We start from the raw sequence: 338,749 nt of genomic DNA, 5'->3' as shown, positions 1-338,749 counted from the left end.
CGGCCCCGCTGCCGCCGACGCCCACGCCACCCGCACCACCCACGCCCGCGGTCCCGGCCGCTGTGCAGCCCGCTCCGCCGGCCCCGCCGGCGCCCGCTCCGCAGCCCGTGGTGACGGCTCGCTGGCGGGTCACCTTCGACACCGGTCAGAGCTTCGTGGTCGAGGGCCTCGCCATCGTGGGCCGCGGCCCCGAGCCGCGACCCGGCGAGGAGGTCGCCCACCGGGTGGCCCTCTCCTCGAGCGACATGTCCTTGTCCAAGACCCACGCCCAGTTCCAGGTCGCCGCCGACGGCACCCTCGTGGTCATGGACCGCGGCTCCACCAACGGCACCACCCTGATCCGCAAGGGTGCCGCCCGAGCCCTCGGCGCCCGCCGTCCGGCAGCGCTCGTCCACGGTGACAAGGTCAAGTTCGGCGACCGCACCATGGACGTCGTCCGAGAGGCCTGACCGGCCGAGACGTCACTCCCGTCGGCCGAGACGTCACTTCCGTGACGTCTCGGCCGACGTGCGTGACGTCTCGAGCGACGTGCGTGACGTCTCGGCGAGGCTCAGTCGACGGCGTCGAAGGTCTCGGGGCGGTGCTCGAGGCCGAAGCGGTCGGTGGGCCAGAAGACGACGGCGACGCGGCCGACGACGTCGGAGACGGGTACGAAGGCGCTCGCGCAGGTCTCGTCACCCGATTTCTGGCGTTCGGGGCTGCACAGATGGAAGGACGAGTCGGCGGAGTTGGCGCGGTTGTCGCCCATCACGAAGAGCCTGCCCTCGGGGACGACGGCCTTCCAGCCGCGGCAGCCGCCCGCGACGTACGAGCCGTTGTCCTGTGGCATCGGGCCGTCACAGGAAGCGCCGGCAGCGACGAACGAGGACTCGTCCAGAGGAGTTCCGTTGACCACGATGCGACCTGAGTCGCAGCACTCCACCGTGTCGCCGCCGACCCCGATGACTCGCTTCACCAGATGGTCGCCCGTCGGGTAGAGCCCGATCGTGGCGAGCGCGGCCTTGAAGCCGGTCGGTGGCGGGGGGACCTGGTTGGACGAGAGCCAGTTGCCGGGATCGGCGAAGACCACCACGTCGCCGCGCTCAGGGGTGCCGCCCATCCAGTAGGAGGGCTTCTCGACCAGCACCCGGTCGTTGACCTCCAGGCCGGGCTCCATCGACTCCGAGGGGATGTAGAACGCCTGGGCGAGGAAGGTCTTGATGACGACCGTGAGCAGGATCGCCGTCGCCGCGATGATCAAGATCTCGACTACCGAGCCGAGCGTGCCCCTCGGTCGTCGGCGCGACGTCGCCTCCCGCTCTGCCCCCATGATCAGACCCTATCCAGACGATGCCCGTGGTGCTGCGATCCGGAAATCGTGCGTGCGCATCGTCGGTACTGCCCGGACGGGTCTGGGGCGCATGGATAGGGTCGGTGCGTGTCCGACCTCCACCAACGGCTCAACGCTCTCGAAGCGGATCTCAAGACTCGTGGGAGCGTGCTGGTCGCTTTCTCCGGCGGAGCCGACAGCGCGTTCCTCCTGGCCGCCGCGACCAGAGCGCTGACCAGCACGAACGTCGCTGCCGCGACCGGCTACTCCCACAGTCTCCCGATCGCGGAGCGCGACCCGGCCGCAGAGTTCGCGAGAAGCCTCGGCGTGCGCCTCGTCACCCCGCAGACCCACGAGATGGAGCGGCAGGGCTACCGGGCCAACGGCACCGACCGGTGCTTCTTCTGCAAGGCGGAGCTGCTCGACACCCTGCTCCCGCTGGCCCACGAGCTCGGCCTCGCCCATGTGGCCACCGGCACCAACGCCGACGACGCGGTCGAGGGGCTCAACGGTCTCCGTCCCGGCATCCGCGCGGCCGCCGAACGCGGCGCGATCACCCCGCTCAGGGACGCCGGCCTGACGAAGTCCCAGATCCGCGAGGCCTCACGTCGCTGGGGCCTGCCGACCTGGGACAAGCCCGCCGCTGCCTGCCTCTCCAGCCGGATCGCCTACGGCCTCGAGGTCACCCCGCGACGCCTCGCGCGCGTGGAGAGAGCAGAACAGGGCGTACGCAGCGTCCTGGCCGCCCGTGGTCACGATGCCGCCAGGGTGGACCTGCGCGTGCGCGACCACGGGGAGAAGGCAACGGTGGAGCTGTCGGCTACTCTCCTGCCCCTCGAACCCGACCATGCCGACGAGGTGCTCAAGACCGTGACCGACGCAGGATTCACCGCCGCGGAGATCGATCCCCGCGGTTTCCGCTCCGGGTCGATGAACCAGAACACGTCCACATGAGGGAGTTCTGGGACACGATCACCGCGACTCAGACCGTCCCCGAAGCACCGTGGCTCGTCGGCGCGGGGCTTGTCGCGCTGGCGCTGGTCGTGTGGCGTGGCAGCTGGCGCACCGTACGTCTCGGCGTCACCGTGGTCCACGAGGCCGGTCATGCGGTCGTCGCGGTCCTGGTGGGAAGGCGCCTGTCCGGGATCAAGCTCCATTCCGACACCTCCGGCGTCACCCTCTCCCGAGGCAAGCCGACCGGGCCGGGGATGGTGGCGATGCTCGCCGCCGGCTACCTCGCGCCGGCGCTCCTCGGTCTGCTGAGCGCGACCATGCTCGCCGCCGGCCACGCGCTGGGGCTGCTGTGGCTGTTGGTGGCCGCGATGCTCGTGCTCCTGCTGTGGGTACGCAACGGCTACGGCCTCCTCGTCCTGCTGGTGCTCGGCGCCGGCCTGGGCGCGATCAGCTGGTACGCCGACGGCCGCGTCCAGACCATCGTCGCCACCTTGGTGACCTGGCTGCTCCTGCTCGCCGCGCCGAGGCCGCTTCTCGAGCTCCTCGGCCGCGGCGAGCGCGGTCGCCGCGGCTCCGACCCCGACCAGCTCGCTGGTCTGACCGGCATCCCGTCGGTGCTCTGGATCCTCGTCCTGCTGGCGGTCAACCTCGCCGGCCTGGTGGTCGGGGTGCAGACCTTGATCCCCGACCTGAGCTGGATCTAGAGCTCGAACTCGTCGGCGATCTGGCGCAGCGCGGGGGAGACCTTCTTCGCCAGCTCCCGTGTGGGCGGGCGGCCCTGTGCGTAGCCGTCCCGGATGTCGTCGAGGAGCTTGATGACGTTCTCGACGATCAGCTCCATCTCCTCGGGGTTCCGGCGCTTGGCGGCGCGCTGGCGCCCGGCGACGGAGGGCGCGCGCTCGAGCACGGTCACCGAGAGTGCCTGCTCACCGCGGCGCCCCTGGGCGATGCCGAACTCGACCCGAGTGCCGGCCTTCAAGGTCTTGGCAGCGCCCTCAGGGAGCGCGTCGGCGTGGACGTACACGTCCGGACCGTCGTCCTGTGACAGAAACCCGAAGCCCTTGGTGGCGTCGAACCACTTGACCTTGCCAGTAGGCACGGCAGCTTGCCCCTTCCTCGCGCATCAGCGCTTCAAACGTACGTCGTCCGGCGACTTTGACGGCCGACGCGGAAAGCCTAGTCCTCGCCGCCCAGAGGCGCGTCAGGTATTCCCCTCTTCGGCCATCGGGAGGCGTCACCAGGCATCGGCGGGCGCCCGCGGAACGTTCGACGTATCGTCCCTCGCGGAGGTGGGGCATATACTCCGCCTGCTCCTCCATAGATTTGCAAATGATTTCGTACACCATTGGTAATCGAGACCACTTATGACGTAGGTTTACGTCGCCAAAGACTGCAGACAGGCACGCCCGGGTGCCAGCAGACTTCGCGGCGGGGGACTGGGGTGTGCGCCACAGATGGCGTACGCCTCTCGGGAATGATGTGACATGGCCACGAGAGGGAGTAATGGCCGAGCCATACGCAAGCACAGCCCACCGTCCGGAACGTAAGCCCTGGCAGGGAATTCGAGCGCGCCTCATCTTCGTGCTGCTCGTCCCGACCATCGCGGCGATGGTGTTCGGTGGGTTGAGCATTTCGAGCGCCCTCTCAGCCCAGGCAGAAGCGCGCCAGGCCGAGACCGTCGCCCAAGCACTGCCTGACACCTACAACCTCGCGATCAACGTCCTGTTCGAGCGCGACGGCGCCATCGCCGGCGTCCCCGACGTCGTGATGCGACCGCTGCAGCAGACGACCGACGAGTCGATCGAAGCCTGGAGCGCCAAGGCGAAGGAGATCGACGCCGGCGACGACAAGGACCTCGAGAACAGCATCGTCGAGATCCAGCAGGCGCTGAACGGCATCGACGACCTGCGCGCACGGATCCAGGAGAAGGACACCCAGGTCGAGGCCCAGCTGGCCTACACCAACGTCATGAACAACCTCTTCGGCATCTCGGCGCAGATGCCGACGCTCGAGGACGATGAGGTCTTCTCGAAGATCTCCGCGATCAGCAATGTGCGGCCCGCCTCTGAGGCGATGGGTGTCGAGCGCGCCATCATGATGAAGGCGCTGAGCGACAAGGCCGTAGCGGAGACGAAGGGGGAGGTCAACCCCGACGTCCTCACCGACGCGCAGTTCGCCGAGCTCGCCCGCGCCGAGGCCAAGTGGCGCCTGTCGACGGCGGACTACTACAACAAGACCTCCGACGAGATCCGCAAGGTGCTCGACGAGCTGACCGACGGGACCACCACCGACGGCTCGATCGGGGCACCTGCCCACCGGGTCGTCAACCAGGTGATCTCCAGCGGGAGCACGGACCGGGTCAAGATGACCCCGGACCAGTACACCGAGGCCAGCACCCAGTTCATCCGTGGCCTGCAGAAACTGATCGTCCAGACCGCGGAGGAGATCAGCGACGATGTCGCCCAGATCAAGTCCGACTCGACCAACAAGGCCATCGGGATCGGGTTCCTCGTCCTCCTCGTCCTCGTCTTCGCCCTCGCTGTCGGCCTGGTCGCGGCCCGCTCGATCCTGTCGCCGCTGAGCCAGCTGCGTCGTCTGGCCTACAACCTGGCCAACCACGACCTGCCTGAGCGAGTCGCCTACATGAACCAGGCCGAAGGCCCGGTGGACACCCATGTCGAGCCCCTGGACATCGCCCGCCGAGACGAGATCGGTGACGTCGCGGACGCGTTCGACGCGGTCCACGTCGAGGCGATCCGGCTGGCCGGCGAGCAAGCCGAGCTGCGTACGAACGTCGACAAGATGTTCATGAACCTCTCCCGCCGTTCGCAGAGCCTCGTCGAGCGTCAGCTCCAGCTCATCGACCAGCTCGAGGCCAACGAGCAGGACCCCGACGACCTCGCGAACCTGTTCCGCCTGGACCACCTCGCCACCCGGATGCGCCGCAACGACGAGTCCCTCCTGGTCCTCGCCGGTGGCGAGATCGGCCACGCGGCTCGTGGTCCGGTCCCGGTCCTCGACGTGCTCCGTGCCGCCGCCTCCGAGATCGAGCAGTTCGCCCGGGTCGACATCGACTCCGACGAGAACGCCGAGTTCGAGGGTGCGATCGCGGGTGACCTCGTGCACCTGCTCGCGGAGCTGATCGAGAACGCCACCAACTTCTCCCCGCCCGACACCGCGGTCACGATCCGCACCTTCCGCGCCGGCCCTGCCGCTCCGCTGCTGGTCGAGATCGAGGACCTGGGTATCGGCATGACGCCGGAGGAGCTCGACGCGGCCAACATGAAGCTGCGCCGCGCAACCGGCCTCGACGCCGACGTCGCCCGGATGATGGGTCTGGTCGTGGTCGCGCGCCTGGCGGCGCGTCACGGCCTCTACATCGAGCTCGTGCCCAACCGCCCGCGCGGTGTGGTCGCGCGAGTGGAGATGCCGATCACCACCATCGTCGGCGCCCACGTGGAGGCTCCCTCGGGCCAGCAGCAGGGCTTCGACGCCTACGCCTTCCAACAGGGTGGCTACGGGCAGCAGACCGGTGGCTACCCGGGCACCGGCGAGCTGCCCTACGAGATGCAGTACGGGATGCCGGCCTACGACGCCCAGTCGCAAGCGGGTGGCAATCCCTACGACGTGCCCGTCGGCGCTCTTCCGGCGCCCGAGGCGCCGATGGCCGCCGCCGCAGCGCCTCCGGCACTGCCGAGCCGTACGCCCGGCGCCTCCAACCACCCCAACCTCTCCGGTGGCGGTTCGGCATTCGCGAACCAGGGTGCCAACGGCCAGTCGGGCCAGCACAACGGCTTCGGCCAGACCGGAACGCACACCGGTCAGCAGCCTGCCTACGGTGGTGTCCCGCCGATGCCGGGCGACCCGGGTTTCGAGCCCCACACCGCGCGCACCGGCAGCTTCCCGGCGCAGCCTCAGCAGTTCAGCGGCAGCCAGCCGCAGTTCGGCGGTGACCCGTTCGGCTCCAACCAGCCGCCGGCCCCGCAGCAGAACCCGAGCGGCCCGCAGCAGAACTTCCTGTCGAGCATGCTCCCGGTTCGCAAGGCCGAGGACCTGGCTGCGCGCTTCCCCGACGGTCGCTTCGACCCGAGCACGGACGCCGGCGAGCTGCCGCGTCGCGACCCGGGCGGTCAGGGCGGCAGCCCGTTCGGCACCGACACCGGCTCGTTCCGCACCTTCGAGCGACCCAACGAGCGCACCACGCCACGTACGCCGCCTCCGGGCTTCGGTCCGGACGACGACCCGTTCGGTCCTGCCGGTGACGCCATCGGCACGAGCCCGATGGGCCCGATGGCGCCGGAGCCGACCAACTCGCCGAACCCGCTCGACTCGACCACCGAGGTTCCGATCCTCGACGACGAGGGAAGCTCGATCTTCGACGACCTCCAGTCCGAGTGGTTCACCCGACGTCGCCCGTTGGGCGCGCGCCGGGCGATGGAGGCCAAGGGCGATCCGCTCAGCGACCCGATCGCTGCTCCGGCCGCCAAGGCTGACCCGGGCGCCAAGGCCGGCAATGCCGCAGCAGCGCCCGCCCCGGCGGCTGAACCCGCCGAGGAGCAGTCCGCTCAGGACGACGAGCCGACCACGCCGGTGAGCTGGTCCTCGCCGGGTGACGAGGGTTGGCGCCGGGCGCAGGAGCTGGAGCAGCTCCAGGAGCAGGAGCCGGCGACGGTGACCCAAGGCGGCCTGCCGGTGCGCGTCCCGGGTCAGAACCTGATCCCAGGTGCTGCCCCAGCCGTCACCCCACCGACATCAGGTCCGCGTAATATGGACGCTCGCCGCACTCGTGGCCTGTCCAGCTTCCAGAAGGGCGTCAGCCGCGCCCGCAACAACCCCGCTGAGGCGGAAAGCAACCCCGAAGGTGAGGAGCAGCAGTGACAACGGCCCCCGCAGGACTGGACTGGCTTGTCGACAGCCTGACCCAGCGCACCCCTGACATCGCTCACGCGATCTTGGTGTCGGCTGATGGCATGCCGATGGCCAGCTCCGTCGACTTCCCCCCGGACCGGGCCGACCAGCTCTCGGCGATCGCCTCCGGTCTCACCAGTCTTACCCAGGGAGCAGCTCGGTGCTTCGCGGCGGGTAACGTCCAGCAGATGGTCATCGAGATGGACGGTGGCTATCTGGTCCTCATGGCGGTTGGTGAGGGCTCCAGCCTTGCTGCCCTCGCCGCCCCCGACTGCGATCTGGGACAGGTTGGCTACCAGATGCAGCTGTTGATCTCGCGTGTTGCCACCGCCCTCACCCCCGACACCAGAACCGGCGCCTGATCAGTGCCCCGACCCTAGGACCGAGATCGTGAGCAACCACGCATCCGAACCGCCGCCGCTGGTCAGGCCGTACGCCCTGACCCGTGGCCGCACGCAACCCAAGCGCGTCTTCCCGATGGAAGCCCTGGTGATCACGGATCGCTACGTGATCGATGGCTACGTCCGGTCGCCCGAGGAGCGGACGATCGCAGAGCTCTGCCGTGAGAGCCGTTCCGTCGCCGAGGTGGCGGCGCTCATCCGGGTGCCTCTGGGTGTCGCCCGAGTCCTGATCGGTGACCTTGCGGAGCGCGGCGTGGTGCAGGTGCACGCCAGCAAGGTCCCGGACGCCCCGGACACCGCTCTCCTCGAGCGCGTGCTGTCCGGCCTGAGGAAGCTTTGACAGGAGTAATGCAGTGACCACCGACTCCAAGCAGGCGACGATGTCTGCGAAGATCGTCATCGCCGGCGGGTTCGGCGTGGGTAAGACGACCTTCGTGGGCTCCGTCTCGGAGATCGTCCCCCTGACGACCGAGGCCGTGATGACGCAGGCGACCGCCGGCGTCGACGACCTCTCCGCCGTGCCCAACAAGAAGACGACCACGGTCGCGATGGACTTCGGCCGGGTCTCTCTCGACTCCGACCTGATCCTCTACCTGTTCGGTACGCCCGGTCAGAACCGATTCTGGTTCATGTGGGACGACCTCACCCAGGGCGCCATCGGCGCTGTGGTGCTCATCGACACCCGTCGTCTCGCCGACTCCTTCGGCGCGATCGACTACTTCGAGTCCCGCAACGTGCCGTTCGTCGTCGCCCACAACGTCTTCGGCGCCAATCAGGCCTACAAGCCGGAGCAGATCCGCGAGGCCTTGGCGCTGCGCCCCGACATCCCGATCGTCACCTGTGACGCTCGCGACCGCCAGTCGACGAAGGCGACGCTGATCTCGCTGGTCGAGTACGTCCTCTCCATGGTCTCGACCCGCGCGCTGCAGTAGTCGAGCGACAGCCAACACCCGCCGTAGCCACGCTCCGGCGGGTGTTGTCGTCTCATCGAGTGCCGTGACTGTGCAGTAGCTGCGTACGTCTGGGAGGATCACGCGTTGTGCGGAAGTTCAGGTTGTGGTGGCGCAAGGTGACCCCGAAGTGGAACCTGAGACGCCTGTGGGCGAAGATGTGGACCGTGATCACGACCCCGTACGCCGATGCGACGGCCGTCGCTGCCGTCGACGAGGCCCGCGCCGCGCTCCTGTCCGACGTGCCAGCCGGTGACGTCGGAGAACACCTCGGCCATGTGGTCGAGGAAGGCGCTGGCCCAGGCGTCGTGACCCACCTGTTCGCCTGCACCCGCAAGGGCTACGTCGGGTGGCACTGGTCGGTCACGCTCGTCACCGTGCCCTCGCTCGACGGCCCCGGATTCGGTGTCGATGCCCCGGTGACCGTCAACGAGGTCGTCCTCGTTCCCGGCGACGCTGCGATCGTCGCGCCGGCCTGGGTGCCCTACCGTGAGCGGATCAAGCCCGGCGACCTCTCGCCCGGCGATCTCCTCCCGGTCGAGGACGACGACGCGCGGCTGGTCCCGACGTACGCGTTCGGCGACGACCCGCTCGACGCCGAGGACAAGGCACAGGTGCGCGAGGTCGCCAAGGACCTCGGCCTCGGCCGGGTCCGGACTCTGTCCATCTCCGGCTTCGACGCCGCCGCAGAGCGTTGGTACTCCGGCGACGGTGGTCCCGAGGCGCCGCTCGCGCAGGCCGCGCCCGACCAGTGCCACAGCTGCGGCTTCCTGGTCCGGCTGACCGGTCACCTCGCCTCGAGCTTCGGTGTCTGTGCCAACGGCGACGCCAACGACGACGGCAAGGTGGTCAGCCTCAACCACGGGTGCGGTGCGCACTCGGAGGTGCGACTGGCGAAGAAGCACGAGCCGCAGCCGCTGCCGGACCCGGTCTTCGACACCATCAGCGGCGACGTCGAGACGTTCTGAGCGCTGCAGCCAGGCTCTGGGGTCTTCCTAGAGCTGCTGCCCCTCGGCGTGCGTACGACGCGCCTTACGGCGTCGGGTCAGCTCGATGCCGATCGCGCCGAGGCCGAAGGCGGCCAGGCAGGTCCAGATCCACCAGGTCCAGCCGCGGTCGTTGAGCAGGCCCCAGAACGGGAGCAGGGCCACGAACCCGACCAGCCAGCCGAGCGTGGCGAGCTCGAAGGCGCGGATGCCGTCCTGGTCGACCAGCTCGATCTTCGGCTCCGGGCGTACGGCGGCGGGCTCCTCGAGAGCCGGCTCCTCGTAGCCGTAGTCCTGCGGGTAGCCGCCCTCCTCGGGGTAGTAGTCGCCGTCGTACCCGTCGTACTGCTGCTCCGGGTAGCCGGAGTAGTCCTCGTCGCGGTACTGGTCGTCCATGCCTCCCAACCTTAGTGGGCCTTGGGTGGGCGATACGCTGGGGCTGCCGAGCGTTCTCGGCATGGCCCGACGATCTGGGAGGTCCCTGATGGCTTCGCTTCGCTGCCCCTGTGGCACCAACTTCCGCACGGAGACCGACGACGAGCTGGTCGAGAAGGTGCAGGAGCACCTCGCCGAGGCTCACCCCGGCCGCACCTACAGCCGCGACGACATCTTGATGCTCGCCGCGATGTCCTGACCCTGTGACGCCGCCCTCACCGGGGCGGCGTCTCTTCCTGGAATAGTTAGCGCCGGTAAGCAGTTATGCTTACCGACATGCCTACCGCACAGCCCGTTCCCGCGCCCGGCGCGTCCTCTGACATCCCCGAGGTCGCGTCGGTGCTGCGCACCTCCGTGATGCGGATGCGCCGCCGCCTGGCCAACGAGCGCCACCCCGACAACGACCTCTCCCTGGGGTCGATGGCGGTGCTCGGGGCGCTCTACGCCAACGACGAGATGACGCTCGGCGCTCTCGCCGGCCGGGAGCGGGTCCAGCCGCCGAGCATGACCAGGATGGTCAACTTCCTCGAGGAGGGCGGCTACGTCGTACGCCGTCAGGGTGAGACCGATCGCCGCCAGGTGCTGGTCTCGATCACCGACAAGGGTCGCCGGACCGTACGCAAGGACCGGCTCAGCCGGGACGCCTGGCTCGCCCAGCAGCTCGTCGACCTCGATGTCGACGAGCTCGCCGCCCTCCGCACCGCCGCTTCGATCATGGAGAGAATAGCCACCAGTTGAGCCCCACGTTCCGTTCCCTGCGCAGCCACAACTACCGCCTGTATCTAGCCGGCAGTGTCGTCTCCAACGTCGGCACCTGGATGCAACGCATCGCCCAGGACTGGTTGGTCCTGAGTCTGGGCGGCGGGGGAGCGGCACTCGGTATCACCACCGGCCTGCAGTTCCTGCCCATCCTCCTGCTCAGCCCGTACGCCGGGGTCATCGCGGACCGCTTCCCGAAGCGCCGCCTGCTGCAGGTGGCCCAGGGCTGGATGGCGCTGATGTCGCTGCTCCTCGGTGTGCTCGCGGTGAGCGGCCACGTCGAGGTGTGGATGGTCTACCTGATCGCGTTCCTCTTCGGCATCGGCGCCGCGTTCGACGGACCCGGCCGGCAGTCGTTCGTCTCGGAGATGGTCCACCCCGACGACGTCACCAACGCCGTCGGTCTCAACTCCGCATCCTTCAACCTCGCTCGCCTGGTGGGGCCGGCCCTTGCCGGTCTCCTCATCGGCTGGCTGGGGAGCGGCCCCGAGGCGACCGGTTGGGTCGTCCTCCTCAACGCGGTCTCCTACCTCGCCGTGATCGGGCAGCTGCAACGGATGAACACCACCGAGCTGCGCTCGCCCGCCCCGGTCGCCCGACGGCGCGGGATGCTGCGCGAGGGCGTCGGCTACATCCGTACGCAGCCCAAGATGCTGATGGTCCTCGTCATCGTCTTCTTCGTCGGCACGTTCGGGGCGAACTTCCCGATCACCTCGGCGCTGATGGCGACCGAGGAGTTCGGCAAGGGCGCCAGCGAGTACGGCCTCCTCGGCACGGTCCTGGCCGTCGGCTCGCTCTCCGGTGCGCTGCTCGGCGCCCGCCGCACCCGGATCCCGCTCAAGCTGATCGTGGCGGCCGCGACCGGTTTCGGGCTGTCCATCATCGTGTCCGGGTTCATGCCGACGTACGCCTTGTTCGCCCTGACCGGCCCTGTCGTCGGGTTCTGCACGATCACGGTCCTCAACGCCTGCAACGCCACGATGCAGACCGAGGCGGCGCCCGAGTTCCGCGGCCGGGTGATGGCGATCTACATGACCGTCCTGATGGGCGGCACCCCGCTCGGGGCCCCGCTCATCGGCTTCATCGGCGAGCACTTCGGCGCCCGCGCGACCTTGTACGCCAGTGGCACCATGGTCCTGATCGGTACGCTTGCGGGGGTCCTGCTCCTGGTCGCGCTCCGAGGTGGTATCCGGGCCGTTTTGACCCCCTCTCAAGCCGCCGGGTAGCCTCTGAAGCGTGTCTGGGACAACCAGGCCGTCGCGCGTGCCCGGAACAAGCTCGAGAAAAGGTCTCGGACCCGGGTTCGGCGCCCTCCAGCGGGGGTCGGTTCGAAAGATCCGCCAACGCGTGCGTTGAGGTAAGGGCGACACGCCCGACCTCGGGGGCGAGGCGGGACCAGTTGGTATCGCACCACCTGGACGCACAACATTTGATCCTTCGCGGCAGAGCGCCGCGTCGTGAGAGCAGAAAAGAAGGGGAACCACCGAGGTGCCCACAATCAACCAGCTGGTCCGCAAGGGCCGCGAGGACAAGGCGACGAAGTCGAAGACGCCTGCCCTCAAGGGATCGCCGCAGCGCCGTGGCGTCTGCACGCGCGTCTACACCACCACCCCGAAGAAGCCGAACTCCGCCCTCCGGAAGGTCGCCCGTGTGCGCCTCTCCTCCGGCGTCGAGGTCACCGCTTACATCCCGGGTGTGGGCCACAACCTTCAGGAGCACTCCATCGTGCTCGTCCGCGGCGGTCGTGTGAAGGACCTCCCCGGCGTTCGCTACAAGATCATTCGCGGCACGCTCGACACCCAGGGTGTCAAGAACCGCAAGCAGGCCCGTTCGCGCTACGGCGCGAAGAAGGAGAAGTGACATGCCTCGTAAGGGTCCCGCTCCCAAGCGTCCGCTCGTCGTCGACCCCGTCTACGGCTCGCAGCTCGTAACCCAGCTGGTCAGCAAGGTCCTGCAGGACGGCAAGAAGCAGGTTGCGCAGCGCATCGTCTACACCGCCCTCGAGGGCTGCCGCGAGAAGACCGGCACCGACCCCGTGGTGACGCTCAAGCGCGCCATGGACAACGTGAAGCCGGCCATCGAGGTCAAGTCCCGCCGCGTCGGCGGCGCGACCTACCAGGTCCCGATCGAGGTCAAGGGCACGCGTGGCACCACGCTCGCGCTGCGCTGGCTCGTCGGCTACGCCCAGGACCGTCGTGAGAAGACGATGGCCGAGCGCCTGATGAACGAGATCCTCGACGCGAGCAACGGCCTCGGTGCCGCTGTGAAGAAGCGCGAGGACACTCACAAGATGGCCGAGTCCAACAAGGCCTTCGCGCACTACCGCTGGTGACGTACGGCGGGGTTCCTGCCGCACAATGTGGGGACCCCGCCCATCCAGACCGAAGACAATCTCTTTAAGGAACGCTGAAGACAGTGGCCGTCGACATCACCACGGACCTCAATGTGGTCCGCAACATCGGCATCATGGCGCACATCGATGCCGGTAAGACCACCACCACCGAGCGCATCCTGTTCTACACCGGTATCTCGTACAAGATCGGTGAGGTCCACGAAGGCGCAGCCACGATGGACTGGATGGAGCAGGAGCAGGAGCGCGGCATCACGATCACGTCTGCCGCGACGACCTGCTGGTGGAAGGACCACCAGATCAACATCATCGACACCCCGGGACACGTCGACTTCACGGTCGAGGTGGAGCGCTCGCTGCGCGTCCTGGACGGTGCTGTCGCCGTCTTCGACGGTGTCGCCGGTGTCGAGCCGCAGTCGCAGACCGTGTGGCGTCAGGCGAACAAGTACGCCGTCCCGCGGATGTGCTTCGTCAACAAGCTCGACCGCACCGGTGCCGACTTCTACATGGTCGTCGACTCGATCGTCGACAAGCTGCACGCCACCCCGCTGGTGCTGCAGCTGCCGATCGGTGCCGAGTCCGACTTCATCGGTGTCGTCGACCTGGTCGAGATGCACGCCAAGGTCTGGCGCGGCGAGACCGAGATGGGTGAGGACTACACGGTCGAGGAGATCCCCGCCGACCTCGCCGACAAGGCTGCGGAATACCGCGAGAAGCTGGTCGAGACCCTCGCCGAGGCCGAAGACGACATCATGGAGGTCTACCTCGAGGAGGGCGACGTCTTCGACGTGCCCACCCTGAAGGCCGCCATCCGTCGCGCGACCCTGGCCGACAAGCTCAACCCGATCCTCACCGGCACCGCGTTCAAGAACAAGGGCGTCCAGCCCCTGCTCGACGCGGTCGTCGACTACCTGCCCTCGCCGCTCGATGTCGAGTCGATCATCGGCCACGACGTCAAGGACGAGGAGGTCGAGGTCACTCGCCAGCCTTCCGAGTCCGAGCCGTTCTCCGGTCTGGTCTTCAAGATCGCCTCCGACCCGCACCTGGGCAAACTGTTCTACCTGCGCGTCTACTCCGGCAAGGTCGAGGCGGGTGCGACCGTGGTCAACCCGATCAACGGCCGCAAGGAGCGCATCGGCAAGATCTACCAGATGCACGCGAACAAGCGTGAGGAGATCGCGTCGGTGGGCGCCGGCCAGATCGTGGCGGTCATGGGTCTGAAGGACACCAAGACCGGTCACACGCTGTGCGACCCGTCCAACCCGGTCGTGCTCGAGTCGATGTCCTTCCCGGCTCCGGTGATCGAGGTCGCCATCGAGCCGAAGACCAAGAGCGACCAGCAGAAGCTCGGCACGGCGATCCAGCGGCTCACCGAGGAGGACCCGACCTTCACGGTCAAGTCCGACGAGCAGACGGGCCAGACGATCATCGCCGGCATGGGCGAGCTCCACCTCGAGGTCTTCGTCGACCGGATGAAGCGCGAGTTCAAGGTCGAGGCCACCGTCGGCAAGCCGCAGGTCGCCTACCGCGAGACGCTTCGCAAGAAGGTCTCGAACCACAGCTACACCCACAAGAAGCAGACCGGTGGTTCGGGTCAGTTCGCGAAGGTCGTCATCTCCGTCGAGCCCAACATCGACGAGGAGACCGGCCAGGGCGCGGGCTACGAGTTCGCCAACAACGTCACCGGTGGTCGCGTGCCGAAGGAATACATCCCTTCGGTCGACCAGGGTGCTCAGGACGCCATGGAGTTCGGCATCCTCGCCGGCTTCCCCATGGTCGATGTGAAGGTATCGCTCGAGGACGGCGCCTACCACGACGTCGACTCCTCCGAGCTCGCCTTCAAGATCGCCGGCAACCAGGCCTTCAAGGAGGCCGCCCGCATGGCGAAGGCCGTTCTGCTGGAGCCGATGTTCGCCGTAGAGGTCACCACCCCGGACAGCTTCCTGGGCACCGTGATCGGCGACATCAACTCCCGCCGCGGCCAGGTGTCTTCGCAGGAGGAGCGTCACGGCGACATGGTCGTCAACGCGCTCGTCCCGCTTTCCGAGATGTTCGGGTACGTCGGTGACCTCCGGTCCAAGACCAGTGGTCAGGCGTCGTACTCGATGGAGTTCGACTCGTACGCCGAGGTTCCCACGAACGTCGCCGACGAGATCATCAAGAAGGCCCGTGGCGAGTGACCTTCGGGTCGCCCGTCCAGGGACTTCGGCAGCACCACCTTTCAGTACGAGTCAGTAAGAAAATCACACCAGGAGGAGCCCACAGTGGCTAAGGCGAAGTTCGAGCGGAACAAGCCGCACGTCAACATCGGCACCATCGGTCACATCGACCACGGTAAGACCACCCTTACCGCGGCGATCTCGAAGGTGCTGCACGCGAAGTACCCGGACCTGAACCCGGAGTTCGCGTTCGAGGACATCGACAAGGCCCCCGAGGAGCGCCAGCGCGGGATCACGATCTCGATCGCGCACATCGAGTACCAGACCGAGTCGCGTCACTACGCTCACGTCGACTGCCCGGGTCACGCGGACTACATCAAGAACATGATCACCGGTGCCGCGCAGATGGACGGCGCGATCCTCGTGGTCGCCGCCACCGACGGCCCGATGCCGCAGACCAAGGAGCACGTGCTCCTGGCCCGCCAGGTCGGCGTGCCGTCGATCGTCGTCGCGCTCAACAAGTGCGACATGGTCGACGACGAGGAGCTCATCGAGCTCGTCGAGATGGAGGTGCGCGAGCTCCTCAGCGAGTACGAGTTCCCGGGTGACGACCTCCCGGTCGTGCGCGTTGCCGCCTACCCCGCCCTGCAGGGCGAGGAGAAGTGGATGGACTCCGTCGCCGAGCTCATGCAGGCCGTCGACGACTACATCCCGACCCCGGCTCGTGAGACCGACAAGCCGTTCCTGATGCCCGTTGAGGACGTCTTCACGATCACCGGTCGTGGCACCGTCATCACCGGTCGTATCGAGCGCGGCATCGTCAAGGTCGGCGAAGAGGTCGAGATCGTCGGCATCCGCGAGACCTCGCAGAAGTCGACCGTCACCGGCGTCGAGATGTTCCGCAAGCTCCTCGACGAGGGCCAGGCCGGCGAGAACGTCGGGCTGCTCCTCCGCGGCACCAAGCGCGAGGACGTCGAGCGCGGCATGGTTGTCATCAAGCCGGGCACCACGACCCCCCACACCAACTTCGAGGGCTCTGTCTACATCCTCTCGAAGGAGGAGGGTGGCCGTCACACCCCGTTCTTCAACAACTACCGTCCGCAGTTCTACTTCCGGACCACGGACGTGACCGGCGTTGTGACCCTCCCCGAGGGCACCGAGATGGTCATGCCGGGTGACAACACCGAGATGTCGGTCGAGCTCATCCAGCCCATCGCGATGGACGAGGGTCTGAAGTTCGCTATCCGTGAGGGCGGTCGCACCGTCGGCGCGGGTCGGGTTACGAAGATCATCAAGTAAGTGATCTTCTGATCCAACGTGGAGGGCCCCCGGAGCCGCAAGGCGAAGGGGGTCCTTCGCGTTGGACCAGATGCTCCTTGCTGGCTTAGTAAGCGCTGACTCGGCGCAAACGGACCGGAGCGAAGCGAGGACCGGATTGCGCCGCGTCGGCGCGCCCCGAGACCAAGGCAAGAAAAGTGACAGACCCGAATAGTGACACCCGCCCAGCAAGACCCCACCAGAAGCTGCTCGATGACGGCCGCACGGTAAGAGAGGTCCTCACCTACACCCGCCGCGGCAGCCGGCTCGACGCGAAGCAGCAGCGCGCCTGGGACGCGTACGCAGCAGAGTGGGTGATCCCGGACGAGGCGGTCGACGAGCCCGGCTTCTCCCTGGAGAGCTGGTTTGGCCGCAAGGCACCCCTGATCGTCGACATCGGCGGCGGCGTGGGCGAGGCGACCGCGGTGCTCGCAGCGGCGCGACCTGCGTACGACATCCTGGCCCTGGAGGTCTGGCGGCCGGGTGTCGCGGAGAGTCTCGCCCGGGTGGGCGCGGCCGGCGCTGCCAACGTACGTTTCTGCAGCGTCGATGCGCTCTGGACGCTCGAGAATCTCGTCGAGCCGGGGTCGGTCAGCGAGGTCTGGACGTTCTTCCCCGACCCGTGGCACAAGACCCGTCACCACAAGCGACGCCTGGTCACGCCCGCCAACGCGCGGATGATCGCCGAACGGCTCCAGGCAGGTGGGACCTGGCGGCTGGCGACCGACTGGGTCGAGTACGCCGAGCAGATGATCGAGGTCCTCGACGCCGAGCCGCTGCTGAGCGGAGGCGTGGTCGACCGCTGGGACGAGCGTCCGGTGACCAAGTTCGAGCGCAAGGGACTGGCCAAGGACCGGGTCATCACCGACCTGCTCTACCGGAGGCGTTGACCCGAACTGCCCGTGTCGTGACCGATCTGTGGGTTCGGAGCCGCCAGGATCAGGGACATGAAGTGGTACGCCGACACGCCCTCGCGCCGCGTTGCCCAGCTCTTCGCTGACCTGCTGACGGTGGGGTGGATCGTCGGGTGGGTCCTCCTCGGCAGGCTCGTCCACGAGCTGGTCTCCGCGCTCGCCCTGCCCGGCGAGAAGATGGACGCCGCCGGCACCTCGCTCTCCGAGAAGATGCTCGAGGCGGCCGGGAGGGTCGACGACCTGCCCCTGGTGGAGGACGGGGTAGCGGCGCCGTTCACGGGCGCCGCGAAGGCCGCCGACCAGCTCGCCGCGGCGGGCCAGGCGCAGGTCGATGCCGTCGCCGACATCGCGATCGGGCTGGCGATCGCGGTCGCGGTCGTCCCTGTGCTGATGTGGCTGATGGTGTATGTGCCCTTGCGGTGGCGCTACATCCGCAACGCGACCTCGACGCAGCGGTTCCTGGAGGCGGGAACGGCCGCTGACCTCGTGGCGCTGCGGGCGATGTCGACCCAGCCGCTGCACAAGCTCGCGAAGATCAGCGACGACCCGGTCAGGGCCTGGCGCGAGGGAGATGTCGAGGTCGTGACGAAGCTGGCTGCGCTGGAGCTGAAGTCGGTCGGGCTGAGCGCCAAGCGCCTGGCGCGCTAGCGCGCAGTGAGTCGCTTGCGGAGCTCGTCGTCGCGGGCGAGGCGGGCGGCGTCCCGATCACGGCGGGTCGCGAGCACCGCGGCCAGGTATGCCTCGGGAGGCGTGCCCGGGGGCGGGCCAGGGGCGACGTACGTCTGCATGTGGGTCGCCAGGCGGTCTGCGAGCGCGTGGCGGCGGACCGGGTCGGTGTGGGTGCCGACCTCGCCGGAGAGGAACCGGCGCACCGCCAGGCTCAGGCCGACGGGAATGGCGGCGACGTCCGCGCGGGAGGCCCAGGCGGCCAGCTCCGGGGGCATCCGAATCGGGGCCGGAGGGCTCAGCGGGACCCGGACGCGGATGACGTACGTCCCGGCCGCGATGTCGCCGAGACGCTTGCCGCGCGGGTGGATCATCGCGCAAAGGAGGGCAGCGGCGCCGCTGGTGCCGTAGATCTCGACGACTCCGACCAGGGCGCGTACGAACGCATGATGGAAGCTGATCGCGCCGCCGTCGTCCCGCACCGTGCGCAGCCCTAGCGCCAGCTTGCCGAGCGAGCGGCCACGGGTGAGCGTCTCGATGAGCGTCGGGAAGACGACCAGGACCGAGGCCGTCGCCGCGATGTAGCCGGCCCAGGCGAGCGCCTCGTCGGTGTCGAAGGTCGCGGTCATGAAGATGATCAGAACGATCAGCAGCAGGACGCAGGTCACCAGGACGTCGATGAGGCCGGAGAGCAACCGCATCCCCAGTCCGGCCGCCGGCAGGTCGAGGGCGACCGCGTCGCCGGTGACCAGGTCGTCGTCGGTCAGGAGCTCTCGCTCCTGAGGGAGCTGCTGCTGCAGGCGCTGGTCCTGAGGGCGTCGCTCGGGCGATTGCGGCGCGAGGGTCATGGCGGTCAGCGTACGCTGCGGGCGTGGATCTCGACGCGTATCTGGCCGCGACCGCGGCCGACCGGACCGGGCTCGAGGAGCTGCTGGCCGAGCGCCGGCTGAGCGGTGCTCAGGCCGACGAGCTGGTCGAGCTCTATCAACGGGTGAGCACCCAGCTCTCGGTCGTACGCAGCAACGCCCCCGACCCGACGGTCGTCCAGCATCTCTCGGTGCTGCTGGCGGCGGCCCGCAACCGCACCACCGGCACCCGGACCAGCACCTGGTCCGGTGTTCTGCGGTTCTTCACCCATCGGTTCCCGGCCGCGCTCTACCGGCTGCGCTGGTGGTGGCTGGGGATGCTGGTCGCCAACGTGGTGGTCACCGCGGTGATGATCTGGTGGCTGCTGCGCCACCCGGAGGTCGAGCAGTCGCTGCTCGGTCCCGAGCAGGTCAGGCAGCTGGTCGAGCACGACATCGAGGGCTACTACAGCGAGCACGCGGCCTCGTCGTTCGCCACCCAGGTCTGGGTCAACAACGTCTGGGTCTCGTTCATCTGCATCGCCCTGGGCGTCCTCGGGCTGCCGGTGATCTACTCGATGTTCCAGAACGTCGCCAACCTGGCGATCCTCGGCACCCTGATGCATCGCCACGATCGAGCCGAGCTGTTCTGGGGCCTGATCCTGCCCCACGGTCTGCTGGAGCTGACCGCGGTCTTCGTCGCCGGCGCCGTCGGGCTGCGGATCTTCTGGTCCTGGATCGACCCCGGACCGCTGACCCGAGGGCAGTCGATGGCCCGTGAGGGACGCACCGCCGGCGGCATCGCCCTCGGCCTCATCGTCGTGCTGCTGATCTCCGGCATCATCGAAGCCTTCGTCACCCCCTCGCCCCTACCCACCTGGGCCCGCGTCGGCATCGGCATCCTCGCCGAGATCGCCTTCTTCGCGTACGTCTTCATCGTGGGCCGCGCCGCCGCCTCCCGCGGCGAGACCGGCGACATCGACGAGCGTCTCCTCGAGGACCGCGTCGCCACTCAGGCCTGAATGTTCCCAGTCGGGAACATTTGGGCGTACGCTGGGGGCATGGCAACCATGTCCCCGGGCGAGATCGGCGGGCTCGTGCGTAGCGTGCGAAAGACGCTTGGCCTGACTCAGGCCGAGCTCGCCGAGCTCGCGGGCGTCGGCCGCCGTTTCGTCATCGAGCTCGAGGCCGGTCATGGACGTGCGGAGCTCCGGAAGGTTGCCGACGTGATGCGAGCGGTCGGTCTGGAGGTCTCCGACGAGCCGGACCCGATCGAGATGGTGCGTACGCCGAGCGGGTTGGTCTCGTTCCGGACCATGACGAGCCGGATAGGGCGGCCGTTGTCCGTGCCGAACCGCCTGTGGCGACTCGAGCCGGAACGAGCCACTGCGACCGTCACCCTGCCGCACAGCGTCCATTGGTCGGGTGGGGGCGGAACGTTCGACCTGGCCGACTGGAACGACCGAGCTCTCGCCTATCGAATGCTCATGCTCGAGGCGGCCCCTTCGATTCTGGTCGACTATGTCGACGGCGGCCAGCTCGTCGAGATGTGGGATGACATGTTCGTGCCGCCCGAGATCCGTCAGGCCTGGCAGAGCGCCGTCTCGGACTTTCGGGAAGCTGCGTAGTCATGGGCGCGACCGGATTCATCACGGCGTTGCAGGAAGACGTCGCCCGGACCTTCTTCGATCTCCCCGAGTCGGAAGGAATTCTGCTCGCGCGTGGTGCCGCACTCATCGCCTTGGGCGCCGTTGAGCGGGTGACCGACGATCTCGACTTCTTCGCCGCTCGCGGGGAAGGAAGCGTCCCAGCGGCCAAAGCCGCCTTCGTCGCCAGATGTCGCGCCCGGGGTTGGGAGACGGTGATCATCTGGGAGAACGACGAGTTCGTGCGACTCTCGGTGATCGCCGCCGACGACAAGATCGAGGTCGATCTCGGCATCGATGCCAGCCTCCTGCTTCCGCCGACGGCGACGTTCTTGGGACCCACGATCGGCCTCGAGGAGAATGCCGGACGTAAGACGCTGGCACTTTTCGGCCGTGCGGCGCCGCGTGACTTCGTCGACGTGTTCAACCTGGCCCGACGGTTCGGGAAGCCGAAATTGCTTGAGCTGGCGGCCGAGCGGGACCTAGGGTTCGACCGCGGCGTATTCGGCCAGATGGTGCGCATGGTGAACCAGATCAATGCCCGGCAATTTCCGATCGATGAGGAATCCGTTCCCGACCTGGTGACGTTCTTCAACGAATGGTCCGAAGAGCTTCGAGGCGAGTGAGGGATCCAGTGGCGCTGTGGCGTAGATCGAGTGCGGACAGGCTCAAGGCGTACGCGGTCGAGTACCCGCCAGATGCGACTGATGACGAGCAGCGAGACCGGGTTCGCATGCTGCTAAACCTGCTTAGACCGTATGGATCTGAGTTCCAGACCGACATGTCGGCCGTCGTGGAGGTGCCGCCTGAAGTCGTCGATTCCCGAGCCTTCCTGCGATCGCTCAAGGGAACGAAAGTGGGGTCTGAGGACTATGCGACGACGAACCTTGTGGACTCGGCGGACGACCGCCTCTGGGAGAGCTTCGTCCAGGTCGCGCCGTATGCCTTTTCGGCTGAGTTCTGGCAGGGGAGTCGATATCTCGTCTCCCTCGCAGACGAATGCCAGAGCGTCGTCGTCTACCTCGTCCCTGGCTCCGACCTCCACGCAGCAGTTGCTGACCGGTTCGACATTCGTCTGCTCGACTGATCAGAGCTGACCGGTGGCTTTGAGCTGCAGGTAGTGGTCGGCGAGAGCGGGTGGGAGGGACTCGGCGTCGGCGTCGACGATGTCGACGCCGAGGGTGCGGAGCATGGCGGCGGTGTGCTCGCGGCGGCGGAGGGTCTGCTCGGCGGCGGCTGCGGCATAGACGTCTTCGAGCGTGTCCCGCGCGGCGGCGGTGGCCTCGAGCTCGGGGTCGCGGACGGAGGCGAGGACGACGCGGTGGTGCTGCGTCAGGACCGGCAGGACGGGGAGGAGAGACTCCTCGATCGCGTGCGGGTCGAGAGGCGTCAGCAGGACCACGAGAGCGCGGTGGCGACCGAGGCCGGCGACGGCGCCGGCGAGGGTGGACCAGTCGGCCTCGGCGATGACCGGCTCGAGGTCGGCCATCGCCTCCTGCAGCCGCTGGGTGACATCGCGCTGGCCGGCGAGCCGGACTCGGGAGCGTACGCGCAGGTCACCGGCGACGAAGTCGATCCGGTCGCCTGCCCGGGAGGCGATGGCGGCGAGCAGGAGGCCGGCATCCATCGCCGAGTCGAGACGCGGCACCCCGCCCCCGGCGCCCTCGACCCGGGCCGCCGAGGTGCGGGAGGTGTCGAGCACCAGCACGACGCGGCGGTCCCGCTCTGGCTGCCAGGTGCGGACCACGACGGTGCGGGAGCGGGCGGTGGTGCGCCAGTCGATGGAGCGTACGTCGTCGCCTCGGACGTACTCCCGCAGCGAGTCGAACTCCGTGCCCTGCCCGCGCACTCGGACCGCGGCTCGGCCGTCGAGCTCGCGAAGCCGCTGCAGCCGGGACGGGAGGTGCTTGCGGGACTCGAATGCCGGCAGGACTCGCACCGAGCCCTCGACCGGGATCGTGCGCTGCCGCGCACCCAGACCCAATGGTCCGTAGACCCGGACCGTCACACCCAGCGCGCGCAGGTCTCCGCGGCGGCGCGGCCGCAGCGGCGTACGCAGCCTGGTGCTGTCCCCGCGACCGAGCCGGATCCGGTGCCGGTTACCGGTTGCTCCGGCAGTCGGCTGCCAGGCGTCGCGCACCAGTGCCCTGATGCGTCGAGCGGGGGAGCGGACCACCAGCTCCGAGGTCGTCGAGTCACCCAGCCTGATCCCGCCGAGCGGCTTCCGCCCGATCTGCAGGGCTGTCGGCTTCGTAGCCAGGAACACATCGGCCAGCACCAGCAGGGTCACGAGCAGGATCCAGACCGCGGCAGTGCTCGCGGCCGGCCGCAGCACGACCGGTACGACCCCGGCCAGGGTGAGCAGCGCGACGCGCCAGGTGATCGCCATCAGCGCCGCCTCGACCCAGTGAAGCCTCGAGCCCAGAAACTGACGTCTCGAGCCCAGAAACTGACGTCTCGGCGCCTAGAACTGACTTCTCGGCGGATCATCTTGGGACCGGGACGGCGCCGATGGCCGACGCCAGGACCTGGGACACCTGGACGCCCTCCAGCTCGGCTTCGGGACGCAGGGCCAGGCGGTGGGCGAGGGTGGCGTGAGCCAGGCTCTTCACGTCGTCGGGGGTGACGAAGTCACGGCCGGCGAGCCAGGCCCAGGCGCGGGCGGCGCGGAGCAGCGCGGTGGCGCCACGCGGGGACACCCCGGCCGAGAGCGACGGAGACTCACGCGTAGCCCGGGCGATGTCGACGATGTAGCCGGTGACCTCGGGGGAGACCTGGACCGATCCGACCAGCTGGCGGGCGGCCTCGATGTCGGCCCCCGAGGCTACGGCGGTGACCCCGGCTGCGGCGACGTCACGCGGGTCGAAGCCGGAGGCGTGCCGGGTGAGGATCTGGACCTCGTCGGCACGCTCGGGCACCGGCAGGACCACCTTGAGCAGGAAGCGGTCGAGCTGTGCCTCGGGGAGGGGGTAGACGCCTTCGTACTCGATCGGGTTCTGGGTCGCGGCCACCAGGAACGGTTTCGGCAGGGGCCGGGTGACTCCGTCGACCGAGACCTGTCCCTCCTCCATCGCCTCGAGCAGCGCCGACTGCGTCTTCGGCGGGGTGCGGTTGATCTCGTCGGCGAGGAGCAGGTTGGTGAAGACCGGTCCCTCCCGGAACGTCAGCGACCCATGGGAGGACTCGACGACCATCGACCCGGTGATGTCGCCGGGCATCAGGTCGGGGGTGAACTGCACCCGGCGCGTCTCGACCGACAATGCGGCAGACAGCGACCGGACCAGCAAGGTCTTGGCAGTGCCGGGTACGCCTTCCATGAGCACGTGGCCGCCGCACACCAGCGCGACCAGCAGCCCGGAGACCGCGGCGTCCTGACCGACGACGGCCTTGGCGACCTCGGCCCGGACCGCGGTGAGGCGCTCGCGGGCGGCGTCGGGTGACACGTAGGGGATGGTCTCGGATTGGGTCATGGGTGTCGTACCTCTTCCTCAAGGTCCGCCAGCGCGTTGGCCAGCGTGATCAGGTCATGGTCGTTCTCGATCGGAGAGTCGGTGAGCAGCGCGGAGACCTCGAGATCGGGGCGTCCGGTGCGATGGGCGACAGCGCGTACGACGGCCTCCGGAGTGGCCTCCCGGCCGAGCCGCAGCCGCTGGGCGAGGCGGGTGCGAGCAGCGTGCCGCAGCGTCCTGGCCGCGTGGCGGCGGTCGCCGGAGCGGCGATAGAGCCTGCCCAGGCTGCGGGTGGTCTCCGCGGCGCGGACATGGACCGGCAACGGCTCGACCGCCAGCGGCCCCAGTCGCCGTCCGCGGGCGATCGCGAAGGCCACGACCGCGAGCAGCAGGATCCACAAGGCCGGCTTGATCCACGGCGGCAGCAGGGACCCGGCGGTGTGGGTCTCGTCGGGAGCGAGGTCGTCGAACGAGGGGATGTACCAGACCAGGCGGTCGCTGCCGCCCAGCAGGCGTAGCGCCACGGCCGCGTTGTCGGCCCGCAGGATCTGGTCGTTGGTCAGCACCTGCGGCGCACCCCACACGGTGAGCCCGTCGGCCGGCGCGAGCACCGCGCCGCCCTCGTGCGGGAAGCAGGACCCGGCGTCGTACGCAGTCATCGCATCGGCCTGGATGCTGAGCCCCTGCCAGCGCGGGTCGTCGCAGTCCGCCTCGATCGTCTCGGCCGCCTGGGAGAGCGCGTAGGGGATGTCGAGCATCGCCGAGACGTAGGGCGGCGGGTCGGCCAGGATCAGCTCGGAGCCGTCGGTGCGGTCACGCAGCCTGGAGGCGGTGTCCTCACCGAGCGCCTCGGTCCCGGTCACGAAGACCGTCGTGTCACGTCCGATCTCGGTGTCCTCCAGGCGCTTGGCGGACCGGACGATGTCGACCTCGACCCCATGGTCCTCGAGCACGTGGACCAGCGCCCGGGTGCCATCGAGATCGGGGCTCTCCGGATCGTAGGGGGCATAGGACTCCTCGCCCTCCGGGGTCGCGATGTACGCCAGGGTCACCGCGACCACGAAGGCCAGCGCGACAGCCAGCAATGGTCGGTAGCGGCGGAACCAGCCATCAGACGACCGTATCGGTGTCGACCCGCTTTCGCCCCGCGGGTCCGGCGGCGCGACCGATGTCTCCGAGCTCATCGCGCCACCGCCAGCTCCTGCTCGAGTGCCAGCACGCCCTCGGCCTGCTCCCGCGTGGCGGGGTGGTTGCCGTAGAGCACCTCGTTGAACAGCTCTGCGGCTCGGCCGGCGCGGCCCTCGATCGACATCTCCCGCTCCAGGCTCGCCGCGACCTCGGCTGCGGTCAGCCCGAGGTCCTCCGCGAGCCGACCGCGCTCGACCTGACGCCTCGCCAGGGCGCGGAACCCGTCGATCAGTGCGGCGCCATGGTCCCCCGAGGCGTACGCAGCCTCGGCCCGCTCCCGGAGGGCGGCCGCCGACAGCGACTCGTCGGTGAGCACATCTCCGTCGCGGTCCCGGGCGGCCCGGGGGCTGCGACGGGCACGAGAGACCAGCAGACCGAGCCCGACCAGGAGCGCCGCGAAGACGACCATGGCGGCGACGGTCTGAGCCCACGGCACGTCGCCCGCCGACGGGATGCCGTCGGACAGGGTGCGCTCGATCCAGCGCAGGATCCGCTCGACGAGGTCGAGCTCGTGGTATTCCGGGTCGGCCAGCTCGCGCCGGAGCCAGGAGCGACCCTCCTCGGGCGTCGGCTCCAGAGGAGGCGGCTGTAGGAGGATCATCTGCTCAGCAGCCCGGCCTGCTCCATCAGCTCGACCTCGTAGGACTCCTTGCGGATGCGCTGGTCGAGATACTGCAGGTTGGTCACCGCGCCGCTGAACGGGGCCACGATCGCGGCGGCGACGACGGTCGAGACGGCGCTGCCGGCGATGGTCGCGAAGAAGTAGAGGTCCGGCTGGACGATGCCGACGACGCTGGCGACCATGCTGATCGGGAAGGCGACGATCTGGGAGACGAAGCCGACGATGATGTTGGCCAGCAGCCAGATCCCGAAGAGCCGCCAGAACTGTCGTGCCGACAGCCGCCACGCCCGGCCGATGGCGCCGAAGACGCCGGTGTTCTCCAGCATCAGCGACGGCACCGCGAGCAGGTAGAGCCGCACCGTCAGGAAGAAGGAGGTCGCGATCAGCAGCAGGAACATCAGGATCCCGACCAGGATGGCCGGGACGGGGTTGTCGACGACGATCGCGAGCACCACCACGGGCGTCACCGCGACCGCCAGGACCAGGATGAAGATCAGGGTGGTCAGCAGCGCGAGCCCGATCAGCCGCCAGCGGTTGCCGTGGGTCGCGGCCCACGCCTGGCTGAGGGTGAGCTTGCGGCCGATCGCGGCGGCGTGGGCCACGTGGGAGATCATCCCTGCGACCAGGATCGCCCCGATGACCTGGAGGATCGTGCCGAGGAAGAAGGAGCCGACGGCCGCCAGGATGCCGATGATCTCGGAGCTGCTGGGCACGTAGTCAGGATCCTCGAGCGTGACCCCGAACCATTCCAGGCTGTTCCCGGAGAAGGTCATCGCAGCGGTCACCCCCAGCGGGATGGCCATCGCCACCGCGGCCACGAGGACCGAGGCGCCGACCGTGGCGCCGGGGTTGAAGCGTACGAGCCGGAAGGCGCCGTCGAGCATGTCGCCGAGGCCGAGCGGACGCAGCGGGATCGCGCCGGGCTTGTGCGCCGGTGGCAGCGGCTGTGTCCACGTCGGTCGGGCGGGGTGTGGATGCACCGGTCGAGGCTGCATCGGCTGGCCCGGCGGGGGAGGGGTGGACGGGTTCGCCGCCCCCTGCTGAGGTTGCTCACCCGGTGGGGGTGGCCACGCTCCTGACATCCTGATGCTCCTCGTCGCGACGACCGGCGAACTCGCTCGGTTGGGGGCATCCTCTCAGAGCGACCCAGACGACATCGTTGATTTGGAGCCACCTGCGTACGCGTGACAAGATTCTCTGGTTGCTCCAGTGAACTGTTCGCTGGGGTGCGCACACCTTGACTACTGAATCGCGTCACCTGAGCAGGCTGTCAGCCTGTCCGGATGTGGTCTGTGGTCGCCGTGTGCCCATCCCGAAGGCGTGGTTCCAGTGAAGCTGATGGTGAAAGTCGTCCGCGAAGTCGGCGTCCGCTTGTAGCTGTATTCATTTCACAGCGTAAGCGACACGCCCGACCGCGGGGGTCGGAGCCAGAGGTGAGCAACCGGGCCGACTCAGCCGGAGGAAGCCTGTAGCACGCGGCACGCTGACCAAGAAGGACGAGAGAGACAGATGGCGGGACAGAAGATCCGCATCAGGCTCAAGGCCTATGACCACGAGGTGATCGACACCTCGGCGCGAAAGATCGTGGACACGGTCACCCGTACGGGTGCCAAGGTCGCCGGCCCGGTGCCGCTGCCGACCGAGAAGAACGTGTACTGCGTCATCCGCTCGCCCCACAAGTACAAGGACTCGCGCGAGCACTTCGAGATGCGCACCCACAAGCGCCTCATCGACATCATCGACCCGACCCCGAAGACTGTTGACTCCCTCATGCGGCTCGACCTGCCTGCTGGTGTCGACATCGAGATCAAGCTCTGAGGTTGACGACATGACGATCGAACGCAACGTGAAGGGTCTCCTGGGCACCAAGCTCGGCATGACCCAGCTGTGGGACGAGAACAACGTCGTCGTCCCCGTGACCGTCATCGCGGCGAACACCAACGTCGTGACCCAGGTCCGCACCCCCGAGGTCGACGGCTACAACGCCGTGCAGATCGGCTACGGCGAGATCGACGGCCGCAAGGTGAACAAGCCGGGCGCCGGCCAGTTCGAGAAGGCCGGCACCACGCCGCGCCGCCACCTGGCTGAGATCCGCACCGCCGACGCCGCGTCCTACGCCGCCGGCCAGGAGCTCCCCGTCGACACCTTCGCCATCGGCGAGGAGATCGACGTGACGGGCACCTCGAAGGGTAAGGGTTTCGCGGGTGTCATGAAGCGCCACGGCTTTGCCGGTGTCAGCGCTTCCCACGGTGCTCACCGTAACCACCGCAAGCCGGGGTCGATCGGCGCTTGCGCCACCCCGGGTCGCGTGTTCAAGGGCGTCCGCATGGCCGGTCACATGGGTACTGACACCGTCACCACCCAGAACCTGACCGTGCACGCCGTCGACACCGAGAAGGGCCTCATCCTGGTCAAGGGTGCCATTCCTGGCCCCAAGGGTGGCCTCGTGGTCCTCCGCTCGGCTGCTAAGAAGCTGGAGGCCTGATCATGGCTATCAAGACTGTCAAGGTCGACTTCCCGGCTGAGATCTTCGATGTTGAGGTCAACATCCCGCTGATCCACCAGGTCGTCGTCGCGCAGCAGGCCGCTGCGCGCCAGGGCACGCACTCCACCAAGACCCGCGGCGAGGTCCGCGGCGGTGGACGCAAGCCCTACAAGCAGAAGGGCACCGGTCGCGCCCGTCAGGGCTCGACCCGCGCGCCGCAGTTCGCCGGTGGTGGCACCGTCCACGGCCCGCAGCCGCGTGACTACAGCCAGCGCACCCCCAAGAAGATGAAGGCCGCGGCTCTCCGCGGAGCCCTCTCCGACCGGGCCCGCGCCGGCCAGATCCACGTGGCCGAGTTCGCCCTCGAGGCGCCCTCGACCAAGACCGCGCTGACCGCCCTCAAGGCGATCTCGGACGTCAAGCGTTACCTCGTCGTCCTGGACCGCTCCGAGTCCGTCGCCGCGCTGAGCCTGCGCAACGTCCCCGAGGTCCACCTCCTCTGGGCCGACCAGCTCAACACCTACGACGTCCTCGTCTCCGACGATGTCGTCTTCTCCAAGCCGGCCTACGAGATCTTCGTCTCGGGCAAGCCGGTCGTCGCTGCCAAGGAGACCGTCACCATCGGTGACGTCGAGAAGGACGCGATCAAGGAGGCTGCCGTCGAGCCCGCCAAGGAGATCGACCTCCCCGAGGGCGCTGTCGCGCCGCTCGAGGACGGCTCGGCTCCCGAGGGCTTCGACATCAAGGGCAACGTCAAGGGCAAGGACAAGAAGTTCCACGCCCCGGGCGGCCGTTGGTACGAGTCCACCAAGGCGGAGTTCTACTTCAAGTCCGCCGAGGACGCCATCGCCGCCGGTTTCGTCGAGGCCGGCAAGAAGAAGGCTGAGGAGGCTGACAAGTGAGCACGCTCCACTACGACCCCCGCGACATCCTGATCGCGCCGGTGGTCTCCGAGAAGAGCTACGGCCTCCTCGACCAGAACAAGTACACCTTCATCGTTCGCCCTGACGCGAACAAGACCGAGATCAAGATCGCGGTCGAGAAGGTGTTCGACGTCAAGGTGACCTCGGTCAACACGATCAACCGCAAGGGCAAGGCCCGTCGTACTCGTTACGGCATGGGCAAGCGCCCCGACACCAAGCGCGCGATCGTCTCCCTGGCTGAGGGCGACCGCATCGACATCTTCGGCGCGTGAGAAGGACTGACTGAACATGGCTATTCGTAAGTACAAGCCGACCACCCCGGGCCGTCGTGGCTCGTCGGTGGCCGACTTCGCCGAGATCACTCGGACCACGCCGGAGAAGTCGCTGACGGTGCCCCTTCCCAAGAAGGGCGGCCGCAACAACCAGGGCCGTATCACCACCCGTCACAAGGGCGGTGGCCACAAGCGCGCCTACCGGATCATCGACTTCCGTCGCTACGACAAGGACGGCGTGCCGGCCAAGGTCGCTCACATCGAGTACGACCCGAACCGCACCGCCCGCATCGCCCTGCTGCACTACTTCGACGGCGAGAAGCGCTACATCCTCGCGCCCGTCGGCGTCTCGCAGGGCACTGTCGTGGAGTCCGGCCCCACCGCCGACATCAAGCCCGGCAACAACCTGCCGCTGCGCAACATCCCGGTTGGTACCACCATCCACAATGTTGAGCTGCGTCCGGGTGGAGGCGCGAAGATCGCCCGCTCCGCCGGTATGAGCGCCCAGCTGGTCGCCCGTGAGGGTTCCAAGGCCACGCTGCGTATGCCTTCGGGTGAGATGCGCTTCGTCGACGTGCGCTGCCGCGCCACCGTCGGTGAGGTCGGCAACGCCGAGCAGTCGAACATCAACTGGGGTAAGGCCGGCCGTATGCGGTGGAAGGGCGTCCGCCCGACCGTCCGTGGTGTCGTCATGAACCCGGTCGACCACCCGCACGGTGGTGGTGAGGGTAAGACCTCCGGTGGCCGTCACCCGGTCAGCCCCTGGGGTAAGCCCGAGGGCCGCACGCGCAAGCGCAAGGCCTCTGACTCGCAGATCATCCGCCGCCGTAAGAGCGGGAAGGGTAGGAAGTAAGCAATGCCTCGCAGCCTGAAGAAGGGCCCCTTCATCGACGACCACCTTCAGAAGAAGGTCGACGCCGAGAACGAGAAGGGCACCCACAACGTGATCAAGACCTGGTCGCGCCGCTCGATGATCGTGCCCGAGATGATCGGTCACACCATCGCGGTGCACGACGGTCGCAAGCACGTCCCGGTCTTCGTGTCCGACTCGATGGTCGGTCACAAGCTGGGCGAGTTCGCCCCGACCCGCACTTTCAAGGGTCACATCAAGGACGATCGGAAGGGACGGCGTCGATGAGCACCACCGAGCGTGTGCGCGTAAGCGCCCGCCGCGAATCCCTGCTCGGCGACCAGCCGGGTGCCTTCGCGAGTGCCCGCTTCGTGCGGATCACTCCGATGAAGGCACGCCGCGTCGTCGACATGGTTCGCGGCCTGCCCGTCGACGAGGCCCTGTCCCTGCTGCAGTTCGCGCCGCAGGCAGCCTCCGAGACTGTTTACAAGGTCCTCGAGAGCGCCATCGCCAACGCGGTGTCGGCTGAGGGTCTGGACCGTGACGACCTCGTCGTCTCGGTCGCCATGGTCGACGAAGGTCCGACCATGAAGCGCTGGCGTCCCCGCGCCCAGGGCCGTGCGACCCGCATCAACAAGCGGACCTCGCACATCACCCTGGTCGTGCAGCCGGCCGACGTCGTCGAGAAGGGCGGTAAGAAGTAATGGGTCAGAAGATCAACCCGAACGGCTTCCGCCTGGGCATCTCGACCGACCACAAGTCGCGTTGGTACGCCGACAAGCAGTACAAGGAGTACGTCGGCGAGGACGTCAAGATCCGCAAGCTGCTCAGCAAGGGCATGGAGCGGGCCGGCATCGCCAAGGTCGAGATCGAGCGCACCCGTGACCGCGTCCGTGTGGACATCCACACCGCGCGTCCCGGCATCGTCATCGGCCGCCGCGGCGCCGAGGCCGACCGCCTCCGCACCGAGCTGGAGAAGCTCACCGGCAAGCAGGTTCAGCTGAACATCCTCGAGGTCAAGAACCCCGAGGTCGACGCTCAGCTGGTCGCCCAGGGTGTCGCCGAGCAGCTCAGCGGTCGCGTGCAGTTCCGTCGCGCGATGCGCAAGGCCATGCAGACCACGATGCGCTCCGGTGCCAAGGGCATCCGGATCCAGTGCTCGGGTCGTCTCAACGGCGCCGAGATGTCGCGTACCGAGTTCTACCGCGAGGGCCGCGTTCCGCTGCACACGCTGCGTGCCGACATCGACTACGGCTTCTACGAGGCCCGCACGACCTTCGGCCGTATCGGCGTGAAGGTCTGGATCTACAAGGGCGAGGTCTCCGGATCGCGCGCCGAGCGTCAGGCCGCCCAGGCCGCCCGTGCGGGCGTCCCGGGTCGCGGTGGCAACGACCGTCGCGGTGGCCGCGGCGACCGTCCGTCGCGTGGCTCCCGTGGTGACCGCCCGAACCGCGCTGACCGCGCGGCGAAGACTGAGGCGCCGGCTGCCGCTGAGGCTCCCGCCGCCGAGACCACGTCCCAGGAGGGCTGACCCATGCTGATGCCCCGTCGCGTCAAGCACCGCAAGCAGCACCACCCGAAGCGCACTGGTGTGGCCAAGGGTGGCACGAAGCTGGCCTTCGGTGAATACGGCATCCAGGCGATCGAGGGTCACTACGTGACCAACCGCCAGATCGAGGCAGCGCGTATCGCGATGACTCGTCACATCAAGCGAGGCGGCAAGGTGTGGATCAACATCTACCCCGACGTCCCGCTGACCAAGAAGCCTGCCGAGACCCGCATGGGTTCCGGTAAGGGTTCCCCCGAGTGGTGGGTTGCCAACGTCAAGCCCGGCCGCGTCATGTTCGAGCTCTCCGGAGTCGACGAGAACACGGCCCGCGAGGCGATGCGCCGCGCGATCCACAAGCTGCCCATGAAGTGCCGTTTCATCACGCGAGAGGCTGGTGAGTTCTGATGGCCAACTCTCTGCAGGCGTTCGAGCTGGACGAGCTCACCGACGTCGACCTCGAGGCGAAGCTGCGCGAGGCGAAGGAGGAGCTGTTCAACCTCCGGTTCCAGGCGGCCACCGGCCAGCTGGAGAGCCACGGTCGGCTCCGCACCGTCAAGAAGGACATCGCCCGGATCTACACCGTGGTGCGTGAGCGCGAGCTCGGCATCCGCGTGGCCCCGGGCACCGAGACCACCGAGGAGGCCTGATCATGGCTGAGTCCACTACGGACACCACCGAGCGCAACACGCGCAAGGTGCGCGAGGGCCTCGTCGTCAGCGACAAGATGGACAAGACCATCGTCGTTGAGGTCGAGGACCGCGTGAAGCACCCGCTCTACGGCAAGGTCATGCGCCGTAGCAGCAAGCTCAAGGCTCACGACGAGCAGAACACCGCCGGCATCGGCGACCGCGTCCTGGTCATGGAGACCCGGCCGCTGTCCGCGACCAAGCGGTGGCGCCTCGTCGAGGTCGTCGAGCGCGCCAAGTGATCTACGCCGCGTACGCGGCGGATCCGGCTGGCGGCAACTGAACTCAACTCATTGGCGCCAAATTGACCAAAGGGTGCAGGTCCAGCGACCATTGTTCGCTGGGCCTGTGCCCATCAAATCCCATTACGTTCGGCAAGGCTCACCCGCCCTGGAGCGGGGAGAGAACCAGCTCGACAAGGAGAAGTAATGATCCAGCAGGAGTCGCGACTCAAGGTCGCCGACAACACTGGTGCGAAGGAGATCCTTTGCATTCGTGTGCTCGGTGGTTCCGGTCGTCGCTACGCCGGCATCGGCGACACCATCGTCGCCACCGTCAAGGACGCTATCCCCGGTGGCAACGTGAAGAAGGGTGACGTCGTCAAGGCCGTCATCGTGCGCACCGTCAAGGAGCGCCGCCGCGCTGACGGCTCGTACATCCGCTTCGACGAGAACGCCGCCGTCATTCTCAAGAACGACGGCGAGCCGCGAGGCACCCGCATCTTCGGCCCGGTTGGCCGTGAGCTGCGCGACAAGAAGTTCATGAAGATCATCTCGCTTGCGCCGGAGGTGCTGTGATGGGTCGCTCGCACATCAAGAAGGGCGACACCGTCAAGGTGATCGCGGGTAAGGACAAGGGCGGCTCCGGCAAGGTGATCGCAGTCCTCACCCAGGAGGACCGTGTCATCGTCGAGGGCATCAACCTCATCAAGAAGCACACCAAGGTCCAGGACCAGGGCGGTCGCGCCGGCACCACCGGCGGCATCGTGACCACCGAGGCTCCGATCCACGTTTCCAACGTCCAGCTGCTCGAGGGTGGCGAGCCGGTTCGCGTCGGCTTCCGCCGTGAGACGGTCCAGAAGCGTCGCCCCGACGGGTCGACCTACGCGGCTGAGCGCAGCGTTCGCATCTCGCGCAAGACCGGTAAGGACATCTGATCATGACCGACACCGCTGTGGCCCCGCGCCTCAAGACGAAGTACCGCGAGGAGATCGCCCCGGCCCTGCAGGCCGAGTTCGAGATCCCGAACGTCATGCAGATCCCCGGTCTGACCAAGATCGTCGTCAACATGGGTGTGGGCGAGGCTGCTCGCGACTCCAAGCTGATCGAGGGCGCTGTCAACGACCTGACCGCGATCACCGGCCAGAAGCCGCTGATCAACAAGGCGAAGAAGTCCATCGCGCAGTTCAAGCTGCGTGAGGGCATGCCGATCGGTGCGCACGTCACGCTGCGCGGCGACCGCATGTGGGAGTTCCTCGACCGCCTGCTCTCGCTCGCGCTGCCCCGCATCAGGGACTTCCGCGGTCTCAACGGCAAGCAGTTCGACGGCAACGGCAACTACACCTTCGGTCTCACCGAGCAGGTCATGTTCCACGAGATCAACCAGGACAAGATCGACCGCTCGCGGGGCATGGACATCACCCTCGTGACGACTGCCACCAATGACGACCAGGGTCGCGCGCTGCTCAAGGCGCTCGGCTTCCCGTTCAAGGAGAACAACTGAGATGGCGAAGACCGCTCTCAAGGTGAAGGCCGCTCGTAAGCCGAAGTTCGCGGTTCGCGGTTACACCCGCTGCCAGCGCTGCGGCCGCCCGAAGGCTGTGTTCCGCAAGTTCGGCCTGTGCCGTATCTGCCTGCGTGAGATGGCCCACCGCGGCGAGCTGCCCGGCGTCACCAAGTCCTCCTGGTGAGCGATCACCGTTCCAACCACTGACGTTGAAGGTCCTCGTGACTCTGTGTCGCGAGGAAACCACTACGAGAAAGGGCCGTTCGGCCAATGACGATGACTGACCCGATCGCAGACATGCTCACTCGTCTGCGCAACGCCAACCAGGCGTTCCACGATACGGTTTCGATGCCGTACAGCAAGCTGAAGCAGGGCGTCGCTGAGATCCTCCAGCAGGAGGGTTACATCACCAAGTACGAGGTGCTGGAGCCCACCGAGGGCCAGGTCGGCAAGACCCTGACCATCACCCTCAAGTACGGCCGCAACCGCGAGCGCTCGATCGCCGGCGTACGCCGCATCAGCAAGCCCGGTCTGCGTGTCTACGCGAAGCACACCGGTCTCCCCAAGGTGCTCGGCGGCCTCGGCGTCGCGATCATCTCGACGAGCCAGGGTCTGCTGACCGACCGCCAGGCGAACAAGAAGGGCGTAGGTGGGGAAGTCCTCGCCTACGTCTGGTAATCAGGGAAGGGAGAGAGAAGAACATGTCGCGTATTGGCAAGCTCCCCGTCCCGGTTCCGGCCGGCGTGGACGTCACCATCGACGGCCAGGTCGTGAGCGTCAAGGGCCCGAAGGGCTCCCTGTCGCACACCGTGGTCGACCCGATCACCGTCGAGAAGGCTCAGGATGACGAGGGCCGCAACGTCCTCGACGTCAAGCGCCCCGACGACAGCCGGGACAACAAGGCCCTTCACGGCCTGTCCCGCACGCTGGTCAACAACATGGTCCTGGGTGTCACCGAGGGCTACGAGAAGAAGCTCGAGATCGTCGGCGTGGGTTACCGCGTCCTGTCGAAGGGTCCGACCAAGCTGGAGTTCCAGCTCGGCTACTCGCACTCGATCGTCTTCGACGCCCCCGAAGGCATCACCTTCACCACCGACGGTCCGACCAAGCTCGGCGTCGTGGGCATCGACAAGCAGCTCGTCGGTGAGGTTGCGGCCAACATTCGCAAGCTGCGCAAGCCGGAGCCCTACAAGGGCAAGGGCGTTCGTTACGCCGGCGAGAACATCCGCCGCAAGGTCGGAAAGGCTGGTAAGTGATGGCCATCTCGCTGTCGAACAACAAGCACACCGCTTCCCGTGTCCGCTCGCGCCTGCGTCGTCAGGCCCGCGGTCGCAAGAAGATCGAGGGTACGCCGGAGCGTCCGCGCCTCGTCGTGACCCGGTCGGCCAAGCACATCACCGCCCAGGTCGTCGACGACCTGGCCGGCAAGACGCTTGCCTCGGCTTCGACCATCGAGGGCGACCTGCGGTCGGCCTCCGGTGACAAGACCGCCAAGGCCAAGCAGGTCGGCGAGCTGGTTGCGTCGCGTGCCAAGGCCGCTGGGGTCGAGACTGTCGTCTTCGACCGCGCCGGCAACAAGTACCACGGCCGTGTCGCCGCGCTCGCTGATGGCGCGCGCGAGGCCGGTCTGACCTTCTGATCGCAACGATCGAACGAGAGAAGAGGAAAATCTCATGAGCGGAGCCCAGCGCGGACAGCGTGGTGGCGAGCGCCGAGGTCGCGACGACCGTCGCAACCAGAGCGCCGACAAGACCGCCTACATCGAGAAGGTCGTCGCGATCAACCGAGTTGCCAAGGTCGTGAAGGGTGGTCGTCGCTTCAGCTTCACCGCCCTCGTGATCGTCGGTGACGGTGAAGGTCTGGTCGGCGTCGGCTACGGTAAGGCGAAGGAAGTTCCCGCGGCGATCGCCAAGGGTGTCGAGGAAGCGAAGAAGCACTTCTTCCGCGTTCCCCGCATCCAGGGCACGATCCCGCACCCGGTGCAGGGTGAGAAGGCCGCTGGTGTGGTCCTTCTCCGTCCGGCCGCCCCCGGTACCGGTGTCATCGCCGGTGGTCCGGTGCGCGCGGTCCTGGAGTGCGCCGGCATCCACGACGTGCTGAGCAAGTCGCTCGGCTCGTCCAACCAGATCAACATCGTCCACGCGACGGTCGAGGCGCTTCGGATGCTCGAGACGCCCGAGGCCGTTGCTGCGCGTCGCGGTCTCCCGGTCGAGGACGTTGCCCCGGAGGCGCTGCTCAAGGCGCAGGCCGAGGTTGCGGAGCCCAAGGCGGGGGTGTCGGCCTGATGGCGCAGTTGAAGGTCCAGCAGAAGAAGGGCCTCGTTGGTCTGAAGCAGAACCAGCGAGACACCCTGCGTACGCTCGGTCTCAAGCGGATCGGCGACGTGGTCGTCAAGGAGGACCGCCCGGAGATCCGCGGCATGGTCCAGACCGTCCGTCACCTGGTGACGGTCGAGGAGGTCGACTGATATGGCACTCAAGGTGCACAACCTGGCGCCGGCTCCCGGTTCCAAGAAGGCCAAGACCCGCGTGGGTCGTGGTGAGGCGTCCAAGGGTAAGACGGCCGGCCGTGGTACCAAGGGCACGAAGGCCCGTTACCAGGTCCCCGCTTACTTCGAGGGTGGCCAGACCCCGATGCACATGCGGCTCCCCAAGCTGAAGGGCTTCAAGAACCCCTTCAAGGTGGAGTTCCAGGTCGTCAACCTCGACAAGCTCAACGAGCTGTTCCCCGAGGGTGGCGTCGTCACCCCCGAGACCCTGATCGAGAAGGGTGCCGTCCGTAAGGGCCACCCGGTCAAGGTCCTGGGCCAGGGTGACCTGACCGTCAAGGTCGAGATCAGCGCCAACGCCTTCTCCGGCTCTGCCAAGGAGAAGATCGAGGCCGCTGGCGGAACTGTCACGGTTCTCTGACAGTTCTACTAACGTAGAGCCTGTTACGTGGAAGCGCGGCCGGGTCGCCCCTCCGGGGTCCCGACCGCGCTCCCGCTGTTTCAGCCCTACGTGCATGAGCTGCCGTGGAGGCTGTTAGGCTGCCACGGGTTTTCGCATCGGCGCAGGCCCTGCGACCCCTGATTGTCGAAAGAGGAACCATTCGTGCTTGGCGCGTTCGCATCAGCGTTCCGTACCCCGGACCTGCGCAAGAAGCTGCTCTTCGTACTCCTGATCGTCGTGATCTTCAGGGCCGGATCCCAGATCCCGGCCCCTGGCGTTCACGTTGCGAACGTCCAGCAGTGTCTTGACGCAGCCCAGACCGGTGACAGCGCCGGCCTCTACAACCTGGTCAATCTCTTCTCCGGCGGTGCGCTGCTGCAGCTGACGATCTTCGCGCTCGGCATCATGCCGTACATCACCGCGAGCATCATCCTGCAGCTGCTCGTCGTGGTGATCCCGCGACTGGAGCGCCTCAAGAAGGAGGGCCAGGCCGGGCAGACGAAGATCACGCAGTACACCCGTTACCTGACCCTCGGCCTCGCGGTCCTGCAGGCCACCGGCATCGTCGCGCTGGCGCGCTCCGGCGACCTCCTCCAGGGCTGCACGCAGCCTCTGCTGCACGACGACGGCACCGCCACCTTCCTGGTCATGGTCATCACCATGACCGCCGGCACCGCGGTCATCATGTGGCTCGGCGAGCTGATCACCGAGCGCGGTATCGGCAACGGTATGTCGATCCTGATCTTCACCCAGGTCGTCGCCACCTTCCCGGCCACCATGTGGGCGGTCAAGAACGACAAGGGCTGGTGGACCTTCGCGATCGTGCTCGTCATCGGTCTGGCGATCATGGCTGCGGTCATCTTCATCGAGCAGGCCCAGCGCCGGATCCCGGTCCAGTACGCCCGCCGGATGGTCGGACGCAAGATGTTCGGCGGCTCCTCGACGTACATCCCGCTCAAGGTGAACCAGGCCGGCGTCATCCCGGTCATCTTCGCCTCGTCGCTGCTCTACCTGCCGGCGATGGCGGCGCAGTTCAACCAGAACGCGCAGAACCCGCCCGTGTGGGTCGACTGGATCAACAACTACTTCGTCCAGGGCGACCACCCGATCTACATGGCGACGTACTTCGCGCTGATCATCTTCTTCACCTACTTCTACGTGTCGATCACCTTCAACCCACCGGAGGTCGCCGACAACATGAAGAAATACGGTGGCTTCATTCCAGGAATTCGGGCCGGGAAGCCGACCGAGGACTATCTGTCCTACGTTTTGTCCCGTATCACACTGCCGGGCTCGCTCTACCTCGGTCTGGTTGCGCTCATCCCGCTGATCGCGCTGGCGCTCATCAACGCGAACCAGAACTTCCCCTTCGGTGGCACCTCGATCCTGATCATGGTCGGCGTCGCCCTCGACACGGTGAAGCAGATCGAGAGCCAGCTCCAGCAGCGCAACTATGAAGGGTTCCTCCGATGAGACTGATCATCATGGGCCCGCCGGGAGCCGGCAAGGGCACCCAGGCGAAGTTCATCGCCGAGCACTTCGGGATCCCGGCGATCTCGACCGGCGACATCTTCCGCGCCAACATGAGCGAGGGCACCCCCCTCGGCATCGAGGCCAAGTCCTACGTGGACAAGGGCGAGTACGTCCCAGATTCGGTGACGAACCTGATGGTTCGCAACCGTATCGACGAGCCCGATGCTGCCAAGGGATTCCTGCTCGACGGCTACCCGCGCACGCTCGCGCAGGTCGAGGAGCTCGACGGGATGATCAAGTTCACCGGCCACGCGCTGGACGCGGTGGTCGTGCTGACCGTCGACAAGGACGAGATCGTGCAGCGGCTGCTGCAGCGTGCCGAGCTCGAGGGCCGCGCCGACGACACCGCCGACGTCATCCGGCGTCGTCAGGAGGTCTACCTCGAGGAGACCGCTCCGTTGATCGAGGTCTACAAGGGTCGCGGCCTGGTCCACGAGATCGACGGCTTGGGTGAGGTCGAGGACGTCACCAAGCGGATCTTCGACGAGCTCGACATCATCCCCGAATCCTGATCGACATCTCGCACATGGGGGAGCCATGGGCTTCATGAACAAGGTCCAGATCAAGACCCCTGAGCAGATCGAGAAGATGCGTAGGGCCGGCCTCGTGGTCGGCGAGACGCTCGAGGTGCTCCGGGCCGCCGCGCGGCCCGGAGTCACCCTTCTCGAGCTCGACGCCATCGCCGAGGACTCGATCCGGTCCCGTGGTGGCGTCCCGTCGTTCAAGGGCTACCACGGCTTTCCGGGCTCGATCTGCGCGTCGGTCGACGAGGTCGTGGTCCACGGCATCCCGGGGTCTCGGGAGCTGAAGGACGGCGACATCATGTCCATCGACTGCGGCGCCATCGTCGAGGGCTGGCACGGCGACGCCGCGATCACGGTGGCGATGGGCTCGGTGTCAGACGAGGTCGCCGAGCTGATGCGGGTCACCGAGGAGTCCATGTGGCACGGCATCGCCGCCGCCCGCCTCGGTGGACGGGTCACCGACATCTCGCACGCCATCGAGACCTATGTCGACTCCCAGGGTGACTACGGCATCCTCGAGGACTTCAGCGGTCACGGCATCGGCACCGAGATGCACATGGAGCCGTCGGTGTTCAACTACGGCAAGCCCGGCAAGGGTCCCAAGCTGCAGCGCGGCATCGCGCTGGCCATCGAGCCGATGCTCACCCTGGGCGGCCCCGAGGTCACCACCCTCGAGGACGACTGGACGGTCGTCACCGACGACGGCTCCTGGGCGGCCCACTTCGAGCACACCTTCGCGCTCACCGCCGATGGCGCGTGGGTGCTCACTGCACTCGACGGCGGCGAGGAGATGCTCGGCAAGCTCGGCGTTCCCTGGGGCGGTCACTGAGCCGCGGTATGACTGAGATCGCGCGCTTCGCGCGGGTCGACGAGGTCGCCGCCGATCTCGGCATGCTGACTGCAGCAGAGCGTGCCCGCCACCAGCGGCTGGTGGTCGAGGCCGACCGGGAGGCGTACGCGGCAGCGCACGTCCTCGTCCGCGAGTGCGCAGCGGAGCTGCTGGGCCTCGCTCGCGAGGAGATCGTGATCGAGCAACGCTGCGCTCGGTGCGGCAGCACCGAGCACGGAGTGCCGTCGGTCGCCGGTCCGACGGGGGCGGCGATCCAGGTGAGTCTCAGCCATACGCGCGGCCTGGTCGGCGCGGTCGCCTCGACCAGGCGGTGCGGCGTCGACGTGGAGAAGGTCTCGCGCGGGCCCGACCGGGCGCTCTCGAGGTGCGAGGCGGCGTGGGTGGCGGGGCAGCCGGACCCTGCGTACGCGTTCACGCGGTTGTGGGTGCGCAAGGAGGCGTTGGTGAAGGCCGGGCGCGGCAGCATGGCAGCGGCGCAGCGTCTCGATGTCCTCGCTGAGGAGGGCCCGATCGATCAGTTCGGCGATGTCCGGATAGCCCAGTGGGAAGCCCCGGGTTTCCTCGGCGCCGTGGCGATCTGTGCCGACATGCGGACCGAAAACTGATAGGAAACTGAACAAACCCCGGTTGTCCATGCCGTTGACTAGCGGATATGCGACATCACCTGTCGATTGACAGAGAAAGGGACCTCGGTACCTCGCGTGCCGGCTCCTCTGTGAGTAACTTGGTCAGCCCGCGGGGACAGGGAGAGCCCCGTACTCGGGAGGAATAACAGGATGAGCACGCAGTTGCGACGACCCACGGCGGCGCGACCCAATCCTTCAGCACGGACGCGAAGCGCGATCATCGACCGACTCAGTCCTGAGGACATCGAGATGTTCTGGGACCAGATCGCCACCTCGCTCCCGCTCGTCGAGGAGACCGGCGCCGGCGGCGCTGACGACGAGGTCGTCGTCACCTTCTGCTGGCGCGACGACGAGGCCGAGGAGGTGCTTCTCTTCGCCAATCGGCTCTCCGACGAACGCCATCTCGCCGAGACGATGCTCGAGCGCAAGGAAGGCACCGACCTGTGGCACGCCTCGTTCCTGATGAAGGCCGACTGGCGCGCCTCGTACGCCTTCCTGTGCAAGCACCCCGGTGAGCCGGCCCCGTGGGAGAGCGAGGGTCAGGTCGAGCTCCGTGCCGTCCTGCACCGCGGCTACCTCGACCCGCTCAACTCCGACTGGTGCCACAACCGGCAGGGCATCAAGCAGTCGGTCGTCTCGCTGCCCGACGCTCCGCTGCAGCCGTGGCTGTACCGTCGCGATGACGTCGTCGCCGGCACCGTCACCCTGGAGACGGGCCCGGACGGGCGCGACGTCTGGCTCTACGATCCGGCAGGCGCCGGGCTCAACGTCGACCTGCCGCTCGTGGTCGCGCTCGACGGTGAGATCTGGACCGACCACCACTCGCTGCCGACCACGCTCGACAACCTGATCGCCGACGGCCACCTCCGCCACGTACGCTGCGTCCTGCCCGCCTCCGGCGGCCGTGACAAGCGCTGGGAGGAACTCGCCGGCGGCGAGGGCGCCGACTACATCGTCAACCAGCTGCTGCCGTGGGTGCGCGAGCGTCGCGCGGTCACCGCGGAGACGTACGTCGTGGGCCAGAGCCTCGGTGGGGTGACTGCGCTGCGTGCCGGGCTGACCTACCCGGAACACATCCACGGTGTCGCCAGCCAGTCGGCCTCGCTGTGGCTCGACGACCTCGCCGACGCCGTCACGCCGGAGGCGAAGACTCGCGTGCATCTGGCGCACGGCACCCAGGAGTGGGTTCTCGACGAGCTCCACCACGACCTCGTCGACCGTCTCCGGGCGGCCGGGATCGACGTCACCTCCGCGGAGCACAACGGCGGCCACGACTACGCCTGGTGGCGCTCGGCGGTCGCGGACGGACTCCGCGCGCTGCTCCCGCCGGAATAAACGGCGCCCGGGACCGGGTTGAGCCTTCACGTGAAGCTGAGCGTTCTCGACCTCGTCCCCGTCCGTAAGGACCAGTCCTCCGCAGATGCCCTGACCGCGACGCTGTCGCTGGCCAAGGCCGCCGACGAGCTGGGATTCGAGCGCTACTGGCTCGCCGAGCACCACAACATGCCTGCGGTCGGTTCGACCAACCCGCCGGTCCTGATCTCGCTGGTGGCCGGCGCGACCGAGCGGATCCGAGTCGGCTCCGGTGGCGTGATGCTGCCCAACCACGCGCCGCTGGTCGTGGCCGAGCAGTTCGCGCTGCTCGAGGCGGCGTTCCCCGGCCGGATCGACCTCGGCATCGGCCGAGCGCCGGGGACGGACCCGGTCACCTCGTGGGCGCTGCGCCACGGCGCCGGGGGAGTGACCGACGACGCGGTCAACCGGTTCCCGGAGTACCTCGACAACATCGTCGCCATGATGGCGCCCGAGGGCGTCGGGCTGATGGCCGGCGGTCGCCAGCACGTCCTGCACGCGACCCCGTCGGCGGCGTCGGTCGCCGAGCTCTGGCTGCTCGGCTCCTCCGATTACTCCGCTCGCCTGGCCGCGGAGAAGGGGCTGCCCTACGTCTTCGCCCACCACTTCGCGGGCAACGGCACCGACACCAAGGCGATGATCGACCTCTACCGATCGACGTTCCGGCCCTCCGAGCTCGTCCGTGAGCCGAAGACGTTCCTGACAGTGAACGCGAGCGTGGCCGAGACTGCGGAGGAGGCCGACCGTCGGGCGCTGCCGCAGCTGCTGACCATGCTGAAGCTGCGCACCGGGCAGCCGCTGACCGCGCAGCCCAGCATCGACGAGGCCGAGAAGACCGAGATCCCCGACGCCCACCAGGGACTCATCGACACCATGCGCAGCCGCTGGATCATCGGCTCCGCGGCGGACGCGAAGCTGCGCCTCGCCGCCATGGCCGACGAGTACGGTGTGGACGAGGTCATGGTGAACCCCGTCGGCTCTGCGTACGAGGGAACGGACCCGCGCACGGCGCCGGCCCGTGAGGAGACCCTGCGGCTGCTGGCGAGCTGAGTCGAGGGCGGCGCAGTAGGATCTGGCTCACCTCGTCGCGAGCCGACGGCGCGCCTGAGCCACTTGGCACGAGGGACCTAGGACACTGTCTGCTTCTGAGCCCGTAACCCTGCGCTCGCGCACGGGTTGTGCCAATCTGATCACCGCTCCTTTTCCTTCTCCACATCTGAAAGTGCCGCCTCATGACACGCTGGAGCCTGCGCTTGCTGAAGCGCCGGGGGCCCCAGACTGCGACGCTCGCTGAGCAGTCAGATCCGGGTCTTGCTCGCTCATTCCCTCCGACGAACGGCCAGGCCGCGCCCTTCCCGCCGGTGTCACCGACGCCGGCCTTGCCGCCGGCACCCGTTCCCCAGCCGATCTCCTCGACACCTGCGCCGCTGCAGGAGGACGAGGACGAGGCCTGGCCCGAGATCATGGAGCAGTTCGGGCTCCACCTGATCAGCCTGGCCGAGCAGATGCGCATCTCGCTCGACGGGCTCGAGGCGGACGAGGACGATCCCGAGCGGCTGAGGAAGCTCTACGAGGTCGACCACGCGGTGACTCGCATGCGGCGGGCCAGCCGCGATCTGCGTACGCTCGCCGGTCGAGCCCAGGACGAGATGGGCGGCATCGACACCTCGCTGCTGGACATCATCCGGATGGCGCTGTCGAGCATCGAGCGCTACAACCAGGTGACGATCGGTCGGGTGAGCGAGCTCGCCGTCATCGGGTACGCAGCCGACGACGTCTCCTGCCTGATCGCCGCGCTGCTGGACAATGCGACCAAGTACTCGCCGGGCGCGGTGACGGTCAACGTCCACCTCGCCGACGCCGGAGACGTGCTCTTCCGGATCGAGGACACCGGCATCGGCATCCCGGAGCGCTCGGTGGGGCGCCTCAATGCGTTGCTGGCGGGCCCGGTCGTGGAGCTGGTCAGCAAGTCCGGGAGCCACACCGGCTTCCCGGTGGTGCACCGGATCGCCCGAAAGTACGACATCGACGTACGCCTCGCCACCCGGCCCGCGCCCGGCAACGGGATGATCGCGATGGTGACCGTGCCGGCCCAGCTCCTGTGCGAGGTGCCGGTCGCACCGGTCGAGCCGGCAGAGCTGCCCAGGGCCTCCGGTGCGAGCAGCGTCGCGGTCCTTCCGCCGGCTCCGCGGCGGCGCGGCCCCCAGGCGGTTCCGCAGGCCGTGCGGCGGCCCATGCATCGGACCGAGCTACAGACCGCGCCGCACCCGCAGCCCGACGCACACCACGAGGCGCAGACCGGGCAGCACGCTGTGCAGCAGCCCACGCGGCCGACGGCCCAGTTCGCTCCGGCGCCCAGTCAGCAGCCCTCACCGGATCTGTCCACCGACACCTTGAAGACGTCGATCCCGCTGACCGGTGAGACAGGTGGGGCGGATGAGACGAACGAGGCCTCCGCGCCCGCCGAACAGAGCGGACCAGTAGAGTCCGGTGCGCTCCCGCGCCGGGAGCCGGTCAGCCTGCGCAGCAAGCAGACTGTGCCCGAAGCAGCCGCCGGAACGCAGGCCGAGGATTCCTCACCCGAGAACCGGTCGGCAGCCCGGCACTCCTTCGCAGACGACCTCGACGCGTTCTCCCTTGGCAGCTAAGTCCCAGCAGTGAAAGGAACCCTTTCGTAATGGAAAGCCCGGTCGTCCCCCGCGACCCCAAGGAATTCAGCTGGCTGATCGACAACTTCGCCAGCTCCACCCCAGGTGTGACCCATGCGCTCATCGTCTCCTCCGACGGGCTCCCGCTGATCGGTGCCGGCGGCATGTCCGCCAACGTCGCCGACCCGCTTGCCGCGATGACCGCCGGAGTGATCAGCCTCGGCAACAACATCGCGCGGGAGGTGGGCGAGCCTGGCTGTGACCAGGTGATGCTGAAGTTCCACACCGGCCATTTCCTCTTCATGGGCATCGGCGACCTCGCCGGCTTCGCCGTCCTGGTCGGGGCCGGGGCGAACCTGGGCGTCGTCGCCCACAAGATGGCCCAGCTGGTCGACGCCGTCGGCCACGTACTCACTCCCCAGATGCGCGACGAGCTGCGCCAGATGACGGTCAGCTCGATGGCCGGGGAGCGCGCGTGACGTCCAATCCGTGGGTACGTCCCTACGTACTGACCGGCGGCCGGACCCAGACCAACCACCAGCTGTATGTGCACACGCTGGTCTCCTCATCGCACTTCGACGCGCGCGCGGCGTCCAAGCTGACCCCTGAGTCGCGCCGGCTCTATGACCGCGTACGTCTCGGGCCACAGTCGGTCGCGGAGCTGTCCGCGCACTGCGGGATCTCACTCGGGGTGACTCGCGTGCTGCTCGAGGACCTGGCCTCGACCGAGCACCTGCAGATCAATGAGGGGGCCTACGAATCCCCCTTCGACCACCGTCTGTTGAAGAGAGTTATCGATGGCCTTTCCGAGCTCGGCTGACCGCCAGGCGCTGACCGTCACCTCTGCCAAGCTCGTGATCGCAGGAGGTTTCGGCGTCGGGAAGTCGACCATGGTCGCCTCGGTCTCCGAGATCCCCCCGGTGAACACCGAGGCGTGGATGACGCAGGCCGGCGAGTCCGTGGATCCGCTCTCGGACTCGAGCGCCAAGACGACCACGACGGTCGCGATGGACTTCGGCCGGGTCACGCTCGCGCCCGATCTGCTGCTCTACCTGTTCGGCACCCCGGGGCAGCCTCGGTTCTGGCCGATGTGGGACGACCTGTGCCGCGGCGCCAGCGGCGCCGTCGTCCTGGTCGACACCCGTCAGCTCGACGCGTCGTTCCCGGCGATCAACTACTTCGAGAACGACTCCGACGTACCGTTCGTCGTGGCGGTGAACCTGTTCGACGGAAAGCTCACGCACTCCTTGGAGAAGGTGCGCGATGCGCTCTGCCTCGACGAGAGGACGCCGCTGGTGACCGTGGACGCCCGCGACCGCAGGTCGACGGCCAAGACGCTGGTCGCCTGCCTGGCGCACACGATGAAGACCACCCCCACCCGCGCCTGACCCCGGAGGCGTCCCCCACTCCAAGGAGTTTCCTTGCGCAAGATCCTGATCGTCGGCGCCGGACAGGCAGGCATGCAGCTCGCCCTCAGCCTCCAGATCGAGGGCTACGAGGTGACGGTCATGTCGGCACGTACGCCCGACGAGCTGCGCGACGGCTGGCCGATGTCGACGCAGGTCATGTTCGACCCCGCCCTGGCCTATGAGCGTGTCTACGACCTGAACCTCTGGGAGGACGAGGCGCCGCGCATCCCCGCGGTCGGGATCTCGGTCAGCCCGGAGCCCGGGGTCCGGGCGCTGAAGTTCGACGGTCCGTGGGAGCCGTACGCCATGTCCGTGGACCAGCGGCTGAAGATGTCCACCTGGCTGGAGCTGTTCGAGGACCGTGGCGGCCGGATCATCTACCACCCCGTGATGACCTCCGACCTGGCCGGCCTGGCGCCGATGTACGACCTGACCCTGATCGCCGCGGGGAAGGGTGAGATCGTCGACCTCTTCGACCGCGACCCCGTCCGCTCGAAGTACACCACCCCCGGACGTACGCTCTCGGCGATCTACCTCCAGGGCTGGATCGAGCCCGACGACTTCCCCGCCATGAGCATGCGGATCAACGTGGCGCCCGGGGTGGGAGAGCTGTTCGTGATCCCCGCCCTGACCAGCGCCGGACCGAGCCGAGTCGCGTTCGTCGAGGCGATCCCGGACGGCCCGTTCGACTGCTTCTGGGACCGCCCTCGGCCCGACGAGCACTTGCGCCGTCTCCAGCACCTGATGCTCGAGCACATGCCCTGGGAGGGCGAGCTGATGCGTGAGTGCGTGCCCACCGACGCCCGCGCCTCGCTCTCGGGCTCCTTCACCGGCACGATCCGCAAGCCGTACGCCGAGGTCTCCGACGGCACCTACGTCTTCGGCATGGGCGACGTCGTCGTCGTCAACGACCCGATCGCGGGTCAGGGGTCCAACAACGCCGCCCACTGTGCCGGGATCTACACCAAGGCGATCGTCGAGCGTGGCGAGCTGCCGTTCGACCCGGAATGGATGCAGGCGACCTTCGAGACCTTCTGGGAGACCCGTGCCCAGCATTCAACCGGCCTGACCGACGCGCTGCTCAACCCGCTGCCCGAGCACGTGCAGCAGGTGCTCGGCGCGGCCACCCAGCATCAGGGGGTGGCCGACCGGTTCACCCGGCTGTTCCCGCACCCCGAGGATCTCGGACCGTTCCTGGGCGACCCGGAGGCGGCACTGGCGTACGTCGCGGAGGTCGCGGAGGCGGACGCAGCCGCCCGGGCCTGAGCGAGCGATCACGGCGGCTTGACGATTAGGGCATTGCTGTTCTAGGGGTCTAGGGTTGGTAGTCGGTCCAACGTGGGTCTGTCCCGTCGTGCCTCGCGGCTGCCCGATCAGCGCGTTTCTGCGCGCTCGCGGGTGAGACATGCAGATGGCTTCACGAGGTCCACTCCGAGTAGTCGGAGAGGTTCCCGGACCGCCCGCGGGTCATCCGATCCGTGGTTTGAACGGTAGATGACCGACCAACAGATTGCAGAGGGCATGCCGAAGAAAGAAGGCGTGATCGAGATCGAGGGCACCGTAGTGGAGGCCCTCCCCAACGCTATGTTCCGCGTGGAGCTGAGCAACGGACACAAGGTTCTCGCCCACATCAGCGGCAAGATGCGGCAGCACTACATCCGGATCCTTCCCGAGGACCGCGTGGTGGTGGAGCTGTCCCCCTACGACCTGACGCGCGGTCGGATCGTCTACCGGTACAAGTAACCAGCCGACGATCAAGAAAGGGCTGACATGAAGGTCAACCCGAGCGTTAAGAAGATCTGTGACAAGTGCAAGGTGATCCGTCGCCACGGCCGCGTCATGGTGATCTGCGAGAACCCGCGCCACAAGCAGCGCCAGGGCTGAAGGTTCCCGCTGAGGGTGGTCTCGACCACCGATAACTGAATACTTCATCGAGTCGCTAGGACGCAGGCCAGAACTTTCTGGGTCCGAACTCACCTCCGGAGCAGAGGCCGGAGCCCGAGGGTGCCACCCCGGGACGCGACCCGACCGACACCTCTGACGCAACCAGAAGGATCACAATGGCACGCCTCCAAGGTGTTGACCTTCCGCGCGACAAGCGCGTGGAGATCGCTCTCACCTACATCTACGGCATCGGCCGTACCACCTCGCAGAAGCTCCTCGAGGCCACCGGCGTCAACCCGAACACCCGGGTGCACGCTCTGGCCGAGGACGAGCTGGTCAAGCTCCGTGACGAGATCGAAGCCCAGGGCATCCAGACCGAGGGTGACCTCCGTCGTGAGGTCCAGGCTGACATCCGTCGCAAGATCGAGATCGGCAGCTACCAGGGACGCCGCCACCGTCAGGGCCTTCCGGTCCGCGGTCAGCGCACCAAGACCAACGCGCGCACCCGCAAGGGCCCGAAGCGCACCGTCGCCGGCAAGAAGAAGGCCAAGTGATCCGACGCCTGCACCGGATTGTCCCGGGCAGCGTTGATCCGGCTTTCGCCTCGATCTCACAGACCAGCCAACACAGGAGTTAATGCATGCCTCCGAAGACCCGTCAGGGTGCGACGAAGATCCGTCGCAAGGAGAAGAAGAACGTCGCTCAGGGCGAGGCCCACATCAAGAGCACGTTCAACAACACGATCGTCACGATCACCGACCCGACCGGTGCGGTGATCTCGTGGGCCTCGGCCGGCACCGTCGGTTTCAAGGGCTCGCGTAAGTCGACCCCGTTCGCCGCTCAGATGGCCGCCGAGGCCGCTGGCCGCCGCGCGATGGACCACGGCATGAAGAAGATCGACGTCTTCGTGAAGGGCCCGGGCTCGGGCCGCGAGACCGCGATCCGCTCCCTGGGTGCGATCGGCCTCGAGGTCGGCACCATCCAGGACGTCACGCCGGCCCCGCACAACGGCTGCCGTCCGCCCAAGCGCCGTCGCGTTTGATCCCCACCGAGACATAGAAGGAGACTGAAGAGTAATGGCCCGTTACACCGGACCCATGACCCGCAAGTCGCGCCGTCTCGGTGTCGACCTTGTCGGCAACGACGCGGCGTTCGAGAAGCGCCCCTACCCTCCCGGCCAGCACGGCCGCGGCCGCATCAAGGAGAGCGAGTACCTCCTCCAGCTTCGTGAGAAGCAGAAGGCTCGTTTCACCTACGGCGTGATGGAGAAGCAGTTCGCTTCCTACTACGCCGAGGCCCACCGCCGCGGTGGCAAGACCGGCGACAACCTCCTGGTGCTCCTCGAGGGCCGCCTGGACAACGTCGTCTACCGTGCCGGTTTCGCCCGCACCCGCCGCCAGGCCCGCCAGCTGGTCGTTCACGGCCACTTCCTGGTCAACGGCAAGAAGGTCAACGTGCCTTCCTACCAGGTCTCGGCTCACGACGTCATCGACGTTCGCGAGAAGTCGCTGGAGATGACCCCGTTCATCGTGGCTCGCGAGACCCACGGCGAGCGCGTCGTCCCGGCTTGGCTCGAGGCTGTCCCGAACCGGATGCGCATCCTGGTTCACCAGCTCCCCGTCCGGGCTCAGATCGACGTCCCGGTCCAGGAGCAGCTGATCGTCGAGTACTACTCGAAGCTCTGATCGGCCCTTTGCAGTAACGATGGCGAGTCCCCGGCGTTCAAACTTCAGAGAAGTACGCCGGGGCCTTGCCGCCCCCACAGCCTTCCGTCATCACCCCTTGAAGTTCGGGTCCGTCAAATAGCGGTCGGCCCGGAAAGGACAAATCAGTGCTTATCGCACAGCGCCCCACCCTGTCGGAAGAGTCCGTCGAGGAGTTCCGCTCCCGCTTCGTGATCGAGCCCCTCGAGCCGGGCTTCGGTTACACCCTGGGCAACTCTCTTCGGCGCACCCTGCTCTCCTCGATCCCCGGTGCTTCGGTCACCTCGATCAAGATCGACGGCGTTCTCCACGAGTTCTCGACCATCGAGGGCGTCAAGGAAGATGTCACCGAGATCATCCTCAACCTCAAGGGTCTGGTCGTCTCCTCCGAGCACGACGAGCCCGTCACCATGTACCTGCGCAAGTCCGGCGCCGGTGACGTCACCGCAGCCGACATCGCGCCCCCGGCCGGTGTCGAGGTGCACAACCCCGACCTGAAGATCGCGACGCTGTCCGACAAGGGCAAGATCGAGCTCGAGCTCGTCGTCGAGCGTGGTCGCGGCTACGTCTCGGCCGTCCAGAACAAGGGCGCCGAGAACGAGATCGGCCGGATCCCGGTCGACTCGATCTACTCGCCGGTCCTCAAGGTCAGCTACAAGGTCGAGGCCACCCGCGTCGAGCAGCGTACGGACTTCGACAAGCTCGTCATCGACGTCGAGACCAAGCCGTCGATCGCTCCCCGCGACGCGATCGCCTCGGCCGGTAAGACCCTGGTCGAGCTCTTCGGTCTGGCCCGTGAGCTGAACGTCGACGCCGAGGGCATCGACATCGGCCCCTCGCCGGTCGACGAGCAGCTCGCCGCCGACCTCGCCCTCCCGGTCGAGGACCTGCAGCTGACCGTTCGCTCCTACAACTGCCTCAAGCGCGAGGGCATCCACACCGTGGGTGAGCTCATCTCGCGCTCGGAGCAGGACCTGCTCGACATCCGCAACTTCGGCGCCAAGTCGATCGACGAGGTCAAGCTGAAGCTGCACGAGATGGGCCTGTCCCTCAAGGACAGCGCTCCGGGCTTCGACCCGTCCGCCGCCCTCGCCGCCTACGGCGACGATGACGACGACGCGTTCGTCGAGGACGAGCAGTACTGAGTTTCCACCAAAACCGCCCCGTGAGGGGCGTCTACCCCGGTACCTGATACGGCCGGAGAGAAGGAGCAGGCACGATGCCTACCCCGAAGAAGGGTGCCCGTTTCGGCGGCTCGCCCGCGCACCAGAAGCTGATCCTCTCGAACCTCGCCACCGCGCTGTTCGAGAACGGCCGCATCACCACCACCGAGGCCAAGGCCCGGCACCTCCGCCCCGTCGCGGAGAAGCTGATCACCAAGGCCAAGAAGGGTGACCTGCACAACCGTCGCGAGGTCCTCAAGACCATCCGCGACAAGTCGGTCGTGCACACTCTCTTCACCGAGATCGCCGAGCAGTTCGCGGAGCGTCCGGGTGGCTACACCCGGATCACCAAGATCGGTCCCCGCAAGGGCGACAACGCTCCGATGGCTGTGATCGAGCTCGTCAACGAGGCCTACGAGCCGAAGACCAAGGCTGCTCCGGCTGCCGCGGCTCCGGTTGAGGCTCCCGTTGAGGAGGCCCCGGTCGAGGAGGCTCCGGTCGAGGAGACCGCCGCCGACGAGACCGAGGTTGCTGCCGAGGAGGCTCCCGCTGCGGAGACCACCGAGGCCAAGGCCTGATCTGTTCTGATCTGTGGCCCGTCACCCGCGAGGGTGACGGGCCACTGTCATTTCCCGGCGACCTGCTCGGATCGCGCCAGCAGCCAGCAGACGAGCCCACCGAGGGTCATGGCCACCGTCGTCACCACGGTGGAGAGCGCCGACATCAGGTACGCCGCAGCGAAGCCGTTGTCGGAAGGCATGGCCGGCGTCAGCGCCAGGGGCACCTGCAGCACGATGAGCAGGACATAGGTGACGGGGAGGCCGATCAGCCACCGGCGACCGATCCACGCGGCGCTTCCCCAACCGGCTAGGACCAGCAGCAGGATCATCGGCGAGACCAGGCCGATGACGATCGGGTCATAGAACTGGATCAGCTGGACGAGACCGTGCCAGAGCACGGTGTTCAACAGCCAGGCGAGCATCGGCAGCACGATGCCGAGGAGCCGGCCCGTCGGGGTGCGGGCGATGAGCGCAGCGCCGCCCGCCACCACGGCGTACTGCAGTGCATTGAGCACGATCGTCACGATGGTGATGACGGTCATGGTGGCCAGGCTGTCGCCGAGAAGTTTGATCAGCACGAACCCGATCACGCCGATCGCGATCTGCAGGGTCACCACCGCCGCGATGACGGCAATGGTGATGGGCCTGGTCGTTCGAAGGGTAGACCCGGTGGCGTGACTCATGGCCCGCAGCCTGCCGGACCGCCGCGTACCTGACCACCCCTTTCAGAGACGGGCTCTCAGAGGTCGGCGAGGAAGGCGGCGCCGTCGAGGCTGCCAGGCTCGGCGCCGGTGCGGGCGATGTCGTGCACCGCGCGCTGGACGGCTTCGTTGACCGGGGTCGGGACGCCGTGGAGGCGGCCGAGCAGCACGATCTCACCGGCGAGGTAGTCGATCTCGACGCCGCTTCCGCGAGCGAGGCTCTGCCAGGTCGAGCTGTTGTTGGCGCGGCCGCGTCCGGTGATGTGGCCGGCTCGCCGCGTACGGTCCTCATCGGCGGTCACGACGCTGATGCCGGCGGCAGCGAGGGCGGCGTCCGCCTCGGCCAGGCAGCGGGCGTAGATCTCCTCGTCGCTGGGGCCGGGAGCGATCGCAGCGTTGATACCGTTGCCGAGGTTGTTGAGGAGCTTGCGGTGCTTCCAGGCCATGATGTCGGCGCGCGGCTCGCTGAGGAACCCTGCCTCGACCAGGTCGTTCGCGATCGCGGTGGCGGTCTCGTCGACGCCGGCGGGATAACGGCCGATGTCGAGGATGCCGGGCTTGTTGCCAGAGTCCTGGACGACCGCGCCCGGGGTCAGGAAAGTCGCAGGGAGGATGACATGGATGGCGTACGTCCGAGCGAAGCGCCGCAGGATCCGCGGCTCGTTCGCGACGCCGTTCTGCATCGCTACGACCGGCGTGTCCGGCGGGGCGTACGCCGCCAGGGCCTCGAGCGCGGCCTCGGTCTGCTGGCCCTTGACGCTGAGGAGCACGACCGTGTCCTCGGTCCAGGCGACCTGGCTAGCGTCCTCTACGGCAGCTACGTCGAGGGTCAGCACGCCGTCGGGGGTGTCCAGGCTGAGGCCGGTGTCCTGGATCGCGCGGAGGTGCTCGCCGCGGGCCACCAGGGTGACGTCGAGCCCTGCCCTGTGCAGCAGGCCGCCCACGACGCCGCCGACCGCTCCCGCTCCGAAGATCACATAGCGCATGCGCCGAGTCTGGCAAACGACATGGTCGCTGCGAGAATGGGCCCGTGCGCATCAGGATCGACCTCGCCTACGACGGCACCATGTTCCACGGCTGGGCGACCCAGCCGGGGCTGCGTACGGTCCAGGGGGAGCTGCAGGACGCGCTGGCGACGGCGCTGCGGATGCCGGCGACGGGGGAGCGGTCCCAGGTGTGGGTGACGGTCGCCGGACGTACGGACTCGGGCGTGCACGCCCGCGGCCAGGTCGCCCACTTCGACATCGATGCCGAGGTGCTCGAGTCCTCACGGGGACGGTCGGAGCAGTCACCGATCGACTCGCTGGTCCGCCGGTTGAACGGGATCCTCCCGGCCGATCTGCGGGTCCGCCGGGCGATCGAGGCGCCGGAGGGGTTCAACGCCCGGTTCTCCGCGCTGTCGCGCCGCTACGTCTACCGGATCGTGGACGACCCGGCGTACGTCGACCCGCTGAAGCGCGGGCACGTGCTCTATCGGACGCGGCCGCTCGACCTTTCGCTGATGAACGTCGCCTCCGCGGACCTCGTCGGGCTCAACGACTTCGCCTCCTTCTGCAAGCCGCGCGAGGGCGCGACCACGATCCGCGACCTGCGCCAGCTCAGCTGGGACCGGCGCCCCGACGGGATCATCGAGGCGACCGTCCTCGCCGACGCCTTCTGCCACTCCATGGTGCGCTCGCTGGTCGGGTGCCTGATGGTGATCGGGGAGGGCCGCAAGGACGTCACCTGGGCCAAGGAGTCGCTGGCCTCGCGGTCGCGGTCCTCGTCGATCCCGATCGCGCCGGCCAACGGGCTGACCCTCGAAGAGGTCGCCTACCCGCCCGACGAGCTGCTGGCAGCCCAGCACGAACGCACCATGAATCGCAGAGAGGCGAGCGAGCTTGACCGGGACCGATGACGAGCACTACTTCTCCGCCGACCCGTCGGTGCCCTTCGAGCGGATCCCCGTCTCGACGACCGTGTGGGACCTGGATCTCTCGCTGGTCTCGGGGTCGGGGGTCTTCGCCAAGGGACGCCTCGACATCGGCACCTCGGTGCTGTTCAAGGAGACCGAGCCGCCCTCACTGAGGCCCGGCGCACGGGTCCTCGACCTCGGCTGCGGCTACGGCATGATCGGGCTCGCGCTCGGTCTGGCGGTGCCGGAGGCGTACGTCACCGGCGTCGACGTCAACGAGCGCGCGGTCCTGCTGGCCAACGAGAACGCGGCGAAGCTGGGTCTGGGGGATCGCTATCGCGCTTCCGTGCCTGCCGAGGTCGATCCGGAGATCCCGTATGACGAGATCTGGAGCAACCCGCCGATCCGGATCGGCAAGCCGGCCCTCCACGAGCTCCTGCTCACCTGGCTCCCGCGCCTCGCACCCGATGGCCGCGCCGTCATGGTCGTCGGCAAGAACCTCGGCGGCGACTCGCTGCAGCGCTGGATCACCGACCAGGGCTACCCCACCACCCGCATCGGCAGCGCCAAAGGCTTCCGGGTCCTCGAGACGGTACGCGCCTGACCGTCCGCCGAGTCGGCTCGTCCTGACACAGATTTGCGCCGAGTCGGCGCGTCATAACGCGCCGACTCGGCGAGATTCTTGGTCAGGACGCGCCGACTCGGCGAGATTCTTGGTCAGGCGGGGACGGGGTCCTTGGCCAGCTTCACCGGGAGGCGGTCGAGGCTGTAGACGACCGAGAGGTCGCGCCAGCCGAGGTCGCCGGGGTCGTCGGTGGCCATCGCCAGGTCGGGGAAACGGCGGGCGAGGCCGGTGAGGGCGGCGCGGAGCTCCATACGGGCCAGCTCGGCGCCGACACAGCGGTGCATGCCGTGGCCGAAGGCGAAGTGCATGGTGTCGGCGTTGCGGAGATCGAACTGCTCCGGCTTCGGCACCACCGCGGGGTCGCGGTTGGCGCCGGTGAGGCTGACCAGGACGACGGCGCCCTTCTTGATCGGCACGCCGAAGAGATCGTGGTCCTCGCGGGCGAACCGCGGGAAGGCGAGCTGCACCGGGCACAGGTAGCGGAGCAGCTCCTCGACGACCTTGTCGACCCCGGCTCGGTCGCCGGTGCGCAGGATCTCGTACGCCTCGGGGTTCTGCATCAGGACGTAGGCGCCCATGGAGAGCATCGAGGCGGAGGTCTCGTAGCCGCCGAGGAAGACGCCGTCGGCGAGGCCGCCGAGCTCGACGTCGTCGTACTCGGCGCCCTTGGTGCGGATGATCTCGCCGATCATGCCCTCGCCTGGGTTCGCGCGCTGCTGGCGGACCTGCTCGATGAGGAACGTCCTGGTCTCGGTGGCGGCGCCGAAGGATCCGGCGCCACCCTCCGAGAGGTCGAAGCGGGCCATGCCGAGCTTGTGGAACTCCTCGCGTACGTCCTCGGGCATGCCCAGCAGCTCGCAGATCACCCGGAACGGGATCTCGAAGCCGAAGTGCTGGACCAGGTCGACCTCGGGGCCATGGGCCTCCATGTCGTCGAGAGCGTCGGTGACGATCCGGTCGATCATCGCGGTGAGGCGACCGAGGCGTCGCATGGTGAACTCCGGCGTCAGCAGCCCGCGGAGCTTGGTGTGGTCGGGCGGGTCGGTCATGCCGAGGCCACCGATGCCCTCGGCGTCTGTGCGCTCGCGGGTGCCGAGGAGGTGGCGCATGTCGTTGGAGTAGGCGGTCCGGTCTGCCAGGACGTGCTTGGACTCGGCATGTCCGGTGACGAGGACGATGTCGAGCCCGAGCACCGAGCCGAGCTTGGTGACCGGTGCCTGCGCACGGCTCTCGGCGAGCATCGGCACGGGGTCGACGCCGTCACGGAGCAGCGGGAAGGTCAGGTGCTCGGGGATCTTGCGCAGCGTGGTGATGTCGGGGATCGGTGACGCCTTGCCCCGCAACGCGAACTGCAGGGCGAGCTTGCGGACCCGATCGGTCAGCGGTCGTGTCATCGCCCGTAGAGAGGAACGTACCTGGGCAGCAATCTGCATGCGGCCCAGTCTGGACCATCGTCAGACGACGGTCATCAGGAATACCCCTGGTTTGACGATCCTTCCCAGGTCACCCGTGGAGCACAGCCCGGAACAGCGCGCAGGTCTCCTCGATCGCGAGCTGTGCCGTCTGCGAGTGCTGGCCCATGGCGAAGAAGCCGTGGATGAGGCCGTCGCAGTGGAGGTAGGTCGTGGGAACCCCCGAGCTCTCCAACGCCTTGGCGTACGCGATGCCCTCGTCGCGCAGCGGGTCGAACTCGGCGGTCACCACGACCGCCGGTGCCAGACCCTCCAGATCGCCCTTGATCGGACTGACCCGCGGGTCGGAGCGGTCGTCGCCGCCGACATAGTTGTCGGAGAACCACTTCATCGTCGGCAGCTCGAGGAAGTAGCCGTGGCCGTTCTCCGCGTAGGAGGGGTAGCCGCTGGTCATGTCGGTCGCCGGGTAGATCAGCAGCTGGCCGGCGAGCTCGCGCCCCTCGGCCTGGAACGCCTGGGCGACCACGGTCGACAGGTTGCCGCCGGCACTGTCGCCGGCGACGGCCACCCGGTCGTCACCCCCGAGCGCCGTGGCGTTGTCGCTGGCCCAGCGCGCGGCGGCCAATGCGTCTTCGTAGGCGGCGGGGAAGGGGTTCTCGGGAGCGAGGCGGTAGTCGACGGAGACGACGACGGCGTCGCAGAGGGAGGCGAGGTTGCGGGCCTGGTCCTCGTGGGTGTCGAGGTCGCCGACCACCCAACCGCCGCCGTGGAACATCACGATCGTCGGCAGCGGCCGGTCGGTGGCGGGCCGATAGATGCGTACGTCCAGGTCGCCGGCCGGCCCTGGGATCACCGAGCTCTCGACCGAGTCGATAGGTGGGAGTGGAACGCCTTCGCTCAACGCATGGTAGAGCGCTCGCGCCGTCGGAGGGTCGTAGGACTCCAAGGGCTCGCCCTTTGCGAAGAGGGTGAGCAGGTCGGCGATCTGACTGTCGAGCGGAGGCATGGCGTAAGTCATATCGGTATTGGATGAAATGTGTCGAGCGTCACGTTCTGCTGATGGGACCGTTCTGCTGGACCGGACCGGAATAACCATTCGACACGGATGCCAGACTGGACGGCTGTGGGACATGTGGATGTTGCTGGAGTGCGCTACCAGCTGCCCGATGGGCGAGTGCTGCTCGATGACGTCTCCTTCCGGGTGGGAGAAGGCGCGAAGGTCGCGTTGGTCGGCGCCAACGGCGCCGGCAAGACCACCCTGTTGCGGATCGTCACCGGTGAGCTGACTCCGACGGCCGGAGCCGTGGTGCGCTCGGGTGGCCTCGGGGTGATGCGGCAGATGGTGGGCCGTGGTTCCTCGACGGTGGGTGAGCTGCTGCTCTCCGTCGCGCCTGCGCGCGTGCGCGAGGCTGCGACCGCCGTGGACGCGTGCGAGCTGGAGCTGATGTCGTCGGAGGACGAACGGCTGCAGATGCGGTACGCGACCGCGCTGGCCGAGTACGCCGACGCCGGCGGCTACGACCTCGAGGTCGTCTGGGACGTGTGCACGATGGCCGGGCTCGGCGTCCCCTACGATCGCGCCCGCTACCGCTCCCTGGACACCCTGTCGGGCGGAGAGCAGAAGCGGCTGGTGCTCGAGTATCTGCTGCGCGGCCCCGACGAGGTGCTGCTTCTCGACGAGCCGGACAACTTCCTCGACGTGCCCGGCAAGATCTGGCTGGAGCAGCGCATCCGGGAGTCCCCGAAGACCATCCTCTACGTCAGCCACGACCGCGAGCTGCTGGACAACACCGCGACCAGGGTGGTCACCGTCGAGCTCGGCGCCTCCGGTGCCGGCAACAGCACCTGGACGCACCCTGGTGGGTTCGCCTCCTACCACGAGGCCCGCAAGGACCGGTTCCTGCGCTTCGAGGAGCTGCGCCGTCGCTGGGACGAGGAGCACGCCAAGATCAAGGCGCTGGTCCTTCGGCTGAAGATCAAGTCGGAGTACAACGACGGGATGGCGAGCCAGTACAGGGCGGCCCAGACCCGTCTCCGGAAGTTCGAGGAGGCCGGCCCGCCCGTCGAGCAGCCACGTGAGCAGGCGGTGCAGATGCGGCTGCGCGGCGGGCGCACCGGCAAGCGGGCGGTGGTCTGCGAGTCGCTGGAGCTCACCGGGCTGATGCGCCCGTTCGACCTGGAGGTCTGGTACGGCGAGCGGGTTGCCGTGCTCGGCTCCAACGGATCGGGCAAGTCCCACTTCCTGCGACTGCTCGCCCGCGGAGGCACCGACCCGGACGTGGAGCACCGCCCGGTCGAGGACACCCCGATCGAGCCGGTACGCCACCGTGGGAAGGCCAAGCTCGGGGCCCGCGTGCGGCCGGGCTGGTTTGTGCAGACCCATGCCCATCCGGAGCTGGTGGGGCGTACGCTGCTCGACATCCTCCATCGCGGTGAGGGCTCGCCCGACGGGCGAGGGCGCGCGGGTATGGGGCGCGAGGCCGCCTCGCGGGTCCTCGACCGCTACGAGCTCGCCCACGCCTCCGAGCAGACCTTCGAATCGCTCTCGGGTGGGCAGCAGGCGCGGTTCCAGATCCTCCTGCTCGAGCTGAGCGGCGCCACCCTGCTGCTGCTCGACGAGCCGACCGACAACCTGGACGTCCAGTCCGCCGAGGCGCTCGAAGCCGGGTTGGAGGCGTTCGAGGGCACGGTCATCGCGGTCACCCACGACCGCTGGTTCGCCCGTGGCTTCGACCGCTTCCTCGTCTACGGCGCCAACGGTGAGGTCTACGAGTCGCCGGAGCCGGTCTGGGACGAGACGAGGGTGGAGAGGTCCCGATGAGCGAGCTGGTGATCGAGCGCGTCGACCCGTTCGACGACGACGCCTTCGACGCGTGGTACGACGTGATGACCGCGTCGTGGCTCGACGTGCGCGGTCCCGACGCCGACCTGTGGGCACGTGAGGAGCAGCGCGTCGAGCTGCAGCAGCAGACCGAGAAGACCGACCGGAGGGCGTACGTCGGCCGTGTCGGGGGCGAGGCTGTCGCCGCTGCCTGGATGGCCATGCCGCTGCTCGACAACCTCCACCGGGCGACCCTCGCGGCCGCCGTGCTGCCGGCCCACCGGCGGCGGGGCCATGGCACCGGTCTGCTCGACCATGTCGAGGCGGAGGCACGCACCCAGGGGCGTACGTCGTTGACGGGTGAGGTCTGGTGGCCCTGGTCGCTCGGGTCCGGGGGTGAGGGATCGCCGGGACGGGACTTCGGGATCGCGAGGGGCTATGCCCCCGCGCTGGTGGAGGTACGCCGCCTGCTGCGGCTCCCGGTCCCGGACCACATCCTCGACCGGCTGGCCGCAGAGGCCGCCGAGAAGCACGGCGACTACACGCTGCGGTCCTGGGTCGGCCGGGTGCCCGACGACATCGTCGAGAGCTGGGCGGTGCTCGACGCCAGCCTGGAGACCGAGGCGCCGACCGGCGACCTGGACATCGAGGCGCCGGAGCCCGACGTGGCGAAGGTGCGCGAGACCGAGGAGCTGGTCGCGGCCCAGAAGCGAACCCTCTACCACTCCGTGGCGCTGGACGCCGACGGCCGGGTGGTGGCCTACACGGTGATCGGCTACTCCAGCCTGGACGGCAACAGCTATCAGTGGGGAACCCTGGTCGAGGGAGCTCACCGGGGCCACCGGCTCGGCCTGGCGGTCAAGGTCGCCAACCTCAGGCTGCTCCAGTCAGAGCGCCCCGAGGTGCCGACCGTGACGACCTACAACGCCGAGGTCAACACCCACATGATCCAGATCAACGAGGCGATGCTGTTCGAGCCGATCGAGTGGCTCTGCAGCCTCCAGAAGTGACGGCGTGTGCTGCCAGGGGTGCGCCATAGCGCACCCCTGGCAGCACACCGCGGAAATGTCGGTGGGTTCTGGGAGCGTTCGTGGCATGGCTACTTCTGACGTGCGCCTCTTGGCGGGGCGGCAGCTCGGGCTGATCACGCGGGCGCAGCTGCGTGCGCTCGGGATCTCACGGTGGCGCGTGCGCAACCAGCTTGCCGCGGAGCGGTGGGTGGAGCGGTCTTCGACCGTGATCAGCACCTTCACGGGGTCGATGTCCCGCGACCAGCTCATGTGGCTGGGCGTGCTCCAGGGTGGGCCGCGGGCGTTGGTCGGTGGTCTCACCGCTGCCGAAGTGCACGGGCTGGCCAACTGGCACCGCGAGACGATCACGGTGCTCGTCCCGTACGGCGACGACATCCAGGAGCCGATCGACGGCATCGACTTCGTGCGCACCCGGAAGGCGATCGACTCGTTCAGGTCGACGTCGAGCGAGCTGCCGCTGATGAGGCTGGAACCAGCGGCCCTGATGTGGGCGGCTCAGGAACGGAGCGACCGTACGTCGCAGGGGATCCTCGCCGCGCTGGTCCAGCAGCGGTTGACGACTCCGGAGTCGCTCGCCGCCTGGCTCAGGGACCTCAAGCCGTTGCGGAAGGCTCCGCTGTTCCGAGGGGCTCTGGCTGAGATGAGCGAGGGCGCTCAGTCGCTGTCGGAGATGGAGCTCAGGAGGCTGTGCCGCCGGTTCGGGATCGCCCGACCGGCGCAGCAGACGAAACGGCGCGACAGCGACGGCAGGGTGCGCTACACCGACTGCGAGTGGCCGCTTCCCGACGGACGGTTGCTCGTGCTCGAGATAGACGGCGGCTTCCACATGGAGGTGGAGCACTGGGAGGACGATCTCGCTCGGCAGCGCGCCCTGTCCGCGCCGGATCGTGTCATCATCCGATGCACAACACGCGAGATCCGCGACGAGCCACAGCGATTGGTCCGAGACTTGCAGCGGCTAGGCGTGCCAAAGGCCGCCTGAAATGGCGGTGTGCTGCCAGGAGTGCGGCATAGCGCACCTCTGGCAGCACACTGCGGGTTATTTGGCGTCGGAGTCCAGGGTGACCTTCGCGGTCTGCTCCTCGCCGTTGCGTGACCAGGTGACCTCGACCTCGTCATCGGGACGGTAGGAGCGGACGGTCGCCACGAGCGAGTCGGAGCCGGTGATGATGTGGTCGTCGACCTTCGTGATGATGTCGCCCTTCTCGAGGCCGGCCTTCTCGGCGGTGCTGCCTGCGCCGACCTCCTGGACTTGTGCCCCGGTGACCGAGGTCTGGCCGTTCTGGGCGGCGGGGGTGTCGGAGACCGAGATGCCGAACTGTGCGTGGGTGGCCTTCTCGCCCTTCTCGAGCTGGTCGACGATCGGGCGGATCTCGTCGATCGGGATGGCGAACCCGATGCCGATCGAGCCGGCGTCCTGGCCCTCCCCGCCCGAGGTGGAGCGGATCGAGGCGTTGATGCCGACGAGGTTCCCGTTGAGGTCGACGAGTGCGCCACCCGAGTTGCCCGGGTTGATCGCCGCGTCGGTCTGCACGGCGGGGTAGACGGTCGCCGCGCCGCTCTGGTCGACACCGACGTTGACCGGACGGTCGAGCGCGCTGACGATACCGGTGGTCACCGTCTGGTCGAGCCCGAAGGGGGAGCCGATCGCCACGACGCTCTGGCCGACGGTGAGGTTGTCGGACTTGCCGATCGTGATCGGGGTCAGGTCGGAGACGCCTTTCGCCTTGATCACGGCGGTGTCGGTGAGCGGGTCGGTGCCGAGGACCTCGGCGGAGGCCGACGTACCGTCGTTGAAGTCGACTGTCACGGTGCCGCCGTTGGCGGCCAGCTCGACGACGTGGTTGTTGGTCAGGATCGTGCCGTCGGAGGAGATGACGACCCCGGAGCCGGAGCCCGAGCCCTGCTGGGAGGTGACCTCGATCTTCACCACGGAGGGGAGCACCTTGGCAGAGACCTTCTCGATGCTGCCCTCGGGGGCCTTCGCGTCGACGACCTGCGAGGTGGCCGGGGTGTTCGCCCCGCCACCGATGCCGTCACCGGCGAGGGCGTCGTAGATCGCTGCACCGCCGACGCCTGCCGTGCCACCGGCGACCAGCGCCCCGGCGAGGACGGCGGCGACGAGACCGGCTCGGCCAGCAGCGCGCTTCTTGACGGGCGCCCCGTGGGCCCAAGGCGCACCGGGCGTGGCCGGCATGACGGCGGTCTGGGCCGGCGGGGGCGTGGACGGGCCGGCGAGAGGTTGGGTGGGAGCCGGGGGAGTCCACTGAGGCGGGGTCCCACTCGGCTGCTGAGAAGGAAGTTCGGTCATGTCCTCGAGTCTGACCAGCGTCCCTGTGAGCCGGCTGAGACGGGGCTATGTGGCACCGAAGAGAAACTCGACCTCTCGGGGGCTCAGTCAGCCTCGATCCGGAGGGTCACCTGCTTGAGCAGCTCCGCCAGGTCCGTACGCCGCTCCGGGCTCAGGGTCTCCAGCAGCCTGGTCTCGGCCTCACCGCGCAAGTCCATCGCCCGCCGCCAGATCTCGATACCGGCCTTGGTCGCCTCGACGCTGATCTTGCGGCGGTCCTCGACCGATGCCGTACGCCGCAGCCACCCGGCCTTCTCCATGCTGTCGAGCCGCCCCGTCATCCCGGCGGGGCTGATCCCAAGATCCTTCGCGAGGGCCGTGGGGGAGGCGTGCCCGGGGGTGTCACGGATCATCAGGTCGTGAAGCGTCTTGTACTCGAAGTCGGCGAGGCCGACCTCCCTCGCCGCAGCGGCACGGGCGTCGTTGAAGAACTTCGAGATGGTTCCGATCCGCACGGTGATCGCCTCGATCTCGTCGTCGAAGTCGATGTCGATCCAGTGGTCGCGCCAACGAGCCACGTGACGGTCGGCCTCGTCTTCAGCAAGGTCATCGCCGGACGTCTCAGGGGGTTGCAACTCGGACATGATCCGAGCCTACCTTTCGCTCACTGATAATTCGCTGGCGAATAGTTCGCTGACGAAGTATCTTCGTTGGTATGACCGCCACGACCGAACCACCGACTACGAGTCGTTCGCCGCTGAGGCATCCCAACTTCCGCCGGCTCGTGACCGGGACGGCGTCCTCGTCGCTGGGCAACGCGATCACCCCGATCGCGCTCGCGTTCGCGGTGCTCGACCTCGGGGGCACCGTCACCCAGTTGGGCATCGTGGAGGCCATCTTCGCGACCTGCCAGGTGGTGACCACGCTGGCCGGAGGAGTGCTCGGTGACCGGGTCTCGCGCAAGCTCATGATGGAGGGCACGGCGGCGGTCAGCGCGGTCGTGATCGGATCGCTGGCGGCGACGGTGATCCTCGGCATCGCGACGATCCCGTCGATAGCGGTGATGGGGGGCCTCGCGGGCATCGTCGCGGCGCTCAACCAGCCCTCGGCGATGGCGATGACCAAGGTGGTCGTGCCCGCGGAGGATCTCGGTGCCGCCGTCTCGCTCCGGTCGCTGCTACAGACCACCGCCTCGACCGTCGGCTACGCCCTCGGCGGTGTGCTCGTCGCCGCGGTGGGATCAGGCTGGGCGATCATGGTCGACGCGCTCACCTTCGCCATCGCCGCCGTCGCCTACGCCGGGATGCGGGTTCCCCATGAGCGCCCGCCCCACAAGGCCTCGATGCTCGGCGACCTCGCCGAAGGCTTCCGCGAGGTGATGCGGCACTCGTGGCTGTGGTTCCTCATCCTGCAGGCGCTGCTCTACCACCTGTTCTGGTCGGGAGCACACAGCGTGCTCGGCCCGATCGTTGTCGGCGAGGGCATCGGCCGGGCGTCGTGGGGCTTCGCGCTCGCGGCCCTGATGGCGGGCTTCTTCGTCGGCGGCCTGTTCTGCCTGAGGTTCCGCCCGCGCCGGCTGCTCTCCGTCGGTGTGCTCTTCCTTGCGATGACCGGCCTCTTCCCGATCTCGATGGCGGTCTCCGACACGCTCTGGCCGATCCTTCTCGGCGCCTTCCTGCATGGGTTCGGTCTGCAGGTCTTCGACATCTTCTGGCAGATCGCGATCCAGCAGGAGATCCCCGAGGAGAAGCTCTCCCGGGTCTACTCCTTCGACATCGTCGGCTCGTTCGTCGCCCGTCCCCTCGGGCTCGCACTCGTCGGCCCGGTCGCCGTCGCGGTGGGCTTCGACACCTGGCTGTTCGTGGTCGCCGCGGTGATCTCCGGCGCCGCCCTGATGTCGATCTCCTTCGCGGGCGTACGTCGCCTCGAACGCGCGCCCGAGTAGGCGTCACTCTTCTGACGCCGAGGCGTCACTTTCTGACGTCGAGGCGTCAGTTTCACGCCGAGGCTCGTCGGTACGCCGGCCTAGATCGCGACCGCCTCCACGAACTGACTTCTCGGCGTCAAGAATCGACTTCTCGGCGCCAAGAACTGACTAGGTGGGCAGACCTAGGGAGCGGAGGTCGCGGCGGAGCTGCTCGGCCCCGGTGAACTGGAACGCTTGCATGCCGAGCGCCGCGGCGGCGGCCACGTTGGCGATGCTGTCGTCGATGAAGGCCAGCCGGTCCAGCGGCATCCCGGCGCGCTCGGCGGCGAGCTGGTAGATCGCCGGGTCGGGCTTGGCCAGGCTCTCCTGCCCGGAGATGACGACGTCGCGGAGCAGCCCGATCACGTCGTACGTCGCCGGAGCATGCGGATAGAGCTCGGCCGACCAGTTGGTCAGTCCGAGCTGCACGACTCCGGCGGCGTCGAGCTCGCGGACCAGCTCATGGGTGCCGGGGACCGGCCCCAACAAGGAGAGCGGGAAGTTGTCGACATACGCCGCTCCGGCCGCGAGCCACTCGGGTGCTTCCGTCTCGAGGACGGTGAGGGCCTGGGCCCAGGTGCGGCCGGCGTCCTGGACGTGGTTCCACGACCCGAAGTCGAAGGACTCCATGAACCTGCGGGCGTCGGCGTCCCCGACTCCGGCCGCGATCGCCGGGAGCGGGTCCCAGCGGATCAGAACGTTCCCGAAATCCCACACGACCCCGTCCACCGCGGGGGTGGACGGGGTCTGGGTCTCGACGGGCTCGACCACCGGGAGGTCGGTCACGCCCAGCGGACGTCGCGCGGGACGAAGGTGAGTCCGCGCTCGCCGGTGTAGATCTGCTTCGGTCGGGCGATCTTCTGCTCCTTGTCCTGGACGAGCTCCAGCCACTGGGAGAGCCAGCCCGGCGTACGCCCGATGGCGAACAGCACGGTGAACATCTCCGGCGGGAACTCCAGGGCCTCGTAGATCAGGCCGGAGTAGAAGTCGACGTTCGGGTAGAGCTTGCGCTTGACGAAGTATTCGTCCTCGAGCGCGATCTTCTCCAGCTCCATCGCGATGTTGAGCAGCGGGTTGGTGCCCGTGACCTCGAAGACGTTGAGCGCCTGCTGCTTGATGATCGTCGCGCGCGGGTCGTAGTTCTTGTAGACCCGGTGGCCGAAGCCCATCAGCCGCTCGTTGCCGGCCTTGACGCCCTCGATGAAGGCGGGGATGTTCTCCACCTTGCCGATGCGGCGCAGCATCCGGAGCACGGCCTCGTTGGCGCCGCCGTGGAGCGGGCCGAAGAGAGCGCCGACGCCGGCAGCGACCGAGGAGTAGGGGTCGACCTGCGTCGAGCCGACCGAGCGCACCGCGTTCGCGGAGGCGTTCTGCTCGTGGTCGGCGTGCAGGATGAAGAGCGTGTCGAGCGCCTTCTCGATGCGGTCGTCCGAGGCGTACTTGCTCTCGCTCATCTTGAAGAGCATCGAGAGGAAGTTGCCGGTGTAGGACAGGTCGTTGTCGGGGTAGACGTACGGCTTGCCCTGGGCGTGGCGGAACGCCCACGCGCCCAGCGTCGGCATCTTGGCGATCAACCGGATGATCTGCAGGCGACGGTTGTCGGGGTCGGAGATGTTCGCGGCGTCCGGGTAGAACGTCGACATCGCACCGACCGACGCCATGAGCATGCCCATCGGGTGGGCGTCATAGCGGAAGCCCTGCATGAACTCCTTGATGTTCTCGTGCACGAACGTGTGGAAGGTGATCTCGTGCACCCACGCGTCGTACTCCTCCTTGGTCGGCAGCGCGCCGTGGACCAGGAGGTAGGAGACCTCGAGGAAGCTGGACTTCTCCGCGAGCTGCTCGATCGGATAGCCCCGATACTCGAGCACGCCCTTGTCGCCGTCGATATAGGTGACGGAAGATCGGCACGAGGCGGTGTTGACGAAGCCCGGGTCGTAGACGGCCAGGCCAGGGTTGTCCTCAGAGGCCTTGATCTTCCCCAGGTCGGCGGCGCGGATGGTGCCGTCGGTGATCGGGATGTCGTACTCCACCCCGGTGCGGTTGTCACGCACTGTTAGAGATTCGGTCACGATCAGCAACGGTAACCCTCTTGAAATCACCTTCGTAACTCGGCGTCCCACCCATTGGCCGAATTCGGCTCAGAATCGGAGCCTGTCCCGCGCCGGTCGGGTGTCTCCGGAGGGCTCCTCGTCGCCGAAACGGGTCAGCGCATCGCGCAGCCGATGGAGGTCGAGGACGGTCTGTACCGACCGCTCGTTCAGGGTCTCGTCCTCTCCGCGGAGCGCACGCAGCGCATCCTGGACCTCGATCTCGCTCGGCTCCCCGGTCATGGGGACATAATCTAGGCGGCCGGACCAAGACTCGCCTAGCTCGGCGCCCGGCACGACCATCGGATCAGCCCTCGAGCGCTCTGCGGATGAACTCGTCACGGGTCGCCACCGAGGCGCGCGAGACCGCGGCGTGCCCGGCCATCATGTCGAACCCGTGGAACCCGCCGCCCCACATGTGGAGGTCGACGCTCACTCCGGCCTCCGAGAGCCGGCGTGCGTAGGTCAGCGTCTCGTCGCGGAACGTCTCCGCCGAGCCGGTGTCGATGTAGGTGCGGGGGAGGCCGGTGAGGTCCTCGGCGCGTGCGGGCGCGGCGTACGGGGACACGTCAGGGCCGCCGCGGCGGTCGCCGAGCAGTGCCGTCCAGCCGAACAGGTTGGCGTTGCGGTCCCAGAGCCCCTCGTCGTCGAGCATCCGGCTGCTGTGGGTCTCGAACCGGTCGTCGAGCATCGGACAGATGAGGATCTGATGGCTCAGTCTCGGGAAGGCCCGGTCGCGGGCGATCAGCGCCGTGCCGGCGGCGAGACCACCACCGGCGCTCGTCCCCGCGATCATGATGCGCTCGGGGTCGACGCCGAGATCGGCTGCGTTCTTGGCGGTCCAGACCAGGCCGGCGTAGCAATCCTCCACGGGTGCTGGGTCGGGATGCTCCGGGGCGAGGCGGTACTCCACCGACACGACGACGGCGTTGCCGTCGGCGACGTACGGGAGGAAGGTCTCCACGCCGAGCCGCCGGTCTCCGATCACCATGCCGCCGCCGTGGACGTGGTAGATCGCCGTCCGCGGCGGCCCGTCGACGGCGGGGCTCAGGATCAGCACGGTGACGTCGGGCGCACCCTCGGGGCCGGGGACCTGACGCTCCTCGACCCTGATCGCACCACCCACGGTCAGGTCCACCGGTTCCACGTCGGGCAGGCCCTCGGCGCTGAGCTGACGTATCAGCTCGAGGTTCTCGGCAGAGAAGGTCGACACGTCCTGCCGTGCCGCCTCGAGGACCGGCACGAGCTCCGGATCGAACGGTGGTCGGGCGGGGGTGTCGGGGAAGATCTGGTCGGTGGGGGTCTCGGTCATGGGGGCCAACTCCTTCGCGAACTGGAGTACCCAGCCTCCTCTGCCACCATGAGCCACGGAACCCGGCCTGCGGCACAGGAGAAACCGATGTGCAGTCGAGGGGTACGCCGGGGGAGAATGGGTGACCTCATGTCCGAGTCCGATCAGCCCGCCGCCATCTCCGTCGCGATCACCTACCCTGCCGAGCTTCCGGTCACCCAGCGCCGCGAGGACATCGCCGCGGCCATCCGTGACCACCAGGTCGTGATCGTCGCCGGCGAGACCGGGTCGGGGAAGACGACGCAGCTGCCCAAGATCTGCCTGGAGCTCGGGCGCGGGTCCGCCGGTCTGATCGGGCACACCCAGCCGCGCCGGATCGCGGCACGGTCGGTGGCCGAGCGGATCGCCTCCGAGCTCAACACCTCGCTCGGTGACCTGGTCGGCTACCAGGTGCGGTTCATGGACAAGTCCTCGGCCGCCTCCCGGATCAAGCTGATGACCGACGGCATCCTGCTCGCCGAGCTCCAGCGCGACCGCGACCTGCGCCGCTACGACACGATCATCATCGACGAGGCCCACGAGCGGTCGCTGAACATCGACTTCCTGCTCGGCTACCTGCGCCGGCTGCTGCCGCGTCGGCCGGACCTGAAGCTGATCATCACCTCCGCGACGATCGACCCGGAGCGGTTCGCGGCCCACTTCGCCGACGCCTCGGGCGAGCCCGCGCCGATCATCGAGGTCTCCGGGCGTACGTATCCGGTCGAGGTCCGCTACCGGCCGCTGATGGAGCTCTCCGAGGAGGACGAAGAGGGCGAGGTCGTCGTCCGCGACCAGACCGAGGCCATCGTCGACGCGGTCAAGGAGCTCTCGGCCGAAGGCCCGGGTGACGTTCTCGTCTTCCTGCCCGGCGAGCGCGAGATCCGGGACGCTGCCGACGCGCTGTCCGATGCGCTCGGGCTGAACAAGGGGCGCTCCGGGACGGGTCTGGTCGAGATCATCCCGCTGTTCTCGCGCCTGTCGGCCGCCGACCAGCACCGGGTCTTCTCGCCCCACACCGGCCGCCGGATCGTGCTCGCGACCAATGTCGCCGAGACCTCGCTGACGGTCCCCGGGATCAAGTACGTCGTCGACACCGGTGTCGCCCGCATCTCGCGCTACTCCGCCCGCACCAAGGTGCAGCGGCTGCCCATCGAGCCGATCTCGCAGGCCTCGGCGAACCAGCGGTCGGGGCGTACGGGGCGGGTCCAGGCGGGCATCGCGATCCGGCTCTACTCCGAGGAGGACTTCCTCGGGCGGCCGGAGTTCACCGACCCGGAGATCCTGCGGACCAACCTGGCCTCGGTCATCCTGCAGATGGCCTCGCTCGGGCTGGGGGACATCGCCCGGTTCCCGTTCGTGGAGGCGCCGGACCGGCGCAACATCACTGCCGGCGTACAGCTTCTCGAGGAGCTCGGCGCGATGCGGGGCCAGCGGCTGACGAAGCTGGGCCGTCGCCTGGCCAGGCTGCCGATCGACCCGCGGCTGGCACGGATGGTGCTCGAGGGCGAGCGGCTCGGGTGCGTGCGCGACGTCATCGTGGTCGCTTCCGCGCTATCGCTCCAGGACCCGCGCGAGCGGCCGGGGCAGGACCACCCCAAGGAGCAGGCGCAGGCCGACCAGCTGCACGCGCGGTTCAAGGACGAGACCTCCGACTTCCTCACCTGGCTCAATCTGTGGCGCTATCTGAAGCAGCAGCAGCACGAGCTCTCCTCCAGCGCGTTCCGGCGGCTGTGCAAGCGGGAGTTCCTGCACTACGTACGCGTCCGGGAGTGGCAGGACCTGGAGTCGCAGCTGCGTCAGGTGTGCCGGGAGATGAAGATCGACCTCGGCAAGGGACACCGCGACGTCATCGAAGCCGGCGAGGACGCGGGCGAGGACAAGGTGACGTACGACGCCGACGGGATCCATCAGGCGCTGCTCTCCGGGCTGCTCTCGCACATCGGCGCGCTCGAGGAACGGGACTCGAAGGCGGACGCGGCGCGAGCGCGGGAGAAGCGGCGGCCTGGCCCGCGGGAGTACGAGGGTGCCCGCGGGGCGAAGTTCGCGATCTTCCCCGGGTCGGCGCTGCACCGGAAGAACCCGCAGTTCGTGATGTCGGCGGAGCTCGTCGAGACCTCCCGGCTCTGGGCCCGGCAGAACGCCGCGATCAAGCCCGAGTGGGCCGAGCAGCTGGGCCGTGACCTGGTCAAGCGCACCTACTCCGAGCCGCACTGGTCGCAGAAGCGTGCCTCGGTGATGGCGCGGGAGAAGGTGACTCTCTACGGCGTGCCGCTGGTCGCCGACCGTCCCGTCGCCTTCGGCAAGATCGATCCCGAGCTGAGTCGGGAGCTCTTCATCCGGCATGCGTTGGTCTATGGCGAGTGGCGTACGAACCACCGCTTCCTCCGCGACAACGCGAAGCTCGTCGAGGAGGCCGAGGAGCTCGAGCACCGCGCCCGGCGCCGCGACATCGTGGTCGACGAGCACTCGCTCTTCGACTTCTACGACCGCCGGCTGCCGGCCTCGATCGTCTCCGGCGCCCACTTCGACCAGTGGTGGAAGCAGGCCCGGCGAGAGACGCCCGACCTGCTCACCTTCGAGCTGTCGATGCTCACCAACGAGGCTGCCGGTGAGGTGAGCGAGCGCGACTTCCCGGCCGAGTGGGCTCTGCAGAATCCCGGTGGAGGCCCGCTCACGTTCCCGCTGAGCTACCACTTCGAACCGGGTGCGGCCGATGACGGGCTGACGATCGACGTACCCGTGGCCACGCTCAACCGCGTCGGCGCCGACGACTTCTCCTGGCTGGTGCCGGGGCTGCGCGAGGAGCTGGTGACCGCGCTGATCCGGTCGCTTCCCAAGCCGCTGCGGGTCAGCTTCGTGCCCGCTCCCGACAAGGCGCGCGCCTTCCTGAAGGAGACGCCGCCGGGGGAGGAGCCGCTGCTGACCGCGCTGGAGCGCTGGGCGCGCTCGACCGCGGGCGTACACATTCCCCGCGAGGCCTGGGACTGGGACAAGGTGCCCGAGCACCTACGGCCGATCTATCGGGTCGTCGGTGAGGACGGTCGCGAGACGGCGAAGGGCAAGGACCTCGACGCGCTCAAGGCTCCGCTCGAGGGCGAGTTCGAGGCCGCGATCGCGGAGGTCGCGGCGTCGGCCGGTCACACCCGCACCGGCGAGACGAGCTGGGTCTTCGGCGACATCGCCGCGACGGTGACCGAGAAGCGTGCCGGGCATGAGGTCACGGTCTTCCCGTGCCTCTCCGACGAGGGCTCGACGGTCGGTCTCGTCGTCGCCGGATCCGCCGAGGAGGCTGAGGCGCGCCATCGTCTCGGCGTCGTACGCCTGCTTCTCCTCGCTCTCCCGAATGTGGGCAAGGAGGTCGTCGACGGGCTCTCCACCATGGAGAAGCTCGCGCTGGCCGGATCCCCCTATCCGAGTGCCGCCGAGCTCGTCGAGGACTGCCGCGCCGCCGTCGTCCGTCAGCTGCTGGATGCCCGTCCGCTGCCGCGGACCCAGGAGGCGTACGCCGCGGTCCTGGCCGCCGCCGGCACGCCGGCCGACCTGGTCGCGGCCGTCCGCGCGGTCCTGGCCGACGTGATGCGGGCGCTCGAGGCCTATCGCGAGACCGACAAGGCTCTCTCCGGGCGGGCCGACATGTTCCAGCTGCCCGCGCTGACCGACATGAAGGACCAGCTCGCGCGGCTGGTGCACCGCGGGTTCGTCGCGGAAGCGGGCGCGCAGCAGATCCGGCGCTATCCGACCTATCTGAAGGCCATCGTCGAACGCCGTCGCAAGCTCGACGCCGATCTGCGCGCCGACCGGGCGACCCACGACCGGATCTCCTCCCTCCAGGACGCCTACCTCCACCAGGTTGCCGCGCTGGCCGAGGGCCGGCCGCCGGGGGCGAGGTTGCGGCAGGTGCGGTGGATGCTCGAGGAGTACCGGGTCCAGCTCTGGGCCCAGCAGCTCGGCACCGCCGCGAAGGTGTCCGACGCGCGGATCCGCAAGCTGCTGGGTTAGCGCGGGGACCACCGTCGGCGTGGGTGTAACTCGGTGTGTAACACGCTGTTTGTCGTACTGTCCGGTCGTTCTGATAGGGCGAGTAGTACTACGAACGACGTGTTACACGTGGGCGGTGGCCGGTACGCTCGAGTCGATGCCCAGAGAGTTTCATTCGCCGATGCGTCCCGGGGACGGCTTCTTCGACTCCATCCTCGGGGGCGACGACCCTGCCCTGGTGCAGGAGGCGGCCGACGCGGCGGCGACCGCCCTCGTGCGCGGCGCGCGGGAGAGCGACGACCCGGCGGTCGTCGAGCGGATCCTCCACCTGGCCGAGTCCGAGGGCATCGAGACGATCGCAGAGGTGTGGTCGAGCTCGCCCGCGGAGTCGTTGGCCGGCTGCCTGTGGCGGCTCTACCTGCTCCGCAGCTGGGTCTACGCCGATCCGGTCGGCGCAGCGCGTGAGTTCGAGGCGGGGCGGACGAAGGCCCAGGTCGCGCAGGTCGTCGCCGGTGTGGCGGAGCCCCCAGGGCCGCAGGAGCTCAAGGCGATGGTCGACGAGGTCCTGCGCGGTATCGCCGGCAGCGACTTCGCGGTGGTGCTCCTCCGTGCTGCCGCGTTCTCCCGCGTCATCGCCGCCGGACGGGCGTCGCTGGACCCGGACGCAGCCGCTACGAACGTACGCAGCATGCTGCAGCTCTCCGAGCAGCTCGAGGCCGCGGGTCACGCCGAGCTCGAGCAGCGCCTTCTCTGAGAGCGGTGCGGTAGCCTCCTCTTCGCTCTGATGCGACCGAGGTTGGGGGCACCGTTACACTGGTGCTTGAACACGTCGGGCTGCGGCAGCCCCGGGTCCCAACTTCAGCCGCTTCGAGCGGCCTTGCGCCGTGAGGCGCTCCCGGTCCGGCGTGTTCATCATCTTTTCCGGTGCGCCTCGGCTGGGCGGCCATGACGCCAGCCACCTATCAAGGAGCCGAAGTGACCGACACGCAGCCCGCCTCACGCGAGGGCGCCATCTCCTACGAACCCGAGATCGGCGACGGCAACGCCGACCCGGGCGAGGTCGTCTGGGGCTGGGTGCCGTACGAGGACGACGAGACCCAGGGCAAGGACCGACCGGTCCTGGTGATCGGCCAGCGGGCCGGCGTACTCCTCTGCCTGATTTTGACCAGCAAGGACCACGACCGTGACGAGGCGCAGGAAGCCCGGCACGGTCGCCACTGGATGGATGTCGGCACCGGCGGCTGGGACCGCCAGGGCCGGCCCTCCGAGGTCCGCCTGGACCGGCTGATCCGGATGGATCCGGCCGACGTACGCCGTGAGGGTGATGTGCTGACCAAGGTGATCTTCGACGATGTGATCAAGGCCGCACGGGATCACCTCGCCTGAGGCCGTCCTGAGGCGTTCTTCTCAGGAAGTGTCCAGGTACGTATCGTAAAGTGAATCGCTGGTAAACCGGGTCTGTGGTTCCATCACAGACCCGGTCCTGGTGTTGAGATGGAGGAAATGGTGCGGCGCAAGCGGCTGGCAACGGCACTTCTGGTGACGGTTCTCTCGGCCTCCCTCGCGGCATGCGGTGGTGAGCCGGCCGCGAAGCCTTCGCCGAGCCCGACGACGACGAAGGCCCCTGCGAAGGTGAAGCTCGTCTTCGGGGTCTCCGGTCACAAGACGCTGGTCGACACCTACAAGCAGCTGGCTGCCGAATACACCCAGGACGTTCCCAACGTCACCGTCGAGGTGAAGTCCTGGCCGACCGCGGATCAGCTCACCGCGGCGATCGACAGCGGCGAGAAGGTCGATGTCGTGCTGACACCGCGCGCCGACGTCGTGAAGTTCGCCGAGGACAAGTCGATCCAGCCGGTGGACACCCTGCTCGAGGCCCGCAACGTCGACTTCGGTGACAAGTACTCCCGCGAGGCGATGGAGGACTTCTCCGTCGACCGCCGCCTCGAGTGCATGCCCTACTCCGTCTCGCCGCAGGTCGTCTACGTCAACACCGGGCTGATCGACTTCGAGGCCATGAAGAAGGAGGGTCTGCCCACGCCCAGCGTCCGGGCCGATGGCTCCCTGCGTGGCTGGACCCTCGAGCAGTTCGGTTCGGCCATGACCTACGCCGCCGAGCACAACAAGGGCGTCCGGGGCACCTACGTCGAGCAGAACCTCTCCGCGTTGATGCCCTGGCTCGCGGGCGCCGGTGCCACCCTCTTCGACGACCCGCTGGCCCCGACGACCACCGCGCTGGGGGACTCGGCCGGTGCGTACGAGGAGCTGGTCGGGGCGCTCAACCAGCCCAACGTGCTGGCCACCTCGAAGGACCTCGGCGGGCGCACCCCGTTCCAGGCCTTCAAGCAGGGCCGCCTGGTCGCGCTGGTCGGGGACCGGTCGCTGGTCTCCGACCTTCGGGCGACCGAGGGGATGGAGTGGGACGTGATGCCGATGCCTGGTGGCAACGGCACCACCGGCGACTACGCCGGGCTGTGCATGGGCGCGGAGACCGTCGACCCCGACGCCGCCGCCGACTTCCTCAGCTACCTCATCTCGACCGAGTCGGTCGTCAAGATGGTCCGCACCGGCCACTTCGTGCCGGTGAACTCCGAGGTCGGCTACGCCCCGGTCTTCACCCAGCCGGAGCGCAACCCCAAGAACGCCCGGATCTTCACCGACACCGTGCGCGACATGCAGGTCCTCCCGGAGGCCACCCAGCTCGCTCAGCTGCAGAAGGTGGCAGCCCCCGCCGTACGAGGCGCCTTGGCTGCTGCCGAGACAGACCAGATCGAGGACTTCGCGGCGCAGATCGACGAGCTCTCCAAGACCGTCTTCCCGCAGCCGACGCCCGCCGCCTCGCCCTCGCCCTCCACCTCGCCCGCGCCGAGCTCGTAACCCTCCCGCGCCGAGACGTCACTCACGTCGGCCGAGACGTCACGTAGGTCGGCCGAAACGTCACCCGGTGACGCTTCGGCCGACGCGAGTGACGCTTCGGCCGACGCGAGTGACGTCTCGGCCTCGCTCAGTTCGTCTCGGCGTGGAGCACGGCGTCGGTGAGCAGCGGGGCGGTGAGAGCGATCTGCCATCCGCGGGCGCCGAAGCCGGAGAGGATCTCGATGACGCCGTCGAGGAGGGCGCCGGGGTCGCGGGACTTCGGGGGCGCCCACATGGCGCGGCGTAGGAAGTCGGGGGTGAGCAGGTTCTCGGCCGGAAGGTTGCGGGCCTCGGCGAGGGCGTTCACGGACTCACGCGCCAACGTGAGACGGCGCGCGGCAACGGGATCCTTGTCCGCCCACGCGCGCGGCGGGGGAGGACCCTCGGAGCGCGGCGACCGCACCGGGAGCTCGTCCTCCTCCATCGTGACCGCGCGGTTGAGTGCCTTCACCCAGGAGGTCACGTAGCGCTCGGCGCCACGGCCGTGGAAGCCCTTCAGCCCGAGCAGCGCGGCCTTGTCCTGCGGGAGGTCCTGCGCGGCGGCGACGATCGCGGCGTCGGGGATGATCCGGCTCGGGGTCACGTCGCGCTGCTGAGCGATCCGGTCGCGCTCGGTCCACAGCTCGCGCACCGCGGCGAGACCGCGGCGGCCGCGGACCCGGTGCATGCCAGAGGTGCGCCGCCAGGCGTCGGTACGCACCGGCGCCTCGAAGCCGCGCAGCCAGTCGAACTCCTGGCGAGCCCAGGTGTCTTTCCCTGCGGCGACGAGCTCCGCGGCCAGCGCGTCGCGCAGCTCGACCAGCACCTCGACGTCGAGCGCGGCGTACTCCAGCCAGGCTTCCGGTAGCGGCCGGGTCGACCAGTCGGCCGCAGAGTGCTCCTTGAGCATGGTGAAGCCGAGCACCGTCTCGACCAGGGTGCCGAGCCCGACGCGCGGATAGCCCAGCAGGCGTCCGGCGAGCTCGGTGTCGAACAGGGCCGAAGGATGCAGGCCGAGGTCGCTGAGGCAGGGGAGGTCCTGGGTGGCGGCGTGCAGGATCCACTCGGTGCCCTCGAGCGCATCGATCAGCGGCTGCATCGTGGTCAGCCCGATCGGGTCGATCAACCAGATCCCGGAGCCTTCGCGGCGCAGCTGGATCAGGTAGGCGCGGTTCGAGTAGCGGTAACCGGAGGCGCGCTCGGCGTCGATCCCCACCGGACCGGTGCCCGCTGCGATGGCCGCGGCAGCCTTGGCCAGACCTTCGTCGGTGTCGGTGACCGGAGGCAGGCCGTCGCGCAGGGTCAGCAGCGGTGCCGGGGCGGATTCCTCTTGCGTCTCCGCCGCGTCTTCTTGGTCTGTCTCTGGCTCCTCGATCACGCCGCCACCTCCGTTGCGCACGCGCAAGGATACGGACGCGGCGGCGCGCTGATCCCTTGGGTCTCTCGCTGAGGCTTGATCACGCGCCTCGCTGCCCGCGTCGGCTCGGCATGACGGTGACACCCTCCGGCACCGGAGGTAGGCCCGCGGCCGTGCAGAGCAGCTCGCCCCAGGCCTCGGTGTGCGGCCGTAGGTCTAGGTCGCCCGAGGCCGGTCCTACCGGCGTCCAGGAGGCGCGGATCTCGATCTGGGCGGTGCCGTCCTCGTCGGCCATCCCGCCGTAGGACTCGGTGGCGACCCGGGTCACGGTGCCTGCGGCGGCGACGTGCTCTGCACCGTGACCGGACAGGGCGTCGAGGAGCCAGGACCAGCCGACCTCGCCCAGCAGCGGGTCGCTGATGTGCTCGACATCGATGTCAGCGCGGGCGTACGCCACCAGCCGGAACGTCCCGGGAAGGCCGCCCACCGTGCCCCAGGCATCGTTGCCGTCGGGATCGTGCAGCAGGATCAGCCGCCCGGTCGCCACGTCCACGTCGCCGACGGTCACATCGGCCGACAACGCCGCGGCGTGCGGAGCGATCCGCTGGGGCGCCGGCATCTCCTCGGCCAGCACCTCGGGCCGGAAGGTCGCGGCGCGCAGGCCTTCCGCGGCAGACCGGAACGCGGCCGGGGCGCTCTCCGGTCCCGCGGTGGGACGCGACTCTCCACGGACGACCATGTGAACAGCGTATGTCTTCTCCGCGATTCGCGATGTGCGTACACGCCGCGCCGGGTGGGACCATTGCTGTGTGGTTGAGATCAGCACCTCCGACGCGCTCGCATCCTCTCCGTTCCTGCAGGCGCTGGCAGGGCGGAAGCCGAGTCGTACGCCGGTGTGGTTCATGCGTCAGGCCGGCCGCTCGCTGCCCGAGTACCTGAAGGTCCGCGAGGGCATCGGGATGCTCGAGTCCTGCCAGAACGCGGAGCTGATCACCGAGATCACCCTCCAGCCCGTACGTCGCTACGGGGTCGACGCGGCCATCTTCTTCTCCGACATCGTGCTGCCGCTGAAGGCTGTCGGGGTCGACCTCGACATCAAGCCCGGTGTCGGCCCGGTGATCGCCAACCCGGTGCGCACGCTGGCCGACGTGGAGGCGATCCCGGATCTGACGCCGGAGCATGTCCCCTACATCGCTGAGGCCGTCCAGAACCTCACCGGTGAGCTGGCCGGCATCAACGGCGGCACCCCGCTGATCGGCTTCGCCGGCGCCCCGTTCACGGTGGCTTCCTACCTGGTCGAGGGCGGCCCCTCGAAGGAGTACGCCAAGACCAAGGCGCTCATGTTCGGTGCTCCCGACGTGTGGGACGCCCTGATGCGCAAGATCGCCGGCATCTCCGGCGCGTTCCTGGAGGTCCAGGTCCGCGCGGGTGCCTCTGCGGTGCAGCTCTTCGACTCCTGGGCCGGTGCCTGCACGCCCGCCGACTACGAGCGCCACGTGCTGCCCTACTCCGCGGAGGTGTTGACCCGGATCGGCGAGCTCGGCGTCCCGCGGATCCACTTCGGCGTCAACTCCGCCATGCTCCTTCCGCTGATGGGCAGCGCCGGTGCCGAGGTCGTCGGTGTCGACTGGCGTACGCCGCTGGACTGGGCGATCACCCAGCTCGGCGACGACTTCGGAGTCCAGGGCAACCTCGACCCCGCCCTCGTCTTCGCGCCCACCGAGGTGATGCTCGAGCAGGCCGGGAGGATCATCGAGACCGGGCGGCGCGCCAAGGGCCACATCTTCAACCTCGGCCACGGCGTCATCCCGACCACCGACCCCGACCAGCTCGCCCGGCTCACCGAGTTCGTGCAGAGCTACGAGCCGGCCGAGGGCTGAGTCCGAGAGGGCTGAGTCCGAGACGGCTGAGCGCGGGCGGCGGTCTCGGCCAGCAGGTCGAGGAGGCTGCGCGCCCCCGAGGTCGTACGTGCGTTGTGCCGTCGCACCGCGACCATCGTGACGCGCGAGCGATCTCCGGCGAGGGGACGTACGGTGATGTGCCCGCCGGTCTCACGCGGGTCGCCGACGACGCTGTAGTCGGGGAGCAGGGTGAGCCCGAGGCCCTCGCCGACCATCATCTTGCCCATCTCGGCGCCATCGGTGGCGTGCCAGTGGTGGGGGAGGTCGCGGCCGAAGACCCGGTGGGCGAAGCGATACATCAGGTAGCCCGAGCGCATGCCGACGAACGGTTCCCCGCGGAGCTCGTCGACGGTGATCTCGTCGCGGGACGCGAACGGGTGGCCAGCGGGCAGCACGACGATCGGCTGTCCATGGAGAAGCACGGTGCCCTCGACCGTCGGCGGCAGGTCGTCGCCGTCGAGCAGGTTGACCAGGCCGATGTCGATCGTGCCCTCGGCCAGGGCGAGGTAGATGTCCTCCTGCACCATCGTGCGCACCTCGACGCTCGTGCGCGGATGCTCGTCCGCGAATCTCCGCAGCGTCGGTAGCAGCACGGTCGAGGTGCCGGCGTGGACCGTGCCGACCCGTACCGAGCTGACCCCGGCGTTCTGGTCGCCGGCGGCCAGGCGGAGGCGGTCGACGGCCTCCAGTACGTCGGCCATCGAGTGCAGCAGCTCCTGCCCCTCGCGGCTGATCCGCGCCCCGGCGCGGCGCCGGTCGAGCAGGGTCACGCCGAGCTCGCGCTCGAGCTTGGTGATCGCCTCGCTCAGGGCGGGCTGGGAGATGTGGAGCTGCTCGCTGGCGCGGCGCAGCGAGCCGTACTGGGTCACGGCCGCGATGTACTCCAGCTGCTCGATCCTCACGCTGTCCTCTCGTCGGTCGGTGATCGGTCATCCCGAGCGGGTGATCGGTGATCGCTGGCGTCCAGCCCGCTTCACATCACTCATTCTCCAGTAACTTAGTCGACTAAAGACGGAAACATCCACGACGCAAGACATGAGAGGGCGCGATGACAACCGAAGCTGTACGCAACGCCGCGGAGTTCGGCGCGGCACCCACGACCCCGGAGGGCTGGGTCGACCGTGCCCGCGAGGTGGCCACCAGGCTCTCCGTGGACGCGGTCGCCCGCGACCGGGCCAACCAGGTCCCGACGTATGAGGTGAACCTGCTCAAGGAGGCCGGCCTGGTCACTCTGCTCGGCCCTGCCGAGCACGGCGGCGCCGGCCAGGACTGGACGACCGCGCTGCGTGTGATCCGGGCGGTCGCCGCGGGCGACGGCTCGATCGGGCAGCTGCTCGGCTATCACTACCTGTGGGCCTGGGCGGCGCGGTTGGTCGGCACCCCGGAGCAGATCGCCGCCGTCGAGCAGCTCTACACCGAGAACAACTTCTTCTTCGGCGGCGCGGTCAACCCGCGCGACGACGACCTGGTGATCAGGGTCGAGGGTGACGAGCTCGTCTTCACCGGCCGCAAGTCGTTCTCGACCGGCGGTCGGATCTCCGACCTGACCGTGCTCGAAGGTGTCATCGAGGGCACCGAGAAGCATGTCTTCGCGATCGTCCCGACCCAGCAGGAGGCCATCGTCTTCGCCGGCGACTGGGACAACCTCGGCCAGCGGCTCACCGAGTCCGGCGCCGTCGAGATCAACGGCGTGCGGGTCCCCTGGGAGTCCGCGGCCGGCTACGTGAAGCAGGAGGACGGGACGTACGAGTTCCTCCCGCGGGTCTACAACACCCTCAACGTGCCGATCATCCAGCTCGTCTTCACCAACTTCTACCTCGGCATCGCGGAGGGTGCGCTGACTACTGCCGCGACCTACACCCGCGACACGACCCGCGCCTGGCCCTACGCCGGAGACGTCAAGGAGACGGGGAGCGAGGAGTTCTACATCCAGGAGGCGTACGGCGACCTGACCTCGAAGCTGTGGGCGGCCCAGGCGCTGGCCGAACGGGCGGCCGGCCTGATCGAGGCCATCAACTCCCATGCTGACGAGGTCACCGAGCAGGAGCGTGGTGAGGCGGCCGTCGTGATCGCCGCGGCCAAGCAGGTCGCGATAGACGTCGGCCTCGAGATCGGCACCAAGGTCTACGACCTCACCGGCGCCCGGGCGACGTCCAACAAGGTTGGCCTGGACATCTTCTGGCGCAACATCCGCACCCACTCGCTGCACGACCCGGTGGCGCACAAGCGGGCCGAGGTGGGTCGCTACGCGCTGCTCGGGGAGATCCCCGCGCCGACTTGGTACACGTGAGCCGGCCTTCGGTGATCTGTAGGGCCTCGCGCCCCGGCGCCGCCTGATAGGCGGCGCCTATCACGGGATCTGGGCCACTGATCAGCACGGCCGGTGGTCCGCATCGGAAGACCCGGTCCCCGTCACCTGTTTAATCAGATAAGTTTAGTAGACATTAGCGACCCAAGGAGACCAGCATGACTTCACCGGCAACCGAGCCCCTGAAGTTCGCCTACTGGGTGCCCAACGTCAGCGGCGGCCTGGTGGTGAGCAAGATCGAGCAGCGCACCGACTGGAGCTACGACTACAACAAGAAGCTCGCGCAGCTGGCCGAGAACAACGGCTTCGAGTACGCCCTGTCCCAGGTGCGCTACATGGCCTCCTACGGTGCGGCCTACCAGCACGAGTCCACCTCGTTCTCCCTCGCGCTGCTGCTGGCCACCGAGCGGCTCAAGGTGATCGCCGCCGTCCACCCGGGGCTCTGGCAGCCCGGCGTACTCGCCAAGTTCTTGGCCACCGCCGACCACATCTCCGGCGGTCGTGCCGCGGTGAATGTCGTCTCCGGCTGGTTCAAGAACGAGTTCACCCAGCTCGGCGAGCCGTGGCTCGAGCACGGCGAGCGCTACCGCCGCTCGGAGGAGTTCATCCGCTACCTGCGCGAGATCTGGACGAGCGACGCCGCCGAGCTCAACGGCGACTTCTACCGGCTGCACGACTTCGACCTGAAGCCGAAGCCGCTGGCCAGCGAGGGCCGGCCGCACCCGGAGATCTTCCAGGGCGGCAACTCCTCCGACGCCAAGGCGATGGCCGGCCGCGTCTCGGACTGGTACTTCGCCAACGGCAACACCCCCGAGGGCCTGGCCGCGCAGATCAAGGACGTCAACGCGGTCGCCGGACCGCTGGGACGCCGGGTCCGGTTCGGGATCAACGGCTTCATCGTCGCCCGTGATACCGAGAAGGAGGCGAAGGACACCCTGCGCGAGATCATCGACAAGGCCGACCGGGAGGCCGTCGAGGGCTTCGGCTCCGCGGTCAAGCAGGCCGGCCAGTCGACCGGCGACAAGACCGGGATGTGGCAGGACTCCAGCTTCGAGGACCTGGTGCAGTACAACGACGGCTTCCGGACCGGACTGATCGGCACGCCTGAGCAGGTCGCCGAACGGATCGTCGAGCTCAAGAGGGCCGGCGCCGACCTGATTCTCGGCGGCTTCCTGCACTACCTCGAGGACGTGGAGTACTTCGGTCAGCGCGTCCTTCCGATCGTGCGCGAGCTCGAGGCGCAGCAGCTGGAGTCCGTGGCTTGAGCACCACCGAGATCGCCCGACTCGATGCCGAGACCGCACCGCTGGTGGCGCGGAGGCTGGCCGACGAGCTCGCCCTCGGCGACGGCGGACGCGATCGGGTCCGGGCGCTGCCCCACGACCAGATCAAGGCGTACGCCGCCGCCGGGCTCGGCGCGCTGACCGTGCCCCTCGAGTTCGGCGGTCCCGAGCTCCCGGCCACGACCGTGGCAGAGGTGTTCCGGCTGGTCTCCTGGGGCGATCCCAACGTCGGCCAGGTGCCGCACAGCCACTTCGTCTTCCTGAACCAGCTCCGGCTGAACGGCACGCGGGAACAGCAGCAGCGGATCTACAGCGAGGTCCGCGCCGGGGCGCTGGTCGCCAACGCGCAGTCGGAGTTCGGGACCAAGCACGTGCGGGACATCCGCACCACCCTCACGCCGGCTCGGGAGCCGGGGGAGTGGCGGCTGAACGGCGAGAAGTTCTACTGCACCGGCTCGCTCTTCGCCGACTACCTCGCGGTGCTGACCCATCTGGACGTCGACGGACCGCTGCACGTGGCCTGGGTCCGTGCCGGCACCGACGGGGTCGAGATCATCGACGACTGGGACGCCGTCGGGCAGCGTACGACCGGGTCCGGGACCGTGCGCCTCACCGACGTCGTCGTCCCGGAGGAGTGGGTGACGCCGTTCGCGGTCACCTTCGAGGTACCGACGACCTACGGCGCTTTCGCGCAGCTGCTGCACGCGGCCATCGACGCGGGGATCGCCCGGCGGGCGCTGGACGAGGCCGCCGAGTTCGTTCGCACGAAGTCCCGTCCACATCCCGACGCGATCACGATCGCCGGCGCCGAGACGGCGGCACGGGACCCGCTGGTCGTGCACGCCTTCGGCGAGATGGAGCTGGCCGTACGCGGCGCCGAGGCGCTCCTCGTCGAGGCCGCGCGACGCGTGGACGAGGCCGACGCGGACCTCACCGAGGAATCGGCCGCGCGGGCGAGCTTGGCCGTGGCGGCCGCACGCGCGTCGACGGCGAAGGTGTCGGTCGACGTCTCCAGCCGGCTGCTCGAGGTCTCTGGCACCCGCGCGGCGCTGACGTCGACCAACCTCGACCGCCACTGGCGCAACGCCCGCACCCACACCCTCCACGACCCGGCCGCCTGGAAGGTCCAGCACCTCGGCCGGTGGGCCGTCGACGGCACCCCGCCGCCACGGCACGGACAGATCTGACATCCCCCATCCCCACGTGAAAGGCAGCGACGAAGATGCTCAAGTTCCACTGGTTCCTCCCGACCAACGGCGGCGACGGGCGCCACGTGATCGGCGGTGGTCACGGCGTCAGCCCGCTGGCCTCGGGCCGTCCGGCGACGGTGCCGTACCTCGGCCAGATCGCTCGCAGCGCCGAGCAGCTCGGCTTCGAGGCGGCGCTGACGCCGACCGGGGCATGGTGCGAGGACGCCTGGGTGACGACCGCGATGCTCAGCTCCCTCTCGGAGCGGCTGAAGTTCCTGGTCGCCTTCCGACCCGACTCGGTCTCGCCCTACCTGGCCGCACAGATGGCGGGCACCTTCCAGAACCTGTCCGGGCAGCGGCTGCTCCTCAACGTCGTCACCGGAGGTGAGGACCACGAGCAGCGGATGTACGGCGACTTCCTGGCCAAGGACGAGCGGTACGAGCGGTGCGGGGAGTTCCTGCACATCGTCCGCCGGCTGTGGGCGGGGGAGACGGTGACCTTCTCCGGGGCGCATCTCTCGGTGGAGAACGCCCGGCTCGAGCAGCGGCCGACGCCGGTCCCGGACGTCTACTTCGGCGGCTCCTCGCCTGCCGCGCTGGAGGTCGCCGCCGACTACGCCGACGTCTACCTGACCTGGGGCGAGCCGCCGGCCGCGGTTGCGGAGAAGATCGCCAAGGTGCAGAAGCTGGCCGCTGACCGCGGCCGCGAGCTCCGCTTCGGGATCCGGCTGCACTCGATCGCCCGCGAGACCTCGTCGGACGCGTGGGCTGAGGCCGCCCGGCTGCTGGCGAACATCTCCGACGAGGACATCGAGCGGGTCCAGGCGGGCCTCTCCCGCAGCGCCTCCGAAGGTCAGCGGCGGATGCTCGAGCTCAACCAGGGCTCGCGCGACGGGCTCGAGATCCACCCCAACCTGTGGGCCGGGATCGGACTGGTCCGTGGTGGCGCCGGGACCGCGCTCGTCGGCTCCTACACCGAGATCGCCGACCTGATCGAGGCCTACCACGCCGTCGGGATCTCCGAGTTCGTGCTCTCCGGCTACCCGCACCTGGAGGAGTCCTACTGGTTCGGCGAAGGCGTCCTGCCCGAGCTCGCCCGGCGCGGCCTGTGGTCCCACCCCGCCCCGGTCGCCGGTCGAGGGGCGGCGGTGCCGTTCGGCGCCGCGGCCCAGTGAGGAGGATCCCGATGTCTGCGGCTACGGCGAACCCGAGGCGGGTCGCGCTCGCGGCCTCGGTCGGCGCGACCATCGAGTGGTACGACTTCTTCCTCTACGGCACCGCCGCCGGCCTCGTCTTCGACAAGCTCTACTTCAACGGGCTCAGCGGCACCGCCGCGACCTTCGCCTCCTTCGGCACCTTCGCTGTCGGGTTCCTGGCCCGCCCCGTCGGTGGCCTGATCTTCGGGCACTTCGGCGACCGGATCGGTCGCAAGACCATGCTGATCTGGACGCTCGTGATCATGGGCGTGGGTACGTCGCTGGTCGGGCTGCTCCCGACGTACGACTCCATCGGGGTGCTCGCCCCGATCGCGCTCGTGGTGCTGCGGATCGCGCAGGGGATCGGGGTCGGCGGTGAGTACGGCGGCGCGGTGCTGCTGGCCACTGAGTACGCCCCGGCCGGGCGTCGCGGACTCTACGGAAGCTTCGCGCACATCGGTGTCCCGGGCGGGCTGGTGCTCGCCTCCGGGGCGTTCGCGTTGGCCTCGCAGCTGCCCGACGCGGCGTTCCTCGCGTGGGGGTGGCGGGTCTGCTTCCTGATCTCGATCGTGCTGCTCGCCATCGGCGCCTGGATCCGGCTCTCGATCATGGAGACGCCGTCGTTTCAAGAGGTGCAGGCGGAGAAGAAGGTCTCCAAGCTGCCGGTCGGCGAGCTCTTCCGGCGTCAGCCGCGCACGTTGCTGCTCGGCATGGGGACCCGGTTCGTGGAGGGGTTCACCTACAACCTCTACTCGGTCTTCCTGCTCTCCTACGCGGTGGCGGACGCGGGTCTGAGCCGGTCGGTGGTGCTCAACGCGATCATGGCCGGCGCACTGCTGGGTGTGGTCATGACCGTCGTCTCCGGAGCGCTGAGCGACCGGTTCGGCCGGCGGCCGGTCTACACCGTGGGGGCCGTGCTCGGGCTGGTGATCGCCTTCCCGGTCGCGGCCGCGGTGCAGTCCGGTGCGGTGGTGCCGTCGGTGGCAGCCTTCGTCGGTGGGCTGGGCCTGGTCTACGGCACCGTCTACGGACCGCTGGCGGCGTTCTGGAGCGAGCTGTTCGACACCCGCTACCGGTTCTCCGCGCTCAACGCGCTCTACCAGATCTCCGGAGTGGTGGCGTCCGGGCTGACGCCGCTGATCGCGGCCGGCCTGGTGGCGCTCTCCGACGACCGCACACTGTGGTGGGTAGCCGGCTACAACGTCGTGGTCGCCGTGATCAGTCTGACCTGCATGTGGCTGCTGCCGGAGACCCGTGGCGAGAGGCTGCGGGACACGGCGGTGGACGAGGCGCGGGCAGTGCCCGCGAGAGAGGTGGTGGCGTGATGACCATTCCGCTGCGTACGAACCAGGATCTCGACCCGGCCGCGCTGCGGCAGGCCTTCGGGGTCTTCCCCAGCGGGGTGGTGGCGGTCGCCGCCGTCGTCGACGGGCGCCCCGTCGGTCTGGCCGCGTCCTCGTTCACCTCGGTGTCCCTGGACCCGCCCCTGGTCTCCTTCTCCGTGGCCCGGACCTCGAAGACGTGGCCCGACCTGCGGCGCTCCTCGCACCTGGGGGTCACCGTTCTCGCCGAGCACCACGGCGAGGTCTGCCGTCAGCTCGCCGGCCCCGTCGACTCCCGCTTCGACGGACTCGTCGTCAGCGCGTCCTCCGACGGGGCGCTGACGCTCGACGAGGGTCTGGCGCAGTTCGACTGCACCGTCTATCGCGAGGTCGAGGCCGGCGACCACATCGTCGTACTCCTCCGGCTCCACGCCGCCGACCACGGCGCCGGCCAGCCCCTCGTCTTCCACCGCTCCAACTTCGGCCGTCTCGCCGGCTGACCCACCCCCGCCGAGACGTCACGTAGGTCGGCCGAGACGTCACGTACGTCGGCCGAGACGTCACGTGCGTCGGCCGAGATGGCAATCCGGTGCCATCTCGGCCGACGCGAGTGACGTCTCGGCGGTGGTTAGGGTTCGGGTGTGGAAACCATCGGTGCCGTCCTCATTGCCGCCCTGCTCCTGATCTACGCGATCGATTCGTCGCAGAAGAGGACCAGGACGGAGATCGGGCGCCGGCTCGACAGACTCGAGGACAAGGTCGGTCTGCTGCTGAAGCAGGCCGGGCTGGAGGAGCCGCCGGCGCCGCGCCAGGACGAGGTCGTCGCACTGGTGCGTGCGGGCAAGAAGATCGAGGCGATCAAGCTCTACCGGGAGGCGACCGGTGCCGGGCTGCTCGAAGCCAAGGAAGCGGTCGAGCGGCTCACCTGATCCCGGCGATCAGCGGGATGCGAGAATTCTCCTGTGCGTGTCATCGTCGTCGGAGCAGGGATCGCCGGGCTGACCGCGGCCCGCGATCTGTCCCTGAAGGGCCACCGGGTCACGGTGCTGGAGGCATCCGACCGGGTCGGCGGAAAGATCCGCGGCGAGTCCGTGGCCGGGCAGGTGGTCGACGTCGGTGCCGAGGCGATGCTCAACCGCCGGCCCGAAGGGGTCTCGCTCGCGCAGGAGCTCGGGCTCGAAGTGGTGCACCCCACGGATGCGAAGTCGTCGATCTGGTCGCGCGGCGAGCTGCGGCCGATCCCGCGCTCGATCATGGGCGTGCCTCTCGACCTGGCCGCACTGGAGGCGTCCGGGGTTCTCTCCGAGGAGACCCTGGAGGTCGTACGCCGCGAACCCACGCTCCCACCCGCCAAGACCGACGAGGACATCTCGGTCGGTGACTTCATCGCCTCGCGCTTCGGGGACGAGACGGCCGATCGGCTGGCAGACCCGTTGCTGGCGGGGGTCTACGCCGGTCACGCCCGCGCGATCTCGGTGAAGGCGGCGGCCCCGCAGCTGTTCATGCTGGCCGAGAAGGGATCGTTGCTCGAGGCCGCAGCCGCGCTCCCGAGCTCGAACGTCCCGGTGTTCGCCGGGATCGACGGCGGGATGTCCGGGTTGCCCGCGACCCTCGCCGAGGGGCTGGACGTCCGGTTCAACGTGAAGGTCGACACGGTCACGCGCACGCTGCAGGGTTTTTTGATCGAGATCGGCAACGAGGTCGAAGCGGCCGACGCCGTCGTGGTTGCGACTCCCGCGCCGGTCGCTGCGAAGCTGCTCCGCTCGACCGCGCCATCGGTCGCCCGCGAGCTGTCCGGGATCGAGACCGCGAGCGTCGCCGTGGTGACCTTCGCCTTCCCCGACCTCCCCGCGGAGCTCGCCGGGAAGTCAGGTTTCCTGGTCCCGCCGGTCGAGGAGTGCGCGATCAAGGCCTCCACCTTCTCCTTCGCCAAGTGGGCGTGGGTGGGGGAGCGCGGCAACTACCTGCGTACCTCCATCGGGCGCCACGGCGAGCCGCCCTCGGACGACGACGACCGTCTTGTCGCCGACTCGCTCGGAGCCCTCGAGCAGATCGCGGGTATCACCGCGAAGCCGACGGACGTGCACATCCAGCGCTGGACCGACGCGCTGCCGCAGTATCCGGTCGGCCACCTCGACCGCGTCGCCCGCATCCGTCAAGGACTCCGCGGCGTACCCGGTCTGGCCCTCGCCGGGGCCTCCTACGACGGCGTCGGGATTCCCGCCACGATCGGCTCGGCTCATCGCGCCGCGGCCGAGCTCGCCTGACCGCTGGTCGACACCGGCTCGCTAGCGCTCGCCGGGCTCGACCAGCGTCGTGCGCAGGAACTCGATGATCCCGTCGAGTGCCTCGCGCGCCGCCGGCGCGACCCCGGGCAGCGCCATGAACCCGTGGAACGCGGTGTCGTAGTCGACGAGGGAGACCGGCGTCCCGGCAGCACGGAGGGCATCCGCATACCGGGTGCCGTGGTCGCGGATCGGGTCGTGCAGCGCCGTGAGGATGTGGGCCGGCGGCAGGTCGGCGTGCGAGGAGGCACGCAGCGGCGAGGCCTGCCACGACTCGTCCCCGTAGCGCTCGCCCATGTAGAGGTGGCCGAACGTGCTCATCTGCGTCGAGGTGAGCACCGGCCCGTTGGCGTTGGCCGCCTCGGAGGGGAACTTCTCGTACATCTCCACCGCCGGGTAGATCAGCACCTGCGCACCGATGGCGGGCCCGCCCGCGTCACGCGCCAGCAGCGAGACCACGGCCGCCAGGTTGCCGCCGGCGCTGTCGCCCATCACGGCGATGCGTGAGGGGTCTCCGCCCAGGTCAGCGGCATTCTTCGCGACCCATTCCAGAGCCGACCAGGCATCCTCGACCGCGGCCGGGAACGGATGCTCCGGCGCCAGCCGGTAGGACGGCGCGACCACGATCGCGCCCGTCTCCGCCGCCACGTTCGACGAGACCCAGGCGCTCTGCTCGGGAGTCCCGAGACACCAGCCACCGCCGTGGAAGTTGATGATGACCGGCGCACCCTCGCCGACGCCCCGGGGCGTGTAGATCGCGAAGCGGCGCCCGTCGACGTACGTCTCCTTGACCTCGACGTCCGCGGGACGACCGAAGAGGAACGCGGTGACCGGCCCGGTCCGGAACCCCTCGCGCTGGGCGCGGAGGGCGATCATCTCCTCGGCGTTCAGCGGTGCCTTGACCAAGCGCTCCTGGAGGAAGGCGAAAATTCGGGTACGCAGCGGCAGCATGCCCACACCATAGAGGCCAGCCGATAGAGCCCGGCGGGGATCGGCGACCGGGGGTAGCGCAAAATAGGGACATGACCGATCCGCAGGCCGACATCAAGTCCAACGCAGCCAAGATCAACGAGCTCAACGAGACCATCCGCTACACGATGTGGTCGGTCTTCTCCCTCGAAGAGACCCTCGGTGACGCCGACCGCAAGGCCGAGGCCGTCGAGGTCGAGGAGCTCTTCGCAGCCTTCGCCGGCGAGGACATCGTGGTGCGTGGCACCTACGACGTCGCGGGCCTGCGTGCCGACGCCGACGTGATGTTCTGGCTGCACGCTGCCTCCTCCGACAAGCTGCAGTCGGCCTACCACCGCCTGCGCCGCACCGCCTTCGGTGGCCGGCTGGTGCCGATCTGGTCGCAGATGGCGCTGCACCGCCCCGCCGAGTTCAACCGGAGCCACCTGCCGGCGTTCCTCGCCGACGAGCGCACCCACGACTACGTCGCGGTCTACCCGTTCATCCGCTCCTACGAGTGGTATCTGCTCGACGACAAGGAGCGCCGCCGCCTCCTCGCGGAGCACGGCCAGATGGCCCGCGACTACCCGGACGTGCGCGCCAACACCGTGCCGTCCTTCGCGCTCGGCGACTACGAGTGGATGCTGGCCTTCGAGGCCGACGACCTCTCCCGCATCGTCGACCTGATGCGTCACCTGCGCGGCTCCGAGACCCGCCGTCACGTACGCGAAGAGGTGCCCTTCTACACCGGCGCCCGCGTCGAGATCGGCGACCTCCTGGAGCGCCTTCCCTGACGAATGCCTGACCGGTCGGAACATCTCGGAAATTCCCTGTCCGGCCTCGTGAGTCTCCACTAACCTCATCTGTCGCGGTGGCTCCTGCTCGGGTTCGTGTGCCGATCCCGTCATGGGCTCATGACATGTCCGCATGACGACGGGGAGGGCTGAGACGTGGGGATGACCATCCCTGGGGAGTTGGATTTCGTACTCGACCTGCTCGGGTACGAGTGGCCGAACGTCAACGAGGACGCGGTCCGCGATGCCGCACAGCTGCTGCGAGGTCTGGAGTCAGACCTTCGCGGCACGCTCGACGAGCTGGAGATCCGAGTCAACGAGCTCGGCGACGGGGCCACGGCACAGTCGGTGAATGCGCTGATCAGGGCGTGGACCGATAACCGGACGGCCAACATGGACGGGTTGCTCGACGCACTGCCCGGGGTCGCAACGGGGATCGATGTCGCCGCTGATGCGATCGTTGCGCTGAAGATGAAGGTCATTGCCGAACTGACGATCACGGCGGCACAGATCGCTGCAGCCGCCGCGACCGCTGTGGTCACGGGAGGCCTCAGCGTAGTCGGCAACGCAGCGATCATCGCCGCTCGGAAGAAGGCGCTCGATATCGCCACCGACATCGCGATGGAAGGGGTGATGGGTGAGGTCGCAAGCATGGTGACCGAGCCGCTGACAGGAACGATCACCGAACTCGCCATGTCGATCGCCGAGGCTCCGATCGTGACCGACGGCGAGGCGACCGCGGCGACCAAGCTCAGCTACGACCTGATGGAGCAGATCGCCACGGCGCTCAGCGACTGTGGCGCCGACCAGTACGACCTTTGCGCCACGTTCGCAGCCGAGGTGTCCGCCCTGCCCTTCTTCGAATCCTAGGAGAACTTCGATGGCCAGAAAGATGGATGACGTCGTCGAGGAACTCCGGGAGGTGGCGACCAAGACTCTCCGCGACGTCGGACAGTCCCTGAAGAAGAACGCTGACGACGTCGCCGACGGGATTCGGAAGCACGCGGATGCTCGTCGTGACCTGGACAGCGACATGGCAAGGTCCGGGTCTGACCGGACCGGCAGTCGCACGGATGGCCTGCCCTCCAATGCGGACAGCACGGCCCGCGAGGGCGACCGGACACCGACCGGTTGTGGTGACCCGGTGGATGTCGCCACCGGCGCGGTCTTCCTGCAGGAGAACGACCTCACCCTCCCCGGTGACCTCCCGCTGGTCCTCAGCCGCAAGCACTCAAGCGACTGGACCTACGGGCACTGGTTCGGCCCGTCGTGGTCTTCGACGTTCGACGAGCGCGTCGACGTACACACCGATCTGGTCGGTCGGCGCTCGGTGGTCGTGATTGCGGCGGACACGATGGCGCATGTCTTCCGCAATCTCGAGGTCGGCAAGGAGAGCCGGCCGGTCGCGGGTGGCACCACCCGGATGCGGGTCACCGAGGACGGTGACTATCACCTGCTGGACACGGCGACCGGCGAGACCCGCCACTACGGCACGGTCATGGACGGGACGGCCTGGCTGACATCGATCACGAACGCCTCGGGCGACTCGGTCCGGTTCACCCGTGACGAGCGCGGCATCCCGTCGGAGGTCATACACAGTGCCGGATATCGCGTGGGTGTGGCCACGTCGGGCCAGCGGGTCACCGGCCTGACCGTCACCCGTGCCGACGGCAGCGACGCGGTCGACGTCATGGGCTACCGCTACGACGCCAACGGCGATCTGGTCGGCGTCGTCAACGGCTCCGGCGAGGAGTTGGAGTTCGCCTACGACCAGCACCGCCTGGCCCGCTGGATCGACCGCAACGGCACTTCCTACGACTACGTCTACGACGCGCAGGGCCGTTGTGTCAGCCAGGGCGGCTCCGACGGCGTCATGCGCAACACCTTCGAGTACGGAGAGGCCAACGCGAGCGGTCTGCGCGAGACGCGGGTCACCGACTCCCGCGAGCTCACCACGATCTTCAAGATCAACTCCCGCTTCCAGGTCGTCGCCACGATCGACCCGCTCGGAGGCGCGACCAGCTCGGAGTGGAGCGAGCAGAACCAACTACTCGCACGCACCGACCCACTCGGCCGCCGCACGACCTTCGACTACGACGAGGCCGGCAACCTCACCGAGGTCACCCGCCCGGACGGCAGCCAGACCACGATGGAGTGGGCCGATACCCCCGCCGGGCCCCGCATGGTCCGCCAGGTGCTGCCCGACGGGTCGGTGACGACATTGAGCTACGACGACGCCGGGCGCCGCACGGCGGTCACGGACGCCAGCGGTGTCACCACCGCGTTCGGCTACGGGGACGATGGCCACCTGGCCTCGGTCACCGACCCTCTTGGTCGGGTCCGCACCATCGAGACCGACACCGCCGGTCTCCCACGTCGGGTCGTCGAGCCCGACGGTCGTTCGGCAGGGTTCGAGCGTGACCACCTCGGACGGGTCGTCGCCAGCACCGATGCCCTGGGCGCGCGCACGACCTACTCCTGGACCGTCGACGGTCAGCTCGCGTCTCGGCGTCTTCCGGATGGTTCGACCGAGTCGTGGACGTACGACGGCGAGGGCAACCCGGTCTCCTACACCGACCCTGCCGGTCGCACCACCATGACGAGGTTCACCCACTTCGACATGCCCGCCGAGGTGATGGCGCCCGACGGCGCGACCACGCGCTACACCTACGACCCCGAGCTGCGTCTCACCAGCGTCACCAATCCCCAAGGTGCGACCTGGCGCTACGACTACGACGATGCCGGCCGCCTCGCGACCGAGACCGACTACAACGGCCGCACCCTGACCTACGCCTACGACATCGCCGGCCAGATGATCGAGCAGACCAACGGCGCGGGTCAGCGATTGACCTTCGGTTACGACGCTCTCGGCAATCTGGTCACGGAGCAGGCCGGCGACGAGACCACGACGATGGCGTACGACCCGGTCGGCCGCCTCCTGCGGGCGACGTCTCCCGGCGTCGACCTGGTCATCGAGCGAGGCCCGCTCGGTCGGGTGCACGCTGAGTCGGTCAACGGTCGCAGCGTGGTGAAGGAGCACGACTCGTTGGGCCGCCCGACGCGGCGTACGACACCGGAGGGTGTCGAGACGACGTGGGACTACGGCGCGGGCGTCGCGCCGGAGCGGATGACCGTCGCCGGCCAGGAGATCGCTTTCGAGCACGACCTGTCCGGCCGCGAGACCCGGCGCACCACCGGCGACCTCGTCCTGGAGCAGACCTGGGACCTCATCGGCCAGCCCCTGACTCAGCGAGTCCAGCGCCAGGCTGGTTCCGTGCCGCTGGTCGTGCTCCAGGAGCGCACCTTCGCCTACGAGTCGGCGGGTCGTCTGATCGGCGTCGAAGACCGGCTCACCGGTGCCCGAAGGTTCGAGCTCGATCTTGCAGACCAGATCACCTCGGTCGCGCTTGACGGCTCGGTGACGGAGTCCTACTCCTACGACCCGCTCGGCAACATCACTCGCGCTGCCGCCAACGGTGGCGACGCGGAACGTCGGGAGTACGACGGCAACCTCCTCGCTCGTGCCGGCCGCAGCCGCTTCGCGTACGACGCTCAGGGACGCCTCGTCCGTCACACCCGAACTCGCCTCTCCGCCAAGCCCGACACGTGGCTCTACGAGTGGGACGCCAAGGACCGACTCGCGGCCGTACGAACCCCGGACGGCACCCGTTGGACCTACGTCTACGACGCGCTCGGTCGCCGAATCGCGAAGCGACGCCACGACGGGGCCGGTGTCATCGTCGAGCAGACGGTGTTCGCCTGGGATGGGCTCACGATGGTCGAGCAGACCTCGGCTGACGGGAGCATCACTTCCTGGGCCCACGACGGGCAGCGGGCCCTTGCTCAGGTCGAGCTGACTGCGGAGCAGACAGACGCGCGGTTCTTTGCGATCGTCACCGATCTCGTGGGTGCGCCGGCGGAGATGCTGACCGCTGACGCCGAGCTCGTCTGGCATGCCCGCCGCACCATCTGGGGAGCCCCAGGCGACGACACGACGACGCCGACACCGCTGCGGTTCGCCGGCCAGTACGCCGACGCCGAGACTGGCCTGTACTACAACAACCAGCGCTACTACGACCCGGCGACGGGCCGCTACCTGAGCCAGGATCCTCTCGGTCTTCTCCCGGCCCCCAACCCGAACACCTATGTCCACAACCCGATGATGTGGGCTGACCCGCTCGGCCTGGCGCCTAGCGCCTGCAAACAGAACGCTCTGGAGTTGCGCGGCAACCTGATCGCCGATGGACGACCGCCTCAGCCCGGCGAGGCCGCTGCGCACATCGTCCCCTCCACCGCATCGAACGGCCATTGGGCGCCGGGCGCGCGGGCGCGGCAGATGCTGCACTACTACGGCGTCGACATCAATGGCGCGGCGAACGGTCTGCCCCTGGGACACCCGTCGCCGCACAACTACACGCACCGCGGCAACTTCCTCACGAGGGTCGAGCAGAGCCTTCTCCAGATCGAGTCGGCTGGTATCCGTCGAGGAGCGAGCGTGGATCAGATCGGCACCGCTATGGAGAACCAGCTGCGGGTCATCGGTCGGGCAGTGTCCACCGAGCTCGCCGGTGGCTCGCCGGCTCCCGGCTCGGTGTGGACGGGATAGGTTGGACCGGTGGTTTCTGTCTACGCGATGCTCGCCCGTGGTGATGATGCTGCGCTGCACGTGCTGGTCCAGGACCAGGCGTACGCGAACTGGTTGTTCGACGGGTTCCCGAAGGATCCGCCGCGAAGAATCGCTGCCTACTGGGAGTCCGACGAGGCGTTGCGGCGTACGGAGTTTCCGTCGTTCGCCCAGGGGTATCCCGTACTCAGCAAACGGGTCGCGGATGCCGTCCGGGACGAGTTCGGCGAGCGCGGAATCTTCATTCCGGTCGACCTGCGCAATGAGGGAACCGGGGCGTACGAGATGTACGTGCCGACAGATCTGGTGGACTGCTTGGACCTTGAGCGTTCGTCGGAACCGGAGGGCTGGCTCGAGATCATCCAGCGAGTGGTCTTTGTCGGGGAGAAGATTCCGACATCGGCGCCTGCCTTCCGCATCCCGGAGTCGCGGGAGTTCGTGTTCTGGAACGAGTGGGCGGCGAAGAAGATCGTCGAGCTGGTGGGTGATGACGACATCGAGGTTCGGTTGGTCTGGTCAGACGTTCCGGGTGCGACGCCTCATCCTGATCCGATGAACATCTGATCTGGGCGAGGCGTGAGCAGGCTCGACGAACTGATCGCACGGGGATTCTGGGGTCCTAGGCAGGAGTCGCCAGATCAGATCGCCGACAAGCTGGTGGCGTTCCTCGCGGCTCTGGACGTCGTCGCTGGGGAGACCCTTCGGTGGTCGTCGTCGCGCCTGCCGGGGAAGGTGATTGCCGAGCCGGCGATTGCGCTGAAGGTGAGATCCGATGCCTTCCAGCGCAACACCGACGCTCCGCATCTCGGGGTGACCCAGGCGTACGACGCGCGCGGGACGAGGCTCGAGGACGTCTCGATCACGATGACTGTCGGTGGATACTCCGCATGCGCGCTGTGGCCGAGGTGCAACCGGCGGGAAAGCCAGGTCCAAAGGTCGGTCACCTGACGTACCTTTCCGCGGAGAGGGCGCAGGCACTGCCGGCTGGCTTGGACGACAAACAACTGGAGACGCTCGACGACGGCGGCATCATCATCGGTTCGGGTGAGGGCGACGGCTTCCTGTCCGTGGAGGGAGCGACCAACTAGCGCCGGAGCCGGGCGAGCGCGCTCATCCCGTGGTAGATCACGACCGCGGCGATGGTGCCGAGCGCGATGCCGGTGAAGGTGAGGTCGCCGAAGGTCAGGGTCAGGTTGCCGATGCCGATGACCAGGGCGACCGCGGCGGTGAACTGGTTGACCGGATCAGCGAAGCCGACCCGGTTGTCGAGCCAGATCCGGATGCCGATCAGACCGATGAGGCCGTAGAGCGCGACCGTGATCCCGCCGAGCACGCCGGCGGGGACGGTGTTGAGCAGCGCCCCGAACTTCGGCGAGAGCGAGAGCAGGATGGCGACCACACCTGCGACCCAGTAGGCGGCGGTCGAGAAGACCCGGGTCGCGGTCATGACACCGATGTTCTCGCCGTACGTCGTCGTCGCCGAGCCGCCGAAACCACCGGCGATCGTGGTGGCGAGGCCGTCGGCGAACAGGGCACGGCCGGTCTCGCGGTTGATGGTGTCGTCGCCAGCGAGGTGGGCGACGCTGCGTACGTGGCCGACGTTCTCGGCGACGAGGACGAGCACGACCGGCAGGAACATCGGCACCACCGCCCAGTCGAGGGACGGCCCGGTGAAGTCGGGCAGCCCGAACCACGCGGCCTCCTCGAACGCGGAGGTGTCGATCTGGCCCGCGATCAACGCGGCGATGTAGCCGACGACGACGCCGACCAAGATCGAGAGCCGTGCGATCAGGCCGCGGAAGGCGACCGCGACGATCAGCACGGTGGCCAGGGTGATCGCGGCGACCAGCACCGCGCCGTTGTCGGGCTTGGCCGGGTCGCCGCCGACCACGTTGTTGGTCGCGGCCCCGGCCAGGTTGAGGCCGATGAGCGCGACGATCGCACCGGTCACCACCGGCGGCATCAGCGCCTCGATCCAGCCGGTGCCGGTGACCATCACGATCACCCCGACCAGCGCCAGCAGCGCACCGGTGACCATGATCCCGAAGAGCGCCGACCCCATCCCGCCGCTGCCCATCGCGGCACCGATCGGCGCGATGAAGGCGAACGAGGAGCCGAGGTAGCTGGGCAGCCGGTTGCGAGTGATCAGCAGGAACAGCAGCGTGCCGAGGCCGGAGAAGAACAGTGTCGTGGTCGGCGGGAAGCCGGTCAGCAGCGGCACCAGGAAGGTGGCGCCGAACATCGCGACCACGTGCTGTCCGCCGAAGCCGATCGTCCGCGGCCAGCTCAGCCGCTCGCCGGGCTTGACGATCGCTCCCTCGCGTACGTTCTTGCCGTCTTCATGCAGGTCCCAACCGAATCGCATCTCGCACCTCGTCAGCTTTCGTACGGCGCGATTCGCCGCCTGCCGAACGATAGGGCCGGTATTGCGTGGAAGGAAGCCAGGCGCTCCGTAGGGTTGATGACATGACGATCCGCATCGGAGTCCAGATCCAGCCCCAGCACGCCGACTACGACCAGATCCGCGACGCAGCCCGCCGCGCGGAGGAGATCGGTGTCGACGTGATCTTCAACTGGGACCACTTCTACCCGCTCTACGGCGAGCCCGACGGCAAGCACTTCGAGGCCTGGACCATGCTGGCGGCCTGGGCCGAGCAGACCACGCGCGCCCAGATCGGCTGCCTGGTGACCTGCAACTCCTACCGCAACCCTGAGCTGCTCGCCGACATGGCCCGCACCGTCGACCACATCTCCGGTGGCCGCTTGGTCTTCGGCATCGGCTCGGGTTGGTTCGAGCGGGACTACACCGAGTACGGCTACGAGTTCGGCACCGCCGGCGGACGCCTCGACGCTCTCGGCGAGGCCCTCCCGCGCATCGAGGCGCGCTGGGAGAAGCTCAACCCCGCGCCGGTGGGCCGATCCGGGTCGGGCAGGATCCCGGTCCTGATCGGTGGCGGCGGGGAGAAGAAGACCCTGAAGTACGTCGCCAAGCACGCCGACATCTGGCACTCCTTCTCCGACGTGGAGACCCTGGAGCGCAAGCGCGGTGTGCTCGCCGGTCACTGCGAGACGATCGGCCGCGACGTGAACGAGATCGAGATCTCGACCGCGGCCGACAGCGCGGAGGCTGCCAAGCCGCTCTACGACGCCGGCGCCCGGTTGTTCACCTACGGCGTCACCGGCCCCGACTACGACCTCAAGCCGCTCGAGGACCTGGTCGCCTGGCGTGACTCGGTCGGAGCCTGACTGCTCGCGTGTGATAACCATCTAGGTGGCTCTTGCGGTGGTTTCGCATAGTCCGTTCGGTCTATGTACGCTCGCCGTTCGCTCCACGCTCATCTGAAGGTCCCCCAACCCCAGGATCGCTGTGCCTGCTTCGAAGACCCCCACCGAGCCGTCACTCGGACGGATGGCCGTCCTTGACGCCGTCCGTCTCTTCGCCGCCCTCGCGGTGGTGCTCTATCACTTCACGGCTCGTGCCCATGACCCGTGGCAGGAAGGCACCGTCTCCTCCGACTTCTTCCCCGACCTGTCCGACTTCACGGTCTTCGGGCAGTTCGGCGTCGACCTCTTCTTCATCATCTCGGGCTTCGTGATCCTGATGTCCGCGTGGGGGCGTGACGTCACCTCGTTCACGACCTCGCGGATCTCGCGGCTCTTTCCGGGCTACTGGGCGGCGGTGCTGCTCACCGCGGGACTGCTGCTGCTCGTGTGGGCCCCCACCGGCAAGCAGGTCGAGCTGACCGACGTGGGCGTGAACCTGACGATGGTGCAGACGGCCTTCTCGGTGCCGATGGTCGACGGCGTCTACTGGACCCTCTGGTTCGAGCTGCGGTTCTACGTCCTCATCGGGATCCTGATGCTGTTCGGGCTGACGGGGACCCGCGTGCTCGCCTTCGCGGCGATCTGGCCGACCGCCGCGGTGCTGGCCGAGGCCGCCGGCGCCGGGCTGCTCAGCGACCTGCTGATCGCCGAGTACGCCCCGATGTTCGCCGGCGGGATGGCGATCTACATGGTGGCGCGGGACAAGCGAAACCTGCTGGCCTGGCTCGTGCTGCTGCAGAACGTCGCCCTCGGTGCCGGCTGGGCCTCGCTCAATACCCGTGATCGGCTGATGGAGTGGACCGCCTTCGAGCCGCCGGTTATCTGGTGCGTGCTGGCCAGTCTGGCGTGCTTCGTGCTGGTCGCCCTGGTCACCCTCACTCCGGTCTCCCGGATCACCGGCAGCTGGCTCACCACTGCTGGCCTGCTGACCTACCCGCTCTACCTCATCCACCAGTACTGGGGCTTCGCCATCATCCGGCTGCTCCAGGACGACCTGCCGCGCTACGCGGTCCTGGCGATCGCGGTCGGCGCCTCCGTCGTCCTCGCCTGGCTCATCCACCGGCTCGTCGAGCGGCCGCTCTCCCCGCTGCTCAAGCGGGGGCTCAAGCGTTCCTTCGAATCACTGGCCCACCAGGACGGACGCCCTCGGACCAGGCGCATCCCGGCCCCCGCTCCCACTCGGGTGGACTCGCCCGCGCGTGAGCGGGAACCGGTCGCCTGATCGATCGGGCCCGATCAGGCCCGATCAGGCCTCGTGCGCGCTCAGTTCGTCTCAGCCGGCTCGAGGCTGATCGAGATCGAGTTGATGCAGAACCGGTCGCCGGTCGGGGTGCCGTAGCCGTCGGGGAAGACGTGGCCGAGGTGGGAGCCGCAGTTGGCGCAGCGGACCTCCACCCGGTCCATCCCGTGCGACTTGTCCTCGATGTATTCGATCGTCTCGCTGATCGGCTGGTAGAACGACGGCCAGCCGCAGCCGGAGTGGAACTTGGTGTCGGACTCGAACAGCTTGGCCTTGCAGGCCTTGCACGAGTAGACGCCCTTGGTCTCGGTGTCGGTGTATTCACCCGTGAACGCCCGCTCGGTGCCCGCCTGGCGCAGCACCGCGTACTCCTCGGGCGACAGCTCTGCTCGCCACTCCTCGTCGGACTTCTCCACGTTGTAACCCATGGCTCAAATGGTACGTCTGGGGTGGGAGCACAACTCCATTGCCAAAGTCGAGCAATCTACTATACTTAAACCCACGATGCTTCTGGAGGAGGCCACCTTGACCGCCCTTGCCATACAGCCGCTGCTGGACGCCATCCGCACCCACGCCGAGGACGACCTGCTCGCGCGGGTGCAGGTGCCCGAGACCGGCCGCGAGTTCCACCTGCTCCACCGCGACGACGAGGTCGAGGTCTGGCTGATCGCCTGGTCGCCGGGCGCCAGCACCGGATTCCACGACCACGGCACCGCGACCACCGCCTTCACCGTGCTCACCGGCAGTCTGGTCGAGCACAACTGGCTCGGTGGTCTGCAGATCGCCGACGTCGGCCCCGGCGACGCCCGGGCGCACGAAGCCGGCCACGTCCATGACGTACGCAACGTCGGCTCGCGGCCGGCGATCAGCCTGCATGCGTACGCACCGAGGCTGGATGCCATGCACCACTACCGCTTTCTCGGCGACCGGATCAGCCTGATCGGGGCCGAGCCCGGCCGGCCCTGAGGGTCAGAAGCCGGTGATGCAGTAGGGCAGCGGGCCGCCGTCTGCCATCGCTGCCCAGGTCTCGATCGCCTCGGGGGAGCCGGTGATCCGGCCCGCGGCCGCCAGGGTTCGTACGTCGACGCCACCGAGATACAGCGCGCCGAGGGTGTCCGCGGCGAGCTCCACGGTCGGGACCGCGTCGGTCTGGGTGACCTCGGCCTTGCCGTCCATGACCGCGACTCGCCAGGCACCGGCAGCGTGTCCGAGCGGGTCGTCGACGCCGAGGACCACGTCACCGGTGGCGTACCAGGGTCGTGCCTGCAGGGCGGCCGGCACGTCGAGCACACGCACCCACAGCATGTCGTCCAGCTCGGCGCTCTTGACCGCGAACGGCTCGGCGAGGGTCCAGTAGAGCGGGTCCTGGAGCGGTGCCTTGCGCCACGCCACCCGCTCGACGAGGTCGATGTCGGCGAGGAAGCGCCACAGCCGCAGGTAGGCGGCCGGGGTCAGGGCCACCAGGTCGACGACCCGCGCCATCCGCAGCCCGGCGTCGTTGCGCTCGTCGGCGGTCTTGTAGATGACGTAGCCGTCCGGCGTCCCGGAGGCGTCCAGGTGCAGGGCGGCTCGCTGCTTGGACTCGCCCTTCGAGTCGCCCTCGAAGTCGTAGCCGCTGGAGAGCCACGGCTCGTAGAACTGGGGCCGGGTGACCGACCCGCGGGTGCGCTCCTGGAAGGTGCCGTAGATCTCGGCGACCGTCTTCCACGCCTCGCCCGGCTCGACCAGCGTCACCGACCCGTCGTCAGCGGGGACCTCCGGACGGTAGCGGAACTTCGAGGTCACATCGACCTCGATCTGGCGCAGGTGCGTGGCCGTGCCGAACCCGAAGCGGCCGTAGATCGAGCCTTCCGAGACGGTCAGCGCCGCCAGCGGCACCCCCGACGCGACTGCGTCGGCGAGCGCGACGGTCATCAGCTTGCGCAGCAGCCCCTGGCGCCGGTGGGTGGGGGAGACGGTCACGTCGCTGATCAGCAGCGTCGGAAGACTGGCGCCGCCGCCCACGTTGACCGGTGAGGTCCAGGACGAGAAGGTCGCGACCGGGATCGTGGAGGAGGAGAACTCCGAGCTCTCCGCCCACGCACCCATGAGCGTCACCGAGTCGTTGCGGATGTGGTCGCGCCAGACCTGGGTCCCGTCGTCGTTGCCTCGGGACTGGTGGAAGCCACGGCGGGTCGCTTCGTACCATCCCTTCAGCAGAGCCTCGTCCCCGTCGAAGGGGTCGAGGCTGCGAAAGACGAGACCGGGGTGCTCGAGCGCGCTCATGCTCAGAACGTACGCCGTCGAGCAACCCGATCTCGACTGGTTATTTCCTGCGTCTCATTCCTCTGCCGGGCCGGTGGCCGGCGCCGCCCCAGCCATTGGCCCAGCCGCCGGCTTCCGGCGCCGGAGCAGCCAGATCGGCGCGATCAGGAGCAGGATGACCGGTGTCCACGGAAGGATGGCGCCGACAGCGACCGCGAGCACCCGAGCCGAGTTCCCGAGCGCGTCCCAGCCGGCGCTCAGCCCGGCCAGGAAGCCGGGGTCGTCGTCGGAGGGGCCGCCGGGGCCGGCCCGGTCGATGCTCACGGTGATGGTCGACAACGAGGTCTGATCCGCGAGCGCTGCCTGCTGGGCGAGCAGCGAGTTGAGGTCGGCCTCGCGCCGGGCGAGCTCGGACTCGATCGCGATGACATCACCGATCGCCTCGGCGCGGGAGAGGAGCGTACGGATCCTCTCGATGCTCGTGCGGGCGTTCTTCACCCGCACCTCGGTGTCGACGACCTCGGTGGTGACGTCGGTGGTCGTGGTGTTGGAGTCGACCAGGGTGGCCGTCTCCTCGAGGTCGGCCATCGCGTCGTCGAACGACTTCGACGGGATCCGCAGCACCATGCGCGCATGGCTGGGTCCGTCGTCGTCGCTGTCGCTGGTCTCCTGCTCGGTGACCTGGCCGGAGTACCGGTCGGTGATGTGCTGGACCTGCGAACGGGTCTTCGCGACATCTTTCGCACGGAGCGAGACCGAGCCGGTGGAGATGATCGAGGCTTTCGCGACGGCCTGCTCCGGTGCTGCCGCGTCCCCGTCCTGCGTGGCCATCTCCGGAGCGGCCGCCTTCCCGCCCGATGAGTCGGCCAGCGACTCGACCGAGCCGGAGTCGGCGGACTCTCCCGACCCGCCGCCGCACGCACCGATGGCGAAGACACTGACGATGCTGATCACAAGGGCCGCACCCGAGATAGGCCTGACCTTTGCTGTTTTCATGCCCCTAGTACGCCGCAGCGGCCCGTTCCGGTGCACTTGGACCACTGGTCATTTCGGGCCATTTCCCACCTGGACGGGCTAGGTTGGCGCCATGGCGAAGACACCGGCGGCACACGTGCAGGCAGGCCAGCGCGAGGTGCGGATCTCCAGCCCCGACCGGGTGATCTACGAGGCGACCGACCGCACCCCGGAGGTGACCAAGCTGATGGTCGCGGAGTTCTTCGCGTCCGTCGGCGACCCGCTGATGCGGGCGCTTCGCGAGCGGCCCACCGCGCTGGAGCGCTGGCCGGACGGCTGGCGCGAGGGCATGAAGCTGGCCACGGGACCCACCGACAAAGAGGGCGACGGCTTCTACCAGAAGCGCACGCCCAAGGGGGCTCCCGACTACCTCGAGGAGGTCGAGATCACCTTCCCGAGCGGACGTAAGGCGCGCGAGGTCTGCCCCACCGAGGCCGCGGTGCCGGTGTGGTGCGCCCAGATGGGCACCCTCACCTTCCATCCCTGGCCGGTACGCCGCGACGACGTCGATCACCCCGACGAGCTGCGGATCGACCTCGACCCTCAGCCCGGCACCGACTTCGGCGACGCCAAGCGCGTCGCCGGGGTCGCCCGCGAGACGCTGGAGGAGCTCGGCCTGCGCGGCTTCCCGAAGACCAGCGGCAATCGCGGCGTACACATCTATGTCCGGATCCGGCCGGAGTGGACCTTCGAGGAGCTGCGTCATGCCGCGATCGGCTTCGGCCGCGAGCTGGAGCGTCGTGACGGGGGAGTGACCACCGCGTGGTGGAAGGAGGAGCGCGGGGAGCGCATCTTCGTCGACTTCAACCAGAACAACCGGGACCGGACGATCGCCAGCGCCTACTCGTTGCGCCCCAAGCCCGGTGCTCCGGTCTCCACCCCGCTCACCTGGGACGAGCTCGCCGACCTCGACGACCCGCGAGAGCTCAACCTCTTCACCGTCCCCGACCTCCTGACCGACGGTGACCGCTGGGCGGAGATCGACGACCAGGCGTACGACCTCGGACCCCTGCTCGAGCTCTGGGAGAACCTGCCCGGGGGCGAGCTGAACTTCCCGCCCGACTATCCGAAGATGCCCGGCGAGCCGCCGCGCGTGCAGCCGAGCAAGAAAGTCGCCTCGCACTGGGACGAGGACGGCAACCGGATCGAGGACAAATGACAGAAGTGCCTGCTCAGCGCGGATCCCCCGATCGCACGAGCAGGCACTTCCTTGCCGCTGGATCCCCCCAGAACAGCGGACCTCAAGATCCTAGGCGAACGCGGCCCACAACTGCCACGCGAAGCCGGTAACAGAGCGGTAACCTTTGATGTGTTGGCTGTCACTTCCGCGAATCAGCGGTAGGGACGAGACCGCCTCACAGTCCGGTGATCCCTTCGCCTTCGCCGGCCTGTTCGTCGAAGTTCTCGTGCTCGATCAGGTGCAGCACCGGGACGTCGAGATGGCGACGGGCCTGGTGGGTCCAGTCGACGTGGAAGAACTCGGCGACCACATGCGGTCGGGTCATGATGATCGCCTCTCGACCATCGACCGCTCCGACCTTCGCGCGCAGCGCCTTGACCGGGTCCTGGACGAGCTCTCCGTGAGCGGAGGCACCGGAGGCCTTCAGGGACTGAAGCGTCTGGGCGAGGGCCTTCTCGGCTCCCTCCCGCGCCTCCTCGCGCACCGCGTCGAGGTCGATCTCGTTCATGATCATGGCCGAGCCGAGGTATTCGGCCGCGCTGAGCGTGCCCATCGCCGACTCGATCCGAGCGGCGGCATCCTCCAAGGGCAGCAGCACGTGGTAGACCGGGTCCTCGACTCCCTCGTGGAGGGAGTGGATCCGGGTCGCGTCGTCGAGAGTGAGTGCCTGCTCGACCAGGAGTACGACGTCGTAGCTCATGTATCCGACCCTAGCGGGGTTTATCTGTGCTGTTTAGCGGGGCACTCCGAGCACTTCCGACAGCTCGTACGCCACGGGTTCCTCGAGCTGGTCGTAGCCGCACGACTCCGGGTCGCGATCGGGACGCCAGCGCTTGAACTGTGCGGTGTGCCGGAAGCGGCGCCCCTCCATGTGGTCGTAGCCGACCTCGACCACCCGCTCCGGTCGCAGCGGCGTGAAGGACAGGTCCTTCCCCTGCGACCAGCGGCTCTGGGTGCCGGGGACGCGGTCCGGGTTGGCGGTCAGCCATTCGTTCCAGCGTCCCCACGGGTGATCCTCGATCGGGACGACCAGCTCCTGCAGCTCCTGCCACAGCTCGGCGCGGCGCGCGGCGGTGAAGGAGGCCGAGACCCCGATGTGCTGCAGCTCCGGCTGACCGTCCTCGCCCGGGGCGTACAGGCCCAGCAGCAGGCTCCCCAGCAGCGGCTGCTCCGGTGTGGAGGTCTTGTGCTCGCGGTAGCCGGCCACGACCACGTCAGCCGTACGCGCGTGCTTGATCTTCAGCATGGTCCGCTTGTCCGGGGAGTAGGGGGCGTCCAACGGCTTGGCCATCACCCCGTCCAGCCCGGCTCCCTCGAACCGGGTGAACCAGTCCTGGGCGACCTCGGGATCGGTCGTCGTCGTGCACAGATGGACGTTGTCCGAGGTCACCGTCGAGAAGACCTCCTCGAGTGCCGCCCGCCGCTCGACGAGCGGCTTCTCCAGGAAGCTCTCCTCGCCGACCGCGAGCAGATCGAAGGCCGCGTACGCAGCAGGCGTCTCCTCTGCCAGCAGAGTGATCCGCGACTCGGCCGGGTGGATCCGCTGCTGCAGCACCTCGAACTCCAGCCGGTCGCCGATCGCCACGAAGATCTCTCCGTCGAGGACGATCTTCTCCGGCAGCGCCGCGCGCAGCGCCTCGACCACCTCGGGGAAGTAGCGAGTCAGAGGCTTGGTGTTGCGCGAGGCCAGCTCCACCTCGTCGCCGTCCTTGAACACGATGCACCTGAATCCGTCCCACTTGGGCTCGAACGCGTAGCCGCCGTCCGTCGGCACGCCCTTCGCGGGCTTCGCGAGCATGGGCTTGACGGGCGGCATCACAGGAAGGTCCACGTCCACACGATAGGTCAGCCGATGAGTGGTCGCTGCCTCATTCGGTGGTGGTCGCGCTGTCAGGGATCACCGTGAGATCAAGGACAGCCATGTGCCTATTGTCATGACGACGACGGCGGCCCCGGCGAGGCCGGCCAGAATCCGGTGATCGACCATCACCGCGGTGAACTCACGCAGGTAGGCGCTGGGCCAGTAGTACCGGGCCGTCGGAGCGCCGATCGCCTGGGCATCGATGCCTAGCCGGCGCGCCAACATCGCTGCTCGAGGGGCGTGGTAGTTGTTGGTCACGATGAGATACGGCTCCGGATGGCCGTGCTGTTTCAGCAGTTCGACGCTGCAGAGCAGGTTCTCCCGCGTGGTGCGCGCACGGTCTTCGACCAGGATGTCGTCGGCGGCGACTCCGTGACGGCGTAGCCAGTCGCGCATGGCTTCGCCCTCCGGACGAGGTTCGTCTCGTCCTTGGCCGCCGCTGGGCACGAGGACCGGCCAGCCGTCGGGTCCCTGGCGCTGTGCGGCGGCGTTGACGGCCTGCTCGAGGCGGGCTGCGAGCAGTGGGGAGACCTCTCCTCTCACCAACCCGCTGCCCAGCACGCTCACGGCATTGGCGCGGGCGCGTCGAGCGATCTGCGCGTAGAGGACCGTGTGGGCGGCGAAGGCCAGAAAGCAGAAGCTCGCGCAGGCCTGAGCGGCGGCCAGCGCCACGGCCAGGCTGCCGGTCACCGGATTCTCGTGACGAAGGAGGGTGACGAGAATGATGGGAAGAATCAGCATCGCCAGTCCGGCGAGCAGAGCCAACGCGTTGGCGAGCGACCTCCTCTCCCGCCGCATCATCAGAATCCCGTCGGCGATCAGCAGCAGCGGTAGTGCCAAGAGACCGAGCACGACGACCGCACCGGCCACGAGCGTCACGATGCCCGTGACGGTCTCCAAAGCCGTGGACGTGGAGGCGAGGGAGAAGACGAGGCCCAGCAGGTGGTGCACAAGAACGACGACCAAGAACCCGTTGCGCAGCGCCCGGGGGTCCCGCTTCAGCGACCACAGCAGCAGCCCTCCCAGGACGAGGACACCCGTGCACGCGGCGAGAGCGGGCGCGGAGTCCGCGGCCGTGCCGTAGAGCTCCAACAGCCCGCTCCGTCGCTGTCCTGCTCGGTGCTGCCCAGGGCTCAGGCGTCGCTGTCCTGGGCTTCCTTCGCTGCAGCCTTGATGTCGTCCGCCTCGACCTTCTCGACGGCGGACTCGACGATGTTCTCCGCGCGCTCGAGCGCCTTGCGGATCTTGATCTCGCCGGGGTCGGAGACCAGGGCGAGCAGGCCGGAGTGTCCCGGCTCGATCGCGTTCTCGAGCTGCTCCTCGAGCTCGCCGCGGTGATGACGCTGCCGCAGCTTGCCGGCGAGGGCTCCGGCGCCGCCGGCCACCGCGGCGCTGCCGAGGATCGACGGCGGGAAGATCACGCCGAGCGCGATGCCGCCGACGAGGCCCCACTTGAGGCCCGACTTCGTGCTGTGGTCGGTGGCCTTCTGGACCTCCAGCTTGCCCTCGGTCGAGCGCTTGACCACGACGACGCCCTCGATCTCGACGCTGTGACCGTCCTCGACCGACTTGAGGGCCTCGTACGCATCCCAGGCCATGCTCGTGTCGCTGAAGTCTGCGATGAGGAGCGTGTAGGCACCGTCGGACACGGTGGCCGCGTTCACCTCGAGGTCAGGGGTGTTGGTCTCGTCTGTCATGACAGGGCTCTCCTTGGTGGTTGGGATTCCACTCTCGAACAGCCACGATCTGATGGCCTCACCCGATGCGGGTGGGGTGTGCGTACGCCACCCGCATCGGGCCCGAGGCGATCACCGCCGGAGAATCAGGCGAGCGCCTTCGCCTTCAGGGTGTCGAACTCGCTCTGGTTGATCGTGCCGGCGTCGAGGAGCGCCTTGGCGTTGGCGATCTGGTCGGCCGGCGAGACCGGGGAGGCTGGCGCGCCCGCGACCTCCTTGATGTAGTCGGCCTGAGCAGCCTGCAGCTCCGCGACCTTGGCCTGTTGACGCTCGTTCATGCTGCGGCCACGGGCGATCAGGTAGATCACCGCGCCGACCCACGGCAGCAGGACGAGGAGGATGGCCCATCCAGCCTTGGCCCAGCCGCTGAGGGTGGTGTCGCCGAACAGGTCGAAGATGCAGCGGATCCAGACCATCAGTGCGGCGATCCAGATGAAGAACCAGAGCGTCCAGAGGAGCACGGTTCCGAAGTCCTTCAATATGTCCATGACAAGCCCTCTTCAGTTCAGTCCCGCAGGTGCGGGACGTTTGGTGGGGCGAGTCTGATGGCAGTCGCGGGGGTGCCGCTTCACCCGTATGGGGTGAGTCAGCCTTCGCGGGAGCGGCGCCAGAAACCCCACGCCCAGGTGAGGAGCAGGGCGCCGAGGATCGACCCGATCAGGCCGGTGGCATGGAGATCGAGGCCGTGGCCGGTGGCGAGGCTGAGCGCGAGACCGCCGACGAAGGAGCCCAGGAGACCCGTCACCACGGCGGTGGTCCAATCGATGTCCTTCATCGAACGACCGAGGATGAGTTGGGCCACGCCGCCTGCGACGATGCCGAACAGGATGAGAGCGAGGATGAGCATGGCGGCAACGTATCGCATCCAACCGCTTGGAATCGTCGATTCCGACGGCAACACGTGACGAGCGTCGGCAAACCCCGGGATCAGGCTGCGGTGGCGGACCACGACGGCCCCGAGGACGAGCGGCCGCACATCCCATCGCGGCCGCTCCATGCACGAGTCAGTGCGGTGAGCACGACGTTCGCCGTCTACAGTTGTCCCGTGCGTTTCGGCGTACGTTCCCCGGTTGGTCTGCCGGCAGGGCCCGCCTGACTTTGAATCAGGACTAGCGACGTAGGTTCGACTCCTACCCGGGGAGCAGAATTCCCGCCTCGAACTGCAGCTCGGCAGATCGCGGCGGGCTTCGTCCTTCCGGATGGCACACGAGAGGCACACGGCTGAGCTCAACCAGCGTCGCCGTCAGTCGGCGATCGTTCGGGCGAGGCGGAAGCCCAGGTCGTCGAAGGCGGCCTGAGGGTTGGTCTTGCGACGGACGCCGGCCCGGCAGCTCCAGTGCGGGTCGCTCCAACCGCCCCCGCGGATGATGCGGTACGAGCCGTAGACCTCCGCGTCGTAGAGGTCCCAGCACCATTCCCATACCCCGCCCAAGGTGTCGAACAGCCCCCAGGCGTTGGGCACCTTCTTCGCAACCGGGTGCAGGGATCCCTGGGAGTTGTCCGAATACCAGGCGATCTCGTCCAGGTTCCCGTAGCGAGGCCCGCCCGAGCCAGCCCGGCAGGCGACCTGCCATTCCGCATCCGTGGGCAGCCGATACCCGTTCGCTTCTCGGTCCCACCTCACGCACCAGTCGTCGGGAGCCGGTTCGTCGTGCGGAGTCCAGGTGTCGTTGTCCCGGGCGGGCGGATCGACCGTCGTGATGGTGTAAGGCGGGGTGAGTCCGTCTCTCAGGGACATCTCGTTGCAGAAGGTGACCGCTTGCCGCCAGCTGACATCGACCCTCGGGAAGTCCGCCTGACGCGTCGCGGTCACCTTGTCGAACACCGCGTTCCACTGTCGTTCGGTGACGACAGTGGAAGCGATCTCGAACGGATCTACGTCGACCGTCCAGGTCCGCCCGGTCCGGCGGTCCACCATGGCCTCGGCGACAGGGTCCCCCTCAGGCAGTCGAACCATGTCAATCAGCACAGGCGCATTCTCCCGCATACGGCTGGGCCGGGTGTCAACGTACCGGGCTCTCCCGGGTCACGACATCGACACCTGAAGGCCGAACGGCTATTCCACCGCGTGAAGCGCGCTCGCACATTCCACGAGCGTCCAGTTCCCGCCACTGGCGATCATCCGCCAGCTCTTTTCATCCGTAGGAGCCCAGATCTGCGTAAGTTCACGGCCAGTCCCACCTGCGGAAGGCCCCCACATGATAAAGCGTCCAGCTGTCCTCGCGGTCACCCTGTTGACCCTGTCTGGCCTGGCAATGGTGCCCGGCGCACCACCATCCGCCGCGGCGGCCGAGCCGTCGCCCGCGGTCCCGACTGCGTTTCGCGCTGCCGCGCCGGTCGAGGTCACCCTGATCACCGGCGACCGCGTGTCGGTCGGTACGGCTTCCGGCCAGCGGGTCGTCACGGTGACCGACCCGCAGGGCGCACCGACGGGCTTTCGGATGCACGAGGACGGCGGCAAGCTCTTCGTCGTGCCGGACGATGCGGCCCCGCTGATCGCCGAGGGACGTCTCGATGAGCGGCTGTTCGACGTCGCCGGGCTGATCGCCGAGGGCTACGACGACGCGCGTACGACTTCGATCCCGTTCATCGCCACCTACCCGACCCGCGCCGCGGCCTCCGGGGCTCCGGTGCCGGACGGTGCTCGGCTCAGCCAACGCCTGCCGCGTCTGAAGATGGCGGCGATGCGCACCCCCAAGTCGGCGGCGGACAGCGTCTGGCAGGAGCTGACGAGCAAGAAGGCACGCTCCGCAGCACCCAGCAAGATCTGGCTCGACGCCAAGGTGAGGGCCACCGTCACCGAGAGCGTCGAGCAGGTGCGTGCACCCGAAGCATGGGACGCCGGCTTCACCGGTGACGGCGTGAAGGTGGCGGTGCTCGACACCGGTATCGACGCCAATCACCCGGACCTGTCCCAGCGGATCGTGGCAACCAAGGACTTCACCGGCAGCAGCAGCGGCAGCGCTGACCGGCACGGGCACGGCACCCACGCGGCGTCGTCCGTCGTCGGCGACGGGAGCGCCTCGGGCGGAGTGAACCGCGCGGGCGTCGCCCCGGACGCCTCCCTGCTCATCGGAAAGGTGCTCGGCGACACCGGCGGCGGCCCGACGTCGGGCGTGCTCGCCGGTATGCAGTGGGCGGTGGACAGCGGCGCAGACATCGTCAGCATGAGCCTCGGCGCGCTCGTCCCGGTCTGCGCCGACCCGCTGGCCGACGCCGTGGACCAGCTGTCCGCTTCGTCAGACGCGCTCTTCGTCATCGCCGCCGGCAACGACGGCCCGAGCGCCGGCACGGTAGGCAGCCCCGGCTGCGCTCCGTCCGCACTGACCGTGGCTGCCGACGACAGTGCGCTGAAGATCGCACCGTTCTCCAGTCGAGGCCCGGTCGAGGGCCGCGACGGGTCCTACCTCAAGCCGGACATGGCTGCTCCTGGAGTGGGGATCATCGGGGCCCGTGCCGCGGGCACCTCGCTGGGACGGCCCATCGACGACCACTACACGAGCCTGTCGGGCACCTCGATGGCCACCCCGCACGTCGCGGGTGCCGCCGCTGTCCTCGCCGAGCGGTCGCCGGAGCTGACCGGCGAGCAGTTGAAGGCTCGCCTGATGTCGACGGTGCGCCCCGACGCGCAGAATGCCCCGCTCGCCGAGGGCACCGGCTTCCTCGACGTGCACCAGGCGGTCTCCAGCACCATCTCCGGCCCCGGCTACATCGACGGGGAGGAGCTGACCTGGCCGCACGACCCGGCGAAGGTCATCGAGCGAGAGGTCACCTGGAGCAACTCAGGCGACACCCCGGTCACCCTGAACCTGCGGACCGAGACGTACGACGCGAGCGGCGCGCCCGCGCCCGCCGCGATGGCCACCGTGACCCAGCCGACCGTCACCGTCCCGGCCCACGGCACGGCCACCGTCGGCCTGCGCCTCTCGGTGGTCGAGCCGCTCCCCTCCGGTGGGTACGGCGAGATCACCGGCCGGATCACGGCGACCTCGGCGGACGGAGCCCAGCATGCGGTCACGACCTACGGGTTCTTCGCGCAGCCGAACACGGTCACCGTCACCTTCCGCGGCACCACCCGCGGCGATGCTCCGGCAGGCAGCCTCAGCTACGTGAACCTGATCTCGACCGACCGTGGTGAGTCGACCCGGGTGTATTTCCGGGACGGGACTGCCAAGGCGACGATCCCTGCCGGGAAGTACGACCTCGACGCCGGCATCTACGGGTTCGACAAGGGCGTCACCGATCGGAGCCTCTACCGCATGGTCCGCTCGCTGGGTGTCCTCTACCGTCCGGGGCTCGCTCTCGAGGAGAACACGGTGATCGACCTGGACGCCCGTGAGGCGCACCCGGTGGAGGTCAGCGCATCCCAGCCGATCGAGAGCCACACCTCGAGCGTGCGTTACCAGCGCACAGCCCGCGGGACGATGTTCTCGTCGACAGTGGTCACGGCAGCCAACGTCGTCGACCTGGCCATCTCCGACGTGCCGTCCGGCCAGTGGCAGGACGACACCCGCGTCGACCTCGTCACCCGGGCGTACGCGCCGCTGCTGTCGGTCAGCACCTCGGCCGGTACGCGCCTGGAGCCGCTCTACGCGAAGTACAGCCCAGTCACCACGGACGGGGTCGCCTATCTCCCCGACTCGGGTGAGGCTGAGGTGGTCGACGCCGGCTCCGGAACCCCGGAGGAGCTTGCCGCCGTCGACGTCGAGGGACGGTTCGTTCTCGTGAACCTCGGCAGCGACGACTCCCAGTCGACCACCAAGCTGCAGCAGGTGACCACCGACGCCCTCGCGCGGGACGCGGTCGGTGTGGTGGTCGCGCACGAGTTCGCGGGCCGCTGGAACTCGTTCGCCAAGGACGACGTACCCGTGCTGGCGATCACCACGGACGAGTACCGCGCGCTCCGGGACGAGGTGGCCGCCGGCAGCACGCAGCTCCGGTGGAGCGGGAAGCCGGCCAGCCCGTACGTCTACAACCTGCACGTGCCGTTCACCGACGGCATCCCGGCCGACCAGCACCACGAGCTGAAGGAGGACTCGCTCGCCCAGGTCGAGGAGACCTGGTCCAGTCAGCTGCGTGATCTCCAGTACGGCGACGGTCTCGCGCTCGCCCTGGAACGTGGCAGCCAGGCCGCTGCAGCTGCGGTCGTCCAGCCGGTGCTCACCCCCACGGAGCGGACCGCCTACTACAGCACCGGTGAGGCGGGCTGGGTTCACTGGGGCACGAGCAACATGGCCGCCGGTGGGGACACGATGGCGGGTGGCGTTGCCTACTACGAGTCGGCGCGTCGCGACACGGAGCAGTGGTATCGAGGGCCGATCCGGCCGCAGGCCGCGACCAACCTCGCCACCGGTGAGCTCGCGCCGCTGGTGCAACGGAACGGGGACGTCCTGGAGACAGTCATCCCGACCACGGGTGACGACGCGGGTCACGTCGCCTTCTCCGCCATGACCGACCAGTACGCCGCCACGCTGACGCGCGACGGGGAGCCCCTGGGCCGGAGCACCAACCCGATCAGCGCCTGGTCGGTCCCGGCCGGGTCGGGGCGATACGAGCTGACCGCGGATCAGCGCAGGCGTACGGACCTGCCGATCTTCCGGACCTGGTCGCTGTCGCCTCACCTCACCACCAAGTGGTCGTTCGACTCGGCCTCGACGGCGAAGAGAACCGCACTGCCGCTGCTCGTCCCCTCGTACGACCTCACGCTCGACCCGTACAACCGGGCGCAGCCGGCCGCTTCCTACCGCGTGGAGCTCAGCGCCCCGGCACAACCGGGATACGACGGGCGCGCGACCGGTATGACCGCACAGGTCTCGTACGACGACGGCGCCACCTGGCGAGACGTCGAGACCGAGCGTGCGGGCGACTCCTGGGTCGCGAAGGTCGACAACAGGCCGGCCCGCGGCGGGTTCGTCTCCCTGCGGGTCACGGCGACCAGCTCGGACGACTCGACGGTCGAGCAGACCCTCGTGCGGGCGTACGCCGTACGGTGATCGGTCAGATCCGGCTGGCGCGCGCGAGCTGCGCGCCCAGCTGGAATCTGTTCGAGACTCCGTGGTGGGTCATCAGCTGGGCGATGCGTCGCTGGACGGTCCGCTCGGAGCAGCCGAGAACCCGGCCGATCGCCGGGTCGGTCAGGCCGCTGGCGAGAAGTCGGACCAGCTCGTCCTCCTGCTGAAGCATCTGTTGCGCGGCCTGCCTCTCTCCAGCTGTGGGGAGGGGCAGGGCGCGTTCCCAGGTCATCTCGAACAGGTCCAAGAGCCCGTCCAACAGAGCGCAGGGGCCGATCAGGACTGCCGAGCCGATCGTTCCCGCGTCGCCCTGGAGCGGGACCATCGCCAGCCGGGCGTCCACGATCACCAGCTTCATGGGGAGCCGGTCGATGATCCTCGCCCGTTCCCCTGCACTGATTGCGTCGTGAGCAAGATCCTGCCGCCGTTCGTCACTCAAGGCGTCCTGTGTATAGACGGTCCGGTAGCGCACGCCGCGTCCCATCGCGGCGATCTGGGCCGGGTTGCCTGACGGAGGGGCCACGTAGGGAGGGCGGTCGAAGATGAGCACCTCGTCCACCGCGCCGGCCTGCACCTCCTCGAACGTCGCCCATCCGGCGTCCGCCTCGCCCACGGTGTGGATGAGCTCCTCGTGCCGCCGGTCACGACGACGGTAGCGGCGAAGCAGGTCGTCCGCGCTGTGCCGGGCACGGTCCAGCTGCGCTTCCCACTGCCGCAGCGCCGGGAACAGGCCGGCGTCCGGGGCGACGGCGCGAAGGCCACTCGATCCGTCAGCTTCGACCTCGACGAGGCCGAGGGCGACGAGTCGCGCGATCGTCTCGGGGGCCATGCCGTCCGCAGCGTCCGTAGGGTCGGCAAACAGGAGTCGTTCGTAGATGGCCCAGTCCTCGTCGTCGATCAATGCCCGGTCCTCCTCGTTCCGAAACGGCCCTCGTTCTCGGTCAGCCGTCCATCGCCGTTCCTCCTGTCGCGCTGATGCTGCGCTGCGGCTCAGACCCTACGAGGTGATCGGATGGCAAGGAGGGGAAACCGGCACCGTCATCACCGTCGGACGCTCGGTCTCTCCCCTGGCCGGGCCGGAAATGGCCATGCGCTGTTCACTTTCGGGTAAGGTCACCGGGCTTCCTGTGCATGCCCGCGTGTCGCGCTGCTGATTCCGGAGATGCGCGGGGAGGCATGGATACTGGCCTGTATCTGGGCCGTGGGGGAGCAGGGTGTAAAGTCGCCCAAACTACTCGACAAACACTTGGAGGAAGCGTGGGCATGGGACCGGTCATCGGTTACGTACCTGGCGTGTTCGATCTCTTCCACATCGGTCACCTCAACATGCTTCGCCAAGCGCGCGAGCGCTGCGACACGTTGATCGCGGGTGTGGTCTCCGACGAGGTCTGCGAGACGACGAAGGGGATCATCCCGACCGTCCCGCTCGTCGAGAGGCTCGAGATCGTCGAGGCGATCGGGATCGTGGACGCGGTCTACGCCGAGCGCACCACCGACAAGGTCGACTCCTGGCGCGAGGTCGGGTTCACCCACCTCTTCAAGGGTGACGACTGGAAGGGCACCGAGAAGGGCGACAACCTCGAGAAGAAGATGGCCTCCGTCGGTGTCGAGGTCGTCTACTTCCCCTACACCCTCCAGACCAGCAGCACCGCTCTGCGGAAGGCGATCGCGCGAGAAGGTGCCCAGGTCTCGTGACCGTCTCTGCCCCCACACCTGGCGGACAGTTCGAGATCTCCGACGAGGGGGTCCTCGTCCGGGACTCCTCCACGCAGGTGCTGATCCTCTCTGTCGACGGCCAGTACGTCTGGTCCCTCACCCCCGAGCGTGACGGCCAGCCGACCGCCGACGGCATTCTGGTGCCGTGGCCGAACGTCCTCACCCGGTTCCTGAACGGCTCCGCGACGATCACCATCGCCGATTACGAGGGCGAGCTGCTCTTCGAGGAGAAGGTCTCCCTCGGCACCCGTGAGGGCTCCATCTCGATCGTCGACGGCAGCGGCAACCCGCTCAGCGTCGACAAGGTCGGCCACCTGACCCGCTCGTTCGAAGCCACCGACGAAAGCATCCGCGCGGAGATCCTCGACGGCACCCAGCGTGTGCTCGCCGACCTCCGTGACGTGGTCGGCGTCGAGGCCTACCTCAACTACGGCGCGCTCCTCGGCGCGATCCGCGAGGGCCGGATGCTCGGCCACGACTCCGACACCGACGTCTGCTACCTCTCCAGGCACACCGTCCCCGCCGAGATCATCTCCGAGTCGTACGCGATCGAGCGCACCATGCGCGAGCGGGGCTGGAGCGTCCTGCGGATGTCCGGCGGCGACATCAAGGTCCTGCACGAGGTCTCCGACGGCCGCAAGGTGCACATCGACATCTTCGTGGCGTTCTACGTGCCCGACAAGGATGGCGAGCCGGTCTTCTACCAGCTCGGCAACCGCTCCGGCCGGCTGCGCCGCGAGGCGATCGTGCCGGTCTCGACGATCAACCTGCACGGCTACGACTTCCCGGCTCCGGCCGAGCCCGAGGAGATGCTGGCTTTCATCTACGGCCCGAAGTGGCGCACCCCGGACCCCTCGTTCAAGTACGCCGACCCGCCCGCCGGCGTCCGTCGTCTGGACGGCTGGCTGCGCGGCTTCCGCACCGACATGGGGCACTGGACCGAGTTCCACAGCACGCATGGAGGTGACCTCGAGGGCAAGCAGTCGTCCTTCGGTGAGTGGGTTCTCGAGCAGCTGCCCGAGGACGCCAAGGTGGTCGACATCGGCGCTGGTGCGGTCGGGCGCGACGCGCGCTACTTCGCGCGCGAGGGACATCAGGTGCAGGCCGTGGACTTCTCCCGCGCAGCCGTCGCGGCCGTTCGTCGCCGCGCCAACCGCAACAAGCTCTCGGTGGACGCCGACCAGCTCATCCTCGGCGAGCTCCGGCAGACGCTGACGCTCGGCGCTCGGCTGGCCCGCGACCCGCACCACATCTACGCCCGCGATCTGATCGGCTGCCTCGACAAGGCCGCACGAAGCCACCTCTGGACCCTGTCGAAGATGGCGCTGCGTCCGGGGGGCGGCAAGCTCTACCTCGAGTTCGCGGTGACCGGTGAGAACCTTCCCGAGCCGAAGCCCGAAGGCCTCGTCCGCCGCGTCGACCCCGCCCTCGTCCGGGCCGAGATCGAGGCAGCCGGCGGAGTGGTCGAGCACCTCGAGATCAACGACGGCCAGGACATGCTCGGCAACCCGCTGCCGGGCGTCGCCCGGCTGCGCGCCTCGTGGCCTTCCCCCAGACACCGTGCAGAAGGAAACTGACATGTCCGACGAATCCAGCATCAAGAACATCGCGCGCGGTGCGCGCGACGTCGCCCGTACGCGTGCCTCGCTGGTCCGCCGCATCGAGGCGCTCGAGGCCGAGGTGCAGGAGCAGCGCCAGCTCAACCGGCGCGTCGCCGAGCTGACCGACGTGGTCGCCGAGCTGCTCATCCCGCTGCAGGACGCCGACAAGGAGAAGGCGGAGAAGATCCTCGCGGAGTACCGCTCGCGGATCTGAGCCTGTGACCTTGCGAGGGACGAGCAAGGTCACAACGCGAAGAGATCGAGCGAGCGTGCGGCTGAGCTTGCGAAGCCGCAACTGCGGGTCGAGATCTACAGCTCGAGCGCTCGATCACCCCAACGCTTCCAAGGCCTGCCTGAGGTCGTCGATCCGCTGTCCGAGCCGACGGCGGGCGTCGCTCCCCGGGCCCATGTCGGCGCCGCTGTCCAGCTCGGCAGCTGCCTCCTCCACCCCCGTGAGCCGGGAACGGAGATCCTCGACGACGTCGACTTCGACGCGGCCCGGGAACGAGGCGGGCCGTCCGTCCAGGGACCGGCGCAGCAGGTCTGCTTGGGCGCTGAGCTTGCGGCTCGCATGCCATAGGTCCACGAAGACCTGCACCTTCGCGCGCAGCAGCCACGGGTCGAACGGCTTGGCGAGGAAGTCGGCGGCGCCGGTCGCGTAGCCGCGATAGGCGAGATGGGTGTCGAAGTCGTTGGCGGTCAGAAAGATGATCGGGACGTCCTTGGTGCGCTCCCGGGCCTTGATCCGGGTCGCCGTCTCGAAGCCGTCCATCCCCGGCATCTGTGCGTCCAGGAGGATCAGCGCGAACTCGTCGTGGAGCAGGGCACGCAGGGCGTCCTCCCCGGAACCCGCACGGACGAGGGTCTCGTTGAGCGAGCCGAGGATGGCCTCGAGCGCGACCAGGTTGGCCGGCCGATCGTCCACCAGCAGGATCCTCGCCCTCCCCTCCCGCTCACTCATGACAACCACGACCGGAACAACGAGAGCAGGTCGGTGACATCGACCGGCTTGGTGATGTACTCCGAGGCGCCGGCGGCGATGCTGTCTTCCCTGTCGCCGGTCATCGCCTTCGCGGTCAGGGCGATCATCGGCAGGCTCTTGAACTGCGGGTTGTCGCGGATGATCCGCATCGCGCTCAGGCCGTCCATGCCCGGCATCATGATGTCCATCAGGACGAGATCGACCCCCGGCTCCCGCTGCAGCGCCTCGATCCCGGCTTCGCCTGACTCTGCGTAGAGGACGTCGATGCCGTGCTGCTCGAGCGCGCTCGTGAGCGCGAAGACGTTGCGTACGTCGTCGTCGACGATCAGGATCCGCCGTCCCACGAACTGGCCGGCTGTGTCGGCCGGCTCGGTGACGTACGTCCGCGGAAGAGGCACTCCGGTGTGGCCCAGCACGACGCTCACCTCCTCGATCATCTCCTCGGTGGTCGCCGGGGTCTTGATGGTCATCGCCCGGGCGTACCTGTCCAACCTGCTCTTCTGGGCCTTGGTCATCTCGCCGACCCGGCTCAGCACCACCGGGACGTCCTGGGTGCGCTTGTGGGTGCGGACCCAGCGAAGGACGTCGAAGCCGCCCTCGGCCGGAGGCAGGTCCAGCACCACGCAGTCGACGTCACGCTCGGCCAGGACGGCCCGAGCGTCCTCGGGAGAGATCCCGACGAGGGTCTCGACCTCGTCGACCGCCCCGAACAGGGCCTCTACGACGGCGCTGGCGCCCGACTCGTCGCTGCCGCCGCTGACCACCAGCAGCAGCTGGTCGGCGTACGGCGCGGTGGTCTGCCGCTCGTCCGCTGCGGATGTCGTGGGCTGGGCATCGTTGGTGGTCTCCGAGCTCGTCCGGGGCACATAGAGAGTGAAGGAGCTGCCGCGTCCGGGCTCGCTCTCGACCTGGATCTCGCCGCCGATGAGGTGGGCGACCTCGCGGCTGATCGACAGCCCCAGGCCGGTGCCGCCGAACTTGCGGCTGATCGTGCCGTCGGCCTGCTGGAACGCCTCGAAGATGACCCGCAGCTTCTCGGGCGGGATGCCGATACCGGTGTCGACGACCGAGAAGGCCAGGACCGCGTCGGCCTGTTGCAGGCTGGGCATCGAGAACCGCTCGCCGGAGGCGTTGCGGATCAAGAGCCGGACGTCGCCGCTGTCGGTGAACTTGACCGCGTTGGAGAGCAGGTTTCGGAGCACCTGCTGCAGGCGGTGCTGGTCTGAGCTCAGCACGCGAGGTACGTCGGGGGCGACGCTGACGATGAAGTCGAGGTCCTTCTCCGCGGTCAGCGGCCGGAAGGTCGCCTCGACGTACTCGACCACCGAGGTCACGGCCACGTCGGCGACGTGGACGTCCATCTTCCCCGCCTCGACCTTGGACAGGTCGAGGATGTCGTTGATCAGCTGGAGGAGATCGGTGCCGGCGCCGTGGATCGTGCGGGAGTACTCCACCTGGCGGGAGTTGAGGTTGCCGTCGACGTTGTCGGAGAGCAGCCGGGCCAGGATGAGCAGCGAGTTGAGCGGCGTACGCAGCTCGTGCGACATGTTGGCCAGGAACTCCGACTTGTAGCGCGAGGAGAGCGCGAGCTGCTCGGCGCGCTCCTCCAGGCCACGCCGGGCCTCCTCGATCTCGAGGTTCTTGATCTCGATCGCCTGGTTCTGGTCGGCGAGCTGGCGGGCCTTCTCCTCGAGGGCAGCGTTGGTCTCCTGCAGCTCCACCTGCTGCCGTGCGCCCTCGTCCTGTCGATCCTGGAGCTCGGCGGCGAGACGCTGCGACTCGACCAGCAGCTCCTCGGTGCGCGAGCTGGCCATGATCGCGTTCAACGAGACCCCGATCGACTCGGCGAGCTGCTCGAGGAACTGCATGTGGACGGCGCTGAACGGCCGGAAGGAGGCGAGCTCGACGACACCGATCACCTTCTCCTCGAAGACGACCGGGAGCACCACGACCGAGGTCGGCGCGGCCGAACCGTGTCCGGAGGAGATCCGCAGGAAGCCCGCCGGGACGTCGCGCACGATGATCGGCTGGCGATCGTAGGCGGCCTGTCCGACCAGGCCCTCACCGACGGCGAAGACATCGGGGACGTCGGGGCTGGGCTGGTAGCCGTAGGAGGCGATCCGGCGAAGAACCTTGGGGCCGCCGTGCTCGGCGGTCTGGTCGGTGAGGAAGATCGAGCCCTGCTGGGCGCCGACGAGCGGGGTGAGCTCGGAGACGATCAGCCGGGCGACCTCGAGCAGGTCGCGCCCACCCTGCATGTGGCCGGTGAACCGGGCCAGGTTGGTCTTGAGCCAGTCCTGGTCCTCGTTGGCCTTCGTGGTCTCCCGCAGCGAGTCGATCATCTCGTTGAGGTTGTCCTTCAGGTCGGCGACCTCGCCGGCGGCGCCGACGGTGATCTGCCGGCTCAGGTCGCCCTGGGTCACCGCAGCAGACACCTCGGCGATCGCGCGGAGCTGCGTGGTCAGCGTCGAGGCGAGCTGGTTGACGTTCTCCGTCAGTCCGCGCCAGGTGCCGGAGACATCGGCGACCTCGGCCTGGCCACCGAGCTTGCCCTCGGTGCCGACCTCGCGGGCGACGCGGGTGACCTCGTCGGCGAAGGAGGAGAGCTGGTCGACCATGGTGTTGACCGTGGACTTGAGCTCCAGGATCTCGCCGCGGGCGTCGACGGTGATCTTCTGGGTCAGGTCGCCACGGGCGACGGCCGTGGTGACCTGGGCGATGTTGCGGACCTGGGACGTCAGGTTGGAGGCCATCGAGTTCACCGAGTCGGTGAGGTCCTTCCAGGTGCCGGCCACACCACGTACGTGGGCCTGACCACCTAGTGACCCCTCGGTGCCGACCTCGCGGGCGACCCGGGTGACCTCGTCGGCGAACGTACGCAGCGTGTCGACCATCGCGTTGAGGGTGCCGGCCAGGGCGGCGACCTCACCGCGCGCCTCGATGGAGATCTTCTGTGACAGGTCACCCTGCGAGACCGCCTTGGAGACCTGGGCGATGCTGCGGACCTGGTTGGTCAGGTTGGAGGCCATCGAGTTCACCGAGACGGTCAGGTCACGCCAGGTGCCGGCGACGCCGGGCACCTGGGCCTGGCCGCCGAGCGCGCCCTCGGTGCCGACCTCGCGGGCGACGCGGGTGACCTCGTCGGCGAACGACCCGAGCTGGTCGACCATGGTGTTGATGGTCGACTTGAGCTCGAGGATCTCGCCGCGGGCGTCGACGGTGATCTTCTGGGTGAGGTCGCCGCGGGCGACGGCGGTGGTGACCTGGGCGATGTTGCGGACCTGGGAGGTCAGGTTGGAGGCCATCGAGTTGACGGAGTCGGTGAGGTCCTTCCAGGTGCCGGAGACGTCGTGGACGTCGGCCTGGCCGCCGAGGCGGCCCTCGGTGCCGACCTCGCGGGCGACGCGGGTGACCTCGTCGGCGAAGGAGGAGAGCTGGTCGACCATGGTGTTGATGGTCGACTTGAGCTCGAGGATCTCGCCGCGGGCGTCGACGGTGATCTGCCGGCTCAGGTCGCCGCGGGCCACCGCTGTCGTCACCTGGGCGATGTTTCGGACCTGGGCGGTCAGCGTGCCTGCCATGAAGTTCACCGAGTCGGTCAGGTCGCGCCAGGTCCCGGAGACGCCGGGCACCGCCGCCTGGCCGCCGAGCTGACCCTCGCCACCGACCTCGCGAGCGACACGGGTGACCTCGTCGGCGAAGGCGGAGAGCTGGTCGACCATGGTGTTGACGGTGGTCTTGAGCTCGGCGAGCTCGCCGCGTACGTCGACGGTGATCTTCTGGGAGAGGTCGCCGCCGGCCACGGCGGTGGTGACCTGGGCGATGTTGCGGACCTGGTTGGTCAGGTTGGTCGCCATCGAGTTGACCGAGTCGGTGAGGTCCTTCCACCGGCCGCCGACGCCAGGCACCTCGGCCTGGCCGCCCAGCATGCCCTCGGTGCCGACCTCGCGGGCGACGCGGGTGACCTCGTCGGCGAATGCGGAGAGCTGGTCGACCATGGTGTTGACGGTGGTCTTGAGCTCGTAGAGCTCGCCGCGTACGTCGACGGTGATCTTCTGGGACAGGTCGCCGCCGGCCACCGCGGTGGTGACCTGGGCGATGTCGCGGACCTGGTTGGTCAGGTTGGAGGCCATCGAGTTCACCGAGTCGGTGAGGTCCTTCCACCGGCCGGCGACGCCGGGGACCTCGGCCTGGCCGCCGAGGCGGCCCTCGGTGCCGACCTCGCGGGCGACGCGGGTGACCTCGTCGGCGAAGGTCTGCAAGGTGGCGGTCATCGAGTTGAGCGTCTCGGCCAGCTCTGCGACCTCACCACGCGCGGTGACCGTGATCTGCTGCGACAGGTCACCGCGGGCGACGGCCTTGGCGACCGAGGAGATCCCGCGCACCTGGGAGGTCAGGTTGGAGGCCATCGTGTTGACCGAGTCGGTCAGGTCGCGCCAGGTGCCGGAGACGCCGCGCACGTCGGCCTGGCCGCCGAGGCGGCCCTCGGTGCCGACCTCGCGGGCGACACGGGTGACCTCGGCGGCGAACGAGGACAGCTGGCCGACCATCCGGTCGACGGTGTCCTTGAGCTGCGCCATCTCGCCGGAGACCTCGATGGTGACCGTGCGGGACAGGTCGCCGTTGGCGACCGCGGTGGTGACCTCGGCGATGTCTCGGACCTGCGCGGTCAGGCGGGAGGACATGGTGTTGACCGCGTCGACGAGGTCGCGCCAGGTGCCGGAGGCGTTCCGCACCCGGGCACGGCCACCGAGCTTGCCCTCGGTGCCGACCTCGCGGGTGACCCGGGCGATCTCCTCGGTGATCGTGGCGAGCTGGGCGACCAGGCCGTTCACGCTCTTGGCGACCAGCAGCGGGTCGCCCTTGAGGGCGCGGCTGCCGTGGCGTACCGCCATCGTCTGGGTGAGGTCGCCGGCGGAGACCGCGGCGACGACCCGGGCCACCTCGGCGGTCGGGCGGACCAGGTCGTCGACGAGCCCGTTGGCGTCCTCGACGGCGCCGGCCCACGAACCGCCCCCGATGCTCGGCCGGAGCCGCTCGTCGTGGTGGCCGTCGCGACCGGCGTCGCGACGCACGCGGGTGAGCTCGCCGCTCAGATGGCTCAGTCGCTCGGCGATCTCGTTGTGGAGGGAGGCGAGGTCACCGAGCGGTCCGTCGACAGGCTCGATACGTCCGGTGAAGATGCCGTCGCGCATGGCCGCCATCGCGTCCTTGACGCGGCGCAGCGCGATCGGGTCGACGGACACCTGCTCCGGGAGCGTGGTGCTGGTCGATGCATCCGCCGACGGGCCCGGCGATGAGGGCATCTCGCCTCCTCTCGCGCTGGATCGCGCGTCCGCTGCAGTGTCGCATCCGCCGGCTCGTCGTGGCTGACGAATCATCGTTCACCACCGATTCTGATGGTACGCGCGGATACCTTCGCCGGATCAGTGCCTTTCGCCGCCGAAGGGGTGCAGAATCGTCGGTGGCCATGAGCACTGGAGTCGAGACGCTCTCGCGCACGTTCGAACCGGCACCTACGTCGGTCTCCGAAGCGCGCCGTTTCGCGCGGACGGTGCTGGCCGAATGGGGGCTCGACGATCTCCTCGAAGACGCCGTGCTGCTCACCAGCGAGCTCGTGACCAACGCGGTGACCCATGCCGGCACACCGATGACGGTCTCGGTCGTCCGTGAGCGGGACCGGCTCCGCATCGACGTGCTCGACCTGCATCCCACCCGCGTGCTCCCGGTGGGTGCGAACGCCCATCCCGGCGCAGGCGAGCACGGTCGCGGGCTCCTCATCACCTCGGCGCTGTCGACTGCCTGGGGAGTGGAGTACCGCAGGGATCACAAGCGGGTGTGGGCGGCGTTCGCGCTGGTCGAGGAGACCCTCGACGCCGAGGCACCGACGGCCGGCGGTCCGGAGACCCAAGACGTACGCCGCCGCGCGGCCGCTGCTGCGTCTGCCGCCGGCCAGGATCCGCTGGGACTGGGCGGGTTGGCGCTCAACCAGCTCCCCCTCACCGACATGCTCGAGCTGGTCGTGGAGCAGACCCGGGAGCGGTTCGGTGCCGATGCGGCGTACCTGCTGCTGGAGGACGAGACCGAGGACCGGTTCGTGGTGGCCGCCGTGAGCGGGTCTGCTGCGCCGCTCCAGGGGCGGAGCGTACGTCGTGGCGACGCCGGCGCGCCGAGTCTCCAGGCATCGTTTCGACCGTTGTCGATCGGCGACCTCCGGGCGACCCCGGTCGAGCTGCTCCTGGGTCTCGAGCTGCGCTCGCTCGTGACCGCACCGGTGGCCTTCGACGGCCGGGTGATCGGGACGCTGGCGCTCGCGCGGGCCGAGCCTGGCGGCTTCACGACCGAGGACGGCGCCCAGCTGCAGCGGGTCGCGGACTGGGCGGCCGCGAGCGTCGACCGAGCCTCCACCCGAGCGGCCGACGGCGAGCGGCGAGCCTGGCTGTCGTTCCTGGGGGAGGCCAGCGTGATGCTGGCCGGGTCCCTGGACCTGGAGACCACGACGGCGATGACCGGACAGATCGTGGTGCCTCGACTGGCCACGTGGTGCGGCATCCATCTCAACGATGCCCGCGGTCGTCCTCGGCTCCAGTTCGCCTGGCACGCCGACGAGCAACAGCTCGATGCGTTGCAGGACGCCCTCGAGGAGTCGGCCCCGACGGGTCGAGAGACCCCTACCGAGCCAGACTTTCCCGGCGAGGTCGCGATCCTCCCGTTGGAGGCCCGCAACCGGATCATCGGCTGGCTGACCCTCGGGCGTCCCGCTGGTGAGCCGCTGCGTCGCGAGCGGCTGATGGTCGCGGAGTCGATCGCCCGTCGGGCGGCGCTGGCCATCGACAACGCCCGCGCCCACACCGAGCTCCACGAGATCGGCCAGTCGCTGCAGCGCAGCCTGCTGCCGGCGGTACTGCCGGAGATCCCCGGCGTCGACATCGGCGTGGGCTATGAGCCGACGGGGGAGTTCAACGACGCCGGCGGCGACTTCTACGACATCTTCGCGCTCGGCGCCGGGCGCTGGGGCTTCATGGTGGGTGACGTGTGCGGTGTCGGGCCGGAGGCGGCCACGGTCGCCGGGATGTCGCGCCACACCGTGCGGGCGCTGATCCGGGCAGGTATCCCGATCGCGCCGACCCTGGAGCGGCTCAACGCCGCGATCTGCGACGAGGGTCAGCGAGGTCGGTTCATCACGATGGTGTGCGGGACGATCGAAGTGACCGCGGCCTCCCGGTTCCGGTTGCGGCTCGTCTGCGCCGGTCATCCGCCGCCGTTCCTGGTCACCCGGGCACGGCCAGGCGTGCCGGCCGTGCGGGTCGGTCGGCCGCAGCCGCTGCTCGGTGTGCTCGACGCGGTCGACTACATCGAGGAGGAGGTGACCGTCGCACGCGGAGACCGGTTCGTCGTCGTCACCGACGGGGTCCTGGAGCGCCGGGCCGGGCAGACGATGTTCGAGGAGGGTGGGGTCGAGGCCGTCCTCGCCGCCGGCATCGGCGTCGGCGCGCAGGCCGTCGCTGACCGGCTGCTGAGCGCGGTCGCGGACTTCTCCACCGCACCGGCCGCCGACGACATGGCCGTCCTCGTGCTCGATCTGGGCACGGGCCTGCCCGGATAGGTGTCTGCTGGAGATGGTGGTCGCGCTCGTCCACGGTCAGGCGCAGGCTCCGAGCCGCCGCCGCCAGGTGCGCGCGTCCCCAGGCCCGCGTCGAGGTGGGGGATCGGCGCCCTAGACTGACACGACATGAGCGAGCTCACCGTGATCGTGCTGGCCGCCGGTGGCGGCACCCGGATGAAGTCCAAGACTCCCAAGATGCTCCACCAGATCGCGGGGCGGAGCCTCGTGGGCCACGTCCTGGCCGCGGTCTCGGAGGCCGGGGCCTCTCGGGTCGTCGCGGTCGTGGGGCATCAGCGGGAGCTGGTCGAGCCGCACATCGCCGAGATCCTGCCCGAGGCCGTGATCGCGGTCCAGAACGAGCAGCTCGGCACGGCCCACGCGGTGCGGATGGCGGTCGAGGCGGCATCGGTCTCCGCCGGGACGGTCGTGGTGACGTACGGCGACACGCCGCTGCTGCGCGGTGAGTCGCTGCGCGCGCTGGTGGCCGACCACGAGGCCGCCGGCCGGGCCGCGACGATCCTGAGCGGGATCGTCCCGGAGCCGTTCGGCTACGGCCGGATCCTGCGCGGAGACGGCGGGGTCGCCGGGATCATCGAGGAGAAGGACGCGACCGACGAGCAGCGCGCGATCACCGAGATCAACTCGGGGATCATCGCCTTCGACGGCGCCTTCCTGGCCGGGGTGCTTCCGCGGATCGGCAACGACAACGCCAAGAAGGAGTTCTACCTCACCGACGCGATCGCGCTCGCCGTCGCCGACGGGCTGGGCGTCGATGCGTACGTCCTCGACGACGTCAGCGAGGCCGAGGGCGCCAACGACCGCGCCCAGCTCGCCGCGCTCGGGAAGATCCTCAACGATCGGATCGTGACCCGGTGGATGAAGGACGGGGTGACGGTGATGGACCCGGCCACGACCTGGATCGACGCCGACGTCGAGCTCTCGCCCGACGTCACGATCCTGCCCGGCACCCAGCTGATCGGGGCCACCCGGATCGACGAGGACGCGGTGATCGGTCCCGACTGCACGCTGAAGGACACCGAGGTCGGCCACGGCGCCCGGGTGGTGCGTACGCAGGCCGAGCTCGCCGTCGTCGGGCCCGGTGCCAACGTCGGGCCGTTCTCCTACCTGCGCCCGGGCACGGTGCTCGGTGACGAGGGCAAGATCGGCGGCTTCGTCGAGGTCAAGAACTCGACCATCGGAGCCGGTGCCAAGGTGCCGCACCTGTCCTACGTCGGCGATGCGACGATCGGCGAGGGCTCCAACATCGGGGCCGGCACGATCTTCGCGAACTACGACGGGGTCAACAAGCACAAGACCCGGATCGGACGCCACGTGAAGTCGGGGTCAGGTGTGACGTTTGTCGCCCCGGTGGTCGTCGGTGACGGCGCTGCGACCGGTGGCGAGGCCCTTATCCGCGACGACGTGCCGCCCGGTGCGCTGGCCGTCTCCGCAGGTCAGCAGCGGATCATCGAGGGGTGGGCGCTGACGAAGAGGGCAGGCACGCCACAGGCGGCCGCGGCCGAGGAAGCGCTCGAGGCGGGCGTACCCATCATCGGTGAACCCTCGGCGACAGGCGAGTGACGTCGGGGGTTGGGCCCGGCGGGGTAGTTGATGGAGAATCCAAGGGCAGTGACCCCGGGGGTAGGAGCCAGCAGATGACCAAGCGCACCACCGAGAAGCAGATGATGCTCTTCAGCGGCCGGGCTCACCCGGTCCTCGCCGAGGAGGTCGCGGACCTTCTGGGAACGAAGCTGACGCCGACCTCGGCCTACGACTTCGCCAACTCCGAGATCTACGTACGCTACGAGGAGTCGGTGCGCGGTTCGGACGCGTTCGTCATCCAGTCGCACACGGCGCCGATCAACCAGTGGCTCATGGAGCACCTGATCATGGTCGACGCGCTCAAGCGCGCCTCGGCCAAGCGGATCACCGTCGTGATGCCGTTCTGGGGCTACTCCCGCCAGGACAAGAAGCACCGCGGCCGCGAGCCGATCTCGGCCCGTCTGGTCGCCGACATGTTCAAGACCGCGGGTGCGGACCGGATCATCTCCGTCGACCTCCACGCCGACCAGCTCCAGGGCTACTTCGACGGCCCCGTCGACCACCTGATGGCGCTGCCGCTGCTGACCGACTACATCAAGGACAAGTACGGCAACCAGCCGCTCGCCGTCGTCTCTCCCGACGCCGGCCGGATCAAGGTCGCCGAGCGCTGGGCCGCGCGGCTCGGTGGGGCGCCGCTGGCGTTCATCCACAAGACCCGCGACATCAACCGGCCCAACGAGACCGTCGCCAATCGCGTCGTGGGTGAGGTCAAGGACCGCATCTGCATCCTCACCGACGACATGATCGACACCGGTGGCACGATCGTGAAGGCCGCCGACGCACTCATGGCCGACGGTGCCGCCGGCGTGATCATCTGCGCCACCCACGCGATCCTCTCCGACCCTGCCGTCGACCGGCTGAAGAACTCCACCGCCCTCGAGGTCGTCATCACCAACACCCTCCCGGTGCCGGAGGAGAAGCAGTTCGACAAGCTCACCACGCTCTCCATCGCCCCCATGCTCGCCCGCGCGATCCGTGAGGTCTTCGAGGACGGCTCGGTGACCTCGATGTTCGACGGTCACGCCTGACCCTGCTTCGTTCGTGGCGGGCGACTTCGAGCTGACGACCGACGAGCTGCGGGTCGTCGCCCGCTACGTCGCGGAGTCCGCTGCCGAGGTGCTGCCTCTGTTCGAGGCGGCCTGCCCCGACGACCCTCGACCGCGGCTGGCGCTGGATGCGGCCTGGGAGTTCGTCGGTGGTGCGAAACGTACGAAGCTGCAGCGGGTCACCTCCTTGGATGCCCATCGCGCGGCCAAGGAGGCCCCTTCCGAGGCTGCTCGGCTGGCCGCCCGAAGTGCCGGCGACGCCGCCTCGGCCGCCTACCTCCATCCGCTGGCCGATGCCGCCCAGGTCGGGCACATCCTTCGCGCCGGGGCCAGTGTCGCTCGGATCGCGGAGATCGACGCCTCTGGGGATCCTGGGGCTGCTTCGCTCTCGTTGGACCGTGCTGTTGCTCGGGCGACGCCGGGGGTTGTCGGGGTTCTCTTGCGGTATCCCGCTGTTTCTTCTGGTGGGAATCGTGTCGCTACGCTCATGTGTGAGCTGGATGGGCGGTTGAGGGCGCTTCGCTGAGGTTGACCTCCCTGCCCCGCTGGTCGAGCCGCGGCCCCGCTGGTCGAGCCGCCGGAGCCGCTAGGCGGAGGCGTGTCGAGACCAACACGGCTCCCTGCCGGAACGTCCCACCCGAAGGCTGGCCTGGGCCGCCGACCCTTCTTCGAGGGTCTTCTCGGCGGACCCCGGAGTAAAGGACGGCCTTCGGCCGCCGGCTACGCCGGCCGCTTTCGCGGTCCTTGACTCCGGTGCCCGCCGAGAAATATTTGGCTGGCTATCGGGGCGGCGGCCCGGGTGTGGCGCAGCGCAAACATGCTTCGGGCGGGTGCTGTCGCGGGTTGGGAGGGTGGCCCTTCGGGCCACTTACCATCCACAGGTTTGAGGCCGTTCGCTCACCGCGAAAAAGGCGTTTGACCTGGGAGAATAGGTTCACAGAACGGTGATTGAAGAGTAGAATCAGACCCATCACGACACGCCTCTGAACATGCTCGGAGAGGAGGGGCGACGATGAGCCTGGACGGCAGCATCGACCACTGGGGCACCAACCCCGCTGACGCGATCGATGCTGAGCTGGCGGCCATCGAGTCCTCCCTCGACACCCTCCTGACCCGTGACCCTGCCTACTGGCGTACCAGTCAGAAGAAGACAGCGCTGGAACGGATCGAGCGACTCCAGGCCAAACAAGCGGCGTTGAAGCTGCGGATCCTGGCTGCTGCTGGGGATATCGCCGAGGAGACCGGTGCCAAGGATGTCTCCGGATGGATGCTGACCGAGCTGCTGGTCGACAAGAAGACCGGCCGCGCCGAGGTAAAGCTCGCGACCGCCGTAGGCAAGTACGAACTCGTCGCCGCCGGCATGGCTGCAGGCGTCATCTCCCAGGACAAGGCCTGGGTGATCACCACAGCCCTCGACCAGGTCGCCACCGACCCCGTGGCCACTACCGAGGACCTGGTCTTGGCGGAGAAGCTGCTGGTCGAGTCCGCCACCGAGCTGACCGCGAAGAAGCTAGCGACCGCCGGGAAACACATCCTGGCCACGGTCGACCCCGAACGTTTCGAGGCCGCCGAGGCCAAAGCACTCCAGCGCGAAGAAGAAGCCGCCCAACGGCGGACCTTCTTCCAGACGCGCACCAACGGGGACGGGACAGTGGACATCCACGCCCGAGTCTCGACCGCTGTCGGGATCAGGCTCCGCACGATGCTGGACTCGTTGGCCCAGCCCCGGAAGCTGTCTGCGGAGAACCGTGGCCGCAAGACCCCCTATGACCGGCTCCTGGGGCAGGCGTTCGCCCGGATCATCGAGACCTACGACGTCGACCAGCTCCCCCGCCATGGCGGTCACGCCACCACGGTGTTCGTCACGATGAGCGTCGAGGACCTCCGCAGGGATCTCGGTACCGCGGCTCTTGGGTTCGACGGTGAGCAGATCACCGCCACGGAGGCCCGTCGGATGGCGTGCAACGCCGACCTGATCCCCGTCGTGCTCGGCAGCGATTCGGAGATCCTCGACTTCGGCCGCAGCATCCGCCTGGCCCACCCCGTCCAACACCGAGCACTACGACTACGCGACAAGTGTTGTCAGGCCGAAGACTGCGACGCCCCAGCAGCCTGGACCGAAGCACATCATCTGAAACCATGGTCTCAAGGCGGCAGAACCGACATGGCGAACATGGTCCTGTTGTGTGCCAGTGATCATCGTCGGATTCATGACCCCGACTACACCTATGAGCGGCTACCGGATGGACGGATCCGGTTCGCCCGCCGCGTCTGACCGCACGCCCGGCTTGACCTTGTGAAACTTTCACAAGGTCGGACCCTCTGTCATAGCCAACAACCAAGCGACCTCTCCTACACCCAGGGAAGCACGCCTCCTTGTGAACGCTTCACAAGATGTCATCGTCTTGTGCAGTGCCCCGGATGGACCCGCTGGGCGGGGCACATCACCCCAGCCTCACTCCCGTACCCAACCCGAATATCGCTGCGCTATACCCCGCCGCCGACCCGATAACCAGCCAAATATTCACGCCGGGAACCGGCGAGAACACCATCCACAACGGGTCGGCGGCCCCAACCAAACGAAGAGACCTCAGCTCACAGTCTGCCCGGTGACAATCCCAGGATTCTCAGCCAGCCACACATCCATCTCGTCCTCACGCATCGCCTCCCAGAGCTGCCGACCCTTACGCTTGTCGAGATGGACGACGCTCTGCGCGCCTTCCTTGCCGAGCCCCGCCACGGGGGCGGTGAAGAAGGTCAGGTCCGAAGAGGGCATCCGGGCCAGGTCGAGCGCCAAACCACGGAGATCACCGCCCGAGAAGCCGGAGTCGACGGTCAGGTGGCGGGTGATGATGTCGAGGAGGTCGTAGGCCTTCTTGGGGTTCTTCGGGTCGACGCTCTGGCGCAGGCCGCGGAGGATGGAGCGGAGGACGTACTGCTGGCGCTTGACCCGGTCCAGGTCGCCGCCGGGGAGGCCGTAGCGCTGGCGTACGTAGAGAAGGGCCTCCTCGCCGCTGAGCAGATGGCTGCCCTTGGTCCAGGTGTGGTTCCGGGCCGAGTCGTGGACGGTCTCGGGGACGTAGACCTCGACGCCGCCGAGCAGGTCGCCGATCTCCTCGAAGCCGGCCCAGTCGACCCAGGCGACATGGTCGATGCGTACGCCGGTGAGCTTCTCGACGGTCTGCACGCTGAGCCGCGGCCCACCCTGGGAGAAGGCGGCGTTGACCTTGGCCTTGCCGTGGCCGGGGATCCGTACCCAGGAGTCCCGCGGGATCGAGACGACCGAGGCCGAGCGGCGGTCCGCGCTGAGATGGAGCAGCATCATCGTGTCCGCCCGCTGCTCACCGGGCGTCCATGACGCGGTGGCCTGGCTGCCGGTGGTGGCCTTGCCGCCGGTGCGGCCGTCGGTCCCCAGCAGCAGGATGTTCATGGCACCCGCAGCAGCGGCGGTGGCCGGCTCCGGACGATCCTCGAGCCCGGAGAAGACATCGACGGTCTGGACCTGTCGGTCGAGCCGGTGAGCTAGGTACCAACCCGAACCGGCGACGGCGCCGACCAGCACGACGAATGTGATCCCGACGCCGAGCCAGATGCGCGACTTCTTCATGGCCGTCCTCAGGGGTGGGGGTCGAGGGCGACATGAGGCTAGTGGGCGCTACTCGCGGTCATCGAAGTGGTCCTCCCAGGACCTGCGCAGGATCGTCGGTACGTCGCCGGCCAGGGCCGTGCGCAGCGCATCCAGCTGACCGCCATCGAGAGCGATCCGCGGAAAGGCGCGGCCGACCTCGAGGGCGAAGGCCTGTCCGCGCCTGGCCAGTCCCGGGGCCTCGGCGAGATAGGCGGCGACATAGGGACGAAGCAGGTGGGCCTGCTCGGCGACCCACATGCCAGACGCCAGCGAACCGAAACGACGATTGTCGACGCCGGGAGCGAGCATCGCCTCCCGGGCGGCGTCCTTCGCGATCGTCGAGGGCCGGGCGGCGAGCGCGCGGAGCGCCCCGAGGTCTCCTTCGACGGTGCCGTCGCGGTCGCGCTCGGCGGAGATGAAGCGCGCATCGGCCTCACCGAGGGAGGCGAGACGCACGACCGCCTCCCAGCGTGTCGTCGGCAGCAGCGGGACGCCGACGGCGACCCGATCGTCGTCGAGCCACGTACGCAACAGCCCGGCGTCGGCGCTGGTCGCGGCCAGTGTCGCGGCCCAGGCCAGGGCGCGCTGTTCGTCGTCCGCGGCGGCCGCCAGGCCCGCGGCGGCCGCGGCGGCGACCCGCGCGACCGCGCCAGCAGCCTGCGAGGCAGGCACCCGCTGCGGGATCACCACCGTCCGTGCCTCCGAGAGCACTCCCTGGATGATGTCCGCACGAGTCTCCGTGGGCAGGTGGGCCTCGACCAGATCGAGGAAGTCGTCGGCCGAGAGGTCGCGCGAGCGCACCTGGAGGGCGGTGGAGGACCAGAGCACGGCACGTACGAGCGGGTCCTCGATCCGGGACAGTCCGGCGGAGAGCGTCTCCCATGAAGCGGGATCGAACCGGAGCGCGGCGAAGGTCTCGCCGCCGGCGTTGGGCACGATCGCAAGACCGGCGAGCTCCGGCAGCGGCAGCGGCTCGGCACCGAGCTCGACCCGCCGCCTCCCGACGATCTGCAGCGCGGAGTCGTAGGCGGCGACGGTGAACGCGTGCGGCCGGCTCCCCTCGCGTTCCAGCACCGGCACATCCCCGTCACGCCGCACCGACACCGTGTCGAAGCCCGGTTGCCGCAGCCAGGCGTCGACCCAACCGCGTACGTCCTTCGAGGAGCTCGCTGCGAGCGACTCGACGAAGTCGGCCAGGGTCGCGTTCGCGAAGCGGAAGCGGGTCAGGTGACGGTTGACCCCCGCCATGAACTCCTCGTCCCCCAGCCAGAACGCGAGCTGCACCAGGCAGGCGCCGCCCTTGGCGTAGGAGATGCCGTCGAAGATGGTGGCGGCGGTGTCCACGTCGGGTACGTCGGTGGCCAACGGGGCGACCGGGTGGGTCGAGCGGCGCGCGTCGGAGCGGTAGCCCCACGGCTTGCTCCGGATCTCCACCTCGACCAGGAGGTCCGAGAAGCCGGCTCCCGCCTCCGCGACGCGATAGCCCATGTAGTCGGCGAACGACTCCTGCAACCAGGTGTCCTCCCACCAGGTCATGGTCATCGAGTCGCCGAACCACATGTGTGACATCTCGTGGGCGATGATCACCGCGCGCATCGCCCGCTGGGTGTCGGTGATCGCTCCGCGCGGCAGCAGCTCGTCGCGGTAGGTCACGCAGCCCGGCATCTCCTGCGCGCCCCAGTTGAGCCCGGGCACGAAGACCTGGTCGTAGGAGTCGAACGGGAAGGGCTCGTCGATGAGGTCGGCGTAGTGGGCGAAGCACGCCTCGGTCGTACGCCGCAGCTCGGCCGCGTCCCGGTCCAGCTCGGCCGCCAGCGACCGCCGGGCGTGCCAGCCGAACTCCAGCCCTGCATGGGACCACCGCACCGAGTGCCACCGGCCGGCCGCCACGACGAGGAGCGCCGGCGGGATCGGGGGAGTGGTCGCGAAGACCCAGCGGCCGGCGTCGCGCGAGACGACGGCACCGTTGGCGAGGACGGTGTCGGCCGGATCGGCGGTCACCGAGACCGCGAACGAAGCCTTCAGGTCGGTCTGGTCGAAGCAGGCGACCACCTTGGCGGCGTTGTCCATGCCCAGATAGGCGGACACGTAGCGCAGTCCGTCGGCTGGGTCGGTGAAGGTGTGCATCCCGTCGCCGTCGGTCGTGTAGGGCAGCGTCGCGACCACCTCCACCTCGTTGACCGTCTCGGTCGACAACCCGATCAGGCTCAGCCGCCCACCGTCGTACGCAGCCTCGACAACCGTCCCGTTGACGAGCAGCGACGCCGTGAGCGCGCCCTTCAGCTCCAGGAACGTCTCGGCGGCGGTGGACCTGAACCGGACCCGGGTGCGGCTGTGGAAGCTCTCGAGGCCGGTGACGTCGAGATCGAGGGAGTAGGAGACGGAGCTGATCAGGCCGGCCCGCGTGCGGGCCTCGTCGAGGGTGAGGGACACGACGGCCAAGGTACGTCCTCGCAGGTCAGCACGCGCGCGCATTTCGCTGTGAGCGTGATCCGAGGATAGGCTGTGGCAGTTGCCTCGGCGAGGGAGCGCCTCGCGCTCCGTGATCGACAAGGCGGACGTCTCCTCATGAGACGCCGTGCCTTTGTCGCACGGCCTTCGTTGGACCTGCCGGGCGCCATTGACGCCAGCACCACTCATCGAGGAGTTCACCGCATGTCCAGCGAGAAGATCGTCGCCGAGAAGCGCACCGAGTTCGGCAAGGGTGCCGCTCGCCGCATCCGCCGTGAGAACAAGATCCCGGCGGTCGTCTACGGCCACGGCGCCGACCCGATCCACCTGAGCCTGCCGGGCCACGCCACCATGATGGCACTCAAGAACCACGGTGCGAACGCGCTGCTGGAGCTCGACATCGAGGGCAAGATCCAGCTCGCCATGACCAAGCAGGTCCAGGTCGACGACGTCCGCCGTGTCATCGAGCACGTCGACTTCGTCGCCGTCCGCGCCGGCGAGAAGGTCACCGTCGACATCCCCGTCCACGTCGTGGGCGACGCGATCTCCGGCACCATGGTCGTCACCGACGCCAACACCCTGACCGTCGAGACCGAGGCCACCCACGTGCCGGAGGGCATCGAGATCAGCGTCGAGGGCCTCGAGGCCGGCACCCAGATCCTCGCGGGCGCCGTCGAGCTGCCGAAGGGCACCACCCTGGTCACCGACCCGGAGGCCCTGGTCGTCAACATCACCGAAGCGCAGATCAACGAGGAGCCCGCCGACGGCGAGGCCGCTGAGGGCGAGGCCGCTGAGGCCGCTGAGGCTGAGGCCACCGACGGCGAGTGACCGCTTCGGTGACCGACGGCGTCTGGCTGGTCGTCGGCCTGGGCAACCCCGGGCCGACGTACGCCGGGCACCGTCACAACATCGGCTACCTCGTCACCGACGAGCTGGCCAACCGGCTGGACGGCAAGTGGCGCGCCCACAAGTCCGGTCGTGCTGACGTCGTGGAAGGGCGGCTCCGGGCCCCTGCAAGTATGCAGGGTACTCCGGGGCTGCCCGGCCCACGCGTCGTGCTCGCCCGTTCCCGGACCTACATGAACGAGTCCGGCGGGCCGGTCAAGGCGCTCGCGACCTTCTACAAGGTCCCGCCCGACCACGTCATCGCCATCCACGACGAGCTCGACATCGCCTTCGACACGATGCGGGTCAAGCTGGGCGGCGGCGACAACGGCCACAACGGCCTCAAGTCGATGCGCTCCTCGTTGGGCACCGGCGACTTCCACCGGCTGCGCGTCGGCATCGGCCGCCCGCCCGGCCGCCAGGAGGTGCACGACTTCGTGCTCTCCAACTTCTCCAGCGCCGAGCGCAAGGTGCTGCCCTTCGTGGTCGACACGGCCGCAGACGCCATCGAGACGCTGATCACCGAGGGTCTGGAGAAGACCCAGCAACGGTTCAACTCCTAGGGTCAGCTCCTAGGCTCTGCTCACGAGGTCGTCGGCCGCAGACAGCGGTCGTACGCAGCCACCGCGGCCAGCTGGGAGCCGACCTCGAACTTCCGCAGGATCGCCTTCACCTGGCTCCGCACCGTCGCCTGGGCCACGCCGAAGCGGGCCGCGATCTCGGCGACCGTGACTCCCTCGTAGAGCAGCTCGAGCACCTCGTGCTCGCGGCTGGTCAGGGAGCCGACGAGACGGCGCATCCGGTCCCGCTCGTCGCGCATCAGGTGCCACTGCGCCAGCAGACCCTCGGTCTCCGCCGGAGAGTGTCCCGGGCGGTTCTCAGCGGCGTCGCGAAGCGCGCCTTCGATCGTGTCGGAGTCGGCGTCGGCGGCGAGGACCGTGACCGAGCCGGCCTCGAGCAGGGCACCCCACAGCCCTCCCCTCGGCGCGGTGGTCAGCACGACCCCCGGCAGACGTACGCCGCCTACCAGCGCGCAGACCCGGTCCAGATGACTCCAGTGGTCGAGGTCGGTGACCATCAGCCAGGTGGCGGGGTCGCCGTCGAGGAGAGCGACCGGGTCGGCGTCGGTGGCAGCGGTCGCCGTCACGGTGATGCCGCGCTCGTCGAGCGCGACTCTCACCGCGTCGAGGGTCATCGTCTCGTCCGCCGATACCGCGACCCGGAGGCCTGGGGTCGAGCCTGCCATGTCTGCCGCGCCATTCGGTTGCCGTGGGCCCCGCCGGATCTCCTGGGGGGTATGGCCATTCTGATCGGCGGAGAGCCGATATCGGGAACATGTTCTACAGTGCCCCAAGTTTGGGGATGACCTGGGACGACGTGTCCCGCAACGTAGGTTGCGGACGACCTCGAATTTCTTGTCTCCTCAATTCTCGGTATTGGCCCAGAATGCGGTCGCGCGGGGATAACGTGTTGATTACGTTTCCTTCAGCGAAGGATTCGGTCACATCATTCAAATTGGGAAGGCCCGACAAGCTCGGGCTGAGGGAGCAGGGCCTGGACACGGCCCGATTCGGGACTCATACCTCACTGGCCGACCCGTCCTGGGGAGCAGTATGTCTACGTCCATTTTCAAGCGGGTCAACTCGGGTTGGTTAACCACCGCGTTCGCAACCACTACAGCTGTCTTCATCGGCGTCCAGAGTCTGCTGATCGCCGTCCTCCAAGGCCCGTGGGTCTCATTTCAAGCCCAGGGACCCCTTCTCTGGATCCTCCCGGTCATCGTCGTCGCGACGTCGCTGGTGGCGGCCGCGGGCCTCCTGCACGGCGGCGTACGCATCTACCGGCGCGTGTGCGCGGCAGAGGCGAAGGCGGCCGACGAGATCTACCACGACCTCCTCAGTGCGCGAGAGACGCAGCGTCTCCACCGGGCCCGGATGCACGAGGTGACCTCGACCCTTGCCGGTGTGCGCTCGGCCAGCGAGCTGCTGCGCAGCTCGGAGACCCTCGACCCGGAGCGTCGTGTCGCCATGCTGACCATGATGGGCAGCGAGCTCAGGCGGCTCGAGCGCCTCGTGCGCGCCCACCGTGGTGGTGCCGACACGATGCCGGTCGACGTCGGCATGATCGATGTCGACGCGGTGGTCCACAATCTCGCTCTGGCCCACGAGGCCAGCGGCACCACGGTCGCCCACAGGCCCAGCAACGCACTCGCAGCCGGAAGCTCGGACGCCGCTGCAGAGATCATCAACATCCTCCTCGACAACGCTGCCAAGCACGGCGCCGGCACTGTCGACGTCGCGGTCCGGCACGAGCCGGGCAGGATCGGCCAGATGGTCGTGATCGAGGTCTCCGACGATGGCGCCGGCGTCGCCCCCGAGGTGCGTGAGCGGATCTTCGACTGGGGAGTCCGCGGACCGGACTCGGCTGGCCAAGGGATCGGGCTCAACGAGGCCCGCACCGTCGCCGAGAGGATGGGCGGCTCGCTGCGCCTCGCCGCCGTGGAACGTACGACCTTTGTGGTCACCCTCCCCAGTGCCGTGATCGAAGAGAAGAAGGAAGGCGCGTCTGATGACGCAGTCGCCGCGTAGCCAGTACCGGGTCGTCATCGTCGAGGACCATGTCCTCTTCGCCGAGTCGCTCGAGCTCGCCGTCTCGATGGAGGGATACGACGTACGCCGCGTCCCGATGCCCAGCGAACCGGTCTCCACCGCCACGATGGTCAATGTCGTGCTCCGCAACAAGCCGAAGGTCGTGCTCCTCGACCTCGACCTGGGGCGCTATGGAGACGGCGTACGCCTGATCGAGCCGCTCGCCAAGGCCGGCGTCGACGTGGTCGTGGTGACCGGTGCGATCGAGGAGGCCCGCTGGGGCCAGGCGCTCCGCAACGGTGCTCGGACGGTGCTGTCCAAGTCCCGCCCGCTCGGCGAGATCCTGGGCACAGTCCGACGGCTCTACCAGGGAGCCTGCGTGCTCGCGGTCACCGACCGCGAACGCCTGATCCGGATCTGGTTCGAGCGTCAGCACGAGATCGCCGACCTCAGCCGCCGCATCGAGCTGCTCACCAAGCGGGAGTCACAGGTGCTCGGCCACCTGATGCTCGGTCGCACCGTCCACGAGATCGCCGTCATCGGCGTCGTGTCCGAGGCGACGGTGCGTACGCAGGTGAAGTCCATCCTCGCCAAGCTCCAGGTGACCTCCCAGATCGCTGCCGTCGGTCTCGCGCACCGGCTCGGCTGGCGATCGCCCCAGTCGTTGGCCTGACGCCTGCCACTGGTCTGCGCCGGCGACGAGTCGTTCCCTCATTTGGTCTAACCGGACCCTGTCCGGCCCCATCGGGCCGTTCCGTCCCGCATTGTTCTGTCATGAAGTAGCGTTCGGGCGCGCCGAAGCCACGGGGGAGACGAATGACGATCGAGCTGGCATCGGTGGAGGCGGCAGCCCCACTCGAGCTCAACCAGAGGAGGGTGTCCCCGAAGACACCCTCCCTTCGGTTGCAGGCCTCGATGCTGGACGGGCTCGCGGTGGTGCTGTTGGCGCCGCTGCTCTTGGGGCAGGAGATCGTCCACGCGCTGGGGTGGGGCCTGGTATGGGCACTGACCACGAGGATCACCGCCCCGAAGATCCTTCCCGGGGCCGAGCGCCTGCGGGCGACGGTCTCCGGGGTCTTCAAGGCGTTCATGGCGATGAGCATGGCGACCTGGTTGCTGGGTGCGCTGGTCACGCTTCCGCAGGCGCAGCTCGTCGCGCAGACGATCATCGGGCTGGTGACCGCGCTCGTCTTCCGGGTGGTGGGCTACATCTTCAGCTCCCGGCCGCGCAACCCGCTGCGGGTAGTCGTCGTCGAGGCCGCCCATGACACCGGCGCGATCCCGGAATGGACCCACCGGCTCAGTGGCGGCCTGATGGAGGCCGCGGCCGTCTGCCGCGCCGACGGTCTCTCCGGCGCGATCGCCTCGGTCGCGCCCGACGCGGTCCTGGTCGTCCCCGGTCCCGACCTGGCCGGGCGCGAGATCCAGCGGCTGGCCTGGACGAGCGAGTCCTTCGGTCTGCCGCTGCTGGTCAGCACCCGGATGCAGGACGTCACCCCGCAGCGTACGTCGTCGATGAGACTGGGCTCGATGACCCTTCTTTACGTCGAGGAGGCCCTCCGGGCACGGCTGACCCGGGTCGCCAAGTACGTCTGGGAGTGGCTGGCCGCGGCGGCCGCTGTCGCCGTGCTCGTCCCGGTCTTCGTGGCCGTGGCGGTCCTGATCAAGCTCGACTCCCCGGGCCCGGTGTTCTTCCGGCAGGTGCGTGTCGGGCGGGGCGGTGAGCAGTTCCGGATCTGGAAGTTCCGCACCATGGTGGTCGACGCGGAGTCGCTGCTGCGTACGCTCGAGCATCGCCCGGGACACGTCCTCTTCAAGCTCCGCGCCGACCCCCGGGTGACCCGGGTGGGACGAGTGCTGCGGAAGTACTCCCTCGACGAGCTGCCGCAGCTGTTCAACATCGTGCTGGGCCAGATGTCGCTGGTCGGTCCCCGCCCGGGACTGCCGAGCGAGGTGGCGATGTACGATCGCGACTCACATCGCCGACTCGCGGTCGCTCCCGGTCTGACCGGGTTGTGGCAGGTCTCGGGGCGTTCGGACCTCTCCTGGGAGGACACGGTCAGGCTGGACCTGGACTATGTGGACAACTGGACGCTGCTACGTGACTTCGGGATCGTCGTGCGCACAGTGAAAGCTGTAGTCCGGGGCTCTGGCGCCTACTGATCGGCGTCCCCTAGACTCCCAGGCCGTTGTGTGAGCAACCCGACATGAACGAACAACTGGATCCTTGACGGGAACGTCCCCCATGCAAACCTCCCCCCACCCCATGATCGCTGGCCGTTACGAGTTGCACCGCTTGATCGGGCGAGGCGGTATGGGCGAGGTCTGGCAAGCGATGGACCTCACCCTGCAGCGCTGGGTCGCTGTCAAGGTCGTGAGGACATCGGCCGACCCGACGATGATCGAGCGGTTCCGGCGCGAGTCGCTCTCGACCGCGGCCGCCAGCCATTCCGGCACCGTGCAGGTCCACGACGCCGGGATCGAGCAGACCAGCAGCGGGCCGACGGCCTTCCTGGTCATGGAGCTCCTCACCGGCCCCGACCTCGGCGAGCGCCTGCGCTCGCACGGCCCGCTGATCCCCCGAGAGGCCGGCGAGGTGATCGTCCAGGCCGCGCGTACGCTCGCAGCGGTCCACGGCCAGGGGATCGTCCACCGCGACATCAAGCCTTCCAACCTCGTCTACGACGGTGACCGCCGGATCCGGATCGTCGACTTCGGGATCGCCCAGCTCGCCCGGCTGGGCGACCAGCGGCTGACCTCGACCCACGATGTCGTCGGAAGCCTCGGCTATCTCTCGCCCGAGCGTGGCTCGGGTGGCGAGGTCGGTCCGCCGAGCGACATCTACTCGCTGGGCTGTGTCTTCTACGAGATGCTCACCGGCCGCACGCCGTACTCCGGCGCTGCACCGGCGGCGATGGTCTACCAGCACGCCAGCGCGCCGATCCCGCGGGTCAGCGGCACGGTCCAGGTGCCGGGGATCATCGACGACCTGGTCGCGATGATGATCGCCAAGGACCCCGAGCAGCGGCCGACCGCCCAGGACGTCGTCGCGGTGCTCACCGGGTCGGGTCCGCTGCCGGTCTTCGACGCGAAGGTTCCGAGACAGCGTACGACGCACGCGTCCAGTCCTATCCGCACCTCCGGGGCGTTCGAGAGAGTAGGCGCGCACAGTGCGCAGCCGTTCGGCGGGAGCGGCTCGTTCCCGGCCGCCGACGTCACCGGATCGACCGGAGGGTTCGCCACGACCGGCGCCAGCGGATCGTTCCCGACAGGCGGGGCGCGGGTCGCGAAGCGCTCCGGTGGTGGGCGGGCCGTGAGCATCCTGCTGGCCGTCGCGCTGTTCGCCGTCGCCGCTTGCGGCGTGGCGACGTTCGCCGCCTTCCGCAGCACCTCCGAGACAGGCCAGGCCGCAGCCATCAGCGAGGCGCTCCCGGAGACCATCGAGCTCGCCGTCGACGTGATCTTCGAGCGGGACTCGCTGCAGCCCGTCGCGCAGGCGCCGGTCAACGTACGCTCCACCTACCTGCACACCACCGACCTCGCGATCGAGGAGTGGCAGACCGCCGCGGCCGAGATCGACGTCGACAGCGACCCCGAGCTGCGCACGCTCCACCACGACATCACCGAGGTGCTCGACGACTTCGAGGACTACCGGGTCGAGATGCAGGAAGGCGACCGGGCCGACCAGGATGCGGCCCGCGAGGTCTACACCGGCCTGGCCAGCAACCTGCTGGTGCTCGCGGCGCAGGTGCCGGAGCTGGAGGACGAGACCGGCGACCAGCTCCGCAACCTCAGCAACCTGAAGGCGGCGGCGGAGGCGTTCAGCACCGAGCGGGAGCTCATGATGGTGGCGCTGTCCGGCAACGAGATCGACACGAAGTCGGTCAAGGAGCTCACCGAGGCGGAGGCCGCATGGGTGAAGGCGTCCTCGGCGTTCTACTCGGGTGCCTCGCCTGCGCTGCAGGCGGACCTCGACCGAGTCTCCGAGGGCACCTTCGACAAGGGCTCGGGCGCGATGATGGTGCAGCGTACGGTCCGCGACGTCGCTGCCAAGGGCAGCATCGAAGGCGTCGCCAAGGAGCTGCGGGCAGCGTCGAAGGGTGAGCCGCTCGTGCGCACCTGGTCCGACGGCGCCGTGGAGTACATCCAGAGTCTTCGTGAGGTGATCCTCACCTCGACCGAGAGCATGGCGAACGACGTCACCGACGAGCACGAACGTGCGAAGTCGGGTCTGGTCCTTCGCGCCGCGCTGACCGGAGTCGCGCTGGTGATCGCCCTCGGGCTCGGGCTGGGTCTGTACCGGAGCCGCCGGGCGTCTCGATAGAGTGCCGCGGGTGACCTTCGACGCAGAGCCCACGCCCGAGATCCTCGCCTCAGACCACCTGCTGGCCGCCTGGTTGGCCGAGACTGCCGGTCGTCGGCTGCTCGAGGTGCGCGCCACCTCCGGGCTCGAGGGCAAGGAGCTCAAGGACGCCGGTGACCTGGCCGCCCACGAGCTGCTGATGGAGCTCGTCGCCGAGCACCGTCCTCAGGACGGTGTCCTCTCCGAGGAGGGCAAGGACTCCAAGGAGCGGCTCGGCCAGGACCGGGTGTGGATCATCGACCCCCTCGACGGGACCCGCGAGTTCTCCGAGCCGCCGCGCGACGACTGGGCGGTGCACGTCGCGCTGTGGGCCTCGTCCAACGGCGGCGAGCTGATCGCCGGTGCGGTCGCCCAGCCGGCGCTGGCGGACGCGTCCGTGCAGAGCACGTTCCACACCGGTGCGGCCCCCGTCGTCCCGCCCTCGACCTCGCCCCGTCCCCGGATCGCGGTCTCCCGCAGCCGCCCGCCGGCGTTCGTCGAGGCGCTGGCCGAGGAGCTCGGTGCCGAGCTGGTCCCGATGGGATCGGCCGGGGTCAAGATGATGTCGGTCGTACGCGACATCTCCGATGCCTACGTCCACGCGGGTGGGCAGTACGAGTGGGACTCTGCCGCTCCTGTGGCGGTCGCCGCCGCGGCCGGGCTGTTCACCTCCCGTATCGACGGCTCGCCGTTGCGCTACAACCAGGACGACGTGTATCTGCCTGATGTCGTCGTCTGTCGTCCTGAGCTCTCCGAGCAGATCCTTTCCTTCATCAAGCGGCATGGGATCGACTGACGCGGGTTTGTCGCCTTTGGTTCGCCGCGGTTGAGCGACCGTATTTTGGGGTTGGTCTTGGGCCGCGGCACACTCACCTACGGCAGGTGACCGCCCCACGCCTTCATCGGGTGGGGAGGCCTCAGCGGTGAACGAACGTTCGTTTACCTCCACAGGGCGAACGAACGTTCATTCGCCTCCGAGCCCGTGCCCACCCCAAGCCCCGGCGGCAGAGAGTCCCCGAAGACACGTCAACCCGCCGACGCGCAAGAAGGCCGAGCTCAGCCGACCAACAGCTCCTCGAGACCCTCCAAGCTCTGCCGCGCATACCCCTTCCACATCCACCCGAAAATAGGCATCGCAAAGGTTGCCGCAGACGAGGCCGGGGTGACATCCCAGGACCAGGTGACCCGCGTGCCGGTGCCTGCCGGGGCGAAGGACCAGCGCCCGGCGACGTGTCCGACCAGGAGCTTGAGCGGCCCGGTGAGCGGCGTGATCTCGTAGGAGAACGACGAGGGGGCGTCGATCGCGGTCAGGGTCTCGCGCATGGTCGCGCCGTCAGCGAGGACGATGGTGCGGGTCTCGCCGGCGGTATCCCAGGCGCCGGCCTGGTCGCGGACCTCGGCGATGGGGCCGATCGCGGCGTACCGACGACCGAAGATCTGCGGCAGCGGAGCCGGGAGGACGCGGGCGAGGGCGGCCTCGTACGCGACCGGGATCGCTCGGGAGGATTCGAGGTGCAGTGCCTCTGGGTGCTGAGTCATGGGACGAGCATGGCACCAAGGGCCTGTCGATGGCGTGAGCGTGGTCGAGCAGCGGCACTTCGCGGAGCTCGAGGCGCTCTACGCCCGTACGATGGCCCGATGACGAAACCGGTGCTGGTCGTGATGGGTGTCTCGGGCTCGGGGAAGTCGACGATCGGGGCGGCGATCGCCGGCAGACTCCGGGTGCCCTTCGAGGACGCCGACGATCTGCATCCGCCGGCGAACATCGAGAAGATGACTGCCGGGATCGCGCTCGACGACGACGACCGCTACCCCTGGCTGGAGGCAGTCGGGGAGTGGCTCGCCAGGCATGCCGAGCGCGGCGGCGTGATGAGCTGCTCGGCGCTGAAACGGAAGTACCGGGACCAGCTTCGCCGACACCTCCCGGAGGTGACGTTCCTCCACCTGGAGGGCACCCGCGAGGTGATCGCGAGGCGCCAGGCGAGCCGGCCGGGCCACTTCATGCCCGCTGCCCTCCTGGAGAGCCAGTTCCGGACGCTGGAGCCGCTCGAGGACGACGAGGCGGGGATCGACATCGACGTCGACCAGCCGGTCGACGTCATCGTCGAGACGTACGCGGGCCACATCGACGCCTAGCCGGGCGCTGCCGCCGAGAGGCGGCCGACACGCGCCCATCTCGGGTTGGGCACTGCGTGCCGGCCGCGGCCACACCCGGGTGAGGGACCAGCGGGCGGGCCCACTTTCGACGGTAACCCAGGATCCTGCTGCAGAACAGGGGGTTCGAGAGTATCGCTGCAGGTCAGCCCGTAAAAATATGTCCGTCGAAGACCTCCGGAACCTCGGATGCCTTCGAGGTGAAGTCCGCGGTTCGCTTCTCGAGGAACGCCGCGACCCCCTCCTTGCCGTCCCCGATCGAGCAGTAGAACATCGCCAGCGAGTCGCTCAGGTGCGCTTCGAGAGGATGGCGCGCGGAGGCGTTGCGGGTGATCAGCTGCCGAACGAGCGCAGTGCCGACGGGCGAGCGGTTCTGGGTGAACCTCCGGGCCAGCTCGAACGCGGCGGGCAGCAGCTCGTCGGGCAGGTGGATGCTGCGGACCAGACCGCCGTCGAGGGCCTGGTCGGGGTCGAGGATCTCCGCGGTGTAGAGCCACTCGAGCGCGCGGGGAAGGCCCACGACGCGTGGCAGGAAGTAGGACGAGCAGGCTTCGGGGACGATGCCGAGCTTGCCGAAGACAAAGCCGATCTTCGCCTTGGACGAGGCGAGCCGGGCGTCCATCGCGCACAGCATCGTGGCGCCGATGCCGACAGCAGGACCGTTGATCGCGGCGATCACCGGCTTGGGGAGCGCGTGGATCGCGAGGGTGACCTTGCCACCCGTGTCGCGTACGCCCTCGGCGTACTCGGGGTGCTTGTCCGGGTCGGCGAGATGCTCGGCGAGCTTCTCGGGCGTCGGCTGCAGCGACTCGTCGAGGCCGAAGACGTTCCCGGACGCGGACAGGTCCATCCCCGCGCAGAAGGCCCGTCCGGCACCGGTCACGATCACCGCGCGCACCTCGTCCGCCATCGCGTCGGTGGTGAACACCTCCTCCAGCTCGCGCGCCATCGTCACGGTGAACGAGTTGAGCGCGTCGGGTCGGTTGAGGGTCAGGAGCGCGATGCCGTCGGCGTCCACGTCGAAGGTCAGGGTCTCGTAAGCCATGGGTCACAGTCTGCACCGGTGGTCCAGTTTGTCGAGACCTGAGTGTCCGGTGGTCGAGCCTGTCGAGACCCTGGTCGACATCCGGCGTCGACATACTGTCGAAAGTCGGTACGCCTGGAGCGATGCCGCAACTACCGTGGTCAGCGTGAGTCTGCTACGCCGTCCCCGCACCTGGACTCGGTCGTTTCCCGTGGCGGGAATGCTGTCCGTGCTCCTGGTCGCTGCGGTCGCGGCGGAGCACATCTACATGAGCGGCGCTCGCCATCCGCAGTGGTCCGGCTGGGCGGCGGTGGTCAGCGTGGCCGTGGTCGCGCTCGCGCTGTGGATCCGGCCGCGGCGCCCGGCGGTCGCGGTCGCGATCACGTGCGCCCTGGTGGGCGGCACCGTGGTGGTCTTCGACGGCTGGTCCCTGCTCAGCTACATCGCCTTCGCGGTCTTCGTGAGCTTCCTGGTCGGCCGGTGGGCCGAGCGGGTGCTGCCCTCGGCCGTCGTGGTGATGGTGGCCGTGGTGACGCTGACGGTGGTCGATGCCCTCGTCAACGGCGGCGGCGTGCAGGTGGCGATGGCCGGCAACATGATCATCTTCATGGCGCTGCCCTGGCTGAGCGGGCGCTACCTGCGCCAGGTCGCGAGCAGCCACTCGACCCAGATCCAGCAGGCGCAGCTGACCGAGCGCGCCCGGATCGCCCAGGAGATGCACGACTCGCTCGGCCACGAGCTCAGCCTGATCGCGCTGCGGGCCGGCGCGCTCGAGGTGTCTCCGGGGCTCGCCCAGACGCATCAGCAGGCCGCCGGAGCGATCCGCGCGGCCGCCGCCGAGGCCACCGCCCGGCTCGGTGAGATCGTCGGCGTCCTTCGCCCGGCGGCGGAGGACGCCCCGCTCGCTCCCGCCTCCGACGGGATCGAGGGTCTGGTCGAGCGTGCCTGCGCGTCCGGGATGGACGTACGTCTGGAGGGCTCGTTCCAGGCCGGTGACGGGGTGCGCGAAGCCGCCGCCCACCGCATCGTGCAGGAGGCGCTGACCAATGCTGCCCGGCACTCTCCAGGGTCGGCGGTGACGGTCTCGGTGGAGACGACCGCGGACGGCGTACGCCTCGGTGTGACCAACGGCCGCGCGACCCTTCCGCCCCGCGCCGGAGCGACGACGGGCCTCGGCCTGGCCGGGCTCGAGGAGGCGGCACGTGCCGCGGGCGGCACCCTGAGCCACGGCCCCACCACCGGTGGCGGCTTCGAGGTGGTCGCCGACCTCCCTGTCCGCGCCGACCAGCACCGTGAGGTGCGCCTGTGATCCGGGTGCTGCTGGCCGACGACGAGGCGATGGTGCGGGCCGGCGTACGCGCGATCCTGGAGACCGACGAGACGATCGAGGTCGTTGCCGAGGCCGCCGACGGCCGCGAGGCGGTCGAGGCGGTTCAGCGTCACCGGCCGGACGTCGCGCTGCTCGATGTCCGGATGCCGCGGATGGACGGCCTGGCCGCCGGGGCCGAGATCGCCCGGACCGCCCCGGAGACCGCGCGGATCATGCTGACCACCTTCTCCGAGGACGCCTACATCGCCCGCGCGCTCGGCGACGGCGCCAGCGGGTTCCTGCTGAAGTCCGGCGATCCGCGCGAGCTGCTCGCGGGCGTGCACGCGGTCGCCGACGGTGCCGCGTTCCTCTCGCCACGAGTCGCCCAGCGGGTCATCGCCGAGCTCGGCGCCGGTGCCGGCGACCGGATGTCGCGGGCCGCGGACGCGCGGGCCAAGGTCGCCCTCTTGACCGACCGGGAGCGCGACGTGATGGCGCTGGTCGGCGCGGGACACTCCAACGCCGAGATCGGCCGCCGGCTCCATCTCGTCGAGGGCACCGTGAAGGCCTATCTGAGCAGCGCTTTCGGTCGTCTCGGCGTACGTAACCGGGTGCAAGCAGCGATCCTCGCCCACGAGGCCGGGCTTACGGTGGTCGAGCCTGTCGAGACCTCCGGCCCCGAAGGCCCGACCACCGACGGGTTCAGGCGTCTCGCCGGCGGAACACCACATAGCCGGCCAGGAGCGTGACCCCGGACCAGGCCGCGAAGAGCCCGAGACCGCCTGCGGCGTCATAGGGGAGCCCGTCATCGAGCCCGAAGAGGGTCGCGATCCCGATGCCGAGGTACTCCGTGCCTGCCGTCCCCGGCAGGTAGTAGGAGACGTCGGTCATCAGGTCCATGCCGCTCATCATCAGCACCATCGGCAGCAGGAAGAGCGCCAGGAACGCCACCACCAGCGCTCCCGCGGTGCTGCGCAGCGCCACTGCCAGCCCGATGGCCAGCGCGACGACCACGCCCATGTAGACGCTGACCTTGCCGGCCACCGTGGCCACCGCGGAGACGTCGAAGACGCCGTAGTCGCCCGCCGTCAGGTAGCCGAGGCCGGCACCGAGAAGGGCCAGCAGCGCTCCGGCGACCAGGGCGACGACCTCGACCACGAGGAGCTTCGCGAGCAGCACCCGACCGCGCCGGGGCTCGCACTGGAGGGTCGTACGCATGCTGCCGGAGGCGTACTCCGCGGTCACCGTCAGCAATGCCAGCGCGATCAGCGCGAACTGGGTGAACAGCAGGCCGGCCGTGGCGACCTCCTCGACGTGGAGCAGCTGATCGGCGCGGGACATCTCCGGGTTGGGATCGGCGGCATCGAAGCCCAGCGGGACCGAGTAGAGCGCCATCAGCCCGGCCGCGCCGATGAGGCACCACCAGGTCGAGCGGACCGACCAGAGCTTGGTCCATTCCGATGCGATCGTGGCGAGCATCAGGCGACCTCGGTCCCGTTGTACTCGACGCTCCCGGCCGTCAGCCGGAAGTACGCCTCCTCTAGCGACCCGTACCCGGCGACGAACTCGCCCATCGGGGAGTCCGCGAGCAGCCGCCCGCGGCCCAGCACCACCAGATGGTCGGCCGTCTGCTGCATCTCGCTCATCAGATGGCTGGAGACCAGGACCGTACGGCCCTCGCCCGCGAGCGACCGCAGCAGCTTGCGGATCCACAGCACCCCGTCGGGGTCGAGCCCGTTGACCGGCTCGTCGAAGAGCATCACCCGCGGGTCGCCGAGCAGCACCCCCGCGATCCCGAGCCGCTGGCCCATCCCGAGCGAGAGACTCCCCGCCCGCCGCCGGGAGACCCCGGCGAGGCCGACCTGCTCGAGCACCTCGTCGACCCTGGCCACAGGGATCGAGTTGCTCCGCGCCATCGCCACCAGATGCGTACGCAGCCGGCGACCCGGGTGCACCGCCTTGGCATCCAGCAGCGCACCGACCTCGCGCAGCGGACGCTGCAACGAGGCGTACGGACGACCGTCGATCGTGGCCGTCCCGGACGTGGGCCGGTCGAGGCCGAGGATCATCCGCATCGTGGTCGACTTCCCGGCGCCGTTGGGGCCGAGGAAGCCGGTGACCCGTCCCGGTTCTATCTGCACGGTGAGGTCGTCGACCGCGGTGGTCGCGCCGTACCTCTTGGTCAGGTGGTCCAAAGTGATCATGCCTCGAACCTAGGGACGTACGCAGCCCGGCACAGTGGACGAAAAGCAGCCGTCCCTACTGACGAAGGTCAGTAGGGACGGCGTCGGTCGAACGGGCTACTCGGGCAGACCCGTCGGCGTGCAGATGTCCGCCGGGATGTCGTCGACGGTGTCCTCCTTGATGTGCCCGAACATCGTCAGCGCGTCCTCCTTGCGCCAGTTGACCACGAAGTCGCTGATCGGGACGCCGCAGGTCATCGCCGAGCCGCCGGCGAGCGCCTTGAACGCCCACAGGAACTGCGCGCCGCCGAGGACGCTCATGCCCTCGCCGACCTTGAGCCCCGCGGCGCCCTCGCCCATCTCGGCGAGCTTGAACGGGTTGAGCAGCGTGCCGGGGCTGGTGGCCTTCTTGCCGATCGCGGAGATGACCTCGGTCTGGTTGGCGCCGCGACCCAGGTCGCCGTCGTCGGCCGCGTAGCGGGAGCGGGAGTAGGCGAGGGCGGTGACGCCGTCGACCTCCTGGCAGCCCTTCTCGATGTCCAGGCCGGCCTTGGGGTCCTTCATGTTCTTCTTCGGGCAGATCTCGATGCCACCCACGCCGTCCACGAGCCGGGCCAGACCGCCCATGCCGATCTCGACATAGCCGTCGATGCGGACGCCGGTGTTCTGCTCGATCGTCTGCACCAGCAGCTCGGGTCCGCCGTAGGCGAAGGCCGCGTTGATCTTGGTCTCGCCATGACCCGGGATCGACACGACGGAGTCACGCGGGAGCGTCACCACGATCGTCTTGCCGGCACCGGTGTGCAGCAGCTTGATCGTGTCGGTGCGGCTGCCCGAGGCGTCACCGGTGGAGAGCTTCTTCTTCTCCTTCGCGGTCAGACCTTCGCGCGAGTCGCTGGCGACGATGAGGTAGGTATTGCCCGGCTGGTCCGCAGGGCGCTCGCCGGCGGTCGGCTCGTAGGGGACCTTGTCGACCTTGTTCCAGGCGCTGATGCCGATCCAGGCGACCGCGCCGACCAGGATCAGGACCGGGATCATCACGATGGCGACGAACCGGCGGAACGGGTGGCGCTTCTTCGGCTTCGGTGCGCGGCCCCCGCCGCCGCGGCCGTCGCCCGGGCCTCCGGGCCCGCCGTAGCCTCCGTTGCCGCCGCCGTACTCGCTCGGCTGGCTCCAACCGCTCTGCTGATAGCCCTGGTCATAGCCCTGCCCATAGCCCTGCCCATAGCCCTGCCCATAGCCCTGCCCATAGCCCTGCCCATAGCCCTGGTCGGGCGTCGGCGCGATCTGCCCCGGCTGGGGGAGCGGCCGGTCGTAGCCACCTCGCGGCGGCGCCGGGGGCGGAGAGCCCGCCGGGGGCCGTCGGACCGTGGGCATGACGTTGGTGGGCTCCGGCCCGGAGGACGGGGCGGGCTGGCCACCACCGTACGCCCAGCCGTACTGCTGCGACCGGGGATCGTTGGGGTTGCCAGGGTTGCGGGGGTTTGGCATGCGCTCAAAGGTACCGTGCCACGCCGCTAGAGTTAGACGGCGCGTCGCACCGCCCTGTTACCTGTGTGACTAGTGATACTGGCGGGACAACTGTCTTCCCGAGGGACCTGTGATGGCTGACCAGAACTACCGGCCCCAGCGTACGGCCGCAGAACGCGCCTCCCGCGTGCGGTTCCGCCGTGCGATGGCGCTGCTGCTGATCACGCTGCTGCTGCCCGGCTCGGCCCAGCTCGTCGCCGGCAACCGCCGCGTCGGCCGGATCGCGATCTGGACCGTCTTCGGTATCGCGGTCACCGCCGGGCTGGTCTTCTGCATCTCCCTGCTGTGGCACGGCCTGATCTTCCGGCTGGGTACGACGCCATGGCTGCTCGGCATCTTCCGCCTCGCGCTCATCGCCGGTGCCATCGCCTGGGCGGCGCTCTTCGTGGACGCCTGGCGCCTGGGGCGCCCGCTCGAGCTCGACCTCAAGCAGCGCCGCATCGTCGTTGCCATCAACGGCGCCCTGGCCTTCTCCGTGGCCGCGACCATGATCTTCGGCGCTCACCTGGTCGGCGTGCACAAGGGAATGGTCGAGACGATCTTCGCCGGCGCGACGGCCGCCGAGGCTCACAACGGCCGCTTCAACGTGCTGCTCGCCGGGGCCGACTCCGACGGCGGGAAGACCCGCTGGGGCCTGCGTCCCGACTCGCTCACGGTCGCCTCGATCGACGCCGTGACCGGACGTACGGTGCTCATCGGCCTGCCCCGCAACCTGCAGAACTTCACCTTCGACGACGGCTCGCCGATGGACAAGGAGTTCCCGCGCGGTTTCGACTGCGACGGCTGCTACCTCAACGGGGTGAGCACCTGGGCGGGTGAGCACAAGGAGCTCTACAAGGGCGAGAAGGATCCCGGCATGGCCGCCACCGTGGACGCCGTCGAGGGCATCACCGACCTGCAGATGAGCTACTACGCCATCGTCGACCTCAACGGCTTCGAGGAGATCGTGGACGCCATCGGGGGAGTGACCCTGAAGGTGCGCCAGCCGATCCCGGTCGGCATCCCGACCGACAGCTTCTACACCCATATCCAGCCCGGAACGAAGAAGCTCGACGGTTGGGAGACCCTCTGGTACGCCCGTGCCCGCCACGACTCCGACGACTACTCCCGGATGGCCCGCCAGAAGTGCGTCCTGAACGCGATCCTGCAGCAGACCAGCCCCGCGGACGTCGTACGCCACTACCAGGACGTCGCGAAGGCGACCGGCTCCACGATCACCACGAGCGTTCCCCCGAGCGAGATCGAGCGGTTCTCGATGCTGGCGCTGAAGGCGAAGTCGCAGAAGATCTCGACGCTCTCGCTGGTGCCGCCTCTGGTCAACACCTCCGACCCGGACATGTCCGAGATCCACGCCGAGGTGCGCAAGGCGGTGAAGAAGGCCACACCGAAGAAGGAGGAGGCCTTCAACCAGGAGAGCGCCTCGCCCGGCGACGGTGAGACCAAGACGCCCACGCGGAAGGCCGAGGGCAAGCCCAAGGCGGGCGACTCCGAAGCCGACGACAAGGGCGGTCCGGTCACCGGCGGCGCACTCGGCTCCCGCAACAAGGGTTACCAGGCCAACGAGACCGACGACCTCGCCTCGGCGTGTTGAACAAGGGGTTAACCACAGGCCACCGCGACTCGCTGATTCCCGGGATCCCCTGCGGTCACGGCTAGTCTGGATCTCGTGCCAGGGAGCAATCGCGTCGCCGCAGTCGTGGTGACCTTCAACCGTCTCGAGCTGCTGCAGCGACTGCTGGAGCGGCTCGACGCGGTCGACGGCCTCGACGAGGTGATCGTCATCGACAACGCTTCCACCGACGGTACGTCGCAGTGGCTCGCCGGACTGGACGGCGCCGAAGGGGTCTCGACAGGCTCGACCACCGGCGGAGCGGTGCCGGTGATCGCCCGCACCCTGCTGCGCAACAGCGGCGGCGCCGGCGGTTTCCACGACGGTCTGGAGCTGGCGATCGAGCGCGGCGCCGACCTGGTCTGGCTGATGGACGACGACGGCCTGCCCGACCCCGACTGCCTGGCCCTGCTGCTCAAGCAGACCGATCTCGACTTCTGGGGGCCGCTCGTGGTCGACGAGGGCAACCCCGGCCGCCTGGTGTTCCCGATCCGGCTTCCGGGCCGCTCCAAGGTCGTCCACCAGCTCGCCGACGTCGAGGCCGCCGCCACCGACGGCCTGATCAAGGACATCGTGATCCCCTTCAACGGCGTCCTGGTCACCCGCGACCTCGTGGAGCGGATCGGCTACCCGCGTGCGGAGTACTTCATCTGGGGCGATGACCACGAGTATCGCCTCCGCGCCGAGAAGGCCGGAGCGCGGATCGCGACCGTCGTCGGCGCTCAGGTGCGCCACCCGGCGGTGGGCGACCTCGGCACCCCGATGGCGTGGGGGAGGGCGACGTACAACCACACCCCGAGCGACCTGAAGCACTACTGCATGGCTCGCAACAACCTGCTCAACCTGCGCGACTACCGCGGGTGGCCCTTCGCTTTGGCTTTCGTGGCGAAGACTCTATGGTTCTACCTGCTCACCAAGCCGCAGCCGAGCCGGATCTGGCTGTCGATGCAGGCGTGGTGGGCGGCCGTCCGGGGGGACTTCAGTGGACACGAGAGGTTCCTTCGTTGAGCACCACCCGTGAGACGGTCGCGATCGTCGTCGTCACCTACAACCGCGCCGACATGCTGCGCGGGCTGCTGGACGGGCTCACCAAGCTCGACCAGCCCGCCGACGCGGTGATCGTGGTCAACAACGCCTCCACCGACCACACCGGCCAGGTGCTGGCCGAGGCGGTCACGCCCAACCTGCAGGTCATCGACAGCCCGGAGAACCTCGGCGGCGCGGGCGGTTTCCATCTCGGCACCAAGGCCGCGGTCGAGCAGGGCTGGGACCGCCTCTACCTGATCGACGACGACGTCGTCCCGGCCCACGACTGCCTCGAGGTGCTGCTCGCCCAGGACGAGGACTGCCTCTTCTCGGTGCGCGAGGACCGCAACGGCAAGCTGATCGAGCTGGCCGCGCTGAAGTTCGACCTGCGCAACCCGCTGGCGATCAAGCCCAAGACCGCCGCGGTCATGGACACCTACCCGACCCGCGACGCCATGCCCGAGCGGGTCCCGGTGGAGAACGTCGCCTTCGAGGGCTTCATGATCCGCCGCACCGTCCTGGAGGAGATCGGCCTTCCCGATCCGACCTACTTCATCTTCTACGACGACGTGGATCTCGCGATCCGCGCCCGTCGTGCCGGCCGCACGATCTGGGCCGTACGCGACGCGGTGCTCGTGCGACAGCTCGACTTCAGCCAGCAGCACGACCTGGCCGGCTGGAAGGGCTTCTACATGTACCGCAACCTCTTCGTCGTCCACTTCCGCTACGGCGAGAACGTCCTCGTACGTCTCAAGCCCTGGCTCATCACCGCGGCTGTGGTCCTCCTCAGCCCGCTGCGCGGCGGCAAGCACGAGGCCGTCAACGTGATCAAGGCATTGCGCGCCGCTCGGGACATGCGCACCCTGCCCAAGTCTTGACCGTCCCATCCGACTGAACGAACTCCCTGAACGAACTCCCTGACCGACTCCGTATCCACTTGAGACCTAGACTGAGCGATCGTGTCCTTCCCTGAAACCACTCCTGACCTCGTCGTCGTCGGCTCCGGCCTCTTCGGCCTGACCATCGCCGAGCGCGCCGCCTCCGAGCTGGACAAGAAGGTGCTCATCATCGAGCGCCGCCACCACATCGGTGGCAACGCCTACTCCGAGTTCGACGAGGAGACCGGCATCGAGGTGCACAAGTACGGCACCCACCTCTTCCACACCTCCAACGAGAAGGTGTGGGACTACGTGCGTAGGTTCACCGACTTCACCGACTACAAGCACAAGGTCTTCGGCAAGTACAAGGGACAGGTCTACTCCCTGCCGATGAACCTGGCGCTGATCAACCAGTTCTTCGGGAAGTCGCACACCCCCGACGAGGCGCGGGCGCTGATCGCCGAGCAGGCCAGCGAGTTCAAGACCGACGAGGCCCAGAACCTCGAGGAGAAGGCGATCTCGCTGATCGGCCGCCCGCTCTACGAGGCCTTCATCAAGGGCTACACCGCCAAGCAGTGGGAGAAGGACCCCAAGGAGCTCTCGCCTGACATCATCACGCGCCTCCCGGTCCGCTACACCTTCGACAACCGCTACTTCAACGACAAGTACGAGGGTCTGCCGGTCGACGGCTACACCGCGTGGCTGGAGCGGATGGCCGACCACCCGAACATCACGGTCATGCTCGACACCGACTTCTTCACCGTGGTCGACGACTACAAGGGCAAGGTCCCGATCGTCTACACCGGCCCGGTCGACGAGTACTTCGACTTCTCCGCCGGCAAGCTCTCCTGGCGCACCGTCGACCTCGAGTCCGAGATCCTCGACGTCGACGACTACCAGGGCACCGGCGTGGTGAACGCCAACGACCCCGAGGTCCCGTTCACCCGGGAGCTGGAGTTCAAGCATCTCCACCCCGAGCGCGCCGACCGCTACAAGCCGGGCAAGACGGTCGTGGTGAAGGAGTACAGCCGCTTCGCCCAGGAGGGCGACGAGCCGTACTACCCGATCAACACCGCCGACAACCGCGAGAAGATCCTGGTCTACCGCGACCTGGCCAAGAAGGAGCCGATGGTGCTCTTCGGTGGCCGACTCGGCACCTACAAGTACCTCGACATGCACATGGCGATCGCGTCCGCGCTCACCATGTTCGAGAACAAGCTCCGTCCCCACTTCGAGGACGGCACCCCGCTCACCTCCGGAGGCGTTGACGAATGAGCGTGACCCGACTGCTCCAGCGGCAGATCCTGCCCCTGGACCGTGACTCCGACGTGATCCCGCTCTACGTCGACAACCAGGCTGCCATCCTCGACGCCGACAAGTACGAGGTCGGCTCCGACAAGACGGCCCAGGCGCTGAACAACGCCCAGATCCGCCAGTCGATCAACGACGGCACCCAGATCCACCCCGACCAGATCGAGTCGCGTACGTCGCTGCGGATCCTGAAGAGCGAGCGGCTCTCGCTCGGGACGTACTTCAACGCGTTCCCGGCCAGCTACTGGCGTCGGCACACCGTGGTCACCGACGTGAAGCTGACCGTCGCGCTCCAGGGCCGCGGCGCGAGCGTCATCGTCTACAAGTCGATGGCCAACGGCCGCTCCCAGCGGGTCGACGCCGCGGACACCGGCACCAACCCCGAGGGCACCTTCACCTTCGACCTGCCGCTGAAGCCGTTCGTCGACGGCGGCTGGTACTGGTACGACGTCGTCGCCTCCGACGAGGACGCCGTCATCACCTCGGCCGAGTGGACCGCGGAGGTCCCCGACGACCGTGCCGAGCACGGCACCGTCGACGTCTGCGTCACCACGATGAACAAGCCCGACTTCTGCGCCAAGCTGCTCGCGCAGATGGGCGAGGACGAGGCGCTGCGCCCCTACCTCGACACCGTCTTCGTGATGGAGCAGGGCACCAAGAAGGTCGCCGACGACGTCGAGTTCCCCGCGGCCGAGAAGGCGCTTGGCCAAGAAAATGGACAGAGCCTGCTGCACATCATCGAGCAGGGCAACCTGGGTGGCTCCGGCGGCTACGCGCGTGGTCAGCTCGAGTCGCTGCGCAAGGGCACCGCGACGTACGCCCTGATGATGGACGACGACGTCGTCTGCGAGCCCGAGGGCATCATCCGCGCGATCACCTTCGGTGACCTCGCGAAGCGGCCGACCATCGTCGGCGGCCACATGTTCTCGCTCTACGCCAAGTCCCGCCTGCACTCCTACGGCGAGATCGTCCAGCCGTGGCGCTTCTGGTGGCAGTCGGCTCCCGGCGTCTACGGCGACTGGGACTTCGGTGCCCGCAACCTGCGCTCGACCCGCTGGCTGCACAAGCGCGTCGACGTGGACTTCAACGGCTGGTTCATGTGCCTGATCCCGCGCAAGGTGATCGAGGAGATCGGGCTCTCGCTGCCGGTCTTCATCAAGTGGGACGACTCCGAGTACGGCCTGCGCGCCAAGGCAGCCGGCTTCCCAACCGTGTCGTTCCCCGGTGCGGCCGTCTGGCACGTCCCGTGGACCGACAAGAACGACGCGCTCGACTGGCAGTCCTACTTCCACCAGCGCAACCGCTTCGTCGCTGCCCTGCTGCACTCGATCTACGACGACGGCGGCCGGATGGTCACCGAGTCGTTCTCCCACCAGATCAAGCACCTGGTCTCGATGCAGTACTCGACGGTCCGGCTGCGCCACCAGGCGCTGCTCGACGTGCTCGCCGGCCCCGAGAAGCTTCACGAGACCCTCGCGACCCAGCTTCCCGCCGTACGCGCGATGGTCAAGGAGTTCCCGGACGCGCAGCTCAAGGCCGACCGTGACGAGTTCCCGCCCGTGCGCCGTCACAAGCCGCCGCGCAAGGGCAAGGAGGACACCGAGGTCCCGACCAACCGCGAGGTCAAGATCGCCGCGCTCAAGGCGCCGATCCGGCAGCTCATGAAGCCGCGCAAGCTCTCCACGGAGTTCCCCGAGGCCGAGCTCGCCGCGATGGACAACCAGTGGTACCGGATCACCAAGTACGACAGCGCCATCGTGTCGATGAACGACCAGCAGGGTGCTGCCTTCTACCGCCGCGACAAGAAGCTCTTCAACCAGATGCTGCGCGACACCATCAAGATCCACCGTCAGCTCAAGCGTCGCTGGCCCCAGCTGGCCGAGGAGTACCGCTCCAAGCTCGGTGAGTTCACCTCGCCCGAGGCCTGGGAGAAGACCTTCGAGCCGTGGCAGGTCACTGAGGAGAAGGGGACCGATGGCAACCGGAGTTGATGAACGCCCCGTACGGATCGTCGACGCTCCGCTGGCACCCCCGGCGGAGAACCTCGGCCTGCTCTCGGTCTTCAAGCGCCGTTACCTCCTCAAGCTGCTCGTGCAGCGGGAGATCAGCGGTCGCTACTCCAACTCGATCCTCGGGGTCTTCTGGTCCTACATCAACCCGCTGACGCAGTTCTGTGTCTACTGGCTGTTCATGGGCAAGATCATGGGGATGTCCGACGCCAAGGGCATGGAGAACTACCCGATCCACCTCTTTGCCGGGTTGGTGATCGTCCACTTCTTCACCGAGACCTTCGGGGCGGGCACCCGGTCGCTGATGGGCAACAAGGGCCTGCTGAAGAAGATGGCGATGCCGAAGGAGATGTTCCCGGTCGCCTCGATGCTGGTCTCGCTCTACCACCTGGTGCCGGCGACGATCATCCTGTTGGTCGTGTGCCTGTTCAGCGGGTGGACGCCGTCCTGGGAGACGGTGCCCGCGTTCCTGCTGGCGCTCGGCATCGTGATGGCGCTCGGCACCGCACTGGCGCTGGTGTTCAGCCTGGCCAACGTCTTCTTCCGGGACTTCGGCAGCGCAGTCAACATCTTGACCAACTACATCCGGTTCGGCGTACCCATGATGTACCCGTTCACGTTGATCGAGGGTGCCCTCGGCGACAAGTCCTGGATCTACCTGCTCAACCCGATCGCCGATGCGGTGCTGCTTTTCCAGCAGGCCTTCTGGGTCGGCGCGACCCCTGACCCCGAGGTGTCCGCTGCCACGCTGCCCGATGACCTGTGGCTGTGGGGCCTGGGCGCGCTCGGCGTCTCGCTGGCCCTGCTGGTGATCGCCCAGCTGATCTTCAGCAAGCACGAGAACAAGATCCCGGAGCGCCTGACGTGACCCTTCGACAAGCTCAGGACACCGCCGCAGACTCGATCGTGGTGGACGGAGTCACCAAGAACTTCACGCTCCGCTACCACCGCAGCATCAAGGACATCACCGTCGCCAAGATGAAGGGGCGGGCGGTCTCCAACACGTTCAAGGCGCTCGACGACGTCACCTTCACGATCAAGCAGGGCGAGTCGGTCGGGCTCATGGGGCTCAACGGCTCCGGCAAGTCGACGCTGCTGAAGCTGATCAGCGGCGTGATGCGCCCGGACCACGGTGTGGTGAAGACGCGCGGCCAGATCGCCGGCCTGATCGCGACCGGTGCCGGGTTCCACCCGCAGCTGTCCGGCCGCGAGAACATCTTCCTCAACGCGGCGATCTATGGGCTCTCGGCCGAGGAGACCGCTGAGATCTACGACGACGTGGTGAAGTTCGCCGAGCTCGGCGACCATCTCAACTCTCCGGTCGGCAACTACTCCTCGGGGCAGTACTCGCGCCTGGGGTTCTCGGTCGCCGTCCACATCGACTCCGACATCTTCCTCGCCGACGAGGTCCTCGCCGTCGGCGACAAGCCCTTCAAGAAGAAGTGCATGGAGAAGATGGAGGAGATCCGCGACAGCGGCCGGACCGTGGTCTACGTCAGCCACGCCGCCGGCTCGGTCAAGCGGATGTGCGATCGCGTCATCTGCCTGGAGAGCGGCCGGCTCGTCTTCGACGGCGACGTCGACGAGGGCATCGAGTTCCTCCACTACGGTGAGGACGACGGCAAGGGCTCGGCGGCGCAGAAGCGGCTCGACGCCGCGGACAGTGCCCTCGGCGCGGAAGTCTGATCCGGAAGCGAAGCCCGGGAGGAATTACAAATCTGTAGTTCCTCCCGGGCTCTTCCCTTTGCCTGTGGCTGATGTGAAAGATGTTCCCTGGTGTTACGGAACCAGGGGGATCCACACATGTTTTCGCAGGACGGGCACGAGGAGCCGAGCGACGTTCAGCGCGCTCGCTCTCGCTACGTCGTCTCGACCCAGCAGCTGCTCGTGCTCGGGGTCGTCATGGCGGCGCTGGTCCCGGCGAGCACCGTTGTCGACCTGAGAGTGGTCCACCCGGGCGAGGTCCCGGTGTCGGGCGCTCCGGCGGCCATGTCAGCGGCGGCGGAGGTGCCGGCGGACACGGTCGAGGCCCACCGCGAGGAGATCTCGCTGACCGCGCCTCCGGCCAAGGGCCGCGATTCCGGGCGCGGTTCCGTCGGCCGGCTCACCGCCGAGGCGAAGAGGTCCGCGCCCCGCGACGACGAGATCACGGTGACCAGCCTGCCGCAGCCGGTGGACGGCTTCGGGACGGTCGGGCTCACCTGGTCGCCCGGTTCGGTCGTCCCGGAGGACGCCGTCGGGGCCGACGTACGAACGCTGGTGGACGGGACCTGGAGCGACTGGCAGGCGCTGGACGTCCACATCGACGACCACGCCCCCGACCCGGCCTCTGCGGAGGCCGGCGGTGCCCGGCCGGGCACCATGGAAGCGATCGTCGGCGAGGTCGACGAGGTGCAGACGAGGCTGCGTCTGACCGGTGCGCAGGTGCCCGCCGACCTCAGGCTGGCCGTGATCACGCCCGGCGAGACGGTGCCGACCCGACGCGAGTCGCCCGAGATCGACCCCGCGGAGGACGACGCCCCGGAGCCGGCCGAGAGCGCGGGGGAGGAGGGGGACGTCGAGGGCGCGCAGGAGGGTGAGGCGGCGACCCTGTCGGCAGCGGCGTACACCGCCAAGCCCAGCATCTTCAGCCGCCGCCAGTGGGGTGCCGACGAGGGCGTACGCGAAGCCGGGCCGCCCGACTACCATGAGGTCCGAGGCGGGTTCGTGCACCACACCGTGAACACGAACTCCTACACGCAGGCGCAGGTGCCGGGGATCATCCGGAGCATCTACACCTACCACGTGCGGAGCCGTGGCTGGCGCGACCTCGGCTACAACTTCCTGATCGACAAGTTCGGACGCATCTGGGAGGGCCGCTACGGCGGCGTCGACCGTCCCGTCGTGGGGGCTCACACGTCGGGCTACAACAGCTATGGCTTCGGCGCCTCCGCGATCGGCAACTTCGACAAGGTCGCGCCGCCGACGGCGCTGGTGAACGCCTTCGGCTCGCTGTTCGCATGGAAGCTGTCGCTGCACGGGGTGCGCGGCAACAAAGGCTCGACCCGGATGGGCGACGGCACCTTCTCGCACGCCATCATGGGCCACCGTGACGCCGGCTCCACCGCATGCCCGGGCCGCTACCTGTACGCCAAGCTGAGCACGATCCGCTCGCAGGCAGGTGCCAAGCAGGCGGGCTGGGCCGCGCGCGAGCTGCAGTCGCAGATCAGCGGTCAGGGCTATCCCGACCTGGTCGCTCGGCGCTCCTCCGACAAACGGATCGTCGTGCTCCGCACCGACGGCAACGCCCGCTTCGGTACGCCGCGGGCGACCAACCTGATCGCGGGCACGTCGGCGACGTTGATGAACGCCGGTGACTGGGACCGCGACGGCGACGGCGACATCCTGATCCGTCACACCGACGGCACGATCCGGCTCAACCGGGGCAACGGCACCGAGACCTTCGCGACCGGTGTCACCATCGGGCGCGGCTTCGAGTCGGTCTCGGTCCTCGACGTCGTCAGCGACATCACCGGAGACGGCTGGCCGGACCTCGTCGGCAAGCACCCCAACGGCGAGATCCGGGTGTGGCCGGGTCGAGGGACCGGCACGCTGGGCGCCTCCTACGCGATGCGCAGCGGAGTGGGCGGAGCCAGCCAGGCGATCGGCGCAGGCCGCTTCTACGCCGACGACGGCTCGCCGGAGGTGATCTTCAAGGTCTCCACCAAGCTGCTGACCTTTCGCACCAACGGACCCGGTGGCCTGACGACCTACTCCGACGCCGGCATCGACACCAGCGCCTTCGACTTCATCCTCGCGACCAAGGATCTGCGTGGCGCTGCCACCGGCGGCGACCTGCTGCTCCGTCGCAAGTCCGACGGGATGTGGTTCGCCTACGAGCACAACCAGAGCGGCGGCTGGGACCGGAAGACCCAGATGGGTGTGGTCCGGGGCTACGACCAGGTCGGTTAGCGCGTTGCGCGTTCGCTCGAGGCGATGGCAGCCAGTCGCTCCTCGGTCGCGTTGGCGACCAGCACCAGCGACCCGCCACCGACGAGCACACCGGCCAGGAGTGCCGCACCGCCGGGCGAGGCCGGTGCGACGGTGGAGAGCAGTCGAAGGTCCCTCCCGTCGCCTCCGAACAGGTTCGCGTGAGTGGTCTCGACTCCCTCCCACGACGTGGCGGCGTCGTCCGGGGCCGGCGGGTCCCAGGGGGTGAAGGCATCCGGCTGCCCCCAGACCTCGATGCCGACATCGTGGACGCCTTGGGGGAGCGGGTCGGCGAAACGTACGCCGAACGGCAGCAGGGAGCAGGCCAGCGTCGGCCGCTTGCCGGCATCGTCCGCCCAGCTCGACAGGGTCTCGGGTCCGCACACGACGGCGTCGGGGCTCCCGGCGTCGGTCACCACGAGGCCGGTGTTCCAGGCGGCGCCGAGGAAGACCGTGGCCAGCCAGTGGGCGGGCAGATCGACGCGGATGCTGTCGCCGCGCTCGAGGCCGTGCTCGTCGACGAGCAGGCCGGAGGCCTTGGCCACCCAGTTGGCGTAGGTCGTGGTCGACAGCTCCTGGCGCTCGCCGCTCGCTTCGTCGTAGAAGGTCACGAACGGACCGCCCGGGTCTGTGCGAAGGGCTTGGGCGAGGGCCTCGGGGTACGTTCGTGCGGAGCTGCTCACACTGGAACCCTAAGGTGTGCGGCATGACGTTTTGGGCAGTGGTCCCCGCTGGTGGTGCAGGCACGCGGCTGTGGCCGCTCTCGCGGTCCTCGGAGCCGAAGTTCCTGCGCGACCTGACCGGCCACGGACGTACGCTCCTGCAGGAGACCTATGACCGTCTCCAGCCCGTCTCGGACGGCATCATGGTGGTGACGGGTGCGGTTCACGAGCGTGCGGTGTGCGAGCAGCTGCCTGAGGTGCCGCACGACGCGATCCTGGCCGAGCCGAGCGGGCGCGACTCGATGGCCGCGATCGGTCTGGCCGCCGCCTTCCTCGAGCGGCGCGACCCGGGGGCGGTGATGGGCTCCTTCGCCGCGGACCACGTGATCCGCAACGTCGACAACTTCCACGACACCGTACGCAGCGCCGCGGCCGTCGCTGCCGATGGCTGGCTGGTGACGATCGGGATCTCGCCGACCTTCGCCTCGACTGCGTTCGGCTACATCGCCGAGGGCAAGCCGTTGGTCGGCCACCGGGGCGCCTACCTGGTCGACGAGTTCGTCGAGAAGCCGTCGGCAGAAGTCGCTGCGGGCTATCTCGCGACCGGCCGCTACCGCTGGAACGCCGGGATGTTCGTGGTCCGCCCGACGGTCCTCCTCGACCTGCTGGCGGAGTCGGACCCCGGCTTCGCCGACCGGTTGCGGACCATCGCCGCCGAGCCGTCGCGGCTCGAGGAGCTGTGGGAGACGCTGCCGAAGATCGCGGTCGACCACGCGGTCGCGGAGCCCGCCGCCGCTGCGGGGAAGGTCGCCACGGTGCCTGCCGACCTCGGCTGGGACGACATCGGCGACTTCGACTCGCTCGCGACGCTGCTCCAGGCCGCCGCCACCGCCTCGCCCGAGGGCCCCACGATCCTCGGTGACGCCTCGCTCGTCCACGCCCTCGACTCCACCGGCCTGGTCGTGCCCCACTCCGGCCGCACGATCGCCCTGATCGGCCTCGACGACATCGTGGTCGTCGACACCGACGATGCCGTCCTGGTCACCACCCGCGCTCACGCGCAGCAGGTCAAGAAGATCGTCGCCGCGCTCAAGGACTCCGACCGCACCGACCTCACCTGAAACGCCCGTCGGTCGAGCCGCCGGAGCCGCTAGGCGAAGGCGTGTCGAGACCAACACGATCCCATCGAGCGCGGGAGGGGACTGTGTTGGTCTCGAGCCAGCGGAACGTGAGACGGCCGCCTCCCGTTCGGGAGGCGGCCGTCCGTACGTCCGGGAGAACCAGATCACATGGCCTGGGGCTCCGGGGTGTCGGTGTAGGGGTAGGTGGTCATGAAGTCCTTGACCGCCTCGCCGGAGACGCCCTCGCAGTACTGGAAGACGCCCTTCTGGGTGGAGGCCTCGGTCGGGTTGGCCGGGTCTGCGTACCAGTGGGTCATGGCGATGTGGGTGCCATCGGGGAACTCGGTCTTCTTGTCGCCGGCGACCGCGGTCTCCTTGGCGTCGGCAGCGGTCCACGGGGCCGCGATGAACTTGTAGCGGAAGTTGGAGGTGCCGGCGAACTTGTCACCGATCACGCGCAGCAGATCCAGCTCGTCCTCGGAGACGGTCTCGTCGTACCAGACGATCGTGTAGCCGTGCTCGAGGTTGTGCACCAGCGCCTCGAGGTCGGGGCGGTCGTCAGCGGAGTAGAACTTGCGCGACATGTCCGCCGGAGCGACGTTCGCCTCGTTCCAGTGCGGACCGAAGGCCGGGGGAGCAGTGGTGTAGGTCTGCTCGGTGCCGGTGGCGATGTGATTCTGGTTGCCGTCGGCCTTGGTCTCGAAGACCTTCTGGCAGCCGGCGGCCTTCGCGCTCTTCCCGATGTCCTGGAGTGCGACGTCGTCGTACTTGCTCTCCTTGAAGAACCCGGTGATCGGTTTCCACGCGGCGGCACCCACCATCAGCACCGCGATGACGAGGCAGACACCGATGATCGCCGCACCGCGGACACGCTCGGCGCGACCCTGCTTCTTGCGGATGTCATTGATGACCGCACGGCGGTCCTTGTTGAGCGACTTGTTGGCCACTGTCGGCTTACCTCGGGTCTCTGGTCGGGACGCGCAGATTCTAGGTGGTCAGTGGTTGCAGATGGGAAGTCGCCCCGTGATTGATGTCATCGCGCTCGCATCGCCAGCCGTGCGCGAAAGCCAGCGCTGCGATCACCGCGGGGTCGACTCCCGCCACCCGAAGGCCGCCCTCGTGGGGCACGGGGGAGGTCCCGGTCACCTCGGTGACGGCCGCGGAGAGCTCCTCGACGCTCGCCGGGGCTCCGAACGGAGCCTGGTCCTCGGTGGCACCCTTGAGAGCGCGTACGACGGCCTCCCTGGCCCCGAAGCCGAAGAAGTCCGACCCCTCGGGGCGGATGAGTGCGCTCGCTCCCGGCCCGTCGTCACCGGGCTCGCGGACCAGGTCGGCCCGGCCTCGCAGGATCGCGAACGGCCGCGCGCCCAGCTTGCCCTGGGAGATCTCGGCCGCCGAGGCGATCTCGTCGACGACGGCGGGGGCGGTGACGACGAGGTCGTTGCCGTAGGCGTCGACCTGGCCGGCGAAGCTCTCCAGCACCTCGAGCCCGGCAGCGCCGATGGCGATGTCGGTCTGTCCGTCGCGCCAAGCGCGTCCGGCGGTGTCGGTGATGATCACGCCGACGTTCGCGCCGGTGCGGTCGCGGAGCGTGGCGCGCAGGGCATGCGCGGAGGCGTCGGGGTCCAGCGGAAGCAGCACGATGTGGCCGGCCTCGACGTTGGAGGCGTCGATCCCGGCAGCGGCCATCGTCAGCCCGAGCCGGCTGCGCACGATCTGGGTCGGCCCCCGTCGGGCCACCACCCGCGTCGTCTCTCCAGGGAGCGCGTCGTCCCGGTTGCCCTCCCGCACCTGGCCCTCGGCCTTGGAGACGACCTTCGAGGTGACCACGACGATGTCGCCGTCGACCAGCGGGGACTCCAGGGCGTCGAGGAGCAGGGCGGCGAGATCGTCGCCCTTACGAACCTCGGGTACGCCGTCAGGGGCGGTGACGGTGATGCCCTGCCCGTTCATGGCGCTCGTCGTGGGCCCCGTCATCGGGCGACCAGCTCTACCGCGGCGGCGGCGATGTCGGCCGTCGCGTCCTCGGAGGACATCCACAGCGGGACAGCGGCCGCCTTCAGCCCCGACTCGGTGAGCGCGGGGACCGCGGCGGCGTCAGCAGTGTCGACGAGCCAGCCGTCGAGGACCCCGCCGGAGCCTCGTTTCCCGTAGTGCAGCCCGACCCCGGCGGCGGTCGCGTCCACGCCGATCGCCGCGAGCATCTGCTCCGCCATGCCGCGTACGTGATGACCGCTGATGATCGGCGAGATCCCCACCACCGGGGCCGAGGTGGCGACCAGGCCCTCCCGGATCCCCGGCACACCGAGGATGGTCCCGATCGAGACGACCGGGTTGGACGGTGGCACGATCACCAGGTCGGACTTCAGCAGCGCGTCCATCACCCCCGGGCCCGGCTTCGACTCGTCCTGCCCCACGAAGATGAGCTTCTCGACGGGTACGCCGGCCCGCAGGCGTACCCAGTACTCCTGGAAATGGACGACGGAGAGTCCGCTGGGTGAATCTTCGTCCTTGACCGCCACATGGGTCTCGACTCGATCGTCGGTCATCGGCAGCAGTCGCACCCGCTCGCCCCATACCGGCTTCAGCCACCGCTCGCACAACGCCTCGGTGACCTGCGACAACGAGAACCCGGCCTCGAGCATCTGGGTGCGGACGAGGTGGGTGGCGATGTCGCGGTCGCCGAGCCCGAACCAGGTGCCGGGCACCCCGTAGGCCTCGAGCTCCTCCTTGATGGACCAGGTCTCGGCCTTGCGGCCCCAGCCGCGGTCGTGGTCGAATCCGTTGCCAAGGGTGTACATCACCGTGTCGAGGTCGGGGCAGACCTTGACGCCGTGCATCCACAGATCGTCGGCGGTATTGGCGATCACGGTGATCCGGGCATCGCGTTCGATGCCCGGGACGCGGCCGGTGGAGATGCCGTGGAGGAGCCCGGAGATGAACTTCGAGCCACCATGGCCGCCGGAGAGAACGGTGATGTCGCGCATGGTCCTAGCCTCTCAGACGAGGGCCAGCACCCCTGCTCCAGCCGGTACGGAAAGCCTGTGTTAATACGGCCCTAGCAGATTTGAGGGTTGACTTGTGGCACCGACAGGCATGTAATTTCATCAGTGTCATTCGAAACGGAACCGGGAAACCGAGGCGGTGGAGACAGTGCTCAGGAGTCTCGGGAAAGTTTCGGCAAGGGGACTGCATCAAAAAAGCGGCCTAGGTCGTAACTAGAGGCAGTACCCGAAAAAACGGGGGGATCGGTTACCTGCCGATGGCGTGAGGTGACTGGCCCGAGATCGGGTCACGGTCCCAAAATTAGCTGAATAGGGTCGAAAGGTCGGATAGACGATGAGAGAGCTGTTTCTCCTCGAGCCGGACACCGACGAAGGGGGCTGGCAGGAGCGCGCCCTGTGCGCGCAGACGGATCCGGAGGCGTTCTTCCCTGAAAAGGGTGGATCGACTCGGGAAGCCAAGAAGGTCTGCCAGACCTGCGAGGTGCGCCAGGATTGCCTTGAGTCTGCTCTGGGCAACGACGAGCGCTTCGGAATCTGGGGTGGACTCTCCGAACGGGAGCGCCGCAAGCTGAAGAAGCGTGCAGTTTGAGCCTGTGACCTCGCGAGGAACGAGCGAGGTCACAACGCGAAAAGATCGAGCGAGCGCAACGCCTGAGCTTGCGAAGGCGTGAAGCGGGTCGAGATCTACTTGAAGTGGCAACCAAGCACGAGCCAGCAAGGCCCGGACCGTCAAGGTCCGGGCCTGCTGTCTATTTATGCCCTCGGGGATATGGCCGATCGCTCGACAGGTCCATTCGGTCTATCACCAGATGGGCACTAGGGTTGCCGATCGTGCAAGCGTCGGTCGCCCTCGTCCTCGTCTCTCATAACGGCGCCGGCTGGCTTCCGACCGTCATCGACGGGATCCGGAACCAGCAGGCTCCGGTGAGCTTTGCCGTCACGATCGACACCGGCTCGACCGACAGGTCGGTCGAAATCCTCGAGGACACCTTCGCCCAGGTGGTCAAGATGCCGGCGTCGACCACCTTCGCCGACGCGGCGAACGAAGCGCTGGCGATCCTCCACCAGGCGGCCCAGCCGCCGGAGTGGATCTGGTTCCTCCACGACGACTCCACCCCCGATCCGCACGCGCTCGCGACCCTGCTCAACGCCGCCGAGGAATACCCGGAGGCCGACATCCTCGGCCCCAAGATCCGGGAGTGGCCCTCGCTGCGCCGGATGCTCGAGCTCGGTGTCTCGATCTCGGTCACCGGAAATCGGGAGACCGGCCTGGAGCGCGGCGAGTACGACCAGGGACAGCACGACGAGGTACGCCGCGTCCTGGCCGTCAACACCGCCGGCATGCTGATCCGCCGCGAGGTCCTCGAGTACCTGGGCGGCTTCGACAAGCACCTCCCTGTCCTCGGCACCGACATGGACCTGGGCTGGCGGGCCGCCAACGCCGGCTTCACCACCATCGCCGTCCCGGACGCGGTCGTCTTCCACGTGGAGGCGGCCCACCGCGGCGTACGCAAGACGCAGCTGACCGGTCGCCGGATCCACTATCAGGAGCGACGGGCCGCGCTCTACACCCTGCTGGTCAACAGCCGGCCGGGGACGTTGGCCCTGTGGATGGTCCGGTTCTTCTTCCAGACCCTGTGGCGGATGCTCGGCTTCATCCTCGTGCGTGACCCCGGGGCGGCGCTCGACGACCTGGGCGCGCTCGGCTGGATCTACGGTCACACCGGTCAGATCGTGCTTGCCAAACGACGGCGCCGGAAGCAGGCGCACGCCGACAAGGACGTGGTCAAGGCGCTGCTGCCTCCGCCGTGGCTGCCGTACCGGCACGGTCTCGACTTCGTCTCCGACGTCGCCAACGCGGTCACCCAGCAGGCATCCGACATCGCCGAGCGGCGCCAGATGGCGCAGGCGGAGGCCGATCCGGCCTCCTTCGCCGCCAAGCGGCAGGCCGATCGGGCCCAGCTGGAAGAGGACGAGATCCCGGCCGAGACCGGGTGGCTGGTGCGCCTGTTCACCAATCCGGTCGCGGTGCTCCTGGTCATCGTCGGCATCCTCGGTGTCGTCGGGGCCCGTGCGGCCCTGGGTGGCGTGGCAGGCGGCGGCCTCGGGCCGACACCGCAGAACGTGGGTGACTGGTGGCAGCTGCAGTTCGAGTCCTGGCACGCGATCTCCCAGGGCACCGGCGTGCCCGCGCCGCCGCACGTCTTCCCGCTGGCGGTCCTCGCGACGTTCCTCGGCGGCAACCCGAGCCTTGCGGTCACCGGCGTCATGCTGCTCAGCTTCCCGGTCGCGCTCGGTGGCGCGTGGCGGCTGCTCCGCGTCGTCGGCCGGCTGATCAGCCACCTCGGCGCGCCACGCTGGCTGCTGCTGTGGGGCGCGACTGCGTACGCCCTCGTTCCCTATGCCAGCGGTGCCTTCGGTGACGGCCGGATCGGTACGGTCGTCGTCGGCGCGCTGCTGCCCTGGCTCGCCCATGCCGCGCTCGGGTTCAGCGACCCTGTCGCCGACCGCCGCTGGCGGGCCGGATGGCGCACCGGCCTGCTGCTGACCGTCATCACCGCGTTCGCGCCGATGGCCTTCCTCGTCGCGGCCGTCTTCGCCGCGGTCATCTTCATCGTCGTACGCAAGCTGATGCCGGCGATCCTGCGCGACCGTGACCAGTGGGGTCCGCCCGCTGCGGCCATCGCGACGCCGATCGGCCTGCTGATCCCGTGGTGGCTGCCGCTGATCTTCTCCGGCGGCTGGGCCGGGCTGCTGCTCGACCCGGGCCGGCTGCCGGCCCCGGTCGCCGGTGGTTTCGACCTCCTCGTGGGCCGGTTGACCGGGCTCGACGGCGCCGCCCTCGGTGCCCCGTGGTGGCTGGGCCTGGCGCTGCCGCTGCTGGCGGTGCTCGCACTGATCCCGAGCCGCACCCGCATCCCGGTCCTGGTCTGCTGGATCGGCGCGGTCGCCACTGCTCTCGTGACGATGCTGCTGTCGTGGATCCCGATCCCGCTCGACGCCGGCATCGCCCGCGTGGGCTGGGGCTTCCCGCTGGTCGCCATCCAGGGCTTCGCGGTGGTCGCGGCGGTGCTGGGAGCCCAGGGTGCGATCCTCGACGGCCTGCGCGGCCTGCGGAAGGTCATGGTCGGCGTGGCCGCCGCGGCAGCGGCGGTCGGCGTGGTCGGCAGCCTCGGCTGGTTCGTCTACGCCGGCACCGGCGACCTGACCGACAACACCCGGGCCCTCGGTCACACCGGGGTGCCGTCCTACATGCTCGACCCGACCTCGACCACGCTCGGGCCCGAGGACGGCGTCCTCGTGCTGCGAGGCTCGGTCGACGAGGGCATCCGCTACGCCGTCCTCCGCAACGACGGGATCACCCTCGGCGAGGACGAGATCGCGCAGGTCGCCGGTGGCTCCGACGACCTCACCGGAGTCGTACGCCGCCTGGCGGCCGACCCCGACGACGCGGTGATCGGTGACCTGGCCGACCAGGGCGTGGCCTACATCGTGATGCCTGGGCCGGCCGACTCCTCGGTCGCCGAGGGCATCGATGCCTCCGGCTCGGTGACCCAGGCGAGCACCGTCGAGCGCTCGACCCGCGCCTGGCTGCTCGACTCCTCGCCGGGCGACCCGGGCGTGACCGAGTCGCAGTCCATCATCCGTACGATCCTGTTGGTCCTGGCCGGGATCGGGCTGTTCGTGGTCCTGGTCCTGTGCCTGCCGACGCTGGTCCAGAGGAGGGAATCGGCATGAGTCACTCGCGTGACCCCTACGACCGCTCGCAGGAGCCGCCGGCCGACGACGTCTACGGCCAGGAGCCGTGGATGCTGGACCCCTACTCCGACCCGTATGCCGGACAGACCCCAGGCCATCTGGCGCCGGAGTACACGCCCGAGCAGATCTACGCTCAGGAGCCCTACGTGCCGGGGCCGGAGACGGGGCAGATGCTGGCCCAGACCGGCTACTCGCCGGACTACCATACCGGCGAGTTCCAGGCTGCGAGCCAGCCGGACTACGAAGCCTGGCCGACCGCCGACGAGATGCGGGCGGACGAGCCGCAGGCCGAGCCGGATCGCGCCAAGGGTGGCCGGATGGCGGCTGCCGCGGCGGCAGCCGCCGCCGCGCGACCCCGGCTGCGCCGCGTACGCAAGCAGCGCGGACGCAGCCTCGACAACACCGCTCTGGTGGCATTGGGCCTGATCGCCGCGATGGCGGTGGCCCTGTTGCTCAACCGGCCCCATCAGTGGGAGCAGCCGACTCTCGCCGCGGACAGCAGCGCACCGAAGGCTGCCACGGTGGTGTGCCCCGGCAAGCCGAAGGCAGGTGCCGACCAGATCGCCGTCACCAACGCCGCCGACGGCTCCGGCGAGGTGACGTTGAGCGGTCCGGGGGCGGGCAAGGGCGCGAAGGCCACCGTCGGGTCCGGGAAGGTCACCGACGTGTCGGCCAAACCCGGCTCGGTCGTGGTGCGGGCCGGCAAGGAGGTCGCGCCCGGCCTGGTCGCCGGCCGCTCCACGATCAAGCCGCTCGCGGCGACCGGCTGCCTGCCACCGCAGGCGGAGGCCTGGTTCCCGGGCGTCGGCGCGGGCGCCACCCACAACTCGGTCCTCGAGCTCACCAACCCCAACAGCGGTGCGGCCACCGTCGACATCTCGCTCTACGACGAGAAGGGTGTCGTCGCCGTACCCGAGGATCTCCGCGGCGTCGCCATCCCCGGCAACACCACACGCACCTTCGACCTGCTGCACGTGATCCCGCGCAAGGGCGAGCTGTCCCTGAAGACCACGGTCGTACGCGGCCAGGCCGGGGTGATGGTCCGTGACCGCGCCGTCGCGCTCGAGACGCAGGCGTCGACCGAGGACTACTTCCCGGGCCAGTCGGCGCCGGCCGAGACCAACCTGCTGGTCGGCTACCCCAACAGCTCCGCGAGCCGTACCCTCACCGTCGTCAACCCGGGTGACGCCCAGGTGAGCGCGGAGCTTCGGCTGCTCACCCCGAAGAACGTGCTCACCCCGGAGGGCGCACCGGAGATCAGCGTGCCGCCCAACGGGCAGACGCAGGTCGACCTCACCAAGCTGCTCGGCAAGAACAGTGCCGACGACGCCTACGGTGTCGAGATCGTCGCCACCGGCCCGGTCAGCACCGCGATGCGCTCGGTCGACGGAGGTGACGTCGCGATCACCACGGCCACCGAGACGGTCTCGGAGGCGACCGCAGTGGTCGTCCCAGCCGGCCCCGACATCGGCAAGAAGCGCGTGGTGATCGCCGGCCCCGTCGCCAAGACCGGGAGCAGCGGCACCGTCCAGGTGATCCCGACGAACGCGAAGGGCAAGGTCCTCAAGGCCAAGTCCGTCGAGGTCGGTCCGGGCGTCGGCGCCGAGATCGAGGTCCCCGCGGAAGCGGCGCTGATCCAGCTCGTGCCCGAGGGCGTCTCAGTCAATGCGGCTGTGGTGATGAGCGGGGACGGGGATGCCGTGGTGCCGTTCCGGCCGTTGCGGTCGGAGGTGCGTACGGCGGGGGTTGCGCCAGGGTTGCCGTTGCCGGTGGAGCCGTGAGGCTGCGCGTCGGTTTCTGAGCTTTTTCGCCGCGCTTCGGTTGCTGTGTTTTTGTGGTTGGGGTTTGCCGCCGACCCGTTCTTGGAGGGTGTTCTCGACGGATCCCGGAGTAAAGGACGGCCTGCGGCCGCCGGCTGACGCCGGTCGCCTGCGGCGATCCTTGACACCGGGCTCCGCCGAGAATTTTTGGCTGGCTATCGGGTCGGCGGCAGGGGTTTGGCGCGGGGGCTTGGGTTGGTCGCGGCGTGGGAGGCGAATGAACGTTCGCTCGCCCGGGACCGGTCCGGCAGGTGGGCGTGTGGGGGATGAACGAACGTTCGTTCATTGTGTGGGGTCTGAATGAACGTTCGTTCACCGCTGAGGCCTCCCCATCCGATGGAGGCGTGGACCGGTCACCAGCCGTAGGTGAGTGCGCCGCGGCCCAGCCCAGCCCCCAAATCTCGGTACCAAAAGCGTGCCGGAGAAAGAAAAATGAGCCCTCACGGCTGATAGCGCGGATCAACATCCTCAGCCGCAACCCCGAGCAGATCCGCAACCTGCTCGACCACGACCATGAGCACCATCGCCTCGATCTCCGAGCGCGTACGGCAGCGGTGCTCGATCGGCCGTCGGTAGATGACCAGGCGAGCCGGGGTCGCGCCGGAGCCACGCTCGAGCGACCCGAGCGGGATGTGGTCGTCGACGGTCCATTCCTTGGGGATGTCCGGAGACTCCTCGACGGCGTACTCGATCAGGCCGAGCCGGGACTGCCAGCGGGCGTCGATCTCGGTGACGATGGCGAGCGCGATGTCGTCGAAGCGCTCGCGGCGAGTGCGCAGTACCGGCACCTTCGGGTCGGGTGGCACGGCTATCGGGCCGCGTCTGCCCCGGCCGTGCCGATCCCTGTGCCTGGTCATGTACGCGAGCCTAACTGCGCGGCTGGCCTCAGGGGAGTACGGTTCACCCGTGACTGCTCGTCGTTGTTCGCGTACCGCTTGCCAGCGCCAAGCCGTCTGCACGCTCACCTATGTGTACGCCGACCAGACGGCCGTGCTCGGCCCGCTGGCGACCTATGCCGAGCCGCATGCCTACGACCTGTGCGAGGAGCACGCCGAGCGGCTCTCCGCGCCAAGGGGCTGGGAGGTCGTCAGGCTGGCCCGTGAGCCGGTCGACCCGCAGCCCAAGGGCGATGATCTGCTCGCGTTGGCCGATGCCGTCCGTGAGGCGGCGCGGCCACCCGCTCCCGCCCCGCGAGGCCCCGCCGCCGCGCCTGGGCAGGACGCTCCGGGCGAGCCCGGCCCCAACGACGGCCAGCCCCGTCCCGGCGGCACTCGCCGCGGACACCTCCGCGTGCTGACGTCCGAGTAGGACGACTAGAGTTCCGGACATGCCGGAGAGAGTCGATCCCGACGTCGCCAACGCCGTCTTCAAGGCGTACGACGTCCGTGGCACCGTCCCTGATCAGATCGACGAGAACCTCGCCCGGCTCGCGGGACGGGCCTTCGTGCACGTCGTGGGCGCGCGCGGCGGCGAGATCGTGGTCGGCCACGACATGCGCCCGAGCTCCCCGGGGCTCTCGGGAGCCTTCGCGGAGGGCGCGACCGAGGCCGGCGCAGACGTGACGATGATCGGGCTGGCCTCGACCGACGAGCTCTACTTCGCCTCCGGTCACCTCGGCCTGCCGGGTGCGATGTTCACCGCGAGCCACAACCCGGCGCAGTACAACGGCATGAAGCTCTGCCGGGCAAACGCGGTCCCGGTCGGCGCAGAGACCGGACTCGACGAGATCCGTGACCTGGTCATCTCCGGGGCAGCCCCGACCGCCGGGGTGGCCGGCAGCATCAGCGAGACCGATGTGCTGGAGGCGTACGCGGCGCACCTGATCGGCCTGGCCCCGGTCGAGGGCCGCCGGCTCACCATCGTCGCGGACGCCGGTAACGGCATGGCTGGCCACACCGCCCCGGCTGTCTTCGGCCGCCTGGGCGAGGAGGCCGTGGAGCTGATCCCGATGTACTTCGAGCTCGACGGCACCTTCCCCAACCACGAGGCCAACCCGCTCGACTCGACGACCCTGGTCGACCTGCAGGCCAAGGTGCGCGAGACCGGTGCCGACGCCGGCCTCGCCTTCGACGGGGACGCCGACCGCTGTTTCCTGGTGGACGAGAAGGGCGCGGTGGTCAACCCGAGCGCGATCACCGCCCTGATCGCCGAGCGTGCCCTGGTCAAGGAGCCCGGCGCGACGATCATCCACAACCTGATCACCTCCCGCGCCGTCCCCGAGATCGTCACCGAGCTCGGCGGCAACCCGGTGCGCACCCGGGTCGGCCACTCCTACATCAAGGCCGTGATGGCCGAGTCCGAAGCGGTCTTCGGTGGTGAGCACAGCGGCCACTTCTACTTCCGCGACTTCTGGCGCGCCGACTCCGGCATGCTCGCCGCGCTGCATGTTCTCGGTGCCCTCGCCGAGACCGACGAGCCGCTGAGCGAGCTGCTGGCCGCGTACGCTCGTTACCCGATGAGCGGCGAGATCAACTCCACCGTCCCCGACCAGGCCGCGACCGTGGCCGAGATCGAGAAGGCGTACGCAGAGCGCGACGGGGTCACCGTCGACAAGCTCGACGGCCTGACCCTCTCCCATGCCGACTGGTCGGTCAACGTCCGTGCCTCCAACACCGAGCCGCTGCTGCGGCTCAACGCCGAGGGCAAGGACATACTCACCATGGAGCGCGTGCGCGACGAGGCGCTCGCGATCATCCGAAAGGACAATGCCCGATGAATGGCGCAACGACCCCCCTGGGTCTCAGTGAGAAGCTGCTGGAGATCATCGTCTGCCCGCAGTGTCATGGCGATCTGCTCCCGGTCGAGGCAACTGTGCCCGACCAGGATGGTGAGCTGGTCTGCCAGGGGGAGTGCGGCCTGGCCTACCCCGTGCGCGACGGCATCCCCGTCCTGCTCATCGACGAGGCCCGTCCCACCAAGGGCGAGTGAGGCCGCGATGACCTGGTTCGACGAGTCCAGGCTGGACGACGAGCGGGCGCTGGCCGGGATCGACCAGCTGCTGCGGTCGTTGGCGGAGTCCGGGGCCCGGGTCCGGCGCGAGGCCGCGGGCGCGGCTGAGCCGCTGCAGGAGGCCGTACGCCGCGCATCAGAGACCGGGCGTCCCCGGGCCGTCGTCGCGGCAGGCCCCGACTCGCGCCTGCTGCGTGCGGTCCTGGAGCCGTTCTGCCCGGTGCCGTTCGTCGCCTGGCCGGCTCCTGGCCTACCCGGCTGGGCCGGCAGCCTCGATCTCGTGGTCGTGCTGGCGCCGACCGGTTCCGACCCGGGTGAGGCCTCCGCGGCCGCCGAAGCGGTCCGTCGCGGCGCTCAGCTGGTCGTGGCGGCTCCGGAGAAGTCGCTGGTCGCCCAGCACGCCGAGGGCCGCGACAGCACCCTGCTCCCCGTCGAGGGTGGTGACACGCTCGCGATGGCGATCCTGATGCTCACCTATCTCAACTCGATCGGCCTGGGTCCCGAGGCCGATGCCGACAAGGTGGCCGACGCGCTCGACGACGTCGCGACAGCGTGCTCGCCGCACCGCGACATCTCGGTCAACCCGGGCAAGATCCTGGCGCTCTCCCTGGCTGACTCGCTCCCGGTCGTGTGGGGCGGCTCCGTCCTGGCCGCCCGCGCGGCCCGCCGGGTCGCCGAGAGTCTGCGGCGGGCCAGCGGCCGAGGCGCGATCGCCGGCGCCGCCGACGACCTGCTCCCGGTCCTCGAGGCTGCCCGGCCCCGCAACGTCTTCGATGATCCGTTCGCCGAGGAGGAGGCGACCGTCCGTCCCGTCCTGGTCGTCCTCGACGACGGCGCGACCGATCCGATCATGGTCGAGCAGCGACGCTCTCTCACCGAGGCCGCGGATGCGCGCGGCGTACGGGTGGAGGTCGTCGAGGCGAATGCGTCGACGGAGGTCGCCCGATATGCGTCGCTGCTGCTCCAAGGCACGTATGCGGCTGAATACCTGCGTTTGGGTCTGGTCGCTGGCGACTGAGTCCAAATGGTGGGAGTGTGGTGTGATCTGTGTCACGCCCCACGGTGGTGGTTCGGTTACGGAACATGCGGATGATGGTCGAAAACCTGGACGCGGGAGAGCAGACAGGTGTTTGATGCAACATCGTCCGGCCACTCCGTGGCCAGCACGTCTCGGATTCTCGGCGCCGACGTGACGGGCATGCCCCACCATCCCGAAACCACAGGACTTCCGCATGAATCACATCAAGCTCGTCGTCGCCGGCGCCCTGGCCCTCCTAGGGGTCCTGGTCATCGGCGGCTATCTCGCTGACCCTGCCCCGCAGGCGACCGACCAGGAGAGTGCCGCCGCCGGCGGCACCTTGCGGATCGGCGTCGACGGCACCAAGCCCGCCTACTACAAGGTGGACGGCGTGACCAAGGGCTTCGACTACGAGATGGCGCTCGGTGTCGCCGAAGGCATGGGTGCCACGCCAGAGTTCAAGGTCATGGACTTCAACGAGCTCTTCACCGCCCTCGAAGCAGGCGAGATCGACATGATCGGCGCCCAGGTCACCGAGACCGCCGAGCGCAAGCAGGACTTCGCCTTCACCGCGCCCTACTTCGTCACCTACCTGTCCTTCCTCACCCCCGAGGACTCGACCATCAAAGACCGCGACGACATCAACGGCAGGAACATCGCGGTCGTCGAGGGCACCATTCACGAGCGCTATCTCGCCGAGCAGTACGAGAACGTCAACGTCATCAAGGCCAAGGACGAGGACGGAGCGGTCAAGGCGATCCAGACCGGCAAGGCCGACGCGTTCTTCTACGACGCTCCCTACACCACGCCGATCATCGACCGGGCGCCCATCCCGCTGAAGTCGGCGATCGTCTACGCCGCCGACGACGCCCCGATCAGTTTTGTCATGAAGAAGGGCGACCCGCGCAAGAAGCAGATCGACGGCATCCTCGAGCAGATGATCCTCGACGGGGACTGGCTGAAGCTCAAGAAGGTGTACTTCAAGGAGTATCCGCTCTCCGAGGTCTTCAAGGACAAGGGCGCCTGATGCTGGTAGCCCCTCCTAGGGGCGCTTGAAGCCCGATAGCCTACGATGCCCGCTGGCTCGGTTCAGCCGAGGCCGCAGCGGCTCGGCGCACACCTCCCCCCAACCAGGACGTCGTATGAAATCCCTGAAGTTCATCCTTGCGGGCGCGGTCACCCTTCTGGTGATCCTGATCGTGGTCTCCAACACGGTCGAGACGACCGGGCCCTCCTCAGCCAAGCGCAGCAGCGCTGCCGACGACGGTCAGCTCAAGATCGGTGTGCTGAACAGCGCCCCGGTCTACTACACCCAAGGGTCCACGGCCAAGGGATTCGACTACGAGGTCGCCCTCGAGGTCGCCGAGTCGCTCGGCATCAAGCCGTCGATCGTGCCGATGGACTTCGCCGACCTGTTCACAGCTCTCGACGAGGGCAAGATCGACATGATCGCCTCCCAGGTGAGCGTGACTGAGGAGCGCGAGAAGGTCTACGACTTCTCGCACCCCTACTTCGTGACCTACCTGTCCTTCACGACGCCGAAGAACTCCCCGATCAAGAAGCTCAAGGACGTCAACGGCACCCGGGTCGCCATCGTGGACGGCACCGCGCAGGAGAGCGTCCTCGAGACGCGGTTCCCGAAGGCCCAGATCGTGAAGCGGAAGAACGAGGCGGCCGCTCTCGAGGCCGTCGCCGCCGGCAAGGCGGACTCGTTCTTCTACGACGCGCCGTTCGCTCCGGGTGTGATCAAGAATTCGCCGATGATGGAGGAGCGCATTCGCTTCCCCTCCGACAAGGCGCCCATCGCGTTCGTCTTCCGTAAGGGCGACGGGCTGCGGGACCAGGCCAACAAGGCGATCGACGAGATGATCGTCAACGGGACCTGGCTGCGGATCAAGACCGACTACTTCAAGGAGTATCCGCTCTCGGAGCTCTTCCGCGAGCAGGGCGTCGAGTAGCTCGACCCACCCGCTAAGGTTCCCCTCATGAGCGCCGGTCTTTTTGCACTCCTCGACGACGTAGCCGCCATCGCCAAGCTGGCGGCTGCGTCTGTCGATGACGTCGGCGCTGCCGCCGGCAAGGCCTCGGCCAAGGCGGCCGGTGTCGTCATCGACGACACCGCCGTGACGCCGCAGTACGTCCAGGGCATCGCTGCCGAGCGCGAGGTGCCGATCATCAAGAAGATCGCCCTCGGCTCGCTGCGCAACAAGCTGCTGCTCATCCTGCCGGTGGCGCTGATCTTGGCGCAGTGGGCGCCGTGGGCGATCACCCCGATCCTGATGCTCGGTGGTGCCTTCCTCGCCTACGAGGGTGTCGAGAAGGTGCTGGAGTGGGTCCGGCCGCACGAGGAGGCCCACGAGACGCCGGTCGTTCTGGAGGGTCCCGAGGCCGAGAAGAAGATGATCGCCGGTGCCGTACGCACCGACCTGATCCTCTCCACCGAGATCATGGTGATCGCGCTCAACGAGGTCATCGACCAGGGATTCTGGATGCGACTCGGCGCCCTGGTCGCCGTCGCCTTCCTGATCACGATCGTCGTCTACGGCGTGGTCGCCCTGATCGTGAAGATGGATGACGCCGGCCTCTCGCTCTCGCAGCGCTCCAGCGCGGGCGCCCAGCGACTCGGCCTGGGCATGGTCGCGGCGATGCCGAAGGTCCTCGCCGGGATCTCGATCGTCGGCACGATCGCCATGCTCTGGGTCGGTGGACACCTGCTCCTGGTCGGTGTCTACGACGTCAACGGCCTCGCTGCCGGCCATCCCGGTTGGGCCTGGCCCTACGACACCGTCCACCACCTCGAGGAGGAGGTCCACCATGCCCTCGGCGCCGTCGGTGCGGCCGCCGCCTGGCTGGTGAACACCTTCTTCTCCGCCATCGTCGGGCTCATCGTCGGGTCGATCGTGGTCGGCGTACTCCACCTGCTGCCGATCAAGAAGAAGCACTGACCTGTCCTAGGCCCCGGCCGCTCGTGCCTCCCCGGCCTCGATCTCGGCCATCAGGTCGACGACGTAGCGGGCGAAGTCGATCTGGATGGTGTGGCGTGGGGCGGCGTAGTACTGCTCCAGGTGAGCCTCCTCGTCGGCCTTCAGGATCCGCTCCTGCTCCTCGGCGGGCGGAAGCGCATAGCTCCCGGTGAGCAGGCGCGCCAGGAGCTTGGACTGCTGCTCGGCGAGGTTGACGATCGTGGGTGAGGACTGCGCCAGACCCATGAAGTAGAGGTGGTCCACGCCCGGCTTGATCATCCGCTTGAACAGGGGGTAGCGGTGGTCGGAGTCGGGGTGCAGCGAGACCTCGTCGGGGTCGAAGAACGGGAACGACATGTCGTAGCCGGTGGCCGCGATGACGACGTCCGCCTCGACCGAGGAGCCGTCGACCAGGTGCACCGTCGACCCCTCGAATCGCACGATCTCGGGAAGCATGTGGATGTCGCCGGAGCCGGCCTTCGTCAGGAAGTCGGCGCTGACCGACGGATGCGCGGACAGCGGCTCGTGGTCGGGCTCCGGCAGTCCGTACGTCGACATCGACCCGACCAGTCCGCGGATCAGCTCACGGGAGGCCGCCAGCGCCTGCTCCTTGGGGATGTCGGGCGGCGCCATCACCTTGTCGGCAGGCTGCCCGTTGCGATATTTCGGCAGCACCCAGACACCGCGCCGGGCCGAGACGTACAGCCTCGACGCCATCCACGGCGAGGACAGCTCCGAGGCGATGTCCATCGCCGAGTTGCCCATCCCGACCACGATCACCCGCTTGCCGCGGACCTCGATGGGCTCGAACGGGGAGACGTACGCATGGCTGTGGATGATCTCGCCCGCGAACTCGCCTTCCCAGGCAGGCAGCCGCGGCGACCAGTGGTGGCCGTTGGCGACCACGAGGTCGGTGTAGGTGCGGGTCTCCCCGGTCGACAGGATGACCTCCCAGGAACCGTCGTCACGCTGCGTGGCCCGCTCGACACCGGTGTTGAACGTGATCGAGTCCCGCAGACCGAAGTGGTCGGTGTAGTCGCGGAAGTACTGGTGGATCAGGGTGTGGTGCGGGAAGTGCGGGAACGATTCCGGCGCCGGGAACTCCTCGAACTCCAGCCGCGACGTCGAGGTGTCGATGTGCAGCGACTCGTAGACCGAGGAGAGCCCGTTGGGGTTGCGGAAGTACCAGTTCCCGCCGACGTCGTCGGAGAGCTCGAACTGGTCGTAGGCGACCCCGAACTCCTTGAGCCGCTTGGCCGTCGTGATCCCCGAGCAGCCCGCGCCGATGATGCAGACCTTCACCTCGCTCATCGGGCCGCCTCCACGCACTCGAAGGCGGTGCGAACGTAGGCGTCGGTGCGCTCCGATGAGGTCATGTGCTGGGTCATCCGGTTCATCGCGTACGCCACCGTGACCCGGCGCTCCAGGTCGTTGACCACGATCGCGCCGCCGTAGCCGGTCCACCAGCACACCCGTCCCTCGGGCACCGCCGGCGCCGCGACCGGCTGCGGGAGCCCGTAGCCGATGCCCCACCGCATCGGTGTCAGCAGGACCTGGTCGACGCCGTCGGCCTGCACCTCGAAGATCCGTTCGATGGTGGCCGGCGACAGCAGACGTACGCCGCCGACCTCGCCGCCGTGGGAGACGGCCGACTGGATCCGGGCGATCGATCGGGCGTTGCCGTGCCCGTTGATCCCGGCCAGGGAGACCGTACGCATCGGAGCCGTGTTGAACGCGGCCGGATCCAGCTTCGGGTTGACCAGGGTCGGGATCATCAGGTTGCCCTCGGGCAGCGCGGCGACGTCGATGCCACCGGGCGGGGGAGCCTCCAGGTCGGCGCAGCGGCCCAGCTCGGTCTCGGGGACGCCCAGGTGGAAGTCGGCTCCCAACGGCCTCGCGACGAGCTCGGCGAAGACCTCCGAGAGCGGCTTCCCGGTCACGCCACGGACCAGGCCGTCGACCAGGTGCCCGTAGGAGACCATGTGGTAGCCCGACCCCGAGCCCGGCTCGAACCAAGGTTTCTGCCGGGCGAGCATCTCGTTGGCGAGCGGCAGATCCAGGAGCGCCTCGGTGGAGAGCTGCTCGGTCCACCCGGACATCCCGGAGGTGTGGGAGAGCAGGTGGCGTACGAGGATCCGCTCGTCGGCGAACGAGGGCCAGTAGTCCGCGACCGGAGCGTCCAGGTCCAGCTGGCCACTGTCAGCGAGCACGAGCGCGGTCAGCGCGGCCATCGTCTTGGTCACCGACCAGACTCGGACGATGGTGTCCTCCTGCCATGCCTCGCCCGGCCGCGCCTCACCGCCCCACAGATCGGCCACGATCTCGCCGTCGCGGATCACCGCGACCGAAGCACCGAGGTCGGCTCCGGCGGAGAGGTTGCGTGCGAGCAGGTCACGCAGGGGCGCGTACGCAGGGATGCAGTCGCCCTGGACCGTGTGCGGGTCGGGTGTGGTTGCCGTCATGCCCGACAATAATAGGAACTTGTTCTAGTTTTCGACAGGGTTAGCCGCGAACTGTTGGTTGCGGATTACCGCCACCGTCAACCAGCGCTTGTAGTCTGGGAAGACCCTGCGTGGGAGATCCCGCTGGTGCGCAGATGCGCGACGCAGGCCCGCAACACTTCGGTAAGGAATAACCATGGACTACAAGGTTGCCGACCTGAGCCTGGCCGAATACGGCCGCAAGGAGCTCTCCCTCGCCGAGCACGAGATGCCGGGCCTGATGGCCATGCGCGAGCGCTACGGCAAGGACCAGCCGCTCAAGGGTGCTCGTATCGCCGGGTCGCTGCACATGACCATCCAGACCGGTGTGCTCATCGAGACGCTGACCGCGCTCGGTGCGGACGTACGCTGGGCCACCTGCAACATCTTCTCCACCCAGGACCACGCCGCTGCCGCGGTCGTCGTCGGTGAGGGCACCCCCGAGGACCCGAAGGGCACCCCGGTCTTCGCCTGGAAGGGCGAGACTCTGGCGGAGTACTGGGACGAGGCCGAGAAGGTCTTCCAGTTCACCGACGAGGCCGGCAACCCGGTCGGCCCGAACATGCTCCTCGACGACGGCGGCGACATCACGCTGCTCCTCCACAAGGGCGTCGAGTTCGAGAAGGCCGGGGAGGTGCCGGGCCAGGACTCCACCGACAACGAGGAGTTCAAGGAGGTCCTGCGCGTCCTCGACCGCAGCCTGAAGAACGACCCGCAGTACTGGACCAACATCGCCAACGGCATCAAGGGCGTCACCGAGGAGACCACCACCGGTGTCCTGCGCCTCTACGACCGGTTCAAGGAGGGCTCGCTCCTCTTCCCGGCGATCAACGTCAACGACTCGGTCACCAAGTCGAAGTTCGACAACAAGTACGGCTGCCGCCACTCGCTCATCGACGGCATCAACCGCGCCACCGACGTGATGATCGGCGGCAAGGTCGCGGTCGTGTGCGGCTACGGCGACGTCGGCAAGGGTTCCGCGGAGTCGCTGCGCGGCCAGGGTGCCCGCGTCATCGTCACCGAGATCGACCCGATCTGCGCGCTGCAGGCGGCGATGGACGGCTACGAGGTCCGCCGCCTGGAGTCGGTCGTCGAGACCGCCGACATCTTCATCACCACGACGGGCAACTTCGACATCATCCGGGTCGAGCACTTCGAGAAGATGAAGAACCAGGCCATCGTCGGCAACATCGGCCACTTCGACAACGAGATCGACATGGCCGGCCTCGCGAAGATCCCGGGCATCGTCAAGGACGAGATCAAGCCGCAGGTCCACCAGTGGATCTTCGAGGACGGCAAGAAGATCATCGTGCTGTCCGAGGGTCGTCTGCTCAACCTGGGCAACGCCACCGGTCACCCGAGCTTCGTGATGTCGAACTCGTTCACCAACCAGACGCTGGCCCAGATCGAGCTCTTCACCAAGACCGACGAGTACCCGATCGGCGTCTACGTGCTGCCCAAGGCGCTCGACGAGGAGGTCGCCCGCCTCCACCTCGACGCCCTCGGCGTCGAGCTCACCGAGCTCAAGCAGGAGCAGGCCGACTACCTCGGTGTCCCGATCGAGGGTCCCTACAAGTCGGACCACTACCGCTACTGAGCATCTAGCGCCGAGTCGGCGCGTTCTGACCTAGGATCTTGCCGAGTCGGCTCGTCATGACGAGCCGACTCGGCAGGGAATCGCGTCAGGACGCGCCGACTCGCGCGTTGTGGGGCGACTCGTGTGACGCGCCGCACGCATTGGGTGACAGAATCAGACACATGGCCGATCGCAGCACTTCTGACCAGCCCGCCAAGGGCAAGGTCCTCGTCGTCGATGATGATGCCTCGCTGAGCGAGATGCTTGCGATCGTGCTCAGACAAGAGGGATTCGACTCGCGGCTGGTCGCCCGCGGCGACCAGGCGCTGCCCGCGTTCCACGACTACAAGCCGGATGTCGTGCTCCTCGACCTGATGCTCCCCGGGATGGACGGCATCGAGGTGTGCAAGCAGATCCGCAACGAGTCGGGCGTGCCGATCGTCATGCTCACCGCGAAGGGCGACACGGTGGACGTCGTGGTCGGTCTCGAGTCCGGCGCCGACGACTACGTCGTCAAGCCGTTCAAGCCCAAGGAGCTGATCGCGCGGATCCGGGCCCGCGTCCGCCGGCACGGCGACGCGATGCCGGAGGTGCTGGAGATCGGCGACCTGACCATCGACGTCGCCGGCCACCAGGTGTCTCGCGGCGGCGATCGGATCCAGCTCACGCCGCTGGAGTTCGACCTGTTGGAGTGCCTGGCCCGCAAGCCTCATCAGGTCTTCTCCCGCGAGGTGCTGCTGGAGCAGGTCTGGGGCTACCGTCACGCCGCCGACACCCGGCTGGTCAACGTGCACGTCCAGCGACTGCGCTCCAAGGTCGAGCACGACCCGGAGAACCCTGAGATCGTCCTCACCGTCCGTGGCGTCGGATACAAGGCAGGGCCCGTGTGACGCTCCAGCCGGTCGTCCGGGCAGCAGCCCGGGCGCCCAAGAAGCTCCTTACCACCTGGCGCCGGTCGATCCAGACCCGCGTCGTGGTCTACACGGTGCTGCTCACCGCGGCCGCTGTCAGTTTGGTCGGGCTCATCCTGCTCGAGCAGATCAGCGACGAGCTGGTCCAGGACCGGGTCGCGGCGGCGAAGGCGGAGGCGTCCGAAGAGCTCTCCGCCGCGCGTGCGAGCATCGCGGAGACGTCGGGTGCCAACGGCGGCACCCCGTTGCAGCGCAACGACCTGGGTGACCCGATCATCCAGCGCAGTCTCTCGCGCGGCTACGGCGTCGTCATGGCCGGTCCGGTGACGTCGACCTCCGGCCGGATCAGCGACGACGGTGTCGAGTGGACACCCGGCCTGGACGTACGCAGCGTGCCGCGCACGCTCGAGGACCGCTTCCAGACGATCCGCGCCGAGCCGGCCTGGACCTACACCCGGGTCGCCTACGACGACGGGGAGCGCCCCTCCACCCCCGGCATCGTGGTCGGGTCCCAGGTGGAGCTGCACGACGACACCTACAACATCTACTTCCTCTTCCCGATGGACCAGGAGCAGGAGACGCTCGGCATCCTCACCCGCGGACTCCTGGCCGCCGGTGTGATCCTGATCCTGCTGATCGGCGTCGGCAGCTGGGTCGTGACCCGTCATGTCGTCACTCCCATCCGGATCGCCCGCCGCACCGCCGAGCGGCTCGCCGCCGGCCGCCTGGAGGAGCGGATGGTCGTGCGCGGCGAGGACGACCTCACCGGCCTGGCGCTCTCCTTCAACCAGATGGCCAGCGGCCTGCAGAACCAGATCCGGCAGCTCGAGCACCTCTCCCGCATCCAGCGACGGTTCAGCTCCGACGTCTCCCACGAGCTGCGTACGCCGTTGACCACCGTCCGCATGGCCAGCGACGTCCTCTACGAGGCCAGGGACACCTTCGACGCCCCGACAGCGCGTGCGGCCGAGCTGCTGCAGACCGAGCTGGACCGGTTCGAGACACTCCTGGGCGACCTGCTCGAGATCAGCCGTTTCGATGCCGGAGCGGCGGTGCTCGACCTCTACGACACCGACCTGACCGCACTGGCCAAGGCCGTGGTCGAGGCCTACACACCGCTCGCCGACAAGCGCGACATCGAGCTGAAGGTCGTCGCTCCGAGCCATCCGTGCACGGCCCAGGTCGACCATCGCCGGGTCGAGCGAATCGTACGCAACCTGGTGGCCAACGCCACCGACCACGCTCTGGTGGGGCAGACCGTCACCATCCGGGTCGACAGCGACGAGCATGCGGCCGCGCTGACCGTGCGCGATCACGGTGTCGGGCTGGCCCCGGGGGAGACGGCCCTGGTCTTCAACCGGTTCTGGCGCGCCGACCCGGCCCGCGACCGCTCCAGCGGCGGCACGGGCCTGGGCCTGTCGATCTCGCTCGAGGACGCTCATCTCCACGGCGGCTGGCTGCAGGCCTGGGGCCGTCCCGACCAAGGGGCACAGTTCCGGCTCACGCTTCCCCGCCATGCCGGTGCGGCGTTGCGTCACAGTCCGCTCCCGCTGGTCCCGGCCGATGCCCGTGACACCCTGGAGGCGTCGTGAGATCCGCACTGGTGATCGCCCTGACCGCGATCGCTCTCCTCGCCTCGGCGTGCTCGGGCGTCCCCGACTCCGGGCCGGTCCAGCAGGTCGACCTGGCAGCGCCGGAAGTGCAGGAGGAGGTCATCCCGTACAACCCGGGGCCTCCGCGCGCGGGGGCGTCCCCGGGCGAGATCGTCGACGGGTTCCTCGACGCCATGAAGGCCACCCCGATGAGCACGACCTATGCCCGCCGCTACCTCACGAAGGATGCGGCGATGAGCTGGGCGCCAGGCGGGCGAACGCTGGTCTACGGGGAGCGGAGCACCCACGCCGTCTCCTCGCCGCAGGTGTCGGTGGAGCTCGAGGATGCCGGTTGGCTCGATGAGCGCGGTGTGTGGCGGGGCGCGCTGGCCGCGTCGCAGGCCATTCTCGATTTCGAGCTCATTCGGATCAAGGGCGAGTGGCGGATCAGCGCGGCACCGGACGCCCTGGTGGTCGAGGAGGACTGGTTCCTGTCCCACTTCGCCCGCAGCAACCTCTACTACGTCGAACCGACCGGGCACACCTTGGTGCCGGAGCCGATCTTCGCCCCCAGAGGCGCGTCCTACGCGGCCACCCTGGTCTCCAGCCTGCTGAGCGGGCCGGGGGAGGAGACGCAGGGAGTGATCGACAGCGCGCTCCCGACCGCCGCCGGCCAGCCCCGTTCCGTCGAGATCCGCGACGGTGTGGCCGAGGTCGACCTCGCCGGTGATCTCGACGAGCACAGCTCCGCAGATCTCCAGCTCATGGGAGCCCAGCTGGCCTGGACGCTTCGACAGGACGCCAGCGTGAACCGTATCCGGCTCACGCTCGACGGCGAGCCGGTGGTCCTGCCGGGGTATGGCGAGACGTTCAGCGTCGACAGCGGCAGCGGCTACGACCCCAACGGCACGTCCGCACGGGTCGATCTCTACGCACTGCGCGGCGGTGCGCTGGTGACCAGCACCGGCGACAGCGGTGAACCGTGGGTGCCGGTGCTCGGCAGGTGGGCGAAGTCCCACGGTGTGACTGACGTCGCCGTCGACGCTGACGGTTCGACCGCCGCCGCCGTCACGACCGACCGCACCGGCGTCGTCGTCGGCGAGCTGACCAGCGACGGCGACCTGGTCGATGCGCCGGTGAACGGCACCCGGCTGTTGAGACCGTCCTGGGACCTCGCCGGCCGGCTCTGGATGGTCGACAAGGACTCGACGGGCGCCCGGGTGATGTACGTCGACGGCGAGCGCCTCGTCCGCGTCGCCGTGCCCGGGGTGACCGGGGAGAACGTGACCCGGTTCTTGGTCTCCCGTGACGGCACTCGGTTCGTGGCGGTGATCGACGGCGAGTCCTCTGACCGGATCGTGGTCAGCCGGCTGCAGGCCAGCTCGAAGGGCGTGATCACGACCGCGACGTCGGCGGTCCTGCTGCCGCACCCGGACACGGCGACCATGCAGGTCACCGACATCGCCTGGACCTCGCCGACCACGATCGTCGCGGTCCAGCAGATCAACTCGACCGCGTTGTTCCAGTCCGTCTCGCTCGACGGCGCTCCCAGCGGCGAGCGCTACACCCTCAGTGACCGGGTCACCGGCGTCGTCGGCTCGCCGATGGCTTCGGCCCGTCTCTACGCCATCTCTGGCTGGACGCTCTTGGACCCGCTCGACCGGTTCGACCTGGAGCTGCCCTCCGACCTCTCCGACGTCACCTACCAGGGCTGACTCTCCACAAGGTTATCCACAGCCGTACGGTCCGTGGTTGCCACGTTGCGCCTGCCCTGGTCGACTCGGGTCCATGGACCTCGTCGATGCCTGGCACGACCTGGTCGTCGGTGGGCGCTGCGTCGGCTGCCGACGACCGGGCAGGCTGCTGTGCCGTGACTGTCGCGCCGGCCTCCCGGACGGCGCCCGGTCGAGCCCGCCGACCCCGGCGCCGCCGGGCCTCGTGCCCGTCTTCGCGGCGGGGCCCTACGACGGCACCCTCAAGGCGCTGGTCATCGGTCTCAAGGAGCACCAGCTCCTCGGGCTCCGCGGGCACCTGGCCGGCCTGCTGGCCCTCGCCGTCCTCGAAGCCATGGCGGAGACCGGCGCCGGCCCGACGGTTCTCGTCCCGGTCCCCTCCCGGCGTTCCTCCGTACGCGAGCGCGGTCTCGACAGCACTGCGACGATCACGCGCGGAGCAGCCACCGTGCTGCGGCGGCACGGCCTCGGCGTCCGTCATCACCAGCTGCTCCGCACGAGATCCGGTGTCGTGGACCAGTCCGGTCTCGACTCCCGGCAGCGACAGGCCAACCTGGAGGGCTCGATCACCTGTCCGGCGTCCGGCATCCGGACACTTGCCGGAACGACCCCGCGGGCGTCGTTCATCGTCTGCGACGACGTGATCACCACCGGTGCGACCGCTCGGGAGGCTCAACGAGCGCTGGAATCGGTCGGACTGGACGTGAAAGCGATCGCGACCGTAGCGGCTACCCAGCGTCGGTCTCGCGTTCAAATGTAGGAAACCGTCATGTAATTCTGTTGAAGGGCTTTCGTGGGGCACATCGGCGAACTACCGTCACTACATGGAGTCCGTCTGGGTCCGTGGTTGCGTCGCAGAGAGGTCCGCATTGCGGGCATCCGAGCGGCAAGCCGATGCCAGTCGCAGGCGAAACGGTCCACGTAACCCTTCGCACCCAGATTTTGGGGCAAGGGGATCACGGTGCGGCTTAGAGATAAGTCCTGCCCGTGCCCTCCCGTCAGATACGGGAGCCAGCATGGAGAAGGTGGAGTGGCACCAAGCTGCTAAGCCTCTGCAGGCGGTTGTGGGGTCGAAGACCAGGTCGGCCAGGCGGACTCCGTACCCCGGGGGTCACATGCGCTGATCGTCCGGGAATCCGCCAACCCCGAAACACCGGGAGGTACCCATGGAAGTTGTCGTCACGGCCCGCAACGCCGAGGTCTCAGACCGCTATCGCGCTCACGTAGCCGAGAAGCTCGCGAAGCTCGAGAAGCACGACCACCGCATCATCAGGATCAACGTGGAGGTCGACAACGAGCCCAACCCGCGCCAGCACAAGGGCGCCGTACACGTCGAGCTCACCGCCTACTCGAAGGGTCCGGTCATCCGGGCCGAGGCGTGTGCCGAGGACAAGATGGGGGCGCTGGACCTGGCTGTCGACAAGATGGCATCCCAGATGCGCCGGGCAGCCGACCGCCGCAGAGTCCACCGCGGGCGCCGTACGCCGGTGTCGGTCGGGCAGGCGCTGGCGGGCATCGAGCCCGACGGCCTGGGCTCGGGAGGCGAGTCGGAGCAGCTCGATGACGACACCGTACGCGAGCACCAGGTCGGTCCGATCACGGTGACGGGGGAGGGGCCCTTGGTCGTCCGGGAGAAGACGCACACCGCGGATCCGATGACGCTCGACCAGGCCCTCTACGAGATGGAGCTGGTCGGACACGACTTCTACCTCTACACCGACAAGGACTCGATGAGGCCGTCGGTCGTCTACCGCCGGAGGGGATACGACTACGGGGTGATCGCGCTCAACCGCGCAGATCTCGTCTGAGAACCGCAAGGCGGTTCTGACAGCATGATGGCCGGGACTTTTCCATCCCTCGGATGGGTGAGTCCCGGCCATTCTCTTTGTCCTCTTCGGATACATGCCATGATGCATTCGTGTCATCTACCTCTGGTGCCGATCGTGAGCCGGTCCGCGTCCTGGTTGTCGACGACCAGGAGCTCTTCCGAAGGGGCCTGGTCGCGCTCCTGGCGAGCGAGCCCGGCATCGAGGTCATCGGTGAGGCGACCAACGGCATCGAGGGCACCGAGCGCGCCGCGGCTTCCGCTCCGGACGTCGTGCTGCTCGACGTACGCATGCCGAAGCAGACCGGCCTCGAGGCGTGCGTGGCCATCAAGGACGCTGTCCCCTCGGCCAACATCATCATGCTGACCGTCTCCGACGAGGAGGCCGATCTCTACGACGCGATCAAGGCCGGCGCGATGGGCTACCTCCTCAAGGACTCCTCGATCGACCAGGTCGCCCAGGCGATCCGGGTCGTCGCCGACGGCCAGTCGCTGATCAGCCCCTCCATGGCGGTCAAGCTGATGGAGGAGTTCAAGCAGATGTCGAAGCCGGACCGCTCCCCGGTTCCAGGCCCGAAGCTCACCGACCGCGAGCTCGAGGTCCTCGGCCTGGTCGCCAAGGGTCTCAACAACCGCGAGATCGCGAAGCGGCTCTTCATCTCCGAGAACACGGTCAAGAACCACGTACGCAACATCCTGGAGAAGCTCCAGGCCCACTCGCGCATGGAGGCGGTCATGTACGCCGTGCGTCAGAAGCTCCTCAACGTCGACTGAGTCGGGCCCGGCCGCTAGGCTGACGCCAGCGTCGCGTGCCGGTGACAGACCGTGTCAGGCATGGAGGCGCCGGACACGAAGGAGCACGACTGATGTTGTCGTCCCCTTCGCCCTCACGTGACTGAGGGCGAGAAGACCAGGCTGATCGCCTGGAGCAACGAGATGCGCGACGTGCACGAGCGTCTGCGCAAGGCCCTGCGGGTGACGCAGGAGACGATCGCCGCGGGAGACCCCGCCGAGCCTGCGGCTCGCGACCTGCTGCTGTTCTGTCATGGGTTCTGCGCGGCCCTGACCGGCCATCACGAGGGTGAGGACCGGGAGCTCTTCCCGGCGATCGCCCGGGCCCATCCCGAGCTGCGCGAGACGATCCGCTATCTCGAGCAGGACCATTCCATGATCGGGCATCTCCTCGGAGGTCTGCAGGCCGCCGTCGATCGGGCCGCAACCCCCGAAGACCTCGGCAAGCACCTCGAGGGCATCTCCGCGATCATGGAGTCTCACTTCCGCTACGAGGAGCGCAAGCTGTTGAGCGTGCTCGACTCGTTGAGGCTCGATGCGGACGTGGGTGAGGTCTTCGGCCCGCTGTGAAAGACCTCTTCTTTCACCGGCGGAGCCCCGCGACCGTCCGGCGGGCATCGGTCCAGGCGATCCACGCCGTACGCAGGCGAGGCAGCGGCGCCGGGTCGCCCCGGCGCCGCGCCCGCAGCCGGTCACGGAGCCATGCCGGCGCGTCGGCCTCCTCGATCGCCGCCGACTTGGTGAGCAGCCGGCCGTGCTCGGCCGCGTGTCGGCCTCGGGCCATCGCGGTCAGGCTCAGCTCGGCGATCTCGGGCTCGAGGATCCACCAGCCCGGGTGTCTGACCGCGTCTGCCCAGTAGCCGCAGACCTCGTCACGCGACGCCTCCCGGACATCGTCCTCCGTGACAGGCGGGAACGGCGTCCGCACGTCCTCGCCGAACACCGTCAGGCCGTGGACGGCCAGCTCGACGCGGGGGATCGTCGTCAGCGGCCGGTGCACCAGCCGCCCGTGGGTCCAGGTCGGGTGCGGCGCCGCGTGATCATCTCGTCGGTCGGCGGCGACATAGGCGCAGCCGAGATCTGCGCCCGCCGCGACGCCGACGTCGAGCTCGCTGTGGACGGACGAGATCAGGTCGGTGTCCGGCGGCCCGTCGGTGAGCGCGACCAGGTCCAGGTCGCTGACCCCGGGGACATGATCGCCGGTGGCGAGCGACCCCGCGACGTACAGGCCGGTCACCCACGGCTGCGGCGCGAGACGGTCGGCAAGAGCGGCGACGGCCGGATGGTCGACGGGTCCTGACGTGTCCGAGGAAGGTGCCACGAACTCAGGATCCCGCATGTCGACGACCGGAGACGCCGGTTCCGGACGAGACTTGTCCGGAACCGGCTCTAGAGTCGGAGTCGTGCCCAGCTCGCAGACGCTCAGCCGCTCCCAGGCCCGCCGAATCGCCCTGGCGGCGCAGGGGTTCGCCGACAAGCCCCACGCGACGCCCACGATGCGTACGTTCCAGCGCACCCTGGAGCGCACCGGAGTGCTCCAGGTCGACAGCGTCAACGTGCTGCAGCGGGCGCACTACATGCCGCTCTACAGCCGGATGGGGGCATACGACACCGGGCTCCTGCACCGCGCGAGCAGCGGTCACAGGGACCGCCGGATGGTGGAGTACTGGGCGCACGTGCAGGCGTTCATGCCGGTCGAGCTGTGGCCGCACATGCAGTGGCGGATGGACGACTACCGCGCGACCAAGGGGTCGAAGTGGTGGGGGAGCGTCCCGGACGGGATGAAGGAGAAGGTGCTCGCGCTGGTGGCCGAGCAGGGCGCGGTCACCGCGCGCGAGGCCGCCAGAGCGCTCGACGACGCCGGGCCGCAGAGCAAGGACCACTGGGGCTGGAACTGGTCCGACTCCCGCAAGACCCTCGACATCCTCTACATGTTCGGCGAGCTTGCGATCGCCGGGCGGAACGACCAGTTCGAGGTCGCCTACGACCTGCCCGAACGGGTCATCCCCAAGATCTACCTCGACATGCCGACGCCGATCCGCGAGGAGGCCCAGCTCGAGCTCGTACGCCGCGCCGCGAGGTCCCACGGGGTCGGCACCGCCAAGGACGTCGCCGACTACTTCCGGATGCGCGTGGACGACACGACCCGTGCGCTCAACCAGCTCATCGACGCCGGTGAGGTGGAGCCGGTCACGGTCGAGGGCATCCGCAAGCAGGCGTACCTCTTCACCGGGTCACGCCTCCCGCGCCGCATCGACGCCCGCGCGCTGCTGAGCCCGTTCGACCCGCTGGTCTGGGAACGGGAGCGCACCGAGGCGCTCTTCGACTTCTACTACCGGATCGAGATCTACACGCCGGCGCACAAGCGGATCCACGGCTACTACGTGCTCCCCTTCCTCCTCGGCGAGCACATCGTCGGCCGCGTCGATCTGAAGGCCGATCGCAAGAGCGGAACGCTCCAGGTCAAGGGCGCCTACACAGAGCCGAACGCCCCCGTCGAGACGGCCATCGAGCTGGCCGCCGAGCTCGAGCGACTCGCCGGCTGGCTCGGCATGGACACGATCCAGGTCGAGCCCAAGGGCGACCTCGCGCCGGCGCTGATCGCCGAGGTGGCCGTCCGCTAAATCGATATGGCAGCCCATGGGCCTGTGCTTGGATCGAGCACATGAGCGATGAGCACATCGTCACCGCCAACCGCGAGATCCGGGCGGAGGCGGCGCAGATCTTCGAGGTGATCGCCGATCCCGCACAGCAGCCGACGTGGGACGGCAACGACAACCTCTCCGAGGCACCGCAGGGGCAGCGGGTGCAGGCGGTTGGCGACCTGTTCACCATGCAGCTCACCGGCGGCCAGATCCGGGAGAACCACATCGTCGAGTTCGAGGAGGGCCGGCGCATCGCGTGGCGCCCGTCCGAGCCCGGCAAGCAGCCGCCGGGTCACCTGTGGCGCTGGGAGCTGGAGTCGGCGGGCGACGGCCTCACTCGCGTCACCCACACCTACGACTGGACCGACCTGACCGACACCAACCGTCTCAAGCGTGCCCGCGCCACCACCGCGGACATGCTCGCCGCCTCGCTCACACGTCTGGCGGCCCTGGTCGAGTCGACGGAGTGATCTGTGGAGGCCTCATGAGTCAGAGTGTCTCGATCAGGCGGGCGGTCGCGCACGCCAGGTCATCGGGACGAGAAGCGAGCAGGTCGCGACGGATCTCCAGCATGATCGCCTCGACCGCGGAGTCCCGGCGATAGCGATCGAGCGGCACGTAGCAGCCGGAGAAGGGTGAGTCGAGCGTGACATCGCCGGTCACCGCTGCCAGCGCGGACCGCGCCCGGTCGAGGAGCAGCTCTGGCGTATGGAAGTCGTCGGTACCCAGGCAGACCTCTGGCCGCGGACTGTTGCCGTGCAGCTCATAGGGGAGGGCTGAAGCAGGATAGGAGTGGACGTCGATGACGGTCACCCGGCCTGCGGACGCGAGCCGCTTGGTGACGAGCTCGGCCAAGGCGGCGGCGTACGGCTCGAAATAGGTCTGCACAAGGGTGCGGCGCTCCGCGGGCGAGGGTTGCCGGAGCACTCCGCGCTGGGTCGTCGCCTCGTAGACCACCCCCATGCCGACCGCATTCATCTCCTCGGTCTCGTCGGGAAACCGCTCCGGGTCGACGACCAGTCGCGAGAGCCGGTTGACGAACGCCCAGGGGCGTACGCCGCAGAGATCGGCCACGCGCTCGGCTAGGAGGTCGGTGTCCGCGTCCGTGATCGCGGTCAGCTCCCGGTCGAGGTCGGCGTCGGAGAGCCCGATCCCGCTGCGTACGTCTGCAGGGATCACGCGCGAGGCGTGGGGCACGTGCAGAAGCACGGTCGATCCCGGGGCGCCCGGGACGATCTCGAAGCTGCGGACGGGGCCGCTCCCACTAAGAGGTAGGACGCAGCGTACGTCGGTCTCGTGGGTGTCCTGGAAGAGGCCGATCTCCTCGAAGCCGCGGGACGCATAGAGCGCGCGGGCACTGGTCCACGTGCTGGTGGTGGAGACGCGCAGCTCGCGACAGTCGCGCCTTCGGGCCTCGTCGATGAGGTGATCGAGCACCTGCCCGGCGAGCCCGATCCGCCGGGTATGAGCCGCAGTGCTCATCCTGACGATCTCGCCGACGCCACCCGGGCGTGCGGCCAGGGTGCCTGTGGCGACCACATCGCCCCCGAGTCGGGCGACCACGGTCAGGCTGCCGGGATAGCTGTCGGGTAGGTCATACACATCCGGGTTGAGCGTCGCGTCGAACGCGACTCCGTAGCGTTCCCGAAGGCCGGCGATGATCAGATCCGCGACGTCACGCCGCTCCACGTCACGGAGCACACTCAGACTGATCTGCCGATCCGAGGCTGTCACGGCCAGGAACGTAGCAGCGACGGATCGCCCCGACCTCTCGCGCACGAACAAAGAGACCGAGTCGTTGTGCCGCCGCCGTACGGCGACGACCGGCAGGTGGGTAGAGTGAGCGTGCTATCTGTCTGCCGCTAGTAGGAGCCCGCCACCGTGGCAATTCTCGACAAGATCCTTCGCCTCGGCGAAGGTAAGATCCTTCGCGAGCTCGAGGCCATCTCGAAGGCCGTCAACGCGATCGAGGACGAGTTCGTCGCGATGAGCGATGACGAGCTGCGGGGGATGACCGACGAGTTCAAGCAACGCCTGGAGAACGGCGAAGACCTCGACGACATCATGGCCGAGGCGTTCGCCACGGTCCGTGAGGTCACTAAGCGCGTCCTGGGCCAGCGTCACTACGACGTCCAGATCCAGGGCGGCGCGGCGCTCCACCTCGGCAACATCGCCGAGATGAAGACCGGTGAGGGCAAGACCCAGACCGCCGTGCTGCCGGCCTATCTCAACGCGCTGGCCGGCAAGGGCGTCCACGTCGTCACCGTCAACGACTACCTGGCCAAGTTCCAGGCCGAGATGATGGGCCGCATCTTCGGCTTCCTCGGCCTCACCGTCGGCGTGATCCTGCCGCAGATGACCCCGGCCCAGCGCCGTGAGGCCTACAACTGCGACATCACCTACGGCACCAACAACGAGCTCGGCTTCGACTACCTGCGCGACAACATGGCTTCCTCCATGGAGGACCTGGTCCAGCGCAGCCACTTCTTCGCGATCGTCGACGAGGTCGACTCGATCCTCATCGACGAGGCCCGCACCCCGCTGATCATCTCGGGTCCGACCGAGGACGACGTGAAGTGGTACGACGAGTTCGCCACGATCGCCAAGAACCTGGTTCGCGACGTCGACTACGAGGTCGATGAGAAGAAGCGCACCATCGCGGTCCTCGAGCGCGGCATCACCCAGGTGGAGGACCACCTCGGCATCGAGAACCTCTACGAGGCGGTCAACACCCCGCTGATCTCGTTCATGAACAACTCGATCAAGGCCAAGGAGCTCTTCCGCCGCGACAAGGAGTACGTCGTCGCCAACGGCGAGGTCCTGATCGTCGACGAGCACACCGGCCGCATGCTCGCCGGCCGCCGCTACAACGACGGCCTGCACCAGGCGATCGAGGCCAAGGAGGGTGTGAAGGTCCGCGAGGAATACCAGACCCTCGCGAGCATCACCCTGCAGAACTACTTCCGGCTCTACGACAAGCTCTCCGGCATGACCGGAACGGCGATGACCGAGGAGTCGGAGTTCGACAAGATCTACAAGCTCGGCGTGGTCCCGATCCCGACGAACAAGCCGATGATCCGCAAGGACCAGCCCGACCTCGTCTACCGGACCGAGGAGGCGAAGTACGACGCCGTCGCCGACGATCTGGTCGAGCGTCACAAGAACGGCCAGCCGGTGCTGGTCGGCACCGTCTCGGTGGAGAAGTCCGAATACCTGAGCAACCTCCTCAAGAAGCGCGGCGTCCCGCACACCGTCCTCAACGCGAAATACCACGCTGACGAGGCCAAGATCGTCGCTCTGGCCGGTCACAAGGGCGCGGTCACGGTCGCCACCAACATGGCCGGCCGAGGCACCGACATCATGCTCGGTGGCTCCGTCGACTTCCTTGCTGACCAGGAGCTTCGTAAGCAGGGCCTGGAGCCGGCGGGCGAGACGGCTGAGGCGTACGAGCAGGCCTGGGCGCCGACCGTGGAGCGGATCAAGGAGCAGGTCGCCGCCGAGCACGACGAGGTCGCCAAGCTCGGTGGCCTCTACGTCCTCGGCACCGAGCGTCACGAGTCCCGCCGCATCGACAACCAGCTCCGCGGTCGTTCCGGCCGTCAGGGTGACCCGGGCGAGTCCCGCTTCTACCTGTCGCTGGAGGACGACCTGATGCGCCTGTTCAAGGGCGAGTGGGTCGACCGCATCCTGACCACGCTGAAGATCCCCGACGACGTGCCGATCGAGGCCAAGTCGGTGACCAAGTCGATCGCCAACGCGCAGACCCAGGTCGAGGGCCAGAACTTCGAGTCCCGGAAGAACGTCCTCAAGTACGACGACGTCATGGACCGTCAGCGCAAGGTGATCTACGCCGAGCGCCGTGAGGTGCTCGAGGGCGCTGACCTCGAGGAGCAGATCCGGACCTTCATCGATGACGTCGTCACCGGCGTCGTCACCGGAGCGACCCAGGACTTCGCCGAGGAGTGGGACCTCGACCAGCTGTGGACCGACCTCAAGCAGATCTGGCCGGTCTCGGTCGACCCGGAGAAGCTGATCGCGGACGCCGGGGGCAGCAAGGCCGACCTCGACCGCCACGAGCTGATCGAGCTCCTCAAGAAGGACGCCCAGGACGCCTACGACCGCCGCGAGGACGAGATCGGCGAGGAGGGCATGCGCGAGGTCGAGCGCCAGGTGGTGCTCTCGGTGCTGGACCGCAAGTGGCGTGAGCACCTCTACGAGATGGACTACCTGCGCGAGGGCATCGGGCTGCGGGCCTACTCCCAGCGCGACCCGCTGGTGGAATACCAGCGCGAGGGCTTCGACATGTTCACGGCGATGATGGACGGCATCAAGGAGGCCACGGTCGGCTACCTGTTCAACCTGGAGGTCCAGGTCGAGCAGGCAGAGGCTGAGTTCCACTACCACCCGGACGGCACGCGTCACGCCGGTCCGATGCACGAGGGCGCGCTCGCCGAGCCGCCGGTGGGCGTCGGTCAGGCAGGTGGCCTCCAGGACATCTCTGACGCGCTGAGGGCCGAGGCGGCCAAGGCATCGGCGGCCGCCCCGCAGGTCACCGCGAAGGGTCTGCAGCGGCCGGCCACCCCCAAGCACCTGGCCTTCTCCGGCCCGGACGAGCAGGGCCAGGCCGAGGCGCAGAGCAACACGGTCAGCAACGCCGACGACCCCTACGCCAAGGTCGGCCGCAACGAGCTCTGCCCCTGTGGCTCGGGCAAGAAGTTCAAGCAGTGCCACGGTCGCCCCGGCGGCCCGACCGGCCTCACCACCCGCGTCAACGGCTGAGGCCCCCAGCACAGATCCCGTGGAGCGCTGTGCGTACGTCGTACGGACAGCGCTCCACGGGCTAGTGTCGCCTTGTGGTCGACGACGAGGCTGAGTGGGCACGGCTACATGCCGCGGGTCTGCTCACTTCCCAGATGCGGATGCAGGATGGTGTAGCCAGCTATGCCCAGCTGCTCGCGGGCGGGGTCACCCGCATCGACATCGAGCGGAGGCTGCGGCGAAACGAGCTGCGCCGGGTCCATCCGCGGGTCTATGCCGACCATACCGGTCCGCTCACCTGGACCCAGCGCGCGTGGGCAGCGGTGCTCTACGCGGAGCCTGCCTTCCTGTGCGGAGTCAGCCTCGAGGAGCCGAAGGGCCGTGATACCGGCGAGCCGATCCACGTCGCGATCGACAGGTCCCGCCGAGTCAGGCCACAGGAGGGTCTGGTGATCCACCGGCTTGCTGACCTCGCACCCCGGACGTACGGCGGCACCCCGCCGCGCCTCAAGGTCGAGGACAACGCGCTGCTGATGGCCCAAGAGGCACGCAAGGAGATCGATGCGATCGCCGCGGTCGCGCAGGTTGCAAGCAAGAGGTACGTGACGGCTGCATCGCTGCGCGCCGCGCTGGGGCGATACCCATCGCTGCGCCGCCGTCCGCTCGTCGCCGGCATGATCGACGACCTGGAGGCAGGCACGCACTCCGTCCTCGAGCACGGTTACCTCACCAAGGTCGAGCGGCCGCACGGTCTCCCGGCAGGGGATCGGCAGGCTGTGCGGCCAGGACCGAGCGGAAGCCAGTTCCGTGACGTCGAGTATGCGGCGTACGGCTTGGTCGTCGAGCTCGACGGTGCCCTGGGACACGAGTCGTGGCGGGAGCAGGCACGCGACGCCGACCGCGACCTCGACGACCTCGCGCGGCTCGGCTCGGTGACAGCTCGGTTGCGCTGGCACCAGGTGTTCGACACCCCGTGCCGTACGGCGGCTCGGATCGGCAGGATCCTGACTCGAGGTGGCTGGGAGGGCAAGACTCGCACCTGTGGCGAGTCTTGCGAGGCAACGGCGAGCTGAGGTGTGGAGCGCTGTACGCATGGGGTGCGTACAGCGCTCCACAGGTCGAATGCTGCCTAGTCGTAGCTCCCGAAGTTGAGCACCGTGCAGACCCAGCTCTCGCCGTTGCGCTCGAAGCGGACGGCGAGAGCTCGCAGGCCAGCGCCGAATCGGATCGTGATGGTGGCTTCGACGATGTCGTCGGAGACCTCGTAGACGTGGCAGCGATGGACGCGAGGGCGGACCGGCTGGTTGCGGCCGGTGCCGGCCTCGTACGCCCCTGAGCGCGCCGTGAGGCTGGCGCGGTATCTCAGGTCGGCGTAGACGTCCTTGGTCGTCCAGCGGACCAGCTGGCTGGCCGGGCGGTCGCCGCCGACGACCTCGGCGGCCTTCTGGGCGAACTGTGGGATCCAGCCGCGCAGGTGGCCGTTGGCCGGGACGATCGGCACCGGTGGCGGGATGTCGCCGTCATCGGTGGTGTCCCCGGCCTCGTCGCCGGGCCCATCGCCCGAGGGGCGAGGTGGGTCCAGGCGAGGCTGGAGATCGAAGGCGAGCATGCCCTGGACATCGGCCAAGGGCACGTCGGCGAGGTGTTGCGGATTCGGCTCCGCTGGGGGATCGGGTTCCCGAGATCGTAGAGCGCTCATGGGCGCCAACTCCTTTCTACGCAGGCAACCTTCTCTTACCCGTTATGAACGGTTCTAAACCGACGAGTAAACGGAAGGGTGCTGCTGCGGAAAGGAGACTCAGAGCCTCAGGAGCCGGAGGTGACTAGGTCGCCTGATCGTCGTAGGGCGGCTTCTCGCCGGCCAGCAGGGGCTTGGGCGCCTTGGCGACGGCCTCCTCCTGCTCGATCTCGGCGAGGGCTTCCTGGATCTGCTTGCTGACGATGCGACGGGGGTCGAGGTCGCGCAGCTCGAGATCCTGGTAGGCGGGCCCGAGCTCTCCGCGCAGGTCGTCGCGCGCGTTGTTGGCCAGGTTGCGCACCTGGTGGAGGAGGCGGGCGATCTGCCGTGCCATGTCGGGGATCTTGTCCGGCCCGAAGACCAGGATGGCGATCACGACGATGACGGCAAGCTCCGCGAAGCCGATGCCGAACACGGAGGTGAACCTACAGGCTCAGAGCTTGGAGGTGGGAGTGAGGCCCAGCTGCATGCCCGCGAGCCCGCGTCCGCGGCCCGAGATCGTACGCGCCACCTCGGCCAGGACCTTGGCAGACTCCGCGGTCGGGTCGGACTCGACGATGGGCTTTCCGGCGTCGCCGGCCTCGCGCAGGGTCTGCTCCAGCGGGATCTGGGCGAGCAGCGGCACCTTCGAGCCGAAGCGCTGGGAGAGGGTGTCGGCGACCCGCTGACCACCGCCGGAGCCGAAGACCTCCATCTTGGAGCCGTCGGGCAGGACGAGCCAGGACATGTTCTCCACGACGCCGACGACGCGCTGGTGCATCATCTCGGCCATCGTGCCGGCCCGCTCGGCCACCTCGGCGGCTGCCTCCTGGGGCGTGGTGACCACGACGATCTCGGCGTTGGGCAGGTGCTGGCCCAGCGAGATCGCCACGTCGCCGGTGCCGGGAGGCAGGTCGAGGAGGAGCGCGTCGAGGTCGCCCCAGTAGACGTCGGAGAGCATCTGGACCAGGGCCCGGTCGAGCATCGGCCCGCGCCAGGCGACGACCTGGTCGCGGCGCGGCTTGAGCATCCCGATCGAGATCACGCTCACGCCGGAGGCGGTCGGGACCGGCATGATCAGGTCGTCGACCTGGGTCGGCCGGGAGTCGGCCACGCCGAGCATCGCGGGCACGGAGTGACCGTAGATGTCGGCGTCGACGATGCCGACCTTGAGGCCCTGCTGTGCCAGCGCGACGGCCAGGTTCACGGTGACCGACGACTTGCCGACACCGCCCTTGCCCGAGGCGATCGCGAAGACCTTGGTCAGCGAGCCCGGCTGGGCGAACGGGATCTCCCGCTGCGCCTGACCGCCGGTGAGACCGTTGCGCATCTCGGTGCGCTGCTCGTTGGTCATCACACCGAGCTCGAGGTCGACGCCGGTGATGCCGTCGACCTTCTCGAGCGCCGCGGTGGTGTCGCGGTTGATCGTGTCCTTGAGCGGGCAGCCGGCGACGGTCAGCAGCACCTTGACGCTGACCACACCTGCGTCGTCGATCGAGACGGAGTCGACCATCCCCAGCTCGGTGATGGGACGTTTGATCTCCGGGTCCTGCACGGTCGCCAGGGCTGCGTTGACACGGTCGAGAAGCGGGCTACTCACAAGAAAGAAGCCTACGTCGTACGCTGAAAGACCCCCGCATCGACCGATCCGTGGAACCGCGGGCCGCTCGGATCGTGGGCCATCCCTCGGGGCCCGGACGGACTATTGTCCGATACCGGTGGGGGCACTAGATTTCTCCTGTTTTGTTCTGGGCCGCGGAGGCGGCCCTCCTGTCGGGAGTCTCCGCTTGCCTCGTCTCATCGCCCCGTTCTCCCGTCCTGTCACTCGGGCCGGCTCACTGAGTCGTGGGCTGCGCCCGAGCCGGACCTCGATCGCCACGGTGGCGGTGGCGAGCGCCGTCGCCGTCCTGTGCGGGCCGACGTCGATGGCGGAGGCGGCCGCGCTCCCGGGGCGGTTGGAGTCGGGGCGGCCGAGCGTGCTGATGATCAACGTCGACGACCTGGCGGCGACGGACATCAAGCACATGCCCAACGTGCAGAGGCTGTTGGTGCGGCAGGGGACGACGTTCACCGACGCGGTGGCGCCGACGCCGTTGTGTGTGCCGGCACGGGCGAGCCTGCTGACGGGGAAGTACGCCCACAACCACCGCAACTGGTCGATCTCGGGGGCCAACGGCGGCTACAAGGGCTTCACCGGGCGGCGCAACACGCTGCCGGTGTGGCTGGACAGGGCCGGCTACCGGACGATGTTCCTCGGCAAGTACCTCAACGGCTACGGCAAGGGGCGCGAGCGCACCGCTGCCGGCGAGCCGGGGTGGGACGACTGGCAGGCGACGATCGACATGTCGACCTACAACCTGATGAGTCCGAAGTTCAACAACAACGGCACGATCCAGAGCCCCGGTCTCTACAGCTCGGTCGCGCTGCAGAACCGCTCGGTCAAGATGATCAAGAGGGCCGGGACGAACGCCGGCGGTAAGAAGCCGTGGTTCCTCTGGGTCAACTATGTGGCGCCGCACGCAGGCGGCCCGGTCGAGGCCAGCGACCCCAGGAGGCGCTACCCCCGTCAGCCCTCGCTGTGGTTGGAGAACACCAGGCCGATGCCCGCGGACAAGGGCCGCTTCCGCCACCTCGAGCTGCCCAAGACGCCGGACATGTTCTACGCCGGGCCGGGCCAGGTCACCGCCGGCAGGCCCTACACCGCGTCCCAGAAGCGGGTCATGCGCTACGTCCACCAGCAACGGATCGAGGCGGCGCAGTCGGTCGACCGGGCGGTCGCCCGAACCGTGGCGCATCTGAAGAGCAGCGGGCAGTACCGGCGTACCGTCATCATCTTCTCCGGGGACCACGGCTACACGACCGGGCAGCACAACCGCCTGGGCAAGCTGTGGGAGTCCTCGCAGGCCTCGCGGATCCCGCTGGTCATGGTGGGTCCCGGCATCCCGAGGAACGTCAAGGTCGGCTCCACGGTGGGCAACCCGGACATCGCCACCACGGTCGCCGCCCTCGGGCGGGCGAGGCCGGGGCGGGCCCAGGACGGGGTCGACATCACCCGGGTGCTGGCCTCGAGCGTGAAGGCCGGCAAGACGCTCTACCGGCCGATCCCGGTCGCCGCCTGGCCGACCGAGGGTGGCGCGACCACCAAGTACCGCGGCATCCGCTACGGCCGTTACACCTACGTCACCGTCTCCTCGACCGGAACGCCCGTCCTCTACGACCGGGCCGTCGATCCGTACGAGACGCGCAACCTCGCTCGTGACCCGCGGTATGCCAAGGTCGTCGCCCAGCTGCGGACGATCGAGGCGAAGTACCGCAGCTGCTCGGGGAGCACCTGCCCGAAGACGTACGCAGCGACTCTGGCGACACCGAGCCCGAGTCGGTCCTGATGACCCCGACGTCCGTCGACGACCGGGTCCGAGGTCAATCAGGCGCCGGGTCGTCCCGGAGCCGGTCGCGCTCTTCCAGCTCCTCCAGGAGCAGCCGGAGCTCGGAGCGGAGGTAGTCGCGGGTGGCGACCTCGCCGAGGGCCATCCGAAGCGAGGCAGTCTCGCGGGCGAGGAACTCCATGTCGGCCTTCGACTGGGTGGCGATGCGGCGGTCCTGCTCGGCGATCGCGCGGTCGCGGTCCTCCTGGCGGTTCTGCGCGAGCAGGATCAGCGGGGCGGCGTACGAGGCCTGCAGGCTCAGCGCGAGGGTCAGGAAGATGAACGGGAAGTTGTCGAAGCGCCACTCGCGGGGCGCGAGGGTGTTCCAGGCGACCCAGATCAGCACGATGATCGTCATCCAGGCGATGAACCGTGCGGTGCCCATGTAGCGGGCGAAGGCCTCGGCGAAGGAGCCGAAGGCGTCGGCGCGGAAGGTGGGCCGCTTCACCAGGGGGCGGCGCAGCTCGCGCGGGGTGTCGAGGCGACCGCGGGCGGCGCGTGCGTCAGCCACGGCGCACCATCTCGGGGGTGATCACCTTGTTCGGACGGGTGTCGGGCCTGGTGTCGGGACGAGGCTCGGTGGCCGACTCCTGGCGGGCGAGGTTCTCGCGCCAGTTCTCCGGGAGCAGATGGTCGAGCAGGTCGTCGACGGTCACCGCGCCGGCGAGGTGACCGTTCTCGTCGACCACGGGGGCGGCGACCAGGTTGTACGTCGCCAGGTGGGCCGCGACCTGCTCGGTGCTGTCCTCGGGGCGCAGCGGCTCCAGGGAGTCGTCGAGCGCGCCCGCGACCAGCGTGGACGGTGGCTCGCGCAGCAGTCGCTGGATGTGGGCGATGCCGAGGAACTTGCCGGTCGGTGTCTCCAGCGGGGGACGGCAGACGTAGACCAGGGCCGCCTGGGCGGGGGTGAGGTCGGGATTGCGCACGAGCGCGAGCGCGTCGGCGATGGTCGCGTCGGGGCCGACGATGACCGGCTCGGGCGTCATCATCGAGCCGGCGGTGTCCTCCTCGTACGACATCAGCCGGAGGACGTCCTTGGCGTCCTCGGGCCGCATCAGGTCGAGCAGCAGGGTGGCGGTCTCCTCGGGCAGCTCGGCGATGAGGTCAGCCGCGTCGTCGGGCGACATCTCCTCGAGCACGTCGGCGGCACGCTCGGAGTCCAGGGCCCGCACGATGGCGACCTGGTCGTCTTCGGGAAGCTCCTCGAGCACCTCGGCGAGGCGCTCGTCGTCCAGCGCGGCTACGACCTGGCGCTGACGCTCGGGCGGGAGCTCGTGGATCATCGTCGCGGCGTCGGCCGGACGCATCTCGTGGATCGCCTGGACCAGGTGGGTCGCGGCCTGCGTGGGGGAGCGGTGGGCCAGTCCCTCGACGTCGTCCCACTCCACCACGTGGGTCTGGCCGCGGCGGCGAAGTCCTTTGGACGGCTCCTGCACGGCGACCCGGGAGAGCAGCCAGTCGCGGTTGCGCGCCTGCTCCATGCCGACGTCGTAGACGGTCCCGGACACCCCGCTGGAGCGCACCGTGACCTGCCGGTCGAACATCTGGCCGATCACCAGAGTCTCGGTCGAACGTGGCTGGAAGCGGCGCATGTTGAGCAGGCCGGTCGTGTAGACCTGCCCGGAGTCGATGCTGGTCACCCGGGTCATCGGCACGAAGATGCGCCGGCGTCCGAAGACCTCCACGACCAGTCCCAGCACGCGTGGCTGCCGGGCATCGGTGCGGACCGTGACCACGAGATCTCGCACCTTGCCGACCTGCTCACCGAGCGGGTCGAAGATCGGAAGGCCGACCAGGCGTGCCGCGTAGACGCGGTTGGGCGAGGTGCTCACGGCCCCACGTTATGACATCGCCCCCAGTAGGTCGCTTCGACGCTCACCCGGTGGCGCGCGAGGCAGATTCGATGATCTATCCGAAGTCGCTCCGGAACGGGACCCGGGATCTCGCTGAGGCCTGTGTTACAAAAGTGTTCCAAGTGACCAGTGTTATCGGTCGCCATTGCTGGGAGAGGGGCCGGACGGATGCGTACACAACCTCGAGCCAGGTCGCGCGGGGGTCGGGCGGCCAAGGCTGTGCTCTCCGCAGGTCTGGTCATCGGTCTCTTCGGCGGGGCGCTCGTCGCCGTCCACCACTCCTCCTCTCCGGCCGAGACGGACCTGGAGAGCGTCGCCTACTCACCGCCGCGCCATCGGATGGTCCAGGCCAACCTCAGGGCGAGCATGGGCACGGCGAGGTTCAAGAAGGACGTCCGCGAGGTCCTCGGGACCGCGCCCGACTTCGTCACCTACAACGAGGTGAACGGTCGCCGTACCGCTGATCTCGAGCCAGGGCGCTACCGGGTGTGGCGCAAGGGCGGCGACCCCTACAAGTCGGCGACGGCGGTCGCCTGGGACAACGACCGGTGGGCGGCGACCTCGAAGGGCATCCACCAGATCAGCAACAAGCGGGGCAAGCCTGCCGACCAGCGGCTGCACTGGGGGATCAGGTATGCCAACTGGGTCACTCTCGAGAACCGGACGACCGGCCGGAACGTCTCGGTGGTCGCGGTGCACTTCGCGCCCAAGTCCAAGTACTACGGTGACCTGGTCCGCCCCTCCGCCCGCGCGCTCAACGTGCTCGTCAAGTCGCTGGCGGGGCGTGGGCCGGTGATGGTCGGTGGTGACCTGAACGTGCAGTACGACGGCTCGCGCTACCCCGGCGACATCTTCGCTGCCAAGCACCTGGTCCCGATCTACGACGTCACGCAGCAGGTGCCGGTCACGCACGGCCGGGCCTCGACGATCGACTACGTCCTCGCTCGCGGGATCGCGCGCTTCGCCACCGGCAACCAGCGCGCCTTCGGGCTCGAGTCGGACCACAACGCGGTCAGCGTGGACTTCTCGCCGCTGCCGGTCACCTCGACGGCCGGCTCCGCCCGGACCAGGTTCGGGCCGGGCGTCGTGGTCACCGACCCAGGGATGAGCGTCGCCGAGGAGCAGAGCGTGCTGCGTACGGTGCTGAAGGCGGTCAACAGCGCCAGGCCCGGTCACGTCGTGCACCTGGCCACCCGTGCCTTGACCAGAGCCAGGGTGGTCCGCGCGCTGAAGCGGGCGGACTCGCGGGGCGTGCAGGTCCGGGTCGTCACGGCGGAGGAGACCACGACCGCTCAGATGCGTTCGCTGCAGGCGGTCCTCGGCAAGGACGTGAACAAGGACAGCTGGGCCGTGCCGCGGCCGAGTGGTTACGACCGCGCCGGCCTGCGGGCCACCGTGCTGCTGGTCAGCCGGACCGGCGCCACCCCGACCTTCGCCTTCAGCTCCAGCACCCAGATGTCCGCCTTGGCCGGCTCCGGGAAGCGGTCGGGCTATGTGAGCGTCAGCAAGGCGTCGTACGAGAAGCTCCTCCGGCCGGTCTCCTCGGCTGTCGGACGGCGGAGCTGAGGGTCGTAGGATCGCGGTGTGGCGGTTGTCACCTGTCGCTGATGGTTACTGATTGGTAACCTGCCGCAGTGACGTCAGCGTGGTCTCGACGGGTCTGAGACGTTGTGGCCCCGACCACCGAGATTAGGAGTAGAGCATGGGTCGCCTTGCCGAGACCGAAGGTCTCACCGACATTCAGGAAGAGATCCTGAAGACCGTCCGCCAGTTCGTGGACGAGAAGGTCATCCCGGTGGCCCAGGAGCTGGAGCATGCCGATGAGTATCCGACCGAGATCGTGGAGGGTCTCAAGGAGCTGGGCATCTTCGGTCTGATGATCCCGGAGGAGTACGGCGGCCTGGGCGAGTCCCTGCTGACGTACGCGCTGTGCGTCGAGGAGATCGCGCGTGGCTGGATGTCGGTCTCCGGTGTGATCAACACCCACTTCATCGTGGCCTACATGCTGATGCAGCACGGCACCGAGGAGCAGAAGCAGAAGTACTTGCCGAAGATGGCGACCGGTGAGGTACGCGGTGCGTTCTCGATGTCCGAGCCCGGCCTGGGCTCCGACGTCTCCGCGGTCTCCACCAAGGCGACCAAGCAGGCCGATGGCTCGTATGAGATCACCGGCCAGAAGATGTGGCTGACCAACGGTGGCTCCTCGACCCTGGTCGCGGTGCTGACCAAGACCGACGAGGGCGCCGAGAGCGTCTACAAGAACATGACCACCTTCCTGGTCGAGAAGACCCCCGGCTTCGGCGAGACCGCGCAGGGCGTGACCGTGCCCGGCAAGATCGACAAGATGGGCTACAAGGGCATCGACACGACCGAGATGATCTTCGAGGGTCACAAGATCTCGGCCGACCAGATCCTCGGTGGCACCCCGGGCAAGGGCTTCTTCCAGATGATGGACGGCGTCGAGGTCGGCCGCGTCAACGTCGCCGCCCGCGCCTGCGGCCTGGCGATCCGCGGCTTCGAGCTCGGCATCGCCTACGCCCAGCAGCGCCAGACCTTCGGCAAGAAGATCGCCGAGCACCAGGCCATCCTGTTCCGTCTCGCCGAGATGGGCACCAAGGTCGAGGTATCCCACAACATGATGGTCCGCGCCGCGCGTCTGAAGGACACCGGCAAGCGGATGGACGTCGAGGCCGGGATGGCCAAGATGGTCGCCTCCGAGTACGCCAACGAGGTCGTGGAGGACTCCTTCCGGATCCACGGCGGCTACGGCTACTCCAAGGAGTACGAGATCGAGCGGATCATGCGCGAGGTCAAGTTCATGCTCATCGGTGAGGGCACCAGCGACATCCAGAAGATGATCATCGGGCGATCGCTGCTCAAGGACTACAAGAGCTGAGCTGCCGAGACCTCGACCCTGCCGAAACCGATGGTCTCGGCAGGGTCGTTGCCGTAGGTTGGTCGTGACCCGACCGATGACTCAGGAACACCCATGTAGGGGGAGCGATGGCCAACGACGATCTCAAAGCCAAGATGCGCGAAGCGCTGGAGAAGAAGAACAACCAGGACCACGCCCACGCGGAGAGCGCCGGCGCCAAGGAGAAGGCGCACGGCTCGGAGATCGTCGGAGGAGCGCCGAAGATGCACCGCCGCAAGGCCGGTGGCGGCGGCTCCTGAGATCTGGCTCTAGACTGAGCCCAATTTGCTGGGCCCGATCTGCTGGGCCCCATGGGTCAGTCTGGTCGAGAGGTTGTTGAACATTGGCGCGCCGCGTAGTGCTCCATGTCGGGGCGATGAAGTCGGGGACGACGTATCTGCAGGGTGCCCTGTACAAGAACAAGGCACTCCTCGCCGAGCGTGGGTTCCTGGTGCCCGGCACGCGCTGGCGCCACCAGATCGAGGCCGTTCTCGACGTGAAGGGTCATCAGAAGCACCCCCAGGGTGACTCCGTCACCGGTGCCTGGGACCGCCTGGTCGCCGAGGTCGACGCCTGGGACGGGACGGCGTTGGTCTCCGTCGAGCTGCTCGCGCCGGTCGGCCCGGAGACGGTCGAGCGAGTGGCGTCGAGCTTCGACGGCGTGACTCCCGAGGTCGTGCTCTCGCTGCGTGACATCAACCGACAGATCCCGTCGATGTGGCAGGAGCTCGTCCAGAACGGCATGGACTGGACCTGGGCCGAGTTCCTCACCGCGGTCAACAAGAGCCGGCCGGGCTCGCCCGAGCGTCGCCACACCAAGCCCGGCAGACGCTTCTGGTCCGAGCAGGACTCGGTCGCCATCGCCCGGCGCTGGAGCACGGCCGGGCCTCTTCACCTGGTCACGGTGCCGCCGCCGGGCAGTCCGGCGACGCTGCTGCTGGAGCGCTTCGGCGCAGCGATGGGCTTCGACCCCGAGGGGATGCAGAGCCCGCCGCCGAAGAACACCTCCCTGGGCGCCGCCACCGTCGAGGTGCTGCGGGCGCTCAACGCAGAGCTGAAGCAGCGCGACCTGGCCTATCCGGCTGCCATGGGGCTGCGCAAGCACACCCTCGGCAAGCGCCTGATGCCGGCGCTGACGGTCGACGACCCGCGCATCGGACTCCCGGCGCCACGCTGGACGCAATCGTTCACTCGCGACCAGGCGGCGGAGCTGCGCGGTCTGGGCGCGACCATCCACGGGGATCTCGACGACCTGGCCCCTGTGGACGTCGGCGGGATCGATCCGCGCAAGATCACCGACAAACAGGTCCGGGACGCCGCTGTAGAGGCTTATGCTTCGCTGCGTACGGATCTCAACAAGAAGCTCGCCGACCCGACCATCCCTGGTGAGGCCATCGACCCGGGAGAGGGCCGCAAGGCTCCGGTGCGCGCCGTCTCCGCCCTGGCCGACCTCGTGGAGTGGTCCGTGCGGCGAGAGGAGCTGGTCCGCACGTAGGGCCGCAATCACATTCGGGGGAGTTCTTTGTCAAGCAGTTGGAGCCTGCGCCGTCGGCGCAGTCTCGCCGGTGAGGCACGCGAGACCACGGCAGGTACGCCGCCGCTGGTCGCGGTGCTCACGATCGCCCGCGACGAGGGCGAGATGCTCACCCGTTGGGTCGACCACTATGGCCGAGCGGCGGGTCACGAGAACCTGATCGTCTTCGACGACGGTTCGACCGACGGTTCGACGGACGACCTGGGATGTACGGTCCAGCGCCTGCCCGGCTTCCGCAAGGGCAACTTCGAGGCCGGTCGGATGGGCCTGGCCAGCGGGGTGGCGCACGGTCTGCTGGGCGTCTACGATGTGGTCATCTTCACCGACGTCGACGAGTTTCTCGTTCCCGACCCGGCGAGGTACGCCGACCTGTCCGACTACCTGGCCAGGCGACCCGATCAGGTGATCGCTCCGCTCGCCCTCAACGTGGTCCACCACACCGCGGTCGAGGGACCGATGGTCAGCGGCAAGGCGATCGTGGGCCAGCGGGCGTTCGCCCAGTTCGCGCCGTTGATGTGCAAGCCGTCGATCAAACGTGTCCCGGCCGCCTGGACGAACGCCTCCCACGGGATCAAGGCGCCGTACGTGCCCGACACGGGGCTCTTCATGCTCCACATGAAGTTCGCCGACGTGGACCTGCTGCGACGGCAGGCCGACCGGCGCAACCAGCTCGCCAAGTCGGTCGGCCGCGGAAAGGGAAGCTCCTGGGGACGCTCCGGCGACGATCTCGCCGGTCTGCTGACCAAGGCGACGGCCTCGGTCGGCACCGATGTCGAGGAGTTCGACCCGACGTCGGTCCAGCCGGCCAGGCTGGTCCGCGAGGAGGACGGCGTGCACCGTGCGCTCGGCCCTGGCCACATCGACAACCTCCGCAACCAGCCGCTGCTACGCATCCCGGAACGCCTCCACGGGATCGTCTGAACTAGGTTACCGTCCGGTAATCCACGTACTCACCGACGAGAGGCCGCAGATGAGCAAGACGAACCCCGGCAACTTCTTCGAGGACTTCCAGGTCGGCCAGGTCATCGAGCACGCCACGCCGCGCACGGTGACCGAGGGCGACCGGGCTGCGTACGGCTCGCTCTACCCGACCCGTTTCGCGATTCCCTCGAGCGCTGCCTTCGCGGCCTCCGTCGGGCTCGAGCAGCACCCTGTCGAGGAGCTGATCGGCTTCCACATCGCCTTCGGCAAGACCGTCCCGGACGTGTCGCTGAACGCCGTCGCCAACCTCGGTTACGCCGAGTGCCGCTTCCACCAGCCGGTGGTGCCCGGCGACACGCTCGCGACGAAGTCCGAGGTCATCGGCCTCAAGCAGAACTCCAACGGCAAGTCCGGCGTCGTCTACGTACGCTCCACGGCGACCAACCAGCGCGGCGAGGTCGCCATCGACTGGGCGCGCTGGGTGATGGTCCACAAGCGAGACCAGTCCCTCGAGGCGCCGGAGACGGTGATCCCGGAGCTGGCGAAAGCGGTCGACCCGAAGAACCTGATCGTCCCGAAGGGGCTCGACTTCTCCTCCTACGACTTCACCGCCGCCGGCGAGCTGCACCGGCTCGCCGACTACGAGATCGGCGAGAAGATCGACCACGTCGACGGCGTCACCCTGACCGCCTCCGAGCACCAGCAGGCCACCCGGCTGTGGCAGAACACCGCGAAGGTGCACTTCAACGTCGAGGCCCGGCCGGACGGGCGCAACCTCGTCTACGGCGGCCACATCATCTCGCTGGCCCGGGCGCTGTCGTTCAACGGTCTCGCCAACGCCCAGCTCGTCGCCGCGATCAACGCCGGCGCTCACACCTCGCCGGCGTTCGCGGGCGACACCGTCTACGCGTGGTCCGAGGTGCTCGACCGTGTGGAGACCGACGCCCCTGGCGTCGGTGCCCTTCGCCTGCGCCTGGTCGCGACCAGCGGCCGCGACGAGTCGATGACCCTGCGTGGCGAAGACGCCAAGTACGCTCCAGGAGTGCTGCTCGACCTCGACTACTGGGCCCTCATCCCGGCGTAAGGAGCACGTCATGTCCACCAACACCGTCTCGGGCTCCGCTTCGACACGTAAGAAGGCACTCTTCGTCTCCGGCTCGGCCCAGGGGATCGGCAAGGCGATCGTCGAGAAGTTCGCGGCGCAGGGCTGGTTCGTCGGTGTCTACGACATCGACGCCGACCTGGCCCGCGACGTCGCCGCGATCATCGGCTCCGACCACGCCATCGGCGGCACGCTCGACGTCACCGACCCGGAGTCCTGGAAGGCGGCCCTCGAGGAGTTCGCCACCGCCGCCGGCGGCCGTCTCGACCTGCTCGTCAACAACGCCGGCATCCTGCGTGCCGGCCGCCTGGCCGACGTCGACCTGGCCAAGCACCATCAGACCATCGAGATCAACGTCAACGGTGTGATCAACGGCTGCCACACCGCCTACCCCTACCTCCGGGCCACACCGGGCTCGGGCGTCATCAACGTCTGCAGCGCGAGCGCGATCTACGGGCAGCCGGAGATCGCCTCCTACAGCGCGTCGAAGTACGCCGTGCGCGGGCTGACCGAGGCGCTGGAGTTGGAGTGGCGCAAGGAGGGCATCCGCGTGCAGGCGGTCTGGCCGCTGTGGGTGAAGACCGCGCTGCTCGACGGCAACGCCGCCTCGTCCCACGAGACCCTGGGTGTCCGGCTCACCGTCGAGGACGTCGCCGAGCAGGTCTGGGAGATGGCGCAGCCGCGCAAGGGGCTGTTCCGGCTGCCGAAGGTGCACACCGCGGTCGGCTTCCCGGCCAAGGCGCTCTCGACCGCCGCCGACCTGGCGCCCAACCTGCTCTCCCGAGAGGTCAACCGGTTCATCACGCGGGCCTGATCCACCGGCCCGGCCGGAGGCTGGTTGGATGGGGTCATGGCCCTCTACCTCGTCCGGCACGGCGCCACCGAGTGGTCGCTCAACGGTCGACACACCTCCCACACCGACCTCCCTCTCCTGCCCCAGGGCGAGGAGAGCGTCCTGGCGCTGGCGCCGAGGCTGAAGGAGCAGATGTACGCCGCGGTGCTGACCTCCCCACGACAGCGGGCGCGGCGTACTGCTGAGCTCGCCGGCTTCCCCGATGCCATCGTCACCGAGGATCTGGTCGAGTGGGACTACGGCGACTACGAGGGCATCACCACCCCGGAGATCCACCGGACCGATCCCGGCTGGAGCCTGTGGACCTCGGTCACACCCGGGGGCGAGCCTGCGGCCACCGTCCAGGAGCGGCTGGGCCGTGTCGCTGCTGCCGCCCGCGATCGCGACGGCGACACCCTGGTCTTCTCCCACGGACACGCGCTGTGCGCGTTGGCGGCGGTGTGGCTGGGGCTCCCGGTCAGCGAGGGGCGGCTCTTCCGGCTGGACACCGCTACCGTCTCGATGCTGGACACGCACCACGACCAACCTGTCGTAAAGCATTGGAATACATAGCTCGTCCATAGCCCAGTCGGGTGGTATTGCTCGGGCTGATGTGGTCCCCTGTTCTGGCGGCCGTACCATCCCGCGGCCGCCCGAGGAGGGCAGCTGTGGCACGTCGTGTGATCGTCCATATCGGTGCGATGAAGTCCGGCACAACGTCGTTGCAGCATGCGCTCTACGCGCATCGGGAGCACCTTGCCAGCCTGGGCATACTCGTCCCCGGCAGGACGTGGCGGGACCAGGCGGACGCGGCCTGGAACCTGCGTGGGCGGGAGAGGTCGCTGGCAGGCGACCGCTCGCTCGAAGGCTCGTGGAAACGGCTCGTCGACGAGATCGACGCCTGGCACGGCACGGCAGTCATCTCCGCGGAGCTGCTCGCGCCGGTCGGCGACGATGTCGTGGAGAAGGTCGCGGAGAGCTTGGGCTCACCCGAGATCGTCCTGTCCGTGCGCGACCTCAACCGCAACCTCCCCGCGATGTGGCAGGAGGTCGTCCAGAACGGAGAGGTCTGGTCCTGGTCCGACTTCGCCGCCGCCGCCCGAGCGAGACGACCGCGGTGGTCCTTCCCGCACGGGTTGACCGCCTCCAGCAGGTTCTGGAGCGAGCAGGACGTGGTCGGGATCGCTCGACGGTGGAGCGTTGCCGGCCCTGTGCACGTCGTGACCGTCCCCGGGCCCGAGGCGCCCCGTGGAGCGCTGCTCGAGCGGTTCGGGGAGGTGATCGGGTTCTCCTTCGAGGACGTCAGGACCCCGCGGCCCCAGAACACCTCGCTCGGAGTCGTACGCACGGACCTGCTGCGCCGCCTCAACCGGAGCTCGATGAGCGCGAGCTGAGCTTTCCGGCGGGAATCCGCCTGCGCAAGCACGTGCTCGCCAAGCGGCTGCTGCCGGCTCTCGACGCCGCCGACGAGCGGATCGGGCTGCGGACGGAGCCATGGGTCGAGAAGAGTGCGAACCTGCAGGTCAAAGGGTTGCGGAAGCTGGGCGTGAGCCTGCACGGGGACTGGTCGGACCTGACCCCGGTCGACGTCGATGGTGCCGATCCGTCGGCCGTCACCGACGACCAGACCGCGGCCGCGGGAGCGGCCACCCACGTGGCGCTGAGGGCGTGGCTGGTCCACCGCGCGGAGACCAACCCGCGCGACGACTGGGGGCCAGCGACGATCCCGAAGTGGTCACCCGACCCCGCCGCTCCGTCCGCTCGCGCGGCGGCCGAGGCGGTCGCGGCAGTCGCCGACCTGGTCGAGTGGGCGGTACGCCGCACCCGCTCGAAACGCGCGGCCCGCGCTTGACCGAACCGACCGTAGGAGTCACCGTTGTGGGGTGGCCCTAGCGGTTGGCTGTCCACGCTGCTCGACGCCGGTGGCGAGCATCGGTGCCGGCGGTGGCCGGTCGTGCCCCGAGCACGGCGTGGTGGCTCCGTTGTGGCGTACGGACAAGGCGTCCTACGAGGATCTGGTCCAGGTGCTCTCCCTGGCCGGTGACGTGCCCACCTATGTGCCCTGGCCGGTCGCCGACGGCTGGTCGATCGCTGATCTCGCGGTGGTCGGCGACGAGGGCAAGGGAGCGGCCACGCTGCTCACGTGGACCGGGGTGACCCCCGACGACGGACCGGTGGAGCTGACCGTCGTCACCGAGGAGGCCGGCGTCGGGCTGGGCGCTCGGTGCGCGCGTACGGACGGTCCCGATCCCGGCGCCGACGCCTGCGTCGGCCCGCCCACCACGAGAGTTCGCGTCGGCGGGCAGATGGTCCCGCTGTGGCCGATCACCCAGTGGACCAACGGGGCCGAGGAGTGGGAGCGATCGGTGATGGTCGGCGAGGCGGCCGGCCGCTGGCTGTGGCTCGTCTTCCGGCCTGCCACAGCGATGTTGATGCTCCAGGACGGCTGGCACCTGCGCCAGGCCGGAGATCTCGGCGTCCAGATGGTCGAGCTGCCCTTCGGCGGGACCAGCGGATCCTGGTGGGACGACTAGAATGGTCTGGTGCGCATCGACCTCCATACTCACTCGCGGGTGAGTGACGGGACCGATTCGCCCACCGAGCTGGTCCAGGCGGCCAAGGCTGCCGGGCTCGACGTCGTCGCGATCACCGACCACGACACCGCCGGCAGCTGGGACGAGGCGGCCACCGCTGCGACGGAGGTGGGGATCGAGCTGGTGCGTGGCATGGAGATCAGCACCGGCCTCGCCGGCCACGGCGTGCACCTGCTGGCCTACCTGCCCGACCGGACCTACCCGCCCCTGGTCGAGGAGCTCGCTCGCGTCCTCGTGGGCCGCGACGGACGGCTTCCGCTGATGCTGGACCGGCTGATGGGGCTCGGCATCGAGGTGTCCCTCGAGGACGTCGCCGCCGTCTCCGGTGATGCTGCGGCCTCGGGGCGTCCACACCTGGCCGACGCACTCGTCGCCAAGGGGTACGTGCGCAGTCGCGACGAGGCGTTCAACCGCTACCTGGGGGCAGGGAAGCCTGCGTACGTCAACCGTTACGCAGCCCCGCTCGAGCCGATGATCCGCACCGTCGCCGCGGCCGGCGGGGTGACCGTGATCGCCCACCCCTGGGGCCGTTCCGGACACCAGCAGCCGGACGAGGCGGCCATCTCCGCGCTGGTCGACGCGGGCCTGTCCGGGCTCGAGGTCGACCACCAGGATCACACCCCTGAAGTGCGCGAGAAGCTGCGGGTGATCGCCCGCAATCTCGACCTCGTGGTGACCGGTTCCAGCGATTACCACGGCACCGGGAAGGTGGGTCACCATCTGGGAGTGAACACCACTGCACCAGCCGAGTACGAGCGGCTCCTGGAGCGAGCCGCCGCAGCCTCGGCCGCCTCCGGACGCACCACCCCCGAGGTCGTACGGTGACCGAGATCTTCGTCTCCACGTTCGTGACGCTCTTCGTGATCATGGACCCGGTCGGCACGATCCCGATCTTCCTGTCGCTCACCGCCGGTCAGTCACCGGCCAAGCAGCGCCGCGCGGCCGTCCTCGCGGTCGCCGTCTCCTTCCTGGTGATCACGATCTTCGCGCTGTTCGGACAGGCGATCCTGCACTTCCTGCACATCTCCCTCGAGGCGCTGCAGTGCGCCGGCGGCCTGCTCCTGCTGCTGGTCGCCCTCGAGCTGCTCACCGACAACTTCGACGACCCCGTCGCCGCCGCCGGAGCCAACGTGGCCCTGGTGCCGCTCGGCACCCCGCTCCTGGCCGGCCCCGGCGCGATCGTCGCCACCATGGTCTTCACCCAGGAGGTCGACTCCGTCGGGACCGCCTTCGGGCTCGGCCTCGGACTCATCGTCGTCCACCTCGCGCTTCTGGTCGCGATGGTCTTCTCCATCCCGATCCTGAAGGTGCTCAAGGAGTCCGGAGTCCTGCTCATCACCCGGATCGCCGGTCTGCTGCTCTCGGCGATCGCCGTCCAGATGGTCGCCGACGCGGTCACGACCTTCATCGCGAACGCTTGAGCGCCGCCCGGCTACCTGCGACCCAGGGACTGAAACTTCTGGAGTACGCCGGTCGGGACCGTCCGCGCGAGAGTGGCCAGGGCCTTGTAGCGCTTGCTCGGGATCGAGAAGGTCTTGTCGCCCTCGTAGTCGTCGAGAGCCTCACGGACCAGGTCGTCGACATCGAGCCACATCCATGCCGGGGCGGAGTCGTAACCGGAGCCGAGACGCTCGTGGAACTCGGTCTTGGTGAACCCCGGCAACAGGGCCATCACCTTGATCCCCTTGCCGGCGTACTCGTTGTGGGCCCACTCGGTGAACGAGTTGATCCACGCCTTGGCGGCCGAGTAGGTGCCGCGCGGCAGGTAGGAGGCGACGGAGCCCACGTTGATGATGCCGCCGCGGCCACGGGCCACCTGGGCGCCCAGCGCGGCGTGGGAGAGGCGCAGCGGCGCGATGACGAGCACCTGCGCCATCGCGGTCTCCTCGTCGGCGGTGTTGTCGAGGAACCGGTGCTTGAGGCCGTGCCCGGCGTTGTTGACCAGCAGGTCGACGGGGTGCTCGGCGTCGGCGAGGCGTGCCTCGACGCGGGCCAGGTCGGCGCTGTCGATCAGGTCGGCGCGGAGCACCTCGACGCCGATGCCGTGAGCGTCCGCCAGGTCCTTGGCGACGGCGTCGAGCCGGGCCTCGTCGCGGGCGACGAGGACGAGATCATGGCCGCGGGCGGCGAGCTGCTGGGCGAAGGCCAGGCCGATGCCGGCGGTCGCGCCGGTGACCAGGGAGGTGGGGTTCGACATGGGGCAATCCTGCCACCACGCGGGGCGCGGCGGACTCGGGTATCAGGACGCAGGTCCACCTGCGGAACCGAGGTTTCTGCCTGTCGTGTGACAGTTGACTTGCGGTCACCGGAGTTTGGATGATGTTCGATGTGGATTTCGCATGCGGACTCGGGCGCGTGGTGGAGAAGTGAGCCGCGGCGGGCGGCACACGAGACCTCGCCCCCTCCGACGCGCCAAGATGCTCGTAGCCGCGTGCTTGCTGACGGCGACCGGTCTCTATGGCGGGTTGGAGGTCATCGCCGAACCTCCGGCCGACGGCCGACCCAGCATGGCCGACAGCAGCGGTGGCGTGAAGCTGGGCGCAGGGGATGAGGCTCGCACCCCGGTCCGGCCGGACGAGGGCCAACGAGAGCCGGTGACCAGCCGCCACGTCGACGCCTGGGTCGCCGCCGCAGAGAAGATGCTCCCCGCCGACTCCGGCAGTGGCCGCCGGGCGGTCTTCTCGATCAGTCGTCAGCGGGTCTGGATCGTGTCCGCGGCCGACCGGCCGCTGCGTACCTATCCGGTCTCGGGCAGCGTCTACGACAACCTGAAGCCCGGCACCTACCGGGTCTTCTCGCGCTCCAAGCATGCGAGAGGCATCGACGACTCGGGCACGATGAAGTGGTTCGTACGCTTCACCCGGGGACCCAACGCCGCGATCGGGTTCCACAACATCCCGGTCGACAAGGGCAAGCGCGTGCAGTCCCGGGCCCAGCTCGGCACCCCGCTGTCGCACGGGTGCATCCGCCAGGCCGAGCCAGACGCGAAGGCGATGTGGCGCTTCGCGCGGCTCGGCACCAAGGTGGTCGTCACGGACTAGTTGCCACTAGCGGGTTCCCTCGCGTTGGCGAAGGAACACGCTGGCCGGCGAGCTCAGTCCGCCTTGGGGGCCGAGCTGCTCGATGAGCGGCGGCGACGGCGGCGCCGGGGAGCGGAGCCCTCGGACTCGCCGTCGGCGGGCTTCGCGGTCTCGGCTGCTGCCGGAGCGGCGGCCTTGTCGACGACCTGGCCGCTGCGGGAACGCGTGCGCTGACGGTCGCGGTTGCGCGGGGCGCGCTCGCGCTTCTCGCCGTCCCTGTCGGAGCCCCTGTCGGAGCCCTTGTCAGAGTCCTTGTCCTTGGGCTTCGCGGGCGCCGCGGCCTTGATCCGGCCCTTGGTGCCCTTCGGGATGCCCATGTCGTGGAGGAAGTGCTCCGAGGAGGAGTAGGTCTCCTGTGGCTCGTCGAAGGGAAGGTCGAGAGCCTTGTTGATCATCTTCCACTTGTGCAGGTCGGCCCAGTCGACGAACGTGACCGCGACGCCGGAGGCGCCCGCCCGGCCGGTGCGGCCGATGCGGTGGACGTAGGTCTTCTCGTCGTCCGGGGTGGTGTAGTTGACCACGTGGGAGACGCCGGTGACGTCGATGCCGCGGGCGGCGACGTCGGTGGCCACCAGGACCTCGACCTTGCCGTCACGGAACTTCTGCATCACCCGCTCACGGGCGGCCTGCTGCATGTCGCCGTGCAGGGGAGAGGCCGGGAAGCCGCGGTCGGCGAGGTCGTCGGCGACCCGCTGAGCCTGGCGCTTGGTGCGGGCGAAGACGACGACCTTGTCGTGGTCCTCGCACTGCAGCAGGCGACCGATCATCTCGGGCTTGTCGAGGTCGTGGGCCTGGTAGACGAACTGCGCGGTCGCGGGCACGGTCTCGCGCTCGCTGGCGGACTCGGCGCGGATGTTCATCGGGTGGCGCATGTAGGAGCGGGCCAGCGCCACGATCGCACCCGGCATGGTGGCCGAGAAGAGCAGGGTCTGGCGGGTCTCCGGGGTGAGGGTGACCAGCTTCTCCACGTCGGGCAGGAACCCGAGATCGAGCATCTCGTCGGCCTCGTCGAGGACGAGGGCGTGCACGTGGGAGAGGTCGAGGACCTTCCGGTTGGCCAGGTCGATCAGCCGGCCCGGGGTGCCGACCACGAGGTCGACGCCCTTCTCGAGCGCGTCGAGCTGGGGGTCGTAGCCGGCGCCGCCGTAGACGGTCAGCACACGCAGGCCGCGGTCCTCGGAGATCATCGAGATCTCGGCGGAGACCTGCATGGCCAGCTCGCGGGTCGGTGCCACGATCAGCGCCTGCGGCTTGCCCTGGGGCAGGTCGACGTAGTCCGGGTCCTTGGGGGACACGCTGCGCTGTACGACCGGGATGCCGAACGCCAGCGTCTTGCCGGAGCCGGTGCGGGCCTGGCCGATCAGGTCGGTGCCCTGCAGAGCGACCGAGAGGGTCATCTCCTGGATGGCGAAGGGGGTGGTGATGCCTTTGCGCTCGAGCGGAGCGCAGATCTCGGGGTGAACACCGAGGTCCTTGAACGTCGTCATGATTTCGTCGCTACTCGCTTGTCTCATCGAATGCGGCGAGCGACTCACGGGTGTCTCGAGCTTGCCAAGCGAGTGCCACGCCGCGCACATACGGGGATCCAGACCACCGCGATACGGAGTTGAGTATCAGCGGTGCTGGGTCGGTCAAACGCCATTCTATCGGTAGGGTTCTCCCGTGGTTGCATCGTCAGAGTTCGCGGGTCCTCAGGATCCCTTCGGTGATCCCGTCTACAAGGCTGCTGTCATCGACCTGTTGGGAGCTGTCGCCTATGGCGAGGTCTCGGCCGTCGAGCGGTTGACCGACGACGCCAAGATGGCGCCGTCGCTGGAGGACAAGACGGCTCTGCTCGCCATGGCGGCCGCTCAGCACGCCAAGATCCAGCCGGTGCTCGACCGGCTGGAGGAGCTCGGAGCCGACTCGTACGCGGCGATGGAGTCGCTGCGCGCCGGCTTCGACGAGTTCCACATCCACACCAAGCCGGCGGACTGGTGGGAGTCGCTGGTCAAGGCGTACGTCGGTGACGGGCTCGCCAACGACTTCTACCGTGAGGTCGCCGGCTTCCTCGACGAGGAGACCCACAAGCTCGTGGTGACCACCCTCGAGGACGTCGGCCGAGCCGACTTCGTCGTGGACCGGGTCCGGGCCGGCATCGAGCGTGACCATCTCATCGGCGGCCGGCTGGCGCTGTGGGGCCGTCGTCTCATGGGCGAGGCTCTCACCCAGGCGCAGCAGGTCGCCGCCACCCGCGAGGGGCTCAGCGAGCTGATCACCGGCGACCACATCCCTGGTCTCGACCTCGGCTCGATCGGCGAGATGATCACCCGGCTCACCCAGCGTCACGTCGAGCGCATGGGCAAGCTCGGGCTTGAGCACTGAGATCCTCTGGACCGCCTGGTCGGGCGCGGAGATCGCGCCCGAGGCCGGTGTGTGGACGTCGCCCGAGGTCAGTCCCGGGTTCTCTTTCGACGAGCTGATCCCGTCCTGGAACGTGGTGACACCGCCCGGGACGTGGGTGGAGGTCGCGGCTCGAGTGGTTTCCGAGTCGGGGGAGCGGAGCGGCTGGCTGGTGCTGGCCCGCTGGTCATCGGATCCGGCATTCACCTCCACCTCGGTCGCCGGGCAGGACGACGCGGTCGCGGTCGCGGCCGACGACACCATCGTGGGGCGGGACGGGCGCAGGTTCACGACGTTCTCGCTGCGGCTGAGCCTGCACGGGTCCGCTGCGAGCCTGCCGCGGACGAGCCTGCTCGGTGCGATGGCGTCGGCGAACGCCCGGGACTCGGCGCCGGCGCCCGGTGCGGTGTCCCGTGGGACGGTCGTGGGCGGCGTACCCGCCTATTCGCAGCAGCTCCATCGAGACCGCTATCCGCACTGGGACGGCGGCGGTCAGTCCTGGTGCAGTGCCGCCTCGACGGCGATGATCACCGACTACTGGGGCGTCGGTCCGACGCTCGAAGAGACGGCCTGGGTGGACTACGACACCCCAGACCCGCAGGTGCCGTTCACCGTGCGGGAGGTCTACGACGAGTCCTTCGGCGGTGCCGGCAACTGGGCCTTCAACACCGCCTATGCGGCTGCGCGGGGGCTGGTCGCGTACGTCACCAGGCTCCGCTCCTTCACCGAGGCCGCGCGATTCGTCGAGGCCGGGATCCCGCTGGTGCTCGCCGTCTCGCACAGGGAGGGCGAGCTGACCGGCGCGGGGTATGTCACCAACGGCCATCTGCTGGTGCTGGTCGGCTTCGACGAGTCGGGCGACCCGGTCGTCCACGACCCCGCCTCCCACAAGATCGCCAGCGACGCGGAGGTGCGCACGACGTACGACCTCGGCGAGCTCGATCGCGCCTGGGCCCGTTCCGGGCGGGTCGTCTACGTGGTTCGGCCGCCGGGGGTTGCGTCGCCGCAGCCCCCGGCGCAACCGAACTGGTGACGCGCTCGCTCGCCATGTAACACGTCGTTCGTAGGTCTATCCGGTCGTTATAACAGGCGAGTAGTCCCACGAACGACGTGTTACACGAGGCGGGCCACCACGCACGCGACAAAACGGAAGCGGTCCCACCCCAGAGGGGCGGGACCGCTTCGCTGTGACCTGGGTGAGGCTCAGGCCTTGGACTTTCCGGTGACACCTGCGGCCACGACGACCGCGATGGCGGCGACGACGACCTGCCAGAGGTGACGCCACCAGTCGATGCCCTTGGACGTGTTCCACATGTCGTAGTCGGGGTTGCCCGCGACGTTGCCGGCCACGCCGAAGATGGCGTAGTAGATCCAGCCACCCACGAGCATGCCGACGATGCCGCAGACCACGACGAGCCAGAACGGAATGTTGTCCCGGCTGCCCGGGGCGAGGAACTTGCCAAGCAAACCGATGACGACGCCGCCGATGAGGGTGACGAGAATGGTCCCGATCATGCCTAATCCCTTCAGGTTGAGATGGACGCCATGAATGCGCCTATCCCTCGATAGTGCACCTGTTGGGACGTGATTGCACGGGCGACATGGCCCAATCCGAGAGTTGGCCGCCCGAAATCAGGGACATCCCCCAGTGATTCAGCCGGCGAAGCCGACCTTGCCGACCTTGGCCGGACCGATCTCGATGTAGGCGAGCTTGTCGGTCGGGACGATGACCTTGCGGCCCTTGCTGTCGGTCAATGCGAGCACAGCACCTCCGCCGAGGGCGTCGGCGATGAGCTTCTCCACCGACTCGCTGGACTCCTCGGTCTCTACGACGAGCTCACGGGCGGCCTGCTGGACGCCGATCTTGACCTCCACGGGTCCTCCTTGCGATGGGTCGATCAATGCTTCGGAATCCTCTCACACGGAAGGTGAGGAACCCCGTCGTTGCGCTACGAGCGGAAAACGTCGGATCGACGTCAGTCCGACTTGGGGTAGCCACCGATGCCGCGCCAGGAGAGCCCGGCGACCAGGCGGGCTGCGTCGGCCTGGGACAGGTTGCCGTTGTCGTGGAGCCAGTAGCGCGCGCTGACCTGGATCTGGCCGACGAGGCCGACGGCGAGCAGGTGGGAGGCGGCGGGGGCGAAACCGGTGTCCTCGGCGATGATCTCGGCGATCACCTCGGCGCACTCGTTGGTGACCCGGTCGACCTGCTCGCGCACGGCGGGGTCGTTGGTCAGGTCGGACTCGAAGACGAGCCGGAAGGCACCGGACTCGGAGGCCACGTAGTCGTAGAAGACCTCGACGGTGCGTGCCACACGCTCTTTGTTCTCGTCGGTCGACGCCAGGGCCTCGCGGGTGCGATCGATGATCTCGTTCGCGGACTTCTCCAGCAGCGCCAGATAGAGGTCCAGCTTGCCGGGGAAGTGCTGGTAGAGAACGGGCTTCGAGACTCCGGCCCTCTCGGCGATGTCATCCATCGCGGCGGCGTGGAAGCCGTAGGCGACGAAGACCTCGAGAGCGGATTCGAGAAGCTGGGCTCGTCGCTCCGTGCGGGGCAGTCGCGCCCCTCGCGGTCGAGTGGGGTCGAGCTCGGATTGGTGCGTGGTCACCCCCGCAGCCTACCCGCTGGTACTCGGATCGCGGGACGCGTCGTTGCCTCGTCCACAGATGAGGGAACATGGAGAAGTGCCTGCGGTGTTCAAGCAGGCATACGTACGTCCGAACTGAGGAGCCGTTGTGTCCCTAGCCCCGCTCGTGGAGCCCGCTGACGAGCTGACGATCGACGAGGTGCGCCGCTACAGCCGCCACCTCATCATCCCCGATGTCGGCATGGACGGGCAGAAGCGCCTGAAGAACGCCAAGGTGCTGGTCATCGGTGCCGGTGGTCTCGGCTCGCCCGCCCTGCTCTACCTGGCCGCGGCCGGTGTCGGCACCCTCGGCATCGTCGAGTTCGACGAGGTCGACGAGTCCAACCTGCAGCGCCAGATCATCCACAAGCAGTCGACGGTCGGCCAGCCGAAGGCCGACTCGGCCGCGGCGGCGATCAGGGAGGTGAACCCGTACGTCGACATCGTGCTGCACGACGTACGCCTCGACAACGACAACGTGCGCGAGATCTTCACCGGCTACGACCTGATCGTCGACGGCACCGACAACTTCGCGACCCGCTACATGGTCAACGACGCGGCCTACTTCCTGGGCATCCCGTACGTCTGGGGCTCGATCTACCGCTTCGACGGCCAGGCGTCGGTCTTCGCGCCGACGATCGGCGAGGACGCGCCCTGCTACCGCTGCCTCTACCCGGAGCCCCCGCCCCCGGGCATGGTCCCCTCGTGCGCCGAGGGCGGCGTGCTCGGCGTCCTCTGCGCGAGCATCGGGAGCATCCAGGTCAACGAGGCCATCAAGATGCTGACCGGCATCGGTGAGCCGCTCGTCGGCAAGCTGATGATCTACGACGCCCTCGAGATGGAGTACCGCAAGCTGAAGGTCCGCAAGGACCCCAACTGCGCGCTGTGCGGCGAGAACCCGACGGTCACCGACCTGATCGACTACGACGCCTTCTGCGGTGCGCTCTCCACCGAGGCGGCCGACGCCGCGGCCGGCTCCACCATCTCGGTCACCCAGCTCGCCGAGATGATCAAGGAGCGCGAGGAGAACAGCCGCGACTTCGTCCTCGTCGACGTGCGCGAGCCGAACGAGTACGAGATCAACAAGATCCCCGGCGCGGTCCTCATCCCCAAGGGCGAGTTCCTCAACGGCAACGCGATCCCGCAGGTCGCCGAGCTCACCGGTGACGGTGCCAAGCCGCTCGTGTTCCACTGCAAGAGCGGCGTACGCAGCGCCGAGGTGCTCGCGATCGCCAAGGGCGCCGGCTACGCGGACGCGGTCCACGTCGGCGGTGGCGTGGTGGCGTGGGTCAACCAGATCGACCCGAGCCAGCCGTCGTACTGATCCGGGTTACTGAACTGTTGGCCAGCGGTGGCCCCTCTGGGGCCGCCGCTGGCTTTATCTGTGCGGGGCGTACCCGATAGTTTTGCAGCGCAGCTGCGGGGGGCGGAGTTGCATCAATGCCCGAACCTCGGAGGAATCGACGTTGTTCACACGCGCTCGTCTCAGCGCGACGCTCGCCGGTGCCACTCTGGCCGGCGGACTTCTTCTCGGCGCCCCTGCCAACGCGAGCGACCAGGCCCCGGAGCCGGTCTCCGGCGCGGCGGTCGGGTCGACGATCGACCCGGATCGGCTGGAGTCGAACGTCGCGGACCCGACCCGCGGCGTACCTCCCTCGTATGTCTTCGCGGGGGTCGGTGCGCTGCTGATGGGAGCAGGCATCGGGCTGGCCGTCCGACGCCGCCGGGCTGAGGCTGTGGCACGCTCGGCCGAGTGAGCCATGGCTACCCCCACCCAGATCCTCCCCGTCCTCGCAGGCGCGCACCCAGCCTGAGGACCTTCGTCGGGGAGATCTTCGTCGTCGTCTTGGTGGTCGCGGTCGCGGTGCTCGGGTATGCCGCCTACGACTACTACATCAAGATCGACGAGGCCACGACGACCAGCTCGACCCCGCCGGCGACCACCTCCTCGATCCCGGCCGACGCCCTGGCCGAGGTGCCGAAGAAGAAGGGCAAGGTACGCGGCGTCTCCATCCCCGCGCTCAACGTCCACGCCGACGTGGTGCCGCTGGCGATGGAGGACGGCACGCTCACCCCGCCCGCAGACGCCTCGCTCATGGGCTGGTGGAAGGGCGGCGCCAAGCCTGGAGCGGACGACGGCTCGGTGCTGATCGTCGGCCACACCCTGCACAACGGTGGCGGCATCCTCGACCGGCTGGGCGAGGTCAAGGAGGGCGAGGAGATCGTCGTGCGGACCAAGAACGACGAGTTCAGCTACACGGTCCGGTCTGTTCGAGACCTCTCCAAGGAGCAGGTCGCCGAGCGGAGCACGAAGCTCTTCGACCCCGACGGGGAGCCGAGGCTGGTGGTGGTGACGTGCGACGACTGGGACGGCACCTCCTTCCAAGGCAACACCGTCGTCGTGGCGGTGCCGTAACCCCCGGCCACCGGTCGTCGTTACTTGTGAGTCACATCACCTAAGGAACGAGGCCCCCACATGCTCCGCACCCGTCGTTCGGTACGCCGCGCCGCAGCCATCGCTGCCGGCACGCTGACCGCCGCTCTCGTGCCCGCTCTGATCCCGGCTCCGGCCCACGCCTGGGCGCCGGCCGACACGGCCACCATCACCCCGGGCGTGCAGATGTACACCCAGGGCGCCCAGTGCACCGCCAACTTCGTCTTCGCCGACTCCTCCTCGAACGTCTACGTCGGCTACGCCGCCCACTGTGCAGGTCTCGGCGAGGCCACCGACACCAACGGCTGCGCGGCAGAGTCGCTCCCGCTGGGCACGCCGGTGACCTTCAACGAGGGCGGGTCGTTGCTGGGCGAGGGCACCGTCCTGGGCAAGGGGAAGCTGGCGTACTCCTCCTGGCTGACCATGAAGAAGCAGGGCACCAAGGACGCGAACACCTGCGCCTACAACGACTTCGCTCTGGTCAAGGTCGACGCCGCCGACAAGGGCAAGGTCAACCCGAGCGTCCCGATCTGGGGCGGCCCGACCGGCGTCGACACCGACGGCACCGCGGCCGGCGACAAGGTCTACTCCTACGGCAACTCCTCGGTGCGCGCCGACCTCGACCTGCTCTCGCCGAAGATCGGCCTCTCCCTCGGGGACAGCGTCAACGGCACCCGCTGGTCGCACCCGCTCTACAACCTCACCCCGGGCATCCCCGGCGACTCCGGCTCCGGCTTCCTGAACGCCGACGGCCAGGCCGTCGGCACCCTGTCGACCCTGGGCCTGCTCCCGCTGCCGGCGTCCAACAACATCGGTGACATGGATCTCGAGCTGAAGTTCGCCCAGGCGAGCTCGGGCATCTCCGGGCTGCGTCTGGTCAAGGGCACGGAGCCGTTCAGCCCCATCCTCTGAGCACGCTGCTGGTCGACACCCGCTCGCTGGCGCTCGCGGGGCTCGACCAGCGAAAGTAGTGGCATGACGGACCGGGAGGCGTACGTAGAGGCCGTGCTGCGTCTTGTCGACCAGATCCCACGCGGGCAGGTGACGACGTACGGAGCGATCGCGGACGCCCTCTTCGACGAGTTCGGGGGCGGTCCGCGACAGGTCGGCTCCGTGATGGCGCGCGAAGGTGCCGGGATGCCGTGGTGGCGGGTGGTGCGGGCCGACGGCTCGCTCCCCGCCTCCCACGGCGAGGAGGCCCGGCAGGCCTATCTCGAGGAGGGCACCCCGCGTCGCGTCTCGGGGGCGGTGGACCTGCGCGAGGCGCTGTGGCTGCCGCCTACGATGAGCACGTGATGTATCGCGTCCTCCACGCCGTCGTGCCACCCCTTCTACGGGCCGTCTGGCGCCCCACGGTGACGGGGGCGGAGAACGTCCCTCGCACCGGTGGCGTGATCCTGGCCAGCAACCACCTCAGTTTCGCCGACTCGATCGTGATCCCCTCGGTCTCGCCCCGGCCGGTGCACTTCCTGGCCAAGTCCGACTACTTCACCGGCACCGGCCTCAAGGGCGCTGCGCAGAAGGCCTGGTTCGAGGGCATGGGGATGCTGCCGGTGGACCGCGACGACCCGCAGGCCGCGCTCGGCTCCTTGGAGGTCGCTCTCGAGGTCCTCGGCAAGGGCGAGGCGTTCGGGATCTACCCGGAGGGCACCCGTTCGCGCGACGGGCGGCTCTACCGCGGACGTACGGGGGTGGCGCACCTCGCGCTGACCGCCGGCGCACCTGTCGTGCCGGTGGGCCTGCGGGGCACCGCAGAGCTCCAGCCGGTGGGGTCGAGCCTGCCGCGCCTGGCGAAGGTCACGGTCGAGTTCGGGCAGCCGATCCAGGTGGCGGGCCGCTTCGACGGCGTACCTCTCGGCAAGGCCCGCCGGGTCATCACCGACGAGGTGATGGCGGCGATCGCCGTGCTGAGTGGCCAGGAGGCGGCCGGCGTCTACAACGAGCGGCCGGCCGACGTCTGATTGCCTGTTGCGCCGCGGCGAGAAGGGGCGCATTCTGGAAGGTGGACCCCTATCAGCCGAGGTGAGGCAGATGGCCACCACGACCGTGTTGCAGGACGAGCTGCGGCGCAAGCACGACGAGCTCTCTGGGCGCCTGGCCCACGCGCGCAGCATCATCGCCAGGCCCGAGCAGACCCGACGGGGCTGCCCACCGATCGACCAGTTCAACGCCGGTACGTCTCGATACCTGCACGCGGTGGACGAGGCGCTGCTGCCCGCGGTCTCCGCCAACTGCGAGGGCGGCGACGGTCTGGTCCATGACTATCTCCCCACCGCGCGGCACCTGGAGGTGCTGGTCTTCCACGTGAAGGCGCACGAGTACGGCTCCACCTGGGAGACCACCCACTCGTGGTCGACGCTGTGGGACGAGGTCGAGAAGGCGCTCGACGCTCAGGAGGAGAAGGAGGACGAGATGGTCGTGCACCTCGAGGAGGAGGCCTCCGACGACGTCCTCCTGCTCGTCGCGGAACGGATCATGGCGGCCGAGCGCAGAGCGCCGTCGCGTCCGCACCCCCGCCTCCCCCACACGGGCCTTTCCGGCAAGGTCGTACGCCGCCTGGCCCGCCCCGTCGACGCGGTGTGCGACGCGCTCGAGAACCGCTCGGTCGGTGGCCCGAAGCCGCTGCCCCACAAGAAGCCGGGCCTGATCTGGCAGTACCTGCTCGGTGACCCGCGCTTCCCCGACGACCCTGCCAACCAGACCCGGCACAATGAGCCGGGTGACCGCTGACCCCATCACCTCTGCACTCGACCTCGCGCCGCACCCAGAGGGTGGCTCGTTCCGCCAGACCTGGGCTGCTGCCGAGAACGTCGCCCTGCCCGACGGACGGGTACGCCCGACCGCGACCCTGATCTACTTCCGGCTCCTGGCCGGAGAGTCGTCCGCGTGGCATCGTGTCACCTCGGACGAGATCTGGCTGGCGCACACCGGCGTCGTCTCCCTGCAGTACGGCGGCGCCGGTTCGGCTCCGGTCGAGGGCGAGACCGTGCTCGTCGGGGTGGATCTGGGGGCCGGGCAGGTGCCGCAGGCCGTCGTGCCGGCGGGGGTGTGGCAGCGTACGGTCCCCTCGGCCGAGGACGCGCTCGTCTCCTGCGTGGTCTCGCCCGGGTTCGACTTCGACGACTTCGAGCTGGCTGAGTAAGCAGTGGAGTACGCCTTCGAAGGAGCCGTCATCGAGTGGCGTGGGCCGGCGCCGTTCTACTACGTGCCCATGCCGGTCGAGGATGCCGAGGACCTCAAAGAGGACGCCAAGGGACTGGAGTACTGGGGCCAGGTCGCCGTCACCGCCACCATCGGTGCGACCACCTTCACCACCGCGCTGTTCCCCAAGGACGGCACCTATCTGCTGCCGTTGAAGGTGGTCGTCCGGAAGGCCGAGGGGATCGAGCTCGACGACGTCGTGGGCGTTCGGATGCGGCTGGGCCACGACGTCTGAGCGGGGCGTGTGAAGCGACCCCTGAAAACTGTCGGTGTCGTCTGATTGGGTGGGACCCGTGAGTGTCGCCTACCGCCTTGCCCCGCCGCCGAGCGCAGCCGCCGTGCCGGTGCTCGACGAGCACCAGCGGTCGGTCGTGGAGCATCCCGGCGGACCGCTGCTGGTGCTGGCCGGGCCCGGGACGGGCAAGACGACCACGCTGGTGGAAGCGGTCGTCGACCGGATCGAGAACCGCGGCGTACGACCTGACCAACTGCTCGCGCTGACCTTCTCCCGCAAGGCCGCCGAACAGCTCCGCGACCGGGTGACGGCGCGGCTGGGGCGCACCCTGTCGGGGGCGGTCTCCTCGACGTTCCACTCCTTCGCCTACGGCCTGGTGCGGCGCTATGCGCCGGCAGAGCTCTACGCCGCGCCGCTGACGCTGCTCTCCGCGCCGGAGGCCGACGTGGTGCTGCAGGAGCTGCTGGCCGACCACCCGGAGTCGGTCCGTTGGCCGGAGCGGTTCCGGATGGCGATCGGCACCCGCGGGTTCGCGCGCGAGGTGCAGACCGTGATCGCGCGGGCACGCGAGCGTGGGCTGGACCCCGACCAGCTGGTGGCGCTCGGCCGCGACGAGCGGATCGAGGAGTTCGTCGCGGCGGGCTGGTTCCTGGAGCAGTATCTCGACGTGCTCGGGGCCCAGTCGGCCATCGACTATCCCGACCTGATCATGCGCGGGGTGATCGAGGCCGAGCGGCATGCGGCCGAGCTCAGGGCCGAGTTCACCTGCGTGTTCGTGGACGAATACCAAGACACCGATCCGTCGCAGGTCGCCCTTCTGCAGGCGCTCGCGGGCGACGGGCGCGACCTGATCGTGGTCGGCGACCCGGACCAGTCGATCTACGGGTTCCGCGGCGCGGACGTCAACGGGATCCTCGACTTCCCCGCGCAGTTCCTGACCCGCGAGCGCCGCCATGCCCCGGTGGTCGCCCTGGGGACGACGCGCAGGTTCGGGTCGCGGCTGCTGCGGGCGTCGCGGTCGATCGCCGCCGGGATCTCGGTGCGCGGTTCGATCCCGGCCGCCGCCTACGACACCTTCCGCAACCCGAACCCGCTGGCGCAGGACCCGGGGCGCGCCGAGGTGCTCACCTTCGACACCGACCGCGCCGAGACCGAGCACATCGCCGACCTGCTCCGCCGGGCGCATCTCGAGGACGGCATCGACTGGTCCGACATGGCCGTCCTGGTGCGCTCGGGCCGGACCTCGATCCCACAGCTGCGCCGGTCGCTGACCGCCGCCGGTGTGCCGGTCGAGGTCGCCGCCGACGAGACCCCGCTGGTCCGCGAGCCAGCGGCCGCGGTCCTGCTCGACGCGCTCGGGGTCGTCGTCGACGCCGACGTCGAGTCGGACCTCGACGAGCGCTACGTACGTCCCGAACGCTGTGAGGAGCTGCTCACCGGTCCTCTCGGCGGGCTGGACGCCACCGACGTCCGCGCGCTCACCCGCACGCTTCGGGCGAGGTTTCCCGACGTGTCTGCGAGTGAGCTCGTACGCCGCGCCGTGCTCGATCCGTCGTCGCTGCTCGAGCCCGCCGCCTCCCCGCAGGTCGAGCCTGGCGACTCCTCGCTGGTCGAGCCCGGCGAGCGCCAGCGAGCCGGTGTCGAGACCAACACGGTCCTGTCGAGCGCCGACGAGGACCGTGTTGGTCTCGACACGCCTCCGCCTAGCGGCTCCGGCGGCTCGACCAGCGGGGGCGGCTCGACCAGCGGGGGCGAGGAGCGGGTGCTGGGGCGCGTACGCAGGCTTGCCGCTCTCCTTGCCGAGGCTCGCCGTGTGCTGGACGGCGGCGCGGGGGCCGAGCAGGTGCTGTGGACGCTGTGGGACGGCGCCGAGTGGGGGCAGCGGCTGCGGGCGCAGGTCGAGTCCGGTGGCCCGGCGGCGCGGATGGCCCACCGGGACCTGGATGCGGTCGTGGCGCTCTTCGACACCGCCGCCAAGATCGAGGGCCGGCAGGAGTTCACCTCGGTCGAGACCTTCCTGGCCACGCTCCGTGCCCAGGAGATCCCGGCGGACACGCTGGCCGACAAGGGGGTGCGCGGATCGTCCGTGCGGCTGCTCACCGCCCACCGATCCAAGGGGCTGGAGTGGGGGCTCGTGGTGGTCGCTCATGTCCAGGAGGGTGCGTGGCCCGATCTGCGGCGTCGCGACTCGCTCCTCGGGCCCGACCGGATCGCACCGGCGCTCCCGGACGGTCATCACGGCGGGCTGCTGCCGCCGCTGACCCGCTCGGCGATGCTCGCCGAGGAGCGCCGACTCTTCTACGTCGCCGCCACCCGGGCCCGGTCCCGCCTGGTCGTGACGGCGGTGAAGTCGCCCGACGACGACGGTGACCAGCCGTCGCGATTCATCCACGAGCTCGGCCTGCGCGAGGACCAGATCCGTCACCGGGTCGGCCGGCCGACCCGGCCGCTGTCGTTGGCCGGTCTGGTCGCCGAGCTGCGCCGCACCGCCGCTGATCCGGCCCAGCCCGGCGCGCTGCGGGAAGCGGCCGCGAGAAGGCTGCAGATGCTGGCTGCCACCGAGGTGCGCGGGAAGCGGATCGCGCTCGCCGCCGACCCGTCGACCTGGTGGGGGCTGCGAGCGCCGACGTACGCCTCGGCCCCGGTCCGCCCCGAGGACCGTCCGATCACGCTGAGCGCGTCGGCGCTGGAGGCCATCCTGACCTGCCCGGCGCAGTGGTTCCTGGGCCGTGAGGCGGGCGGTGCGGTCACCGACTCCTCTTCGCAGGGGTTCGGCAAGGTGGTGCACGCGATCGCCGAGCAGCTCGCCCGCGGCGTCCTGGAGGCCGCGACGGTCGAGGACCTGATGCCGTTCGTGGACGAGGTGTGGGGCCGGCTCGAGTTTCGTACGCCTTGGTCGGCTGCCCGCGAACGCGAGGCGGTCCGCGAGGTGCTGGCCCGGTTCCTGACCTGGCACCGGCGCCCCGGCGCGCGGACCGTGATCGGGTTCGAGGAGCAGCTCACCGCGAAGATCTCGCTTCCCAGCGGCGAGACCGTGCGGCTCAACGGCTATGCCGACCGTTTGGAGCTCGATGAGAGCGGCCGGATCGTCGTCGTCGACCTGAAGACGGGGAAATATCCGCCCACCGCGCAGGAGGTCAAGGAGCACGGTCAGCTCGGCCTCTACCAGCTGGCAGTCGAGCACGGCGCCGCATCCGAGCTCGCGCCCGGGGCGACGTCCGGGGGAGCGGAGCTGATCCAGCTGCGCCACCCCGCGGGTTCGGGGAGCGAGCTACCGAAGGTGCAGGTGCAGGCACCCGAGCCGCCCGAGATCATCGCTCAGCTGGAGAAGGCGGTCGCAACGGTCCGGGCCGAGGAGTTCGTGGCCAGGCCCGGCAAGCAGTGCGACCGGTGCCAGTTCGTCGCGCTCTGCCCGGCGCAGACCTCGGGGTCGGTGCTGTCGTGAACCCAGGAATGAACCCAGAGATGAACGCCGCGATGAAGGTCGAGACCCCCGAAGAGCTCGCCAAGCTGATGGGCCACGACTGGCTCTACAGCGAGGAGCAGTTCCGCGCGATCACGGCTCCGCTGGAGCCGGCCGTGGTGATCGCCGGCGCCGGGTCAGGCAAGACCGCGGTCATGGCCGCCCGAGTCGTCTGGCTGGTCGCCACCGGCCGCGTGCTCCCCGGGGAGGTGCTCGGTCTGACCTTCACGACGAAGGCGACGGCCGAGCTGGCCACCAGGATCCGGGAGTCGCTGCAGAAGGCGGGGCTGTGGCCCGAGCGCCGTGAAGGGCCGCCGAAGCCCGGTGAGGAGGACGAGGAGCCTGCCGAGCCGACGGTCTCGACCTACCACTCCTACGCCTCCGGGCTGCTCTCCGAGCACGGGTTGAGGATCGGTCACGAACCTGACACCCGGCTCATCGCCGACGCGACCCGCTACCAGCTCGCGGCCAGGGCCGTGGCGCGGCACAGCCACCCGGTGGAGAAGCTGACCGACTACCCGAAGCTGGCCGTGCAGCAGCTGCTCGCGCTCGACTCCGAGCTCTCCGAGCACCTCGTCGACCCCGCCACTCTGCGTGCCTACGACCGCAACGAGCGGTCTCTGTTCGCGCTGGAGGCGGCCGACCTCAAGGCTCAGCTGGCCGACGGGAAACGCGTCAAGACCAAGCTGACCAAGGTCGAGAAGGCGATCGACGCGATCGACAAGCGCTACGAGCTGCTCGACTTGGTCGACGGCTACCGACGGCTCAAGGACCGGCTCGGGCTGATGGACTTCTCCGACCAGATCGCGCTGGCCGCCCGGCTTGCCGTGGAGACCCCCGAGGTCGGTGAGATCGAGCGCGGGAAGTTCAAGGTCGTGCTGCTCGACGAATACCAGGACACCTCGGTCGCCCAGGCCCAGATGCTGGCCCGCCTCTTCGGCGACGGGCATCCGGTCACCGCTGTCGGCGACCCCAACCAGGCGATCTACGGCTGGCGCGGCGCCTCGGTGAGCAACATCCTCGAGTTCGGCCGCGACTTCCCGACGAAGGACGGGAGGCGCCCCGCCTACTCCCTGACCGTCAACCGCCGCTCGGACGCCCGGATCCTCGACACCGCCAACCGTCTGGCCGACCAGCTCTATGAGGGCCGCGAGAAGGAGCGCCTGGTCGCCGCCGAGGGGGCGCGCGACGGTGAGGTCCGGGTGCATGTCCACGAGACGTACGACGAAGAGCTGCTCTGGCTCGCCGACAAGGTGATCGAGGCCCATGAGGCTGTCGGGGAGTGGAAGGAGATCGGCGTCCTGACCAGGGACAACTCCCAGGCGGCGGCGGTCTTCGACGCGCTCACCGCCCGCGAGATCCCGGTCGAGATCGTCGGTCTGAAGGGGCTGCTCCGACTGCCCGAGGTGGCCGAGGTGGTGGCCACCATGGAGCTGCTCCACGACGTCACCGCCAACGCCGCGCTGCTCACCCTGCTCGCCGGCCCGCGCTGGGCGATCGGTCCTCGTGACCTGGCCATCCTCGGCCGCAGGTCACGTGACCTGGCAGGGGTCGTCGGTGGTGCGGAGGAGTTCGCCGACGTCGAGCGCCAGCTGGAGGCGGCCGTCGAGGGCACGGACCCCACCGAGATCCCCTCGCTCAACGACGCGCTGGAAGATCCCGGTGAGCCTTCTGACTACGACTACTCTCGGCAGGCCAGGGAACGCTTCAAGCTGCTCGCCGACGAGCTCCGCGGGCTACGGCGCGCGGTCAACGAGCCGCTCCTCGACCTGGTCCGGCGGATCATCGAGGTCACCGGCATCGACGTCGAGCTGGCCGCCTCGGTCTCCCCGGCAGCCTCTGCCCGGCGCGACAACCTGGACCTCTTCGTGCAGGCGGTCGCCGAGTTCGAAGGTCTCGACGGCCAGGTCACCCTGGCTGCGCTGCTGGCCTACCTGGAGGCGGAGGATGAATACGGCCAGGGTCTCGACGTCGCCACCCCGTCGGAGGCCGACTCGGTCAAGCTGCTCACCGTCCACCGCGCGAAGGGGCTGGAGTGGGACGTCGTCTTCCTGGTCGGCGTCACTCACAAGAAGTTCCCCACCGGCCAGACGCGATCCTCCTGGCTGACCGTACCCTCGGTCATGCCCGCCGCGCTCCGCGGTGACCGCGACGACCTGCCGCAGCTTCAGGGCCACGACGCCGACTCGATCGACGGCCTCCTCGCCGAGCGCAAGGAGCACGAGCGGGTCGAGGAGCTCCGGCTGGCGTACGTCGCCTGGACCCGCGCCCGCCACGTCCAGTTCGTCTCGTGCTGGCGCTGGTCGCCGTCCCTGAAGGAGGGGCGGGGGCCGTCGCTCTACGTGGAGAAGACCCGCGAGGCACTGCTCCAGTGGGGTGCCAAGCCCGACCGGTGGGCCGACGTGGTTGTGAAGGGCGAGGAGGAGAGTCCCTACGCTGCGCAGGAGGTCGACCTGCCCTGGCCGATCAACCACCACACCCCCGAGGTGGAGCGCCGCCTGGAAGCGGCCAGGCTGGTCCGCGAGGTCGGCCCGGGACCCGACGATCTCGACGACCTCACCCTGCTCGAGACGGTGAACCAGTGGGACGAGGAGATCGAGCGGCTGCTCACCGAGGCGGAGCGCGAGCGCGCCCCGGAAGTGGTCGTACCCCTGCCGTCGTCGCTGTCGGCCACCGCCATGTCGAAGCTGCGCGACGACCCGCTCGGCTTCGCCGCCGACCTGGTCCGCCCGATGCCCCGCAAACCCTCCTCCCAGGCCCGCTTCGGCACCCGGTTCCACGCCTGGGTCGAGGCCCGCTTCGGCCAGCAGGACCTCTTCGACCCCGACGACCTGCCCGGTCGTGCCGACCACGGCATCGAGGACGAGTCCGGTCTCGAAGAGGTGATCGCCGCCTTCGAGCAGGGCCCGTTCGCCGACCGCCCCCCGTTCCGGGTCGAGGCCGCCTTCGCGATCGTCCTGGCCGGTCAGGTGGTGCGCGGCCGGATCGATGCGGTCTACCAGGAGCCCGACGGTTCCTTCCTGATCATCGACTGGAAGACCAACCAGACCCAGAACGCCGATCCTCTTCAGCTGGCTCTGTATCGGCTCGGGTGGGCCGAGCTGATGGGGGTCCCGTTGTCGCGGGTCCGGGCGGCGTTCTACTACGTGCGCTCTGGGCGGCTCGTCGAGCCTCCTGCTCTTCCTGGTCGGGAGGAGTTGGAGCGGATCGTAGGCGGGGATCGGTAGCCGCTTCTTTTCGGCGCGCGTTTGGGGGTCGTTGTTTGTGGCTGGGGTTGCCGCCGACCCGTTCTTGGAGGGTGTTCTCGCCGCCGTCCGGAGTCAAGGACGGCCTGCGGCCGCCGGCTTCGCCGGTCGCCTGCGGCGATCCTTGACACCGGCCGTCGGCGAGAAATTTGGCTGGCTATCGGGTCGGCGGCAGGGGTGTGGCGCGGGGGCTTTGGTTGGTCACGGCGTGGGAGGCGAATGAACGTTCGTTCGCGCGGGACTCGTCCGGCAGGTGGGGCGTGTGGCGGGTGAATGAACGTGCGTTCGCCCTGTGGATGTGAATGAACGTTCGTTCATCGCTGAGGCCTCCCCGTCCGATGGAGGCGTGGGGCGGTCACCTGCCGTGGGTGCGTGTGGCGGCCCAGCCCAGCCCCAAAATCTCGGTACCAGAAGCGCGCCGGAACGAGCGACTCGCCCGAGCGGCTCACCCGAGACTCACCCGGCCTACTCAACCGTCCGAGCAACCTCAGGAAGCTCCCCCGACTCTCGCAACGAATCGAGCAGGTCGCCGGGAAGAATCCAGACGGTGGCCAGCGGGAACGGCCGCTCACGCAGCATCACCGCCCCGGTGACGAACGCCGGCTCGCCGTCCGGGCAGGAGAAGACGATGTCATCGCCCCACTCCCACTCGCGCTCCACGATGGTCGGGAGCATCCACCACATCAGCCAGTTGCGCTCGGAGTTCATAGACTGGCGGCGACGCGGGCAGTTGTTGTCGTAGGCGACGACCGCGTCGGGGTGCTCGGCGAGGATCGAGCGGAGGTCGTTGATGACCGGGGTGGCGTGATCGAAGCGGTCGTGGAACCGGTCGGAGCCCACGTCTGCGACGGCGGAGGCGGTGGTGCCGAGCACCAGGACGAGCGCGGTCACGACCACCGAGCGCACCCGGTCCGTCACCCGTGAGATCAGGGCGAGGAGCGTCCAGATCGCCAGTGGCACCAGGGCACACAGTGTCGCGATCAGCCAGAAGCGGTTGTCGTTGGTGAACGACGGGATCGGGCCGGGCTGGGGGAACTGGCCGTCGGGAAGCGCCCACCAGAACGGGATCGCGCCCGGGATGTGCGCCGGTGTGGTGTAGGCCCAGGTGGGTGCGTCGGGGGCGACGACGAAGATGGTCACCAACGAGATCCCAGCGGCGATCACCCAGGTCCAGAGGAGGACCGCCCGGGAGCGTACGGCCTGGATCGCCGCGCACACCCCGGCCAGCACGAGGACCGCGAAGAGCGGGTCGATGTAGCGCCCGTAGATCCAGTAGTCGAAGCGGCGCCACTCCATGGTGAACAGCGAGTACTCGTTGCCCCAGTTCAGGCAGCTGAGGACATACATCGACCCGGCGGCGATCAGCACGAACCCAGCCGGTCCGACCTGCCGTGACCGCAGCTCCTTCCAGAACATCGCGGTCACCACGACCAGGCCGACGACCACGACGCCGAGGCTGCCGACCATCTGCGTCCAGGCTTCGCCGGCGAAGGTGTTGACCCAGAACCGGGGGTTGGCCTCGAGGACCTTCTCGAAGAAGCCCTGCGCCTGGATGAACTTCCACGGCACCAGCTGCGCGTGGAACCAGAGCGCGGCCTTGTTGGCGACCACGGCGAGCAGACCGGTGGCGACGAGACCGACCAGCGTGATGAGGGCGACCCGTCGCTTGCGAGCCAGGAGGCTGTGGACGAGAAAGCACACCAGCCACAGTGCGACCGCGGCGACGAAGACCTGCATGCGGGCGTGGGAGAAGAGCGAGAGACCGGTGAGCAGGCTGAGCAGGAGTACGCCGCGGTAGGTCGGCTTGTCCCAGAGCCGGAACGCGACCAGGGTCGCCACCACGACGAGCAGCGTGATCAGCCGCTCAGAGAGGATGTAGTCGGCCTGGATCGCTCGCGGCGGCAACGCCATCACGGTGGCGCCGGCGACCACGCCCTGCGCCGGCGTGACACCGCTGAGGCGCACCGCGACCCGGGCCAGCGGCCAGATCGTGACCATGCTGATCACCAGACCGACGACGATCGCCATCTTGTAGAACGTGAACACGTTCGAGGTGATCAGCCACAGCGGGGCCAGCAGCACGCCCCATCCGGGGTAGTAGCCGGGAGTGTTCAGCTGCGGTGAGTCGAGGCCGAGCACGGTCCGCCCATGGATGACGGTGCCGATCTCGTCGTACATGAACGAGAGGCTGGAGCCCCAGGCGACGTAGACGTTGATCGCAAGAGCGACCACGACGGAGACGACAGCGGCGATGCGCCAGAACCGATCCACGCGGCGGAACATATACCCACCTCATAGGCTCTGCTGGGTGGACTCCCCGAAGCTGCCCATCCATCTGCAAATCACCCAGGACCCTCACGACCGCTCCGGCCATCTCCGCGCCGACGACGGCTGGGTCGAGAAGACCTGGGCCGACCAGTCCACGAGAGTCCTCGTGGTCGCCGGCAACAGGGTCGAGCCGGCGGCCGGGGCGCGAGTGAGGTGGCGTACGCCGGCGGATTCTCCGGACGGGATCCGGGTGCTCCTCGGCGACACCCACGAAGGTGCACGGTTCGCGGTGCTCACCGGGCGTGAGGAGGCCGGCGAGACCTGGCGCGACCTGCGCGGGCTCTTCTCGGCCATGCTCGCAGACACGACCGAGGCAAGCTTCTTGATGCATGCGATCGGCCTGGCCGAGTGGCACCGCGCGACCCGGTTCTGCTCGCGTTGCGGGGGGAGGCTCCAGCCGCGCGCGGCCGGTCACGAGCTGGCCTGCGCGGAGGGACACGTGATCTTCCCCCGCACCGATCCGGCGGTGATCATGCTGGTGACGTCGGGGGAGCCGGGGAGCGACGAGGAGCGTTGCCTGCTCGGCAACCACACCCGCTGGCCGGCGCCCAACTTCTCCACCCTCGCCGGCTTCGTGGAGCCGGGGGAGTCGCTCGAGGACGCGGTCCGTCGCGAGGTCGCCGAGGAGGTCGGCGTACGCGTCGGGCAGGTCGACTACTTCGGCAACCAGCCCTGGCCGCTGCCGGCCAGCCTGATGCTCGGCTTCTTCGCGCGGGCGGCATCGACCGAGATCATCGTCGACGAGGACGAGATCCGGGAGGCGCGCTGGTTCACCCGCGCGGAGCTCGCTGCCGTCGCCGAGAGCGGCGAGATCAAGCTGCCCAGCGGCATCTCGATCAGCCGGTCGCTGGTCGAGGAGTGGTACGGCGGAGAGCTGCCCGGATCGTGGTGATCGAGGCCTGACGAAGGGTCAGGCCAGCTCGGCGAGCTTCGTCTTCACCTGAGCGATCGACGGGTTGGTCATCGCGGTGCCGTCGGAGTAGACCAGCGTGGGGACGGTCTGGTTGCCGCCGTTGACCTTCTCGACGATCTGGGCGGCCTCGGGGACCTGCTCGATGTCGACGATGTCGTACTCGATGCCCTCACGCCCGAGCTGGCTCATCAGCCGCTTGCAGTATCCGCACCAGGGCGTGGTGTACATCGTGAAGCTCATCCGGCTCTCCTCATCAGACTGTCGGTGCGGGCCCATAGGGTTGGTCCCGAACCCCTAACGTTCCCATGCCCAGGAGCCATTCCCAATTGAACCCTGTCCGCCCGATGACCCCAGAGTCCCTTCTCGACGCCCTCGACCCCGAACAACGACGGGTCGCCGAGGCGCTGCGCGGTCCGGTCCGGGTGCTGGCGGGTGCGGGGACGGGGAAGACCCGGGCGATCACCCACCGGATCGCCTACGGCGTCGCCACCGGGCTCTACGCGCCCCAAGAGGTCCTCGCGGTCACCTTCACCACCCGGGCCGCGGGGGAGATGCGGCAGCGGCTGCGCGCGATGGGCGCCGGCGCGGTCCAGGCGCGCACCTTCCACTCCGCCGCCCTGCGCCAGCTGCGGTTCTTCTGGCCCAAGGTCTACGGCACCGAGCTGCCCAACCTGACCGAGTCGAAGATCCCGCTCATCAGAGCCGCTGCCCAGCGGCAGCGGATCAACGTCGACCAGGCCCAGGCCCGTGACCTGGCCTCGGAGATCGAGTGGTCGAAGGTGTCCAACGTGCACCCCGACGACTACCCGAAGTCGGCCGAGGCGAGGGGTCGGGAGGTCGGTGGGCTGACGCCGTCGATGGTGGGACACATCTACGCCGCGTACGAGGACGTCAAGCGCACCCAGGCACGCATGGACATGGAGGACGTGCTGCTGCTGACCGCAGGGCTCCTGGAGCACGACGAGCGGGTCGCGGCGCAGGTCCGGCGGCAATACAAGTGGTTCACGGTCGACGAGTTCCAGGACGTCTCGCCGCTGCAGTCGGCGCTGCTCGACCTCTGGCTGGGGGGACGCAGCGAGATCTGCGTCGTCGGCGACCCGGCCCAGACGATCTACACCTTCGCCGGCGCCGACGCCAGCTACCTGCGTGACTTCCCGAAGAAGCACTCCGGCACCACCTCGGTCGAGCTGGTCCGCAACTACCGCTCCACCCCGCAGGTGGTGAAGGCCGCGAACAAGATCCTGGAAGGTACGCCGAGCGCCGGTGTCCAGCTGCAGGCGCAGCGTGACGCCGGGCCTGCCGTCGAGCACGTCGAGCAGCCCGACGAGGTGGCCGAGGCCGAAGGTGTAGCCGCCGAGATCCTTCGTCTGCACCAGGCCGGCAAGGCCTACCACGAGATGGCGATCCTGTTCCGGATCAACGCCCAGTCGGAGGCCTACGAGGACGCTCTCACCGCGCGCCGGATCCCCTACGTCCTCCGTGGCGCGGCCAGGTTCTTCGACCGTCCCGAGGTCCGCGAGGCGGTGACCCGGATCCGGGGCGCGGCGCGAGGCGGCCAGGGAGCCGTCTTCGGGGACGAGCTGCTTGAGTCGGTCCACGGCATCCTGGCCGGGATGGGCTGGACCTCCGAGCCGCCCGAGGGCCGCGGACAGACCCGTGACCGATGGGAGTCCTGGCAGGCGCTGATCGATCAGGCGCGCACCTTCGCGGCGTCAGGAGGCGACCTCGCCGGTCTGGTCGCCGAGCTCGACCGCCGCGCGGCGGAGCAGCATGCGCCGGTGCCGTCGGGGGTGACCCTGGCGACCTTCCACGCCGCCAAGGGGCTCGAGTGGGACTCGGTCTTCCTGGTCGGCCTCCAGGACGGCACGATGCCGTTCATCCTCCGTGGCGAGGAGCCGACGCCGGCCGAGATCGAGGAGGAGCGCAGGCTGCTCTACGTCGGGCTCACCCGGGCGCGCGTCGACCTCACACTCTCCTGGGCGCTGGCCCGCCAGCCGGGCCAGGCCGCACGACGCAGACCGTCGCGGTTCCTCGACCCGCTGCGGCCGGCCCGAGCAGCGGCGCCGACGCGACGTCCCGGCTCCGGCAAGGCGCGGATGTGCAAGACGTGTGGCGGACCCCTCGGCTCGGCGGCCGAGAAACGGATGGGGCGTCACGAGGGCTGCGATGCGCCTTACGACGAGGAGCTCTACGGCCGGCTGAAGCAGTGGCGCAAGGAGACCGCCGAGGCAGTCCGCAAGCCGGCGTTCGTGGTCTTCACCGACGCCACCTTGGAGCAGATCGCCGAGCAGAAGCCGGACACGCTCCAGGATCTGCAGCGCATCGCCGGTATCGGCCGCAGCAAGGTGGAGACGTACGGCGCGGAAGTCCTTGAGGTCATCGCCGCGGGGCGCTGAAAACTCTCCACACAAATTCGTCGAAATCAACCGGTTTAATCGTTTGCGGCCGACCTGCCCGGCCGGTTACTGTTCCTTCATCAAGTAAAACCGCGCGCTGATGAGGCGCGCCCGACAGCCCCGAAGGAGGTGGCCCCAATGAAGATCGCAATCAACACGACTGGGATCCAGACGCCGATCAATGGCTTCGCCATGTCCGCGTGCGGCCACCCCGAGCTGTCCACCCCGGCTGCTGGTGCCTTTATGGGCGCTGGCTACGGCATTCGCGTCGAGGGACTCGTGTCCCCGCAGGCGGATGCCATCAAGGTCAAGTCCCACGGGATTCGAGCCTGGAGCTGTCCGACTACATAGAACGATGTAGTCACAGCAGCCTCCAGGCCGCGGAACCCGAAACCCGGGATCCGCGGCCTTTCTGTTTCTCACAACCCGCGATCAGTCACAAAGGAGGTGTACATATGACCAGCATTCTCGAGACCGTCGAGCCTGTCGGGACCACTCTCGGCGTTCTCCACGACCGAGCCAACCGCTACGACGAGGACCAGCTGCCCTGCCGGGTCAACAACCCCGAGCTGTGGTTCGCCGAGTCTCCTGCCGACGTCGAGTTCGCCAAGACGCTCTGCGCGACCTGCCCCGTGCAGCCGCTCTGCCTCGCCAGCGCTCTCGACCGCCGTGAGCCCTGGGGCGTCTGGGGCGGCCAGCTGCTCCTGCAGGGGAAGGTGATCCCCCGCAAGCGGCCCCGTGGCCGGCCCCGCAAGGACGCCGCCTGAACGACCGAGCACCTCAGCACCAGCAGCGTTTCAACGACGAAAGGCAAACAGCCATGAACCCGATCGTGATGACCATGGGCGCCGGAGCCCGCTGACCAGCAGGAGAATCAACAGACATGAACACCAACCGAGTACGGAGCACTCAGATGAACTTGCTTAACGAAGACCTGGCGCGCGCACAAATGTCCGCGCGCCTGGGAGAGGCGCGTGAACTGCGGCGAGGCCATGCCCTCGTCAAGGCCGCTCGCCTGGGCCGCAAGGCCGAGCGAGCCGCCGTCCAGGCGAAGCTGGCTCTAGCCCGCGCGCTCTAAGTCCCCCATGGGACCCCATGCCTCACCCCTCTGATCGCGGGTGTGGAAGATGACCGGCCAGTCCGAGAAACCCTCGGACTGGCCGGTCCTGCATATGCCCCGACATCTGTCTCCGGCAGGTCAGAGGTCGGTGGCGATGATCCTCTCGATGTTCCGCTCCGCGAGGGCGGTGATCGTGACGAACGGGTTGACGCTCGTGTTGCCCGGGACGAGCGAGCCGTCGATGACGTAGAGACCGCTGTAACCGTGCAGCCGGCCGTAGTTGTCGGTCGCCTTGTTCAGGACGGCGCCGCCCAGCGGATGGTAGGTCAGGTGGTCGCCCCAGATCTTGCTGGCGCCGAAGAGGTCGGTCCGGTAGATCGTCCCTTCCGTCCTGTTGATCTTGTCGAAGATCGTCTTCGCCATCGAGATCGAGTCCTGCTTCCACGCGGTCTGCCACGACAGGTCGACCTTGCCCGTGGTCGAGTTGTAGCTGAAGGCCGCTCGGCGCTGGGTCTTGGTGATCGCGAGATAGAAGGATGCGTACGTCTCGAGCCCGGCAGGCAGGGGAGCGACCTCGGCGAAGGCACCCCCGGCGTCCCAGTTGTCGATGCCCGAGCACGGGATCGTCGACTGTACGTCGCCGGTCGCGTCCCACATGTGGTTGGCCCGCCCGACCATCACGTTGCCGTTGTCGCCCCATCCCTGGCCGACCTCGCCGTTCAGAGCGGGCAGTGCGCCGGTCGCCTTCAGCTTCACCAGCAGCTTGCTCGTACCGACGCTTCCGGCCGCGAAGAACACCTTGCCCGCATTGACCGTCTTCGTCGCCACCACGTCGCCGGCGGTGTTGATCTGCTCCAGGACGACGTCGTATCCACCGGCTGCTGCGGGCCGGACCGACGTGGCCCGGTGCAGGGAGGAGATCGTGACCTTCCCGGTGGCGGCCGCCTGAGCGAGGTACGTCTTCGGCAGCGTCTTCTTGCCGTGGTTGTTCCCGTAGATGACCTCCTGGGCCAGTGCCGACTTCGGGACGCTGCCGTTGTCCTCGGCCATCATGTAGTTCCAGTCGTACACGTCCGGGACGAACGTCCACGCGAAGCCTGAGCGCTGAGCGTGCTTCCGGCCCACGCGTGAGTACTGGTAGTAGGAGGTCCGTTCGAACCAGTCGGGGTCGATGGATCCGACGCCGAGGGCGGCATTGGCCCGCGGGTAGTAGGTGGAATACATCTCCGCGGCATCCACCGAAGGGAGGATGGTTCCGAAGTTCTCCCGCTTCGGCGTGACGGCCATGCCTCCGTTGACGAGGGAGCCACCGCCGACACCGCGTCCCTGGTAGACGGAGATGCCGGCGAAGTCCTCGGCGTCCAGGATGCCTGCGTGCTTGGTGATGTTCTTGTCGATGGGGAACCCGAGGAAGTTGCTGAGCGGCTGCTTGGTTCGGGTGCGCATCCAGAAGGCGCGGTGATCCGGGCTGGTGATCTTCGGATGGATCTTGCCGTCGCTCCCGGGGGCGACCGTGGCCCAGTCCTGGCCCATCTCGACCATGTGGACGTTGATGCCGGCCTGGGCCAGCCTCAGGGCCGCGACCGAGCCGCCGTAGCCGGTGCCGATGACCAGCACCGGGACCTGCGCGCCGTTGCCGATCGATGACGCCGCAGCTGATGCCCATGTCGGGCCGGCTCCGAATGCTCCTCCCAGCATCCCGACACCAGCCAGTGAGCCCGCGCCGAGCACGAACCCTCGGCGTGACAGGCCTCGCGACCTGTCCTCTCGTGGTGTGTTGCTCAAGATGACCTCCCTTTTCATCACTGATTCCTAGAACATGTTCTAGTATGCCGGTGGGGGTGTCACGGGTTTCGCAACATTCACGCAAACCAGCAAGGGAGATCGCATGGTCACCGCATGCGTTTGGGGCACAGGAAATATCGGTCGACTCGCCATCCGCGCGGTCGACGCACATCCACGTCTCGAGCTGACGAGCGTGCTCGTCCACGACCCCGAGAAGGTCGGCCGAGACGCGGGCGATCTCGCGGAGCTCGGCCGTGACCTCGCCGTCGCCGCCACCGACGACATCGACTCGGTGCTCGCGTCCCGTCCGCAGGCGGTGGTGTACGCCGCATCGGGCGACATCCGCCCGGACGAGGCCCTCGCCGACATCGTGCGAGCGCTCGGGACCGGCGCGGTGGTCGTCACGCCCGCCCTCTACGCGCTCTACGACCAGCGCAACGCTCCGCCGGAGATGCGCGAGCCGGTGCTGGCCGCGATCGCCGAGGGCGGCGGGTCGCTCTTCGTCTCCGGTGTCGACCCGGGGTGGGGGAACGACGTGCTGCCGCTGCTGGTCAGCGGCCTGGGCAGCACCGTGGACGTCGTCCGCTGCCAGGAGATCTTCGACTACTCCACCTACGACCAGCCCGACTCCGTCCGCTATCTCGTCGGGATGGGGCAGCCGATGGACTACGACGCCCCGATGCTCGCGGCAACCGTGCCGACGATGGTGTGGGGCGGCCAAGTCCGGCTGATCGCTCGGGGTCTCGAGGTCGAGCTCGACGAGATCCGGGAGACCGTCGAGCGGCTCCCGTTGGACGAGACCGTGAGCACCGAGTCGATGGGTGAGTTCGAGAAGGGCACCCAAGGCGCTGTGCGCTTCGAGGTCCAGGGGATCGTCGGCGGGGAGCCGCTCATCGTCATCGAGCACGTCACCCGCATCCATCCCTCCTGCGCGCCAGACTGGCCCACGCCACCCGACGGTGACGGTGCCCACCGGGTGATCATCGAGGGCGATCCGCGGATCGAGGTGACGATCGAGGCGACCGACGAGGCCGGCAACCGGGCGGCCGGTGGCAACGCCACCGCCGTCGGCCGCCTGGTCGGCGCGATCGAATGGCTCATCGACGCAGACCCCGGCCTCTACGACGCGCTCGACGTCCCCCTGCGTCCGGCGACCGGCAGGCTCGGCGCGGCCAGGACCGCCCAGGAAGGTGTGACCGCATGATCATCGACGTCCCCGAGGACAAGGACCCGATCGCGTACGTCTGGGGTGAGATGGTCCCCGGGATCGGGCCGGCCGCCGCCGGCCTCTCGCTCGCGGTCTACGAGCACACCACGCTCGGCCTTCGCGAGTTCGAGGCCGCCCGCCTGCGGATCGCGCAGATCAACGGGTGCATCTTCTGCCTCGACTGGCGCACCGAGCGAGACGGACAGGTGGTCGAGGAGTCGTTCGCCGGGGCGGTCGAGGAGTGGCGTACGACGGACGCGTTCGACGACCGGACCCGACTCGCGGCCGAGTACGCAGAACGCTACGCGACAGACCACCATGGCATCGACCAGTCCTTCTGGGACCGGATGTCCGCCCACTACAGCGACGCCGAGATCGTCGAGCTGAGCATGTGTCTGGGGTCGTGGCTGGCCTTCGGGCGGCTCAACCACGTTCTGGGCCTCGACACGGCCTGCGTCCTGCCCTCCCACAGGTAACACGGCGCTGACCTCGAGGTGATCCAGAATTTCGGTGTTGTGCCCTCGGAACCGCAGGATCGCGACCTATCGTTGAGCCATGAAGACCTGCGATTTCTGCGGATGCTACGAGGCCGACCCCAAGCGCCTCCTGGCCTGGACCACCGCGGTTGAGCGTGGGCGTGCGAAGTCGTTCTGCGAGGCCTGCTCGCGTCGTCACGTGCGCTCCATGGAAGCCAAGCTCGACTCCGACTGGTGGTCCTGAGCCAGGAGGTCACGCGCGCGACCTCCTCACATCCTCCGAGGCGCCTCGATCCCGAGGAGCCCGAGTCCTGCTGACAGCACTCGCCGGGTCGCCTCGCACAACGCGAGCCGGGTCTGCCTGACCTCACCCTCCGCCTTGAGCACCGGACAGCTCTCGTAGAACCCCGTCAACGCGGTCGCCAGGCCATAGAGGTACGCAGTCAGGTGATGCGGCTCCAGGGTGTCGGCGACCTTGGCGACCACCGGCGCGAACCCGGTCAGCTCCAGCGCGAGCCGCTGCTCGGCCGGATGGGACGGGGTGCCGACGGCATACGCCTGCTGCGGCGCCTGCGCGAGGATGCTGCTCACCCGGGCGTGGGCGTACTGCAGATACGGTCCGGTCTCCCCGGTGGTGGCCGACATCCGGGCGAGGTCGAAGACGTAGTCGCGGGCGAGGTGGTTGGAGAGGTCGGCGTACTTCACCGCGGCGTTGGCCACGGCGCGTACGACCTCGGGGCCGGCGTAGCTGGCCGCGGCTGCCTCCTCGGCTGCGTCGAGCAGTGCGGTCAGCGTCACCGTCTCGCCCGAGCGGGTCTTGAACGGCCGGCCGTCGGGGCCGAGCACGGTGCCGAAGCCGATGTGCTGGACCTCCACCGATTCGGGCAGCCAGCCCGCGGCACGAGCGACGGCGAAGACCATGTCGAAGTGCTGGCTCTGCCGGTGGTCGACGACGTAGACGACCCGGTCGACGGCCAGGTCGTCGACGCGGTGCCGGATCGTGGCGAGGTCGGTCGCGGCGTACCCGAATCCGCCGTCGGCCTTCCGCACGATCAGCGGCAGCGCTGCGCCGTCGCGGCCGGTGAAGCCGTCGGGGTAGACGACCTGGGCGCCGGCCGACTCGGTCAGCAGGCCCGAGGTCCGGAGGTCGTCGACGATGCCCGGGAGCTGGGGGTTGTAGCGGCTCTCGCCGTCGAAGTCGTCGCCGGTCAGGAGCACGCCGAGCCGGCCGTAGACGGCGTCGAACTCTGCCATCGAGGCGTCGACCAGCGCCTGCCACAGGGCGAGCGTGGTCGGTTCGCCGGACTGGAGCGCGACCACCCGCCGCCGTGCAGAGTCGGCGAAGCCTGGGTCGTCGTCGAAGCGCGCCTTGGCCCGCTGGTAGAGCGCGAGCAATTCGGCCATGTCCAGACCCGACACCGCCGCGGGGTCGCGGAGACCCTCCCCGAGCAGCTCCTCGACGAGCATGCCGAACTGTGTCCCCCAGTCGCCGAGGTGGTTCTGCCGGACGACCTCGTGGCCGGCGTAGGTGAGCACCCGGGCCAGGGAGTCGCCGATGACCGTCGAGCGCAGATGACCGACGTGCATCTGCTTGGCGACGTTGGGGGAGGAGTAGTCCACGACGACCCGCTGCCGGGTCTCGGGCGTGCGTACGCCCAGGTGCGGGTCGGTGAACAGGTCGCCGACGGCCGCGCCGAGGACGTCGGGGGACCAGGTGATGTTGATGAAGCCGGCGCCGGCGAGCTCGAGGGTGGCCAGCCCGCCGGGATCCACGGCGTCGATCAGGCGCGCGCCGATCTCCCGCGGCGGCAGGCCGAGCGGGCCGGCCAGCCGCAGCGGGAGATTGGACTGGAGGTGCCCGAACTCGCGCCGGGTGGCCGGCCGCAGCTCGGGATCGATCCCGGCGTAGGTGTCGCCGAAGCAGGTGACGACGGCGTCCTGCAGGTGTGCGGACAGGGCGAGGGTGTGCTGGTGCACGAGCGGTCCTAGGAGGTGAAGAGGGCAGGCTGACGCGAAGGCGGGGTCAGAGACCCGAGCCTCGTCGTCGCAGCGCGCTCTTCGTGACCATGCGGCAAGGGTGCCGGAGGTCACGGAGCCTGGTCAAGCCGGGTCGCCGGTCTCGGCCCCTGCTGCTGCGATCAGGTCCCAGGCGCAGCCGCAGTAGGGGTGCCGAAGCCACGGCCGGATCGCGGGGGCGTCATCACGGGTGAGGCTCACCGACGCCGACCACGAGGCCGGAGTGCGGCCGGCGAGATAGGTGCGGGCGTCGCGTACGGCCCAGGAGAGCGCGAGCGATTGCAGCAGGGGATCGCCCGGCACCTCGATGCCGACGAGCTGGCTCACGATCACCGCACGCCGGTCGTCCTCCTCGGCGAGGGCCGCATCGACGCACCGCAGGCACGCCGTCACACCGGGTACGACCAGCGGGCCCACCGACCAGGTGTCGGGCCCGCTCTCGACGACGAGGTGAGCCCGTCCGTCGCGGACCAGCTCGTCGGCGCGCTCGCGATCCAGCGGTCCCTCGGAGAGAAGCACGACGATGCCCGGGTCGCTCGGCGCCGGTGCTGGTCCGAGCACTGCCCGAGCCGCCGAGATCATCGCCGGCGGCCCGTCGAAGCCGACCGGTGGTGCCGGCTCCTCGCCGTCCGCGTCCGTCAGCAGCCCGGCGTTGCCGAGCTGTTGCATCGCGTGTCGTCCGGGCAGGTGATCGGGCTCGACCGCCCGTCCGGCGGCGAGATCGGTCAGCAGGCGGCGTACCTCCACGCCGTCCTGCACGACCGCTCGCCGCGGTGGGTCGATGCCGATCTGGAGTCGGGTCTCATCACGTCGTACGGCCACATACCCCGGCCGAATCCGGTAGCGCGTGTTCATGCCGGGAGTCTCACACCGCGCCAGAATTCCTGCACCGACAATCCACAGACCCTGTGGATAACCTGCCGAGACGTCACCCGCGTCGGCCGAGTTGGCACTTGGGTGACGCTTCGGCCGACGGGCGTGACGCCTCGGCCGACGGGAGTGACGCTTCGGCAAAACGTGGCAGCGGCGCCGCCCGGAACTGCCGGGGGACGCCGCCGCGTGGGCTCAGGATGAACTGAGAGTGCTCAGGCCTTGCCCAGGATCCGGTTGAGGTTGGTGCTGCAGACGGGGCAGACGGCCTTGGCCATCTTGGTGCCCTTGTCGTTCACCCGAATCTCACCGGTTGCCTCGCGCTTCTCCTTGCACTTCACGCAGTAGAACTCGCCGCTCCAGGTCTCCGCCATGACGGCCTCCTTGCCTCTATGTAACTGGTCGTCGCGACGGGGTGGTCAGGGAAGCCCGTCGGAAGCTCGCCATGGCGAGCCGCCTCGACCCTACGACACGCGGCGCTCACGGCGGCAACACGGGCTACCGAGCGAGTCTCGGCGTGTTGGCGTGATACCGGGGGAATCGGGGCTTTCGATGGTGCATCGGAGACTCTCGCGACGACGACGCGGACGTCTTTCGCCGCGAGACCCGGGTCGCTCGAAAACTGGAGGGACCCCCGGTGCCTGGATCGTCCTTCGCCTTCCCCTTGCGAAGGCCGTCCGGCGGCGCCGGGGGTCCCACTGACATCGAACCTAAAGAGGATGGTGGTGCACGTCAACGTCCCACTCCGCGATCCTTGTGGACAAGATGTGGACAACCCCGCTTTGCTTGGGGACATCCGGTGGATGACATGCCCGTTCCTGTGGGTAACCATGGTCTTGGGATGCGAGTCTTCGGTTGAATCAAGACCTTGACCTGGGAAAAGCGCTCCTTACCGGCTGTGGAGGAGAAAATAGTTGGAGGAAGATTTGGTAGGCGAGGCGTTGTCCCCCGTCGCGGCCCTGCGTCGGATCGCGTTCCTGCTCGAGCGCGGCCGTGAGGACACCTACAAGGTGAAGGCGTTCCGCACCGCGGCGGCAGCGATCCTTCCCCTCTCCGACGACGACGTACGCCGCCGGGCGGACGAGGGCACCCTGACCGAGCTGAGCGGGGTCGGCGCGAGCACGGCCAAGGTCATCGCCGAGGCCGCGCGCGGCGAGGTTCCGCAGCGGCTTCTGGAGACCGAGCAGTTCCACGGCGGCGCGCTGACCGCGGCAGGGTCGGGGGAGGGGTTGCGGAGCCGGATCCGGGGCGACCTGCACAGCCACTCCGACTGGTCCGACGGCGGTTCGCCGATCGAGGAGATGGCGTTCACCGCGATCGAGCTGGGTCACGACTACCTGGTGCTCACCGACCACAGCCCACGCCTGACCATCGCCAACGGCCTCAGCGCCGCCCGCCTGGAGCGCCAGCTCGGCGTCGTCGACGCGGTCAACGACCATCTCGCCGGGCACGGGTTCACCCTGCTGAAAGGGATCGAGGTCGACATCCTCGACGACGGCAGCCTCGACCAGACCGACGAGATGCTCGAGAAGCTCGAGCTTCGGGTCGCGAGCGTCCACTCCAAGCTCAAGATGGACAAGGACCTGATGACCAAGCGGATGGTCGCGGCGGTCTCCACCACGAGGATGAACGTGCTCGGCCACTGCACCGGTCGGTTGGTCACCGGCAACCGCGGCACCCGCCCCGGCAGCCAGTTCGACGCCCGCAAGGTCTTCGAGGCGTGCGCCGAGCACCAGGTCGCCGTCGAGATCAACTCACGACCCGAGCGCAGAGACCCGCCGACCAGGCTTCTCGAGCTCGCACGTGACATCGGCTGTCTCTTCTCGATCGACTCGGACGCACATGCCCCGGGCCAGCTCGACTTCCTCGTCCTGGGGTGCGAACGAGCGGAAGCGGCGGGTATCGAAGAGGAATGGATCGTCAACACCTGGCCGCGGGACCGCCTGCTGGCCTGGGCGAACAGGTAGTTTCTGAAGACATGGACGGCCCGGAGATCGAGGTACGCCGCAGCAAACGGCGTCGGCGTACGGTCTCTGCCTACCGTGACGGCGACCGCATCATCGTGATGATCCCGGCCGCGATGTCGCAGCGCGAGGAGTCCGAGTGGGTCGAGCAGATGGTCGCCCGGCTGGAGAAGGCCGAGCGGCGCCGAAAGCCCAGCGACGACGACCTGATGCGACGCTCTGCCGCCTTGAGCGACCAGTACTTCGGCGGCCTGGCCAAGCCGGACTCGGTTCGCTGGGTCGACAACCAGAACAGCCGCTGGGGCTCTTGCACCCCGGGTGACCGCTCGATCCGCCTCAGCGACCGGCTGCGCGGCATGCCGGCCTGGGTCATCGACTACGTGCTCGTCCATGAGCTCGCCCATCTCTTCGAACCCAAGCACAACGAGGCGTTCTGGGCCTGGGTCGACCGCTACCCCCAGGCCGAACGCGCCAAGGGCTACCTCGCCGGCTGGTCCGCGGCGACCAAGCTGCCGGCCCCACCCGGCTCCGAGGACGACGACGAGATCGACTGAGAGATCGACTGAGAGATCGGCTAGTGGTGTGTCGTGTAGGTGAGCGCGACCGTACCGAGGCTCGTCGAGGCGATGTCCTCGAGCCGCAGCGAGCACGGCAGCGGTAGATCACCGAAGAGTCGCCTGCCGGTGCCGAGCAGCAACGGGTGCACGAACAGCCGCAGCTCGTCGACGAGGCCGACAGCCATCAGCTGGCGGACGAGATCGCCGCTGCCGAGCGCGACGACGGTTCCCGAGCCGTCGGTCTTCAGCCTGGCCACCGCGTCGAGGGCGTCGCCGTCGAGGATGGTCGCGCCGCTCCAGGTCAGGTCGCGGAGCGTGCGGCTCGCGACGTACTTCGGCCTGGAGTTGAGGCTCGCCGCCATCGGGTCCGTGTCGGGCTGGGTCGGCCAGAAGGCCGCCATCTTGTCGTAGGTGCGCCGTCCGAAGAGGTAGGCGGACGTCTGGGTGCCGACGTCGGGGGAGAGGATCTCCCCGAGGGCGGCGCCGAACGGTCCGCCCCAGCCGCCGTGCTCGAAGCCACCGTCCCGGTCCTCGTCAGGGGAGCCCAGCCCCTGCATCACTCCGTCGACGCTCAAGAACTCCACGATCGCAAGCTTTCTCATGCCCATATCCTGCGCCGCGGCCGAATCGGCTGGCTTGAAAGAAATCGACCGGCGATCATGGGTCCATGACGGGCGTGACCCGCGAGATCGTACGACTGCCGACCCATCCTGGTCTGCAGGGCCTGGTGGCGGGCGTCGTCGGCTTCCGCGAGCAGTCGGCTGCACCGCTCGAACGGCGCCAGCCGGCGGGGACCCTACTTCCTCTGGTCCTCTCCTTCGGAGACCCGTTCGAGATCGTCGACGTCGCCGCGGGGGAGGGCGTCGGGACGTACGGATCGTTCCTGTCCGGCTTCATGTCCGGGCCGGTCGCGACCCGGTCGGGGCGCAGCCATGCGTGCGTGCAGGTCTACCTGACGCCGCTCGGTATCTCCCGGCTGGTGGGCGTCCCGGGTCGTGCGTTCGCGGGTCGGGTGATGGCGGTCGAGGACCTGATCCCCGAGCTCGGGCGGTCCTTCTCGGAGCAGCTCGCGGAGGCCGGCTCTTGGCGAGGACGGTTCGACCTGGTGCAGGCCACCCTGCTGGCGCGCGCCGGCGACCCCGCCGACCCGTTGGTCGCCTGGCTGTGGGACCGGATCACCCGGTCCGGAGGTCAGGTGCGTATCCGGGACCTCGTCGCCGAGACCGGCTGGAGCCACCGCTACGTCACGACCGTCTTCCAGCGCACGGTCGGGCTCACCCCGAAGTCGGCCGCGGGCGTCGTACGTTTCGAGCGTGCCGCCGCTGATCTCGGCCGTCTTCCCGTGGCGGAGGTCGCGGCCCGCCACGGGTATGCCGACCAGAGCCATCTGACCCGCGACACGGTCAGGTACGCCGGTGAGCCGCCCGCCGCTCTCGCCGCCAGCCGGCGACCGACCGCCCACACCGCCCTCGGGACGAGCCCGGCGGGCTCGCGAGCTAGAGGCGTGCCTGCGCGAGCTTGATGAGCTCGATCAGGTTGTCCTCGGGTTCGGGGACGCCGTCGACCGGCCACCACCGCACGTCCAGCGACTCCTCGCTCACCTCCGGAACCGCGCCGGAGGGGGCGACGGCCATGAAGCGTACGTCGAGGTGGTGGACGTCGCCGGACGGAGCGCAGAACGGCACCGGGTGCTCGGAGAGCTGCACCAGTCCGGGCAGCGGCTCCAGGCCGGCGACACCGGACTCCTCACGCAGCTCGCGGGCCGCAGCGGCCCACAGCGTCGGGTCCCCGGACTCGAGGTGGCCGCCGAACTGGAACCAGCGCCGCGCCTTGCGGTGATGCGTCAGCAGCACCGACGAGCCGTCCTCGGAGAGGACCAGGCACGAGGCCGTCAGGTGGTCGGGCACGCACGACTTGAAGACCCCGGTCGGCTCGGCCTCGAGATGGGAGACGTAGCGCTGCCGCAGGGTCTCCTGCGGAGCCGACGGGGCATCCCACGCCCGCAGGTTCGCGAGCGCGTCAGCGTGCAGACTCACTCCTCGGAATCTCCGCCGAGCAGCTTCTTGAGCTCCTCGTCGAAGTCGATCGACTCCACGTCGGGAGCGTCGGCACCCTCGCGGAAGCCCAGCGGGTCGTCGAGATCGGCCGAGGTCGGCAGCAGCGCGGGCGACATCCACACGCCGTCGCGGGCCTCGATGCCCTGTCGGGTGCGCAGCGATCCCCACAGCGCGGCCGCGTCGCGCAGCCGGCGCGGTCGCAGCTCCAGGCCGACCAGGGTCGCGAAGGTCTGCTCGGCCGGACCGCCGGCGGCCCTGCGGCGGCGTACAGCTTCCTGCAGCTGAGCGGCAACCGGCATCTTGTCGGCGGTGGCGAGGGCGACGACCTCGTCGACCCAGCCCTCGACGAGTGCCAGCACGATCTCGAGCCGCTCCAGCGCAGCCTTCTGCACCGGCGAGTCGGGCACCTCGAACATGCCCTCTTCGAACATGTTCTGCAGCTGCGTCGGGTCCTGCATCGCAGACAGGTCGAGGCCGCGCATCTGCTCCTCGATCCGCTGCTGCATGGCCTCCATGTTGAGCTCGACGCCCTGGGCGTAGTCGGTGACCGCGGAGACGACATGGTCACGCAGCCACGGCACGCCCGCGAAGAGCCGCTGGTGGGCGGCCTCGCGCAGGGCGAGGAAGAGCAGCACGTCGTCGGTGCTGACGCCCAGGCCCTCGGCGAAGGGCTCGACGTTGACAGGGAGCAGCGCGGCCTGGCCGGTCTCGGCGAGCGGGATGCCGATGTCGGAGACCGAGATGACCTCATTGGCGAGATGGCCGAGACCGGTGCCGGCCTGGTTCGCGTACAACGCGCCCATCGCCTTGCCGACGAACCCGATCATCGGCCCCATCTGGGCCTTCATGTCCTCGGGAAGCTGCCCGCTCATCGCACTCGCCGTGGAGGCCGCGACGGGCTCGATCAGCGGCTTCCACGCGTCCAGCGTGTTGACCAGCCACTCCGCCTTCGACCACGCGGTTGCGGACTTCACGCCCGCGGAGAAGGAGGTGGTCTCCTCCAGCCAGTGGTCGGCCAGCTGGATCGCGTCGGCGACCGCGTCCTTCTGCTTCTGAGAAGGCGTCGGGTCGGGTGTGGATGCGGCGACCTTGCGGGCAAGGTCCATCGCGACGTCCCAGTTCAGCGGGCCGTCATAGGGCTGTAACAGCGACTGGATCTGACCGAAGATCTGGCTCAGGTCAGGCATGCCGCCGGGGCTGCCACCGACGCCGCCGATCGGGAAACCACCGAAAAACGCCTCAAAGGGCGTGCCCTTGAACGGGTTCTCCGGCTCCTCCGGCTCGTCGGGGCCACCTGGGGTCTGACTCATGTGTCCAGCCTACGCGGTTACGGAAGGCTGCTGTCAGCAAGCATTAGGCTGGCACCATGGCCGAACCTAAGAAGGGCGCCGTGAAGCTCCTCGACATCCGGGAGACCGCGCTCGACGTCACCGAGGTGATGGACGCTCTCGACGACGACGCATCCGGCGGGGTGACCCTCTTCGTCGGCCGCGTACGTGATCACGACGGCGGCAAGGGCGTGACCGGCCTCGACTATCAGGCCCATCCGACCGCCCTCGCGCGCTTGACGGAGGTCGCCGAGAAGGTGGCCGCCGATCACGGTGTCGCGGGCGTCGCCGCCGTCCACCGCACCGGTCACCTCGACATCGGTGACATCGCGGTCATCGTCGCCACCGCCTCCGGCCACCGCGGCGAGGCCTTCGCCGCGTCCCGTGACCTGATCGACACCCTCAAGGCCGAGGTGCCGATCTGGAAGCACCAGGTTTTCACCGACGGCACCGACGAGTGGGTCGGCGCGCCCTGATGCGCGCTGTTGGCGACACCAAATACGATTGCTGACTGTGGACATCCTGCTCTGGCTCGTACCCTCCGCGGTCATCACCGTGCTGGCGATGGCCTGGGTCGCTTTCCTGGGGCGTGAGGGGCGCGAGGAGGACCGAGAAGAGGTCGTCCGACGCCTCGGCATCGCGCTGGAGAACGCCAAGACCCGCGAGCGCTCGAAGAAGTACGCCGCACCCCAGCCGCCGCTCGACAGGTCGACCGGGCTCGCGGTCCGGGTCAACCGAGATGCCTCTTAGGGGCCCTCAGGGTGCACTTGGTCTCGAATGAGAAGGTGACGCTATGACGCAGCGCACCCTGGCGGGTCTCATCGCCCTGCCGCTCGTCGTCGCCCTGATCGTGATCGCCTGGGTGGTTCCGCTGCCTTACACGATCTACAGCCCTGGGCCGACGGTGAACGTCCTGGGCGAGTTCGACGGCAAAGACATCGTCCAGGTCGAGGGCCACAAGACCTACGACGACAAGGGACAGCTGCGGATGACCACTGTCTCCGAGACCACCCGCGAGGCCAGGCTCGGGCTGTGGACGCTGCTGGGCGCGTGGATGAGCGACACCGAGGCGGTCTACCCGCGCGAGGTCGCCTACCCGGACCAGGGCACCGTCGAGGACGACCGCGAGGCCGGGCAGGTGCAGATGGCCAGTGCCCAGGACGCGGCGATCGCGGCGGCGCTGACCAAGCTCGGTGAGGACGTCGACGAGGTCTCGGTCGCCGAGGTCGCCGAGGACGCGCCGGCCGCCGGCAAGCTGAAGGCCGACGACGTCGTCACCAAGGTCGGCGACACGGCGGTCGACACCCCTCAGGCGGTCGTCACCGAGGTGCAGAAGGTCGAGCCCGGCGACACGGTCGAGATGACCGTCGAGCGCGACGGCAAGACGCGCACCGAGACCGTCAAGACCGGGGAGAAGGACGGCAAGGCCTACATCGGCGTCTCGCTGGGAGCGACCTACGAGTTCCCCTACGACATCAAGATCACCCTCGACCCCGCCATCGGTGGACCGAGCGCCGGTCTGATGATGGCGCTCTCGGTCTACGACACCCTCACCGAGGACCCGCTGACCGACGGGAAGAAGGTCGCCGGCACCGGCACCATCGACGGTGACGGCAACGTCGGCCCGATCGGTGGGATCCAGCAGAAGATCCCGGGCGCGGCCGAGGACGGAGCCCAGCTCTTCCTGGTGCCCGCCGGCAACTGCCAAGACGTCGATGGCGCCGAGAACGGTGACATGCGCCTGACCCGTGTGGAGACTCTCGATGACGCCATCGAGGCCATCGAGACCTGGACCGAGGACCCCAATGCCAAGCTGCCGACCTGTGGGAGCACGAAGTGAACGACACCCCTGAGCCCACGCCCGAGCTCAGCCGCGGACTCGATCTGGAGACCGACCCCGCGCTGGCCACGGCCGTCCTCGAGATCGAAGCCCACGTCGCCGGCGAGGGCTGGGACGGACCGGCGAGGCTCTTCGCGCTCGTCGACACCGCCGCTCTGGTCGAGGCCGAGCCCGCGCTCGCCACGATGATGGGCCTGGACGCTCCCGACCAGGACGGCTCGCTGACCCCGATCGAGCAGGATCAGATCCCGGTGACGACCCAGCTGGAGGAGGTCCTCCAGACGACCGCCTGGCCCCGGGGCGTGACCGGCTGCGCCGCGGTCGTCGAGCGCCTGGTGCTGCCGCCCGACGCCGACGGCAAGATCCCCGAGGACGCCGAGGCGGCCGCAGAGTTCGCCAAGGCGCACCCCGACCGGCAAGAGGTACGCATCGTGGCCGGCGCGACACGTGCTGGTGCGACGTACTGTGCTCTGAGGTTGAAGGCGCACGACGATGACCAGTCGGTCATCGGCGGCGTCGACCTGGTTCCGGAGCTGCTCGAACTGCTGCGTGTCACTCTTGAGGAGACGCCGGACAATGAGGGTGACGCATGAGCTTGTTTGACGACGACGACCCGGCGCAGGCACCGGCCCGCACGCAGAGCACCGGCCGCAACCGCTGGCTGGCGATCGCGGCCGTCTCGGTCATCGTGCTCTTCTTCAGCGTCAGCGCCTTCGCGGCGATCTACACCGACGCGCTGTGGTACGACGCGATCGACTTCAGCAGCGTCTTCGGCACGGTCTTCTGGACGCGGGCAGCCCTCTTCGTCGTCTTCGGCGTGCTGATGGCGATCATGATCGGGCTGCCCGCGGCCCTCGCCTACCGCACCCGCCCGTACTTCCACCCGGCCGACGACATCGGCGGCCTGGACCGCTACCGCGACGCGATCGCCCCGATCCGTACGTGGCTGCTGATCGGCATCGCCGGCGTCTCGGGGATCTTCGCCGGCTTCTCCGGCGCGGGTCACTGGCGCACCTATCTGATGTGGCGCCATGGGCGCGACTTCGACAAGGTCGACGAGTTCTTCAAGAAGGACATCGGCTTCTACGTCTTCGACCTGCCGTGGTGGCACTACCTGGTCAACTTCGCCCTGACCGGGCTGATCCTCGGCACCATCGGCGCGATGATCGTCCACTACGTCTACGGCGGGATCCGGCTCACCGCGCAGCGCGACCGGTTCACCCGCTCGGCGCAGGTGCAGCTCAGCGCCATGCTCGGGCTGATCCTGCTGGTCAAGGGCCTCGACTACTGGGTCGACCGCTATGACCTGGTCAACGGGTCCGGGCCCCGCCTGGACGGGATGACCTACACCGACGAGCACGCGGTGCTCCCGGCCAACCAGATCCTGCTCGGGATCGCGGTGATCTGCGGGATCCTGTTCATCCTGAACATGTGGCGGCGCAGCTGGCAGCTGCCTTCGATCGCGATCTCGCTGTTCGCGATCTCGGTGCTGCTGATCGGGATGATCTGGCCTGCGGTCGTGCAGGGTTTCCAGGTCCGACCGAGCGAGCAGGACAAGGAGAAGCCCTACCTGGCGGCCAACATCAAGGCGACCCAGGACGCCTACGGGATCGCCAAGGACGACCTCGAGGTGACGGAGTACACCTCGCAGGCCGAGGCCGACGGCGCCTCGCCCGACGAGCTCGACGAGACGGCCTCCTCGCTGCCGATCGTCGACCCCACCGTCGTCCACCGCGAGTTCGAGCAGGTCCAGCAGGGCCGCTCCTACTACTCGGTGCACGAGCCGCTGGACATCTCCACCTACGAGGTCGGCGGCAAGGAGCGCGCGGTCGTTCTCGGCGTACGCGAGCTCAACCAGGCCGGCATCTCCGACTCCGACCGCACCTGGACCAACCTGCACACGGTCTACACCCACTCCAACGGGGTGATCGCCTCCTACGCCAACATGCGCGGCGCCGACGACAAGACCGAGTCGAACCAGATGCAGTGGGCGGAGGGGGACCGCACCGGCCAGCACGACCTGACCTCGGGTCAGGGCGAGTTCCAGGACAAGGTCTACTTCGGCGAGGACTCCCCGGACTACTCGATCGTCGGCAAGGCCGCCAAGAGCAAGGCGGTCGAGCTCGACTACAACTCCGAGGACGGCGAGACCCGGACGACGTACGAAGGCGCCGGTGGCGTCCCGATCGGGTCCAACTTCCGCCAGCTGATGTACGCCATCCAGTTCGGCTCCACCAACTTCCTGCTCTCCTCGCGGGTCACCGAGGACTCCCAGATCCTCTACGACCGCTCCCCGAAGGAGCGGGTCCAGAAGGTCGCGCCGTGGCTGACGCTGGACGACGACGTCTACCCGGTCGTCGTGGGCGGGCGGATCCAGTGGGTGGTCGACGGCTACACCACCACCGACCGCTACCCGCAGGCCGCGCGCGACTCGTTCGCCTCGATGACCGACGACGCCACCCAGACCTCCGCCGGGGTGCAGACGCTGCCGACCGACGAGATCAACTACATGCGCAACGCGGTGAAGGCGACCGTGGATGCCTACGACGGCACCGTCACCCTCTACGAGTGGGACGAGGCGGACCCGATCCTGCAGACGTGGGAGGCGGCCTTCCCCGGCACCGTGATGCCGAAGTCGTCGATCCCGAAGGAGCTGATGGAGCACCTTCGCTACCCCGAGGACCTCTACAAGGTGCAGCGCTACCAGCTGGCGCGCTACCACGTCTCCGACCCGGACGTCTTCTTCTCCGGCAACGAGCGCTGGGCCGTGCCCGAGGACCCCAACGACGACAACCACCAGCAGACGCCCTACCGGATGTTCCTCTCCGACAAGGAGGGCGCCGCTCGCTGGTCGCTCACCTCGACCTTCGTGCCCTACAACCGCCCCAACCTGGCGGCGATGATGTCGGTCGACTCGGACGCCACCTCGAAGAACTACGGAAAGATCCGGATCACCACCGGCTTCCCCGAGGACACCCAGGGTCCGGGCATGGTCTCCAACGAGTTCCGTACGGACAAGGCGATCGCCGACGAGGTCGCCTCGTTCAACCGCTCCGGATCGGCACCGGTCTGGGGTCAGGTGATCACCTACCCCACGGCGAAGGACGGCATCCTGTACGTCGAGCCGATCTACGCCCGCCGGGCGACCGCCTCCACCTCGGGCTATGCCCAGCTCGCCTTCGTGCTGGTCTCCTACGACGGTCGGGTCGGTTACGGCTCGACGTTGAGCGAGGCCTTGGAGGTCGCGCTCACCGGCGCCGCGCCGACGCCTCCGACGGCTTCCGATCCCGACGAGGAACCGACCGAGACCACCCCGCCTCCATCCGGTGACTCGCCGGGTGAGGTCGGCCAGCTCCTCGAGGACGCGCGCACCCTGTTCGCCCAGGCGGACCGGGCCGGCAAGTCCGGTGACTACGCCGAGCGTGAGCGGCTCATCGCCGAGGCCCAGGACAAGGTCGACCAGGCCGCCGACCTCATCTCAGGGGGCTGACGGCCACCGGTGGTCGAGCTTGTCGAGACCTCCCCGATTTGGGGTTCCCTTTCCCCGCGTGTAACGTTCTTCTTGCGACGCGGGGTGGAGCAGCTCGGTAGCTCGCTGGGCTCATAACCCAGAGGTCACAGGTTCAAATCCTGTCCCCGCTACTCCAAGACGAAGGCCCGGACCGAAAGGTCCGGGCCTTCGTGATTTCAGGGTTCGGCCCAGTTCGCGGTAGTGTTGTTCTTGCGACGCGGGGTGGAGCAGCTCGGTAGCTCGCTGGGCTCATAACCCAGAGGTCACAGGTTCAAATCCTGTCCCCGCTACTCCAAAGCGAAGGCCCGGACCGAAAGGTCCGGGCCTTCGTGATTTCAGGGCCCGAGCTGAGGGTCGCCGGTCAGCCGGAACGTCGTCCGGTACGCGGTGGGCGTGACGCTGAGCGCGCGGTGGAAGTGCCGGCGCAGGGTGGCGGCGGTGCCCATGCCGCAGCTGTTCGCGATCTGGTCGATGGAGGCATCGGTACGCTCGAGCAGCTCCTGAGCTCGGGCCAGTCGTTGCCGGTGGAGCCAGTGGAGCGGGCCGGTCTGCAGCTCCGTCTGCATCCGGCGGGCGAGCTGGCGAGGGCTGAGGTGGGCGTGCGTGGCGAGGTCGGCGACGGTGAGGGGCTGGTCGAGTCGAGCGCGGGCCCATTCCAGGGTTGGCGCGAGCCCGCCCGGGCTGCGTGGTGCCACGGGCGGGGTGATGAACTGAGCCTGTCCGCCCGTTCGGTGCGCGGGCACGACCATCCGCCTGGCCATGGCGTTCGCCACGGCAGCACCGTAGTCGCGGCGTACCAGGTGCAGGCAGAGGTCGAGCGCCGCACTCTTGCCCGCGGACGTGAGCACCTCGCCGTCCTCGACGTAGAGGATGTCGGGGCGTACGTCGATCTGGGGGTAGCGGCGGGCGAGTTCGTCGGCGTGCATCCAGTGAGTGGTGGCGACGCGGCCGTCGAGCACGCCCGCGGCCGCCAGTACGAACGCACCGGTGCACAGGGCGGCAAGCCGGGCGCCTCGGGCCTGGGCGGCGACGAGGGCGTCGACGAGCGACGGGTCGACTCCGTCGTCGAGCTCGTCGGCGGAGGGCACGAGGACGGTGTCGACGCGTGCGATCTCCGCATAACCGACGGTGCGCAGGTGGGGCAGCCAGGGGTGGGGAGCGCCGTCGGCAGTGCAGGCGACGATGTCGTACCACTCGTTTGCGGGGCCCTGGTCCGGGCGGTCGGCGCCGAAGATCTCGGAGGCGATCGCCACCTCGTAGAGCATCGCGGTGTCGTGCAGGACGAGGGCAATCCGGTGCATGTCGCAAACTGTACGGTGCATGTCGTTTCGGACACTCGTCTCGTCGCTCTGGCGGCGACAGGATCGACGGCATGAACATGAACGAGCGAGTCCTTGTCTATGGCGCCACCGGTCACACGGGGCGCTTTGTCGTCGACGAGCTGCTGCGCCGTGGGCTCGAGCCGGTTCTCGCCGGCCGTGACGCCGAGCGACTGGCCGCCGGTCCCGAGCGGTTCGCCGGCCTCGAGCGAAGGGTCGCCACGGTGGCAGACCCGGCCGACCTGCGGCGTACCCTCTTCGGGATCTCGGCGGTGGTCAACTGCGCGGGCCCGTTCCTCGACACCGCCCTCCCGCTCGCCGGGGCGGCAGTCGAGGCCGGCGCTCACTACCTCGATGTCACGGCCGAGCAGCCGGTCGTGCAGGCGCTGTACCGAGACCTCGACACGCCTGCCCGCGCCGCGAACGTGGCGGTCGTCCCGGCGATGGCCTTCTACGGCGGCCTTGCCGACCTGCTCGTCACAACCGTCCTCGAAGGGGGTTCGTACGCGGATGAGGTCGAGGTGGCGATCGGCCTGGACCGGTGGTGGCCGACTGCCGGGACGCGCGTCACCGGGGCGCGCAACACGGCGACCCGAATGGTCATCCGGGACGGCGTGCTGGCACCGCTCGAGAGTCCTGCGCCTTCCGGAGCGTGGACGTTCGACGAGCCGCTGGGGGAGCAGGCCGTCGTCCAGCTCCCGTTCTCCGAGGTGATCACGATCGACCGTCACCTGGAGGTGAAGGCGCTGCGGTCCCACCTCAACACCGGCTCGCTCGACGAGCTTCGCGACGCTGACACGCCGGCGCCGGAGGCTGTCGACCCTCAGGGCCGCTCGGCTCAGCGATTCTTCGTCGACGTGGTGGCTCGCAACGGCGACGACCTCCGTGGAGCGAGCGTGAGCGGTCGAGACATCTACGCCGTCAGTGCACCGATCGTCGTCGAGGGCGTCGCTCGTCTCCTGGACGGACGCCATCACGGGTCCGGTGCCTGTGCACCTGGTCAGGCGTTCGACGCCACCGACGTGCTGAAGGCGCTGCAGCAGGGCGGTGTGATCGAGATGCGGACGGAGGTGCGTCGCCCCGCAGCGGACTGCATACCCGGATGAGCCGCCCTAGTTGTGTTACATGTCTTGACGCGCCTGTTCTAGAAACGTAACATCACTGCGTTCGTCAACCATGAAGAAGGCTGGGCGCGTCATGAAGAGACTCCTCGTCGGAGGTGCGGTCCTCACGGCCGCACTCACCTCCGTGATCACTACGGCGTCGGCAGAGGCGCGCCCGGACCACGCGATGGCGAGTGCCCCGGTGGGTGGTGCTGCTGCAGTGGGGGAGGCCTTCTATCAGGCACCGGAGGAGCTCGTCGCTGGTCGCCACGGCAGCGTGATCCGGCATCGGCCGCTGCATGGCGACGCGGCGTACGACGGTGCCCGCAACTGGCTGGTCCTCTACCGGTCCGTCACGCCCCAGGGCGAGCCGGTCGCGGTCTCCGGCACCGTCGCCGTCCCGCGCGGCCGTGCGCCGGAGGGCGGTTGGCCGGTGATCTCCTGGCTGCACGGTACGACCGGGACCGCCGACGTCTGCGCGCCCTCTCGCGACGCCGCCGGACATCCGACCCACGACTACCTGCAGATCGTGCACGAGACGGTGCAGCGCTGGGTCGACCGTGGGTACGCCGTCGTCGCCACTGACTACCAGGGGCTGGGCACCGACGGTCCGCACAGCTACCTCGTCGGCGAGGCGGAGGGTCGCGCCGCGGCCGACATGGTGCGCGCGGCCCACCAGATGCCTGGCGCGCGCAGCAAGCTGAGCGCGGAATGGATTGCCGCAGGGCACTCCCAGGGCGGTCACGCTGCCGTGTTCGCCGCGGACGTCGCGCCGCGCTGGACGCCCGAGCTGCCCCTGACCGGCGTCATCGCGCTCGCGCCCGGCTCTCAGCTGAGCGGCTTCGTCCAGCAGATCCGCCACGTCCCGTTGCGGGGCATCACCGGGTTCCTGCCGCTCATCATCCGCGGCGTCGAGACCACCGGCGTGTCGAGCGATGGCCTGCTGACCTCCGAGGCCGCCGAGCTGATGAAGCATGCCGAGGACCGCTGTGTCGGTCAGCTCAACGCGCCCGACTCCTGGGGTGCGCTCAGCACCGACCAGGTGTTCCAGCCTGGTGCCGACTTCTCCGCCTTCGACCGGGCGATGGCCGACAATGAGCCGGGCCGGCTCGCGCCGGCGGTGCCGGTGTTCCTGGCCCAGGGCGATGGTGACACCACGGTGCTGCCGGCATGGACCCAGGCGCTGACGTCCCAGTTGAGGGCCAACGGCGTTGCGGTCACCTCCGAGACGTACGCCGGTGTCGACCACCGCGGCGTGGTCAACGCTTCGTACGACGACGCCACCGCGTGGCTCGACGGGGTCCGCGGCCAGGAGTGACCGGGCAAGGCTCGACGCGCCTCGTGCACTGACGCCGGGATGCGCCCGGATCTCCTCGAGTGCATCCAGATTGCTGTGTCTGACCGTCATCGGCGGCATTCGGTGACAGGGTTTGGCTATGAGCGAGGATGCGGTCGACGAGGAGACGACAACGCTGCGGGCCACCGGTGTGCGAGTGCGGCAAGGAGTTCGGGACCTGCTGCCGACCACGTCGGTGACACTGCGCGAGGGCGAGGTGGCAGTGGCTGTCGGCCCGCCGGGAGGAGGGCACACGTCGCTGGCGCTTGCGCTCGCCGGGCGGCTCCGGTTGGACGCGGGACGGGTGACCCTGGACGGGGACGCGACGCCCGGGGTCCTGCAGGCTGCGGTGGCGCTGGTCGACGTACCGGGGGTCTCCGAACCGGACGAGGTGGTGCCGTTCCGCACGATCCTCGGCGAGGAGCTCGCCATGGCGAGGCACAAGCCGAGTGCTGCGATCATCGACCACTGGCTGCGGAAGTACGACCTCCCCACCGACATCACCACGGAGGCGGTCCCACCAGGACCGCGCCTAGAGATCCTCGGGCGGATGGCATCGATGCGGCCCGGCACCCGCTTCCTCGTCCTCACCTATCCCGAGCGGCTCGGTCTGCCCGCCGAGGACTGGCTCGCCGTCGCGAACGACCTGGCCGGGGCCGCGCCCAAGCCCGGTGTTCTGGTCACCGCGAGCGCCGCGGTCGTCATCCCAGCCGGGGTCCGTACGTCCACCATCGGCCCGACGGAGGAAGCATGAACTCGCTGCGTATCGCTCTCACCGAGCTGCGCCGGATCACGGCCGGCCGTCTGGCCAAGCTCGTCATCGTCGCGCTCGTCCTCGTGCCCACGCTCTACGCCGGGCTCTACCTCTACGCAAACCACGATCCGTACGCTCACTTCGACGAGCTCCCGGCGGCGCTCGTCGTGGAGGACACCGGGGCCACCACGACCGAGGGCGAGGAGATCGACGCTGGGCGGGATGTCGCCGACAAGCTCTTGGACTCGGGGGACTTCGACTGGACGGAGACCTCTGCGGCCGAGGCGGAGACGGGCGTGCAGGAGGGCGACTACTACTTTGCGCTGCGGATCCCGGAGGGCTTCTCCCGGACGCTGACCGGAGCCGAGCGGCTCGACCCGAAGCAGGCGCAGATCCAGGTCATCACCAACGACGCCAACTCCTACCTCTCCACCACGATCGCGACCAACGTCACCGACAAGGTCCGCGACGCGATCGCCAGCGAGGTCTCCGAGCAGGCCGCGGCCAGCTTCCTGCTCGGCATCTCCGATCTCCGCTCGGGTCTGGTGAAGGCCGCCGACGGTGCCGCGAAGCTGGAGAAGGGCGCGGGTGCGCTCCGCGACGGGGCCGGGAAGCTGGCCACCGGGGCCGGCGACCTCGAGACAGGCCTGAACACCATCGAGGGCAAGGTCACCGACCTGCCCGCCAAGACGCGCGAGCTCGCCACCGGCGCCCGCAAGGTCGCCGACGCCAACGGCGAGATCGCCGCCACCGGGCAGCGGGCCGCGACCGCTGTCGACGATGCCGTCGCGGCGTACGAGTCGAACCGGGCAGACCTCGACGCCCGCCTGGAGGCGCAGGGACTGGACGAGCAGCAGCGCGCCGAGGTGCTCGCCATCTACGACCGCGGGTCCGCCCCGCTCGACCGTGTCGACCAGCGTGTCGGCGACGTCTCAGGCCAGCTGGACCAGCTCGCGACCGGCGCAGACCAGGTCGCCGACGGCAACGAGCAGCTCGCCGACGCGATGCCAGATCTCGTCGCGGGGATCTCCAAGGCCGCAGACGGTGCCGGCGACCTCCGCACGGGGGCGACCCAGCTGCGTGACGGCGCCGACAAGCTCACGACAGGTGCCGGCGACCTGAAGAAGGGCTTGCAGGACGGTGCCGAGCAGGCGCCTGCCACCAACGAGGAGCTGCGCGACCGGATCGCCTCGACCATCGCCGACCCGGTCGCCATCGAATCGGTCTCCGAGGCGAAGGCGTCCTCCTACGGGGCCGGTCTGGCGCCGTTCTTCCTCGCCCTGGGCGCATGGATCGGCGGATACGTCCTCTTCCTCCTCGTCCGGCCGATCTCGACCCGCGCGCTGGCCGCCAACCAGACTCCGATCCGGGTGGCGCTGGGAGGCTGGCTCACCCCGGCGCTCATCGGCGCCGCGCAGATGGTCGTCGTGCTCGTGGTCGTCGGTCTGGCCGTCGACATCACGCCGGTGAACTGGCTCGGCACGTTGGGCTTCCTGCTGCTCACCTCCGCGACCTTCATCGCGATCGTGCACATGCTCAACGCACTCCTCGGCGCGCCTGGCCAGTTCCTCGGCCTGGTCCTGATGGTGGTCCAGCTCGTCACCGCCGGCGGCACGTTCCCCTGGCAGACGATCCCCGAGCCGCTGCACGGGCTCCACCACATCCTGCCGATGAGCTATGCCGTCGACGGGCTGCGCCAGCTGATGTACGGCGGGCTCTCGGGACGGGTCGTCGCCGACGCACTGGTCCTCGCCGCGTTCCTCGTCGGTGCTCTGTTGCTGACGAGCGTCGGCGCTCGTCGACAACGGGTCTGGACGCCGAAGCGGGTGCGTCCCGAGATCGTGCTGTGAGCGCGGCCGTTCTTCGGAAAGAGGCTGCGATCACGGTATTTCTCGAGACGCTCCCCGCCGCGGCGCGGTAGAGGTGTGCCTCAGCGCAGTGCCGGCGGAAGCACCCGGTCGATCCAGCGAGCCTGTTTCTCGTACGCGTGCGCCAGCTGAAGCACGGCCCGGTCGCCGTTGTCGGGGCCGATGATCTGGACCCCCGTCGGGAGTCCACGGGAATCGAAGCCGACGGGCACGTTGGCGACGGGGTGGCCGGTCATCGTCCAGGGCGCCACGGTCTCCATCCAGCGGTGGTAGGTGTCCATCGGGCGGCCATCGATCGAGTCTGGCCAGTGCACGTTCTTGTCGAACGGGAACACCTGGGCGGTGGGGGCGAGGATGTAGTCGTACGTCTCGAACATCGCGGCCACCGCGGCGTACCAGGCGGTCCGGGCCTCGGCGGCCTGCGTGATGTCGCGGGCGGAGAGCTCCATGCCGTGCTCGATCTCCCAGATGAGCTCGGGCTTCATGAGCTCGCGCTTCTTCGGGTCGTCGTAGAGCGGCGCGTTGCCGAGCATGCTCCACCACCGCCACTTCAAGAAGAGCTGCCAGATCTTGGCTGGGTCGTAGCCGGGCAGCGTACGTTCGACGGTGCAGCCGAGCCCCTCGAAGACCTCGAAGGACGACTCCACCAGGTCGAGCACGCCGGGCTCGGTCGCCAGGTAACCGTCCCAGTCGCCGACGTAGGCGATCCGGGTGCCGCGGAAGTCGCGGTCGAGGCGTTTGGTGAACACCGCCGGGTCCTCCTCGATCGCCAGCGGCGCGCTCGGGGCAGGTCCGGCCATCGTCGAGAGCAGCATCGACACGTCGGCCGCGGTCCGGCCCATCGGACCGGTGACGGCCCCTTGGGCAACGAAGCCCGCGGCGGGAACCCGGCCCCACGAGGGGCGGAAGCCGACAACGTTGCAGAACGCCGCCGGGTTGCGCAGGGACCCCATGTAGTCGCTGCCGTCCGCGACGGGCAGCATCCGCAGGGCCAGAGCCGAGGCGGCTCCGCCACTGCTGCCGCCAGCTGTCCGCGAGGTGTCGTACGGGGTCGCCGTCGCTCCGTAGACCGGGTTGTAGGTCTGCGACCCCAGACCGAACTCGGGAGTGTTGGTCTTGCCGATCACGATTGCGCCGGCAGCCTTGACCCGCTGGACGAAAAGGTCGTCGGTCTCGGCGATCCGATCCTTGAAGATCGGGGAGCCCGAGGTGAACCGGATGCCCTTCGCCGCCGAGAGGTCCTTCACAGCATGGGGGAAACCGTGCATCCAGCCCAGGTACTCGCCGCGGCGCAGCTGGGCGTCCCGCTCCCGCGCCTCCGCCACCAGGATCGAGCGGTCGCGTAGTCCGACGATCGCATTGACGCTCGGGTTGTGCCGCTCGATGTGATCCAGGTAGGTCTCCATGACCTCGACGCAGCTGACCTTGCGTCGCTTGATCAGGGCGGAGAGCGTGAGCGCGTCGTACATCACCAGCTCGCTCAGGTCGGCCGGTCGACGGGCGTCGCCGACGGTGAGAGCGGCCTGCGGGGTTGCGGCTCCGGCTGCCGTCGCGCGTCCGAGCGTCGCCGCTCCGGTGAGGGCGGCTGCGCCGGCGACGACGCTGCGTCGGGTGAGACCGCTGTTGTGGGTCGTGGTGCTCGAGGGGTGTTCCGACGGGTAGGTCATCGTGGGTGGCCTTTCGAGAGTCGGGGGAGCCGATCGCCCGGGCGGTGGCGGCGCGATCGAGAAGGGCCCGGTACGGAGCGAGACCGGCGGGACTTTCAAGGTATTGCTGGCTCAGTGGCCTAGTCAATAGGCATATGTGCCAATCTGCACGACAACCACGGCTCGACGGGATCGCCCTCGGGTTGGCGCGGTGGTCGGCTGAACGGTTGGGGGAAGACACCGGCGCAGGGGCATCCTCTAGGTTGGTGACCGCGTCGCGAGGCGCCCTTTTCCCCGAACGGATAGGCGATTCCATGAACATGAACGAGCCAGGTGTCGCTCTGAGCATCGACGGTGTGGTGGCGACAGTGCTGCTGGACCGTCCGGACGTACGCAACGCGCAGCATCCCGCGATGTGGGCAGCGATCGCGGAGTTCCTCGAGTCGCTTCCAGCAGAGGTGAGGGTCGTGGTCGTGCGGGGGTCCGGCGGCACGTTCTCTGCCGGGCTGGACCTGTCGCTGGTCGACCCGCGCCAGACCGAGGTGGCCGGAAGCCTGGTCGAGACGCTGGCGCGGAGCGATCAGGAGGTCATCGACCTGATCGGGGAGTATCAGCGGCCGTTCGCGGCGCTGGCCGACCCGAGGTTCATCTCGATCGCCGTCGTCGAGGGGTACGCGATCGGCGCCGGTTTCCAGATGGCGCTGGCGTGCGACCTGCGGATCATGGCCGACGACGCCTGGGTCTGTATGAAGGAGCCTGCGCTGGGGCTGGTTCCCGACCTGGCCGGCACCAAGCCGCTGGTCGATGCCGTGGGTTACTCGCGGGCGCTCGAGATCTGTGCCACCGCGCGCAAGGTGGGCGCTGAGGAGGCCGGGCGGATCGGGCTCGCGCAGAGCGTCGTGCCGGCGGCCGAGCTGGACTCCACGCTCACCGGCCTGGTCGGGTCGCTCGTCGCCCACGACGCGACTGCGGTGCGGCGTACGCAGGAACTCTTGGCGGCCGCCTCGAGCCGGAGCCTCGACGAGCAGCGTCTCGCCGAGCGCACCGCCCAAGTGGGCCGGCTCCGCGCCGTGCTCGGGCGCTGAGTCAGCGCCCGAGCACCGGGGCAGGGGTCGCCTACGACACCGGTTGGCCGTTGTCCTCGAAGTCGATGCCGATGGCCAGCTGACGCAGCCGAGTGCCGAACCAAGCGGCGGCCAGGCAGATGACGAGGTACATCGAGATCGCCTGGGTCGCGTAGTTGGGGTAGTGGAGCACCCAGATCACCTGGTCCTCGGGAGAGGCCGGGTCGGCCCAGATGTAGGGCATCATCCAGGCGATGAAGCCGCCGGTCAGCTGGGACGCGACGAAGATCAGCAGAGCCTCGCCGGCGCGTCCCCACCACTGGCGAGGCAGCTCGCGACGGAGCGCGGGTCCGACCTTGCGGACGAGCGTCGGCCGCCATCCGGCGCCGGGCGCGACCCGGGCCGAGATTCGCGGCGCCACTGCGATCAGCAGGAACGACAGCACCAGGAACGCGGTGATGCCGAGTGAGGTGATTCCGGGGACCAGAGCCACCCGGCTCCGCAAGAGGCCTGGTGTCAGCAGCAGTGCAGCGAGGGGAGCTCCGACGAGCAGGACGGCGACGTAGCACCGCAGCAGGGCGCCGGCGAAGGTGAGTGCGCTGGTGGCCGTCCGGGGTGGGGATAGCTCGATTTTCATGGCCGAAGACTATCCTGTTATTTCACTAAGGTGAAACAAATTAGATGGGACGACGGGAGTCCAGATGTCCGAGGACGGCAACCGGCTCGGCGCCGAGCTGAGCCTCCGCGTGGTGATGTTCCATGAGGCCATCGCGCGCCGGCTGGGCGTCAGCAACAGCGAGCACAAGATGCTCGATCTCGTCGCCCGTCACGCCGACGGCATCACGCCTGGAGAGCTCTCCGCCGCCACCGGGCTGAGCAATGCGGCCGTCACGAAGATCATCGACAAGCTGGTCGCCGCCGACTATGTACGCCGCGAGCGCAGCTCCCGCGATCGTCGGTCGTTCCGGATCCGCACCACGCCTCACTTCCAGCAGACCTCGCGTCCGACGGCGGCCGGTCTCGCTCGGCGGATCGAGGAGATGAACCAGGGCTTCGACCAGGAGGAGCTGGCCGCCATCGGACGCTGGATCACGGGTGTGATCGAGGCGCTGAAGGTCGAGACCGAGCGATTGGAGTCCCGAGGCCGCTGAGGGTCCGGTCCGGAAGCAAGGGCCCGGACCTTCTTGGCCTCAGGGGCGGCGTCGCGTCCCGATTCCGATCGAATCTCAGCGCTGGCAGATCGTCTCGCAGCTGTTGAGGGCCAGGGGTACGAGGCGGTCCGGTTGCAGTGCTGCTGCGACCTGGTCGTTGGCGCCGCCCGACTTGGTGCCGATCGGATGGTCGGTGGTCGCTCCCGAGGTATACGTATCTCCAATTGTCTGATCAACGCAGGATCACTGTTTCAGCATGGTCTCAGATGCAAGCAGACAGAACTCTTGACGCGACTTCTACATACGTATACATTCGTGGCCACTGAACCTACGGGAGGATGTTGAGTGATCATCGAGCGATCAGAGCTTGCTCGTCGGACGATCCGGCGAGCGGACTACGTCAGCTGCAACCAGGCGTTCATCGACTGCAAGACGCCGGGCAGCGACACGAAGGAGAACTACTCGATCATCGGCCCGGGGGTGACCCAGAGCGCCGAACAGGTCGTGAACCTCAGGGAGCCGCACGGCTTCAACATCGGCGCCGCCGCGATGCCGGATGGTGTCGTCAACAACCTGCACCTTCACTTCACTGCCGAGGTGTTTCTCAACTGGCAGGGCAGTTGGCGCGTGCGATGGGGCGCGGACGGTGCAGACGGTGAGTTCCTCTGCGAAGAGGGCGACATCGTGAGCGTTCCGACGTGGATCTTCAGGGGATTCACCAACGTCGGCGGTGACTACGGTTGGTTGTTCACCATCCTCGGGTTCGACAACACAGGTGGCATCATCTGGGGCCCGTCGGTGCTGCGCGAGGCAGCGGAGCATGGTCTCTACCTGACGGTCGACAACCAGCTCGTCGACACCGATGCGGGCGACCCGCGGCCGGACGATGCGGAGCTGGTCCCACCGATGCCCCAGGGCGAGATCGACCGGTTGCGACACTGGACCGCCGAGCAGATGCAGGAACGAGTCGTCAGGCAGCGCGATCTGTCCTGGAGCCAACGACCGTTCCTGTGCAGCGACCTCCCGGGAGGTGGCGGCGAACTGGCGACGGTCATCGGATACGGCATAACCGAGGATCGTGACCAGATCCCCCCGATCCACTATCCGCACAGCTTCAACGCCGCCTGGCTCCGAGCGACGACGGGCGAGGGCATGCTGCGCCATCGTCACGAGGAGACGCAGGTCCTCATGGGATACCGCGGCCGGTGGAAGATCGTGCTCAACGAGGGTGACGATGAGATCGAGCTCGAGCTCGATCCGTACGACACGGTGTCCGTGCCGAGCGGCGCCTGGCGTCGCTTCGTAGCCATGGACGACGAGGCGCAGATGCTCGTCGTGAATAGCGGTGACGGACGGGTCCGCCTGGAGTGGCCGGCCGAGGCGGCACGGCACGCTCTGGACAAGGGATACGCGCCCGACGCCGCTGGGTACGTCGCCCCGTGGGACGTCGTTCGCTACTCCACGCTCGACGACTGAGCTGCTCATGGACGACGGCTTGGACGGCATGACCTGGCTGCGCCTGCCGGGCATGCTCTGCACCTCCGAGGTGTTCACCGCGGTGGACCCCTGGCTCGAGGTGGGGGAGTGTCGCGACCTGGACCTGTCCGGCCGCTCGTTGGCCGAAGCCGCCAGGGACCTGCTGCTGGAAGTGGAGCGGATCCCTGGGCCGGTGGGTGCGATCGGCCTCTCGCTCGGTGCCATCGTCACGATGGCCGCAGCGGCACAGGCGCCGGACGCGCTGGCAGCCATGGTGCTCGTCTCGACGAACGCCCGCTCTTCGCGGGCCGATCAGCGCGCTGCCTGGCATGCCTCCGCCCAGCGGGTGGAGGCAGGGCGCTTCGATCAGGTCGTCGAGGACCACGCCGCCACCATGTGGGCTCCCGAACGGGCCACGGCCCCACGGGTCGACCACGCGGCCGCCATGGCTGAGGCGGTCGGAGCGGACAGATATCTCGATCAGCTCGCCGTCCAGCACAGTCGAAGCGACCTTCGGGCGGCGCTCCAAGTCGTGTCGGCGCCCACCCTAGTCGTCGCGGGGGAGCAAGACCTTCTCTGCCAGGTCGAGCGGCACGAGGAGATAGCGGCGGCGTTGCCGGCGGCCACCCTCCGAGTCCTGCCCGGACTCGGTCACCTCCTCACCATCGAGGATCCGATCGGCGCGGCCACGACGATCAACGCGTGGTGGCGCGAGACCGCACACGTCGCTGCCTCACCACCACTGAAGACCCCTGCCCCAACAACACGGAGAGCCTGAAATGACTGAAGTCCTGAAGTCCGCGAACCCCACCACTCACGCGGGAACCAGCACCATCGAGGTGCGGCAAGCCGTCGAGTCGATCATCAGCGACATTCGCGAGCGCGGTGACGACGCGGTGCGCGACTACTCCGAGAAGTTCGACAGCTGGACGCCCTCGTCGTTCCGACTCACCGAGTCGCAGATCGAGGAGATCGTGGCCGGCGTACCCGATCAGGTCATCGACGACATCCGGTTCGTCCAGGACCAGGTACGCACCTTCGCCACCGCTCAGCGCGAGTCGATGCGCGATGTCGAGATCACCACGCTTCCCGGCGTGACGCTCGGTCACCATCATGTGCCCGTGGCCGCCGCCGGCGCCTACATTCCAGGCGGCCGTTATCCGCTGACCGCCTCCGCCCACATGACCATCATCACCGCGAAAGTTGCGGGCGTGGAGCGTGTGGTGGCCTGCACGCCACCGATCCGTGGCGAGATCCCGGCGGCAACTGTGGCAGCTGCCCATCTCGCGGGCGCCGATGAGATCTACCTGCTTGGCGGTGTCCAGGCTGTTACGGCGATGGCCGTCGGCACGCCGAGCATGCAGCGTGTCGACCTGATCGCAGGCCCCGGCAACGCGTATGTCGCAGAGGCCAAGCGCCAACTGTTCGGTGAGGTCGGCATCGACCTCTTCGCCGGTCCTACGGAGATCCTGGTGATCGCCGACGATCATGCAGACTCGTTCGTGGTGGCTGTCGACCTGCTCAGCCAGGCCGAGCACGGCCCCGACTCCCCGGCGGTCCTGATCACTACCAGCGAGCGCGTCGCGCGTGAGGCGATGGACCACATCGATCGGCTGCTCCCGGAGATGCCCACCCGCGACTTCGCGGAGCCCGCCTGGCGCGATCACGGTGAGGTCCACGTGGTCGGCTCGTTGGAGGAGGCGTACGCCCTCGCGGACAGCTTCGCGTCCGAGCATGTCGAGGTGCTGACCGCGGAGCCGAGGAAGGCGCTGGACCTGATGCGCGACTACGGCGCCCTGTTCCTGGGCGAAGGCACCTGTGTCTCCTACGGCGACAAGGTGATCGGCACCAACCACGTGCTCCCCACGAAGGGAGCGGCGCGCTACACCGGCGGACTGTGGGTCGGTAAGTACCTCAAGACCGTCACCTACCAGGAGATCAACGATCCCTCGTCGTCGGCGCTGCTCGGCGAGGTCTGTGGACGCGCCAGCCGCGTGGAGCTCTTCGAGGGACACGCCAGGTCCGGCGACGTCCGCGCCGCGAAGTACGGCGACCGGCCGTTGCCCTGGGCGCCGGAACGATGAGCGCGACGTTCGCAGGGCGCACCGCGCTGGTCTCCGGTGCGGGGAACGGCCTCGGTCGGGCGATGGCGCGACGCCTGTATGAGTCGGGCGCCCGGCTGATCCTGGTCGGCCGTGACCTGACAAAGCTCGAAATGACAAGGCAGGCGATCGAGGCCCCGGCGGACCGGTGCCGGATCGAGACGTGTGACGTCGCCGATCCGGGGTCCGTGGCGATGCTCGCCGAGACGCTCCACGACGAGCAGGTCAGCATCCTGGTCAACAACGCCGGTGTCCCGGGACCGGTGGCGGATCTGGTCGACATCGATCCTGACGACTGGGACGCGGTCTTCGCGACCAACGTGCGCGGGGTGTTCCTGATGTGCCAGGCGTTCCTGCCGCCGATGATCGCGGCGCGTGCCGGCGACGTCGTCAACGTGGCGTCGGTCAGTGGCAAGCGCCCGCTGGCGCGGCGTACACCGTACTGCGCCTCGAAGATGGCCGTGATCGGCCTGACCACGACCCTGGCTGCGGAGGCCGGGCCGTTCGGGGTGCGGGTGAACACGCTCTCGCCGGGACCGGTGAACGGTCCCCGCATGGAGCGCAACTTCCGTCTGGAGGCTGAGCGCACCGGCGTCAGCCGTGAAGAGGCCGAGCAGGCGTTCGTGAGCCGCTCGGCGCTCGGGCGGATGGTGGAGGAGGACGAGGTCGGCCAGGCCCTCGTCGCCATGCTGCAGATGCCGGGCCTGACGGCCGCGGACATCGACCTGTCGGCCGGAATGGTGGCGCGATGAACCGGGAGCCGATCGAACCGCTGAAGCAGCGGCTGGCACGCGGGGAGCGATTGCTCGGCATCTTGGTGCGCACACCGGCGGCGATGCTGATCGACATGGCTGGTCACAACGGCTATGACTTCGTCCTTCTGGACACCGAGCACGGTTTCGCCGACCAGCAGGCTCTGGCCGACCACATCGCTGCGGCCCGCGCGGTCGGTCTGCCGACCGTCGTCCGGATCGGCGGTGGTGAGGTTGCCCTGGCGTTGCGAGTCCTCGACGCCGGTGCTGAAGGGATCGTCGCGCCGCATGTCCAGTCGGCCGACGATGCCGCCGATGCTGTTCGCGCGGCCCATTATCCCCCGTTTGGGGATCGCGGTTTCGCGACCTACACACCGGCGGGTCGGTGGGGGAAGGCCGCAGGGTCTGAGCATGCAGCCGACGCAGCCCGACGCACGTTGGTGGTTGCGATGATCGAGGACACCCAAGGCGTCCAGAACGCTGAATCCATAGCCGGAGCCGAAGGCGTCGATGCGGTCTGGGTCGGCCTCAGCGACCTGGCAGCCACTCTTGGATACGACGCGCGTGCGGCTGACGCGGCGTGTCGTCAAGTGTGGTCCACGGCGAAGGGGGTCGGCACGCCGGTGCTCGCTCTGGCGTCGGACGCGAAGGGCGCCGTCGCCGCCTTCGACGGCGGTGCTCAGATGGTGGTGCTCAACGCCCAGGCGGCGATCGATCGTTGCCTCGGCGACTGGGTGCTGGCTGGCACCACATTCATCTCCCATCCGAACGAGAGTCAGGAATCTCAATGACTGAAACAGGCGCGACCACCTCGATGGCTGGCTACCCCTACGTCGACATCGTCGACTTCGTGGAGCGGACGACCTACCAGATCTGGAACGACAAACATCCTGAGCTGGTGCCCAACTGGTACCTGCCCGGCACGATCATCTGGACCGATGGCGGCGACATGGTCGGAGAAGCGGTCGTCACCCGAGACACGATCGACCGTCGACGTGGGTTCTCGGACTACTACGGAATCATCGACGACACGATCTGGACCGGCGACGACGAGCGCGGCTACCGCACCTCGATGCGGTGGATCGCACGTGGCACCCACGACGGCGTCAGCAGCCTGGGCGAGCCGACCGGTCGCAAGCTCGTTAACAGCTCGATCTCGAACTGCGTGGTCGTCGGGGACCAGTACGTCGAGGAGTGGGCAGCCGGCAACGGAAAGGCCTTTGTCGAGCAGCTCGGGTTCTCGCTCGAGGAGTCGGTGGCCAACAACCGCCGGTCCTCGATGCCGCTGGGCGACGCGGCCTCCGCCACGACAAAGAGCTTCGGTGCTACGGTTCCCGCGATCCCTGAGGTGATCGACGGCGCCGGCGCGGTGGTGCGCGACGTGCTCGACGGTCTCTACAACCGCCGCGACCTCACGGTCGCCGACCGGCACTACGCGCCGGGTGCGCCGTACTCCTTCGGCACGACCCGCCTCGGGTTCGGGCCGGAGGGCGCGAAGGCGGAGGTGCAGCGTTGGCTGGACCTGCTGCCTGACCTGCGTCTGGAGCTCGACGAGCTCTACTGGAACGACGACAGCCCACAGCGCTCGAGGGTCGCGGTCCGCTACCGCGTGACGGGGACCGCGACGAACGCTGCCGGAGAGGATCGTCCGGTCTCGATCATGTGCCTGCACCACATCCACGTCCGAGGCGATCTGGTCACGGCGGAGTGGGCCGAGTACAACGAGGTCGCTCTGCTCGCCCAGGTCGGTGCTCGTTGACGTCGGCCACAGCGCTCGAGGAGCGACACGGCGCCCACAACTACCATCCGCTCGACGTGGTGCTCTCCCACGGAGAAGGCGTGTGGGTCACAGACACGGACGGACGGCGCTACCTCGACTGTCTGGCTGGCTACTCATCGCTCAACTTCGGACACCGCCACCCGGCGCTCGTCGAGGCCGTCCAGACTCAGCTGGAGCGGATCACCCTGACCAGCAGGGCCTTCCATCACGACCAGCTGGGGCACTTCTGTGCAGAGCTGGCCCAGCTGGCCGGCAAGGACATGGTGCTGCCGATGAACACCGGCGCCGAGGCGGTCGAGAGCGCGATCAAGGTGGCGCGCAAGTGGGGCTACGAGGTCAAGGGCGTTCCCGCAGACCGTGCCACGATCGTCGTCGCCGACGGCAACTTCCACGGCCGCACCACCACGATCGTCGGGTTCTCCACCGACCCGCAGGCGAGGTCGGGGTTCGGCCCGTTCCCCGGCGGGTTTCGGCACGTCGCCTTCGGCGATTCGGCCGCAATGGCAGCGGCGATCGACGAGACCACCGTGGCTGTGCTGATCGAGCCGATCCAGGGTGAGGCCGGTGTGGTCGTCCCGCCGGAGGGCTACCTGGCCGACGTCCGCCGCTTCTGTGACGAGAACGGGGTCTTGTTCATCGCCGACGAGATCCAGTCGGGTCTGGGCCGCACCGGCACCACCTTCGCCTGCGACCTCTGGGATGTGTCTCCTGACGTCTACGTGCTCGGCAAGGCACTGGGCGGCGGAATCCTGCCGGTCTCGGCGGTCATCGCGGACGCGTCGGTGCTCGGGGTGTTGCGTCCCGGAGATCACGGCAGCACGTTCGGCGGCAACCCGTTGGCCTGTGCGGTCGCTCGGGCCGTCATCGAGCTGTTGGCAGACGCCACCCACCAACAAGGCGCGGCGACTAGGGGAGCCCACCTCCACCGCCGGCTGACCGACCTAGTCGGCTCGGGAGTGGTCGCGACTCGGGGCGTCGGCCTGTGGGCCGGCGTCGACATCGATCCGGCCATCGCCACCGGCCGGGAGGTCTGCGAGGACCTGGCTGCCCTCGGTGTGCTGGCGAAGGACACCCACGGCAGCACGATCCGGCTCGCGCCGCCGCTGACCATCAACGAGGTCGAGATCGACCTCGTCGTCGACAGCCTCGCAGACGTCGTGGCTCGTCGTTCATCAACCGAAGTGGAGGTGCTCGCATGAGCTCGCACGAAGAGAACAAGCAGCTGGTCATTCGTCTCCTGCACGCACTTGCGAACGCCGAATCCGGCGCGAGCCGAGGCGTGCTCGAGGAGCACTGTCACCCGGAGGCGACCTTCGAGGTCTTCCATCCGTTCAACACTCTGAACGGAGTCGACGAAGCCGCCGAAGGATTCTTCGAGCCTCTGCGTGCGTCGTTCCCCGACTACGAACAGCGGATCGGGATCGCCATCGCGGACACGTACGAGGGACGCAACGTCGTCTCAACTCTCGGCAACGTCCAGGGTACCTTGACCGCGCCATGGGTCGGGATCCCGCCGACGCACGGGCTGACGTATCTCCGGTTCGGCACGAACGCCGTTGTCGTCGACGGTCGGATCGCCAAGCTCTACATCCTCCTCGATGTCGTCGACGTGATGCGCCAGGGCGGCTTCTACCCGTTCCGCCAGATGCCCGGCAGTGCCGAACAATGGCCCCTTCCTCCGATCGACACCGGTGCGTCCGGCGCCTCCGTCGACAACGTACGTGGCGCCACGACCATGCGGATCGTGCGGGAGATGCAGGACGGCCTGGGCGATGGTGAGGACCTCGCCGACCACGTCGCTACGGCTGAGCACAGCCCGCATTGGCACGACCACATGAACTGGTACGGCCCGGCTGGCATCGGATCGACCCGGGGTCAGCGAGGGTTCGACGACTATCACGGGGCCTTGTTCATCCAGGCGTTCCCGGACCGGGGCGGGTTCGAGCGGGCCGAAGGCTGTGCCGAGGACGCTCCGGGCCACTACATCCAGGCGGGCGATGGGCTGTTCGGCGTCACCGGTGGTTGGCCCTCGCTGCACGGCCACCACACCGGTGGCCAGTGGCTCGGCCTGCCCCCCACCGGGCGGCGCATCGAGATGCGGGTCGCCGACTGGTACCGCCTCGACGACCAGAACAAGATCATCGACAACTGGGTCATGATCGACACCCTGCACATGACGCAGCAGATGGGGTACGACGTGCTCGACGACCTGACGTACATCACGGATCCGACGAAGCCTCGCTGGATCGTCTGAGGACAGCCCGACGGACGCGAACGCCGACTCGTTTGCATCCCACCGATCTCCGGCCGCTGTCGGTCACCACCCGTGACTGACAGCAGCCGGAGATCGGTGTCTCACCTCAGGAGTCGACTGCGGTCGACTGCAGACGACCCTGCTCGATCTGGATCGCCAGCGCGAGCTCGTCGTACACCCGGAACTCGCGGACGATCCTGCCGCCCTCGAGAACGAACTGAGAGGCGCCGAGCAGTTGGATCGGTAGTCCCGTCGCCGGTCCGTAGACGTCATAGCCGGAGTAGGTTCCCTCGAGCAGCCACACGACGGCAGCTCGCTGCCCCCGCCGAGGGTGCTCGTCGATGCAGACGTCGAGAATCCGTTGCCGTGCGTCCGGGAATGCGGCCAGCACGTCCAGAGTCTCGGTCGAGACCTGTCGCAAGCCCTGCAAGGTGCGACCGCGCGAGGTGTGGAGCACGACATCGCGGTCGTAGAAATCACTGATCCGATCGTGCCGTCGGTCGTTCCACAGCTGGTCGAACATCTCGAGCATGCGTTGATCCTCGCCGGCGTTGGCCCCGGGGTCTCGTTCCCCTGAGACCCCGGCACAGAGAGGATCCTCTGGGAGATGGCCGAGTTCCAGCGGCCGCCAGTCGCCACGCTCCGCGAAGCGGCGGGCGACCTGACGCGGATCATGACCGAGGTCCACCACGAGTCGATGCTCGTCGCGAACCACCCACTCCTCAATGATCTTGCCGTTCTTCACCAAGCAGTGAGCAAGAGCTCGCTTCTCAAAGTGACGTCCTGACGGGGGACCATAGCTTGTCCATCCGGTGTTCGTGCCGGTGCTGTACACGCGATGGGAGGAGATGAACGACTGCTCTCCTCGTGGCTCCCAGACGACGTCTTCACCGAATCCCACCTCGTCGGGGTAGGACGCGATGCTCTGCGTAGTCCCGGCGATCACGGACGACAGGCCCACGGATGTGCCGAAGGCACCGTGGATGCGTACGTCCGGGTCGTAGTAGGCGGCGTCGATCAAACCGACTCCGCGATCGACCCAGATCTCGTCGGTACACCGCAGGATGTACTCCTCGACGCTGGTGAACGGCTGATGAGCGGACGGGTCCAGGGTCGGCCTGGCTACCTCTAATGGTGACATGGTCGGATGATCATACGTATGCACAAGCATGTCAAGGGACCAGGCTGCAGCTCCTGATTGTCGCCTTTGTTGACGCACGTATCACGCGCATCGCCACGCCCTAGCGAGACGCCGGGTGCTCGGCACACGTATTCTCATCGCCGGGACTGCCGATCGCGACAGTCTGTCGAGGACCGATACCGGTAGGAGTGGACGATGGCCGTCACAAGTCATGACGTCGCCAAGCTCGCGGGCGTTTCCCAAGCGACCGTGTCGAGGGCGTTGCGGGATGACCACCGCGTCTCTGAGGCGACCAGGAAGAAGGTGGCCGATGCGGCGCGTGCGCTTGGCTATGTCCGCAGTGAGGTCGGGCGCAGCCTGTCGACGCGCTCAACCCATCAGGTCGCGATGGTTGCCGACCTCGACAACGCGCTGTATCCCCGGTTGGTGGCGCCCGTGCACGACGCCTTGATGGATCTGGGCTACCGAATGGTGGTGTTCGCTGAGCGGGGCGACGAGATGTCGGCGTACGAGCGACTGCTGGACGGTTCGGTCGACGGAGCGATCCTCACCACCTCCGAGCTCCATTCCTCGCTTCCTCATATGCTTCATGGGAAGGGTTTTCCGTTCGTCCAGATGAATCGTGTCAGTGCGCTCATCGACGCTGACAGCGTGACTGCTGACAACAGTGGCGGTGGAGCGGCCGTCGGACGTCTGTTGCATGAATGCGGGCACCGACGCATCGGCGCCATCCTGGGGCCTGAGCAAGCCAGTAGTTCGAGGGATCGGGAGGCGGGGTTCCGCGGTGCGCTCGATGAGGCCGGGCTCGAGCTTCCGCCCCGCCGGGTCTCGCGTGGGCGGTTTGCCTATGAGGACGGAAGTGCGGGATTCCGGCGGATCATGACGCAGGCCGACCCGCCCACGGCCGTCTTCTGTGTCACGGACATGTTGGCTGTCGGTGCGCTCAACGAGGCCCGCCAGATGGGTCTCGAAGTGCCGGGTGACGTCGACATCGTAGGGTTCGACGACCTTGATGTAGCGGGTTGGCCCTGCTTTCAGCTGACGACTGTCCGCGTCGACTTTCCGCTGATGGCGAGGTTCGCCGCTCAGCGCATCGTCGCGCGGCTTTCCGGGGATCGGTCGGCGGAGGCCGTGCACGAGACGGTGCCCACCCGGCTGGTGCTCCGAGAGACTCACGCCGTAAATAGTTGAGCGGCTCGGCACGGATCTGTGAATACGGATGCAATCTTTGCGAACTTTTCTATTGACAACTAGGTGAAGAGAGCCAAGTATACGGATGCATAACTCAGATCCTGGAGGCGAATCAGTATGCCAACCATCCGTTCGTTCAAACCCGCGGTCGTCCTGTCTGCGGTCGCCCTCGTGGCCCTGGCCACCGCGTGCAGCGCTGGATCGCAGGCGACCGGGAACACGGTCAAAGCGGTCGACTGCGACGTTTCTGGCGCCGGCCAGGTCACGGTCAATCTCCTCTCCTACAACTCCTCGGCCACCGACCCGTTCTCGAACGCGATGGTCAAGAGCTGTTCCAAGGACGGGGTCGAGGTCAAGCACGCCCCGATCGACTTCGCTGGTCAGTATCAGAAGACCTCGACCACGCTCGCCGGCGGACAGGGAACCTACGACGTCATCGGGATGTATTCGGGCGCTGTCCCGGGCTACGCCAACACCAAGAAGCTGATGCCCCTCGGTGACCTGTTCGACAAGTACGCCGACGAGTACGGGCTCGACGAGATCGACCCGGTCATGCTCGAGGGCGTGTCGTACGACGGCGAGCTCTATGCCCTGCCGACGATGTCCAACGTCATCACGATGGTCTACCGCGAGGACATCTTCGAGAAGCTCGACCTCGAACCGCCGACCACCTACGAAGAGCTGGTCACGGTGGCGGAGAAGATCCAGGACGCAGGCGAGATCAAGAGCCCGCTTGCGCTGCCGCTCGCGGACAACTCCTCCACGTTCTTCGAGCAGCTGCTGCGCGCCCAGGGTGGCGGATACCTCGATCCCGACACCAAGAAGCCGGCGCTCGACACGCCGGAGGCGAAGACCGCCTTGCAGGCCTTGGCGGATCTGCGACCGGTCATGGATCCCGAGGTCGCCGCGTTCGACCAGCCCCGAGTCCAGCAGCAGCTGATGAACGGCAAGGCCGCAATGGCGATCATGTACTCGGGACGGATGGCAGACCTGAGCAACCCCGAGCTCACGCCCTATGCGGAAAAGTTCGCTTTCGCCGCCCCGCCTGCGGCCGAGGAAGGCGGCCCCGTCGCCGCCACGGTCTCGGTCGACGGATGGTCGATCCCGGCGAACACCGACATCGACCCTGACCTGCTCTTCCGCATGATGGCGGCATCCATCAGTGCTGACGCATCGGAGCAGGCGGTGCCGGCCGCGTTCCCCGCCCGACAAGGTATCGCCACCGAGGAGAACACGCCGTACGCGGCCGCCGTCCAGGAAGCCCTTGCCAACGGCGCCGCGACGCCGCCGATGGAGACCTGGCTCGGCAACATGCAGAACGCGACCTCGCCCCTGCTGCTCCAGGCCATCATCGGCAAGACCTCGGTCGACGCCGCGCTCGCTGACAGCGGGACTGCCGCCGAGAAGGCGCTCTCCGACTGATCGTCGACGTCGACCCCGGTTCGAAGATAGGAAGCACGGATGAAACGCAGGGATTTCGTAATCGGGGTCGGCCCGAGCGTGATCATGATGGTGGCGCTGCTGGCGGTGCCGTTGGTCTACTCGATCGTCTGGAGCTTCCAGAGCGTCCAGTACGGGATGCCGGGCGAGTGGATCGGGCTCGACAACTACACCCGGGTGCTCACCGACCAGACCTTCCATACGGCGGTGATTTTCACGGTGGGCTTCGCTCTGGTGCACACCGGCGTCGTGATGGCGCTGGGATACGGTCTCGCCTTGCTCCTGCACCGCGCGCGGCGGGGGAAGTCGATGTTCTTGGGAATCCTCCTGACGCCGTACGTGATCCCGGCTGTGATCGGCGCGACCGCGTTCTCCTGGCTCTTCGACGACAGCTTCGGGGGGCTGGTCAATGTGGCGATCGACAGCGTCACCGGCCAGACCGTCCAATGGTTCACGAGCACTTGGCCGAACCGGACGCTCGTTCTGATGGCGGCGACCTGGGCCTCGCTGCCGTTCATGATGCTGGTGTTTCTTGGCGCGCTGAAGGGCATCCCAGGCGAGCAGCTCGAGGCGGCGACCATCGACGGAGCGAACTGGTGGCAGCGCCAGTGGTACGTCGTCATCCCCATGCTCGGGCCGATGTTCAGGTTCCTTGCGCTCACCTCGATCATGGGCGGTTTGGGGCTCTTCGACGCGCTCATCCCGCTCGCTCCGAACGCCCAGGCGGTCGGCACCCAGTCGGTCAACCTGTATGTGTTCCAGAACGCCTTCGCGCGTGACCAACAGAATCTCGGTCTCGGCAGCGCGGTCAACATCTTGATGTTGCTCGTCATGTTCACCCTGATCGCGCCGTTCGTGCGGCAGGTCTACCGCGAAGTCAAGGAGGGGTCATGAGCAGCCAGCTCACTGTTACGGACGACCTGATCGAATCGACGACGCCCGTGATGCAGCCGCCCCACAACCGCGCTCAGGGCCGACGTGAACGGCGAACCACCCTGCTGGTGACCGGGGGGCTGATCCTCGTCACGCTGGCGATGGTGTTCCCGTTGATCTGGACCTTCATGTCGGCAACGAAACCACTGATCGACGCGTTCGCGTCGCCGCCCAAGGTGTTCTACACCCCGACGATCGACGCGTTCCGCAGTCTGTGGCTCGAGACCGACTTCTTCAGGTTCGTCATGAACTCGGTGGTCGTCGGGGCGATCTCGGTCGTGGTCACGTTGTTGATCGGTGCGCCGGCAGCGTACGCACTGAGTCGGTTCGGTGGCGTGACCAGTGCTGTCATCCTTGCAGTCGCCCTGCTGTTTCGCGCGATCCCAGGGTTCGCCATCATGCTGCCCTTCTACGACCTGATCACGCGGTTCGGGCTCTACGACACCCGCATCGGTCTGTCGATCGCCTTCATCGCCCTCGACATGCCGTTCACGATCTGGCTGTTGCGAAACTTCTTCGCCGCGATCCCCAACGAGCTCGACGAGGCAGCGATGATCGACGGGTGCACCAGGTGGGGGGCGTTCCGCAGGATCATCATGCCCGTCATGGGTCCGGGCCTGGTGACGGCGAGCATCCTCACGTTCCTGGGGGCGTTCCAGTCCTACATGCTGCCGGCCGTGCTGACCGACGTGGACGCTCAGACCGCACCGGTCTTTCTCGCAGCGCAGGTCGGTCAGTCGCTGCCGCAGCTGCAGCAGGCTGCGGCCGGGATCGTGCTGTTGACCGTCCCGATCGTCTTCGTGGCGCTGGTCGCTCAGCGGTACCTCGTCGCTGGTCTGACCAATGGCTCGGTGAAGGGCTGACGCTCGGAGCCTCGCCGCCGGCTCATCCTGGATGAGCCGGCGGTCATCCCGCTCCGGTCGAGTTCCGGTCGGGTCGCTGACGGGACGACGTCGACGCGGCGAGGATCTTGGCGCCTGCCGTGATGTCGTGACCGAGACGGATGGCGCGTTCGGGGGCGTGATCCTGCTGGGCACCGCCGACGGCCACGACGAGGTCGGGGCGGCGGTCGCACAGAGCGGAGATCACCGCGCCGGTCGCGGTGATGTCTGCGGTGGTGGGGATCGCGAGCACGACGGCAGCGAGTTCGGGGTCGTCGACGACGCCGAGCCAGTCGTCGAGGGGAAGGTCGGCGCCCAGGTAGTCGGTGTCCATGCCGCGCCGTCGGGCGGCGACGGCGAAGGCGAGGAGCCCGATCTCGTGTCGAGTGTGGGGAGCCAGTCCGAGGGCGACACGAGGTCCGTGCCCGTGGGCGGACGCTGCCTCGTAGGCCACGGCGAGGCGTCGCATCACCGCGTTCGACGCGAGATGCTCGCCGGCGACGCTGACCTGGCCGTCCGCCCAGGCGTCGCCGAGATTCTCCAGGGCCGGAAAGACGTGGTCGGTCATCACCGTCTCGAAGCTGCCGAGGGCGAAGACCTGGTTCAGAGTGCCTGCCAGGTCCGTGGTGTCGAGGGCCGATGCGGCTGCGGTCAGTCTCCCCGCGAGGTCGGGGATCGGGTTGGTGGCGCGGCCGTCGTCCGGTGTCCCCAGGGACTTGTCCTGAACAGGGTGATCGCGGTCTAGCCGGAGCGCTTCGGCCGCCGCCAGGCCGACCGACCAGCCCTGGTCCACGAGGTGCTTCATCGAGAGCAGTACGGCGACGTCGTGATCACCGTAGAGGCGGTAACCGCTCTCGGACCGGTGCGGAGTGATGACCCCGTATCGGCGCTCCCAGGCACGAAGCGTCGCGGTGGTGATGCCGACCCGCTGCGCCGCGTGCTTGATGGTGTACATCGGGTCGGCTACCGGGCCAGCTGGTCCAGGGTTGCGCGCATCTGCTCGGCGGCGGTGTCACCCAGGCGGGTGAAGGCGGGAGCCAGCAACGGGGCCACGATCTTGGTCATGCCTTTCAGGTCGAACTCGGCCACGTAGCGCACAGATGTTCCGCCGGCGGCTGTCGGTACGAAGGTCATCGTGTCATGCGCGACGACCGTCTTGTTCTCGCCACGTAGCACGATCCTGGTGCCGGGCTCATAGGCCTTCACGACATAGGTGAGCTCGGTGGTGCGCCCGAGGAAGCGCGAGGTGTTCGCGTACGTCGTCCCGACCCCGCCGTCCCCGGCGACGCGGTCGGTGCGCACGGTCCCCGGATCCCAGTGCTCGGTGTTGGTGAAGTCGGCCAAGAAGTCGAACACCTCGGCTGCCGGTGCGGAGGTCTCCACGGTTCGGTCGATTCGCATCATCGCATCCCTTTCAAACCTTTGACATACCTTGAACAAGGATTGTACATTCGATCTCTGGAACTAGCCAGCAGCACGCCGCTGCTTGACGAGGGAGATCTCATGAGCCGAGCGGCCACCACTCCACGGCCGACGGTCGCGGTGATCGGGGGCGGGGTCTCCGGACTGACCGCCGCCCACCTTCTCGGGCGCACCCACGACGTCACGCTCTTCGAAGCCGACCAGAGGCTCGGCGGTCACGCGCACACCCACGAGGTCTCGACCGAGCCCGGGGCCGTTCTCCGCGTCGACAGCGGCTTCATCGTGATGAACGAGCGCACCTATCCGAACCTGCTCCGTCTCTTCGCTGAGCTCGGCGTCGAGACCCGGCCGACCGAGATGAGCATGAGCATCGTCTGTGACGACTGCGGTCTGGCGTACGCCGGGGGCCGGGGTCTCGGCGGCATCCTGGCCGAGCCGAAACGTCTCGGTGACCCGCGCTTCCTCCGCATGCTGGCGCAGGTGCCGCGCTTCCACCGCAAGGCTCGCCGCCTGCTCGAGACCGACAGCGACCTGACGTGGGGAGAGTTCCTGGTCGAAGGCGGCTTCAGCGACTACTTCATCCAGCACTTCGCCGTGCCGCTGGTCTCCTGCGTCTGGTCGTGCGGCGACGAGGACGCCCGCGGCTACCCCGCTCGGCACCTCTTCGCCTTCCTCGATCACCACGGGATGCTCCAGGTCACCGGGTCGCCTACGTGGCGGACGGTCGTGGGCGGCTCTCGTGCCTATGTGGACAGGCTCGCCGAGCGGCTCGACGAGGTCCGCGTCGGCGAGCCCGTGACCGCTGTGGAGCGGCACGCGGACGGCGTCGAGGTGCGCAGCGCGGCCGGGGTCAGGCGCTTCGACCGTGTGGTGGTGGCGACTCACGCCGATCAGGCCCTGCAGCTCCTGGTGGACGCGACACCTGAGGAGAAGGCGGATCTGGCCGCCATCGGATACTCGCGGAACGAGACCTGGCTGCACCGCGATGCCACCCTGCTGCCGGCCTTGCCCCGTGCCCGGGCATCGTGGAACTACCGCCTCGCCTCCTGTGGTGGCGGCGCCGACAAGGTGGTCGTCAGCTACTGGATGAACCGCCTCCAGGGCCTCGACGACCGCGACGAGCACGTGGTGACCCTCAACGCCACCGAGCACGTGGACCCGGCCACGGTCACCGCACGGATGACCTACGAGCACCCCGTCTTCACCACCGAGGCGGTCGCGGCGGCGGCGCGGCTGCGTACTGCCGGTGGTCCCAGGCTGGCCTTCGCCGGTGCCCACCTCGGCTGGGGTTTCCACGAGGACGGCTGCCGTTCCGGGGTAGAGGCGGCGGAGTCGTTCGGAGCGACCTGGTGAGCACCGGGCCGGTCTGTCCGGAGATCCCGGCACTTGTCGTCGGTCATGTCAGCCACACCCGAGAGATGCCGCTACGGCACGCGTTCCGGCACCGCAGCTACCAGTGGCTCGTGGACGTCGACGACCTGCCGCATCTCCCGCTCTGGCTGCGTCCGCTGGCGGGATTCCGTGCCGACGACCACCTCGACGCAGGCGCATCGGGGCAGGGGATCCGCGGCGATCTCGGCGTGTTCCTGGCCGCTAGGGACGTCTTTCTCTCGCCGACCGATCGAGTGCTGATGCTGGCGAACGCCCGGGTCCTGGGCCATGTCTTCGACCCGCTCACGGTCTTCTGGGTGCAGTCGTGCGACGGTGCGCTACGCGCGGTCGTCTTCGAGGTGCACAACACCTACGGTGGCCGCCACGCCTATCTGCTAGACATCGACGACCGCGGGCAGGCCCGTATCGACAAGGCCTTCTACGTCTCGCCCTTCAACGACCTGTCCGGCAGCTACGAGATCCGGCTGCGGCTCGACCCGACTGAGGTCTCGGTGACCGTCGGGCTCGACCGCGAAGGCGTTCGGGTGCTGACGGCGACCACTCGAGGCACCCCCGAGCCGGCGACGCGCCGCGCGTTGCTCCGGGTGAGTCTCACCCACCTGCTGATGCCCCATCGGGTCAGCGCGCTCATCCGGTTCCAGGGGATCCGGCTGTGGTTGCGCAGGTTGCCCGTCTTTCCCCGCCCTGCCCCACCGAAGGAGGCCACATCATGAGTGCCGAACCCACGACGCTCGACCGGCCGGTGCACCGGGCGCCGATGCCGACCAGGAGCCTGAAACCAGGCGTCGCCAAGCAGATCCTGCGCCTGGCGACCCGACGGGTCCCCGTCGACGTCGCGCTCCCGGACGGAAGTCTGCTCAACCGCCGTGGCGGATCTCCCGCCGCTGGAAGGCCGGGCATCGTGCTGCGGCGTCCGGAGTCCCTCTACAGCCGCGTCGCGGCGAACCCGAAGATCGGCATCGGCGAGGCGTACACGGCTGGAGACTGGGACGCCGCAGACGGCACCGACCTCGCGGATGCGCTCACTCCGTACGCGGAACGCCTCTCCGGTCTGCTCCCCGCCTGGATGCTGCGGCTGCGCGGCCTGGTCGACCAGCCGATCCCTGCGGACCAGCGCGGGGCGGTGGAGGACACCCAGGAGAACATCTCCGCCCACTACGACCTGGGGAACGACATGTTCGCCGCGTTCCTCGACCCCAGCCTCAGCTACAGCTCCGCGATGTTCGACCGCACACGTCCGGTTGTCGTGCAGGACCTCCAGGAGGCGCAGCTGCGCAAGGTCGACGCTGTGCTCGACCTGGCGGGCGTGGGCGTCGGTGACGACCTGCTCGAGATCGGTACGGGGTGGGGGACCCTCGCGATCGAGGCGGCGCGACGTGGCGCGCAGGTCACCACCGTGACGCTGTCGGTGGAGCAGGCGGCGATGGCCAGGAAGCGGGTGGAGGAGGCCGGGTTCACCGACAGGGTCGAGGTGCTCGTCCAGGACTACCGGCATGTGGTCGGCACCTTCGATGCCGTGGTCAGCGTCGAGATGATCGAGGCGGTCGGCGAGCGTTACTGGCCGCAATACTTCGCCACCCTGTCCCGCCTGGTCCGCCCCGGCGGGGCCATCGCCCTGCAGTCGATCCTGATGCCGCACCAGCGCTACCTGGCGACCCGTCGCTCCTATGGCTGGATCCAGAAGCACATCTTCCCGGGCGGGCTGATCCCGTCCGCCACCGCCATCTCCGAGCATGCCGGCCGGGTCGGCCTGGCGGTGACCCGCACCGACACGTTCGGTGCCGACTACGCCGAGACGCTACGTCGCTGGCGCTCGGCCTTCCTGGCTGCCTGGCCGACGATTCGATCGGACACCTTCGGCGAGGAGTTCCGCCGCACCTGGGAGTTCTACCTGGCCTACTGCGAGGCGGGGTTCCGGGCCGGGGTCCTCGACGTCGCCCAGATCCGCCTGGAAGCCGACCGACGGAACATGCCATGACGACATCACTGCTGTGGTTCCGCCGAGACCTGCGGCTGGGAGACCATCCTGCGCTCCAGGCCGCCGCCGGCGAGGGACAGGTGGTGCCGCTGTTCGTGCTCGACCCGCGCCTCGCCCGCCCCGGACCGAGATGGGAGCGCCTCCTCGCCTCGCTCGCGGCGCTGCGCGAGGAGACGGACGGGGCCCTGGTCATCCGTGAGGGCGACCCCGCGGAGGTGGTGGCCCAGGTCGCCGCCGAGGCCGGGGCTGAGCGGGTGCATGTCTCGACCGAGACCACCCCCTACGGCCGCCGCCGCGACGCAGCCGTGGAGCAGCGTCTGGCGGCGGATGACGTCGCTCTGGTCGGCACCGGCAGCCCGTACGTGGTGACCCCGGGCAGGATCCGGAACTCGGCCGGAGCCCCCTACAGCGTCTTCACCCCCTTCCTGCGGGCCTGGCGAGAGCACGGGTGGCGGGCGCCGGCCGGTGAACCTCGGGTCGAGTGGAGGAGGAAGCTCGATTCGGAGCCGCTGCCTTCCCATCCTGACCGAGAGGCCGGTGAGCGCGCGGCGCTCCACCGCTGGGAGGACTTCTGCGCCGAAGGCCTGGCCGGCTATGCCTCGGCCCGGGACCGACCCGACCTCGATCGGACCAGCCGCATCTCGACCGCGTTGAAGTATGGCGAGATCCACCCGCGTACGCTCCTGGCGGATCTGGACACGCGCAGCACCGATGCCACCGGTGCTGACGTGGAGCGCTTCGTCGCCGAGCTGGCCTGGCGCGAGTTCTACGCCGACGTGCTCTGGCACGACCCCGGGTCGGCCTGGCGTGACCTGCGCGGCGGGCTGCGAGGCCTGCAGTACGACGAGGATCCCGCGTTGCTGGCGGCCTGGAAGTCCGGCACCACGGGCTACCCGTTCGTCGACGCGGGCATGCGCCAGCTGCTCGCCGAAGGCTGGATGCACAACCGCGTACGGATGGTCGTGGCGAGCTTCCTGGTCAAGGATCTGCACATGTGGTGGCCGGTGGGAGCCCGGCACTTCCTCGATCATCTCCTCGACGGAGACATCGCCTCGAACAGTCACGGGTGGCAGTGGGTGACCGGGACCGGCACCGACGCGGCACCGTACTTCCGGGTGTTCAACCCGGTCGTCCAAGGGCTTCGGTTCGACCCGGAGGGGGACTATGTCCGCCGCTGGGTGCCCGAGCTTCGCCACCTTCCCGGCGCGGCGGCGCACGAGCCGTGGCTCCATCCCGACGGGTCGGCCAACGGCTACCCTGGTCGCATCGTCGACCATGCCGAGGAGCGTCACGAGGCGCTGGCCCGGATGACCGAGCTGAAGGATTCGACCCTATGACTCCGTCGCGCACGGCTACCGAGGACGAGGCGGACCAGGGTCTGGACCGAGTGCTCGACCGGACGGTCGTGCTCGGGTACTCCCGCCTCGGCTTTGCGATCCGTCGCCGCCGCTGGGACGCGGCCGACCCGCGACCTGGAGCCTTGGCAGGGCGGACGGCCCTGGTCACCGGTGGTGGTAGCGGCCTGGGTGAGGCCACCGTGCTCGGCCTGGCTCGGCTCGGCGCCCGCGTGCACGTCCTCGTGCGCTCACCCGAGCGCGCCGCGGCGGCGGTCGCCCGGATCGAACGGCAGCTGCGTGACGAGGGTCTGACCGCCGATCTTCGGGTCGAGCGCTGCGACGTCTCGGACCTGTCCGCGGTCGATGCGTTCGCCGACGACCTCTGCTCCCGCGACGGTGGCACCACGACTCTCGACGTGCTCGTGCACAACGCCGGGGTCATGCCCTCGGAGCGGACCGATTCGGTCGACGGTCACGAGCTGACCGTAGCCACCCACGTGCTCGGCCCGATCCGGCTGACCGAGCGCCTGCTGCCGGCGCTGCGGCGCTCGGAGCACGGCGCCCGGGTGGTCTTCGTCGCCTCGGGCGGGATGTACACCCAGCCGCTGCCGGTGGACGACCCGGAGTTCCGGCATGGCAGCTACCGGGGTGCGGTGGCATATGCCAGGTCCAAGCGGATGCAGGTGGAGCTGACCCCGGTCCTGGACAGGCGCTGGTCCTCGGACCGGCTCTCCACCTACGTCATGCACCCCGGCTGGGCGGACACACCGGGTCTGGCCCGATCGCTCCCCGGATTCCGTACGCTGAGCCGTCCGCTGCTGCGGACGGCTCAGGAAGGAGCGGACACGGCGGTGTGGCTCGCGGCCACCGACCCCGTCCCGCCGTCCGGCACCTTCTGGCACGACCGGCGGCAGCGTCCGACGAGCTACCGGTCATCGACCCGTCCCGGTCCCGGCGAGACCGACGGGCTGTGGAGATGGGTGGCGGCGGCTGCCGGCGTGGGCGGGCCGTAGGGCCGATGCTCCGACAGGCCCCGCGATCCCCTTTCGCCCGACTACACAACACGACAACTGGAAAGGCCCGAACATGCGGTCTGCGATAGAACGTCTCGCGCGAGTCACCACGAGGAAGGCCACGGCGTGGGTGGTCCTGGTGATCGCGGTGCTCCTGGCCGGCTCGGTGATGGCCGTGGGGTCGTCGTTGGGGTCCGCGAGCTCGGCCCCCGACCCGCTGCCGGCGGATGCCGAGTCCGCGCAGGTGGCAGAGCTGCAGCAGAGCTTCCCGGGTGGCGACGTGCTGCCCGCCGTCGCGGTGGTCGAGCGTACGGGTGGGCTGACCGCAGAGGACCGGGAGTGGGTCGCCGAGGTGTCGCGGCGTTGGGCCGAGATCACCGGCAACGAGGTCTCGCCACCGATCCCGGCTGCTGACGGAGAAGCGCTGATCGTCGCCATCGACGTCGATGCCGACGTGACCGGACTCGATCTCACCGAGCTCGTCGACGAGCTGCGCGAGGCGGCGGACGAGGACCGGCCCGACGGCCTCACGGTCCAGCTCACCGGTGGCGCCGCCTTCGCCGCGGACATCTCCTCGGCGTTCGAGGGTGCGGACCTGCGACTGCTCCTCGTGACAGCCGGGGTCGTCGCCCTGCTGCTGATCCTGACCTACCGCTCGCCGGTGCTGTGGCTCGTCCCGCTGACGGTGATCGCGGTGGCTGATCGCACCGCGTCGGTGGCCACCCAGATCGTCGCGGACTGGACCGGCAGCGGTCTGGACGGGTCGACGTCGGGGATCACCAGCGTGCTGGTCTTCGGCGCAGGCACGAACTACGCGCTCCTGATGGTCTCGCGCTATCGCGAGGAGCTCCGCCGGCACGCGCATCACCGCGATGCGCTCGCCGCCGCGGTGCGCGGATCCACCGAGGCGATCGTGGCCAGCAACGTCACGGTCGTGCTCGCGCTGCTGGTGCTGACGCTCAGCGTCGCCCCCAACACCCGGGCGCTAGGTGTCTCGGCTGCCATCGGCCTGCTGATCGCTCTGCTGTTCGCCCTCTTCGCGCTGCCCGCCGCCCTGTCGTTGTTCGGCCGCGGCCTCTTCTGGCCCTTCATCCCGCGCAACGGTGAGGACGAGAAGTCGCGCGACGGTGTCTGGTTCCGGATCGCTCGTGCCGTGGTGAGCCGTCCCGCAGTGGTGCTGGCTGCGGCCGCGGTGATCCTCGGCGTACTCGCTTCGGGGCTTCTGGGCGTCAAGGTGGGCCTGTCGCAGACCGATCAGTTCCGCGTCGACGCCGAGTCCGTCGACGGTCTGGAGACGCTCTCGAAGCACTTCCCGCCCGGCGCTGCCGATCCCGTGACGATCGTGGTGCCGGCCAACGAGGCCGAGGAGGTTCTCGCGACGGTGAACCAGATCGACGGGGTCGACAGTGCTCGTCCCTCCGGCGAGAGCGGCGACCTGGTGAAGATCACCGCGACGCTGGAGGACGCGCCCGCGACCGCGGAGAGCATCGAGACGATCGAGACGATGCGCAGCGAGCTGGACAGGACCGGTGCGCTGGTCGGTGGCAGCGTGGCCCAAGATCTGGACAGCCGAAACGGCGCAGTACGTGATCTCAAGGTCATCGTGCCGTTGATCCTGCTGGTCGTGCTGCTGGTGCTCTTCGTCGTGCTGCGGTCGATCGTGACCCCGCTGGTGCTCGTCACCATCAGCGTCATCGCCACCTTGTCGGCTCTCGGACTGGGCGCCTGGATGAGCACCCATGTCTTCGGGTTCCCGGCGCTCGACGTCAGCACACCGCTCTACGCCTTCTTGTTCCTGGTGGCACTCGGCATCGACTACACGGTGTTCCTCGTTCTGCGCGCCCGGGAGGAGACCGCCGAGCACAACACCGTCGATGCGATGGTCATGGCGGTCGGGCTGACCGGCGGCGTCATCACCAGCGCCGGCATCGTGCTCGCTTCGGTCTTCGCGGTGCTCGGTGTGCTGCCCCTGATCACGTTGACCCAGGTGGGCCTGATCGTGGGCTTGGGCATCCTGCTCGACACCTTCCTCGTCCGCACCGTGGTCGTGCCTGCTGTCTTCGCGTTGGTGGGCGACAGGATCTGGTGGCCCGCAGCGATCGCCCGCCGTCGTCAGGAGCCGTCAGGCGGGTGACCCGAGGTGCTCGGCGAAGAAGTCGAGGATGCGCCGCCAGGCGTCCTCCGCCTCGGGCTCCGAGTAATTGAAGCCGACCACACGTTCCAAGAGGCTCACCGGTCCGGGAAGGTCCCAGTTGTTCATGAAGCTGTGTCCGGCCTCCGGGTAGACCTTGACGTCGCGAGGCACCTCGCCCTTGGCCAGCGCCGCCTCGATCTTGTCGGCGGCGCCGGGCAAGGTGCGGTCCTTGCCGCCGTAGCTCGCCACCATCGGGCACGACGCGCTCAACGCGGACAGGTTCTTGGGCAGTTGGCCGTAGTTCGGGGCGGCAGCGTCGAAGATGCCGCGCGGGGCCAGCAGCAGGCTGAAGCCGCCACCCATGCAGAAGCCGACGACGCCGACCTTGCCGGTGCAGCGGGGGTCCGCAGCGAGGTGGTCGCGAGCCGCGATCAGGTCGTCGACGGCGGTTCCCTGACCGGTCACCAGGGACTTCATCGTGCTGACGACGCACCCGGGCTTCCGGCCCCGGTAGAGAGCCGGTGTCAGCGTCAGATACCCGTTGGCCGCGAAGCGGTCGCTGATCCGCTTGATGTCCGCGGTCATCCCGAAGACGTCCTGCACGACCACGACGCCGGGCCAGGGTCCGTCGCCTTCGGGCACCGAATGGTAGCCCGGCGCCGGCCCCGCGGGCGCCGCAAAGTCGATCATCGACATCTCATCACCTCGTACGCCCATCCTTGCAGGTCGAGCGCACGAGGTGGGCCAGTCCGGGCTCACTCTGGGCTCAGTCCACCTTGGACGGGTGCTTGGCCAGCGGGGTGACCTGCACGTCCATGTAGGGGAACAGCGGCAGGCCGGAGAGGAGCTGGTGGAGCTCGTCGTGGGACTCGACGTCGAAGACCGAGAAGTTGGCGTACTCCCCGGCGATGCGCCACAGGTGCGGCCACTTGCCGGCGCGCTGGAGCTCCTGGGCGTAGGCCTTCTCGCGGGCGATCGTGTCGTCGCGGACGTCCGGATCCAGGTCGTGCGGGATCCGGACGTCCATGCGTACGTGGTAGAGCATCAGCCGCGAGCCGGGTCGAGCACGAAGCCGTAGTCGACGCTCACCGAGCCGTCCCCGTTGGCCACGGGCGCGAGCACCAGCTCGGGCTTGACCGCCGAGGCGATGTCGTCGTCGTTGTGCTCGTCACCGGGGAAGTAGAGCTGGGCGGTGAGCAGCTCGTGGCCCGGGGCCGACACCTTGACGTGCAGGTGCGCCGGACGCCAGGCGTGCCAGCCGGCGGCGGCGATGAGCTTGCCGCAGGAGCCGTCGGTCGGGATCTGGTAGGGCGCCGGCTGGATCGTGTGGATCTCGAAGGCGCCGTCGGCCCCGACGGTGAAGCTGCCGCGCAGGTTCCACTCCGGGATGCCGGGCGCGAACTGCGAGTAGAAGCCGTCGGCGTCGGCGTGCCACAGCTCGACCTTGGCGCCGTCGAGCGGGGTGCCGTCGGTGGAGGTGATCGTGCCGGTCCAGGTCAGCGGGGTGCCGGCCTCGCCGTCGCGCATCGGGATGGTGCCGTTCGCACCCTGCTCCGGGGCGTCGGGGACGTAGTAGGGCCCTTCGATGGTGCCCTTGTTGCCCTCGCGGTGCTCGGTGGCGACCTTCTCGACCTCGTGCTCGACCCAGACGTCGAGGAAGAGCGGCCATTCGCCGTCCTGGCCGACCTGGATCAGCCATGCCTTGAGCGCGTTGTACTCGTCGTAGCTGACCTTCTCCTCGCGGATGGTGTCGTAGACGGCGTTGAGCACGCGCTTGGCCAGCGTGTCGACGCGCTCCGGCGGGGTGTCCTTGACGGCGTCGAAGGGCGACTTGTCGGCGGCGAACCGCTCGGTGGCGGAGGCGCCCGAGGCGGCCGCGGTGGCTGCCTCGGTGGCCTCGGTGGACTCGAGGGTCTGGTCGGTGGTCATGGGTGTGTCCTCTCGTGTTGCGGTGGGGTCAGGTGTTCAGTTGTCGGTGCGGTAGCGATCGAGCTTCTCCGGATCGATCTCGACCCCGAGGCCGGCACCAGGACGTACGGCGAGCTCGCCGTCGCGGATCTCGAGCGGCTCGGTGAGCAGGTCATCGGCCATGTCGAGGAAGTTGGAGAGCTCACCGGCACGGCGGGAGGTGAGTCGGTGAGCCGAGCCGAAGGCGAGGGTGCAGGCGGTGCCGAGCTGGCCGTCGATCTGGTTGCCCATCACGACCTCCAGGCCGAGGCCCTCGGCGAGATGGAGCACCTGCTGCGACCCGGTGAAGCCGGTGCGCGCGGTCTTGATGCTGATCGCGGTGGCCGAGCCACCGAGCACCTCGCGGGTCACGTCGGCCGCAGTCGGGACCGACTCGTCGGCGATGAACGGCACGTCGATCTGGCTGACCAGCCAGCGCCGCCCGAGCACGTCGTCGGCGGGGTTGAGCTCCTCGGCGAAGAGCAGGTCCAGGTCGGCCATCTGCTTCATCGCGCGGGCGGACTCGGCCGCGGTCCAGCCGCGGTTGCCGTCGACGTACAGCTCGATCTCGGTGCCGAACCGCTCGCGCAGTGCACGGACGACGGCGGTGTCGAGCTCGATGGGGGAGCGGCCGACCTTCACCTTGAACGTCGAGATCCCGTACGTCTCCCGCATCCGCTCCGCCTCGGCGACCATCGCCTCGGGCCCGTCGAAGCCGAGCATGTGGGAGACCCGCATCCGGTCGGTGAAGGCGCCGAGCAGGTCGACGACCCGCAGGTCCAGGGTCTTGCCGAGGGCATCCCACATGGCCATGTCGACGGCGGCCTTCGCGGTCGGGTTGCCGACGGTGCGCTCCATCAGGACACGGGCCGTCTCGCGCTCGAGCAGGGTGAGCCCGGCGAGCTGCGGGGCGAAGAGCTGGTCGATGACGGCGATGATCCCGGTCTGGGTCTCGCCGTAGGTGAACGGCCGCGGCGGCGCCTCGGCGACACCCACGACACCGTCGTCGGTGTGCACCCGGACGAGCACGTGCTGGGCGGTGTGGACCTCGCCGGAGGCGAAGCGCAGCGGCTTGCGGTAGGGGATGGCGAACGGAATCGCCTCGACCTTGGTGATCTTCATGACCGGGGAACTTCCAGACGGGGTGCGGTGAACAGGTCGGCGGCCTCGAGGACCTCGATGACGGCGTCGACGACGGGGTTGTCGTCGTCGGTGCGGTAGGCGAGGGAGAGCTCGACGCTGCCCGCGTCGAGCAGGTCGCGGAAGATCACGCCCTCCAGCGGAAGGGCCCGGACCGAGGCCGGGACGACCGCGACGCCGAGGCCCGCGGCGACCAGAGCCAGCAGTACCGCGGTGCTCGGCGCCTCGTGCTCGCGGCGCGGCACGAACCCGGCCTCGCGGCAGCTGCGCAGGACCGCCTCGTTGACCGCCGAGTCGCGGGCGCTGTAGGCCACGAACGGCTCGGTGCGCAGGTCGGCCAGGGCCACGACGGGCTCGACGGCCAGCCGGTGGTCGACGGGGATGGCGAGTGCGAGCGGCTCGACCTCGAGGGTGCGCAGGGTCAGCCCCTCGCCGGTGGCGGGCGGTCGCAGTACGCCGAGGTCGAGCGCCCCGCTCTGCAGCCGCTCGCACTGGGCCGGCGTGAGCAGGTCGGCATGGATCTCCAGCGCCACCTCGGGCAGCTCGCGCTTGACCACCCGGGCGATGCCCGGCAGGTGCGAGAACGAGGCGGTGCCGGTCAGGCCCAGGCGGACCAGGCCGTGGCGGCCGGCCCCGATGCGGCGTACGCCTCGGACGCTGTCGTCGACGGCGGCCAGGACCCGAGCGGCCTCGGTGCGGAGGAACTCGCCGGCCGGGGTGAGGGAGACCTGCCGGGTCGTCCGTGTGAACAGGGTGACGTCGAGCTCTGACTCGAGCTGGCGGATCGCTTGGGAGAGCGCCGGCTGGGCGATGTGCAGCTGCGCCGCGGCCTGGCCGAAGTGGCAGGTCTCGGCTACCGCGGCGAAGTACCGCAGGTGGCGTAGCTCCATGAAGCGCTCCTCACGAGGTGGTGATGACCGCCACACTAGGACCGCGATAGATAAACAACAAGGACGAAACTGACGGCTATTGATTGATTCAAATGATCAATGGATGCCTAGGTCGGGACTGGGCATTCGCCTGGTGTGACGGACGCCACTCGCTGCCAGGGTCGAATGACCGTCACCCGTTGGAGGCATCACCATGACCGCACCGCTCACCGAGAGCCTGGGCCACATCGAGAACGTCCTGTCGGACGCCGTGGTCGAGGACCGCGAGGCCGGGATCTACCGCGCCAACCGCCGGATCTTCACCGACGAGGAGGTCTTCGAGCTCGAGATGAAGCACATCTTCGAGGGCAACTGGATCTACCTCGCCCACGAGAGCCAGGTGCCCAACCCCGGCGACTACTTCACCACCTACATCGGTCGGCAGCCGGTCATGATCACCCGCGACAAGGACGGCGAGCTGCACTGCATGATCAACGCCTGCGCCCACCGCGGCGCGATGCTGTGCCGGCGCAAGACCGACAACCGGATGACCCTGACCTGCCCGTTCCACGGCTGGACGTTCCGCAACGACGGCACCCTGCTCAAGGTCAAGGACCCCGACGACGCGGGCTACCCGGAGAGCTTCAACACCGAGGGCTCGCACAACCTCACCCACGTGGCCCGCTTCGACAGCTACCGCGGCTTCCTGTTCGGTTCGCTCAACCAGGACGTACTGCCGCTGGAGGAGCACCTCGGAGACACCGTCAAGGTGATCGACATGCTGGTCGACCAGTCACCCGAGGGGCTCGAGGTGCTGCGCGGTTCCTCGACCTACACCTACGACGGCAACTGGAAGGTCCAGGCGGAGAACGGCGCCGACGGCTACCACGTCACCGCCACTCACTGGAACTACGCGGCGACCACCTCGCGCCGCAACACCGGCGAGTCGAAGAACACCACCAAGACCGTCGATGCCGGCAGCTGGGGCAAGGCGGGTGGCGGCTACTGGTCCTACCCGAACGGCCACCTGTGCCTGTGGACCTGGGCGGCCAACCCCACCGACCGGCCGCTGTGGGACCAGATGGACGTGCTCAAGGAGAAGTTCGGCGAGGCCAAGGGCGAGTTCATGGTCAAGGGATCGCGCAACCTGCTGCTCTACCCGAACGTGTATCTGATGGACCAGTTCTCGACCCAGATCCGGCACTTCCGCCCGATCTCGGTCGACAAGACCGAGGTCACCATCTACTGCATCGCCCCGAAGGGTGAGAGCCCCGAGTCGCGGGCCTGGCGCATCCGGCAGTACGAGGACTTCTTCAACGCCTCCGGCATGGCCACGCCCGACGACCTGGAGGAGTTCCGCTCCTGCTACGTGACGTACCAGGCCTCCGCCGCGCCGTGGAACGACATGAGCCGCGGGGCCGAGCACTGGCTCACCGGCCCCGACGAGGTCGCCGAGGCGCTGGAGATGCCGGGAGTCATCTCGGCAGGTGCGAAGAACGAGGACGAGGGTCTCTACCCGGTCATGCACGCGCAGTGGACCGAGCAGATGCGTACGGCCATCGCGAACGAGAAGGAGAAGTGATCATGACCATCACGCAGAGCGCTGCCGGCGCGAAGCTCATCACGCACAACATGATCGAGCAGTTCCTCTACCGCGAGGCGCGCTTCCTGGACGACCGCGAGTTCGAGAAGTGGCTCGAGTGCTACGCCGACGACGTCGTCTACTGGATGCCCTGCTGGGACGACGCGGACCTCCTGACCGAGGACCCGCAGACCGAGATGTCGCTCATCTACTACCCCAACAAGGGCGGTCTGGAGGACCGGGTCTTCCGGATCCGTACGGAGCGGTCCTCGGCCACCTCGCTGCCCGAGCCGCGCACGTCGCACAACATCAGCAACGTCGAGGTGATCGAGCGTCGCGGCGACCTGGTCGACGTGCGCTTCAACTGGCACACCATGTACTTCCGCTACAAGACCGTCGACCCCTACTACGGCACGTCGTTCTACACCATCGACTTCTCCGGCGAGCAGCCGCTGATCCGCCGCAAGAGCGTGGTGCTGAAGAACGACTACATCCACCACGTCGTCGACATCTACCACGTCTGAGGCGCCTGCGATGACTGCAATCGAGACCGAGATCGCGACCCATCAGGTCGCGTTGTCCTTCGAGGACGGGGTGACCCGGTTCATCACCGTACGTGAGGACCAGACCGTCGCCGATGCGTCCTACCGGCAGCGGATCAACATCCCGCTGGACTGCCGCGACGGCGCCTGCGGGACGTGCAAGGCGCTGTGCGAGTCGGGGGAGTACGACGGCGGCACCTACATCGAGGACGCGCTCTCCGAGGCGGAGGCCGCCGAGGGGTACGCCCTGCCGTGCTCGATGAAACCGCGCTCGGACCTCGCGCTGCAGATCGCCACCACCTCCGAGGTCGCCAAGACCGGCGCCGCGAGCTACACCGGCACCGTCGTCGGCCTGGACCGGCTGAGCCCGACCACCGTCGAGCTCGCCATCGACATCCCCAACCGCGGTGAACTGGCCTTCCTGCCGGGTCAGTACGTCAACATCGCCGTGCCCGGCACCGAGGTGACCCGGTCGTACTCCTTCGCGAACGCCCCGCACGAGGAGCGGCTCGTCTTCCTGGTCAAGCTCACCCCGGGTGGCGCGATGTCGACCTGGCTGACCGAGCGAGCCGCCGTCGGCGACGAGGTCACCTTCACCGGGCCGAACGGCTCCTTCTTCCTGCGCGAGGCCCGCCGGCCGGTGCTGATGCTGGCCGGTGGCACCGGATTGGCGCCCGTCCTCTCGATGCTGCGCCAGCTCGAGGTCGACGGCTGCGACCGCGGCGGCCGGCTGGTCTACGGCGTCAGCACCGACGACGACCTGGTCATGCTCGACGAGGTCGGTGAGCTGGTCTCGCGCCTGCCCGGGTTCACCTGGGACCACTGCGTCTCCGACCCCGCCTCGACCGCCGCCAACAAGGGCTACGTGACCAGCCTGATCGGCCAGGAAGACCTGCACGACGGCGACGTCGCGATCTACCTGTGCGGCCCTCCGCCGATGGTCGAGGCGGTGCGTACGCACGTCGCCGGTGCCGGCCTCGAGCCCACCGGGTTCTACTACGAGAAGTTCGCCCTCGCCGTGCCAGCCCCTGCCGAGACGTCACCCGCGTCGGCCGAGACGTCACTCGCGTCGGCCGAAGCGTCACTCGCGTCGGCCGAAGCGTCACCGGTACGCGTCGAGCTGGAGACCCATCCGGAGGCACGAGCCATCGCAGGGCAGGAGATGCTCTTGGCGCGCGACCTCGGCCCGATCGGATCGGCGGCCGTGGCTCGCGACGACGGCGATGTCGTACGCCGCATCGCCGGCCAGCTCGTCGCGCCGGCACCCGCTGGTCGAGCCGCGAGCGCTAGCGAGCGTGTCGAGACCAACACGGTCGAAGACCTGATCGAGTTCCCCGAGGCACGGAGCATCGGTGGGCAGGTGACGTTCGCTCGAGACGACTCTGTTGGTCTCACTGAGCCTGACCCGGCGGGGCCTCCGCCTAGCGGCTCCGGCGGCTCGACCAGCGGAAGGGTCGGCTCGACCAGCGGGGACACCACGGCGGACGGCTACACGATCGGTGAGGAGCACCCGGACATCTCCGCGTCCGACGCGATCTTCGAGGCCCGGGCGGCGCTCGAGGTGGGAGCGCTCGATCTGACCATCGGACGGCTCGACTCCCAGCAGTTGGCCGGCTACCGGCTGCTCGCCGAGTCGACCCTCCCGTACGTCGACGGCGATCGGTTCCTCGACGCCCACGGCTACACCGAGTCGAACGCGGCCTTCCACGACTATCTGTTCACCCTCACCGGCAACAGCCACCTGCTGGCCGCCTACCAGGCGCTCGGGGTCAAGGGCCGGATGGAGGACGTGCTGCGCAACGCCACCTGGTGCCACCCGCGGTGCACCCAGGACCACCTCGACATCGTCGAGGCATTCGAGCGCGGCGACCGCACGGCCGCCCGCGATCTGATCAAGGCCCACAGCGAGCGGTCCAAGGAGACGATGCGGCGCGCGATGGCCGAGTCGGTCGCCGCGACGCGACCCAGATTCGTCACGCCGGGAAGGTTCGCCGGACAGGTCGTGGTCGTCACCGGGGCCGCCCAGGGCATCGGCGCTCAGGTGGCCCGCCGCGTGGCCGCCGAGGGCGGCAAGGTCGTCCTCGCCGATCGCTCGCCGCTGGTCGCCGAGGTCACCGACGAGCTCACCGGCCAAGGCGCGACCGCCAGCGCGGTGGAGTGCGACCTCGAGCACTACGAGGGCGCGGCCGCACTGGTGGAGCGGGCGCTGGCGACGTACGGCCGGATCGACGTGCTGATCAACAACGTCGGCGGCGCGATCAACTTCAAGCCGTTCACGGAGTTCACCGCCGAACAGATCGACGCCGAGATCACCCGGTCGCTGATGACCACGCTGTACGCCTGCCGGGCCGCGCTGCCGGGCATGGTCGAGCGTGGCCGCGGCGTCATCGTCAACGTCTCCTCGGCCGCGACGCGGGGCATCCACCGGATCCCGTACTCGGCCGCGAAGGGCGGGATCAACGCGATCACCGCCTCCCTCGCGCTCGAGTATGCGGACGCCGGCATCCGCGTCACCGCAACCGCCCCGGGAGGCACGGAGGCACCGCCGCGCCGGATCTCCCGAGGTACGCCCACGCCGCAGAGCGCCACCGAGAAGGCGTGGTTCCAGGCCCACATCGACCAGACCCTCGAGACCTCACTGATGCACCGCTACGGCACGCTCGACGAGCAGGCCGCCGCGATCTGCTTCCTCGCCTCCGAGGAAGCCTCCTACATCACCGGCACGGTCCTTCCCGTCGCCGGCGGTGACCTCGGCTGAGCCACCAGGTTCCTCTCTCGGGGCCGTCCCTCCCTTCGCGAGCGCGCTCGCGTCACCCATGGAGATCACCCATGCCCGACAACACCGAAAACACCGATGAAAACACTCGGGCCAAGACCGGGCGCCAGCTCGCCTGGGTCGTCGCGCTCTCCGCGTTGGCCCTGATGTTCGACGGCTACGACCTCGTGGTCTACGGCACGGTGCTGCCGACCCTCATGGCCGATCCATCCCAGATCGGGCAGCTCTCCGCGGGCCAGGCCGGCACGCTGGGCAGCTATGCGCTGGTCGGAGTGCTCGTCGGTGCGCTGAGCGCCGGCGCGGTCAGCGACCGGATCGGCCGCCGGAAGGTGGTGCTCGCCAGCATCACCTGGTTCTCGCTCGGGATGGCTGCGACCGCGTTCGCCCAGTCGATCGCCGTCTTCGGCATCCTGCGCTTCCTCACCGGCATCGGACTGGGCGCGATCCTGGCGACCGTCGGCGCCCTGGTCGCCGAGTTCGCGCCCCCGGAGCGGAAGAACCGGCTCAACGCGATCGTCTACAGCGGGATCCCCGCCGGTGGCGTGGCCGCCTCCGTGATGGCGCTCGTCATCGACCCGAGCGGATCCAACTGGCGGATCCTGATGGCGATCGGCGCCGCCCCGCTGGTGCTCCTGCTGCCCTTCGCCATCGCCAAGCTGCCCGAGTCACAGCTGTGGCTCGACTCCCGCGGCCGGGTCGCGGCGACCAGCACGGCCGAGGAGGCCGTCGGCTTCAGCGCCTTGGCCCGCCGCCCGCTGGCGTTCCCGACCGTGGTGCTCGGGCTGATGAGCTTCTCCGGTCTGCTGCTGACCTACGGCCTGAACACCTGGCTGCCGAAGATCATGGAGGACAACGGGTACGGCAAGGCGTACGCGCTCACCTTCCTGCTCGTCCTCAACGGTGGCGCCATCGTCGGCGGGCTCCTCGCCTCGTACGTCGCGGACCGGACGGGTGCCAAGAAGGTGGTCTCGACGACCTTCGTGCTCGCCGGCCTGATGCTGTTGCTGCTCCCGCTGGGACTGCCGCTCGCCGTCCTGTTCCCGGCGGTCGCGATCGCCGGCGTCGGCACGATCGGCACCCAGGTGCTCATCTACGGTCTGGTCGCCAACTTCTACCCGACCCGGGCCCGCGGCGCGGGCGTCGCGTGGTGCGCCGGGTTCGGTCGCCTCGGCGGGATCGTCGGGCCGATCATCGGTGGGGCGCTGGTGGCCGCGGGGGTCGGCGGAACCACCGCCTTTCAGATCTTCGCGGGCGTCGCGGTGCTCGGCGCCGTGGTCACCATGGCGGTGCCGCGGTCCCCTGAGGACCCGGTCCTGGACGTCGCGCTCGACGAAGGCCTGCCCGCGTGAGAGGGCCTAGGGTGTGACCGTGCTCATCGAGAGGGCCGGCTGTGTCGGTCGCGAGGAGGAGCTCGTCGAGCTCGCCTCGCGGCTGGCCCTCACCCGCGCCTCGGGATCCGCCGCCGTCCTGGTCCTCGCCGACCCCGGGCTGGGCAAGACCGCCCTGCTGCGCGGCCTTGCCGACCGTGCGACGACCACCTCGCTGAAGGCCCGCGCCGGCGCGTGGGAGCAGGACTCGCCCGGTGCAGTGCTCCGTCAGCTGCTCGGCGAGGCCGCCCCGGCAGACCCGGTCGCCGCGTCCGACCTGCTGATCGCTAGGGCCGCTGCCGGCGCTGGGGAGGAACCCGGCCTGGTGCTGGTCGACGACGCCGATCTCGCCGACACCCGCTCGCTGCAGGCGATCGCCTCGGCACTACGGCGGCACCCGGACGCACCTGTGCTGGTGGTGCTCACCGCCACCCGGAGCACCCCGTTCCTCGGGGAGATCGCCGCCGAGACCGTACGCATCGAGGGACTGGACGCGGCGGCGGTCGGCGAGCTCGCCTCGCTGCGCGGACGGGTCCTGCACCCGGCGATGGCCGAGGTCCTCACCCGGCACACCGCCGGCAACCCACGCGACGCGGTCGCCCTGCTCGACGAGCTCCCAGCGAGCAGCTGGGCACGGCCCGATACCCAGCTGCCGGCACCAGTCCACGTACGCGAGGAGGTCGAGCTCGCTCTCGCCGGGTGCGGCGCCGACGGGTGTGCGCTCGCCGAGGCCTTCGCGATCCTGGGCGAGGACGCATCGCTGGCCCAGGCGGCGACGCTCGCCGGCCTCGAGGACCCGCTCTCGGCCGTCGACGCACTGGTCGCCGCCGGGCTCGTCCGGACCACCAGCGACCACCGCCCCCGATGGCGTACGCCGCTGGTCGGTGTCGCCGTGTTGGCGACGATGGGTGCTCGCCGGGCCGCCGACGCGCACCAGCGCGCCGCCTCGATCGTCGACGACGAGGTCCGCCGGGCGCGACACCTCGTCGCCGCGACCCCCCTGCCCGACGCCGGGCTCGCCGACGAGGTCGCCCGGCTGGCGCAACGGCGCGGCGACGAAGGCGCCTGGGCGGAGGCCGCCGCCCTCTACCGCGATTCCAGCCGGCTCACCGAGGACCCCGTGCGGCGCGACGACCGGCTGATCCGCTCCGTCGACGCGCTGGTCGCGGCGGGCGACGGCATGGGTGCCGCGGCGCTGGTCCCGATCGTCGAGAGCCTGCGCGAGACGCCGCTGCGCGACGCGGTGCTCGCCTATCTGGCGATCCTGCGGGGCCGCGCGACCGAGGCCGAGGTGCGGCTCAAGCGTGCCTGGGACATCGTCAACGCCGACCGGGAGCCGGAGACCGCCGCGCTGATCGCCACCCGGCACGTGCTGCACTCGCTGGCGCTGTGCCGCGGCGACGAGCTGGTCACCTGGGCCGACCGGGCGATCTCGCTGGCCGGCCGGGACTCGGCGGCGGGCGTCGAGGCGGCGGCGATCCGCGGGCTCGGGCTGGCGATGGCCGGCCGGTTCGAGGAGGCCCACGAGGCGTACGCCCTGGCCGCCCGCCGCGTCGGGCACAGTGCCCAGACCCAGCGGGTCACCATGGGCCGCGGCTGGCTCGACGTACTCTCCGACGAGCCCGACGAGGCCCGCAGCCGTCTGGAGGGCATCACCGACCCGAGGGTCCTCGGCGGCTCGACCCGGATCTCGATGTGGGCCTTGGCCTGGCTGGCGCGAGTGCAGTTCCTGACCGGTGAGGGCGACGCGGCCCTGCAGACGGTCGCTGCCGGACGGGCGCTGGCTGACGAGTCGGGCATCGCCCTGGTCACCCCGCTGCTGGAGTGGACCGCGACCGAGACCCACCTGCTGCGCGGCAGCTGGGAGGAGGCCGCCCGCACCGCCCGCGCCGCTGAGGTCGGGGCGCAGGGCTACGAGATCATGCGCGTCCCCGCGCTGCTCGCCCGCGCGCGCATCGCCGAGGCCCGCAGCGACTTCCGTGCCGTCCTCCGCATCCTCGAGCCGCTCGCCCAGGCCTCCGCCGGCAGCGCGCTGGCCGAGCCGGCCATCTGGCCGTGGGCCGAGACGTACGCTGCCGCGCTGATCGCCGAGAGCCGGCTCGAGGAGGCCGACGACTTCCTCCGCCCGCACGAGACTCGCGCTCGCGAGGAGGAGCATCGCTCGGCCCAGGCCAGGCTGGCCACTGCCCGTGGCCGCTGGCACGGTGCGCGCGGTGACCTCGCCGGGGTCCGGGACACGTTCGACCGCGCGCTCGGCCTGCTCGACGGGATGCCGCTGCGCTACGAGCGCGCCCGGATCACCTTCGCCTACGGGCAGGCGCTGCGCCGCGCCGGCCGCCGTCGCGACGCGGAGGCGCTGCTCTCCTCCGCCCGCGATCTGTGGGACGGGCTGGGGGCGCTGACCTACGTCGACGCCGCCCAACGTGAGCTGCGCGCCGGGGGAGTGCGGGCGCCGCGCGGCCAGCGTGGCCCGGTCGACCTGACCCCGCAGGAGGAGACCGTCGCGGAGATGGTCGCCTCGGGGCTCTCCAACCGCGAGGTGGCCGCACAGCTGTTCGTCTCGCCCAAGACCGTGCAGTACCACCTGACCCGCATCTACGCGAAGCTCGGCGTACGCAGCCGGACCGAGCTCGCCGCGATGGCGGCCGAGCCGACGGAGGAGCCATGAGCACCGACATCGACATCCGCGAGCCACGGGCCGCGCTCCGGCGCGACCTGGGCCGCCCCGAGCTGGTCAACGGCTTCATCGGGTTCCTGTTCTCGTGCACCGGACCGGTCGCGGTCATCCTCGCCGTCGGTCAGGGCGCCGGACTCTCCGCCGGCGTCGTCGCCTCCTGGGTGAGCGCCGTCTTCTGCCTCAACGGGCTTCTGACGATCATCGCCTCACGGTTGACCCGGCAGCCGCTGGTCTACTTCTGGACGATCCCCGGCACGGTCGTCGTCGGCCAGGCGATGGCCGCCGGCACCACCTGGCCGGAGGCGGTCGGTGCGTTCTGCATGGCCGCCGTGCTCCTGGTCGGGCTGGCACTGACGCGGCAGGTCGACCGGATGATGCACCTGCTCCCGATGCCGATCGTGATGGCCATGGTCGCGGGCGTCTTCCTGAGCTTCGGCACCGACCTCGTCCTCGCCGTCGACAGCGACCTGGCGATCGCCGGGCCCATGGTCGTCGCCTTCGTCGCCGTCAGCGCGGCCCCGCGGCTGGCGCGGTGGCTGCCGCCGGTGCTGGTCGCGCTCTCGGTCGGGGCGGTCGCGGTCAGCCTCGCGGACCGTCCGGCCGTCGAGTTCTCCGGCCGCTGGGTCGTCGATCCGGTCTGGACCACACCGGTCTTCACCGGCTCGGCCTTCGTCGAGCTGACCGTCCCGCTGCTGATCACCGTCCTGGTGGTCCAGAACGGCCAGGGCATGGCCGTGCTGCGGGCCGCCGGTCACGATCCACGGATGAACCAGGTCACCGGCTGGTGCGGCGTGACATCGCTGGTCGCGGCACCCTTCGGCGGCGTCTCCACCTGCCTGGCCGGGCCGACCAACGCGCTGGTCACCGCCTCGGGCGAGCGACGACGGCACTACGCCGCAGCGATCTGGTGCGGGGCGCTGGCCATCGGGTTCGGCCTGCTCGCCCCCGGCATGGTCCGGGTCATCACCACGATGCCCGAGGCGTACGTGGCAGCGCTGGGTGGCCTGGCCATGCTCAAGCCGCTCCAGGGCGCCTTCCAGACGGCCTTCAGCGGACCTCACATCACCGGCGCGTTGATCACCTTCCTGGTGACCGTCGCCGACATCACCGTCTTCAACATCGGCTCCGCCTTCTGGGGGCTGGTGGTCGGTGTCGCGGTCAGCGTGCTGCTCGACCGCGACAGCCGAAGCCGCAACAGGCCCGACAGCAGGGAGAAGTCATGACCACCACAGACACCACCTACCCCGACGCGACGATGCGCTACGGCGCCACCGCCCGCCAGGTCGCCGACGTCTTCGAGCCCGCGGAGGCGACCGACTCGCTCGTGCTGCTGCTCCACGGAGGGATGTGGCGCGACTCCGACCGGATGCGCACCTGGTCCGCCGGCCGCGCGCTGGCCGAGGCCGGTCACCTGACCGCGACGGTCGAGTACCGGCACGGACCCGGCCAGTGGCGGCAGGCCTTCGAGGACATCGAGACCGCGATCGAGTCGATCCAGCTCAGTGGCCGGGAGTGGACCATCCACAACGACGCACCCCGCCGGATCACCCTGGTCGGACACTCTTCCGGCGGCCAGCTCGCGCTCTGGGCTGCCTCGCGCCCGGACACTCTGGTCACCGGGGTCGTCGCGCTGGCGCCCGCCGCCGCGCTGGCCGCGATGAGTGAGCAGGGGCTCGGTGATGGAGCGGTCGAGGAGTTCCTCGGCGGCACGTCGACCGACACCCCCGAGGCGTACGCCGCGGCCGACCCGCTCGGTCTAGCGCCTCAGGTCCCCGTGCGGATCCTGCACGGCGCCGCCGACACCGTGATCCCGCTCGCGATCTCCGAGCGCTACGCGGCAGCACACCCCGGCGTACGCCTCGAGGTGGTCGACGGCGCCGGCCACACCGTCTGGGGCGACCCGGCCTCCTCGGCCTGGCCGCACCTGCTCACCGCGGTCGGCGAGTCAGTCAGATAACCCGCTCCGGCTGGGGTGCGACGCGCATCCGGCGCCGCAGCCAGAGCGAGACGTAGACGAGGGCCACGAGGACCGGGACCTCGATCAGCGGGCCGACCACACCGGCCAGCGCTTCACCGGAGGTGACGCCGAAGACGCCGATCGCCACCGCGATCGCCAGCTCGAAGTTGTTTCCCGCCGCGGTGAAGGCGAGGGTGGCCGTCTTCTCGTATCCCAGCCCGAGCCCGGCGCCGAGAGCGAAGCTGCCGCCGAACATGAGGAAGAAGTACGCCAGCAGCGGTAGCGCGATCCGGACGACGTCCAGCGGCTGCGAGGTGATGGTGTGTCCCTGCAGGGCGAACAGCATCACGATGGTGAACAGCAGGCCGTAGAGCGCGACCGGGCCGATCTTCGGCAGGAACTTCGACTCGTACGCCTCCTGGCCCATCTTCCGCTCACCGATCGTCCGGGTGAGGAAGCCGGCCAGCAGCGGGATCCCGAGGAAGACGAGGACCGAGACGACGATCGTCCAGAACGAGAAGTCAGCGTCGACCTGCTCAAGACCCAGCCAGCCGGGCAGCACCTGGAGGTAGAACCAGCCGAGCACTCCGAAGGCCAGGATCTGGAAGACGGAGTTGATCGCGACCAGCACGGCGCCGGCCTCGCGGTCGCCGCAGGAGAGGTCGTTCCAGATCAGCACCATGGCGATGCATCTGGCCAGGCCCACGATGATCAGACCGGTTCGGTATTCCGGGAGGTCGGGCAGCAGCAGCCAGGCCAGCGCGAACATCAACGCCGGCCCGACCAGCCAGTTGAGCACGAGCGAGGAGACCAGCAGCTTGCGGTCGCCGGTGACCCGGTCGAGCTGCCGGTAGCGCACCTTGGCCAGCACCGGATACATCATCAGCAGCAGACCGATCGCGATCGGCAGGCTGACCGACCCGACCTTGATCGCGTCGAGCGCCTGGTCCAGGCCCGGGATCGCTCGGCCCAGCCCGATCCCCAGGGCCATCGCTGCCAGGATCCAGACCGGCAGGAACCGGTCGAGGACCGACATCTGCTGGAGGACGGGCGCCTGATCCTCGTCGGGCACGGCGGCGGTGGTGTTGGACACCAGGGGCTCCTCGGTTTCGTTGACCATCTCACGCACATCTTGACTGGGGAAGATTGCTCAGTCAAGATTGAGTCAATGGAGGTTGAGAGAGGGTCGGAGCTGGAACGCCGGGCCAAAGTTCATGCGGCGCTCGGCGATCCGATGCGGCTTCGCATCGTCGACAGCCTCCAGATGAGTGATGCCTCCCCCACAGAGCTCGCTGGGATGCTGAATGTCCCGTCGAACTTGTTTGCCCACCACGTCCAGGCGCTGGTGAGCGCAGGTGTCGTGTCCCGCCATCAGTCCGAGGGCGACGGGAGACGTACGTACCTGCACCTCGAGCAGGACACGCTCGACAGCCTGGGCACCGCGTCCCCCGTGGCGGTGCCCAGGCGTGTCCTGTTCGTGTGCACGGGCAACTCGGCTCGCTCCCACCTGGCCGCGGCGCTGTGGCGCCAGGTCAGTGCCATCCCGGCCGCCTCCGCAGGCACCCATCCCGCCGAGCACATCAATCCCGGGGCGGTCGAGGTCGCCTCTCGCCGCGACCTGGATCTTCCCGTCGTCGAGCCCCGCCACGTGGATGACGTGCTCGATCAGGACGACCTGGTGGTCACGGTGTGTGACCGCGCCCGAGAGACACCGAGGGTTCGCGGCGAGCTGCACTGGTCGATCGCCGACCCCGTGGGCAACGGCCGCGAGGCCTTCGACGTCGCCTACCTCGAGCTCGAGCGTCGGGTCAGGGCGCTCGCCTCCCGTTTCGATTCCTGATCCACCACCCCACCCGAGGAGAACCATCCGATGAGCACTGACGGATCACCGACCGACGCCAAGCCGGCCGTCCTGTTCCTCTGCGTCGAGAACGCCGGCCGCTCGCAGATGGCGCTCGGCTTCTTCGCCCACTACGCCGGCGACCAGGCGATCGGCTGGTCCGGGGGCTCTGCGCCGGCCGCAGCCATCAACCCGGTCGCCGTCGAGGCCATGGCCGAGCTCGGGATCGACATCTCCGGAGAGTTCCCGAAGCCCTGGACGGACGAGATCGTCCGGAGCGCCGACGCGGTCATCACCATGGGCTGCGGCGACGCCTGCCCGTTCTACCCCGGGAAGCGCTACGAGGACTGGAAGGTCACCGATCCCAAGGGCGGGGGCATCGAGCACGTACGCGGCATCCGCGACGAGATCGAGCAGCGCGTGCTCACACTGCTCGACGAGCTCGGCGTGACCCCCGCCCGCTCGATCACGAGAGCGTGATCGGCGTCCGGCTGATCGTGAAGATCTCCTCGCTCGGTGCGGGGGTCCCGCAGCAGCCGCCGCTCGTCGTGCTCTCCGGGTCGTCGAAGACGCCGGCCCCGCCGCAGACCCCGGTGTCCGGGAGCTCCAGCTCGACCCGGGCGGCCGCGTCGTGGTCGCCGGCGAGCTCGGCCACCACGCTGCGTACCTGCTCGTAGCCGGTCATCGCCAGGAACGTCGGCGCGCGGCCGTAGGACTTCATGCCGACCAGGTAGAGGTCGGGCTCGGGCTGGGCGAGGTCCTTGGCGCCGGTCGCGCTGACCGAGCCGCAGGAGTGCAGGTTGGGGTCGATCTGGACCGCGATGTTGCGCGGCGCCTCGAGCGTCGGGTCGAGGTCGAGGCGCATCTCGCTCAGGAAGCCCAGGTCGGGACGGTAGCCGGTCAGGACCACGACCTGGTCGGCCTCGATGCTGCGGCCGTCCTCGGCAGTGACGGTCGCGCCGTCGACGCGCTCCGTGCGGAACCCGGTCACCAGCTCGACCGACCCGTCATTGACGGCCTTCCTGGCTCGTACGCCGAGGGCGCCCCGCTCCGGGAGCTCGTCGGCCTCGCCGCCACCGAAGGTGTTCGTGGAGACCGCGCGGCGGATCGCCCAGGTGATCCTGGTCCCGGGGTTGTCCTTGGCGATGGCGGTGAGCTCGTTGACGGCGTTGAACGCGGAGTCGCCGGCGCCGATCACGACCGTGTGCCGGCCTGCGTACGCCGCGGGGTTGGCGCGGTCCGGGACCGCGTAACCGAGCGCGCCCGCGGCGTGTGCCGCCCGCTCCCCAAGAGCCGGGAGCCCGTCGGCGCCGGCCGGGTTGGGCCGGCGCCAGGTGCCGGAGGCGTCGATGACGGCCCGTGCCTCGAGGCGTTCCTCGGTGCCGTCCGCGGCGGTCACATGAAGCACGAACGGCTGCTCGGCGCGGCCCGCGTCGACCAGGCGGTCACGGCCCTTGCGGGAGACGCCGGTGACCGTGGCGCTGTAGCGGATGTGGTCGCCGAGAGCGTCGGCCAGCGGGACGAGGTAGCGCTCCCGCCACTGCGCTCCGGTGGGGTAGCCCTTCGCAGGAGCCTCCCAGCCGGTCGGCTCGAGAAGCCGGGCGGCGGCCTTGTCGATGAGCTCGGGCCAGGCGGAGAAGAGGCGTACGTGGCCCCACTCGGCGACGGCTGCGGCAGGCTCGCTGCCCTGCTCGAGCACGAGCGGGGTCAAGCCGCGCTCGAGGAGATGGGCAGCGGCCGCGAGGCCCTGGGGGCCGGCGCCGATGACGGCAACGGGAAGGTCGGTCATGATGCTCCTCAGATTCAAGAACGTCGATATGACGGCGACACTAGGCGACGTATCGACGTTCGTCAATATCGTTCGCTAGACTCGTCCTCATGACCGCTCTTCCCGTGCTCCCGTCCCACGCTGTCGTGTGCTGCTCGCCGGTGACCGCGGGTGTTCTCGATGACGGCCAGGCCGAGGTGCTGGCCCGGATGTTCAAGGCGCTCGGCGACCCCAACCGGGTCAAGCTGCTCTCGATCATCGCGGCGTCCGAGGGCCGGGAGGCGTGCGTCTGCGACCTCACCGAGCCGGTCGGGCTGTCGCAGCCGACGGTCTCTCATCACATGAAGCTGCTGGTAGAGGCAGGCCTCGTCGCCCGCGAGCAGCGCGGCCGGTGGGCCTACTTCTCCATCGTCCCCGGCGTCCTCGACTCGCTCGCCGGCACGCTGGCCCCGCGTTGAGGGTGGGGCGACAGAATCAGACGGTCGTGTAGCCGCCGTCGATCAGCCAGTACGCACCGGTGACGAACGAGGCGTCCTCGGAGAGCAGGAATCGGACGACCGTGGCGATCTCCTCGGGGCGGCCGAGGCGGCCCAGCGGGTGCTTGGCGGCGAGGGCCTCGCGAGCGCTGTCGTCGGCCGTCGCCTGGACCAGCGGGGTGTCGATGTAACCGGGGCCGACGGCGTTGATCCGCAGTCCGGCCGGACCGTACTCGGCGGCGGCGTTCTTGGTGAGGCCGACGACCGCGTGCTTGGTCGCGGTGTAGGCGGCGTTGCCCAGGGCGGCCACCTCGCCGTGGATCGAGGCCATGTTCACGATGGCGGACTCGCCTGCGCCGGCCTTGATCAGCTCCGGGATCTGGTAGCGCAGGCCGTACGCGACCCCGGAGAGGTTGATGCCGACGACGCGGTCCCAGTCGCTGGTGTCCAGCTCGCCGACGGGTGCCGGTGCGCCGCCGATGCCGGCGTTGTTGACGGCGTAGTTGAGCTTTCCGTACGTCTCGACGGCGAACGCGACCGAACGCTCAGCGTCCTCGGCCTTCGAGGTGTCGGCTCGCAGCGCGCTCGCCTCGCCGCCGCCGGCCTTGATCTCCTCGGCGACCCGGGTCGCCGAGTCGAGGTTGATGTCGGTGATCACGACCTTCGCACCCAGTCCGGCGAGCTCCTTCGCGATCGCCTCCCCGAGTCCGCTGCCGCCACCGGTCACCAGGGCGACCTTGTTCTCGAACGTCATGTCTTCCTCCTCGTATCTGTCCGGGCCAGAGTCCGGGCGTTACTTGATCCAACATTCAAGTAACGCTGACGGGAGGGTGCTCTCTTCCGATTTGTATAGGTGACCTATGCCTCTTTGGCTGGTTCACGGGTCGCTGCGGCGATGACCTCCAGCAGTCGCCGGTGCAGCTCCATGAGGTCGTCGACGTTCATGTCGAGACGTTCGACGATTGCGGGCGGGATCTTCTCGGCGTCATCGCGCAGCGCGCGCCCCTGATTGGTCAGGACGACGGCGAGCGAGCGCTCGTCGGACTTGTTGCGCTCGCGGCGTACGTAGCCCTGGGCTTCGAGGCGCTTGAGCAGCGGAGAGAGAGTGCCGGGGTCGAGCTGCACCTTGCGGCCCAGCTCGGAGACGCGGAGCGGCTCCTCCTCCCAGAGGGCCAGCATGACCAGATACTGCGGATGGGTCAGGCCCAGCGGCTCGAGTAGAGGGCGGTAGAGGCCGATGACGCTGCGTGCGGCGACGGCCAGGCCGAAGCAGACCTGCTGATCGAGGGCCAGCGGGTTCTCGATCTCCGCGAGCGGATCCTTCTTCATCGACATGTTGGTTATCGTACCAACAGTTTGTGTGCAAACAATCTGTCTGCGAGGATGGGAACGTGAACGAGCAACCGCGACGACCACGCCACCTGATGGACCCGGACAACCCCATCCGGCCGGTCAACGACAAGTCGCTCACTCACGTTCAGCAGTGGGTCGCTTCCGTGCTCGTCGTGTTCACCGTCGCCCATCTGGCGGTGGGGATGGCCCTCGGCGCCGTGGCGATCGACCCGGTCTACCAGAGCTCGCGGATCGGGCTGTGCATCATCGCGGCGGCCTTCGGGGTGCTCGGCCTGGCCGGAGGCTTCCTCATCCACCGCCGCAGCCCGTTCACGCCGTGGCTGATCCTCGGGATCGTGCCCGCCGTCGTGGGCCTCTGGTTCGTGCTGCGCTGAGGACGGCGCCCGGCCGAAGGCGCCGTCCTCAGCGAGATGGAGCCGGTCAGAACAGGTCGGGCACGGTCCAGCCGTCGAGGTCGTACTCCGCCAGGAACTCATCCGCGAGGCCCCTCATGGCGTCCGCCCCGCCGCGGTTCTGGGCGGCGAAGAGGAGCTCGGCCTTCACGTTCTCGTGGTTGCCGGAGTAGTTGCGCTCGTAGAGCTCGTGACGGCCGCCGAACTCGGAGCCGATCGAGTCCCACAGGGCCTTCATGACCTTGACCCGGTCAACGGCGGTGATGCCGTTGGAGCCGCGGACGTACTTGTCCAGGTACGGCCGCACCTCGGGGCTCTTGAAGTCGGCGGCGCCGGAGGGCAGGTAGATCAGCCCGGAGGCGACGTCCTGCTCGATGATCTCCTTGACCCGCGGATAGCCGTGGATCATGAACATCCGGTACGTCAGGCCGTACTCCAGCTTCGGGATGACCGCGTCGCCGACCCACGGCTCGGGGTCGCGCGCCATCGACTCGGTGAGCGACCAGAACAGGTTGCGCCAGCCGATCACCTCACCCACCCGGGTCTGTACGCCGCGGAAGCCGCCCGAGCCGGTGGCGTCGAGCGCCTTCATCAGCAGGCCGGCGATGAAGTCGAGCTTGACGGCCAGGCGTGTGCAGCCCTGGAAGGTGAACCGCGGCAGGAACCCCGACTGCGGGAAGAACGAGTTGATCCGCTCCACGTCGCCGTACATGAAGACGTTCTCCCAGGGCACGAGCACCTTGTCGAAGATGAAGATGGTGTCGTTCTCGTCCATCCGGCTCGACAGCGGGTAGTCGAACGGCTCGCCGTTCTGCGCAGCCTGCTCGGTGTAGGAGGAGCGGCAGATCAGCTTGATGCCGGGGGAGTCCATCGGGACGGTGCAGATCAGCGCGAACTGCTTCTTGCGGATCGGCAGGCCGTAGTGGGCGATGAAGTTGTAGTTGGTGATCGCTGAGCCCGTCGCGACGACCTTGGCGCCGGAGACGATCAGGCCGGCGTCGGTCTCCTTCTCGACCTTCATGTAGACGTCGCCGACCTCGTCCGGCGGCAGCTGGCGGTCGACCGGCGGGTTGATGATCGCGTGGTTCCAGTAGAGAACCTTCTCCTGGGACTCGCGGTACCAGCGCTCGGCGTTGTCCTGGAACGGGGCGTACAGCTCCTTGTTGGCGTGCAGGGTGCCGAGGAAGCTGGCCTTGTAGTCGGGGGAGCGGCCCATCCAGCCGTACGTCATCCGGGCCCAGCGTGCGATCGCGTCGCGCTCCTTGAGCAGGTCGGCCGAGGACGTCGGCGTCTTGAAGAACGGCATCGTGATGCCGCCGTTGCCGGTGTCGGTCGGGACGGTGAGCTCGTCGACGTGCGGACCGGTGTGGAGCGCGTCGTAGAGGCGCGCGGTCATCCGCACCGGGTTGCGGAAGGCCGGGTGCGTGGTGACGTCCTCGACCCGCTCGCCGTGCAGGTAGATCTCGCGGCCATCGCGCAGGCTCTCGATGTACTCGTCGCCGGTCATCGGGCGGGAGGCGAAGTTGGTCTGCTGGTTGGCGGGCGAGCCGGCCGCCGGATTGACGGTCGGCGACCCGTTGGGCTGTGTCTCCGGGGCGAGGGTGTCGGTCATGGTCTTCTCCTTGGATCGGATCTCGGTCGGATCAGTAGTGGGTGGATCGCGGGATTGCGGGGACTTCGATGGCGGTGAACGACGTGGTCGCGTCGAACCAGCCGGTGTTCGGGTCGTCCTGGCAGCCGAGCCAGACGACCTCGGAGGACGGATTTCCGATGTGGTGGAAGGCGCTGTCGTGGAAGAGCAGTGGCTTGCGGTCGGTGGTGATCACCTCGACGACCTCCCCGAGGAACAGCAGGTGGTCCCCGCCGTCGTTGGTACGCCACGGCCGGCACACCAGCGTCGCGGCCGTCCCGCCCAGCCGCGGCGCCGTCGCGCCCTCGCGCCAGGGGAGCGGGTCGCTGCAGGGGCGGCCGGCGAAGTGCATGGCGACATCGCTCTGGTCGGCGGCGAGGACGTTGACCGCGAAGGCCTCGCCCTCGAGATAGGCGGCCGCCTTGGACGTACGCGTCAGAGCGACCTGCACCAGCGGCGGGTCGAGCGAGATCGGGGTGAAGGCCGTGACCGTGGCGCCGTGGTGGGCGCCGTCAGGGGTGCTGCAGGTGATCACGGTGACGCCGGTCGCGAAGCGGCCGAAGGTCGACCGCAGGGTGCGTGGGTCCATGGAGCTCCTCCTCCGTCGGGGCCGCGCATGTGTGGCGGCGGTCACGTTGGAGGCGACGCTAGATCCGGATCACGAGGGCGGCGATCCGCTGGGCGAACGGGCTATCCGGATTGCGCACCGGGTTTCCGGACGCCCTCGGCGAGGGGTGGATGCGCTGTTAATGTGAAGGACGTCACTAGGGGGTGACAGATGGGCGTGACCAGCACTCTCACCGCATCATCCGGCTCGTCCGGCGACATGGAGAGCTTCTCTGACGAGGTCGCCCGGGCGTACTTCCCGCATGCCCTGATCATGCGCGGCCGGCCCGCGCGGCCGGCGGAGCTGCGTGCGGTCGACCTCGGCCCCGTCCGGCTGACCCGGATCGGCTGGGGCGCGGAGGTCTCGGTGGAGTCGGAGCATCCAGGTGCCTGGGCGGTCAACGTCCCGCGCAGCGGTGTGCTCGAGGCCAACGTCGGTGGTGCCCACGTGCTCTCCCTCGACGGCCAGGCGACGGTGTGCCCTCCCGACCGGCAGACCAAGATGACCCGCTGGTCGGCCGACTGCTCCATCGTCGGGATGCGGGTCGACCGTGACTACCTGGTCGAGGAGGTGGCGGCCCTGGTCGGCCTGCACACCGACCGGCTGCCCGCCCAGCTCGACCTGCGTGCCGACGGCGCCCGGGCTTGGATCGGTCTGCTCGGCTCGCTCGGCACCGAGACGATGCGCAACCCGGCCCTGGTGGGCGACGAGCGGGTACGCCGCCGATTGGCGGGCACGCTGACCGCGGCCTTCGTCGCCGCCTGCTTCCCCGAGGAGCCGGCCGTCGGCTCCGTCCAGCCCCGGATCGTGTCCCGCGTCGTCGAGGCCATAGAGGCCGACCCGGCCAGGGAGTGGGCCGTCTCCGATCTCGCCCGCGAGGCCGACGTCGGCATCCGCCGCCTCCAGCAGGGCTTCCAGCGCTACCTCGGCCGCACCCCGACCCAGAAGCTACAGGAGATCCGCCTCGAACGGGTCCACGCCGACCTCCTCGCCAGCCGTGGCGACACCGTCGCCGAGGTCGCCTACCGCTGGGGCTTCACCCACCTCGGCCGCTTCGCCGCCGCCTACCGCCAGGCTTACGGCGTTGCCCCGTCGCAGACCCTCCGTTGCCGCTGACCCCCTCCGCGCCGAGTCGGCTCGTTCTGACCGAAATCCTTGCCGAGTCGGCTCGTCATGACGAGCCGACTCGGCGTCATTTCTCGTCAGTTCGCGCCGACTCGGCCAGGATGGCGAGCGCGCGGGTGAGGAGTGGGCTCTCGTCGCCGGCGCGGGTGGCGGCGACGAGCTCGACGCCAGGGGTGCCGGTGAGGGGGACGTAGACGACACCCGGGACGGCGAGGGCAGCGGTGGGCTCGGGGACGATGGCGACGCCGAGACCGGCGGCGACGAAGGTGACCAGAGTGGAGGTCTCGGCGACCTCGTGGGCGATGTGGGTGCGGATCCCGGCGTCGTCGAAGAGGTCCTGGATCATCGCGTTCATCGCCGAGCGGCCGCTGCCGGCGTGGATGACGAGGCCTTCGCCGTCGAGGTCGGCGATGCGTACGCGGCGACGGCCGGCGAACCGGTGCTCCTTCGGTATCGCCACCAGCAGGCTCTCCCGGCGTAGGTGGGTGATCGAGAGGCCGGGGCCGGTGGAGAGGTTCGGGGGGAGCGGTCGGAGCAAGCCGAGGTCGAGGGTGCCGTCGGTGAGTGCGGCGGCCTGGTCCGGTGAGAGCATCTCGCCCCGGAAGCCGAACTCGACCTCAGGAAGCTCGGCGCGCAAGGTGCGGGCGAGGGCCGGGAGCAGCGAGTACGTCGCCGAGCCGACGCACCCGATGAGCAGACGCCCACGCCGCCCCGAGGCGATGCTCGCGGCCTCGTGAGCCGCAGCGTCCACGGCCCCGAGGATCTCCCGCGCCCTATCCAGGTACGCCGCACCCGCAGGGGTCAGGTCGACCCGGCGCGTCGTCCGGCTCAGCAGGGTCAGCCCGAGCTCGGCCTCGAGCTGGCGGATCTGCTGCGACAGCGGCGGCTGCGCCATGTGGAGCCGCTCGGCCGCCCGGCCGAAGTGTCGCTCCTCGGCGACCGCGACGAAGTAGCGAAGATGGCGCAGCTCCATGGACTCATATTCGCAGAGTCTCAGTCGGCCGCCAATGATCACCCTGCCGAAGCGTCACCCCCGTCGGCCGAGTTGGCATCGCATTGCCAACTCGGCCGACGCAACTGACGTCTCGGCCGACGCAACTGACGTCTCGGCCGACGCAACTGACGTCTCGGCCGACGTACGTGACGTCTCGGCCGACGTACGTGACGTCTCGGCTCAGGTGGGGAGACTGTCGCCTTGGACGGCCTGGATGTCCAGCTCGACCTTGAGGGTCGTACCGATGGCCGCGATGCCGGCGGCGACGGCCTGGTTGTAGCTCATCGCGAAGTCCTCGCGGCGCAGCTGGGCGCTTGCGCGGAAGGCGGCGCGGGTGCCGCCCCAGGCGTCCGGGCCGGTGCCGAGGTAGGTGACGTCGAGGTCGACGGACCGGGTCTGCCCGTGCATCGAGAGGTCCCCGTGGACGGTCCAGCGGTCTGATCCGGCCGGGGTGAGCCCGGTCGAGCGGTAGACGATCTCGGGGAACGCCGCGACGTCGAGAAAGTCGCCGCTGCGAAGATGATCGTCGCGCATCCGGCTGCCGGTGTCGATCGAGGCTGCGCGGATGACGGCCTCGACGCGGGACTTCTCCAGGTGGTCCGGGGCGATCTCGACGACCCCGCTGAAGTCGGTGAACCGGCCGCGCACGCTGGAGATGCCCAGGTGCTGCGCGACTGCCCCGACGGTGGAGTGGTCGGGATCGATCGTCCACGGACCAGGTGCCGGGAGCGAGGTGTCTCCCTGGCGGGACAGCGTGATCGTGCCGAGCGCGGCCGTCCCCGAGGCCGTGACGATGGCCGTCGCCGCGGTGGGGGACCACCCGATCGCGGTGACGATCGCGACGTACGGCCCGGGGGCGAGGACGGTGTCGTCGGTGACGACACCGTCCTCGTCGGCCTTGGCGCGCAGCACCTGACCGCCGGCCGTGTCGGTGAGGGTGACGACCGCGTGTGCCACGGCCCAGCCGTCGCGGTTGCGGATCCGTGCGGTCAGTGCCATCGCGGATCAGTCCTCGGGGTGGGAGAGGACGATCTCGTGGCCGTCGACACCGGGACCGGTGAGGCTCACCGCGCTGGCCGCCGGCGGGTAGCTGGTCGCCAGGACCGTGTAGTCCCCGCCGTCGAGATCGGCGAACGCGTACGCCCCGTCCTCGCCCGTCGTCGCGGTCCCGACCACGTTGCCGGCCGCGTCGACCAGCGTCACCCGGGCGTCCCCGAGAGGGCCGAAGGCGGCCTTGACGACACCGGTCAGTCGGGCACCCGTCACCAGCCCCACCTCGACCCGGGTGACCCCGGTCGCGCCGATCTCGATCGGCACGGCGTGCGGCCGGTAGCCCTCGGCGTTGACCGCCACCGTGGCCGGTCCCGGAACCAGCTCGTCGACGAAGAACGTGCCGTCGGCGACGGTGGTTCCGGTGGAGAGCAGGTCCCCGCGAACGTCTGTCACGATCACCATCGCGCCCTGGATCGGCGCGCCGTCCTCGCCGCTGCGCACGATGCCCTTGAGTCCCGTGGTTCCGCTGAGCAGAAGGTCGTACGCCACCGGCTCACCGCCCACGACCACCGTCGATGCCTGCGGCTGGAAGCCGTCGGCCGAAGCGATCAGGACGTACGTCCCCGAGCTCGGTGCGTCGACCGCGTAGGAACCGTCGGCGTGGGCTACCGATCGGCCGAGCTGACGCCCGGACAGCGAGATCAGCGTGACGGCGGCGTGCGGTACCGGGACGCTGCCGGCGCCACGGACGAACCCGTGCAGCGGGATCCCGTTGGCCGTCGGGGCGGAGTCGGCAGCAGGGTGCTGCTCGGGCACCCCAGCGACGGCCTCGGCGACAGCCGCGGGCCCGTCGACGTCGGCCGCGTCCTCGGCAGCCTGGGCGATCCCGCCCTTGGTCTTCAACGGCACCTCCTTGATGAACACGACGAACACGAGCGCGACCACTGCTGCCGCCGCGGCGACCAGGAAGATGTCGGCGATGCCGTGGCCGTAGGCGCTCTCGAGCACGGTCCGCAACGGCTCCGGGACCTTGTCCATGTCGGGGATCTCGCCCGAGGTGGCCTGGGCCATCGCGGCGTACTTCGGACCGAGGTCGGCCAGACCGTCCTTGACGTAGTCGCCGACACGGTTGGCCATCAGGGCGCCGAGCGCCGAGACGCCCATCGCGCCGCCGAGGCTGCGGAAGAAGGTCACCATGGAGCTGGCGGCGCCGAGGTCGGCGGGTGCGACCTGGTTCTGTGTGGAGAGGACCAGGTTCTGCATCGTCATGCCGACACCCAGGCCGAGGACGGCCATGAAGATGGCGACGTGCCAGTACTCGGTGTCGTACCGGATCGTGCCGAGCATGCCGAGCCCGCCGACGATCAGCGTGGCGCCGACCACGAGCCAGGCCTTCCACTTCCCGGTGCGGGTGATGACCTGCCCGGAGATGGTGGAGGAGAGGAACAGTCCGGCGATCATCGGGATCGTCATCACGCCGGCCATCGTCGGCGACTTGTCGCGGGCCAGCTGGAAGTACTGGCTGAAGAAGATCGTCCCGGCGAACATCGCCACACCGACGAAGAGCGAGGCGAGCGAGGAGAGCGTGATCGTCCGGTTGCGGAACAGTCGCAACGGGACGATCGGCTCCGCGGCCCTCGACTCGACGAAGCCGAAGATCAGCAGGAGCGCCACCGAGCCGCCGACCATGGCGGCGGTCTCCCAGGAGGCCCAGTCGTACTTGTCACCGGCGAAGGTGACCCAGACGAGCAGCAGGCAGACGCCGGCCGCCATGAAGAACGCGCCGGCCCAGTCGACCTTGACGCCCTCGCGCTTGACGACGGGGAGGTGCAGGGTCTTCTGCAGCACGATGAAGGCGACGATCGCGAACGGGATGCCGACGTAGAAGCACCAGCGCCAGCCGAGCGAGTCGGCGTCGGTGATGACGCCGCCGAGCAGCGGGCCGCCGACGGTGGCGACCGCGAAGACGGCGCCGAGGTAGCCCGAGTAGCGACCGCGCTCGCGCGGGGAGATCATCGCCGCCATGATGATCTGGGCCAGAGCGGTCAGGCCGCCCATGCCGATGCCCTGGATCGCCCGGGCGGCGATCAGCTGCTCCGGGTTCTGGGCCAGGCCGGCGACGGCCGAGGCCGCCACGAAGAGGACCAGCGCGATCTGCATCAGCAGCTTCTTGCTGAACAGGTCGGCCATCTTGCCCCACAGCGGGGTCGTGGCCGTCATGGTGAGCAGGGTGGAGGTGACCACCCAGGTGTAGGCCGACTGCCCGCCGCCGATGTCGGCGATGATCTCGGGCAGAGCGTTGGAGACGATCGTGGAGGAGATCATCGCCACGAACATGCCGAGCAGCAGGCCCGAGAGCGCCTCCATGATCTCGCGGTGAGACATCTGACCGTGCAGGGTCTTGGGCGACCCGTCGGACGAGCCTCCGGGCGGACCGGCGTGAGTCCGTTCGGCTGTCGTCGTTGCCATGGACTTCCCTTCTGAGATGAGCAGAGCCTTAGCTGCGTACGTGGGTGAGCGTGTGCGCTGGGCAGACGAGGCTGTCGTGGAGCTTGGCCATGAGCCGGATCAGCTCATGCACCTCGTCGTCGCTCCAGTCGCTGAGCCGCTCGGAGAGCAGCTCGGTGATGTGGTCGGAGAACCCGGCGAGCAGGTCCCGCCCGGAGGCGGTGAGGCACAGCAGGCGCGATCGCCCGTCTGCCGGGTTGGGGGAGCGCTCGAGCCAGCCCTGGTCGGCGAGGTACGAGACGTGGCGGCTCGTCACCGAGATGTCGACGGCGAGCAGATCGGTGAGCTCGCTGATGGTCATCTCGCCGTGCTGGCTCAGGAGCCCCAGCACGCCCGCAGAGCCGGCCGGCAGCGCGGGCGGGAGGTTGCGAGCGAGGCCTTTCTTGACGGCCCCGACCTCGCTGAGTCGATGCATCAGGTCGCGGTAGGTTGCCTGCTCCATCGTCGCCCCCTCGTGATTGGTTGACTTTTACAACCATAAAGACGATAGGGGGCCGATGCAAATTGCCAGGCTGGTCGTGGCCGACGCTGGACGGCCGCTTCTACGCGACGGTGCCGCGGGCCGCCCAGGCTGTGGCGGTGACGGTGAACGGACCCTTGCCGAGCCGACGCCGGGCGACCTCCTCGAGCGCCGCCCGGCCGGAATCGTCGAGGGACTGCACGTAGTCGCCTGCCGGCCCGACGCCGAAGGTGTAGGGGTCCCACCAGTCCTCGAACGTGGGATGGGTGACCCGGACGGCGAGACCGCTGGGCTCGACCTTGCGGAGACCGGCCTTCTTGAACAGGTTCTCGAGATCACCGATGCGGGCGCCGGCGAGGAGCGCTTCGTCCTCGGCCTCCGGGTCGATCTCATGCACGCACGACCAGAACGGCGAGACGGCACCGGTGTCGGCGTCCCAGACGCACGCCGCGACGGTGCCGCCGGGCCGGGTGACCCGGATCATCTCCGCGATGCCCGCCGCCGGGTCGGACATGAAGTGCACGACCAGCTGAGCCAGGGAGACGTCGAACCAGCCGTCGTCGAATGGGAGCGCCTCGGCCACGCCGGTGTGCACATCCACCCTGGCCAGCTGTCGGGCGACCGCCTCGATGAACGGCGGTGACGGGTCGATCGCGGCCACCAGGTGCGCCTCGGTGAGGGTCACGAGGTGGCGGGTGAGGGTGCCCGGCCCGCAGCCGACGTCGAGCACGCGCTGGCCCATGCTGACCCGGGCGAAGTCGGCGAAGTGTGGGGTGAGGGGCTCGGCGTAGCGGCCCATGAACCGGGCGTACCTCTCCGCGACGACGTCGAACCCCATGCTTCAGGCTAGGACCGCCGTTCGCTGCGCCGACAGCCCCAAGTTCGGTATCTCCTGGGCTCCGGAGTCAGTGGGTCGAGGGCGTCGTCGCGATCTCGGTGCGGTCGTCGGACCACAGCGTGTGGAAGGTCCCGTCCTTGTCGATGCGCTGGTAGGTGTGGGCGCCGAAGAAGTCCCGCTGGCCCTGGATGAGCGCGGCCGGGAGCCGGTCGGCTGCGAGCGAGTCGAAGTAGGCGAGTGCCGAGGAGAACCCGGGAGCCGGTACGCCGGAGGCCGCTGCGATCCCGACGACGCGTCGCCACGCCTCCTCGCCGGACGCGACCGCGTCGGCGAAGTAGGGGTCGACCAGCAGGGTCTCCAGGTCGGGCTTGGTGGCGTACGCATCCACGATCCGGTTGAGGAAGCGGGCCCGGATGATGCAGCCGGCCCGCCAGATCTTGGCGAGCGCGCCGAGGTCGATGTCCCAGCCGTACTCCTTCGCCCCGGCCACGATCAGGTCGAACCCCTGTGCGTAGGCGACCACCTTCGAGGCGTAGAGAGCAGCGCGTACGTCATCGACGAACGTGTCGGGGACCTCCGGCGTCTTCGGACGCGAGGTGACGGAGGCCCGCATCGCGCCGCGCTGGGCCGGCTTGGAGGAGACCGCCCGGGCGAAGACGGCCTCACCGATGCCGGAGACCGGGATGCCGAGGCCGAGCGCGTTCTGCACCGTCCAGACGCCGGTGCCCTTCGAGCCGGCCTGGTCGAGGATGACGTCGACCAACGGGGCCCCGGTCTCGGCGTCCTTCTGGGCGAGCACCTCTGCGGAGATCTCGATCAGGTAGGACTCCAGGTCGCCGGTGTTCCAGTCCCTGAAGATGTCCACGAGCTGCTCCACCGAGAGCCCGCCGACCCGCCGGAGGAGGTCGTAGGCCTCCGCGATCAGCTGCATGTCGGCGTACTCGATGCCGTTGTGGACCATCTTCACGAAGTGGCCGGCGCCGTCGGTGCCGATGTGGGTCACGCACGGCTCGCCCTCGGCCACCGCGGCGATCGACTTCAGGATCGGGCCCAGCGTCTCCCAGGCCTCGGCCGAGCCGCCGGGCATGATCGAGGGGCCGTTGAGCGCACCCTCCTCTCCGCCGGAGATGCCGGTGCCAACGAAGTTCAGGTCGCGTTCCCGCAGCTCGCGCTCGCGGCGGATGGTGTCGTTGAAGTTGGCGTTGCCGCCGTCGACGATGATGTCGCCCGGCTCGAACCGCTCGGCCAGCTGCTCGATCACCGCGTCGGTGCCCTTGCCCGCCTGGACCATGATGATCGCCGTACGCGGCTTGGACAGTGTCGCGACGAAGTCGTCGATCGTCTCGGAGGCGAGGAAGCCGGCCTCCGGGTGCTCGGTGATGAGCTCCTCGGTCCGGGCGTAGGTGCGGTTGTAGACCGCCACCGTGTTGCCCTCGCGAGAGGCGAGGTTGCGGGCCAGGTTGGACCCCATCACGGCCAGGCCCACCACGCCGATGTTCGCGGACCTGTTGTCGGTGTTCGGCATCGCTGCTCCTCGTTGCTTCTTCATGTGAAGGCGGTCGCCACCATCATGCCCGCGGGGTGAACACCATGTCCTCGGGTATCTCGAGCCCGAGCTGGGCGAGCAGGTCGAAGAGGATCCCGGCGACCTGCCGGGTGAGCCGTTCGACCACCTCGTCGCGGGTCTCGTCCTCGTGGTCGAGCCACCAGATGATGCTGGCGTCGACCATCCCCATCAGCCCGGCGAGGACGCCGTCGGGCGGCTCGCCGCTGAGCTCGGACTCGCTCAGGTAGCCGCGCATCGCCTCGACGAGCTCGTTGAGGAACCGGGTGCGCCCCATCCGGGCGCGGTGCAGCGCCTTGGTCTGCTGCTGGGCCGCGACGAAGCGGTAGAGGTTGGGGTGCTCGGCCGCCCAGTCGACGCACGCCCCGATGACGCCGCCGATCACCTCGCGGGGAGTTCCGGTGCGAGCCAGGTTGGGGCGTACGCGGCGCAGCAGCTCGTTCGCGGCGAACCGGGTCACCTCGGCGTCGAGCTGATCCTTGCTGGCGAAGTGCCGGTAGACGTTGGGCCGCGGGAGACCGGCCCGTTCGGCGATCCGTGACATCCCGACGGTGGGGCCGATCGCCTCGATCGCCTCGACCGCCGCGAGCACCACTCGCGAGCGCCGTGAGTCGTCCTCGAGCGCTTCTTTCGCCGAGCGGCGCCGCACTGTCGAGTCGACCCACTTCGCAACGTCCACCACGCGTTCACCGTAGCGCTGATACACCTTGTATCCAGTTCCGGTACGGTGATACAACCTGTATCCAGTACATCGTGTCCCGCATATCGCGGGGTGCGCGACCGGAAGGAATGCCCGTGACCCGCCGCTCTCCCTGGATGGACCAGGACCTCGAGGACCTGCGCGACCTCGCCCGCACCTTCTGCGAGAAGGAGATCAAGCCCAACATCGAGTCGTTCATCGCCAACAAGCAGGTCGACCGCGACCTGTGGCGCAAGGCCGGCGAGGTCGGCCTGCTCTGCCTCTCCGTGCCCGAGGAGTACGGCGGTGGTGGCGGCACCTTCGCCCACGAGGCCGTGCTGATCGAGGAGCAGGCCCGCATCGGCGACTCCTCGTGGGGCGCCCCGCTGCACAGCGGGATCGTGGCGCACTACCTGGTGGCGTACGGCACCGAGGAGCAGAAGCAGGAGTGGCTGCCCAAGATGGCCAGCGGGGAGGTGGTCGCCGCCGTCGCGATGACCGAGCCCGGCACCGGATCGGACCTGCAGGCGATCAAGTCGAAGGCGATCCGCGACGGCGACGACTACGTGGTCAACGGCGCCAAGACGTTCATCACCAACGGCAACCAGGCCGACATGGTGCTGGTCGCGGTGAAGACCAACCCGGAGGAGAAGGGCGCCGGGATCTCCCTGGTCATCGTCCCCACCGACACCCCGGGCTTCCGGCGTGGCCGGGTGCTGAACAAGATCGGGATGAAGGGCCAGGACACCTGTGAGCTCTTCTTCGACGACGTACGCATCCCCGCGACCAACCTGCTCGGCGCTCAGGAGGGGGAGGGGTTCGTCCAGCTGATGCTGCAGCTGCCGCAGGAGCGCCTCATCGTCGCCCTTGGCTGCGTGGCGGCGATGGAGTTCGCCTACGCGGAGACGATCGCCTACGTCCACTCCCGAACGGCCTTCGGGCGCCCGGTCTTCGGCTTCCAGAACACCAAGTTCACGATGGCCGAGGTCGCCACCGAGGCCCGCGTGGCCCGTTCGTTCATCGACGAGTGCATCGAGCTGCACGTCAAGGGTGAGCTCGACATCCCGACGGTCGCGATGGCGAAGTACTGGTGCTCCGAGCGCGCCATGAAGGTCGTCGACAAGTGCGTGCAGATGCACGGCGGCTACGGCTACATGGAGGAGTACCCCATCGCCCGCGCCTTCACCGACCTGCGCGTCCAGCAGATCTACGCCGGCACGACCGAGATCATGAAGGAGATCATCAGTCGTTCCCTGCCCGTCCCGGTCTGAGGCCGGTCGGACCTACGCGGCGGCGGTGGGCGGCGCGGCGCGGAAACGCGCCGGCCGGCCATCGACGCCGAGTGCCCGCCAGGCCCAGCCGGTCAGCGGCGTACGCAGGCCGAGGTTGTCGAAGAGCATCCGCACGTCGGCGAAGAGATGACGGCGGAAGGCGGCGGCCTCGGCGCCCTCGCCCCAGACCTCGCGGACCACCGAGTCCGGCATGCCCATGAGCTCACGGTCGGCGCGCGACGGGATGATGATGGCGTCGGCGCCGAGCCGCATGGCGAGAGGCGTGAGGACCCCGAGGGCGAGGCGCGATACCCGGTTGAGGTCGGGCGCGTGCTCCTCGAGCCAGGCGTGCGCGAAGCCGATGTGACGGGCCTCCTCGGCGATGTGGATGGCCATGATCCGGTCCAGGAGCGGGTGGGTGCCGCCGGAGCGCATGACCTCTTTCTGCACGTGGTCGATCGGCTCCTCGCCGGCGAGGATGATGGCGAAGAAGAGCGCCGGGTAGAGCCCGCCGAGGTGCCCGACGAGCGGGATGGTCCGCATCAGCCACCCGGGCGCACCGGCGACGTCGGGGCACACCCGGTTGGTGAACTCCTGGAACATCTGGATGTGGTGGGTCTCTTCGGTGAGCTCGTGCATGAAGTAGCGGAACTCCGGGTCGCCGTTCTCGACGCCCATCAGGAACTGGGTGCCGCCCAGGAGCAGCAGCTGCTCGAACTGGGAGCCGGTCTTGACCATCGCGGTGAGGCGGTGTCGGCCGACCTCGATCTGTCGTGCCTTGGGCAGCGACTGGTACCAGGGGTGGGCGCCGAGCAGGTCGAGCGGCGGCAGGATCCAGCGCTCGTCGTCCTCGGCGACGGCCATCTCCGGGGCGTCCCAGTCGACGTCCTTGAATGCGTTGAAGTACTTCTCGACCGAGGCCTCCGACAACGTACGCAGCGTCTCGTCGTACTCCCGGCGCACGGGCGGTCGGGGAGCGATCACGCGGGCCGGAGTGCCGGCCACGGCACCCACGTAGCCACCGATCGAGCGAAGTGTCTGCACAACCATCCGAGCCTCCTTGCGCGATGTTGATACATCATCAAGGTACATGGGATTTGTGTCCCGGGAAATGGCTTGTGTGCGCGTGTCTTGCTCAGCAGATCTCGGCGGCCAGCGCTTTGCGCACCCCGGCGACCAGGTCCTCCGGCGTCCGGGCGGGGCGGTCGAACGTGGTGTGCGCGCTGTGTGCTCCGTGCTCGTCGACCCACTGGAACTCGAAGCCGTCGGCACTGAGGCTGGTGATCTGGGTGGCCAGGATGCTGTCGACCGGGAGGTAGGTGCGGGTCGCGACCGCGTCGCGAAGCTCGTCGGGGTGGTGGTTGTTGAGGTGGTCCTGGTTGCGGTGGAGCACGCCGTCGTTGAGGTCGAGCCCGCGGTCGGTGAAGGCGTCGAGCGGGATCGGGACCGCCTCGCCGTCGGGGCGGACCAGCATGACGTTGGCGACGTCCATGACGACCTCCTCCCACTCGGTCTCGCAGCAGGTGCAGGCATCGGTGCGCAGCCACCTGAGCGTGCCGGTGAGCCGGACCGCCTCGCTGCCGCCGAGAGCGCCCTGCATGACCAGCACGACATGACTGCCGCGGCGGCCGGCGTACGCAAGGCGCTGTTCGGGCGGGCACAGGAACGTCGGCCGACCGCCGTCGTCGGCGAAGCCCTGCATCTCGAGCTCGGCCATCGTGTAAGGGATGCCGTCGATCACCACGTTGCCCCCGCGAGGGCAGGACAGGATGCTGCGGGCAGTGCTGGCGGTCGAGTCCATGACACCTCCATGTTTAGGTAAGGCTTACCTAAACATGAGTGGGGTTGATCGAGCAAGAGACCCCGCCCACATCGGGCGGTGAGCTGTACCCAATCCCGGTGAGCAACCATCGCCGCGACCTGGCACTGCCCGGTGCGGCCATAGCGTGAGGCACACCTCTCTGAAAGCAGCTGACCATGGTCACTGAGCACACCGCCGCTCCCACGAGGATGCGGGCGGTCGTCCAGACCAGGTACGGCGACGCGGGGGACCTTCACCTCGACCATGTCGACGTCCCCGAGATCGCGGAGAACGAGGTTCTCGTACGCGTCCACGCCGCCGGGCTCGACCGCGGAACCTGGCACCTGATGACGGGCAAGCCGTACCTGATGCGGATCGCCGGGATGGGATTCAAGGGGCCCAAGGACCGGGTGCCGGGTCGCGATCTCGCCGGCACCGTCGAGGCAATCGGGTCCGAGGTCACGAAGTTCGCGATCGGCGACGAGGTCTACGGCATCGGCCGCGGCACCTTCGCCGAGCATGCGGCCGCCCTCGAGGCCAAGGTCGCCCACAAGCCCACGCGACTCAGCTTCGAGCAGGCCGCGGTGGTGCCGATCTCGGCCGGCACCGCGCTGCAGGCGCTGACCGACCAGGGCCACCTCGAAGCCGGTCAGTCGGTGCTGGTCATCGGGGCGTCCGGCGGCGTCGGCAGCTATGCCGTCCAGATCGCCAAGGCCCTCGGTGCCGAGGTCACCGGCGTCGCCAGGGCGGAGAAGCTGGATCTGGTCCGCTCGCTCGGCGCCGACCACGTCATCGACTACACCCACGCGGACTTCGCCGACGGCAACAGCCGCTACGACCTGATCCTCGACATCGCCGGCAACCCCGGCCTGTCCCGGCTGCGGCGCGCGCTGGCCCCGACCGGCACCGTGGTGCTGGTCGGTGGCGAGCACGGCGGCAACCTCACCGGCGGTATGGGCCGGTCGCTGCGGGCGCTCCTGCTCACGCCTTTCATCCGACAGAGGTTCGCCATGTACGTCGCCAAGGAGCGCGCCAGCGACCTGGAACGACTGGCCGGCTTCCTCGAGGCCGGCTCCGTCGTGCCGAGCCTCGGCCACACCTTCCCGCTCGACCGCGTCCCGGAGGCGATGAGTCTCCTCGACTCCGGTCAGGTTCGCGGCAAGGTCGCCATCACCACGATCTGAACGTCCCGTCTCGGACCCGACAATCACGGATTCGAGGCACGTCCCATGAACGCCATGGCAACCTCACCACCCGCCGGCATGCGTGCCCGGCGTCTCGACACGGGCACCCGGATGTGGGCTTCGCGCCTGATCGGGGCCCTGTTCCTGGCCGGGTTCGTCGTCTACGGAACCGGCTCGATCCTCGTCACCTCGGTCCTCGGCGGCGACGACTTCCTCGCCGGGGTCGGTGCCAAGGAGACCACCCTCGCCCTCGGCGCCTTCCTGATGATCGCGACCACAGCGATCGACATCGGCAAGGCCGTCATCTTCTTCCCCATCCTGGAACGGAACGGCAAACGTACGGCCGTGGCCTACCTGGCCACCATGGTCTTCGAGATGGCGATGATGACGGTTGGTGTGCTCGCGCTGCTCATGGTCATCCCGCTTGCCGACCGCGCAGATGAGATTGGTGCCGACACCGCCCAGGCGCTCGGCTCGCTCGCGGTCGACGCGAACGAGACGGCGTACCAGATCGGGCAGCTCTCGCTCGCGTTCGGTGCCCTGTTCCTCTGTGCGCTCCTCTTCCGCACCGGTCTGGTCCCCAGGTGGCTGGCGACGCTCGGTCTGCTCGGCTACGCACTGCACATGGTGGGCTCCGGCGCCGAGCTCTTCGGTGCCCCGATCAGCCTCGTGCTCCTCATCCCGGGGGCCATCTTCGAGATCACGCTCGCGTTCTGGCTGATCATCAAGGGATTCGACCCGGCTGCGTACGACAGGCCGGCTCGGTGAGGGGTCATGCACGGTAGGTCGGCTCTCATCACCGGTGGCACCGGTGGCATCGGGCGGGCGACCGCCATGGGACTCGGCCGGCTGGGCGCGAACGTCGCGATCACCGGCCGGGACGCGGTTCGCGCCGACGAGGCCGCGCGGGAGATCGGCGAGGCCACCGGTGCGACGGTCTTCGTGTTCTTGGCAGACCTGTCCAGCCAGGCCGAGGTACGCCGGCTCGCCACGGAGGCGCTCGACCGCCTGCCGACGATCGACGTGCTGGTCAACAACGTCGGCGGCTACTGGGACACCCGTCAGCTCACCGTCGACGGGATCGAGCGCACTCTCGCCGTCAACCATCTCGCCCCGTTCCTGCTGACGGACCTGCTGCTGGCTCGGCTGAAGCGGAGTGCGTACGCCCGGGTGGTGACCGTCGCGTCCCAGGCGCACGGACAGGGATGGATCGACTTCGACGACCTCCAGGGCGAGCGCTCCTACTCCGGGGCTCGTGCCTACAGCCAGTCCAAGCTCGCCAACATCCTGTTCACCTACGAGCTCGCGCGGCGCCAGCCGAGGGTGACCGCCAACGCCGTGCATCCCGGCGTCGTGAGCACCGCCTTCGGGGCCGAGGACCCGGGTCGTACGCAACGGCTTCTCGTTCCGTTTCTGCGGCCGTTCATGAAGCGCCCCGCCGAGGGTGCGGAGACCTCGATCTATGCGGCATCAGCCCCGGAGCTGGTGGGTGTCACGGGCGGTTACTTCGCCAACAGCAGGGTGCGGCGGTCCGCCCCGAAGAGCTATAACCAGGATCTCGCCGCGCGTCTGTGGCAGGTCAGCGAGGAGCTCGTCAGAGCGCGCTAGCGACGCTTCAGATCGTGAACTATCCCGCGGGTGGCGCCGAGGCTAGCGTCGACGGTGATCCGGCCGACCGGCTGGACCTTCTCGGGCACACGAGAGGGGGAAACCAATGACTGTCACCGACATCGACACCGACAAGCTGATGGCGTTCGTCTTCAGAGCTGTCGACGAAGTGGGTGCGACGCTCAACGCCGCTCTGGTCGTCATGGGCGACAAGCTCGGCTACTACCGCGACCTCGCGGCCAACGGGCCGTCCACGGCCGAGGAGATGGCGCGGCGTACCGGCACCGTCGAGCCCTATGCCCGGGAGTGGCTGCGGGCGCAGGCCGCCGGCGACTACCTGACCTACGACGCCGAGACCGACCGCTTCACGCTGCCCGCCGAGCAGGCCGTCGCGCTGACGGTGGAGGACAGCCCGGCGTTCCTGCCCGGCTTCTTCCAGATCGCGCTCGGGACCGTGCACGACACCACGCACATCATCGAGGCGGCCCGCATGGGCACGGGCGTCGGCTGGGGAGACCACGACTCCGACGTGCACAACGGCTGCGAGCGGTTCTTCCGCCCTGGCTACAACGCCAACCTCATCCCGGACTGGCTCCCCGCGCTGGAAGGTGTGGTGCCGAAGCTGGAGGCGGGCGCGACCGTCGCCGACGTCGGCTGCGGCCACGGGGCCTCGACGATCCTGATGGCTCAGGCCTACCCGCGCTCGACCTTCGTCGGGTACGACGCGCACGGCCCGTCCATCGAGATGGCCCGCCAGCGCGCGGCCGATGCCGGGGTCTCCGACCGCGTGCGCTTCGAGACGGCCACGGCCCAGTCGTTCGGCGGCGAGGGCTACGACCTGGTCACGATGTTCGACTGCCTGCACGACATGGGCGACCCGGTCGGCGCCGCCCGCCAGGTGCGCGCCACGCTCGCCGACGGTGGCACCTGGATGGTCGTCGAGCCGAGGGCCGGCGACCGCGTCGAGGACAACTTCAACCCGGTCGGGCGGGCCTACTACGGCTTCTCGACGCTGCTGTGCACGCCGGGATCGTTCTCCCAGGAGGGCGCCGCGGCGCTGGGCACCCAGGCGGGACCCGCGCGGATCCGACAGGTGACCACGGAGGGCGGCTTCAGCTCCTTCCGCACTGTGGCCGAGACGCCGTTCAACCTGGTCTACGAGGTGAAGGCCTGACGCGGCCGGGCGGTATCAGAACCCGATCGGCAGGCCGGCGTAGTTCTCCGCGAGCCCGGCGGCGGCGTGCTCGCTGGAGGTCACCCAGCGCAGCTGGGAGAGCTGGAGCTGGGTGTCGAACGGGTCCTCGGCGGTGTGCAGCATGGTGGTCATCCACCAGGAGAAGTGGGTGCAGCGCCAGACCCGGCGCAGCGCGGTCTCGGAGTAGCCGTCGGCCAGGCGCTGGTCACCCTTGAGCAGCGCGGTGAGCGCGGGCGCGAGCAGCGCGACGTCGGCGATCGCGAGGTTGAGGCCCTTGGCTCCGGTGGGCGGGACGATGTGGGCGGCGTCGCCGGCCAGGAAGAGCCGGCCGTGGCGCATCGGGGTGGAGACGTGGGAGCGCATGGGGAGGACGCTGCGGTCGGTGATCTGGCCCGGTTGGAGGGTCCAGCCGTTCTGTCCGTGGCCGAGCCGGGCGGCGAGCGCGTCCCAGATCTGGTCGTCGGACCAGGTCGCCGGGTCGGTGCCGTTGGGCACCTGGAGGTAGAACCGGGAGACGCTCTCCGAGCGCATCGAGTGGAGGGCGAAGCCGTCGGGGTGCCAGGCGTAGATCAGTTCGTCGGTCGAGGGCGCCACGTCCGCGAGGATGCCGAACCAGCTGTAGGGGTAGGTGCGGTCCCAGCTCTCCCTGGCCGGGATCGCGGCCCGGCTGGGGCCGAAGGAGCCGTCGCAGCCGACGATCGCGTCCGCGACGATCGTGCGGGCCCGGCCCTCGGAGTCGGTGAAGCTGACTGAGGGCCGGTCTGACTCGATGTCGTGCAGGGCGGTGTCGTTGACCTCGTAGTGGACGATCTGTCCCGCGGCGCGCCGGGCGTCGATCAGGTCCTTCTGGACCTCGGTCTGCCCGTAGACGTAGACCGCACGGCCGACCAGGTCGACGAAGTCGAGGTGATGGCGCTCCTCGGGCCACTGCAGGTAGATCCCGCGGTGCTTGTCGGCGTCGCGGTTCAGTCGATCGCCTAGGCCGACCTCGGTGAGCAGGTCGACGCTCGACTGCTCCAGGATGCCGGCTCGGATCCGTGCTGCGACGTACTCCTCGGACCGGGTCTCCACCACCACCGAGTCGACCCCGTCGGCCGCGAGGAGATGGCTCAGCAGCATCCCCGCGGGGCCGGCGCCGACGATCACAACCTGCGTACGTTCCTCTGCCATGAGGCGAGTCAACCTCCGTTCGGGTGGCCGCCGCCACAGTCTCTTTCCACTGAATGAAAATCCTGAGAGCTCGGATCTCGGCTCGAGAGCGCGCGGTCGGCCGGCCGGGCGAGCCAAATGATGCGGACGGGCTCTTGTGCCCGCACCGGCACATCCCTACGGTCGAGGCAATCATATTGTGACCCGAGTCACAAACCGAAAAGGAGCGCCTCCGATGCCCGATGTCCTCGCCGACCGCGCCGCCCTCGAGTCTCAGATCGGCGACCAGACCATGGTCGACATTCTCGCCAAGGTGGTCGCTGACCGCGGCGCCGAGCCGGCCTTCTCCGACCGGCACGCCGCCGACGGCACCGGTTGGCGCACGCTGACCTGGGCCGAGCTGCACCAGCGGGCTTGCGAGCTCGCGGCTGCGTACCTCGCGGCTGGTCTGAAGCCGGGGGAGTCGGTCGCGATCATGGCCGCCAACCGCATCGAGCACGTTCTCGCCGACATGGCCGCACTGCTGGCCGGTGGGGTCCCGATCAGCATCTACAACACCCTCGCGCCTGACCAGGTCGGCTACGTCGCCGAGCACGCGGACCCGCGGATCGTGGTGCTGGAGACCGACGACCACGTCGCCCGCTGGGCGCTCGGCCTGAAGCGTGAGGAGATCGTCCGGATCGTCACGATCGACTCGACGGTCGAGGGCGACCCGCGGGCGGTCGGGTGGGAAGACTTCGTCTCCTCGGGTGCGGCCGCGCTGGCTGAGGTCGGCGAGGAGCTCGACGCTCGCAGCGCGGCGGTGACCCTCGACGACACGATCACCATGCTCTACACCTCGGGGACGACCGGGCAGCCCAAGGGCGTGGTGCTCACCCATCGCAACATCGTCTTCGAGACGACCAGCTCGCTCTCGGTCTCCGGGGTCACGGAGCCCGGGGTCCTGGTCTCCTACCTGCCGTTCGCGCACATCGCCGAGCGGGTGCTCAGCCTCTACATCCCGCAGTTCAACGGGGGCCACGTCTATCTCGTCCAAGACCCGTCGCTGCTGCTCAGCACGCTCCAGGAGGTGCACCCGACCAGCTTCTTCGGGGTGCCGCGGGTGTGGGAGAAGATCCGCACCGGCATCACCGCACTGCTGGCTGCCGAGACCGACGAGGCCAAGAAGGCCGGCGTCGAGAAGGCGATGGCGGTCGGGTTGGCCTATGTCGAGTCGCAGCAGTTCGGGCAGACCACCTCTCCCGATCTGCAGGCGGCCTATGAGCAGGCTGATGCGGCGGTGCTCTCGACCATGCGCGCGCTGCTCGGTCTCGACAAGGTCGAGTGGGCGGCCAGCGCGGCCGCGCCGATGCCGCTCGAGGTGGCGAAGTTCTTCGCCGGGCTCGGACTGACGATCTACGACGTCTATGGCCTGACCGAGACCACCGGGGCGGCCACCGGCAACGGCCCGGAGGGCTTCCGTCTCGGCACCGTCGGGCGCGCTCAGCCCGGGATCGAGGTGCGCATCGCCGATGACGGGGAGATCCTGTTCCGTGGCCCGATCACGACCCCTGGCTACGTACGCCGACCGGAGGCGACCGCCGAGCTCATCGACGCCGAGGGCTGGCTGCACACCGGCGACATCGGCTCGCTCGACGAGGACGGGTTCCTGACCGTGATCGACCGCAAGAAGGAGATGATCATCAACTCGGCGGGCAAGAACATCGCGCCCTCCAACATCGAGAACCTCCTCAAGGAGAGCCCGCTGGTCGGGCACGCGATGGTGATCGGCGACGGCCGCTCGTACGTCGTGGCCGTGCTCACCCTCGACGGCGAGATCGCTCCGGTGGTCGCTCAGAAGCTCGGGGTCGAGGCCGGGTCGCTCGCCGAGCTCGCCCAGCACCCGGTCATCCGTGGCGCTGTCGCCCAAGCGGTCGACGCCGCCAACGCCCGCCTCTCCCGCCCCGAGCAGGTCAAGGCCTTCGAGCTGCTCAGCCAGGAGTGGACCGCCGAGTCCGAGGAGCTCACCCCGACCCTGAAGCTGAAGCGCCGGGTGGTGAGCAAGAAGTACGCCGACATCATCGACGGGCTGTATCGGGAGGACTGATCGGCTCTGCCGCGCAGACGTCGCAGGTCGAGAGAACGAGGCTCGAGATTGCCTGATAATCCGCCGACAGGCACTGTCTATGACGGATATCGTTCCGGCCATGCTTTCAGCGGTGGCGGCCGATAACTCGGTGATGGGCGGGGTTTTATCAGGCGCTCAGTTGGTGGGGGCCGTTCTCGCCCCGTTCGTTGCGTTATCACCGCTTGCCATCTGGCTCTGGTCCCGCCGACGAGTCGTTCGTGCGCGCCAGCTCAAGGTCGACTGGCAAGTAGAGCCGGAACCGGGCGTCGTGATCCTCAACGAGTCGAAGACGACCTTCGACAAGTTGGTTCTTACGGTTTCCTGCGGGACTCGGGGGCGAACCGCACGTACCGACATCACCCTGATTCAACCGAACGATCCCCATCATTGGGCGTCGAAACAACTGCATCAATTGCCTGTTTTCGCCAACCAGCGAAAGGAAACGGCACGCCACGACGCTACTCATCATGAAACGTCCCTGACATTTCGGGACGGAAAGAGATATTGGTCCCGCGAGGGTGCGATGCTAAAGCGCGTGGATGAACTGGTGATCTGGGCCGAGAAGACGCGCGCGGCGACACTGAGTCAGTATTTCGGCAGGCGGAGCCAGTTTCGGCGCGCCTATGCGGTCGGTGTGAGCGTCGAGGCATTCGACCGAACCGAATCGCTGGAGTCAGCGTTCGCACAGCTGGCGACGACCGGCCGTCCGCCGTCGGGTCGGCGGGTGCCAGACGTGATCGCCGGACCGCACGACTGGATCGGTCGGGTCGTCCGCGACGAGGCGATTCAGCTACCGCCGCTGTCGCGCGAGGGCCTGGGGCGGATGTCGCCGGCCGCGATCGACGCGCTCAGCATCGACGAGGACCTACACGCGATCCCGTACGCCTTCGACAGTGTCGCCCTGATCCGGAACGATGCTCTCGTCGGAGAGGGGCCGATGCCTGTCCGGTTCGAGGACGTGGTCCGGGTCGGGACGGACGCGCTGGCGCTAGCGAAGGTCCCCGACGGCCGGGCGGTGGCGCTGCAGGTCGGATCGCCGGACACCGACGGGAATGCTGGAGACCCCTTCCACATGTGGCCCTTGTTCACCAGCCTCGGCGGGTCGTTCTTCGGGCTCCGTCGGAAGCCGGCCGACGCCAGTCTCGACGACGAGTTCGACGACCCGAGCTTGTGGCGCGACGGGTTCGTGGAAGCGTTCGTACGGCTCGCGGATCTCGGCGGCGGACCACATGGGAGTGGTGCGCTCGAGGCGTCCCTCGGGAGGGCGGAGGCGCTGCCGATGTTTCTCGACGGCAGGGCGCCGTTCCTGGTCTGCTCCTCGCGCGCACTCGGCTCCATCACCGCCGCGGGCATGCAGATCACCGTGGGTGCCGTGCCGCCGGTCGGTGAGCTGAGGGCACAGCCGATGGTGTCGGTGTACGGGCTCTACATCTATCGCGATGCTCCCAACCTGCCGGCCGCGCGCGACCTCCTCACCACCTTTCTGAGCGAGCAGAAGGCGGGTGAGGAGCTCAACAAGATCCAGCCGCTGGTGCCTGTCCAAGAAGCGGCGATGGACTCGATCGCTCGTCGTGACACGATCCTGCGCCCTTACGTGGACGCGTGCCGCAGCGGGTTGGTCATGCCGTCGTGGGGGCAGATGCGCGAGCTGTGGCAGCTCCTCGGCAGGGCCGAGCACGACGTGCTGGCCGGCGACGGGGATGCGCGGCAGATCGCCGAGGAGACCGCAGACGCCGGGTGGGAGATCATCAGCCGGTTCTGAGGGCCGCCATCAAGTTGCCCCAGCCGCCGTCGCGCCGGATCTGCACGACCGCGATGACGACCATGACGGCGGCGGTGGCGAAGTGGATCAGCGCGTCGGTGACGTGGTCAGGCATGTGCATGACCCACATGACCTGCGGTGAGATGAGCGCCCAGATCCCGGGGGCGGTGCCGGCGACGGCCGCGGCCAGGAGGTCGAGCACCGACCAGGAGTTGCGACGGCACAGGAACAGGCCGGGCGCGAACAGCGCGATCCCGGCGACCGCGTGCCAACCGTTGTAGTCCATCCCCAGCACGCGTATACGGATCCTCGAGGCGAGCACGGAGCTCTTCCGCCGGCAGGGCATGTCCGGCACCGGCCTCAAGCAGATCGCAGAGGTGGCCAAGGCGCCGTTCGGATCGATCTACCACTTCTTCCCCGGCGGCAAGGACGACCTGGCCGGTGAGACCATCCGGCGGGCGGGCGCGGACTACCGCGACCTGGTCCTGGCCTTCTTCGACGGCCCTGACGACCTGATCACCAACGTCGAGACCGCGTTCGCGGCCGCCGCCGCGGTGCTGGTGGAGACCGACTACGCCGACGCCTGCCCGATCGCCACCGTCGCGCTCGAGGTCGCGAGCACCAACGAGACCTTGCGGCAGGCGACCGCCGAGGTGTTCACCGACTGGATCGAGGTCGGCGGGCGGCATCTCGAGCAGCGGGGAGTCCCGCCCGAGGCCGCCCGCGGCCTCATCATCGGCTTCATCACCAGCCTCGAGGGCGCCTTCGTCCTGGCTCGGTCACTGCGTTCCACCGAGCCGCTGGAGGTGGCCGGCCTGACCGTAAAGGCCGCGGTGCGGGAGGCGTTGGGCACCGCGGCCTAGAGGTCAGCGCGCCACCGGCGCGGCGACGCCGTTCAAGCGGATCACCTCCTCGTCGGTGAGCCGGAGGGCGCCGGCGGCGACGTTCTCCTCGAGGTGGGCGGGGTTGGCGGTGCCGGGGATGGCGAGCACGTGCGGGCCTTGGTGGAGCGTCCAGGCGAGGCGTACCTGGGACGGGGTCGCGGAGTGCGCCTCGGCGATCGCCTCGACCACGTCGCGACCGGTCTCGTCGGGAGTTGCCCAGGGGACCGCGCCGGCGATGGCGGCGCCGATGGAGTTGAAGGGAACGAACGCGACCCCGTGCTCGCCGCACAGCCGCAGGAGGGCGTCGTCCTCGCGGCGGGTGGTGAGTCCGTACTGGTTCTGTACGCAGACGACCGGCCCGATCGCGAGCGCCTCGGTGAGCTGCTCGGGGCCGATGTTGGAGAGACCGACGTGCTCGATCAGGCCCGCCTCGCGCAGGTCGAGCAGGGCACCGAAGTGATCGGCGATCGACCCGGTGCCGCGCTCGATCCCGACGCCCCAGCGCAGGTTGACCACGTCGAGGTGGTCGAGGCCGAGCTGGCGGATGTTCTCCTCGACCTGGTGGCGCAGCTGCTCGGGTCGGGAGTCGGACTCCCAGGCGCCGTCGCGGCTGCGCGGGGTCGGACCGACCTTGGTCGCGATCACCAGATCGTCGGCGTACGGCTGGAGGGCGGTCGCGATCAGCTCGTTGGCCGAGCGCGTCGCGGTGAAGTAGATCGCCGCGGTGTCGATGTGGTTCACGCCGAGCTCGACGGCGCGGCGGAGAACGGCGATCGCGTTCTCGCGGTCGGGGGCGATCGGGGTGGAGAGGTTGCCGATCAGGCGCATCGCGCCGAAGCCGACCCGGTTGACCCTCTTGTCTCCGAGCTGCCAGGTGCCGGCCGTGCCGGCGGTGATGTGGTTCGTGGTCATGCCCTCCAGCGTTGCGGCCGGGTGCCGCGTACTCACGGCCTTGGCAGGTTGTTGCCGATCGCGGCTCGCGCCTTGGCACGCGGGGGAGAATCGATGTCGTGACCAACACGGTGGGGACGATCCGGACGGGCGGGACCGTCGCCGTCGTACGTGGCGAGGAGGAGCTGGTGCGACGCACCTCGCACCAGTTCGCGGCCGCCACCGACATCGCCTGTGCCGCGATCGACCTGCGCACCTGGTCGGCCGCGCGGACCGAGTCCGGCATCAGGGCCGCGCTCTGCGGGCGCGACGGTGCCGAGGTGCGGCTGCGGAAGGTCTACCGGCCCAACGTGCTGCTCGACCCGGTCTCGGCTGCCCACCTGCGCGAGATCCGCGACACCCGCGGCGCCCAGATCAGGATCACTCCCGACGAGATCAACGAGACGATCCTGATCGACCGCCGGATCGCGATCCTCGCCGGTGACCCGCGCCTGGGCGAGCGCAGCTTCAGCATCGTCACCCAGCCCGAGGTGGTCCAGGGCGTCACCTCCCTCTTCGACGCGGCCTGGCGCTCGGCGACGACGGTGGACGCCTACGACGCGCGGATCGCCGAGCTGCGCGACATCGCGCCGCAGGTGCTCGACCTGCTCGGCCGGGGTGTGAAGGACGAGGCCGCGGCGCGCACGCTCGGGCTCGGCGTACGCACCTACCGGCGGCGGGTCGCCGAGCTCATGGAGGCGCTCGGAGCCTCGTCCCGGTTCCAGGCGGGCGTACGTGCCAGGGAGCTCGGGCTCGTCTGACCGCGCCGCTCGGCGGCGTCCGGATCCTGACGCCGCCGTCCCGTCCTCCCGGGCGGCCGGGTAACGTCGAGACCGACTTGTTCGGGCGGGTCAGGAGGTCTGCGGTGCGTTGCTTCATCGTCGTCAAGGTGCGCAGCGACGCCGAGAGCTGGGACTGGGTTCTGGCCGGTCCGGGGCTGCGGGCGGCGGGATCGCTGGGCGCGCGCGGGACCGAGGACGCGATCATCGCGGCGATCGGCGCTGCGTACGACTCGCTGGAGTCGTTCGCACCCGTTCAGGTCGTGGTCGCCCTCCCGTCCAACTCGCGGTTCTGGATGCTCACCGATGAGATCGCAGCTGCCTACCCAGGGGTCGCCGTGGTGCCGTTCCTCGACGAGGACGCGGGCATCCGCGCCGAGGCGGTGGAGGCGCTGGCCGTCCATCGTGCCGGCCCGTTGCGGCCGCTGGTGGTGGCGACCGACGGCTCGGCGCACCGCGGCTTCATCGGGTGGGGCTGGCTCGCCGTCGACGGACAGCACGGCTTCGGACGGCAGGTGCCCAACGCCCGGATCCGCGACCCGCAGTCGCTGGCGGTCCTGGCCGAGCTCCAGGCGATCGCCGAGGCGGTGCGCGCGCTGCCTCGGCGAACACTGACCATCCGGAGCGACTCGCGGGTCGCGCTGGCGCTGATCGAGGACTGGCTCCGGGGGGAGGTGTCCATGCCGAAGGGTTATGAGACCGCGCATCGGGCCGAGCTCGCCGGCCTGACCCGGATGCACGACGATCTGTGCCGCGAGTCCGAGCGGCTCTCGTTCGAGTGGGTGCGCGGTCATGTCGGCGAGGCGCTCAACGAAGGTGCCGACTCGCTCGCGAAGCTCGCCCGGCGCTTCGCCGAGGGCACCTGGGGACTGACCGCCGACGAGATTCCGGGCAGGGCACAGGCGATCGCGGATACGTTCGCTGTGCCTGTGGCTTCGGACTCTGCCGCTGCGGGGCACATCGCTTCGGGCTCCGCTTCAGCCATGTAGGTTCGCCTGCTGTGAATCCTCCTGCGGTCACCATCGCCCCCGACGAGCCTGCGCAGATCCGCGCGCGGCTCGATGCGCTTGGCCTGGACGGCCTCTTCGACGTACACACCCACTTCCTGCCCCAGCGGATGCTCGAGAAGGTCTGGGCCTACTTCGATGCGGTGGGCCCGATGACCGGCCGGGCATGGCCGATCGCCTACCGGCGCACCGAGGTGGAACGGCTCCGCGTGCT

331 protein-coding genes and 3 tRNA genes (1 of these 334 running past the window's edge) are annotated in these 338,749 nt (G+C 68.8%); 232 read left to right on the top strand and 102 right to left on the bottom strand.

What is annotated here, in order from left to right; genetic code table 11:
* A partial coding sequence (locus tag IEY84_RS08975) for an FHA domain-containing protein (RefSeq protein ID WP_189129296.1) occupies window positions 1–449 on the top strand: 449 nt, incomplete at its 5' end.
* Between the two features lie 101 nt (window positions 450–550).
* On the opposite strand, the gene lepB is transcribed toward IEY84_RS08975, so the two are convergent.
* The gene (gene lepB, locus IEY84_RS08970; protein WP_183544422.1) at window positions 551–1,309 is read right to left on the bottom strand and encodes a signal peptidase I; all 759 of its coding nucleotides are present in this window, start codon (window positions 1,307–1,309) and stop codon (window positions 551–553) included.
* Window positions 1,310–1,417: 108 nt separating this feature from the next.
* Between lepB and larE the strand changes: the two genes are divergently transcribed.
* Complete coding sequence (gene larE, locus IEY84_RS08965) at window positions 1,418–2,263, top strand: ATP-dependent sacrificial sulfur transferase LarE (protein ID WP_183544420.1); 846 nt, start codon at window positions 1,418–1,420, stop codon at window positions 2,261–2,263.
* Entirely contained in the window at window positions 2,260–2,967 is a 708-nt protein-coding gene (locus tag IEY84_RS08960) for a M50 family metallopeptidase (protein WP_183544412.1), read from the top strand. Before larE ends, IEY84_RS08960 begins: the two co-directional genes overlap by 4 nt.
* On the opposite strand, the gene IEY84_RS08955 is transcribed toward IEY84_RS08960, so the two are convergent.
* The gene (locus tag IEY84_RS08955) at window positions 2,964–3,362 is read right to left on the bottom strand and encodes a cold-shock protein (RefSeq protein ID WP_183544410.1); all 399 of its coding nucleotides are present in this window, start codon (window positions 3,360–3,362) and stop codon (window positions 2,964–2,966) included. The two genes, IEY84_RS08960 and IEY84_RS08955, sit on opposite strands and share 4 nt — an antisense overlap.
* A gap of 482 nt (window positions 3,363–3,844) precedes the next feature.
* On the opposite strand from IEY84_RS08955, the gene IEY84_RS08950 reads away from it, so the two are divergent.
* From IEY84_RS08950 to IEY84_RS08930, 5 genes are all read left to right on the top strand, one after another.
* A complete protein-coding gene (locus tag IEY84_RS08950) occupies window positions 3,845–7,141 on the top strand; it encodes a sensor histidine kinase (RefSeq protein WP_183544408.1) in 3,297 nt (1,098 codons plus the stop codon).
* Window positions 7,138–7,533 carry a roadblock/LC7 domain-containing protein gene (locus IEY84_RS08945; RefSeq protein WP_008360946.1) on the top strand — a complete coding sequence of 132 codons (396 nt, stop codon included), beginning with the start codon at window positions 7,138–7,140 and terminating at the stop codon, window positions 7,531–7,533. The genes IEY84_RS08950 and IEY84_RS08945 overlap by 4 nt, the downstream gene beginning before the upstream one ends.
* Window positions 7,534–7,561: 28 nt before the next feature.
* A complete protein-coding gene (locus IEY84_RS08940) occupies window positions 7,562–7,912 on the top strand; it encodes a DUF742 domain-containing protein (RefSeq protein ID WP_008360948.1) in 351 nt (116 codons plus the stop codon).
* A gap of 13 nt (window positions 7,913–7,925) precedes the next feature.
* A complete protein-coding gene (locus IEY84_RS08935; RefSeq protein ID WP_008360949.1) occupies window positions 7,926–8,504 on the top strand; it encodes a GTP-binding protein in 579 nt (192 codons plus the stop codon).
* 176 nt (window positions 8,505–8,680) lie between these two features.
* Complete coding sequence (locus IEY84_RS08930; protein ID WP_183544527.1) at window positions 8,681–9,490, top strand: DUF3027 domain-containing protein; 810 nt, start codon at window positions 8,681–8,683, stop codon at window positions 9,488–9,490.
* A gap of 27 nt (window positions 9,491–9,517) precedes the next feature.
* Here IEY84_RS08930 and IEY84_RS08925 read toward each other — a convergent pair whose 3' ends face one another.
* Entirely contained in the window at window positions 9,518–9,904 is a 387-nt protein-coding gene (locus IEY84_RS08925) for a DUF2530 domain-containing protein (RefSeq protein WP_183544406.1), read from the bottom strand.
* Window positions 9,905–9,992: 88 nt separating this feature from the next.
* Between IEY84_RS08925 and IEY84_RS08920 the strand changes: the two genes are divergently transcribed.
* From IEY84_RS08920 to IEY84_RS08880, 9 genes are all read left to right on the top strand, one after another.
* Window positions 9,993–10,142, top strand: coding sequence for a DUF1059 domain-containing protein (locus tag IEY84_RS08920; RefSeq protein ID WP_091052351.1), 150 nt, complete (start codon window positions 9,993–9,995; stop codon window positions 10,140–10,142).
* Between the two features lie 77 nt (window positions 10,143–10,219).
* Window positions 10,220–10,681: a MarR family winged helix-turn-helix transcriptional regulator gene (locus IEY84_RS08915; protein ID WP_229788470.1), complete on the top strand. Its 462-nt coding sequence runs from the start codon at window positions 10,220–10,222 to the stop codon at window positions 10,679–10,681.
* A complete protein-coding gene (locus tag IEY84_RS08910; RefSeq protein WP_183544402.1) occupies window positions 10,678–11,928 on the top strand; it encodes an MFS transporter in 1,251 nt (416 codons plus the stop codon). The genes IEY84_RS08915 and IEY84_RS08910 overlap by 4 nt, the downstream gene beginning before the upstream one ends.
* 262 nt (window positions 11,929–12,190) lie before the next feature.
* Entirely contained in the window at window positions 12,191–12,562 is a 372-nt protein-coding gene (gene rpsL, locus IEY84_RS08905; protein WP_091052356.1) for a 30S ribosomal protein S12, read from the top strand.
* A 1-nt stretch (window position 12,563) separates the two neighbouring features.
* Window positions 12,564–13,034 (top strand): 30S ribosomal protein S7, encoded by a 471-nt coding sequence (rpsG, locus tag IEY84_RS08900; protein ID WP_141806234.1) that lies wholly within the window; start codon window positions 12,564–12,566, stop codon window positions 13,032–13,034.
* Window positions 13,035–13,117: 83 nt separating this feature from the next.
* Window positions 13,118–15,232, top strand: a complete 2,115-nt coding sequence (gene fusA / locus IEY84_RS08895; RefSeq protein WP_183544400.1) for an elongation factor G — start codon at window positions 13,118–13,120, stop codon at window positions 15,230–15,232.
* 84 nt (window positions 15,233–15,316) lie between these two features.
* Window positions 15,317–16,510 (top strand): elongation factor Tu, encoded by a 1,194-nt coding sequence (tuf, locus tag IEY84_RS08890; RefSeq protein WP_183544399.1) that lies wholly within the window; start codon window positions 15,317–15,319, stop codon window positions 16,508–16,510.
* Between the two features lie 176 nt (window positions 16,511–16,686).
* Window positions 16,687–17,418: a tRNA (guanosine(46)-N7)-methyltransferase TrmB gene (gene trmB / locus IEY84_RS08885; RefSeq protein WP_183544396.1), complete on the top strand. Its 732-nt coding sequence runs from the start codon at window positions 16,687–16,689 to the stop codon at window positions 17,416–17,418.
* 57 nt (window positions 17,419–17,475) lie between these two features.
* Window positions 17,476–18,090: a hypothetical protein gene (locus tag IEY84_RS08880; RefSeq protein ID WP_183544394.1), complete on the top strand. Its 615-nt coding sequence runs from the start codon at window positions 17,476–17,478 to the stop codon at window positions 18,088–18,090.
* On the opposite strand, the gene IEY84_RS08875 is transcribed toward IEY84_RS08880, so the two are convergent.
* A complete protein-coding gene (locus IEY84_RS08875; RefSeq protein WP_183544392.1) occupies window positions 18,087–18,956 on the bottom strand; it encodes an RDD family protein in 870 nt (289 codons plus the stop codon). The two genes, IEY84_RS08880 and IEY84_RS08875, sit on opposite strands and share 4 nt — an antisense overlap.
* A gap of 23 nt (window positions 18,957–18,979) precedes the next feature.
* Between IEY84_RS08875 and IEY84_RS08870 the strand changes: the two genes are divergently transcribed.
* Genes IEY84_RS08870 through IEY84_RS08855 form a run of 4 tightly spaced genes read left to right on the top strand, consistent with a single transcriptional unit; the run spans window position 18,980 to window position 21,686 of the window.
* On the top strand, window positions 18,980–19,975 hold the full coding sequence (locus IEY84_RS08870) for a stage II sporulation protein M (RefSeq protein WP_183544390.1): 996 nt from the start codon (window positions 18,980–18,982) through the stop codon (window positions 19,973–19,975).
* A 39-nt stretch (window positions 19,976–20,014) separates the two neighbouring features.
* On the top strand, window positions 20,015–20,581 hold the full coding sequence (locus IEY84_RS08865; protein WP_183544388.1) for a helix-turn-helix transcriptional regulator: 567 nt from the start codon (window positions 20,015–20,017) through the stop codon (window positions 20,579–20,581).
* 2 nt (window positions 20,582–20,583) lie between these two features.
* Window positions 20,584–21,225 carry a nucleotidyl transferase AbiEii/AbiGii toxin family protein gene (locus IEY84_RS08860; protein ID WP_183544385.1) on the top strand — a complete coding sequence of 214 codons (642 nt, stop codon included), beginning with the start codon at window positions 20,584–20,586 and terminating at the stop codon, window positions 21,223–21,225.
* Window positions 21,222–21,686 (top strand): hypothetical protein, encoded by a 465-nt coding sequence (locus tag IEY84_RS08855; RefSeq protein ID WP_183544383.1) that lies wholly within the window; start codon window positions 21,222–21,224, stop codon window positions 21,684–21,686. Before IEY84_RS08860 ends, IEY84_RS08855 begins: the two co-directional genes overlap by 4 nt.
* Here the strand turns inward: IEY84_RS08855 and IEY84_RS08850 are convergent, their stop codons facing one another.
* From IEY84_RS08850 to IEY84_RS08830, 5 genes are all read right to left on the bottom strand, one after another.
* The gene (locus IEY84_RS08850) at window positions 21,687–22,988 is read right to left on the bottom strand and encodes a DUF58 domain-containing protein (protein ID WP_183544381.1); all 1,302 of its coding nucleotides are present in this window, start codon (window positions 22,986–22,988) and stop codon (window positions 21,687–21,689) included.
* A gap of 97 nt (window positions 22,989–23,085) precedes the next feature.
* Complete coding sequence (locus IEY84_RS08845; RefSeq protein WP_183544379.1) at window positions 23,086–24,069, bottom strand: AAA family ATPase; 984 nt, start codon at window positions 24,067–24,069, stop codon at window positions 23,086–23,088.
* The gene (locus tag IEY84_RS08840; protein WP_183544377.1) at window positions 24,066–25,133 is read right to left on the bottom strand and encodes a DUF4350 domain-containing protein; all 1,068 of its coding nucleotides are present in this window, start codon (window positions 25,131–25,133) and stop codon (window positions 24,066–24,068) included. The genes IEY84_RS08845 and IEY84_RS08840 overlap by 4 nt, the downstream gene beginning before the upstream one ends.
* 95 nt (window positions 25,134–25,228) lie before the next feature.
* Entirely contained in the window at window positions 25,229–25,837 is a 609-nt protein-coding gene (locus IEY84_RS08835; protein ID WP_183544375.1) for a DUF4129 domain-containing protein, read from the bottom strand.
* Window positions 25,834–26,838: a DUF7544 domain-containing protein gene (locus IEY84_RS08830; RefSeq protein ID WP_183544373.1), complete on the bottom strand. Its 1,005-nt coding sequence runs from the start codon at window positions 26,836–26,838 to the stop codon at window positions 25,834–25,836. The genes IEY84_RS08835 and IEY84_RS08830 overlap by 4 nt, the downstream gene beginning before the upstream one ends.
* Before the next feature lie 529 nt (window positions 26,839–27,367).
* Between IEY84_RS08830 and rpsJ the strand changes: the two genes are divergently transcribed.
* The 39 genes from rpsJ to rplQ all read left to right on the top strand — a co-directional run bounded on the left by rpsJ (window position 27,368) and on the right by rplQ (window position 51,549).
* Window positions 27,368–27,676 (top strand): 30S ribosomal protein S10, encoded by a 309-nt coding sequence (gene rpsJ, locus IEY84_RS08825; protein ID WP_008360994.1) that lies wholly within the window; start codon window positions 27,368–27,370, stop codon window positions 27,674–27,676.
* A gap of 10 nt (window positions 27,677–27,686) precedes the next feature.
* A complete protein-coding gene (gene rplC / locus IEY84_RS08820) occupies window positions 27,687–28,343 on the top strand; it encodes a 50S ribosomal protein L3 (protein WP_183544371.1) in 657 nt (218 codons plus the stop codon).
* A gap of 2 nt (window positions 28,344–28,345) precedes the next feature.
* Window positions 28,346–29,245 carry a 50S ribosomal protein L4, sunset domain variant gene (gene rplD / locus IEY84_RS08815; RefSeq protein WP_183544370.1) on the top strand — a complete coding sequence of 300 codons (900 nt, stop codon included), beginning with the start codon at window positions 28,346–28,348 and terminating at the stop codon, window positions 29,243–29,245.
* The gene (rplW, locus tag IEY84_RS08810; RefSeq protein ID WP_183544369.1) at window positions 29,242–29,538 is read left to right on the top strand and encodes a 50S ribosomal protein L23; all 297 of its coding nucleotides are present in this window, start codon (window positions 29,242–29,244) and stop codon (window positions 29,536–29,538) included. The genes rplD and rplW overlap by 4 nt, the downstream gene beginning before the upstream one ends.
* A gap of 16 nt (window positions 29,539–29,554) precedes the next feature.
* Window positions 29,555–30,391, top strand: a complete 837-nt coding sequence (gene rplB, locus IEY84_RS08805) for a 50S ribosomal protein L2 (RefSeq protein WP_183544368.1) — start codon at window positions 29,555–29,557, stop codon at window positions 30,389–30,391.
* Between the two features lie 3 nt (window positions 30,392–30,394).
* The gene (gene rpsS / locus IEY84_RS08800; RefSeq protein WP_008361004.1) at window positions 30,395–30,676 is read left to right on the top strand and encodes a 30S ribosomal protein S19; all 282 of its coding nucleotides are present in this window, start codon (window positions 30,395–30,397) and stop codon (window positions 30,674–30,676) included.
* Window positions 30,673–31,092, top strand: a complete 420-nt coding sequence (gene rplV, locus IEY84_RS08795) for a 50S ribosomal protein L22 (protein WP_183544367.1) — start codon at window positions 30,673–30,675, stop codon at window positions 31,090–31,092. The genes rpsS and rplV overlap by 4 nt, the downstream gene beginning before the upstream one ends.
* A complete protein-coding gene (gene rpsC, locus IEY84_RS08790) occupies window positions 31,092–31,919 on the top strand; it encodes a 30S ribosomal protein S3 (RefSeq protein ID WP_008361007.1) in 828 nt (275 codons plus the stop codon). The genes rplV and rpsC overlap by 1 nt, the downstream gene beginning before the upstream one ends.
* Window positions 31,920–31,922: 3 nt before the next feature.
* Window positions 31,923–32,342, top strand: a complete 420-nt coding sequence (rplP, locus tag IEY84_RS08785) for a 50S ribosomal protein L16 (RefSeq protein ID WP_183544361.1) — start codon at window positions 31,923–31,925, stop codon at window positions 32,340–32,342.
* Window positions 32,342–32,584: a 50S ribosomal protein L29 gene (gene rpmC / locus IEY84_RS08780; protein WP_008361011.1), complete on the top strand. Its 243-nt coding sequence runs from the start codon at window positions 32,342–32,344 to the stop codon at window positions 32,582–32,584. The genes rplP and rpmC overlap by 1 nt, the downstream gene beginning before the upstream one ends.
* A gap of 2 nt (window positions 32,585–32,586) precedes the next feature.
* Window positions 32,587–32,865, top strand: coding sequence for a 30S ribosomal protein S17 (gene rpsQ, locus IEY84_RS08775; RefSeq protein WP_091052388.1), 279 nt, complete (start codon window positions 32,587–32,589; stop codon window positions 32,863–32,865).
* Window positions 32,866–33,051: 186 nt separating this feature from the next.
* A complete protein-coding gene (gene rplN / locus IEY84_RS08770; RefSeq protein ID WP_008361015.1) occupies window positions 33,052–33,420 on the top strand; it encodes a 50S ribosomal protein L14 in 369 nt (122 codons plus the stop codon).
* A complete protein-coding gene (rplX, locus tag IEY84_RS08765) occupies window positions 33,420–33,779 on the top strand; it encodes a 50S ribosomal protein L24 (protein WP_183544359.1) in 360 nt (119 codons plus the stop codon). Before rplN ends, rplX begins: the two co-directional genes overlap by 1 nt.
* A 2-nt stretch (window positions 33,780–33,781) precedes the next feature.
* Window positions 33,782–34,345 carry a 50S ribosomal protein L5 gene (gene rplE / locus IEY84_RS08760; RefSeq protein WP_183544357.1) on the top strand — a complete coding sequence of 188 codons (564 nt, stop codon included), beginning with the start codon at window positions 33,782–33,784 and terminating at the stop codon, window positions 34,343–34,345.
* Window position 34,346: 1 nt separating this feature from the next.
* Window positions 34,347–34,532, top strand: a complete 186-nt coding sequence (locus tag IEY84_RS08755) for a type Z 30S ribosomal protein S14 (protein ID WP_017932844.1) — start codon at window positions 34,347–34,349, stop codon at window positions 34,530–34,532.
* A gap of 86 nt (window positions 34,533–34,618) precedes the next feature.
* The gene (gene rpsH, locus IEY84_RS08750; RefSeq protein WP_179659690.1) at window positions 34,619–35,026 is read left to right on the top strand and encodes a 30S ribosomal protein S8; all 408 of its coding nucleotides are present in this window, start codon (window positions 34,619–34,621) and stop codon (window positions 35,024–35,026) included.
* A gap of 23 nt (window positions 35,027–35,049) precedes the next feature.
* Window positions 35,050–35,604, top strand: coding sequence for a 50S ribosomal protein L6 (rplF, locus tag IEY84_RS08745; RefSeq protein WP_179659689.1), 555 nt, complete (start codon window positions 35,050–35,052; stop codon window positions 35,602–35,604).
* Window positions 35,604–35,987 (top strand): 50S ribosomal protein L18, encoded by a 384-nt coding sequence (gene rplR / locus IEY84_RS08740; protein ID WP_008361025.1) that lies wholly within the window; start codon window positions 35,604–35,606, stop codon window positions 35,985–35,987. Before rplF ends, rplR begins: the two co-directional genes overlap by 1 nt.
* Before the next feature lie 34 nt (window positions 35,988–36,021).
* Window positions 36,022–36,633, top strand: a complete 612-nt coding sequence (gene rpsE, locus IEY84_RS08735) for a 30S ribosomal protein S5 (RefSeq protein WP_183544354.1) — start codon at window positions 36,022–36,024, stop codon at window positions 36,631–36,633.
* Window positions 36,633–36,815, top strand: coding sequence for a 50S ribosomal protein L30 (gene rpmD, locus IEY84_RS08730; RefSeq protein WP_008361029.1), 183 nt, complete (start codon window positions 36,633–36,635; stop codon window positions 36,813–36,815). The genes rpsE and rpmD overlap by 1 nt, the downstream gene beginning before the upstream one ends.
* Before the next feature lies 1 nt (window position 36,816).
* Complete coding sequence (gene rplO / locus IEY84_RS08725) at window positions 36,817–37,257, top strand: 50S ribosomal protein L15 (RefSeq protein ID WP_183544352.1); 441 nt, start codon at window positions 36,817–36,819, stop codon at window positions 37,255–37,257.
* 183 nt (window positions 37,258–37,440) lie between these two features.
* Complete coding sequence (gene secY / locus IEY84_RS08720; protein WP_183544350.1) at window positions 37,441–38,751, top strand: preprotein translocase subunit SecY; 1,311 nt, start codon at window positions 37,441–37,443, stop codon at window positions 38,749–38,751.
* Window positions 38,748–39,323 carry an adenylate kinase gene (locus tag IEY84_RS08715; RefSeq protein WP_183544348.1) on the top strand — a complete coding sequence of 192 codons (576 nt, stop codon included), beginning with the start codon at window positions 38,748–38,750 and terminating at the stop codon, window positions 39,321–39,323. The genes secY and IEY84_RS08715 overlap by 4 nt, the downstream gene beginning before the upstream one ends.
* A 25-nt stretch (window positions 39,324–39,348) precedes the next feature.
* Window positions 39,349–40,164 (top strand): type I methionyl aminopeptidase, encoded by an 816-nt coding sequence (gene map, locus IEY84_RS08710; RefSeq protein ID WP_183544346.1) that lies wholly within the window; start codon window positions 39,349–39,351, stop codon window positions 40,162–40,164.
* 8 nt (window positions 40,165–40,172) lie between these two features.
* Window positions 40,173–40,790: a 4'-phosphopantetheinyl transferase family protein gene (locus IEY84_RS08705; RefSeq protein ID WP_183544344.1), complete on the top strand. Its 618-nt coding sequence runs from the start codon at window positions 40,173–40,175 to the stop codon at window positions 40,788–40,790.
* 171 nt (window positions 40,791–40,961) lie between these two features.
* Window positions 40,962–42,146, top strand: coding sequence for an enterochelin esterase domain-containing protein (locus IEY84_RS08700; protein WP_183544342.1), 1,185 nt, complete (start codon window positions 40,962–40,964; stop codon window positions 42,144–42,146).
* Between the two features lie 30 nt (window positions 42,147–42,176).
* The gene (locus IEY84_RS08695) at window positions 42,177–43,214 is read left to right on the top strand and encodes an LLM class flavin-dependent oxidoreductase (protein ID WP_183544340.1); all 1,038 of its coding nucleotides are present in this window, start codon (window positions 42,177–42,179) and stop codon (window positions 43,212–43,214) included.
* A gap of 311 nt (window positions 43,215–43,525) precedes the next feature.
* Complete coding sequence (locus IEY84_RS08690; protein WP_183544338.1) at window positions 43,526–44,812, top strand: ATP-binding protein; 1,287 nt, start codon at window positions 43,526–43,528, stop codon at window positions 44,810–44,812.
* Window positions 44,813–44,841: 29 nt separating this feature from the next.
* A complete protein-coding gene (locus IEY84_RS08685; protein ID WP_165112376.1) occupies window positions 44,842–45,291 on the top strand; it encodes a roadblock/LC7 domain-containing protein in 450 nt (149 codons plus the stop codon).
* Window positions 45,288–45,632 (top strand): DUF742 domain-containing protein, encoded by a 345-nt coding sequence (locus tag IEY84_RS08680; RefSeq protein ID WP_183544335.1) that lies wholly within the window; start codon window positions 45,288–45,290, stop codon window positions 45,630–45,632. The genes IEY84_RS08685 and IEY84_RS08680 overlap by 4 nt, the downstream gene beginning before the upstream one ends.
* A complete protein-coding gene (locus IEY84_RS08675; RefSeq protein ID WP_183544333.1) occupies window positions 45,610–46,200 on the top strand; it encodes a GTP-binding protein in 591 nt (196 codons plus the stop codon). The genes IEY84_RS08680 and IEY84_RS08675 overlap by 23 nt, the downstream gene beginning before the upstream one ends.
* Window positions 46,201–46,233: 33 nt before the next feature.
* Window positions 46,234–47,487 carry a styrene monooxygenase/indole monooxygenase family protein gene (locus IEY84_RS08670; protein WP_183544331.1) on the top strand — a complete coding sequence of 418 codons (1,254 nt, stop codon included), beginning with the start codon at window positions 46,234–46,236 and terminating at the stop codon, window positions 47,485–47,487.
* Between the two features lie 255 nt (window positions 47,488–47,742).
* A complete protein-coding gene (gene infA, locus IEY84_RS08665) occupies window positions 47,743–47,964 on the top strand; it encodes a translation initiation factor IF-1 (RefSeq protein ID WP_011757309.1) in 222 nt (73 codons plus the stop codon).
* A gap of 27 nt (window positions 47,965–47,991) precedes the next feature.
* Complete coding sequence (gene rpmJ, locus IEY84_RS08660; protein WP_008361054.1) at window positions 47,992–48,105, top strand: 50S ribosomal protein L36; 114 nt, start codon at window positions 47,992–47,994, stop codon at window positions 48,103–48,105.
* Window positions 48,106–48,281: 176 nt separating this feature from the next.
* On the top strand, window positions 48,282–48,659 hold the full coding sequence (gene rpsM / locus IEY84_RS08655) for a 30S ribosomal protein S13 (protein ID WP_008361056.1): 378 nt from the start codon (window positions 48,282–48,284) through the stop codon (window positions 48,657–48,659).
* A gap of 86 nt (window positions 48,660–48,745) precedes the next feature.
* Entirely contained in the window at window positions 48,746–49,147 is a 402-nt protein-coding gene (gene rpsK, locus IEY84_RS08650; protein ID WP_008361058.1) for a 30S ribosomal protein S11, read from the top strand.
* Window positions 49,148–49,181: 34 nt separating this feature from the next.
* Window positions 49,182–49,790 (top strand): 30S ribosomal protein S4, encoded by a 609-nt coding sequence (gene rpsD, locus IEY84_RS08645; RefSeq protein WP_183544329.1) that lies wholly within the window; start codon window positions 49,182–49,184, stop codon window positions 49,788–49,790.
* Window positions 49,791–49,936: 146 nt separating this feature from the next.
* Entirely contained in the window at window positions 49,937–50,953 is a 1,017-nt protein-coding gene (locus IEY84_RS08640; RefSeq protein WP_008361061.1) for a DNA-directed RNA polymerase subunit alpha, read from the top strand.
* Between the two features lie 74 nt (window positions 50,954–51,027).
* The gene (gene rplQ, locus IEY84_RS08635) at window positions 51,028–51,549 is read left to right on the top strand and encodes a 50S ribosomal protein L17 (protein WP_183544321.1); all 522 of its coding nucleotides are present in this window, start codon (window positions 51,028–51,030) and stop codon (window positions 51,547–51,549) included.
* Between the two features lie 47 nt (window positions 51,550–51,596).
* On the opposite strand, the gene IEY84_RS08630 is transcribed toward rplQ, so the two are convergent.
* Together IEY84_RS08630 and IEY84_RS08625 are read right to left on the bottom strand one after the other, a co-directional pair.
* Complete coding sequence (locus IEY84_RS08630) at window positions 51,597–52,214, bottom strand: hypothetical protein (RefSeq protein ID WP_183544319.1); 618 nt, start codon at window positions 52,212–52,214, stop codon at window positions 51,597–51,599.
* 56 nt (window positions 52,215–52,270) lie between these two features.
* Window positions 52,271–53,218: a ketopantoate reductase family protein gene (locus tag IEY84_RS08625; protein ID WP_183544317.1), complete on the bottom strand. Its 948-nt coding sequence runs from the start codon at window positions 53,216–53,218 to the stop codon at window positions 52,271–52,273.
* Window positions 53,219–53,262: 44 nt separating this feature from the next.
* Between IEY84_RS08625 and truA the strand changes: the two genes are divergently transcribed.
* Window positions 53,263–54,129: a tRNA pseudouridine(38-40) synthase TruA gene (gene truA, locus IEY84_RS08620; RefSeq protein ID WP_183544315.1), complete on the top strand. Its 867-nt coding sequence runs from the start codon at window positions 53,263–53,265 to the stop codon at window positions 54,127–54,129.
* A complete protein-coding gene (locus IEY84_RS08615) occupies window positions 54,113–54,730 on the top strand; it encodes a class I SAM-dependent methyltransferase (RefSeq protein ID WP_183544313.1) in 618 nt (205 codons plus the stop codon). The genes truA and IEY84_RS08615 overlap by 17 nt, the downstream gene beginning before the upstream one ends.
* Window positions 54,731–54,843: 113 nt before the next feature.
* Here IEY84_RS08615 and IEY84_RS08610 read toward each other — a convergent pair whose 3' ends face one another.
* Window positions 54,844–56,184, bottom strand: coding sequence for a cytochrome P450 (locus IEY84_RS08610; protein WP_229788469.1), 1,341 nt, complete (start codon window positions 56,182–56,184; stop codon window positions 54,844–54,846).
* A 70-nt stretch (window positions 56,185–56,254) separates the two neighbouring features.
* Complete coding sequence (gene lipP1, locus IEY84_RS08605; protein WP_183544311.1) at window positions 56,255–57,181, bottom strand: LipP1 family hormone-sensitive lipase; 927 nt, start codon at window positions 57,179–57,181, stop codon at window positions 56,255–56,257.
* 105 nt (window positions 57,182–57,286) lie between these two features.
* Between lipP1 and IEY84_RS08600 the strand changes: the two genes are divergently transcribed.
* The 3 genes from IEY84_RS08600 to IEY84_RS08590 all read left to right on the top strand — a co-directional run bounded on the left by IEY84_RS08600 (window position 57,287) and on the right by IEY84_RS08590 (window position 60,997).
* Window positions 57,287–58,984 carry an ABC-F family ATP-binding cassette domain-containing protein gene (locus IEY84_RS08600; RefSeq protein ID WP_183544309.1) on the top strand — a complete coding sequence of 566 codons (1,698 nt, stop codon included), beginning with the start codon at window positions 57,287–57,289 and terminating at the stop codon, window positions 58,982–58,984.
* Window positions 58,981–59,994 carry a GNAT family N-acetyltransferase gene (locus IEY84_RS08595; protein ID WP_183544307.1) on the top strand — a complete coding sequence of 338 codons (1,014 nt, stop codon included), beginning with the start codon at window positions 58,981–58,983 and terminating at the stop codon, window positions 59,992–59,994. The genes IEY84_RS08600 and IEY84_RS08595 overlap by 4 nt, the downstream gene beginning before the upstream one ends.
* Before the next feature lie 85 nt (window positions 59,995–60,079).
* Window positions 60,080–60,997: a putative endonuclease domain-containing protein gene (locus IEY84_RS08590; RefSeq protein ID WP_183544305.1), complete on the top strand. Its 918-nt coding sequence runs from the start codon at window positions 60,080–60,082 to the stop codon at window positions 60,995–60,997.
* A gap of 57 nt (window positions 60,998–61,054) precedes the next feature.
* Here the strand turns inward: IEY84_RS08590 and IEY84_RS08585 are convergent, their stop codons facing one another.
* Window positions 61,055–62,326: a S1C family serine protease gene (locus IEY84_RS08585; RefSeq protein WP_229788461.1), complete on the bottom strand. Its 1,272-nt coding sequence runs from the start codon at window positions 62,324–62,326 to the stop codon at window positions 61,055–61,057.
* 83 nt (window positions 62,327–62,409) lie between these two features.
* Window positions 62,410–62,949 carry a MarR family winged helix-turn-helix transcriptional regulator gene (locus IEY84_RS08580; protein WP_183544303.1) on the bottom strand — a complete coding sequence of 180 codons (540 nt, stop codon included), beginning with the start codon at window positions 62,947–62,949 and terminating at the stop codon, window positions 62,410–62,412.
* 71 nt (window positions 62,950–63,020) lie between these two features.
* Here IEY84_RS08580 and IEY84_RS08575 point away from each other — a divergent pair, with 71 nt between their 5' ends.
* On the top strand, window positions 63,021–64,250 hold the full coding sequence (locus IEY84_RS08575; RefSeq protein WP_183544301.1) for an MFS transporter: 1,230 nt from the start codon (window positions 63,021–63,023) through the stop codon (window positions 64,248–64,250).
* A gap of 150 nt (window positions 64,251–64,400) precedes the next feature.
* Here the strand turns inward: IEY84_RS08575 and IEY84_RS08570 are convergent, their stop codons facing one another.
* The 4 genes from IEY84_RS08570 to IEY84_RS08555 form a co-directional block, all read right to left on the bottom strand.
* Entirely contained in the window at window positions 64,401–65,057 is a 657-nt protein-coding gene (locus tag IEY84_RS08570; RefSeq protein ID WP_229788455.1) for an HAD-IA family hydrolase, read from the bottom strand.
* Window positions 65,054–66,343, bottom strand: a complete 1,290-nt coding sequence (locus IEY84_RS08565) for a citrate synthase (RefSeq protein ID WP_183544299.1) — start codon at window positions 66,341–66,343, stop codon at window positions 65,054–65,056. The genes IEY84_RS08570 and IEY84_RS08565 overlap by 4 nt, the downstream gene beginning before the upstream one ends.
* Before the next feature lie 69 nt (window positions 66,344–66,412).
* Window positions 66,413–66,604, bottom strand: a complete 192-nt coding sequence (locus tag IEY84_RS08560; protein ID WP_183544289.1) for a hypothetical protein — start codon at window positions 66,602–66,604, stop codon at window positions 66,413–66,415.
* Window positions 66,605–66,668: 64 nt separating this feature from the next.
* The gene (locus IEY84_RS08555; protein WP_183544287.1) at window positions 66,669–67,673 is read right to left on the bottom strand and encodes an alpha/beta hydrolase; all 1,005 of its coding nucleotides are present in this window, start codon (window positions 67,671–67,673) and stop codon (window positions 66,669–66,671) included.
* A gap of 117 nt (window positions 67,674–67,790) precedes the next feature.
* Between IEY84_RS08555 and hrpA the strand changes: the two genes are divergently transcribed.
* The 4 genes from hrpA to IEY84_RS08535 all read left to right on the top strand — a co-directional run bounded on the left by hrpA (window position 67,791) and on the right by IEY84_RS08535 (window position 74,546).
* Window positions 67,791–71,690, top strand: a complete 3,900-nt coding sequence (gene hrpA, locus IEY84_RS08550) for an ATP-dependent RNA helicase HrpA (RefSeq protein WP_183544285.1) — start codon at window positions 67,791–67,793, stop codon at window positions 71,688–71,690.
* Between the two features lie 136 nt (window positions 71,691–71,826).
* Window positions 71,827–72,423, top strand: a complete 597-nt coding sequence (locus tag IEY84_RS08545; protein WP_229788449.1) for a hypothetical protein — start codon at window positions 71,827–71,829, stop codon at window positions 72,421–72,423.
* Window positions 72,424–72,644: 221 nt separating this feature from the next.
* Window positions 72,645–73,055: a type II toxin-antitoxin system PemK/MazF family toxin gene (locus tag IEY84_RS08540; RefSeq protein ID WP_183544282.1), complete on the top strand. Its 411-nt coding sequence runs from the start codon at window positions 72,645–72,647 to the stop codon at window positions 73,053–73,055.
* Between the two features lie 108 nt (window positions 73,056–73,163).
* Window positions 73,164–74,546, top strand: a complete 1,383-nt coding sequence (locus IEY84_RS08535) for an extracellular solute-binding protein (RefSeq protein WP_183544280.1) — start codon at window positions 73,164–73,166, stop codon at window positions 74,544–74,546.
* Between the two features lie 127 nt (window positions 74,547–74,673).
* On the opposite strand, the gene IEY84_RS08530 is transcribed toward IEY84_RS08535, so the two are convergent.
* Window positions 74,674–75,939: an HRDC domain-containing protein gene (locus tag IEY84_RS08530; RefSeq protein WP_183544515.1), complete on the bottom strand. Its 1,266-nt coding sequence runs from the start codon at window positions 75,937–75,939 to the stop codon at window positions 74,674–74,676.
* A gap of 82 nt (window positions 75,940–76,021) precedes the next feature.
* Window positions 76,022–76,660: a DUF3000 domain-containing protein gene (locus tag IEY84_RS08525; RefSeq protein ID WP_183544278.1), complete on the bottom strand. Its 639-nt coding sequence runs from the start codon at window positions 76,658–76,660 to the stop codon at window positions 76,022–76,024.
* Between the two features lie 70 nt (window positions 76,661–76,730).
* Here IEY84_RS08525 and hemE point away from each other — a divergent pair, with 70 nt between their 5' ends.
* On the top strand, window positions 76,731–77,801 hold the full coding sequence (gene hemE / locus IEY84_RS08520; RefSeq protein WP_373292287.1) for a uroporphyrinogen decarboxylase: 1,071 nt from the start codon (window positions 76,731–76,733) through the stop codon (window positions 77,799–77,801).
* Here hemE and IEY84_RS08515 read toward each other — a convergent pair.
* Window positions 77,780–78,724 (bottom strand): LysR family transcriptional regulator, encoded by a 945-nt coding sequence (locus tag IEY84_RS08515; RefSeq protein WP_183544276.1) that lies wholly within the window; start codon window positions 78,722–78,724, stop codon window positions 77,780–77,782. The genes hemE and IEY84_RS08515 overlap by 22 nt on opposite strands.
* A 146-nt stretch (window positions 78,725–78,870) precedes the next feature.
* Between IEY84_RS08515 and IEY84_RS08510 the strand changes: the two genes are divergently transcribed.
* The 8 genes from IEY84_RS08510 (at window position 78,871) to hemG (ending at window position 87,388) form a co-directional block, all read left to right on the top strand.
* Window positions 78,871–80,112 carry an acyl-CoA dehydrogenase family protein gene (locus IEY84_RS08510; protein ID WP_183544274.1) on the top strand — a complete coding sequence of 414 codons (1,242 nt, stop codon included), beginning with the start codon at window positions 78,871–78,873 and terminating at the stop codon, window positions 80,110–80,112.
* A 176-nt stretch (window positions 80,113–80,288) separates the two neighbouring features.
* Complete coding sequence (gene sfnG, locus IEY84_RS08505) at window positions 80,289–81,395, top strand: dimethylsulfone monooxygenase SfnG (protein WP_183544272.1); 1,107 nt, start codon at window positions 80,289–80,291, stop codon at window positions 81,393–81,395.
* On the top strand, window positions 81,392–82,600 hold the full coding sequence (locus tag IEY84_RS08500) for an SfnB family sulfur acquisition oxidoreductase (protein WP_183544270.1): 1,209 nt from the start codon (window positions 81,392–81,394) through the stop codon (window positions 82,598–82,600). Before sfnG ends, IEY84_RS08500 begins: the two co-directional genes overlap by 4 nt.
* Window positions 82,601–82,635: 35 nt before the next feature.
* Window positions 82,636–83,778, top strand: a complete 1,143-nt coding sequence (locus tag IEY84_RS08495; RefSeq protein ID WP_183544268.1) for an LLM class flavin-dependent oxidoreductase — start codon at window positions 82,636–82,638, stop codon at window positions 83,776–83,778.
* Between the two features lie 11 nt (window positions 83,779–83,789).
* Window positions 83,790–85,124 carry an MFS transporter gene (locus IEY84_RS08490; RefSeq protein WP_183544266.1) on the top strand — a complete coding sequence of 445 codons (1,335 nt, stop codon included), beginning with the start codon at window positions 83,790–83,792 and terminating at the stop codon, window positions 85,122–85,124.
* Window positions 85,124–85,621, top strand: a complete 498-nt coding sequence (locus tag IEY84_RS08485; RefSeq protein ID WP_183544264.1) for a flavin reductase family protein — start codon at window positions 85,124–85,126, stop codon at window positions 85,619–85,621. Before IEY84_RS08490 ends, IEY84_RS08485 begins: the two co-directional genes overlap by 1 nt.
* Before the next feature lie 141 nt (window positions 85,622–85,762).
* Entirely contained in the window at window positions 85,763–86,050 is a 288-nt protein-coding gene (locus tag IEY84_RS08480; RefSeq protein ID WP_183544262.1) for a ribosomal protein L7/L12, read from the top strand.
* Between the two features lie 33 nt (window positions 86,051–86,083).
* Window positions 86,084–87,388, top strand: a complete 1,305-nt coding sequence (gene hemG, locus IEY84_RS08475; RefSeq protein ID WP_183544259.1) for a protoporphyrinogen oxidase — start codon at window positions 86,084–86,086, stop codon at window positions 87,386–87,388.
* A gap of 21 nt (window positions 87,389–87,409) precedes the next feature.
* Here the strand turns inward: hemG and IEY84_RS08470 are convergent, their stop codons facing one another.
* Entirely contained in the window at window positions 87,410–88,357 is a 948-nt protein-coding gene (locus tag IEY84_RS08470; protein WP_183544257.1) for an alpha/beta hydrolase, read from the bottom strand.
* Between the two features lie 71 nt (window positions 88,358–88,428).
* Here IEY84_RS08470 and hemQ point away from each other — a divergent pair, with 71 nt between their 5' ends.
* The 5 genes from hemQ to IEY84_RS08445 all read left to right on the top strand — a co-directional run bounded on the left by hemQ (window position 88,429) and on the right by IEY84_RS08445 (window position 94,720).
* Window positions 88,429–89,148, top strand: coding sequence for a hydrogen peroxide-dependent heme synthase (hemQ, locus tag IEY84_RS08465; RefSeq protein WP_183544255.1), 720 nt, complete (start codon window positions 88,429–88,431; stop codon window positions 89,146–89,148).
* Between the two features lie 162 nt (window positions 89,149–89,310).
* Window positions 89,311–90,018, top strand: a complete 708-nt coding sequence (locus IEY84_RS08460; protein ID WP_183544253.1) for a WXG100-like domain-containing protein — start codon at window positions 89,311–89,313, stop codon at window positions 90,016–90,018.
* A gap of 10 nt (window positions 90,019–90,028) precedes the next feature.
* On the top strand, window positions 90,029–93,754 hold the full coding sequence (locus IEY84_RS08455) for an RHS repeat-associated core domain-containing protein (protein WP_183544250.1): 3,726 nt from the start codon (window positions 90,029–90,031) through the stop codon (window positions 93,752–93,754).
* A 9-nt stretch (window positions 93,755–93,763) separates the two neighbouring features.
* Window positions 93,764–94,336, top strand: a complete 573-nt coding sequence (locus IEY84_RS08450) for a hypothetical protein (protein WP_183544248.1) — start codon at window positions 93,764–93,766, stop codon at window positions 94,334–94,336.
* Between the two features lie 12 nt (window positions 94,337–94,348).
* Window positions 94,349–94,720 carry a hypothetical protein gene (locus IEY84_RS08445; protein ID WP_183544246.1) on the top strand — a complete coding sequence of 124 codons (372 nt, stop codon included), beginning with the start codon at window positions 94,349–94,351 and terminating at the stop codon, window positions 94,718–94,720.
* Window positions 94,721–94,856: 136 nt separating this feature from the next.
* Here IEY84_RS08445 and IEY84_RS08440 read toward each other — a convergent pair whose 3' ends face one another.
* Window positions 94,857–96,137, bottom strand: a complete 1,281-nt coding sequence (locus tag IEY84_RS08440; RefSeq protein ID WP_183544244.1) for a uracil-xanthine permease family protein — start codon at window positions 96,135–96,137, stop codon at window positions 94,857–94,859.
* Window positions 96,138–96,238: 101 nt separating this feature from the next.
* Here IEY84_RS08440 and IEY84_RS08435 point away from each other — a divergent pair, with 101 nt between their 5' ends.
* Complete coding sequence (locus IEY84_RS08435) at window positions 96,239–97,018, top strand: LLM class F420-dependent oxidoreductase (RefSeq protein ID WP_183544242.1); 780 nt, start codon at window positions 96,239–96,241, stop codon at window positions 97,016–97,018.
* Window positions 97,019–97,139: 121 nt separating this feature from the next.
* A complete protein-coding gene (locus IEY84_RS08430; protein ID WP_183544240.1) occupies window positions 97,140–98,318 on the top strand; it encodes an acyltransferase family protein in 1,179 nt (392 codons plus the stop codon).
* A gap of 41 nt (window positions 98,319–98,359) precedes the next feature.
* On the opposite strand, the gene msrB is transcribed toward IEY84_RS08430, so the two are convergent.
* Entirely contained in the window at window positions 98,360–98,764 is a 405-nt protein-coding gene (msrB, locus tag IEY84_RS08425) for a peptide-methionine (R)-S-oxide reductase MsrB (protein ID WP_183544238.1), read from the bottom strand.
* A gap of 97 nt (window positions 98,765–98,861) precedes the next feature.
* Between msrB and IEY84_RS08420 the strand changes: the two genes are divergently transcribed.
* The gene (locus tag IEY84_RS08420; RefSeq protein WP_183544236.1) at window positions 98,862–99,302 is read left to right on the top strand and encodes a cysteine dioxygenase; all 441 of its coding nucleotides are present in this window, start codon (window positions 98,862–98,864) and stop codon (window positions 99,300–99,302) included.
* A 3-nt stretch (window positions 99,303–99,305) separates the two neighbouring features.
* On the opposite strand, the gene IEY84_RS08415 is transcribed toward IEY84_RS08420, so the two are convergent.
* Window positions 99,306–100,601 carry a GNAT family N-acetyltransferase gene (locus tag IEY84_RS08415; protein ID WP_183544234.1) on the bottom strand — a complete coding sequence of 432 codons (1,296 nt, stop codon included), beginning with the start codon at window positions 100,599–100,601 and terminating at the stop codon, window positions 99,306–99,308.
* Window positions 100,602–100,655: 54 nt separating this feature from the next.
* Window positions 100,656–101,534 carry a DUF4349 domain-containing protein gene (locus tag IEY84_RS08410; RefSeq protein ID WP_183544232.1) on the bottom strand — a complete coding sequence of 293 codons (879 nt, stop codon included), beginning with the start codon at window positions 101,532–101,534 and terminating at the stop codon, window positions 100,656–100,658.
* A gap of 133 nt (window positions 101,535–101,667) precedes the next feature.
* On the opposite strand from IEY84_RS08410, the gene IEY84_RS08405 reads away from it, so the two are divergent.
* On the top strand, window positions 101,668–102,753 hold the full coding sequence (locus tag IEY84_RS08405; protein ID WP_183544230.1) for a DNA polymerase domain-containing protein: 1,086 nt from the start codon (window positions 101,668–101,670) through the stop codon (window positions 102,751–102,753).
* Window positions 102,754–102,949: 196 nt separating this feature from the next.
* On the opposite strand, the gene IEY84_RS08400 is transcribed toward IEY84_RS08405, so the two are convergent.
* From IEY84_RS08400 to IEY84_RS08375, 6 genes are all read right to left on the bottom strand, one after another.
* A complete protein-coding gene (locus IEY84_RS08400) occupies window positions 102,950–103,474 on the bottom strand; it encodes a hypothetical protein (protein ID WP_183544228.1) in 525 nt (174 codons plus the stop codon).
* Window positions 103,475–103,507: 33 nt separating this feature from the next.
* Complete coding sequence (locus IEY84_RS08395; RefSeq protein ID WP_183544226.1) at window positions 103,508–104,605, bottom strand: ATP-dependent DNA ligase; 1,098 nt, start codon at window positions 104,603–104,605, stop codon at window positions 103,508–103,510.
* Window positions 104,606–104,671: 66 nt separating this feature from the next.
* Window positions 104,672–105,727, bottom strand: a complete 1,056-nt coding sequence (locus IEY84_RS08390; protein ID WP_183544224.1) for a YdcF family protein — start codon at window positions 105,725–105,727, stop codon at window positions 104,672–104,674.
* Between the two features lie 41 nt (window positions 105,728–105,768).
* On the bottom strand, window positions 105,769–106,332 hold the full coding sequence (locus IEY84_RS08385) for a DUF1269 domain-containing protein (RefSeq protein WP_183544222.1): 564 nt from the start codon (window positions 106,330–106,332) through the stop codon (window positions 105,769–105,771).
* A gap of 125 nt (window positions 106,333–106,457) precedes the next feature.
* Window positions 106,458–106,859, bottom strand: coding sequence for an SHOCT domain-containing protein (locus IEY84_RS08380; RefSeq protein WP_183544220.1), 402 nt, complete (start codon window positions 106,857–106,859; stop codon window positions 106,458–106,460).
* Between the two features lie 98 nt (window positions 106,860–106,957).
* Complete coding sequence (locus tag IEY84_RS08375) at window positions 106,958–107,218, bottom strand: GlsB/YeaQ/YmgE family stress response membrane protein (RefSeq protein ID WP_183544218.1); 261 nt, start codon at window positions 107,216–107,218, stop codon at window positions 106,958–106,960.
* Between the two features lie 216 nt (window positions 107,219–107,434).
* Here IEY84_RS08375 and IEY84_RS08370 point away from each other — a divergent pair.
* Window positions 107,435–107,513: transfer RNA gene (locus tag IEY84_RS08370), tRNA-Gln, on the top strand.
* 101 nt (window positions 107,514–107,614) lie between these two features.
* Here IEY84_RS08370 and IEY84_RS08365 read toward each other — a convergent pair.
* On the bottom strand, window positions 107,615–108,328 hold the full coding sequence (locus IEY84_RS08365; RefSeq protein ID WP_229788447.1) for a formylglycine-generating enzyme family protein: 714 nt from the start codon (window positions 108,326–108,328) through the stop codon (window positions 107,615–107,617).
* Window positions 108,329–108,569: 241 nt separating this feature from the next.
* Here IEY84_RS08365 and IEY84_RS08360 point away from each other — a divergent pair, with 241 nt between their 5' ends.
* Window positions 108,570–112,364, top strand: a complete 3,795-nt coding sequence (locus tag IEY84_RS08360) for a S8 family serine peptidase (RefSeq protein WP_183544214.1) — start codon at window positions 108,570–108,572, stop codon at window positions 112,362–112,364.
* 4 nt (window positions 112,365–112,368) lie between these two features.
* Here IEY84_RS08360 and IEY84_RS08355 read toward each other — a convergent pair whose 3' ends face one another.
* Window positions 112,369–113,283 carry a helix-turn-helix domain-containing protein gene (locus IEY84_RS08355; RefSeq protein ID WP_183544212.1) on the bottom strand — a complete coding sequence of 305 codons (915 nt, stop codon included), beginning with the start codon at window positions 113,281–113,283 and terminating at the stop codon, window positions 112,369–112,371.
* Window positions 113,284–113,645: 362 nt separating this feature from the next.
* On the opposite strand from IEY84_RS08355, the gene IEY84_RS08350 reads away from it, so the two are divergent.
* From IEY84_RS08350 to IEY84_RS08340, 3 genes are read left to right on the top strand one after another with little or no spacing between them, the layout of a single operon-like run.
* The gene (locus IEY84_RS08350) at window positions 113,646–114,077 is read left to right on the top strand and encodes an FAD synthase family protein (RefSeq protein WP_183544210.1); all 432 of its coding nucleotides are present in this window, start codon (window positions 113,646–113,648) and stop codon (window positions 114,075–114,077) included.
* On the top strand, window positions 114,074–115,675 hold the full coding sequence (locus tag IEY84_RS08345; protein WP_183544208.1) for a LicD family protein: 1,602 nt from the start codon (window positions 114,074–114,076) through the stop codon (window positions 115,673–115,675). The genes IEY84_RS08350 and IEY84_RS08345 overlap by 4 nt, the downstream gene beginning before the upstream one ends.
* Before the next feature lies 1 nt (window position 115,676).
* Complete coding sequence (locus tag IEY84_RS08340; RefSeq protein ID WP_183544206.1) at window positions 115,677–115,913, top strand: DUF6752 domain-containing protein; 237 nt, start codon at window positions 115,677–115,679, stop codon at window positions 115,911–115,913.
* 114 nt (window positions 115,914–116,027) lie between these two features.
* Here the strand turns inward: IEY84_RS08340 and IEY84_RS08335 are convergent, their stop codons facing one another.
* Together IEY84_RS08335 and IEY84_RS08330 are read right to left on the bottom strand one after the other, a co-directional pair.
* Window positions 116,028–116,624, bottom strand: a complete 597-nt coding sequence (locus tag IEY84_RS08335; protein WP_229788446.1) for a response regulator — start codon at window positions 116,622–116,624, stop codon at window positions 116,028–116,030.
* Between the two features lie 32 nt (window positions 116,625–116,656).
* On the bottom strand, window positions 116,657–121,987 hold the full coding sequence (locus IEY84_RS08330) for a HAMP domain-containing protein (RefSeq protein ID WP_183544202.1): 5,331 nt from the start codon (window positions 121,985–121,987) through the stop codon (window positions 116,657–116,659).
* Between the two features lie 164 nt (window positions 121,988–122,151).
* Between IEY84_RS08330 and IEY84_RS08325 the strand changes: the two genes are divergently transcribed.
* The 5 genes from IEY84_RS08325 (at window position 122,152) to IEY84_RS08305 (ending at window position 129,210) form a co-directional block, all read left to right on the top strand.
* Window positions 122,152–124,287 carry a SpoIIE family protein phosphatase gene (locus IEY84_RS08325; RefSeq protein WP_183544200.1) on the top strand — a complete coding sequence of 712 codons (2,136 nt, stop codon included), beginning with the start codon at window positions 122,152–122,154 and terminating at the stop codon, window positions 124,285–124,287.
* A gap of 126 nt (window positions 124,288–124,413) precedes the next feature.
* Window positions 124,414–125,868 (top strand): bifunctional UDP-N-acetylglucosamine diphosphorylase/glucosamine-1-phosphate N-acetyltransferase GlmU, encoded by a 1,455-nt coding sequence (gene glmU, locus IEY84_RS08320; RefSeq protein ID WP_183544198.1) that lies wholly within the window; start codon window positions 124,414–124,416, stop codon window positions 125,866–125,868.
* 74 nt (window positions 125,869–125,942) lie between these two features.
* Window positions 125,943–126,917 carry a ribose-phosphate diphosphokinase gene (locus tag IEY84_RS08315; protein WP_183544196.1) on the top strand — a complete coding sequence of 325 codons (975 nt, stop codon included), beginning with the start codon at window positions 125,943–125,945 and terminating at the stop codon, window positions 126,915–126,917.
* Between the two features lie 13 nt (window positions 126,918–126,930).
* On the top strand, window positions 126,931–127,461 hold the full coding sequence (locus IEY84_RS08310; RefSeq protein ID WP_183544194.1) for a putative immunity protein: 531 nt from the start codon (window positions 126,931–126,933) through the stop codon (window positions 127,459–127,461).
* Window positions 127,462–127,947: 486 nt separating this feature from the next.
* Window positions 127,948–129,210, top strand: coding sequence for an HNH endonuclease signature motif containing protein (locus tag IEY84_RS08305; protein WP_183544192.1), 1,263 nt, complete (start codon window positions 127,948–127,950; stop codon window positions 129,208–129,210).
* 315 nt (window positions 129,211–129,525) lie between these two features.
* Here IEY84_RS08305 and IEY84_RS08300 read toward each other — a convergent pair whose 3' ends face one another.
* Both IEY84_RS08300 and pepN read right to left on the bottom strand, forming a co-directional pair.
* Window positions 129,526–130,542: an LCP family protein gene (locus tag IEY84_RS08300; RefSeq protein ID WP_183544190.1), complete on the bottom strand. Its 1,017-nt coding sequence runs from the start codon at window positions 130,540–130,542 to the stop codon at window positions 129,526–129,528.
* Between the two features lie 48 nt (window positions 130,543–130,590).
* On the bottom strand, window positions 130,591–132,996 hold the full coding sequence (pepN, locus tag IEY84_RS08295; protein ID WP_183544188.1) for an aminopeptidase N: 2,406 nt from the start codon (window positions 132,994–132,996) through the stop codon (window positions 130,591–130,593).
* Between the two features lie 222 nt (window positions 132,997–133,218).
* Here pepN and IEY84_RS08290 point away from each other — a divergent pair, with 222 nt between their 5' ends.
* Complete coding sequence (locus tag IEY84_RS08290) at window positions 133,219–133,842, top strand: 50S ribosomal protein L25/general stress protein Ctc (protein ID WP_183544186.1); 624 nt, start codon at window positions 133,219–133,221, stop codon at window positions 133,840–133,842.
* On the top strand, window positions 133,839–134,462 hold the full coding sequence (gene pth / locus IEY84_RS08285; RefSeq protein WP_229788444.1) for an aminoacyl-tRNA hydrolase: 624 nt from the start codon (window positions 133,839–133,841) through the stop codon (window positions 134,460–134,462). The genes IEY84_RS08290 and pth overlap by 4 nt, the downstream gene beginning before the upstream one ends.
* Before the next feature lie 20 nt (window positions 134,463–134,482).
* Here pth and IEY84_RS08280 read toward each other — a convergent pair whose 3' ends face one another.
* Complete coding sequence (locus tag IEY84_RS08280) at window positions 134,483–135,145, bottom strand: helix-turn-helix transcriptional regulator (RefSeq protein ID WP_183544184.1); 663 nt, start codon at window positions 135,143–135,145, stop codon at window positions 134,483–134,485.
* 367 nt (window positions 135,146–135,512) lie between these two features.
* On the opposite strand from IEY84_RS08280, the gene IEY84_RS08275 reads away from it, so the two are divergent.
* From IEY84_RS08275 to IEY84_RS08255, 5 genes are all read left to right on the top strand, one after another.
* Window positions 135,513–136,487, top strand: a complete 975-nt coding sequence (locus IEY84_RS08275) for a sensor histidine kinase (RefSeq protein WP_183544182.1) — start codon at window positions 135,513–135,515, stop codon at window positions 136,485–136,487.
* A complete protein-coding gene (locus IEY84_RS08270) occupies window positions 136,468–137,160 on the top strand; it encodes a response regulator (RefSeq protein WP_183544180.1) in 693 nt (230 codons plus the stop codon). Before IEY84_RS08275 ends, IEY84_RS08270 begins: the two co-directional genes overlap by 20 nt.
* A 143-nt stretch (window positions 137,161–137,303) precedes the next feature.
* The gene (locus IEY84_RS08265; protein WP_183544178.1) at window positions 137,304–138,650 is read left to right on the top strand and encodes an exopolysaccharide biosynthesis polyprenyl glycosylphosphotransferase; all 1,347 of its coding nucleotides are present in this window, start codon (window positions 137,304–137,306) and stop codon (window positions 138,648–138,650) included.
* Between the two features lie 82 nt (window positions 138,651–138,732).
* Complete coding sequence (locus IEY84_RS08260) at window positions 138,733–140,811, top strand: serine/threonine-protein kinase (RefSeq protein ID WP_308424447.1); 2,079 nt, start codon at window positions 138,733–138,735, stop codon at window positions 140,809–140,811.
* Between the two features lie 10 nt (window positions 140,812–140,821).
* Window positions 140,822–141,625 (top strand): 3'(2'),5'-bisphosphate nucleotidase CysQ, encoded by an 804-nt coding sequence (locus IEY84_RS08255; protein ID WP_183544168.1) that lies wholly within the window; start codon window positions 140,822–140,824, stop codon window positions 141,623–141,625.
* Between the two features lie 260 nt (window positions 141,626–141,885).
* Here IEY84_RS08255 and IEY84_RS08250 read toward each other — a convergent pair whose 3' ends face one another.
* A complete protein-coding gene (locus IEY84_RS08250) occupies window positions 141,886–142,368 on the bottom strand; it encodes an SRPBCC family protein (protein WP_183544166.1) in 483 nt (160 codons plus the stop codon).
* Between the two features lie 99 nt (window positions 142,369–142,467).
* Between IEY84_RS08250 and IEY84_RS08245 the strand changes: the two genes are divergently transcribed.
* A complete protein-coding gene (locus IEY84_RS08245) occupies window positions 142,468–142,965 on the top strand; it encodes a gluconokinase (protein ID WP_183544164.1) in 498 nt (165 codons plus the stop codon).
* Window positions 142,966–143,128: 163 nt separating this feature from the next.
* Here the strand turns inward: IEY84_RS08245 and IEY84_RS08240 are convergent, their stop codons facing one another.
* Window positions 143,129–144,028, bottom strand: a complete 900-nt coding sequence (locus IEY84_RS08240) for a crotonase/enoyl-CoA hydratase family protein (protein WP_183544162.1) — start codon at window positions 144,026–144,028, stop codon at window positions 143,129–143,131.
* Between the two features lie 145 nt (window positions 144,029–144,173).
* Here IEY84_RS08240 and IEY84_RS08235 point away from each other — a divergent pair, with 145 nt between their 5' ends.
* Complete coding sequence (locus IEY84_RS08235; protein ID WP_183544160.1) at window positions 144,174–145,316, top strand: sensor histidine kinase; 1,143 nt, start codon at window positions 144,174–144,176, stop codon at window positions 145,314–145,316.
* A complete protein-coding gene (locus tag IEY84_RS08230; RefSeq protein WP_183544158.1) occupies window positions 145,313–146,065 on the top strand; it encodes a response regulator in 753 nt (250 codons plus the stop codon). The genes IEY84_RS08235 and IEY84_RS08230 overlap by 4 nt, the downstream gene beginning before the upstream one ends.
* Here IEY84_RS08230 and IEY84_RS08225 read toward each other — a convergent pair.
* The 3 genes from IEY84_RS08225 to IEY84_RS08215 all read right to left on the bottom strand — a co-directional run bounded on the left by IEY84_RS08225 (window position 146,019) and on the right by IEY84_RS08215 (window position 148,990).
* Window positions 146,019–146,795 (bottom strand): ABC transporter permease subunit, encoded by a 777-nt coding sequence (locus IEY84_RS08225; RefSeq protein WP_183544155.1) that lies wholly within the window; start codon window positions 146,793–146,795, stop codon window positions 146,019–146,021. The genes IEY84_RS08230 and IEY84_RS08225 overlap by 47 nt on opposite strands.
* Entirely contained in the window at window positions 146,795–147,520 is a 726-nt protein-coding gene (locus tag IEY84_RS08220) for an ABC transporter ATP-binding protein (RefSeq protein WP_183544153.1), read from the bottom strand. The genes IEY84_RS08225 and IEY84_RS08220 overlap by 1 nt, the downstream gene beginning before the upstream one ends.
* Before the next feature lie 96 nt (window positions 147,521–147,616).
* On the bottom strand, window positions 147,617–148,990 hold the full coding sequence (locus IEY84_RS08215; protein ID WP_183544151.1) for an LCP family protein: 1,374 nt from the start codon (window positions 148,988–148,990) through the stop codon (window positions 147,617–147,619).
* A 112-nt stretch (window positions 148,991–149,102) separates the two neighbouring features.
* Here IEY84_RS08215 and IEY84_RS08210 point away from each other — a divergent pair, with 112 nt between their 5' ends.
* From IEY84_RS08210 to IEY84_RS08175, 8 genes are all read left to right on the top strand, one after another.
* Window positions 149,103–150,620, top strand: a complete 1,518-nt coding sequence (locus tag IEY84_RS08210) for an LCP family protein (RefSeq protein WP_183544149.1) — start codon at window positions 149,103–149,105, stop codon at window positions 150,618–150,620.
* A gap of 75 nt (window positions 150,621–150,695) precedes the next feature.
* Window positions 150,696–151,646 (top strand): glycosyltransferase, encoded by a 951-nt coding sequence (locus IEY84_RS08205; RefSeq protein ID WP_183544147.1) that lies wholly within the window; start codon window positions 150,696–150,698, stop codon window positions 151,644–151,646.
* Window positions 151,643–152,542, top strand: a complete 900-nt coding sequence (locus tag IEY84_RS08200) for a glycosyltransferase (RefSeq protein ID WP_183544145.1) — start codon at window positions 151,643–151,645, stop codon at window positions 152,540–152,542. The genes IEY84_RS08205 and IEY84_RS08200 overlap by 4 nt, the downstream gene beginning before the upstream one ends.
* Window positions 152,543–152,623: 81 nt before the next feature.
* Entirely contained in the window at window positions 152,624–153,817 is a 1,194-nt protein-coding gene (gene glf / locus IEY84_RS08195; protein WP_183544143.1) for a UDP-galactopyranose mutase, read from the top strand.
* Window positions 153,814–155,844, top strand: a complete 2,031-nt coding sequence (locus IEY84_RS08190) for a glycosyltransferase (protein ID WP_183544141.1) — start codon at window positions 153,814–153,816, stop codon at window positions 155,842–155,844. The genes glf and IEY84_RS08190 overlap by 4 nt, the downstream gene beginning before the upstream one ends.
* Entirely contained in the window at window positions 155,828–156,730 is a 903-nt protein-coding gene (locus tag IEY84_RS08185; protein WP_183544121.1) for an ABC transporter permease, read from the top strand. Before IEY84_RS08190 ends, IEY84_RS08185 begins: the two co-directional genes overlap by 17 nt.
* A complete protein-coding gene (locus IEY84_RS08180) occupies window positions 156,727–157,548 on the top strand; it encodes an ABC transporter ATP-binding protein (protein ID WP_183544119.1) in 822 nt (273 codons plus the stop codon). Before IEY84_RS08185 ends, IEY84_RS08180 begins: the two co-directional genes overlap by 4 nt.
* Window positions 157,549–157,665: 117 nt before the next feature.
* Window positions 157,666–159,813 (top strand): N-acetylmuramoyl-L-alanine amidase, encoded by a 2,148-nt coding sequence (locus IEY84_RS08175; RefSeq protein ID WP_183544117.1) that lies wholly within the window; start codon window positions 157,666–157,668, stop codon window positions 159,811–159,813.
* Here IEY84_RS08175 and IEY84_RS08170 read toward each other — a convergent pair.
* Complete coding sequence (locus IEY84_RS08170) at window positions 159,810–160,514, bottom strand: TIGR03089 family protein (protein WP_183544115.1); 705 nt, start codon at window positions 160,512–160,514, stop codon at window positions 159,810–159,812. The two genes, IEY84_RS08175 and IEY84_RS08170, sit on opposite strands and share 4 nt — an antisense overlap.
* Window positions 160,515–160,537: 23 nt before the next feature.
* Here IEY84_RS08170 and IEY84_RS08165 point away from each other — a divergent pair, with 23 nt between their 5' ends.
* Window positions 160,538–161,614, top strand: a complete 1,077-nt coding sequence (locus IEY84_RS08165; protein WP_183544113.1) for a mannose-1-phosphate guanylyltransferase — start codon at window positions 160,538–160,540, stop codon at window positions 161,612–161,614.
* A 164-nt stretch (window positions 161,615–161,778) separates the two neighbouring features.
* Here the strand turns inward: IEY84_RS08165 and IEY84_RS08160 are convergent, their stop codons facing one another.
* Genes IEY84_RS08160 through cofD form a run of 3 tightly spaced genes read right to left on the bottom strand, consistent with a single transcriptional unit; the run spans window position 161,779 to window position 164,601 of the window.
* The gene (locus IEY84_RS08160; RefSeq protein WP_183544111.1) at window positions 161,779–162,561 is read right to left on the bottom strand and encodes a DUF3105 domain-containing protein; all 783 of its coding nucleotides are present in this window, start codon (window positions 162,559–162,561) and stop codon (window positions 161,779–161,781) included.
* A gap of 40 nt (window positions 162,562–162,601) precedes the next feature.
* Window positions 162,602–163,591 carry a coenzyme F420-0:L-glutamate ligase gene (locus IEY84_RS08155; protein ID WP_229788442.1) on the bottom strand — a complete coding sequence of 330 codons (990 nt, stop codon included), beginning with the start codon at window positions 163,589–163,591 and terminating at the stop codon, window positions 162,602–162,604.
* The gene (cofD, locus tag IEY84_RS08150; protein WP_183544109.1) at window positions 163,588–164,601 is read right to left on the bottom strand and encodes a 2-phospho-L-lactate transferase; all 1,014 of its coding nucleotides are present in this window, start codon (window positions 164,599–164,601) and stop codon (window positions 163,588–163,590) included. The genes IEY84_RS08155 and cofD overlap by 4 nt, the downstream gene beginning before the upstream one ends.
* 352 nt (window positions 164,602–164,953) lie before the next feature.
* On the opposite strand from cofD, the gene IEY84_RS08145 reads away from it, so the two are divergent.
* The 3 genes from IEY84_RS08145 (at window position 164,954) to IEY84_RS08135 (ending at window position 170,159) form a co-directional block, all read left to right on the top strand.
* On the top strand, window positions 164,954–165,208 hold the full coding sequence (locus IEY84_RS08145) for a WhiB family transcriptional regulator (protein ID WP_008361238.1): 255 nt from the start codon (window positions 164,954–164,956) through the stop codon (window positions 165,206–165,208).
* Between the two features lie 242 nt (window positions 165,209–165,450).
* Window positions 165,451–168,357, top strand: a complete 2,907-nt coding sequence (locus IEY84_RS08140) for a glycosyltransferase family 2 protein (protein WP_183544107.1) — start codon at window positions 165,451–165,453, stop codon at window positions 168,355–168,357.
* Window positions 168,354–170,159, top strand: a complete 1,806-nt coding sequence (locus IEY84_RS08135; protein WP_183544105.1) for a DUF5719 family protein — start codon at window positions 168,354–168,356, stop codon at window positions 170,157–170,159. The genes IEY84_RS08140 and IEY84_RS08135 overlap by 4 nt, the downstream gene beginning before the upstream one ends.
* A 479-nt stretch (window positions 170,160–170,638) precedes the next feature.
* On the opposite strand, the gene IEY84_RS08130 is transcribed toward IEY84_RS08135, so the two are convergent.
* On the bottom strand, window positions 170,639–171,055 hold the full coding sequence (locus IEY84_RS08130) for a metallopeptidase family protein (protein ID WP_183544103.1): 417 nt from the start codon (window positions 171,053–171,055) through the stop codon (window positions 170,639–170,641).
* A 49-nt stretch (window positions 171,056–171,104) separates the two neighbouring features.
* On the opposite strand from IEY84_RS08130, the gene IEY84_RS08125 reads away from it, so the two are divergent.
* The 7 genes from IEY84_RS08125 to IEY84_RS08095 all read left to right on the top strand — a co-directional run bounded on the left by IEY84_RS08125 (window position 171,105) and on the right by IEY84_RS08095 (window position 177,110).
* A complete protein-coding gene (locus IEY84_RS08125; RefSeq protein ID WP_373292286.1) occupies window positions 171,105–171,506 on the top strand; it encodes a DUF3499 domain-containing protein in 402 nt (133 codons plus the stop codon).
* 19 nt (window positions 171,507–171,525) lie between these two features.
* On the top strand, window positions 171,526–172,914 hold the full coding sequence (locus IEY84_RS08120; protein ID WP_183544099.1) for a phosphomannomutase/phosphoglucomutase: 1,389 nt from the start codon (window positions 171,526–171,528) through the stop codon (window positions 172,912–172,914).
* Window positions 172,911–173,126 (top strand): Trm112 family protein, encoded by a 216-nt coding sequence (locus IEY84_RS08115; RefSeq protein WP_183544097.1) that lies wholly within the window; start codon window positions 172,911–172,913, stop codon window positions 173,124–173,126. The genes IEY84_RS08120 and IEY84_RS08115 overlap by 4 nt, the downstream gene beginning before the upstream one ends.
* Before the next feature lie 7 nt (window positions 173,127–173,133).
* Window positions 173,134–174,165, top strand: a complete 1,032-nt coding sequence (locus tag IEY84_RS08110; RefSeq protein WP_183544095.1) for an SIS domain-containing protein — start codon at window positions 173,134–173,136, stop codon at window positions 174,163–174,165.
* 214 nt (window positions 174,166–174,379) lie between these two features.
* Window positions 174,380–175,192, top strand: coding sequence for a substrate-binding periplasmic protein (locus IEY84_RS08105; protein ID WP_183544093.1), 813 nt, complete (start codon window positions 174,380–174,382; stop codon window positions 175,190–175,192).
* 115 nt (window positions 175,193–175,307) lie between these two features.
* Complete coding sequence (locus IEY84_RS08100; protein WP_183544091.1) at window positions 175,308–176,123, top strand: substrate-binding periplasmic protein; 816 nt, start codon at window positions 175,308–175,310, stop codon at window positions 176,121–176,123.
* A 27-nt stretch (window positions 176,124–176,150) separates the two neighbouring features.
* Window positions 176,151–177,110 carry a DUF808 domain-containing protein gene (locus IEY84_RS08095; protein WP_183544089.1) on the top strand — a complete coding sequence of 320 codons (960 nt, stop codon included), beginning with the start codon at window positions 176,151–176,153 and terminating at the stop codon, window positions 177,108–177,110.
* 6 nt (window positions 177,111–177,116) lie between these two features.
* Here IEY84_RS08095 and IEY84_RS08090 read toward each other — a convergent pair whose 3' ends face one another.
* Window positions 177,117–178,439, bottom strand: coding sequence for a flavin-containing monooxygenase (locus tag IEY84_RS08090; protein WP_183544087.1), 1,323 nt, complete (start codon window positions 178,437–178,439; stop codon window positions 177,117–177,119).
* The gene (locus IEY84_RS08085; RefSeq protein WP_183544085.1) at window positions 178,436–179,590 is read right to left on the bottom strand and encodes a serine hydrolase domain-containing protein; all 1,155 of its coding nucleotides are present in this window, start codon (window positions 179,588–179,590) and stop codon (window positions 178,436–178,438) included. Before IEY84_RS08085 ends, IEY84_RS08090 begins: the two co-directional genes overlap by 4 nt.
* 175 nt (window positions 179,591–179,765) lie before the next feature.
* On the opposite strand from IEY84_RS08085, the gene ahcY reads away from it, so the two are divergent.
* The 8 genes from ahcY to IEY84_RS08045 all read left to right on the top strand — a co-directional run bounded on the left by ahcY (window position 179,766) and on the right by IEY84_RS08045 (window position 188,607).
* Window positions 179,766–181,205, top strand: coding sequence for an adenosylhomocysteinase (gene ahcY, locus IEY84_RS08080; RefSeq protein WP_183544083.1), 1,440 nt, complete (start codon window positions 179,766–179,768; stop codon window positions 181,203–181,205).
* Window positions 181,206–181,366: 161 nt separating this feature from the next.
* Complete coding sequence (gene mtrA / locus IEY84_RS08075; RefSeq protein WP_183544081.1) at window positions 181,367–182,074, top strand: MtrAB system response regulator MtrA; 708 nt, start codon at window positions 181,367–181,369, stop codon at window positions 182,072–182,074.
* On the top strand, window positions 182,071–183,687 hold the full coding sequence (gene mtrB, locus IEY84_RS08070) for an MtrAB system histidine kinase MtrB (protein ID WP_183544079.1): 1,617 nt from the start codon (window positions 182,071–182,073) through the stop codon (window positions 183,685–183,687). The genes mtrA and mtrB overlap by 4 nt, the downstream gene beginning before the upstream one ends.
* Complete coding sequence (locus IEY84_RS08065) at window positions 183,684–185,402, top strand: LpqB family beta-propeller domain-containing protein (protein WP_183544077.1); 1,719 nt, start codon at window positions 183,684–183,686, stop codon at window positions 185,400–185,402. The genes mtrB and IEY84_RS08065 overlap by 4 nt, the downstream gene beginning before the upstream one ends.
* Before the next feature lie 73 nt (window positions 185,403–185,475).
* Entirely contained in the window at window positions 185,476–186,180 is a 705-nt protein-coding gene (locus IEY84_RS08060; protein WP_183544075.1) for a ComF family protein, read from the top strand.
* A gap of 406 nt (window positions 186,181–186,586) precedes the next feature.
* Window positions 186,587–187,228 carry a ribosome hibernation-promoting factor, HPF/YfiA family gene (gene hpf / locus IEY84_RS08055; RefSeq protein WP_183544073.1) on the top strand — a complete coding sequence of 214 codons (642 nt, stop codon included), beginning with the start codon at window positions 186,587–186,589 and terminating at the stop codon, window positions 187,226–187,228.
* 110 nt (window positions 187,229–187,338) lie between these two features.
* Entirely contained in the window at window positions 187,339–188,019 is a 681-nt protein-coding gene (locus IEY84_RS08050) for a response regulator (protein WP_183544071.1), read from the top strand.
* A 117-nt stretch (window positions 188,020–188,136) separates the two neighbouring features.
* Complete coding sequence (locus IEY84_RS08045; protein ID WP_183544069.1) at window positions 188,137–188,607, top strand: hemerythrin domain-containing protein; 471 nt, start codon at window positions 188,137–188,139, stop codon at window positions 188,605–188,607.
* A gap of 13 nt (window positions 188,608–188,620) precedes the next feature.
* Here the strand turns inward: IEY84_RS08045 and IEY84_RS08040 are convergent, their stop codons facing one another.
* Entirely contained in the window at window positions 188,621–189,376 is a 756-nt protein-coding gene (locus IEY84_RS08040; protein ID WP_183544067.1) for a nucleotidyltransferase domain-containing protein, read from the bottom strand.
* A gap of 64 nt (window positions 189,377–189,440) precedes the next feature.
* Here IEY84_RS08040 and IEY84_RS08035 point away from each other — a divergent pair, with 64 nt between their 5' ends.
* Together IEY84_RS08035 and IEY84_RS08030 are read left to right on the top strand one after the other, a co-directional pair.
* Entirely contained in the window at window positions 189,441–190,661 is a 1,221-nt protein-coding gene (locus IEY84_RS08035) for a winged helix-turn-helix domain-containing protein (protein WP_183544065.1), read from the top strand.
* Window positions 190,662–190,702: 41 nt separating this feature from the next.
* Window positions 190,703–191,152 carry an SRPBCC family protein gene (locus tag IEY84_RS08030; RefSeq protein WP_183544063.1) on the top strand — a complete coding sequence of 150 codons (450 nt, stop codon included), beginning with the start codon at window positions 190,703–190,705 and terminating at the stop codon, window positions 191,150–191,152.
* Window positions 191,153–191,171: 19 nt separating this feature from the next.
* Here the strand turns inward: IEY84_RS08030 and IEY84_RS08025 are convergent, their stop codons facing one another.
* Complete coding sequence (locus IEY84_RS08025; protein WP_183544061.1) at window positions 191,172–192,416, bottom strand: GNAT family N-acetyltransferase; 1,245 nt, start codon at window positions 192,414–192,416, stop codon at window positions 191,172–191,174.
* Window positions 192,417–192,563: 147 nt separating this feature from the next.
* Here IEY84_RS08025 and secA point away from each other — a divergent pair, with 147 nt between their 5' ends.
* Both secA and IEY84_RS08015 read left to right on the top strand, forming a co-directional pair.
* Window positions 192,564–195,461, top strand: a complete 2,898-nt coding sequence (gene secA / locus IEY84_RS08020) for a preprotein translocase subunit SecA (RefSeq protein WP_183544059.1) — start codon at window positions 192,564–192,566, stop codon at window positions 195,459–195,461.
* A 134-nt stretch (window positions 195,462–195,595) separates the two neighbouring features.
* Window positions 195,596–196,513 carry a hypothetical protein gene (locus tag IEY84_RS08015; protein ID WP_189129294.1) on the top strand — a complete coding sequence of 306 codons (918 nt, stop codon included), beginning with the start codon at window positions 195,596–195,598 and terminating at the stop codon, window positions 196,511–196,513.
* Between the two features lie 56 nt (window positions 196,514–196,569).
* Here the strand turns inward: IEY84_RS08015 and IEY84_RS08010 are convergent, their stop codons facing one another.
* The 3 genes from IEY84_RS08010 to IEY84_RS08000 form a co-directional block, all read right to left on the bottom strand.
* Entirely contained in the window at window positions 196,570–197,139 is a 570-nt protein-coding gene (locus IEY84_RS08010) for an Rv3235 family protein (protein ID WP_183544055.1), read from the bottom strand.
* A 124-nt stretch (window positions 197,140–197,263) separates the two neighbouring features.
* Window positions 197,264–197,593, bottom strand: coding sequence for a sec-independent translocase (locus IEY84_RS08005; protein WP_183544053.1), 330 nt, complete (start codon window positions 197,591–197,593; stop codon window positions 197,264–197,266).
* 18 nt (window positions 197,594–197,611) lie between these two features.
* The gene (locus IEY84_RS08000) at window positions 197,612–198,757 is read right to left on the bottom strand and encodes an Mrp/NBP35 family ATP-binding protein (protein WP_183544051.1); all 1,146 of its coding nucleotides are present in this window, start codon (window positions 198,755–198,757) and stop codon (window positions 197,612–197,614) included.
* A 187-nt stretch (window positions 198,758–198,944) separates the two neighbouring features.
* On the opposite strand from IEY84_RS08000, the gene IEY84_RS07995 reads away from it, so the two are divergent.
* The gene (locus tag IEY84_RS07995) at window positions 198,945–200,543 is read left to right on the top strand and encodes a sulfatase-like hydrolase/transferase (protein WP_189129293.1); all 1,599 of its coding nucleotides are present in this window, start codon (window positions 198,945–198,947) and stop codon (window positions 200,541–200,543) included.
* A gap of 34 nt (window positions 200,544–200,577) precedes the next feature.
* Here the strand turns inward: IEY84_RS07995 and IEY84_RS07990 are convergent, their stop codons facing one another.
* Complete coding sequence (locus tag IEY84_RS07990) at window positions 200,578–201,093, bottom strand: DUF1003 domain-containing protein (RefSeq protein WP_183544048.1); 516 nt, start codon at window positions 201,091–201,093, stop codon at window positions 200,578–200,580.
* Window positions 201,086–202,414, bottom strand: coding sequence for a magnesium transporter MgtE N-terminal domain-containing protein (locus IEY84_RS07985; RefSeq protein WP_183544047.1), 1,329 nt, complete (start codon window positions 202,412–202,414; stop codon window positions 201,086–201,088). Before IEY84_RS07985 ends, IEY84_RS07990 begins: the two co-directional genes overlap by 8 nt.
* A gap of 189 nt (window positions 202,415–202,603) precedes the next feature.
* On the opposite strand from IEY84_RS07985, the gene IEY84_RS07980 reads away from it, so the two are divergent.
* From IEY84_RS07980 to IEY84_RS07920, 13 genes are all read left to right on the top strand, one after another.
* Complete coding sequence (locus IEY84_RS07980) at window positions 202,604–204,001, top strand: endonuclease/exonuclease/phosphatase family protein (RefSeq protein ID WP_183544045.1); 1,398 nt, start codon at window positions 202,604–202,606, stop codon at window positions 203,999–204,001.
* Window positions 204,002–204,137: 136 nt separating this feature from the next.
* Entirely contained in the window at window positions 204,138–205,331 is a 1,194-nt protein-coding gene (locus IEY84_RS07975; RefSeq protein ID WP_141806067.1) for an acyl-CoA dehydrogenase family protein, read from the top strand.
* Window positions 205,332–205,438: 107 nt separating this feature from the next.
* Window positions 205,439–205,609, top strand: a complete 171-nt coding sequence (locus IEY84_RS07970) for a DUF5302 domain-containing protein (protein ID WP_183544044.1) — start codon at window positions 205,439–205,441, stop codon at window positions 205,607–205,609.
* An 83-nt stretch (window positions 205,610–205,692) separates the two neighbouring features.
* Window positions 205,693–206,844: a hypothetical protein gene (locus tag IEY84_RS07965; RefSeq protein ID WP_183544043.1), complete on the top strand. Its 1,152-nt coding sequence runs from the start codon at window positions 205,693–205,695 to the stop codon at window positions 206,842–206,844.
* 27 nt (window positions 206,845–206,871) lie between these two features.
* Window positions 206,872–207,804, top strand: coding sequence for a glycosyltransferase family 2 protein (locus tag IEY84_RS07960; protein ID WP_183544042.1), 933 nt, complete (start codon window positions 206,872–206,874; stop codon window positions 207,802–207,804).
* Window positions 207,805–207,853: 49 nt separating this feature from the next.
* Window positions 207,854–208,888: a MaoC family dehydratase gene (locus IEY84_RS07955; protein ID WP_183544040.1), complete on the top strand. Its 1,035-nt coding sequence runs from the start codon at window positions 207,854–207,856 to the stop codon at window positions 208,886–208,888.
* Window positions 208,889–208,898: 10 nt separating this feature from the next.
* Window positions 208,899–209,720 carry an SDR family oxidoreductase gene (locus tag IEY84_RS07950; RefSeq protein ID WP_183544039.1) on the top strand — a complete coding sequence of 274 codons (822 nt, stop codon included), beginning with the start codon at window positions 208,899–208,901 and terminating at the stop codon, window positions 209,718–209,720.
* Window positions 209,721–209,756: 36 nt separating this feature from the next.
* Entirely contained in the window at window positions 209,757–210,311 is a 555-nt protein-coding gene (locus tag IEY84_RS07945) for a histidine phosphatase family protein (RefSeq protein ID WP_183544038.1), read from the top strand.
* 95 nt (window positions 210,312–210,406) lie between these two features.
* On the top strand, window positions 210,407–211,132 hold the full coding sequence (locus IEY84_RS07940; protein ID WP_183544037.1) for a hypothetical protein: 726 nt from the start codon (window positions 210,407–210,409) through the stop codon (window positions 211,130–211,132).
* A gap of 32 nt (window positions 211,133–211,164) precedes the next feature.
* Complete coding sequence (locus tag IEY84_RS07935; RefSeq protein ID WP_183544036.1) at window positions 211,165–211,590, top strand: hypothetical protein; 426 nt, start codon at window positions 211,165–211,167, stop codon at window positions 211,588–211,590.
* A gap of 31 nt (window positions 211,591–211,621) precedes the next feature.
* Window positions 211,622–212,272 (top strand): DUF6758 family protein, encoded by a 651-nt coding sequence (locus IEY84_RS07930; protein ID WP_183544035.1) that lies wholly within the window; start codon window positions 211,622–211,624, stop codon window positions 212,270–212,272.
* Between the two features lie 9 nt (window positions 212,273–212,281).
* Entirely contained in the window at window positions 212,282–213,157 is an 876-nt protein-coding gene (locus IEY84_RS07925; RefSeq protein WP_183544034.1) for a PHP domain-containing protein, read from the top strand.
* Window positions 213,154–213,753 carry a MarC family protein gene (locus IEY84_RS07920; protein WP_183544032.1) on the top strand — a complete coding sequence of 200 codons (600 nt, stop codon included), beginning with the start codon at window positions 213,154–213,156 and terminating at the stop codon, window positions 213,751–213,753. The genes IEY84_RS07925 and IEY84_RS07920 overlap by 4 nt, the downstream gene beginning before the upstream one ends.
* Window positions 213,754–213,764: 11 nt before the next feature.
* On the opposite strand, the gene IEY84_RS07915 is transcribed toward IEY84_RS07920, so the two are convergent.
* Window positions 213,765–214,529, bottom strand: coding sequence for an SDR family NAD(P)-dependent oxidoreductase (locus IEY84_RS07915; protein WP_183544030.1), 765 nt, complete (start codon window positions 214,527–214,529; stop codon window positions 213,765–213,767).
* A gap of 220 nt (window positions 214,530–214,749) precedes the next feature.
* Between IEY84_RS07915 and IEY84_RS07910 the strand changes: the two genes are divergently transcribed.
* Window positions 214,750–215,373: a L,D-transpeptidase gene (locus tag IEY84_RS07910; RefSeq protein ID WP_183544028.1), complete on the top strand. Its 624-nt coding sequence runs from the start codon at window positions 214,750–214,752 to the stop codon at window positions 215,371–215,373.
* A 53-nt stretch (window positions 215,374–215,426) separates the two neighbouring features.
* On the opposite strand, the gene IEY84_RS07905 is transcribed toward IEY84_RS07910, so the two are convergent.
* Window positions 215,427–216,899 (bottom strand): DEAD/DEAH box helicase, encoded by a 1,473-nt coding sequence (locus IEY84_RS07905; RefSeq protein ID WP_183544026.1) that lies wholly within the window; start codon window positions 216,897–216,899, stop codon window positions 215,427–215,429.
* A gap of 175 nt (window positions 216,900–217,074) precedes the next feature.
* Between IEY84_RS07905 and IEY84_RS07900 the strand changes: the two genes are divergently transcribed.
* On the top strand, window positions 217,075–217,776 hold the full coding sequence (locus tag IEY84_RS07900) for a ferritin-like fold-containing protein (protein WP_183544024.1): 702 nt from the start codon (window positions 217,075–217,077) through the stop codon (window positions 217,774–217,776).
* Window positions 217,766–218,827: a C39 family peptidase gene (locus IEY84_RS07895; RefSeq protein WP_183544022.1), complete on the top strand. Its 1,062-nt coding sequence runs from the start codon at window positions 217,766–217,768 to the stop codon at window positions 218,825–218,827. The genes IEY84_RS07900 and IEY84_RS07895 overlap by 11 nt, the downstream gene beginning before the upstream one ends.
* Window positions 218,828–218,997: 170 nt before the next feature.
* Here IEY84_RS07895 and IEY84_RS07890 read toward each other — a convergent pair whose 3' ends face one another.
* From IEY84_RS07890 to IEY84_RS07880, 3 genes are all read right to left on the bottom strand, one after another.
* Window positions 218,998–219,309 (bottom strand): hypothetical protein, encoded by a 312-nt coding sequence (locus IEY84_RS07890; protein WP_183544020.1) that lies wholly within the window; start codon window positions 219,307–219,309, stop codon window positions 218,998–219,000.
* Between the two features lie 138 nt (window positions 219,310–219,447).
* Complete coding sequence (locus IEY84_RS07885; protein ID WP_183544018.1) at window positions 219,448–219,669, bottom strand: DUF3107 domain-containing protein; 222 nt, start codon at window positions 219,667–219,669, stop codon at window positions 219,448–219,450.
* Window positions 219,670–219,770: 101 nt separating this feature from the next.
* Window positions 219,771–220,403, bottom strand: coding sequence for a TetR/AcrR family transcriptional regulator (locus IEY84_RS07880; RefSeq protein WP_183544016.1), 633 nt, complete (start codon window positions 220,401–220,403; stop codon window positions 219,771–219,773).
* Between the two features lie 127 nt (window positions 220,404–220,530).
* Here IEY84_RS07880 and moeZ point away from each other — a divergent pair, with 127 nt between their 5' ends.
* The 11 genes from moeZ (at window position 220,531) to IEY84_RS07825 (ending at window position 232,981) form a co-directional block, all read left to right on the top strand.
* Complete coding sequence (gene moeZ, locus IEY84_RS07875; RefSeq protein WP_183544014.1) at window positions 220,531–221,745, top strand: adenylyltransferase/sulfurtransferase MoeZ; 1,215 nt, start codon at window positions 220,531–220,533, stop codon at window positions 221,743–221,745.
* Between the two features lie 142 nt (window positions 221,746–221,887).
* Window positions 221,888–222,178, top strand: a complete 291-nt coding sequence (locus IEY84_RS07870; RefSeq protein ID WP_183544012.1) for a hypothetical protein — start codon at window positions 221,888–221,890, stop codon at window positions 222,176–222,178.
* Entirely contained in the window at window positions 222,175–222,837 is a 663-nt protein-coding gene (locus tag IEY84_RS07865) for a class F sortase (protein ID WP_183544010.1), read from the top strand. Before IEY84_RS07870 ends, IEY84_RS07865 begins: the two co-directional genes overlap by 4 nt.
* A 60-nt stretch (window positions 222,838–222,897) precedes the next feature.
* The gene (locus IEY84_RS07860) at window positions 222,898–223,767 is read left to right on the top strand and encodes a S1 family serine peptidase (RefSeq protein WP_183544008.1); all 870 of its coding nucleotides are present in this window, start codon (window positions 222,898–222,900) and stop codon (window positions 223,765–223,767) included.
* A 63-nt stretch (window positions 223,768–223,830) separates the two neighbouring features.
* Window positions 223,831–224,151, top strand: coding sequence for an MGMT family protein (locus IEY84_RS07855; RefSeq protein WP_183544006.1), 321 nt, complete (start codon window positions 223,831–223,833; stop codon window positions 224,149–224,151).
* Window positions 224,151–224,816 (top strand): lysophospholipid acyltransferase family protein, encoded by a 666-nt coding sequence (locus IEY84_RS07850; RefSeq protein WP_183544506.1) that lies wholly within the window; start codon window positions 224,151–224,153, stop codon window positions 224,814–224,816. Before IEY84_RS07855 ends, IEY84_RS07850 begins: the two co-directional genes overlap by 1 nt.
* 70 nt (window positions 224,817–224,886) lie before the next feature.
* The gene (locus tag IEY84_RS07845; protein WP_183544004.1) at window positions 224,887–225,585 is read left to right on the top strand and encodes a hypothetical protein; all 699 of its coding nucleotides are present in this window, start codon (window positions 224,887–224,889) and stop codon (window positions 225,583–225,585) included.
* Window positions 225,566–225,997 carry a cupin domain-containing protein gene (locus tag IEY84_RS07840; protein ID WP_183544002.1) on the top strand — a complete coding sequence of 144 codons (432 nt, stop codon included), beginning with the start codon at window positions 225,566–225,568 and terminating at the stop codon, window positions 225,995–225,997. Before IEY84_RS07845 ends, IEY84_RS07840 begins: the two co-directional genes overlap by 20 nt.
* A 3-nt stretch (window positions 225,998–226,000) precedes the next feature.
* Window positions 226,001–226,291, top strand: a complete 291-nt coding sequence (locus tag IEY84_RS07835; protein ID WP_183543999.1) for a DUF1905 domain-containing protein — start codon at window positions 226,001–226,003, stop codon at window positions 226,289–226,291.
* A 58-nt stretch (window positions 226,292–226,349) separates the two neighbouring features.
* Window positions 226,350–229,736, top strand: a complete 3,387-nt coding sequence (locus IEY84_RS07830; protein ID WP_183543997.1) for an ATP-dependent helicase — start codon at window positions 226,350–226,352, stop codon at window positions 229,734–229,736.
* Window positions 229,737–229,768: 32 nt separating this feature from the next.
* Window positions 229,769–232,981, top strand: a complete 3,213-nt coding sequence (locus tag IEY84_RS07825) for an ATP-dependent helicase (RefSeq protein ID WP_444544190.1) — start codon at window positions 229,769–229,771, stop codon at window positions 232,979–232,981.
* Window positions 232,982–233,464: 483 nt separating this feature from the next.
* On the opposite strand, the gene IEY84_RS07820 is transcribed toward IEY84_RS07825, so the two are convergent.
* Window positions 233,465–235,270, bottom strand: coding sequence for a hypothetical protein (locus tag IEY84_RS07820; RefSeq protein ID WP_183543993.1), 1,806 nt, complete (start codon window positions 235,268–235,270; stop codon window positions 233,465–233,467).
* Between the two features lie 37 nt (window positions 235,271–235,307).
* Here IEY84_RS07820 and nudC point away from each other — a divergent pair, with 37 nt between their 5' ends.
* Window positions 235,308–236,219 carry an NAD(+) diphosphatase gene (nudC, locus tag IEY84_RS07815; protein WP_183543990.1) on the top strand — a complete coding sequence of 304 codons (912 nt, stop codon included), beginning with the start codon at window positions 235,308–235,310 and terminating at the stop codon, window positions 236,217–236,219.
* Window positions 236,220–236,237: 18 nt separating this feature from the next.
* On the opposite strand, the gene IEY84_RS07810 is transcribed toward nudC, so the two are convergent.
* Window positions 236,238–236,480, bottom strand: a complete 243-nt coding sequence (locus tag IEY84_RS07810) for a mycoredoxin (RefSeq protein WP_183543988.1) — start codon at window positions 236,478–236,480, stop codon at window positions 236,238–236,240.
* Window positions 236,481–236,584: 104 nt separating this feature from the next.
* Between IEY84_RS07810 and IEY84_RS07805 the strand changes: the two genes are divergently transcribed.
* From IEY84_RS07805 to IEY84_RS27100, 4 genes are all read left to right on the top strand, one after another.
* Window positions 236,585–238,636, top strand: coding sequence for an ATP-dependent DNA helicase UvrD2 (locus IEY84_RS07805; RefSeq protein WP_229788439.1), 2,052 nt, complete (start codon window positions 236,585–236,587; stop codon window positions 238,634–238,636).
* A gap of 138 nt (window positions 238,637–238,774) precedes the next feature.
* Window positions 238,775–238,987 carry a hypothetical protein gene (locus IEY84_RS07800; RefSeq protein ID WP_183543984.1) on the top strand — a complete coding sequence of 71 codons (213 nt, stop codon included), beginning with the start codon at window positions 238,775–238,777 and terminating at the stop codon, window positions 238,985–238,987.
* Window positions 238,988–239,091: 104 nt separating this feature from the next.
* Window positions 239,092–239,403, top strand: coding sequence for a WhiB family transcriptional regulator (locus IEY84_RS07795; protein ID WP_183543982.1), 312 nt, complete (start codon window positions 239,092–239,094; stop codon window positions 239,401–239,403).
* Between the two features lie 116 nt (window positions 239,404–239,519).
* A complete protein-coding gene (locus IEY84_RS27100) occupies window positions 239,520–239,714 on the top strand; it encodes a putative WhiB-interacting protein (protein ID WP_505816258.1) in 195 nt (64 codons plus the stop codon).
* 120 nt (window positions 239,715–239,834) lie between these two features.
* On the opposite strand, the gene IEY84_RS07790 is transcribed toward IEY84_RS27100, so the two are convergent.
* Complete coding sequence (locus tag IEY84_RS07790; RefSeq protein WP_229788437.1) at window positions 239,835–241,481, bottom strand: GMC oxidoreductase; 1,647 nt, start codon at window positions 241,479–241,481, stop codon at window positions 239,835–239,837.
* A gap of 103 nt (window positions 241,482–241,584) precedes the next feature.
* Between IEY84_RS07790 and IEY84_RS07785 the strand changes: the two genes are divergently transcribed.
* The 3 genes from IEY84_RS07785 (at window position 241,585) to IEY84_RS07775 (ending at window position 243,408) form a co-directional block, all read left to right on the top strand.
* Window positions 241,585–242,685 (top strand): NAD(P)H-dependent amine dehydrogenase family protein, encoded by a 1,101-nt coding sequence (locus IEY84_RS07785; protein ID WP_183543978.1) that lies wholly within the window; start codon window positions 241,585–241,587, stop codon window positions 242,683–242,685.
* On the top strand, window positions 242,682–243,164 hold the full coding sequence (locus tag IEY84_RS07780) for a carboxymuconolactone decarboxylase family protein (RefSeq protein WP_183543976.1): 483 nt from the start codon (window positions 242,682–242,684) through the stop codon (window positions 243,162–243,164). Before IEY84_RS07785 ends, IEY84_RS07780 begins: the two co-directional genes overlap by 4 nt.
* A gap of 79 nt (window positions 243,165–243,243) precedes the next feature.
* The gene (locus IEY84_RS07775; protein ID WP_183543974.1) at window positions 243,244–243,408 is read left to right on the top strand and encodes a hypothetical protein; all 165 of its coding nucleotides are present in this window, start codon (window positions 243,244–243,246) and stop codon (window positions 243,406–243,408) included.
* A 26-nt stretch (window positions 243,409–243,434) separates the two neighbouring features.
* On the opposite strand, the gene argS is transcribed toward IEY84_RS07775, so the two are convergent.
* From argS to IEY84_RS07760, 3 genes are all read right to left on the bottom strand, one after another.
* Window positions 243,435–245,108 carry an arginine--tRNA ligase gene (gene argS / locus IEY84_RS07770; protein WP_183544504.1) on the bottom strand — a complete coding sequence of 558 codons (1,674 nt, stop codon included), beginning with the start codon at window positions 245,106–245,108 and terminating at the stop codon, window positions 243,435–243,437.
* A 156-nt stretch (window positions 245,109–245,264) separates the two neighbouring features.
* Entirely contained in the window at window positions 245,265–246,035 is a 771-nt protein-coding gene (locus IEY84_RS07765; protein WP_183543972.1) for a hypothetical protein, read from the bottom strand.
* Window positions 246,036–246,265: 230 nt separating this feature from the next.
* The gene (locus IEY84_RS07760) at window positions 246,266–246,424 is read right to left on the bottom strand and encodes a DUF5679 domain-containing protein (RefSeq protein WP_091051197.1); all 159 of its coding nucleotides are present in this window, start codon (window positions 246,422–246,424) and stop codon (window positions 246,266–246,268) included.
* A 540-nt stretch (window positions 246,425–246,964) separates the two neighbouring features.
* Between IEY84_RS07760 and IEY84_RS07755 the strand changes: the two genes are divergently transcribed.
* Both IEY84_RS07755 and IEY84_RS07750 read left to right on the top strand, forming a co-directional pair.
* A complete protein-coding gene (locus IEY84_RS07755) occupies window positions 246,965–248,017 on the top strand; it encodes a PHP domain-containing protein (RefSeq protein ID WP_229788435.1) in 1,053 nt (350 codons plus the stop codon).
* An 11-nt stretch (window positions 248,018–248,028) separates the two neighbouring features.
* Window positions 248,029–248,568 carry a M48 metallopeptidase family protein gene (locus IEY84_RS07750; protein ID WP_183543971.1) on the top strand — a complete coding sequence of 180 codons (540 nt, stop codon included), beginning with the start codon at window positions 248,029–248,031 and terminating at the stop codon, window positions 248,566–248,568.
* A gap of 20 nt (window positions 248,569–248,588) precedes the next feature.
* Here IEY84_RS07750 and IEY84_RS07745 read toward each other — a convergent pair whose 3' ends face one another.
* Complete coding sequence (locus IEY84_RS07745) at window positions 248,589–249,173, bottom strand: dihydrofolate reductase family protein (protein WP_183543969.1); 585 nt, start codon at window positions 249,171–249,173, stop codon at window positions 248,589–248,591.
* Window positions 249,174–249,238: 65 nt separating this feature from the next.
* On the opposite strand from IEY84_RS07745, the gene IEY84_RS07740 reads away from it, so the two are divergent.
* A complete protein-coding gene (locus IEY84_RS07740) occupies window positions 249,239–250,093 on the top strand; it encodes a helix-turn-helix domain-containing protein (protein ID WP_183543966.1) in 855 nt (284 codons plus the stop codon).
* Here the strand turns inward: IEY84_RS07740 and IEY84_RS07735 are convergent.
* Window positions 250,068–250,607: an NUDIX hydrolase gene (locus tag IEY84_RS07735; protein ID WP_183543964.1), complete on the bottom strand. Its 540-nt coding sequence runs from the start codon at window positions 250,605–250,607 to the stop codon at window positions 250,068–250,070. The two genes, IEY84_RS07740 and IEY84_RS07735, sit on opposite strands and share 26 nt — an antisense overlap.
* Entirely contained in the window at window positions 250,604–251,938 is a 1,335-nt protein-coding gene (locus IEY84_RS07730; protein WP_183543962.1) for a zinc-dependent metalloprotease, read from the bottom strand. Before IEY84_RS07730 ends, IEY84_RS07735 begins: the two co-directional genes overlap by 4 nt.
* A 56-nt stretch (window positions 251,939–251,994) precedes the next feature.
* Here IEY84_RS07730 and IEY84_RS07725 point away from each other — a divergent pair, with 56 nt between their 5' ends.
* From IEY84_RS07725 to IEY84_RS07695, 7 genes are all read left to right on the top strand, one after another.
* Window positions 251,995–252,432 (top strand): molybdenum cofactor biosynthesis protein MoaE, encoded by a 438-nt coding sequence (locus IEY84_RS07725; protein WP_183543960.1) that lies wholly within the window; start codon window positions 251,995–251,997, stop codon window positions 252,430–252,432.
* Window positions 252,433–252,469: 37 nt separating this feature from the next.
* Window positions 252,470–252,706, top strand: a complete 237-nt coding sequence (locus IEY84_RS07720) for a hypothetical protein (RefSeq protein ID WP_183543958.1) — start codon at window positions 252,470–252,472, stop codon at window positions 252,704–252,706.
* Window positions 252,707–252,749: 43 nt separating this feature from the next.
* Window positions 252,750–253,796 (top strand): YlbL family protein, encoded by a 1,047-nt coding sequence (locus IEY84_RS07715; RefSeq protein WP_183543956.1) that lies wholly within the window; start codon window positions 252,750–252,752, stop codon window positions 253,794–253,796.
* A complete protein-coding gene (locus IEY84_RS07710; protein ID WP_183543955.1) occupies window positions 253,793–254,389 on the top strand; it encodes a PPA1309 family protein in 597 nt (198 codons plus the stop codon). The genes IEY84_RS07715 and IEY84_RS07710 overlap by 4 nt, the downstream gene beginning before the upstream one ends.
* A complete protein-coding gene (locus tag IEY84_RS07705; RefSeq protein ID WP_183543953.1) occupies window positions 254,386–257,286 on the top strand; it encodes a UPF0182 family membrane protein in 2,901 nt (966 codons plus the stop codon). Before IEY84_RS07710 ends, IEY84_RS07705 begins: the two co-directional genes overlap by 4 nt.
* Window positions 257,287–257,364: 78 nt before the next feature.
* Window positions 257,365–257,438, top strand: a tRNA-Met gene (locus tag IEY84_RS07700).
* An 85-nt stretch (window positions 257,439–257,523) separates the two neighbouring features.
* Window positions 257,524–257,597, top strand: a tRNA-Met gene (locus IEY84_RS07695).
* Window positions 257,598–257,642: 45 nt separating this feature from the next.
* Here the strand turns inward: IEY84_RS07695 and IEY84_RS07690 are convergent.
* Entirely contained in the window at window positions 257,643–258,608 is a 966-nt protein-coding gene (locus IEY84_RS07690) for a GlxA family transcriptional regulator (protein ID WP_183543951.1), read from the bottom strand.
* A gap of 71 nt (window positions 258,609–258,679) precedes the next feature.
* Between IEY84_RS07690 and IEY84_RS07685 the strand changes: the two genes are divergently transcribed.
* From IEY84_RS07685 to IEY84_RS07670, 4 genes are all read left to right on the top strand, one after another.
* Window positions 258,680–259,732, top strand: coding sequence for a saccharopine dehydrogenase family protein (locus tag IEY84_RS07685; RefSeq protein ID WP_183543949.1), 1,053 nt, complete (start codon window positions 258,680–258,682; stop codon window positions 259,730–259,732).
* 91 nt (window positions 259,733–259,823) lie between these two features.
* Window positions 259,824–261,047 (top strand): lipase family protein, encoded by a 1,224-nt coding sequence (locus tag IEY84_RS07680; RefSeq protein ID WP_183543947.1) that lies wholly within the window; start codon window positions 259,824–259,826, stop codon window positions 261,045–261,047.
* A gap of 118 nt (window positions 261,048–261,165) precedes the next feature.
* The gene (locus IEY84_RS07675; protein ID WP_183543945.1) at window positions 261,166–261,819 is read left to right on the top strand and encodes an ATP-binding cassette domain-containing protein; all 654 of its coding nucleotides are present in this window, start codon (window positions 261,166–261,168) and stop codon (window positions 261,817–261,819) included.
* Window positions 261,816–263,669 carry a YhgE/Pip domain-containing protein gene (locus tag IEY84_RS07670; RefSeq protein ID WP_183543943.1) on the top strand — a complete coding sequence of 618 codons (1,854 nt, stop codon included), beginning with the start codon at window positions 261,816–261,818 and terminating at the stop codon, window positions 263,667–263,669. Before IEY84_RS07675 ends, IEY84_RS07670 begins: the two co-directional genes overlap by 4 nt.
* Window positions 263,670–263,749: 80 nt before the next feature.
* Here the strand turns inward: IEY84_RS07670 and IEY84_RS07665 are convergent, their stop codons facing one another.
* Window positions 263,750–265,354 (bottom strand): amidase, encoded by a 1,605-nt coding sequence (locus IEY84_RS07665; RefSeq protein WP_183543941.1) that lies wholly within the window; start codon window positions 265,352–265,354, stop codon window positions 263,750–263,752.
* Between the two features lie 293 nt (window positions 265,355–265,647).
* On the opposite strand from IEY84_RS07665, the gene IEY84_RS07660 reads away from it, so the two are divergent.
* Window positions 265,648–266,418: an enoyl-CoA hydratase/isomerase family protein gene (locus tag IEY84_RS07660; protein WP_183543939.1), complete on the top strand. Its 771-nt coding sequence runs from the start codon at window positions 265,648–265,650 to the stop codon at window positions 266,416–266,418.
* A gap of 31 nt (window positions 266,419–266,449) precedes the next feature.
* Here IEY84_RS07660 and IEY84_RS07655 read toward each other — a convergent pair whose 3' ends face one another.
* The gene (locus IEY84_RS07655) at window positions 266,450–267,034 is read right to left on the bottom strand and encodes a hypothetical protein (protein WP_183543937.1); all 585 of its coding nucleotides are present in this window, start codon (window positions 267,032–267,034) and stop codon (window positions 266,450–266,452) included.
* A 64-nt stretch (window positions 267,035–267,098) separates the two neighbouring features.
* On the opposite strand from IEY84_RS07655, the gene IEY84_RS07650 reads away from it, so the two are divergent.
* The 9 genes from IEY84_RS07650 (at window position 267,099) to IEY84_RS07610 (ending at window position 275,912) form a co-directional block, all read left to right on the top strand.
* Window positions 267,099–267,548 carry a MarR family winged helix-turn-helix transcriptional regulator gene (locus IEY84_RS07650; RefSeq protein WP_183543934.1) on the top strand — a complete coding sequence of 150 codons (450 nt, stop codon included), beginning with the start codon at window positions 267,099–267,101 and terminating at the stop codon, window positions 267,546–267,548.
* A gap of 345 nt (window positions 267,549–267,893) precedes the next feature.
* A complete protein-coding gene (locus IEY84_RS07645; protein WP_183543932.1) occupies window positions 267,894–269,024 on the top strand; it encodes a cupin domain-containing protein in 1,131 nt (376 codons plus the stop codon).
* Window positions 269,025–269,031: 7 nt separating this feature from the next.
* Complete coding sequence (locus IEY84_RS07640; protein ID WP_183543930.1) at window positions 269,032–269,802, top strand: alpha/beta fold hydrolase; 771 nt, start codon at window positions 269,032–269,034, stop codon at window positions 269,800–269,802.
* Window position 269,803: 1 nt separating this feature from the next.
* Window positions 269,804–271,108 carry a histidinol dehydrogenase gene (gene hisD, locus IEY84_RS07635; protein WP_183543928.1) on the top strand — a complete coding sequence of 435 codons (1,305 nt, stop codon included), beginning with the start codon at window positions 269,804–269,806 and terminating at the stop codon, window positions 271,106–271,108.
* A complete protein-coding gene (locus IEY84_RS07630; RefSeq protein WP_183543926.1) occupies window positions 271,105–271,878 on the top strand; it encodes an SDR family NAD(P)-dependent oxidoreductase in 774 nt (257 codons plus the stop codon). Before hisD ends, IEY84_RS07630 begins: the two co-directional genes overlap by 4 nt.
* On the top strand, window positions 271,875–272,669 hold the full coding sequence (locus tag IEY84_RS07625) for an HpcH/HpaI aldolase family protein (protein WP_183543924.1): 795 nt from the start codon (window positions 271,875–271,877) through the stop codon (window positions 272,667–272,669). Before IEY84_RS07630 ends, IEY84_RS07625 begins: the two co-directional genes overlap by 4 nt.
* Window positions 272,666–273,637 (top strand): nuclear transport factor 2 family protein, encoded by a 972-nt coding sequence (locus IEY84_RS07620; protein WP_183543923.1) that lies wholly within the window; start codon window positions 272,666–272,668, stop codon window positions 273,635–273,637. The genes IEY84_RS07625 and IEY84_RS07620 overlap by 4 nt, the downstream gene beginning before the upstream one ends.
* Window positions 273,634–274,857 (top strand): ornithine--oxo-acid transaminase, encoded by a 1,224-nt coding sequence (gene rocD, locus IEY84_RS07615; protein WP_183543921.1) that lies wholly within the window; start codon window positions 273,634–273,636, stop codon window positions 274,855–274,857. Before IEY84_RS07620 ends, rocD begins: the two co-directional genes overlap by 4 nt.
* Window positions 274,854–275,912, top strand: a complete 1,059-nt coding sequence (locus tag IEY84_RS07610; protein ID WP_183543919.1) for a nuclear transport factor 2 family protein — start codon at window positions 274,854–274,856, stop codon at window positions 275,910–275,912. Before rocD ends, IEY84_RS07610 begins: the two co-directional genes overlap by 4 nt.
* A 106-nt stretch (window positions 275,913–276,018) precedes the next feature.
* Here the strand turns inward: IEY84_RS07610 and IEY84_RS07605 are convergent, their stop codons facing one another.
* Window positions 276,019–277,053: an ester cyclase gene (locus IEY84_RS07605; protein ID WP_183543917.1), complete on the bottom strand. Its 1,035-nt coding sequence runs from the start codon at window positions 277,051–277,053 to the stop codon at window positions 276,019–276,021.
* A gap of 195 nt (window positions 277,054–277,248) precedes the next feature.
* Between IEY84_RS07605 and IEY84_RS07600 the strand changes: the two genes are divergently transcribed.
* From IEY84_RS07600 to IEY84_RS07585, 4 genes are all read left to right on the top strand, one after another.
* Entirely contained in the window at window positions 277,249–278,244 is a 996-nt protein-coding gene (locus IEY84_RS07600) for a LacI family DNA-binding transcriptional regulator (protein ID WP_183543915.1), read from the top strand.
* A 117-nt stretch (window positions 278,245–278,361) separates the two neighbouring features.
* Window positions 278,362–279,666 (top strand): ABC transporter substrate-binding protein, encoded by a 1,305-nt coding sequence (locus IEY84_RS07595; protein ID WP_183543913.1) that lies wholly within the window; start codon window positions 278,362–278,364, stop codon window positions 279,664–279,666.
* A 90-nt stretch (window positions 279,667–279,756) separates the two neighbouring features.
* Window positions 279,757–280,578 carry a carbohydrate ABC transporter permease gene (locus IEY84_RS07590; protein ID WP_183543911.1) on the top strand — a complete coding sequence of 274 codons (822 nt, stop codon included), beginning with the start codon at window positions 279,757–279,759 and terminating at the stop codon, window positions 280,576–280,578.
* Entirely contained in the window at window positions 280,575–281,480 is a 906-nt protein-coding gene (locus IEY84_RS07585) for a carbohydrate ABC transporter permease (RefSeq protein WP_183543909.1), read from the top strand. Before IEY84_RS07590 ends, IEY84_RS07585 begins: the two co-directional genes overlap by 4 nt.
* Before the next feature lie 43 nt (window positions 281,481–281,523).
* On the opposite strand, the gene IEY84_RS07580 is transcribed toward IEY84_RS07585, so the two are convergent.
* Together IEY84_RS07580 and IEY84_RS07575 are read right to left on the bottom strand one after the other, a co-directional pair.
* Complete coding sequence (locus IEY84_RS07580; RefSeq protein WP_183543907.1) at window positions 281,524–282,453, bottom strand: MerR family transcriptional regulator; 930 nt, start codon at window positions 282,451–282,453, stop codon at window positions 281,524–281,526.
* Between the two features lie 8 nt (window positions 282,454–282,461).
* Entirely contained in the window at window positions 282,462–282,899 is a 438-nt protein-coding gene (locus IEY84_RS07575) for an SRPBCC family protein (RefSeq protein WP_229788433.1), read from the bottom strand.
* A gap of 102 nt (window positions 282,900–283,001) precedes the next feature.
* On the opposite strand from IEY84_RS07575, the gene IEY84_RS07570 reads away from it, so the two are divergent.
* The 6 genes from IEY84_RS07570 to IEY84_RS07545 all read left to right on the top strand — a co-directional run bounded on the left by IEY84_RS07570 (window position 283,002) and on the right by IEY84_RS07545 (window position 290,774).
* On the top strand, window positions 283,002–284,273 hold the full coding sequence (locus IEY84_RS07570) for an NAD(P)/FAD-dependent oxidoreductase (RefSeq protein ID WP_183543903.1): 1,272 nt from the start codon (window positions 283,002–283,004) through the stop codon (window positions 284,271–284,273).
* Entirely contained in the window at window positions 284,270–285,025 is a 756-nt protein-coding gene (locus tag IEY84_RS07565) for a DUF1365 domain-containing protein (RefSeq protein ID WP_229788431.1), read from the top strand. The genes IEY84_RS07570 and IEY84_RS07565 overlap by 4 nt, the downstream gene beginning before the upstream one ends.
* On the top strand, window positions 285,022–286,290 hold the full coding sequence (locus tag IEY84_RS07560; protein ID WP_183543901.1) for an SAM-dependent methyltransferase: 1,269 nt from the start codon (window positions 285,022–285,024) through the stop codon (window positions 286,288–286,290). The genes IEY84_RS07565 and IEY84_RS07560 overlap by 4 nt, the downstream gene beginning before the upstream one ends.
* Window positions 286,287–287,627, top strand: coding sequence for a cryptochrome/photolyase family protein (locus IEY84_RS07555; protein WP_183543899.1), 1,341 nt, complete (start codon window positions 286,287–286,289; stop codon window positions 287,625–287,627). Before IEY84_RS07560 ends, IEY84_RS07555 begins: the two co-directional genes overlap by 4 nt.
* Window positions 287,624–288,640 (top strand): SDR family NAD(P)-dependent oxidoreductase, encoded by a 1,017-nt coding sequence (locus tag IEY84_RS07550; protein ID WP_183543897.1) that lies wholly within the window; start codon window positions 287,624–287,626, stop codon window positions 288,638–288,640. Before IEY84_RS07555 ends, IEY84_RS07550 begins: the two co-directional genes overlap by 4 nt.
* Window positions 288,641–288,713: 73 nt before the next feature.
* Entirely contained in the window at window positions 288,714–290,774 is a 2,061-nt protein-coding gene (locus IEY84_RS07545) for an MMPL family transporter (protein WP_183543895.1), read from the top strand.
* Here the strand turns inward: IEY84_RS07545 and IEY84_RS07540 are convergent.
* From IEY84_RS07540 to IEY84_RS07520, 5 genes are all read right to left on the bottom strand, one after another.
* Window positions 290,763–291,464: a dienelactone hydrolase family protein gene (locus IEY84_RS07540; protein WP_183543893.1), complete on the bottom strand. Its 702-nt coding sequence runs from the start codon at window positions 291,462–291,464 to the stop codon at window positions 290,763–290,765. The genes IEY84_RS07545 and IEY84_RS07540 overlap by 12 nt on opposite strands.
* A gap of 76 nt (window positions 291,465–291,540) precedes the next feature.
* Window positions 291,541–291,819, bottom strand: a complete 279-nt coding sequence (catC, locus tag IEY84_RS07535) for a muconolactone Delta-isomerase (RefSeq protein WP_183543892.1) — start codon at window positions 291,817–291,819, stop codon at window positions 291,541–291,543.
* Window positions 291,819–292,703: a catechol 1,2-dioxygenase gene (gene catA, locus IEY84_RS07530; RefSeq protein ID WP_183543890.1), complete on the bottom strand. Its 885-nt coding sequence runs from the start codon at window positions 292,701–292,703 to the stop codon at window positions 291,819–291,821. The genes catC and catA overlap by 1 nt, the downstream gene beginning before the upstream one ends.
* 36 nt (window positions 292,704–292,739) lie before the next feature.
* Complete coding sequence (locus tag IEY84_RS07525; RefSeq protein WP_183543888.1) at window positions 292,740–293,843, bottom strand: mandelate racemase/muconate lactonizing enzyme family protein; 1,104 nt, start codon at window positions 293,841–293,843, stop codon at window positions 292,740–292,742.
* Window positions 293,840–294,751, bottom strand: a complete 912-nt coding sequence (locus IEY84_RS07520) for a LysR substrate-binding domain-containing protein (protein ID WP_183543885.1) — start codon at window positions 294,749–294,751, stop codon at window positions 293,840–293,842. The genes IEY84_RS07525 and IEY84_RS07520 overlap by 4 nt, the downstream gene beginning before the upstream one ends.
* Window positions 294,752–294,944: 193 nt before the next feature.
* Between IEY84_RS07520 and benA the strand changes: the two genes are divergently transcribed.
* The 7 genes from benA (at window position 294,945) to IEY84_RS07485 (ending at window position 305,631) form a co-directional block, all read left to right on the top strand.
* The gene (benA, locus tag IEY84_RS07515; RefSeq protein ID WP_183543883.1) at window positions 294,945–296,312 is read left to right on the top strand and encodes a benzoate 1,2-dioxygenase large subunit; all 1,368 of its coding nucleotides are present in this window, start codon (window positions 294,945–294,947) and stop codon (window positions 296,310–296,312) included.
* Window positions 296,313–296,314: 2 nt separating this feature from the next.
* Window positions 296,315–296,836, top strand: a complete 522-nt coding sequence (gene benB / locus IEY84_RS07510; RefSeq protein WP_183543881.1) for a benzoate 1,2-dioxygenase small subunit — start codon at window positions 296,315–296,317, stop codon at window positions 296,834–296,836.
* A gap of 10 nt (window positions 296,837–296,846) precedes the next feature.
* Window positions 296,847–299,612 (top strand): benzoate 1,2-dioxygenase electron transfer component BenC, encoded by a 2,766-nt coding sequence (benC, locus tag IEY84_RS07505; RefSeq protein WP_183543879.1) that lies wholly within the window; start codon window positions 296,847–296,849, stop codon window positions 299,610–299,612.
* Between the two features lie 71 nt (window positions 299,613–299,683).
* Window positions 299,684–300,979 (top strand): MFS transporter, encoded by a 1,296-nt coding sequence (locus tag IEY84_RS07500; protein WP_183543877.1) that lies wholly within the window; start codon window positions 299,684–299,686, stop codon window positions 300,977–300,979.
* Between the two features lie 19 nt (window positions 300,980–300,998).
* Window positions 300,999–303,665 carry a helix-turn-helix transcriptional regulator gene (locus tag IEY84_RS07495; protein ID WP_221208637.1) on the top strand — a complete coding sequence of 889 codons (2,667 nt, stop codon included), beginning with the start codon at window positions 300,999–301,001 and terminating at the stop codon, window positions 303,663–303,665.
* A complete protein-coding gene (locus IEY84_RS07490) occupies window positions 303,662–304,897 on the top strand; it encodes a benzoate/H(+) symporter BenE family transporter (protein ID WP_183543874.1) in 1,236 nt (411 codons plus the stop codon). The genes IEY84_RS07495 and IEY84_RS07490 overlap by 4 nt, the downstream gene beginning before the upstream one ends.
* Window positions 304,894–305,631 (top strand): alpha/beta hydrolase family protein, encoded by a 738-nt coding sequence (locus tag IEY84_RS07485; RefSeq protein WP_183543872.1) that lies wholly within the window; start codon window positions 304,894–304,896, stop codon window positions 305,629–305,631. The genes IEY84_RS07490 and IEY84_RS07485 overlap by 4 nt, the downstream gene beginning before the upstream one ends.
* On the opposite strand, the gene arsB is transcribed toward IEY84_RS07485, so the two are convergent.
* A complete protein-coding gene (gene arsB, locus IEY84_RS07480) occupies window positions 305,624–306,667 on the bottom strand; it encodes an ACR3 family arsenite efflux transporter (protein ID WP_229788480.1) in 1,044 nt (347 codons plus the stop codon). The two genes, IEY84_RS07485 and arsB, sit on opposite strands and share 8 nt — an antisense overlap.
* A 324-nt stretch (window positions 306,668–306,991) precedes the next feature.
* Between arsB and IEY84_RS07475 the strand changes: the two genes are divergently transcribed.
* The gene (locus tag IEY84_RS07475) at window positions 306,992–307,471 is read left to right on the top strand and encodes an arsenate-mycothiol transferase ArsC (RefSeq protein ID WP_229788430.1); all 480 of its coding nucleotides are present in this window, start codon (window positions 306,992–306,994) and stop codon (window positions 307,469–307,471) included.
* 30 nt (window positions 307,472–307,501) lie between these two features.
* Complete coding sequence (locus IEY84_RS07470; protein ID WP_183543866.1) at window positions 307,502–307,951, top strand: arsenate reductase ArsC; 450 nt, start codon at window positions 307,502–307,504, stop codon at window positions 307,949–307,951.
* Here the strand turns inward: IEY84_RS07470 and IEY84_RS07465 are convergent.
* On the bottom strand, window positions 307,938–309,260 hold the full coding sequence (locus IEY84_RS07465; RefSeq protein WP_183543864.1) for an NAD(P)-binding domain-containing protein: 1,323 nt from the start codon (window positions 309,258–309,260) through the stop codon (window positions 307,938–307,940). The genes IEY84_RS07470 and IEY84_RS07465 overlap by 14 nt on opposite strands.
* Window positions 309,261–309,349: 89 nt before the next feature.
* On the opposite strand from IEY84_RS07465, the gene IEY84_RS07460 reads away from it, so the two are divergent.
* Window positions 309,350–309,697 carry an ArsR/SmtB family transcription factor gene (locus tag IEY84_RS07460; RefSeq protein ID WP_183543862.1) on the top strand — a complete coding sequence of 116 codons (348 nt, stop codon included), beginning with the start codon at window positions 309,350–309,352 and terminating at the stop codon, window positions 309,695–309,697.
* A gap of 16 nt (window positions 309,698–309,713) precedes the next feature.
* On the opposite strand, the gene IEY84_RS07455 is transcribed toward IEY84_RS07460, so the two are convergent.
* Both IEY84_RS07455 and IEY84_RS07450 read right to left on the bottom strand, forming a co-directional pair.
* Entirely contained in the window at window positions 309,714–310,469 is a 756-nt protein-coding gene (locus IEY84_RS07455) for an SDR family NAD(P)-dependent oxidoreductase (RefSeq protein ID WP_183543860.1), read from the bottom strand.
* A 104-nt stretch (window positions 310,470–310,573) separates the two neighbouring features.
* A complete protein-coding gene (locus IEY84_RS07450) occupies window positions 310,574–311,050 on the bottom strand; it encodes a MarR family winged helix-turn-helix transcriptional regulator (protein WP_183543858.1) in 477 nt (158 codons plus the stop codon).
* A gap of 56 nt (window positions 311,051–311,106) precedes the next feature.
* Between IEY84_RS07450 and IEY84_RS07445 the strand changes: the two genes are divergently transcribed.
* Window positions 311,107–311,442, top strand: a complete 336-nt coding sequence (locus IEY84_RS07445; RefSeq protein WP_183543856.1) for a hypothetical protein — start codon at window positions 311,107–311,109, stop codon at window positions 311,440–311,442.
* 46 nt (window positions 311,443–311,488) lie between these two features.
* On the opposite strand, the gene IEY84_RS07440 is transcribed toward IEY84_RS07445, so the two are convergent.
* Both IEY84_RS07440 and IEY84_RS07435 read right to left on the bottom strand, forming a co-directional pair.
* Window positions 311,489–313,072 (bottom strand): 4-hydroxyphenylacetate 3-hydroxylase family protein, encoded by a 1,584-nt coding sequence (locus IEY84_RS07440; RefSeq protein WP_183543854.1) that lies wholly within the window; start codon window positions 313,070–313,072, stop codon window positions 311,489–311,491.
* 31 nt (window positions 313,073–313,103) lie between these two features.
* A complete protein-coding gene (locus tag IEY84_RS07435) occupies window positions 313,104–313,679 on the bottom strand; it encodes a flavin reductase family protein (protein ID WP_183543852.1) in 576 nt (191 codons plus the stop codon).
* A 189-nt stretch (window positions 313,680–313,868) separates the two neighbouring features.
* Here IEY84_RS07435 and IEY84_RS07430 point away from each other — a divergent pair, with 189 nt between their 5' ends.
* Window positions 313,869–314,813 (top strand): AraC family transcriptional regulator, encoded by a 945-nt coding sequence (locus tag IEY84_RS07430; protein ID WP_183543851.1) that lies wholly within the window; start codon window positions 313,869–313,871, stop codon window positions 314,811–314,813.
* Between the two features lie 76 nt (window positions 314,814–314,889).
* Here IEY84_RS07430 and IEY84_RS07425 read toward each other — a convergent pair whose 3' ends face one another.
* From IEY84_RS07425 to IEY84_RS07395, 7 genes are all read right to left on the bottom strand, one after another.
* Complete coding sequence (locus IEY84_RS07425) at window positions 314,890–315,795, bottom strand: LysR substrate-binding domain-containing protein (RefSeq protein WP_183543850.1); 906 nt, start codon at window positions 315,793–315,795, stop codon at window positions 314,890–314,892.
* 201 nt (window positions 315,796–315,996) lie between these two features.
* Window positions 315,997–316,815 (bottom strand): YceI family protein, encoded by an 819-nt coding sequence (locus IEY84_RS07420; RefSeq protein ID WP_183543849.1) that lies wholly within the window; start codon window positions 316,813–316,815, stop codon window positions 315,997–315,999.
* A gap of 6 nt (window positions 316,816–316,821) precedes the next feature.
* Window positions 316,822–319,278 (bottom strand): MFS transporter, encoded by a 2,457-nt coding sequence (locus IEY84_RS07415; RefSeq protein WP_183543848.1) that lies wholly within the window; start codon window positions 319,276–319,278, stop codon window positions 316,822–316,824.
* A 28-nt stretch (window positions 319,279–319,306) separates the two neighbouring features.
* Window positions 319,307–319,759 carry a MarR family winged helix-turn-helix transcriptional regulator gene (locus tag IEY84_RS07410; RefSeq protein WP_183543847.1) on the bottom strand — a complete coding sequence of 151 codons (453 nt, stop codon included), beginning with the start codon at window positions 319,757–319,759 and terminating at the stop codon, window positions 319,307–319,309.
* 100 nt (window positions 319,760–319,859) lie between these two features.
* Window positions 319,860–320,615: a class I SAM-dependent methyltransferase gene (locus IEY84_RS07405; RefSeq protein WP_183543846.1), complete on the bottom strand. Its 756-nt coding sequence runs from the start codon at window positions 320,613–320,615 to the stop codon at window positions 319,860–319,862.
* A gap of 67 nt (window positions 320,616–320,682) precedes the next feature.
* Window positions 320,683–322,140, bottom strand: coding sequence for an NADP-dependent phosphogluconate dehydrogenase (gene gnd, locus IEY84_RS07400; RefSeq protein WP_183543844.1), 1,458 nt, complete (start codon window positions 322,138–322,140; stop codon window positions 320,683–320,685).
* 43 nt (window positions 322,141–322,183) lie between these two features.
* The gene (locus IEY84_RS07395; protein ID WP_183543842.1) at window positions 322,184–322,861 is read right to left on the bottom strand and encodes a TetR/AcrR family transcriptional regulator; all 678 of its coding nucleotides are present in this window, start codon (window positions 322,859–322,861) and stop codon (window positions 322,184–322,186) included.
* A gap of 113 nt (window positions 322,862–322,974) precedes the next feature.
* Here IEY84_RS07395 and IEY84_RS07390 point away from each other — a divergent pair, with 113 nt between their 5' ends.
* Window positions 322,975–324,129: an acyl-CoA dehydrogenase family protein gene (locus tag IEY84_RS07390; RefSeq protein ID WP_373292284.1), complete on the top strand. Its 1,155-nt coding sequence runs from the start codon at window positions 322,975–322,977 to the stop codon at window positions 324,127–324,129.
* A gap of 12 nt (window positions 324,130–324,141) precedes the next feature.
* On the opposite strand, the gene IEY84_RS07385 is transcribed toward IEY84_RS07390, so the two are convergent.
* A complete protein-coding gene (locus tag IEY84_RS07385) occupies window positions 324,142–325,179 on the bottom strand; it encodes an AurF N-oxygenase family protein (RefSeq protein WP_183543840.1) in 1,038 nt (345 codons plus the stop codon).
* 85 nt (window positions 325,180–325,264) lie between these two features.
* Window positions 325,265–325,930, bottom strand: a complete 666-nt coding sequence (locus IEY84_RS07380; protein ID WP_183543838.1) for a DUF2470 domain-containing protein — start codon at window positions 325,928–325,930, stop codon at window positions 325,265–325,267.
* A 176-nt stretch (window positions 325,931–326,106) separates the two neighbouring features.
* On the opposite strand from IEY84_RS07380, the gene IEY84_RS07375 reads away from it, so the two are divergent.
* The 4 genes from IEY84_RS07375 (at window position 326,107) to IEY84_RS07360 (ending at window position 329,896) form a co-directional block, all read left to right on the top strand.
* Entirely contained in the window at window positions 326,107–327,114 is a 1,008-nt protein-coding gene (locus IEY84_RS07375; RefSeq protein WP_229788429.1) for an NAD(P)-dependent alcohol dehydrogenase, read from the top strand.
* A gap of 54 nt (window positions 327,115–327,168) precedes the next feature.
* Window positions 327,169–327,882 carry a DUF4386 domain-containing protein gene (locus tag IEY84_RS07370; protein WP_183543836.1) on the top strand — a complete coding sequence of 238 codons (714 nt, stop codon included), beginning with the start codon at window positions 327,169–327,171 and terminating at the stop codon, window positions 327,880–327,882.
* 6 nt (window positions 327,883–327,888) lie between these two features.
* Window positions 327,889–328,722: an SDR family NAD(P)-dependent oxidoreductase gene (locus IEY84_RS07365; protein WP_183543834.1), complete on the top strand. Its 834-nt coding sequence runs from the start codon at window positions 327,889–327,891 to the stop codon at window positions 328,720–328,722.
* Window positions 328,723–328,828: 106 nt separating this feature from the next.
* Window positions 328,829–329,896: a class I SAM-dependent methyltransferase gene (locus tag IEY84_RS07360; RefSeq protein ID WP_183543832.1), complete on the top strand. Its 1,068-nt coding sequence runs from the start codon at window positions 328,829–328,831 to the stop codon at window positions 329,894–329,896.
* A 15-nt stretch (window positions 329,897–329,911) separates the two neighbouring features.
* Here the strand turns inward: IEY84_RS07360 and IEY84_RS07355 are convergent, their stop codons facing one another.
* On the bottom strand, window positions 329,912–331,087 hold the full coding sequence (locus tag IEY84_RS07355) for a 4-hydroxybenzoate 3-monooxygenase (RefSeq protein ID WP_183543830.1): 1,176 nt from the start codon (window positions 331,085–331,087) through the stop codon (window positions 329,912–329,914).
* A 214-nt stretch (window positions 331,088–331,301) separates the two neighbouring features.
* Between IEY84_RS07355 and IEY84_RS07350 the strand changes: the two genes are divergently transcribed.
* A complete protein-coding gene (locus IEY84_RS07350) occupies window positions 331,302–333,152 on the top strand; it encodes an AMP-dependent synthetase/ligase (protein ID WP_183543828.1) in 1,851 nt (616 codons plus the stop codon).
* A 79-nt stretch (window positions 333,153–333,231) separates the two neighbouring features.
* Window positions 333,232–334,935 (top strand): sugar ABC transporter substrate-binding protein, encoded by a 1,704-nt coding sequence (locus IEY84_RS07345; protein ID WP_183543826.1) that lies wholly within the window; start codon window positions 333,232–333,234, stop codon window positions 334,933–334,935.
* Here the strand turns inward: IEY84_RS07345 and IEY84_RS07340 are convergent.
* The gene (locus IEY84_RS07340) at window positions 334,922–335,221 is read right to left on the bottom strand and encodes a DUF4383 domain-containing protein (RefSeq protein ID WP_229788475.1); all 300 of its coding nucleotides are present in this window, start codon (window positions 335,219–335,221) and stop codon (window positions 334,922–334,924) included. The genes IEY84_RS07345 and IEY84_RS07340 overlap by 14 nt on opposite strands.
* On the opposite strand from IEY84_RS07340, the gene IEY84_RS07335 reads away from it, so the two are divergent.
* Entirely contained in the window at window positions 335,220–335,798 is a 579-nt protein-coding gene (locus IEY84_RS07335; protein ID WP_183544492.1) for a TetR/AcrR family transcriptional regulator, read from the top strand. The genes IEY84_RS07340 and IEY84_RS07335 overlap by 2 nt on opposite strands.
* Before the next feature lie 3 nt (window positions 335,799–335,801).
* Here the strand turns inward: IEY84_RS07335 and IEY84_RS07330 are convergent, their stop codons facing one another.
* Window positions 335,802–336,731: an oxidoreductase gene (locus IEY84_RS07330; protein WP_183543822.1), complete on the bottom strand. Its 930-nt coding sequence runs from the start codon at window positions 336,729–336,731 to the stop codon at window positions 335,802–335,804.
* A gap of 98 nt (window positions 336,732–336,829) precedes the next feature.
* Between IEY84_RS07330 and IEY84_RS07325 the strand changes: the two genes are divergently transcribed.
* From IEY84_RS07325 to IEY84_RS07315, 3 genes are all read left to right on the top strand, one after another.
* The gene (locus IEY84_RS07325; protein ID WP_183543820.1) at window positions 336,830–337,510 is read left to right on the top strand and encodes a helix-turn-helix domain-containing protein; all 681 of its coding nucleotides are present in this window, start codon (window positions 336,830–336,832) and stop codon (window positions 337,508–337,510) included.
* 104 nt (window positions 337,511–337,614) lie between these two features.
* A complete protein-coding gene (locus IEY84_RS07320; RefSeq protein WP_183543818.1) occupies window positions 337,615–338,517 on the top strand; it encodes a ribonuclease HI in 903 nt (300 codons plus the stop codon).
* An 11-nt stretch (window positions 338,518–338,528) separates the two neighbouring features.
* Window positions 338,529–338,749, top strand: partial view of an amidohydrolase family protein gene (locus IEY84_RS07315; protein ID WP_229788426.1) — the 5' portion only. 691 nt of this gene lie beyond the right edge of the window; only the first 221 of its 912 coding nucleotides appear in the window; its start codon is at window positions 338,529–338,531; its stop codon lies off the right edge, out of view.

The organism is Nocardioides albus (assembly GCF_014648255.1).
GTDB classification, from domain to species: Bacteria; Actinomycetota; Actinomycetes; order Propionibacteriales; family Nocardioidaceae; genus Nocardioides; species Nocardioides albus.
This window is presented reverse-complemented; position numbering and strand designations above follow the sequence as displayed.

Coding starts and splice junctions, on each gene's coding strand:
- lepB (WP_183544422.1), bottom strand. CDS start 1,309: ATGGGGGCAGAGCGGGAGGCGACGTCGCGCCGACGACCGAGGGGCACG.
- IEY84_RS08960 (WP_183544412.1), top strand. CDS start 2,260: ATGAGGGAGTTCTGGGACACGATCACCGCGACTCAGACCGTCCCCGAA.
- IEY84_RS08930 (WP_183544527.1), top strand. CDS start 8,681: ATGTGGACCGTGATCACGACCCCGTACGCCGATGCGACGGCCGTCGCT.
- IEY84_RS08925 (WP_183544406.1), bottom strand. CDS start 9,904: ATGGACGACCAGTACCGCGACGAGGACTACTCCGGCTACCCGGAGCAG.
- IEY84_RS08920 (WP_091052351.1), top strand. CDS start 9,993: ATGGCTTCGCTTCGCTGCCCCTGTGGCACCAACTTCCGCACGGAGACC.
- IEY84_RS08915 (WP_229788470.1), top strand. CDS start 10,220: ATGCCTACCGCACAGCCCGTTCCCGCGCCCGGCGCGTCCTCTGACATC.
- rpsG (WP_141806234.1), top strand. CDS start 12,564: ATGCCTCGTAAGGGTCCCGCTCCCAAGCGTCCGCTCGTCGTCGACCCC.
- IEY84_RS08880 (WP_183544394.1), top strand. CDS start 17,476: ATGAAGTGGTACGCCGACACGCCCTCGCGCCGCGTTGCCCAGCTCTTC.
- IEY84_RS08875 (WP_183544392.1), bottom strand. CDS start 18,956: ATGACCCTCGCGCCGCAATCGCCCGAGCGACGCCCTCAGGACCAGCGC.
- IEY84_RS08865 (WP_183544388.1), top strand. CDS start 20,015: ATGGCAACCATGTCCCCGGGCGAGATCGGCGGGCTCGTGCGTAGCGTG.
- IEY84_RS08860 (WP_183544385.1), top strand. CDS start 20,584: ATGGGCGCGACCGGATTCATCACGGCGTTGCAGGAAGACGTCGCCCGG.
- IEY84_RS08850 (WP_183544381.1), bottom strand. CDS start 22,988: ATGGCGATCACCTGGCGCGTCGCGCTGCTCACCCTGGCCGGGGTCGTA.
- IEY84_RS08845 (WP_183544379.1), bottom strand. CDS start 24,069: ATGACCCAATCCGAGACCATCCCCTACGTGTCACCCGACGCCGCCCGC.
- IEY84_RS08835 (WP_183544375.1), bottom strand. CDS start 25,837: ATGATCCTCCTACAGCCGCCTCCTCTGGAGCCGACGCCCGAGGAGGGT.
- rpsJ (WP_008360994.1), top strand. CDS start 27,368: ATGGCGGGACAGAAGATCCGCATCAGGCTCAAGGCCTATGACCACGAG.
- rplC (WP_183544371.1), top strand. CDS start 27,687: ATGACGATCGAACGCAACGTGAAGGGTCTCCTGGGCACCAAGCTCGGC.
- rplD (WP_183544370.1), top strand. CDS start 28,346: ATGGCTATCAAGACTGTCAAGGTCGACTTCCCGGCTGAGATCTTCGAT.
- rplB (WP_183544368.1), top strand. CDS start 29,555: ATGGCTATTCGTAAGTACAAGCCGACCACCCCGGGCCGTCGTGGCTCG.
- rpsS (WP_008361004.1), top strand. CDS start 30,395: ATGCCTCGCAGCCTGAAGAAGGGCCCCTTCATCGACGACCACCTTCAG.
- rplV (WP_183544367.1), top strand. CDS start 30,673: ATGAGCACCACCGAGCGTGTGCGCGTAAGCGCCCGCCGCGAATCCCTG.
- rpsC (WP_008361007.1), top strand. CDS start 31,092: ATGGGTCAGAAGATCAACCCGAACGGCTTCCGCCTGGGCATCTCGACC.
- rplP (WP_183544361.1), top strand. CDS start 31,923: ATGCTGATGCCCCGTCGCGTCAAGCACCGCAAGCAGCACCACCCGAAG.
- rpmC (WP_008361011.1), top strand. CDS start 32,342: ATGGCCAACTCTCTGCAGGCGTTCGAGCTGGACGAGCTCACCGACGTC.
- rpsQ (WP_091052388.1), top strand. CDS start 32,587: ATGGCTGAGTCCACTACGGACACCACCGAGCGCAACACGCGCAAGGTG.
- rplN (WP_008361015.1), top strand. CDS start 33,052: ATGATCCAGCAGGAGTCGCGACTCAAGGTCGCCGACAACACTGGTGCG.
- rplX (WP_183544359.1), top strand. CDS start 33,420: ATGGGTCGCTCGCACATCAAGAAGGGCGACACCGTCAAGGTGATCGCG.
- rplE (WP_183544357.1), top strand. CDS start 33,782: ATGACCGACACCGCTGTGGCCCCGCGCCTCAAGACGAAGTACCGCGAG.
- IEY84_RS08755 (WP_017932844.1), top strand. CDS start 34,347: ATGGCGAAGACCGCTCTCAAGGTGAAGGCCGCTCGTAAGCCGAAGTTC.
- rpsH (WP_179659690.1), top strand. CDS start 34,619: ATGACGATGACTGACCCGATCGCAGACATGCTCACTCGTCTGCGCAAC.
- rplF (WP_179659689.1), top strand. CDS start 35,050: ATGTCGCGTATTGGCAAGCTCCCCGTCCCGGTTCCGGCCGGCGTGGAC.
- rplR (WP_008361025.1), top strand. CDS start 35,604: ATGGCCATCTCGCTGTCGAACAACAAGCACACCGCTTCCCGTGTCCGC.
- rpsE (WP_183544354.1), top strand. CDS start 36,022: ATGAGCGGAGCCCAGCGCGGACAGCGTGGTGGCGAGCGCCGAGGTCGC.
- rpmD (WP_008361029.1), top strand. CDS start 36,633: ATGGCGCAGTTGAAGGTCCAGCAGAAGAAGGGCCTCGTTGGTCTGAAG.
- rplO (WP_183544352.1), top strand. CDS start 36,817: ATGGCACTCAAGGTGCACAACCTGGCGCCGGCTCCCGGTTCCAAGAAG.
- IEY84_RS08715 (WP_183544348.1), top strand. CDS start 38,748: ATGAGACTGATCATCATGGGCCCGCCGGGAGCCGGCAAGGGCACCCAG.
- map (WP_183544346.1), top strand. CDS start 39,349: ATGGGCTTCATGAACAAGGTCCAGATCAAGACCCCTGAGCAGATCGAG.
- IEY84_RS08705 (WP_183544344.1), top strand. CDS start 40,173: ATGACTGAGATCGCGCGCTTCGCGCGGGTCGACGAGGTCGCCGCCGAT.
- IEY84_RS08700 (WP_183544342.1), top strand. CDS start 40,962: ATGAGCACGCAGTTGCGACGACCCACGGCGGCGCGACCCAATCCTTCA.
- IEY84_RS08685 (WP_165112376.1), top strand. CDS start 44,842: ATGGAAAGCCCGGTCGTCCCCCGCGACCCCAAGGAATTCAGCTGGCTG.
- IEY84_RS08675 (WP_183544333.1), top strand. CDS start 45,610: ATGGCCTTTCCGAGCTCGGCTGACCGCCAGGCGCTGACCGTCACCTCT.
- infA (WP_011757309.1), top strand. CDS start 47,743: ATGCCGAAGAAAGAAGGCGTGATCGAGATCGAGGGCACCGTAGTGGAG.
- rpmJ (WP_008361054.1), top strand. CDS start 47,992: ATGAAGGTCAACCCGAGCGTTAAGAAGATCTGTGACAAGTGCAAGGTG.
- rpsM (WP_008361056.1), top strand. CDS start 48,282: ATGGCACGCCTCCAAGGTGTTGACCTTCCGCGCGACAAGCGCGTGGAG.
- rpsK (WP_008361058.1), top strand. CDS start 48,746: ATGCCTCCGAAGACCCGTCAGGGTGCGACGAAGATCCGTCGCAAGGAG.
- rpsD (WP_183544329.1), top strand. CDS start 49,182: ATGGCCCGTTACACCGGACCCATGACCCGCAAGTCGCGCCGTCTCGGT.
- rplQ (WP_183544321.1), top strand. CDS start 51,028: ATGCCTACCCCGAAGAAGGGTGCCCGTTTCGGCGGCTCGCCCGCGCAC.
- IEY84_RS08630 (WP_183544319.1), bottom strand. CDS start 52,214: ATGAGTCACGCCACCGGGTCTACCCTTCGAACGACCAGGCCCATCACC.
- IEY84_RS08625 (WP_183544317.1), bottom strand. CDS start 53,218: ATGCGCTATGTGATCTTCGGAGCGGGAGCGGTCGGCGGCGTCGTGGGC.
- IEY84_RS08610 (WP_229788469.1), bottom strand. CDS start 56,184: ATGCAGATTGCTGCCCAGGTACGTTCCTCTCTACGGGCGATGACACGA.
- lipP1 (WP_183544311.1), bottom strand. CDS start 57,181: ATGACTTACGCCATGCCTCCGCTCGACAGTCAGATCGCCGACCTGCTC.
- IEY84_RS08595 (WP_183544307.1), top strand. CDS start 58,981: ATGAGCGAGCTGGTGATCGAGCGCGTCGACCCGTTCGACGACGACGCC.
- IEY84_RS08590 (WP_183544305.1), top strand. CDS start 60,080: ATGGCTACTTCTGACGTGCGCCTCTTGGCGGGGCGGCAGCTCGGGCTG.
- IEY84_RS08585 (WP_229788461.1), bottom strand. CDS start 62,326: ATGACCGAACTTCCTTCTCAGCAGCCGAGTGGGACCCCGCCTCAGTGG.
- IEY84_RS08580 (WP_183544303.1), bottom strand. CDS start 62,949: ATGTCCGAGTTGCAACCCCCTGAGACGTCCGGCGATGACCTTGCTGAA.
- IEY84_RS08575 (WP_183544301.1), top strand. CDS start 63,021: ATGACCGCCACGACCGAACCACCGACTACGAGTCGTTCGCCGCTGAGG.
- IEY84_RS08560 (WP_183544289.1), bottom strand. CDS start 66,604: ATGACCGGGGAGCCGAGCGAGATCGAGGTCCAGGATGCGCTGCGTGCG.
- IEY84_RS08555 (WP_183544287.1), bottom strand. CDS start 67,673: ATGACCGAGACCCCCACCGACCAGATCTTCCCCGACACCCCCGCCCGA.
- hrpA (WP_183544285.1), top strand. CDS start 67,791: ATGGGTGACCTCATGTCCGAGTCCGATCAGCCCGCCGCCATCTCCGTC.
- IEY84_RS08545 (WP_229788449.1), top strand. CDS start 71,827: ATGCCCAGAGAGTTTCATTCGCCGATGCGTCCCGGGGACGGCTTCTTC.
- IEY84_RS08535 (WP_183544280.1), top strand. CDS start 73,164: ATGGAGGAAATGGTGCGGCGCAAGCGGCTGGCAACGGCACTTCTGGTG.
- IEY84_RS08525 (WP_183544278.1), bottom strand. CDS start 76,660: ATGGTCGTCCGTGGAGAGTCGCGTCCCACCGCGGGACCGGAGAGCGCC.
- IEY84_RS08510 (WP_183544274.1), top strand. CDS start 78,871: ATGACAACCGAAGCTGTACGCAACGCCGCGGAGTTCGGCGCGGCACCC.
- sfnG (WP_183544272.1), top strand. CDS start 80,289: ATGACTTCACCGGCAACCGAGCCCCTGAAGTTCGCCTACTGGGTGCCC.
- IEY84_RS08495 (WP_183544268.1), top strand. CDS start 82,636: ATGCTCAAGTTCCACTGGTTCCTCCCGACCAACGGCGGCGACGGGCGC.
- IEY84_RS08490 (WP_183544266.1), top strand. CDS start 83,790: ATGTCTGCGGCTACGGCGAACCCGAGGCGGGTCGCGCTCGCGGCCTCG.
- IEY84_RS08485 (WP_183544264.1), top strand. CDS start 85,124: ATGACCATTCCGCTGCGTACGAACCAGGATCTCGACCCGGCCGCGCTG.
- IEY84_RS08470 (WP_183544257.1), bottom strand. CDS start 88,357: ATGCTGCCGCTGCGTACCCGAATTTTCGCCTTCCTCCAGGAGCGCTTG.
- hemQ (WP_183544255.1), top strand. CDS start 88,429: ATGACCGATCCGCAGGCCGACATCAAGTCCAACGCAGCCAAGATCAAC.
- IEY84_RS08460 (WP_183544253.1), top strand. CDS start 89,311: ATGACCATCCCTGGGGAGTTGGATTTCGTACTCGACCTGCTCGGGTAC.
- IEY84_RS08455 (WP_183544250.1), top strand. CDS start 90,029: ATGGCCAGAAAGATGGATGACGTCGTCGAGGAACTCCGGGAGGTGGCG.
- IEY84_RS08440 (WP_183544244.1), bottom strand. CDS start 96,137: ATGCGATTCGGTTGGGACCTGCATGAAGACGGCAAGAACGTACGCGAG.
- IEY84_RS08435 (WP_183544242.1), top strand. CDS start 96,239: ATGACGATCCGCATCGGAGTCCAGATCCAGCCCCAGCACGCCGACTAC.
- msrB (WP_183544238.1), bottom strand. CDS start 98,764: ATGGGTTACAACGTGGAGAAGTCCGACGAGGAGTGGCGAGCAGAGCTG.
- IEY84_RS08415 (WP_183544234.1), bottom strand. CDS start 100,601: ATGAGCGCGCTCGAGCACCCCGGTCTCGTCTTTCGCAGCCTCGACCCC.
- IEY84_RS08405 (WP_183544230.1), top strand. CDS start 101,668: ATGGCGAAGACACCGGCGGCACACGTGCAGGCAGGCCAGCGCGAGGTG.
- IEY84_RS08400 (WP_183544228.1), bottom strand. CDS start 103,474: ATGAGCTACGACGTCGTACTCCTGGTCGAGCAGGCACTCACTCTCGAC.
- IEY84_RS08385 (WP_183544222.1), bottom strand. CDS start 106,332: ATGACAGACGAGACCAACACCCCTGACCTCGAGGTGAACGCGGCCACC.
- IEY84_RS08380 (WP_183544220.1), bottom strand. CDS start 106,859: ATGGACATATTGAAGGACTTCGGAACCGTGCTCCTCTGGACGCTCTGG.
- IEY84_RS08375 (WP_183544218.1), bottom strand. CDS start 107,218: ATGCTCATCCTCGCTCTCATCCTGTTCGGCATCGTCGCAGGCGGCGTG.
- IEY84_RS08365 (WP_229788447.1), bottom strand. CDS start 108,328: ATGGTTCGACTGCCTGAGGGGGACCCTGTCGCCGAGGCCATGGTGGAC.
- IEY84_RS08360 (WP_183544214.1), top strand. CDS start 108,570: ATGATAAAGCGTCCAGCTGTCCTCGCGGTCACCCTGTTGACCCTGTCT.
- IEY84_RS08350 (WP_183544210.1), top strand. CDS start 113,646: ATGGGACCGGTCATCGGTTACGTACCTGGCGTGTTCGATCTCTTCCAC.
- IEY84_RS08340 (WP_183544206.1), top strand. CDS start 115,677: ATGTCCGACGAATCCAGCATCAAGAACATCGCGCGCGGTGCGCGCGAC.
- IEY84_RS08330 (WP_183544202.1), bottom strand. CDS start 121,987: ATGCCCTCATCGCCGGGCCCGTCGGCGGATGCATCGACCAGCACCACG.
- IEY84_RS08325 (WP_183544200.1), top strand. CDS start 122,152: ATGAGCACTGGAGTCGAGACGCTCTCGCGCACGTTCGAACCGGCACCT.
- glmU (WP_183544198.1), top strand. CDS start 124,414: ATGAGCGAGCTCACCGTGATCGTGCTGGCCGCCGGTGGCGGCACCCGG.
- IEY84_RS08315 (WP_183544196.1), top strand. CDS start 125,943: ATGACCAAGCGCACCACCGAGAAGCAGATGATGCTCTTCAGCGGCCGG.
- IEY84_RS08305 (WP_183544192.1), top strand. CDS start 127,948: ATGAGCCTGGACGGCAGCATCGACCACTGGGGCACCAACCCCGCTGAC.
- IEY84_RS08300 (WP_183544190.1), bottom strand. CDS start 130,542: ATGAAGAAGTCGCGCATCTGGCTCGGCGTCGGGATCACATTCGTCGTG.
- IEY84_RS08290 (WP_183544186.1), top strand. CDS start 133,219: ATGTCCAGCGAGAAGATCGTCGCCGAGAAGCGCACCGAGTTCGGCAAG.
- IEY84_RS08280 (WP_183544184.1), bottom strand. CDS start 135,145: ATGGCAGGCTCGACCCCAGGCCTCCGGGTCGCGGTATCGGCGGACGAG.
- IEY84_RS08275 (WP_183544182.1), top strand. CDS start 135,513: ATGTCTACGTCCATTTTCAAGCGGGTCAACTCGGGTTGGTTAACCACC.
- IEY84_RS08270 (WP_183544180.1), top strand. CDS start 136,468: ATGACGCAGTCGCCGCGTAGCCAGTACCGGGTCGTCATCGTCGAGGAC.
- IEY84_RS08265 (WP_183544178.1), top strand. CDS start 137,304: ATGACGATCGAGCTGGCATCGGTGGAGGCGGCAGCCCCACTCGAGCTC.
- IEY84_RS08260 (WP_308424447.1), top strand. CDS start 138,733: ATGCAAACCTCCCCCCACCCCATGATCGCTGGCCGTTACGAGTTGCAC.
- IEY84_RS08250 (WP_183544166.1), bottom strand. CDS start 142,368: ATGACTCAGCACCCAGAGGCACTGCACCTCGAATCCTCCCGAGCGATC.
- IEY84_RS08245 (WP_183544164.1), top strand. CDS start 142,468: ATGACGAAACCGGTGCTGGTCGTGATGGGTGTCTCGGGCTCGGGGAAG.
- IEY84_RS08240 (WP_183544162.1), bottom strand. CDS start 144,028: ATGGCTTACGAGACCCTGACCTTCGACGTGGACGCCGACGGCATCGCG.
- IEY84_RS08225 (WP_183544155.1), bottom strand. CDS start 146,795: ATGCTCGCCACGATCGCATCGGAATGGACCAAGCTCTGGTCGGTCCGC.
- IEY84_RS08220 (WP_183544153.1), bottom strand. CDS start 147,520: ATGATCACTTTGGACCACCTGACCAAGAGGTACGGCGCGACCACCGCG.
- IEY84_RS08215 (WP_183544151.1), bottom strand. CDS start 148,990: ATGCCAAACCCCCGCAACCCTGGCAACCCCAACGATCCCCGGTCGCAG.
- IEY84_RS08210 (WP_183544149.1), top strand. CDS start 149,103: ATGGCTGACCAGAACTACCGGCCCCAGCGTACGGCCGCAGAACGCGCC.
- IEY84_RS08190 (WP_183544141.1), top strand. CDS start 153,814: ATGAGCGTGACCCGACTGCTCCAGCGGCAGATCCTGCCCCTGGACCGT.
- IEY84_RS08185 (WP_183544121.1), top strand. CDS start 155,828: ATGGCAACCGGAGTTGATGAACGCCCCGTACGGATCGTCGACGCTCCG.
- IEY84_RS08175 (WP_183544117.1), top strand. CDS start 157,666: ATGTTTTCGCAGGACGGGCACGAGGAGCCGAGCGACGTTCAGCGCGCT.
- IEY84_RS08165 (WP_183544113.1), top strand. CDS start 160,538: ATGACGTTTTGGGCAGTGGTCCCCGCTGGTGGTGCAGGCACGCGGCTG.
- IEY84_RS08155 (WP_229788442.1), bottom strand. CDS start 163,591: ATGACGGGGCCCACGACGAGCGCCATGAACGGGCAGGGCATCACCGTC.
- cofD (WP_183544109.1), bottom strand. CDS start 164,601: ATGCGCGACATCACCGTTCTCTCCGGCGGCCATGGTGGCTCGAAGTTC.
- IEY84_RS08145 (WP_008361238.1), top strand. CDS start 164,954: ATGAGAGAGCTGTTTCTCCTCGAGCCGGACACCGACGAAGGGGGCTGG.
- IEY84_RS08135 (WP_183544105.1), top strand. CDS start 168,354: ATGAGTCACTCGCGTGACCCCTACGACCGCTCGCAGGAGCCGCCGGCC.
- IEY84_RS08130 (WP_183544103.1), bottom strand. CDS start 171,055: ATGACCAGGCACAGGGATCGGCACGGCCGGGGCAGACGCGGCCCGATA.
- IEY84_RS08120 (WP_183544099.1), top strand. CDS start 171,526: ATGCCGGAGAGAGTCGATCCCGACGTCGCCAACGCCGTCTTCAAGGCG.
- IEY84_RS08115 (WP_183544097.1), top strand. CDS start 172,911: ATGAATGGCGCAACGACCCCCCTGGGTCTCAGTGAGAAGCTGCTGGAG.
- IEY84_RS08110 (WP_183544095.1), top strand. CDS start 173,134: ATGACCTGGTTCGACGAGTCCAGGCTGGACGACGAGCGGGCGCTGGCC.
- IEY84_RS08105 (WP_183544093.1), top strand. CDS start 174,380: ATGAATCACATCAAGCTCGTCGTCGCCGGCGCCCTGGCCCTCCTAGGG.
- IEY84_RS08100 (WP_183544091.1), top strand. CDS start 175,308: ATGAAATCCCTGAAGTTCATCCTTGCGGGCGCGGTCACCCTTCTGGTG.
- IEY84_RS08095 (WP_183544089.1), top strand. CDS start 176,151: ATGAGCGCCGGTCTTTTTGCACTCCTCGACGACGTAGCCGCCATCGCC.
- IEY84_RS08090 (WP_183544087.1), bottom strand. CDS start 178,439: ATGAGCGAGGTGAAGGTCTGCATCATCGGCGCGGGCTGCTCGGGGATC.
- IEY84_RS08085 (WP_183544085.1), bottom strand. CDS start 179,590: ATGACGGCAACCACACCCGACCCGCACACGGTCCAGGGCGACTGCATC.
- ahcY (WP_183544083.1), top strand. CDS start 179,766: ATGGACTACAAGGTTGCCGACCTGAGCCTGGCCGAATACGGCCGCAAG.
- mtrA (WP_183544081.1), top strand. CDS start 181,367: ATGGCCGATCGCAGCACTTCTGACCAGCCCGCCAAGGGCAAGGTCCTC.
- IEY84_RS08060 (WP_183544075.1), top strand. CDS start 185,476: ATGGACCTCGTCGATGCCTGGCACGACCTGGTCGTCGGTGGGCGCTGC.
- hpf (WP_183544073.1), top strand. CDS start 186,587: ATGGAAGTTGTCGTCACGGCCCGCAACGCCGAGGTCTCAGACCGCTAT.
- IEY84_RS08040 (WP_183544067.1), bottom strand. CDS start 189,376: ATGCGGGATCCTGAGTTCGTGGCACCTTCCTCGGACACGTCAGGACCC.
- IEY84_RS08030 (WP_183544063.1), top strand. CDS start 190,703: ATGAGCGATGAGCACATCGTCACCGCCAACCGCGAGATCCGGGCGGAG.
- IEY84_RS08015 (WP_189129294.1), top strand. CDS start 195,596: ATGCGGATGCAGGATGGTGTAGCCAGCTATGCCCAGCTGCTCGCGGGC.
- IEY84_RS08010 (WP_183544055.1), bottom strand. CDS start 197,139: ATGAGCGCTCTACGATCTCGGGAACCCGATCCCCCAGCGGAGCCGAAT.
- IEY84_RS07980 (WP_183544045.1), top strand. CDS start 202,604: ATGCGTACACAACCTCGAGCCAGGTCGCGCGGGGGTCGGGCGGCCAAG.
- IEY84_RS07975 (WP_141806067.1), top strand. CDS start 204,138: ATGGGTCGCCTTGCCGAGACCGAAGGTCTCACCGACATTCAGGAAGAG.
- IEY84_RS07970 (WP_183544044.1), top strand. CDS start 205,439: ATGGCCAACGACGATCTCAAAGCCAAGATGCGCGAAGCGCTGGAGAAG.
- IEY84_RS07955 (WP_183544040.1), top strand. CDS start 207,854: ATGAGCAAGACGAACCCCGGCAACTTCTTCGAGGACTTCCAGGTCGGC.
- IEY84_RS07950 (WP_183544039.1), top strand. CDS start 208,899: ATGTCCACCAACACCGTCTCGGGCTCCGCTTCGACACGTAAGAAGGCA.
- IEY84_RS07945 (WP_183544038.1), top strand. CDS start 209,757: ATGGCCCTCTACCTCGTCCGGCACGGCGCCACCGAGTGGTCGCTCAAC.
- IEY84_RS07915 (WP_183544030.1), bottom strand. CDS start 214,529: ATGTCGAACCCCACCTCCCTGGTCACCGGCGCGACCGCCGGCATCGGC.
- IEY84_RS07910 (WP_183544028.1), top strand. CDS start 214,750: ATGCTCGTAGCCGCGTGCTTGCTGACGGCGACCGGTCTCTATGGCGGG.
- IEY84_RS07905 (WP_183544026.1), bottom strand. CDS start 216,899: ATGACGACGTTCAAGGACCTCGGTGTTCACCCCGAGATCTGCGCTCCG.
- IEY84_RS07890 (WP_183544020.1), bottom strand. CDS start 219,309: ATGATCGGGACCATTCTCGTCACCCTCATCGGCGGCGTCGTCATCGGT.
- IEY84_RS07860 (WP_183544008.1), top strand. CDS start 222,898: ATGCTCCGCACCCGTCGTTCGGTACGCCGCGCCGCAGCCATCGCTGCC.
- IEY84_RS07855 (WP_183544006.1), top strand. CDS start 223,831: ATGACGGACCGGGAGGCGTACGTAGAGGCCGTGCTGCGTCTTGTCGAC.
- IEY84_RS07850 (WP_183544506.1), top strand. CDS start 224,151: ATGTATCGCGTCCTCCACGCCGTCGTGCCACCCCTTCTACGGGCCGTC.
- IEY84_RS07845 (WP_183544004.1), top strand. CDS start 224,887: ATGGCCACCACGACCGTGTTGCAGGACGAGCTGCGGCGCAAGCACGAC.
- IEY84_RS07840 (WP_183544002.1), top strand. CDS start 225,566: ATGAGCCGGGTGACCGCTGACCCCATCACCTCTGCACTCGACCTCGCG.
- IEY84_RS07825 (WP_444544190.1), top strand. CDS start 229,769: ATGAAGGTCGAGACCCCCGAAGAGCTCGCCAAGCTGATGGGCCACGAC.
- IEY84_RS07810 (WP_183543988.1), bottom strand. CDS start 236,480: ATGAGCTTCACGATGTACACCACGCCCTGGTGCGGATACTGCAAGCGG.
- IEY84_RS07805 (WP_229788439.1), top strand. CDS start 236,585: ATGACCCCAGAGTCCCTTCTCGACGCCCTCGACCCCGAACAACGACGG.
- IEY84_RS07800 (WP_183543984.1), top strand. CDS start 238,775: ATGAAGATCGCAATCAACACGACTGGGATCCAGACGCCGATCAATGGC.
- IEY84_RS07795 (WP_183543982.1), top strand. CDS start 239,092: ATGACCAGCATTCTCGAGACCGTCGAGCCTGTCGGGACCACTCTCGGC.
- IEY84_RS27100 (WP_505816258.1), top strand. CDS start 239,520: ATGAACACCAACCGAGTACGGAGCACTCAGATGAACTTGCTTAACGAA.
- IEY84_RS07785 (WP_183543978.1), top strand. CDS start 241,585: ATGGTCACCGCATGCGTTTGGGGCACAGGAAATATCGGTCGACTCGCC.
- IEY84_RS07780 (WP_183543976.1), top strand. CDS start 242,682: ATGATCATCGACGTCCCCGAGGACAAGGACCCGATCGCGTACGTCTGG.
- IEY84_RS07775 (WP_183543974.1), top strand. CDS start 243,244: ATGAAGACCTGCGATTTCTGCGGATGCTACGAGGCCGACCCCAAGCGC.
- IEY84_RS07765 (WP_183543972.1), bottom strand. CDS start 246,035: ATGAACACGCGCTACCGGATTCGGCCGGGGTATGTGGCCGTACGACGT.
- IEY84_RS07760 (WP_091051197.1), bottom strand. CDS start 246,424: ATGGCGGAGACCTGGAGCGGCGAGTTCTACTGCGTGAAGTGCAAGGAG.
- IEY84_RS07750 (WP_183543971.1), top strand. CDS start 248,029: ATGGACGGCCCGGAGATCGAGGTACGCCGCAGCAAACGGCGTCGGCGT.
- IEY84_RS07745 (WP_183543969.1), bottom strand. CDS start 249,173: ATGAGAAAGCTTGCGATCGTGGAGTTCTTGAGCGTCGACGGAGTGATG.
- IEY84_RS07740 (WP_183543966.1), top strand. CDS start 249,239: ATGACGGGCGTGACCCGCGAGATCGTACGACTGCCGACCCATCCTGGT.
- IEY84_RS07730 (WP_183543962.1), bottom strand. CDS start 251,938: ATGAGTCAGACCCCAGGTGGCCCCGACGAGCCGGAGGAGCCGGAGAAC.
- IEY84_RS07725 (WP_183543960.1), top strand. CDS start 251,995: ATGGCCGAACCTAAGAAGGGCGCCGTGAAGCTCCTCGACATCCGGGAG.
- IEY84_RS07715 (WP_183543956.1), top strand. CDS start 252,750: ATGACGCAGCGCACCCTGGCGGGTCTCATCGCCCTGCCGCTCGTCGTC.
- IEY84_RS07705 (WP_183543953.1), top strand. CDS start 254,386: ATGAGCTTGTTTGACGACGACGACCCGGCGCAGGCACCGGCCCGCACG.
- IEY84_RS07690 (WP_183543951.1), bottom strand. CDS start 258,608: ATGCACCGGATTGCCCTCGTCCTGCACGACACCGCGATGCTCTACGAG.
- IEY84_RS07685 (WP_183543949.1), top strand. CDS start 258,680: ATGAACATGAACGAGCGAGTCCTTGTCTATGGCGCCACCGGTCACACG.
- IEY84_RS07680 (WP_183543947.1), top strand. CDS start 259,824: ATGAAGAGACTCCTCGTCGGAGGTGCGGTCCTCACGGCCGCACTCACC.
- IEY84_RS07675 (WP_183543945.1), top strand. CDS start 261,166: ATGAGCGAGGATGCGGTCGACGAGGAGACGACAACGCTGCGGGCCACC.
- IEY84_RS07670 (WP_183543943.1), top strand. CDS start 261,816: ATGAACTCGCTGCGTATCGCTCTCACCGAGCTGCGCCGGATCACGGCC.
- IEY84_RS07665 (WP_183543941.1), bottom strand. CDS start 265,354: ATGACCTACCCGTCGGAACACCCCTCGAGCACCACGACCCACAACAGC.
- IEY84_RS07660 (WP_183543939.1), top strand. CDS start 265,648: ATGAACATGAACGAGCCAGGTGTCGCTCTGAGCATCGACGGTGTGGTG.
- IEY84_RS07655 (WP_183543937.1), bottom strand. CDS start 267,034: ATGAAAATCGAGCTATCCCCACCCCGGACGGCCACCAGCGCACTCACC.
- IEY84_RS07650 (WP_183543934.1), top strand. CDS start 267,099: ATGTCCGAGGACGGCAACCGGCTCGGCGCCGAGCTGAGCCTCCGCGTG.
- IEY84_RS07640 (WP_183543930.1), top strand. CDS start 269,032: ATGGACGACGGCTTGGACGGCATGACCTGGCTGCGCCTGCCGGGCATG.
- hisD (WP_183543928.1), top strand. CDS start 269,804: ATGACTGAAGTCCTGAAGTCCGCGAACCCCACCACTCACGCGGGAACC.
- IEY84_RS07630 (WP_183543926.1), top strand. CDS start 271,105: ATGAGCGCGACGTTCGCAGGGCGCACCGCGCTGGTCTCCGGTGCGGGG.
- IEY84_RS07625 (WP_183543924.1), top strand. CDS start 271,875: ATGAACCGGGAGCCGATCGAACCGCTGAAGCAGCGGCTGGCACGCGGG.
- IEY84_RS07620 (WP_183543923.1), top strand. CDS start 272,666: ATGACTGAAACAGGCGCGACCACCTCGATGGCTGGCTACCCCTACGTC.
- IEY84_RS07610 (WP_183543919.1), top strand. CDS start 274,854: ATGAGCTCGCACGAAGAGAACAAGCAGCTGGTCATTCGTCTCCTGCAC.
- IEY84_RS07605 (WP_183543917.1), bottom strand. CDS start 277,053: ATGTCACCATTAGAGGTAGCCAGGCCGACCCTGGACCCGTCCGCTCAT.
- IEY84_RS07600 (WP_183543915.1), top strand. CDS start 277,249: ATGGCCGTCACAAGTCATGACGTCGCCAAGCTCGCGGGCGTTTCCCAA.
- IEY84_RS07595 (WP_183543913.1), top strand. CDS start 278,362: ATGCCAACCATCCGTTCGTTCAAACCCGCGGTCGTCCTGTCTGCGGTC.
- IEY84_RS07585 (WP_183543909.1), top strand. CDS start 280,575: ATGAGCAGCCAGCTCACTGTTACGGACGACCTGATCGAATCGACGACG.
- IEY84_RS07580 (WP_183543907.1), bottom strand. CDS start 282,453: ATGTACACCATCAAGCACGCGGCGCAGCGGGTCGGCATCACCACCGCG.
- IEY84_RS07575 (WP_229788433.1), bottom strand. CDS start 282,899: ATGCGAATCGACCGAACCGTGGAGACCTCCGCACCGGCAGCCGAGGTG.
- IEY84_RS07570 (WP_183543903.1), top strand. CDS start 283,002: ATGAGCCGAGCGGCCACCACTCCACGGCCGACGGTCGCGGTGATCGGG.
- IEY84_RS07560 (WP_183543901.1), top strand. CDS start 285,022: ATGAGTGCCGAACCCACGACGCTCGACCGGCCGGTGCACCGGGCGCCG.
- IEY84_RS07555 (WP_183543899.1), top strand. CDS start 286,287: ATGACGACATCACTGCTGTGGTTCCGCCGAGACCTGCGGCTGGGAGAC.
- IEY84_RS07550 (WP_183543897.1), top strand. CDS start 287,624: ATGACTCCGTCGCGCACGGCTACCGAGGACGAGGCGGACCAGGGTCTG.
- IEY84_RS07545 (WP_183543895.1), top strand. CDS start 288,714: ATGCGGTCTGCGATAGAACGTCTCGCGCGAGTCACCACGAGGAAGGCC.
- IEY84_RS07540 (WP_183543893.1), bottom strand. CDS start 291,464: ATGATCGACTTTGCGGCGCCCGCGGGGCCGGCGCCGGGCTACCATTCG.
- catC (WP_183543892.1), bottom strand. CDS start 291,819: ATGCTCTACCACGTACGCATGGACGTCCGGATCCCGCACGACCTGGAT.
- catA (WP_183543890.1), bottom strand. CDS start 292,703: ATGACCACCGACCAGACCCTCGAGTCCACCGAGGCCACCGAGGCAGCC.
- IEY84_RS07525 (WP_183543888.1), bottom strand. CDS start 293,843: ATGAAGATCACCAAGGTCGAGGCGATTCCGTTCGCCATCCCCTACCGC.
- IEY84_RS07520 (WP_183543885.1), bottom strand. CDS start 294,751: ATGGAGCTACGCCACCTGCGGTACTTCGCCGCGGTAGCCGAGACCTGC.
- benA (WP_183543883.1), top strand. CDS start 294,945: ATGACCGCACCGCTCACCGAGAGCCTGGGCCACATCGAGAACGTCCTG.
- benB (WP_183543881.1), top strand. CDS start 296,315: ATGACCATCACGCAGAGCGCTGCCGGCGCGAAGCTCATCACGCACAAC.
- benC (WP_183543879.1), top strand. CDS start 296,847: ATGACTGCAATCGAGACCGAGATCGCGACCCATCAGGTCGCGTTGTCC.
- IEY84_RS07500 (WP_183543877.1), top strand. CDS start 299,684: ATGCCCGACAACACCGAAAACACCGATGAAAACACTCGGGCCAAGACC.
- IEY84_RS07490 (WP_183543874.1), top strand. CDS start 303,662: ATGAGCACCGACATCGACATCCGCGAGCCACGGGCCGCGCTCCGGCGC.
- IEY84_RS07485 (WP_183543872.1), top strand. CDS start 304,894: ATGACCACCACAGACACCACCTACCCCGACGCGACGATGCGCTACGGC.
- arsB (WP_229788480.1), bottom strand. CDS start 306,667: ATGTCGGTCCTCGACCGGTTCCTGCCGGTCTGGATCCTGGCAGCGATG.
- IEY84_RS07470 (WP_183543866.1), top strand. CDS start 307,502: ATGAGCACTGACGGATCACCGACCGACGCCAAGCCGGCCGTCCTGTTC.
- IEY84_RS07465 (WP_183543864.1), bottom strand. CDS start 309,260: ATGACCGACCTTCCCGTTGCCGTCATCGGCGCCGGCCCCCAGGGCCTC.
- IEY84_RS07460 (WP_183543862.1), top strand. CDS start 309,350: ATGACCGCTCTTCCCGTGCTCCCGTCCCACGCTGTCGTGTGCTGCTCG.
- IEY84_RS07455 (WP_183543860.1), bottom strand. CDS start 310,469: ATGACGTTCGAGAACAAGGTCGCCCTGGTGACCGGTGGCGGCAGCGGA.
- IEY84_RS07450 (WP_183543858.1), bottom strand. CDS start 311,050: ATGTCGATGAAGAAGGATCCGCTCGCGGAGATCGAGAACCCGCTGGCC.
- IEY84_RS07440 (WP_183543854.1), bottom strand. CDS start 313,072: ATGACCGACACCCTCGCCCCGGAGACACAGCCCAACGGGTCGCCGACC.
- IEY84_RS07435 (WP_183543852.1), bottom strand. CDS start 313,679: ATGGACCCACGCACCCTGCGGTCGACCTTCGGCCGCTTCGCGACCGGC.
- IEY84_RS07430 (WP_183543851.1), top strand. CDS start 313,869: ATGGGCGTGACCAGCACTCTCACCGCATCATCCGGCTCGTCCGGCGAC.
- IEY84_RS07425 (WP_183543850.1), bottom strand. CDS start 315,795: ATGGAGCTGCGCCATCTTCGCTACTTCGTCGCGGTCGCCGAGGAGCGA.
- IEY84_RS07420 (WP_183543849.1), bottom strand. CDS start 316,815: ATGGCACTGACCGCACGGATCCGCAACCGCGACGGCTGGGCCGTGGCA.
- IEY84_RS07415 (WP_183543848.1), bottom strand. CDS start 319,278: ATGGCAACGACGACAGCCGAACGGACTCACGCCGGTCCGCCCGGAGGC.
- IEY84_RS07410 (WP_183543847.1), bottom strand. CDS start 319,759: ATGGAGCAGGCAACCTACCGCGACCTGATGCATCGACTCAGCGAGGTC.
- IEY84_RS07405 (WP_183543846.1), bottom strand. CDS start 320,615: ATGGGGTTCGACGTCGTCGCGGAGAGGTACGCCCGGTTCATGGGCCGC.
- gnd (WP_183543844.1), bottom strand. CDS start 322,140: ATGCCGAACACCGACAACAGGTCCGCGAACATCGGCGTGGTGGGCCTG.
- IEY84_RS07385 (WP_183543840.1), bottom strand. CDS start 325,179: ATGGTTGTGCAGACACTTCGCTCGATCGGTGGCTACGTGGGTGCCGTG.
- IEY84_RS07380 (WP_183543838.1), bottom strand. CDS start 325,930: ATGGACTCGACCGCCAGCACTGCCCGCAGCATCCTGTCCTGCCCTCGC.
- IEY84_RS07375 (WP_229788429.1), top strand. CDS start 326,107: ATGGTCACTGAGCACACCGCCGCTCCCACGAGGATGCGGGCGGTCGTC.
- IEY84_RS07370 (WP_183543836.1), top strand. CDS start 327,169: ATGGCAACCTCACCACCCGCCGGCATGCGTGCCCGGCGTCTCGACACG.
- IEY84_RS07365 (WP_183543834.1), top strand. CDS start 327,889: ATGCACGGTAGGTCGGCTCTCATCACCGGTGGCACCGGTGGCATCGGG.
- IEY84_RS07360 (WP_183543832.1), top strand. CDS start 328,829: ATGACTGTCACCGACATCGACACCGACAAGCTGATGGCGTTCGTCTTC.
- IEY84_RS07355 (WP_183543830.1), bottom strand. CDS start 331,087: ATGGCAGAGGAACGTACGCAGGTTGTGATCGTCGGCGCCGGCCCCGCG.
- IEY84_RS07350 (WP_183543828.1), top strand. CDS start 331,302: ATGCCCGATGTCCTCGCCGACCGCGCCGCCCTCGAGTCTCAGATCGGC.
- IEY84_RS07345 (WP_183543826.1), top strand. CDS start 333,232: ATGACGGATATCGTTCCGGCCATGCTTTCAGCGGTGGCGGCCGATAAC.
- IEY84_RS07340 (WP_229788475.1), bottom strand. CDS start 335,221: ATGGACTACAACGGTTGGCACGCGGTCGCCGGGATCGCGCTGTTCGCG.
- IEY84_RS07330 (WP_183543822.1), bottom strand. CDS start 336,731: ATGACCACGAACCACATCACCGCCGGCACGGCCGGCACCTGGCAGCTC.